Here is a 461,373-nt window from a genome sequence, read left to right on the forward strand (position 1 = left end):
TAAGGTTGGGAGCCACTGCACCCATATTCGACATGATATACTGCTCCAGATGCTTGCGAGTGTCATATATTCCGCACAGACTGGCTGCAAAGTTGCGTAAAAGGTCCTCTTCCACCAGCGATAGTTCCGCACCCATGGAACTGCTGGCCTTTGCAAACATATCATGTCCCTCTGGCACATTTTCCCTGGAGCCAAACCTTAATACGAACCTAGCCATGGACTCTGCCGTAAGCTCCAGTTCCGGAAAATATGTGCCATACCACTCCGTAAGCCTTTCAGAGAGCTCATTGGCTGCTTTATCAATGTCATCCATGGCCTCAACTGCCTGGATGATACGCTTGTCATCGGTATCTGTCATGGAGATCTGACGCTTTGCCGCTTTTATGGACACTTCCCGAAGCAACACATCATAATCTTCTTCAAGTTCAACAAAACCACATTTCAGTGCCAATTCCCTCAGGTCCAGGCCATGTGAGGGCAAATCCTCGTTTCCCATGGAAAGCAGCATGTGTTCAGCCAGCTGTTCAACATCTTTCTCCAGCAGGCAGCATTCCTCAACTCCTCCATCTTCAGAAATTGCCAGCGTACCGAACCATGTAACTATCTTCAAATCATTCCTCCCAAATAGAAGCACCAGTATTGTTGGCTCTGGTAATTATGACATTACCCCCGATGGTGCTGTCCAGGAAAGCCTGTGCATCTTCCTTTAGGTAAGCTGCATCCTCTGGATTGTCAGTGAAAGCGTATACAACAGGTCCGAAAGAGCTCATGCCTGCACCATAAGCACCACTATCCTGCAAAAGCTCTATCAGGTCTCTGACAGCCTGATGTTGTAAACGTATTTCCCTTTGCTTGAACCCCAGGGTCTGCAAACGGTTTGTCGCCTGCCCGAAACTCTCAATATCCTTTTCTATGATGGCAGGCATCATTTTCATGAGCACTATGTGGGCTACGGCCTGCACCTCATGCAACGGAATAGGACACTCCTTTCTGAATATATCCACTTCCTGAGCATCATGAGCCCCTATGTGCATGTCCTCACCCGGCAAAGCCACCACTATTTCCCAATCCGGAAAATCTTCCCTGAAAAGCACTGGCCCCGGAGGTGTTTTACTTGCCGATGACGGAGAGAAGGAACCCTTCTCCGCGAACTTATGCCCACCATCAACTATGAACCCACCTTTTTCAAAGGAGGCGACCCCAATACCAGAAGTGCCGCCGCGCTCCACAGCAATGGCCATCTCCCGCACACTCAGACCAAGGTCATACAGCCTGTTCACCGCAGCTGCAACAGAAAGTGCTGCCTGGGTCCCGGAACCGCAGCCCACATGAGGAGACATGTCTTCTTCTATGGTCACCCTGACACCCTGACCCTCTGGAAGCAATACCCTGGCAGCTGCCTCCATGCGCGGGGAGAGTAAAGATTTACCTATTATCTCAATTTCATCAGCAATCTCCGCTGAGATTGCTACGTGAGGATGATCAATAGATATCCCTACCCCACCGTCCACTCTTCCAAGTTCTGCATTCATATCTATAAGACCCATGTGGATTCTTGAAGGGGACTTTACTCTTATCATTCAGGTCTTAATCATCACTGCATGTTATTAAACTTTAACACTTGGACCTCTGTACAGCCCATATAAAGTGTTCATCTATAGGTGCGCACCAATAACCAGCCTGTTCTGAGCACACCCCTATCAAGTGCAAACCTCAGGAATGTGGGAATGAATTTGTAAATACGCATCCTCACATCAGCCATCAATTCCAGGTCCAGCACTTTATCATCGAACCTGGGTTCCAGAAAATAATAAAAATTCTGCCAATACTGATGCAGTGACCCAAATACTCCAAAAAGGATACTGCACAACATTCCGGTATCTGCAGGGTCTGGAAGTCCAAAAGCAACATCACATCTGCCACATCTCAATACCAGATTACGCATTGTGCCTTTGAAAAGCCTTAAGAGAGGGTTTTTGATATCATAATAGATCTTAATGAAATCCTTAGCCTTCAATTCTCTTTTGTTTTTTGTGCTTTTTGCTTCATTTGTGATATTTTCTTCAGGCTCCTTCCTCCCATGTCCTGCATTAACATGGCTGTAATTACCCATTTCTTCCTTCTCACCGTTTACTTTCTCTTTTTTTGAAACAGAACTTCCGGGCTCAGCAGGATAGAAAACTTTGGAATAGGACAGAAAGAGCCATTTGATCAATATCTTTCCGGAAATATCCTGATCCTTTTTCTTCAGATCCACTATCAGGTCTATAGCACAGAAAAGAACAAGCAACACCAACAATAGGATTGCTAGAGCCACTACCTGTACAATCTGTATTAAAGTAAACATGATATGCCCGGATCAAATACGGAATGGAAAAGTATAGAGAAACTATAGACATATTAAGTATATCAATTGTCAAGTTCCTGCTTACTGTCCTTCAACCTCTATTTCAACAGATCCTACACTTTTATCAGCTGTATCAGTGTTATCGTTCACTTTGTCCTTTTTTCCCTTCATGGTCTTGATCTTATCTATAAGACCCGGAACTGATTCAAGAAGGACACCAATATCAGATTTTCCTGAAATAGACATCAAACGGGTTTCTTCCTTGGATATGACTATAAAAGCCACGGGCTCTATCTTTGCGCCTGCTGCACCACCACCGCCAAAACCTTCTTCGTTGTTCTTGCTTTTACCCTCTCCACCACCTGTTCCGAAACCAAAGGATACCTTGGTCACAGGAATGATGGTCGTATCACCGATTGTTACGGCATCTCCGACAACTGTCTTGGTACTCACAAGTCTTTCAAGTTCACTGGATACTTCTTTCATCAGGTCTTCAAGTCCCATGATATCTACTCCCGTAATTTTCGATAACTACGCTTTATAGGTTTATGATTGACCCATATATAATTTGTCCTGATACCCATTATGAATTATCCTGAAAGAAATTGATCAATGAGAACTTTACTTTTTCAGGCTGCACATCTACGAGCTCCTCTCTCTCATCCGGAGGAAATATCTCAAAAACAGCAAATTTCCCATATCTTTGACGGGATTCGCTAAGAAAACGTCCATCAAGTAATATCCTCACCCCATGATCCATAGGAGAACGCACGACCCTGCCCATGGCCTGTCGTATCTTACGGATCGTAGGTATCTGCACAGCATAATCCCATCCAGCTCCGAACCCGTAAGAATGATCATAAGCTGACTCCACAGCATTCATCCTGTCATTGAGAGCCGGATAACCGACACCTACGATTATAACCGTTCTGCCCCTGCCATCCCTGAAATCCACACCTTCGCTCAATGTACCCCAGAGATATGAGAAAAGCACACCTTTTCCTCCCTTTTCTCCAAGTTCAAAGAAAGCTTCTCTCACTACATGGGAAGATACGCCTGCCTCATCCAGGAAAGTGGGCACATTCAGATTGTCGCCAAGTTTTGAATAGTATTTTCTTGCTTCGGCTGCACTCTGGAAAAAGATAATTACATTACCTCTGGAATTCTCGATGGAATCTAGCAGTACCTGTTCCACGGCCTCCAAAGCATGCGGGTCGTCCCTGCTTCTTGCGAACAAAGGAGGAACATCTACAGCTATGGTGAGGCGTCTTTCAGGGGGGAATGATGTCACATAGGAAAGCTCGCATGTTTCCCGCTTTATACCCAGGGTAGCCTTCACCATATCAAAGGGCCGAAGTGTGGCGGACATAAGAATGATAGAGAACACAGAAGCAAAAAGGGGCTCTGTTACATTGCTGGGAATACAGGTGAAAAGCTCCAGACGCCCGTAGATCTGATCGTTAGGGTCCCTGCGCACATTCATAATGGGATAGTAGCGATAATCGTTGGACAGGACAAGATAAGAAGATAGAAAATCTGCAGCATATCGAATATGCGACCTTTTCAATATTTTGCTCAGGCCTTTCTTATATTGTTCCTTGTATTCCTCATCAAGCGTTTTTCCGAACTCACTTGCCTCAGAAAGCACAAGCTGCATGGCAGCCTCGTCCTTAAATCCCAATTCCAGGGCCTGCCTCATAAATCTGCCCCTTACCATATCATTGCGCTCATAAGGATCACTGATGCGCATATCATACCAGATCCTGCCTACTCTTTCCCTTTCACCGAACTTGAACCTGTTGTTGTATGTTTCCCTTATGATTTCATTTAACATTTTGAACAAGTCAAATGCACGGCTTTCAGGCATTTGGTCCTGATTGGCTTCTATCTCTGCGATGGCTTTTTCAATGGTATGTTCAGTGATGGTCATGGATGAATGAGAGCGTGCTGCAGATTCCAGATTGTGTGCCTCATCAAAAATAACTATAACATCCTGCGGCTCCTTGTCCAGCCAGGTAAGCAATGTTGCAAATATTTCAGCACTCAGTACATGGTGAAAATTACAGATTATGAGGTCAGCATGTTTTAATTCCCTTTTAAGCAATTCGTAGCCACACATGCCTTTTTTTGTGGCATACTCGTTTATCTCCTCAGGGGTGCGTACATCAGCAAAAAGCCACTGCCTGAATACTTCACTTTCAAAACGCAACACCTCGTAGAGATCGTTACATGCCCTTTCCCTTACACCACGAGTCTTTTGTTCGGCTGCCTCTATTTCATTAAATAGAGCATCTCTTAAGGCTATAAGAGCTGGGTCCTTGGAACGTTTGTAGTTTTCTGAAGCTGACTTTAGCTCTTTTTTTTTAAGATCGAGTTCCTTTTCCAGCTCTATCAGTTCAAAAGTATTTTCCCTTTTGAGCCGGCACTCCTCGTAATCTACTTCATGGGGACACATGGCAGCCTTACCCTTTACTACTGCCACCTTGACATCATTTCCCCGCTTTATCTCCTTAGCCTCGCTAATGAATTGCACCATCTGTTGATGCACATTAGTTGCAATTATCACAGTTTTTTCCAGCTGTTTGCCCACAAAGAGGGCAGGAGCAAGAGAACTGAGGGTCTTGCCAGTACCACATGCCCCCTCAAAAAGTATGATCTCCTTTCTTAGAAGCGCAGAATATATCTTTTCCATAGCATCCTGTTGGTTAGGATAACAGTGTTCTTTGGGGAAATAGCGTAAGTATCCTCTCTGTCCGCTCATCGCACTACCTTATACCTTTCTATACTAATAATTTGGGTTAGCTCTTCTTTGCAGCCATAACATTTGTATTAAAGCTTGAGATCAGCCTGTTAGATGGACTTTCTATGATTTTCAAGATAATTTCTGTTCCCTTCTTCAAGCCGAAGTTGTTTGACGTATTTGTGATACTTCCCACTTGCACACTTACTGTTGAATTATGACCCAGACCATCGTCACCATTAAGGACAATAACTTCTCCTGCGGACCAATAACCATCTTCTATACAGGAGTTCCTTTTGGCGTAATGTGTTTCTTTTCCTGCAGGACATAGATCAATGTATGTTACCTGCACATCTCCATTGATAATTCTTCCTCCATGTGCCACCACTCCGGTATAACTGCTGCCCTGCCCAACAATAACTATCTTTATGTTTTCAAGGGGTAGGGGATCCCCTCCCTTATGTGCCAGAGTTATGACATTTTCCTTGTATCTGATCTCATTGGGCACTCCGCCTTCTATTAATTCTAGTTCTACATCTGCTGTTAATCCCTTTTTCAAAGGGTTAGGTAGATCGGCAAGTGAAACAGCAGTGATTCCTATAAGCAACATTGTAATAGCCAGCATCAACAAAGTCCCTACAACAGGACTTATTCCCTGGTCTGTGCACCGGACTTGCATAAAGTAGGGAAAAGGTCGTTTTTGGCCCATACCTCGAATTACAGATGACTAAATATATAAATTATTCTAAAATAATTAAACACTTGTAATAATTAAGCTTTTGACAGCAATCACATTAAAAATGATCAGAAAAGAAGTAGTGAGAGAACAGAGACTTCGTTTTATACACGCACATATATATCTATATCTATAGATATGTATATATATATATATATATATGTATAAAAAATAAATTTTGAGTTTCTGGTCGAAAAACGTATAATCATCCAAAAATGATATTTTTAAGGCTGAATGAGTCCTATTCTATCAAAAAAACAAGAAGTCGCTTTACTTGACCCTAATCATCCCCTTTGGTCTGACAACAATCATTTCTTCGACTCTTTTGTGTCACTCATATTAGTAGAGTTGATTTTATGTGCATAAGCCTTAGTGTAGGCATTACCTGCAGTGGCGCGTCAATTACCCCTCCCTGCCACGCTACAGCGTGTCGAGGAAGAGGCTTGCATGTCACTGATAATAATATCAGATCATCTCATGCGTATGGGTGATTGACTGACACCCCTGAGATTCTAAGGTATACCTAAAATCTCGTGTTCTATGCTCTAAGTTATTTGCAGCATTAAGATCAGCATTCACCTCATAACCACAAATTTCACAATGGAATTTGAGGCTGTGTCGATTGTTCCTGCTAATATGATTACAGCGGAAACATGTCTGGGAAGTAAATGCAGGATCTACATATTCGGTAATAATTCCAGCTAATTTCGCTTTATACGCTACAAATGATTGCAGTTGTCTGAAAGCCCAACTGCTGTGATGGTACCGATGTTTCTTTGATATATTGTGTTCAGTTCGTGTTCTTATACCAGTCAGATCTTCAAACCCGATTACTGAAACATTGTTCTCTGCTGCAAATTTAACAATAGCTTTAGATATGCAATGGTTTACATCTTTCATTAGACGTTTCTCTTTACCAGCTAATTGTTTCATCACACTTTTAGCCGATGAAGTTCCCTTAGACTGTAACCTTGCTCTCATGTTCTTGTAGATATTTCTCTGGTTCTTAATCTCTCCACCAGCAAAAAACTTACATTTTTTATCGGTGGTAGATGCAACAGCCAGATAGTTCATACCAACATCAATTCCCATGAATGTAGAAGCATCTTCAATTCGTTTATCGGGTATTTCTTGAGATACGGTCAGATGGAAGTAATATGATCCATCATCATGTTTGACTACTTTCGATGCTCCAAACTTCCAGGGAGACTTAAATAACTGCATTGCATAAGGGTAATTAACAAGTTGGTAGGTCTTCCTTCCACTGCTAAAAGTAGTTATACTAACTGAGTTTTCAGTTATAGTATAATCTCTCTTATACGACAATATCATCGATGTAGGAGAATATACTATCTTTTGCCAATAACTCAAACCTTGTTTAGCAAGTTCTACAATTGTTTTATAGGTACCAGCTACTTGTCTGGGTATATTACAACTAACCTGAGATTTCAAACCAAGTTCTTCTCTTAAGTGGTTATAAACTAAAGGTTGCAACTTCCTGGCAGGTATTACTTTCTCATTATCAAAAACAATTTCAGAAACGTAGTTCATACCTTGTGCATATTTCTTTATGGTTTCTACTAGATCAAAATCAGGATCAACTATTTTCAGTTGGATAGTTCTAGTAGATTCCATGCATAGTAATTCACACGCAAGTATTTATAGATAACATGTGAATAGTTAGTTGTAATCGGTTAATATGCACGGCATTCATCCCCCAGCTTTCGCAAGGGGACTCCTGCCTGTAGATGTTGAAGAGCCAGATAACATAACTGCAGGGATCATTAACAGATCATCACCAACTGCAAAATTGGGTTTCGAGATCATCACTACCTTTTCTCTTTCATGTTTTGCCCAGGAGCCAGTATTCTCATAACCAATAGACCTTTCATTGTAACGATTTTCTATTACCCTTAACTGTCTGTCAAAAGACTCTGTATCCATTTCGCTGGTGGAAGAATTCCATACCTGCATATCAACATTGATGGAACTGGTGCCTGTAACAGCTGCAGTGCTTTCATGAAGCTTTATTTCCACTGACTGAGAAGGTGAACTGCCGAATGCAACCTTATTGATGTTCGAAGTCAGCACGGTAAAACTTTGCTTTATGTTCTCTGTATGTTGGGCTTCCTGCATATATCTCACCAGAGAAAAACCGGCAGTGACTATGATAGATATTGCAAGAAGCATTATTCCCATGATGATACTGAAGTCAACGATCTCTGAAAATGCTTCCTCAGCAATCTTTAAACCATCCAGAGTATTTTTGGAGCTCATATCACCTTATCTCCAAAGTCCTGTTAATTGGACCATAGGCCATATAGTGTGTGCCAGCTTCGCTGAAAACAGTGCTCTCAATAACTCTCATGTTTTGCGCACTGTAGGGTATCATTACCTTTGTTTCTTCCTTGTCCCTGGATTGCAGCACGATCTCATGACTGCTATCAACTATGCTTACAGAATAATGCTCTCCTGCTATTTTATCAGGAAGATTGAGATCATATTCCATCAAGTCTATGTATGCTCCGGAATTATTCATAACAGCTACCAGAGTATCTATGCTGGAGATATGCATCGAAATATCATTTCCATGGATTTCGAACTCGCTTCTCATAACAGTCTGTTCTGCTTTGTCCATGAGCGTGTAGAAAGCAGTAAGCACAGTAACAAGCGCCACAACACTTATAACAAAAGTAAGGATGAAACCAATAGAAATAGAAACCGCAGTCTCATCTTTAAGAAGTTTCATGTTCTACCTCCAGGAACAGGTATGGGATATGAAATGAACATTTCTTTATCAAAGGACACTACAGTAATATTTGCAAGCACTACTGCATGCCTTGCGATATTAAATGAATGACCATCGGCAAGGTTTCCTGCTATACTGAACATACCTTCGCCTGCTGTACCATTGATCACATTTATCTGGTAATTGTGAGAATAAGTCAGGTCATTAAAATGGAAATTAAAGTAGCTTGTCCCGTTGATATAGTTTCCTGTGACATTCAGATAAGTGTAACCTGATGCAGAGGTGGCGGTACTCAGTGTGGAATTACTGTCCATGACCTTCACGTTCACATTGCCTCTGGAATCATAGATGTCCATAGCCCAGAGCATATTGCCACTGGTTTCGACAGCTTCAATGCGTAAACAACTGGAATTATTAAAAAGGGTTCCAGCATCTGGTATTTCCAGCATGAAGGTATCTGTCAAGTTCACATTGCTTATCAATGTCCAGTTAGCCACACCATTTACCATGCCATTTTTTGAGAAATGGGACTCAATAAGCGAACTATTTTCTATTGTCAGACTTGTTCCAGAAAAAGCAAACATCTTAACTAATTGGTTCTCGTATGATGAAATATAATTTATGAACTCATTACTATCAAAAGTACCGGAATTCATTGCACTCTTATAGGAATCCTCATAAGCCTGCGAAGTTAATGCAAGTAGATTCCCTATCTCAAAAGAACTAGTTTCGATACTGGAATCAGATGCCATGTTGCTTGCATATATGACATTATTGAGCATGACGGTGAATACGACGATACCCACGCCTATAGCAAAACCAGCAATAAGTAACATCTGTGCTGAATCATCATCTGCTCTCATTGCTTTTTCTCCTGTTATCACATTCTCCAGAAGGTCAGCCTTACATCAACGATGTTATAAAAATCAGAAGATAGGGATGTGTCAGGTATACCGGTGTTTGCCAGGAAAGCAACAGGTTCAGAGATGTAGTGGTCAGAGAGAAGCACTTTTCTGGAAACTGAAACTGCGTTGTCGGAGGGATCACCATTGTATATATATGCTTTTCCTCGGGGAAGGCCGGAGCTATCTATACACATAAATAGAACATTGTGTGCGATCCCGCGGGGAACTGCAATGTCTCTAAGCATCTTTGCAGTGGAGCTATTCAAACGATCATATTCCATGGCATTGACTGAACAATATGCAGCACCGTTCCAGGAAAAATCCTGGCCGTTCCAGGAAACAATATCCTGCTTAAGAGGTGAAATATATCCGTAAGAACCACGGTCCAGTACATTGAGCATGTCCTGCCCCATGGTTTGCATCTGGACTTCAATGTGGGCATTGGCCGTTGATGATGTAAGAGGTGTAAGGGATGTGGCCTGAACAGTAAACACAATTACTGAAACCATTATCATAGTCGCAGTAACTGCTTCCAGAGTGTGTATTTGGCCAAACGGGTCTTTATCAAGATCATAGTTGCCATTGGACCGAACCATTTCACCACACTCTGAACGACAGGATAGCAGTCTGCGTGTTACCGCTGCTATCCTCTAATAAGACTATTCTTTTGGTCTGCCCTATGCTTCCCACTTGTGGAAGAGTTCTTCCCGCACATGAGATGATCGTTGTGCTATTTTCCAAGAAAACGTTAAGATCGTAGCAGAAAAAAGTGCCATTGAGCCCCAGCGAGTTTTGAGTACTTATATAGTTTGTATCGAGTTGTCTGAAGAGATCCGCCATAAGACTACCAGACACCATGTTGGATGTATGGGATCACCTGTGCTAATCCTATCTTCTACAACAGTTGTAGCTACTCTATCAGCTATCATAGTTACTTCATCTGAACTTGATTCAAATGGTGTGAATAGTCCATTGGTATATTGGAAAACAAACACGAGAGATAACAAGAATATTGTAATGCCTACAAGATAATCTACTGTTATCTGCCCATTATTATCCATAAGAAAAATCTATATTTATAACTTATATAAACTTCACATAAACATTTTTTAGATTAAGTGGGCTGAATCCATAATTCGGAATATTAAAATGCAGTTGGGTCATAGTGTATTCAAGATGGAACGAGAGATCAAGATAATCCATACTGCAGACACTCATATAGGCTACAGGCAATACCACAGTGATGTACGCAGGAAGGATTTCCTGCAGGCGTTTTCAAATGTCATCGATGGTGCCATTGAAATGAAGGCAGATGCTGTTGTACATGCCGGGGACCTTTTCGATTCAAGGACCCCTTCACTGGAAGATATCCTGGACACCATGAAACTTTTTTCCCGGCTCAAAGAAGCAGATATCCCGCTTCTGGCTATTGTAGGGAATCATGAAAGCAAACAAAGTACACAGTGGCTTGATCTTTTTGAAAGCATGGGACTTGCAACAAGGTTAGGGGCTACTCCATATATGCTTGAAAACATAGCTTTCTATGGAATTGACAGTGTTCCCAAATCCAAGATACCACTTTTCGATTTTTCGGTCTTTGAAGAACCTCTGGAGTCTTCATGTAATGTGCTTGTGATGCACCAGCTTATGAGTCCCATTACCATTGGTGAGTGGGACTGTGCTTCAGTGTTAGGATCTGTGCCTTTCCATGTGGATGTGCTGCTGCTGGGAGATTATCACAAGTATGAGAAGATCACTGTAGGTGATACCTGGGTGACATATTGCGGCAGCACTGAGCGTAACAGTCTTGCAGAAGAAGAGAATCGGTCTTATAACATCATAACTGTTTCAGAAAATGATATTGATATCAGCAGGAGGACTATACTTACGCGGGAATTCCTTAAGATACCAGTGACAATCAGGGACCCTGCAAGGATATATGAAGACGTGCTCTCTGCTGTGAAGGAACAGGATGTAGCAGGTAAAGTAGTCTTCGTGGAGATTAATGGAGATACAGATGTATCTATTTCCCATGCTGAAATAGAAGAGATGCTGCTTTCCCGAAATGTATTGATTCCTGGTGTGAGGGACTTAAGGAAAGTCGCTGCAGATGGACTTGAACTTTCTGTTTCTATATCCTTCTATGATCCGGACGAGGCGATAAAAAACGAGATAAGGAATATGCATCTTTCGGAAGGTGGCCTGCTGGTGGATGAGATCGTAAGGGATCTGTCTCTTCCTAAAACCAAGGTTAGCGATGAGGCAGAGAACCGTCTTGGTAATCTTTTGGATAGTATGGACTTTTCAAACCCAAGACCTATAGTACCTGTTCATGAAAAAGTGTCGTCTCATTCACCTGGAACAGAGAATGGTCCCAATCTTTCCTCGCCTCCTGAAGCAGAGATCCCGGAGCCTGAAAAAGAGAGTTATAGAATAGTATCAGAAAAACAAAAAGAAAAGCATGATGATAACAAACAAAAAGCACCTGCTCATGCAAAGCCGAAACAGTACAATCTGGGTGATTACTTTTGATGCTTAAGCACCTGAAAGTAGAGAATATCCGCAGTTACCAAGATCTTGAGATCCATTTCAAAGAAGGTGTAACTGTGATCTCAGGAGTTAATGGCAGTGGCAAATCCAGTTTATTGGAAGCCTGCTTTACAGGTCTTTTTGGAAGCAAAACTCTCCAAAAAGATTTTACTATTGCGGATATTGTGCGCAAGGGGGCTACAAAAGCTTCTACTGTGTTGGAGTTTGAACAGAAAGGTAACATCTATTCTATGGAACAGTTCTTCCGCAATGACCCGGAATCTGGAAGAGCCTCTAATACACGTTCAGTGCTTAAGGTCAACGGACAGATCTTTACAGATCAGGCAAAGAGGACTTATGATAGCATCCTTTCTCTGTTGAGAATGGATGAAGAGGCTTTCAGGAACTGTGTTTACATAAGACAGGGGGAAATAGATGTACTTATTAACGCAAAATCGACAGACAGGCAGAAGATGATCGATGATCTCCTACAGATCGGAAAACTTGAGGACTATAGAGAGCGTGCTGGAAATGCCAGGATAGGAGTGGGGAGGCATCAGCGTGATGCAGAAAGACGCATAAAGGAAGTAAAGAGCGAGGCTGTGGAGATCGAAGGTAGAGATCCTGTTGGGAATTTGAACCGCTTGCTGACCGAAGCTGCACAAATTAAAGAAAAACACGTGTCAGTTAGTGAAATAAGGGATAAGACAAGATCAGGAATCGAAGAGAGGCGTTCAAAGCTTGGAGAATATGAACAACTTGCAATCCAAAAACAGTCAATTGGTGCCCAGATACTGGGCTTCAATAGCAAGAATACAGAGCTATTTGAAATTATTAAAAATAGTACTTCTTCTATCCGGTCACTGCTCCTACATGTAAATGAACTTAAGCAAAGTGTTTCCAGTATCAAGGGACAAATGGGGTGGAATGGGGATGTGGAGCAAATGCTTGCACATGCTGAAGAGCAGGAGCGGGGACAAAGAGATAAACTTAATGAGTCCAGGCAAAAAAAAGCCTTGCATGAGCAGAACATCGAAAATGCATCCAGGACCTTACAGCAGCTTTCTGATCAGATCAAAGACATAAACCAATCGATTGAAAGTAATGTGAAAAAAAAGGATGAAACAACGATACAAATTGAAAAATTAGAATCTTCTCTCAAAGATAGACAGACAGAAAAACTATCCCTCGCTGGTGAAATAGAAGCTCTGGGGTTTACCGCTAAGAAACTATCAGGGCTTGAGGACATAGCGGAACTCGTACAAACACAACAAAAGAGTTTGCATGGGGATAAAATGAAATTGTTCACCCGCAGAGAAGAGATATTGAAGCAAATAGAGAAAAGCAAAGACCTTATGAGCAAGGGCAAGTGCCCTACCTGCGGTCAGGAACTGCATGGTTCTACAATGCATGAAACAATTCAGTCTGATGAGGAACATTTGTCTTCATTGGCAAAAGACCTGGCTGCTATCAGTAAGAAAGAAGAAGATTTCGTCCTGAAGATGGAACAAATAAAGCAGGTAAAAGCAGTTTCTAAAAAGATTGAAGATTGTGATAACCATATCAACTCATTTAATGAGAGAATATATCTTTTACAAAAAATACGTGAAGACCATGTTTCCAGAATGGAAGAAGATGCTAAAAGATTGAATGAGGCGATTTCCCGCAGGCAAGAAATGGAAGATACAATTGTCCAACTGAAAGATAAGGAACAATTGCTGCAAGAAGTTCTTGTTTTTGAAACAAAAAAGCATGCTGAAGCTATTGAAAAATTAAATATTGCTAAAAAAGCACAACAAAATCTTATTGAAAGTGAAGCTAAGGGAAAGGATATAGAGAATCTGGAAGAGCGGATACGCAGTGACCAGGAAAAAATAGGACTTCTGCAACAGCAGATAAAGGATAGTAAGCAACGTTTATCCGAGATTGATGAAAAGATGGGGGGAATAGATGCCCAATCACTGCAAGACAATCTCCAAAAATATGAGATCGCTCTTAAGAATATTGAAGTTGAGATAAAGAAATTAGAAGAGCAAAGAGCTGAACTGATGAAGCAAATAGGAATGACTGAAAAGGAAATCGAAAGGCTTTCTCATCTTCAGAATCAGTTACGCTCTCTACAGCACCGGTCAGATTTCCTTGGAGCCGTGTACAGAGATGCAGAAGAGCTTGAAAGTATGTATATACGCATCAGAGCTGAGTTGCGATCCCGCAATGTGGGGGCTCTTGATGCCCTTATAAATGAGATATTTGCATTTATGTATTCGAATAATGCATATTCACATGTGCAGCTCGATCCGGAATATAATTTGACAATTTATGGGAAAGATGGTACTCCTCTGGAACCAAAGTTGCTTAGCGGTGGAGAAAGAGCTATCTTCAACCTTGTATTACGATGCGCTATCTATAGACTATTGTCCATGGCAATAGGCGGACCTGCAAAAGGTTCAAGTCTGCCCCCTTTAATAATGGACGAGCCGACAGTATTTCTGGACAGAGGGCACGTACAGCAGCTCATAAAGCTCATCGACCTTATGAGAGATTTCGGTGTGGGGCAGATAATCATTGTCTCACATGATGAGTCGCTTATTGATTCTGCGGATCATTTATTCTATGTGGAGAAAGATCCTATCACAAACACTTCCTCAATAACAGCGCGCTGAGCGAGAGAATATATATACATATTTATATAAAGGGACCATAAGTTATATTATACTTTATCATATAATTCGCCACAGAAGGGATAGAATGGTCTTGCGAGGTATCACATGAATGGTGAGAACAGGGATTTCATCATTGACAGGCTTGAAAGGAAACTTCGGGAAAAAGAAACGGAAATAGATGAGATCAAAAAGTCTCTCCGGGATTCCATCCTGATGGAGCTGCGCAGTGAATTTAAAAATGATCTTGATATCAATAACCGTCTTTCAAAAGCTGAGAACAGGATACAGGAACTGGCAAATAATCTCAATGGGATAATGGATGAGCTGTTAGATCAAAAGTCATTGATCCGTTCATTCAAAAAGTCGGCATTTGAGAGGAGAGAACAAGATGTTCCCACACCTGTACACCCTTCTGTACCTGTCCCTCCAAGGGAGACACCAGCGATAAAAGAACCAGAAGCAAGAATATTCCGGGATGAGAATAAAAGAGTAGCACCACAAACTGAAATTCCAAGACCTCCTCAGTCACCTGTCAAAACTCCATCCTTTTCCATCAGGCCGACTGATCTACCGCGGGGACCAATAGGGCAGACAGCCTCAGTGAGCCAGCGCTTTAACATAAGGGATGCACAGCCAGAACCTGCTCCAGTGAAAAAACAGGAGATCGAGCAAAGAAAAACGGAGTACATTATTGCAGAAAACGATGATGCACGCGGTTCCAGAAGGAAAGAGAGAAACGCTCCTCAGGCTTCCAGCTGTGAGTTTATCGTTGCCAAGGACAATGTTTCCAGAAAGAGATCAGATACGGACTACGAAAGCGTAGAGACACGTGATGATGAAGATGCGGTCGTAACTGTCACCCGCAGGAAATGACCACCTTTCATAGAAAGTATTTGAGCACAGAGGGGTCCACTTGTACATAAAGGAAATAGAGTTCATTAATTTCAAGTCCTTCGGAAAAAAGGTAAAGATACCGTTCTATGATGATTTCACCACTATCTCGGGACCAAATGGCAGTGGTAAATCCAATATAATTGACGGTATACTTTTTGTGCTGGGTCTTTCCAGTTCGCGCACCATGAGGGCCGAGAAACTTACGGACCTCATATACAATGGCGATAAGGCCAAAAAACCTGATTTTGCGCAGGTGACCATCAAGTTCGATAACACAGATAGAGAAATGCCTGTGGATACCGAAGAAGTTGTTATCACCAGAAAAATAAGGGAAACTGATACGGGCTATTACAGTTATTTCTACTTCAATGGCAAAGCTGTGAGCCTTACAGATGTGCATAATTATCTTGCAAAAGCAAGGGTGACACCTGAGGGTTATAATGTGGTAATGCAGGGTGATGTAACCCGCATAATCACCATGACCCCAGTTGAAAGACGCAAGATCATCGATGAGATAGCGGGAGTTGCCGAGTTTGACAACAAAAAGGACAGAGCTCTCAGTGAGCTCGAGATCGTTCGGGAAAGGGTTGAAAGAGTCGACATTATTCTGGAAGAAGTTGCTGCTCAGCTAGAAAAACTGAAAGGTGAAAGAGATCAGGCACTCAAATATCAGGCATTGAAAGGGGAAAAGGTACAATTTGAGGGCTTCATGATTCTTGCAAGACTCAAGGATGCAAGAAAAGAGCTTGTATCAATTGATAATGACATGGGGTCACGAAAATCTTCCATGAAAGAACTAGAAGCAACCCTTGAAGAAAGACGCCAGCTTATGGAAGAGTTGGAAAGATCGCTGGAAGACCTCACGCTCCAGATACAGCGTATGGGAGAGGATGAACAGATCCAGATAAAGAAAGATATCGAGTCTACCAGGGGCGAGATATCACGATGCAAGGACAGCATTCAACTTGCTGACAGAGAACTTGCAGATGTCGATTCCAGACGCAGGAAAGCTTTTGTGGATATCGATGAGATCAAAGGCAAAGTAACTGAGCTGGATACCAAAATATCTGAAGAAAAAGTGCGTCTTGAAAGTACCAAATCCGAGCATTCAGAAAAGCGGACCCAGAGAATGATCCTGCAAAGCCGGATAGCTGATGTGGATGCTAAATTTGCCAAGACCCGGGATGACCTGACCCAGCTTAAAAACGGCCTGGAAAGCACAAGGAATGAGAAGAATGAACTCATGCGCCAGGAAGACCGCCTGCTGGATGCCCTGAGGCGCAAATCGGCGGAGGTGCGGGACATTGAGAGCGAGATGGAGGATGCCCGTTCTAAAGCCGCTTCTTCTGACAGTGATATAAGTTCTGTGAAATATGATCTTGATAAGCTCAACGAGAAAATAAATTCACTCACAAAGGACATAGACGACCTGGAAAGCAACCGCGCTCAACTTAAAGGTGTGATAAAGGATCTAGAGGAATCACTGCGCAAATACCAGGATGATTATGCCCGCATCGAAGCACGGGTTAGGGCTGCAGAGGACCACAGTAAATATTCCAAAGCTGTGGATATGATAATCAATGAAAAGAAACACCACGGACTTCCCGGAATATACGGTACTATCGCAGAGCTTGGAAGTGTGGACCAGAAGTATGCAACTGCTCTTGGCATAGCTGCTGGTGGAAAAATGCAGGCAGTAGTAGTGGATACTGATGAAGATGCTGCTAGGGCAATCGATTTTCTCAAACGCAGACAGGCTGGCCGAGCTACATTCCTTCCCCTTAACAAGATGGAAGAGCGCAGACCATACAAAAGTCTCAGTGACAGAAATGGGGTAATTGGCTATGCGATAGACCTTGTGGACTTTGAACCGAGGTTCGAGCCTGCTTTCTGGTATGTTTTCAGAGACACTCTTGTGGTAGATACATTGCAGAACGCCCGCAGACTCATGGGTGGCTTAAGAATGGTAACGCTTGAAGGCGAACTTATCGAAAAGAGCGGTGCTATGGTAGGAGGTTCGGCGCAGAATTCTGGTCTTTCCTTTGCTGCCTCAGAGAAAGACAAGTTGATAAAGGTCGCAGAGAAGATCACTGAGTTTGATTCAAGGCGCAGTGCATCCATTAAGAAACTGGATGCTGTTGAAGGGCATATTGCTGATGTGAACCGGGAAATAAATGAGCATGACAAAGAAATATCCCGTAAACAAATGCAGGTTGAGGAGATTGCTGGTAGAGGAGAGCGTTTAGCACAGTTGCTGGAAGTAAAGAATGGAGAACTTAATGAGATCGAAGAATCCCGAAAGCAACTGAGAAATGAGATGGAGGCTGTAACTGCTCAGAAGAAAGAAAAGGATGAATATGCTGGTTCACTTGAAGAAAAGATAGATGAACTGGAGGGTGAGCTTGCCGGATCTGAAGTGCCTGAGCTGAACAGACAAGCTGAGGGCATTGACGAGGAGATGAGACGTCTGGAAGGACGTATTCGTGATGTTGAAGCGCAGATAAATGCCCTTAACCTTGACAGGGAATATGCTATCGGCAAGATTGAAGAGAACCGGGAGCTAATAAAGTCCTTGGATGAAAAGAAAGCCAGCCACAGGCAGCGGGTAGACGAACTCACAGCCAAGATAAAGGAGCTTGAGATTGTGCTTACCGAGAAGCAAGCTCGTGAGTCAGAGCTTGTTAAAGAGTTAAAGGATATGCAACAGCAGCGTCTTGGCATGCAGAACGAGTATGCTCTCTCCAAAAAACAGTTCGAGTCAGCAAGAACAAGATTTGAGGAGAGCAGTAGGCAATTAATGGCAATAGAAGCTACTCAGGCAGTTCTGGTGGAACAGGTAACCGAACTGTCTTCAGAACTTTTACGGAGAGGCATCGAAGAGACAGATGATGTTCCTGGTTCTGAGGCTGTACGTATTAGGATAGCCTCCATTGAAAAAGCAATGGAACGTCTCGAGCCTGTCAACATGAGGGCTATAGATGAATTCAATGAAGTGGGGGCAAGATTGGAGGACCTCAGGTCAAGAAGGGACACTCTGTTCAATGAAAGGGAACAGATCCTGGAGAGGATCAAGCAGTATGAAGTGCTCAAAAAAGATGCTTTTATGGAAACGTATAATGGGATCAATACGGCCTTCCAGGAAATCTTCAATGAACTTTCGGATGGTATTGGAGAGCTTGTACTGGATGACCCGGCGGAACCGTTCAACGGAGGCCTGACCCTGAGGGCTCAGCCCAAGGAAAAAACTTTGCAACGCCTTGAAGCTATGTCAGGCGGGGAAAAAAGTCTTACTGCATTATCATTTGTGTTCTCCATTCAGAAATACAGGCCGGCACCATTCTATGCTTTTGATGAGATAGACATGTTCCTGGATGGTGCAAATGCAGCCAGGGTAGCCGAGAGGGTCAAAAAGTCTGTGGAAAATGCCCAGTTCATTGTTGTATCATTGAGAAAACCAATGATCGAAGCAGCTTCAAGGACTATAGGGGTAGCAATGCAGGAAAACAATATTACGAGTATAACAGGTGTGAAGTTCAGATGACTGGTATTATAGAGGAATTTGATACACCTCCTATTGTTGAACCTCTTGCAGAGAACTGTACTTTGCTACCCGGAGCCATAGACCCCGAATTCCTGGAAACACTGCGTGCTCTGGGAGTAGATGAGAACCTGCTTGAATTTTCTGATGATGTGATGAACGAACCTGTGGAAATATTGGTAAACCTTGCCAAAAGTGGAGAAATAGATCCATGGGATATTGATATTGTCAGTGTCACCGACAAATTCCTTGCACGGATAGAAGACATTGAGATGATGGACCTGCGCATTTCGGGAAGGACACTGCTTTATGCTTCCATACTCTTACGTATGAAATCTAACTGGGTGGATATGGATGAGCAGGAAGAAGATGACATATTCGACGACGGAATAGACTTCTTTGAAGTTGATGATTATCCTGTGCCCAAGTTGCCTGTGAGAAGGATTGCCACAAGGCCTGTGACACTGCAGGAACTTATAGCTGAACTGAAGAAAGCCGAAAGAGTCGAACACAGGAAAAAGGAAAAAAAACTGCTTCGCAAACTTGAAGAAAGAGTTGCAATAACCACTGATGAGGTTCTGGGTATAGCCCATGAAGAGGACATTCTGGGACGTGTTGCCAGACTTAACCATGTGCTAGATTCTGTTTTTGAAGAGCATGAGTCTGTTGTGTTCTCAGAATTGATGGGTGAAGATAGGTCAGAGAATATCATGACCTATGTTTCCCTGCTTTTCCTTGCTACTGAGAAGAAGATATGGCTTCAGCAGGAAGAATTGTTTGGGGAGCTGTTCATATATCCCTCTAATATTTCTGATGATGGACCCAGAGAGGTTATGACTGGTAATGAACGAGAAGGAAACTATTGAAGCAGCACTTTTTGCTGCCGGTGGGGCACTGGATGCCCATACACTGGGCAAGATCATAGGCAAGCCTGTAAACAAAGCTGTTGCAGTAGTTGAAGCACTCATGAAAGAATACTCAGCGAGGGAATCTGGCATAGAAATAATAGATCTGGGACAGCGTTACGTGATGCAGGTGAAACCCATGTTCACAGACCTTGTTAGGCCGGTAGCTCCCAAGGAACTGAGCGCACCTATGTTGCGTACTCTTGCAATGATAGCGTATCATCAGCCTGTTGTGCAGTCTGATCTGGTGGATATGAGGGGTAACACTGTATATGATCACATAAAAGAACTTATAGGCCGTGGTCTTATCATGTCTTTGCCTTACGGCAGAACGAAAAAACTGCAGACTACTTCACTTTTTGCCGACTATTTCGGGCTGAGTTCCAATGATCCTGAAGCCATTAGACTGAAAATTGTTGAACTTTCCCGCCAGCAGAGCGGTGATCAGGGGCTCAATAAGTGGCTTGGGTGCAAGGTTGTGGCATTCACTCCTATGTATCAATCCCTGGCAATATTGTGTGGCGTAGAGGATTATAAAGTGATCAATGCCTATGATCCCACAGAGGAAGAAATAGAGGAACTTGCAGATGTTTCCAAACTGGTAATATCCAAAGGATATCTGGAAAAAGTGAGTAGGTACTATGACGGTGAGATCATCGAGGTCAGTTCCACTACTTTTGATGATCTTATTGAAGCAGTGAAAGCTTTGGAAAATGTAGGTAATCAGCAGAAAATAGGACTTACTCTCTTAAATCTGCAGGAACTTAAGGAAAGGTATGTTTCAAAGGCGCTTCTGATTGACAGAAAAGTCAAACCTGCAACTGATATGGTGGCCAGGATCGTGAACGACCTGAGACTTGGAGTATCAGCAGAAGGTGTGGTTATAGCTCCTGATTATGGCCTCTCGAGCAGCAATATACACGTGAGTGAAGGAGCTAACATACTTATACCAACCCATGGTAGTTCAGAAGCTGACCTCATCGAAAGGGTTTGCAGAAAATATGATGCTATAATAGATGGATTGAAAACTCAGGAAAAAGATGCTTCTGATTAGCTTCATTTAATTAGATCTCATCTCACAAAACACAACTTTTATTTTTACACCCGGTGAGTTTAAATACCTATATAAATATCAAGCTATAGCTCTATATAAAGGATTACAGATACAAAACATGCTTTTAATACTGAGGATTTTCAATGACCGATTATAATATTAAGATCGAGAATGTGGTTGCTTCTACAAAACTTGCTGATGAATTTGATTTAACCAAGATAGAGGCGGAATTCGAAGGTGCTGAGTATAATAAACAGAAATTCCCTGGTCTGGTATACCGGGTCTCTGAACCAAAGGCTGCATTCCTGGTCTTCACCTCTGGAAAGGTTGTATGTACCGGTGCCAAGAATGTGGCTGATGTTCATACAGTAATAAGCAACATGGCCAAGAAGCTCAATGAAATTGGTATAAAGACCATAAAGGAACCTGAGATCACCGTACAGAATATTGTAGCATCTGCAGATCTTCACGCTGTCCTTAACCTTAATGCAATAGCTATAGGTCTTGGTCTTGAGAATATAGAATACGAGCCTGAGCAGTTCCCCGGACTTGTATACCGTATAGATAAACCAAAAGTGGTTGTTCTTATTTTCAGTTCCGGAAAGCTTGTGGTAACTGGCGGGAAAACACCTGAGAACTGTGCGGAAGGTGTTGAAGTAGTGAAGCAGCAGCTTGATAGTATGGGACTTCTCTAAAGGGTAGCATCTTGCAGGAAAAAGACGTCTGTATACTGATTCCTACACTTAACGAAGGAGCCACTATAGCTCAGCTAATAAGGGATTTCAGATATGAAGGTTTCAATAACATAGTTGTCATAGACGGACATAGTACCGACAATACACAGGAACTTGCAGAAACTGAAGCTGCCCGGGTGATCGTACAGAAGGGAAAAGGGAAAGGCCAGGCTGTCCAACAAGCCTTTGAAACGCTAGATGCTGAGTATCTCGTAATGCTGGATGGGGACGGTACTTATCTTGCCTCGGATATTCATGCAATGCTGGCTCCTCTGTTAGAGGGCCGGGCAGATCATGTGATAGGGAACAGGCTCGCTGACTTCGAAAAAGGGGCTTTTCCAGGCCTGAACTTGATAGGGAACAAACTCATTAATACTCTATTCAGTATAGCATACAGGAAAAATCTTACAGATATATTGACCGGATACAGAGCTTTTACAAGAGATGCTTACAAATCTTTTGATCTCAAAGAAATGGGATTTGAAGTTGAGTCCGAAATGACTATACAGAGCATTAAACTTGACCACCTGATAGAAGTAGTACCCATTTCTTATTTTTCCCGCAAGTCTGATGCGGCAACCAAGCTGAATCCTATTAAAGATGGTTTTAGAATAGGTAAAACGATCTATCTTTTAGCCAGGTTCCATAACCCTATGTTCTATTTTGGCATAATTGGCACTATTTTGATCCTTTCAGGTTTTGTAACAGGCACTTACGTAGTTGACCAGTGGTTCAAAGGTATCACACGTATACCTATGACAGTTCTTACTGCTTTGCTTATCATGTCTGGCTTTCAAATATTCGTTCTGGGGATGCTAAGCGATCTTATGGTTTCTATGCATATGGAGATCATGCGCGTGCTGAGACAGAAGGATAAGTCCGGCAAACAATAACCTGCATTAAACCGTTTTTTTCTTTCAAGACTATCATATTTACTTTACAATAAATAAGATCAACTTGATTTACTTTCATGTAGCTTCATTTTGTTTATATACTCAAGGTCACACTTGAGCTCTAGATATTAAAAAAGGCAGCAAGAATGTGAAAAATAGCTGGCAATCTTTATTGGCATAATAATTCATGGAATTAAGTAAAGTCAACTTGATTTAAACAAAAGTTAATTTTTTAAAAAGTCTTATATAAGAGCTGTACTGTGTAGGATATAGTAACCATTGAGGTATCGATCATGACAATAGTAACAGATGCAAAGAATGGAAAGATCACAGAAGAGATGAAGATTGTAGCCAAGGACGAAGGCAAAGATCCTGAGTTCATAAGAAGGGGAATTGCTGCAGGCAGAATAGTTATCCCTATGACTCCCTACAGGAACATTAAGCTTTGTGGTATTGGTGAAGGTCTCAGGACCAAGGTAAATGCATCTATAGGCGCATCATCAGACATTATAGATGAGGAAATGGAAGTAAAGAAAGCAAAAGCAGCAGAAGCAGCTGGTGCTGACACACTGATGGAGCTAGGTACTGGCGGCGACTTCCTTAAAATGAGAAAGCTTGTATGTGATGCAATTTCACTCTCCGTAGGCTCTGTGCCACTCTACCAGGCATTCATTACAGCAGCAAAGAGGGATGGTTCCATTGTCCACATGACAGAGGACGACCTCTGGTATGCAACTGAGGAACAGGCAAAGCTCGGTACAAACTTCATGGCAATTCACACTGGTATCAATAACATTGTTCTTGACAGGTTGAAGGCACACGGCAGATATGGTGGTCTCTGCTCCCGTGGCGGTGCATTCATGAGCACATGGATGCTCCACAACCAGAAGGAAAACCCACTTTACAAAGACTTCGATTACCTTTGTGAGATTCTCAAGGAACACGAAGTCACACTGTCCACAGGTAACGGAATGCGTGCAGGTGCAGTTCACGATGCAACCGACAGGGCACAGGTCCAGGAACTCATTATCAACTCCGAATGCGCAGATAAAGCACACGACAAATACGATCTGCAGGTCATAGTCGAAGGTCCAGGCCACGTACCACTTGACCAGGTAGAAATGAATGTCAAGCTCATGAAGGCAATGAGCAATGGAAAGCCATTCTACATGCTCGGTCCGCTCGTATCTGACATCGGTGCAGGCCGGGATCATATAGTAACAGCAATCGGTGCAGCAACATCCGCAGCAGCTGGCTGTGACTTCCTCTGTTACGTAACACCTGCAGAGCACCTTGCACTTCCAAACCTCCAGGATGTCATTGAAGGTGTCAAGACCTCAAAGATCGCAGCTCACGTCGGTGACATGGTTAAGTATCCGGAAACCGCTCGTGAAGTTGACCTTGCAATGGGCAGAGCACGTGCAAAACTCGACTGGAAGGGGATGTACAATCTGGCACTCGATCCGGAGCTTGCAAAGAGCGTCAGGGACAGTAGAGCACCCGGCGATGAAGATGCATGTACCATGTGCGGTGACTTCTGCGCACTCAAGATTGTCAACCAGAACTACGACCTTTGCAAGTAATGCCCTTTGCATTACTTCTTACCCTCTTTTTTCTATCTTATACTTATTTTAATTTTTTCTTCAAAAATTAAATACATCTTTACGGCTGGTTTTATGTACTGTGCTGCAAATGTTCTGGTTGTGGATAGTTGAACATCATGGAAGAAGACTACTACTTATACACAAGGAAATTATTTCACAGATTGTCTTATGTGTATGATTTGACAGAAATAGTTCTCTCTGGCACCAGGACTAAAGTCGCAGATTTCATCGATGCAAAAGAAGGTTCTAAGATACTGGATGTAGCTACAGGCACTGGAAAGCAAGTCTTTGAATTTGCAAAAAGGGGCTACGAAGTTGTTGGTATCGATCTTTCAGAATCTATGTTAAGGCTGGCTGTCAGGAACAACAGATATAATAATGCAAATTTTATTCTCGTTGATGCGACAAAACTTCCATTCAAGGAAGAGTATTTCGATATCAGTTATATTTCACTTGCTTTACATGAAATGCCTTTGAGTATAAGGCAAGAAGTTTTGCAGGAAATGGGTAGAGTTACAAGAACTGATGGCACTATATTCATCATAGACTATGCTACTTCCCCCAAAAGCAGGCTTGCAAGGTATTTTGTCCATTACATTGCCAGAGTATTCGAAAGCAAGTACTATCCTGAATTTATACATTCTGATCTTGGATCCTTGCTTAAAAGACAAGAAATGGAAGTGGTTGAAGAACTATCTGTTATATACGGTATATTCAAGATAATCAAATGTGTCAGGAGATAGAATCTTGTGCAAATGGGATCTGCATGATTATATGAATAAAATGGAATATGAGTTGCAGAGATGTTGTATAAATTCTGTATTGCAACCAGTATAATACTCAGTTTTGGTGATTTGGTGGCTTAAAAGCACAATATTTATATAATTATGTTAGTATATGGTATTCAGAGGGTATCACAATTGTATCTTCCAGATAAGTATAGTCATCATCAAATTCTGGGGAGGACAGCAGTCTTCCCCGGAAAGATACCCTTCATCTTCCAATTTTACTGAGGTTTTCACTAATATCACTTCCGATACGTCACTACAGATCATCATGTTAATTTTCGACCGACAGGTACAATCCACATCCTCGTAAATGCACCCCTTTCGTTAACTTCCTGAACCACAATCATACACCTGAATGCATAAAATTAAATCTTTTCCCGTAGAATCATTACTGATGATCATGAACAAAGAGATACAAGAAGCAAAAGATGTAAAGGGTTTTAAGCCAAGGTCTGTGGTCTATGCCACTCAGATAGATGAAGAGTTCGGCGAAGCCCTTGCAGGATATTATAAAGCTGTATGGAAGGAGCGGGAAAACGGGTTGAACATGAAGCAAAAGCATCTTTTGGTTTTTACTATAGCATGCTCAAAACTCAATGTAGAAAGTGCACTCAAGATCCTGGAAAGACTTAAAAAATTTGAGGCAACCTCTCAGGAGATAAAAGATGCTATGATGATTGCAGCCTGGACCGGCGGAATACAGAACTTCACTGATTTCAGTCCAAAGATACTTAAAGAAATGGAAAGATTGGGTTTCTGAAACCCTTTATGTTATGATTTCAGGTTAAAGGCAAGACCCTGAACCTTAAGAACCCTATCATAACTAAATGGAAAAACAGGATCAGAGGAAAACCGAATTTGAACTGAGGATGCTTGGTTTTGTGTTTGAAAACATGCATTCCCATAAAGCCGCCTAAGCTGCCTCCTAGAATGACCCATGTGAACAGTTGTTTTTCAGATATCCTGTATTTTTGATCTCTTGATCTTTTTTTATCCAGGCCCATAAGGCTGAAAGATACGATATTAACCACTGTAAGATATGCCAACAAAAAATTAATTAAAAAATACTCAGGTTGCATATTGTCATATAATGTACAACAATGTATTTATTTTATTTTGATAATGGCAGTGGTGATACAAAAAAAGAATAAAAAAGATTTAAATCGATTTATTTGCCAAAATCCCACACATTCAGCTTTCCATCACCTGTGGCGGCAACAAGATTCTTCCCATCTGATGTAAAGGCTATACTGGTCACGGTTCTGACTATGAGAGGTATATTTGACACAATTTCCCCTGAACAGAAATCATACAGGACAATATCATAATCCATTCCCACTGCAAAAGTCTTGCCATTTGAAGATATTGCAAGAGGAAAATGACCTGTTCCCTCAAGTCCTATGGAACGTTCTTGTTCTAAGTCTTTCAGAGACCATATACGCAGCTTCCGATCGTATCCGGAACTAATGAAATACTTCCCATCCGGGGTCAGCACCATCGACATTAAGGCAACCTCATGGCCTGGTAGTATTTGTTCAAGTTTACGTTCAGATAAAGACCAGACATATATATCGCCACCTATGCCTCCACTTAGAAGCTTTTCGCCGTCTGGAGTGAAAAGAACACAGGAAATGTTGTCGGGACTGCCTTTAAGGACCAATAGTTCTTCACCTTCAGGTAAGCCCCATAACCGTACAGTTCCATCGTAAGAACCCGAAGCTAGCAATTTCCCATCTGGTGAAATACATACAGATGATACAATATTGCGATGTCCGGTAAGAACTTTCAAAGGAAGATTTTCAGTACAGGACCAAAGTCTGATAGTATGATCCGATGAACCTGTAGCAATTATACTGTGCTGATTGGAAATCGAGATACTTTTCACACTTTTAGTATGACCTTTAAACTCTCTTATCAGCTTCCAGGAAGGGAACGACCAGAGTTTTACCACTGCATCTGTACCAGCAGATAATGTTTTTTTTCCGGCATCTGTAATACATATATTATTAACATGACCTTTATGAGCATTGAATCTGATATAGTCTCTCTTCATATTCTCGCCCTGAAGTAAAAAGCATTCTGAGGTCATGATTCTTCCCTGAACTCCAATGAAATGGAATTCATACAAAACCTTTCACCTGTGGGAGCCGGGCCATCATCAAAAATATGCCCAAGATGACTACCACATCTGCTGCAAAGCACTTCTGTTCTTTGCATGGAATAACTGTTATCTGGTTTTCTGATAACTTTATCCTCAGATACAGGTGCCCAGAAACTTGGCCATCCTGTACCGGAATCGAACTTCGTCTTCGAATCGAACAATTCCTGACCACATGCAGCACACAGGTAGATACCTTTCTTTTCATTTTGGTAATATTTGCCGGTAAAAGCAGGTTCGGTTCCCTTTTCTCGCAACACATAATACTGTTGAGGTGTTAAGATTTTTTTCCAGTCCTCTTCTGATTTTTTTTCACATAATGACATACAATTCCCCCCTCCCATTCAAAAAAAAGTGAGGCAAAATTTCTTGACGTAATTTTCCTTATTAAGGCTTGATATATTCTATCTTAAATAGTTTACGCAAACAGTATAAAATCAAAAAGTAACAATGGTTTTAGGGCATTATCAACTAAATATATCACAATATAAATCTAAATAGTATAATAAATATGAATGGTATACAATATATAAATAGTATCATGCCAGATTATATGGTAGGGAATTATCCATTGGATCAGGGGTGATATTGTGGCATGCTCTGCTGAAATGTGTATGGATCAGAAAGAACACGCTTTTTGTGTAATAAATCATATGGCATTCTCAGAAAAATATACTGATGCCCTCCGAAGTTGGACAGAGAAGTATCTTGATGTAAGAAATCTGGAAAGAATCGTGTGGGAGGGAATTGCTTCATCTGAAGATCCTTATCGCAATGTGCAGATGGAAGCAGAAAAGGACCTGGAATTCACTGTGCTATTTGCATCAAAATTGGATCGCAGCAACAGTGCTGTGTTTTTCCTTGAGGGGAAGTTGCTGCTGCTTTTCAATATTGTACTGCAAAGCCTGAAAGAAAGCAGTGTATCGTATACATTATAAAAAAATTCAAGACTGAGTTGCAAAGCCGGTCTTTTAATATAAGAAGAGCGGGCAGTTGATTTGATCTCTACTGAATAGTTTCCACAATCATGGCATTTGTATCGTTGACGTCCATTGACTATAAAATTCTTTTTGTGGCTGGAACTCTCACATCTTGGGCAATTCATTCTTTTGCCTAGTCACTTTGTAACTTCCGAATCCCATCGATACGTTTATTAGTTGCATACGCAATTATTGCGCACGCAACAAATAGGAAGCTACAATGATGGACAAACTAAGGGGACAGGAATCTATTGGTAGGGATGTATCCCACCTTTTCAGGTCCATTAGGAACTTCATGGGAAGACGGCTCGAGCCATATGGGATAGGTGATGCCCAGTTCCCTTTCTTGATGCTTTTACTTCACGAGGATGGTATCAGCCAGGAAAGGCTTGCAGCTTATTTAAAATGCGACCGAGCAACGAGTGCAAGGTCAATAGCCCGGCTGGAAAGTGCCGGATATGTGCGCAGGCTTGTAGATCCTGAAGACAGAAGGGCATACAAAGTATTCCTTACGGAACAGGGTCAGGAGCTAGGTGATATATTGTGTTCTGTTCTAAAAGAACTTAACAGCATTTTGCTGGAAGATTTTAGCTATGAGGAAAAAATATCTTTCAGAAACATGATTCAGAGGGCTGGCACGAATATATCTAAATGGGAACAGATCAGGAAGACCACAGATGAATGAAAGTTCACATACAGGTGAAAAACACAAGCCCGGTCATATGACCACAGGGATGAAGACCTTAATGGGTGATCCCAGAAAGGCTATCTTAAAATTAGGCATGCCTATGATGCTTGCCATGTCAGTGCAGATGGTCTACAATCTGGTGGATACTTTTTGGGTTTCAGGTCTTGGTGCCGATGCACTCGCAGCGATTGGTTTTGTTTTCCCTTTTTTCATGGCCATGATTGCACTTTCCACAGGACTTGGCCTGGGTGGGGGGTCTGCCATATCCAGAAAACTTGGTTCCAGAGACAAGAAAGCTGCTGACAATGTTGCAGTGCATACCATGTTCCTCATGCTGTTACTTACATTTCTGGTCAGTGTGCCGCTATTCATTTTTGCAAAACCTATCTTTATTGCTGCAGGAGCAGGTAAGACAGTAGATCTCTCCATGGATTATGGGCGTATAGTATTTGCGGGAGGTATTCTCATTTTCTTCACTAATGTGGCCAGTGCCATACTGCGGAGTGAGGGCGATGCTAAACGCTCTATGTATGCAATGATATTCGGAGCTGTGCTCAACATCATCTTAGATCCTTTGTTCATTTACACCTTTGGTATGGGGATCAAAGGAGCAGCATGGGCGACTGTACTCTCATTAGGCATAACCGCTGCTATGATCTTCAAATGGTTGTTCCTGAAAAACGACACATACGTTTCTTTCAAATTCCGTGATTTCATTCCGGACATTGGTATAATCAAGGAGATATCCAAGGTAGGCTTGCCATCAGCTATGCAGCAATTATCTATGGCATTCACTATGGTCATTATGAACCTAGTTATCATCGCAGTAAATAATACTGATGGTGTTGCTGTCTATGCCGTGGGGTGGCGTGTAGTAATGATAGCCATAGCACCTCTGGTAGGTATCGGAACTGCAGTAATGACAGTATCCGGTTTTGTATATGGTGGGCGTTCCTACAAAAAACTCATGCCGTTACTTCTATATTCAATAAAATTGGGTATTATCATCGAAACTGGCATTGCCATATTTACTTTCTATCTTGCACCTTATATTGCTACGGTTTTCACGCAGGCTGAATCATCTGCTCATATAACTGAGGACATAACCTCTTTCCTTAAGATCGCGTTTCTTTTCTATCCCACGACTGCGATGGGATTGCTTTCTTCATCGTTGTTCCAGGGCACTGGTAAAGGCACAAGTTCACTTATTGCAACTATCATCCGGTCACTTATAATGACACCCCTTTTTGCCTTCTTGTTCTCTTATTACCTGGGGATGGGGCTTACAGGCGTCTGGTGGGGATTGGTCTTTGGAAATGTATTAGGATCCATCATGACGTTTGGATGGGTATACCTGTATGTTCGTAAACTGCAGGCGCATGTTCCTGAAAAGCTATCTGTGGTACATGGAGAGTTTTGAAGTAACTATCAGGCCCTTTTCTCTTCATTTCCTTTCTTTCTTCTCACTTTTTTTATTTTTATTGAACTTTCTTATATACAAGATATACTCTTGAGAATCTCAAATTAGGATTTTGATTTAAAAACCTATTCCTTTTTTCGTTGATACTGCTATTCTCTTTTTTTTGGTCAGTGGTAGCTATAAATATAAAAAATTTTGCTTCTTTATGGATAAAAAATCTATCGAGTATAGAGGAGTCCTCTTCGAGGACTCCATAGAAAACTATCTTTACAGAGAAACTGCCTCTATTTGCCAATTTCTTCATTTTCTCTGTATAGAAGACATTTCACAATACGTTGAACGTACTGTGTATACCAACAAACGTTGGCATTTTAAATATAACGTTTCCTCAATGATAAAGCTCTTTATTGTAAAGTGCTTCAGGAATCTCTCTTATGAAAAAACAGTATCCAGTTTAACAGAAGAAGAAGCTATTATGCTATCGTTCTGTGATAAAAATGGGCAAATAAGACTTCCTTCAGCTGGAACCCTCCATCATTTTGTAAAATATAGACTTGGAGAAGATGGGGATCAATGAACTAATAATAATGGTAGGCGAAAAGATTCTTAAAAGCTCAAAGTTAAAAGACGCCAAGATAGATTCAACACCTCTTGAAGCTTCACGATATGACAAATATGCGGATTATAATCCGCATTATAAATGTAAAATGGACAAAGCTCACATTACAATGATTGGAACTTATCCGGTATTTATGACATATACTAATGGCCTTAGTTCTGATTCTACGGAACTTATCAAACACATACACGCATTAAAGAAAATGGAAGCTAATATTGAATTTTATGCTGCGGATGGAGCTTATGACTCATTCCAAAACAATGCAGATATATGGTATCATCTGAATGCAAAACCAATTATTTCCTACTCTTGTGATGCAGTATTGCACAAAGAAGGTGAAGTAGAGAGGATTGATCATTGGGTGAACAAAATGTGGAAACTTGGTGGAGAGGTTCATACCAAAATAGAAAATAAGCTGAAGTTTCTGTATGAAAATGGAAGACAAGAACAAGTTGGGATGTACCTAAGAAATCAAAACATCCTCGATGAATTATTTTGGGAGTTATACAAGAAAAGAGTAGAATGCGAAAAAGTACATGGCCACATGAAAGATACGATGAACTTCGATGTCAGAAGAATAAGAGTAGAGAGCAGAGCTCTCTACTCTCTGCTAAATTTCGTTTCCTATCAACTATTAGTGCTTACTGAATTGCAAAATAAAGTTAAACTCAGGAATTCGTTTGGGAGGCTATTCTAAAAAAGTACATCAAATTAGAATAGAAATATAAGGAGCTAATTTGATGGCCTCCTCTTATTTTAGGCTCTCATGCACTATCTATTTATAGTTAATAGTCACAACTTTTGTACAGGTTCTTTTTTCTGTTCGGATATGCAAGTGTATTTTCAGGAACAGTAAAAGACGTATTTTATTTTGTAAGGTGGGTAACCATGGACATTACATGCTCTCCTGAAAAAAACAGCCCAGAAAATCTTAATAGCGAGGAAGAGCCTGCTCTGCAGATGTTATTGGAGCTTCCTGGCGGAGAAAAGGTATACAGGCAGGATTGCTCCATAGTCATAAAACTTCCCTCTGGCAGGAGTGCTCTTACTACTTCATGGCTTAACGGAGGTTATCGCGAAGACCTGGAATGTATTATCAATAACCAGATTCCACGTGGAGTAAAAAAAGGTGAGGAACTGGAAGGTGGAGACGTATCTGCTTACCTTTCCCTGCTGGCTTCAAAATTAGGATTCGATCCATTAAAGAGCTCTGGCATGCTAACTGCTGCGAACATGAATAATGTCGCTGTAGTCAGCAAGGGTTTCAGAGGTCTTGAGGTTACTGCAATAGTAACCGGAGGTGTTGAAATAAATGGGGGTAGAGCAGGGGATCCAGCTTCATACTATCAGGAGAACGGAAACCATTTCCCCATAAACGGGACCATAAATACCATTATTGTAATAAATGCGCACCTTCCGGAATATACGATGTCTCGTGTCACTATGACTGCTACTGAAGCAAAGGCAGTGGCTCTGCAGGAGTTGATGGTCCCAAGCAGATATTCCCAGGGAATAGCCACAGGCTCAGGCACGGATATGATCGCTGTTATTTGCAATATGACAAGTTCTCTGAAGCTTACGGATGGAGGAACGCATTCCAAGCTAGGGGAACTTATAGGGAAGTGTGTGATAGAAGCCACTAAGAAAGCACTTGAGAAGCAGTCGGAACTTACGCCTATTTCCCAGCTTAATATGTTATTGAGGCTGGAAAGGTTCGGGGTGGATGAAGCATATTACTGGAAAGTGGCTTCCCATATGGCAGGTGAGAATCGTAAAATGCGTTTCCTGAAAGACCTGAGGGAAATAGCAGCTAATCCTTTATTGGTAACAACCACTTCTGCCATTATACACATAGTTGATGAAGTTTCCTGGGGTCTACTACCTGAAACTTCAGCACGGACAATGGCACTTGCTCTTCTTCAGCAGCTTCCGATCCTGTTAGGAAGCAACAAAAAGCCACCAGAGGACTTACTGAACGGTTATGATAGTATTGTTGATAATCTGGTATACATGACAGCCTGGCTGGTGAAAAACAGTATCATGGTAGAAAAATGATTCTTGATCATTTTATACACTATAGATGTATACAAAATTGTGAGGTTTTAACATTAAAAGTTTAATGAACTTCTCTCTTCATGAGAGTGACCTGTCACGTTTTGAAAATGACTGGAACAAAGTGAAGTCTTTCGTGAGGTCTCATGGACTTGATGGTGTAGAGCTTTTCATTGATCATAATCTTCTTCCAGATATTCCTTCCGGGATAGTTAAAGGTGTACATTTACCTTACTGGATGGGAAGGCATCGTGCATGGGTGGATGAAAAATCTTTCAATGGAAATATGGATGAAAATGAGAAGTTTTTCCTGTTCGGAGGTCATGATCGCCAGGATATGATTTCGAACTTTAGGAGTGCTCTTGAGAATGCTGCATCTATAGATGCAGAATATGGAGTTTTTCATGTTGCTTATGTGGAGCTGGACCATGTGTTCACCCGGAATTTTGGGGTTTCTGATACAGAGGTCATGGATTCAACTGCAGATTTTCTCAATGGGTCTTTATCGTTTTTTCCAAATGGAGAGCCACCAGTAAGGCTCTTTTTAGAGAACCTGTGGTGGCCTGGCCTAAACTTGCTGGACACTGCTGCAACAATTCATTTTATAGAATCCCTTGAATTTGATAACTGGGCTTTTACACTTGATACAGGCCATTTAATGAATGCAATAATGAATTGCACTGATCAAAGGACTGCAATTGATTCGGTACTGGATCTGCTGGCAAGGTATCCGGAAGATATTATTGACAGGATAGAAGGAATGCACTTGCATTGCAGTCTATCGGGTGACTATCAGATGCAAGTGGCAAGAAATGGTGCACCTGAGGGTTACTATGACCTCTCTTTCCATGAGCGTCTCATTGCTGTCATGGAGCATGTTTCAAAAATAGATCAGCACATGCCTTTTACTGAAGAAGGTTGCAGGAAGATCGTGGACTTCGTGAGGCCGCGGTTCCTTACTCATGAATTTGAAACCAACAGCCTGCCTGAACTTGACTGGAAGCTTCGAACACAGATACAAGCATTGTATGGGAACGAAATATAAAAAGAATATATCTCTAGTATATTTGATTCATTGCACAAATATATGTTTTATATACATTACTAATTTAGATGAGGTATATGTCTTATAGAATATTAACGGGGAATGTTTTATATATGTATAAATAATACTTTGCTATATATGAGCCCATTTGATAACAATCCCCCTCAAGACCTTAACAACACTGAACGTCTTAAAGTATTCAGTGCTTTGGGCAGTGATACACGCTTGAAAATGCTGCAAAAGCTGTGCGAGGGTGAGGTTCACATCTCCGAACTGGCAAGGGAGCTTGATATATCTGTTCCGGTTGCAGCGAAGCATGCGACCATTCTCGAGGGCGCTCAACTGATAGAGCGCAAGGTGTACGGGAAAACCCATGTTTTGAAACTAAATAATAAGAACATTGTTTCAGCTTTGGATATACTTGCACCCACTAAAACTATAGAAGTACCAAAAGGTACAACTCTTCTGGAAGCCCTGAAAAAGGTTGCTGTAGTGGAAGTACGGCAGGACTATGACTTTGAGAATATTGTGTCCACCAATGGTGAAGAAGGTTTCTTTGTGTATGAAGTGGACGGCAAACTCCTTGATAAGACAGTTAAGAACTGTACGTTTGAAAAGGATGCAACAGTCGAATGGAAGAAACTGGAAGCCGTTACTAAATTGAAGATCAATATCAAAGTAAAGGATGAAGAGTGATAATTCACACTTTAGTGGATCGTTAAGTTCTCTCATACCTTTTTAATACTTTCACATCGCTTACATTTCTGTTTTATATTCAATCATCAGTCATTGCATTGTGAGAACTCTCCATGAAGCCCATAAGTCCCTCACGGAGCGTATGCGCTATCTAGCATCAGGTACTAAATATGATAGCTGCAACCAAAGTGCCTTATGCCATGCTTTTGCTCCCGATGGCAGATGTATCCAGCTTTATAAGACGCTGCTTACAAATTATTGTTCAGGGGAGTGTACCTACTGTCCCAACAGATGTGAAAGGGATACTCCCCGCGTATCACTATCCCCGGATGAGATCGTAAAGATCACATGGTCCTTTTACAGAAGAAATGCTGTAGAGGGCTTGTTCCTGTCTTCCGGTGTAATAGGGGATGCTGAGAATACTTCCGAAAAACAGCTTGAAGTGGCCAGAAAATTGCGTGCTCAGGGTTTTGAAGGATACATACACATGAGGCTTATGCCAGGTACTCCAAAGTATCTTCTGGAAGAGATCGCGGATGTGGCAAATAAGTTCGGAGTCAATGCTGAAACAACAAGTAGTATCAACTATTCTGAGGTCTGTCCAAACTTCAATTACAATACTGATGTGCTACAGCGTCTAAAATGGACAAAGGAACTCATAATCCAGAAAAGGAAAGAAGTTGGCTATGGGGGTCGTATCATCGGTGCCAACGACACTCAGTTCGTTGTAGGTGCTGCTAATGAGTCTGACCAGGATATTGTGCACACTGTGACAAAGTTCATGGACAAATACGATCTCAGAAGGCCTTATTTTATGAGTTTTGATCCTGTACCGAACACACCTCTTGAACACAACGAACCCTCGCCCCAATGGCGTGAGGCAAGGCTTTATCAGACATCTTACCTACTTAAGGACTACGGACTGAAGGCAAGGGATCTTGATGGAATATATACAGATACAGGTTTTCTGAAAGATCAGGATCCAAAGATCCTGCTTGCCCAATCTAACCCTGAAATATTTCCTATAGATGTCAACAATGCTAGCCTGCAGGAATTGTTGCTGGTTCCGGGGATCGGCCCTGTAAGTGCCAGTCGTATAATGCAATCCAGACCTATTAACTGTGAGCAGGAACTTGCACGCATGGGTGTGGTCATTACGCGGGCAAGACCTTACATTAAACTCAAAGGCCATTTTCAGACAAACCTCTCTGCTTTTATGGAGGTATGTTCATGATAATCGGCTTCAGAACAACTGTAGAAGGTGTGTTGCTTGCCTGCCTGAAACTACGGCAGTCGCCTGATGCACACCTTATGTTTGCTGAGGATCTGGAAGAACTTCGAAGAAAGATCGATTTTACAGGAACAGACAATGATCTTGAGCTTGCTGGCTTCGGATCGAAGCTCTCAGCAATGGAACTTGCAGCACTTGCTTTTGGCAAGCACTGGGATCGTCATTTGAAATTATCTTACAGGAAAGAACCCGATCTCATCCATTTTATAGATATGGTGCTCAGACATTCAAATTGTAACCCCTCAGAGCTTGTAAGAGCTTTGAGCTTATCAGAGGATATAATCTCCCTTTTTTCAGGTAAGAACCAATTGCAAAAGCGATGCTACAGATGCATGCGTGAAGTGAATCTTTTCCATCACAGGTTATGTATGTTTGCAAGGCCTGTTTTTGTAAGAGGGATACTTATAGCGAATGTCAAAACGGAACACAGGATCGAAGATATGTTCTGCAGATGGCTGGCTAGAAAAAATCCGGACCTTCCGGTAGCTGTGGTCAATGGGCATAAAGCGTGGATAGGTAACGGTCATTTTGTAGGTCTTGACAGCTTCATAGTCGTTAATTCTTCTCTCCTGGGTAGTCTTAAAACCATGAATGCATCGGATGAGGTTGAGGAACTATGGGATGTTTATTATGATTCTCAGATGATAGATAGCAGGAGGAACAAGAATCAGGCTAAGAAGTTTCAGCCTAAGGTTGCTTCTTCTGTAAGTAGCATGTCTATGAAAGACAGGTACAAGGTGGAAAGGGGGATATCTCCCTGTAAATTGGGGGATTTTTTTGAAGTGTGAGAAGTGAAAGTATGAAACGCAAAGAAAGCATATGTTCTTTAAATGACATCCCAGGCATCGGGGAAAAAATGGCCAGACGTTTCATAGAACACTTTGGAACCGAACAGAATGCTCTTGAAGCTATCCTAAATGGTGATGTGGCAAGCATATCATGCATAGAAGGTGTAGGTCAGAGATATGCGATATCCTTGGTGCAGGAGGTAAACTCCAGGATAGAAGGTGTTAGAGTACAGGATTTCCTGAAAACACGCGAGTCCATGGATATCTATGAGAGGTTGCTGGATATTATCAAGACCTTTGCACACACAGGTTATGCAAGAGAGAAGATGCATACTTTTTTTCCTTATCCGGCATCCAGTCGGGACAGGATAGAATCGATACGGATTTCGATGGCACAACATATTGAACATGCTGATATGCTCAGAGGGAATGAAGTTTTTCTATCTTTACTAAGTGGTGTGAAACCACTCAATCTGAATCAAAAATCGATGAAAGTGCGGGACCGGGTGGTCCTTACCACTGATCCAAAAAAGCTTGAAAAGATAAAGAAACGGTTTGGAGAATATGTGGATGTGCACCTTGTAAGTTCCCTTACCGATGTAGTGGATTCAGCACGGGGTTATTCTCATGTCATAACCGCAGATGACGATCTATTTTCCTGTGAGTTGCCCGAGGATGTAGAGGTAGAGATAGTTCCTGACCTGGAAGCCTGTGAAGAATGGAAGATAGTTCCTGATAATGAGATCAATCAGGTTTCACGTAATCTGCAGGTGATAGATTGTTCCCTTCAGGTTACCCGAATTATCAGAGAGGCTGGAATGGCCTTCCTTCAGGAAGTGGACAATGTAACTCTGGATAAACTGGAAAAAACCATCTGCATGATAGACGAGAATGGGGATGTGAGGGCAGGTACAGACCCCGAGATAGATCGTCTTGCATTAATACTTGGAGGAATTGATACTGCTGTGGGAAGTGCAAACACCTTTGCCAATGAGGAACTCAACAATGCTCTCAAAGAAAGCCAGCTTGTTCTCAGTGGTCAGGATATGTTAAGGATGATGCATGATAATACTGAACTACAGTCAGTTCTGGAAAACCAATTGCGTCATAATTATGTTTCAGTGGTTGAGAAAGCCAGGAAACATATTTGTACAACTCTCTGTCTGCAAAAGAAAGAGATCTTTTTCCTGGATAACTTATTCCCTCAAACCATTAACCATCCTGTGGAGGCGGACAGGACACAGGTAACTGTCCTGAAACAGTATATTAAAGAGAGGATCGCGAAAAGAAAGATAGAACATAAGAGGCAAGTGGCGCGCTCTCTTGTGGATATGCGCGATACTATCCGAGAAATCGTGAAAGAAGTATTGAATTTCGATGTTGGTTTTACTATTGGTTGTTTTTCTTCAGAGTATGGTCTTTCTCTTCCCAGGATTATAGAAGGAACCGGAGTGGGTTTGAAAAATGCAGAGAACCTCTTCCTCAGATCTAGGCATGGTACAGTTGTACCAATTGATTATGCAGTTGGTGAGACATCTTTCAGCCATAAGCAAGATGTGAGCAGAATAGTCCTCCTCAGCGGAGTAAACTCGGGGGGTAAGACCTCACTTCTTGAATTGCTGGCACAATGTATTATCCTTGCCCACATGGGCTTTCCCGTACCTGCGGCAGCCATGGAGGTAGGACTGACTGATGGGTTGTACTATTTTGCCAAATCCAAGGGCACTCTCGATGCAGGAGCCTTCGAGACAACACTGATCGATTTTTCAGTGGTTGCTGATAGTTCAGGAAAGATCGTGCTTGTGGATGAGCTGGAGTCGATCACAGAACCAGGTGCTTCTGCCAAAATCATTTCCGGTATTCTGGAAATGCTTTCAGAGAACGAGAAAAGCCTGGCAGTGTTCGTGTCGCATCTTTCAGGGCTCATTATGGAAAATACACAAAGTAATGTAAGGGTGGACGGTATCGAAGCAAGCGGTCTGGACAGTGACCTTAATCTAATTGTGAATCGGACTCCCCGTTACAATTATGTAGCAAGAAGTACACCGGAACTAATAGTAGAAAGGCTGCTGCGCAAAACAAGTGGCAATGATCATCTCTTTTATGAGAGGCTGAAAAGTAAGTTTTGAGGGAAATGCAATCAAAGCACACCTTTTGTGCTCTTGATCCCCTCGCCTTCCACAACTATTGCTCTGCGCAGAGCATAAGCAAAGCCCTTAAAAAGTGCCTCTATTTTGTGATGGTCATTGTCCCCGTATACACTCGCATGCATATTGATCTTAGCATTGTTCACTATGGATTCAAAGAAGTGTTTAACCATCTGGGTGCTGAACTCTCCCACTTTAGGAGCGGCGAAAGCAGCATCCAGTATTAGATAGCTACGCCCTCCAATGTCAAGGGCTACTGAAGCAAGGGCTTCGTCCATTGGGATCCTTGCCTCCCCAAACCGGGCTATACCTGCACAGTTTCCTAAGGCTTGAGCTATTGCCTGTCCCAATACAATACCTATGTCTTCTATGAGGTGGTGATCATCTACGATGAGGTCTCCTTCGGCTTTGATCGTAAGATCAAAATTACCATGTTTTGAGAATGCATGCAGCATGTGATCAAAAAAACCTATACCTGTGGAAATGTCGGAAATACCATTTCCTTCCAGGTTAAGCTCTATTTGTATGTCGGTTTCTTTGGTCTTGCGGGAAATATTTGCTTTTCTCATAAGTTTCACTTGCCTATTTTTACCTGTTCTAACTATTTATGTTAGACTATATCAGACAACCGATGTCAGACCATGTTCAGCTATCTTTATTCTGTTTCAGAATGTTAAGAGCTTCTAGGTAAGTGAACTTGCCTGTGTACAATGCGCTGCCTACTACCACTCCGCATGCACCGGTTGCTCTGATGGTGAGTATATCCTGGAGGGTGGTGATGCCTCCTGAAGCTATTACTGGTATGTTTACAGCTTTAACCAGCTCGGCAGTTGGTGTTGCATCTACTCCACGCATGAGTCCTTCGTTATCAATGTTGGTAAAAAGCAGAGTGCCTGCTCCCAGGTTCTCAAACTTTTGTCCCATCTCCACTGCAGTGAATTCAGAAAGTTTCTTCCAGCCTTCTATGGCCACTTTTCCATTCTTTGAATCCAGAGCTACATTTATGTGTTCGCTTCCGAACTCACGGGCCAGCTTTTTAACAAGTTCTGGTTCACGCAGGGCCGCTGTGCTCAATATAACCCTGTCAGCACCAAGCTTAAGAAGATGTGCTGCATCTTCAAAGGAGCGTATGCCTCCTCCTATCTGGATCATTACTCCTCTGTTTTTACCTTCATATACTATCTTTTCGATAATAGGTGCGTTGATCCTTGTTCCATCCAGTGCACCGTCCAGATCTATAAGGTGCAGGGTCTTTGCTCCTTGGGCTATCCAATCCAAGGCAACAGCTATCGGATCATCCAGGGAGATCATTTCACTTCCGGGAACTCCCTGAACCAGTTGCACACATTTGCCGCCTCTCATATCTACTGCGGGGATAACTTCAAATTGCATCGGATGATCACCTCAGGGCATGAGTCTTTCGATGGGTATCACCAGTACGTCCTTTGCACCTACAGATTTTAGCTTGTTGACCGTAGAGAAAATTAGGTCAGCATCTATTACAGCATGTACTGCAAGAATGGACTGTGAAGCTTCTACTTTCATGACGGTGGGCCCTGCAAGGCCAGGCAATACCTGCTTAACTGCTTCCAGGGATGATTCTGGTACGTTCATCATGAGGTAACGCTTGCCTTTTGCTCTGATTACGCTTTCTATGGAAGTGCTAATCTGTTCTATCTTGGAGTTATTTGCGCTGGTTTTTTTGTTAGCGATGAGGTAGACGGAGGAGGAAAAGACATTCTCTATCATCTTCAAGTGGTTAGTTGCAAGTGTGGTTCCAGAACTTGAAATATCCACAATGGCATCTGCAATCCCAACATGTGGTGTAAGTTCGCAGGCACCGCTGACCTTGACGATCTCTACGTTAACTCCCAGGTTCTTGAAATACCTTGATGTGATGTTGGGGAATTCTGTGGCTATCCTTTTACCTTCAAGGCTCTGGGGTGTGTTAAGGTGCGATTCCTCGGGAACTGCGAGTACAAGGCTGGCACGTCCAAAACCCATGTCAAGTAACATTTCCACTTGTGCACCTGTTTCACTTATCAGGTCAAGGCCGGTAACACCGACATCTGCTGCTCCGTCCTGTACATATTCAGGAATGTCCGAAGCTCTTGCGAAAAGGATGGTGATCTCAGGATCGTTAGTTTTTGCGAAAAGTTTCCTTGTTCCCCCTTCAAGCACTGGCAGACCTGCTTCCTTTAGCAGTTCCACGGTAGGGTCGTGCAGTCTTCCTTTATTGGGTATTGCAATACGTATCATAATTCTTACTTCCGGATGCATTCTCTTGGTTCTAAATGACCTGAGGAATACTTTTCTGGCATATAAGCCTTCATATATTCACTATAGTATAAGTTGTCTTGTATAAGCCGTTGAAGTTGCTATTATGGTCTCTCTCTGATCTATAATGCATTTCAATAGTTCATTTTTACTATTTTTCTCCGTAGTTTTTTTATTACCAGTGGTAATACAGGATATGGTTAGTATTAAATATGACTATGCATTAGTTATTATACAAATTCCCCAAGAAATATAAAAACATGTTAAAAATGGAATTTGTTTACTTTAAAGAGGATTAGAATGATCAGGAACATCAAGGTCGAACCTTTGACGGAAACTCCTGTCAACAGACAGCAGATCGAACTTGTTGAGAGAAAGGGTATTGGACACCCTGACAGCATTTCCGATGGTCTCTCTGAGGCAGTGAGCCGTGCTTTATGTGCTGAGTACATTAAAAAGTGTGGAGCTGTGCTACATCATAATACTGATGAAACTCAGATAGTTGCAGGTCGCTCCTGCCCCGCATTCGGTGGCGGCGAGGTCATACAGCCCATATATACATTACTTGTGGGCAGGGCTACCAAAGAGTTTGAAGGTGTGGAGATCCCCACAGATGCTGTAGCACTTTCAGCCGCCAGGCAGTATCTGAGGAAGCACATTGTGGATATGGATCTGGAAAGGGATATCATCATAGACTGTAAACTTGGTACAGGTTCTTCAGATCTGAGGGATGTGTTCAGGAAAGACAGTGTTCCTTTTGCAAATGACACTTCCTTTGGTGTTGGGCATGCTCCTTTCTCAGAGCTTGAGAACATTGTCTACAATACTGAAAGGCAACTCATTAATGACTTGAAGAAAAAGGTTCCGGGCATAGGCACTGATATCAAGGTAATGGGTATGAGGGATGGAGATGAGATCACTGTTACTGTGGGCTGTGCTATGGTGGGCAGACACATTGACGATATGGACAGTTATATCAGTATCAAACAGCAGATGAACAACTATGTCCATGACCTCGCGCTGAAGTATACTGACAGGAAGGTCAATACCTATGTCAACACTGCAGATAATTATGACCATGGATCTGTGTTCCTGACCGTCACAGGTACTTCTGCAGAAATGGGTGACGATGGTTCTGTTGGAAGGGGTAACCGTTGCAATGGTCTGATCACTCCCAACAGGCCTATGAGCATGGAAGCAACAAGTGGTAAGAATCCCATCAATCACATTGGCAAACTTTACAACCTGCTTTCTACAAAGATGGCAATGCAGATCGTTCAGGAAATCCCTGATGTTGAGGACGTGTACATAAGGATACTTTCCCAGATAGGACAGCCCATAGACCAGCCATTGGTGGCAAGTGCTCAGATCATCCCGAAAAAGGGAACACACTTCGAATCCATCAGGTCTGAAGCCAATGCCATCATTGATGAGGGCCTGGCCAACGTGGTAGACATCACTAAAATGATAATAAAGGGTGAATTGGACACATTCTGATGTCCTTTTTGTGAAGAAGGACACTCATTCCTTCTTTCCCTTCATTTTAAAGAGCCCTTAAATCAATTTTTCCGAAAAGGCTAAGTAGTATGATGCTTATCAGTGTGATACTCGTGAGGTATGTCCTCAGTGATTTATCGCGTTGTCCCGCCTTAACTCAGTGGTAGAGTGCGCGGCTGTAGTATGGTCATGTGACGTCAGTCACACATTACCGCGCAGGCACCGCGATGCCCCCGGTTCGAGTCTGGGAGGCGGGACCAAATCCCTAACGAAAGGTTTAAATGTAAAAACCCCCTTTTAGGGGTACTCGCGATCACAGCGTCCGAATAGTGTAGTGGCCTATCATGAAGCCCTGTCGAGGCTTCGACCCGGGTTCGAATCCCGGTTCGGGCGTTATATTCTAAGTTTGATGCCTAAATTTCTTTCACTTCGCTTGGATAAGATCTTTTTAAGTATAAGCGGAGTGAAAGGGCATGACACTTTACAACATTGAGAGTAAGCTTGTTTCTCAAGGAAGAGAGAACCCGTACTGCAAAGTACAAGTAAATCTATAAGAAAGAATTGTTTTTTAAGCTTGGGTTTTTCATCCTTACTATTTTTTAATCCTCTCGGAGATGTGATCATTGTATTGCTGATCATAATTCTGTCAATAATCAAGGTGAAAGAATACCAATTTAGGCAACAAAAGAAAACAAAAAAGTGTGCTTGCTTTCAAGCAAGACCTCATTTTCTGGTATTTATTCTACTTTTTTGTCATGGGGACAAGCGAGATTACATATCGTACATTCCATAAAGCCACGTTCTGTCATTCTGCGGATGTGCTTTTCTCATTTATTATATATATATTTTTCAAGTTGATGTGCTACCACACATTTATCGTATATCACTTTTTCACCTGGTGGAAATCCCTGAGATGGACCTGGAATAATTGCACCATAAGGACATGCTTTTACACAGAACGATTCTTCCTGGCACGGGGGCTGCTCTGCACATAGGTTATGAGGGGAGGGCTTGTCTGGCATTAGTTCAGTTGTAGTTAGCAAAGCTATCCAACAATTCTTGGACCATATTCAGGAGTTATCACCCGGGTATTGTGGCCTATCAAACCAAGATCTATAAGATACGCTGCCACTTTCACATGCACTGAATAGGGCGGGCGCTGCCTTGATATCTTTATCATCCCATAACCATTGAGCCAGTCTCCATGCACCTGTTTTCTCAGTTTCATAATATAGTATTATATTCGGCTTCTTCCTGCTAAAATCACTGGTTCCAGGTGCACTGGATGAAAGCAGCCACTGTCACAGCAAGGCGGCGTTTTTACAGGTTAGTTGGAAAATTTATTGGAAAAGGGTTATTAAGGGTAAAACGAGAAGAAGAGCAATTGAGACTTGGCATTGGGTTGTGAAAACGATTTTATATATAGTACAACACATTTCTTGAAAGTAAATGTGTTTAGTCCTCGAAAGGAAATTACCTCTACAGAGCCAATAATTAAGTTTTCAGAAGATATTGTGTATCTTAAAATAAAAAAGCAGAGCGAAATTGTTTTTCGCCCTTAGTAGATCATATTTTTTCAGGTGGTCACAGTTAACTTCGGCCTTTGAGCTGCATTGGACCATTCTGAGCTATAGAATGCAATGTAATTGCCGCTCTCTGTTCTGGCCTTCAGGAAGAATCCGGTGTTCTTGAACTTACCGCTAACATATTCCTGCACCAGCTGAGTTACATCGAAGTCATAGTATCTGTTACCAGGTACTGTCTTGGCCGCGAATGTAAGAGATGCGTACGGTGTAGCACCCTGAGCCCTTCCGTTCTTGTCATACCAGTTTCCTCCTGCTGTGGTCCATTTTGTGCCAGATGCACGGTTGTTCCAGCTTACATACCTTGGATCCCAGTCAGCTGCTGGTCTGTAGATCTCTACCACTGTGTTAGAAGTGCGGGTGGCACGTGCTGGGTAATACCAGTAAAGGGAGAGAGTAGCCTTGGATATTTTATCTGTTTTTTTGTATTTACTCAGATCGAACATCATTAGATCCCTGCAACTAGCAGAATCCCTTCCAATGTCCATATAGTTGTTTTTGGAGAAAACACTAGTAGGAGATGAAGTCCGCAGGCCATTGTCATGGGTAGGGTATAAGACCGATCCTGCTGTGGATTTCGATGGTGTGCTGGTCTTAGATGTCGGAGTAGATGGTGTGGTCTTTGTTGCAGCTGGGGCAGTATTGGCCTTGTTGACAACCGTTGAACCACTCGAGGATGGGGCTACATTCGCGTTATTGCTCATTGTGAACCCTCCGCCAGATGTATCCCCATTCTTATTGTTGGAAAAATCATTTTTCTGAACTATGAACGTCGCGTAGGATGGCTGTGTGTTCCATATACCCACTCCTGAGCCGCTGACTCCACTCATTCCATCATTGTTCTTTATGACATTGTTCCTCACATGGGTGGTAAACTTAGCCTTTTGCTGTGGAACTGAAGACCATGCATACCATTTTATTGCAGCATTACCGCCATCATCGAATACATTATTCTCGATGATAGTGTTATCAAAGTTCTGCATTGTGATTGCTGCATTGGTATATCCGGTATTTGAAGCATGCTGTCCTACTTTTGTAAATGTATTGTGGTGTATATGGACGTTCTTTGCCCTTATGACATTATCACTATATGCTGCAAACATCCAGATACCTGAACCCCTTATGTTGTGTATCTTATTTTTATAGATCTCTATATTATTGAAGGACAAAGTACCTGATCTGCCGGTTTTATCTATCTCTATTGCCGGTCCTGTTGATGTGCCGCCCCCGTCAGAATAGAATGTATTGTCATGGACAGTAAAATCAGATACACCGCCGGATAATCTGCACGCACTATTTGTCCGTGTGAAGACCGTATTGTATGCAACTTCACCTTTACTAGAGTAAAGTATGTAAAAGGCATCATGCCCCATTTTGTATACATCATTATGGGTAAAATCGATGTTGCTGCCTCTCTTTATCTGTACACCATCATTGCAACCCCATTCAAGACGCATGTTGGATACTTCTATGTTATTTGAATTTTCAAAATCGATCAGATTATAATATCCTCTTCCAAAAGAAACACCCTGACTTTCGCTGTTCCCATCTATAGTAAAACCAGTGATCACGATATTCTTTGCTCCGGTATCACCCCGGATCATTGGAACACCGCTGGACCAACCTGCCTTTGGAACAAGTTTTATTTCAGCAGTGGAGTCACCTGTGAGTTTTGTGTTTGAGCCGATTTTAAGAGTGCTATCTATCCAGTATGTATTTGGACCCCTTAGATGTACAGTACCGCCACCAGTACTTTTTACGTATGCAAGTGCTTTATTTATTTCAACATGATCATTTGTTCCGTCACAAATGTAATCGCCACTTCCGCTCGCAGCAACATTTGCATTTGCTGCTGAAGATAGACCGGATCCGGCTATTGAAAAACACAGGAAACAAAATACTAATCCAAGGACGGAAATAGATATTTTTTTAAAGGTGGTGTTGTTTTTATTTTTAGAGAAATTGTATTTTGTAGAGAAAGTAGCTGCTGTTGAGTATACATAATTGCTCAACCATAAAGCAATTAACAACACATGGCGTGATTTGGCCCATCTATGGGCGCTAAATTTTTCGAAACCCTTAAAACATATATTATCCATATTTACACCTCTGTTTTTTTATTGGAATTATTTTGTATAATCAGTAACAACTTATTTTTGAGAGAACAGATCCAAGCGTGAACAAATATCTATGATCATGATAGATGCAGTAATGAAATCCATTCTATCATTTATTATCCTATGAGAGCTGCAATTTGGGAAACTACAACTTACAGATATCAAATATTGTTGTGCTGATCATTCAATTATCAACAAACGTTTTTGGAGTGAATTCGGATTAGGTTTGAGGTATATAAACATACTTATTCACAATAAATGCTAAAACACCTTATATTTTAAAATCATGCCTTAATAGGGGATTAAAGTAGATTCTAAATTGAAAAAAAGACTAAATGCCCTTAATTCTTTGATATACTTTCTTTCTGTTTGATTAAAATCATATGAATGAAGTATCTAACATTTACCATACCAAAAATAATGGAAAAAAGGAATCTTTGAAGCTGGGTAAGGAAACCCACATGAACTTATTAATACAAACAGTCTTACAAGGTATTTCAAATTGAATTTGATAGCTTTATATGAATCAATATGGGAAAATATTTGTTTTTAAAGTTTTATCAACTATAATAAAGCATTATAAAGTATTAAATCAATGTTTATTCAACAATATATGTAGCAATTTAAATCATTTATACAAATTTATTCCATTAATAGTCACTAACATATTATTATATTTAATGGATAATGTATACTAATTTTGGTGGAGCATCATCTTTCTTCAAAAGAATTGCTTAAATGGATTAAGTCATTAGAAAAAGACAAGATCATGCTTCAGCATCTCTATTTTTTTAATCATTTATATACAGGTCTCATATTGAAGATTCAAAACTTCGGTGACACTTTTTTCCAAACAACATAAGACATGCAATATCTAACAATCCTTTGAAAATCATATTAAGACGTTCATATCTGTTCAAATCCTCGCAATAGCATTCAGGGCGACAGTACTATAGTTTTGGTATAGGCTCACTGATTTCTTTGTAACAATAAATTCAATTAATAAGCCTTAAATACGACATAGTATTTTTACAATGGGTATGTGCTATTTGTTGGCGCAAACAGTTTCATTTTATCTATAAAAAGAATGCAAAAAGGTATGTACTGTTCCTCCTAAAACGAGATTGATACCTCAAACACATATTCTAGTGAGGTAGCAGGAGGTCATCTTAGTGTCTGCTTCAATGGTGGGAATGAGTTTTCTTGTACTTGGTGTGTTTTTGCTCCTCGGGAAATGGATACGAGTAATGTCTCTATCCCTTCAAAAACTCTTCATACCCAGTTCACTTATAGGGGGATTTCTTGCTTTGTTCCTTGGTCCTGAGGTTCTGGGCACCACTGTTTCATGGACTGGCTATTACGGTCCTTCTCTCTAACGGTATATTCCCACAGGAGATGCTTGATGTATGGAGAACCTTGCCAGGACTTTTTATCAATGTAATATTTGCTACGCTTTTTCTGGGAAAGAAGATACCCGGTATCCGCGAGATGTGGTTAATAGCAGGACCTCAGGTTGCCTACGGGCAAACCATAGCATGGGGACAATATGTATTTGGAATACTGGTAATCATCGTTGTCCTAAGCCCGGTGTTTGGAATAGATCCTATGGCAGGTGCACTTCTAGAAATATCTTTTGAAGGAGGGCACGGTACCGCAGCAGGCATGGCTGCGACTTTCGAGGAACTGGGATTTGCAGAAGCAGGTGATCTAGCACTCGGTCTTGCGACAGTGGGTATCCTTTTTGGTGTTGTGATGGGTATATTGATCCTTAACTATGGGGTAAGGACTGGTAAAACAGAAGTATTGCAAAGGACATCCTAGATAGCCTTTGATGAGAAAAAGCAGGCCGATATCATTGATTTTGCTGCAAGGGAATCTGCCGGGAAGATCACTACGAGACCTGAATCAATTGAACCTCTATCTCTCCATTTTCCTTACGTTGGAGTTGCCATAGGTATCGGTTATATTATTCTGCAGCTTTTGATTCAGTTAGAAGAGATCACATGGGGAAAAATCACAGGTATACATTTGCTTACCTACGTTCCTCTCTTTCCTCTGGCAATGATTGGAGGTATCATCCTGCAGGTGTTCCTTGAAAGGTTTGATGTGTACCAGACTCTGGACAGAAATCTCATGATGAGGATACAGGGTCTCTCTCTGGATATATTGATAACCAGTGCCATTGCGACCTTGTCCCTTACAGTGATCGGTAATAATCTGATGCCTTCATCATACTTGCATTTGTAGGGATAATTTGGAATCTGGTAGGATTTATGTTCCTTGGACCTAGGATGATGCCATCCTATTGGTTTGAAAGGAGCATAGGCAATTTCGGGCAGTCTATGGGAATGACAGCAAGCGGTCTTTTACTCATGAGGATTGCTGATCCTGATAACAGATCTCCTGCTCTCGAAGGATTCGGATATAAACAACTCCTCTTTGAGCCAATGTGGGTGGTGGTGTATTTACTGCAGCTTCTGTTCCTTTAATATTCTACTTTGGTCCGATGCCTATGCTTATTCTGACAGCTATCATCATGTTATTCTGGCTCTTATTGGGACTCTTCTACTTCGGGAAAAAATGACAATGATGATCTACAGCGCGGTATGACCTCGAATACACCAATAGATGTTCCATCAATAATTTCGCACTGTGTTCAGTGTAAAGCTCACCAATATCCCTCACTACCCAATCATTTCAAGGTTTTCATTGTGAAAACACTTTACCGTCTTGAAAAAGTGTTTCAGGGACAAATATTAGAAACATAGAATTCAACAGCAATGATTAGAATTACAATTCCAATCTTTTGAGTCCAAAATTATGGCACTAAACTTTTTTGTGAATGACTGAGATAAAATGATCAAGGTTTATGCCAAGTCTAACTCTTAAAAAAAGTAAGTAGAAGTTTATTTTTGATCATAAACTTCTACATCTTTACATGGAAATCAGTTCCATTTACCTGCAAACGGGGTCACGCCTTCCCAGCCAAGACCGATCACTTCATATCCGGAATCTGTCTGGATCAGGAAATTATGTCCCAGTCTGTTATATATGCCAAGTTCAATGGTGTTGTCTCCATTCCAATCACCTACGATTGGTTCGGTACCTGCCCAGCCAAATCCTGCAATGTCAGGAGAGTTGGTATTGGTGTTCCATAGAGCCCAGGTACCTTCATTGTTGTATACACCAACTTCTTCAGCACCGTCTCCGTTCCAGTCTCCAACTACATGGGAAACTCCCTGCCATCCCAGACCAATGACTTCGTATCCGGAGTCTGTCTGGATCAGGAAATTATTACCGTCGGTGTTGTAGATACCCACTTCAGTAGCGCCGTCTCCATTCCAGTCACCTACAACGGGTACTGTATTTGCCCAGCCGAAACCAATGATCTTAGCACCATCAGCACTGTTGCTGGTTGTGTTCCATAGGGCCCAGGTGCCTGCGTTGTCATATACACCGACCTCATCGGTACCGTCTCCATTCCAGTCACCTATGACAGGTGTCACTCCAGGCCAGCCAAGACCAAGAACTTCATATCCGGAGTCTGTCTGGATCAGGAAATTGTTTCCAGCTGTGTTGTACACACCTAGTTCTTTAACTCCATCTCCATCCCAGTCACCTACTATGGGTTCAGTACCTGCCCAGCCGAATCCCACAACATCTGCGGCATTAGTGTTAGTGTTCCATAGTGCCCATGTGCCCTCGTTGTTGTAAACTCCTACGGTATCGTTTGTTTCATTCGCCTCATCTGGATACAGTCTTAAAGTAACAAGACCATTGTTGAAATCGGCGACATATACATAATTACCTTCTACAGCGACACTATATGCAAAACCAGGTGTGTTGTATCTTCCAGCCTCAGTTGGTGTTGCAGGGTTTGTGATATCCAGGATTACAAGTCCGCTGCTATCATCTGCAATAAATGCATGATTTCCTGATATTACTACATCCTGTGCAAAACCGGTGTCATACCTGCCCACAAGTGTTGGAGAAGCAGGATTCACGACATTCAGGATTACAACTCCTTCACCGCCATCAGCAACATATACATAATTACCCTCTACAGCGACTCCGTATGCATGTCCAGTAGTGTTGTAACTGCCTATGGGTGTTGCTAAGATCGGATTAGTAACATCCATGATTACAAGACCAGCATCTCCGTCTGCTATGTATGCATAATTGCCTTCTACAGCAACATCTTCTGCATTTCCTGCAGTATCATAACTGTTTCTGGCCACTGGTGCAGCCGGATTTGAAATGTCTACAGTCACAAGTCCACTGCTATTAAGCGCAACGTATGCATAATTTCCTGATATTGCAATGCCAAATGCCTGACCAAATGTAGCAAGATTGCCTGCGAGCCTTGGTGTAGTCGGATCAGTTATGTCTACAACTACAAGACCACTTCTTCCATCAGCAACATATGCATGGTTTCCTGAAATAGCGACATCGTGTCCATATCCCGTGGTAATATAACTGCCTGCGCTGGTTGGTGCAGCTGGATTACTTATATCTACTACCATAAGGCCCATGAAACCATTGGCCACGTATGCATGATTGCCCGATATGGCCACTCCATTTGCAAATCCTGAAGTGGTACTGTAAAGACCTACTCTGTTTGGACTTGATGGGCTTGTAACGTCCAGAACTGCAAGACCACTTCTACCGTAGGCTACATAAGCATAGTTTCCTGATACATCAACACAATAAGCATTTGAAGCGTCAATGTTATGTGTTCCTGTAGGAACTGGTGATTCCGGGTTCGTGATATCTACTATTACAAGTCCGTTTATTCCGTCTGCTATGTATGTATGGTTACCTGATACGGTTACGTATGTTGCAAAACCATTGGTTTCATAAATTGTTGCAAGGCTTGGTGCTGCCTTATTTGCAACATTGATGATTGCAAGTCCATTTGTCCCGTCAGCTACGTATGCATAGTTTCCTGATACGGCAACGTCTGTTGCAACTCCGTCAGTATCCAAGGACCCTGCAAGTACTGGTATATTTGGATTTGTTATATCAATTATCACAAGGCCTGTGCTACCATCTGCAACATATGCATAGTTGTCTCTTATATCAACTTTATATGCATAACCAGAAGTATTATAGGTTCCTAAGCGGACCGGTTCTTCTGGATTTGTTATATCCACAACTACAAGGCCTCTGACGCCACTGGCTAAGTATGCATAATTGCCTGATATCGCAACACCGGATCCGAATATGGAACCAGAAGTTCCTGAAATAGTTGGTGCTGCCGGGTTAGTGATATTCACTATTGTCAGGCCATTTTGTCCATTTGCCACATATGCATAATTTCCTGATATGACAATGTTGTTGACCAGTGATGGAGTGGTAACCCTTCCTACTTCTACAGGATTGGCAGTATCAGTCATATCCACTATCATCATGTCCTGTCCTTGACCGACATATGAATAATTACCGTTTACAACAGCTGTGGCAACGCTCCCTCCTCGGTGGGCGACGAAATCCTCTCCTTCTGGTGTCAGAAGGGAATTGGTTATAATATTAGTATCATAGGTATTTTCATTATATTGACTTACAAAATCTATTTTGAGTTCCTCAGCTGCACTGATCCCCGGGATCATCAGCATTAAAATTACTGCGACTCCTAAATAGATCGATCCACTTAACTTGAGTTGCATTTTATCCCTCCAGGTTTATTGTTCTATCAGCAAATTGATTTTCAGATACCTTTTTGTTATAGGTATTTTAGTTTATTATGGCATGCTTTCTTTAATAGAAAGCATAATGCTATCTCTCCTATGTGTGAGCATGGATCGAAAAGCTTCTTTGAAGCATTTCGTCCTTCTGAAAATGATACTTACGACCGCTTGAAACAATTATCGCTACGATCAGAAGTACAACAGGAATACAAAACCTGTTTTTGCATGATCGATTCCACTTTTATTTTTAATACTCCGCCTCTGAATGGAGCTTTACTCATATATAAGTATATGCCTTTTTTATATGCCTGCCCTTAGTATTTAAAAAGAGTGGTGTGAATAAAGTATGTAAATATTACTAATTTTTGCTACCAGATCCACACTTTAATATAACTTTAATATATCTTGTATGTCTGTCATATGTCAAAAACAAGATATGGGTCTGTGATCCCAGTAATAAATTATTGTTGCTCAGATCTCACATAATTCTTTATAATTTCATGTATAATTTCATGTGATAAAATAAATACATAGGTGATCATCTTTGCTCAGATTGTACAATAGCATGACGCAGGTTCTTGAAGTATTTATACCACATGAGAATGGAAAAGTAAAGATGTTCACATGTGGTCCATCTATCTACCAGCCAGCACATCTGGGGAATTACCGTACATTTCTTTTTGAAGACATTCTTTTACGCTATCTGGAATTCTCCGGGTATAATGTGGAAAGGACTCTCAATTTCACAGATATCGAGGATAAGACTATAATTGAGGCAAAGAAGAACCTTACAGGTATTTTCACTCTTACTAACAGTTGTGCTGCCAAATTCTTTATGGATATTGCTGATCTTGAGATTAAAAAACCCACATACAATCCCAGATCTTCTACTTCAGTGGAGATGGCTGTAAAAATAATCGAAAGGTTACTGCAGAATGGACACGCTTATTGGCATAAAGGGAACGTTTATTTTGATATACGTTCCGTCAAAGATTTTGGAAAACTGAGCCATCTTAAAAGTTCTGACTGGCCTGCAAAGATAAGGCGTTTTCACAGAGACACCTATCCGGGTAATAACTGGAACATAGGTGATTTTATTCTCTGGCATGGGCATCGCACTGAAGAGGGTTTATCCTGGGAGTCACCTTTGGGAAGGGGCAGACCTTCGTGGAACATCCAGGACCCTGCAATGCTATGTGATACACTCGGTCCCACAGTTGATATCTGGTGTGGCGGTGAAGATAATATTGTAAGGCATCACGATTACAATATAGCGGTAATGGAATCCGTTACTGGAAAAAAACTTTCCAGTTACTGGTTGCACGGTGCCCATTTATTAGTTGAAGGAAAGAAAATGTCCAAGAGCAGGGGTAATGTCATTTATCCGGAAAACTTGCTTACAAATGGCTATTCCGGAAAAGAGATACGTTTTTTCCTTATATATGGTCATTATAGGGAGCGTTTGAACTTTACCTCAAAGTCTATGGAACAAAAGGCTCAGCGTTTAAGGGATCTTCTAGTGATCATAGACAAACTGAAGAAGACATCGCCACTTAAAAACCTGGAAAACAACACAGCCTCAGAAATAATAAAAGAAATGATTCCTATATTTAACAGCCACATGGATAATGATCTTGATGTGCTTTCGGCTTTTGACAGTCTGGAAGGTGCAATCGTAAAACTTGGTTATATGCAGGATCAAGGAAAGATAGGAAAAAGAAATATTGAAGATATCATGTTTTCTCTTGCACAGATCAATACAGTACTAAAAGTGTTGTGATATTGTATAGACCCGGGCTGTATCAAGTTCTTTCTTCGTGGGTGACTTCCCAAAAATGCATAAACATGAAAATGTACTTAACTCTTAACAAAATGTACTGAACATTAAACCCATTTTTTCAGATATACTGTATAATATGTGTATATGTTGAATGATCTCGATAAATACTCTAACCATCGGTTTATCGCTAGAAATGTACTGCATCGAATGCACAAAGCGATATTTATTTCAAAGATATATGGACCTGTAAGGAAGGAACCAGAATTCATTAAAATAATCGAATACAGGATTCTTTTAATCGGTGTGTTAAATTTCACTTCGCATCTTAATATATAAAGCGAAGTGAATATACAACACATCAGTATTTTTACGTCCCGACCGAGACTTGAACTCGAGTCTAAGGCTCCGCAGGCCTCAAGGATATCCACTACCCTATCGGGACAACTGGTTTGATGTCTAATGTACTATTCAAATAAAAGTTTGTTGGTGGATATTGTGAAAGTGAAGTAATAGTCTGTTGTATTTAAAAAAAGTTAAATCCTGGCAAGTGAATTCAATAGATTATGTCGATGACCATAGGACTTGCAGGAAAACCCAACTCAGGGAAATCCACTTTTTTCAAAGCTTCCACTCTTGCAGATGTGGAAATAGCAAATTACCCTTTTACCACCATTCATCCCAACAAGGGAGTCACTTATGTGAGGGTAAGATGTCCGTGCATGGAGCGAGATCACAGATGCGGTAACTGTGTTGAAGGAGTGCGCTATGTACCCATTGAACTCATAGATGTTGCTGGCCTTGTACCCGGCGCTCATATGGGCAAAGGTCTTGGAAATACTTTTCTGGATGATCTCAGGCAGGCTCAGGCAATCATACATGTAATAGATGCAGCAGGCTGCACAGATATAGAAGGAAACCCTATCGATATTGGATGTCATGATCCTGTTGAAGATGTGGAGTTCCTCAACCATGAGATCACAATGTGGATGGTAGGTATACTCAAACGTAATTGGCAAAAGGTATCCCGCAAGGTCCAGGGAGAGAACCTGAAGATCGAAAGAGTGTTAGCAGAACAACTAGCTGGTGCAGGGGTCGAGGAGCCACAGGTAATTGAATCTCTTCTTATGACAAAACTTGATCATAACATTAGCAAATGGACCGATGAAGAAATTATCGATCTGTGTGATAAGATAAGGATGATCAGCAAGCCAATGATCATTGCAGCCAATAAAGCTGATATTGCACCAGTTCAGAACTTAGAAAAATTAAAGGAGGCGGGAAGATTTGTTGTGTCTACAAGCGCGGCTGCCGAACTTGCCCTTAGGTCTGCTTCAAAGACCGGAGCTATCAAGTATGATCTTGGTGAAAGTGATTTCTCCATAATCACCCAGGACTTGAGCCCTGCCCAGCAGAAAGCTCTAGATAGCATTCGCAGCTTTCTGCATAAAATGCACAATACAGGTATTCAGGAATGCATTAACAAAGCGGTTTTCGAACTGCTTGATCTTATAGTTGTGTATCCAGTGGAAGATGAGGGGAAATGGACAGATAAACAAGGAAGGATGCTACCAGATGCATTTCTTATGAAAAGAGGGTCCAATGCCCATCAGCTTGCATTTAAGGTACATTCTGATATAGGCGAAGGTTTTCTGTATGCAGTGGATGCAAAAACAAAGATGAGGCTGGGGGAAAAACACGAACTTGAAAATGGCTCAGTGGTAAAGATCGTATCAACAGCAAAATAACAACAAAAGAAAATAATACAAAAGCTGAGCATATGAAATATAGGAGCATACTAAATTCAGTGTACGAAAAGTATATATTAAGAGATCTTTCCTTGAATCCCGATTCTGTTCCTGGAAACCTCACTCTGGTAATATCAGAAAGTGATCTACTTTATGAGAATGGAATGGACAAGTTAGGGATATATATTCTATGGTGTCTGGAGTTGCACATCAAAGTTATCAGCATATATGTGGATGTGCTGGACACCGAAGAAAACCTTCGGTCAGCAATGATGGTGAGTTTGTTGGAACCTCTTAGTTTGCTGATGGAGCAGCTTCCTAAAGAAATCGGCTTTGAGATATATAACGCTGCAGGCGAATCTGTTAAAACCAGAAGCGGTATGAATCTCATGGTGTACATGGCGATTGATTTTGGTGGCCGCAGTGAGATCACAAAGGCTGTACGAACCATACTTGAAGATGTGAAAATGAAGAAGATCTCTCCGGAACAAATTGATGAAAAGGCCATAGAATCTCATCTAATGTTGAAACATGAACCTGACCTTGTTATAAGGGCAGGAGGTAAGCATCTGTCAGATTTCATGATATGGCAGTCTGTCTACTCCGAACTTTTCTTCACGGATGTTAACTGGAGTGGTTTCAGGAAAATAGATCTGCTAAGGATTCTTCGGGATTTCAGGAAAAGACAGAGAAGGTATGGGAAGTGATCATATTTTGCGCTGCATTCTCACAGCGTTGTCATCAAGATAATAACCTTCAACACTCTCTTTTTCTTTGAAGCCATTTGCCTGGTAGAATCTCTGTCCATCTAAATTCTTTTCTCTTACCTCTAGGGTCATGCTCTTATATCCATAATATCGGGCAATGCTTATGCACTTCTGCAATAATAATGAACCGATTCCGTGTTTTCTTTGTGTGGGATGTACTGCAATACTGAGCAGATGAGCGTTGCTCTTGAATGTGCCTAATATGGCATACCCGATTATCTTCTTTTTGTCTTCGTATACAATAAAACCAGGATTTTCCAGATTAGACCTGAAAAGAAAATCTGGCCAGGGTACAGGAAATGACAGATCTTCTATAGCAACTATTTCTAATATATCCTTCTCCTGAGCTTCACGTATAATATACATCTTCAGTCTTTATGAACAGTACAGTATTTATAATTGGTATCAGAAGTGGTTACTATGTATGGGGTAATAGTATGTAATAAATGCAGGATGCACGCACAGATCATAACAGTGGGTACTTCCAGGACTGTGCAATGTCAGAGATGTGGTGCACGACTGGAGGTGAGGAAGCTGCAATTGATCAGCACTTCTGAGAATCGTAATGAAGTTGTCAAAAACCGGACTTTAATGCAGGCAAAGTTAGAGGCAAACGTTCCTGTTAATTCGATACATGCAGCAGTTCTTAACTGCCAGATATCTCAGAAAAATACTATTAATGGCAATGTATATTCATACATGCCGGATGATGGCAGAAATGTCCGTAGCAAAGATCCTGTTAAGATCATCCTTGACAATATTTCCGATCAGGCTGAAATAAGTCTAGATGAACTTGAAGAGAAATGTTCAGTACTTGGCATAGAAAAAGATCTGATTGTGAAGGTGATTACAAGGTTATTGGAAACCGGAGATCTGTATTCTCCTGAAAGCGGAAAGGTTAAAAAAGTATGATTTTACATCTCTTGCAGCACATTCTTAATTATACAAAAGCTTATTTAAAAAGAGTACCTATATATGCTGCTTTAATAATGCACTTCTGAAATATACAGAACACTTTTGATTGGTTAGAACATGGCAGATATAACCCTTGATATAATTGAGCTTTTGCTTACCACTCATATATTCAATAAATATTCTGAATTGGAAATAAATGATCTTCCAAAAAATATACGGAAGAATTACTGGAGCCGGGAAAAAAGGACAGTCCCGAGGCCGATATTAGTATCAAGTTCGGATGTCGAGAAGCTTTTTGAGGTAAAGGAGTTCAAGGGAGAGGTAAGATCACTGCCTTTCATAGATTTCAATGAACGCGATTTTCGCATTCGTCTCACGGCTTTTGAGGTAGCTGCAGAATGGTTCGAGAAAAGGGAAGGGGCACTTGAAAAAATAGCACATAACCCATGTCTGGCATACTACTACGAGAAGAAGAAATTAGAGGGTGCAAATTATGCTGACGCCCGCAGCAAGATAGGGCCAAAGGAAGTTGACAGAGAGTGGATAGAGTCTCTGATAAATGCCATTGCTGCTGAGGAAGGGGGCGATGATATGCTTAAACTTGTCCAGATCAAGGCTCCTGAGGATATTGTTCAGCCTTTGAGAGACCTTGTCCTCTCAAAAGAACAGGAGGCAGAGGTGGAGAAGATAGTAAAGGCCATTCAATATAGGGATTACCTCAATAAAATAGGTCTTTATGATATAGGAAAGATCCTCATGGTGGGCCCACCGGGTACTGGCAAGACCAGTGTTGCAAGGGCAATGTCAGAACGCCTTGCAATACCCTTTGTTGAGGTCAAGCTCTCTATGATCACTGATCAGTATCTCGGAGAAACAGCAAAGAACATAGACAGAGTGTTCGCCCTTGCAAAAAGGTTGAATCCTTGCATCCTTTTTATAGATGAATTTGATTTTGTAGCCAAGACAAGAACATCTGATGAGCATGCAGCTTTGAAGAGAGCTGTAAATACTTTACTCAAGGCCATAGATGATATAAGCCTCACAAGGGATGGAGTGTTGCTTATGGCAGCTACGAACCACCCAAGAATGCTAGATTCTGCAGCCTGGAGAAGATTTGATGAGATCATGAATTTCCCGCTGCCAGACGAGGAAATGAGAAAACACATCCTTGATATCATCACCAAACCTATACCAGGTGAATTTGACAACTTTGAAATAGCAGCTCTCACTGAAGGATACAGCGGATCTGATCTGAGGATGGTCATAAGAGAAAGCGTACTCACTGCCCTTGTCGAGGAAAGGACTGAACTAACCCAGCAAGATATGCTCAATGCTGTCGATGCTTTTAATGAAAGGGCCGTTATAAAAACAGACGAATATTCCGATCAGGTCTAATACACATGAAGATCACTCTTCTGGGAACAGGTGATGCTCCCGGCACTCCTGTAATAGGATGCACATGCCCGACCTGCATTGATGCTCAAAACGGTGGGCGCAGCAAGAGAACAAGGTTTTCTATACTCGTAGAGTCGCAAAACGGAAAGGTGCTTGTGGATACAGGTCCTGACCTACGTTCTCAGCTACTTGTTAATGGTGTACACCATGTCGATGGTGTGATCTGGACACATACACATTATGATCATTTTGCAGGTTTTGCTGAATTCCACAGGGTGCAGTACAACGTTGATGTCTATGGAATAAAAGAAACCCTGAATTACATTCTGGAATATCTGCATTATATGCACCCCAGGCACCATGAGGTAAAGATGTACAGTCCTTTTTTGCTTATAGGTCTGGAATTCACACTTTTTGAAGTGGTGCATCCTCCCGCTAAAAGACCCGTTGGAGTAATGATCAAAGAAGGTAACAAAAAAGTAGTTATTACTGGGGACACACAGCGCAATATATCTGGCAGAAGCCTTGAGCTTATAGAGAACCCGGACCTTCTCATAGCCGATGCAATAGTGCCACCTACTGTGGAAGTGAAAAAGCACATGAATTCGGAAGAGGCTTTGGACCTGGCCAGGTCAATTGGTGCAAAAAGAGTTGTTTTTACTCATCTGAGCCACTATTTTGCACCACATGAAATAGCCTCTAAAGAATTGCCTCTGGGGTTCGATGGAATGGAAATAAACGTATAGCCAGCTACAAGGATATAAATCACGTCCTTCGCTTTTTTCCATTTGCTCCAGCTTCGATCTGCTCCCGTAGTTCTCTTAATCTTCTTCTGTTTTTGAGATAATTTACAATGGTTATTATGGCCAGTGTACTCAAAATAGTTCCGGCAATAAGAAGGCCCTTAGGTGCCGATTTCGCATAAAATTTTACTCCTATGACCTTTAATGTATTGGATGGTGCTTGGATTTCCGTCTTGAATACGGTTTCGAACATATTTGCCAAGGAACTTTTCTCCGTACCCATATTATACCATACAATATTCATTCTTCCTCTGTCGTCAAAATATATCTGGTCTGCATCAGGTCTTGCTCTGCCTATAAAGGAATTACCTGTTGTATAGCCTTCAGGCAGTACAAAACGCACTACTGATGGTGTCTGAGCAACATGCAGAAAATTCCGGCCTGATGGAATGGTCATTGTATATGCTACATAACCTCTGATGGGCTCACTGAAATTCAGATAGATATGTTTTTGTCCTTTTATCACCTCTTCAGAAATTGTGTAATTAAGGGATGATACTTTTTGTTCCTTTGCATAATTCTTAAAAAGGCTGACAGAGGAGTTAGTATTATTTGCATAGTCTGCTATGACTACTATGTTTGACAGTATCTCTGCATCTCTTTTCGTGAGATCTTCCAGGGGTATAATGTCCAATACAGATTCGTTGTCAATTATGTTCACAACTTTTGCACTGGAATTTGCAGACAGGTAAAAAGTACTGGTCCTTGCAAAACTATCGTTGAGCTGGCTTCCATTGAGAAACACATCAAATTCATAGATCGAAGGATCAGGTGTATTCGGATCATTTTCCAAAGGCACTAATTCGTCTATGCATCCGGACAGAGAAACTACTGCCAGGAAACAGGCAATCAGCAGAATATATCTATTCATTGTTCTATCAAAGATCATATTATTAATTCAATATATCGCTTTCAGTTAGTTATCAAACTATGAGTTTTTTCTTCATGAGATTCATGGAAAGTATAAAAAAAAGTATAGATGCCAGCAATATCCATACCACGTCTGACAGCAGAGATAATTCTAAAGAACCATAGGCAAGTGTCCTTATGACCCTTACTATATGTGTGAGTGGTAAGAAGGCCAAAGCAAGGTATTGGATTGGCTCAGGCAGTACTTCCAGGGGGAAAAATGTTCCGCTAAACAGGAACATAGGTGTAATGAATAGCAGTGCAGGATAATTCAGAGCCATGATGTTCGGCGTCATTGCGGTAAAACACATGGCTATGCAGGCAAACAGCAATCCTCCTAGGAATGCAAAAGGAATAATTAAAAGTGCATATTTTAGATCGATCAGACCAAAGGCTGCGATCACAGGTACCATTACAAAGGCATTTATCGTACTGCGTGTGGCTCCCCACAACAACTCACCTGCGATGACATCCTCTATAATGAGGGGAGTAGCTATGATAGCATCGAATGTCTTTTGGTAATACATTCTCACATAAGAACCATAGGTGCACTCAAAGAAAGACGCATACATGACAGAAACTGCTATGAGGGCTGGGGCTATAAATTGTGCATAGGACATACCATTTATCTCATCCACAAATGTCCCAAGTCCGAGTCCCATTGCCAGCAGGTATAGTATGGGTTCTAAGAAAGGTGGCAGAAAATTAAGTTTAACGTTCTTCATGAAAACATCCTTGTTCCTTAACCAGACCTTTAATAGCCTTCTGTTCAGTTCGGGAATTTGGAAATATTGCATATAGGACATGTTCACTCCCTCAGTTTTCTGCCTGTGAGTTTAAGGAACACATCTTCAAGGGTTGCCTTTCGTGTGGTCATTTTATCCAAAGAGCATTCCTTACTGAGCTGGTCTGTGATATGTGTTGGGTCATTTGTATATATCACTATGATATCTCCCATAACTTCATAGCTGGAATCACTTTTTTGCAGGCACTCTACAATTTCCGAATGGTTGTTAACTTCCACCACACCACTGCCTATGTGATCATTTATTATCTGGCCAGGCTCGCCTTCTACGATTATTTTCCCATAGTCCATTACAACAAGCCTGTCACATAATTTTTCTGCTTCATCCAGATAATGGGTTGTAAGCACAATGGTGACCCCACTTTTTTTCAGAAAGCGTAGTTTATCCCATATTAGATGCCTCGCCTGAGGATCAAGCCCCACAGTAGGTTCATCAAGTATTATCAAGCTAGGTTTGTTCAAGAGTGCCCTGGCAAGCACAAGACGGCGTTTCATGCCCCCTGACAGGGATTCTGGCATCGAGTTCTTTTTGTCACGAAGCTGCACGAAATCCAGGAGCTCTTCAATACGTTTATCTGCTTCTATTGGAGGAATATCAAAGTATCGGGAGTAATTCCTGAGGTTTTCATACACAGTAAAATCAGGGTCCAGATTGTTCTCCTGGGGTACGATTCCCATGTATTTTTTTATCTCTCGTTGATGGGCAGATACGTCCATACCAAAAACTTCAAGCTTGCCAGATGTTTTGGGTGAAACACACTGGATCATTTTCATAGTGGTAGTCTTTCCTGCACCATTGGGACCTAAAAATCCGAACATTTCCCCCTCTTTCACCTGAAAACTTACTCCATCAACGGCTGTGAGTTTACTGTATCTTTTGAAGAGACCCTCTGCCTGGATTATAGTATTTATGGTCACCATCTTGTTATATGGCGGGGGATGTGTTCTTATGCTTTTCGATGGGTGATCAATTACGCAAAGTTTATGACAGAAGCTTTCCTCCTTATTATAGGAGCTTATATGGCACAACTACAGAACATAATACGGACAGCACAAGAAAAAAGGTCTTTTCAGACCCTCCTTAAAGCCGCAGAGATACTGGGTCTAATTGATAAATACAGCAATACAGGTCCTTTTACTGTGTTCGCACCAGTGGAGTCGGCCTTTGAGGTGATACCTGAAGAGGTCATAGAGGAGGCATTTGCTGATATTCCCTATTTGATGGGGATCATAAATTATCATATAGTTGAAGGCAAATATGTGTTGCAGGATCTTCAGAACATTGATTTCCTCAAAACTATAAGTGGTAAAGAACTGAGAATAAAACATAATGGTACTATTGTGGTCGATACCGCCAATATAATAGAGCCAGATATTGAATGCAGTAATGGTGTCATCCATGCTATAAGTGATATCCTGGTTCCATAAAGAGGATGAACTGAATATGCTTTTCAGATCCTATGTATACATTTTTACATCAAATTCCTTAATCAGAATAACTTCTTTGTATACACATAGTTCTCTTCAAAGAACACTTCATACTATCCAATAAGTGGGTATGGATTTAGTATCTCTACGTATCCATCGTGGCATAGCCTCTACTAATCAGCTACATCTCCTACATTACTCAAAGTGCGCTGTAGGATAAGTTTTTCATCACTCACTAGCAGTTGCAGCCAATCCGGTAAGCAGCACTAACTATGTTATGCGCCTATACGCTTGGTGGGGCATATTTTTATTAGAAGTTTACTTGAGAAATCAAGGCAGTATTACAAAGTATGTAAAAATCAGTGACAAAATAACATTTTCACAAAAAGTAAAAAGCATCGCGGAATTCTCAACTTAGTAATAATTAGCTTTTCCAGGTATCAATATTTATATGCCTCATATATGGGAGGCGCATGGATATTGTTCCACTCGGGACTCAATAAAATATCTACCCAGGGTACAACCTATTAACAGCTATGTATTTAGCAGAATAATTAAAATATGATTAATGGGGCCGTGGAGATTTGAACTCCAGTCACTAGACCCCCAGTCTAGTAGGATGGTCCAGGCTACCCTACGGCCCCATCAGGGACGAACATATCCTAATGTACATTGTAGTATATCTCTTTTTCCTATGATATCTGTATGTTTGTGGTCCAGATATTGTATGCCTCTATGACCTCAGAACCTTCGACAAAGACCATTCCATGTTCCTCTGCGTAGGCTATAGCATCCTCTTTAGACAAAGCTCTGCCTGTGTTATCGTCCAGCATCTCGCACACCACCATGGATGGTGTGACATTGGCTATCCTGGCAAGTGCAATGGAGAGTTCGGTCTGGCCAAGTCTTTCATCTATCAGTCCTTTTGCTGCGCGAAGGGTTGCCACATGACCAGGGGTACGGAACTCAGAACCAAAGTTCACTTTATTGCCTGCAAGTACTTGCTCTACCATATCTCCTAATTTTTTTATGGTGATCGCTCTATCATTATCCGGGATACCCGTGCGAGTATCTCTGTGGTTTACCCAGATAGAGAACGAAGAACGTGAATCATATCGAAGGTCTCCTCCCTTTTCCACGGTAGTTCCAAGAGTAGTGCTATACTCATTTGCAGAACGGATTACATCTGCCATAAAAGGCAAGCCCATTTCTTCACAAGCTACGGGATCTAAGGCCACACATATCAGGCCGCCTCCGTCTTTACGCATCAGCTTCACATCTTCAGGCTTAATAGCCTGTGCAAGAATAGTGAGGTCCGTTTCGGCTTCCCTGCCCTCTGCATCAAAAAGTAGGAACATCTTACCCTGCCTTATGGCATCTACAGCCTTTAGTATGTTCTTGCTGTATCCTTGCCTGCCTGTCATAACTGTCATTTTATCCCTCACGTTTGTCTTTTTTCTCTACTACTATTTTCACTTCGTCCCCATCTTTCAAATGAAGCTTCTCCCGAAGGTTTACGGGAGCTATTATCTCCAGCAGATTAGTTGGATAATGTGTTCTTTCCGGGACAATGATAGCGCTCTTCACCCCATCTATTTTGATAGGATAACATTTCCCTGCACCAAAGGTACGCTCTGCGTCATTGAAACCCTGTATGCAGACAGGTTGTATGCAATCCATTCGCTGGAGAATTGAAACACTATTCTCATTGAGTTTTATATTCAGAGTTCCGGGAAACGGTTGGAAACCCAGTTTTTCAGAAAATTGCAACATGTAGCTATTTTGTGAGATGTAGTACTGTCCCTCTCCCAGGCCTGCTACCACCTGTCCATATAGCTCGATATCTTCGCCATCACCACAGAAGATACGCTGATATTCGTCATATTCCTTCCGCAACAGTTCTATTCCATTGCACGTGAGTATGATCTTCTGTCCTCCAGGGACAAGTCGGCGTTCAATATATCTATCATCTTCGAGCTTTTTGAGCAACCTTGCTGCCGTTTTGGAACTGGTGGTAGTGTATTGTGCGAACTCAGCTGAAGATATCTTTATAAGATTTTTAGTAGCACCAAGAAGTGCCAATTTCTTTAAAGGTTCTGCAACATACATAATATAACCCCCATCTCATATTCGAGATGGAGCTCATATTTGAGAAGAAGACTACATAAAGGTTTTGATGTGCAAGATTCTTATCATCCTTTTAAAGGAAATATGAGTATATATCTAGCAAATAATGATCTTTAGAATAACATCTTCAGGCTACAAAAATAGAGGATAGGGATTAAACCCTATCTTATTCTTCAGAAATAGTGACCTTTTTCATCACATCTTTTGGTTTTATTTTATTGACTACGTCCATGCCCTCAATTACCTGACCAAATACTGTATGAACTCCATCAAGGTGAGGCTGGGGCGAGTGAGTGATAAAGAACTGGCTGCCACCTGTGTCCTTACCGGCATGTGCCATTGAAATAGCTCCTTTGCCATGTTTGCGGGGATTGCCTTTTGTCTCGCATTTGATAGTGTAACCGGGGCCACCTGTGCCATCTCCTTTTGGGCATCCTCCCTGGATGACGAAGTTAGGGATAACCCTGTGGAATGTCAATCCGTCATAGAACCCCTGTTTTATGAGCTTTTCAAAGTTTGCCACAGTTTTAGGGGCATCCTTTTCGAACAGTTCCAGTACGATATTACCTTTCTCGGTCTCAATGATAGCTTTCTTCATTATTCCCACCTTATTTCATCTGGTTAAAGGATGGGATCGATTTAAGGGTTTCTCTATACCCACCTTTCCAGCAAATTCTATCTCTAACCAACCGTTGTATTTAGTTCGTTGTGCGTAATGTGCAAATAAGTAAGTATACCGCTTCCGGCATCATAGTTCAGTGTAAGGGCGGATTTACTAAGATCTACATGCTTATACTGTCCTCCCAGATAGAACACAAAAGGTCCGTTCATTGCCATGAGTTTCATATAATGCTGCGTCACGTCGTTGACAGACTGGATCTCTCCTTTTGAAATTGTGAGATTTGGGGTCACAGTGGTAGAGCTGATCTCATCCCATGAAAACTCGGTGTCTTTTGTGTCATATTTCAATCTGTAGGCGCCACTTACAAGATCAACGGTAGTGTTTGCCTTCTTATTATTATTTGCACTTGTGTTAACTCTAATTTCATCTATACCTGTCCATATTTCTTCCTTGTCCACAGATGCATCTTTGTAAGTCACAGTTATGAAAAGCTTATCTTTCTTTTTTAGCTCGTACCAGAAGGTCTTTGTACCTGACGTCGCAGTAAAGGTCATACCTGCCGGATTGAAATCTGCAGCATCATTTCCAGTGTTTTCCAGGAAGAATTCTAAATCGTAGATAGGTTCAGGATTAGATTGGTTCAGTTTTCCTACTTTGAACGAAGAACGCACCAATTGAAATGTACCCATCTGCGGCTTTGTATCTAGTTCTATTACAGCTGTCTGGTTCCTATGATCCAACATCACGGTGGTAGATGTGAGCGTTTGAGCATACTCTGCCCATACTTCATAAAACTCACTGTTGATGTATATGATCAATTTATCGCAACTAAGCGGATTGACAAAATTGCTATTTATGCTGGTATTGGGGTAAAGGATAGCTGGAATGTTCGATGATCTTATGTTTATGTTAGCGTCCGTTCTCCCGGAAAGGGTGGTATTTCCATTGATCTTCATTATCGGAAGGTTAAGTGTCTCACCGTTATAATGGAACTCAGGAGGTGAAACCATTGTAGTTCCTCCCCCAGGATACTTGGACCAGACACCTCCTCCCTCGTAGGCGATTGATCTATCTCCGGAATTGTACTGCACTTTTCCCATTGGTGTCATAAAACCTGTAAAATCAGGTTCATGTTGGTAGCTTTCCCATGCATTCCACACTCCACGGCGTTGATAGAAACTATCATGCCAGGAGGAGTTCTCAGACAAGCTTATGATCATGATCCTGCTCTCTTTATAAGATCCAACATCTCCCAAAACCTTCAAATTGCCCCCCATCATGGAAAATTTCGTATTCTGCGTAGGTGATTCTCCCAGAGCTGTCTTACTGGTCCTCGAGTCGAATACGGTAAATGCCTGTTCCATCTTCTGGGACTTTGCCATATCCTGCATATCGGTAATTGCAGGAGTCATGTACAGGAGCATTATTCCTATGGACGCTAGAGTGATGGTAAGCAATATTGCAACATCAATAACCGATGAAACAGCTATTCCATCTTCTAACACATCATTTTTCATGTTCCCCTTCCTTTTCCTTAGTCAATTCTTACATCCATGGGTGAATCGATTATGAATAAATCTATATTTTCTTGATAATTCCTGTATGCATATACAGTGTTGTTGGAAGTATCAACTCTTGCTATCTGCATGTGCATGGTTTCGTGCAGGTACCTTTCCCATGCTTTGTAGAAGTCGCTGGTCAGTGTCAAGTTAACCTGGGAAACATTCTCATAATTATGGATCGTTTTTTTTCCACCATCTGCAGTAACGCGCTCAATTCCTTTTCCGGATGCTGAAGTTGTCCCAAACAGAGTTATAATGGGTATTATAAGCACATTGTTCTCAAAGATAAAACCTGGCTGGGACACCATTACAGCATTTTCTCCGTGGTATTTTGCCCAGACTCCAGCATTTTCATAAGATATCAATGTACCACCTGATGAGTACTCTATTGTCCTCATTTGCTTCTCAAAATACCGTGGCTCGAAAGAAGGAGGTGTTGCTGAATAATTCCATTCCTTAACAATTAATTCAATGCTGCTGTCTCCGGTTACAGATAGAGAACCCCCCTGCATCTTTAGTTCAACAGATTGAGAAGGAGCCATATCCAATACAACCTTATTAATATTCAATGCAAGTATCTCAAAACCTTGCCTGATATTCTTGGTATGCTGTGTTTCCTGCATGTGCTCAAGAAGGGGAACAGCACCTACAATGACGATTGCCATTGCAAGAATTATGAGACTTAAAACAATGCCAAAATCCACCATTTCAGATACTGCATCATCGGATCTTCTAAAGCTTCCTTTCATTTTCTAAGCCTTCCTTACTCAATCTATGCGTATCATATTCGAATCTTGATCATAGTACAGCCTGAAATTATCTGAATTGCTATACACTATTCCAGAGGCAACATTGGTATTCAATGCAACATAGGGTACCTTAACTCTTGTCTCATGCCTGCCTTCGGATTCAAATATGATCTCCGATGTTTGGTTTGATATTTTTACGGAATATTGTTTGTCTGCAATTTTATCAGGCATAATTAACTTATAATCGATGCTTCTAATTTTTCCTCCCGATGTTTGCATTATCTGGACCGCTGTATCCATGTTTGCTATCTGTAATGCTATCTCATTTCCATGTATCTCAAATTCATCTCTCATGGCAGTTTCTCTTGCTCTGTCAAGCATTGTGAAAATAGAACCTATCAGAACGCTCATGCAGATAACTGTTATAGTGAAGGTCAATATGAATCCGACAGACATCGATACTGCCCTTTCATCATGAATAAATCCCTGCATTATATCTGATCCCCTGGTAGTATTATTGGAATTGTCGCATTCGTTTTCACATTTCCTCTTTTATTCATTACCAAGGTGCAGTTCATGACCTTAAGTCTCTCGATTTCGAAGGCTTCTCCCGAGATCAGATCTCCTGAAATAAGAAAAGTGCCAGCTGCATTGCACCCATTTATAAATTTAATCATGTATCTTTTTCCAGATGTCTGGCTGTTAAAATGGAAATCGAAAGAAGTGTTACCGATTTTGTCAGATGTAATGTTCAGTTCATCAGTTGAAATGATCTTTGAATCAATGATCTGTGTACTGTTTTCGACAGTAACCTTTATCTGGCCATCAGAGTTGAATAATTTTGCTGACCATAATGTATTATCGGATTGATCAATAGCTTTAACCGCAAATCCATCGGGTTCATTTCCCAGTTTTGAGGCGTTAAGCGACATAAGGAACGTATCAGTGCTGTTAACCCATCTGACAATGGTCCATTCATTATTTCCATCCTTCAGACCGTTATGACTGAAATATGGTTCCTCAAAAGCACCATTATGAATAGAAAATATTGTGCCTGTAGGTGCATAGCTCTTTACCATCATTGAAGAGTAATTTAATATATAAGCATCAAATGTGTCTTTATCAAAGTTTTGTCCTCCCCCTGCACCAGCATATGCTTTTTGGTATGCTTCCACAGTTGTCTTCAATATATTGGAAAAATCGAACACATTTGTTTCAATACCGGATTCAGATGCACTATTGCTTGCGAAGATGATATTGCTAAGCATGATACTAAGGACAAGAAAACTAATACATATCACAAAAGAGGATATCAATATCATTTGGCCGGAATCATTGAACTTTTCCATACTGTTGCAAGCTATTTTCCTTACATGCGCCATAAAGTGAGCCTCACATTCACAAGGTTATAGAAATCAGTAGTAGGGTCAGCATCCCAGAGGCCGGTGCTATATGCAAATGCTGTTGATCCTATATCCTGGTCCGATAACAAAACTCTTTTTGAGATTATAACAGCATTGTCAGAAGGGTCTCCGTTGTAGATGTAAGGCAGTGTGGTTATTGTACCATCATTGTTTGTCCATTCCATCTCCACGTTATGAGCTATACCCCGAGGGATCACAATAAAATAAAGTATTTCAGCAATAGAACTATTTGTCAGTTCTTTATGTGCACTTGAAATGTATTTATCAGAGTTCCAATTGTAGTAAGCTCCATCCCAGTTCACGATGTCCTTTTTGAGCTCTGAGTTTTGCCCATATGGTGAGTAATCGAGAGATGTGAGTATATCCTGTCCTATTATCTGCAATTGTGATTCAATATGGGTATTTGCAGTTGATGATGTAAGTGGGATAATTGAGGTTGCCTGAAAAGAAAAAATGATTACGCCTATAATTAAGACAAGGGATATGAGTGCTTCCAGTGTATGCATCTGGCCAAATGCATCTTTATTAAGATCATAGTTACTGTTTTTTCTAACCATCTCACCACACCCGTACGGAGAAAATAGCATTTTGTACATTTCCACTATTCTCATCTCGTAAAAGAACAACTCTTTTTGTCTGGCCAATGTTCTCTCTCATTGGTAACTCCTTTCCAGCCGAATATATCGTACCATCACTTTTTTGCATAGTGACATTAAGATCATAACGAAGGTATGTTCCATTTAATCCGAAATGATCTATTATGTATTCATAATCCGCATTGAATCCCGAAAAAAAATCCCTGGTCTTCGTATCATTCAGAATGTTAGAAGTTCCAGGTTCATATGCACCGAGGGTCTGTTCCACTATATTTATCGATATCCGGTCAGCAAGCAGGGTAACCTCATCTGAATTAGATTTGAATGGGGTGAAAAGTCCTGCAGCATACGAAAAGACAAAAATGATACTAACAAGGAATATAGCAATACCTAATAGATAGTCCACATGCATTTGTCCATTATCATCCATAATCCTCGCTATATAAATTTATTTAATTATATAAATATATGTCTATATTTTATGCGTTTTAAAGCAAGGTTTCAAATTGGGGTTTCAAAAGTATGATTGGAATTCTATAAGCAATATATGAGCACCCAGCGAATTACATCCCAATATCGATAGGTTTTTATCTGAGTTGGCTTATCGTATATTCGATAATTGCTATATATAAAATAACGATTGTCATAAAAGCACGGAGAATATAAAATATGGTAGCAGTAATCACTGTAAATGAATGTGTAGGCTGTGGAACATGTGTTGATGAGTGCCCAGCAGAGGCCATCTCACTGAATGGAGAAAACATTGCAGTAGTCGATGCCGGTGAGTGCCTGGACTGCGGTGCATGTGTTGATGTGTGCCCAACCAGCGCTATATCAATGGAATAAAGTATTGATCAATTTTTTACTATTTTTCAGATCGTTTTCTTTTTCTTCGAGGTTACAATATGGCAGAGCCAATCAGAGCCGGAATATTAGGTGCTACAGGAGCTGTTGGACAGCGGTTCATACAAGCACTCGCCGATCACCCATGGTTTGAGATAACATCTCTTGCAGCTTCTGAAAGGAGTGCAGGGAAGAAATATAAAAATGCTGCCAACTGGAGATTGGATGAAAAACTTCCAGATGAAGTTGCAGATATGGAAATTGTATCTGTGGATCCCACCAAGGTGGATGCAGATGTTGTTTTCTCGGCATTGCCTTCAAGCCTTGCAAAAACCGTGGAAGCAGATTTTGCAAAAAAGGGTTTCGCTGTGGCAAGTAATGCCTCTGCATATCGTATGGAGAAAGATGTTCCCCTTGTGGTGCCGGAAGTCAATGCTGATCATCTTGGACTCATAGAAGTCCAGCAGGATAACAGAGGTTGGGATGGATATATCATTACTAATCCTAACTGTTCTACAATAATGCTGGTAGCTACGCTAAAACCGCTCATGAAATTCGGCATCCAGAATGTGAACGTGGCTACAATGCAGGCTATATCCGGTGCAGGTTATGAGGGTGTGGCATCAATGGCCATTCTCGACAATGTGATACCCTATATAGGAAGCGAAGAAGAGAAAATGGAAACTGAGCCTCTCAAGCTCCTGGGTGAGTTTAACGGCTCAGAGATTATAGATGCTGATTTTAAATTAAGTGCTGCTTGCAACAGAGTACCTGTTATGGACGGGCACACTGAAACAGTGTGGATTACCATGCGGGATGATCCCACCCCTGAGCAGGTAAGACAGGCATTCCTCAATTTCAATCCTCATCTAGGGGACTTGCCCACCGAACCTGACCAGGTGCTCATAGTAAGGGATGAGCCTGACAGGCCACAGCCCCGTCTTGATCGCAATATGGGTAATGGAATGAGTATAAGCGTCGGACGTATCAGGGAAGGTATACGCTACGTTCTTATGGGACACAACACTATTAGAGGAGCGGCTGGTGCCAGTGTGCTCAATGCTGAGCTCCTGCACAAACAGGGTAAACTTTAAAAATAATAACTCAAGAGTACAATGCTCCGCCTGATTATGTTCTTGCTGGCAGTTTCACTGTCAATTGGAATAATATCAGGCGGTATAACATCAGATGTGAGAAATACTATTTTTGAACTTGAGTTAGTATCACTATCGGAGATCGTAAAAAATCCAGCTTCTTATGATAGCACAATGGCCTATCGCAAGATAAGCGTTGTTGGAAATGTTTCGGTGATGGATAAGCACCTCATAGCCATCTCTCAGGATGGTTATGAACTAAAAGTGGATCGCACAAATGACAAGCTGTTTTCTGGTTTCAATATGGGAGATGGTATCAAGATTACAGGTCAGTTCTTGTATGATTCCATGGGAACCAGCATATTTTATCCCAAGTATGTTCTGCATTATCCCACTGTATACATGGCTGATGTAAATATAAGCGGTATTATTTCTGATCCAAGTTGTTTCAATGGAAAATATGTTACTGTAACTGGCAACATAACTGATATCAGATCAACGATGGGTGAGTATATTATAAATCTTGCAAGTCTGGATGATGGTCAGAACCTACGTGTATCTTACTTGGGATCCACTGAAGTTAAAGCCGGAGATATAGTAAGTGTAACTGGTCTTGTTAACGGTGCTACACTGTACAGTGAACAAATGGGAAAGCACTCTCCTCTGTCCATAAGCACGTTCATACCCGGTTTTACATTTCTTTGGACTCTATTAATCATAGGATTACTGGTCATATATATCAAGTATGAATGACTTAAATTCCCAGGATTATCATGTTAATTGCATTATCAGTTGGTGGATCCATTCTTGCAAAGGACTTGAGTCCTGAGAGCTTCCGTGCCTATGCCGAAGTGCTCAAAAGCTTGGCTAAAGAACATAAACTTGTAGTCGTTACTGGCGGCGGTGTTGCTGCTAGGGATTATATCAGGATTGCAAGGAGCTTGGGAGCTAATGAAACAGAATCTGATTACATTGGCATCTCAATAACCCGTTTGAATGCGCAGTTACTTATTACTGCATTGGGAGATGATGCATATCCGGAGCCTCCATGTGATTACAAGGAAGCCTGGAAAGCACTTTCCTCAGGCAAGATCGTTGTTATGGGAGGTGTAATCCCAGGACAGACCACCGATGCTGTGACGGCTATTGTAGCTGAATATCTTCAAGCTGACCTTATTGTTATTGCGACATCCGTTGACGGCGTATATTCCGCTGATCCAAAGAAGGATCCTAATGCGGTCAAATATAAGACAATTACAGCTAAAGAACTTGTGAATATAGTGATCTCCACTGAGATGAAAGCCGGTTCCCAGTCGCCTGTAGATCCCCTGGCAGCCAAGATCATAGAGCGCTCAAACATTAATACCATTGTTATGCATGGAGCAGACCCTGAGAAAGTAGCAGATGTAATTATGCAGGAAAGTATTGGCTCCACATCTAAAGAAGTTCATCTTGGCACAAGGATCGTAGGGTAAACTTCTGTGGTCAGCATGAGGCTCATACCATTTCTTACTGTTATCTTCTTTTTCGTCACTTTGATCGTTCCTGCTGCAGCCACTGAACAGGCTCGCATTACTGATATGTTTGCAAATGGTGATGTGTGCGAGGTCACTATTGGATTTTCAGATGATCTGCACAATGTGACCTTAAGATATGATCTGATGTTAAATGATCGATCAATCGATTCCAAAGTAGTTGAACTGGGTTATGTACCCACAGGAAATGTTACCAGAATTGTTTTTTGGGATAGTTATTTGGAGAAGAACCTCTACGTTTTTGAGGTAAGTGTGTTTGTAGATGGGAAGCTTGCTGACAGCAGGCAGACAGAATTCATTTATGGTAATCAGGCGTTGCTGGAATTCAAAGTAGCAGGTTTCAACTCTGACAATAAAAGGGCTGCAGTTGTTATCAGCCCTAATAACATCTACAGTCCTTCAATAGTTGATCTTACGTTTGAGATATTCGAAGAGAATGAATTGTTGTACTCTGCGACTTTCATGGATGTTCCTGTGATTCAAGCCATGGAAAAAAACATAAAATGGCCTGTTTTGCTTGACAATGGAAGAAAGTACGTTACTGTGCTGAAGGTCCGCTCCCATGGATCTGATATTACATCAGCCTACATTTCCATCTTTATGGCAGAGCAGGATGTAGAAATAATGGCAGATGACGTAGAACTGGATGAATATGGTGCAAGCATCACTCTTAAGGGTATGTCTCAGGTACCTTTCTACGGAAAAGTTGGTGTTACTCTTAGCAATAATGCCACAAATATCTATTTTGAGGAAGAAAGTGATGTGCTGACTTTAAATAAAGAGGACACAGTTGGTTTTCTCTGGGAAGATATTCCTCCAGGCAATTATACTGTTGAAATAAGGGTAATTAACAATGAAGGTAAGATTCTCGATAGCTACGAAACAGCTGTGAGGATACGGGAATTGCCCCCAGTCCCGCCGGAACAAACGAAGGGATTGCCAGGACCAGGTGTTATTGGGAATATTGCAGCTTTACTTGCTGTTTTCTTCCTATTGCGTATTAACAGGAGATAAGATGCTTGATCTGATTGTCAAGAACGCTTCCCAACGTAAGGTAAGAACTTTGCTGACGATCTGTGGCATAGCTCTGGGAATATTCGCTCTGGTGGTTATGGGGGCCATGTCCGAGAATTTCGGCCAGACCTTTGAAAAGTCTATGAGCCTCACAAGTGACAAAATAAGGGTTTTTGCAGAGAGCGGTATTTTTGGTGGTGGTCTAAGCGAACGCAAAGTTTCCGATGTCAGGCGTGTGGCAGGAGTCGAGGATGCTTATGGGGTGCTGGTCACATTGTTCGATGAAGACCAGTTTGGGATGAGCGGCAAACAGGTATTGGGAGTCCCACCACGGAAGTCCGGAAATGTGCTGGAACCAGTGGAGCTAAAAGCAGGAAGATTCCTCAATGCCGGAGATACTTATCATGCAGTGGTAGGCAAGAACATTGCCGGAGAATACGATCTGGACATAGGCAGTACTCTGGAACTGAACGATAAAAGATTTATAGTGGTAGGCATAATTGAATACACTGGATCCATTTTTGACAGTTATGCTATCATTCCCCTTGATACAGCTCAAGACATATATAATGCTGAAATTTCCATAACATACATCTTTGCCCAGCCGGCACCAGGTGTAGATGCTGAACTTTTGTCCAAACGTATAGAGCTGAGCGTAAAAGGAGTTAACACAATATCTCCCAATGAATTGAAGGAACAGGCAGGGCAGTCATTGCTGATCTTCAGCGTGGTAACCATCAGCTCTGCTATCCTTGCAGCTATCATAGGGGGATTGAGTGTGATGAACACTATGCTAATGTCAGTTACCGAAAGAACTCGAGAGTTTGGCATCCTGAAGGCAATGGGTGCAGAAACAAAAGATATACTGCTTCTTACTCTGGGAGAGGCTGCACTGCTGGGCTTAATAGGAGGGGTGCTTGGCATCATTACCGGAGGTGCAGCAGCATATGCTTTGAATTCATGGCTTGCTGGTAAGGGTATAATCTTATTCACAATAACTTTCAGGTTACTTGTTGTTGCCATGCTGTTCGCTATACTCATAGGTATGGCATCAGGGGCATATCCTGCTTACCGGGCAGCCAGCATGAGTCCCATGGAGGCTCTAAGGCATGGTTGAACAAGTACTCGAGGTAGAAAACCTTTGCAAGACATACATACAGGGGAAGATCCCGGTAACTGCGCTCCATGACGTCACTTTCACCGTCAGCCAGGGAGAACTTGTTGCTATAATGGGGCCAAGTGGCTCAGGGAAGTCTACTTTGATGGCTCTTGTGGGCTGTCTTGAAAAACCTACTAGTGGTAAAGTGGTGATAAGGGGTATTGATGTCACTTCTGTGCTTGATAGCGAATTGCCAAGGATAAGGCGGGAAATGATAGGTTTTGTATTCCAGCATTATAATCTGCTACCTGCATTATCAGCTCTTGGGAACGTTGAACTTGCTATGCGGTTCTCTGGAATTACTAAAAAAGAGAGGCTAAAACGGGCAGAAGACCTGCTTCAGAGATTAGGGTTAGAAAAACGTCTGCATCATAGGCCGAATGAACTTTCCGGAGGGGAACAGCAAAGAGTGTCCATCGCAAGGGCTATTGCAAACGATCCCTCGATAATTCTCGCAGATGAACCTACGGGAGAGGTCGATAGCACCACAAGGGATAAAATTGTAAAGATATTCGAAGAATTAAGGGTACAGGGGCAAACGATAATAATTGTCACCCATGACCCAGAAGTTGCAAAGCACTGTGACAGAGTTATCCATATAATGGACGGCACTCTGTCACACTAGGAGAGACTAACTAATCAGCAATATGCTACAAGATAAGCTGTGTTCTCAGTTTTCTTCTCAGTTTCTCTGTTAGTAGATGAACCCGACGTAGCTCTTGATTCTTTCAGAACTCCCAGATCCATTTCCAATTGCTGGATATGCATCTTTGCTCTTTGTACCTTCTTGTTCTCAGCTTTAAGCTTTTCCAGCAGTTCTGCCTTCTTTTCTTCACTAATGTTTGAATCTGATATTTGCTTCTGGTACTGCTGGGATACTTGAGCATATTTCTTGAACATTTCGTGGAGAGTATCAAGGTTCTTTTCCAGATCCATTATAGTCTTGTCCATGCCCATCGATTCCTTCGTTTCCTGAACTTCTTTTGGTAATTTGCGGCTTATATTTGAGTTCTAAGCTCTAATTTAAAAATGGATATGGCCTTATATTAGAATTGCTATACAATTGTATATACTAATTATCATAATAATGAGATAACTTTTCTAATCATTCCGAACAGACATCAAATGTGAGAAATAGAAAGAAAAAACAACAAAAAATAATGAAAAGTAGTATGTAGCAAAAATCTTACTAAATTCCTTCAGAAACCTCGCAGACTTGCAATATTGCAGCTTCTGGGTGGGCATGTATCACTTCATCAAGCTGCTCTTTGCAGTCAGAGAGTATGTCAGAAAAAGTACTGTCCTTCTCAATGAAGTCTACTATAGATTCATTATCTGTGAGTTCTACAACATCAAAATCATTTACCATCAACATTATTTCCAGTATAGACCTCTTTATTGAACTCTCACCCTCCTTTTGTGCGCCTATGACAGCTTTATCATGGTGTTTAAGCTCACCATGCATTTTTTCAATTTCCGGAGAAAGGATGTCCATTCCAGCTTTCATGGCTGCGGATGCAGCAAGCACCTGGACAATTAATATTTCATCAGCCTCGAACATATCTCCAATTTCTCTCATGGCTGCTATACATCCTTCATCAGCAAGTATCACAGGATCTATACCTGCTTGTATACCTTCCTTTACAGATGATTTAACTGCTTTTTCATCGCATTCCCGGATAGCCTTTTTTATCCCGAAAAGGATATTGTCTTTTGTTTTTTTCACATCATTTTTTAGCACAATAATACCTCTCGCATTCCTGTCAATGGTAAGGCAGGATCATTGGAACATATTCGACAAAAACAGAGTTGTATTTAAATCTGGCGAGAGAATATGACAAATCATTATTAATTCATTCTATATTTATAAAAAAAGAAAAATTATAGCTGTGTATGCATCAAAATAGAACAAAATCATAACTAAAATAAAATAATAATCTTTTCTACTGATTTTAGTGAATAAATTGTTCTATGTAAGAAAAGAAATGTTAATACCTGCACGATTGCAGGTACTGGATCTTAAATTGAAGAAACTATTCTTGCAATATCGTCACCTACGTCAGATGTGGTTGATGTACCACCCATATCGTAGGTCTTTACCTTACTGTCAAGGATGTTCTTTTCAATAGCAGCAACTATTGCATCAGCAGCCTCTCCTTCTCCCAGCTGCTCCAGCATGAGGGAACCTGCCCAGATCGTAGCTATCGGGTTTACCTTGTTTTGTCCCTTGTACTTTGGCGCAGAACCATGTATAGGTTCAAACATACTTGTGCCTTCTGGGTTGATGTTTCCTCCAGGAGCAAGTCCAAGACCGCCTTGTATCATTGCACCAAGGTCCGTTATAATATCACCAAACATGTTAGGAGTGACAACTACATCGAACCATTCCGGATTTTTAACAAACCACATGGTAATAGCATCCACATAGTTGAAATCAGTTGTAATTTCTGGATATCCAGAGGCTATGTCCTGGAACTCCTGCCTCCAAAAACCATATATATCGGAAAGTACATTCGCCTTGTCCACAGATGATACGTGTTTCTTTTTCTTCAAAGCCAGATCAAAAGCATATTTGATCACTCTGCGTGTTCCTTCTTTTGAGATCATACCTATCTGATAAGCGATCTCCTCACTGTCAGTTTCAATGTCAAGGTCGAACTTGGCAGAATAAAGATTCCTTTCAACCTCGAGTAGGTTCTTACTTACTCCCTTTTTAGCTTTTCCACCAATGCCTATGTAGAAATCTTCAGTGTTCTCTCTTACAACAGTAAAATCTATGTCTTTAGGAGTCTTGTCTTTTACAGGCGTCCACACACCCTCTAGTAATTTTATGGGTCTTAGGTTCACGTACTGATCAAAATAGAACCTTGCTGCCAGAAGAATTCCTTTTTCCAGCACTCCTGGGGCTATCCGCGGATCTCCGATAGAACCAAGGTATATTACGGGGTAGCTGGATAGTTCCTTGAGCGTATCAAGGGAGATCAATTCCCCGGTTTCAAGGTAGTGATCAGCGCCTTGAGGGAATTCTACCCATTCAACATCGAACCCGAATTTTTCGCCGGCCGCATCTATGACCTTCTTCCCTTCAGCAACTATCTCTGGTCCGATACCATCACCGGGTATAACTGGAATCTTGTATTGTGTCATATTCCTTCCTTCTTAAATTGATATTTGTTTTTGTATTTACCTGACCATCTTTTTGGCATACTCTATTAGCCCGCCGGAATCCACAATTCCCCTTACGAAATCCGGAAGTGGGGTTGCCTGATATTGTTCGTTCTTTGTCATATTCTTTATGACCCCTGTGGCAAGGTCCACTTCCAGGATATCACCGTCATCTATCCTGTCCGCTTCAGAACATTCAAGAAGTGGGACCCCTATATTTATGGCATTTCTGAAAAATATGCGTGCGAAAGATTTTGCTATAACGCAACCTATCTTTGTTCCTTTGAGTGCCAAAGGCGCATGTTCTCTCGAAGAACCACAACCAAAATTGTTACCTGCAACGATTATATCATTTTCTTGCACTTTCTTTGGGAACTCAGCTCTCACTCCCTCAAAAGCATGTGCTGCAAGTTCTTCAGGTGTGTTCATTATGAGATACCTGCCCGGGATCACAGCATCGGTATCGATATCATCCCCAAATTTCCAAACTTTTCCTTTCATGTTATCACAGCCAGAATACTATTATGATAGTCATTCTGTCAGCTTTCCAGTAACTGACATCCAGTAACTAAACACAATAATCCTAAATAATACTAATGTAAAGTGGTTAGTAGTTTGTACATCCACTGAGGTATGTTTATTCAATTTATTGATTTTTATGGCCCAATGCACTGGGTTCATTTCCTCCATGCCAGCTAAGTCGTGGACGCATCTTTATCACATGAGCAGCTTCTGTGGTGTCGTCAAGTATAAATGCTATTCCCTGCTCCATTCCTATTTTCCGGATGGAATCTCCAATATTCTCTTTCATATAGCTCGGTCTGAAAGATTCAAGGGCATTGATATCTTCAGCTGCTGTCAGACGGTGGCATATCAGTATATCAGACTGTGAAGCGACTTCAGGATCAAGGGCTGAAGGACGTTGTGTGGCAAGTATTAATGAAAGACCGGGCTGTCTACCCTGTCTGAGCCATTCATTGATAAGTATGTCTGAAGCAAGTGTCTTTCTCCCAGTGGGTACAAAAAGATGAGCCTCGTCTATGAACATCCATATCATAGGCATGCCTGTATTGTCTTGTGCACATCCCATTGCCATGCGTTCCTCTGATCTGCGTGCCTCAAGACGCTTATAATAAATTTCCTTGCTGATCTGCCCAACAACAGCTGCTCTTACATCATGATCTCTAAGAGTGCTAACATCGAGCACTGTTGTGCACCCCCTACCCACGAGGTCTTTCACATGCACTCCTTCTTCAGTGAAAACGCCCCATGAAGATGCATTTCTGATGTAGTTTTCAGCAGCACTCTTAGTTACATTGTCAGCTCTTTCGTCTTCCATCACCATGTCCATTATCGTATCGAAGGAAAATCTTTCATGCATTGATCTGAGTTCTGCAATTACTCTGATAAAAAGCACTCCCAGAGGAGAAACTTCATCGATGCTGAACAGCTGACACCATGAATACCCATCCATTGAGGAAATGGGTATAGAATATGGAAGTGCCTCTATCTGTTGTTCATCATACTTTTTTATACTTCCAGAAGGCACGAATAATTTTATGTTTATTTTGTTTGGGTTCAGAGACCATTGGTTTAATAAGATTTTCTGTGGCTCATTAGCTTTTTCCATTGTCCAGAAGATACCCATAGTATCTATCACAAGAGAAGCAATATTATTTCTTATATGTTGAGGGAGTAATGATATCTCTTCTACAAGGGTACCCATTGTATAGGACTTTCCATATCCTCTTTTACCACAGATCAAAATGCAATGAGGTCCAAGTGCATCCAATCCTACATGCGATGCAGCTGAGCCGTCAAGTGCAAGATATCTCCCAAGGTTAAGAAGACCCTGTTCCCCACCACTTCTTCTGCCAAGAACATAACGGTTTTTGGCAACTCCCGCTTCAACAGTATTGGATATAGCATTCATATACAATAAAATATATAGAAAATATATATTTATTTCTATATGCTTGCCTGGTTGTCAGTCATTTAATATTAAAAACTATCTTTCACAGCAACAATGTACAAATCGTGTATTCCTTTGTAATATTAGGGTATACAATGATTAAAACGAAAAGTATAAATTCTACTGCACTGAATCCACCTAGAGGAATCTCCCGTGCATAAAAAATCACTCCCATAGATGCCATTATATTTAATGGATCTTTTGGTTTAATGAGATATTATTCCCCGTAATTCACCCAAAATCTGAGAGGTTCCTCATTTTCTCTCTCTATTTCGCATAAGGATCTGTCTTTTTCCAAGAATAATGAATTTTAAGCCTACCTCTGGCTGCAAGTCTTCCTGTTGCGGCAGAGTTGACCAGGTCTCTTGAAAGGCCGGTGCGGTCTCCGGCAGTCATATCTTTCAGAGTATTACTTATTATATTCTTGTCAATTCTTGCTTTAGTGCAGCGTCGATCTGTGTGCAGTTCTCCATCCTCTGTAATACGGTTTTTCCACCACCAACGCCGCATATTGATAACGCGCAAGTTCCCTTGCAGCAAACATATTTGCAGGACCTGCCCCCAATATGATAACGTAATAATCAGATATATTTAATCAGATATATTAATTAACCAGATATATTCAATCAGATATATTAATAGAAGATGCTCTGCACATTATCCTCCATTATATGGACAATGCGCAATATGTGTTTCAAGATAAAATCTTATCCAGTTGTTTCATCTTCCGGGCAAGGGAAATTTCCTGCGCTATCCGTCTTCCTGTTGAAAGACCAGGTTCTATTAAGTCTGAATACGGGGAGCCTGAAGGATAAAGATTTGTACCTGCAACTATGCGGGCTGATATTTCAAAGACCTTGATCTCAAGTTTATCGGTGAACACTGTCTCAAGGCAGAAGGGACCTATCATACCATCGAACAGTTCCAGGGATTCTTCCACAACTCTCTCACCAAGTTCAAATATAAGCGGGAGCAACGATTCTCTTGCAACAAGCGGTACGTTTCCAGTGACAACGTATGTGGGGTGGATCCCTGCATCTTCCAGTTCTCTGGGGGAACCCAACCTGAAGATCTCGTCAGCATTAGATTCTACGCGTCTGTCCATACTTAGCATTTCCAGCACACCAGTGCTTATTGTATAGCCTTCTGTTTTCAGGGGTGAATAGAAGAAATGAAGATAATACCTTGTACCCACTATAAATTCCTGGATATTGTATTTAAGAGTCTTGTCGACATTCTCAAGGAACTCTTCGTAATTCTTGGCAATAAAAAACCCACGCCCTCCTTTAGCACCATGGTATTTTACCATAACAGGTCCATCGATATCTTCAGGTTTCACCAATTTTGGCATGTGGATTCCTGCACCTTCCAGCCATTCTCTTTCCTTGTTCCTGTCAGATTCCCATTCAAGTACTTTCCTGTTACCAAAAGTAGGTACTGGAAAATCAGTGAATTTGTCGGTACCCAGGTATTCAACAAAAGAGCCATGTGGCACAACAATAGCATTTTTCATTACAAGTTGTTCCGCTATGGACGGAATGTCTTGATAGCTATCTACTACTATGAACTCATCAGGCTTTGCTTTAGGAAAAGCATCATAAAACTTAGGAGGTTTTTTAACGCAGATGCCAATGGTCTTGAAACCTTCCTTCCTTGCACCGTCAAATATCTGAAGGCTCGAATGAGAGCATACAGTTGCAATTGCAAGTTTATCCAGATCATAGGTTTCGAGTATTCTCATGATTTGGTTTTTTTCGATCATAATTGTGCCCCAAAAAGTTACATTATATTGTTCTATCTATTTTTTAAGTTTGCGGAATCACTCCTATAACTGCGAATAGCTTCGAAGTTTACGGAAAAGTTATGAGGTTCGTTGTGGTTATTATAAAACATGCAAGAAACAAAGGAAGCAGACAATAATTCCGACAAAGTGCTGGTCTTACCCCTTAATGAGAATTCTAAAAAGATAACACAGGCTCTCTCTAATGAAAAAGCTCTCAAGATGCTGGAGATGCTGGCAGACAAACCCATGTCTGCCACAACGTTATCTGAAACGATGGGTCTGCCCCTTACAACTATTAAATATAATCTAGATAGCCTTATCGAAGCTGATCTCATTAAGGTAAAAGAAACAAAATGGAGCCAGAAAGGCCGTGAGATCAAAATATATGAGCCTGTACAAAAACTCATCGTAGTGGTTCCAGGTACAAAGAACGTCGATAGATCATCTATCATGGGTATGTTGAAAAAATACCTGGGTCTTTTCATGGGTGCAGTATTTGCAGCTACAGGCATAGAATTCCTAGCGCGCCGGATAGGTCTGTCTCCTTCGACAAATAATTATCCTGCATCCCTTGAAAAGGCTGCAATGAAATCAGGTGAATATGGTACATCTTTCAATGAAAGTCTTCATCCACGTATCGGAGTGGCAGATCAGGCAAATATAGCAGATGAGACCTCTCCTATGCTATCGACAATGATCTCTAATGATAGTTCAGAAGCTACTATCGCGGGCTCTGGTCAGGCTGTTAATGCTCCTCAGGTGATTCCTTCGGAAGGCCTGACAACATATATGAATACAACAGAATCGAACACAACAGATCTTAATTCAAATATAATACCTGTACAATCTCCGCCAGTCGAAGATGCAACAGTTCTCACAGGTACAAGTTCTGGTCTCATCCCGCCTGACCTTCTGGCTCATGTGAGTATTTGGTTCTTTTTTGGATGTCTATTTGTAATAATATTTATGCTGATGAGGGAAGTATATTATAGAAAAAAGGTTGTATGAGGATTAGTGAGACTAAATGAGGGTTGCACTTAAGATCGCATATGTGGGAACAGGTTATCACGGATCTCAGATCCAGTCAGATGTTGCCACCATTGAGGGTGAGCTCTTCAACGCCTTAAAAGAGCTGGACATAATAGATGATCCAAAGACAGCATCTTTCCAGAGCTCCGGAAGAACAGATGCGGGAGTACATGCAAGAGGGCAGGTTGTAGCTTTCAATACTGATAAGCCTAACCTTTCGATCCCAAGGGTCATTAATTCTAAACTACCTAACTCTATATGGGCATGGGCACACGCAGAAGTTCCTTATGACTTTGATCCAAGAAGAGATGCAAACAGCAGGGTGTACAGGTATATCATGAGTGGAGAGCAATATGATATATCCAGGATAAGGTCTGCTTCAAAGATATTGGCTGGAGAGCATGATTTTTCAAATTTTTGCAGCAAAGACGAGGATAAAAGTACAGTCAGAGATGTAAAAAGAATAGATGTCAGGGTAAGTGGAGCCCTTACAAAGATTGACATAGAGGCAAATAGTTTTCTTTGGAACATGGTGCGTAAAATTGTCACCGCTCTTACAATGGTGGGAAGCCTTATCAGAGATGAGGCGTGGCTAAAGCAGATGCTTGAACCTGAATCATATGAAGAGGGATTGGAACCAGCTCAATCTTATGGTCTTACTCTTATGGAAGTAAAATATCCGATGCCTATACAGTGGGTATATGATTCTTATTCACTACGCAGAGCTTCTGAAAAGGTACAGGAATATCTTGTGAGGCATCGTGTGATGGCAGAGGTCATGCAAGAACTAGTGCCAAAAGATTGAGGTCCTTTTCTAATTGCAGTAGTATTAGGTGAATATGTATTGAATGTCCAGATGGCTACAAATATTGCTTCTTCCATCAAAATCAATGACTTCGATGTACCTTATGAGTTAGTACGGCGAAAAGTCAAAAATCCGAGGCTGGAATTTAGGAATGGTAGCCTCAAGCTAGTGGTACCTAATGGGTTTAAAGAACATGAAAAACTGCTAAATAAACACAAATCATGGATATTCCAGCGATTCATTGCTTACAAACAGAGGCATCTGTTTTCTTCGGAGATAGAACTTAATTCTGCAAGGACCAAAGTTCAATTCCAGGAATATGTTGATTTTTTGATCTCCTATATAGGTACTGAACTTGGTGTCTTCCCGAAGAAGGTGACATTCAGGAAGATGCGCACTAAATGGGGAAGCTGTAGTTCAAAAGGGAACATCAGTCTGAACACTTATTTGATCTTCTTGCCTGAAAGGCTGGTGGACTATGTTGTGTTCCATGAGATGGTCCATCTAATAGAAATGAATCACGGACCCAGGTTTAAGGAAATTGTACGTAATAGGTTCCACGAGCATAGGATTCTTGAAAAACAGCTGCGTGAATACTGGCCCGTTATCATGGATAAGTATTCTATTCAATGATCTATAAGAAATAAGTTCTCGGCCATCTATGACCGTACATCAATTTCCTTCATATCCTAATTCCTTGGCCCTGCTATAGGATGCAGCAGCCTCAGTACCTTTTCCAGCTTGGTCAAGTGCGATGGCTCTATTATACCATGCTACGGCATAATCAGGATTCAATTCGATGGCCTTATCGTATGCTTGTATCGACTCGTCAATTTTTCCCATCCTTCGAAGTGTATTCCCCTTGCTGTACCACGCATCAGAATTCTCAGGATTCAGTTCTATTACCTTGTCGAATACTTGCTCTGCTTCCTCTAGTTTTCCCATCCCATATAGTGTATAACCTTTGTGCATCCAGGTCCAGCTATTCTGTGGATTCAGTTCTATAGCTTTATCGTATGCCTGTATTGCTTCATCATATTCGGCCATCCTGCGCAGTGAATTACCTTTACTATCCCAGGCTGCATCGTTCTGCGGCTCGAGCTCTATGACTTTATCAAATGCCTGAATTGCATTTTCATACTCATTTATATTATAATGTGCCCTGCCTTTATCATTCCAGGCTTCTGCATACTGTGGATTGATCTCCGTGGCTTTATTAAGGTTCTCCAGTGCTTTTTCGTATTCCTTCATCTCATAAAGGGCAGTACCTTTGTAATACCATATTTCTGCATCCAGTGGATCTAGCTGGATAGCTTTATCAAATGCCTGTATTGCTTCTTCGTTTTTTCCCATCTCATTAAGAGCATAACCTTTGTAATTCCAGGCTTTCGCATCCTGTGGCTCGATTTCTATGGCTTGGTCGCATACCCGGATAGCTTCCTCGTATCTTCTCATTTGATTTAAGAGATAACCTTTGTTACTCAGGGCTGTACTGTACTGGGGGTCAAGCCCTATAGCATTGTTCAATGCCTCCATTGCTTCGTAATTCATACCAAGCTCAATGTAAGAAACACCTTTATAATTCCAAGCCTTTGCATCCTTTTTGTTTATTCCGGTGGCTTTGTCAAATGCTTGTATAGCTTCTTCATATCTTTTTGTATAATAGAGGACATACCCCTTGTTATACCAGGCCATGGCGAACCGTGGTTCCAGTTCTGTGGCTTCATCATATGCTTGTATTGCTTCTTCATATTTTTTTATATGGAACAATGCAATGCCTTTATTGTACCAGGCAAAGCCATCCAGTGGGTCCAGTTCTATTGCCTTGTCATAAGCTTGTATAGCTTCCTCATATCTCCCCATCTTCCGAAGAGCAATTCCCTTCTCGCTCCAGAATTTTACATTATTGGGCTTAAGTTGTATGGCTTTATCATATGCCTGTATCGCTTCTTCATTCTTTCCAGTCTCAGAAAGTGCCATGCCTTTACCGGCCCAGGCATCTGCGTTTTGAGGGTTTAATTCTATAGCTTTATCAAATGCCTCAATTGATTCGGAATATTTCTCCTCTTCAAAAAGTTCATTACCTTTCTTGGTAAACTCTTTCGAATCATCGGTTCCAATACACCCCACACAGAAAACTGCAGTAAATACTAAAACCGGGATCACATATTTCATATTCACTAACATTTCCCCTTAGATTTCCCCAATTTTCATTAAAATATAGAATTTCTCGAGAATTAAGTTTTTCTATTTAGAGAGAATGTTAATAAATCAAGTTTATAACACAATTTTATATTCTTATGTCTACTCTATGTTAAGATATTTCACTATATTTTTTACTTTAATATCTTTTTTTATGTAAGCTGAATTAAATATCAACTGTACAATATTCTCTCTACTGCTCGTTTACATATATATTTATATATTGTCAATTTGAACAGATTCATCTTTTTTGTAGTAATGTAATTCTTCTGGTGAGGCTTCTATGTACTCTCTGGCTATATTCACAAACTATTTTGAATCCTGCATCTATTGCAAACACACTTACATCAATTTCAGAGACCACTACAGCAAGTTTCTCACTTTTAAGTAATCTGTACATTTCTCTGAAAGCACCATCATAAAGATGGTGCAGAGATTCGGCTTTAATGGCTGCAGAACGGCCATAGGGAGGGTCTGTGACTATAGCATCCACACACTCGTCATTAAGGGGAACCATGCATGCATCTCCTATTATGACATCATGGTGTCCGCCAAAAGCCTGTAGGTTCATCTGTGCACCTGAAGTTATCATGGGGCGCACTTCAATACCAATCACTTTTGCTCCTATTATGGCACCTTCCACCAGGATACCAGCAGTACCACAGAAGGGGTCAAACAATATCTCACCTTCCTTAACTCCTGATATATTCACAAGAGCTCTTGCTACCCGGGGCATGAGCACACCAGGGTAGAAAAAGGGTTTCTTGTGGGGTAATCTCTTTTCGTAAGCACTCCTGTCCACAGATGCCACTACAGGTCCAAAGATACATTTTTCTCCAATGATCAACCTGAATTTCACATCTGGTGTTTTTAGGTTTGCCCGGAATCTTTTTCTGAATATAGTGCCACCAACATGTCCCTCTATGAACTCTCTTTCAAAATCGCAATAATGCTTGATCTTCCGGGCACGCACCACGAATGTCTCACCAGGGTCAATATGTTTTGAATAATCTATATTTTCTGCCATCTGTAATATGGTATTTGCAGAAGTATCACACATACCTGCAACCCTTATTATATGGTGCGACATGGCAAGTCTCTGTGCTACATGCAGCAAACGAGATTCGATCTCATCCCGTATGCCATTGATGTCCACGACAAGACATTGGTCAAGAACTTCGTATTCCTTGAACTCAAGCCCTGCAATTTTCATGCAGGCATAAGCTTCCATAACCGGGAGGACATCATGCTCTCCAGAAAGTTCTAAAGCGTATAGCATAACACTTGCATAGAGAATCCCTTTGGTATTAAAAAGCTGCTATCATCTTTATTCAAAAATTGAGGCAGGGGACTAACATGTCTTAAATTATCCAAAGCAAAGAACTATTTACTATAAAACTATTGAAATCTCCTAATGTCAAAGCCTCTTTATCTTGGTGAAATGCTGCTGCACTGGTGCAGTAAATGTAATGTACCTGTGCTTGGGAAGGAATGTGTATGTGGCAGTCATACAAAAAAGGTGACTGTAACACCTCCTGGTGACATACGTCCGGCATTTGAATATGATCTCGAACTTATAAATTCCGTTTCCATGCTACAGTTCAATGCTCCTCTTATAGCTGATGAGAGGGTGGTGGTGCTGAACAAAGCTCCTTATGATGATCGTATGGATGAGATCATCGTTGATGGGGAGGTATTAGGAAGCATCAGATTTGAGCTTGATACTCTTAAATGGGTACTTCTCTTGCGTGTAGAAGGGGCTCGGCGTCTTTTCCAGGGTAGGTCCTTGTCTGCTATGAAGGGCTGGGTTATTCTGGAACAAGGTGCAGTAAAGTTCATACTTGGAGGAGCCAATCTGTTGGCTCCCGGAGTGCTGGATGCTGATCCAGGTATTCTGGAAAAGGATGAAGTGGTCGTTCTTGATCCCACAGGCCAGGTTGTAGCTATCGGCAGAGCTCGTATGAGTGGTGAACGAATGCAAGAGCGTCCTAAGGGTGTCGCAGTAAAGGTAAGGGTTAAAGAAGAACCATGTGATGTGGTTGTACCGCCAGGTGGACAGACATGGGATGAAGTCATTGCTGCCAACAAGCAGTTCATGGAAGATTTCATAGCCCGTTCTCATAAGTTCATCACTAATGTTGCATCAAGCATGACCAAACCTGTGACGGTTTCATATTCCGGAGGTAAAGATAGTCTTGCTGTGCTACAGCTAGTAAGTGAGTGCATCGAAAATTTTGACATAATTTTCGCTGATACTGGCATCGAATTCCCGGAAACTGTACTTAATGCTCAGGAAGTCTCGCAGTTATACGGCAAACATCTCAAGTCCATTAGCTCAGAAAATGCTTTCTGGGAATCAGTGGATACTTTTGGCCCCCCCAGTGTGGAAATGCGTTGGTGTTGTAAAGTATGCAAATTGGGACCTATCACCCAGCTCATCGAAGGTAACTATGAAGAAGGCTGTCTTACATTCATCGGGCAGCGCAAGTATGAATCAGGCACAAGGGCAAAAAGTGAAAGGGTGTGGAAGAATCCCTGGGTAGGAAATCAGGTAGGTGCTGCTCCAATACAAGACTGGACAGCTATGCATGTGTGGCTCTATATTTTCATGCATCGCCTTCCTTATAATCCTCTCTACGCAAAAGGGTTTGATAGGATAGGATGTTGGCTTTGTCCCTCATGTTCTCTTGCTGATCTGCGTAGGCTCAGAGAAACCCATCCCGAATCTGCTTCCAAGCTGGAAAATTATTTGGCAGACTATGCTCAAAGGTCTGGACTTTCTCCAGAGTGGGTAGAACATGGGATGTGGAGGTGGAATAAATTACCACCAAGGCTTCAGGAGATTGCAAAGGCTAAGGGAATTCTCACTACACCCAAAGTCCTGGCAAATAGTAAACTTGAGCTTACTGTAACATCTGGTTACCGCCCATGTAAGCAGGGAGGGATGTCTGCAGAGGGTAGTTTTGGTACAGCTATAGATCTCGGGGTGATCGAGGTTTCTGGTATCCTTGAAGCTGTAGGCAAGGTCTCTTTCATGGAAGGTGTTGTTTCTATATCTCAGGGAGAGGACAGTGCTCAGATCTTTGCTTCCGGCACAGTAACAGCTCGCAGTGATACCGAGATACAGGTCCGCCAGTTGATAAGGTCAGTAGAATTGTCTATCAGGAGGGCTCTTCGTTGCAGTGGATGTGGTGTATGTATAGGCAAGTGTCCACAGCATGTGATTAGGGTAAAGGATAACATTGCTGTGATCGGTGAGGAATGTGTACATTGTGGGAAATGTATTGAAGTTTGTCCGGTAGTGAAATTTGGATAATTTTCAATAATTTCATTTTTCTACTTTTTCAACCAGAACATTTATACATGATATGCACTAATCTTTGACGGTGATTTTTTGGTAAAAAGGGCACTGCTAAGCGTTTCTGACAAGGCTGGAATTGTAGAGTTTGCGCGGGGGCTTGCAGCCCTTGGCGTGGAATTGCTATCTACTGGCGGAACTGCACGAATCCTGCGGGATTCGGGAATTGAAGTAAAGGATGTTTCAGAGGTAACAGGTTTTCCTGAGATGATGGATGGCAGGGTTAAGACATTACATCCCAATATACATGGTGCCATATTGTGCAACAGGCATGATCCGGACCATATGGACCAGGCATATAATGCAGGTATCGAGCTTATTGATCTAGTGGCTGTAAATCTCTATCCGTTTGAGATCACAGTGACAAAGGAAGGTGTTTTGTTAGAAGAGGCCATAGAGAATATTGATATCGGTGGTCCCACTATTCTGCGATCAGCAGCTAAAAATTTCCATTTTGTTACTGTTCTATGTGATCCGGCGGATTATGGACATGTGCTTAAAGAGATCAGATCGACCGGTGTAGTTTCAGAGAATACGCGCAAGCAACTTGCTGTAAAAGCTTTCAGACACACGGCATATTATGATGCGACTATTGACACATATCTTAGTAAGGAACTAGCTTCAGAAGAGGTTCTGCATCTGGACTTTACAGAAGGTGTCGAGCTGCGTTATGGTGAGAACTGGCATCAAAAAGCTAAGTTCTTCAAAGAACCTGGAGTGAAAGGTCCATCTCTTGCAAATGCACGACAATTACATGGGAAAGATCTATCGTATAATAATTACGTAGATGCTGATAACGCATTACTGACCATAAAAGACCTTCATGCCGAAAAACCGGCAGTGGTTATTGTGAAGCACAATAATCCATGCGGATTAGCCATTGGCGATACTCTTCTGGAGGCTCTGAGTGCGGCATGGGATGGAGATCCCATCTCTGCATATGGAAGTATCGTTTGCAGTAACAAAGTATTTGATCTGCAGTCAGCAGAGTTCTTGGAAGGCAAATTTATCGAAATTATTCTGGCCCCAGGTTTTGACCATGACGCACTGGAGTATCTTAAGAAAAAGAGCTCTAATCTTCGGTTGGTTGAACTACCTCAGCTAAACGATGTCTTTGACTTCGATCATACGTATAAATTTGTAGTTGGTGGCTTGTTAAAACAGTCCAGAGACGTGGGTCTCTATGAGAAATGGGACTGTGTAACGGAAAAAGAGTTTCCAGAGTCTATGCGCCCTCTATCTGAATTCTGCATCAGCGCCTGTAAGAGCACCAAATCCAATTCCATTACCATTGCATATGAGTACAAGAAAAGTTGTTATATGATACTTGCTATGGGTGCAGGTCAGCCAAACAGGGTAGATTCTATCAGAAAACTTGCTGGCACTAAGGCCAGGGAAAATCTGAAAGTAATGCATGAACGTGACAGTCCTAAAGAGGATTTTAATGAATATTGCACAAAAATTCTTTCAAAGTGTGTGATGGCATCTGATGCTTTCTTCCCCTTCGATGACAGTATCGTTCATGCTGCTGAGCATGGTATAATGTATGTAGTTTCTCCCGGTGGTTCCATCAGGGATAATGAAGTTATAAATACTGCAAACAATCTTGGAGTTTCTCTCGTATTCACCGGCATGCGCCACTTCCTGCATTGAGGCACTCCTTCTCTTTTTTTACAAAAATTCAATAGCATCCTCATTTATATTTGGATGATATATTTATAACTAATATTGATTATTCAATATATAGGTAGTATACAATCATTAAATTATGTGCCCATCTTAAATTTAACCAATTAATCAATTGCGAATGATCACTATGAAATCCAAAGGCCTGCTGAGTTTGCTCACTTTTTCGGAAAAAAGAAAAGATCTACTTCTATTTCTCCTGGAGCAACCTTCAACACTTACTAATATACGTAATAAGTTCAATGTATCTTCTCCAGAGATCGCTCCACGGATAAGAGAGATGGAATCTGCCAACCTTATGTACAAAGATCCTTCTACCAAGATGTATACCCTTACTACTACAGGAATGATCGTCGCAAAATCATTCAAACCTTTTCTTGATATGGTGGGTCTCCTCGAAAAGAATGAAGATTTTTGGAATGATCATGACCTATCCGGAATACCAGAACATTTGCTTGACAGATTAGTGGACCTTAAAGATTGTAATTTTTATGTGGACAAACTTGAGAACATATATGACTCTCATAAGGTATTCACAGAAAATATAGGGCACTCCAGTCTGATCAAAGGCGTTTCCCCTGTATATTTCTCTTCTTATCCCGATTATTTTATGCAACTTGCAATAAAAAATGTCCCTACATCACTAATTCTTACTAGATCTGTTTATGATAAAGTCGAAAATGAGCACGCAGATAAAATGAAGGCATATTGTGCTGCTAAATCCACTGAACTTTATCTTCTTGAGAATGCAAAGGTTGCTTTTGTCGTTACAGATATTTTCTTTTCCATGTCTCTGTTCTTTAAATCCGGTAATTACGATCCCCGCACAGACCTCGTCTGTTTTGATAGGTCTGGTATACAATGGGGAAATGATCTGTTTGAATACTACTTGTCACAAGCAAAAAAGTTATAAAATTCGTGTTCATCCCATACTTCCAATTACTGCTCTTAGAGATATTATGGACCCAGACTCGCCATCAACAAGGAAAAGTCTTTCTATTTTCCCTCTTGTAGTTTCATTTTCCCGGTCATGAGTAAGCCGAATTATATATACTAACCCTATAAAAAAGCTATACAACACTATTAAAGGCTCAAATGCAATCAATTTCATTATTATTGCGGTTGCTATAAGTGAATGAGATATCATGTGCAATGCTAATAGCAATTCACGTGTATTTTTTTTTCCCAAGCTTACAGGAAGTGTTTTAATACCTGCCATCAGATCTCCTTTGACATCCTTAAAGTCGTATATCGTCGAATTAATAAATAGTTTAGATGCATAGTAGAAAAATACTATCAACACAGGCAGGTAATTCTCAATACCATTTCCAGCTATACCTGTAATGAAAGTTCCCCATGTCAATCCAACAACGAGGTTCTTGATGCCCAGGCCACCTTTTAGTTTAAGGTTCAGTTTTCCCAAATTAATTCCTTTACTATATAGATATCCAGTTATAAGGGGAATCAAAGCTATAACTATTAAACCACTGTTACTCAGAATGTAAAAACCCAATAGGAATGCAACCAGGGAAAATAACAGTGCTATTTTTTTATTTGCTCCATTTAGTTCAGATCTGTTTATACTATCTTCGGTTGATTCAAGTGCACGGTCCAGAGTATATACTGCATATACAATAAGTCCCCCTGCTACGCAATTCGATATGCTGGTCTGTGCCAAAAGCAGTAATGATGCTATGTATACACGTAAAGCTCCTGAGATGGATACCAACAAAGAGCTTTTCAGCATGTTTATTGTTGGTAATATATTCCCGTAGTGTTCCTTCTCTATGCTCAGATTTTTCTTTCTGGTATAATTGCCATAGAAATTATTACTTGTGTTCATGTACAAGTAAATTCTAATGCTTTGGAATTATTAGTAACCCATTCTACTTTTATATCAATGAGTTAGTTTGTAAATTCAAGCAACATCCAGACGAATGTGTAAAGGTTATTGTACCTCAATAAAATTGTATTAAATATAAACGAATCTTCTCTATTGTAGCAGATGTTTGTACTTTTACCAGCATACTTTGTTTGCACATTTCGATATCAGCCAACCAAGTCTTACATTTCAATCTATTAATTACCAACTATATTTATAGAAGATTAAGTTCGCCTTTTTTCATTAAGTCCCTCTTTCCATATCTTAGAGGCAGAGTATTTAATATAGATTAGTGATGTTTATTTTCATATGTCACTATCCAAAAAAACTTTACTACTTATGATCCTTGATGGGTGGGGCTATAATCCCGATCCTCAAGGCAATGCTGTTCTGGCTGCCAGGACTCCAGTTCTTGATTCCCTTCTGGAAAAATATCCATTTACTTTTCTGGAGGCCTCAGGGGAAAGTGTTGGTCTTCCTTCAGGACAGATGGGCAATTCTGAGGTGGGGCACCTCAATATAGGTGCGGGAAGAATTGTGTACCAGGATCTGACTCGGATCAATCGGGCAATAGAATGTGGTGATATTTACAATAACCGGGCACTTCTCGCGGCGGTAAAGAATGTTAAGGAGAAAAACTCAAATCTGCACTTTATGGGTCTTTTCTCATATGGTGGAGTCCACAGCCACATAAATCACTTGAAAGGTTTAATAGGGTTTGCTGCAGATATGGGACTCTCAAAGGTCTATGTTCATACTTTTCTTGATGGCAGGGATGTCCCTCCCAGACAAGCCATTTACGATATGGAAGAGTTTCAGCAAATATATTCTCTAAAAGGCAATGCTGTAATTGCTACTGTCTCAGGGAGATATTATGCAATGGACAGGGACAAACGCTGGGATAGGACAAAGCTGGCTTACGATGCATTGGTCCTGGGTAAAGGTTTGAAGTCCAAAGACCCTGTTTCTGCTGTAAGGGAGGCATATGAAAGGGGTGAAAATGATGAATTTGTCAAACCTACGGTGATCACTGGTAAAGATGGGCAGCCACTTGCCACGATCAATGACAATGATTCTGTGATATTTTTCAATTTCAGGCCGGATAGGGCACGTCAACTTACATACTCATTTGTAAATGAATGTTTTAACGATTTTGAAAGAACTATTCATCCACATGTCCATTATGTATGCATGACTGAATATGATGAGAAACTGTCTGTCCCTCTCGTCTTCCCACCAGAATATATTGAGAACACACTTGGGCAGGTTCTGAGCTGTCATGGTCTAAAGCAGTTAAGGATAGCTGAAACCGAAAAATATGCACATGTTACTTTTTTCCTGAATGGAGGCATTGAGCAGCGAAACCCTGGGGAGGACAGGTTATTGGTTCCATCTCCACAAGTGGCTACTTACGACCTTAAACCAGAAATGAGTGCTTATGAGGTCACGGATGCTCTTGTGGAACAGATCCTGTCAGGCTCATACGATGTCATCATAGTTAATTATGCTAATATGGATATGGTAGGCCATACAGGTTTCTTCGATGCTGCGGTAGAGGCGGTCCAAATAGTTGATACATGCGTGGGAAAAGTTGTGAATGCTGTCATGGCATCGGGTGGATCTGTTATCATTACTGCTGACCATGGCAATGCTGAGAAGATGATGGATATGGTTTCAGATTCTCCTCATACGGCTCACACATCTAATTTGGTACCTTGTATCTATGTTTGCGATGAACCAGGCCTGCAGCTTAGAAAAGGAAAATTATCGGATATTGCGCCCACAATGCTTGAAATACTGGGCATCCCTAAGCCATTGGAAATGACTGGCAGATCACTTTTAAACAAGTGATTCTAGAACCATTGGTCCAGGGTTCTCTGCCCGGGTCCGCTAATCTTTTCCAGTCTTTCACAGGCTTTAATGACCCTTTCTTTTGAAAAGTCATGCCCCTGGCAAAGGAATTCAACAATTGCGTCAGTGTCGGGTTTTTTCCATTTGAGAGTATAGTTGTCTGTTACAGAAGGATTTAAAAAAAGATCTTTTATCTCCTGCAGGTCCTCTATATTCTGTCCAACTGCCTGCAACACTTTTTCAATGCTCCTATGCTCTTTTATAAGTTTCAATGCTTTTTTTGGTCCGATCTTTTCAAGTCCGCGGTTGTAATCTGTCCCTACACATAATGCAATCTCTATAAGTTGTGACTGGTCGATCTCCAGTTCTGCCAGATTTTCCCCGAGTTCCATTATTTCAGGTTTCACATCCACAAAAATATTTTTCTTTGGCAATTTACGTTTACCAGTTATTGTAAGGTTCCTCACAACAAAAGAAGCTCCGAAAAGCAATGAATCATAGTCCTGCGAGGCCACATAGTTTGCATCTCCTCTTTTCACCATGTGGGCAGCCTGGCTCTCTCCTTCAGAGGGGGCATCAACCCAGGGAATGCCCATGGCCACAAGAAGCTTTCTGGAATCTTCAACAATTTCATGGGTGACCCTGGAGGAAGCCTGTGCATACATATATGCTTCTTCTGCTAATCCTTTAGACTTTGCTTCTTCCCATTTTATTGTTGCTTTCTCTCTGTCAGCCGTCCGCTTCTCTATAGTCCGGGCTTTAAGATGCGATGGTTTCCCATCAAAAACAAATACTGGTTTAATTCCTTCTTCCATAAGGCTGGTCATCCGATAAAGAATGCCCGACAGATGAGAGGTAATATTCCCTCTGGAATCCTTAAGAGGGGTCCCATCTCTCTGTCTTATTATACTAAGAAACTGATAAAGAGTATTATATGCGTCTACAGCCACTACTTTATGGGACAATTCGGATATTTCAACTTGCTGTTTCTTTAGAAGCTCTCCAATATCTGTTCCCATAAAAACAGAATAGTTGTCACATATTCTTAGTTGTTTCGTTAGTATCCAGTTGTACATCTATGACCGAATCATCAGATGCATCGATCTTCCCTATTTTTAGTATATTTCCTACTCTTTCGACAAAGTCTGCTTTTGTGATCTGGACTTGATGTCCGTCTACATCAGAGCTTCTGTTCTTGTGTACGATAAGCAACTTCTGTCCGCTGATTTCATTGCCAATCTTTGATATGACATTTTTAATGACTTGCTCGAAATCAGAGTAGATCATTATTTCTGAGTATTTTCCAGCTTTTTTTATAATACCAATCGGTTCGAGATGAATGCGCATATACGCACCTCTTTTTAAAATGAGACTTTTAAACTAGTCATCATAAGTAAGCACCTGTTTATATTATTTTCGCATCACCTGGGAAATAAATAATCCTCGATAGTAACAATCTTCCATCATTTCTTATCTGTACCTTTTGCTATCTAGGGCTTCCAAAGTTTCATTTACTCTGCTGATCACTTCGTTCATTTTTCGGTCCATGTTGCTTTCTATGCTCTGAACATTGGTCTTGAGAGACCTTTCCTTTATATCTATCGTAGTCTCTAGTTTGCGCAGGCGTATGTCTACTGACAGGATCATAGCCGCCAGAGCCCCCACCATAACTATTGCTGCGAGTATTATAAGGGAATTTGCAGGATCATAACTGAATCTTCCGAGCCATTCATACGTAAGTACGAACGATGACACAACCATTACTATGGAAAAAACAATATCTCTTATTTCCATCATCTACCCTCATGAAATAGAATTTTGATTCCTTTATTTAATTCTTCTTTAAGGAATAGTAAATCAATAGATTGACTTTGTAGAAAAGCCTTTTCAATCTTATTCAGACGATACTTTCTTGTTTTTTCTTTGAGATGTTCATTTCTGCTTGCATATACTTCTTCATTTCGTTTTCAAGTTCAATGAAAAAGCACACACATAAGCATACACATGCGTACGCATATAGGCATGTGTATTCATATTCTTATTTATATATGCATATATATATAAATCCCTTATTTAACATAGTGGTAACTATAAGTTCCATGGAATGTTATTTAAGTAAACATTTTATATTCCTTAATTGTTAGGGGGTACTTACTTGAGTATAAAGGATCTCATAAATGTCTGGGTTGTAAAGACAGGGTATTCCGGAAAGCAGGCGCGTGAATGTCTTAAAAAAAATATTATTTCATTTGATCTAGAATTGCATATACTTGATGAATTCGAAGAGGACCTGAACTCTTCATCTAATCCGTTCATTATGCAAGATCGTTACAGGATGCTTGATCAAAAATATGAAGATTTTACCAATAATCTGGTCTTAGAACTGGAAGATAATCAGGACGACTTAAATTATTTTTCCGGCTCTCCTCTGAGGAAAGAAAAGATATCCAGGCTAAAGGAAATGCTTGAGTGCATGAACCGGGAGTTATTAGGTTTTCATGAAGTTATGGACAAGTTCGATGAATTTGAACAAGTAGAGTATCTAAAAAGAGCTATTCACGACAAGCTATGTTCTGTTGCACAGTCTAAACTTGAAACATGGGCTCTTGATATGGCACGGTTCTCAATAAGTATCCTTATAGGTGATATTGTGGTAATGCCTCTTTCTGAAAAAGGTCTTTTTGCAATTGGAAGGGTCATTGGAAGATATAGTCACAACAGTACAGAAATATATACCCGGCATTTTCATAATGTGGACTGGTTGAATATGGAAGTCCCATTCTCTGAGTTGAAGGAAGACCTTAACAATCCTTCAGCTGTTTTTCTTCTTACAGGGGAGTCCAGGGAAAAAATACTTGGCATGCTTGTTTCCAAGAGAGTTTCTTCAGATGGATCAATATGATGCGAACCCTAAAAACTGGAACAGACTGCATTTGGAGAATATTACGAGCAGGTTATTTACCATAAGAAGTAAACCCAGAAGACTGACCGTACTTCTGGAAGCTAGCCATATATGGTTCTTCCATGCAGATCCAGTGTCCATTATAGCTCTATAAAACCAATAAATAATTCCGATGAACAAGAACTTCATCATGAGTATTGACCAGATACCAAATTCACTCATCAGGATCACAAGGAACGGATTTTTCTCAAATCCATAATTAAGTGCATGATAAGTGGTTATAAAATCTCCCAATACATAGAATAGGACTACATACTTTATGTCTCGTAGGAACTGTACAGAAGGATCAAATCCTGCCACAAAAACGTTTTTCAGTAACACTATCTTATATCATCATGAACCAGTATATATCCAAAATGGATGCAGATATTTGCCGTATGGACATGCTCTGTAGGATGCTGGTTTTTGCTTTGAACATTATATGACAGGATCATTGAAAAGACAAGACAATTGTTTTGTACTATTAATAACAATGCTTATTAAATGGTGGAGAGGATGGAGAATATGGATATATCAGATTTGCTGAGTAAGCATAAAGCAGATGGTTTCATGATCATGGGTAATGCTGAAAATGCTGATTTCTACTACACTACAAATTTCTTTGTTTCAGATAAGTACACCTATATCCAGACATCAGGCTCCAAAGAGATACTGGTGGTCTCAGAAATGGAAAGGGGCCGTGCTGAAATTGAGTCAAGGATCACGGATATTCGTACATTGCAGGATTATAACTACAGAGAGAAAGTAAAGGAAAGGGGCGACTCATACCAGGCATATGTCGATTGCATAGCGGAGATCTTGCAAAAAGAAGGTATTCGAAAAATAGGAGTTCCCAGGGATTTCCCCTATCATACAGCTCAGGCGTTGAAAGAGGAGGGCTTTACTATTGTTGATATGGAAAGTCCTTTCAGAAAATTGAGGTCCATCAAAAGAGAAGATGAAATCAGACATATAAGGTATGCCCAGAAAGCTTGTGAAAAAGCCATGGCTGCAGCTATTGATATTGTTCATAAGTCTGAGATAGTCGATGGTAAACTTCTTTTCCGGGGTTTTGAACTCACCGCAGACGATGTTCGCAGGGAGATTGACCTTGCATTACTGGATTCTGGTTGTGAAGCAGTAGGAACAATTGTTGCTGGCGGTAAAAAAGCTGCCAATCCTCATTGGGAAGGAGAAGGCCCACTTAAGCCAAATGAGTCTATTGTTATTGATATATTTCCTCGCAGCAAAAAACACCGTTATTTTGCCGATATGAGCCGCACAGTCCTGAAAGGTGAAGCATCTGTAGAGCTTCAGAAAATGTATGATGCGGTTCTGGCAGCTCAGAAGGAAGCCATAGAAATGGTAAAGCCTGGCATACTCTGCAGTGATATACATGACCGTATATGTGATGTACTTGAATCCCAAGGGTTTAAAACAATACGTAGCGGTTCTAAAGTAGGTTTCATCCACTCTACCGGCCATGGGGTAGGTCTTGAGATACATGAGGCTCCATTTATAGGAACTCAGGAAATTCCTCTTGAGAAGGGTAATGTCATTACCATTGAACCTGGCCTTTATTATCCAGATCAGGGTGGTATTCGCATAGAGGATATGTTGTTAGTAACAGAGGATGGTTATGAAAACCTCACGTCACTTGAAAAAAGATTTGTAGTATAAATTTCTAGTATAAGTTTTTATTAAATCATCAGTCAGTAGGTGCTTTATGACAGGTAAAATGCAGGAGGATGTTCTGGAAAAATATCTCAAGGCAGGCGAGATACTATCCAGGGTAAGGAGTGAAGCAAAGGATAAGATCAAAGTTGGTGCAAGTCTGCTTGAAGTAGCGGAGTTTGTGGAAAATAGGACCCTCGAGCTCGGGGCCGATGGTTCAGCATTCCCATGTAATATCTCACGGAATGATGAAGCTGCTCATGCCACACCAATGGCAGATGATGAGGGTGTTTTTGGAGAGGATGTGGTAAAGCTGGATATCGGGGTGCACGTAGATGGCTACATTGCCGACTCTGCTATTACGGTTGACCTCACAGGTAAGCATGGTGATTTGGTCAAAGCCTCAGAAGCCGCCCTTTATGCTGCCATAGATACCGTAAGAAGTGGAGTGGATACTGCACATATTGGTGCAGTGATCGAAGATACTATTCTGGATCTTGGGTTTAAGCCAATAGTCAATCTTACAGGTCATGGGGTTGCAAGGTATATTGCTCACACGCATCCCAGCATACCCAATCGTCATATTGATCATGGTTCTATACTCCAGGCTGGAGACGTGATCGCTATTGAACCCTTTGCTACAGATGGTGCGGGAAAAATCGTAGATGGTTCATGGTCAGAGATATTTAGTGTCATAGGCAACAAACCTATGCGTCTGCCAGCTGCCCGCAAGCTTTTGAAAGAGATCGAGCCGTACCAGATGTTGCCATTTGCCAAGAGATGGCTCAAGACAGAAAAGCTTGACTTTGCTCTTATGCAGCTTGCCAAATCAGGTGTGATCACTTCTTATCCGGTGCTCAAGGAAGTTGCAGGCGGTCTTGTGTCCCAGGCAGAACATACGCTGATAATTACAGAGGATGGTTGTCAGGTGACCACTCTTTAATGGAGGATAGGTTGAGGTTTCAGCTTTTAGTATTTACACTGTTTATTTTATTCATGGTGTTCCCAGTAAATGCAGCTTTTACATGGGAGAACAATATTACCGTAGGGTATGAAGGCATTCAATGGGCATATACAGAAACATATACTGAAGCCAATTCTCTTATCTACAAAGATTACATTGACGTTTCGATGGGTAATGGGGATGGCTTCATCAGTGCATGGGAGGTACTTAAAAGCGATGTGAAGACCAGATCTACTTTGCAAAATTCTATCATTGAGCAGATGGATGTGAGCGTGAATGGTTCTTCTGAACACGTTGTGCTTACAGATGTGGATTCTTTGTTATCGCCTGAATTATTAGGTCCAGTCATACAGTTGGAGGTAATTAAGAACACGTACACTACAAATTACCTCCTTTATGATCCATTTTTATCATCAGGCGACAGCAGTATAAGTTTCATTGGTGAAGCAAGTACTCCTGTGGTCATCAATATGCCAGAAGGAGTATCTATCAATTTCACAGAAGGGGTCGAAAACGTATCTTTCAGTAACTATATAGGATATATAACAATAATTGGTAATTTTGGCCCAGATGGGAAGGCAACCGTTCATTTCCATCTGCAGTCCTTTGAAGATATATCCGCTTCATTCCCGGAAGCTACTGAAATGAATGTTTCAGGGGAAATGTTGGTATTCGAGGATGATGGAAAATCTCAAGATTCCTTTCTTGCAGGAAGGATATTTCCAGGTTTAGGGATATGTAATCTGAAGACTGCTTGAAGATAAAAGGATCGGTCAATTTGAGTGCTTTAATATTGTGAGGTCAATAGAAGATGGTGTTCATCGAACAGATTAAACTGAAAGGTGGTATTGCTCTTGGCCTGAAATTTGAAATGCAGCATGCATCCCTGATCGTAGTCAAAGCTGAGAGAGGGTTCGTAATGTGTGGTTATCTGGATATTTCCACAGCTGAAAAGCTTGGGGATGTGGCTGTAAGGGTTTCAGGTGTTAACACCTTTGAAGATGTTCTCACTGCTGAAGTAAAGTCGATAACTCCGCAAGCTAAAGAACTTGGCATTACCTTAGGAATGCGGGCTAAAGATGCTCTTGAGTTAATGTTCTGAATATATGGACTATCTTTTATATTCTTTGTTATACTATAAAGGTTTAAATCTGCGTAATATTAAATATTCTTAATTATTATTTGAATACAACAATTTCAATCCAATGAGAGGTTCTCACTTTGAGTTCGGAAAAAAGCTTCTTAAAGACTTATGCTCCAATCTTTGTCATGGCTGGCATCATATTAGCTGTCCAGTTTCTGTCCCTGTTGCTGGCACAACCTATGAATGCTGAAGGTATGCAGGCTTTTGAGGATCCGGACTCTACGGCCAATAGCCTGTACTACATAGTGGTCATCCTTGTGTTCACTTTCCTATTGCTCATAGCATTGAAGAGGAACATGCAGTGGATCATTCAGCTTGTGATACTATTGGCTGTTGCTTCTACTATATATTATGTGTTCCTAGCTCTATTATCGCTGTTGGCAGATTCAGGCACGGTAATAAATACTGTTTCTCTGTCCATGGCAATAGTTCTTACTGTTCTGCTCTACAAGTTTCCGGAGTGGTATGTAATAAACACCATTGGCTTGATCATAGGAGCAGGCGCAAGTGCCATATTCGGTATTTCCCTTTCTATAATTCCAGTACTTGTTTTGCTTTCACTCCTCGCTATCTATGATGCGATCTCCGTCTACAAGACAAAGCACATGATAGATCTTGCTGAAGGTGTCATGGATTTACGGTTGCCCATCCTTTTCGTTATTCCAAAGAAACTGGACTATTCTTTCATCAAAGATGATTTCAAGAAAGAGGAAGGTGAAGAGAATGAAGCGTTTTTTATGGGTCTGGGAGATGCTGTAATGCCTACTATTTTAGTAGTATCTGCGAATATCTTCCTTTCTGAGTATTCACCTTTGCAATATATGGGCATTTCATATCCCTCCATAGGTGCCATGATCGGCACACTAGTGGGATATGCTGCTCTGATGGTATTCGTAATGAAAGGAAAACCTCAGGCTGGGCTTCCTTTCCTTAACACAGGTGTTATCCTGGGGTATGCAGCAGGGGTGTTAATAGCAGGGGTACCATTCTATTGATCTTCTAAAAAAAACGTTATTTCTGTTCTTGCAGTTCAGAATTAAAAGTACAGAACATGCAAGAAGGATCCTTTCCTTCAACAGTAGATGCAAATTCAGTATCAATTGCACGGGTACCCTCTGCAAGTATGGAGGCATTGGCTACAGTACTGCTGATCAGGATCGTATCGAATATCTCTTCCTTACTAACTCCAAGTCTTTTGGCTGCCCTTATATGTGTTTTAAGGCAGTGGCCACATTTGAGGGCAGAAGCCACAGCGATACTGATAAGCTCCACGGTCTTTGGGTCCATGCGTTTGAATTCACGCATGATGCTGTTAGTATATATCATTCGGGAGATAAAAAGCTCAGGCATATCTTTAATGAAGTTTACTATATAGGGTACCTCGCCATATTGTTTCTTAATGTCTGCAAGCATCTTCTCAACAATTTCTTCAGGCTCTTCATCAAGAAGCTCTTTGATCTTTTCAATTTCCACGTTGCACCCCGCCACGTCTTAGATCTCTATACCTACTTCGGATTTCCTTTTAACCTTCACAAGTATGTAGTTTTTCATTTTTGAGGGAGTAATAGTTGCAACATCTCTAAGGCGAATATTGTCCTGCAGTTCCAGATCTTCAATCTTCTGATGAAAATCAGCATAAGGAAGTTTAATGCGCAGTCCATCCAATTGAAGTGTGAGAGGTGCAGGTGTGTATACATTCTCTATCTCTTGTATCTGTTCCTGTACTTCTTTCATTACCCTTGCTGGCAAAACAGCAAGCGGATCCCTGGCAATATCCTCTCTAATCTTTTCAACGATATTACCCACTTTCTCGCTCATTACATCCAGACCTCCCAGCTCCTCGCTGTGTCTTAGCCTGTGGGCGACTCTGCCTATGTTCCCAATGTACATATCAGCCCCAGGTACTTCGTCTGTCTTAAGGTCTGGTCCTCCTGTTGCAACAATGGGTATCTTTATACCTTCAAAGAGTTTTGGTTTCTTATTAATGATACAATCCTTGAATGTCCCAAATGAGAACAGGGCAATATCATGTTCGTTTATAAGTCTCCTTTCATAATCTGCAGAAAGTGCAACCCTTCTTCCCATTCCTCTGGCAAGTCCTATCATTGTGGTATTTGCTCCACCGCGCCGCAGAAACTCGGCTATATCGCAGGCAGAATGCGGCAGATGATGAGATGCCAGGGTAGGTGAGACCACAGCAATTTCAGTCCCTGTAAGGGGAGCTTTTGAAATCTTCCCCAGAAGATCTTTGGCTAGCTGCTCAATAAGATGTACGTCCTCTCTGGGTACGAGCATAATAAGAGTAACCTCTGTGGCAGCCGGTGTTTTCTGGATAAGGTATCCTCCCAGATCTTCCAAAAGTTCCAAAAGGAGCGTATGCCTGTGTATACCTCCTTCATATATGTAAGGTTCAAGCACTGCCGCCAAGATTTAACCCTCCCTTTATCTGTTCAAGCATTTGATGTCCCTGTTGCACCCACTCCGGTTTCATGGCATCCTCAGATGCTACAAAAATAAATTCATTATCTCTAAGGGAATGATAACGTACCCTGAACCCTTCGGGGGTTGTCCTTATGGCCATTTCCACAAGCCTGGAAAGCAGCGTGCGCTTTGGATCAAATATGATCATCTCTTTTATGGCCTCTATTTCAGTGTCCATATTTTCTACAGTTACATTAATGGTCTTCCTGTCTTGCTGAATAACCTTTCCCCGGCTATATTTTGCCCAGAGCTTTTCCAATAGTTCGGGTAAGTGCTTCTCATCCCGAAGAACCACCTGTATCTCATTCCTGGTGACTGCTCCCACGTTAACATCTGCAAAGTCCGATGTTTTTACCAGCGGGGGGCTGCCCCTCAGGATGACGGCCATCTGGAACAGTGACTCCTCTGGTGTTATAATCACGTATATCCTGCCGATGGAGTTGGCAAGAGCAAGCTCTGATATGACATCTGAGGTAATAGACCTGTAAGCTTCGGCCTCTTCAGGTATTTTAGTTTCCACCTTGAAGATCTCCAGAGGCTCCATAATTCTTATTCCTCCACAAATCCCGATGCAAGCAATGCACTTCCCACAGCGCCTATAAGGTGCGAGTTTGGTGGTACAAGCACTTCTATTTTAAGCAGAGTGCTCAATGCTTTTGGAACTCCCTCTATCAGTGAAGAGCCACCCACAAGGATCAGCGGCTCTTTTACATCCACTTCCTGCAATTGCTGCTCAAATATCTGTTCCACCACACTGTGACATGCCGCAGCAGCCACATCCTCAGGTCTTGCTCCCTTAGCAAGTGAATTCACAAGTGACTGGATACCAAAGACAATGCAGTAACTGTTCATATCGACTTTTTCCTGCATACCTTTTACAGCCAATGCACCCAGTTCAGTGATATCAACACCCAGCCTCTTTGCCGTCATATCCAGAAAACGCCCGGATGCACCTGCACATATCCCGCCCATTGTGAACATGCCTGGAATACCATCTTCCACGGATATGGCCTTGTTGTCCATTCCTCCTATGTCTATAACGGTTGCAGAGCCTTTTTGTTTGTTTGCCAGATACACTGCACCCTTGGAGTTGACAGTGATCTCTTCCTGTACCAATTGTGCTTTAAAATGTTCTCCTACCAGGAACCGGCCATATCCGGTAGTTCCAAGGGCCTGTATCTCTTCGGCTTTTACTCCAGCTTCCTCAAGCGCATGATTAAAAGCTTCTGTTGCACTATCAATGACCTTTATAGTGGGTACCCAACCCTGGCCAATGATCTTGTCATCTTTCATTACCACAGCTTTTGTAGTGGTTGAACCAGAGTCTATGCCTGCAGTAAGACCAGTCTGATGCTCACGGGCAAGCAGATGTTTCCTTCTTGCGATGGTGGTAAGAGCCTCCATTCTTGTCATAAGAGTAGCGGCTGTTGTCCTTTCCGTGAAAGAATAACTAATAACAGGAATACTTGAATGCTTATTTATGTATCTTCTCACTTCGTTCCTTACAATAGCAGCTTCAGCACACCTAAAACATGATGTGATGAATACTCCATCCACATCTGTAATGCCTTCTACCACTGCCTGGGCTCTTGCCATCATCAGACGCAGGTCAGGACTCGCAGCCTCTATTCCAAAATCCCTTCCGATCGTATCAAGAGAAGCTATATCTATTTCAGGAAAGATTAGCTTTGCGTTAACACTGCCAGTTACTTTTTCCAGTTCTCCCTGGACGCCAGCATATTCCGAACCGCATGACACCAGTGCCACTTTTACTTGCTTCTCCTTGTTCATGATCTCTCCTCCATTGGCAGTGATTTCAAAAATTCGGCTATCTCATAGACAAATTCCTTACCTTCCTCTTCACTTCTGGGATAATCTACTTCAAGGATAGGTATCTCTTTTTTGCGTATCAGGTATTTAGTAAGTTCATTCGTCCTGGCGCATCCCATACATCCAAAGGCCATGGACGCTTCATTCACTATGACAGCAGCTTCTGCCTCATCTATCATCGGGCCCACTATAGCCATTCTCCCCCTTACACCTGCTGGCACTTCCACGGCTGCATACTTCAGACCCTTTTTGGGCTCTTCAGCTGTTATATTAAGGGGTGGAGAGTCTACGCCTACAGTGTTTACTTTCTCTTTGATCTTTTCCATCATTGCAAGGGGTTTATGACCAAATCGCTCTACAAGATCAGAAAGTATCAGGCTGTTGGTAGGATAAATGATCACTTTTGCCATTATATTGCCTCATAAATTAGATTCAATGATACTCTTCAGCTTCTTTGTGTCAATTTTTTCTGCACGGTGTATCTCCGTGGGTGGAACATGTTGTTCATAAGCATCAAGTGCTTTTCCAATCATGGGCAGCATCTGCACTTCTTCTCTCAGATAATGGAAGCCTGGTCTGGGTCCACCTCCCCTCACGGCCCGGCATCTCCTCTCATCGCCCGGATGAAATCCACGTTCTTTAACAAAGATATGATTCCTGTCCATACCTCTCAGTTCAGCTATAACCCGATCTACAGCAATCCTGGGCCCAGTAACCATCGTCCCAAAGCAGGTTTCTTTAATCGTTATAGCGTTTTCTGATTCATACACTTTCATTGCTGCGTCTATGGGCAGAACGCTGTCAGAACTTATGACAACTATTTTGGTGATAATATCTTCCTCATTATTCATGAGTCCCCCTCCCTGTTACGTTCAATAACATAGATCTTATCCCCTTCCCTGAAGTGCTGAAGCTTTTCTATATCAAGGATACGCCCTATGATATTTGTACTTATGAATTTCTCTCCGGTGGGTCCGAACAGATCATCGTCCTTTGTTTTAACTCCTACCATTCCCATACGTTTAGCTGCCTGGTTAGTGACACCTATCTCACCTGCAACGACTTTTTTCTGGGGTGTGTTCTCAGGTAGGATCTCTTTATACCTCTCTGCAGGTTTTTCGGCCTTGAAGATATAGGTATTCTCATACATCATTATTAAAGGCAATATTCCTATGGGTCTGAACTGCAAGCCAATAGCATGTCTGAAAAAGTCAAGGGTTATGGGTGCAACATCGTCGTATAACTCTATACTAACTATTTTTGAGCTGTCAACACCTGTAGCCTTTACAGTTCCTTCCTTCAGTATCTCAATGGTGGTGTCTGGCTCCTGGGCTACGATCAATGCCTCATCTGTGGTGTCCCCTTCCCTTACAAGTTTCACACCAAATGAAGCCATTTCCTCCTCAGCATCAAGGAAGCTCTTACCATGTAACATTATCTGTGGTGGTGTAGTGTGTACCAGAAGGCGATGTCCAACTTCTGCCATCTTTACCAGTTCCATACCCTGGTCCACGTGTCCGATAACCGAATGCAGAATACTGGCAGTTCTGTCTTCAGTTGAGATAAATGCTTTTCCTGCTCCATACCCCACTGTGCGCAAAAATACGCTGCCTCTTGAGCGAGATTCATAGTTTTCATATGCTGGCAGCTCTCCAAGCAGCATGTGATCTGCAATGAAAGAACTAGAAGCCATATCCACCTTGAAACTACCAGTTCTTATCAGTGCAAAAAAATGTTCAGCCCCAAGGGGTGATTCTGGCGACATTACCACATCCAGATATGTGAACACTTTTTCTCCCTCTTCCAGGAGAGTCTCGAGGTCAGTAGTAAGCAGATGTTCACCTGTGTGTTTCCATGATAGTACCGGCTTCACTTCGATTATACTATCTTTCTTTTCCAAATTTTCCAGCACACTTTTTCCGCTGACTACTCTTCCAAAAGCTCCTTCCTGCGGAGCCCCATATTCAGCCGAATGCCTATCCTTGGTTATTATCATATGGGTATTGTGCGGATCTCCTCCTCCCGCTGCAAACAATACTTCATATTCTCTATATGTTCCAGTTTCTCTTTCAGGGATCATGTCACTTACAAAAGGGCCAAAAGCCACAGCATCCCTGCTGGACCATCGCAAAGGTATATCCTTATACTCATTAAATTGCTCTATCCACTGCTTCCGGGAAGGGGAATGGTTTTCAAAGAGTTCTATCATGAACTCTCCGGAAGTGGTGATTATCCGATATTCCGCAACATTTTCTTCTTGTTCGATATCAGACTTTTTAAGTATTCCTACAGAAGTCCCTTTTTTATAAGGGGCGTCAGATGCCTTGATGGCATCCCCTAGAGTAGCCTTTTCAGGCAACCTTATTTTAATTCCGTTGATCTCTACGGTTATTCCATCATCCACATCTAACACCTCTTAATTCTTGGCCATCAATCTGTGTCCGCTTCCACCCTTTCGGCCTCGGTGAGTTGTAAGATCACTTTCTTTGGTTCTCCTATATCCACAATCTCTCCATTTCTCATAAGGGCTACCCTGTCACATACCTCTTCCAAGAAGTCCATATCATGGGATACGATTACAAATGTGTTCCCAAGCTCCTCCCGGGCCTTGAGAATGGACCTTGTGACATCTTTTTTAGTAATAGGATCCATCGTACCTGTTGGTTCATCCATCACTATTATGTTCGGTTCCTTCATCAGTATCTGAGCCAATGCTACCCTGTGTCTTTCTCCCTCACTAAGTTCGTCAGGCATTTTGGATAAGATCGACTTTGCTTTTTCTTCTGTAAAACCGGTGGTTTTCAAAGTGATGATAGCCTTTCGCACTGCAAGTTCATAGGGCAGGTCAATACCAATGGATTCTGTGAGGTTATCTATAATATTGCGGTGTGTATAAAGACTGTATTCCTGGTGTAATATGCCCATGTATTGGAGTGCACGCCCTCTGCATTCAGGTCCAGGCTTCTTCATATCTATCCATTCATCACCTACTCGGGTAACTACCTCGCCGCTCGTGGGCTGTACAATTCCCATGAGGATTTCGGAAGTAGTGGTCTTTCCAGCACCACTGACCCCTGCAAGACCGAATATCTCACTTTCTCTCACTTCAAAGGAGATATCACTAACAGCGTTTACAACTCCTCTAGTAACCGATATATACTTCTTTCGAAGATTTTGTACTTTTATTATAGGGTCACCAATGGCAATGTCCGGCTTCTTCTCTATTGCACATGCCATTCCAGTGAATGCCTTTGCCATTTCGCAGGGGTCTCCTTCATTGATTATAGCTCCATCCTCAAGAATTATTGCCCTGTCAGCAATACTTTCAACAACTTCAGACCAATGAGAGGTTATGACCATAGTCATATTGTAATCCTTGACAGACCTTTCGATTACATCATGTACTATCTTTGCAGTCCTGGGATCAAGAGTGCCGGTAGGTTCATCTGCAAGTAGCAGCATTGGATTTCTCACAAGCTGGCGGGCCAGTACAACTCTCTGTTTCTCACCACCACTCAGGTCTCGTGCCACATGCATCATACGGTGGGATAATTGCACTTTTTCCAGCAGCTCCATCGCCTTTGAGATTGCCTCTTCATCCTGCTCTCCTATTTCGGTAAGAGAGTTTACTACATTTGTTATGACTCTTTCATCACCATACAGTGCAAAAGTGCGCTGCAGCATTATAGCTATTCTCTTGGTAATATCTCTTCTTTTATGGTCATGAATTGCCATCTCTATGAAATCAGCATCAAAAGATAGTAATTTCTCCCCCGGACATCCTGGACATTCATATCCTGTCTTACTTGGGGGTTCGATATGGCCGCACTTTTCACACCTTGCAAGATGATATATTACCTGTCCGCTGATACTTTCGTATTCTTCCACCCCGCGAAGTACGTGCATCAGAACAGTTTTGCCTGCTCCGCTTCGACCCAATATACCGATGACCTCTCCTTCATTTATAGTAAGGTTGATGTCCTTCAGAACTTTAAAGCCGTCAAAATCCACATTAAGGTTTTTTACCTCGATGAACGCTGCCATTTATGTTCCTCCGTTTATGTGCCGGCCGGATTTTCTCTCGCTATGACTACCAATTCAAATTACTTAATGGTATTGTATGGTATGTACTAAACTGCTAACAACTTCTGCCGGACATTTATGATTTGTTTTTATGTTCATTTTTTGTAGAGTATCATCTGCATTATGTTAAATTATACATAAACGTAACGCATATTGTTTTCACCGTTAACAATAAAAAGCTATTCCCTTTTCTCATCTTTGTTCTGGAGCACCAGTGAATCCACAATATCTATAACCTCTATAATATTGTTAATCACAAGATCAGCTGCTTCCAGCAACCTTTGAGGGCGCTTATCGCCTTGCTGGACTGTAACTACTCCCAGGTCAGCAACTTTTAAGGCACGAATATCGTTCATGCCATCGCCTATCATCAATACAGTTTCATATTTCTTTTTAAGGTCCAGTACAATATTGGCCTTGTCATCTGTAGTGGCCAAACAGAACACATTTTCAAGAGGGATACAGAGTTTTTCAGCTACTCCTCTTAGTGAACGCATGGTATCCCCTGATGCAATATATGTGTCGATTCCTCTGCTATGCAAAAGCTCTATTGTTTTTGGAGCATTTGAATACAATTTTCCTGCTGTGCTCAGCACATATGGAATGGAGTATGCCTCTCTATCTACTATCAGACCTGCTGCAATGTAGTACACCTCAGGGCAACTTCTATGTGCCCAAGTTAGGACTTCTATCACATCTCCAACAACGATCTTTTGTTCATTTATTATTGATGCAGCTTCCTTTATGCTTACTGGTCCACTGGAACAACTTATGTCAATTTTTAATCCATTGTCAGCTATGAAACTTTTAAGTTCTTTCGTGGGGTCTGTTTTCTCTATCAAAGATGGTTCAGCATGCATAACTACAAGAGCTCTTCCAGGCTGTTCTGCTACCAGCATGATACTTTCGATACCTTCCAGAATGTTTCCGGTTGCTATTTCTTTTGCAACACGATACATACGTAGCAGTGTTCCCGCACAATCGAATACCGCTGCCATCTTCTTTTGCATAGCGTTGCTTTGTTCCTCCTTGTATTTATCGTTATGTAGATCGTGTCTGCATTCAATTAACTATTTGTATTGTGTAATGTATGTTTATATGGTTCCCAATGTTCCAAAAATTTCCTGCTATCATCGGGTATTTATTTTTTGTTTGCTTTCTCAGTCCATTGACATTCCAGGGCGTCTATGCAATGGAAGATGATACCTATCCAGCACTAAATACAAATCCCTGGGGACACTCTCCTATCACAGTATACATCGACACAATCAATGTTCCGGAACATTACAGTCCCACATATAACGAGCAGGTTGAGGTTGCCATGGCATACTGGGAAAAAGGCGGGAATGGACGTCTTGCGTATAATCCGGAATTCAGTCCGGTTGATTCTGGAAGTGAAGCCGATATCTACATTATATGGGTAGAGAATCTGGAAAAGGATGCTGGTGTTGAGAATGGTGTTGCAGGCTTTGCAAGACCTCATGAAGTAAATGGGAAGTATGTGCGAGTGGACATTGTCATGGAGGTGGGCAATTACGAGGGTTATGCATGGAAGCAATATGGTAATACCAACATGCGCGAACTGGCAAAGCATGAACTTGGTCATGCTCTTGGTCTTGGACACAGTAAAGACAGGCGTGATATCATGTACCCCACCTATGATCAAAAGGATAATATCGATCCGCTACTTGTGGAGAGGACCAGACCTTTCATATATGTTGCTGTTGCAGCTAGCATAATTCTTGTATCCTTTTCTGGCATCAACTGGTTACGCTATCGTAGAAAAAGGCGTTCTCTTGAAGGTAATTTACTGGAGGGCAAAGATGGAAGACCTTGAACGTTTGTGCCAGGAGATCTTACGATATCTTAAAGGTGAACAGGTAAATTTTTTATGGTGTCAAGTGAACCTTTCCGATTTCTCTGATTTTGAGAGGGATGTGCTTGAGCATACAAGGAAGATACCATATGGTCATACAGTGACATATGGTGAACTGGCTGTGCAAATTGGGAGGAAAGGAGCTTCCAGGGCAGTGGGCAGTGCTCTTTCAAAGAATCCCTATCCTATAATTATCCCATGCCACAGGGTAGTTTCAAGTAAAGGCATGGGAGGTTTTTGTGGAAGTAAGGATACTCAAAGTTTGTCTTTGAAACGCAAACTCCTGGAACTTGAAGGAGTTAATATCTAAATAAAGGTGAAAAATATGTTCGGCTGGACTGGAAGGACTATAATTGTTGACCTAAGTTCCCATGCGATCACTGAGTCAAGAACAGGTGCAAAGCAAGCAAAGGAATATCTGGGAGGCCGGGGCTTTGGAATTAAGCTGATGCATGAATTTGTTGATCCAGGTGTGGACCCCTTGTCACCTGAGAATTGTTTGGTGTTTGCAACAGGTCCTTTGACGGGTACTGCAGCTCCTATGTCTGGACATTATTCACTTATCACAAAATCCCCTCTTACCCATACAATATTTGACTCCAATGCAGGGGGATATTTCGGGAAGGCGATGAAGTATGCAGGTATTGATGCTCTGATAATTACTGGCAGGTCTGAGATGCCTGTCTATCTCTCTATCTATGATGAAGATGTAGAGCTCATAGCCGCTGACCATCTATGGGGAAAGGACACCAGAGAAACCACTTTAATATTGAAGGAAAAAGGCAGTGTGGCATGTATAGGCAGAGCAGGTGAAAATAAAGTACGCTTTGCAAACTTTGTGAATGACAATGTTTTTTTAAGTGGAAGAGGTGGTCATGGGGCTGTAGCAGGCTCCAAGAACCTGAAAGCTGTAGTCGTAAAAGGTACAAACGATCCTCTTATAGCACAGCCTGAATCCTTTGAACAGGCTACATTAAGTGCCCAGAGGTTGCTGCAGGCAAATCCTGTAACTTCCAAAGGCCTATCTGTATATGGTACCTCTTTTATGGTCAATGTCCTGGACAATCTTGATATCCTTCCTTCCCTGAATTTCAGGGAACAGAAGTTTCAGCATGCTGACAAAATTTCGGCAGAAAAGATCTCCTCATCTTATACAAGTAATAAAACCCCATGTTCTAGTTGTCCACTTGGATGCAGAAGAGTTCTTGAAAACGGAGCTCCATTGCCTGATTATGGTGCTTTATGGGCATTTGGTCCGGCTGTGGGGAATAATGATCTCAGGTCCATCGTGCTGGCTAACGATCTTTGTTATGCTGATGGTCTGGACCCGATCTCCTGTGGAGCTACTATTGCCTCTTATCTTGAAATGTCAGGTCAGGAGGTCACTCCCGCATTGCTGTTGGAAAAAGTGTCTGAGACATCACAGGGTCGCAGTTCACTTAGTGCAGGCTCTTTGTCTTATATGAATGAGCAGGGGGCAAAAGACCTTAGTATGAGTTCCAAAGGTCTGGAACTACCCGGCTATGATCCCAGGAACATGTCAGGTCTTGCTCTTGCATATGCTACTTCTAACAGAGGAGCATGCCATATGAATGCATTTATGGTGGGTCCGGAGTTATTGGGTAAACCAGTGGAACTTGATAGGTTCGTATTGCAGGGCAAACCAGGGTTTGTTAAGTTTTTCCAGGACTTTGCAGCAGCTCTTGACTCTGTTGTCATGTGCCCGTTTGTAAGTTTCTCTCTAAGCGAAGGAGATATTGCCTCCCTTGTCAGTGCTGTAACAGGAGTATCATATTCTTCCGAGGGCTTGCTAAGGGTGGGTGAGAGGATATGGAATCTTGAAAGATTGTTCAATCTTAAGGCTGGTTTAACCTGTGATGACGATACCTTGCCCAAAAGGATGTTTTCAAATGGTGGTATTTCTGAAGGAGAATTTAAAAAAGCTATGGATGAGTATTACCGATTCAGGGGGTGGGATGGTCTTGGAGTTCCAACTCCAGGCAAGCTTGAACAACTTGGAATAACATTTTAGTATGGGTATTAGTTGATCAGTGGCAGTGAATCTTCTAACTATTGGTCTTTCTATTATATCGAATATATGCCTCTTATATAGATAACTTGATATATGGAATGGTAAATTACTACCTGTCATATTCAACAATTGATCGCTTATTTAACAGACCGTTCCGGAGAATTCATACATGAAACAGCAAGTAGAGGTTAAAGAACTTAAAGAGGGTAAATACGTTTTAATCGATGAAGAGCCCTGTGTCATTAAGAGCATTTCTAAATCAAAGCCAGGAAAGCATGGTTCAGCAAAAGCAAGAGTCGATGCCATTGGAATTTTTGATAATCAGAAAAGGTCTATTGTGGGGCCTGTATCGGACAAAATATATGTTCCTCTGGTCGAGAGAAAGAACGCTCAGGTAATTACCATAACAGGTGATGTTGCCCAGCTTATGGACATGGCTGACTACTCGACCTTTGAGCTTCCCATACCCGAAGAGTACAAGGAAAGGGTAAAGGAAGGGGAAGAGATCAGCTACCTTACGGCTATGGGTAAGATGAAGGTCGATATGAGGTAAATCTATAACCTCATATTTTACAAATACAAGTGTATACTTTATTCTGGTAAATGTTCCACGATCTTTGTATGATGGATTCACTGGCAGATTATGACTCTGCCAGATATGTTCTCTTTGGTGTCCCCTTTGATGGCACCTCATCTTTCCGAGCGGGCAGCAGGTGGGCTCCGGATGCTATGCGCAAGTCATCTCCTAATTTTGAGACCTATAATGCATACTTCGACATAGATTTTGAGGATCTGCTGATCCATGATGCAGGCAACTTCGAGCCATATTCGGATGTTGAGAGGACCCTCGAAGAACTTTTCTTCGCAGTGGAGCCAATTGTAAAGGATGGGAAACTCCCCATAATGATGGGTGGAGAACACTCTCTCACATATCCCTGTGTGAAGGCATGTGCAAAACATGCTGGCGAAGATATTGGTTTTGTGGTGATGGATGCTCATTTCGACCTGCGTGAAGAATACAGCGGTGTGAAATTCAATCATGCATGTGTTTCCAGGCATGTACTCAATGACATCACTGACAGGTATGTGACCATTGGTGTGCGCAGCGGTCCCAGAGAAGAATGGGATTTCGCAAAAGATCATGGCATCTGCTACTATACTTCTGATACTGTAAGAGAAAAAGGTGTTAAAGCAGTTCTTGCAGAAGCACTTGAGCACCTTGAATGTGATAAGATTTACCTATCTCTTGACATGGATGCATTGGACCCATCCTTTGCCCCGGGTTTAGGAACTCCCGAACCATTCGGGCTGACGGATATAGAGGTTAGGGATATCATACGTGTTCTTGCTCCTATGTCCATTGGGTTTGATGTAGTCGAGATTTCTCCGGAATACGATGGTGGGCAAACTGCCCTCTTGGGTACGAAGCTTTTACGTGAGTTCATTGCAGCACATGCTGCAGCACACAGATGAGAATTGATTCAATTTGGACCAACAATAGAACTTTTCTCCTTTTTTACGTATCCATCATCATCCAATAACTATTCATATTCGATGAATCCGGTATGTAACACTTGACTGCATTGTATGGGTATCTGGGGGTAAAATATTTACTCTCTCCTGTCATAAGTAGATAGATTATGAACGAAGAAGTCGAAGTTGTGTGTCCATCATGCTCTCCACGTCATACGGTGCTGCATGAGGTTCTTAAATCAGGTGTTAATCCTGTAGTAAAATGTTTAGAATGCGGCAGAGTTCACCCTACAGTAATAGAAACTCCCAAGAACATTGGCATTAAGGTTATTGTAAGCAGAGGTGAAGCTTCTTTTCCCCTGCATACTTACATGCAGGAGAACGAGATAATTAGCGTTGGTGATGAGATGTTCATCGATGACGAATCTTCAGATGAGGTCTATCCAGTTGTAATAACGGCGATCGAATCTGGTCAAAAAAGGCCAGACACCGCCAAAGTCGCAGACATTAATTATCTATGGGGCAGGGCCATAGATGAGGTGTGCGTAAAGATAGCTATTCATGAAGGTACCACTACAAGATCGGTGATAAAGCAGGTTCCTGGAGGTTACCAGTTCACAATTGGTTCGACTGAAAAGGCTGGCACCGATGAGTTCACGATCATAAAGATCAAGGAAAGAGATGGCAGTTTTAGATCCCGTGATGGTATCGTCATAGAAGCCAAGAATATAAAACGTATCTTTGCAAACCCTGTCCATAGAAGAACATGGGGGAGTGGTACTTCGTGGAGTTCTCGAAGAAGAGGGCAGAGCTGGTAGCTCGCCTGAAGGTCCGTGGTGTAAGTGAAAAAGTTCTCAGGGCAATGACAAATGTGCCCAGACATCTTTTTGTTCCCTCTGTGCACATGTCAAGTGCTTATGTGGATACACCTCTTAATATCGGGCATGGTCAAACCATATCTGCTCCTCATATGGTAGCTATTATGTGTGATCTGCTTGATCTTCAGGAGGGCCACAAAGTCCTGGAAGTGGGTGCAGGTTCGGGGTATAATGCTGCAGTTATGGCTGAACTCATAGGAAATACTGGTATAGTATATTCTACTGAAAGGATACCAGAGCTGGTCGGATCATCAAAAAATAATATAAAGGCAGCTGGCTATCGTAACATAGAGGTTTTTCTTTCCGATGGATCTATAGGGCTACCAGAACACGCTCCCTATGACAGGATATGCGTGACCGCATCAGCACCCTCCATTCCTCAACCTCTGGTGCAGCAGCTAAAAACAGGGGGGAGGATGGTTATTCCGGTTGGAGATATGTTCCAGTCTCTTTATCTTGTTACAAGGGATAGTGATGGCACAGTGGTCACTAAAGAATGGGGTGGCGTAGTTTTTGTTCCTCTAATAGGGAAACATGGTTTCCATTTCGAGCAGAAACCTTATAGACACCATTGAAGGTCCCATTTTTTGGAATAGGTCATCATTCATGATGATATATGTCATATAATAGTTGATAATATAGGGAAGTGTTCTATTCATGGCAAATGAGGAAGGTGTCAGAGAAGTATTTGTGAAGGGTATTTTCCTAGTAAATATGCTGGGTGGTACATCTCCTGCAGTATTGCTGGAGGATGAGGATGGTTTAGTAATACCCATTCATATAGGCCAGGCCGAAGCATTGTCGATTGATACGGTAATACGTAATGAGACCCTTCCACGTCCTATCACTCATGATCTTCTGGTAGCTATTCTTGAGCGCATGGAAGTTAAAATTGACAGTGTGTTCATTGATGATAAAATCGATAATATCTATTATGCCCGCCTGGTGCTAAACGATGGCGGAAAGCATATGGAATTTGATGCCCGTCCAAGCGATTGTATAGCCATAGCTTTGAGAACAGGTGCTCACATAATGATATCTGAAGATTTGATCATCAGTGATGCTGTGAGCAAGGACCTGCTCAAAGGGGCACGTTCTCTTTCTCTTTATTGATAAAAAAGTTTAGAAAAACTTATATGGTGTCCAGTTGATGCTTCTATATGAGGCACAGGATATTCTACAATCCTTTAACAATGGTTTTTACCTTTATACTGTTGCTTCTGTTATCTGTTGTTGTATCATTTCTCTTTTTCGGGCTTGTAAGCTCAGCTTTTGCAAAATTGGGTTTTTCGTGGGGAGATGCATTCCTGCTTCTTTTCCTCTGTCTGATCGGCAGCAACATCAATGTCCCTCTCACAACACTGGAAACTGAGGTACCTATCCCTAATGGTAATTTCGTCAAGGTCTTCGGTGTAAAATACCGCGTACCTTTCATGGATAGTTTTGTAAGGAAGACCACAGTGGCTGTTAACATTGGAGGAGCAGTAATACCTATCTTTGTATCAGTCTACCTTCTTTATACATACCCTGGGGTGATAACCTATTCGCTGTATGGGATAATGATCGTAGCCGCAATTACTAAACTGGTAGCACGTCCTGTAAAAGGTGTGGGTATAGTGACACCCGCACTGGTACCTCCACTGGCCGCAGCGCTAAGCTCCATATTAATAATCTCTCAGTTTCCGGAAAATCACGACTTCATTTTCATAATTGCATATACTGGCGGTACCCTGGGCACCCTGGTAGGTGCAGATCTGCTCAATCTTAGGGGTATTACAAAGATAGGTGCGCCCGTAGTCAGTATAGGTGGAGCAGGCACTTTTGATGGTGTTTTTCTTGCAGGTGTTATTGCTGTGCTCCTGGTGTAAGGGTTCATAAATTATTAATACCAGGTTTGCTTGATTATCCATCATGCTCACAAAAAGGATAATACCCTGTCTCGACGTAACACTTGATGAAGCTGGAGGAACCGTTGTCAAGGGCATTGAGTTCGTTGATCTTAGAAAAGCAGGCGACCCTGTGGAACTTGCCAAGCGGTACAATGAACAGGGTGCTGATGAACTGGTATTTCTTGATATTACGGCTTCTCATGAAGGTAGGGGCACTATGATCGATGTTATCGAAAGAACTGCTGACGAGGTTTTCATTCCCCTTACTGTGGGAGGTGGTATTAATTCAATAGAGGACATCAGGCAGATCCTCCGAGCGGGTGCTGATAAAGTTTCTATCAATACTGCGGCAGTTAAAGATCCGGACCTCATCCGGCAATCATCACAGATATTTGGTTCTCAGTGCATTGTTACTGCCATCGATTGCAAGCGTAATACTGATGTTGAGGGCAATCCTGATAAGGTTATATTGGAGCTTGAGGACGGTACTCCGGCATGGTACGAAGTTGTCATCTATGGAGGTCGTAAATCTACTGGTATCGATGCCGTACAGTGGGCAAAAAAAGTAGAGGAACTTGGTTCAGGTGAGATCCTGTTGACCAGTATGGACAGGGATGGCACATACGACGGATTCGACATTCCAATTACCCGCAAGCTTTCTGAGGAACTGGACATACCTGTGATAGCTTCTGGGGGTGTGGGCAATCCACAACATATATATGAAGGCTTCATTAAAGGCAAGGCGGATGCTGCACTTGCAGCAAGTATCTTCCACTTCGGGGAATACACTGTGCAGGATGTGAAAGAATACCTCAGGGAAAGGAATATCCCTGTCAGGCTGTAATTCTGGAGATGTTATTCTGGAGATCAAGGAATTCCAGCAGTTCATGTCCGATCTGTATGGACACAACGATAGAAGGCGTGGTGCCACTGCAACCATGTTATGGCTTGTGGAAGAAGTAGGAGAACTCGCGGAAGCTGTGCGCAGGCACGATACAGAGAACATAAGGGAAGAGCTTGCGGATTGTTTTGCCTGGGTGGGCGCTCTTGCAAACCTCTACAACGTGGATCTTGAAACTGCTTTCCTTGAAAAGTATCCGCGTGCATGTCCCACATGCGGCAAAAATCCATGTGTCTGCACGGATTGATCTGCCCAAAAAGCCTATATCATATGTATGGTTCACAATGTATGTAGAGAATACTATCATTTCCATATTTTTCACGTAAGCGATTCTCTACTTCAGTGCATATATCATGGGCTTCGATAAGGCTAAGCTTATTATTCACCTGGATATGCACGTCAGTTGCAATATTGTTGCCTATCTTTCTTGTTTTAAGCTTGTGGAAGTCTTTAACCCCGTCGGTTGATGCAATTATATGCTGGATATCTTCAATGATCTCTTTTTCCGGGGCTGCTTCGGTAAGCTCATTTGTATTCTTATATGTGATGTCGAATGCAACTTTAAATATGAACAAACTCAGTATTACCGCAGCAATTGGGTCAAGAACTGCCCACTTACCCCCAAGGGCTATCGCTCCTCCAATTCCCAGCATTGTCCCCACTGAGGAAAATGCGTCTGACCGGTGATGCCATGCGTTTGCTTCCATAGCATCGCTTTTTACCGATCTTGCATAATTTAATGTATATCTGTATAACCATTCCTTTGAAATGATGGAAACCACTGCAGCAATAAAGGCTATTATTCCTGGTTGTTCCAGTTTTCCTCCATTAATTGCCAACAGGATCTTACTCAAGCCACCCACAAAAATCTCTAATCCTATTATGAAAAGAACAATTCCCACAAAAGCCGCGCACAGAGTCTCGATTTTACCATGTCCATAATGATGATTAGTGTCTGCAGGTTTTCCTGCAGCTTTTAGTCCGACAATTACGACAATATCTGTTATAAAATCAGATAGTGAATGGACAGCATCTGCGACCATTGCTGCACTGTTGCCTAGGATTCCGGCAACGAATTTGAAAATAGTCAGGACAACATTTAATATCATCCCGTTCACAGTTACTTTTACTGCTGTTTCATTTCTTTCTTTTCCAGTCTGCATGCAATTAGATGCTCCGGTGGATAGAATAAGATATATATATATCTCTATTTAATTCTTTGTATATTTTTCGGGCACCATTTTCTTTTTTGTCTGCCTTCATTGCTTATTATTGCCATTACTTATTAACCATTTAACAATATGTTTTGAACACCTATCTTTTCAACTTTGATTCATGAACTTTAACCTGGCCTCTAATTTACTTTTTCACATTTCAGAACAATTTAAATAGATCTAACACAGAATTATCTATGTGTAGAGGGGGATGTATATGGTCAACAATATCAGGATATATTTTATAGCCATTTTCTTGCTGACATTAACGATCTATTCCAGTGGCTGTATCAAGAATTTTGAAAAAGAGTCAAACATTATAATAACGGATACTGAATTGTCCGCAGACAAAGTGACAAGTTCTTTTGTAGATATCAACGTGACGACTTATATTCTTCATACAAGCGGAGTTCAAAAAAATGATACTTCACTGCAACTGAAGGTATTTGATAGTAATACTGACTTTTTGAAGTCAAGGAAAGCTACAGAGATAGGGCCCATAAAAGAAGGTGAGACAGCTTCAGTTTCTCACTCTATCAGATTGCCCAGAGAAGGCACATACAGGGTGGAATTTGTGCTGTCTGATGGCAATAAAACAAAATCCACGGCAGAGATATATTTGAGTGGGCTTGAAAGATTGAAGACTGACGTACAGGAAATAGGTATAGGTATAGATAGTATAGATTTCCTGGTTCGGAAGGTCGTAGGCAACAACGTTGTGATCGAATCTGATGTTTATCTCACTAATTCAGGTTCTAATGTGAGTCAAGACTACAAGATGCTGGTGAAAGCCCGCGAAATGGATGCACGTCTTATAGCAGACAAGGTCTGGGCCACCACTGGCCTAATAGGTCCGGAAGAGACAGTTGTCAGAAGTGTAAACCTTACAGTGCCTGATAACTACAATTATGTTGTAGAGGTCCTTGTCTGGAAGGATAATGTCCTTGTGAAGCGTGGAGAAGATTACGTCCAGTTGAATCCACAAAAAGTTATTGATAAAAACAAGACCGTTGAGTCTAAAGATATCGTAACAAGTGATTTTGTTGTGGAAACGCCTCCATCTGCACCGGGTGAAACACCTGCATATGAAACACCTTATGAAGAACCAGAAGTGGGTACACCAGGATTTGGTTCAGTACTTGCTATAATCTCTCTGATTGCAGTATTTATCATCTTCAGGAGGAGATCTGTATGAGTGGGGAATTAAAAGAAACTGGAAATATGGGGCAGGTGCAATCTCCTGCACCAGTAAAGGCGAAAGAGAAAAAAGAAGCATCAATGGAGGACTATTTTAGAGCTGGTCTATTAATACTGGTAGGTCTTCTTCTTGCAATTTCAGTACTCCAGTTCATCGGTTCGGTAGATCAGGTTATATACACATGGTTTGAGTCGGAATATATTCCCATCATCAGGGCTGTGTTTAATCTCGCAGTTGTAGTTTTCTGTTTATATATTATAAAATTCTACCTTATGAAAAAGAAGGTATAGACTTCTTTGGATACATTCCCGAACATTGGCCGGAAACTTCAAAGTATTCCGGATATCTTTTATATATTGTGACATCATCAGAACATCTCATGTCCTCGGTCCCTGAACTGCTGGCCCCTGCCGGTGATATGCTATCTCTTAAGGCAGCTGTGGAAAATGGTGCAGACGCTGTGTACCTGGGCGTTAAGAAGCTAAGTGCCAGAGCTTATGCTTCTAATTTCTCTCTCGATGAGCTGGAACAAGTTATTGATTATGCTCATCTTAGGGGTGTGAAGGTATATATTACAGTGAATACTCTTATAAAAGATGCTGAATTTGCCGAGGCAGCCGAAACTTTGCAGAGTATTGCCGCATATGGAGCAGATGCCGTAATAGTGCAGGATATCGGTTTGCTTTCATTTTTACGTGAATTTCTTCCGGAGCTTCCTGTACATGCAAGTACGCAGATGACAGTACATAACACTGAAAGTGTGCGTTTACTTGAAGATGTGGGTGTGAAAAGGATCGTGCTTGCAAGAGAACTTCCACTTGAAGCCATCCGTTCAATACATGATAATACGCATGCAGAACTTGAGATCTTCATTCATGGTGCTCTATGTATTTGTTATTCGGGCCAATGTCTGCTTAGCAGCATAATAGGCGGAAGAAGCGGTAACAGAGGATACTGTGCACAGCCCTGTCGTAAACAGTATGCTCTTATGAAAAATGGAAAAGAAGTCGATGTTAAGGGAAATTTCCTGCTAAGCCCAAAGGACCTTAATACCGCTGAAATCCTGCCTCAAATAATCGAAGCAGGTGTTTCATCCCTTAAGATAGAAGGGAGGATGAAACGACCTGAATATGTGGCAGGTGTAGTGAGTATTTATAGACAGCTTCTGGACCGGTATGCAGCAGACCCGACAAGATATTTTGTATCTGAGGAAGAATTAAGAACACTTGAACAGCTTTTTAACAGGGGTTTTACCCATGCATATCTTTCAGGAAAACCACGCATTGAGCTAATGGACCACGACATGCCCCATAACCGAGGGGTTCTGGTGGGCACAGTAATTGGTCATTCAGGAGGAGGCTGTGTAAGCCTCAAATTGTCAGGCTCTCTCAATGTTGGCGATGGGATTGGTTTTTCATCGGAGGGAACGGGTGAGAATGTAACCAGGATGTTCTACGAGAGCAGACCGATCACTTCTGCTGGTAAAGGCATGATTGTAGATCTGCTTCTTTCCAACCCCGTATCTGCAGGTACGCAGGTATACAGGACTTCTGATAGCTCACTTATTAAGTCTATGGAACGATCTTTCACTTCTCAAATGCCTGTACGCAAAGTGCCCGTGAGGCTTAAGCTTACTGCTGTAAAAGGCAAAAATCTGGAAATGTCTTTGGAGGATCACAATAACAATGTAGTAAGGATGGTTTCAGAATACATTGTCCAGCCATCCCAAAAAAACCCAACAACCGAGAAGGATATGGAAAAACAGCTTTTAAAACTTGGAAATACTGTTTTCTATCCGGTCTCACTGGAGATTTTATCAGACCCCGATATTTTCGTTCCTATCAGGGAACTGAACAATATCCGTAACAGTGCCGTTCAGGAAATGGAGAAGATAAGGATCATAAAATGGAAACGTATATTTGAAGATTTTATTTTTTCACTGCCTTCTTATCTTGAGGACAATACAGGAACACCTTTCTTGTCTGTCAGTGTGAATACTCTGGATGGATTATTGTGTGCAGCAGATGAAGGTGCGGGTGTAATTTATTATGGAGATGAGAACTTCCGCAGTCACACGAAAGCCACATTAAAAGAAGCACATGATATTACATGCAGAACAGGCTGCAGGATTTATCTTACAACACCATCTATTGTCTGGGATAAGGAGATGGATGAACTGCATTTGCTTATCCGGGAGGCACTGGGAATTGGTTTCCACGGCGTGCTTGTTGGCAACCTTGGTGTTCTCAGAGTAGTTCAACAGTTGGGTTGCAATTTTATTATAGACTATCCTCTTAACGTATTCAACAACAGGTCGTGTTCATTTTTTCATAGGGCAGGCTCTGAAGCTGTTACCTTATCTCCGGAACTTGCAATGGGGCAGGTTTCATCATTGAGCAGGTATGGGAATGTGGAATGTGTGGTACATGGAAATCTCAAGCTCATGGATATAGAGAGTTGCATCGTTGGAAGTTTGCTGGGTGGAAAAAACGATGCATGCTGTATGCCCTGCAGGGATAATACGTTTGCAATAAAGGATGAGAAAGGTTTTGAATTCCCGCTGCTTATGGATGAACACTGCAGGACCCATATTTTCAATTCCAGGGAATTATGTCTGCTGGATGATGTTACCAGCTTTGTCAAAGCAGGTGTATTCAGATTCAGGATAGAGGCAAGGTATATGGATGCGCAGAAAGTGCGGTTAGTAGTAGCCGCATACAAAAAAAGTATCGGTCAATGTATCTCCAAGCAAGCGATCTCCTATATTTCCTGCAGGGATATATCTGGCAAATACACAAAAGGGCATTATTTCAGAGGTGTACTATGAAGGTATTCTTTTCAGGTTCTATTCGTGGTGGAAGGGAATTGTTATCAGTTTATCAGCATCTTTGCTCATTTATTGTTTCTAAAGGTCATGAGGTACTTACCGAGCATGTAGCTGATCCACAGGTTGAAAAAGTGGAGTCTGCCATGACAGAGCAGGAGATCTTTGCAAGGGATATGGCTCTCTTAGAGCACAGTTCATGCCTTATTGCAGAGGTAAGTATTCCTTCTACAGGCGTTGGCTATGAGATATGCAGTGCAGTTCAAAGGAATATTCCGGTACTCTGTCTGTACAGACCCGGAGCAAACGTGTCGGCTATGGTCCTAGGTAATCCCTATGTTGCCCTGTGGCAGTATTCCACACTGGAGGGACTTGATACCAAAGTGTTGGCCTTCCTTATCTCGCTACAGGCAGAAATATGGGGATAATAGTTAAATATTTATTCTGCCATATATTACACACATGGTTACAGAGATCATAATCGTTCTGGCTGCAATAGTAATTGCATACCTGCTTTATAAAGTCCTGAAGACCATAAAAAGCATGGTGATCAATGCTATTATGGGATTATTGGTGCTTGTTATCGCCAATACCGCTCTGGGACTGGAAATAGCATACTCATGGGTTGTGGTCTTCACCTGTGCCATTGCAGGTGTGTTTGGTGCCATCCTTGTGATCCTGCTGCACTATGCGGGCATCTTCTTCTGATTATAACACATAACGGCACTGATCATGTGCCTGATATATTTCTCTCTTCTATACTTTTTTTCCAGCAGTTTGTCTTTCAATTCAAGGAACTGGAATCCTTTAAAAAGTGTCCTTATTTCTTCGGGGGTGAAGTAGTGGTAAAGTATTCCAGTCTGGCGCATAAAACTGCGCTCTTCTACTTCCTCTCCTCCATATCTCATATCCTGAGAACCAAACACCTCTAGGAATACCAATCCATTGCATTTTAAAACTCTTCTTATCTCTCTTGTTGCAGCATATCTTCCTGCTTCAGTGAGATGCTGCAGTACTCCCAGACAGATCACGGCATCAAAAGTTTCTTCCTTAAAGGGCAAGTGGGTAAGACTTGCAGTGGTATAATCAGCTTTTCTATCCTGCTTTTTCAGGTACTCCCTTGCTTTGTGCAAAGCAATGGATGAAATATCCATACCTGTTGTGCTGTAGCAGGTGGACAATGGAAACAGATGTCTTCCACATCCGCATCCTACATCCAGTATTTTGCTTCCGGGAGGAAGCATTTCTGTTATATGGGATATGGAGCCGGCACAGCCCCACTGCAAATGCCTGTACTCCCTTTCCCACGCAAGAATATCTTCTTTCTCTATCAATTCTTCATGGCCTGTAACTTGCAGCTTCACTGAATCTCTTTGCAAGGAAGTCCTTTTCCATTGATGAAAGGAACCATCCGGCTTTTGGTCCGGACTGCTGTCCCAGCACGGCCAGATAGATGGCTTTGAACATTTCAGTGGGCTTCACTTCCAAATCATCAGAGGACATTTCCATTATGCGGCCCATCCTGGCGTTAAGTGAAGAACTCTTATCCTGGGAGGAATAGACAAGGTTATGGTAATCTTCCCCTGTTAGTTCGCTTGCAGCTTCTATTTCCTCGGCCAAAGCCTGCAGGAAAGCTCTCTGGATATCGGTCAAGGTTGCAGCCTGTACCGGCATTTCTTCCTTCACACTGAACTTCACCATGTCAGGAGCATACATCTCAAGCCACTTTCCTACGTTCTCTGCAAGCTCCAGGATACATTTCTCGTTCTTTGTGCTGTATCCCGATCTTTCAACTATTTTCATAACCTTGTCAAGATCACCGTGAGCTACCTGATAAATGGTGATCATGTGCTTGAATGGAATGTCTGTATGGCAGATTCCTGCTGCATGTGATAGCTCTTTCAGTCGCTTATTATAGCCGGATTCTTCTGCGTTAGCACTTAACTTTTCATATTCTTCTACCAGGTTGAGCAGAGGCAGGGAAGGATCAAAGCGAATATGCTTTTCAGGTTTTGTTCTTATGATCAGATATCTCAATATTTCGGGCGGAAGAACTTCCAGCATATCGGATATTGCTACTACCACTCCGCTTGAGGAGGACATTGCGCCTTTTGTACCCAGCATGATCCATTCATATACAATCGGGTATGGTGCTTTGTATCCATATATCTCCTCGCTTATGGCTTTGCCTGTATCGTAGGACCCACCTTTGGAAGCATGGTCCTTCCCGAAAGGCTCAGCTGTAACTCCCAGCACACCCCAGCGGGCAGGCCAGTCCACACGCCATGTAAGTTTTCCTCCTCCGGTCATTGATACTGTTCCACAGTCGCCGCAGGAGCAAGCATAATCTATTGTCTCTGCTTCAATATCAAAACCAGTGACTTTAGTGGTCGTAAGCCGGCCACATTTGCTACAGATCGGATTAAATGGGCTCCAGTCAGCTGTGACCTCTTTTCCGGAATGTTCCTGCAGTATACGCGCGATTTTGTCCCTGTTGAGAAGAGCGGTTTTGATGCTTTCTACATACATTCCCTGTTTATACATCTCATCAGCCCTGTATATTTTAGGATGAATGCCTAAACGGTCCAGTGCTTTGTAGAAAGGTTTGAGAAAATGTTCAGCATAACTGTAACATTCACCGCATGGGCAGGGGATTTCTGAAATGGGCTTTCCCACATGTTGTGCAAAACTTTCATCAAGAAATGGATATACTTTCCTCAGAGGATCGTATGTGTCTGCAACATAGATTATTTCTGCATCCGCTCCCTGATCCAGCAGGGCACGATATGTTGCGTCTGCTGTGACCACTTCTCTCATGTTCCCTATGTGTATGTGTCCGGAAGGGGTGATGCCAGTTGCTACAAGGTGTTTTTTTCCACTCCTTAGGATCTCCTCTGCCATGACATCTGCCCAATGCGTAATCTCTACCATATTAGTTCACCAAATTCATAATAATGATGCATTATGAAATTATATACTATTATTTTAGAGCTGTGGTGTAAAGGCATGTCTGGGCGGTTTAATATTCCCTTTCTGTACTAAACGTTCGCACAAGTACGAATCGAAAGAGTTAATTAGTAGTATATACTCCTTTCCTCAATGACTCGCATAACACCTAAAGGAGAAAGGAACAGTATTTCAGCTATGAGGGATATATTCATGCTGTATCGGATGAGGGATCCGGCATGTGATGAACTTGCTTCTCTTATTGAAATTCTGGGTACTCATGGTGCTATTGCATCCTCTCCGGTTCTTTATGATGAAGGTGACCATTCCGAAGACGATGAAACAGATGCCAGTGCTACCCAAGCTGTGCTTGTATTTACTGGTGAACTCCAAAGTTCAGAAGCTCAGTGACCTCTTTTTTAAACTCTTCAAAAAACAGATAGCATTTTATTATGTCCCCATTACTTTTAAGTGTATCCAGAAATCCATACCAATAGACCACTAATCCATGACCGGACATCTGTTCGTAATGGGAAAACTGTTTTTTAGTATAGCGTTTGTGTTCCTGCTCATCCCCAAAGATCGCTTTACTCTCTATCCAGAATACTTTTATGCCATCTATAGTTATGGGTTCAGCCAACAGGAAATCTGGCGTTTTGGTTGTATTCTGCTCTCTTAATTGGACCTCGGTCAGAAACTCTATCTTATGAGCTTTAAGCCATCGGGAGATTATCTCCTCGCCGAGTCTACCTTTTTCCAGTTGCAGATTGTGTGCATGTGGAGAAAAAAAATGATCTTCATCCAGCGCCTGAATGATCTCCTGGCTCAACCGTTTGTTTTGAAGTTTCTCCGGGTAGTTAAATGCCATCTTTTTAGGTATATTCAGTTCCTTCAGAATAACGGAAGCCATCAATGTGGCAGGTATTTTTTCGGCCCCGGCCATTTCAAGTATCGTTTTTCCTCGGTTCCATTGTTCCAGCTGTGCCGGTCCGTTCCTCTTCAAATGTCCAAAGTCTGATCTAACCTTAGATACTGTCTTTTGTGATAATATTGTATACGCAATTCCAGGGTGGACGCCGAACTCTTTGGCCACAGGTCCTATGTCTTCTATGTCCTCCAATAATCCATAGATCTCTTTATATTTGCTTTTGTCCATGTATTGTTCCTTTCCTGTGACCATTTATCAGAATGCATTCTTTGCAGAGTTTTTTTCCACAATAGGATTTTGCATATTCAACAATAAGTGCATGGTACTCCTTGAATGTGTTTACATCCTTTGAAAGTGTATTTTCAAATAACCTCTGCAGTTCTTCGTAATTACCTTCTACACCCATGCATCCCATAATACGTGTAGTATATGCATCGATAACAAATTTAGGTTTATCAGCAGCGTACAATATTATACTATCCGCAGTTTCATTGCCAACACCGTTCAGAGCCAATAATGTCGTACGTAACTGGTCAACTGGAAGCTTGAACAGTTCATCTATATCCCTCTCGATCAGAAACTGTGCTATGTTTTTTAATCTGCTGGCTTTCTGGCGATAGAATCTGCAGCATCTTATCATTTCTTCCAATGAAGACATATCTATTTTGACAAGACCATGCGGTTCAAGCACTTCTGCCCGTTTGAGATTACATATGGCCTTTTCCACATTGTTCCACTTTGTTTGCTGAGTTAGCAAAGCTCCAACAATTACCTCAAAGCGTGTTTCTGCAGGCCACCACTTTTGTGGACCAAATTCCTCCAGAAGTGTTCTATATATCTTTTTCAGGTCACTTTCTTTAAATTTTGAAGGTAACAGAGAACTCTCAACTCCAAATCTCTTTTTCTTTTTATGGGAAGTATGTGCTTCTAATTTTATTTATTCTTTGCATTTTTGATCATTTCGTATGTTCCGATAGCAGCCATATTCTTGTTACTTACAGTTATCTTTTCAAAATATTCATTTGTCTCAAAATTCTATGTACGTATGAAGCACGCCCATTTCAGAAAAAGTTGTTCAGTGGGAACTTCCTTTCCTGTTATGTAATTAGTCTCTTTTGTGCGTCAATCCACTTGATATAAACGTGGAATTGTTTTCCTTTGGAATTTGATCTTGCATCAAGGAGACACTTTGCCGGAATTCCCATTATTCTTATGAATGATTGTTTAATTCTGAAAATTCTTTATGGATCCAGCAATAAGGGATGCAACACTTACAGAACTCTGTGCTTTTTCCAGTGTATCTGTGGCTATAATGTCGCGCACACCTGCATTGAAGAGGCGCAACACCGCATTCTTTGCCAGTACGGGATGTACGCATGCAAGGTAAACTTCTCTTGCCCCCTGGCTCTTGAGGAGTTTTATAGATTCTGCCATTGTACCGCCTGTAGCGATCATATCATCCACCAGGACCACATCCCTGCCACAGACATCCATATTCTTCGTTTTGATGTTCACGGTGTCCCCGGAAAGCCTGGTCTTTTCAAGATGATCGTACTGGATACCTACTCCTTTTGCAGTATTTTCTGCAAGGGTCATAGCACCTGTATCCGGAGCCACTATCAGAGGATCTTTCAGTTGGAGGGAGCTAATGTATTTTCCTATAACTTCTGATGCATCCAGGTCAAAAGCATCAGAACTAAAATAATTCAGGATACTTGGCTTGTGGATATTCACAGTAAATATCCTGTCTGCAGATATGGCTCTAGCTACAGCTCTTGCACTGATGGGTTCCCCACATTTGAACTTCTTATCCTGACGTGCATACCCCATATAGGGAATAACCACGTTTACCACCTGCGCATCTTCGCAGGCATCTATCATAAGCAGTAGTGCCATGAGGTCAGAGTCTGTTGTTGTGCTCTGAATGATGGTCACTTCGTCCATAGGTTCTTCCATTATGCGGGTATAGATCTCTCCGTCGGGGAAACGGTTAAACTCACAAAGGGTTGGTTCAATGTTCATTTCCCTTGCTACACGGGTAGCAAGCGCCTGTGATGCCGGTCCTCCTATTATTTTCAATTTAAGTACCTCATAAAATTATTTGCTTATTCATTCGGATATGATTTTCCTACTCTACAATGTCTTATGTTAATTAGTTTTGCTTCCCTTTGTCTTCTCAAGTACTTTTATATTCTGTATGGCTGTGTGAGGATAATTGCCTGTATTGTCTTTTTCTGCAGATTTTACCATGTCCCACACTGTCAGCAGTGCGATAGAAACACCAGTGAGTGCTTCCATTTCCACTCCTGTTCTTCCAACAGATCGGACTTCTACAGTGGCAGCTATTGTTCCTTCATGGAAGGAAAAGTTTACATCTACACCTGTTATAGGTATCTGATGACACATTGGTATCATTTCCGGGGTTCTTTTTACTCCGAGTATAGCTGCAGTCCTGGCAGTTACCAATACGTTGCCCTTTTCTATAGTGCCATTTTTAATTCTCTCAATAGTTAGGTCGGAGAGTAAGATCTCGCCGACAGCTGTTGCATATCTTTCAATGATATCTTTACCACTGATATCCACCATTATGGCTCTGTCATCCTTCAGATGGCTTAGTTTTGTTTCCAAGAGAACCACCATCAATTCAATCTATACGCAGTTTTTGCCGCTGCTTATAGTCCTCAACTGTGTTCTCCAACTTTTGAATAAGATCTTTTGCCTCATCCAATGTCAACTTGAGTATTTCCTCATCTTCATCATGGATGATTATTATCCTTACTTTTTTTCTCTCGATATCAACTATGATCTTTCTGCCCTCATCTTTTGCCATATATATCACTCCCTCATCACATCAGTTATCTTGTCTATTATATCGGTAGCAAGTAATCCATATCCATTCTCTTTAAATGCAAGGTCCCCCGCAGCTCCGTTTATATATGCAGCACAAGCTGCAGCTTTCATAGGTGTATTGGTAGCTAAAAGTGCACCTGTGATCCCTGCAAGCACATCTCCTGTACCACCTACGCTCATTCCTGCATTACCTGTTCTGTTTAGTAGAACTTTCCTCCCATCTGAGATTATATCTACCACTCCTTTGAGCAGGGTAACTAATTTCTTTTCTTTGGAAAATATCATTACTTCTTCTATTCTTTTATTTAAGTCCACGGCGGTTTCCATTTTCCTTATACGTGCAAACTCTCTTACATGGGGTGTGATCACTATTTCAGAAGCACCGCTATCAGCATTTTCCAGGGCAGACAATGCATCTGCATCGATCACTAGCTTTTTACACATGGGAATTATACTGCGCACAGTTTCAATCACTTCCTCTCCATTCCCAAGCCCCATACCCATAACTATCACGTCATGCTGATGTGCAAGCCTTGATATCAGAGGTATATCTTCAATGCACAATCTTTGATCTGATAAGCAACGTACAATAAGGTCAGGAGAGAAAGATGCAATTATACCGGCTACATTGGATGGAGCTGCCACTGTTACTATATCAGCTCCGGTTCTAAGTGCTGCCAAGGCTGTCAGGGCAGGAGCTCCCGAATAAGCTCCCCCGCCTATTATGAGTATTCTGCCAGCTTGTCCTTTGTGTGAATCGTGACTTCTTGTATTCAGGCTTCTCAAGTTTCCTATACCTATAAAACTTTCAGCATGAGCACAAACACCTATATCTTCAATTCTTACTTCTCCTGTATAGCAGGACATCATAGGTGTATTCAATTCTTTTTTCATTTTATGGAACGTAATGGTAGTGTCTGCTTTGACGCATTTTACAAGTTCATTATTTGCGTCGATTGTTCCCGAAGGCACGTCAATGGATATCACATATTTCCCAGACAAATTTATTAGATCTATCGCTGAAGCTTCTAGCTCTCTTATCTTTCCTGTCATGCCGGTTCCAAGTATTCCGTCAACTATGATGTCAGAACTGTTTATCAGGTCTGATAGCTTTACGTCTCCAGAGTCTGTTATTTCGTTTATACTATTGGTCTGGCAATGTCTAAGCAGCGCAAAGTTTCTCTTTGCTTCTTCAGTACGGATTGAGGCTGCATTTCCTAATAGTATGACATTGACCTGGAATTGTGGGAATTGACAAAGGTGACGTGCGGCTACACAGGCATCCCCTCCGTTGTTCCCTCTGCCTGCAATCAGCAATATTTTTCCTCCGGAAAAATGGTCCCTTATAGCTCTTGATATTGAACAACCTGCGTTTTCCATGAGCTGAATGGGTAAAAGACCAAGCTGTGCACAATTTGCATCAATGGCTTTCATTTCTTCCCAGATAATAGAATCCATAGTTATCTATTAATCCATTGTTTACATTCTATTTATTCATTCATATTTCCCTTATCCAGTTATTATTGAAATATCGTGTTTAATGGGCTGAAGATCATGGAGGTCGTTCTATTAACGCCAACACCAAAGAGATGAATGTTATTGACAAGTCTAAAATAAAACCACTTTATTTGGTCCTGGGCAGCGGTAGTTTAGGTTTCGCTCTTGTGAAAGAACTCAAGGAACGCGACAAAGAATTATTTATTGTAGATAAAGACCCTCAAAAGGTGGAAACCCTTAGAGAAGAAGCTTATGATGCCATTGTAGGAGACATCAGTGATCCGGAAGTTCTGGAAAAGATCAATACTAAAAACTTGGCAGCTATTATGATCCTTAGCTCTGACCCTCTTGCTAATAAAGCTGCGTTAGCGAATATACGGAAGAAAGTTTCGCCGGATGTTTACTGTGTAGCCAGGGCCTCAGATGCAATCAATATGCAGGAAATGGAAACTCTTGGAGCTGACCTTGTGATCATTCCTCCCAAGGTAGTGGCAAAATCCCTCGCAAGATCTCTGGAAAGAGCAGAGTCCATGTTAAGGGGAAACAAACTTGTCCAGTGGTTCAATGGGTTGAGGGGAAAGACATTGGCAATAGTCGTGCACAATAATCCGGATCCTGATTCAATCTCAGGTGCTCTTGCTTTACAGGAGATAGCTAAGAGTTTTGATGTGGTTTCAGATATTCTATATGGTGGGGAGATAGGCCATCAGGAGAACAAAGCATTTGTCAACTTGCTGGGTATAGACCTCTTCAAGATGGAAGACCGTGATATCTCAAATTATGACAAAATTGCTCTTGTAGATTGTGCAGTTCCCGGTGCCAATAATAAATTGCAGCCAGGCACTCACATCGGTGCTGTCTTTGATCACCATCCTCTCGGTGATACACATATAGATGCAGAGTTCATTGATATACGTCCTAATGTGGGGGCTTCAGCAACCATTCTTACAAAATATCTTCAGGAACTAAATATTGATATCGACCAGAAGCTTGCAACTGCTTTACTCTATGGTATCCGTACCGATACTCTGGACTTTAAGAGAAATACGGATTCTTCAGACCTTTCTGCAGCATCTTTTTTGTATCCTCTTTCGGAACACGATATTCTGGACCAGCTGGAACGCCCTTCAATGTCTACAGAAACTTTGGATGTCTTGGGTGAGGCTATTCTCAACAGACGTGTGTATAGCGGTTATCTCATTTCGAACGTAGGCACTATACGGGACAGGGATACATTACCTCAGGCAGCAGACTACTTGCTGAACCTCGAAGGGATCTCTACTACCCTGGTCTTTGGTATATCTGAGGATACTATCTTTATTTCTGGAAGGAGTAACGACATACGTGTTAACCTTGGGGATGTAATGAAAAAGTCATTTGGTGAAGGTTCAGGTGGTGGCCATGCCAATGCTGCAGCTGCACAGGTCTCTCTTGGTTTGTTCAGTGTTGCAAAAGACAGGCAAATTTTGCTTAAGCTTGTGGACGAATCGGTTGTTAAAAGGTTCCTTAATGCGGTGGGTGTGGAAGAATCAAGCAAGAACTAGTCTGTTAAGGACTAATTTCTTTTTGTTTTTTATTTTCCTAAATTCGGTCGTCGTTCTCTATTGGTTTTTTTATGTCTTTTGCTGTTACTGAGAGTTACTATCTGTTACTATCTCAATCACACATACATAAATATACATATTCATTCTTTAATATACACACATTTATAAATACATATACGCACATCTATATATATACATATATACATATCTATTTATGTGTATGTCTATTTTGCAACTACTGGTTATCTTTTCAATACTTATGAGATTTATGTTTCTTACATTTTCATATCTATTTATATATACTTCTTTTTTTCAAGGTCATTAAACATATGTATGAATTTGCATGGACAGGCGAATGAATCTTTTCATAATTGTATGATTGATACTATGCTGTCCCCGATATCTTGATTACTTATATTATATCAATAGGATCTCAATGTCATTTTCAGAGCGATACAAAGATCTTCTGATCCAAGATGCAAGAAAGGAACTGCACCGGGCAACTGAAATAAAAGCTGGATGCATAGCTTCAATGATAAAAGCCATAGGCTTCTCATGTACTCAATGCGGGAACTGTTGCAGAGGTGATCATAGCGATAACCGTGTAATGCTCCTGCAGCAGGACGTTTTACGCATATCTAAATGCAGTGATTTATCTGCTTCAGAATTTTCATTGCCTTTTATTCCTGCTGAAGCTGAGAATGCTCTCAAAGGAATTTCAGATCCCTCAGATCTAGTCCCATTCATTGATAGTGAAGGGAATGTTCACAGCTTTGGTTGGATGCTCAGGCGTAAAAATAATAGTTGTTGCCTTTTTCTTGAAGTTGCGGGTCTATCTTCCAGGTGCAATGTTTATAATCATCGGCCTGCCCTATGTCAGACCTATCCTTTTTATATGGAAGATTGTAAGCTTCATACGTCAGAATGTGAGGGGTTGGGGTCAGATATATCTTATTTTGATAGTCTTACATTTGCAAGGCTGGTACTAGATAGGTATATACATGAACTTGAAGAGCGTATTCTGGTATATCAGCGCTACGAACATTTTGAGCCAATGGGAAAAAATGTTGACTTTTCTCTGGAAAGGTTCAAAAAGGGGCATGTATTCTATATAGTGCATGATAGTGAAGGGACCCATCGCAGATGTGAGCGTCTGTGATCCCTATATATAGCTTTATTTATAATGAAATATTAGAACGTTGATCACCATGTCTGAGAATATCAACTATCCAATGACTATTGCTGAGAAGATCTTCTCTAAAGCATCAGGAAAGGCCGTGAAGGCAGGGGAATTTGTACTTGCAAATATCGATCGTGCAATGACCCATGATATCACGGGTCCTCTTGCAATAGATGGTTTTTATGAGATCATGGCAAGTAAGCAAGAGAAGAAAGTGTGGGATCCCAGCAAGATAGTGATCATTTTTGATCATCAAGTGCCGGCAGATTCTCTAAATGCTGCAGCAAATCACATAAAACTTCGCAAATTCTCTCAGGAGCAAGGCATACTGAACTATGATGTATATGAAGGTATCTGCCATCAGATCATGCCTGAAAAAGGGCATGTAAGGCCTGGAGATCTTGTAGTGGGTTCGGATTCCCATACTTGTGCATATGGAGCTATTGGTGCTTTTTCTACTGGTATAGGCTCTACGGACATGGCAGCTGTCTTTGCCACAGGCAAGCTATGGTTCAAGGTACCTGACACCATCAGGTTCGAAGTGGAAGGTAAGTTGCCAAAAATGGTCTATTCTAAAGATCTCATATTGCACCTAATTGGCGATATAGGTGTAGAAGGTGCACGTTACCAGGCTGCAGAGTATGCAGGATCGACTATCCACAGTATGTCTATCTCAGAGAGGATGACCATCTCCAATATGGCCATAGAAATGGGTGGAAAGGCTGGTATTATCGAAGCCGATGAAATTACTGCCGCTTACCTTGAGGAACGCATTCCTGATTATAAATTTGATCCATACTGGAAACCAGACGATGGTGCAAAATATTCTGAGATCAGGAAATATGATATCTCCAAGCTCGAACCACAGGTTGCCTGTCCCCACAACGTTGACAACGTGAAGCCGGTTACAGAAGTGGAAGGCACAAAACTTGATCAGATATTTGTGGGTTCATGTACCAATGGCAGGTTTGAAGATATTGAGGTAGTAGCAAAGATCATGGGTGATGAGCCTGTTGCCAAGGGTGTCAGGTTGCTTGTCATTCCTGCTTCCAGGACAGAATACCTGAAAGTCCTCAAAGCCGGTTATGTAGAGCAGTTCATGGAAGCAGGTGCCATTGTGGAGGCTCCGTGCTGTGGTCCATGTATGGGCGGCTCTTTTGGATTGCTAGGCGATGGTGAGGTCGGGCTTGCAACATCTAACCGTAACTTCAAGGGCAGGGAAGGAAGCCCCGCTTCTTTTGTCTACCTGAGCTCTCCTGCAACTGCTGCCGCATCAGCCCTTACCGGTGAGATCACTGATCCAAGGAAGGTCTGACGCAATTAGACCAAAAGAGATAAATACATTTCTTCAGTGATATTTTGGATAAGACGTTGGTTATACCAATACCCGTCATATTGGATGGATATATTCCAACGTCTTCACATTAAATTCTATTTTTGATCAACAGGGAAAACTTTTTACATAAAGACCTCTTCATTGCTTTTGCTTCGTATTCTTTGAGCCGAGGTGAACTATGTCTAATACTGATCTATCTATCCTGAATGAAGTTTATGATATTATCTATGACCGCAAATCGAATCCTATAGAAGGCTCTTATGTCTGTTCCTTGCTCAATCATAGGAAAGGTATCAACAAGATACTTGAGAAGGTCGGAGAAGAGGCGATTGAAACAATTTTAGCAGTTAAAGAAAAAGAAAAAGACCAGATCGTATGCGAGTCGTCCGATCTGATATTCCACATGTTGGTTATGTTCGCGGCACTCGATATTTCTCTGGAGGATATTGCCCAGGAAATGAGAAAGAGGAGAAAATAAACACCTCTTTATTATCTTTTCTTCTCTGTCAGAGCTATTCTGTCAGTATACTGCAAGCTCGTGCAGTACATCTGTTTTTGAAAGTACACTTTTTGGAACGCCATCATAGGTTACTATGATGAATCCCACTCCATGGACATTAAACAGCTTAACGGCATCTATCAGGGAAGCTTCTGAGTCAATAGTTACCAGATCCATTGCCATTATGTCTTTAACTTTTGCATCCATACTTCCCTTTGCAAGGGCTTGCCCAATTTCCTTAAAGGTAATTACTCCTACAATCTTTCCCTCGTCTTCTACGGGAGCACCATGTATGTTACTCTGTGAAAGCATCGCAGCAGCATCTTTTATGCTGGTATTCAAGTTCAATGCAATGAAATTTTTGCTGGAATAATATCTTACAGGCTTTTTAGGCAGAGATATCATCTCATTTATTGAAAAAACAAGTATATTCTCGGTATCGTCCCTCCCCACTATCTCTCCTCTTACTATAAGCCTATTGACCGGAGTTGGTCCCATCTGTAAAAGGTCGCCCTGTTCAAATGTTCTTATGTTGCCAAGTACTTTTATCATTCCATGGCAAAGGTCAGGGTGACGTACAGTAGTAAAGCTGATCTCTGCTACAGTTGCCCCTTCTACGACTTCTCCATTCCTGTAGATGGGTACCATCGCTTCATTCTCCATCATCGTGACATTTAAAGCCTCGTAAGCCTCCCCGGTTGCCTTATACCCTCCTTTTGGACCAGGCACTCCTTCCACAAGTTCAAGCACTTTTAAGGATTGCATCTGGTTTCTGACCGTGCCCGGATTTCGGTTGATTATTTCTGCTATTTCTTCACCTTTTATCGCGCGGTCTTTCTCCCTCTGTAGATTGATCAAAGCAATAAGTATGTCTTTTTGGATAGGTGTGAGCTCCATATGATCACCATTCGTCTCTTAGAAACTTAAAATATAGTACTCCACCCATATATATATAATTGAGTATTTTTCATCAATGTTAATTATATTCTATCCGCAGAACAACAATTATATACGTCATTATGCCTTGAACTTCATACAGGTAAAGAAACAATGATATTCGAGAAGATTCCTACTATCCGTACTTCTGATGAACTAATAGATAAAGCTTTCAGAAGAGGTGTAAGGGCAGCAACTGGGAAAAAATCAAGTAGCAGGGCAAGCTTCCTTGACTCCCAGGAGTCTATGCTGCTAACTTCAGCAAATATATTGACCGATAATCTGGCCAATATCAGCAAAAAATTCCCTAACTTTGATGAGCTGTCTGGCTTTTATTACGAACTTGCAGATATACTTGTAGGGGTGGACAGATTACGTACTTCCCTTTCCAGAGTAGCATGGACAAGTGAAAAGATACATGATCTCACCAGGGAGTATGTAGGTCGGATGCGTGGTAGCCCAACACCGGAAAACTTACGCAAACAATGTTTCGGTCGTATGGGGTCGTTGATGGATTCCATAAGTAAAGAACTTTTACTCTTAAATGAAGCCCGCAATATCCTGCGCAAACTTCCGGATGTCCATGAAGAGCCAACGATCGTTGTGGCGGGTTATCCCAATACTGGTAAGTCCAGTTTTGTAACAGCAGCAACGAAAGCAACTCCTGAAGTTGCTTCTTATCCATTTACTACTAAAGGGATATTAATAGGTCACTTTTCAATAGGTGATCAAAGGTATCAGGTTATCGATACGCCTGGTCTTCTGGACAGGCCAATGTCCGAGAGGAACGATATTGAACTGCAAGCAATTACTGCTTTAAAACATCTGGATGCAGTGGTGCTCTTCCTTATTGATGCAAGCGAGAATTGTGGTTATACCATTGAGGAACAAAAAAACCTGTTACAGGAAGTAAGAACTCAGTTCGATCTGCCGATACTTGTAGTATCCAACAAATCTGACCTTCCCCATTTTCAGGACTTAGAGTTCACAGACATGTCCATGTCCACATCTACTGGAGAAGGCATCGAAGAAGTACTAACTACACTTATTGAAATGATCACAGAAAAAAAGAGTGACAGAATTGTCGTTTAAATTTAACTTCTACAGCAGAAGTCTCCTTCCTCGCTTTCATCAGAAAGCAGGGAGGGGTAGTTCACGTAAGCACTTTTTCCATTATTTCCAATGCTTTATGGATGCTTGGCATAGATGATGCATAGGATATCCTTATGTGTCCATCGCCTTTTTCTCCAAAAGCTGTGCCTGGCACCACTACCAATCCATTGGCTATGAGGTCACTGGCTACTTTAGTGCAATCATCCACTTCAGGGAATGCATAAAAAGCTCCTTTAGGAACCACGCATTTAAGTCCCAAGGATCTTAGCCCGTCTATCAATACGTTCCTACGCCGCAGGAACTCTTCTCTCATCTGGGTCACTGAGTCCTGGGGTCCGGATATGGCTGCAAAAGCTGCTTTCTGTGCAATTGAGTTGGCGCATGCCTGCACATACTGATGAACCTTCAGCATCTCTTCCACATATTCTTTCTTAGCGGCCACATATCCTATTCGCCACCCGGTCATAGCATATGTTTTGGAAACGGCATTTACAGTTATCACATTGTCCGTGAACCTGGCAGGGCTGACATGCTCTCCTTCATATATAAAATGCTCATAGACTTCGTCAGAGATTATGGTAACATTCTTGTCATCTGCTATCTCTGCAAAGGCTTTCATATCTTTCTTACTTTGTACTGCACCGGTAGGATTCGCCGGAGAATTGATTATCAATGCCTTTGTCTTAGAATTAACTCTCTCCATTATGGTTTCAGGACGAATGGTAAGTTCATCATCCAAGGGAATATTGGATACTTTTCCTCCCATCATGTTCACAAGAGCGTTGTAGGACACAAACCCAGGATTTGCTATCATCACTTCATCACCTGGGTTTACAAGAGAGGCGATGGCAAGTTCAAGAGCTTCTGAAGCTCCGGAAGTGATAATGATCTCTGAAGGATCAACGGCAAAAGAGTTCTCTTTTTTAAACTTCCTGCTCAATTCCTCTCGAAGTTCTGGAATTCCAGGGCCAGCTGTATATGCGGTGAATCCCGAGTTTATAGCATCGATAGCTGCTTGTTTGATGTGTTGTGGTGTATCGAAATCAGGCTGTCCAAGTCCGAGATTTATCGCATCTGAACCCGCAGCTTCGAACATCTTCCTTATCCCTGATATGTTCATATTGAGGACCCTGTCAGCAAACTTTGACCCAGACATATTCTTCCATCCTTTATTCCAGTTTATTATGTCTTGATTTGAGGTCCTCTTCAGAAGCACCTGTTATATGGATCAGTTCTGCTATGATCCCATCGAGGAAAACAGTTGCAGATGTCTCAAACGATGTGCCAAGGGGTGTAAGGTATGCGAACTCTCCTTTCAGATGTCTTTCAACATACTCGCCGGCATCTTCCTTTGTTCTTCCTGCTATCTTCACTACAGTATCGGATATTTTTCCTAACGCCGAATCCTCGTTAGAAGTAATAGTGATGAGTTTAGCACCTATCTCTTTTGTGGTCTTTCCCAGGTTAGCCATAGAAATTGTCTGCCCAGAGCCAGATATGGCAACGACCACATCTTCTTTTGTCACTGCAGGTGTTGTTGACTCTCCTACTACATAAGCTGTAAATCCAAGGTGCATAAGCCTCATAGCAAAGGCTCTTCCTACAAGCCCAGATCTGCCAGCTCCCATAACAAATATTGCTCGCGCATTTACTATATGCTCGAGCATTTCTTTGATTCTTTGTTGGTTAAGTTCAGTCACTACCTTCTGAAGATGTTTTGTCATCATCTCCATTGATGAAATCAAATACTTGCATCCAGTTACTTCTAATCTTTTTTGTATCATTTTCTTGCTTCCTTTGTGCTTAGAAATTTGATGTATTCCTGCTCTCATCCTTATAGGTTATATTTTTCAGTTTCCATTCCTCTATGTTGCACAGTTCCTGATACAATCTCATAATATTGGCATAATCGCCTGCCCAGTATATATCAATGAGTACATTTGTTTCTTTCAGCTCTTTAAATATAGAATCTGCCAGATATATCAGTGCCTGATTACTTAAGAAGGGGACATTAAAAGTTGCCCGATACCCCCCTTCAAATTTAGCATAGGATATCAATACATATCCATAACTTTCATAAACAGTGATGTCCTCAAAGCTGCAAATTATCTCTTTTTCGTGGACTGCTAGCTTGTCAACATTAGATATACACGTGAGAACTTTCCAGATTACTGTCCCAGGAGCAGTTCTCCCAAACCATACTGATATTTTTCCATAACTACACACCACATTAATGTCATCCCTACCCATTTCCATGGTACAGAGTGATTGAGTAGGAGATATTGTTATTCTACTATTATCTGCAGGTTCCATCTTGGTCACAGTTTGCATCTATCATCAGCTCTCATTTATGAGCTGATAGGAGTGCACTAATCATATTTCGATCTTTTTTAAGTGTTTTAAGCTGATCTGCGGGTCCAACTACTGTAAGCCTTGTGCGGACAGTGTGCTTCTTAAGTAGCTTTCCAAATATTGAGGTGTCATCTTTTGATGGATAACTCTCCATCTCTATTCCTGTGAATCCGTCCGGATCAATCAGGGTCATTGTCATTTCTATGAGGCTTGCCTCCTCTTCAGGTGTTAGACCTTTTTCCAGGACAAGGATCTTGCCGCTTCTGACCTCATCGATAATGAATCTAACTTTCTCAACCGGGGCCATCTCAGCCAGTTTTTCTTCAGATATAAGGTCCATCTGGATTCCCTGCATTTGCATCACCCAAACCTTTTTGCAATCTCTTCATAGAGGTTGTCTATATTCTTTCCTTCAAGTGCTGATATGGCTACCATGGGGTGCTGAGGGAATGCATCTCTTATAGTGGACGGGGACGATTCAGGGAGATCTATCTTATTGGCAGCTATTAAAAGGGGTAACTTCCTTGCTTCCATATTGCCTATCACTGTGACGTTTACCTGGGTGTACGGGTCTTCGGTGGCATCCATCACAAGTATGACGCCGTCAAGATTGTCAAGCCATTTCACCGCTTCAATAACTCCCTCAGTTGCTTCTTTTGCTCTCCTTTTTGCCTCGTTTTCTTCCATTCCATGTTCCATAAACTCATGAAAATCTATTTTAGTGGCAAGACCCGGTGTGTCTATTATATCGAGGGTTATAGAATGCCCATTTGCCTTGATCGTCACACCTTCGCGGCGCCTTGCACGGCGGGTTTCATGTGCTATATGGGACACAGAACCCATTGCATCTCCTGTCCAGTCGCGCAGAATGCGATTTGCAAGTGTAGTCTTTCCGGCGTTAGGCGGACCATAAATGCCTATACGTGCATTCTTTTTTCTAAATACCTTTTTAAAAAAGTCAGAGAAATTCTGCTTGAATGATGTAATTACGCCCATTTATTCCCTCCTGGAAATCCAGCTCATGAAACTTGAAATGTTATTTTTCTATAATAATCCTTTGATTTATAAAAATCATATATTCTGGTTCTGTTTTTGTACTTCTCATTCATGTGAGGCAGCCATAGCTGAATTTATGGCTATTTCTGCTATGTTAGCTCCGTAATCGCCAGTCCTCTCTATACTGTCCATAACAATGCCTAATGCAACAATTGCTTCATTGGATTCTATCTTCAAAATGTACTGATCAAGCTTATTTATCTTTAACTTCAGTGCATGTTCTCTTTCTATCACTTCATTTGCCAGTTCAGCATCGTGGTTATAGAGGGATTCAATGGCATCTTCAACTATCTGACGGGTTGCCTCAGTAGCTTTTTCTATCATTCCCATTATATTGTCTGGAATCATATAGTCCATATGCATTGCCATATTAGCTATCTTCTGTGCATGATCTGCAATGCGCTCAAGCGGGCCTGCAGCCATGCGAAGGTCGTGATATTCATCTATTGATGTTTCAGAAGTGTCGGGAAGCTTTGTGCCTTTAAGTACTGCACGGAATTGTTTTGATGTCAGAAGGAATAACCTGTCAACATCATCATCTCTTTGTATCACGTCAAGTGCCAGGTCCTTATCATTGGTCTTAAGTGCTCTGATAGCATCTTTTTGCATAGAGTTGGATAAAAGGAACATTCTTCTAACGCTCTTTTTAATTGATATCTCATTGGGATTAAGCAGATCCTTTATAACAACTTTTTTTCCAGTTTCTTCAATTATCTCGGGCCCGATTAATTTGTAACACATCTCTCTTATGATGTTCTTTTGTTCAGCCAGCATTCTCTCTGACTTTATTTCTAATATGTCCGCCCCTACCAGGTAGGCTGCTATGATATCTCTTATCAGGATATCTCCCATCCGGTCAGTTACATCAAGCTGTGTCTTTTTTATTGGTGGAGTATCCTGGATGGGGTCTATCACGAGCTTACCGTCCGGTTGTGGTGAAAGTGAGAGACGGCTTCCAGTCCTTATGCCCACTTTGTCTGCCCATTGCTTTGGCAACGAAATTATGTAGGTTGACCCACCGGTTTGTTGCACCTTTCTTATCTCTATAACAATCCCTCATTTAGTCAGGTTTATAGGATATATAGAAATTAGTTTTGTATATATACATTTGTCCAGTACAAGCAATCTATTATATATCTCCTTGTATTCTTTTAGTTTCTCAATAGCCTGCCCATAAACTCTTATGACTATGTTCTTCGTAGAAAGATCATGCCCTGGATATGCATCATTGTTTCATCGGAATTTTTTTACAGTTCAGGTTGGGGCATTGATCTGTGTGGGAGTTTTGATCAATGAGTTTTCCAGGGAGTATATCAATAAAAATTGATGTATCTGGCAGCTACTTCTATTGTGCCAGCCGACATATTAAATAGGTACTAAAGCACCTTTGTCCATTACTCATTGGTGAAGGTATGAATATGAACAGCAAGATCATAGAAGGTGTAGAGATTACTTGGCTTGAGAATGCTTGTTTCAGGCTTCGTGGGGAAAATGTAACTATATATTTGGACCCACATGGTTTATCAGGCAATTTTCCTCTTGAAGATATGGCAGATATCATCCTTCTTACCAGCGAGCATCCTCGAAGCTTTGATCCGGACTCCATACGTATTGTAAGGAACAGCAACACAACCACGCTGTTACCAGAGAATATAACCCTTCAATTCAGGGGTGATGCAAGACGTGTTGAAGCAGGGGATGAACTGGTAGATGATCTCTGTATCAAAGGCATTTCTATAGAAGTAGTGCCTTCCTATAGGCCGGATGCTACGGAAGGAGCAGGTGTCGGCTATATCATAACCATTGGTGGTAAAAGAATATATTATGCAGGCTTTACAGGTTTTATCCCTGAGATGCAGACAATTTCAGCAGATATTGCCATGCTTCAGATTGGTGAGTGCACCATGAATCAAGAACAAGCCACAAAAGCTGTATCTATGATCTCACCTCAAATTGTCATTCCTGTATACTATAAATGCGCAGATATTCCTGATGCTAATATAGCTGCTAATATACAGACTTTCAAAGAAAGTGTATCGACAAAAGTTCCCCATGTAGAAGTGCTGTCTTTTCAAGAGTTCTAATTTGGTATTGCAGCATGTCCCGTTTTAAACAAAAAGGTAAGAATCTTGCAAAGGAACTGGCCATGGAACGTATTCAAAGGCTCTTTGAATTGGCGGATGCGGAGCACAGTTCAAACCCAGCAAGGAGCGATGCATATGTTTCGCTTGCAAGGAAGGTTGGAATGCGTTATCTTGTGAGATTCCCTCGGGAGTTGAAGGTACGATATTGTAAAAAATGTGGAAGTTATCTTGTTCCTGGTAATAATTGCAGGATACGTCTCAAAGGAAGATATATCGCAATAACCTGCCTAAAATGCGGTGGTATCAAACGTTATATCTACCACTCTGCCATAGCTTCAGAGCCTTCAGCTGATAAATCGGTTTAACAAATGTACGATCAAATAGGTAGTAATGAATATTATAAGGCCCATAATAGTATATAATAAGATATTTCTATATACCACCTTTTTCTCGGATCCCGGATAAATGCCCATTCCTCCCCCTTTACAGCTCTTTGAACCGCATCCGCTACATCCTGTAGCAGGATTATCAGCTATTGTTTTCTTCTCTTTTCGGACCATATGAAGAATGACCTTTTTTTCTGTCATATTCTCATATCCAGTAAGGTATATATCATAAAATTAAGCGACGAGAGGGGGATTCGAACCCCCGAGGTGCGTAGCACCACAGGATTAGCAATCCTGCGCCATACCGGGCTTGGCTATCTCGTCATGAAAAATGAACTGTTTTCCCGACTTCCGTTCCTAATGTTATCCACGTATTTAACGTTTTTCCATAAAGTGGCAGGCATGCCTCAGGTTGCTATCATTCACATACACAAATGGTCTGCAGCCTCGCCTCCACCCCGCAACCCTACAAGCGACGGTTGTTCATGGTTGGTCTGCTCCCTTCCGGGCCTGGACTGGTCCCCACGATCAAGATAGAAAGACATGTTCTCCAACAAGCCCTTAAATCAACATCATCCAAGCAGGACGGAGTTTCTCAGTTGAAACCACAGGTTTGGGGATGATCCAGACATCTTCCATCGGCTTCGTCCCCCGCATATCGGCGATTTCGGGTTATAGATGACGCCGGACTATCCGGACTAGCCTGCCAAGGACTAATAATATGTAGGTACTAATAAACCTATTCCCTCCATAAAATGAATAATGATAGAAACACTTTAAATCAGAGTATCTACATAGAAGTGATTGTATCAAGTACAGAATATAACAATGTAAGGAAAGGGGTTGAACAATGGAAGAACTTGTCGGATTTGTTACTGGTAATAATAACAGGAAGAAGCTACTATCTCTTCTCGGATCAAAAAAAGAGATGGACTCAGAACGCATAGCAAAGACAATGCATATTTTCCGTCCATCTGTGGATAAGATCATTGAAGAACTGGTAGAAAAAGAACTTGTGGAAAAACAGGGAGCTAATTACAAGCTTACCGACCTGGGTGCAACAGTAGAAAGGACGATCCAGAATATCTAGATACTGGCTTTACAGGAGGGTACAATCTTTTATTTTGATACCCCTTTCTGTGATCGCATATTCAGTAGAGTTGAGTCTGTGTTGCGTACCTTTGCTCTTTGATACGCACATATATCTTCTTTCTGCTTCTGAATTCCTTAATATGATTATGTTGTCCATCAGGAATTCTGCATCCATTCTGGTATTTTCCGTAATGGTACTGGAAGATCTGGGGGTTGTGAATACTGATGTAATATTTTTCTTCTTCAGATACTTGAGCAGGGAATAAGGGTACCTTCTTAATTGTAACTGATCAGGCAGCATCATTTCAAGATTGAATATACCGTCAAAAAACAATCTTCTGGCATTTATTCTCTTTATATTCTCCTTGATCAAGGTGTCATGTTCCTAAGGCCACATGCTGTCTGGATCTAGAGATATGATATTCAGGTTTCTCTTCAACATCGTGTGGGTAATTGCAGCACCAGTACATCACCAACCTCCCATAAAATAACAATTCACTGTATACAAGTATCTACTGAAATTAGGAATCCACATCATGTGACATAGTTGTAAAGACTGCCAAGACCTGTTCAGTAAGTCAGAACACGCTTTTGCTCCAAATACCTTACGAATTTACCCACTCAATGTTGTGGAGATCCATATTTTTAAAGTTCTTAATAATAATCAGTTGAATAAAAGTCTCTTTTTATGGCTAAATGATATGATAAATATATGTAATTGTAAGTAATATGAGAATGCATGGCAGTTGTTTCCATTGTAATGCCTTCTATGAACGAAGAATCCACTATACGGACATGCATACTGAAAGCTATGTCCTTTTTCGAGTCAAAGGGTCTTGAAGGTGAAATCATCGTGGTGGACAATTCTACGGATCGAACGGCAGAAATAGCCAGATCTATGGGTGCAGTGGTCATACCTTCAGTAAGAGGCTATGGGAATGCGTATCTTAAGGGGCTTGCAAGGACAACTGGGGAATATATCGCTATTGCTGATGCGGACAACACTTATGATCTCAACGAATTACCCAAGTTCTTTGATATCCTCATGCAAGGAGAGGCAGATTTCGTAATTGGCAGCAGGTTAAAAGGTAAGATCAAAAAGGGTGCTATGCCATGGTTACATCAGTATATCGGTAATCCTCTCCTCACATGGATGTTGAATGCTCTTTTCGGTACAACTATTTCAGATGCTCATTGTGGCATGCGGGCTTTTACACGGGAAGCTCTTGAAAAGATGAGCCTCAAGAGTCATGGCATGGAATTAGCTTCAGAGATGGTCATAGAAGCTGCAGATAAAGGTCTGCGGATAAAGGAAGTTCCAATATCATATGATGTAAGGGATTCTCCTTCCAAGCTCAGGTCTTTGCACGATGGCTGGAGGCATATAAGGTTTATGATGCTCTATCGTCCGGTATCTTTCTTGCTTGTGCCTGGTACGTTTGTTTTTTTAGTGGGAGCAGCCTTACTGTTTACGCTGCCCCGTATGGGCAATGTGGCTGAGACCAGGCTTCATTCGTTCATATTGGCAAGTATGCTGACAGTAATTGGTAGTCAGCTTTTTGCAACCGGCCTTTATTTGGGTGCATATGGGCATATAAATGGCTTATATGTGAAGGAGAATTCTTTCATAAAAAAGATAATGGATTATCATTCGCTTGAAGTTGAACTGTTTGCAGGCATGGTTTTTTTACTTGCAGGTCTATTTATTGGTCTGAAAGTAGTTTATACATGGGTTATTTCAGGCTATGGTTCTCTTTTTCAGATCCAAACAGCAGTATTTGCCATGGTATTTGGTTCCATAGGTTTGCAAATGATCTTCACAGCTATATTCCTTAGCGTCCTGATGCTTGGGATGGACACCGATAGGTGACACTATGAAGATCGCCTTTGTGTATGATGCAGTTTATCCTTGGGTGAAGGGCGGTGCTGAAAAGAGGATTTATGAACTGGGCACACGTCTCCTGGAAAAAGGGCATGAAGTCCATCTTTTTGGTATCAAGTGGTGGGAAGGTCCAGATGTTATTGAATACGAGGGGATGTTCCTGCACGGTGTCTGCAAGGCAAGGAACTTATATGTGGACGGAAGAAGATCCATTTCTACAGCAATTCTATTCTCTCTGCAACTGTTCCCACATCTGAGTTATGAGAAATTTGATCTGATTGATGTAAGCGTATTCCCTTATTTTTCATGCTTTACAGTAAAATTTGTATCTATATTGAACAAAGCGCATGTAGTGTACACCTGGCATGAAGTATGGGATGATTACTGGTACGAATATATGGGCAAGGCCGGTTTTTTTGGAAAAGTCATCGAAAAGGCAGTTTCAAAGATATCCGGGGATAATATTGCCGTTTCGGGCTGGACCAAACAAAGGCTCCAAAAGCTGGGTGTTCCCGAGGGAATCATCTCTGTTGTTCCAAATGGTATTGATCTTAAAGAGATCTCTGAAATAGATTCAGAAGCTGACTGCAAGTCACATGGAATTGCTAACAAACATTATGATGTCATCTTTGCCGGGAGGCTTATAAAAGATAAAAATGTCGATGTTCTCCTAAGAGCCATATATCTTCTAAAAGTCGAGAATCCTTATATCAGCTGCTGTATTGTGGGCGATGGTCCTGAAAAAGCAGAACTTATGGACCTTTCAAATGAAATAGGGGTCTATAAGAACGTTCAATTTGTAGGTTTTCAGGATTACAGTTCTCTTATCGGAAAAATGAAAGCTTCAAGGGTTTTCGTACTTCCTTCTTCGAGGGAAGGCTTTGGGATGGTTGTAATAGAGGCATTTGCCTGTTCGATACCTGTAGTTACTGTAAAAGAAAAGTATAATGCAGCACAAGGATTGGTTGAGGATGGGGTTGATGGTTTTGTTGTATCTTTAGAAGACAGGGAGATTGCGCAGGCGGTGTGGAAAATCATTGAGGATGATACTACTTATAAAAACATGTCAAAGGCTGCATTTCAGAAATCTCGGGATTATGACTGGGACAAGGCTTTATCTATTCTTAAAAATATTTATGAGGCACGGGTATGAAAATTGCTATTTTTCATGATTACATCGGAGCTATTGGAGGAGGCGAAAAACTGGTCCTGACACTTGCAAAAGGACTAGGTGCAGATGTGATCACTACGGATGTGGATATGGATTCAGTGATCAAAATGGGTTTTGATGACGTCAAGATCATAAGTCTTGGAAAGACATTAAAAATACCACCTCTTAAACAGGTAAATGCTTCTTTTAAGTTTGCAGCATGTGATTTTTCCAAAAACTATGATCTTTTTATCTTTTCAGGAAACTGGGCATTCTTTGCAGCAAAAAAGCACAAGCCAAATATTTACTATTGCCATACCCCAACAAGAGCCTTTTATGATCTTTATAAGGTTTACCGTAAAAACCAATCTGTATTTACATATCTGCCATTCGTCATTTGGGTACATGTGCACAGGAAGATCTCGGAGTATTATCTTACTCATGTATCTAGTATAGTCACAAATTCCATGAATACTCAGAAACGGATACAAAAGTACTTCGACAGGGATTCTGTGATTGTATATCCACCTGTCGATACTTCAAGGTTCGGATATAAGGAATATGGGAATTTCTGGTTGTCTGTGAACAGGCTTTATCCTGAAAAGAGGGTAGAACTGCAGATAGAAGCCTTCAGGGCGATGCCGGATGAAAAATTGATCATTGTGGGGGGCTATGCGGCAGGGGATCATGCATCTGGATATGCAGCCAGTCTCATTACCGGAATTCCTAAAAATGTAACACTGATGGGTAGTGTTTCAGAGGAAAAACTACTTGAATTATATGCTACGTGTAAAGGGCATATTACGACAGCACTTGATGAAGATTTTGGTATGACACCTGTAGAAGCTATGGCATCAGGCAAACCAACGGTTGCAGTAAAAGAAGGGGGATATCTTGAAACTGTGTTAGATGGAGTCACAGGTTTGTTGGTGGATCCCGAAGTATCCTCTATTGTCAATGGTGTCAAAGAAATCTCTTCAGATCCCCACAGGTATCGCGAAGCATGTATCAATAGAGCTAAAGAATTTGATGTTTCTGTAATGCTTCAGAAAATGCGGGCAATGCTGATACAATGAAATTTAATGTTTAATAATTAATCAATGTGAATAAAAGGGATGAAAGGATGAGTATGATCGATTCTCTCTCTGTCAGGACTAAGATATTCTTAACAATACTTTTTGCATTGCTCATACGTTTGTTTCCAATATCTTCTCTATTCTCGGATGGTAGGGTTACCTTTGTAAGTTATGATTCTTACTATCACATGAGAGGTATCCTCTATACTACACAGCATTTTCCGGAACATATTCTGTCCGATCCTTACATCAACTATCCATTTGGTTTTGACATAAGCTGGCCTCCTCTCTATGATTTGACAGTTTCCTTGCTGGTGTTAATAGTTGGCTTTGGCACTCCAAGTACTAGTACGATAGAGCTTGTTGCGGCACTTTTTCCAGTAATACTTGGAACTCTTTCCTTGATACCTTTGTATTTTGCAGCTTCCAGTATTTTTAGCAGAAAAGTTGGTTTTTATAGTATAGTGGTAATAGCAGTGATGCCCATTCATCTTGCGGTCTCAATGTTTGGTGCAACAGATCATCATATTGCTGAGATCTTGCTCTCTACTACAGCTTTTACTTTGTTCATTTTCTCACTTAAGGAAGGTTTTTCTTATGATCTTTGCAGGGAATTAACAAAAAATGACCTTTTGGCATGTGTTCGGTCCCGTTCAGTGCTTTACGCTATAGCTGCTGGTATGATACTTGCAGTTTCTGTGCTCACCTGGACAGGTTCTCCTATATTCATAGGTCTTTTTGCATTATATGTGCCTGTACAACTGGCTCTTGACATTAGACAGAAAAGACCTTCAGGATACCTGCTGGTCAGCTCATGTGTGATGTACTTGGTTGCCCTTGCATTCATCTTGCCCTTTGTAGCATCTATGGTAAGAGAAGGTTATGAGCTGAGTGCAGCTTTTGTTTCGTGGTTCCATGTATTGTACATTTTGTCAATGCTCTTATTCGTATTCATATGTTGGGTTTTATCTTATCTAATTGGTAAGAAGGGTAAATGGTTGCATTATCCTTTTGCTATCCTTTTCTTTATTGCCGTTGCAGTGACTGGTATATGGTCATTGATGCCAACCTTTTTCTCAAACATCGTTTCAGGTATTGGTTATTTGCTAGGCTTTGCTGAAAACCTTAGCACTATCAATGAAGCGTTACCTCTCTTCTGGGACCAGTATGGAAATTTCACTCTGGGTTCGGTCTGGGGTGGCTTTGGTCTGTTCTTCTTTGTTACTCTGGTGTCTTTTCTGTTTATCTTACGTAAGTGTGATCCATCAAAAAATCCGGAGGTCGCCTTTTTTGTTGTATGGTCGATTATTGTCTTTGCACTTGCTTTCTCTCAAAGACGCTTCATGTATCTGTTATCAGTGAATGTAGCAGTTATGTCAGGTTACTTTATGGGGCAGTTGCACTCATGGATTATACCAAAAGTGGTCAAGGAGCATGGTGGAAAGCGCAAAAAAGTACAGGAAACTCATAACAATGTGCCATTGATTTTAGCGCTTGGAGTTTTATTACTGCCAGGTTTTTTAATATCAGTGGCTGCAGTGTCAAATCCTTCCATTATGCCCTCTGATTGGGAAGAAACACTGGACTGGGTCAAAGTGAATACTCCAGTTACCTCTTATTACAATGATCCTATGAAAACCCCTGAGTATGGAATATTAAGCTGGTGGGACTTCGGTAATTGGATTATTTACAGATCCCAAAGGCCAGTAGTTACCAACAACTTCCAGCCGAGTGTAAGGGAAACAGCTGTCTTTTTCCTCTCCCAGAATGATTCAGCTGCATCAAGTATTCTTGATGCAAGAAAAGTAAAATATTTGCTAACAGATATCTCAATGGTCAAAGGTAAATTCTTTGGTATTGCTAAACTTGCTGGTGAAGACTATGATAGTTTCTTTGATGAAGAAACAGCCCCTAAAGGTTCATCTACAGTTACCACAAAAGTAGAAAATGACAAATTTAAGAACTCAATGCTTGTTAAGTTACATGTTTATGATGGCAGTGGTTCCGGTAACTATCGTTTGTTATACGAGTCCAATACAACCGTTACCAATGACCCCGAAGTTAAATATGTAAAAGTATTCGAGTACGTGCCTGGGGTGATCATTACAGGAAAAGCTGAACCCGGAGAAACAGTTTATGGAGCAACTACTCTTGTCAGCAACCGGGAAAGGAAATTTGACTACTACAATTCTGCGGTCGCGGATCAAGATGGTACTTACTCCCTCGTTCTGGCTTACTCTACACAGGGCAGTAATTCTTCAACTTATGCGATTTTACCATACACCCTCATTGGAGACAAGAGCAGGTCTCCCAAGGAGATCAGTGTTACGGAGAATGCTGTGCAGGCAGGTGAAGTTTTGCAGTTGGATCTTGTGTAGATCCAGATTTTCACATTTCTACATCAGTTAAAAATATATAATAAATTTAATTATATTATTTGATGTCTATGTATGACATCAGGTGATATAACTGCTTTACAGATGTCCATTATGTGAAGGAAAAGTGAATCTGTGAAGGTATCCTGCCATTAAGAGGCAGGACAATTTTAGAAGACAACTGGTGATCTACAAGTGCTTTGAGTGTGGTAACGAAGAAACGTATCCTGACCTTTGAACTCAGACCGTTGAATAGACTTCTTCATGCGGGTGGATAACAAAACCATCAGGTGTGATCTCATATGGATGGATTTTTTTGCTATGGTCAGACCCACGCATCTTATATATTTCCATACTGCGCATGCGTACGTTTTCATGTCTCTTATAGTATAGCACAATGGTTCCATCAGTAACGAAATTTTCAACTCCGAACCTTGAGGGCATTGATTCATCTATTACCTCGCAGGTCATCATAGAAGTAAGTCCTATTACTTCAAGGGTGGTGCTGAGCTTTAGCAACTCCACACGGATTTTTGCCTGATCTTGCAGATAAAAACTTATAGAGGTCGTGGAATCTACAAGAGCCCTTCGGGCATTGATCTCTTCCTGAGTAGTAATGATCTGGTCCATAAGGGAACGAATATCAAAGGGCCGAATGTCCACATATTTCTCCTGCGAGGGTATACCGATCTTTGTGGAACAAGCATCAATGATAGCAAGCTTGTTCTCATCTTCTAATTCTTCAAGGTTCCATCCAAATTTCAGTACGTTCTCACGTATCTGCTCCGGCCTTTCCTCAGTTGCAACTATGATGCCGTTCTCACCATATTTTGTAATGCCATTATAGATGAACTGGATGGAAAAATTTGTCTTTCCTGCTCCGGATGTGCCCGAAACCAGATATGTCCTGTCCCTTATAAGTCCCCCCCCGCAGAGTTCATCAAATCCGGGTATGCCAGTCCTCACTCTGTTAGGGCCTTCTTCCATCTTTATCTCTTCAGATATAGCGCCATCAAACATCTTGTGTTTCGCCTCGTTTTGTACTTTATGTTTTGTATTTATAATATATCTGAGAAGATATAAATGTGTTGAGGTAATTATAATGATGATGGAAAAATATCTAGCAAATTATTCTAATCTATTCGACAATCTATTAAATGCACTTTTTTGTGTGTCGTTCTTCCAGGAGGTCAATATGTCATAGTTCGACATTTCCCGTTAAATACATCGATACTTATCTTTTCTACGTGGTAAATAATGAATTTAAGACCACAAAAGATTTAAAGGGAAATTAGTTAATAGGCTCTTGTAGTCCAATATGACGGGATTAAGAGGGTGATGATGAGAACTTCGTCAATGGGCGAACTTGACGTTCTCCTGATGACGATCTGAGAGCGCATAAGCGTTCTGATCCAATGATCCTCACTCTTAGATCTAATACAAACTAACGGAGGAAAATAATGAATAAATTCGCAGCAGTAACAATTGCCGCACTTATGCTGATGGCTGTATTCGTTTCAGCCGCAAGCGCAGCAACTTCTGTAAACACCGTGGAGGTCAGAAGCCCGGTGTTCAGCGGTGCTAGATTAAGTGAAATTACTGTGGATTTCGACTATACCGAATTCGCAGGATTCTATTATGATATTGACGACGACATTGGTTCCGAGACCATGAGGATCGCCTTGGTTGATGATCCAAGGACCATCAGGGACAACGGACTTATATACACATCCACTATCCAGGAAGTAGGCTACACATACGATAACTGGGCAGGAGAGTACCCCAAGATGGGCTTCCTTGCACAGGAATATGTGCCAGTGAACGGCCAGCCGGATGTTCTGTCCAAGCTCCTGCTTGACAGCGACGACAAGTACACTCTGAGAGTGGGTCAGACCCTTGACCTCGGAGAGGGCTATGCAGTCACACCCAAGCAGATCGATGTAGATGGTAACAAGGTCTGGCTCGAGCTGACCAAGGACGGCGCATACCTTGATGACCAGGTCCTTACAGTAACTAACACCGATGTTGAGAACAGCACCTGGGAATACGAAGAGGATGACGTAGGCGGCGAAGATGATGTAGTCATCATGAGAGTCCATGTCAATGAAGTGTTCCAGGGTCAGGTAGACAGCCTTGCAGTTGTTGAAGGTATGTGGCTCATATCCAATGAACCAATGGTAATCGAGAGCGATGACACTTTCGGCGAACTTGAGGTTACAACCATCGGCGACAACTATATTGAACTCAAGAACGATGGTTCAATAGCACTCACCAAGAACAAGGAAATTGCACTCGCAGGCGATGTAAAGATCCAGGTCGCTGACTCCGATGATGTCAGGTTCTACTTCTTCAAAGAGGTCACTGAACCAGGCACCTATCCAGTAAGGGGTTCAGTTGCAACCGGCAGTTTCGACTGGGATGCAAGTTCATTCGCAGGCTTCTATTATGATATCGACGCAAACGTAGCATCTGAAGAAATGAATGTTATAGTCAGCGAAGGCAGGAATATCGCAGATGGTGCTCTTGTATACACCTCAACTATGCAGAGTGTAGATTATGAGTTCTCTGACTGGGCAGGCCAGTACTCCAAGATGGGCTTCCTTGCAGAAGAATATGTACCAGTGAACGGCCAGCCGGATGTTCTGTCCAAGCTCCTGCTTGACAACGACGACAAGTACACTCTGAGAGTGGGTCAGACCCTTGACCTTGGTGAAGGCTATGCACTCACACCCAAGCAGATAGACGTTGATGGTAACAAGGTCTGGCTCGAGCTGACCAAGGACGGCGCATACCTTGATGACCAGGTCCTTACAGTAACTGACACAGATGTTGAGAACAGCACCTGGGACTACGAAGAGGATGATGTAGGCGGCGAAGATGATGTAGTCATCATGAGAGCCCATGTCCAGGAAGTATTCCAGGGTCAGGTAGACAGCCTTGCAGTTGTTGAAGGTATGTGGCTCATATCCAATGAACCAATGGTAATCGAGAGCGATGACACTTTCGGCGAACTTGAGGTTACAACCATCGGCGACAACTATATTGAACTCAAGAATGATGGTTCTATGACCCTTAGCAAGAACAAGGATATAGCACTCGCTGGAAACATGTTCTTCAAGGTTGCAGATGCTGATGCACTCCGCTACTATCCATATGCTGAGTACACCATCGGTGGCAATGGAACTACCGTTCCGGGCAACGAGACTCCAGGCAACGAGACTCCAGGCAACGAGACTCCAGCCGTTCCGGGCAACGAGACTCCAACCACACCAGGTACTCCAACTGTTGTAGAGACTCCAACAACTCCAGTTGCTCCAGGTAACGAGACTCCAGTCAACGAGACTCCAGTTGAAGAACCAGCAGGAACTCCAGGCTTTGAAGCGATCTTCGCAGTCGCTGGTCTCCTAGCAGTTGCATACCTTGTAAGAAGGAACTAAAATAAATTGAGAAGGGATTAAACCCTTCTTTTATCTCTTTTTTGATATCTCTATTAAATGTCCTTCATCTTCTTTGATAGGACCTCAATTTAATAAACAATGAATATTTATTAGCGGAGTATTTACATCCGAGGTAATACCATGAAGAAACAGTTAAGTTTGGTGTTGGTTTTCGTAGTATTGTTCATGGGTTTCTCTGGCTGCATATTCAAAGGGAGCGATAATAGCAATAATTCCTCTGATGGCCCGGCTATCCCTGTAGAAAGTGTTTCTGAACTTGTGGTAATTAAGAACATCCCTGCAGACTTTGAATACCTTGGTACTAAACCAGTAACTGCAGATGCTGTGAGTAAGGAATATGCTCAAGCAGAAAATGTCGTAGAAGCTGCTGAAGGTATCTACAAGAGTCCAAGTTTGGATTATTACCTCACAGTGATAGAGTTCGCAGATGCTATGTCAGCAGAGTCTTTCCTTACAAACTACAAGGGTACGTTCAACGTTCTCCAAAACAACGATACATTACAAAATATTGAATTAACTGGTCATGAAGCTACCAGGAGCATGAGCTATTCTATTATAGGTGGTAAACAGGTTCCCAGATACAAGTATTTCTGGAATAATGATAGCTTAGTCTTCATCATTGGAGGAAATTCTGAGGACCCTGCTGTAGGTCTTAATTTTGCAAAGGCTACTGGATATTGAATATGTCCTAAGCCTCTATGTTTTTTTCACATGTAACTTCAATCGATACGCTTTAATATGAAAATACCCATCTACATGCTACACATGCCCGGATAGCCTAGTCGGTTGGGGCGCCAGACTCATAGGGAAAATTAACGAGTGCGTCCAAATCTCCTGAGATATCTGGAGGTCGCGTGTTCGAGTCACGCTCCGGGCACTAATTTTTAATTCAGAGTTTTAATCTAATTTTTTCTTATTGTTTGCATATTTAGTCACATTTGACAAAAATATTTTAATCATTTTATTTAAGTCTTTCTCAATTATTTCTATCTCTTATCGCGTAAACCATATATGCTGTCAGAAGTTACATAGGCTCATGAACTTTCAGATCCTGGATGCTGACTATGTAACCGAAGATACTGCTCCTGTTGTGCGCCTCTTTGGCAGAGCTGAGGATGGTAAGAGTGTCTGCTGTTATGTGCCGGGGTTTGAACCATATTTTTATGTGAATGCTTCCGATGAGCTTGACCTGATCTGCAAGCTCATCAAGGAACGTTTTGACGTGGTCAAGAATGTCGAGATCGTCCAGCGGTTTGAGCCAGTAGGGTACCAGAAGTCCAAAAAGTCCATGATACAGGTCACGACCTATGAGCCAAGGCATGTTCCTGAGATCCGTGATGATATACTGCAGATCCCCGGAGTCATGGAGGTATACGAAACGGACATACTGTTCCGGAACCGCTTTTTGATAGACAGGGAACTGCATGGCATGGGCTGGGTATCTGTTTCCCCCTCTCAGGAAGCCCATCAGGGGGGTAAGATCTATTGTGACACCGTCTGCTTAGACAGGCAGCCTGCTGAAGTGGATAAGCTACCTAATGCTCCTCTTAAGTTCCTTTCCTTTGATATCGAATGTCTGCCAATAGGCGGCTCAATGCCTTCTCCGGATGAGTCTCCTGTGATCATGATCAGTCTCACATTTGCTCCAGCCTACAATGGTCACGATTCCATTGTACTTGTGGCAAAGCCTGTCTCAGGGGCTGGTCCTGATGTAGAGTCACTGCAAAACGAAGAGTCCATGTTAAAGCGGTTCTTTGAGATACTCAGGGACTATGACCCGGATATACTAATAGGTTACAACATCAACGATTTCGATATTCCTTACATTAGTGACCGGATCAAGTTCCTTGCAGACTCTGGAACTAATATAAACTCTGGCTCAGGGCGTGACGGGAGGCCAATGAGCTACCGGAAGATCGGAACAATGACCATGATCTCCATGGCAGGGAGGGTTGTGGTCGATGTCCTTCCTCTTGTCCGCAGCCAGTTCAGTTTAAAGAGATACACCTTGCGTAATGTAGCCAAAGAGCTGCTGGACCGGGAAAAACTTGATGTGGCGCCTTCAGAAATGGAGGATCACTGGAACGATGAAGGAGAAAAACTTCTCAAATTCATAGATTATGCAAGACGCGACTCAGAACTTGCCATGGAGTTGGTCATGAAACTCCAGTTACTTGACAGGTACATAGCCATCTCCAGGGTAAGTGGTTCCCTCTTACAGGAAGTCATTGATGGCGGCCAGACGTCTATGGTGGAGAACCTTTTGCTGCGTGAATGCCGCATTAGGGATCGAGTGATACCTCCCAAACCTGATGACAATCTAGTCTATTCCAGGAACAAGAACAGCGAAGGTTTGAAGGGAGGTGAAGTACTGGAGCCTAAAAAAGGACTTCTTGAAAACGTAGTGATATTAGACTACAAGTCCCTCTATCCCACTATAATGATGGCCCACAATCTCTGCTATTCAACCGTCGTTGAGAAAGATATCCCAGGAGAAGGGGAGACCATTACTCCGCCATCAGGTGGAAGATTTGTAACCGCAGACGTTTCAAAAGGGATCATGCCTGCTATCCTGGAAAATCTGCTCAACAGAAGGATAGAGACCAAGAAGCGCATGAAAGACATATCCAATGAGGATGAATACAAGGCTCTTGATGCAACCCAGCTTGCCATGAAAATATTGCTGAACAGCTTTTATGGGTATGCAGGTTATACCCGTGCACGTCTGTACAGTCTAACTCTGGCTAATGCTGTCACAAGCTTTGGCAGGGAGAATATCCTTACCACACGTTCACTTATAGAGGATACTATACACACTATTTACCTTAAGGATGGCAATTCCTATCTACAAAGTGAGATAGCATCCGACCCTCTGAACAAGGACATTTCTCTCTCAGTAGTATATGGGGATACTGATAGTGTCTTTGTGCAATGCACAGGAAAAACTGAGATCTCACTTGAAGATGCAGAGCTTGTAGGTAAGAAGATCTCAGGCATAGTTTCGGCTTCTTTGCCAGATCCAATGGAACTGGAGTTTGAGTCCATAGCAAAACGTGCTCTTTTCATAGCAAAAAAAAGGTATGCTATCTGGGTATTCGAGCGCTTTGGAGATGGCTGGAAAGATGGTATAAAGGTAAAAGGTATGGAAACCGTCCGCAGAGACTGGTGTGAACTCACATCCAAGACGTTGAACAGAGTACTTGAGCTAGTGCTTAAGGCAGGTGAAGTAGAGGCAGCAGTGCAGCATGTGAGAAAAGTAGTAGATTCTATACGTAACCTGGATGTCACAAAGGATAGGGATATTATAGATGATCTGACGATGACGCGCATGTACTCCAAGAGGCGTGAACACTATAAGAACAAACAACCTCATATTACGGTAGCTGAGAAGATGGAGCAGAGAACCGGTTCTCTGCCGCCTGTGGGTGAGCGCATACCTTTTGTCATTATTGCAGGTAAAGATCTATTCGTGAACCGTGCCGAGGATCCGGAATATGTCCGTGAGAACAATGTGCCCATTGATGTTGATTACTATGTTAAGAAACAGATCCTTCCTCCTGTGGAGAGGATCCTGGGAGTATTCGGTGTAGACCTTGTAAACCTTGATTATGATTCAAAGCAGACCGGCCTGTCAGATTTTACAGCCGGCCCCTCTGAAAAAAAGATACGGAGATCAGTGCCAAGGACGTCGGATATAGGGGGGCAACCACCCAACAGTGGTTCACAAAGTTCGCTCTTTGATTTCTGATCAGTTCAGCCTTACTCTTTCGGCTGTTGCCAGATATACTATGCTTTGGCATATATTGCATACATGGTCGCCTATACGTTCCAGGTATCTCAGGACAAATAACAGGTGTGAAGCATCACTGATAATGGTGTTATTCTTGTTCATTATCTCTATATATTGTCTCTCATTTTCAAAGAAGAGCTCATCTAATTTATCATCATATTCTGCTATTTTTTTAGCCAGTTTGGCATCTGAGTTCTTGAATGCCACAATTGTATCCTCAAGCATCTTTTCTGCTATATCGCTCATTGAGGATATCCTTGACAACAGTGGCTCAACATCAGTAATTCCTCCTTCTACTTCCAAGGTTACCCATGCAATGTTGCTGGCAAGATCGCTTAATCTCTCCAGATCTATGGCAATAGTAAGACACGAAGTTATAAGTCTCATGTCTCCAGCCATAGGTTGCTGAAGAGTTATAAGACTTGATACGCACTTATCGATTATCATCTCATGTTCGTCTACGATATCATCCATTGCAATAGTTTCTTCTGCAAGTTCCTTGTCCAGTGTTAGGAGAGATGTTGTAGAGTTTTTGATCATATTCAGTGAGGTCACAGCCATTTCTACTGTGTTAGATCTCAAAATCTCCAGGTTTCTCTGGTATTTTTCTCTTGACATGTATTCACCCGAACCTTCCAGTGATGTAATCTTCTGTCGGTTTCATCTTCGGATTCTCAAATATCTGCTCAGTTTTGCCATATTCTATGATATCCCCTGTGAGGAAGAAAGCAGTGTGATCTGATATCCTTGCAGCCTGTTGCATATTATGTGTGACTATCACTATGGTATATTTCTTTTTGAGCTCCATTATAAGCTCTTCTATCTTGGAGGTGGATATTGGATCAAGGGCACTGCAAGGTTCATCAAATAATATTACTTCTGGTCTAACAGCCAGGGTTCTTGCAATACATAGTCTTTGTTGTTGTCCTCCACTTAGATCAAGAGCAGATGTTGTCAATCTTTCGGCAACTTCTTCCCACAAAGCTCCTGATCTTAGGGCATCTTCTACCACTCCATCGATGTCTTTTTTAGCAACACCGTGTATTTTAGGTCCATACGCAATGTTGTCTTGGATAGACATCGGAAATGGGTTTGGTTTCTGGAACACCATGCCTACTCTTTTTCTTAGATCCACTACATCAATATCCTTGGAGTAAATGTCCTTATTGTCTATTTTTACGCTGCCTTGTATCCGACAATTCTTTACAAGATCATTCATTCTGTTAAGACACCTTAGAAATGTAGATTTTCCACATCCAGAAGGCCCTATTAAGGCTGTAACACTGTTCTTAGGTATATCAATAGAAACATCGTGAAGTGCATGGTTTTCACCATACCATAGATTAAGCCCTCTTACTTCTATCTCGGTATGGTTTCCTTTATTAGGTTCTGACATCTGCTTACCTCTTTATTAATTTCTGAGCTTTCTTCTATAATGTCTCCTTATCATGACCGCTATCATGTTGAAACTTAGGACTATGGCCAGCAGTACCAGTGCAGTACCATATTGTATAGGTCTTGTTTGAGCTATATTGGTGCCAGCAGTTGCAATTACATACAAATGATAAGGAAGTGCCATGAATTGGGAGTATATTGAATCAGGGAGCCTTGGAAGGAAATACGCAGCTCCTGTTAACAATATAGGTGCGGTCTCTCCTGCAACTCTACCTACTGCAAGGATAATGCCTGTTATCATTCCTGGAATAGCAGGAGGCAGTACGACCTGTCTGATAGTCTGCCATTTAGTGACTCCAAGTGCCAGTGAAGCATAGCGGTATTCTTCGGGTACAGTTATCAGTGCTTCCTGGCTTGCTCTGATTATGATCGGTAGAGCCATTAGTGCAAGGGTCAGCGCTGAAGCTATCAATGACGCTCCATATCCCAGATACTTCACAAACATCGCAAGTCCGAAAAGTCCAAACACAACGGATGGTGTTCCTGCAAGGTTGATTATAGCCATTTCTATGACCCATTTGGTTCTACCCGGTTGTGCATATTCATTGAGGTATATAGCAGATAGTATCCCTACAGGTAAAGCTACAATCATCGATCCAATTATCAGATATACTGTTCCCAATATAGCAGGATATATCCCGCCTTCTGTCATTCTGTTCCTGGGCATCTCTGTGAGGAAATCGATGCTAAGGACACTATATCCATTTATGATTATTTGCAGAAGTATTATTGCAACCAACGCTGCTACCAGGGCAGTTCCTAATTTTAGAAAGGAAAAAGCTATCCTCTGATCACGTTTCGCTTTACTTGTCATTGTCCTGCCCCCAGGTTGAATCTATATTTTCTTTTTATGTATTCTGCAATAATATTGGTCATTAAAGTGGTTATGAACAGTATGGAACCTATTGCAAAGAGTGCATAGAAATGTTCACTGCCTTGTGGTACTTCTCCCATTTCCAATGCAATGGTGGCAGTCATAGTCCTCACAGGGGCAAAAAGCCCATCCGGGAAACCAGGTATTATTGCAGTGTTTCCTGTGACCATCATCACTGTCATTGTTTCCCCTATGGCTCTTCCAATGCCCAGCATCACAGCAGCAGATATTCCAGACAGGGCAGCAGGGATTGTTACTTTGTAAATAGTTTGCCATTCTGTAGAACCCAGGGCAAGAGAGCCTTCTTTTATTGCGCGGGGTACTGAGCTGATTGCATCTTCAGAAATGGATATGATCGTAGGTAATGCCATTATTCCTAATATTATAGAACCAGCAAGTGCACTTTGTCCTGTAGGGAGGTCTAACGTGTTCTGAAGTAGTGGGACTAGGACTACAAGGCCGAAGAATCCATACACAACTGAAGGAATCCCGGCGAGGATCTCTATAACAGGTTTAAGCACATCTGCTTCTTTTGCCCCCGCAAGCTCTGAAATGTATATAGCCACTGCAATTCCGAGAGGTACTGCTAAAACAATAGCTCCAAATGTAACTATTATTGACCCGAATAGTAACGGCAGCAATCCGAACTGATGTGGTTGGGATGTAGGGTACCACCGCGTACCTGTAAGGAATTCTATTAATGGGTATTTCTGGAATAGAGCAAGCCCATCTTTAAATAAAAAAATACAGATGAGGAGAAGGATAACTACTGCTGTAACTGCTGAGAGATATAGCAGAGATTCGATCGCTTTTTCTCTGTAATGTCCAGTTGTCATTTCAGATCCTTTTTCTTGATCTTATTAGATTGCAGGGAAGTACCCTACCTCAGAAACTATTGACTGCCCCTCGGCACTCATCACATAATCCATAAATTCTTTTGTAAGTCCCTGGGGTTCGCCGTTAGTGTAGTAAAATAGCTTCCTTGCCAATGGGTATTCTCCCCTGAGGATCTTTTCTTGGGTTGCGGGCACGAATATCCCATCTCCTCCATCAAGTGCAAGAGCCTTCACACTGTTATCTACATATGCATACCCTATATATCCGATAGCTCCTTTGTTCTGGGCTGTTTCCTGGACGATGGCTCCGGTTGCAGGTTGAACAAGAGCATCCTGGCGGTATTCGCTTTCTCCAAGAACCTCTTCCTTGAAGTATTCATATGTGCCTGAGCTACTATCACGGCTGATCACAGTAATTTTTCTGTCCTCACCGCCAACGTCTTTCCAGTTACTTATATTTCCATCGTAGACGGCTTTTAGCTGTGCGAAAGTCAATTGGTTTACAGGGTTCTCTGGATGTACAACAACTGCAATTCCATCCCATCCAATTGTGGTTTCTAGTGGATTGATACCTTTTTGTTTTGCTTGCTCTATTTCTGAGTCTTTCATTGACCTGGAAGCCATGGCTATTTCTATTTCACCATCTATAAGAGCAGCTATTCCCACTCCTGAACCCCCGCCAATTACTGTTATACTTTTGTCAGCATTCTTGAGCATAAACTCTTCAGCTTCTGCCTGAGACAGTGGAAGCACAGTGTCAGATCCTTTTATCATGATGCCTTTTTCATCAGTCGTATCTTCAGAAGCACTTGATGTGTCTTCTGTGGTGCCAGCTTCTTTATTGTTATCTACACAGCCAATCCCTGCAAATGTGAACCCTATAACAAGGAACACAGTTATAAGGATAAGTGTTTTGTAAAGTCTTGTTCGTTTGAACATGATTTGTCTCCTCTTTATTTGTGTTTTTCAATCTGAACATACTATATCTGTAGATAAGTATTCTGTAAATACAATATATTGCTCTATACATTCTATGGGGTGCTATATTGTTCATATTTTCTATATAGTTAATTTATACTTAAACACTCATGGTTTGTAACTTATGAACGGTAAAATCAAATTCAATAGGTAGTTACGTCAATACTATAAGTTTCAAACAAGAGGTTAACAACTATAATTTTCATAATTTATTCTACTTTGATCAGCAACAAAGTAAATTTAGTTGTTTCAATGCAACCAATTCTCTATAAAGAACAAAAGTACCAAATAGGGTAATTGAAATAATAATAAACATGCCAGATCTACTTATTAAGAATGCCAAGATATTTTATGACAATTATCTTCAGCCTGCAGAAATAGTAATAGATGAAGGAAAGGTCATCAAGATAGCAAAAGAAGCCGATGTCATAGCTGGTGAGGTAATAGATGCAGCAGGTTCTCTAGTTCTTCCTGCAGGGATAGATGTCCACGTACATTTCAGAGAGCCAGGGCTGACTCACAAAGAAGACTGGTATACTGGCTCATGTGCTGCAGCGGCAGGCGGTATAGCAACGGTGGTGGACCACCCTAATACTATTCCTCCCACAATTGACAAAAAATCCTTTGAAGAAAAGCTCAAGCTTGCATCTCGTAAATCCATTGTAGATTTTGGTATCCACGGAGGAGTCACAAACAACATTGAAAAATTAACAGAGTTGTGGGGGGAAGGGGTCACAGCATTTGGTGAGATATTTATGGCTGAATCCACCGGGGGTCTAAACATCGATGAGATAACACTTGAAAAGGCCTTAGGAATATTGAATGAATTAGGGGCAATTGCGGTCATTCATGCAGAAGATGATACCATCCGCTTGGAATGTGAGGCTTTATTAAAAAATGATATGTCACCTTCTTCTCATTCAAGAGCAAGGCCTAATATATGCGAGGCTACAGCAGTGCAAAAAGTCGTGGATCTTCTTAGGAAGACCGGTGCAAGAGGTCACATCTGCCATGTTAGTGCTTTTGAGTCTGTGGGTGTGCTAGGCAGAGACAGGTATATTGCACGGGAAAAAAGTCTATCACCTATCACATGTGAGGTCACACCTCATCATCTTTTCCTTTCTACCCGGGATTGGGAAAGACTGGGTTGTTATGGTAAAATGAACCCACCTCTCAGGGACCGCAGAAGTGTGAAGTTTCTCCTGAACTCACTGAATGACGGAACCATAGATATTGTTGCATCAGATCATGCTCCTCATTGTGAAAGTGAAAAAGACATGGACATAAAGACAGCTCCATCAGGAGTTCCAGGAGTGGAAACTTTAATGCCTTTGATGCTCATGGCAGTGAAAAAGAATCTTCTTCCGCTGGGGCGTATGGTAGATGCCACAAGTGCTGCTCCAGCCAGGATATTTGGTCTGGACAGGCATTCTAAAGGCAGGTTAAAAGTAGGTTTTGATGCTGACCTCATTATTGTGGACACAAAAAAGGTTACTACTATAAAAGGCGAACTTTTGCATGGAAAGGTGGGCTGGACTCCCTTTGAAGGGGTTGAAGCTATCTTCCCCGATATTACGATATCAAGGGGTAATGTTATATGGGATGGCGAGATATCGGCCCCCCGTGGGCGAGGAAATTTCTTGCCCGGAACAGGAAAGTACATGGCAACTAGTGGCCATCATTGAGGATTCCATGAGCATAAAACCATAACCTTTTAAATATATAATACATATATTATGTTCATGGTGTTGTGATGAAATCCAAGTTCGCTATTCATACTACTCTAAGCAGCGATGCTATTAAGGTTCTTGAAAGATATGAGAAGGACCTAGGTGCTAAAAACGTAGTATTAGAGAAAGCTTTACTCAATCTGGATAACAGTCGATTCAAGGCTAAACTTGATACACAAAACATTGACAGGTTACTCAAAAGAGTTCCTACTGGAGTACCTGGATTGGACGAATTTCTTGAGGGAGGTTTCCCAAAGGGTTTTTCAATTATAGTAACAGGACCTCCAGGGACAGGTAAAACTACTTTTTGTATGCAATTCCTAATGGAAGGTGCAAAGAATAGTGAGCGATGCATTTTCTTCTCATTCGAAGAAAGGGCTCAGCAGCTAGTACAACATTTCATGAGATTTGGCTGGGACATAGGTAAGTATATTGATGATGGCTATCTGGAGGTTTTCGGTATATCTATGCTCACTTCTGAAGAGATGATCGAAATTATCGAATCCCATAAACCTGATAGGGTTGTATTTGATTCTCTTAATGTATTTACGGCTCCTGATGAGTTCAGGAGGTCAACCTCATGGCGTGCTCTGCACAGATTGCTTAAAAAGGAGAAGATAACTTCATTGTTGGTAACCGAAAAGACGCATGGCATAGAGGAAAAACATTTTGATGACTATGATTTTCTGGGAGATGGCATTGTTTTCCTTGATTTCATTCAGACAAACGATATCGATACTACTCCAATGCCTGTAATGGCAATACAGAAAATGAGGGCTACGTGCATAGAGCGCACTCCACAACCTTTTAGGTTCACTGCTACAGGCATTGCTAAATACCGAGCATTAAACATTCCTCAAAAGATCTTACAAGACAAAATAGATCAGCGTCGTACGGAACGGGATTTAGGTATAGTATGATATGAGGCTTGATATCAACGCTACAACATAAATAGCTTTAAAGCTTCCCGTACCTCCTATGCTAATATATGCACTTCCATTTTTTTCCCCATCTAGCGTTAGCAGAGAAGCTATATATCCTGCCAGTATTCCTAATATGCTTGAAGTGAAGATAACGCTGTCTGCATTATTTGGAGAAAGTATTAATGCAAGGGGGAATGCTATTATTCCGATATAGTCGGGTATCTCTATCCCAACTCCATCTATCATCTCTGATGCAAGAAATGTGATCACAGTGATTATCAGGGCAATTTCTAAGGATTCGGTGATTGGTCCTGTTATCAGCAAGTATACAACAGCTACTAAGGGGATAATCACCCCTGCAAAATTTATAGTCAATTTTGTATCAAATACTCTTTCTTTAGGAGTTATGAGTTCTTCTGATACGGGCACACTGTATATTTTTTCTAGAACAAGAGCATTCTGGGAAAGGAGCTCGGCTTTTCTAGTGCGCATGCTGGTTATTGGTATTTCTATGTTTCTTGTGACCAACATGAGGAGAAGCATGACAAAAAGTGGAAAAGAGGTTATGGAACCAATGCTTATCTTGTTCTCATAACAGAGGATAGCTATAGGTAGCAGTATCGATCCGAATATTGCGATCATTTTGAGTTCTGCACGGTTAACATATCCTCTCATTCCTTTCCTCCGGCTATGTCTGTGGAATCTCTAAAGTTGAGATCGAATCAACATTTGTTTTTTCTTTTCCAGGAGTCCATATACCTGGCCGTGGGTTGCACCACCTATCAACATCTCGATGGCGGTTCTAATTATTTGATTCTGTTCAGGGGTACCTAAGACACTTACAGTTTTTCCATAAACGGAAATTTTTACGCCAATCATGCTTTCCATTATCTCTCTAGTCTTTCCGGCCTTTCCTATGATACGACCCTTTAGACGTATCATCTCTTGGGGGGTACCTGCAGAATTTGACAGATCTATGGTTTCAAGCATCATCATCTCATCATCCATCAATACCATGGCTTTTTCTGGGTTGAACCCTCTAGCTATGGCTTGGATGACATCCGGTGCTCTCATAGATTGAATAGGGTCTTCCCCGGGTATTATCTCCACAGTACCGTTCTCACTATCAATGGCTATAGTAGCTGTTGATAATTGCTCTATGAGGGTTTTGACCTCTCCCTTTGGGCCGATTATTGCTCCTATTCTGTCCTGTGGTACTTTAATGTGAGTCATGGTTATGCTCCTTTTTATCTTTTGTCACGAATGTATAAAATTCATTTTCATCGGATTTTATTCCGTATTTTTTAAAATAACGTACAATGTTCTGGATATCCCTGCGCAGGAATTGGTCAGCCTTTGGGTGTTCAGGAGTTACTGACTGTCCCATGTCTATCAATATCGGCTCCATTTCTTCGGTCTCAATTAGCACGTTATATTCACTCAGGTCTGCGTGTATAAGTTCTGCATCCATATAGAGCCTTTTAATATAGTCCCTGAGTATATCATATACTTTTTTGGCAGTTGCCTCTTCCAGTTGCACGTCTTTTAAGAGCGGATATGGTTTTTCGTCCTTTCCAGCAAATTCCATTACAAGTATATTCCTCTCAGTTAAGACAGGCTTTGGGACCTTTATCCCTACTTCATGTGCTCGTAGTAGATTGCGGTATTCTTTTTTTGTCCAGGCAAAAACTATCTCTTTTTTTGTATGTCGTATGTCTCTGAAGCGTGGGTCTCCCAGTATATAATCTTCCATTGAGTTGAAAGTACTGGAATTGATACGATATATTTTGACTGCAAGGCTATCTTCCCGGCCATCTGCTAGGAATACATTCGCTTCTTTTCCTGTGCTTATAGACCCTCCTAAAGCTTCTATTATACCTTTGTTGGAAAGTGTGTATAATGCTTTTAATGTTGCTTCATCAAAAACATTTTCAGTGACTTTTGTCTTTTCGCTATCTTTCTTTTTGATCCTGCCGCTATCAACTAGCGTGTCCATGGTTTTGATTTGGTCTTCGATAGCTTTTTTCATATTTTATCGGCTCTTTAAAAATCCTTTGCGTTCAAGCCAGTTAACCTGTGGGCGTGTATACTTCCATATGACGTCTGCCTTAGTGTCTTGAAAATCCCAGGGTACAGCTATGACTATATCTCCCTCTCTTATCCATGTTTTTTTCTTCATCGAACCTGGGATCCTCCCCATTCTTACAACACCGTCCATACACCTAAGTTTCACCCGATTAGCACCAAGCATATTCTCTACTACAGCCAATACCTCTCCTTGGTCCTTACGAGGTGTACGCACTCTGGTTGTGCTGCTTTCAGGGTTTTCGAAATCGCTGCTATTAGGTGACAGTTTGATTCCTCTTTAAGCTTCTTATTTTATATGTATTATTATGGTTGCATAGAATAAGTGTGTTTGCTATACATTGCGTATTGTTAAAGTTTGTGAACATATGTCGTTAGATTTTGTGCTGTATTGAAGTACAATTTCTGTGACTAATTTCTACACACTCCTCATTTTATAGGTGTGATATATTTATATATTATCACGTTCTTTAGATACATCCTCGCGGGGACATAGGCGTTCTCGCGTAATCGGTCCATATTCGCTCATTATTTGCATGATGTGGGTTGATAAGAAAGTATATATACGTTGAAGGCGTATAATTACAATCTCGAGTATGGTGGTGAATTTCGCCGTAATGTTCGTTTTGTTACCTGCCTTGCGAAATCGGAAGGTATATATAGCAAGACGTGCATTATGGTGATTCCCGCACAACAACTGTTGTGCGTGACAATCACCGCTTTATCGTAAGTGGAGACAGGAGTTATTTCTTGTCTGACGTTGGATTTGGCAGTTCGATTAATTCTGGTCGGTAGTGTTTCATTATCGAAAGGAATTAACGAATTTATGCGTGCAAGAAATTCTCAGTGAATTTCCTGAACAATTCCGATATAGACTTCCAAATTTTGAACCAATGTGTGTGATCAACAATTCTGGTTGATCCTGCCAGAGGTCACTGCTATCGGTGTTCGACTAAGCCATGCGAGTCAAATGTTCTTCGTGAACATGGCGTACTGCTCAGTAACACGTGGATAACCTGCCCTTAGGTCTGGCATAACCCCGGGAAACTGGGGATAATTCCGGATAGATCATGGATGCTGGAATGCACCGTGGTCGAAAGCTTTTGTGCCTAAGGATGGGTCTGCGGTCTATCAGGTTGTAGTGGGTGTAACGTACCTACTAGCCTACGACGGATACGGGTTGTGGGAGCAAGAGCCCGGAGATGGATTCTGAGACATGAATCCAGGCCCTACGGGGCGCAGCAGGCGCGAAAACTTTACAATGCGGGAAACCGCGATAAGGGGACACCGAGTGCCAGCATCCTATGTTGGCTGTCCATATGTATAAATAACATGTGTTAGCAAGGGCCGGGCAAGACCGGTGCCAGCCGCCGCGGTAACACCGGCGGCCCGAGTGGTGGCCACTATTATTGGGTCTAAAGGGTCCGTAGCCGGTTTGGTCAGTCTTCCGGGAAATCTGACGGCTTAACCGTTAGGCTTTCGGGGGATACTGCCAGGCTTGGGACCGGGAGAGGTAAGAGGTACTACGGGGGTAGGAGTGAAATCTTGTAATCCCTGTGGGACCACCAGTGGCGAAGGCGTCTTACCAGAACGGGTCCGACGGTGAGGGACGAAAGCTGGGGGCACGAACCGGATTAGATACCCGGGTAGTCCCAGCCGTAAACTATGCTCGCTAGGTGTCAGGGACGGTGCGACCGTTTCTGGTGCCGTAGGGAAGCCGTGAAGCGAGCCACCTGGGAAGTACGGTCGCAAGGCTGAAACTTAAAGGAATTGGCGGGGGAGCACTACAACGGGTGGAGCCTGCGGTTTAATTGGACTCAACGCCGGAAAACTCACCGGGGGCGACAGCAATATGTAGGTCAAGCTAAAGACTTTACCAGAATCGCTGAGAGGAGGTGCATGGCCGTCGTCAGTTCGTACTGTGAAGCATCCTGTTAAGTCAGGCAACGAGCGAGACCCGTGCCCACTGTTGCCAGCATGTCCTTCGGGATGATGGGTACTCTGTGGGGACCGCCGATGCTAAATCGGAGGAAGGTGCGGGCTACGGTAGGTCAGTATGCCCCGAATCTCCCGGGCTACACGCGGGCTACAATGACTGGGACAATGGGCTCCTACCCCGAAAGGGGATGGTAATCTCATAAACCCAGCCTTAGTTCGGATCGAGGGCTGTAACCCGCCCTCGTGAAGCTGGAATCCGTAGTAATCGCGTTTCAACATAGCGCGGTGAATACGTCCCTGCTCCTTGCACACACCGCCCGTCAAACCACCCGAGTGAGGTATGGGTGAGGGCATAGACATTGTGCTGTGTTCGAACCTAAATTTTGCAAGGGGGGTTAAGTCGTAACAAGGTAGCCGTAGGGGAATCTGCGGCTGGATCACCTCCTAAGCGACCTGCAAACGCAGGTCAGCACAACCGACCAGAAATCGAAAAACTGCCAAATCCAAAAAAAGGATAAGCTGGTGAAGAGAAAAGGGCTTGTAGATCAGTTGGAAGATCGCTGCCTTTGCAAGGCAGAGGCCCTGGGTTCGAATCCCAGCAAGTCCATGTTAGTGCACCAAGCGAGTAATGTTGCTTGGGAAGGATGAAGTGTTCGATACATCGAATCGATCATGATGAGATCATGTACAAGTGTGCATATCAGACGTTTACTGGAATTAGTAAGGTGGACTCTGGTAATTATACCGTCAGGTGGATGGCTCGGCTCAAGCGCTGATGAGGGACGTGCCAAGCTGCGATAAGCCTCGGGTAGGAGCATGGATCCAATGAACCGAGGATGTCCTAATGAGGCCTCTTAATGCGTTTTACGCATTGATCAGTAATGATCGGGAACGCTCCGAATTGAAGCATCTTAGTAGGAGCAGGAAAAGAAATCGAAGAGATGCCGCTAGTAACGGCGAGTGAACACGGCAAAGTTCAAACTGAATCCCACCAGAAATGAGTGGGAGATGTGGTGTTATAGGCTTTTCCTAAAGGTCCTAGTTAACTGAAATCGAACTTCTCTGGAACGTGAGACCATAGAGTGTGATAGTCACGTAGGTAAAGGTTAACGGATCTGGGTTAAGTCCTGAGTAGCGTGGGTTGGAATTCTCGCGCGAATTTGGGAGGCACCAACTTCCAAAACTAAATACGACTTGAGACCGATAGCGAAGTAGTAGGGTGACCGAAAGCTGAAAAGTACCCCAAGAAGGGAGGTAAAAAGCGCCTGAAATCTGATGGTGATAGAGCGTTATGGCGTGAAAGGATCTTTGATACGAAGGAAGCAGTCGCGAGGCTGTTGTACGAGTATCATTGCCGACGTCATAACTTACGTTTTGAAGAACGGGCCAGGGAGTATATCCAAGTGGCGATGGCTAACCTTTTACGTGGGAAGCCGGAGCGAAAGCAACATGCGCGCAACCTTCGGGCCAGGCGCGACGTATACAAGTGCGTGGAGTCACTGGGGTATGACCCGAAGCCGGGTGATCTAGGCGTGGGCAGGTTGAAGCGTGGCGAAAGCTACGTGGAGGACCGCAAGCGGTATTGATCTGCAAATCATTCGCGTGACCTGCGTCTCGGAGTGAAAGGCTAATCTAACCCGGCAACAGCTGGTTCCTTCCTAAACATGTCGTAGCATGACCTGATCTGAGATAGTCGGTGGAGTAGAGCACTGATTGGCGATCCCGGGGGAGAAATCCTTCGCTCACCTGTCAAACTCCAAACCCACCGTCGTCGTAGAAGATCGGAGTCCGGGCTACTGGGGTAAGCTTGTAGTCCGTAAGGGAGACAACCCAGCCCGTGGTTAAGGTCCCCAAATGTCGACTAAGTGTTAATACTAAAGGGTGTCCCAAGCCCCAGACAGCTGGAAGGTTAGCTTAGAAGCAGCTATCCTTTAAAGAGTGCGTAACAGCCCACCAGTCGAGGTTTGGGGCCCCGAAAATGGACGGGGCTCAAGTCGACTACCGATACCACGGAGCACCGCAAGGTGATCTAGTAGGAAGGCGTTGCGCTCGGGTAGAAGCAGGGCTGTGAAGTCCTGTGGACCGTGCGGAAACGAAAATCCTGGCAATAGTAACAGCAAAGTCAGGTGAGAATCCTGACCACCGAAGGGGCCAGGTTTCCTCGGCAATGTTCGTCAGCCGAGGGTTAGTCGGTCCTAAGACGTACCGTAATTCGAGTACGTCAAAAGGGAAACAGGTTAATATTCCTGTACTATCCAACAATAAAACTGACGTTTTTGGGCAGGCTGAGCAGCGCCGTCGCGCTGTCTAAGCACCGAAATCCATGGAGAGCCGTAATGGCGAGAAGTGGATGAATGTGTAATGGCGTAAGTCAGTTGCACCCGGGAACCCGTGAAAAGGGAGTTGGATATCCGTACCGAGAACTGACACAGGTGCCCCTAGCTGAAAAGGCTAAGGTGTGTCGGAGTAAACTGGCTAAGGGAATTCGGCAAATTGGCTCCGTAACTTCGGGATAAGGAGTGCCTGCTGTGTAGACAGCAGGTCGCAGTGACCAGAGAGCTCTAACTGTCTAATATCAACATAGGAAATCGCAAACCTGTAAAGGCTAGTACGATTTCTGAATCCTGCCCAGTGCAGGTACCTGAACCCCCGGTTCAACGGGAAGAAGGGCCTGTAAACGCGGGGGTAACTATGACCCTCTTAAGGTAGCGTAGTACCTTGTCGCTTAATTGGCGACTTGCATGAATGGATTAATGAGAGTTCTACTGTCCCTAGCCAGAGTCCGGTGAACTTTACAGTCTAGTGCACAGTCTAGAGACCTCTAGGGGGAAGTGAAGACCCCGTAGAGCTTTACTGCAGCCTGTCGTTGGCTTGTGGTTTTGGATGTACAGTGTAGGTAGGAGACGTCGAAGCCGGTGCGCCAGCATTGGTGGAGTCGCCATTGGGACACTACCCTTCTGAAATTACGATCCTAACTCCAACGGAGGACATCGATAGGTGGGCAGTTTGCCTGGGGCGGGACGCCCTTGAAAAGATATCAAGGGCGCACAAAGGTTGACTCAAGTGGGTCGGAAACCTACTGAAGAGTGTAAGAGCATAAGTCAGCCTGACGTTATTCAGCACAGTAGTGGATGACGAGACGAAAGTCGGTTCTAGCGAACTTTTGTGATTCCCGCTTGGTGCGGGCCAAAAATGACAGAAAAGTTACCTCGGGGATAATTGAGTTGTTGCCGGCAAGAGCACATATCGACCCGGCAGCTTGCTACTTCGATGTCGGTTCTTTCCATCCTGGCCGTGCAGCAGCGGCCAAGGGTGAGGTTGTTCGCCTATTAAAGGAGATCGTGAGCTGGGTTTAGACCGTCGTGAGACAGGTCGGTTACTATCTACTAGAGGTGTATGCAGTCTGAGGGTAAGTTGCTTTTAGTACGAGAGGAACCGAGCAACGGCGCCACTGGTCGATCGGTTGTCTGACAAGGCATTACCGAGCAGCTACGCGCTAAGGAATAAGAGCTGAAAGCATCTAAGCTCGAAATCTAACCTAAAAAGAGACTGCTTTAAGAGTTCCGGTAAAAGACCGGTTTGATAGGGTCGGGATGTAAGCATCAAGGCAACGAGATGTTCAGTCCGCGGCTACTAACCACTCGTGCCTGTCTGCCCTGCTAATTCCAGACGATATCTGATATGTGTACTGATAGTACGTGATCTAAATGAAAGGTTTTATATGTAATCTCATCATTTGAACTCCGCTAGTTGCCAAGGTGGCGGAGCGGCTACGCAATCGCCTGCAGAGCGATACCATTCCGGTTCGAATCCGGACCTTGGCTCATTCCCTTCATCAGAGTAAGAGTATAGCGGCCATAGCGGCAGGGCAACTCCTGTACCCATTCCGAACACAGAAGATAAGCCTGTCCACGTTCCGCACTGTACTTAAGTGCGCGAGCCTTTGGGAACTACGGATCGCTGCTATGCTCACTCTATGATTTAAACACTATCTCTTCTAATTTCTAAACAAATGCAGTCTAAATTCTACTTCTTTTGATATAGCTATTAAACTATAATCTAAGCTGTTGTTTTATTTATGCTACAATTATTTGCTGTAGGCAAAAGTTTTATTGGAGGCAACTTACATATATCTTTACTCTTATCTACCCCCTCATGACATCCAGATTCGAAATATTACATAAGGATGCTGCAGGGCGTATAGGTAAACTCACTACTGCCCATGGTGTAGTGGAAACTCCTACTGTTATGCCTGTTATCAATCCCAATATACAGACCATTAAGCCTTCAGAAATGCGAGATTTCGGGGCTCAAATGCTCATCACTAATTCTTATATCATCTACCGTAAGGAAGAGTTGCGTGAGAAAGCTCTTAAGGATGGCCTGCATTCCCTGCTGGACTTTGATGGTCCTATTATGACCGATTCGGGCTCCTTCCAATTATCAGTATATGGTGAGGTAGAAGTGAGCAACGAGCAAATTGTGGAGTTCCAGCAGAAGATTGGTTCGGATATAGGTGTTCCTCTGGATATTCCCACACCTCCTAATGTCACAAGAGAGCAAGCAGAATCTGAACTTGAGACTACTATCCAACGGCTCAAAGCAGCGAGAGATCTGGTTAAGGATGGCATGTTACTTGCAGGCCCAGTTCAAGGTTCAAGTTATCCGGATCTGCGTGAACAATGTGCGAGTACCCTCTCAAAAGTGGGCTTTGATGTATATCCATTTGGGGCGGTCGTACCTCTCATGGAAACATACCGCTATGCAGATCTGGTCGATGTCATCATTGCTGCCAAAAAAGGATTGGACCCTTCTGCACCGGTCCATCTATTTGGAGCGGGTCATCCAATGATGTTTGCTCTTGCAGTATCTCTTGGGTGTGATTTGTTCGATTCTGCAGCTTATGCTCTTTATGCTAAGGATAGGAGATACATCACTACTACAGGTACATATCATGTGGATAAGCTCCAATATCTTCCATGCTCCTGTCCTATATGCGTGTCTCGTACAGCTGAACAACTCAAAAAAGCATCTAATTGTCAGGACCTTCTAGCCCGGCATAACCTCTATGTAACGTTTGAAGAAATACGTCATATAAAGCAATCTATTAAAGAAGGCAACTTGCTGGAACTTGTTGAACAAAGATGCCGTGCGCATCCGAGATTGCTTTCAGCCTTGAAGCAGATGTATAGGTATTCTGATTGGCTTGAACAGCACGATCCTGCATCCAAATCCACATTTTTCTACTGTGGACCTGAGTCCTCTAAGCGTCCTGAAATTCTGAGGTTCTCCCGCAGGTTAGACCGTTTCTCGCTTAAAGGCAAAGCTTTGATCAGAGCTTCACCTACTCGCATCGACTCTGAATTTGATCATGTGCTCATATTCAGGCCACCATTTGGTGCATTTCCTCAGGAACTCTCTGAGATATATCCATTCAATACAGAATCTGTTCATAATCCTGATTATGAATCTCTTGAAGAGGCATATATGAATGTCCTCGAGCTTATTGGATTAAATCCTCATGTAGAATTCACATTCATGATCGCAGACCGGTTTGAGCATCCTCTTATCGAGAAATTGAAGCATTTAGCAACTATTATTTAATATCATTATTAAAAAAATATAAATAGTTTCGAAAATAGTTCTCATTGCGGTGATTTAATTGGTTTCAATCTCAGATTCAAAGACTACTCATCCGTTCATTGAATTGCTAAGACCGGAAATTGCAGATATGGACCTCGCCTTACCAGCAGCAAGTGCATTGCTGGCTTCTTATCTTGCAACAGGTTCTCTACCCCCTATTTTCTCATTTGTTATTGCAGTAATAGGAGGGTATGCAGCCATTACAAGCTCATATGTGTATAATGATTGCTGTGATGTAGACATTGATTCTATAAACCTTCCAAATAGGCCTCTTCCATCCAGAGAACTCAGTAAGCAAAAGGCTCTGAAATACGCTTTATTTCTTGGATTGATAGCATCAGCAGCTGCATTGATCCTCAATCCTGAATCATTTGTTGTGCTTATTGTAGCAGTACTAATCATTAGTATATATTCAAGTGTGGCCAAAAGGACCACTTTCTTAAGTTTCATTCCTGTAGGAATTGCTTATGGACTTGTACCCATTGGTGTATGGCTGGCATTTGATCCAGCAGGGGTACTTAAACAGCCCGACTACGGTGCCATTTTACCTCTTCCTGCCATTTTCCTGGGTCTCATGATGTGTTTCACTGATTGGGGATTTACGCTATCTGGTGTGGCAAGGGATGTAGAAGGAGACCGTTCACGTGGTGCACCCACCCTTCCTGTAACATTTGGTGTGCCTGTAACATCCATATTCGTGTTTATCATGTGGATCGTAGGGGTTTTTGCTTCCATTGCAATAGGCATCACTGCTCATCTTGGGCCAGTGTTTTTTATTGGTGCTATTCTTGCGGGTTTATGGATGTTGTCACAGTCTTTTGATTTCATCCAAAATCCAACTCCTCAAAGAGGTGGCCGCCTCTTCCTTCAGGGCTCACGTTACAGGGGCATCATGTTCGGGTCACTTATAGTTGATGTACTGCTACTGGTATTATCAACCACTTACGCTTCAATATTATGGTGGTAATTATTATGGATGCAGATATTATAGTAATTGGTGCCTCTCCGGCAGGTCTCATGGCTGCTCGTAATGCTGCCTTAAAGGGCACAAATGTTATTCTGATCGACAGGAAAGAGGCAATCGGCAATCCCACTCATCCTGCAAACACTTTCTTCAAAGGGATGTTCGACAAGACAGGTGAAACCGTTGACCAGAGCTATGTGATAAAGAATCTCAAAGGTGCACATATAGTGGCTCCTTCAGGTAGCGAGGTTGTTGTAGAAAGCCCGGCGTATTTCCTGGATCGCAGGAAGTTCGATGAATACTATGCACAGCAGGTGCTCAAAGCAGGTGTTGATATTCGCACGGGAACAGAAGCTCTAAATGCCATCCGCAATGAAGGCATATTTTCCCTAAGTACAAATAAAGGAATGCTGAAGTCTAAGATCATCATAGTCTCAGATGGTATAAATTCCAGAATAGCAGGGCTCTTGGGTATGAAACCCATCAAATATCCTGGGGATATAGCATGGTCTATGGAAGCCGAGATAGAGGCTCCAGGTATTGGAGAACCTGACATGTTCGAATATTATGTAGGAAACCATGCCCCAGGGTGGAAATCAACATATTCACCTTGTGGCGGTGATCGCGCAACTTTGGGAGTGTATGTGCGCAGGCATGGTAAGGATGTCTCATCTTTCTTTGATACGTGGGTGGAGCGTTTCAAGAAAATAAATGGCTTGGAAGAGCTATCCATTACCCATAGGTCAGTGGGGGGAGATCCTATAGCTGCCATTCCCGGAGATATAGTAGGTGAAGGAGTTATGATCACGGGAGGCTCTGCTGCCCAGTCAGGCATAGGATATGGGATGCATGCTGGGCAGATGTGTGGTGATGTGGCAGCAGATGCCATTGCAAAGAATGATGTTTCTGCCAGGTTCCTGTCAGAGTACAGAAAACGCTGGAACAAGGAGTACAGAAATGAGTATTATCTGGGTCGTATGGCACTTGAGACTCTGCGCAAGATGACAGACAAAGAAATAGATTCCATGATGCAGGTATTTGAGGGTGAGGATCTTTCTTTCATTCAAGGTGCCCCCTTAAATAAGGCAATACATGCAGCAATGTTCATGCTCAGGAAAAAGCCATCTTCATTGCTTGCCTACAGGGCAGCATTGAGAAGGAAGTGAACGTGGTTATGAGTAAGTATTATTTTTACAGGAATCCCCTTTTCAAGGTCTATGCAACGGTCCAGAATGGTCTTGTTAAGATGGATACAGAAGGCCTAGTATCTCCTTTTTTCAGCCCGATGGTAAAAGGCCTCATGCAGATGTTCGATGGTACGAAACCTTCTTTAGTGGAGGCTGATAGGCTCATTTATTCCACGTGGATGCCTCCAATACCCAGCAAACCCTTTGATAGGCTGGTATCCAGCCAGATGGGTAACATGAGGGGTAAATATATACCAGAGCAATTGACCATTTCCATTACGGAGGATTGTCCCAATAAATGCCTTCACTGTGCATTGCCTGATACAAAGAATCGTGCAAAGCTGGAGCCAAATGTTGTGAGGTCGATCATCGATCAGGCACAGGAGATAGGTACTACTTTAATTATATTTGACGGAGGAGAACCCTTACTTTATGTGGGTCTGGAAGAGCTGATATCTCATGTGGACCAGGAGCGTGCTATTCCCGGTCTGTTCACTTCAGGTGTGGGTTTTACTGCGGAACGTGCACAAAGCCTCAAAGAGGCTGGCCTATACACGCTTAGTGTGAGCCTGGACAGTCCACATGAAGAGGGTCATGACCTTATGCGTGGCCGTTCCGGTGTTTTCAGAGATGCCATGTCGGCAATACGCAATGGAGTAGAGGCTGGCCTGTTTGTGAATATCTATGTGGTCATCTCTCCGAGGAACATACATGAACTGGACGATTTCTATCAATTGGCTCGAGAAGCAGGTGTACACGAGATATCCTTCTTTGAGATCGTTCCTACTGGTAGATGGATTGACCATACTGATGAAGTGCTATCTGCTGAAGACCGTAAAAAATTCGATGATTTTGTATCCTCTGCCTCTATGAGCGATGGTCCTAGGATATTTCCGATTCCTCAAGTAGTAAGGAAAATGGGTTGTTTTGCCGGGCGCAAATGGCTGCATATAACCCCTGAAGGGAACATATGGCCCTGTTCCTGTCTGCCTTTAAGCTATGGGAATATACATAATGACAGCCTTAAATCAGTATGGAAAAAGATCACTAAAGATCCCTCCTTCACGGGTGGTAAATGCCTGATGCGCAATTCCGAATTCAGACATATCCATCTAGGGCTAAATGACTAAAAAACAAAATTAAAATTTAAGGGTGAAAACACCCTTATTAGTTTTTTATAACAGTCCAGATCTCTGAAGTGCCATGAGATTTTCTGTGGTGAGCTTTTCTCCAGCCTTGAACTTATCAAAGATATCTTCGGCATCTTTGCGCATGTCGGCCTTGGATATTTCTCTCCTGCCATCAGTTTCTCCCTTCTTGAGTTTGCGGACCTCTTTATCAATATCCCTTATCTCTTTCTGGGCAGCGATGAACTTCTTGTGCTTCTCATCTGCGCTTTCCTGGTATTTTACAAATTCCTTGTGAGCACCATCGGATTCTGCACGTATTTTGTCAGCTTCCTTAAAGGTGGCTATCATAAGGTCATGGTATTCTTGAGCCTTTTGTGCATACTCAGAAAGTAATGTATGCTCTTTTGAAGCCTCATCCCTTATATCCTGCGCCTTTGTGAGCAGTTCCTTTAGTTCCTGGTTGCCTTCAAGCTGCTGCTTTTTTGCATTGTATATCTTTCGCAGCTCTGTGATCTTGTTTACCAGTTCTCTTTCTTTGCTTGTGCTCAGAACCTCTGTCTGCTGGGCAAATTCCAAACGATCGATGTCTTTACGTATGTCTTTGATGGAGGGGCCTGCAAGGTTATTATCTCCGCGTATGGTGTCTATCTGAGCATAGATCTCGTTGGCCCTATTGTTGATCTCATCTCTAAGGTCCTTGTGCTCTTTAACCATCACATTGTTTTCATCACGAAGGTTCTTGTAGTTCTGGGCCTCGTTAATAAGATCCTTTGTCTTCTTGTTGAGCTCATTGCGCTTTGCGGCAAGCTTACTCGCCTCTGCATTGAGTTCGTTGCGCTGTGTCTTGTATTCCTCAGACAGTCTTTTCAGTTCTGTCTTCTTCTCGTTCAGTTCTTTCAACATTTCTTGTTAATCCTCCCTCTCCGGCATTGAAGCCGGCATTTCATGCATTTCTAATGCACGATACACACCGCTGATCCAGATCGAATGATTCGATAACTGGAATCACAGCTTTGAGGTTCTTCTCTATTATCACAACATGTGCATGTTGTCGTAATACGGGCTTAGAATTGAATGCTATAGCATATCTTGCTCTTTTGAAGATACCTATATCATTTGCTCCGTCACCTACAACTACGCAATCTTCAGGTGCGATCCCGTGCTGAGCTGCAATTTCTTCAAGCACCAGTTCCTTTGAGTTCTGTGCAGTAAGTGATCCTTTCACTTCTCCGGTAAAGATACCATCTTTAATAATTAGTTCGTTGGATACTACATGGTCTATCCCAAGCAGTTCCCCCACTCTTTCCGAAGCTAGTGTGAATCCGCCAGATATCATCGCAGTACTATATCCAATGGATTTCACAAAACTGATCAGTTCTTTAGCGCCAGGCATCAGAGGCATCTTCTCCAGAGCTGTTCTCGCTTCTCCTAAGCTTAATCCTTTTAGAAGTCTTACTCTTTCGGTAAGTGCCTGAGAGAAATCTAGCTCCCCTTTCATTGCCCTTTCAGTAATTGCTGATACCTCTTGGCCAACTCCCGCCACTTTAGCAAGCTCATCGATAGTTTCAGCATCTATCAACGTACTGTCCATATCAAAAACTATCAGTTTCTTACTACTATTACTTTTCTCAGAAAGATCACTTATATAACTCACTTGATCGACCTAGGATTTAAGATTGTAAATGGGCTTATGGAACGGGTTGTTGTGAAATAAGTGACATTGCTTTTAACCTTTTCGGATAGATTTCTGTAAGCTGCGGTAAACTCCTAATCTCCCTTCTTAAAGGCATTTTGCTTTCCAAAAGTAATATATGCTACACAGCACTATTGCTGTACTGTGATTTTACATGGCCAAGATTGGAATCATTAAACTAGGTAACTTAGGTATGAGCCAGGTAGTAGACCTGGTCCAGGATGAGATCGCAGCGAGAGAAGGTATTACTGTTCGTGTATTCGGTACAGGTCCCAAGATGGGAAAAGATGAAGCAGCTGCTACAGCTGATCTCAAGAAAATGGAAGCAGATTTCTATGTAATGATAAGCCCCAACTCCAGTGCCCCAGGTCCAACTGCGGCGCGTGAACTTTACAAAGACGTTCCATGCATTATCATTTCAGATGGACCTACCAAGAAAGAGGACCGTGAGGCTCTTCAACAGGCAGGTTTCGGTTACATCATCATGACCGTTGATCCGCTCATTGGTGCAAAGACAGAGTTCCTTGACCCCGTGGAAATGGCATCTTTCAATTCCGATGCAATGAAAGTCCTTTCAACATGCGGTGTTGTAAGGCTCATTCAGGAAGAACTGGACAAGGTCGCAGCACTGGTCGATGCAGGTGAACCTATCCAGTTGCCTCATATTCTTGCAAAGCCAGAGGTATGTATCGAAAGAGCTCACTTCAACAACCCTTATGCAAAGGCAAAAGGTCTTGCAGCACTCCACATGGCTGACATGGTCGCAAAGATCAACTTCCCAGCATGCTTCATGATGAAGGAGCTTGAACAGGTAGCTCTTACAACTGCAGCTGGTCACGAAATGATGAGGGCAGCAGCACAGCTTGCCATAGAGGCACGTGAAATAGAGAAAGCTAACGACAGTGTCTTCAGACAGCCCCACTCCAAGAAGGGAGGCAAGCAGTTCCAGAAGACAAAGCTGTATGAAAAGCCCCAGTGAAGTACCATAGGTACTTCCTTTTCTTATTCAAACAGATCTTATGAAACTTATACTCGCTTTTTTAGCTTCGATCATCATTTTCGTAGTCTTTGTTGCTATCACAGCATTTTTTCTCAAGTCTGCACTAGACCTTCATAAAAAAACCATGGGTTCAGTGGCATCTCACAATGCAAGCAATCGGGATGATCTAAAGTCAGAAGATTATGAAATAGAAGAAGAAAGCCAGTAAAGATATTCTGGCTTATTGCCTCACTCTTGGCATGGCAATGATCTCTCTTATCTGAGCGTTGAAGAATCTTTGTGAATGTGTGGGCTTCATAACAACAGCTACATCTGCACCGTGGCCTGTGCCTGCAATAGCAATAATCTCTGTTTCAGGGGTCACAGGGATCTTACCGGAGTCAGCTGCCATCATTGTTATTTCCACAACCACTTTGAATCCCTGGCCGAACAATGACCTCAAAGTGTTCGATATCACGTCTATTCTGCTTGTTCCTCCAAATTTGTTAGATATAGCTCTCTCTATGCCTGAAAACAGGTGGGACTGCGTAACAACTTCTACTCCCATATCATGTAATTCCTTTAAAGTATCATTTTCCATTTCCCATTTTCCATCTTCTTTGACCCCATACTGATAGCTCACACAAACTATCTTCAGCATTTTTCCTTTTGCAGCTTTTGCCATTTCCAGTGCTGTATACCCAGTGGTGCTTGACACTACTATCTGCCTGATCCCCAGCTCTTCAGCCCTTTTGATAGCAGCATCAATAACCAGCTGTGTATTCTCCTTGCCTGTACTTTCAAGGTATAATATTGTTTTTTCCATGTTACCCTTCCTTAATTTTTATGAACGATGCTCTTATCTATCATGATCAGTATAAAATATCAGCGATTAAACAAGTCTTAGATAGAAACAGGTGATCTTTTGGCAGAAACAGATTACGATGACAAGAGCGTGAAAATAGTAACCAAACCCATCAGATCAGAGAACCCAGTGCTTATAGAGGGTTTTCCGGGAATAGGTCTAGTGGGGAATATCGCAAGCCAGCAGATCATAGATGAACTCAAGATGGCCTATGTGGGGTCAATCGATTCAAGACATTTCCCTCCGATAGCTGTGCTTTACGAAGGTCTCATTAATATGCCTGTCAGGATATACGAAAGCGAGGGGCGCAATCTTGTGATGGTCGTTTCAGATATACCCATTAATCCGGTAGTATCGTATGATATCAGCAGAGCATTACTGGACTGGGCCAAGGGGATCAACGTAAAGGAAATAGTTTCCATCGCAGGCATAGCTACAATGTCCGAAGAGCGCAAAGTGTTCGGTGCTGCTACAACACCTGAAATGCTTGAACGGATCAAGGATAAAGTGGAAGTATTCCAGATGGGCACTATTTCAGGTATATCAGGAAGCATTATGGCAGAGTGTCTGGTCAGGGAAATACCAGCCATAAGTCTTTTGGGAGCCACTCAGAGCCAGAACCCAGATCCCCGGGCAGCAGCAGTGGTGATAGATGTCTTAAATCTGCTCTACGATTTCTCAGTGAATACAGAAAGCCTGATCGAACAGGCGGAAAAGATAGAGATTGAGATGCAGAGGCTTGCGGAGGATGTAAAATCGACCGAGCAGCAGTCTACGCCGAGGAAAGAGTTCCCCATGTATGGGTGATAACATGGAGTACATTGCACTAACCGGTATGTCCGAGCGCGTGATTTCCGAACTACGGAATCACCATCCTCTTACGATTGAAGTACGTAGTCCGAACAATTTCTTCGCAGCTTACAAAGCCAAGATAGGTGACTTCATATTCGTCACTCATGTAAGTCCAGACGATCTTCGTGGGGGAGCTATGGGTATCGTAGCAAAAGTGCTTAAGCACCAAGTTATGACTCACAGAATGGTCCAAAGCAATGATCTCTATTATGAGGAACGCGAAATGACCATGTTGCGTATACAGCTTGAACCCAGATTTATAGCAAGGGTGCGTCGTGTTACTTGCAATCAGATGTGTAAAGCTGCTAAAGTAGATGCTGAGGAAATGCCCTTCTTTGATGCAAGGTAAAGTAAGTTGTATTTTGGGGCATTCTCTTAAGCCTTTTTTCTATTTTCGGATTCCTAGTTTTCTCTTGAATTAAAGAGTCAACAGGCAGGATCATTCGATCTCTGCCCTTACAGTTGTGAAAACCGGTCCACGAATATCTATCTTCTTGTTATTGCTGGTTATATATCGCTGAGCCAGGGGCTTGATCCTAATATTGATTTCAGAAGGCACTTTCACTATCCTCACTCTGGTTTCTACCTGTTTTTCGCCATTCTTTGCAGCTTCTTCGATTTCCCACGCTGATTGGGCGGCAAAAGCATCTATGAATCTTATGCCTGTCCTTGCGGAATCATTTTCAAACGCCTCTTCCCATTTCTTATTGTTGGGCAGTCCCAGAATATCGCTCTTAAATGTCAGCACTTCATTGAAAGCTGCCGGACCACAGAGTTTAGTGTTCTCTTCGGGTTCCACAACTGATACTTTCACTTTCCTGCCATACACAGTACCTTCCCATGCAGTGAACTCGCAGGGACTGGGTTCGGAACCATGTAATTCACATTGTTTTACTATAGCAGCAAGTATCTCTTCTCCTTCAGAAGTAACAGGTGTTTTTTCCACATAGATCATCTTTGCAAGTTCACTATCCTGCATGTTCCATGGAGAATACTGTGGTATCTGCGGATATGTCAGAGAACGCACATCCATGGCACCATACAGGATCATGGCAAGTCTTTCCACTCCCAGACCTAGGTTCATTACAGGACATGGTATCTCATACTCTGCAAGGGCTGTAGGCGAATATATTCCAAAAGTAGCAATCTCGACCCAGCCATCCGAATATTTTGTCTTTGAACCCACCAGCTTTGGGTGATATGCAAATACCTCTATCTGCGTATCAGGTACATAGTACTTACTTCTCTTTTCATCTGGTCTGAACCTGAACTTTTCAAAGCCGAATTGTGCCAGAAGACCTTGTGCAACCGCTTTTCCATGGTCTACCGTAACATTCTCATCCATGATGACACATGAAGCTGAATAATATGTCATGAGGCGTGCAGCATCTTCAGCCTGTTCTCTTCTGAAACAACGATCTATGGAGAAGAAGTTAAAAGGAGGTTCAGCACGTTCCAGCATTCCTGAAAGGCTTATGAACCATCCGGAGGTCATGTGGCTGCGCAATGTCTTTCGGCCACATACAGGTGCCAGTTCCTTGAACTCAGGGAATACCTGGTCTATCATCTCTACTATAAGTGAGTCAGAAACGCCCAGCTCCATTGACATTTCGGGTACAAGGTCATCCCCTTCTATATCCCCTTTCTTATAGGAATGAAGTATCCTCCTTATCTTTTCAATGCCTTCTTCGCCAATATCCCCGATCATTCCTTTGATCATGGCTATCCGTTCATCGGATATTCCTACATTAGGTCTGGGCAGTCCTCCTAAATAGAAACATCTGTCAAGGACTGCAAGTGCTTCATGTCCGAACTGTTTGTGCACTTCTTTTTCATCGACTATAAGAGGATTCATCATCTCATGGAAACCCATTCGCAAATATGCTTCTCTTAGGCGGGATATGGTCTCATATACGGGATGCACTTTACCATAGTTTAATTCCATGTGTGGATATCCCTGGTTGATGTTTGCTCTTTTCACATATTCTCTGCCGTTGTTCCATGCGGCATCAAAATCTTCTTTAGCGGCTGTTTTGATCTCTTCAGGGTTGAATCTCATAGTGATGTCCTCTAAGATGATGGTTAATTCAGTGCGATATTATTTATTTCTTTATTTGCGGGATAATAATTGAATCTCAAGCGCTTGCATAGCTATTTCAAGCTTTTCTTGCCTGGCCGCTGCTGTGAGTTCACCTCTTGAGATCTCCAGCAGCAGACGTAGTCTATCTGTCTTTGCCCGAAGTCCATGTGTCATGGCATCCGGGTAATCAAATAACATCAGGCCTATGTATAATTCTTCCATTATATTCAGGTACCTTTCTCCCTCGCCCAACATTCCCCGGCGTATCAGATCAAGTATATGTCTTTTTATTTCTCCTCCGCCATCTCCCAATCCGTTAAGATATGCTACAGGCTCCACTTTCAATTCTCCAGGTCCCGGGATCTTTTTTCCAGAAACAAGTGCATATATGATGCTACATTCTGTAAATTCCTGTTGGGCATGTTCAACAAAACCTGCATAGTATATGTCCTGCTGATCTTTAAGGACTGATATCATGTTTTCCATGTTATCTTTTGCAGTCTGGATATTGGAATATGCCAGTTCAAGTTCCATTTTGTGGACGTGTTGCATGGCCACTCTGCAATTACGTACAACTTCTCTTGACAGCTTTATGCCCTGCTCCCTTGCTTTGTCTTTTTCTTCCAGATCTATTCTAATCTGTTCTATGATACTTTTTATCATGGTCCCTTCTTTCGGTTCAAGATCCCATTATTCATTTGTTATAATTGCAACTAACAGGGCAATATTTGCATAACTATATTTTCTTAAAGGCTCCGATCTTCCGAAGCCTATACATAAATTTAGAAATGTATTTAAGAGGATGTACTCCTGAAAGGGTAACATCCATGTCCCTTTAGAAGGAAATATCAATCATCTACAGGAATTGTTTCGAGCTGACTTGCAACATTCCATATCAGGGTACGGGTGTGTAATGGGATGTTTGGGTCATTGCTAATATCTTCTAATATAGAAATGCTTGCTGTGGTCCTCATGAACAGAGGATCTTCCTCATTTTTCAGTGTGGTCAGCACATCACTTGCAGAACGTCTTATATTCCTTGGAACAGAACTATCATTTGCGATATGCTCTAATATCTGTATACACTGGTTTATAACATCTTTAAAATCATTTGCCATACAAATCACCTTCAGATGACTTATCACTAAAATAAGATAATCAAATTACAACTAAACTATTATATGGTATAAAAAGACTTTCATTGGTAATGTATCAATGACGTAACGGAGAAATAAATGAGTCAAAAAGATGATGAATCAATAAACAAGATCTCACGGATGCTTGAGATCGGTGGTACAATGCTGGCACAGCACTGTGCAGACTGCGGAGCTCCATTGTTCAGGTATAAAGGCAATGTGATCTGTCCGGTATGTGATACAGGACCAAAACCTTCTGGTCAGGTGCAGGAGAAAACCATAGAAAAAAAGACGGTTCTTTCTTCTGAGCTTTCTTCCAATGCAGAGGATAAACAGCAAGTTGCTTCCTCAGTAAGCTCGCTAAATGCAGTCCCTTCTCCAAGTGATCTGCCCGGAGCAATTAAGAAGGCTGCTTCTATGGCTTCGGAAATTCCAGTCCGATCCAAATCTGTTTCTGGGAGCTCTTTACAGGAACTGGAAGTGATCCTGGTGGAAAAAACTGTTATGCTTGCACATTCTATGCAGCAGGAACAGGACCCACGTAAGATCAAGGAGTTCTTGGAACTTATTGAACAAAGCCTGGATATAATAGACAGATTAAAGAACTAATATTAAAAAAGAGGATAAAGATAAGTCTTTATCTTATCATTTATACTCTGCTGATACTACTTCCCTTATCCTGGCAGCTGTCTTAGGTCCAATGTTTTGTACCTTTATCAACTCTTCATATTGTGCATTCATCACATTCTCCACGCTTCCGAAATGCTTAAGAAGGCTTTTTGCCGCTTTCGGCCCGATATCGTTTATAGCAGAGACTATGTATTCCTGCTGCTCTGATAACATTTTAGAGGCCTTTTTCCCATGGATCTTAATTTCCCTCTGTTTTTCAGATTGTTCCCTTTTTGCAAGGGTTTGGATTAGCATAGCACTATCTTCAGCATCCCTTGTGTAGAATATAGATACTCCAAAGTCTATTCCTATGGAGGCCAGAGTTCCATGTATCGACCTGGGGTTTATCTGGCGTGCTGAGAACAACCCTTCACCCTCTATTAACAGTACGGGCTTTTGATAGGAGCGTGAGATATTGGAGATCTGTTCGAACAAAGTGTTGTTCAGGAGGGAATTGACAAAATCCTCTGTGCTCTTTCTTTCAATAGCTATCCTTTCGCTGATCACATAATCTCCTACTTCCAGGGTCTTCACATCGACATCCACACCAAGCTTTTCAAGCTCTCTGGCAACCTGGCTGCGCACTTCCCGGTGATCTATAACGACCCTTATGCCCTCATTTTCAAATTCAGATAATTTTTTCTGGTCTTTTTCTACCTGTGGTTGAACATATTGTTCCAAAGTGGTGGCATTTGCAGACATGTTTTCCTGCAACTCTTTCATATTGCTCTGCATCCGGCGTTCCTTAGACAGGCTGCTCCAGTAATAACCTTCGTCCCTGGTACCTTTGGTAACAAGTACCACGACCCTGCCTGCATGTTTTCTTGCTGTTCTTCCCTTACGCTGTATGCTCCTTATTTCGGAAGGAATTGGTTCATAAAAGACAACAAGGTCGGTCGATGGTATGTCCAACCCTTCCTCTGCCACAGAAGTGGCCACCAGTACATTATATGTGCCTTTTTTGAAGTCCTCGATTATATGGACCTGTTGTTTTTGAGTAAGACCTTTATCTTTGTATTTCGAGCTTTGTCCTACAAACCTTACAGGATAAATGTCTTCCATTGATCCCAGGGAAGCTGTGACCATATCTGCAGTATCTCTATAGTTCGTGAAAACAATTACTCTTGACTCCGGTCTCCCGGCTATCTGTCTGGATACGATGTTCCTCACCTGATCAAGTTTTGGATGTTCTATATCAGTATCCTTTATCCGATGAATGGCCTGCCGCATATATAGGTCCTCAGCCAGTCTTTTTGCAGCCTTGCTCCCGCTTTTTGAATATGCTTCGTGTTCCAGTCTCTCCATGTACTTACGCAAGGATTCCATCCCCTGCGTCTCTATGATCTCTACGGCATGGCCCACCTTCATTATTTCGGCAACTATAGATATTGCGGCATAGACTGACGAATCAGGTGCCCCTCTTAACTCACCTTGAAGTTTTTTCTGCATACCCAACAGGTCTTTCTTAGTGACGAACTTAGGATTGTGTACAGGGAACCCAAGCTCTGTAAGTTTTTTGAACCTCTCCTCCATTACCTTTTCAAGCAATCCTTTGATCTCAGACATATCTTTCGGAAGATCGATCTTTATCCATTCTATCTCCTTCTTGTGGATATATGGCTTCACATCGCTATCAGATTCTGTTTTAACGGCAACTGATCCGATATGCAGGGCTTCGCATACCTCGCTTATTTTCTCGTCAGTGCTTCCGGGACTTGCCGTTATCCCAATGCAATGAGGATTACTTGCATTTTCAAAATATTTTTCTGCTATGTATGTGTAAGCATAGTTACCTACTGCTCTATGTGCTTCATCGAATGTTATGTGGCAGACATCGCCAAGACTGATGCGTTTTGTAATTATGTCGTTCTCGATGACCTGGGGCGTGGAAACGATCAGTTTGGCATCTTTCCAGAGATCTGCTCTTTTTTGAGGGGTCACACTTCCGGTAAAAGTAATGATGTGCTCTTCAGGCATGTTCATTACCTTCTTGAAAAAAGCTGCGTGTTGCTCCACAAGAGGTTTAGTAGGAGAAAGCACAAGGGCTTTACCCCCCAATTTTTCCATCCTGGCCGCAATGACAAGTAAAGATACTATGGTTTTCCCAAGGCCGGTTGGTAGCACTATCAATGTGGGTGAGTAAAGGGCCCTGCCTGCAAGGTCAAGCTGGTATAACCTTTGCTCAACCATATCTGGTTGTATAAGGGGGTGTTTGATGTAGTTTATCATGTCACATTCTTTTTGTTGAGTGTAACACTATACGCCCCCTATATTTTTAAACATGTGCAAGCACAGTGAAAGTATTACAAAGGCTTTCCTGCAGTTTCTAACTTTCTTTCTCTGTAGATCATCTCGTAAAGCACATCGTCGATCGTATCAACCGAAGCTCTGACCTGCTGCATGCTATCTCTGTCCCTTATTGTCACTGTATTATCTTCCAGTGTGTCATAGTCGATAGTGACACAATAGGGGGTTCCTATCTCATCATTACGCCTATAGCGGCGACCAATGGTCCCGGAATCGTCATATGCGACCAGAATACCTTTGTCTCTGAGTCTGGCAGCGATCTGCTTTGCAGGTTCTATGAGTTCCTCCTTTGTCATTAAAGGTAGCACTGCCACTTTTATAGGAGCTATTTCTTTCATGAACCTCATAACGATCCTTGCCTCATCTTCGGTATCATCTGTAGTATCTTTGGCAGGGACTATTTCTTCATCATAAGCATGTTCCATCACTGAATAAAGTATCCTGTCAATACCAAATGAAGGCTCTATCACATGTGGAACTATATTCTCTCCGCTGACCTTGATAGTTTCTTGAGCGAACTCAACCATGTCTCTGGGTATTGTGATTTCTTCTCCGTCCACTAAGACTTTTATCTCTTCTTTTTCGAGTGCTTCCTGTGCAAGGGCTTTAAGGGCTTCAGCAACAACCTTTGCCTTGCCTTTGAACATAGGTCCCATTTTTCCCATATTTGGTTTGACCACGAACTTTTCCATCATGCGCGGCTGTTCATACTCAATGTAGACAGAAAGCTCCGTTTTACTCATGTTCGCATGGGCTGAAAGATCGTAATCAGTCCTGTCAGCAATGCCTACTACTTCCACCCAGCCAAACCTTTCTGTAAGTATTTCTGCATCCCAGCAGTCGATGGCATAGTGAGCCATCTCATCTTTCCTGTGTTGTCTGAATCTCAATTTGTCCGGGGCGATGCCAACACGCTGCAGGAAATAGTTGACCAGTGCCACTTGATAGGCTAGGAACTCATGTGCAATGCTGCCCTTGTCTACAGCTTCCCTTACGGTCATGATCTCAGATTCGCCTTTGTCCTGAGAGGCATCAGAATATAGGTTAAGGACCGTATTTTCAAATCTTTGTATGTTGGGATGGGTCTTTGTCCTTGGGTCGATAAATATCTCAGCTTCAGCCTGCGTGAACTCCCGCAGTCTTATAACTCCCTGTCTTGGTGATATTTCGTTACGATATGATTTTCCTATCTGGGTTGCACCGAAGGGAAGTTTATCACGGTAATATCTTGCAAGTCTCATGAAATCTACAAACATCCCCTGAGCAGTTTCAGGTCTGAGATAACCCTTCCTGCCATTTCCAGGGCCTATCTGGGTCTTAAACATGAGGTTGAAGTCATAGGCATTCCCCAGATCTCCTCCGCATTCAGGACATTTAACATTGTTCTGTGCGATGGTTCTGTCCAGTTCTTCATCTGTGAGGCCATCTGCTTCTTCAACTATGTGCTTTATCAGATGGTCTGCTCTGAACGCTTCTCCACATTGCTTGCACTCGCAAAGGGGGTCTGAAAAACCTCCAACATGACCCGATGCTACAAAGATCTCTTCAATTCCTACGGTAGGACACTCGATCTCCATGAACCCTTCCTGGATGACGTATAGTTCACGCCAGATATGTTCTATCCTACGTTTTAAGGTGCTTCCCAGAGGTCCATAATCATAGAATCCGGCAGTTCCTCCGTATAGCTCGAAGGAGTTCCACAGGAATCCACGGCGTTTAGCCAGTTCTATAACCTGTTCGTATCTATCCATAATGATCCTCGAAAATGATTTATTAATATGAATGTTATTCTATGATAGAACATCGATATTCCCATTGGATTTAACATTATCGAGGTTTTCAGGATTGCTTCCCTTCTTCAAATGTGTTCATAAAATGTAAATAAAATGCCATAATGCTTATATGCGTGACCATATATACAAAGAACTAAGCAAGGCCGAAAGAAGCATTTTCATATCGTACCACCACCAATCATTTCAATGAGTCTTTTAAAAATCGATGGCCTTGCTTTACTCCTCTTATTATACTCCTTTTCAAATTGTCTACTCCATCAAATACATATTCAGAATCTTTATACTGTGCATCTATGCATAAGACCCCCTAGTTTCCACTGGAAAAGAGTATTAACTCAACGTTATCAATATATTGTAAAAAAGTAAAAGTGAAATTGTTTTTATTCTCCCAGTACTTCCTCTACTGTCATGCCTTCATGAACAATTTTGGATATATGGGATACAAGTTTTACAGGATCTTCTGACTGGAATACATTTCTTCCAATGGCAACTCCACTGCCTCCTGCCTGCAGGGAATCATATATCATTTGAAGCAACTGTCTCTCTGTGTCCATTTGAGGCCCTCCAGCTATGACAACAGGTACAGGACATCCTTCCACCACTTCTTTGAATGTTTCTATATCTCCAGTATAATTAGTCTTGACAATATCGGCACCCAGTTCAGCTCCTATACGTGCAGCATGCTTCACGAACTTTACATCATGTTCAGAAGTGACTTTTGGTCCTCTTGGATACATCATGGCAATGAGCGGTATTCCCCATTCATCGCATGCTTTCGCCACAAAACCAAGATCCTTCAGCATCTGGGCTTCATCGTCCGCACCTACGTTTATATGCACTGAAACAGCATCTGCACCAATCTTTATTGCTTCTTCTACAGTGGTTACCAATACTTTATGGTTCGGGTCAGGTCCAAGGGATGTAGAGGCAGAAAGGTGAATTATAAGTCCTACATCTCTTCCGTAACCTCTGTGTCCATATCTGGGTAGTCCCATATGCCCAAGTACTGCATTAGCTCCACCTTCCGCAACTTTGTTCACAGTGGTAGGGAGGTCTATAATGCCTTTGATCGGTCCTGCACCCACACCATGGTCCAAGGGTATGATTATAGTCTTCCCGGTGTTACGGTTGAAGATCCTTTCCATCCTTACGGATTTACCAATCTCGCTCATAAATTGCTATAACTGATTGAACATACATATTCTTTACGTCGCAATTATGTGCTCAGATGTTCTCATGCTGGTATTGGCCTTTATATCCTTCTTCCACTTCTGCATGCAGTTTATAGAACAGCAGTTGTATGATACGTGCATTCTTGCGCAGGTTGAAACCTTCTGGGTTTTGCACCACTAGCATGGATTCACTTCTTCCTCTGTAGCCGGAGTCCCATACCGCAGTACCTATATTCACTCCACATCTGAGCATTGTAGACCGTGGTCTTGCTATAGCAGCCAGGTCATTGGGTATGTTCAAGATCTCATTGAATACCACTTTGTAAGTTCCGGGCGGAAGAAAAATCCAGCCATCATCATCGAATTCCAGAGGTTTGCTCAAGGGGATTTTCCTGCCGGAATTATCGAAATCAATGGCTCCTGCCCCTTCCATTACTTCAACACGTTGTAATGTCATCTCCACACTATTGGGCTGGAGCTGCATCTCCATATCTATCATGTTCTCCATTAGTGGCAATAGCAGTGGTTTTGCAAGTATTCTCTCTCTTAGTTCTTTCCTGGATAGAAGGGTCATGAAGCACAATTAGTGTATTAGGTTATTAGAATACCGATTTAACTTGAATATGGAAGTGCTCTATTATAATGTACGGACATGAGGCAGGATGCCTGCAATAAGGTCAGTTCACCGCTGACCTTTGCAGGTGCTACATTTGTTTCACAGAATTTAAATAGTACTTAATTAAAGTCTTACTATTTATTTCACAATAATAAGCTCAAGCTTTTAAAACGCATCTAATACACTTTATGATGTTTTTAAGAGATAGTGTGTGAAAACAATGATAACGAGGTAACAAAATGTGGGGGCGATAGATTTGAAAATTAAAGTTGTTTTAATAACAACGCTGATGGTGTTATTATTTACAAATCTTGCATGTGCAAGTTTTATTGCAATATACGATAACTCACAAGTCGGAACTTGGGTAGTTGAAACAGTTGGTTCGTCAGCCGGAGCTGAAGTTATCGGTTTCGGCTGGTCAGGTGCTGAACCAATTGTTGGTGACTGGGATGGCGATGGATCTAAAGAAGTAGGGGTTTATAACCGTGCAGGTAATAATTTTTTAATTCGTTATCCAGATAGTTCATACGAGGTCATTGGTCTTGGCTGGTCAGGTGTAACGCCTGTTGTTGGAGATTTTGACGGTGACGGGAATGAAGACGTTGGAGTTTATGACAATAAAGGAACATGGGCATTCGATATAACCACATGTGTTCGTATTGTGGGTTTTGGTTGGTCAGGTGTTGAGCCTGTGGTAGGTGACTGGAATGGTGATGGCGCTGATGAAGTAGGTATCTATAACCGCCCGGGTAATAATTTCCTTGTACCTCAGGGTAACAATTTCCGGGTCATAGGTCTTGGCTGGCCAGGTGTCATACCGATCGTAGGTAACTGGGATTCTAACCCCAACGATGAGGTTGGTGTCTATGATCCACAAACCAGTGCATTTGCATTGGAAGGGCAAAATCCATTTGTATTTGGCAAACCCGGTTCTCAGCCGATCATAGGTGATGTAGATTCTGATGGCATTACAGAAATTGGTGTATGTAATCCAGATGGTACCATTGTCTATAATAGTGCTGAACAATATAGTATTGAAGTACAGAAGTGGAGAGGTTCGACATTAATAGGAGCTTAATTCCTATTAAGATTTTTATAAAAATATCTTCCTTCTGTTAAATCCTTTTTTAAAAATAAAGCGCTTGAATCAAGAGTTGAGTCCTTAGAAAAACAGCTCAAGCTCTTACAAAAATCAGCATCAGGAAACTCAGAATCTTTAAGTGGGCCCGGGGAGGTTCGAACTCCCGACCTCCGCCGTGTGAAGGCGACGTCATGACCAGCTAGACCACAGGCCCTTTGAGCAGGATAGAATAGTATTCCTTCTCTATAAGCCTATCGCTGCAACGTTAGATCACATTTTATGGGCACGTATCTGTAGGTGAAAAATCCTGTCAGTATGGCCCGGCTATTATCGTGAAAAGTACCAGGTTATTGGGTATCACTGCATACACACCTACAGCTATCAATGTGCAGGTAGCCACAGCTACAGGGATCATAAGTGAGTGTTTTCTGATCTGTTGCTCTCTTTGGTCTGTCATCAGTCTACATTCTTTTATTAATATATAAAAGCCGATTAACTATACGTACTTTATCAATATACTTATACGTAATGCCTACTCAAATGCAGTTTCAGGACAGTCCAAGAGCCATGTAGGCAACTGCAATATATCTTAGAAGCTTTCCAAAGAACACAAAAACAGAGAAGGTCTTAAAATCAAACTTCATAATGCCACCCATAGCTGTGATGGCATCGCCTATTAACGGCACCCAGGTGAAGAGCAGGGAATACACACCATACTTAGTGAACCATTTCTCGGCATTTTTCAGACGCTGCTGCGGGATCGACAGGTATTTTTCAATAAGGTCTTTGCGCCCAACCAGGCCGATGTAATATGTGGTGCATGCACCGCAATAGTTACCCACGGATGCGACCATGACCGCCAATACGGGATCAAATCCTTTATTTATAAGTAACAAAAGCAGCGCTTCGGAGCCGAATGGCAATACTGTGGAAGCCAGAAAACTTGCCACGAAAAGGCCTGCATATCCGTAAACAGCAAGATCTAGAACTCCGGTCATTGCATCCAATTGGACCATTTAGCATAAAAATCAGGCGCATCTCTGCAATTCTCACAGGGCACACAAATATTAATGGATGTAAGTGTAAAGAATACCAGTTCTCATATCCATCTCAAGTTAAGTTTACAGTTGATAATGTTCAAAAAGGCTTAAGTCAGCATAGGTGCAATCTGTTCCCATGCTTGCTTCTGAAATTATATCGCGTTTGAGGAACATATATACTCCGGGTTTTTTCGATCGGATCGATGATCCTTTCTATGTGCTGATCTCCACAGTGCTGTCACAGCGCACTAGGGATGATGTTACCATTCCCACCACAGAGAAACTGTTCAGGGTTTATGGTTCCCCGGCGGCTATGGCAGCAGCTGATCCTGAGGACCTCGAAAAACTGATAAAAGATGTGGGGTTCTATAGGGTCAAGTCCGGGCGTATCATAGAGATATCGAGGATACTGCTTCAGGAATATGAGGGTAAAGTGCCGGATAATATCAATGATCTTCTTAAACTGCCGGGAGTGGGTAGAAAAACCGCTAACTGCGTGCTCACGTACGCCTTTCGAAAGGATGCTATTGCAGTGGATACTCATGTGCACAGGATCTCCAATCGGCTTTGTTTGGTTACAACAAACGCTCCTGAGGAAACAGAGGTTGAACTTGAACGCGTGGTTCCCAGAGAACTGTGGCAGTACGTCAATGAACTGCTGGTGAGGTTCGGCCAGGATGTATGCCGGCCGATTTCTCCGAAATGTGATATTTGTGTGCTGGAAGACCTGTGTCCGTCCAGAATGATGCGGGTTATAAAATGAAACCAAATGCTACTGGTGAATTCTGCCAATATCTTTTAACTTTCCTGGACACCCTTGAAAGATGAGTATATGAAATATCTGATCAACGCAAGGACGCAGAGACGCTAAGGCACAAAGTAGAATTTATCTCTGCATCTTCGCGTCCTTTCTCCTTTACGTTTTATCTCTCTTTTCTGTAATTAATATATTAAAAGCAATACTTTTCCCGACTTACCCCATCGCAAACATAATATAAAATGCGTCAGTTTCCATCACTGATTTATATAAAGTCGCATATGAAGAGTATATATAGTCTTTATTGATGCAATTTTGTAGGTGAAGTATGTTACTAGTCGGAGAAGCGCTCATAGGCGAGGAACCAGAACTCGCACACGTAGATCTTATCATTGGTGATAAGAATGGTCCTGTAGGACTTGCCTTTGCAAACGGACTTACCCAGCTGTCCGTCGGACACACCCCTCTTTTGTCAGTTATCCGTCCCAATCTACCAGCCAAACCTTCTACGCTCATTGTCCCTAAAGTTACTGTAAAGAACATGGGACAGGCAGCCCAGATATTCGGTCCTGCCCAGGCAGCCGTGGCAAAGGCTGTTGCAGATTCCGTTGAAGAAGGCGTCATCGACAAAAAGGACGTGGAAGACCTTGTGGTTATAGCCAGCGTGTTCATACACCCTGAGGCAAAGGACTACAACAGGATCTACAGGTACAACTATGGTGCCACCAAGCTGGCTCTTAAGAGGGCAATGGAAGGCTTTCCAAGTGTGGAGACCGTTATGAAAGAGAAGGACAGGGCTGCTCATGGTATCATGGGATTCAAGGTCACAAGACTGTGGGATGCTCCATACCTGCAGGTTGCTCTTGACAACCCCAACATCGCAGCCATCCGCAGTATCGTCGCCCAGATACCCAAGAGCGATCACGTGATACTGGAAGCCGGCACACCGCTCATAAAACGGTACGGCGTGGATGTCATTTCCCAGCTGCGTGAGGTCAGACCTGACGCATTCATAGTAGCAGACCTCAAGACTCTGGATACAGGCAACCTCGAAGCCCGCATGGTCGCAGATGCAACAGCAGATGCCATTGTGATCTCAGCCCTTGCACCAGTGTCCACTCTCCAGAAAGCCATTGAAGAGGCGCACAAGACAGGTATATATGCTGTAATGGACACCCTCAACTGTTCTGATCCGGTAGCAGTGCTCAACGAGCTCAAGAAAATTGGATCACTACCCGATGTTGTGGAACTGCATCGTGGTATCGATATAGAGGAAACGGAACACGCATGGGGTAACATTGCAGATATTAAGGCTTTCTCTACCGAATCTCACAAGGTACTGGTGGCAGTGGCAGGCGGTATACGCATAGACACCATGCCAGTAGCTCTGGAAGCAGGAGCCGATATCCTTGTGGTAGGCCGTGCCATCACCAACGCCAAGGATGTAAGGCAGGTAGCAGAGAAATTCATAGAAGGCATTAACAAATCAGAGATCGACCAGTTCAGGGTCATGACAGATTTCTGAGCGTGTGCATTGCACACGCCTTTTTCAGGAGGGGTTAAAATCAGCTCAATTTTGATAGTGTTGAATCTGAAGACATATCTTGAAGGCACGGGTGAGAACTCAGTAAGGATCGCACAGGCATGTAAGGATGTTGCAGACGATTCGGGCATTGACATTGCAGTTGCTCCGCAGTTCTGCGACATCTATAGGGTGGCTTCCCAGGTGGACATACCTGTATATTCACAGCACCTTGACAGCGTAGGTGCAGGCAGCTTTACAGGCCATGCCTTCTCTAGATGTATTAAGGATGCCGGAGCAGTCGGCACTCTCATTAACCACTCCGAAAGACGGCTCACGCTTGCTGAGATCGATGCTTCCGTGCAGGCCGCAAAGAAATCAGGTCTTGCCACAATTGTCTGCACGAACAACGTGCCCACATCCGCTGCCGCAGCTGCCCTGTCTCCGGATTACGTTGCTGTGGAACCCCCGGAGCTCATCGGTTCAGGTATCCCGGTATCCAAGGCAGATCCAGCAGTTGTCACAGGTTCCGTGGAAGCTATCCTGAAGGTGAACCCTGCAGTAAAAGTGCTCTGCGGAGCTGGCATTTCCAAAGGTGAGGACCTTGCAGCAGCCCTTGAACTTGGTTCAGTGGGTGTGCTGCTGGCTTCAGGCATAGTGAAAGCCGCAAGCCCAAAGGCAGCTCTTGAAGATCTTGTAAGCAAGATCTGATGTTATTTTTATTTTATTTTTGCCTTATTTTTATTGTCAGGGCAGGAAAAACCAGCTAATGAACAGCATTATAATAGCTATGCCTATGCGCTTGTGCATGGGTATGTTGATCCCAAAACTGTTGCGCAACATCTCAGAGATGCCAACAGGCGGTGGAGCTATCATAATTGCCGCCAGGAACAAGGGAATACCTGCAAGCAGGTTCCTTGCTACAAGTATAAGATAGAGGCCCTGCAGTCCAAGATATATTCCAAAGGCAGATAAGAAGAACAAGCCACCTTTCTGGAATCGCAGGCGCTGGTCAGGGGCCATTTGCATTTTGTCAACAAAACCATTTGTTTTCATATTTTCACCGGATACTTCCTATGGTGATTGAACTCTCCTGCATATAACAGTAAGCCTTGTGAATATGACAATGCCATGATCAGGCAGCTTTGTGGTCATACTCTTAACTGGCATCCGATACCACACAGGATCCTTTCTACATCTGTCTGCACTTTTTTTGGCTCCTGATCTGCTAATATACTGATACGGTAGGTAACACTCTTTTTCTCATGAATGAGGTATGTGTCAATGATCTCAGACTCGACTATGTTCTCATTGCCTGATAGCACGTCCAGTATGATTTCAGGATCAGCATTCTCAGGAACTATAACAGATATGTCCCTTCTGTGATGTATGAGATTTTTTCTCTTCCACTCATTCAGCTCCTGAGGTGAAAGCAGTTGTATGTTCTCTATTTTCAGGGATGCTATTTTTGTTCCTTCTGCAAGCAGAATCTCTGTGGGCGTGACCTTCCGGAGTTTACCAACATGTATCTTTCCCGAGTACACATGCAACAGACCGCACTCTTTTCCAACAGATGTCAAAAGGTGTTCATATTCGGATATCTTGTAATTGATCAGCTTGTCAGAACGTCTGAGGGCAGGTGACACATCTCCGAAATGCATGGCTGCATCCTTCATCTTTGTGATGAAACCTTCCAGGTCATGCTCCCTCACCATTTCCGAAGTGCTGTGACATTCCTGAAGGAAGGCATCATGAACTCGAATCACTTCCGGGTTCTCCATCTGTATCATCGCATAGAGGTACGGGTTCTGGCCCAGTATCCTGCCAACGAAATCCAGCATTATGTCATACACAGGGCTCATAAATCTCCTTGATTCTTTCACATTGAAATCAAGCCTGTCCAGTGTTGTACCTATGGTTATGTATGCAAAATGAGTAAGGCCCTGAACTACAGAAACGAATCTGTCATGTTCCTCAGGACCGACGATCACTACGTGAGCCCCGCTTTCCTCTAGCATCTCTCTGATAACAGGGAACCATTTCTGGCACCTGTCAACTATGGGTGTCAGGATGAACCTCTGCCCGTGCAGGTTTGGTATGGTAGGTCCGAACATGGGATGAGTTCCCAGGATCTCCACATCAGCAGGAGCGTATTTCTGCATAGCACGGGTGGGTCCGGTTTTCAGGGAAGTGAGGTCCATGAGCAGGGTGCCTGCTCTCATCAGGGGTGCAACCTCTGCAATGACCTGCTCTGTGATGTCAATAGGCACCGAAATAATTACTACGTCACTCTCGGTCACTTCCGAATGCAGATCATGAGCGAACCTAACATCCAGCCTTTCGGCTATCTCTGTATTTCCGCTCTTGCCCCAGATACTGACATCAAAACCTCTGTTTTTGAAGAAGGTGGAGAACCATTGTCCCATTTCACCGGTACCACCTACTATGAGCATTTTCAAGTTCTCAGTGCTCCCATCACAGCTTCTTTCATCACTTCCACAGGAGGCTCCACGCCTGTCCATATTCTGAAAGCTTCTGCACCCTGGTACACCAGCATCATAACACCGGAAACTGTCTTTGATCCGGCCTTTTCCGCCTCCATAAGCAGTTTAGTCTTCAGTGGATTGTACACAATATCAAAGACCACGAGGCCTGCATGCATCTGCTCCGCTGTCGCGATGGTAGTTTCCACCTGCGGGTGCATTCCTAAGGTGGTGCAGTTGATCAGCACGTCAGCGCTGGCTATAAGATCGTCCAGCTGCTCAAGCCCGCATCCTTTTACGTTGCCTGCAACTGCAACATCCTCTGCTAGCCGCATAGCTCTTTCAGGCGTACGGTTGGCAATGGTCACATCTGCTCCGTCACTTGCAAGCTGGAAACTGATTCCCCTGGCAGCTCCTCCTGCACCGACTATCAGCACCTTTGCTCCCTCAATTTTCACGCCTGCATCTACAAGAGCCCTTTCTGCTCCTATCCCATCCGTATTGTATCCCCTTATGCCGTCTTTGAGGTCCACGGTATTGACAGCTCCCATGACTGCTGCAAGGAGATCTGGTTCCACTATCTTCAGAGCCTCTTCCTTCAGGGGCACAGTAAGATTCAATCCCCCGAATCCCATAGCATGTGCTCCTTTGATAGCATCTTTAAGTTTTTCCCTGCTGACCCTGAAGGCGTGGTAGGTACAGTCCATTCCCTTAGCTTTGAATGCTGCATTGTGCATCACAGGGGATAGTGAATGCTCAATGGGGTCGCCGAAGACAGCAAATATTTTCTTCATAACAACAATCTCATCGTTCTCTTCAGTTCTGCTATGTTCAGCTGCCCCGGTGCCACAGCCTCATCAATTGAGCCATAAGTAAGCACTGACCCATAGAATGGTGCTATTACTCGTGTATGTTTTCCAATATCGCCCATGGATATCAGGCATACGGGCCTTGTAGCTGCATGAGTTACCCGCAGCAGGTTCATGGTGTCAGCAGTCGAATTGGCCTTCGCAGCAAACTTGGCTATATCTCCTCCGCTTTGCCATGCCATTTCCAGCATATTCCTGATCTTTTCCATAGGAGGAGTTCCATTAAAATCATGGTGCGAGACAATAGCTGTCTTGCCAAGCTCGTGTGCAGTGGATATGAGCTTTTCCCGCAGATCGGCCACCGCAGCAAGTTCCACGTCCACCGCATCCACCACAGGCAAAATATCAAGAAGAAGTTGTATTCTTTTTTCTTCAGTTCCTTCCCATTTGCCACCATCATTCGGTAATCTATTGGTTGCAATACATGGAATGTTTACTGCAGCTTTTACTTCTGCAATCATTTTCAGTGCAGACTTAGTATCTTTTATACCAAGCAGGTCCAGCCGGATCTCCAGCATGTCTGCACCCTGCAAGAGCGCTGCTTTTGCCTGTTCCACGGGAAAGCGGCTTATCACAGCCACAACCCCCGGCCCTTCTGACAGGTCCAAGCCACCTATCTTTACCATATGTCCTCTGATCATTTCTCGATGATCGTTTCCTCTACCTTCATTCCGAAATGCCGGCCTATTTCCTCAAATTTAACCAGAACCTCGTCCCCGGCTTTCAGGTCGGTGACAGCTATGGGCTTTCCGCCTTTACTCACCAGTTTGATGGTCTCTGCGTTCTGCACGATGGTCTTGACAGTCTTTCCGTTAAGGTCGGCCTCTATGAGCATAAGGGGCCTTCTCTCTATTTTTACTCTGCCCACGATACCTTTTCTTTGCTCTCCGGCCGCATTAACTATAGCTACTTCATCACCTGCTTCCAGTTCACACAGGTATTTCGTCTTCTCTCCCACCAGTACATAAGCATGTACCGCTCCGGCATTTACTCTAAATGGCCGTGATGCAACATATGGGCTGTCATCAGCTTCCGAATTCACAAGAAAAAGTCCGCAGGATTGTGAGCCTACAAGCATACCTTCCCCGCTTGTCATAAGGTTGCAAGTGTCCACACATACGCGGTCACCCATGCCCACCTGTTCCACTTTTGTGATTGTAGCAGCTCCAAGTTCAAGGGACTCAACACCAGCCCTTTCTGCCATTCCCACAGTTTTCTTTATTTCACTTGGGTCGTCAGTATCCAATAACACTCCATCGGATCCATGTTCCATGGTCTCAAGGGAAAGCTTCGCTTCTTCGGAGGTCCTGACCCCGGAAATGATCTGTACATCTTTGTCATGCAGTCCTGCAATGAGGTTTTCCAGAGGAATAACCTTCCAGTCAGTGCCTACGGTGATGATATAGTCGCAGGCTCCAGCCATTTCTGCTGCGAACTCTTCATATTGTTTATTGCGGATGACTACGTACCCGGCTACCTTCAGGCCTTTGCCTTTCAGGCGGGTGGCCGTTATTATATCAAAAGAGCCACTGAAATCAGGTGGTAGTGGTTTTGCTCCGTCCCCTTCGCTTCCTTTTCCTACTACAATGATGTCTGCAGCAGATTTTTCATCATGGGCAAAAGCTGCAACCTTTATATCTCCCAGTTCTCTTACCTTCTCAACATCATTGGCATCTACCAGTACGTAATCTACACCCGATTCCAGTCCAGTGGTAATTCTTCCTTTCCTGTCATCCCACCTGCCTTCATCGGCTTTTATCCATACGCTTTTCCTGTTCATGTTCTCACGTTGTTTCACTTAAGTATCTCAAGAGCTTCTTCTACAGTACGGTGCTTATGCACTATCTCTGTTATTGCTCTTGTAATTTTTGTGGGTTCCTTGTGCTGGAAAACATTCCTGCCAATGGCAACTCCTCTGCTGCCTGCATCAATGGCACCTCTTATCATTTCCAGGAACTCTTCGTCAGTCTCTGTCTTCGGCCCTCCTGCAATTACAACTGGGACCGGGCATCCTTCTACAACATCCTTAAATGAATCTATATCTCCGGTATACACTGTCTTGACAACATCTGCTCCAAGTTCTGCCCCCACTCTTGCAGCATGGGCAACCATCACAGGATCATGTGGGTTTGTCACCTTTTTGCCCCGTGGATACATCATGGCAAGTAATGGTATGCCCCAGTTATTGCAGTCTTCGGCTACCTTCCCAAATTTCTGTAGCTGGTCAGCCTCAGTTTCAGAACCCACGTTCACATGTATGGATACAGCATCAGCTCCCATCTTCATTACCTCTTCCACACTGCAGACCTGTACTTTGTTGTTAGGGTCCGGTCCGAGGGATGTGGATGCGCTTATATGGACTATTAAGCCGACATCATGGCCATATCCGCGGTGTCCGTGCTTTATCATACCTTTTTGCATGAGTACCGCATTTGCTCCCCCATCTGCTACTTTATTGATGGAATCTGCAATATTTATAACGCCTTTAATGGGGCCATCGGATATGCCGTGATCCATTGGTATGATTACCATATTCCTGCTGTTCCTGTCCATTATCCTTTCGATACGTATACTTTTTCCTATTTCTGACATCTTTATGATCTCCATGTTAATACCGTGCTAGTATGTTACATAGTAACATGGTTAAGGTATATAAAGTTATTTAAGAGCGTCAGTAGATTTCAAGTCCTTGCATGTCAGAAAAGGGTTACTGTCAAATTTTGTCCTCTAAAGTAATGTCCTCTATCACAACACCATCTGAGGTTATTTCATATATCGCAGGACTTTTCACATGGTCGCTGCTTCTCATCTTGATTATGGATATGGACTTTCGCAAACCGGAAGATGTAAGGCGCTGTTGCAAGATCATGACGCTATCTGCAACTGTTACTATTGGTATATCGCACGTATTCGAGCATTCTTTACCTTCCGGGTTAAGGCAGGTAAGAAGTGATGTAATACCCAGGTTCCTAAACATTCTTGTGAGAGCAGCTATATGCTCTTTTCTTACTATCGGGTCCATAAGAGCATAATCAAAACCATTCACCGCATCCAGGAATATTCTCTGTGCCCCGGTTTGTATGATAGTTTTCTTTAATTGCATCATATGTTTGTTAGGGTCAAGCGAGGAAGGTAATGTGTGGATTATCTTTACTTTACCTTTTTCTTCCATTCCCTTCAGGTCCCATCCAAAATTAGAAGCATGTAGGTATAGTTCTTCTGGAGTTTCTTCAAAATTAATGATGAGCCCCGTTTCTCCTTTTTTTGCCCCTTCTATTACAAATTGGAGTCCAATTACGGTTTTACCGGTACCTGTAGATCCTGCAATAAGATTGGAGGAACCTTTGAATAAGCCGCCCCCCAGCATTCCATCAAGCTTGGATATGCCTGTAGAAATACGTTCTTTAGAAGCAGGTATAGAATGGTCGGCTTGCGCAATATCTTTAGGATAAACGGATATGCCATCAGTTCCGATCTCAAATGTATGCTCTCCTTGTATCGAAGACATACCACTTACTTTCATTAATTCGATATATCGCCTGGTAATATGTGTGTCAAAATTTTGCGAGAGGTATATTATATTATCCACTATGTCACTGATCACATTGCTCTTTACAGCTCCTGATTCCAGAGTTCCTGTAAAGTATACCACTGCATCCCATTCGTTGAGAGCAGCGTTAAGAGAATATATAAATCTTCGCCTTTCAGCTTCCGGGAATCCGAATCCAATAGGTGTGACAGGATCTATTAGTATCCTGTCAGGTTTAAGTGAACTTACGATATTCCCCAGTTCGACAAGCATGGTGAGCGGGTCTCTTTCCACACTGCTGACATTAAATGTGCGAATGATAATACTCTCTTCGAAGAAACTGAACCTTGAAAGTATCTGTCGTATCAAAGATTCGGGTTTAGGAGAAATTGCTACGTACAGCACCTTCTCTCCTTTTTTTGCTGCAGCGCATAGGCTCTGCATTCCAAGGGTCGTTCTTCCTGTACCAGGTGTTCCTGCAATGAATGTGGTCGAGGGACTAAGGACCCCTCCACCAAGGACCTCGTCCAATCCCTCTATTCCGGTAGACACGATTTCCAAAACAACATCCTCGTGAGATTTAAATTTATTTACAATATATTATTTATTTCCTATAAGTATTTATTTATACGCATTTAGGCATAGTAAGCTTCACTTTTTTGTGGTGTTCTAAAAGAGCATATTAAAAAGAGCATATGTATTTATATTGATTCGCCATACTTGCGATAAATACCCGGGTGGGTCTCTATCATGAAAACAATGAATATTCTTGTTATCAATAACTATGGTCAATTTTGTCATCTCATTCACCGTACTATCCGGGACCTGGATATGGATACGACCATAATCTCCAATACTTCTTCCGTAGAAGACATCCTTTCAAAAGGACCGGACGGACTGGTACTCAGTGGCGGTCCGACTTTGGAAAGGGCAGGCAATTGTGCGCAGTACATAAGGGAGATCGATCTTCCTATTCTTGGAATATGTCTTGGGCATCAGGTAATGGCCAAAACATTTAGAGGAGAGATCGGCCCGGGTAAATATGGGGGATATGCCGAGGTTGAAGTAGAGGTCCTTGAAGAAGATAATATCCTTCAAGGAATGGCTCCCACGACATCTGTATGGGCATCACACGCGGATGAAGTAAAATCTTTACCTGAAGGTTTTATTCAGCTGGCAAGGTCCGGAATTTGTGAAATAGAAGCTATGAAACATGAACAAAGGCCACTTTATGGGGTTCAGTGGCACCCTGAAGTTGCCCACACAGAAAAAGGCAAGGACCTTTTCTTAAATTTTTTTCAGGTATGTGAGGATTATTAACCCATAACTTTGGTTTTACATGCCGAATTTCTTCATCATTTTCTGCATGTTGAATTTCCCGCCACGCAAACCTTTCATGGTATTCTGCATCGTCTTGTAGTACTTCAACAATTCCCTTACATCATCAGGGCCGCATCCTGATCCCATGGAGATTCGCTTAATTCTGGCACTTCCTATAAGGCGTGGATTAAGCATTTCTTCCTCAGTCATGGAGTCCATGACCACACGGTACTTTGTAAGTTTCTCTCCTGTTACCTGGTATGCTTCCTCAGGTACCTTTACACCCATACCTCCCAGAGGCAGCATCTGCATGATCTGTTTCATTGGGCCCATTTTGTTGAGGGTTTCCAGTTGCTTGTACATGTCTTTGAGAGTGAAGCGCCCTCTCATCATGGCTTCCATGTCAAGTTCCTCTTCCTTTAGATTTTCCTGGGCTTTCTCTATGAGTCCCTGTATGTCTCCCATTCCAAGCAATTTGGATATGAACCTGTCAGATTCGAACTTTTCCAGGTCTTCGGGTGTTTCTCCAACACCGATGAACGCTATGGATGAGTTAGTTTCAGATACTGCAGATATGGCTCCGCCACCCTTTGCAGTACCATCCAGCTTAGAGATGACAACTCCTGAGATACCTATAGAATCGTTGAATGCTCTTGCCTGTTCGCTTGCCTGCTGGCCGATAGCGCCATCAAGTACAAGCAGTTTGTAGTCCGGATGTGCAATGGCATGGATCTGTTCCATTTCCTCGATGAGGTCTTTTTCAAGAGAGTGACGTCCGGCAGTGTCTATTATGATAACATCATATTTTTCTACTTCCTTAAGGCCTCTTTCTACGATCCCCACTGCATCAGGATTGCCTTCTTCTCCGTAAAACGTGACATTGAGCTTGCCACACAGCGTCTTCAACTGCTGGTATGCACCGGGCCTGAACGTATCTGCACATATCACTGCAGGTCTTAGACCCTTACGTTGGAAATACCTTGCAAGTTTTGATGTGGTGGTTGTCTTACCACTACCCTGAAGACCTATCATCATGATCTTCTGGGGTTTCAGAGGAATGTCGGTACCCTTGCCGATGATATTAATAAGTTCCTGATAGACGATCCTTATAACATGCTCCCGGGGGTTCATTCCCGAGGGCACATCTTCCTTCATAGCACGTTCCTTGATGTGGTTAGACATCGTCATGACAAGCTTAACATTAACGTCAGCCTGTAGCATTGCTCTCTGGATGTCCTTTACAACTTCATTGACCGTGTGTTCGTCTATCCTGCCGGACTTGACGAGTTTCTTAAGTGCATCCTGTAAGGAGCCTCCGAGTTTTTCCATTACCATTTAAGGATCGCCCTGTTTCAGTTCTTTTTCATTATTAAAGGGTTGCCTTTATTTAATTATATTGCAGGAAATCTGTACTTACGTCAGCACAGTTTTCTTTCTCAAGGCACATACCGGGAGTGGTAAGTATATTGCCTTCTACCTTCTGACTATTTGATAGACCACAAATACGGGGGTTAAAAATGTGGGCCGTTCTATAGCATCAGACATGCCATTGTTCCATGTTTCTTTTGCTAGAATTTTGATGCCAAAAAGCTAGTGCAAGAGTATGGGAAATCCATAAAAAAAAGAAAATACCGTTTTTCATCCATCTGGAGAATAATGCCTTTTCACTTAACTATCATTACCCGTGTCTTTGCATGCCTTGCAACATCCACAGCCACGCTTCCTACCAATACCCTGTCGATGCCAGATCTTCCCAGAGTACCCATTACTATCAGGTCAATATCGTTCTTCTCTGCAAAGTTGATTATCGCAGAACCCGGATGTCCTTTGACCATCACGGCCTCAACTTCCACTCCTGCCTTTTTTCCCATCTCCACTACTACATCAAGTGCTTTTTTCCCATCAGTTTCCAGATTTATTTCAAAATCTTTCTCTACAGGAGACACTCCTTTAGAAGGCTCTATAGGCACACCAAAATATGACAGGTGAGGTATATCCGGCAAGGCGTTTAGTGCATATATTTTCGCTCCTGCAATCCTCGCGATCTCTATGGCAGATAATGCTGCATTCTTAGCATTTTCTGAGCCATCAGTTGCAATAACTATCTTTTTGTACATTTCACTCTGCATAATATTAATTCCCCTTTTTATCTATTATAAAAAGAGTAAGCTCCTAATGTCATAAAGCTTTTGGATAAGTTTAATAAAGGTTCTATGGAACTCATTTTCCTTCTTACAAATATTTGCGGAGTAATTATCAATAAGGATAGTTAGTGCTCGAAATTAAATCAGAATAAAAAAACACAGTTTAACAAATACAGTTAATACAAAATTAGTAGCGGGGAATGGATTCGAACCATTGGTCTACGGGTTATGAGCCCGTCGGGATCTCCTGGCTACCCTACCCCGCTTCATGTTTTATTTGTTTTAATTACTGATGTACTCCCCTTCAACGGTATCATTCTAGATAAATGTTACGATAGACTGGAAAGTGACTATGCAAAAATGAATATTTGTAATTCATGTATGATAATGTGGGCATTGTTATAATTGTAGGAAGGGTTTTAATATATCCCTGCGCTAATTAAAAAACGGTGAAATATGTCACATAAGTGCACCAGATGTGGAGGTATATTCGTTGATGGGGCAGCAGTAATCCTTAGTGGCTGTCCTTCATGTGGATGGAATAAGTTCCTCTACGTCAAAGGTCCTGAAGAAGAGCATCAAGTCTCTGAAAAAGCCGCTCATGAGGTCCTTGACGAAACCCACGGTCAAGAGACTCCGGCAGAGAAGCTGATAAAAGAGATAGACGAGATCATCGGTATAGAAAAAGAGGAACGTAGTGTTACAGAGGAGGATGGTGACAGGGTGGAGTCTGTTCGTATACTTGGTCCCGGATCGTACGAACTTAATCTGGCTTCCCTGTTGCATCGTAAGGAAATAATCATGGCTATAAAAGAAGACGGCACATATGCCCTTCACCTGCCTTCTGTTTTCAAGGCAGAGAGAAAAGAAAAGAAGAGGTGACCATTTCCGGGGAGGCGTGCAATGCGCAGCGTTTACAACCGGTTCTGGGAAATAGATGCACTAAGGGGGGTCGCCATCCTCCTCATGGTGTTATTCCATTTCCTTTATGACCTTATGTTCTTTAATATATTACAAATAGACCTGTTGTCAGGGCCAGTGTTCTATATCGGCAGAAGTGCAGCTATTCTTTTTGTCTTTCTTGTAGGTGTTTCTCTTACCTTGAGCTATTCCAGGGGGAAAGTGTCAGGTTCGCAAATCAGTTTCAAAAAATACCTTAAGAGGGGTTTTCACATCTTTCTCTGGGGTATGGTGTTCACCCTGGGCAGCTGGCTCTTTTTCCCGGATAAAGTGATAGTTTTCGGTATTTTGCATTTCATTGGCTTAGCGATCATATTGTCATACCCTTTACTTGGATACCGGCTTCCTAACCTTATAGGAGGTTTCATGGTTCTTTTTCTGGGCAGGTCAGTGGAGGACTTTGCAGTTAATTTTCCATGGTTGTTATGGCTTGGTCTGACTCCTGTAGGTTTTCAGACCCTCGACTATTTTCCGCTGTTGCCCTGGTTCGGTGTCACTATGTTTGGGATATTCACAGGCAATACTCTGTATTCTGGTTATCGCCGTAAATATGAACTTTTTGATCTCTCTCTCAATCCACTGATATCTGCTCTTGAGTTCATGGGGAGAAAATCACTGTCAATATATCTCATACATCAGCCATTGCTTGTGTTTGTTCTGTACTTTTTTGGAGTTATTGATGTAAACTCCATAGGGATCCAGTAGCTTTATAACTGCGCTATGAAAAAGCTTCTCAGAAATCTGTGATCAAAGTTTGCCTTTCATCTATCTTCTCAAGATTTGAAACTCCAACTCCCAGCAATCTGAACCTGCCGGTCCCTATAAACTCTTTCATTAGGTACATGGCTTCTCTTCTCATAATGTAGAGGTCTGTGCTGGCACAGCTTAAAGTCCTGGAGCGCGTATATGTACTGAAGTTCTCATATCTCACTCTGATAGTGATGGTACGAAAACGGTATCTCTTTTTCAAAAGGGATGCATGTACTTTCCCGGACAGAGCGTAGAATACTTTTTTGATGGTGTCAGGGTCAGCTATATCCTCATCGAAGGTATCTTCTTTACTTATGGATTTTATTCCCTCTCTTTCCTCTATCTCTCTTTCATCGATGCCATTAGCCATCCCATGCATCGTGAGTCCTAATTTCCCAAAACGTGCTATGAGTATTTGCACATCGTATTTTGCGAGCTCTCCGACCGTTTCAAGCCCCATTTCATGCAACAGCGGTGCAGTTTTTTTTCCAATTCCGGGTATTTTAGATATGGGTAATGGGTCCAGGAATTGCCTCACTTCCTCTGGTCTTACAACAGTAAGGCCATCGGGCTTATTGAAATCAGATGCGATCTTGGCTATCACTTTATTTGGTGCTATTCCCACGGAACATGTAAGCCCTTCCATGTGCAGTATCTTTTCCTTGATGGTCTTTGCTACATCAATGGCTTTGTCGTATTCTGTGATGTCCTTGCCAAGTTCCATATATGCTTCATCCACACTGACTTGCTGAAATCTTAAAGAGAAATCTCTGACTATTTCCATTATCCGGGTAGATGTGCATTTATACAGTTCCATATTGACCGGAAGGTATACTCCACCGGGACATAGTTTATAAGCTTTGGATATGGGCATTCCCGAATGTATGCCATATTTGCGGGCTTCATAGGAGCAGGTACTTACTACGCCTCTTCCAATACCATTTTTAGGGTCGGAGCCCACTATGACTGCTCTGCCCCTCAGTTCCGGGGCTTCTCTTGTCTCCACTGAAGAATAAAAACTGTCCATGTCAATGTGCAGTGTTATACGTATTCGCTCTATACTCATTTAGAATCTCATATATAATTAAGGGATTATAGTTAGTGATCCATGCGGAGTGAAAGTAATTTATTGGAATGTGCTTCTTTCCGGTGTATTGAAATAACATCATCTGCTTACTATTACAGAAAGGGATCCCAATGTACGTATATATTGCTATTATGGCTTATTTTGTTGTATTGTTCCTCACATTGAGGGATATAAGGATCTTCAGGCGTACGGGGATCATCTCGTACAGAAAGGGTGCCTTGAAAGGTATCATCGCCTCTTTTGTAATGCTTGTAGGTGTGGTCCTAACAGTATTAAACCCTGAATTAGGTCTGTTGATAGTGTTCATCGGTCTTTATGTAAACCGCAAGGGCCAAAGGGAAGTAGTTTTCAGGCAGGCGAATACTCTTGACAGACTGCTTGGAAAGACCGATATATGATGTTGTGAATTTGCACTTTTGTCCGGTACACCACTTTTGTGGAATGTAGGATTTTGTTAGATGTATCTTTCATTCCAAAAGTTATAAATGCATGAGTAGTTATAAGCGGTACAAATTCCACTTTGGAGAAATCCTATTAAAATAACAATAATATATTCATCATAAATGGAGAGACATACATGGGAAATATAAGACAGAACAACATCAAGACAATTTCATTTCGCCTTATTGAGTCTTACGGTGACGTTTTTACAAAGGACTTTGACGCGAACAAGCAACTTGTTTCAAAGTATACCACCATTGAAAGCAAGGTCATAAGGAACCGTGTGGCCGGCTATGTCACACGCAAGATGACACACGTACGCATGGAATAAAGATCCGGTCGAAGTGGTACCATGTTCGAAGGAGTATTTCCTGCTCTTATTACACCTTTCAATGCCGATAACAGGATAGATGTCGCGTCTTTCAGGAACATTGTCGAGTATGTGGAAAAAGGAGGTGTTGCAGGAATGGTGGCTTGCGGGACTACTGGTGAGTCCGCGACCATGTCCACTCAGGAGCACATGGAGCTCATCGATCTTACCGTAGACTGTGCCAACACCACTGTTATCGCTGGTACTGGTTCTAACAACACCACTGAAGCAGTGGAGCTTACAAGGCATGCATACGATGCAGGTGCAAATGCAGTGCTGATCATATCTCCGTATTACAATAAGCCCAACAATGCCGGCCTCATTGCACACTTTTCCAGCATTGCCAGGTCTGCGGATATCCCTGTTATCCTGTACAATGTACCCTCGCGCACAGGGCAGGACATGCCTCTGGAAGTTATTACTGAGCTTTCCAGGATCGAGAACATTGTTGGTATAAAGGAAGCAAGCGGAAATCCTGTGAAGGTTTCCCGCATTATTGAAAATACAGTGGATGAGGACTTTATGGTCATTTCAGGTGAGGATGGCCTTACATTGCCCCTTATGTGTATGGGAGCAGTGGGTGTTATCTCAGTGGTTGCCAATGTCGTTCCTGAAAAAATGACGGAGCTTGTGAACGCAGTTAAAAACAATGATCTCAAAAAGGCTCAGGCACTTCATTATGAGCTTGCACCTCTCACACGTGCCCTTTTCTCAGAAACGAATCCTATTCCTGTAAAGAAAGCTATGGACATGCTGGGTCTGGCAAATGGCAGACTAAGACTTCCTCTTGCTCCTTTAAGCAGAGAGCATGAAACGATCCTTGAAGATGTAATGAGGGGTCTGGGGTGTATATCATGATAAGGGCAGCAGTCACAGGAGCATCAGGAAGGATGGGTAAGCTCATAATTTCCAACATTATTGCTTCTGATGGAGTGGAACTCTCAGCGGCATTCGATCTGGTGAACATTGGTAAGGATGCCGGAGAAACTGCACAGGTAGGTAATCTTGGAGTTCCCATATCCGATGTAAAGGATATGGAAAATGTCCTTAAGGAGTCATCTACTGATGTACTTATCGATTTTACTATAGCCGATGCAACTGTTGTCAACGCTCCAAGGGCAGCTTCTGCAGGTGTGAATTTGGTCATCGGAACAACCGGTTTTTCCAGCGATCAAAAACAGATCATAGAGTCAGCTGTTTCTAAACACGGTGTAGCAGGCATTATTTCGCCTAACTTCTCAGTAGGTGTAAATGTGTTTTTCAAGATACTCGCAGAATCCTCTAAATACTTGGCAGATTTTGACATTGAGATCATCGAAGCACATCACAACAAAAAGAAAGATGCTCCAAGTGGCACTGCTATGAAGGCTGCAGATGTTATCAGTGCTGTACTGGGTGGCAAGGAATATGTGTTTGGCCGCCAGGGTATTGCACCACGTAAAAAGGAAATCGGAATTCATGCGGTGCGTGGCGGGGACATTGTAGGTGACCATACGGTACTATTCGCAGGAGATGGTGAACGTATCGAGGTCAAACATCAGGCACATTCCAGACAGGCATTTGCTTCAGGTGCTGTAAAGGCTGCCGCGTGGATATGCAATGCCGGTCCTGGTATGTATACCATGGAAGATATTCTTGGCTTGTAAGTCTATTCTCTTAATAGGTGGTCAGCTATGTCTTCTGATATTATACGCTCACAGTAGGCGCAGCGCAGGTTAATTGTATTGTCTTCCTCATATACGTGGAATTTAGATGTGATAGGTTCAGAACTATTTGATATGCAGTTAGGGTTAATACATTGGACCACTCCCTCCACATATTCCGGGATTTCTACTCTGTTCTTTTTGAGGACTTTAAAATCCCTTATTATATTGATAGTCGCATTGGGAGCTATCAGTGATATCTTATCTAGTTCTTTAACTTTCAGTTCTCTGTTCTCGATCTTTACTACGTCTTTCTTCCCATACTTGCTGGGAGAATTAATGAGGACACTCACCACACTTTTAAATTGGCTAGGCAGTTTGAGTATATGCAGGACATTAAGGGCTTGCCCCGCATTTATATGATCGATTACTGTACCATTTTCGATTGGGCGGACCCTGAGTCCGGGTTCCAGTTCAAAGTCCATATGCTCTGAGTTCATTCCATCCCTCCCATTACAAGAGCCAGAAGTGCCATCCTTATGGGCACTCCGTAAAAAGCCTGCTTGAAATAACAGGCATGTGAAGTACTATCTACAAGCGGGTCTATCTCATTTACTCTGGGCAGAGGATGCATGATCTTCAGATGGCTTTTAGCATTCTCGAGAAGTTCAGGTGTGATCTGCAGGCTGCTCGCCACGCGAAGGTATTCCGCAGGATCGGGGAACCTTTCTTTCTGTATTCGTGTTACATATAACACATCCACCTCAGTTATAGCCTCATCGATGGAATCTGCTTGTCTCACATTCACACCCCTGGCTTCCAGATCTTTTATTATCTCATAGGGCATGCGTAGTTCATCCGGTGAAACAAGAGTTATATCAGCTCCGTAATGAGCAAGTGCATAGCACAGAGAATGCACGGTCCTTCCATATTTCATATCTCCTGCCAGTGCTATCTTCACACCTTCAAGTTTGCTCTCACGCTTGATGGTGTAAAGGTCAAGTAATGTCTGAGTAGGATGATGTCCTGCCCCATCTCCAGCGTTGATCACAGGAACCTGAGAAAACTCTGAGGCCATGCGTGCCGCACCTTCCTTTGGATGTCGCAATATGATGGCATCTGCATAGCTCTGCACTACACGAATGGTGTCAGCAAGTGTCTCTCCCTTGGATATGGAACTTGCATCCACGGATCCCATGCTGAGTACTTCTCCTCCCAGCCTTATCATTGCGGTCTCAAAAGACATGCGTGTTCTGGTACTAGGTTCAAAGAACAGTACTCCAAGCACCTTACCAGCAAGCATGCCAGAGCGTTCTTTCCTGACAGCTATCGGTTCAAGTTTCTCCGCTGTCTCAAGTATATGGTCGATCATCTCTTTTGAGAAATCTTTCATCGATAAGATGTGCAGGTCTTTGAAGTACATTTATCGTAAAAAGTGCAGCATGGAATATAATATTTCCCGGTCTCTTCATTGGTGAATCTGGTAGTTGTTCATTTACTTTCTTTCTTTATCTGTTATCCTGTCCTCATTTTCCAAAACACTCCTTCCCATGTTGCGTTTGCTCACATTCTATATCATATCCCTCGATTAAGTTTATAGGTATTAAGGTCTGTTTAATTATAACAAATTATATTCAGAAGGTGATTACATAAGACCTATCATTCAGGTAGCCCTTGACCTAGTCGAAACAGACCGGGCCGTACAGATTGCGAAAGAAGCTATTGAAGGGGGTGTTGACTGGATAGAGGTTGGTACTCCATTGATCAAGAGCGAGGGAATGGAAGCAGTACGAACACTAAAAAAAGCTTTTCCTGATAACATAATTCTTGCCGATATGAAAGTGGCTGATACAGGTGCAATTGAAGTGGAAATGGCTTCAAAGGCAGGTGCAGATATTGTCATGGTGCTGGCCGGAGCCGATGATTCTACTATCATTGAATCTGTGAAAGCTGCAAAAAAGTATGGTGTGAAGCTTATGGCAGACCTGATATCTGTGGATGATCCCATAACAAGGGCCAGGAAACTTGAACAAATGGGTGTGGATTATATCAATGTACATTCAGGTATTGACCAGCAGATGGTAGGTAGGGATCCTCTGGATATTGTATCTGAGGTCGTAAAGGAAGTATCAATTCCTGTTGCAGCCGCAGGTGGTCTTGATGCAGCGGGTTGTGCCAGAGCAGTGCTTGCCGGAGCAAGCATTGTCATTGTAGGTGGCAACATCATAAGGTCTGCAGATGTGCATACTTCTGCCAGGAAGGTAAGGGATGCTGTAGACTCTCCTTCTGTGATACAGGTTTCAAAGCCTTCTCAGGATTCTGAGATCCGTAAGTTATTACTGGAAGTTTCCACGGCCAACATCTCAGATGCCATGCACCGTAAGGGTGTCATGAAAGATATCCGTCCTATGCTGAAAGGTAAAAAAATGGTAGGCACTGCTATAACGGTACAGACCTTTGGGGGCGACTGGGCAAAGCCCGTTGAGGCCATAGATATGGCAAAAGACGGGGATGTCATTGTTATCTATAATGGCAGGAGAGATGTCGCTCCCTGGGGTGGTCTGGCAACTCTCAGTTGTCTGAACAAGGGTGTTGCCGGGGTAGTTATTGATGGAGCTGTAAGGGATATCGATGATATCAGCACCATGAGCCTGCCGGTGTTTGCAAGCAGCTATGTGCCCAATGCCGGTGAACCTAAAGGTTTCGGTGAGATCAATACCGAGATCACTTGCGGGTCACAGACTGTCAAGCCGGGAGATTACATTGTAGGCGATGATAATGGTGTTGTCGTTATACCAAAGGAGAATGCCTATGAGATCGCAAGAAGGGCTAAGGAAGTGGAAAAGACCGAAAAACGTCTTTTTGAGGAGATCAAAAGGGGTGCTACTCTTTCAGAAGTGATGCAGCTTAAAAAATGGGAGAAACAGTAATATGCTAGAACTCCTTAAAGTCCTTGTGTGCCTGCCTTTCCTTGCATACTCATGTTACTCCGACATCAAGACCCGCCGTGTTTCCAATAAGGTCTGGCCGATCATGCTGGGTGCAGCTTCACCCTTTATACTCCATGAGATGATCACTTCCGGCTTACCCTATATTTTCAGGACTGTGATTTCTTTTGTTGTGATATTTATTTTTGTTTACATACTCTTCATATTGCATGCTTTCGGAGGAGCAGATGCAAAAGTGCTCATGGTCATCTCTATCATTCTGCCCGTTTTTCCGCAATTATCACTGAATGTTGTACAACTTCCTTTGTGGGGAGTTCCTCTGCTGGATCTGTTCACATTCAGTGTTTTTGGTAATTCAGTGCTTATGACTATCATAGTGCCCCTCGGTCTTTTGATTTACAACCTGGTGACAGTTCCTCCAAAAGAACTTATAAAAAAGCCTTTATATGCCCTCATAGGTTACAGACAGCATATAGACAACCTGGAAGAGGGTCATTTCAGGCTGATCGAGAAGCATGAGGAAACGCCCAATGGCGTGGTCCAAAGGTTTACACGCACAGGCACTTCCGTAGATCGCGATATGATCCTTAAACTGCAAGCACTGCATAGGAAAGGCTCAATAGGGGAACATGTGTGGATCACTCCCGGTCTTCCTTTTATGATACCCATAACCGCAGGCTTTTTAGCTGCTATTCTCTTTGGGGATCTTATATTCCATATGTCCTTTAATTATCTGGTGCCTTTGGTCTGACCGGCAATGTTTAGTAACCGGCTCCACATATCTTTCTATGGAGGTATATTTATGGAAGAAAAGGATACCACACAGGAAAAGAAAGATACGGATACAGAAGAGGTCGCAAAGATCAGCCCGATCCACCCGGGTGACAGGCGGGGACACGCCAAACGTCATTTGCTGGATACATGTGAGTGAGATATTCTCATTCTCTGCAGCTTACTTTTTATAAACCAGGATGTCTGACCAGACCTCTTGTATATATTTATCAGGCATCTCTGTTCCCAGTTGCTCTTTTGTTAACCTGATTAATTCTTCCCGAAGGCCCATTATGCACTGGATCACTTTTTCTTTCTTATCTTCTTCAGTTTCAACTTCCTGTGTAGTTGCTTCAATGCTATCTTTTGAAGTACCTTTCAGATGATCTCTTATTTCTGTCAGGAACATATCTCCGTATTTCTGTAGCTTGTATTCTCCCACGCCGGTGATCTCCAGCAGTTCTTTTTCGTTCAGGGGCATCTGGGTTGCCATCTGTTTCAAGCTCGTATCTGCAAACACGATATAAGGTGGAACTCCCTCTTTGCTTGCGATCTTTTTACGCAGTTCCTTTAACCTTGAGAACAGTTCATTATCTATTCTATTGACAGTTCCAGTTTGTTTCTTTGTTATATATTCGGTTTCTATTTCTTTAACTCTCGCAAGATCGCTTTGATGGTCACTTGCTTTGGGTTTTTTCAGTTGGTCTGTCGCTATTTGCTTACCCAAAGCCAAGAGTGAATCGTTGCTTGATGCTAATTGTATCATCTCTACAGTTCTTTTCCCTGCAATGACCTGTTCACTATCTTTGTCGAGTTTGAGCAAAGGATATCTAGAACCTTCGAGCCTTAATATTCCCTGATGGGCCAGTTCTCTTGCAATGTCTGCCCACCTGTCCTTTGGAAGATAAGTGCCCGTCCCATAACTGCTCAGCCTATGATGCCCTTTTTCAGTTATCTTTTTGCTATTTGATCCGGTAAGTATCTCCGTTACATGTGTGATACCATACCTCTGGCTTACTTCCTTCACGCATCTGATGAGCAGCTTTGCTTCTTCCGTAGCATCAGTTATTTTCACAGGCTGCAGGCATACATCACATCCTCCGCAGTTCTCCTCTTGCAGCTCTTCACCAAAATAACGCAGCAGCATTTTCCTTCTGCATATTGTGCTCTGGCAGTAGTCCATTACCTCTTTGAGTTTTAACCTGGCTGCCTCACGCTCTTCACTTTTCGCTATCTGGTCGATGAAATAATCTATCTTATACTTGTCACCGCGGCTGAAAAATAGTATACATTCGCATTCAAGACCATCCCTGCCACCCCTTCCTGTTTCCTGGTAATAGCTTTCAAGATTGCGCGGAAGGTCGTAGTGTATAACAAAGCGGACGTTGGGTTTATCTATCCCCATACCAAAAGCAATGGTAGCAACGATGATCTCCGCATCGTCTTTTATGAAAATGTCCTGGTTCCTGCTCCTTGCAGCATCGGAGAGCCCTGCATGATAAGGCAGGGCATTGAACCCGCTTTTACGCAATTTTCCCGTTAGTTCATCTACGGTCTTGCGGCTCTGGCAATATATGATACCGCTTTTATCCTTTCTTTTCCGCAGGAATTCCACGATCTGTTCATAGGTCTCTTTCTTTGGTCTGACCTGATAAAGAAGATTTTTACGGTTGAAACTTGCGACGTATGTATTGCAATCTTCAATGTGCAACTGGGATATTGTGTCTTTCCGTACCTTGGGAGTAGCGGTTGCAGTAAGTGCTATGATGGGGATGTGCGGATATTTTCTTTTAAGAATGCTGAGTTTCCTGTACTCAGGTCTGAAATCATGTCCCCACTCAGATATGCAATGACTTTCATCTATAGCGAACAGGTTTACTTTTATTCTGTCAAGCAGCGTCAATGTACTGGACAAGGTAAGCCTTTCAGGAGCAACATACAGCAGTTTGATAATGTTGTTTTCAAGTTCCTGCTTTATCTGATTGCTTTCCTTGTAACTTAATGTACTGTTCAGGTATGCTGCTTCAACACCATTGGCCCGGAGTGTATCCACCTGGTCCTTCATAAGGGAAATGAGTGGTGATACTACCACAGTGACACCGTTCATCAGAAGTGCAGGTAACTGGTAACAGATAGATTTTCCTCCTCCGGTGGGCATCAACACAAAAACATCTTTTCCTGCAATTACATCCTTTATGATATCTTCCTGCAGGGGTCTGAATGTATCGTATCCGAAGTACTTTCTTAATGTCCGGTGCATCGCTCTACAGTTAACATTGGCTGTATATAACTATAGTTGATGTCATGATTATAATTGAAGATCGTTCCGCAAGAATTTAAATATCATATCGACAGCATTAAATCTATATATGTAATAATCCGCTCAAATCACTGATCCATTCTTTATAATTCATCAATATATTATATGTGGAGCAATCCTATGGTTAAAGTTGACAGATTCATTCCTCAGAGTATAGAGAAGATAAAGGAACAGATATCTGGTCCTGCTATTATAGCTCTTTCAGGCGGTGTTGACAGTTCAGTTTGTGCTGTACTTGCACATCGTGCAATAGGGGAGTTATTGTATCCTATATATATCGATACCGGGCTCATGCGTAAAGGGGAAACTCAGAGAATAAAGGAAATCTTCTCTGATATGAACTTACAGGTCGTAGATGGCAGAGAGCGTTTCCTGGAAGCTCTGAAAGGCATAGATGATCCGGAAATAAAGCGCAAAGCTGTCGGTGAAACGTTCATCAGGATATTTGAAGAAGAGGCACGGCTGCTTAAAGCAGAGTTCCTCATTCAGGGAACCATCTATCCCGACAGGATAGAATCCGAGGGCGGTATAAAATCCCATCACAATGTAGGTGGGTTGCCATCGGTTGTGGATTTCAGGTCCATTGTAGAACCTCTGGAGGACCTGTATAAGGACGAGGTAAGAGAAGTTGCCAGAGCATTGGGTCTGCCTCATGAGATATCTGAGCGCATGCCCTTTCCGGGGCCGGGACTCTCAGTACGTATAGTAGGCGAGGTTACTGAGGAAAAAGTCGAGGCAGTAAGGGAAGCCAATGCCATAGTAGAGGCAGAACTTCTGGAAAGGTTCCATCCCTGGCAGACGTTTGCTGCCATAGTGGGCAAAGGCACTGGTGTCAAAGGTGACCAGAGGGTCCATGGGTGGATAGTCGCAGTACGTGCTGTTGGTTCCCGTGACGGTATGACAGCAGAGGCCATGGAACTGCCCTGGGATGTTCTAAGGCGCATCGAGTCGCGCATTACAGGTGAGATCTCATCAGTAGCAAGAGTTGTGTATGACCTGTCTCCGAAACCCCCGGCAACCATCGAGTTTGAGTAAATGTCACTGAATACTAAAGTTCTTGAGATACGTCAGAGGCAGCGGATAAAGCCGACACCTCTGGATATGCCCTCTGCAGTGTGGACCGGCAAGGACCATGTGGATGGGAATGTGGAAAATACACTTACCATGATCTTCCGTACCTCCGGATGCTGGTGGGGGAAGGTCGGAGGCTGCACCATGTGTGGCTACGTGTATGACAGCGCGCATACTTCTCCCTCTGCGGAAGATATTGTTTCCCAGTTTCGGAAAGCCATGGGTAAAGCTTCAAAGTTTGACAGGTTCATGGTCAAGATATTTACCTCAGGTAGTTTCCTTGATGAAAAAGAGGTGCCGGTTGATGCTCTATCAAAGATACTTTCCCTTCTGGAAGAAGATGATCGGGTCTTTAAGGTAGTGGTGGAATCCAGACCGGAGTTCCTGACAGAGGAATCCATGGAGTTCTGCCTTGCTAGTCTTAAAAGTACGTTGTTAGAGGTTGCCATAGGCCTTGAGACCAGTTCGGACCTCATCAGAAAACGCTCTATTAACAAAGGTTTCACTTTCAGGGATTTTGTCAGGGCTGCCGAGGTTGCCAAATCCAATGGTGTTGCAGTAAAAACATATCTTATGCTGAAACCCCCATTCATATCTGAAAAACAGGCTTTGGAGGACATTATTGCCTCAGTAAGGGAAGTGTCAGTATATTCCGGCGTGATATCTATCAACCTGTGCAATGTGCAGAAAGGCACTCTTATAGAATATCTATGGGAACGGGGGGAATATCGTCCCCCCTGGTTATGGAGCATTGTAGATATCCTTAAAAGGACAAAACAGGAGTTCCCACATCTGATCATCACTTCCGATCCAGTAGGTGCAGGTGCCAAAAGGGGCCCCCGCAACTGCAAGGAATGCAGCGGGGAGGTTGCAGATGCCATAAGGGCTTTCTCTTTGAGCCAGGATCTGCATGATCTTGAAGGGCTGGAATGTGATTGCAGGTCTCTGTGGGAAAAGGTACTGGTTCTGGACGATCTCAGTTTTGGCTCTCCTATCCTGGAGTGAATCTCTCACTCCCCATCCTCGCCTCTGTACACCATTGTCCCTATCCCGGTGTCGGTGAAGAGTTCCAGCAGGACCGAGTGAGATACGCTCCCATCTATTATGTGCACTCTTTGTACACCACTTTCCACTGCGGTCACAGCACCCCTTAACTTAGGCACCATACCGCCTGAGATGACTCCCTCTCTCACCAGTTTTTCCACGTCTTCAAGTTTTACTCTGGATATGCGGGAAGACTTATCTTCTATGTTCCTCAGGATCCCTGGTACGTCTGTCATGAGAATGAGTTTCTGTGCTCTTAGAGCAGCGGCAATGTCGCCGGCTACAGTATCCGCATTTATGTTAAGTCCTCTTCCGCTGGAATCAATGGCAATTGGAGATATTACAGGAATATAACCATGTTTTGTAACAATTTCCACAATCTCTGTGTTGATTATTTCGGTTTCTCCCACCCACCCCAGGTCAACCTCATGCTCTATGTTCTCTATCATAACCTTCTGGGCAGCCATTTTCTTTGCAACGATGAGCTTACCATCTTTGCCGGACAGGCCAATTCCCTTTCCTCCATGCCTGCCTATAAGGGACACGATATCAGTATTTATATTACCCACCAATACCATGCGGGCAATTTCAAGGGTTTCATCATCTGTGATGCGTAATCCACCTACAAATTTGGGTTTCTTTCCCATGCGGTTCATCTTCTCGGTTATCTCCGGTCCACCGCCATGCACTATTATAGGATGTATGCCCACGAACTTCAGCAGGACAACATCTTCAATGATGTCACTCATTATCTGTTTATCTACCATGGCATGGCCACCTACTTTGATGACCATTATGGCATTATGGAACTTCCTTATGTAAGGAAGGGCCTCTATCAACACGTTCTCTCTTTTCAGCGTCACAGTCCACCCTCATCTGTTGGTTTTCTTATCTATAAAAAGCAGCATAGTGATGTAAATTCCAATATATTACCTTTATTGGACCACAAGTGAAATTATTAAAGATAGTGTTGTTACCAGAATGTCTGGTAACCAAAAAAGAATAAAGTAATTAAATTAGATTTAGATTTTGTCGAGCTTCTCGATGCCCACTTTCTTCACGAAAGGCTTGCTGATCTTATCGGGCATCCAGTCCGGCTTGTTCTTGGGGGCGTCTACATTTTCTCTCCAGCCCTTGAAGACGTGGATCTTCTTGGTTCCCCTCTCGCGGAGCTTTATGGTTTCTGGTTTTGTTTTTGTTCCTTTGCCGCGGTTAGCGACTTTCAATGCTGCCTGACGCGGCTGTTTCCCGGTGAATACACCGTGTTCGTTTCCGTTCTTATCTCTCAGTACAAAGTTCCTTGTTTCAACCATCATGTCACCTCATTGCTTGCACGTGATTTTACTCGATAAACCTATTCTGCACATATAGTATATATATTTTTCTTTCAATGTTGCCTTTCGATTCTGGTTTACACTAGTTGGATTATAGGGGGTACTGATAATCCTCTAAAATCTATAGCTATTTAAATATTTTAATCTATCTCTTCTGTAACACAACATTTACATGTGATGAGCTCATTTCACTTCTGGAAGTACGTATAAAACGGACTCATCTCGCTTTTACATGAATGTGATCTATTCTTAGAGGTAATGTTATGGAACTTTCTACTGTTATATTGCCGGATATACAGGCTAATAAGCCTAAGATACCTATGAACCTGACTCGCGTAGGTGTGACGAACGTTAAAAAACTAGTGGCTGTCAAACGAAAAGACAAACGTCCTGTCATGCTTATATCTACATTCGATATCTTTGTTGACCTGCCTTCTGATAGGAAAGGAGCCAACCTTTCCCGCAATTTCGAGGCTGTTGATGAAGTTCTTGAAAAGGCGGTCAATATGCCTGTTTATGAAATAGAGCAGTTATGTAGTGATGTTGCTCTTAACTTGCTTGTGAGGCATGAATATGCTACAAGGGCAGAAGTACATCTGAAGAGTGAATACGTGATCAAACGGGAATCTCCAGCGACTAAGATGGAATGTCAGGAAGTGGTGGAGATATTCGCTGAAGCGAAAGCCGGAAGGGAAGAGGGAGGTAACATCAATGTCACCAAGCTCATCGGAGCTGAAGTTGTGGGGATGACAGCTTGTCCATGTGCTCAGGAGATCATGACGGACAATGCCCGTAAACAGCTTGAAGAAATTGGTGTGGAAAATAGGAAAATAGCTGAATTCCTCCACCGTGTGCCCATGGCAACTCACAACCAGAGGGGAAGGGGAATTATCTCCATTGAAGTTGCAAGTGATGATTTTATTTTCCTTGAAAAGGTTATTTCTATCATTGAGCGATCAATGAGCTCAAGTGTCTTCGAATTGCTGAAGCGCTCTGATGAAGCTATGGTAGTTCAGACGGCTCACAAGAACCCAAAGTTTGTGGAAGACTGTGTGCGTACCATGGCTCATAATGTTGTAAAAGAGTTCAAGGATCTCCCGGATGATGCAATAGTGACAATTAAACAGATCAACGAGGAAAGTATTCACCGTCATAATGCCTTTGCTGAAAGGGTTGCAACTATGGGTGAACTTCGTAAAGAGATCAGTAACTGAATCTTTTTCAGTTTGTCTTGATCATCAGTCTGACTAGTTAAAAGAATGTGATAACATGGATGAAGTTTCAGATTCTGTCCAGGCCCAAGACCTAAACGGAACTCCTATAACTATTGGCTCATATGTACTATATCTTAATACAGGTACAGCAGGGCAGGTTACAGAACTCAAGCAGGAAGAGGGTACTATATGGGCTCTGATGGACACTACCGGACTCTATTATAATGTCCAGGCTCTTGTGATTACCGATGCAAGTGCCATCAAGGTGAAACAAGAACATGAAACTGGCAAAGCGGATATAGATGATCTTGCCAGGGAGCAAACTCCGGAAAGGATCGTTGATATAGGTCAGGTTACAGGTGGAGGATAATATCCTCCTTTTGTCTTTTTACATTTTTTGTCAAATCATGTTCTCTTTTTTCAGCAAAGTAAGTGAACGAATCCATTCTCCCTTTGGTTCACGTGAAGTACCGACTACAAGCCGTTTCTTATCTCCCACTCTTTCTACTACTCCTTGAGCTTCAATAAGTTCTCCAGGTAAAGCTTGCCCTGCGTAAGTATGGGTGTAGGACAACACGTGGTCTATTTCAGGGTGCTCCACTTTATACACTGCAGGGCTGTCAAAGGCAAGATCTGCATTTGTCACTGTTGCCTCTATTCTCATGGTCCCACTATCCTTTCCTCTTGCAGTAGGCTCTTTTATCTGTTCCCAGTCTCTCACGAAAAGCAGGTCGAAATATGTGCCTTCCACCATACCTCTGTTCCCTTTCCGTTTCTCATGGACTACGAACTCTTCAAAAGATATCTCCGGAATGCGCTTTTTGTATATCCTTTCCCACATCTCCATGCTTATATCTTCTATTGGTCCGGATCTTTTCTTTTCCCCGTCAATGGCATCTCTGGCTGTAAACCAATATTTTCCATATACAACAAAATCCACGTCCGATGTCTCATTCTGCAATCCCGGCAACAATGAGCCTGTAACTCCCATATGTGACCTTGGCACCCCTGCTTCTTCAAGGACTTTTACGATTGCAGCTATCCGGCTATCTGAGGCCATAAGATGTTGTATAGCCTCATTGGGGGAAAGTATCCTTTTCACCTGCTCTTCAGGCACCACATGTACGTCTTCCACCCATTCAGGCCGGTGCTTTCTCATAAAACTGAAAGAATCATCGAAATCATACTTGCGGTACCTTTTTCCGTTCATCTGCCGTTCCCCTCCATCATCTGGTACGTATCGCAGTGTCGAACGTATCCCTTGGGGATGGAAATAATCGGATACAGCGAATATCCAGTCATCCATTGTTATAAAAAAGTCCCTGAGCCGTGTTTTCAGCATTTTAATCTCCTTTGTATTGGATTAAACATAATAAATCTCCTTAGTAATAATCGTATTGCAATCTCTGCGAACAAAATGGTTATGTGCCATCATGGGCAATCTGGTCTTATAATTAGGATAAAACATTCATAGTAGGTGATGTTCCTGCCCTCTCTTGAACAATGGATCATACAAAAGCGACGCGAGTTTCACAGGTATCCTGAACTAAGCTTCAATGAATGTATGACTCAGAAGAGAATAATGGATTCTCTTAAGGAGTTTGGTCTTGAAAGCAGTTCTATAGCTGGTACCGGTGTTGTGGCAGAGATCACGGGCAATGGTCCAGGGCCCTGTATTGCAATACGTGCTGATACAGATGCTCTGCCAATACAGGAGGAGGAAAGTGATCACAATGGCGAATATATCTCTTGCCACAAAGGGGTCATGCACGCATGCGGCCACGATGGCCATACAGCAATTGTATTGGGTGTGGCCCGCATGCTCTTTGAAAAGAGGCATGAGTTCTCTGGTAAAGTTAGGTTAATATTCCAACCTGCGGAGGAACAATATCCAGGGGGTGCCTGTCAGGTCATTGAACATGGGGGGCTTGAAGGTGTCGATGCTATTATAGGTCTTCACATCTTCGGTGATGTGGATGTCGGTAATGTGCGCTTCTGCCCAGGTCCTTTTATGGCAAGTTCCAATGATTTCAGTGTCAGGATCATAGGAAAGGGTGGACACGTATCAACACCTGGGTACTGTGTGAACCCCATTGAAATGGCTGCTGATGTTATATCTAGGGCAAGGCTGGAAAGTGCCAGGAAGGTTGATCCATCCAGACATGTCTTTGGCTTTGGAGCGGTCACCGGTGGTACCCGCTCAAACATAATACCTGACGAAGTGCAGATATTCGGAAGTTTCAGGACATTTAATGAAATGGATACAGTAACGATTGAAAATGCGTTGGAGAATATACTAGGCTCTATCATGAATAAATATTCCGATAAAGATCTTGCTGGTGTTCCATCTTATGAGCTGGATGTGTTGCACGGTTACCCTGTACTTGTGAACAATCCAGATTTTACGGCAGCAGCCAGCAGGCTACTTAAGCAGTTATTCGTAAATGTGGATGATAATGCATCTCCTATCTTCGGCTCCGAGGATTTTGCTTATTATTTACGTCAGGTGCCTGGTATGTTCCTGTTTCTGGGTACCCGCAATCCGGAGAAAGATATTATAGAAAACAACCATTCCAGCAGTTTTGATCTGGATGAAGCTGTCCTTATGCAGGGTGTGCAAATACTCTGTTCTATTGCTCTTGATTTCTTGAAAAAGCCAGAGGAATATATCTATTGATCATAAAGGTTTTTTCCCCGTTACTTAATTCTTCCGTAAAAAAATTCGTGGTGAGCGTACTGGCATCCGAAGGTTTTGCTTACGATATAGAGAAGGATCTTGATCTGGATAATATTTCAGCAAATTACCTTGAGGATGGAGGTATCTTTTATGTGGCTTTCACAAAGGGTAGAATTATCGGCACCTGTGCTGTGAAAAAGAGAAGTGAGGGAAAATGTGAAGTCAAGAGGCTGTATGTTCACAAGGATTTCAGAAGATTGGGAATTGGTTCTGAACTCCTGGGGAAAGCTCTGCAATTTGCAAGCGAGCATTATAATACAGTAACCCTAAAAACCAATACTTCTCTTGGGCCAGCTATTACTTTATACTTAAAGACCGGCTTTTCAGTGCAAAAAGAAGAAAAAGAAGTCATATATCTTACCATGGATATGCGCTGAGCAGTTCACTCTATAGTTTTGATCAGAGCTATCTCATCACAGTCAGGAAACTTAGGGCAGTTTATGCAGCCACTCCATACTTTATGAGGGAGTGTAGATTTGTCCGCTCTTACAAATCCATGTTTTTCGAAAAATTGTGGCACATAAGTGAGGGTGAATATCCTTTTTATATGCAGTTCGTGCGCATCTCCCATGCAGGCATTAAGCAATTGGGATCCTATTCCCTGTCGGGCATATTCAGGTTTCACAGCGAAAGAAAGTACCTCTGCCAGGTCTTCCCATACTACTTGCAGGGCACAGCATCCTATTACCTCGCCATCCTTCTCGTATACATAGAAACTGCGGATGTACTGGTACAGCTCATTGTATGATCGGGGAAGCATCTTCTCCTGTTTCGCATATGCATTTATGATGTTCTTCATTGCTTCGACATCTTTGACAGTGGCCTTACGGATCATTAGATGATTCTCCTCGATCTGCTGATATTTGAAAAAAGTATAGCGAGCGTGAAGGGATTTGAACCCCTGGCTTGCAGCTTAGGAGGCTGCCGCCATATCCTGGCTAGGCCACACGCTCTCTTTGACTTTCACTCTCCTAATAACATCCAATATCTTAAATCTATTGGTACGAACTGGTTTGCTTAGTAGTTATTTATTCCTTTTTATACATGATTTCTGTCGGTCAGTTTTGATTAAATTATTTTTATACTGTGGGATTGTTTCTGTTCGAAAATTTCCGTACCTTAAGTAATTGCTATATATTCTTAATTATAACATATCCTCTGGATATTAAACTATTATGGAGATTTCCAATGAGATCGAATCATTTACTAATACTCATATCTGTCGCACTGATAATTCTAATCTCAGGCTGTTCCTGTCAGACCACTATTGTTTCCAATGAGTCTGAGAATACAAGCGAGAATCAGACACCTTCTCCTGGAGTGAACAATGAAGAATTCATAACCGGTGTGGCATCTATCAGTAATGTGCAGGTGTTAGTACTGGAATCTTTTCCTGTACAGGTGAATGTGGAAGCTACAGGTTATCTTCCCGATGGCTGCACAACCATTGGCAATGCCACTGTCAGGAAAGATGGCAACACATTCTATGTGGAGATCGGCACAATACGCCCCCGGGATGCCTTATGTACGCAGGCACTGGTGCCTTTCACAAAGTCCGTGTCTCTTGATGTGTACGGTCTGGAGAAAGGTGTCTACAATGTAGATGTGAATGGCAAGACCGCGTCTTTTGAACTTTCTGTTGATAATATCCTTTCGGATAATTCCTGAAAATGTGGCCTCTGCCAGATGGCCATTTTTATTTATCTTTCAAACCTGCCGCTGTGATCATTCAGGTACTGTAAAGTTAGTTGTCTTCCATCACTACTTTTATCTTTTCCGCGAATTCCTTGTTCTGTACGACATTCAGATGGATACCCAGCATTTCAGGGGGGAATCCCAGGGCAAGCCCGAGAAGCTGGGAATAATGCAGCACAGGTGTACTATAGTCTTTACCAAATGCTTTTTCTATCTCCTGCTGACCTGCGTCCAGTTGCATGTGGCAGAATGGACATGCATTGACTATGCAATCAACACCCGCCTCTTTTATCTTTGATAATTTGTGTTCTGCCATTGCAAGAGATCTTTCTTTATGTCCGGATCGCATACCCCCCCCGGCTCCACAGCATTCCATCTTATCAGAGTATTCAACGCTCATGCAACCTGTAGCTTCCACAAGTTCATCAAAGAAACGTGGTCTTTCAAAACTGCCAAGTCCCCTGTCCCTGGATGGTTTTATAAGATGGCATCCGTAGTGAACTGCTACTTTCAGTCCAAGAGTTTTCTCAACGGCTTCTTTTATCTTCCCTGTTCCAATATCTGAGTAAAGAAATTCGGCTATATGGCGCACATCTATTGTTCCTTTGAACTGGCGGTCTATCTCTCCCAGGAATCCATTTGTCTTTTCCCTCAGCTCGTCGTTTTCCTTCAATGTGTGGTTTGCATCTGCAAGAGATCCAAAACAACCGTTACATATGGTAAGAAGGTCGCGCTGCATATCCTCTCCAAGTGTAAGGTTGCGCCCCGCCACTGCCAGCCAGGTAGGGCTGTCAAATGAACGGAATACTCCGGGTGCAGGGCAGCAGGAAGCTCCGGGCAGGTCAGTGCAGTCAATGTCCAGCTTTGCAAGGCATAGCCTTGTGGCCATCTCTATGCCCGGATATCTGTTAGGGATAACGCATCCCAGAAAAAGTGCAAGTGGTGCCATTTTTATCTCCAGTTCATAACTATTGGTCTATGATCTTTGCCAACTTACAGGCATTAAGAAGCTTTTTGACCTCATTCAAGGCTTCAGGGTCCTTATACACTGTTTCGGGCAATCTTTCCAGTCCGAGTTCTTCTCTTTTATTCATGTTCATCTCATCTATAGGCACAGCGTGTCCATATTCCAGGAGCAGTTCTATTACTTGCTTATGCTCAGGCAATATAATACCCTCGTGGGCTGCAATGGACCGGATCCTGAGGATGACATCTACTATGTCAATGCGGCGTGGGCAGCGCTCCTGGCAGTTATAACATGTGGTACACATCCAGAGCTCCTTATCTTCAAGTACATCCTGGGATCTCATGGCATGCCTAATGAGTCTGCGTACATTCAGGCTGGTGTGGCGACCAGAGGGGCAGCTTCCAGTACACATTCCACATTGCATGCACTTCAATATGTCTATGCCTGCTTCTTTCAGTTGTTCCTGTACATTGTTCTCTTTCATGTTCTGACCATTAATTTATTTCCTATTGCTTATAAACTGTTCTCGCAAATCTGTTCCTTTTACTTCCTCTGTTTTTTTTATTTTTTTAAATTCTCTGCTTTCTATGTATTTGTTTTTTTCTTTCTGGCAGCATTTTGAAAAAGATTTATATATTATGAAGTAGGTAATAGGTTACTGAATACCCAAGAGGTTATAGGAATGACAGAAAATGGAATAACCAAAGAGGAAGTATTGCAGCAAGTTGCAGAAAATGATGTAAAGTTCATAAGGACACAGTTCACTGATACTCTCGGTATCATCAAAAGCTGGGCAATTCCTGCAGAGGATCTTGAGGGAGCTTTCAAGGACGGTGTTATGTTTGACGGATCCTCAATAGAGGGTTTCGCAAGGATCGAAGAATCCGACATGATGCTCATGCCCGACCCATCCACTTTCAGGATACTGCCCTGGAGGCCAAAGGAAGGCTCAGTGGCCCGTATCATTGGCGATGTAAAGAAGCCAGATGGTACTCCTTTCGAAGGTGATCCCAGGTATGTCCTGAAGCAAGCCATGGACGATGCTGCAAAAATGGGTTATACAATGAATGTAGGTCCGGAGCTTGAGTTTTTCCTGTTCAAGCTGGACGCAGAAGGTAACCCCACAACACATCTGACCGACCATGGGGGATACTTCGACTTCGCCCCTCTGGACAAGGCACAGGATGTAAGGAGAGACATCGATTTCGCCCTTGAGGTAATGGGCTTTAAGCTGGAAGCTTCTCACCATGAGGTAGCTCCTTCACAGCACGAGATAAACTTCAGGTTCGGTGACATGCTTTCTACGGCAGACAAGGTAATTACCTTCAAGTATGTGGCAAAGTCCATTGCTTACCACAAGGGATATTATATATCCTTCATGCCAAAGCCTCTGTTCGGTGTGAACGGTTCAGGTATGCATACTAACCAGTCCCTGATGATGAACGGCAAAAACGCGTTCTATGACTCCGATGCACCAAATGGACTCTCACAGACGTCCATGTATTATATAGGAGGCATGCTGAAATATATTAGAGAGTTTGCTGCAGTCACCAACTCAACCGTGAACTCCTACAAGAGACTTGTGCCTGGGTATGAAGCCCCTATATACGTAACATGGTCTGCTTCCAACAGGAGCTCTCTTATCAGGATCCCTGCAACAAGAGGCATTGGCACAAGGGTCGAGCTAAGGTGCCCCGACCCTGCGTGTAACCCATACCTTGCATTCGCCCTGATGCTGCGTGCTGGTCTTGATGGTATAAAGAACAAGATCGAGCCACCAGAAGCCACAAACGTGAACATCTTCAAGCTCAGTGAAGAAGAGCGTGCTAAGCGAGGTATCCAGTCTCTCCCCGGCAGCCTGAAGGAGGCTCTTGATCTCATGCGTGGCAGCAAGTTCACAAAGGAGGCTCTTGGTGAACATGTCTTCAATGGTTTCCTTAAGGCAAAGAATGCTGAATGGGATTCATACAAGTCACAGGTTCACCAGTGGGAACTGGACAACTACCTGAGCATATTGTAAGGGTAATATCCCTTACATATAACTTTATTTCATTGTCCTTATGGACGTTAGATGCCAATTGCTTTTAGTTTGGCTCTTATCTATTGAAGATCATCTCAAATGAACGACGAAAACAGGCCTTTTATGGATATTTGCATGGTTAGTCCGCAAAAGGCAAATTGATGTATCTCCAAAAACAGTTCTTAGTGGTAAATATGTGCGGAATTATAGGCGTTATAGACCGGGGCCAGTCTGGCATGGACGGCTCAGGTATAAAAGAGGCCCTCAGCCTGATGAACGAACGAGGAAGTGGAGAAGGTGCGGGTTATGTAGCTTATGGCATATACCCGGATTATCCGGATTATTATGCTCTTCATGTCTTCTATGACAACTTAGTAGAGCCGAAAAAGAAGGTAGATGACCTGCTCGAAAAGTGGGGACGCGTATTTCAACAGGAAGAGATCCCTACCTATGAGCAACCCGGCCTTAGGAAGAAACATATTCCTTGGCGGTATTTCTATAAGCCTCATAAGGATCTTGTGGTAGGCAGTTCCACACCTGAAGATGATCTTGTAAAGACACTTGTGATGGATATCAACTCCCGTATAGATGGTGCTCTGGTGTTCTCTTCAGGGATCAACATGGGAGTGTTCAAAGCGGCTGGCTGGCCGGAGGATGTTGCGAATTTTTACCGCATACAGGATTACAAGGGTTACATATGGCTTGCTCATAACCGTTATCCAACGAACACTCCAGGTTGGTGGGGAGGCGCCCATCCATTCAATCTGCTTGACTGGTCAGTGGTCCACAATGGCGAGATCACTTCTTACGGTACTAACAGGCAGTATGTGGAAAGCAATGGCTACAAGTGTACTATGTCCACGGATACCGAGGTTGTAGCTTACCTCTTTGATATTCTGGGCAGGCGCCATGGATTATCTGAAGATCTGGTTGTCAAGGCTTTGGCTCCTCCTTTCTGGGATGAGATCGATGCAATGCCCGAAAGACAGCGGAAGATAGATCACGCCATGCGTCTCACATACGGGGCTGCCCAGATGAATGGACCTTTTGCCATAGTTGTGGCTACCAGCCAGGGTATAGTAGGGTTCACTGACCGTATCAAGCTACGTCCTTTGGTCGTGGCTGAGAACGGAAACAAGCTCTATATCTCCAGCGAGGAGGCAGCTATCAGAGTGATGGACCCGGATGTGCAGAACATCCGTATGCCTAGGGCAGGCGAACCGGTCATAGGGAGGGTTATTGTATGACTCTGGGCAGTGTACCTCTGCGGTATAAGGTAAGCATCGACCGTGACCAGTGTATGCAGTGTATGCGCTGTGTGGATAATTGTTCCTATGGTGTTTACAGGGTGGAGGGCGACAAGATCCTTATCGACTCCCGCAAATGCACTGCCTGCCACCGTTGTATTTCCATGTGTCCCAGAGATGCTATCAATCTTCAGGAGAGGCCCGTGGATTACCGTAGCCATCCCTTGTGGACAGCCCAGACAAGAGAGGATATTATCAATCAGGCCCGCACTGGCAAGATAATCCTTGCAGGTATGGGTAATGCACTTGATTATCCTATAATCTTCGACAGGCTGGTATTGGATGCCTGCCAGGTGACAAATCCTAGTATTGATCCTCTGAGGGAGCCCATGGAACTGCGCACATACCTGGGTAAGAAGCCTTCAAGGCTTGAATTCAGAAAGAACGATGAAGGTGATGTGGAACTTGTCACGGAGCTTGCCCCTAATCTGAAGCTTGAAACACCTATCATGATAGGCCACATGAGTTACGGTGCTATCAGTCTCAATACCCAGATAAGCCTCGCAAAGGCAGTGACCGAAATGGGTACTTTCATGGGTACAGGTGAAGGTGGAATGCATAAGGCCCTGCATCCTTATCAGGATCACACCATCGTTCAGGTGGCTTCAGGGCGTTTTGGTGTTGACATCGATTATCTTGAACGTGGCGCAGCCATTGAGATCAAGATCGGACAGGGTGCCAAGCCAGGCATAGGCGGTCACCTGCCCGGTGAAAAAGTATGCGTTGATGTGTCCTGCACCCGTATGATCCCCCTGGGTTCAGACGCTATAAGTCCGGCACCTCATCATGATATATATAGTATAGAGGATCTGGCACAATTGGTCAGGAGCCTTAAGGAAGCTACAGAATGGAAGAAGCCAGTGTTCGTAAAGATCGCAGCTGTACACAACGTAGCAGCCATAGCTGCAGGTATTGCACGTTCGTCAGCAGATGCCGTTGTAATTGATGGTTTCCGTGGCGGGACAGGTGCAGCTCCTAAAGTGTTCAGGGACAATGTAGGCATACCCATAGAGGCAGCTATAGCCGCTGTAGATCACAAGCTGAGTGATCAGGGTGTGAGAAATGAGGTTTCCATTATTGCAAGCGGAGGTATACGCAACAGTGCAGACCTTGCAAAATCCATTGCTCTGGGAGCGGATGCAGTATATATCGGAACAGCTTCCCTGATTGCTCTTGGATGCCGGGTGTGTGGTAACTGCTACCGTGGTCTGTGTCCCTGGGGCATAGCCACCCAACGGCAGGATCTGGTAGATCGTATCGATCCCGAGATAGGGGGAAGGAACGTTGCAAACCTTATCCATGCCTGGACACTGGAACTCAGTGAACTGATGGGTGCTGCTGGTTTGAATAGCATTGAAAGCCTCAGGGGTAATCGCGAGCGTTTGCGTGGATATATGCTGGATGAAGGCATGCTGAAAGTGCTGAATGTAGAACCGGTGGGGGCATAAAGATGGAAAAGCTGGTCATTGATGCAAAAGGTATGCATTACACTCCGCTCAATAAGCAGATCCGACAGGCTGTAGCCGCCGGTGTTAAGGAGATCGAGATAAATAATGTGCTTGGGCAGCGTTTTATAGCCAACGGTCTCAGAGGTGATGTGAAAATTACCATCAATGGTATTCCCGGTGGTGATCTTTGTATGTTCATGAATGGGCCGGAGTGTACTGTTCACGGGGATTGTGAACATGCTCCTGGAAACACTATGGATGGAGGGATGATCATCGTCCATGGCAGTGCAGGAGACGCTGTAGCTCACAGTATGCGTGGTGGTAAGGTGTATGTCCGGAATAATATAGGATACCGAGGCGGTATACACATGAAAGGATACGAATCTAAAAAGCCAACTCTTGTAATAGGTGGCATTTCTCATGCATTCCTTGGTGAATACATGGCTGGAGGTCTTATATTGGTCCTTGGTATGGGTTCACAGCCAATAATGAGGGACAGAGGTATCGGCAGCGGTATACACGGGGGAGAGATCGTGATCCGTGGAACTGTGGCTGACAGGCTTCTGGGAGTAGGTGCCAGGAAAACAGAGTTCACTGAAAGCGATCTTAAAAGGTTATCCCCGGTAATAGAGGATTTTTGTTCCAGGTTCGATCTAGATCCATCTCCTCTCATGAATACCAACTACACACGTATAGTGCCTTCAAGCACCAGGCCCTTTGCTGACAAATATACGTGGGAGTGATTTAAATGGGCAAAAATTATCTCGATCTTAAGGCTGAGGTCTGGGACACAGGCATATGTGCATCTTGTGGTGCATGTGTTGCAGTGTGTCCGGCAGATGCTATATTTTTCAAGACTGGGGAAGAATCCATAAGCCCCTTAAACAATGAATACTGTAAGGAAGTTACTGACGGAGTACCATGTGGTGCATGTTATGCTACCTGCCCCAGGCTGGACCCGGCACCAACTGAAGTGTTGGGGCAATATCTGGATATCTTTTCTGCAAAGGCAGATATTCCTGTTCCGGGAAAACAGAGTGGAGGAGCTGTCACAGCTATTCTGGTGAATGCTCTTGAACAGGGCATGATCGATGCAGTGGTCACAGTGGAAGAGGACCCATGGACTCTTAAACCATCGTCAACTGTCATCACATCGGAAGATGTGCTTATCAATCAGGCCGGAAGCCGTTACAACTGGTGGGTGCCACTGGTCTCTTCTCTGAAAGAGGCTGTCATCACCCGTAAGTATAGAAAAGTTGCAGTTGTGGGTGTGCCCTGTGTGGTGCAGGCTGTCAGAAAAATGCTTGATAGCGACCACGACCTCTTAAGACCATTCAGGCGTTCCATTCGCCTGGTTGTAGGACTTTTCTGTACTGAAACCTTCGACTACGAGAAGCTGGTAGAGGAAAAACTGATCCGGGAGCGCAGCATTGAACCTCTGGACATGATCCGCTTTGATGTGAAAGGGAAGCTGGAGATCACCATGAAAGATGGTAGTCTCACAATGATACCGTTGAAAGATGTTGATGACTGTGTAAGACCAGGTTGCAGGGTGTGTACTGACTTCACTGCTATTTATTCAGATCTGTCTGCGGGTTCAGTGGGTAGTCCAACAGGCTATACTACACTGATCATACGCAGTACTGCCGGGCAGACTGTTGTACAAAGAGCCATCGAAAACGGTTTGCTTTCTACAGGGCCTGATGTGGACATACAGGCTGTAGAAAAGCTATCAGGTAAGAAAATTGCAAGAAAACAGGAGAAAATATAAGATATCACATTTATGGCTGCGGTGTCTATCCTCTTCCTCGTCGTTCCTAACCATGCTGATAGACACCGTATATCCATCCTTTTATGCAATCCTTTCAAGTTCCTGGCACAATGCTGTACTTATACCCTTTTTCCTTTGAGAGGGATGCACACACATAAGGTTGATGTATGTGTCATTCTCTCCTCTCCAGAACTTGTTGCAGCCAATAACACCGATAACATTCCCGGATGGGCCGGATGGGCCACTATGATCTTCTGCTATCAAATAATAGGAATGCTTACCAGTAAGACATTCCCATACCCTTTGATCTATACCATTTCCCCTCATGCTGAGGGGCGGGTAAAACTCATTGTCTACAATTTCGATGAACCGGCAGAGAGGGTTGTGATCTTCCTGCCGGGCCTGTCGTATCTTAATATCCGGCATTAAGTTCTGTTAAGATACCTTTCGATCTCCCATTCATGTACCTGTTTTTTATATTCATCCCATTCTGCTCTCGCAAGTCTGAGGATATTGTCATGTACATGTGTGCCCAATACTTTCTTGAGCAACTCGTCCTGCTCAAAGTAGTTTGCACTCTCATTGAGGGTACCTGGCAGACTTTCGATACCATTTTCTGCACGCTCTTTGAGACTAAGATCAAAAATATTGTAGTCCACAAAATGTTTTGGAGCAGCCTTGTTCTGTATGCCTTCAAGACCTGCTGCCAGTATAGCAGCGAAAGTAAGATACGGATTGCAGGATGGGTCGGGACTTCTCAGTTCCACACGGGTACTGCTGCCTCTTGCAACAGGTATGCGCAGAAGAGAACTGCGATTAGCACCAGACCATGCAATGTATACAGGTGCCTCATATCCGGGGATGATCCTCTTGTATGAGTTGACAATGGGATTGGCTATGCACGTGATAGCTTTTATATGGTTCAGAACACCGGCGATGAAATACCTTGCTGTATCGCTGATCTCCATCTCAGCATCCGGGTCGTAGAAAGCGTTCTTTCCATCCTTTGAAAGGGATAGGTTGACATGCATACCTGAACCATTGACGGTAGCTATTGGTTTTGGCATGAATGTGGCATGTAATCCATTTATCTTAGCTATCGTCCTGGCGACGTACTTGAATGTGACCACATTGTCGGCCATAGTTAATGCGTCCCCATACTTGAAGTCTATCTCATGCTGTCCAAAGGCCACTTCATGATGGGAAGCTTCAATATCAAAATCAAGGTCCATGAGTGTGAGGACGATCTCACGTCTGATATCTTCAGCAATGTCCGTGGGTGCAAACTCAAAGTAGCTTCCGTAGTCATGAGGTATGGTCGTAGCATTACCGTTTTCTTTTTCGAAAAGGAAAAACTCCATCTCAGGCCCTACATTCAAAGTAAAACCCATATCTGCAGCCTTTTCTGTGATTTTTCTAAGTACATAGCGGGGATCGCCTTTGAAAGGCTCGCCATTTGGCTGGTACACATCGCAGATAATGCGTGCCAGCTTTCCTTTACCATTATTCCAGGGAAGTATTGCAAATGTAGTTACATCAGGTTTAAGCAGCATGTCTGACTCGTATATTCTGACAAATCCCTCTATAGAAGAGCCATCAAAGCCGATTCCTGTGGTCAGAGCTTTTTTTATCTGGGTCACAGGTATTTCCACGTCCTTAACCACACCCTGTATATCTGTGAACTGTAACCTTATGAACTTTATATTATGTTCTTCAATGGCTTTTAAAACATCGTTTTCGTTCTTAACAATCATTAGATCTCCTGTCCAGCAGCATGCACTGCAATCACTTGAGCTATATTAATTAACATCTAAATGAAGATAAGATTATTCTTTGTATATTAATGAATTCATACGCATTAAAAAACTTAATCTTCCGCATTTTCTCAAATAAATAGTGATTTTTCAAGATCTTAAACCACCCAGTACTGATATGTTTCAGTACATAATTTTTATCAACTATCTTAAAATTTTAATAAATTCTTTATCATATCAAAGATCTCTGCATTATCTTATATCTCCTGCATTTCTTCCGTTTTCTTCAGTATAGAGTATATTTTCTTAAAAATAAAGTAATTCTATTATTTTTTCATCAACTCTGATGGGTTTACAGAGAATTAAAAGTTTCAATAAGCAATTACCATGCTTTATTCATCTATTGAAAATGATCTCTAAGATATATTTCCTTAAAAATCTTTTGTAAAGCTTCATTGTTTAAAAGAGTTGTAAATAATAGTATATCTGTTTTATATTCTAGTTTTCTAATAAAAATTTCTCAAGCATATTTATATGGTAGTTCAATACCATTATAGACCTGACATCCTGGTCCATCAGGATTTTCTCTGCTGGAAACGAAAATGACCCTTATATAAATATAGGTATCTGAATCACATGAATCTTAAGGCTATAATTATCATATTTGCAATAATCTTTGTTATTTTTGCAGGTGGATGTGCGGAGAAGCCTTCCACTCAGAACAGCGGTCCAGATCAGAATATAAATTATGGTCTTGTTCCTCCATATTTCACACTTCTTTCTTCACCTGGTAATATCAAACCAGAAGATCCTGCTCGTCCTGTTATCAGAGATGAAGGAGAGGAGATCAACAAGATCCTCTCAGAAGCCGTTATGATATCACAGGAGTTAAATTCCAGGATACTGAGTTATGAGAAAGAGGGTAAAGATGTTAAAATGCTTAAGTCTCTCCTGGAAGAATATAATACATTGATCTCCAGTGCAAAAACATATCGGGAACTTGCAGATCAGCATCATGAAGGCTGTACTGACCCGGAATGCCAGACAATTCAAAAGGAACTATATTTACACCAGTCCAGAGAAAGCCTGAAAAGATCCAATTCAGTCCTGTCGGAGATCTTCAATGAAATGAAAATAATGCTTCCGGGCCATGTTATATTAGGCGAGGGCTGCACTCTTTCCGGGAAAGGTACCGGCAGGGTGTTGCTTGCAGGTGATGACCTAAGTGCTAATCTTTCTATAAGGAATGGGATATTTTATATAATTGGTCTTCCTCATAGCTCGGGATCACCTGTAAGCATAGTAGGGAAGTATGAATTCGAAAATTCAGACAACCCTCAAGATCGTGTATCTTATTACAAGATACTTGATGCCACAGTGGATATTTCAGCACAAAGGTCAGCTTTTATAGTGGAAGCAAATGAAATATCGCTCATTGTAAAAGGAAATGGCACAATTGATTTCTTTGGTAACGGTACTTATAGCGTAACATGCCCAGATGGCAGTTTTGATGATATGAGATGGGAAGTACCTGCAGTAAGAAGAACTATTAATAACCCCTCTGTCTATACTGGTAGCAAATGAAAGCATTTTCCCGTAGAATCGCATTTGCCATTTTGTTAGTCATTCCACTTATAATGACTGCTGGTGCAAGCGCTACCATTCATGGTGTAGTGTATGAGTGGAATACATTTCAAGCCATGGAAAATGTAATTGTAAGTGTGAACTCTACTCCAGTGCAATCAATGGTGTGCAAATATGGTACTTATTCCTTTGAGCTGCCATTGGGAAGTTACAAGATAATTGCAAATTTTTATGAGGACAATAATCTTATATATTACGGGGAGGGCCTCGTGAATATCACAGACGAGGGCAGCTATGTGCTCGATATGCTACTTTTTCCTGTTTATTCTCAAAGTACATCTTTTACCAATCTTTCTTCTTCTATGAATGTTTCTTCTTCTGCCAATGTTTCTTATTTATCTTCTTTAAATGAGTCAATGGATGCTCGGAATGTGACAGCAGGTCAGAGTATTTCTACTTCAGTTAATACTTTTCTTCTAATAGTTTTAATACTTTTAGTTCTGTTCATCTGGTTAAGGCATCCAACGAATCGCAAAAATACTCCTCACTTTGAACGGCATCATGCAGCAAAGCAAGAAAAGGTCAAGGAAAAAGTAGCTCTTACACCTGGGACAGTAGTTTTCTCAGCACCAGCTGAGATGATTGAAGTGATGGCAGAAGATTCTGATGCACTGGAGCCTGGCGAACTATATGAACCATATGATCCCGATGAATTAATGGTTACCGAGCCGGATAACCTTGGGCCGGCCACTTCTGATGATATTCCCAGGGGGCCAATGCCCGCTGATCTGCAGGAAATACTGGATGTCATTAGTTCGCAGGGGGGACGTATGACCCAGAAAGACCTGCGTGGCAAGCTCAAATATTCAGAAGGTAAAGTGAGCCTCATGCTTTTTGATCTTGAAAAGCGGGGCATGATCCAGAAATTCAAAAGAGGTAGGGGGAATGTTATTATTCTTATTGAACAGGATCAACTGTCTTGATACATAATCTTGTTTTTTGTTCTTTTCTTTTTCTAAAAGAATCCTTTATTCCAACTCTAAAGAGTATTAAACTGCCATTTAGAGGTTTTTTCTTGTTAAATTCCTTAACAAAAGGTTCAATTTAAAAACTAACGTATATTTTCTCTTTAAGCTTTAAGTATATTTTTATTATAAAATACCACAAGGAGGTTTGCTGCCAGGAATATACTGGCGGCTTACCCCTGCACAGCCATACATGAAAAGAATGCTATTACTTATACTCTTTATATTATTTTCCACATCACATGCTTTTGCAGCAACTTATGTGGACTCTGCTGCGATCAACGTTGATATTATAAGCCAGGAACCTAATCCTGCAAGACCAGGCGAAAGCGCTGAACTGGCTCTCAGTGTGCAGAACATCGGGAATGAAAATCTAAAGAACATAGTTGTGACTGCACAACCTGATTATCCATTCTCACAGTTAGATGGTGAATCTTTGACCCGGACAATATCCTATCTCAATGCAAGACAGGATGATGCTGCAACAGTGAAATTGAAACTAAAGGTGGCCAGTGATGTGCCAGCGGGCACATATGAACTGGACATCGTTACAACGGATTCCACAGGTACTACCAAAACCACTACCCTGGATATTGAAGTAAGGGGAAAGGAATACTCTCAGATAGTGAAGATCAGCAAGTCTAGTATAGACTTTGCAACTGAGGAACAACTCGATTTCTTAGTTACAAATACCGGCAGTTCATCCTTGAAGAACATGCAGCTATCCTGGATGGATACCACTGGTACCATCTTACCCGTGTACTCGGACAATACCATGTACATAAGCTCTCTGGCAGCCAATGAATCTGTGACTGTAACTTATATAGTGATGGCAGATGTGAATGCTAATCCGGGTCTTTACCAGCTGGACATCACACTTAAACTAGAGGACTATAACTCCAATTTCAGTAAGATTTCGACAACTGTAGGCCTATTTGTTGGTGGTGGGACTAATTTTGATGTAGCTTTCTCAGATAATTCTGATGGAGATATATCGTTCTCAATAGCTAATGTAGGTAACAATGAAGCATATTCAGTAAAAGTATCGATACCAAAACAGGATCTATACAGCGTATCAGGTAGCTCCTCTTCCATCGTCGGCAACCTCGAAAAAGGTGATTATACAATTGCTTCATTCACTGTTTCACAAGAGGGGCCAGGAGTCATTCCAAATAGTACTGGTGGTGAGCAGGACAACAAAGGAGCTGTAGGTCTCATATCAGGTGTTATTCCTGCATACAAAGCATCAAAAATGAAGCCTGTAGCCGCTTTGAGGTATGAGTGATCATGCCTGCTTTTTAAAAGATAGACAATATGAACAGGCCACTTGTACAGAGGCTGTTACTTTGTGTCATTGCAATAGGTTATGTGAATATTGTTCGATCATGATTCATTTTCCGTCTATCCGCGACAATTATTTATAATTTTGTAACCCTCATTATAAGGGGTAAACAAAATGCTTGAGCCGTCATGGGTCTTTGCTCTTAATGCAGAGGAGCTTAAAGAGAATTCTTTAAAGCTTGTGGAGCTTAACGATAAGCCTGTGCTTTTGATCCGAAAAGAAGGCCAGATCTATGCTCTGTCCAACAAATGCAAACATATGGGTTGTCCTCTTTCAGCTGGCACTCTTGAAGATCACACCCTGAGGTGTTCATGTCATGGGTGGAGATACGATATTAAGACCGGAGATTATCTTGGTTCCAGGGATATTGTCCTGAAGGTATATGAGAACAAGACCGAGGAAGGTAAAATTTTTATATATATCTAATAAAAAGGAAAGGTGTCCTCTATAGATGATCAATGTATTCAGATGTGGTGTCCACCCGAGGATGGGGTACTCGATGGTTTTGTCCTTAAATATGGCTGTCATAACTGGGGTTTCAATATAAGGACCGAGAAGAACGCGGACACAGGTATATGAAGGTAATATTTCAATAATTATTTAAATAACGGAGGTTTGCATGTCTGAGGGAAACTGGGTTTATGTACTTGAAACGGCAGAGCTGGTAGATGGTGAAAAGAAAGCTCTGGTTGTAGATGGCCAGAGAATAGCACTGATCAAAAAAGGTAATGAGCTTTTTGCCATCTCAAATAAATGTGTACATATGGAATGCCCTTTATCCAAAGGTGAACTTGAAGGATATATTATCAAATGCCCATGCCACGACTGGAGATTTGATATCCGCAGCGGAGAGTTCCTTGATGCAAGGGAGCTTAAGGTTGATGTCTATGAACTGCAAGTATCTGATGGTAAGATATATTTAAAAATAAAAGGTGAGAACTAATGAAGAAGGTAATGATGTATACTCTGAGTACCTGTCCTTGGTGCAAGAAAAGCAAGAGTTTCTTTGCCGAGAAGAACATTCCTTTTGAATTCATAGATTATGATAAGGCCAGTGAGGAAGAAAAGCAAAAGATAAGGGAAGTATGTTCTACATATGGAGAAGGTATAGCTTTCCCGTTCGTCATAATCGGTGATGATGCTGTAGTGGGATACAATCCTCAGAAATATATGAAACTCCTGGAATCATGAAGAGGACTCGAGATGGATGTGGAGAAAAGAAAGCAAAGGCTCAGGGAAATGTTCCAGAGGGTGGTGGATCCTCTGGGGTACAAGTTCAGCCCTGATGAAGAAATAGTGGATTTCCTGCTGGAACAGGAAGTCATGCTGGAACAGGAGCATGGTCATCCCTTCTGCCCCTGCCAGGGCCTTACGGGAGAGCGAGAGCTCGATATGAAGATCGTATGCCCGTGTATCCCATTTCACAGAGCTCATTTCGATGCAATGAAACGCTGCTGGTGTGGTCTGTACGTGCATAAGGACGTTGAGGACCCGGATAGTCTGGTACAGATCTCACGTTGTGAGTTCGAACAGATGCAAAAGGAGGGTAAGGTATAATAAAGGAAGATCCGGTGATCTCAAATATCAAGATAAGACTGTTATGAAACAAATGTCCACTCATTGCAATCCCAGGCTGCTTCAGCAGCTTGAGGGAGTGAACATCGATGCGGCCGCAGATTTCAAGAAGATGCTCAAAACAGAAGAGTTCGATATCTTCTACGATGCTCCCTTATTGATCATAGTGCTGGGGAAAAAAAATGCTCCTACAGCGGATTTCGATTGTGGCATGTGTGCACAGAACATGATGCTTGCAGCCCATTCTATGGGCATTGGGAGCTGCTGGGTAGGCACTGCATGTCTTGTTCGGGACAATCCTTAAATGCTACTAAATCTCAAAATCCCCGAAGATTACAACGTAGTGGCTCCGATCATTTTTGGATATGGGGATACTGTACCGGCAGCACCACCAAGGAACGATTCGTTCATCACATGGGTATGAACTGAAGTTTTATATGTGCCACCATAGCCACTTTTCTTTTTCATAAAGACCATAGGCAATTTGTGTTAAGTCATCTCTTTTTCTCTTTTCGCTTCTATGTAGCGATGCCTCATAGCTCTGGATCAAGGGGTAAGAAGAAAAAAATGGTTTATGCCGAAAAAATCATTTTTTATATGTTAGCGCAGATTCATGTGATCTTATGAGTAAGATTTACTATATTTTGTAAGATTTATTATACCTTTTATAATGGACTTCGGAATGGAGACTTTACTATACAATCTTTTCATAATGATTATGCAGGGCTGTAACCTAAAATATTATATATGTTGAAATTATAGTTAGCCACTAATGGTTTGCAACTTATGGATGCTAAAATCGCATTCAATAAATGGTGATATCAATACCATAAGTTTCAAACAATTGGTTAACAACTATAAACACTACTGATACAGATTGGTGAAGGGATCTAGTGAAAAAGATCGCATTGCTACAGAGCTTTGTAGACGAAATACCAAACTTATTTTGTAGGCTTGAAATTCATGGTTATTATGTTCACACAAGTTTTCTTCTTGAAGAAAATATAATCGATGAGATCAAAAGAAACCAATATGATGCATTTTTACTGGATCTGTCCGGTACGCCGATCGAAGAATTAAGGAAAAATCATTACCTTTCTGAAATAAGTGGTCATATCCCTGTCATTTTGATCGCTCCTTATGTGGACTATCCCTTACTGGAGTCGTTAGGTAATGTACACATCTCAGGATGTTTGATACCTCCATTCTCAGATGAGCAATTGTGCTCGACCATTGAATTGGCATGCCATAATCACAACATTCTAAAAACAAATGCCTATGACATGAAAAATACCCTGTTTGAGAAGGAGAGAAGTTATGCTATGCTTCTCTCGAATCTGCCTGGTATGGCATATAGGTGTGATAATGATCAGGAATGGACCATGCGATTTGTTTCAGAGGGCTGTTACAAGTTAACAGGTTATGATTCCGAAGCTCTTTTGCACAATCGGGATATCTCTTATAATAGACTGATCACTCCTGAAAACCAGGCGCATATCTGGAAAAAATATCAGGAAATGCTCGCCAGAAAAGAAACATTCCAGGATGAGTATACCATAACTACCGCAATCGGAGAGGTTAAATGGGTATGGGAACAGGGAAAAGGAGTTTATGCCGATAATGGTGAGCTAATAGCTATTGAGGGTTTTATTGCCGATATCACAGAGAAGAAGAAAGTACAGGAAACACTTAGGGAAAGCGAGTCACGCTATCGCAGCCTGTTTGAAAACAATCACTCTGCCATGCTGGTCATAGATCCTGAAATAGGTTCAATCATAGATGCAAATCCGGCAGCAGTATCTCTCTATGGCTGGACACGTGAAGAACTCAGAAGTAAGACCATCAAAGAGATCAACGCATTGTCTCCTTTCGAGGTAAAAGAGGAAATGGACCGTGCAGTTAAAGGCCAGCGTATCCGTTTCTTTTTTAAACATAGTCTCGCAGATGGTTCTGTCAGAGATGTGGAAGTTTTCAGCAGTCCTATTCTTATGGACAGAAAAATGCTTCTCTACTCCATTATAAATGATATCACAGAGCTTAACAGGATGGAACAGGAACTTCTCCTGAACCGGTTCTGTATTGATCATTCAGTTGTGGGGATATTCCGTATTGAAGAGCCTGATGGCAGAATAGTAAGTGTGAATGATCATGCGTGCCAATCCCTGGGATATTCCCGTGAGGAACTCTGTTCAATGACGGTATTGGATATTGATCCTACATTTACTCCTGAGACATGGATTGAACACAGGAAAAATGTACGAAAGCTGAAATCGGGAACTATCGAGACAATTCTTTGCAAAAAGGATGGCACAGAATTTCCTGTAGAGATTACTATTAACGATATGGAGCATGAGGGGAAAGTATTCTATCTTTCTTTTGCAAAGGATATCACCAAACGCAAGGTTGCAGAACAGGCGCTCAAGGAGAGTGAAGAGTTCTTCAGGATCACTTTGTACAGTATTGCTGACGGGGTCATTACCACTGATATTAACGGGAATTTAAGGCAAATGAACCATGTTGCTGAAAAGCTGACCGGCTGGAATGAGGCCGAAGCCAGGGGAAAAAAGGTCGAGGAAATTTTCAATATCTTCAATGAAGATACACGACAGCAGGTTGAGATACCCGTGCGCAGAGTACTGAGGGAAGGCCGGGTAATGGGCCAGGCAAATCATAAACTGTTGATCTCTAAAGATAATAGGGAAATCCCCATTGCTGATAGTGGCTCGCCTATTGTGAATGAGAAGGGTGAGATAATCGGAGTTGTGCTGGTGTTCCGTGACCAGAGCGAAGAAAGGAAGGCCCAGAGGTCTCTCCGGGAAAGTGAAGCACGTTTCAGGCAGCTGGTCGAGAATGCACCTGAAGCTATTTTCGTTCAGGCTAATGGTTGTTTTGCCTATGTCAATCCAGCAGCATTGCGTCTTTTCGGGGTTGATTCGGCCAGCCAGTTAATAGGGAAGCCTGTTATGGAACGTTTCCATCCGGATTTCCGTGATATTGTCCGTGAACGCATCCATCTTATTAATGATATGCACGAAGAAGTACCTAATATCGAGAAGATCTACCTGAGGCTTGACGGCACACCTTTCAATGTAGAGATATCCAGAGTGCCAATAATCTATGATGGTCTTAACGGATCTCTGGTCTTTTTCAGGGATGTCACCGAACGCAAGCGGGTGGAAAGAGCTCTCATCAGGGCAAAGATGGTTTCGGATGAGGCTAATCGCAGTAAGACCGAATTCCTGGCCAATACCAGCCATGAACTGAAAACCCCTTTGAATTCTATTATCGGCTTTTCGGAGCTTATGCTTGCCGGCGAGCTGGGAAAGATCAGCAAGCAACAGAAAAAATACATTGGGACTATACTTGAAAGCGGTTGTATGCTCCTTAATATCGTAAACAAGATATTGGATATATCCAGTATCGACTATGGCCGAATGGATCTCAGTTATACTAAATTCAATCTTTGCGATGCTATTCAGGACACCTGTGCAATGATGCAGGCAGCTGCAAACAGGAAATCCATAAAACATGTAGTTGATATTGATCCACAGATCAATGGGATAAATGCTGATGCCATCAAGTTCAAGGAGATAGTTTACAATCTTGTGGATAATTCCATAAAGTTCACGCCTTATGGGGGAATTGTGATCATCACTGCCACTCAGAATGAAAGCCACGTGAAGATATCTGTCACAGATAATGGTATTGGTATAGCAAAAGAGAATATTGAGAGAATATTTGATCCCTTTTACCAGGTGGATAGTTCCACAACACGCAGGTATGGAGGGACAGGGCTTGGACTTGCCCTTATAAAACAGTTCATAAAAATGCACGGTGGGAACATTTGGGTGGAAAGTGAACCCGGTAAAGGCAGCACTTTCACTTTTACCATTCCCCTAGACTATGGGGAACAACCGATACGTATGTTGCAGGTTTCTGAAGATCAGGACCTCGATTTTTGTTCATGACCGGGATTAATTGCTTCTGATTATTGCTGCGGGAACGCAATGGTCATTTTCTATTCCCGTTGAGGGTTTCCACTATCTCCTTAAAGCTTTCCAGCCCTGCTTCGATATTCTCTATGATCTCGTTGGCGAGTATGTCAGGGTCTGGCAGGTTGTCCAGGTCTGCCAGGCTTTTGTCCTTGAGCCAGAAGATGTCCAGATTGGTTTTATCCCTTGATGCTATTTCCTCGTAGGTGAATCTGCGAAACCTGCCTTCGGGATCTTCCCGGCTCCATGTTTCCTTGCGCTGGAAACGGTTCTCGGGGTTATAGCAACGGATGAAGTCTTCAAGGTCCGTGAACCTGAGAGGGTTCTTTTTCAGGGTGTGGTGTACGTTGGTGCGGTAATCGTAGATCCATATTTCCCTGGTCCAGGGTTCTTTGGATGCGGGTTTTGCCTCGAAGAACAGTACATTGGCCTTTACCCCGTGGGCGTAGAATATGCCGGTGGGCAGGCGCAGGATGGTGTGCAGGTCGGTGGTCTCCAGGAGCTTTTTGCGGACAGTTTCGCCTGCTCCGCCTTCAAAGAGCACGTTGTCGGGCAGGACTACTGCTGCCTGCCCCCCGGTTTTGAGGATGGTATGAATGTGCTGCACGAAATTAAGCTGCTTATTGCTGGTAGTGACCCAGAAGTCCTGGCGGTTATAGGTGAGGTCTTCTTTCTCCTGCTCGCCTTCGTCGTTGGTGAAGGTCATGCTGCTCTTCTTTCCGAAGGGCGGGTTGGTGAGCACGTAGTCGTATCTGATGTTAGGATCGGCTATGAGGGCATCGGAATTGGAGATCATGGGCTCTCCGTCTATTTCTCCGATGTTGTGCAAAAAGAGGTTCATGAGTGCCAGCCTGCGGGTCCCGGCCACTATTTCATTGCCGCCGAAGGTCTTTGCTTTCAGGAAGCGGCTGTGGTCGCGGTCAGGCTCGTAATTGTTTGTGAGGAAGTCATAGGCCGCCAGGAAGAAACCGCCTGTACCGCAGCAGGGATCGCCAATGGTCTTCATAGGTTCCGGGCGCAGGCACTGCACCATGGCTTTGATGAGCGGGCGGGGTGTAAAATACTGGCCGGCTCCGCTTTTAGTGTCTTCTGCGTTCTTCTGCAGGAGACCTTCGTAGATCTCGCCCTTTGTATCCACTCCCATCATGACCCAGCTTTCCTTGTCGATCATATCAATGACCTTGTACAGCATGGCAGGGTCGCTGATCTTGTTCTGCGCCTTGAGGAAGATCTGCCCGAGCATGCCGGGCTTTTTGCCCAGCTCCTCCAGCAGCTCCTTGTAATGGGTATCAAGCTCTGCACCGCGCTTTTGTTTTAACACATCCCATGTGTACTTCTCCGGGATGCCTATATCCCGGCTGTATGGCGGTTTTCTGTATTCCTCTGCCATCTTGAGGAATATGAGAAAGGTCAGCTGTTCCAGATAATCGCCATAGCTCACGCCTCCGTCTCGCAGGACATTGCAGAAGCTCCAGACTTTGGAAACGATGGATGATGTGTTCTCAGACATGGTCTTTATCTCTGGGTTTGGAATAGTATTTTTAATCTTTTTAGTTGAATTTGATACTCAAAAGCAGTGTTCAACTTGCGGGGTAACTTGCAGGGTAGCTTGCGGGGTCAGTCCTTCACCATCCCGGATGATGCTCTTCAGTTGCTCGGATATCATGATCTGCCTTGTATCCTTTGTTCTTTCCTATAATTCAAGCTGTGATGAAATAAGTTACTTTATTTTTGTGCTTCTCTCATCTCTTTTTTCATTTTTCTTTTCTGGATATGTTCAAATGTCCACCCGATGGCATTGTAGAGCGGATTGACCGGTACGTTCACATAGTATTTCGTTTTCGGGTCAAGCCAGCCTTTTTCTTTCCAGTAGGTATGATCGGCTGGCGAGATATGTGCCAGCTCTCCAAAGGTTGCTTTCTGCCCGCGGAAAATGAATACATCCCTAAGCCCCGGAGATCTACGTGCTTTCTTCATAAGGGCATCGTGAAATATAACTGCTGCTTGCTTAAGCTTCCGTTCATTTTCAAGTTCTGTTTTCATAGGTAATGGCACGCGGGTTATAATGCCTACCTTGTGAGATATCTCGAAGCCCCATATACCTGCAACCAGCTCAAGATAATCAAGGACATCCCTGTGACCCATCAGCCCGGTACTACAGAGGAGCAGCGCCTTCTTATCAAAAAAGCGAGGTCTATGGAATATATATGAAAAGCGATCAATAAAAGTCTTCATCTGTGCAGAAACGTTCATGCCATAAACAGGTGTTGCAAATATAACTCCGTCAGCATCATGCATTTTCTGCTCGATGAGAGGTGCATCGTCCTTGAAAGGACAATGATCCTCTCCTTCCCCAAAACAGACAAGACATCCACGGCACTGTGACAGGTTTGCATCTTTGAGCATCAGGTACTCAAATTCAACATCACCCATTGAATGCATGACCTCTTCTATCTTTTTGGCAGCCCGATAGGTATTGCCCTTGCGCGGACTTCCCATGATCACCAGGATTTTCATATTCTCTACACCTCCCTTTAATATTTGTACAGTACAAGGTATTATATTTTTATCTTTACGATTTCTGCTCCATTTTTTGTTTCATTTCCTGTCTCAGGAAATAACCACCCGTTTTTGGCGGACCTTCAAATGTGACCAATTTAGCTATTTTTTGTAAATCTCTGCGTATGGTAGCTATTGATACATTCAACTCATTTGATAATTCATTTGAATTTCTGCCTGGATTTTGATAAAGTAACAATATGATTTTTGAGAGTCTCAGTTTTACTGTATCACTTACTGTATCACTTACTGTATCACTTACTGTATCACTTACTGTATCACTTACTGTATCACTTAAAGAACCACCAATTCTTTTTAGTTTTGTATTTTGTGTCATTCCTTCTTTAATAAGTCCTTCAGGTATCGGAATAATTGTCTTAAATGTACTACCTTCAATAAACTGAGGAGTGCCACTACCTGCGTATTCCTTAATAAAGCGATTTACGTTTAAAACACCAGAACCCAGTTCATCTACTCTTCCAAGTTGCATGAAGAATTTTACTATCGCGGGGTTTTTTGGGAACGGAGCAAACCTTTCCGGATCGATCTGTCCTTCTCCATGTGGATTGTTGGCGTTTTCAGCTTCGATCCGGTCTGCATAGATTATAAATGTGCAGGGGTAGGCGTTCATGTATTCCCTGTGGACTATCAAATTTGCAACTACTTCTCTGAATATTTTATTTCTAAGACTTACCCGCTGATCGCCTTCTATATAAAATTTGTCAGGCAAATGCTTGCCTACAAATGTCATTAGCTGTTCGTAGGCTTCTATCAGGTTCGTCTGGATGTATTCGCGGTCATCGTAGCGGTAAATGTCTTCAATACGGACAAGAGCATCGATTTTAAAGTAAGGAAGAATTTGCTGGATTACTTCGTCTTTTCCAAGCAGCAAAGCTGCTGCAAGTGTATAGCCTTCTTGTGCACTTTTGAGGTCTCGCTTCCACAGACCTGCTTTTTCCAGCATCTGCTGGTCGTTCAGTGCCAGCCAGGGATGGTTGTAATTGTAGCTTCTGATAAGATTCTTTATTTTTGGGAACAGGTCGGCTTTGAAGTCTTCAAAGCGCAGTGCGGGATAAATTATGCCTTCTGTATAATGCGCTGTTTTGTGATTATAAATTTCCGCTATCTGCTGTGGCTGTATGACTTTGAAATCCCCGTCATTACTGCGGTTGAACACTGTATTGGCGGTCTTATGTATCTGTGAGCTGGCAGGAACCTGGATGTGGATCACCTATTTTCCTTTGATTTCATAGGTTTGCGGAAACAGTATGAACGGTGGGTCAAGCTTTTGCGGGTTGTTTGAAAGATTGACCAGATTGGCAACCATGTTTTCGATCTCTGACTGCTCAACTCCTATTATATTGCCATTATCATCGGCTCCGAGAATGATGTCCCCTCCATCCCGGTTGAGCATGGCGCAGATGGTTTCAAACAAGTTCCTTGGCAAAGCTGTACGCGCTTCCTTAAACTCCAGACGTATGCCTTCCTGTTCTTTGAGTAATCTCTTAAGCCGTTCCAGTCCCAATCTGCTCACCTCTTTTCCTTTCCTTCTTTTTTCACTTTAATTCTTTCCAGCAACACATCCGCAGGCTCCCAGTCCTCCGCCATCCGCACCTCAGCAAGCTCCCTTTCGCTCAGCAGCTTCCCCTCAAACGCCTTTTTCAAAATACTCTGCCGAAGCGCCTCTGCCTTCTCCAGAGCCTCATCAATATCCTGCGCAATCTTATCACACACCGAAAGCCGCGTTTCAATTTCCTGAACGATGGCTTGTTGTTCGGGGAGAGGTGCAACTGGGATGCATAAAGATGCTATTTTTGAAAGGTTCAATGTGTATAGACCTGATGTAGAACTAGCAACTTTAGTAATCTGATTTCTGCCGTCAAATGAAAGCAACCAATAAAGTATAAACTTCCTAATTTTTACAATTTCAAATCTTACCTTAATTATATGATTTTGATGTATGCATGGAGATATTTTTCCATTCCATATGGCAACTCTACCAATTTGATTAACGCTTCCGTTGCCTTCTACAATTAAAAGGTCTCCTTCTTTCAGTAAAACTCGTGAAACCTCCTGTTCTTCAATGCCTATATATTTTAAATCATCTAATCTAAGTTCATTAGAATAAACATTAGCAACTCTGAGGTAAGGCAAAGTTGTAGATATTGCATTTCTTTTGGAGTTCTTTGTAAGGCCGCCTGTTACTTCCCCGAGTTCCTCTATCTTCACCCATCCCCACCCCTCTGGCAGCCCTGGAAATTCCACAATTTCATCTTCTGTGAGGGGTTTTACAGGCTTCATTTTCTTGCCGGAATATTTTGCAGCTTCTTCTCTTTCCTTTCGGATATGTTCCAGCAAATCCCGCGCATCCGGCAGATCGGTCTGCTGCTCCCGCCATTTTCTGGTAAGTTCACCCTCAAACGCTTTCTTCAGCACCGCCTGCCTGTAAACTTTAAGTTGTTCCTGTGCCAGCCTTAGGTTGGCGATACCGTTGTCAAGCTCGCTGAAAAGCTGCTCGATCTTGGAGACAATGGCGCGCTGTTCGGGGAGGGGTGGGAGAGGGAATGGATATTCTTGCAGATATTTTGTTGAAACTCTTGGCAAATTTACGCCACTTGAGTTATGTGTCATATCACTTACAAACTTACGTGACAAAAAGAAATATTTAGAATAGTTAAGATTGGAAATACTAGCAGATTTAAAAACAAGAATGTCTGTAGAACAAACTCCATCTTCATTAGCTAAATACACTTTATTCAAATAAGGTCTAAGTTTTCCGTAGAGCAGATCACCTTTTTTAAAACTATTTTTTATAGTAGTGATTGTATCGATTTTAACATCTTGTGTTAATGTTCCTCTATCTTTCTCAATATGTTCTAAACCAATGTAAAATAAGGATTCTCCTGAGCCATTGTGTTTATCGGACTTTAAAATGTGAGCTTCCCCAAGCCGCACCCATTGCCATCCTTCTGATAATCTTGGTAAATTCTCTATTCCAGCATTATTGAAAGATATCGAGTTATTCATTTTAAGCATCTAATGCCTCAATATTTACTGTCAGATTATAGTTAAACACTCATGGTTTGTAACTTATGAACGGTAAAATCAAATTCAATAGGTAGTTATGTCAATACTATAAGTTTCAAACAAAAGGTTAACAACTATAATCTATTACTTCCCAATGTCCACCTTTTGCAGGACCGATGCGTTTTATCTTTCCTTCAGCTTTCAATTTCCGAAGATTCCATTCAACACCTTGTATGGACAAGCCTGTGATCTGACACAGTTCTTCACGGGTAACAGTGGGATTATCCCTGATTGCCTCAAGTATTATTTCTGCATTTTTCCCCTTAGTTTTCTCCGAACTTTCACCCAAATCTGCCTCAGAAGTTCTGTCAAGTTTTCGGAAAATAACAGAAAAACCGCTATTGTATTCAAATTCCACAGACGATTTTTTGTTCTCGTCCACTGCCTGTATAATTCGGCTTATGCCCGTACCCACTTTTTCAATGTAGTTTATACGATGCAGCAAAGAAGCGATCAGAGGGTTACGTGTGACACTCTTACGTCCGAACTCGGAAGGTCTAAGACCGCTTGGCAGCCCTCCGGGATTGGATATCTGCACCCTGTCATCAAAGACCTCGATAAGCACATTGGAGCTTCTGTCAAAATAATCACGGTGGCAGACAGCGTTTATTATGGCTTCTCTCAGTGCCACATCAGGAATATCCGGAATCTCTTCCCGCTGCACACCCTCGATCTTATACTGCACGTTGGTGTGCCTTTTCACGAAAAGGATGGCATTATCGATGTTTTCGACAATGTTCTCCTTGAAATCCTTCTTGTCAAGGATATGCACCTTCTCCGTACCCTTGTATAGCACGCATACCACAATGGCATGATTCATCAGGAAATCAATATCCTTCGCAAAGAACAGCACGCCTGCATTCGTCAGTTTTCCCTCATCATTGATGCAATCGAGGTTTCTAAGCAGCGACATCCTGTCAATGGACCTGCTGACGCCTGCCATGTTCAGGAAATTTTCAAAAGCCCTCTCATCGAAATCATTATCGAAAACCGCCTTCTCATTTCTCAGTTCCTCAAAGCGAATGCGCCCTTCCTTCTGGAAGAAATCAATGATCTCATTGCGTGTAAGTTTCTGGGAGTTCGCCCCGTTGCGGATAAAGAAGCCTCTTGAGCAGGCATAGGGCTTGTCGCTGCCCTCCGGCACCTCCACGATGATAAGGTTATCCTGCACCCTTATCTCAATATCAAGATACAGCTGCAACTGCCTGAGGGAATCCTGCACCCTTGACCTGAAACTGTTATCAGTATGTGTACCTTTTATGGTTCCATTATCAGCAACACCAAGGATGACCCTTCCCCCGCCGGAATTGGCAAAAGCGCAAACCTCCTCCACAAAGGACTTATCAAGGAATTCCTTGAACTCTATGTGGTATCCTTCGCCAGCCTCTATGATGTCTTTGATCGAAAATTCCATTTTTAAGCCGCCAGTGCCTCGTTCAGTTCGCTGATAATGCTGTTCATCTCATCGCCAAAGAGCTGATACATCCTGCTACGGCTTCCTTCTCTATCAAAAGGTCTGTAATCGAGATCGTCTAGTTCCATGTGTACATTGTCAATAATATAATCCTTTATCATACGCAGCCATTGCATCTGCTCCTCATTGAATTTCACAGTTCCGGCTTGCTTTTTGAACACCCAGTCCCGGAAGTTGCGGTTCACCGTCAGGTCGTATGCAGTAAGTACCGGGTCGATCTCCGTCACCCTGCGGATCAGGGAGACCAGAGCTGTAAGCTCTTTTTTCGGAGAGTTCCCGTTCACCTTCTCCAGCTGCTCGTAAGCCTGCCATACCCTCAAAGGCGCAAACAGCGGTTTTTCCAGTTTCAGCCTCTCCAGCACTTCCTTTATCATGGCAAAAGTAACATCCCTGCGCTGGTAAGGCTGGTTGTAGAATATCCGAAGGGCTGTGATCTCATCCTTGTGGGCTTCCAGATACTCCCTGAAATCCCGCACAAGCTCATCCGCCCTCACCACAGCATCCTTATCCCATTCGGTCCGTGTCACTACGTCAATGTTCACCGTATCAATGATCTGCTCATGCACCCTGCGCACATTCTCAATATACTCGTTAAGCTCTCCCGTAAAAGTGAACCTTGCAACATCGATCAATTCCTGCTGCGCCTGCCTGCTCGCCTTCTCCTGCGGCATGTCCGGCTGAATCTCCCTTATCTCAAAAGCCCGACCCTCGATCACATCCGGGTTATACGCATTCAGCAGGTCTCTTATGGTCTGGTTGATGGTCTTCCCGCTGGCCTTTTCAGCATACACGATCTTCTCATCGGGAGTTATCATCTTATCCAGCCGCGCCAGCCGGTTCGCCAGCGAGACATATAGGTCCTCGTCCTGCGCACCAAAGGTCACGGCCGCCAGCAGGTCCTTGAGCGGTGCTCCTTTCTTCCTCTCAAGCGGTCTGCTGTCTGTTTTCATGGACTTCGTCACGCCCACAGCATCCACAATAACAAAATGCGTCTTGGCAGACACCACCGAAGGTGTCACTTTCCTCAGGTCATCATACCCCATGACCCGCGTACCGCGGCCTTTCATCTGCTCAAAGTAGTTGCGGCTCTTCACATCCCGCATGAACAGCAGGCATTCCAGCGGCTTTACATCCGTACCCGTGGCTATCATGTCCACGGTTACCGCTATCCTGGGGTTGTAGTCATTGCGCAGTGCAGACAGCACAGAATCCGCATCTTCCTCCGCCTTGTACGTCACCTTCTTGCAGAAAGCATTGCCCTCGCCAAACTCCTCCCGCACGATCTGGATAATATCATCCGCATGGCTGTCTGTCTTGGCAAAGATCAAAGTTTTCGGTATCTCCTGCCTTCCCGGGAATATCTCCGGCAGCTTATCCCTGAACGCCCTGATTACATTGCGTATCTGGCTCGGGTTCACCACATCCCTGTCCAGCTGCCTGCCGGTATAGGTAAAAGCCTCATCCAGCTGCTCCCATCTTTTCCTTCGGCTCAGCTTCTCCCTTTTATCCACGAATTCCCTGGCCTTTATCTCAGCGCCCTTTTTAGTGATCTCGGTCTCGATGGTGTACACATCATAACCCACGTTCACACCGTCCGCCACAGCATCTTCGTAGCTGTACTCGCTCACCACGTTCTCATTGAAAAAACCAAAAGTGCGCTTATCCGGCGTGGCAGTAAGCCCTATCAGGAAAGCATCAAAATAGTCCAGCACCTGCTTCCACAGGTTGTATATGGAGCGATGGCACTCATCGATGACGATGAAATCGAACTGCTCGATAGGCACTTTCTCATTGTATACCACAGGCAGCGGCTCCTTAGGCTGCCATCCGCTCTCGGCAGGATTCGTTTCCTCAGTTTCCTCGTCCAGCTCCTCACCTTTCAGGATAGAATACAACCGCTGGATGGTGGAAATACACACCTGGCTGTCCGAAGCCATATAGCTGGAACGCAGCCGCTGCACGTTGTACAGCTCGGTGAACTTGCGGTTATCGTCATTGGGTGTATATGCCATGAACTCCTGTTCTGCCTGCTTGCCCAGATTTCGTGTATCTACAAGGAACAATACTCTCTTAGCATCCGCATATTTAAGCAAGCGGTAAATGAACGTAACAGCAGTGTATGTTTTTCCAGAGCCAGTGGCCATCTGGATCAATGCCCTGGGGTGATTTTCCTTAAATGACCTCTCCAGGTTATTGATCGCCCGTATCTGGCAATCATGCAATCCCTCTGTCCGAAGCCCCGGGATATCCAGCAATCTGTTTCTCAGTGACCTTTCCTCTTTGAGCCATTCCCTGAAGGTCTCCGGACGATGGAATGAAAAAACAGGTCTTGATCTTGGTTTCGGGTCGCGGTGGTCAGTGAACCTCGTAAGTGTCCCCGTGCTCTCGTATACAAAAGGCAGAGGGTCATTGTTCAGGTATTTCAGCTTGCTTGTGGCATACTCCCCTGACTGTTCCTCCACAACAGTTAGTCTGTGGCCTTCTTCTTCCTTCTTGGCCTCTATTATCCCCACAGGGCTTTTATCCACGAAAAGCACGTAGTCCGCAGGTCCGACATCTGTAAAGTACTCCTTTACAGCAATACCATCGGCTGCACTCCAGTCTATCCTGTTCCTTTCCTGCACTATCCAGCCGGAAGCTTCCAGTTTCCCATCGATCCTGTTTCTGGCTTCCTGCTCAGGGCTCTGGTTATGGCTCATAGGTTTTATCCATGGATTTCTCCGCTTATCCTGTCCCCGGGAACTGCATGGAAAATTCATGCAGTTTCAGGAATGATTTTATAAAAGTCTATGTTCACATTCAATATAAGTATTCTTAGTTCCAGTTGTATACGGTTTGCATATCTCTTAACGAAAAATAGAGTCAGTTGCTTCAATTTTGCACAAAGCCAAAAAACAAGAAAGGCCCAATAGGACAAAACATGGAAGGTTTATAGAATACGAAGATTTTTCAATTATCCATTGACCCCGTATTAGCATGCTTCATGATTCTTTCAACTACAGCATCTGTATTTTAGACTGGTCATGTAAGAACCCTTCTGCACTGCGGCGGCTAAAAGTACTTATATACTGCTGCAACATAGTTCCACCCCGGATGAGGGATACATACTATAATCAGGACTGCATAACCGGTGCACGTGACCATATTCCTGACCGAAGTGTCGATCTTATCATCACAGATCCTCCATTTGCCATAAATGGTAACAATCTCCACAAACATTATCACAGGAAAGAAGAGCATGTGTTCGAAGGGTATGTTGAGGTGGATCAGGAAGAATACCGTGATTTTTCCATAAAGTGGATGCATGAGGCCCACAGGGTTCTCAAGGACACTGGTTCCATGTATGTGGTCTCAGGATGGAGCAATCTTCTGGATATACTGCTTGCTCTTGAAAAAAATGATTTTGAATTGATCAACCATATTATATGGAAATATAATTTCGGCGTGAGTACAAGGCACAAGTTCGTTACGTCTCATTACCACATTCTCTACTGTAAAAAATCAGCTGCAAAAAAAGTGAAATTTAATACCTTCTGCAGATTTGGAACATCTGAGAAGCATGACGATAACAGTTCTATGCTTTATAATGACCTGGAAGATGTATGGGTGATCAACAGGGATTTCAAGAAAGGCAGGTTAAGGAATAAGAACACCCTTCCTGCAGAACTGTTAAAGAAGATGATCCTTTACTCCTCAGATGAAAATGACCTTGTCTGTGATTTTTTCCTGGGCAGTTTCTCCACGGCAAAGATATCTAAGTCTCTCAACAGATATTCCACAGGCTTTGAGGTAAATAGCGATGTGTATGATTACCAGCTGGAACAAATGCACAATATAGAACGTGGTTACATACTTAAAGAACTGTGCTCCAATGGGGGAAATCCGCATCACAACCAGAGGAAGCGCTGGACGGAAGAAGAAGCAAATAAGGTCATTGCACGCTATGATGCTATTAAGAGTGCTGGGCTCACAGACAAAAAAGCCTACCAGTTACTTTCCATGGAATTTGGCCGGGGGTATTTCTCTATGATGAACATTACTAAGAAAAACAGGAAATAACAATTTCTCATTCCAGTTTTTTCATTATATTATAGTCCATGATCGTAGAAACAGGGTATGCTTTTACAGGAATACCGGCTTCTGCAATAGCTGAGATGGCATTGCTTCCCACTATCACAGGTATGCCTGCTTTTCCTCTTTCCATAGGTACGTTGAAAACATCTTCGCTGGTCTCCCCTATCTGAAGATATCCGTTGATATCGGAGTCTTTTGCAAGTTCCATTACCTCATGTGCCTTTTCCCTTGCAGAACCCGGTATGTGGCGCAGGTTAGCAAGCAGCTTTCCATTACCACTTTCAATATAATCGAGCACTGAAGTAGAATGCCTGTTAATGAATATTTTAATAGGATCTATCGATGTTCCGCTGTAGCCTATGATATCTACAAAACTTACGGGCTGGTGAGCTTCCATCTGCATAAGCCCTCCATATAATGGAGTTGAAGGAATCCCGTTCTTCAGAAGGATACCGTCATAGGTGATACTACATACATTGGCTATTGCAAATTTACCGTCAGGTACGAAGATATCATCTTCTTCAGAGTCCTCATCCACTATCCTTATCCTGGGGCTTATGGATATTCCGGCATTAATTGCATATTTCAGCACATCCATAGCTTTCTCATAATCACTTTTGTCAATGATGGATACATTCACTATGACATTACCTTTCTTTTCCCGAAGGTCGTATGTGGTCTTGTACACCAGTTCTTCTATCCGGGTGATGACCAGATCCAGCCTGTCACTTATAAGTGCGTCACTGAGTTCTTTCTGTCCGTGTTCCGTTATGGTACGCCCGATATATCCATGCTTCTTGGTGAATCCCCTTTCATCCAGTATGCGCAGGTGATAACGTACAGCCCTTTCTCCAATGGCATACCCCCTGTTCTGCAGTTCATCTGCTATCAGGCGAGCTCCTAATGGTTTGTCGCTCTTGCTGATTATCCGCATTATTTCAATAAGTTTCCTTTCGACATTGGGGTCTGTCATAGTTATTCCTGTCTGTATTTTGTTTCAAAGGTTAGTTTGGGATTAATGGAATATATCCGTCATATCTATAAAGATTATGTATCAGGTTCTATTGTGTTTTTTGAGCAAATTGCATGATCATGTTGCATATCCTTAGAATATGTGCTCTTATATGTTTCTTTCTTCATTTGTTTCGTGCATAAAACTAGGTTACTTTATTATGATTGTAGAAAGTTTCATATTCTATGCCATTCAATTCTTAGTTTGGAGTAGTGGGTAAAAAAGCCCATTCCCATTGAATATAAAAGGAGTGTTATAAGAAATGTTATTTATGGACATAAGTACTTGGGCACCGGAACACAGAGAAGATATCCTGAAACACTTCAAGGAAATTAGGCCACCGGCGGGTATTCATGTTGTCAATCAGTGGCTGGACCTTACAGGCGGCAGATTCTTTATTCTCTATGAGGCTGAGAGTTCAGAGGCATACGCAGCTTTCAATCTGCCGTGGTCTGATGTTTGTACCATCGACAGTGTGCCGGTCATGGAGGCAATTGATTTCATAAAACACATGGCAGAACATGGATTGAAATTCTAAGTTCTGAAAAATAATTGGTCGGCCTTAAAGGCTGACGCACTTTTCTATTTTTCAATGCATATAGTTCTACATTGCTGCTGAAAGAGTTATCTTTCTATCTGAATCTCCTACAAGCAAGTTGAAATCCCCGGCAGGCAAAGCCGCAGTATTGTAATCATATGTGAACTTTCCTTCATTGTCAGCATCTATGATCTCCGCAGCTTCAAGGTAGATGGTCACTTCTTTTTCTCCTTCCTTTGCCTGGCCATGGATGGAAATATCATATTTTCCTGAAGGTACGTTCTCTTCTGAATAAACAGCTTCATCACTATTAGCTTCAAATGTCCTTGTGTAGGTAATGAACATCTTCACGCTGAAACTAAGATCCTTGGCTTTACGGCCCTTTATGGTAAACTTGTTCGGACCATCGGGTATCTCTACTTTGTCCATATTGTATTCATATTTCCCATCTATGACCGGAACCTTCTTTTCAAAAGATACCTTAACCTTGACCTTGGCCTCAGGATCAGTGCTACCTGTAATAGTAAGAGTATCACCAACCAGGGGCAACTCTGGTATGTGTTCCCAATTAACATTCATATTGTTAGTACTGATATCAAGATCACGGTATTTTGGACGATTTATAGTTTTCAGCAAATTAAGAAAAGAGCTCTTTTTTTTTTTAGTATTGCTCACTATTTCCCCCCACAGACCTTAAAATATATGGATACAATGGAAGATTTACTCTTCCTGTTCCTTTTTCATTTCTTCTTCTGATTCAGCTTCCTTTTCTACTTCTTCAGTTTCTTCCTTTTTCTCGCCGATCATCTCATCAAGCTTATTCTGAAGCTGCTGCATCTGTTCTTTCAGAATTTTGAGGTCATCCTTTTTCACGACTTCTGCACGCTTGAATGTTTCCTGGACCTTTGCATTGATCTTTTTTTCCATCTCTTCAGTCTGTTTTTTCTGCTCTTCGAGGACTTCTTTAACGAATTTCTTACCTTCCTTCTTATTCATCTCTCCACTATCGATTAGCTCCTTTGAAATCTCGTTGATCTTATCCTCAGTAAGGGCCCACAGGCCAATTCCAAAAAGGCCAACTTTTTTTAGAGTATCTTTCATACTATTTTACCTCGTTATGAGTTGTATTCTGATGAAATAAATATCTTTGTACAAGATACGCATGAGCACAGCTATTTCTTGTGGAACAAAAAAGAAAAGTAATATTGATTTTCAGAATTGTATCAATTTCAGGAAATAAGAGATTCTATATTCCTTTCCAAGTACTTGGCATGGCTCATCTCTATAAGGCAATTTGACACTTCCACAGGGTCTCCATCCATTACTACCTTTGCTTCATCTATAAGGACCACCCTGTGAGATACCTCTTTCACGAAGTCCATATGATGGCTAACGATTATCATAGTAGTCCCGAACTCCCTATTAATCCTTTTGAGAGCATTCGTAACATCCCTAAGTGTCACAGGGTCCAGGTCACCGAACGGCTCGTCGAGCATAAGTATTTCCGGATGTGTGGTAAGGGCGAGAGCGATGTAGGCCCTTACATGTTCCCCGCCGCTTATCTGGTAAGGTGTTTTATAAAGGATGCCAAGGGGCAGGTCCAGAGCTTCAAATATCTTTGATGCATGTTCCTTAACATCTTCGAAGGTGACCTTAGGGAAAAGCTTGGCATAGATCTCAGGTGTTATCTGCATCTGATTCATTATCTTATCCTTCTCTTCCTCTGCCATATCAGGTAATGTGTATAGCATATCCAATATCTCTTCAGATACTTCCAGCTCTTTCGCTTTTTTACGGGCATATTCCAGGGATCCTGGACCTTTTATCTGCATTCTGAACCCGATTTGCTGGCCGATAGTGGAATGTGGAGAAAGAGTAAACTCCTGATGCATTATACTTATTTTTTTTCTCAATTCCATCCTTCTGGGATTGAAATTAGTGATGTCTATCCATTCTCCATCGTGCAGATATAGTATTTCTCCGGAAGCAGGTGACGTAAGTCCTTCGATCATCTTAAGCAAAGTAGTTTTGCCAGCCCCCGATTGCCCAATGAGGGATACTATTTCTCCTCTGTTTATATCAAGTGAGAGATTTTTGAAGTTCAGCACCTCTCCTACTCTTATAAGGGTAAGGCGTTTGTTGATGTCTTTTACTTTGATGATGGTTTCTTTTTTCCCTAAAGAACTGATCTCTACCTGTGGCTGCATATCCTTGAGAAAATGTTTCAGTACGGTCTCGGTTTTCCCTTCCTCTATTATATGTCCATCTTCCAGATATATGAGGCGATCAGAAATATACATGTGCAGCTCTGGGAGGTGGGAAACGACTATAATCGGTATGTTTAGCTCTTTTTTTACGTTTTTTATAACGTCAAGAACTTCCTGTTTTGTGCCCGGCCCTGTCATTGTCACAGGTTCATCAAGCAATAACAGCTTTGGTTTTGCAACGATCTGACGTGCAAGAATAAGGCGTTGTTTCTCTCCACCGCTAAGAGCGCTTGTCGCATGCAAGGCTTTATGTTCAAGACCTACAAGCTTAAGGTATTCCATCGATTCCTCGTACATCTCATCGTAATACGGTGAATCACTTTCAGGTAATCCTTCATGTCCCTCGTTTCTGGAGTTTATCTTGCGTATGATGTTCTCTATGGCAGGTCCGTTCCACAAGCCGAAATTACGCTGCAGATGAATTGCAGTGTTCTGTATAAGATCCATCATGTCATCTTTATCAGAATCCGGGAAAAACTGTTTCCCTTCAAGCTCGATAACGCCTTCATCAAAACTCTCCACACCTCGGAGTATTCTTAACAATGTACTTTTTCCGCTTCCGCTTTTTCCCGTTATGCCCAGGATCTCTCCATCATTTACAGTAAAACTGATACCTTCGAGTACTCTCTTTCGTTCATCCAGTACATTATAGTCCTTCGCAAGATTTTTTACTCTAAGCATGAGATACACTCTCCAGACATGGTTCCAGAAGCCATAAAAAAGGAAATTGTTATTATTATTATTATTATTATTATTATTATTATTAATATTGTTATGTATCTACTTTTTGATGGCAGATACAAGTTCCCGGATCTTGCCAGTCACATCGGAAGTTTCTTCCACTACCGTGCCTGTAACGATCATATCAGCACCAGATTGCACACATTTGCGTGCTGTTTCTGCATCCCTGATGCCTCCTCCTACAATAAGCATGTTGTTCCCCAGAGCATGCTTGACAGAAGCGATCATCTGAGGAGTTGCAGGACCGTCTGCACCGGATCCGGTTTCCAGATATGTATAGTGCATACCCAGATATTTGCCTGCAAGAGAATAAGCAACAGCTATTTCAGGCTTGTTCTTCGGAATGAGCCTTGCATCACCTACCCATCCTACTGTGCCTCCAGGCTCGATGATTATATATGCCATGGATATGGCTTCAATACCGCTTTTATACACAAGCGGGGCACCCATAACCTGGTTTCCAGTTATATAATTAATATCTCTTGAGTTGAGCAAGCTCATGAAGAATATGGCATCTGCATACGCACTCACGCCAGATGCACTTCCGGGAAATAATATTATCGGCAGATCAATAACTTCTTTGATCTTCGATATAGTTTGGTCAAGGAGCACACCTCCGGCTCCGGTTGACCCCCCTATCATAATCGCATCCGTGCCACCCTGTGCCGCAGCAAAGGCCATGGCCGCCGCCTCTTCGGGGGACTGGGATGCAGGGTCGATCAGTGTCAAGTGAACTGTACCTTCGCGCTCTGCGATCTCGTTCAGGTACTTTTCCACTTGCATAGACCGGATCAGCCACCCTTTGCTTCCTTGGATTTGGGACGTAGTGCCTTGCTTCCGCATTTTCTGCATCTGTCTGCACGTGAAGCGTTGCGGGCATTACATTTCATACATATCTTTTTGTTAAGTATTCTGTTTTCTGCTTCTGGGAATCTTGCCATGTTAATTCACCTTGATGATATGGAATAAATGATCTTAATAGTAGGCTGCTTACATGAAGTTTAAGACATATAATTGTTTTGGACAGACCGCTCACTTTGGAGGCAGCTCGCTTATTCTTTCCAATAACATTTCCCTTGTGGTCTTTGCATCGGATCTGCCAGCGGTTTTCTTCATAACCTGGCCTACAAGGAAATTCAGTGACTTTTCCTTGCCTCCAAGGTAGTCCTGCAAAGCCTCCGGATTTTCATCGAGTGCCTCTGTAACCGCCTTTGTGACAATGTCGTCCTCCACTTTTATAAGCCCTTTTTCCTTCACAATGGCTGCAGGAGTGCCTCCATTGTCCAGGATCGTCCTGATGATCTCAATGCCGCTTCTCTCAGTGATCTTATTTCCGGTTATGAGTTCTATGATCTCTACCATGTCTTCGACCTTGAAGGCATCCACGCTGATGTCCCGGTAGTTCAATTCTCCTTTAAGGATGTCAGCTACCCACACAGCAGATGCTCCTGGTTCCACCTGCAGGGCTACGTGCTCGTAGAAATTTGCTACCTTTATGTCAGATGTAAGTGCTTTCGCATGCATATCAGCGATTCCGTACTGCTTTATGAACCGTTCCTTCTTCGCATCAGGAAGCTCAGGCAGTGTCTTTAGCACTTCCGGAACCTTGTCAGCCACTCTCATGGGCACAAGGTCGGGTTCCGGGAAGTAGCGGTAGTCATGTTCTTCCTCCTTCGTACGCATAGAAATTGTGACGCCTCTGGCTTCATCGAAGTGCCGGGTTTCCAGTGTAATCTTGCCACCACGTCTGATGTGGTTCTTCTGCCTCATTATCTCGTAAAGCAGAGCTCTCTCTGCTCCCTTGAAGGAGGAGATGTTCTTGACCTCTACACGGTCTCCGTAAAAGACTGAGACGTTAGCATCCACTCTCATAGCTCCCTCAAGATCACCATTGAATACGTCAAGGTAGTCAAGAATGCTCCTTAGCTTGTCCAGATAGCGCCTCGCTTCCTTTGGGCTTCTCATATCCGGCTCGCTGACTATCTCAATAAGTGTCATTCCGGAGCGGTTGTAGTTAATAAGGGTACCCTTGGACTTATCGATGCTTCCCATATGCTGGAGCCTTCCAGGGTCCTCTTCTATATGAGCACGTGTAATCCCTATTTTGCGCTCTCCGTCCTCGCCTTCAATGCTCACTTCACCACCGCTTGCAATAGGGTAGTCGTACTGGGTGGTCTGGAAACCTTTTGGTAGATCAGGGTAGTAGTAGTTCTTCCTGTGGAACTGAGTTTGCTCCACAATGTTACAGTTCAGTGCAAGCCCTATCTTGATAGCAAACTCAACTGCTCTTTCGTTTATGACCGGCAGTGAGCCGGGGAGTCCCAGGCATACGGGACATACGTGCGTGTTGGGTTCGGAGTCATGGTAGTTCGTGGAACAACCGCAGAACAACTTAGTGTTGAGCTTGTTCAGCTGGACGTGGACCTCCAGTCCTATTCTTACTCCGTCAGGATTCTCGTATACCATCATGCCACCTCCGCAGGTCTTCTGGTGTGATGTTCTGTGTTCTGCTCAAAGCTGTAAGCAGCTTTCAGTATAGTAGCCTCATCGAAGTGTTTACCGATTATCTGCAGTCCAATGGGCAGACCATCTGTAAAACCGCAAGGCAGGGATATGGAAGGCACTCCTGCAAGGTTGATAGGTACAGTGTTCACATCTGCCAGGTATAATGCAAGCGGGTCTTCTACTTTTTCTCCCAGCTTAAAGGCAGGGGTGGGCATGGTAGGTGTTATCAGACAGTCGAACTCTTTGAAAGCAAGATCAAAGTCCTGCTTTACAAGTGTTCTGACCTTCAGGGCTTTCAGGTAGTATTTATCATGGTATCCTGCGGAGAGGGCATAAGTTCCCAGCAGTATCCTGCGCTTGACCTCAGCACCAAAGCCTTCTGCACGTGTGCGGGAAGCCATTACATGCCAGTTCTCTCCTTCGTTCCTGTATCCATATCGTGTTCCATCAAATCTGGCAAGGTTAGAGGATGCTTCGCTCATGGCAATGATATAGTAAGCAGCAAGTGCGTATGATGTGTGTGGCAGAGAGACCTGTTCCCATGATGCTCCCATCTCTTCAAAGAGCTGGATGGCATCCCATACGGAGTTCTCAACTGCCGGGTCAATGCCTGCTCCGAAGTATTCTGCAGGCACACCTATCTTCAGACCGGAGACATCGTCAGCAAGAGCATCTTTGTACACTGTTTCGGTCTTTATTGAAGTGCTGTCCCTTGCATCATGCCCTCCTATTACGTCCATAAGGGTTGCGATGTCGGAAACGCATGTTGCCAGAGGTCCGATCTGTTCCAGAGAGTTGGCGTAGGAGATAAGGCCATATCTGGATATTGTTCCGTATGTGGGTTTAAGGCCCACTACTCCACAGAAGGCGGCTGGGCATCTCACTGAGCCTCCGGTATCAGAACCTACTGATATGGGAGCTTCCCCGGCAGCCACTACAGCAGCGCTGCCACCCGATGAGCCACCTGGCACACGTTCCATGTCCCAGGGATTGAGGGTTGGCCCATAGCAGCTGGATTCGGTGGATGTGCCCATAGCGAACTCATCCATGTTCGTCTTGCCCAGAATGATAGCTCCTGCATCCTTGAGCCTTTCTATGATGTGTGCGTCATAAGGAGGTACATATCCCTGTAATATTTTAGAGGAGCATGTGGTGGATATGCCTTTAGTGGAAATGTTGTCTTTGATCGCTATAGGGATGCCTGCAAGTGGTCCGTTGTGGCCCTGCTCGTCTATTTCCCGTGCCTTATCAATTGCCCCTTCCCATACTGTTGTGTAAGCGTTGATCCTGCTTTTCTTTATCCTTTCGAGGTAGGATGCTGTGACCTCCTCTGCGGATCTCTCTGCTATTTTTTCCTTTATCTGTAAAATGTTTGCCCATCCTGTCATGTCCATTCCTCACATAATCTTCGGGGCTAAGAAGTTGCCTTCCTGTTTCTTTTCGGTATTGGCGAGCACTTCTTCCTGTGGCATGGACGGTCTTACCACATCTTCCCTGAACACGTTCACTATATCTGCCACGTGATAAGTTGGGGGTACATTCTCAGTGTCCACCTCATCCAGCTGGCTGAAGTAGTCCAGCACAGCATTCAGTTTCTCCGCATATGCCTGTGCATCGCTTTCATGGATCTCGATGCGGGCCAGCCATCCCACATGTTCGACCTCTTCTTTTGTGATCATTGTAAGTTCCTCTGAATATGAAATGCATTTTCATTTGGTATATGGTATATAAGGCTTACAAAAGCGTACATCCTATATTAAAAATGTGGGTTCTTTTCACCGGCGTTTTATCATCCGGCGACATCTCTTTTATTCATTGCCTTACAATTATTGTTTATGGCTATTCCTGATTACTGGAAGCACACAAAAGCCAAAGCTATCCCCACAACAGTGAAACTGCAGCAGGTATTCTATCAATACGCAATTCATGGTGACAAGGTAATTGACATCGGATGTGCATGCGGTGATGTATGTGATAAGCTTGGATCTGCCGGTTTTTATGTTATCGGAGTGGATATCAACCAGGACGCTCTGAGGCAGGCAGACTTATCCTCAAAAGAAAAAGAACATCTCAGGGATCCCTTTTTCCTGCAGGCAGATGCTTCACTGCTTCCTTTTGCCAATGGAACATTTGACATTGCCATAATGCAGGCTTTCCTCACTACAGTTGCTACAAAAGAGGTCCGTCACAGGATCATCCGGGAAGCCTGCAGGATACTGAAACCGGGGGGCTATCTCTATCTTGCGGATTTCGGACAGACGTGGCACTCAAAGATATATCGGGAACGCTACATCAATGATCTGCCATTGACAAAAGAGGAAGGTTCCATCATTGCCTATGACCAGAAAACAGGGGATAAAGCCTACATCTCTCATCATTTCACAGAAAAGGAACTTGTGTTCCTGCTGGTTGAGAACGGTTTTGAGATAGAGTTCTTCAGGAACGAGGAGTTTACGACAAGAACGGGTAACAGGATCAATGGATTTGTGATTGTGGGGAGAAAAGGTTAGACAGTATTCTTCTGATTCTCATTTATGTGGTTTTAGTGGACAATGAACAGAAAACGATTTCTATCTGTTTTTACAATATTTGCTCTTCTTATACATCAGAGTAAAGGGATTCGAATGGCAAAAAAAAGAGGTAATGATTATCTGAAAGACAAAGGCTTTCTTTCTCAGAAGCAGGATGGTTATTTTTCACTTCGTCTGCACGTTGCAGGAGGAAATCTTACATCTGAAAACCTCAGATACATCGCTGATGCAGCGGATAAATATGGCAAGGGGTATGTCCATGTGACCTCAAGACAGGGTATTGAGGTTCCTTTTGTACATAATAATAATACGGAAGCCATCAGTTCTTTAATGGATAATGCAGGTATTGCTCCCGGAGCATCCGGAAAAAAGATAAGGGCGATAGTTGCATGCCAGGGTAACAGAGTATGTAGTAATGGTATTATAGATTGTCAGGACATATGCGAAAAAATAGATAAAAAATACTTTGGACAACCGGTTCCTTACAAATTCAAGATCGCAGTAACAGGTTGTCCTGCCTCATGCCTGAGAGTCCAGGAGAACGATTTTGGCATCATGGGAACTGTGCAGCCGAAGTTTGTTGAAGAAAATTGCGTTACATGTGGCCTGTGCAAAAAAGTCTGCAAAGTAGATGCTATAGATATCACTGATGGTGTGCTGACCATTGATCCTGATAAATGTATAATGTGCGGGGAGTGCATCAGGGTCTGCAAAAAGGATGCCATGCAGATTGCAAATGAGGGTTTTACTATCTATGTGGGAGGAAAGGTTGGGAGAAAACCACGCATGGGGATAAGGATCCTTAAAACGGTAAGTGAGCCTGTAATGTATGAAGTATTTGAAAGGACCGTTGCTTATTATCGGGAGCATGCTCTTGAGGGCGAAAGGATCATTGATGTGATAGACAGATACGGTATCAATCACTTTGAGAGAGAGATAGGTTATTCTTTTGATCTGATGAGATAAAATATACTATTATTCAGAGTTAAAAACAGGATTGTTTCATGTGTCAAGTTGTGGATAGAGACTATCAGCTGTTGCCACAACGCCACATAGAGAATCTCAAATTAGGATTTTGATTTAAAAACCTATTCCTTTTTTCGTTGATACTGCTATTCTCTTTTTTTTTGGTCAGTGGTAGCTATAAATATAAAAAATTTTGCTTCTTTATGGATAAAAAATCTATCGAGTATAGAGGAGTCCTCTTCGAGGACTCCATAGAAAACTATCTTTACAGAGAAACTGCCTCTATTTGCCAATTTCTTCATTTTCTCTGTATAGAAGACATTTCACAATACGTTGAACGTACTGTGTATACCAACAAACGTTGGCATTTTAAATATAACGTTTCCTCAATGATAAAGCTCTTTATTGTAAAGTGCTTCAGGAATCTCTCTTATGAAAAAACAGTATCCAGTTTAACAGAAGAAGAAGCTATTATGCTATCGTTCTGTGATAAAAATGGGCAAATAAGACTTCCTTCAGCTGGAACCCTCCATCATTTTGTAAAATATAGACTTGGAGAAGATGGGGTCAATGAACTAATAATAATGGTAGGCGAAAAGATTCTTAAAAGCTCAAAGTTAAAAGACGCCAAGATAGATTCAACACCTCTTGAAGCTTCACGATATGACAAATATGCGGATTATAATCCGCATTATAAATGTAAAATGGACAAAGCTCACATTACAATGATTGGAACTTATCCGGTATTTATGACATATACTAATGGCCTTAGTTCTGATTCTACGGAACTTATCAAACACATACACGCATTAAAGAAAATGGAAGCTAATATTGAATTTTATGCTGCGGATGGAGCTTATGACTCATTCCAAAACAATGCAGATATATGGTATCATCTGAATGCAAAACCAATTATTTCCTACTCTTGTGATGCAGTATTGCACAAAGAAGGTGAAGTAGAGAGGATTGATCATTGGGTGAACAAAATGTGGAAACTTGGTGGAGAGGTTCATACCAAAATAGAAAATAAGCTGAAGTTTCTGTATGAAAATGGAAGACAAGAACAAGTTGGGATGTACCTAAGAAATCAAAACATCCTCGATGAATTATTTTGGGAGTTATACAAGAAAAGAGTAGAATGCGAAAAAGTACATGGCCACATGAAAGATACGATGAACTTCGATGTCAGAAGAATAAGAGTAGAGAGCAGAGCTCTCTACTCTCTGCTGAATTTCGTTTCCTATCAACTATTAGTGCTTACTGAATTGCAAAATAAAGTTAAACTCAGGAATTCGTTTGGGAGGCTATTCTAAAAAAGTACATCAAATTAGAATAGAAATATAAGGAGCTAATTTGATGGCCTCCACATAATCCTTTAAACCCAGCCCATTCCTTAATATAACAGCAAGTACCAATTAAATATTCAGGGAGCTCCATGTTAAGACAACGTTTTGTTCTGGATACTACTGCCCTTACTGACCTGCAGGCAAGGGAGGCAATGGGAGTAGATAGCCTGTGTGAAGGCATGAAGAATATGCTGGAAATGATAGCAAGCGCACGGCTTAAGCTTGGCATTAGTTGCTATGTACCTTTTCCTTCTGTATACAACGAACTTCAGGAATTTGCTAAGAACAATGGATGTGAAACGGATGTCATAGCAAAGATAGACACATGGCTTGTGAAAAAAGCTCCTGACAGATATAATGTCATGATTAATTCCCGCATCTTCCACGAATACGTCTCCTATATGAGAGAGCGCATCAACAAAGGCATGGTAGTCGCCGAAGAGGCCATCTGGGAAGGCTCTACAAAATGTCTTTTGCTGACCACAAAAGCAGAGGACACACAGCAGATTGATTTCGAAATAGAAAAAGGTGTTATAGGGCCGATAGTCGGGAAGTTCAGGAACAAATACCGATCAGCGTTGAGATATGGCATTCTAGACAGCGCTCCAGATATCGATGTGCTCATACTTGCCAAGGAACTGGATGCAGCGGTGGTGGCAAGTGATTTTGGCATACAGAAGTGGGCTGAAGAACTGGGAGTGCGCTTCGTACCGGCACACACATTTCCTATGATATTAAAGGAATATCTGGCTCATGCAAGAGATGCTAATAATCAGATAAAGGATGTTTTTCACGAAAACCTTTAGTTATGTCATCCGAACAAGATAATTCATGTCCCAACCAGGAAAGCTATTAAAGCTGCAAACATTGCCATTTTGAAAAGCCTTGAAGACTTAGCAGCATTCTTTTCTTTTAATATGCCAGCTACTGCTACAACAAAAAGTATGTCAGCTATAAAGACAACAGCCAGATATCTCACGGATAACAGGGATTGCAGATAAGGCAAGGGGCTTGCAAGCACAGCTATAAAACCGATAATAGAAGCAACATAAGCAGCCTTTTCAGGTCCAATGCTTATTGCCAGAGTACTGGCTCCATCCTGCCTGTCCCCTTCAATATCTTCAATGTCCTTGACTATTTCTCTGGCAACGGTGGCAAGGGTTGCAAGCAGGAACAGTACAGATACTGCTTCAATGCCGCCATTGGTATAAAAAACCGCACCTCCGAATAGAAAAGTAGACCCAGTAAGATATCCTACACTAAGATTACCGATGAGTGCAGTGCGTTTTAGTGTTGCAGCATAAAATATCAGCAACAATGAATTGAATAAGGCAATAGCTCCGCATATTGTATTGATGAAAAAAGCAATCATTGTTCCTACAGCAAAAAGTGATATCGAAAAATAGAAAGCTTTAGACTTACTTATCCTACCGGACGGTATTGGCCTTTCAGGTTTGTTAATCCGGTCTATCTCAATATCATAATAGTCGTTTATACCATTTCCGGCTCCTGTTATCAGAAAAACGACTGATCCCACATATATTATCTCATTTAATGGAAAAGGTATTGTTGCAGCATTGCCACTGATTATATTGTATGCTATAAGCACTCCCAAAGCCGCGGAAAAGGCAGCCATCAGGCAGTTCCCATATCTTATCAACTGCAAATATGCACGCATATGAAGCCTGTTATCTTTTCCTTTTAACAGCAAGCATTCTGTCAAGTGACTGTTTTGCCTTGAATCTTATATCTTCCGGCACGGAGATCACATATCTCATATGTTCCATTGAATCTGCAACCGCTCTGAGGTCTATCATCTTCATGTCAGGACACATAGAATAAGGTGATACCGGGTAGAATCTTTTGTTTGGATTCTCTTTCTTAAGCCTGTGCAGAAGACCACTTTCAGTAGCTATTATAAACTCAGTGTTGCTGGATGTTCTTACATAATTGACCATGCCTGTGGTACTGAATATCATGTCGGACATATCAAGCACCTCACGTCTGCATTCAGGATGGGCCAGCACTTCTGCCATGGGGTGCAGGCTCTTAGCTCTCTGCACATCTATTGGAAGTATCTGGTTATGGGTAGGGCAATATCCGACCCAAGGTATGATCTGTTTGTCAGTGTGTCTTGCTACGTAGTCTGCCAGATTCTTGTCCGGTACGAAGATGACTTTATTCTGTTCTACTGAATTCACAACTTCAATAGCATTAGCTGAAGTGCAGCAGATGTCACACTCTGCTTTGATTTCAGCTGTCGTATTCACATAGCATACTACAGCAGCATCAGGATGTTCTTTCTTAAGACTGCGCAGGTCATCCACCCTGGCCATATCGGCCATGGGACACCTTGCATCTATTTCCGGAAGCAGCACTGTCTTACCTGGGCTGAGCACTGCAGCGCTTTCTGCCATGAAATGCACTCCGCAGAAAACTATAACATCTGCTTCAAGCTCTACAGCCTTCTGGCTGAGTTCAAGGGAATCTCCTACAAAATCGGCAACATCCTGTATCTCCTCGCGCTCATAGTTGTGGGCAAGGATCACAGCATTACGCTCTTTTTTGATTTCAGCTATCTTTTCGATCAATTCTCTTGTATCCTGCATATGATCACTGCATTGAGATATTGTTTTGATTTATCTGTTTTCTAACTAATTGATACACTCAAAATACATTATCAAAATTAATAGCAACTATCTGCTGCCCTTTCAGGTACCTATTTGAAGCGGATCTATAATCTTTTTCAATGTAGCAATGGCAGAAAGAGGTGCAAGATAACTACTCTTTGGATTATTGGGTGAAGGTACATTCTCAACTTTAGACGTCAATTTCCCAAAGGCACCCTCCACTGTGATCTCATGGATGTTACGGCAGAGTGCCGGATTGGCTATGATCTTTACTTTTGTTTTTTCGAACCCTGTTCCAGCTAGGCTGAGCGTGGCAGCAACATTCACATTTGCCGGAAATCCTTTTACAGCTTCACTTGCCTTACCTTCAAAGATAACGGTTTTGCTTTTGATCTCATCCAGCTTTATTTTGTTTTGTACCACATAGGGAGCACCGGCTAGTCCCGCAGGAGGTTTCTGTGTTGTCAGTGTAACGGAGTATATCTGTTCTGATGCCGCTGATTTAAGTCCATCGAGCCCCGCAATGGCTCCGGATGGCAAATATATCTTACAGTTCATTTCTTTTGCAATCCCATAAACGGTCTTGAAAAGCCTTTCATCAGCAAAAGCCCCCACGCTCATTATCATTACATCGCATCTCGCATGCAAAGCAGCAGGTACTACTTCATAGACAGCCTCCTGAGAGGCACATTCCACTAACAGGTCTATATGTTTAATCATTTCTTCCGCTTCCATCACGGCAGGCTGAAGATTTACCAAAGAGGATTGCAGTCTTTCAACGTTCTCAGCATTCCTATCATAGATAGCATAAACTTCAGCTTCCATCAATCCATCATCGATCGCTTTACAGATGCAGGTGCCTATTGTGCCACATCCGATTATTCCTATCTTCAGCATTATTGATTCCTTCAGGACAGTTTTTTGACCCACAATGGTCTGTTATATTTATGTGCTAGGGACCTTTATCTCGGATAATAAGTTGTTTGAAAGTTGGGGTGAACGGTTCGTTCTGGATTTTATGGAAAGGCATCGTATATCCTCCAGAGTGTTCCTTGAGTCTAATGCGCCACATGCAACAGGCGAAGAGCTGTTGAATGAAGGCAGAAGCGATAGGAAGAGCGATGCCTCGTCCATAGGGTACATGTATGTCAGAAGATTGTCCAAGTATAAAAAATACTTGCTGAACAGAACTCGTAAGAAAACTGGCAAACAATTTTCCTCGAATCACCTTCAATGGAATGAATCAAAGGAAAGGCTTGTTAAAGTTGAGGATTACAATTTTGATTTGCAGGTACTTTTTGTTGTCTAGCTGTTACAAAATAGCAAAAATCATATGATACATCTGGTGACAGAAAACTTTATATAGTCCCTGTCTCTCTCAAAGAGAGTTGATCTACTTTCAAGCTTCTAATTTCGCCGTCAATGTAAATAACTCTTTATATATAATATTTAAATCTTCATGCTCATTTTGAATAAAAAGTTCATATAATACTTTATGATACTTTATTATAAGTAATAATACTTTAAAAACATCTTTTTTTATATCTTATTCACAATGTGGTCTTAAAATTTAATTTTAAACTCTATAATAGTTTTATTGTATAATTAAGTTCATATGGCCTCCTTGAAGTAACTTCATAGATACTTTTTTCCTATTATTTTTGGTGTGGTACATTTAATATAAGGTTCTAATATGGCTTTAATAAAAAAAAAAGAACGCATAAGGTAAAATATAGAGTATTAGATGTCTTTTTAATCTTTAAATCTATTTTATTGTTTTTTATATCTCCTATTTTTAAATCAAAGGTGTATTTATATTTATTGGTAATAAGTATATTTATATATATCAAATCCAACCTGAATTCATATTAAACGATTAATATTGGTAATTGGGTAGGAACAATCGTATAATGAAATTAGATATTTGTGGGCTGTAGTTTTCAAAATTACAGCTATAGAACATAAATGAAATAGGTTTGATTGCTGCAATATCCTGTTCATGGATATTTGTTCACAGTCGAATCCTTTCTCTCTAAAATAATGTGACATAAGCGGCTATTAATTGCACAAACTAATTTCAATAAATAAAAATAGAGGTACAAATATATGGATAACATCAGTTTCAACTTTTTCGAAAGATTTAGTGCCCACAGGTGGGCTAAATCCCGTCATGTGTTGCTGATTGCTTTATGGTTGAAAAGTTATTTCTTCTCGACAAAAGCTTTATCTACAAAATACAATTTCTCTAGAAATAAAAACAACACCACCTTTAAAAAAATCTCTTCCTCTGTTCTTGGCTTGATATTTTGTTTTCTGTGTTTTTCAGTAGTCGGATCCGGTCTATCTTCAGCAGCAACGGTATATGTCGCTGCGGATGGAAGTGGCGACTACAATTGTAACGGAACGAACGATCACGTTGAAATAAATGAAGCACTTGCATACATAAAAAGTACTGGTGGCGGTACTGTTTATCTTAAGGGTCCAAATACATACTGGATAGATAGCACTCTTAATATCGGTTCAAACATAAAACTCACAGGTGACTCAACCGCTGAAATAAAACTTGTTCCGAAGGCAGGCTGGTCCAGCGGTGTTCCAATGATCCGGGGTGAAACCAGAGCAAGTAATATCGTAATCACTGGCTTTACTATCGATGGAAATAGTGAAAACCAGGGTGTTTCTTTTGGAAGAGGGTATTATGATCTAATATATTTAGAACGTTCTAATAACGTAGAAGTATCTCACATGCTTCTTGAGTGGGGATGCAATGATGGATTAAAAATTAAATGGGGCAACAACGTTGTTTTTACTCACAACAATGTGTACAAAATGGGTCATGATGCTTTTTATGCACTTTACTATAATACAGGTGAAGTTGCATACAACACTGTCTTCACACGGACAAATAGTGCGTGCAGGTTATCCGGTGGTGTATCTGATTTTACTGTCCATGACAATACATTCTATTCTGACGGGGGCGGCACATCAACAGGACCGGCAATAGAGATAGACAAAACCGGTAGCTCAGGAACTTTATCCTTTAATAATATAGATATATATAATAATAAGATACACAGCATAAGGGGTTCAGGTATCTGGATGTTTGCAGCATATACTGACAATGTCATACGGGCAAAGAACGTCCATATACATCACAATACATTTACAAAAGTAGGCCAACACGCTTTAAATACCGGATATACCAATGCAGCGATCACAATGCAGAATTTTGATAATACTATCATCGAGAATAATGTATTTGATGATGGTGGTAATGCTGCAATAAAATGGTATGCATGGTCTCCGATTCCACAGCAAAAGGCACAGTTCACCACCTATGTTAGGAACAATATAATAAAGAACAATGATGGAATGAGTGGAGTTCCAGGCTCAGGAGTGGGTATATGGAATACACAGCCATCCTATGCAAAGTTCATACTTCAGAACAACGAGTTTTACAACAATAAGAATGGTGCTACTAATGCTCCAGTTGCAAATGGCGGAGCTGACAAAACCGTAACTGTTGAATCACCTGTCACTTTCGATGCCAGTGCATCTACTGATGATATCGGCATAGTTTCTTACTCCTGGGATTTCGATGCATCAAATGGCATAACCTCTGAAGCTACAGCTAGGACAACTACAAAGACATATGCAACAGCAGGAACGTATACTGTGACGCTTACTGTTACGGATACGACTGGGCAGAAAGCCACAGACAGAGTAACTGTAGTTGTGAATGCAGCAACAACTACCACTGCTCCATCTATACCACCATCTACGACCACTCCCTCTACAATTCCCAGCCAGGCAGATGCTGCTCCGGTTGCAAATGGCGGAGCTGATAAAACCGTAACTGTTGGCTCACCTGTCGCTTTCGATGCCAGTGCATCTACAGATGATGTTGGCATAGCTTCTTACTCCTGGGATTTCGATGCATCAAATGGCATTACATCTGAAGCTACAGCTAGGACAGCTACAAAGACATATGCAACAGCAGGAACGTATACTGTGACACTTACTGTTACGGATACGACTGGGCAGAAAGCCACAGACAGAGTAACTGTAGTTGTGAATGTAGCAACAACTACCACCGCTCCATCTACATCTACAACTACACCTGCAGTTCCCACCAAAGTAGATACCGTTCCAGTTGCAAATGGCGGAGCTGATAAAACCATAACTGTTGGCTCACCTGTCACTTTCGATGCCAGTGCATCTACAGATGATGTTGGCATAGTTTCTTACTCCTGGGATTTCGATGCATCAAATGGCATAACCTCTGAAGCTACAGCTAGGACAGCTACAAAGACATACACAACAGCAGGGACGTATACTGTGACACTTACTGTTACGGATACGACTGGGCAGAAAGCCACAGATAGAGTAACTGTAGTCGTGAGGGCAGCAACAACTACCACCGCTCCATCTACAACTACACCTGCAGTTCCCACCAAAGTAGATACCGTTCCAGTTGCAAATGGCGGAGCTGATAAAACCGTAACTGTTGGCTCACCTGTCACTTTCGATGCCAGTGCGTCTACAGATGATGTTGGCGTAGCTTCTTACTCCTGGGATTTCGATGCATCAAATGGCATTACATCTGAAGCTACAGCTAGGACAGCTACAAAGACATATGCAACAGTAGGAACGTATACTGCGACACTTACTGTTACGGATACGACTGGACAGAAAGCCACAGACAGAGTAACTGTAGTTGTGAATGCAGCAACAACTACCACCGCTCCATCTACAACTACACCAACTACACCAACATCTCCAGCAGGATCGGTCTCATATTCTCCGACGTATGACAATGGTCTGCGGACTTCATCCCCTACCAGTGTTTTCTCCACTATGAACTATATTGATATTGGAGCGAGTTCAGCTAGTTGCAGGGATCTGATGATGTTCGATCTGAGTAACTACAAAACAACAGATGTAATCTCAAAGGCTACCCTCTCACTATACTGGTATTATCCTGCTACCACACGTACTTCAGATACAGTGGTACAGATCTACAGACCAGCAGCTGACTGGGATCCAAGATATGTAAGCTGGACAAACCGCGCATCCGGCACTTCATGGACCACAGCAGGAGGAAACTGGTATGACAAGAATGGAGCAGCCCAGGGCAGTACACCGTATGCATCCGTTACATTCGCAGCTAGCACAGTGCCCGGTAACAGGTACTATGATTTCGATGTAACTCAGCTGGTACAGGAATATGTGAGTGGCAAGTTCAAGAACACCGGATTTTTCCTGAAGGCCAGGACAGAGAGCGGCAATTACATTGCTTTCTACAGCTCAGAATGGTCTAATGCTGCACAGAGACCTAAGTTAACAGTTTCAACAGGTCAATCCAGCAGTTCAACAGTTCTCAGCCATGCAGATGCTGCTCCAGTTGCAAATGGCGGAGCTGACAAAACCATAACTGTTGGCTCACCTGTCACTTTCGATGCCAGTGCATCTACAGATGATGTTGGCATAGCTTCTTACTCCTGGGATTTCGATGCATCAAATGGCATTACATCTGAAGCTACAGCTAGGACAGCTACAAAGACATACACAACAGCAGGAACGTATACTGCGACACTTACTGTTACGGATACGACTGGGCAGAAAGCCACAGACAGAGTAACTGTAGTTGTGAATGCAGCAACAACTACCACCGCTCCATCTACAACTACACCTACACCTGCAGTTCCCACCAAAGTAGATACCGTTCCAGTTGCAAATGGCGGAGCTGACAAAACCGTAACTGTTGGCTCACCTGTCACTTTCGATGCCAGTGCATCTACAGATGATGTTGGCATAGCTTCTTACTCCTGGGATTTCGATGCATCAAATGGCATTACATCTGAAGCTACAGCTAGGACAGCTACAAAGACATATGCAACAGCAGGAACGTATACTGCGACACTTACTGTTACGGATACGACTGGGCAGAAAGCCACAGACAGAGTAACTGTAGTCGTGAGGGCAGCAACAACTACCACCGCTCCATCTACATCTACAACTACACCTGCAGTTCCCACCAAAGTAGATACCGTTCCAGTTGCAAATGGCGGAGCTGATAAAACCGTAACTGTTGGCTCACCTGTCGCTTTCGATGCCAGTGCATCTACTGATGATGTTGGCATAGCTTCTTACTCCTGGGATTTCGATGCATCAAATGGCATAACCTCTGAAGCTACCGGTAGGACAACTACAAAGACATACACAACAGCAGGAACGTATACTGTGACACTTACTGTTACGGATACGACTGGGCAGAAAGCCACAGACAGAGTAACTGTAGTTGTGAATGCAGCAACAACTACCACCGCTCCATCTACAACTACACCAACTACACCAACATCTCCAGCAGGATCGGTCTCATATTCTCCGACCTATGACAATGGTCTGCGGACTTCATCCCCTACTAGTGTTTTCTCCACTACTAACTATATTGATATTGGAGCGAGTTCAGCTAGTTGCAGGGATCTAATGATGTTCGATTTGAGTAAGTATAAAACCACAGATAAAATCTCCAAGGCTACTCTCTCACTATACTGGTATCACCCATCAGATACCACACGTGCTTCAGACACAGTGGTAGAGATATACAGGCCAGCTGCTGACTGGGATCCCGGGTATGTAAGCTGGAACAACCGTGCATCTGGTACTCTATGGACCACAGCAGGAGGAAACTGGTATGATCGAAACGGAGCTGCTCAGGGCATTACGCCGTATGCATCCGTTACATTCCCGGCCCGGGCAGTGCCCGGTAACAGGTACTATGATTTCGATGTCACTCAGCTGGTGCAGGAATATGTGAGTGCTAAGTACAAGAACACCGGTTTCTTCCTCAAGGCCAGGACAGAGGGCGGTAATTATATTGCATTCTACAGTTCTGAATGGTCCAATGCTGCACAGAGGCCAAAGTTAACTGTGACCATCTGATGAAATACAATCTGTTGAGAGCGAAAAATAACTTCGCTCTGCCCTTTTATCTTTTTATGCAGTGTATTTGTTTAAATCTTAATATATATGTGGGCCTGGCACGCCCTTTTATTTTAAAAAATCTTAAAGGTCATAGTTTACCTGGAATTTGAAAATGATATATCTGCATATACCAATAATGAAGTATCAGGTTGTGAGCCTCTTATACAGCATTGGAAGGATCTCTGGAAGTGAACTGGCATCATCTATTATTGTGTATCCGGCATCAGAGAAAATATTATCTAGATATTTGCCGGGACTCTGATCCACAGTTATGCAGAACAAATGTATTCCCTTGGAGTTTGCTTCCTTTATTGCTACTCTGGCATCCTCTTCAGCAATTCTTTCTTTGTATGCACTTTCTCCCAAGGAACTATCGAAGGGTTCACCATCGGATAACAGTATTATTATCTTTGTTTTCGCATCTATCTTATTAAGTTTTCGTACCGAATGGCGGATAGCAGACCCGAGCCTTGTGTTGGATACCGGCTCCATCAGACTTATCCTGCGTGCAACGTTGTCCGATAGTTTCTCATTGAACTCCTTTATGATAAAGTATTCAACATCATCCCTTGTCTGACCGGAAAATGCATAGATGGCATACTTGTCTCCTATACTTTCAAGAGCCTGTATCATGATGATAAGAGAGTCTTTTTCAACATCAACTATACTCTTTTCCTCATAGCCCACAATTTTATGGGTGGAATAACTGACATCTATAAGAAAAAGAGTTGCCACATCCCTTTCATGCTTATCCCATCTGAGATACAGCCTGCCATCAGGATTTACCCCGCATTTTTTCTGTATCAGGGAATCGATGAAGGCATCGATATCGATCTCACTTCCATCGATCTGTTCCTTAACCCTGCGGAATGCTTCCGGCTTCATCTCCTTGAATACATGCTTTATCAGGGAGATCTCATGTCTGTAATGTTCTGATGAATTTTTATAATAATCACTGGACATGCCAAAAGGCTCGATCTCGCTGACCGTACACCAGTCCTTTTTGTAGTCATTGATCACTGCATCCCATTCATCATACCTGTAACTACCCAGTATCTTCCAGTTCCTGGAAGTGGCATAGGTTGGCTTAAGTTTTAACTTTCTTTCCTTTAACATTTCCTTATCTGCTTCCGGCCCCACTTCACTTTCGGGAATGAAACTCCTTATAACATTCTCATGCGAATTGGGCGAAAAGGGGTCCTGCCTGCTATACGTTTCGATATCTACTCCGCGATAATCTATGTTCTTCAGTACCTCGTACTCCTTCTGGCTTAACGGCCCCATCTTGTCATCAAGCATGGTATATATTTTGAAGGTCGTATCAAGGGAGTCAAGGATAGACGATCCTTCGTAGAAGATCCTGTCCTTCAGCAGAATCCCTGCCTGATCAAGAAGATCTTTTGTAGCTTTGTTTATCTTGTAAACAGGTTCATGTCCTATGGAGATCCACAGAAGTGATTCCATGAATGTTTCAAGGTCGCCTTTTGGGGCAGACCTTGTCAGAAGCATCTGGTATCTTATTCTCTCAAGGTCTAAGCGAACACCCTTGTAACATTGCATTATCCTGTACTCGACCCTGGTGTCTTCCAGAATGCCGAGTATTGTTCCTGCCAGTACTTTGTTGGGAAACAGAGCTATGATCTCAGCGATATCAATGATACCTTCAGGCTGCAGCCCTGAAAAATGAGTTCTTTTAATAATGGTAGTGTACCTGCTTCTGATATCCCCCATCAGCCTTGCTGCCACATCATGTTCTATCTTATGGGAACTGAACTGTAAATGGCCGACTTCATGCATTATGCTCAGCTTGTATATCCTGAAGTTATCTTCAATATCACCATATTTTTTGATCATGGGTGAAAGGTAGATGGTCTTGCCTGCAATCACAGGATTTATGTCATTGGTTTCTTGCTCTATCTGTAACATCCTTCGGGGTAGAATGTTAAAATTAACACCTGACAATCCAAGGGCATAATATCTTAGGATGCTTATGGTCTCATTGAGTGCCGCTGACCCCTTAAGCTCTTCAATTAACTCCTTTGATCTATCAGAATTCAGGGAAAAATAAGTTTTTCCAATGAATGGATCCTCTTCAAAGAGAACTATACCTTTCAGGGCCCACTCTTCCAGTTCACTGACCTGAAGGTCCTTTAAGAGCTCAGCTGAATGTAAAAAATAATCAATTGCCAGGTCCTTGCCCTGATCAAATATTTTTATGCCGATACCTACCCATTTCCTGATGCTATCAGGTCCTGTGTTCTGCATTGCCTCAGGAAGCTTCTCAAAAAAAGCTCCTGCAAGATCGAGGTCCTTATCAAGCAGCATACGGGCAGTTCTGAGCAGTTCGTCATGATATGTTGAACTGCTTTTTTGCAGAGCACTTATAAAACTCCTGTAATAAGCGAGCTCCAAAATACAGCTTTCTTTTGAGCTGTCTTCTTTGGGGAACAGGGCTTCTATTACTTCTTCAAGCTCTTCTTCACCGGGATCTGTTTGTTTGGCGATATCTTCTGACAAGATGTCTCTTCACTCCAGGATATCATTGCTTCTATCATCGATACTCTTCTGCAGGTCAAGATTCTTCTCGATAACCTTTCCTTTATGTGAGATATCCTTGGATCAACTCCAAGGCATCCTGTTTGATAAGATCTTTAAAAAACTTGTTGTTACTTCTTTATATTAACTGTGCCGGAATAACTACAGGTCTATGTTGCTGGTATCTTATTTGTCTAATAAAGTAAAAATCAATGCATTTCTGCATACTCTAATTAAAAATGAATACTATCTTGGTTGATAAGATTAATAAGTTTCTATAGTTCTTTAAGGAGGCGCAGACCAACACGGCTGCTATTGCGGCGGGCATCTGGAGGGTAGTAATAACGACTTGCACATCTGCAGCCCACAGCAGATGTTTGCCAGCTTCCACCACGCAAAACCCGCATCATTTTGGAAGAACTCTCAATATCCTCCCGAGGACTACCATCTACAGGCGCACCTTCGTAACTATCCTTGTAAACGTCCAGTACCCATTCCCAGAGATTTCCGTGCATGTCATATAATCCCCATAGGTTAGGTTTCTTTTGTCCCACAGGATGGGTTCCGACATCTAAGTTCTCACAATAACAATATTCCTCTAATTTTGACTCACTGTCGCCAAATGCATATCTGGTAGAAGTACCAGCTCTACAGGCATACTCCCATTCAGCCTCAGAGGGTAGACGGTATTTATCAGTACCCTCTTTTTCATTGATCTTTTTTACAAATTCCTGTGCATTATTCCACGAAACCCTGTCAACTGGCCTGTCATCCCCTCTAAATTTAGAAGGATTACTATCCATTATCTCAACCCACTGTTTTTGTGTTACCAAATACTTACCTAGATAGAAAGATTTTTTTATTTTTACCGTATGAACAGGTTGCTCATTGTTGTACCAGTTATTTTCATGCGATAATGAACCCATTTCAAATTCACCCGCAGGAATTTGTATAAATTTCATATCAATAGAATTGGTATAAATTATAGGAAATCCATCTCTCATTTCTTCCTTTGTCAGCCATTTAGTTACTTCTTCTTCTTTTCTGGTATCTCTTTTCTCCATTGCCTTCATCCCAATCTAATTATAATAGAAGTAATATAAACAGTCTAAATTTGTTACTCCTCATTGGTAGTTGCAGTAAGCAACATATGCTACTGTGAAAAGCAGTTCATAGAAAATCGATACTGATGCTTCCCATCTTTTTGGTGAGGGTACCAGACATGAAACCTGCCTCTATGAAACAAACGTGCATAACTGCACATGGAACAAGACATGTGGAAGTACATCTCGCTTCCCTGGCCTTTTGCATAACAATGTTCTCTTTTATATCAAATAACTCCATCATTGGAACTTCCAGATGGGATATTTCTTTAATCTTCTCACAAGGTGTATCGATATCTACAATTATGTTTTGTCCATTCATTTTTCCCCTTATTATATGAGTGAACCCACATATCTTGGAATTAACCTTCACTTCAGTCATGAAACTCCTCCTGGTTTTATTGTCATTAAGGTTTTTTAAAACAAGATTTCATCGATTCCCATAGGATTTCCATCTCTTCCGGAGGCGTATTCAGTGGTATCTCACATCCGGTGGATAATATGAATCCCTTCTCAGGAGCTGCAGCCATACAACTCTTTACTTCGGCGGCAACATTGCTGACACATCCGGAATGGAATGAATAGGGATTGATATTTCCCATAAGGCATATTGAATCGTTCAAGTCTTTGAAATCCCTGAAACAATATCTTGCATTACAACCAATGTGCTTCTGATTGTGGAGTTTAAGGCAATCGATCCCATATTTCTTACCGAGTGATTCCACATTTCCAAAGGAGAAATTCAAAGCATCAGGTTCAAGAGCCATTTCCAGTTCATGGAATGCATGGTTTGCACAGTTATGAGATATTACATAACCGCCCCTATCCTGTATGTGTGAGTATAATTTCTTAGAGTAATCAAAACCAAATTCCTTTGCCATTTCCAAACTGAAAAGGTCCGAAGTGCTGCCGCCGTTCTCAATGAATGCACCGTCTGCTCCTGCATCAAGCAATACATCTGCAAAGGTGATACAACTATCAGTGAGAACATCAAGCAGTGCATGAAAATTATCTCTATCCGTCATCATTTCGATGAACACCCTGCTTACATCCATTAACTGGGAAGCAAGCATGAAAGGAGTCAGGATTGCACAGCTGATAAAAACCTCATCTCCAAGCTGTTTTTTGAGTAACACTATGGATTCTTTAATGGTTTTTACTCTTTCTGAGCGTTCTATGTGAATCGGATCTATATTCTCATATTCTTTTACAGATTTTAACGGAAATTTTGCAATTGAAGGATAACCATCTTTCTTGATGTTTATTTTAGCCCCTAAGGCCTCTGCTTCCACAAGCAAACATCCCCATGGGGACATTACATTATCATGGTGATACATTTCCCTTGCTAATATTTGTGCTCTGGTGATCCCTTTAGCGGAGTAGTAAACATCCCCCATGGTTGCATTCATGCGGTTAAGTACCGCATTACCGGCCCCAAACCACAAATAGCCCAATGGTACCCTGTCCACTTCTTTTAATTCAAGAGCGTTGATAAAACGTTCCTTTGAAGTCATCTCATCAAGCATAAAAATTCTCCTCATGACTTTTGAAAAGTATCTGTTACTGTGATGGACGCAAGGCCTATAGTGTCTTTGCATACAAAAAGTTCGGTGCTTTTTGTTTTAAGGTAATCTTCCAATTAATTAAAATACTCTTTTTTGAACCTTTCAAAACTTCCACTTTGGAAGTTTTAAGTGGACTGTAGTTCCTTTGTTAATTTCACTTTCTATCCAGATCTCCCCTTCATGTGCAAGTATAATATTCTTAGAAATATACAGGCCGGATTCAAGTCCCTGGTACTTACCACTCATCGAGTTATCCAGCTGATAGAACTTATGAAAAAGATGGGGAATGATATCTTTTTGTATGCCAGGTCCATTATCGGTTATCCTTACGTGGAGGTCGTCGTTTTCTTCCCGGACATTTATGTTTATGTTCCCGCCATTTGGAGTGAATCTAATGGCATTGTCTATAAGATTGACCAATGTTTCAGCCATTTTGTCTCTGTCTGCTCTAATGGGAGGCAATCCATGAGGTACATCAACTTCCAGGGTGATCTCTTTCTCCTCTATCAGCAGTATCAGGTCTATCAACGCTTCCGAAATAAGATTTGCTACATAAGCACTCGAAAAAGAATACTTCATCTTCCCGGATTGCTCCATGCTCATATACAGAAGTGAATCTATCAGACGTTTCAATCTTTCAGATTTTACTAATATAGAGTTGATAGCTTTTGTCTGCTGGTTATCGATGGCCTTGATCATCTCCTCATCCAAAATACTACATTCAGAGCTTCCTGTTCCAAGGGACATATTTAGTCTTTCAGCAAGGAATTCGGTTTTAATTCTGTTGATAGACCGTAGTTTCTGGTTTGCTGATGTTAGGTTTTCGGAGTATTTCTGCAGCGCGTTTTCCATGTGTTTTCTCTGCATGAGCGTCCACATACCCTGCATCAATAAAGTAAGCTGGCGCAGATCAGACTCATTATAATCCTCTTCTTTATTACCTACACCTGTAACAGCTATTATATGATCTCCATCGAATAATGGAACATTCATGTGTCTTAAAAGTTTCACGTGATTTTCTGGATAGCCTTTCTTTAATGGACTGGGTGCTGGATAGTCATTTGTGATTATAGGTTTACGCTGTCTTACAGCTTCGCCCCAGAGGCCGGTAGTTTTTATTGGATAGATGAAACGTTTATCTTTGATCCCGCATTCTTTCATGGCACTTTCGGACCAAGAGTGCATTATGAGCTCTGTTTCATCAGTATTCATAAACGCAAGGTACCCAAGCCTGCTTTCAGTCAGTCTTACAGTTTCTTCTCTTACAAAGTCAGTTATTTCGTCCAAAGATGAACCTGTCATTTCATTGAGCTTCACAAGAGCTGCAAGCCTTTCTTCTTCAAGGAGGCGCATTCTTTCTGCTTTTTTGCGTTCGCTTATATCACGGGAAACAGAAAGAACCATTTTTCTTCCTTCATATACTATGAACCGTGCATTGACTTCTAAGGGTATAATTGTTCCATCTTTGCATATAGCTTCGGTTTCGTATATTGCACGGCCATCAGTTTCAATTATTTTCATAAGCTCATACATACGCTGTATGTACTTAGAAGAAATTATATCTGCAAGATATGTATTTAGTATCTCTTCTTTGCTGTAACCCAGTGTATCAACTACAACCTGGTTCACGTCGATCAGTTTTCCGTTGAGTTCGCGAATATATATCTGATCATTTATGTTATTGAAAATACCTTTGAACTTTTGCTCAGATTCAGACACAGCATTTATTGCCATCTTATGACTTATTGCAATCGCAGCAAGATTGGAATTTGCCTGGAGGATCTCTATCTCTTCTTTGGTAGGTTGGCGTGCTTCATGGAAATATATGCCAATAGTTCCCAGTACCTCATTACTTGAACTTATAATAGGTTCACAACAGCTGGCCTTTAGACCTGTCTGAGAAGCAAGTTCTTTAAGGTCTTTCCAGTAAGGATGTTCCATTATATTCTCTACGATCACTCTTTTTCCGGTGTATGCGGCTGTTCCGCAGGAGCCTATACCTTCTCCTATTAACAAACCTTCTATTGCTTTTTTATAGAAATCCGGAAGAAGCGGAGAAATTGTATTTGCAATATGTTTTTTCTCCTTGTCCAACAGCATGACAAAGCTTATTGCTCCAGGCATCATGTTCTCTGTCGTTTTTACCAGAAGCGTAAGCAACTCTTCAAGGGATGAGCCAGAAGCCAGTGCTTCAAGAACCCTGTTGCGACTCTCGATACGCATCTCCGAGAACTTCCTCTGGGTTATATCCAGGATAATGCCTTCATAATATTGAGCCTTGCCATTTTCATCCCGTCTTATGATCGTTCTCTCTTCTACCCATCTTATTTCACCCGATTTGGTGAGAATCCTGTACTCCTGTAAGAAATCATCATTTACTTCTTTAGAACACCTAGCCATCTCTGTACGCACGTTTTTAATATCCAACGAATGAATAATATCACCAAATATCATCTTGCCGGATAGAAAATCCTCTGGTGAATAGCCAAAACGCATGATGTTCTTTGATACAAACTTTATAGGCCAATCTTCTTCTGCACTCCAAATAAAGACAATAACCGGACTATCATCAATTATTTTTGCTATTTCAGAATTGACATCCAATGGTTTCATTCGTTTCCCTCGGTAATTTATAAATCAATGGCTATATAGACATCCTGCTCCCATTAGTAATATAGTTATGTTAATAGTTATATTAAAAATCCTCTTGTGCAAAACTGTTATAATCTATATTGAAATAATTGTTGCTTTTTACATGATCTTTCTGAAAACTTAAATAGAAAAAAAGAAACGTAGTTATAGAGATACAGGAAGCAATTCTCTGTAACTTATAGCTTTAACTGGGCATATGCCAACACATCTCTTGCAGCTCATACCCAAACATAGATGGGCAGTGTAGTCCGCGTACATGTTCCCATTTTTATAAACGGTCCTTATAGCTCTCTCCGGACATTCCTGTTCACATTTATGACATCCAATACACCCGATTGCCTTCTCTTCAATGACTGTATCCAGGGCTCTAAATATTTCCATTCCTTTATACCCTGTATCTACAATGTCTTTTTTCTCCCTTCTCTCTACAATATGCTCAAAGTCAACTTTAGGAATCCTTGGTAAATTATAAGATTCAAGGACACTGTTATACATTTCTTCTGGCATGCCTTCGGTCCAATATGCCAGTTCACAAGTATAGAATTGTATGAACGTTTCATTGGAAGCTAGCATAATATGATCTGCTTTTATCTTATCTGCAAGCATTGCTATTTCTTCCAATTTGAAATTCTCAAGGACAACATCTCTTGCAAGTGCCAGGGAGGTATTACCAAACTGTACTATTTTATGTGAGAGCATGGGGATAAGGCCGATCTTCCTTGCCTTGTTGGCATCTACATAAGCCCCTGATGCACCTGACATATACATATTCTCCAGATCCTCATATTTGACGCCAGCTTCCACTAGCAGTGTAAGATGTGCTGCCCTTATTGCCCCAATAGCCTTCCCAGCCTCTTCAACATCTGTTTCACTGAGGATGACTCCTTCGCCCAAGAACAATTTACCATTAGGAAGTTTTGGTGGAGTCCTGATCAGACCCATATCCACAGCCAGAGATATTGCAGAGATAACTCCTGTTCCTGTTATTCCCCTAGGCTTCATCTTGCTCTCTTCATGGATCTCTCCTGTCACCGGGTCAATGAGATGCCCTTTGCTCTCGGCCATATTCTCATCAAGCACTGTGAGTCTCCACAGACCATTTTCTTCATTCACATCGGAAATAGCCCCAGGGCTTGCAAGCATGCCGCATTTTATACCCTGTCCTTCGATAGCTGGTCCAGCTGCAGCACTGCAAGTTATAATCCGGTCACCAACTTTCAAAGCCATTTCAGCATTCGTACCATAATCAGTAACTAAAGATGCTCCTGATTGTTTGAGGAAGTCGGTTTTGATCATCATGGCAAGAGCATCTGCACCAATTTCATGTTCTATTGATGGAAGAACAATTATATCGCAATCTTTCAAACCGAAAGAATCTCCGAAAATGGCATTTCCATCATAAACCTTCAGATCTCTTTTAACAGTTTCTATTCCAAGCCTTTTTTGCATATTTTTGCCAGCGTACGCGAGGTCCCTTATTTCTATATTCTGGAATAGTGACAGTTGAATGGGATTTCCACATACTGCCATCCTTTTGATCAACTGGGGGGGAACATTGAACATATCGATCATGTCTTTAAGGGTGCGGACCATAATGTGATTTGCGACCTCCTGGCCTGCACGAACAGCAAATTCGAGATGATCGATAACATTGCCCCCTGGCAATGGATGTCTCATTGTCATTACTGTTTTTATAACTTCTTTAGTTTGAAGATCCAGCAGTTGCAATCTAAAACCACTTGTTCCCAAATCTATTGCAATACCATACACAATATCTCCTCCATGAAATATTTAATGATGTCCAGGTGCTCGATCAATCGGTCCCACGATGTAATGTTGCATACTAAGTCTCTGCAGTTCCACGTATAAATAACGATTTCAGAAAAAAAAACGAAATCGATGCCAGTATCAATCATGACTGGAAAAACATCAGTAATATTATTATCAATGGTGTTATCAAAATAGGCAATATCGTCAAAATCAACACAATTGTTCATTGTTATTAATGCAAAAACCATAACCAACTTTACTAATTAGTAAGATCAATATCAAAAAATGTACAAGAGCATATGTGCAATATATATAAATGCATATATACACATATTCGAAAATCCTGTAATTAAAGCAAATTGTAAAGTTCTTAAGGGACCTGGTAACATGAATTGGAGAAAGCGGTCCCTTAAGAAGGAGTAGGTAATCACGTATTCATATCACGTGATCATGCAGGCGATATTTGGGAAGTGTGGTTTTACCCTTTATTATGGAGGTAAGCTGGATTGACCCATTTATGGTATAACCATAAGCTGCACTACTCCGCTTTTTACCCTTTGTGGGGTTTGAGCAATAAAATGTATCAGTACAATGGCATATATAACGACTTGTAGCTAATAATCAAACACATTTCGATTATTTATTATATTGATGTTGTTCAAATTGCTTGTAATGTATGATCCATGATCTTTATTCACTTTGGCTGAGAATATTTAACCATTGAAAAAAGTAAAGTCTTTGATAAAAACAAAGTGACTTACTTAATATTAAATTATTGTATTGGGTTTGGGTATTTCTCTACTTTATATAACATTTCTTTAAAGTACAAAAAGAGATCCATGCCCCATATACGTGCACTTTCATTAAAAGAGATCACCTTTTTGTGATCAAACATCCCCTGTTTATTGAAAAAAGCTATATTCACAAGGTCATCAGTAATTGAAAGAGCACCTAATTTTATTATATCATCATCGCATATGAACAGATTTGAATTCTTAGATGTCATCATTGCATTATATTGTTCAGTATATTCTTCTTTCAATCTGTCATAAACAGACTTGGTCAGAATCATCTCAAAATTTACTTCTTTTTTAGCTAGCTTCGAGTAATTATTTGGGCATGAAGGACAAAAATATGAATATAATGTAGATACATTTTTTGTTTTTTCAAGGCTCAATAACAATTCCTTGGGTGGCTCAAAGAGATGGCTAAGATCCGGGTCATGTATAATTACCTTACCTACTTCTCCAATTCTGTCCAGCAATGAATCTGGCACTGAGCTTAAATCTCTGTTCACCCAATAATTCTTATTCTCTTCCAGTACATCCAGTGTACTGATCAATGGATGTATTTTTTTCATCAGGATCTGGCCAACATAAGTTAATTTGTATTTACCATCATTCTGTTCAATGAGGCCATGTTCAAAAAGTATTTTTATCTGGGCCATTATTGCACTGGTCGTACCTGTCAGAGATTCTTTTATTTCTTCGATAGTAGCTGGCCCATTAATTAATATCAGAAGAGTGTTTTTCCTCTTTTCAGATAGAAATACAGTGCTTACCAATTCGTCTTTCATTTTATTGCCCCACCACTTTCTTTTGTTTCAAAGGATCGTGCACACAGTTATCGCACAATTCTATGTCTCATGTTTTTTGAATTCAATATCTTGCGACTTGTTTTATCTGGAATATAGTCTCATAAAGGCAATTCACAAAAAAATAATTTCAAGACAGTCTAAACACAGTTTTGTACCTACAATATACACATTCTACCAGGAATGTATATATGAAAGCTAATTTACATACTTATATCTTGGATTTTTGCTTCTACCTGCCAGGTCCCTCTCCAAATGTGTTATTATACCTCTTTACTACTGATCCTATATAGCTGGACACATTTCGTGAAGATGTTTTAGACATATAATTCTTAAGAGGGAATTCGGTGTGGCAGTATGTACATCTGGCAAGTTCACAGCCCCGTGCAAGACTTGGGCAGTCTGTGCAATATTTTGCTCTTGAATAAAAAAGATTGAAGGAATTCCCACACTCTGGACAAAGAAGCATTCTGTTAGAGTCATAGAACTGCTTGCTAACACCTCTTCTTTGTAGTTCATCAGAATACCTGTTATCGCGGGATAAATCATCAACATATCTATTTTCTTTTTGGCGCACTTTTCTACACCTCATTACAACTACATTTTTACTATCATTCAAACAGTATATATAACAAAGTATTCGTAATAATCAATGACAGCTAAAATATCAATAATATGCACGATGTTAAAGCTGTGGATTTTACCTGTCAGAAGTATATATATTTGATTTGGTTCAAAATAAACATAAAATGGAAATTGCAATGCAAAAAGCTACATTTGCTGCGGGCTGTTTTTGGGGAGTAGAAGACGCTTTCAGGAAGATTGGCGGTGTACTCAGCACTCGTGTTGGGTACATAGGGGGCTTACTGGAAAATCCCGGCTATATTAAAGTATTAAGCGGGAAGACAGGTCATGCCGAGGCAGTAGAGGTTACCTTTGATCCTTCTATAGTAACCTTTGATGAGTTACTTGCAACTTTCTGGAGCATTCATGACCCCACCCTTACACACAGAGAATTGGTCATGAGTCTATGGAACATCCATGATCCTTCTACATTGGACAACTTGCCGAATGCTGTTAGTCATTACAGGTCATCTATATTTTACCATAACGATGATCAAAAATCAAAATCAATAAAGTCCATGGAAAAGATGGAAAGAAGCCTGGGACGGGGGAAAAGGATACTTACGGAAATTGTCCCTGTGACCACGTTCTATCAGGCGGAAGAGGAACACCAGCAATACGCTGAGAAAAACACAGCAAAAGATAAAGTTAATATGTGCAGCTTAAAGAACTGTCCGATAAAGTGATTAATCTTTTACCAATGGGAACATTGAATATCAAATGATTACAGGGGGTTAGTGGTAAATATGCCCTTTGAAAAACTATTCGAACCTGACAATATAGGGAAATGCAAGTTGATGAACAGGATTGTCATGGCTCCTATAGGTAATATCAATATGGCCGATCCCATAGGCCGTCCTCTGGATAAAATGATAGAATATTTTATCGAGCGGGCAAAAGGCGGAGCAGGCCTTTTAATAACGGGTCTTGTGCCCGTTTCTTTTGGGATTGATCCCACAGTATCTGAAGATAATCATACTACTTATTTACCACGCATCGATGGTACTTCACGTACCCGTCTTTCAGGTTGGAGGGATCTTACCGCCGGAGTACATCCTTACGGGTCAAAGATCTTCATCCAGCTTAGTGCAGGCCTTGGGAGGGTCGGTTCTCCTGAGCCGGCGCTAAAGGGAAAGATTCTCAGATCATCTTCATGGAACCGGAACTTCTATGTACCTCAGATCCCTCATGCTCCATTTTCTGACAGAAGCATCAAAAAGATTGTAAGAAGCTTTGGTCAATGTGCAGCTAACGCAAAATCTGCAGGCTTTGATGGCGTGCAGATACACGGCCACGAAGGGTACCTAATGGATCAGCTGACCTCTTACCCATGGAACCGGAGAATATTTGGTCGGTATAAAGATAAGAATCAGTTTGGGATAGATGTTGTAAAGGAGATCAAAAAGCGCTGTGGAGATGATTTTCCAGTCCTTTATAGGATAGATCTGACCCAGGCTTTGCAGGAAACATATGGGGATGCGATATTCAGGAAACTTTTCCATGGTAAGGAAAGGACAATTGAGCAGGGTCTTGAATTTTGCAGGGTTCTTTATGAAGCCGGAGTTGACGCATTCGATGTGGATAAGGGCTGTTATGATAACTGGTTCTGGCCACATCCTCCTGCTTACTTTGATGATGCGATCTATGTTAAAGAGATGGCAGGCTTCTTAAAGGATTTCTTCCGCAGGGAAGACATTAATGCAAAAGTGATAGCTGTCGGAAAGATGGGTAAACCGGAGTGTGCCGAAGAAGTATTGGAAAAAGGCTGGGCAGATTTTGTAATGCTGGGCAGGCCACTACTGGCTGACCCCCACTGGCCTGCAAAGGTCAGGCAGGGCAGAACAAAGGAGATCATTCATTGTATTGGTGATCAGGAAGGATGCCTCGAATCAATTAAAAAAGGAGGGCATCCCTGCTGTGCAGTGAATCCTTACACAGGCTTCGAGGAAAAGAAAAAACTGGTGAGAGCGGAAAAGATCAAGAAAGTCGCTGTCATAGGTGCCGGACCCGCAGGCTGTGAAGCTGCAATGACAGCTTTCAAAAGAGGACATGAAGTGACGCTTTTTGAAAAGAGTGGCAAAATAGGCGGACAGTTATACACAGCCAGCCAGCTTGCAATTAAGCACGATATTAAAAGGTATCTTGAAAACCTTGAATATCAAATGAGCTTATTGCAAAAAGAGGGTCTGAAAGTTGTGTTTAACACATATGTCAGGCCTGAAAACATAGGAAGCATGTTCGATGTGATAATATGCTGCACTGGACTCAGAAAAGTTATCCCTTCCATCGAAGGGCTGGATATGATCAGGAATCTGGAAGCCAGGGAGTTTCTTGATAAGGGCATGGAATTGCCTTCTGATGTGCATAACGTCCTTATTATCGGAGGGGGGATAATCGGCTGTGAGGTGGCCTATTCCCTTGCCTATGAAAAAGGTGTCAATGTCACTATAGTGGGAAAAAATGATGCATTGATGCCTGATACCGTAATGGCTAACAGAGGTCAGATGTTGTGGATGATGTTTGGAGGAGGTTCTCCTTCAGGAAAGAAGGAAGACGCTCTTAAAGAGCCGATTACAGTATATAACGCTTCAAATGTCATCAGGTTCACAGAAAGCAAGGTTCATATTCTGGCAAATAGGGGCAGAGGCGATCCTTACACACCATGGAAGGCACTGATTCCTTCAAATGTTAAAAATCCATTCAACAGAAAACTTGATCCAGATAATGTAGAGGAATTAACTCTGGATACAGACATGGTAATAATAGCAACCGGAGCACAAGCCGATGATTCGCTTTACTATAGGCTTCTACAAGAGAAGGCAGCAGATGAAATATACTCCGCAGGAGATGCAAAAGAGCCTGGCAGGGTATGGGAGGCCATCACGGGAGCTAACGAGATTGCAAGGAATATATGAAATAGCTATCAGAAAGCGTGAGATACTTTATTTGGACCCCAATTTTCTCCTTTTTATTGCTTTTGCCCAAAATACCATCTGTTTTTTGTGCCCGTTATATTCATGTTTTTGATTTTATCAACTGCATTGTTTTGCATTCAGCCTAGATTTTTTGACGCCCAATGGTTTCAGAATATACACCCATAAAAATTCACAATTTCAATGAGGAATTCAGTATTGATAATAATGATATCATTGGCTGATAACCATGAGTTATTATATATACGTATACCAGAATATGTGTTTTGTTGATAAGTGGCTTGCCATTTTATTGACCTGAAATATGCTTGTCAGATATATGGCCAAAAGCGGAGAAAGTGAAGAAGCCAACATGCTTCGCATTAATGGCCATTATTAAATGGAATATGGAGGCATTCTATGGAAGAAAGTGAAATACTCAACGGATTAACGGATGCGGTAGTCAATGGGAAGAAGGATCTGGCTGTCGAGCTGGCAAACCAGGCACTTGCAGCAGGCATTCCTCCTTACAAGGCAATCATCGAAGGCCTTGCAGCAGGCATGGAGATCATGGGAAAGAAGTACGACTGTAAACAGGCATTTATACCACACCTCCTGATGGCATCCAATGCAATGTATGGTGGAATGGATGTACTTACTCCTCATATGAAAGCTGAAGATGACTCAAAGAGAGCAGTCCTTGTAATCGGTTCTGCAGAAGGGGATGTACATGACATCGGCAAGAACCTTGTTAAGACCATGATGAGTGCAATGGGCTTTGAAGCGATCGACCTGGGCAAGGATGTTCCAATTGGTAAATTTGCTGAAGCTGCAATCGAGCACAAGGCAGATGTCGTATCTATAAGCACACTAATGACCTCCACAATGGATAATATGGAGAAAACAGTAAAGAGCTTCTCAGAGAAGGGCATCAGGGACAAGGTCAAGATCATTGTTGGCGGAGCACCTATAACAGCTGACTATGCAGCAGAGATTGGAGCAGATGCATCCAAGAAGGATGCAATGGAAGCTGCAAAGTGGGCCAAGGAAGCCTTACAAGGCCTTCCTGACAACAGGTGGAACTAAAGCAGATCAAAGGAATTTGCGGATCAATTGAAATCATCCGCATATTCCTGATTTTTTTATATCATCAAAACAAAAAGATATTCCTCAGGAACCGAGGCACGTTTCAGGAATGAACGCTACCTTCCTGTGGAATACTTACCTAAAAAGCCTGTAATTAGTAACCCTACGTAAGGCCAGGCTTCACTACCCCATCAATATAAATTATTACAGGAGTTTGCTTAAATGGTAACATACACGCCAAAAGAGAGATTGGCACGCGCACTTACAGGAAAACCTGTTGACAGGATGCCAGCAATCTCTGTCACACAGACCGGAACTGTAGAACAGATGGAAGCAGTTGGGGCATTCTGGCCAGAAGCCAACGATAATGCAGAAGTCATGGCAAAGTTAGCAGAAGCAGGTCACACAATAATCGGTTTCGAAGCTGTACGTGTCCCCTTCGACATCAGCGCAGAAGCTGAGTTCTTCGGCTGCGGCATCAAACCAGGTACAAAAGAACAACAGCCATCCGTGACTAGCCATTGCGTAAAGGACATGTCAGATATCGAGAGGCTTAAGGACTTCGACATCAATCGGGGCAGAGTAGCTACTATCTGTAAAGCGATCAAGATCCTCGCAGATAAATATGGCACAAAAATACCTGTCATGGCAAGTATGCTCGGCCCATTCTCCCTTGCACAGCACATGAACGGTGATGACTGGTTCATGGCAATCATGACAGATGAGGATTTTGCAACGGCACTAATGAACCTTGCAACAGAGTTTAACATCACATATGCAAAGAAGATGGTAGAGAACGGTGCAGACACAATGGTCATCATCGACCCCACAGCAAGTGCAATGCTCATTGGTGATGCATATTATGAAAAATATGTAGTTCCTGCGCACAAGAGGATAGTCGATGCAATGCACGAATTGAACGTACCGGTAGTACTCCATATATGTGGTGACACTACGATGAGTATCGAGCTCATGGAGTCATCAGGTGTCGATGGCATCAGTATAGACCAAAGCGTAGATGTTGCGACCGCAAAGAGCAAGGTCAAAAAGGCAGTTATAGTTGGTAACCTGGACCCTGTGAATGTGCTCTGGAACAAGACACCTGAGTTCATCAAAGAGAAGTCAAAGGAAGTCCTTGATGCAGGAGTCTCATTGCTCGCGCCAGGTTGTGGTATTGTCAGCAAGACGCCAAATGCCAACCTGCAGACAATGGTGGAGATGGCAAGGAATCATAAATAATTACTAAAGCTCCGGGCTGGTTCATTCAGGTTTTTGGCTGCCAACTGCCCCGGAGTTTGTTTTTGGGATCCGGAGGAGATAAGATTTGATAAGATCTGTTCATTTTTGTTTTTATCAGAATATCTGCCTCTATCCATCCCTGGTCGGCGAAACTCATTGACTTTTTATGAACAGCACATCTCAAACATCTGAAAATATCAAAATGCAAATTGCACCCTGAAGTAGTGATTTGAATGTTATCGAAAGTGATAAGACAAATACCACAAAAAAAAGAAATAATTAATTCAAATATGCCACTTTTTCATTCCTTAAGCATATTTCTAGAAAAGAAAAGCCATTTACTTCTTAACAATGTGTGGTACTTTGCTGTATTCATGCTCACAGTTATAGTTGGTATTCTGTTATTCTACAGACACACAGAGAATGAGATCATACCTGCTTTCATACTTGGGGCCCTATGGTTACTTTTCTGGAACAACAGCATGCTTAAAGGACGTATGCTCCTGGTGATAGCCTCGGTTTTCGGGTACGTTCATGAGCTATTGGGTGTTCAGCATGGCTATTTTACGTATCTTGGCGGAGCTATAGGTGGTGCTCCTATATGGCTCATCCCGGGTTACGGCGCAATATTCTGGTCATCCTACAATCTTTGGAAGATATTCCAGGAAAGATACTCTCAAAAGACATGGTTCCACAGGGTCAACTACTTCATATTTGGAACTGTTGCTTTACTGATACTTACAGACTACATTATGTTCGATCTGTCTGCACAAACAGTTGGAATATTGCTTAAACTATTCCTTGCACTAATGCTGTTTATTAACCTTGAAGGCATCAGGCTTGCGTATTTCACAGGTTTCTTCACTGTTCTTACAGAATTTACAGGGGAGATGCTTGGAACATGGAGTCACCCGGATTTCTCATTGATCTCCCTGATGGCAGGATATGTGTTCCTTCTATGGATTTGTATTACGCTAAGTGATATTATTAAAAGAAGAAAGGAATGGGGAAAAATTGAAGGCATGTCGGCTTTTGCTCTTACATCCTTCTACATATTGTTATTACTTGGAATAGTAGCTGTCTGAACAAGAAGTATCTAAATAAGTGTACACAAAGATGAAATGTCATGCATCATGAGATCAAACGAGTGTTCTGCCTTCAGCAGGAAAAGTGGCCACAACTGGCACGTCTGGGAGTCTCCGAGAGAATCGAGAGATTGATGCGTATTGACAAATATCTCCGGGATGAAAGGCATCTTCTTGAATTGTACCAGGCAATGTTCATGGATCTGCATAAACCCGAAGTAGAAGTAATTGCTACAGAAGTGGGTATAGTTCAGGCTCAGATATCTTACATAAAAAAACATCTGAGCAATTGGATGCGACCACGTAAGGTGCCCACACCCCTGCCTCTTATCGGTACACGCTCTTTTACCCGGTATGAACCCAAGGGAGTGATACTCATCATGTCTCCCTGGAACTTCCCCCTTAATCTTTCCCTGGTGCCCCTTGTCTATGCGATAGCTGCCGGTAACGCGGTCATACTCAAGCCCAGCGAAATCTCATCCCATACCTCTGCATTTATAAAGCATATGATGGACGAGCTCTTCCCTGAGAGCGAAGTTATGGTTTTCGAAGGCGATGCTTCTGTTGCCAGTTCACTTCTTGAGCAGCCATTCAACCACATATTTTTCACGGGCAGTCCCAGGGTCGGAAAACTCGTCATGACAGCAGCTGCCAAGCACTTGTCCGGAGTTACTCTGGAGCTGGGGGGAAAATCACCTGCTATTATAGATGAGACCGCTGATATCAGCCTTATAGCTAGACGTGTTGCCTGGGCCAAGTGTGTCAACAACGGACAGACCTGTATAACTCCCGATTATTTACTTCTCCATGAATCAGTGTGTGATTCTTTCATCCATGAATTCGGTGCTGCTGTTAAGCAGTTATACGATCCTGAAGGTGAGGGAATAAAAAATTCTCCAGATTATTGTCGCATTATCAACGGTATGCACTTTAGACGGCTGAGATCCATTTATGATGATGCTATCTCTAAAGGTGCATGTTTATCCCTGGGAGGGGATTTCGATGAATCTGACCGTTTTATCTCTCCCACCCTGCTGGAAGGGGTAACTTGTGACATGAACATTATGAATGAAGAAATTTTTGGCCCCCTATTGCCGATAATTACCTACAGGAACAGGAAGGAAGCCAAAGATATGATACGTCGCCTTCCAAACCCACTGACATTGTATATCGCCAGCCGGGACCAGGCTAATATAGACTATTTTATGGACGGTATATCTGCCGGAGGTACTGTGATCAATGACTACATGCTTGGTTACAGTAATCCGTCCTTGCCATTTGGGGGAATTAATAACAGTGGTATAGGCAGGTCATTAGGATTGCACTGCTTTGCAGGCTTTTCCAATGAGCGTAGCATCATACACCGCAGATGGGGCTCACTGAACATTATCTATCCACCATACAATGAGCGGGTCCTGAGATTGATCAACACACTTTACCGATGGATGTGAGGAAAGCAGGAGTTACCTTATAATGAAAGATAACAGAAAGACGATGCTGATAACTGGCGGCTCCGGCGGAATTGGAATTGAGCTTGGAAAAATTTTTGCATCCGCTGGCTATCACCTGGTGTTGGTAGCTCTGCCTGGCGATGACATGCAACAAGCAAAGAACATACTTCAGGATCTCAATCCATTTATTAATATACTTTTGCTGAAAAAGGATCTTTCCATTCACGGAGCAGCTACGGAGGTTTATGAGTTCACCCAAAGCCATAAACTAACAGTGAATGTATTGGTCAACTGTGCCGGATTTGGCACTTACGGTCATGTCAATGAAATATGCATTGACAGAGAACTCGCGATGATACAGCTCAATACCAGTACTCTCTACCACCTTACAAGACTTTATCTGCGGGATATGATCGAAAGGGATGAGGGTCAGATCATTAATATGTCCTCTATCTCAGCTTTTCAGCCCAATCCATCTTTTGCAACCTACGGCGCCTGTAAGAGCTTTGTGCTGAACTTCAGTAGGGCCTTAAATTATGAATTACATGAGCGTGGGTCTAGGGTAAGAGTTTTGGCCGTTTGCCCTACTGCTGTCAAAGACACAGGTTTCCAGGTAACAGCCGGAATGGAGCATGCCAGAGCATTCAGTTCTTTTATGGCTACGACATCTGCAACTGTAGCCCGTGATACATACGAAGCTATGAAGCAAGGCAGGGATGTGGTAATCCCCGGAAGAGGACTTGGTTTTGGACATGCCCTGGTAAACCTCCTTCCTGCAAGCTGGAAGATGCGCATTTCTAAATATCAGTTGCAAGAGACCTTGTAGGTACAAAAGATTTTGCTACATATAAGTATAAGCAGGTGAAATAAGATGATCATCATTGATGCTTCGTGCAATGAGAAAAGCAATTGTATGCTATGCGGAAACGGGATAGTTCATTCATGTCGGGCAATTACTGCAAAATGCCACTACTGTGGCGTTGAAGAGGAAGCTTATATCCAATGTAAGGACGGACATTATGTTTGCAATAACTGTCATTCACAGGATGCATTAAAAGTAATTGAGAACATCTGTTTGAACACCGACCTGCAGAATCCTGTTATTCTGGCTGAAAGGATCATGGAACATCCAAGTGTACATATGCATGGTCCTGAGCATCATGCACTGGTGCCTGCAGTACTTATAGCTGCTTACCAGAACTATACCGGAAAAAGGAAAGAAGAAGATATTTCAGAGGCTATTAAAAGAGGTAGCAAGGTCCCGGGAGGTTACTGCGGTATCTATGGTGCCTGCGGCGCAGGAATCGGGGTAGGTGTTGCTGTAAGTATCCTTTTAGGAGCTACACCCTTCACATCTTCCGAACGCTCCCAAGCAAACCGGGCAACATCTGGTGCTCTTCGATGCATTGCAGATGCAGGGGGAGTAAGATGCTGTAAAAAAGCAACTCGCATTTCTCTGAGGAAAGGAGTGGCATATCTGTCAGATGTTTTCGGCCTGATCTGGTATCAAAAACTCGACATGGGAATGAATTGTACTTATACAGATTTGAATAGGGAATGTGATGAGAATTGTGAATACAGGAACAAATCCTAAATGTGTAAAAGCTAGACCGAGCAGTGATCACTGGTCAAAGCATCAATCTGCCGAGTATGCGGGCTTTTTTCCCGGGACAGAAGCACGTATATCCCTCCCAGTTTGGGTCAGCAGGTAAATCCCATAAAATTATGTTGTCCGCAAAGATTAGACTTCTTTTTCTATACTTTTCAGTTTTTTATGTAGGATGTAATATTACTTCAGTCATTTTTCCGGAGAGCTACCCGGTAGAGCCTTTTTGGAAGAAGGCCTTCTTCGAATTCAGTAATATCTTCAGTTATGTACCCTTCGGAAATAAAGGCAATTTTTTCCCGGCTCAGGAAGTGTACTATAAATCCGCCCTGTATCTCCCACATATCCTCACTTATGTGGATGCCTGTTCGGTATTGAGGGTCCTGTGTATGTCTTGTGGTAAATACGTTCAGTCCCCCTGGCCTAAGGACTCTCTTGATTTCCGATGATAGTGCTCGGAGTTCTGAAATCTTCAAAGGCATGCAGTAAAGCATGTGGGAAAAGCATGCATCAAATGTTGCATCCTCAAAAGGAAGCCTTTTCCTTACATCGTGTACTAAAGTTTTTATGGAGCCACGTAAGTGCTCGTTAACAGCTCTGGCTTTTATATATTCGACTCCTTTTTCGCAGTAGTCCAGAGCAAATACCTCAAAACCATTTCTCGCAAAATAGAAAGTGTCCCTTCCCTGGCCAGCCCCGAGCTCAAGAATCTTTATTTTGCCTTCATCCTTAAAAAGCTGGGCAGCCCACTGAGCCGGGCTGCTTGGTTCTTCGCCGAACATGGATTCATTGCATGAGAAAACACTCTCCCAGTGTTGCTGCTGCCTGTTAAGGTCCTTTTTGTCTACACCAGGTTCATTATGGTTCATTTTGTCATCCATGCCCTTTAATGCACACACTATTTCAATTTTTCAGGAAGTCATTCTCTTTATGTCACTTATGCGCTGATCAAGACAGGCACCACAAGTACATGGCTCTTCAATGAGAGTTGTTATATCCCTTGTCCTGTAACGGATGAGGGGCATACATCTTCTCCTGAGGGTCGTGACAACAAGCTCTCCTTCCTCTCCTGGGAGCAACTGCTTTCCGGTTTTCGGGTCTATTATCTCCACCAGAAAATCAGGATTATTCAGATGGAAGCCATTCTGCTCTACACATTCGATGGCATTGGCCAGTCCCAGTTCGGTCATACCCCATTGTCTGAGGGTCTTGCATCCCCATACTTCCTCAATTTCTTTTCTCATGGAAGGTGTAAGGGGTTCGGATGAGCAGATGATACGCTTGATCCCAAGCTCACCTGGCTGTATAAGTTCACGGGCAGCCTTAGATAATTCGTACAAAAAGGAAGAAGTTCCTATAATAATAGTCGTGCCAGATTCTCTCATGGTCTTTATCTGTTCATCTGCATCAAGAGAATCATTGATAACAGAATTGTAGCCTGAGAGAGCGCAAGCCTTGCTCAGTACCAAACCAGGATCCCAGGTAGCTGTTATAGTTGGATACATTATCTGTAATGTATCATCCTTTGCATCCATTCCTGCCATCTTAAGACCAGATATCACCGAATCCACGATTTCCAGCAGCTCATGCTGGGTGTAAGCCATCCTCTTAAGCATGTTTGTGGTGCCGGAGCTTGTAAACTCCCTCACGATCTCCCTCCTTGATACACAAAGGAAATGATATGGATGATCAGCCAGTTGCTTCTGTTCGGTAAGTGGTAGATTCTTCAGATCTTCATACTTTGTGATCTGAGATGGGTTTATGCCAGTCTTTTCATACAGCTCCTTATAATAGGGGCTATTTTCCATGACATACCCCATAAGTTCTCTGAACCTGAATAGTTTGTACTCATTGATGAGTTCCCTGTCAAGCTCCTGATTACCGAATAACTCTTTCAGTTCCTTGCTGTTCTTTATATCATTCCTGATCTTGGCCAGTCCCCATTGCTCCAAGGGATTCCCGGCACCACTTTCTATTTTACGGGACTCCAGTCTTCTCTTTGCTATATTCATTCTAACAGCAGTATTAATTTTTGCAGAAAGACTCATATCACTATTCCTGTTCTAATCATGAATGAAATGAATTTAAGCGGTGTTCCTGTAAAGGAAGTTTCCATTGCAGTCAGTCATGTTATAATTACAGAAGGGGACAAATCTTCCGTCGCGTGTGACCACATGTATGCAGCAGTTCTCTACCCTTTCTCTCTCGTATGACCAGACGTCCTGGAAAGCCATTGTTGAGATTGTAAGATAGCTGTTCATGCTTTTCTCTATGAAATCTGCCCATCCGCCACCCAGGCGGGTATTCTTCGGAAGGACTTCAGTTATTGGTTTTTCACAGCATGAACCCTTTACAGTAAGCTGGCTTATCGGCTTCTCGCAGCAAGAACTCTTGATAAGGAGATCGCCACACGATGACTTCTGGTCTTCTTTCCCGGAACCTTTCCACCTGCCCATAATGGACTTCTTCGTTTTGCTCGCTACATCGGAAGCAGACTTGATGGCTCCAAGCGAGACATTGGTCAGTGGAAGGAAACCTCCGTTATCTATAAGCGTCAGGCAGGTAGCCCCGCAATGGGCATGGGGCATGAGTGAAGGTGTGAAATTCTCAACCTTGAGCTGTCCGCTGGTCTGCTTCTCTATTTCCCTAAGTAGCTCCAGTATGGTTATCCTCCCTTCGCGGGCCGAAGGAGCACGGCCGGAATAGAATACAGGCTGGAAGTGCACTCCCCTAACAGTGGGTACCCTGCTGCCTGCAAACTCTATGATCTTGCCGACTTGGTGCAGGTTATAGTTTCTGGCTACCAATGGTACAAGGACAACACCGATTCCTGCCTTTTCACATCTGTTTATGACCTCGGCCTTGAAATCAAAGAGCTTCTTTCCAGTCCTTTGCTTGTAAATATCATCGGATACACCGTCGAATCCAAGGTAGATAGCATCTACACCCGCTGAGGCGATCCTGTTAAAATAATCCTGATCAGTAGCTATTCTGCGACCATTGGTGTTCAATTCTATGTGATCGATTCCTACTTCCTTTCCCATCTTTATTATCTCAGGCAGATCATCCCTCATGGTGGGCTCTCCTCCTGAGATTTGTATACAGGTGGGTTTGTTCTGACATTTTTTCACAGTCTCGAACATGAATCTTATTGTTTCTATATCGGGGTCGAGGCTTTTGTCAATAGAAGAGCTGGCGAAACAATAAGTACATCCCATATCACACCTGTCGGTCACTTCGACAATTGCCAGACAGGTATCTTGTTTGTGAGAGGGACAGAGGCCGCAGTCGAAGGGACAGCCTTTTTCTGTATCCCTAAGGGATGCTTTGGCACGCGATCTATTGACATCGAAACATTCCTCCATTTGGAGGTAGTGCCCTACATCCTCAGATATCATGGTTGTAAAGCTGCCATGGTCAGGGCATGTTTTTTTGAGGTAAACTTTTCCCTCCTCCACGTATTTGATGCCATCTATTTTGCCAAGGCACTCAGGACAAAGGCTTTCAACTGTACTTATCGGTTCCATCTGTTCCCTCTCTGGTTGGTGTGGTGGTAATCTACCTGAGAACCCCTTGAATTCTCAGGTATTCTTAAGCTCTCTTTTCTTCAAGGATCGCTTCCGCAGTTTTTAGCGTTGACTTTGCCATGCCGGCTGATACATACATATCGCCGCATTTTGCACAGACAAGTCCGGGACCTGGCCTTGTGACCCCCATATAGCTCATGTCAACGTTCCTCTCCAGTGCGACCTCATTGCACTTTGCACATATCCACTCACTTTCATCATCGTATTCCACTGGCTTGATCTCTCCGCCGGTTATACCGAGGATGTTCATCTTGTGGGTGTAGACATCAAGCAGTTCAGTTGCAGAATAGACGGCATAGATGGTCAGATTCTCTGATACGCCTTTTGCAATACAGGTGCTGCCATCCTTTGCTATGAGTTTGTGCCCACTGGACTCTGCATTCTTGATAATTTCCAGTATCTCCTCTTTTTTCACGCCGTTGTCTTTGAGTAAATTGTCCGCTTGTTCAGTTATCTTTATATCCATAATAACCCTCACTGATTTATACTATTATTTTTCATCCCTTTTCTCAGAACTTTTCATACTTACCAAAATCCTTTGCAGCTCTTACAAGTGCATGGACATTAACAGGTGGGGCATTGGTCGGACATTCACATGCTGTTCCTAATATGAATCCTCTCGGACTGTCCTTGCCGGCAAGTACCTGTTCCTTGGCCTGTGCGTAGACCTGAGCAGGTGTACCGCGGTCAATGAGTTTTGTATCAACAGTTCCGAAGCATGTGCACCTGTCTCCGAAATTCTCTACAAGTTTTGAAGTGGGGAATATGTCCTGTCCGTCGTATCCTATCTGAACAATAGTGAACGGGCTCATTGGTGCATCTCTCCACAGGTCGAAGTCGTCGGTGTGGTTTCCACATAGATGGTAATAGACACCAGGGCCTGCACCTGTGTTCAGGACTTTCCTGACAGCTCTTGATACTGGCTGGTAGCTGAACCTCTTGATCTGTTCCCTGTCCATGAGGTCACCACTTGCTATTACTGAACCAGTGATCATCACGTTTGCACCATACCTCTCGGCTGTTGCTTTACATGCGTTTACCATGTGGTCTCCGGCTTTTATGCAAAGCTTGTCCACAAGTTCTGGCTCTGTGATCATCCACATGAATACATCCTCAATGGCAGCCCAGTTAGTAGCCACTTCCATGGTACCACCCAGCTGGGTGATTGGGGCAAACATCTGTGGGTATTCGTTCTTTACTGTGTCCAATGCTCTGTAGTGTGTAGTGAGGGTCGGCCCCTTCACCAGTTCTTCAGTGCTTAGTACTTCAAAATTATCTACATCTTCCGCAGTCTTTATTGGGCGTTTTGTAATACCTGGAGGAGCATTTGTCTGGATCTTTAGCTCAGCTCCGTAGTCGGCTCCCCAGTAATCTGCATAAAGGAAGTGCCCAACCGGAGTAACATCATAAAGCTCACAGGCAGCACACACCATCCTTACTGCTTCTTCCGGATTCGAATAGAAGTATCCTGCATTCTTTCTGAACAGAGTAGCTGCGTGAGACAGAATAATAGGGTCTACTATAACTCTATCCGATGGTTTGTCTACCCATGGTGTGGTCCATAAGTTTCCTGCATTTTCTAGCCAATTTTGATCTATTGGGATATAGTCTTGTGCTGGCATCATTTATCACCAATCGTTTGTTGTTCTGGTTACGAATGGTGAAAATAGTAAACCTTTTCCATTCATAACCATCAATTTGAAATCAAATCTTTTTGCAGTCTATCATGCAAATTCAGTTTTTGTCACTATTGACAACAAACGTTATTTTGGTGTAGACATATATGTAATAACTCCTAGTAATTAATCAAAACAATTATTATTATCAATAGTATGTTCGCGGTTTAAATTATGGATTTTCCCGGAAGTATATTTTTTATCTAAGTAGTTCAGGAAAACGGTAGCTAGAAAAAAATAGACACCTTCGATAATATCAAGACTGTGAATATTAACAAAAGTAAATTTAAAAGTAAGTTCTAGAACAGGCATCTATAGCTGTTGATCAAAAATATTGCATGGAATTGTGGCAGAAAGATCTATTGATGAAGAAGTAGAATTTTTAAAATCAATGATGATCCAGTTTTACTTAACCTTCTCTGACATTTCTTTATATTGTTCAAACAGGTCTTTTCCCCATTTACGGGCACTATCTTCGAAACTAATTACTTTTTTGTGATCAAATATTCCTTTTTTATTAAAAAAAGCTATCAGCATAAGATTGTCCGTAATTGAAAGAGCACCCAGTTTAATTATATTATCATCACATACGAACAAATTCGAATTTGCAGACCTCATCATTGCATTATATTGTTCTGCATACTCATCTCTCAATCGTTCATATACCGATTGAGTTAAAATGAGATCAAATTTAACTTCTTTATTTGCAAGTTCTGAATAATTATTAGGGCAAGATGGGCAAAAATATGAATAAAAAGTACACGCATTTTTTGTTTCTTTTAAACTGGTCAGTAGTTCTTTTGGTGGTTCGAAAAGATGATTTAGATCCGGTTCATACACCATTACCTTTCCTAAATCTCCAATTCTATCCAGTAATAAGTCAGGGATACCACTCAGATCTCTGGTTCCCCAGAATTCTTTGTTTTCTTCCAGTATATTAAGTGCCTCAATCAAAGGTTTTACTTTTTTAAGTATGATCCTTCCAACAAAAGTTAACCCGTATTTATCTTCTTTTTGTTCTATAAGACCCTCTTCGATAAGGATTTTTATCTGAGCCATTATAGCACTAGTTGTTCCGGTTAAAGAATCTTTTATCTCATCAACAGTAGCCGGTCCTTCCAATAACATAAGAAGGGCCATCTTTCTTTTTTCAGATAAAAACACCGTACTCATCAATTCAGTTTTCATGGTCTTCACTTTTGTTATGAAATATTGTTAACTCTGTGTTCATTTCTATAATAACAGATTATCAACATACTCCTCAATTCTCACCCACATATTTGCTTCAATGTGTTCCATGAGTGTATTTACATATGTGAAATCTAGGTTTTAACTCTTTTTATGCTCTGATAGTACTTGGTTGATCTCATTAAATCCTGTAAGTGGGTTTGATTTCCCTCACTTTCATTTTAGATCCTTAAAATATTAACATACAATCATTTAACTGCTATCTGTATATAATAGTTCTTATTTGAAAATCGAATTTAAATAAAGATCACTAAAAAAATCAATATCAATAGCCCAAAGTTGGCACTTATCTTCATATACATGAAATTAACATTATTGTTGTCCCAATAATTCAAAGCAGGTAAATAAGAGGTCTATGTGATTAAGACCGAATTTTACAATGTACTAGAAAACTCTTGGACAAAACTGGTGGTAAAAGATGCTTAACAGTGAATTGGAACGTTTCATTCAGGAAGACCTTGGTCCATATGACCTCTCATGTACCCTTGTTCCAGAGAGGGAAGTGGAAGCTTTTATCTTGGCTAAGGAATACTGTACTCTGGCAGGCATTGATGTTGCAATGTCTATATTTAAATACTTTGGTTTGCAGGCTGTGCCATCACATAGTGATGGTGACCAGGTACAGGCCGGAAACACAATAATCTCTCTCAGAGGAAGTTCTGTATCGATTTTAAGAGCAGAGAGACTCTCCTTGAACTTTTTAGGTCATCTCAGTGGCATTGCCACTATGACAAGTAAATGTGTGCAGATCGTCAGGTCGTTTTCGGACACAAGGGTTGCCTGTACCCGTAAGACAATACCTGGGATGCGTAGCCTGGAAAAGATGGCTGTTGTTGCTGGTGGGGGCGATACACATAGGTTCAGCCTGTCTGACTGTATCATGCTCAAGGATAACCACATCACGCTAATGGGTTTTGAAGCAGCCATAAGCGAAGCAAAGAAGAGGGCGAGTTTCACCCAGAAGATCGAGGTAGAGGTAGAGTCCATGGAAGAAGCTTTATTGGTGGCCAGGATGGGTGTGGATATTATCATGCTTGATAACATGAGTCCCACAGAGGTACTGAGGACTGTCCAGAAAATCAAAAAAGAAGGGTTAAAAGAACATGTGATCATTGAGGTATCAGGTAATATTACTATTGAGAACCTTGAAGAATACGCAAAGACGGGTGTTGATGTGATCTCCATGGGTTCGCTTATCCATGCTGCACGATGGATAGACCTTAGTATGGAGTTCTCTGCATAATAATATTGATATTTGTGGAGGATATCGTTTCTTCAATAAATTTAGGAATTTACAATACCCGGGATCATGAAATAGTATACATAATTACAGCATTAATTCTTCATTTCATATCTGGGACAGGTCTGATAGCAGAGTATTTGAGTGCAGAGATAGTTGAGTTCTTGCATGGAGTATACTACAGGTACTATTGGCAGGGTCTTTTTCCTGCGTGTTGATCATGGTGAAGATCTGATCGAGGCATTGCAAACAGTTTCACGAAAAGAGAAAATAAGATCTGCTTTTTTCTTTCTGCTGGGTGCAATTGAAAAGGGAGAGCTTGTTTCAGGTCCAAGGGATGCTTGCGTACCTCCTGTTCCCATGTGGGTCAAAATAGACACTCCTCATGAAATCATAGGCATAGGTAATGTTTTTTACGAAGGGGAGGATCCCAAGGTACATCTGCACTGCAGTATAGGCAGGGATGAAATCGTCAGGACCGGTTGCCTGAGGAATAATAGTAAAGCATTTATGGTAAATGAAGTCTTCCTTCTCGAAATATCAGGGATGGTCGCAACAAGGGTTAATGATAGTATAAAAGGTTACTCACCGGTGACATTTGGGGAAAACATTTAACAGACTAACAGAATATTTTCTATCAGAGCTTTTTCATGTCTTTCAAATGCCTGAATTTTTCTTTCATTTCTTTATTTTTCTGCCGGATATCTGCTGCAAAGGCAAGCGATAGAATTAGCTTCTGTTTTGCCGACTTCCAGATTTTGCAACAATTAGATTATTTCTTCACCTATTTTAGTTCAAAAGGAAACGCTTACAATAAACAATATATACACTAATAGCTTTTTATGGGATAGAACATGGAGGTGGAACTGGATGGTTTACATTGCTGATGAACGTAAGTACAAGATAGAAAGGGTGCATGCTAGAGAGATCCTTGATTCACGAGGAAACCCCACGGTAGAAGTGGATGTTTATACTGGCTGCGGTTTTGGACGTGCCAGTGTTCCCTCGGGTGCTTCCACCGGTACCCATGAGGCTATTGAGCTGAGGGATAAGGAGGCAGACCGCTATAGAGGAAAAGGTGTTCTTGACGCGGTAGACAACGTGAACACCACTCTTGAAAGTGACCTGGTGGGAATGGACGTTCGCCACCAGCGCGGCATTGATGCTCTCATGATAGCCCTGGATGGTACTGATAATAAGATGACTTTAGGCGCGAATGCTATTCTGGGCGTTTCGATGGCAGTTGCAAAGGCAGCTGCGGATTCCCTGAACATTCCTCTGTACAGGTATCTTGGAGGTAATAACGCATATAATCTTCCTGTTCCTACAATGAATGTCATAAATGGCGGTAAACATGCAGGTAATGACCTTGCGATCCAGGAATTCATGATTCAGCCAAAAGGTTCTGATGCTTATGGCGAAGCCCTGAGGATGGGAGCTGAGACTTATCATGCTTTACGGAAGATACTTGAAGATAAATATGGTGCTTCAGGAACGAACGTTGGGTATGAAGGCGGGTATGCTCCACCACTATCCATGACCACAGATGCCCTTGATGCCCTGATGAGCGCAATAGATGAGGCAGGCTATACAGAATCAGATATAACTATTGGTATCGATGCTGCTGCATCTGAGTTCTTTGAAGGTGAAGCATATTCTATCGATGGTAAGTTACTTGACGGCGGAGAACTTACTGATTTCTACCTCGAATTGATAGACAGCTACCCTATCATCTATATAGAGGACCCTTTCCATGAGGAAGCTTTCGAGGATTTTGCAAACCTGACATCTGAGGCGTGGGAGACCCTTATTGTGGGTGATGATCTGTTCGTGACCAATACTAATCGTCTTGCAAAAGGTATTGAAATGGGTGCTGCAAATGCCCTGCTTTTGAAAGTGAACCAGATCGGTACAATCTCTGAAGCTTTTGATGCTGCGACTCTTGCAAACCGCAATGGATATGCTGTGGTGGTCAGTCATCGTTCTGCAGAGACCGAGGACACTACCATTTCAGATATTTCGGTGGCTATCGGAGCAGATCTCATTAAGACGGGAGCTCCTGCACGCAGTGAACGTACTGCAAAGTATAACCAGTTGCTAAGGATAGAGGAAGACCTTGGAGACATTGCCAGATACGTGCAACTCTAATTTTTCTCTTTCACCTTTTTCTTTGTTTCATTTTTATTTTTAAGGGGCAGGTGAGTTATTGATAGAATCAGCGCAACTTCTCTATTTTATTGCTGCCTCTGTTGCCCTAACTTTACTTCCTGGCCCAGATATTCTTTTTGTTCTTTCCATCAGTATTTCACAGGGAAAAAAAGCTGGAATGGCAACAGCATCGGGTCTGTGTACCGGATTGCTGTTCCATACCACTGCAGCAGCACTTGGTATATCTGCCATTGTGTATGGATCTGCACTTGCATTTACAATTGTAAAATATGCTGGTGCTCTTTATCTGATCTACCTGGCTTTTAAGGCAATAAAAGAAAGTGGAAGTTTCTTGTCATCTTTTGAAATTACAGAAACTGATGTGTATCTTCTTTATAAAAGAGGCATTGTAATGAACATTTTGAATCCAAAAGTTTCACTTTTTTTCCTTGCGTTCCTTCCACAATTCGTAAATACAGGTTCCGCAAACATACCTCTGCAAATGATATTTCTGGGAATCGTTTTCCTTATCCAGGCGTTGTTCATATTCTTCCTGGTATCAATATTTGCAGGGCTTATTGGTTCCAGGATCATGGCAATGCCAAAAGCTGGAAAATATGTAAATTGGGCAAAAGCAGGCATATTTTCAATAATAGGACTTGAATTGGCTCTTTCCAGTTGATGATCCTCGATAAAACATATTTTTTTCTTCATGCACAAGGATGTAATCCTGCAAACCAGGTACGATATTTTATGAACAATAATCATTTTTAACGATTATGTTCAATACCTTGCATGAAGGTTGTGATCGAGACTCCAAAATACAGTTTTTTTAAATATAACAGGTCAGGAGAACACTACATAAAGGTATTTTTCTCCCCGGTCCCTACCATATTTAACTATGGATATATAGAGGGTATAAAAGGCGCCGATGGTATGGAGGTGGATGCGGTTGTTCTGGGTCCGCGGGTGACACAGGGTACAGTGATGGATTTCCCTCATTGCCACGGAGTTGTAAGGTTCATAGATGACTCTGTGAAGGATGATAAATATCTTTTCTATATTGATGGTTTTAACTCTTCACAGGTAATTTCCTTCTATTTTAAGGTATATGCTCTCTTCAAAACCTTTGTATACATCATATCTAAAAAAAGGATATCAAAATGTAAGTTCCTGGGCATAGAACAGTTCGAAGATGGCGTTTGATTTCTTTCTGTAGAAATGCTCATGAGTGCACCAGCATTTTGATAAGTATCAACAAAGTACAGTGTTGCAATTAACTGGTTAGGGGTAAATGAAGGGCATGATCAACTATCGGAAGAATGCAGAAATTGAGTGCATATGTAAAATATCGGATATAATAGCAAATAGTAATGATTTTAAATATGTAATGCAACAGACAGCGGAAGCATTACCTTCCGGTTTTCAGTTCCCTTCCATTACTTGTATAAGAATAACGATAAACAACAGAACATTCAAAAACTCTCATTTCAAGATCACTCACAGGAAACTTTCCTGTTCATGTACTGGTCAGGATTCAGCAGTTATATCTATTGAGGCTTTTTACCGGGAGGAACGGCCAGAGGCAGACGAAGGGCCATTTCTTTCAGGAGAGAAAACCATGCTCTTTTCAGTTTGCAACTGCTTAAAATGTTTCTATGAAAGGGTAGATATGCTGCAACTTTTAGCTGAAAGTGAGGAAAAATGTAAAGCTTTCATGAACAATGCTCTTGATGGAATGATGGTGCTGGATTTCAAAGGTAATATCTTGCTATACAACATGGCTTTAGCCAGGATGTTTGAAGTCGATGATCCAAAGTCATCCATAGGCTACAGTATTCTTGAATATATTTGCGAAGAATATAAACTTAAGGCTATAAAAGACCAGCTGAATGTCATGAGGGGTAAAGGGGGCTATCTCAGCACATATAAAGTACGTTCAAGAAAAGGACGCGAATTCTGGGTGGAAGGTCTGGGAACGAAAATCCTCTATAATGATAATCTGGCTAACATAGTTGTTATACGTGATATCACTGAGAGAATGGTTGCAGAAGAGAAACTAATATCTTATCGTCAAAACATAAACAAACTTGTGCTGGAGCGTAGCATCAATGTATCTTATGCAAACGAAAAATTAAAAGAAGACGTCAAAATATGGCAGCATATCAACCATATTTTAGTTCATGAAACAAATAAACTTTCTGAATATCTTGGTAGCATTGGGGTAATGGTAGTAGTCCTTGGCCAAGATTGTCATGTATCTTTCATAAACAAAAAAGGTTGTGAAATTCTTGGTTACAATGAGGATGGGATCGTTGGACAGGATTGGATAGAATCTTTCGTTCCTGACAATTATCGTGATCATACAAAAGATCTACTTCTAAAGTGCCTCAGCGGCAATTGTGTGACAAAATGTGAATATCCCGTGCTTAGATTTTATGGTGAAGATAGGATGATATTATGGGCAAATGTCCCTTTGGTAGATGAAAATGAGAATATCATAGGGATAGTCAGCACCGGTGAGGATGTTACGGATCTCAGGGATTCCCAGGAAGCACTTCAGCAATATGTTGACGATCTAAAAAAGAGCAATGAATTTAAGATGCTTTTTATTGATATTTTACGTCATGATCTGCTAAACCCTGCCACCATTATCAAAGGTTATTCCGAGCTTCTGCTGGAAAGAATAACAACAGATGAAGAAAAATCCATTATTAAAACAATTTATGCTCAAAACGAGAATCTTATACAGATCATTAATACTGCTTCGATGTTAGGTAAACTTGAAAGCACTGATATGGTGAGTTTTGAGAATCTTGACCTGCTTGATCTGCTTAAGAAAGTTTCCAGCGGGTTTACACCACTGCTGGACAAAAAAGGTATAACAGTAGAGTATCCAGCAAGGGACAGTTGTCCGGCTGATGTAAACCCTATGATCGAGGAAGCCTTTTCTAATCTAATATCCAATGCTATCAAGTTCAGTCCCTATGGAGGCAAGCTTATTTTAGACATAGAGGATGCAGGACCTTCATGGAAAATAACGTTCACTGATTTCGGTATGGGGATCAGTGATGAGAACAAGGATGCTATATTCAGAAGATTTAAGCAGGTTTCCACTGAAGGGACTAAAGGAAGCGGGTTGGGTCTTGCTATCGTAAAGAAAATAATAGAACTTCACCATGGAGAAGTTGGTGTGTATGATAATCCTTCGGGTTCTGGTGCTGTTTTCTGGATAAAATTGAATAAAAGACAGTCTTTTTAATGTGAGGCACTTCGTCCTCGTTAACTATCATACATTCCATGCCAAAGGGCACTGCTTCCTTTAGCTTGATCATTATACTGAAAGCCTGCGAGTTTACACTGAGGTCATTTACATTTATTCTGGGTATGGTCCTGCTGCCGTAAATGCAATCATATTTTGTGACCGCTATTTCTTCATCATTTTTCAATGTTCAGGCTGAAACGCTATACTGCTCATCCCTTGTTTCAGCGGTGCTTCACAGCACCATTTTCATGATCTCTTTATTAGGATCGATCTAGACTATTGATATTTTCTTTGTTTTAAGTGTGTTTCTTTTTTAAAGCAATGCCAGTGCCAGGTGGGTGGCAGCAGGTGCCATAAGGGAGCTTACTGGAGAAAAAGTGCAGCAGAAGCTACAATCCCGGAAAGAAAAGTGAGTTTTATATTTATTCATATCGCAGTGCATCCAGTGGTCTCATCTGGGCAGCTTTCCAGGCAGGATATACACCGCCTGCAACACCTGTAAGTATGCCAAACCCTATTCCCACTATAATATAAGCTAAACTTGATGGTGCGAAGAGATAGGATGCCTGTTTCATGATAAGCACGGTTATCAAAAATCCACCTCCAAAACTCAATATTCCTCCAATTAGGCTTGCAGCCGTTCCCAAAAACAGTGCTTCCAGCAGGAACATCTTGAGCACATCTTTTCTTGAAGCTCCCACCGCTTTCATTATGCCAATTTCGCGGGTGCGCTCCATGGTGGACATGAGCATGACGTTAAGAATGCTCACCCCAGCCACAAGCAGGGAAATGGAGCTTATCCCCATCAGGAACAGGGAAATGTATCTGGAGATCTCATCAATACTTGAAAGGATCGTATTTGTCGCCAAAACGAACACTTCTTCATCTTTCTTGTTGAGCCTGTCCTCGAGGTCAGCTTTGACAATGTCTATCTCATCGATATCCTTTACCTGGATTATCACATTATTATAACCTTCATCTGTATCCTTATAGACCTTGATGAATGTCTGAGAATCCATAAAAACCGCACTATCGGCACTGATGTCAAAGCCCATGCCCCGCTCTTTAAGGATGCCTATTACTCTGAACTTAGTATCTTCTACGGTTATTTTTCCACCAATTTTGACATCAAGATCTTCTGCAAGTCGTGAACCTATCACACAATCCGAAGAGCCACGCTTGTACATGCGGCCTTTTTCCATCTGTACAAGAGTTAAAAGGTCATCACCTCCCATGCCATATACATTCGCATAAGCATCCTTATTCTTGTATTCAGCTATTGAACCGCCGGAATGTATGGGTACCAGGTTCTCTATGCCAGCAACCTTATATATTTTTTCAACTTGTTTTTCAGTGATCGTTGTTCCCCCAAATCCGGGATATACTATAAGTTGATTTCCTACATCTCCCAGAGAATCGGATACTGACATTTTCAGGCTGTTCCCTAGTATTCCCATGGATGAAATGGCAATTACTCCTATTATGATACCAACAGCTGCAAGGACTGTACGTGCCATATGCCTTCTGAGGTTCCTTTTTGCAAGTTCGGCATACATGTTACGTTTGAAATACCTACTCTGAAGTCCCAAAGATTTCACCATCCCTCAGAACTATGTTTGTATTAGCATATTCTGCTATCTTGATGTCATGTGTCACAACTATAATGGTAGTCCCATGAGAATTGAGGTTACTGAGAAGTTCCATTACACTTTTTCCGGTCTTTGTATCGAGATTTCCTGTAGGCTCATCTGCTAAAAGGATAGGTGGGGAATTGGCCAGTGCCCTGGCGATGGCAACTCTTTGTTGCTGCCCTCCTGAAAGTTCACTGGGTTTGTGCTCTGCAAATTCCGGACCAAGGTTCGCCCTTCTTAAAAACTCCATACCCCTTTTACGGCGCTCTTGTTCCGGGATACCTGTGAAGATCATAGGCATTTCAACATTCTCCAATGCAGTGAGAGTAGGGATGAGGTTGAATTGCTGAAAAATGAAACCGATATTATTTCTTCTGATCTCTGTAAGCTGTTCATCGTTAAGAAGAGACAGGTCCGTACCATTGATCTTCACTGTACCTTCAGTGGGCTGGTCAAGGCAACCTATGAGGTTAAGCATTGTGGATTTCCCAGACCCTGAAGATCCCATAATGGTCACAAAGTCACCTCGTTCAATTGAAAGACTGACACCGTTCAGAGCATATATTCTGCTTGTTCCAAGCTGGTATATTTTCTTCACATCAGTAAGCTGGACGATAGGACCTTGCATGTATGCCCCGTTCATTCTGAGTTTTTGCGCTTCTTCCAGGAATATGCTATAATGCCCATCACCGCGATACATATGACAGCAACAAGGCCTATCATTGCGATGGAGTTTCCTCGGCTGGCGTTAGATGCAGGCACCATTTCTTTTTGCAGGGCGATGTTCTCATTTATATATGCATAGGAATTGTTAGCATTTCTGAACTCAATAAGTAAGGGTATTTCTTCCGCATTGCTTTCCTGTGTGGAAGCAGATAACTCGAAACTGCTGAAGTCATCACTTTCAAGGGTGCCGACAAAGTATTTTTCATATGGCTGTACAGGTGTGATGTTTTCAGTTGCCATTACTGAGATCATGACATTCTTTGCATCGGTTGTCCCGAAATTGTTAATGTCTCCAGAAATAGTATACACATTTCCTATTCTATCTATCTCTATGGCCGACAGTATGAGTGAGGATTGGTCTACTACTTGTACAGTATAGTTCGCATCGGAAGAGATATGCAGGTTGTCTCCATTGAAATACGTAGTAGAGAATTGTATTTCTTTATTGCCTTTTTCGGATGTCATGGTGTTCAGGGTGAAAGTTGCTGTGGATTTATTTCCTCCATTGATAGTACCTACAAAGGCATTGGCAGGAAAGAACTTGATGTCTTCTCCTTTCGGAGTGACTATAACACCTGTGATCTCATTGGGTCTTAAGTTCACGACCTCCACATTCACTATAGAATATTCTTTCATGAGTGTTGGCGGCATATCGGATACAATTATCTTCAGGTCCCGATCATCAACTTTTACAGGTATCCTGTAGTTGAGGTTGTACATGTTACTTCCACCTATTACTTCAAGTTCCAGGAAATGCATGCCGTTGGAAGCATTTTCGTTTGCCTGTATATTGAAAGTAAGTCGGATGTAATCTCCTGGTCCAAGTAATCCCACATTTGTCTGTCTTCCGTCCAGGATATTAATGTCTTTGTTACCTTTAAGATTGGCATTTGCTATGTAGGCGTTCATATCAAAAGTTTCGTCATTCTCCTGGACGTATACCTCACCTGAAGCCATGTTCCTCAGTTCCACAGTCACTGTACCTGTATCCCCTGGCATGAGTACTCCAGGTTCGACCGAATAGTTCACGGTGATGGTGGGTCGGATCTCGGTATCTGCGTTTGCGTGCGGTAAGCACATGGCCAATAGGACAAAGAAAAATATGATCTTTCTCATGCTATCATTTTCTTTGTTCATCTTTAATTGAATGCCTTGCTTAGTGTATAGATCATATAGATCGTATACAATCCAATTGGCACTCCTACAGCGATGAGGGCATTTTTTACTGTAAGGTTTCTTGAGTACATAATAGCGAACACCCATATGTTCGCACTCCATAGAGTAAGGAGAATTCCTATTACAGTGGAAGCCATTATGTAAGGGTCTGAAAGCATGGCTTTTTCCAAAATTGCTGGATCCTGTATGGAAAAATCGAGTGAAGAATAAGCTTTGTTAGTCAAAAAAAGGCTAATAACAGAACTCATTATTGAAGGCAGGAATCCGTAGGCAACAAACTCAAGCACCCTTTTGAAATTTCCCTGCCCACCCAAAAACGATGAGATTAGATAAAATATACCGCCGTATATCACCCACATAATGAATACAACTATAATAGCAAATATAGCACCAATGGCCATCCCTATCTGGGTCACGGCTGCCACATCACTCGGCAGGCTCCCTATCACCTTGCTTGCAACTATATAGGCACTGATGGCAGATATAAGGGCCATTGCTCCCAGTATCGCGAGAGGTTGTTTTAGATCAACCTCTTCTTTTGTCTTCTTTTCAAAGAATCCGCTAGGATTGGTAAGAACTTCCAGCATCATATACACCTTTTATCTTGCTAAACTAGTTTTATATAATAAACGTCTCCTTATTAATACTTTTTATTAATGCAGTTTATTAAACTGATTTATGTAAAAAATATATTTTTAACTCAATCATATAGTGTGTTAATTAATATCTGGAATCTAAAAAGAAGTTTCACTCTTTTGTTTCTTATCTGCACGCTAATATATAGTGTAAAATAATAGAAAAGATATTCAATGATCTTTGCAACCATTATTCCTTTTTGCTATCATCCAAGTGCCAGATACACTGTATAAAGCATATATGCCAGGTAAAATCCCAGTGGTATTCCTACAGTGATCAGAGCATTCCTGGTAGTAAGGTCTCGGGAGTGGATCATAGCAAAAACCCATATGTTTGCACTCCACAAGGTCATGATAATGCTAACGAAATTAGAGGCTATCATGTATGTACTTTTGAGCATGGTCTGTTCTATAGCCAGTGGGTCATTTGTTGCAAAGTTTGTGAAATGGCACATTCCTGTCATCAGTACCAGGCTAATAGCAAAACTTAAGATCAAAGGCAGGAATCCATAGGCTACAAACTCAAGGACCCTTGTGAAATACCCTTTTCCCAAAAAGAGCGACGATAAAGCATAGAATAAACCACTGGTTATCAGCCATCCGGCTATTCCTGAGCCCATGATGGATATTAATCCAAAAGTTATCACAATTAGCTGTGCAATGTTAGGTATATCTTCCAGCAGATTTCCCATCAATTTTTCCGTCAATACAAAAGCATTGGCCAGGATGAGAAGCGACAATATACCAATTATAGCATAAGGTGGCTTTAGATCAATTCTATCTCTGATCTTTTTTTCAAAGAACCTATTCGGATCGGTAAGGACTTGCAGCATTGTTTTTTCACTCTATTAAAAGAACCATTTACAACAATCATCTTGTTGTACACGTTTCTTGTTAACTCTTTTTGTTACATCTTTTTTCCAAGGATATATATAGATTTGGCCTTATATACTTGTGTGTTTACTTTCCAGATCCTTCAAATGGAGTTGAGAGCTTGAATAGTGCAATATCACAGAATGGTAATCCTATCATTGAACTGAGGGATCTGTGTAAGAGTTACTGGGCAGGTAATATGGAGATCCCGATACTCAAGAGTATTAATATGAAAGTTTTTCCAGGTGAGTTTCTGGCCATAATGGGTCCATCGGGTTCAGGGAAAAGTACCCTTATGAACATGATAGGATGCCTTGACAGGCCTACCTGCGGGCAGGTGGTACTCATGGGCCAGGACATCAATACAATATCTGACACGGAGCTTGCACAATTAAGGGGTCTTGAGATCGGTTTTGTATTCCAGAACTTCAATCTTGTTCCCAGGTTATCCGCGGCCCAGAATATTCTACTCCCTACCTATGCCAATACAAAAAATGGTACAGAACCTGCTAAACGGGCAAATGAGCTGATTAAGCTTGTGGGGCTTGAAGATCGCCGTAACAACCGGCCTTCTGAACTTTCGGGAGGACAGCAACAGCGTGTGGCTATAGCCCGGGCTTTGATCAACGATCCATCTATAATTCTGGCGGACGAACCTACAGGGAACCTTGATAGCAAGACCGGATTAGAGGTCATGGAAATGTTCAAGGACCTTAATGCAAAAGGAAGGACCATTATAATGATCACTCATGATGACAATATCGCAAGCTATGCTGACAGAGTGGTATACTTGAAAGATGGTGTTCTTAATAACTAGGCGGTGTTAATATCAGAACAATTTTGAAATATCTTTGCTTAATCCTTGTTTCATGCTTACTTTCAACGGGAGTTGCATGTGCAGCTTCAGGTTCAGCTCTTAGTGTCAGTGTCCTTAAATATGAACCAGTGCCTGCAGAGATCGGTAAGTATGTTGACATCTGGATCAAGGTAGAGAACATAGGTTCAGGTAAATCCGAGGACCTTTCCATAAAAATGGTCCCTGAGTATCCCTTGTCTCTGGATTCAGAAGCTAATGCCCTTGAAAATATTGGTATACTTAGTCCAAAAAGTGCGGCAGTACACAAATACAGATTATTTGTGGACGAAGACTCAAAACAAGGCGTTGCCTCCTTTGACATCCAATACCAGAAAGAAAAGGATGGTGCCTGGGTCGAGGAGACCTTTGAGATCACTGTAGGTTCTACAGCCTTTAACAGCAAAGGTAATGTCCAGATAGAAGGCGATCCCGTAAAAGAACCGGAAGTTTTTATGCCTGGTGACACCGGCACTATTACGTTCACTCTTAAAAACAGTGCAAATGCATATTCTGTGACCATCAATGGTGAGGACTTCGATACCAATGCCCGGGTACAATCTGCTTCTTTGAAAGGGACAGATGGTATAACCGTAGCTACTGATACCTATTATGGAAATGGCATCCTGGGTCCGGGTGAATTGATGGTCCTTACATACAATATAAAAGTTGATGAAAATTTGTCAGATGGTACTTATTATCTTGATTTTTCAACAATAGGCAGTTCTCATTCGTACAATAACAACTGGCGTATTCCTTTAAAGGTTGATTCCTCGTCTGTGCGCATTGTTCCTTCTAAACCTCTTAAACTGGAGGACGGACAAGGAACTCTGGAGTTCGATGTAGCTAATATACATCCGAATAAACTGTCATCGGTAAGTGTCAGGCTGGAAGCAGAGGATGTGGATTTTTCTCCTGCTGAATACTTCATTGGTTCCATGAATTCGGATGAACTTTTTACCATGCAGATCTACGGGGAAACATCTTCTGATAACTCCTCCCAGGAAGTAAAGATCATCGCAAATTACAGGAATGGCCTTAACGAACATGAAGAGCTTATCGGTGTGAGGGAATTACAACTGGAAACTGCAAAGAAATCAAGTAATATCGGTTCTCTGGCCTTGGTGTTTCTTGTTGCCGTTCTTGCAGGTGCCGGCTACTTTATATATAATCGCAGGAAACAAAAGTGAGGCATTAAATGATAAGCCTCCGGCGATCCATTGATCTCTCTATAGGCAGTATCAGCAGCTCAAAGATGCGATCTGTCCTTACTACTCTGGGAATCATTATCGGAGTAGCTGCTGTCATAGCTAATGTGTCTCTAGGTGCCAGTTTTAATGAGTTTTTCAATGATGAGATCGGTGCTGTCGGTTCAAATTTTATAGTGATCTACAGTCAGGGGGTCAATGTCTTTTTTGATAAGGAAATTGATCTGATCAGGAACACTCCGGGGGTAGAAGGTGTTTCTCCGGTCAATCAACAAATGGCCAGGGTCACTTATCTCTCAACTTCCAGGCAGATAGATATACAGGGTGTTATAGAGGATTATGGGGAAGTTGCTAATTTAAAAATGGATGCAGGGAGTTTTCTTAGTGATAAGGACCAATTTGTTGCAGTATTAGGGTCTGAGGTTGCTTATGAGAAGTTCGATAAGAAGGTCTCTGTAAAGAATCCCATTGAAATTACATTCAGAAGAGAGGATGGGGGAGTAGTCACACAAAAGTTCATAGTAAAAGGCATAATACAGGATCCTAACACTGCTTTTGTGCAGACTGGCGTGGAGCCAGAGATCAGGATATTTATTCCCATAAACACCATGAACCAGATGCTTGGAAAAGATGATTATGGTGGTTTTTTCATAAAGGCGTCAAGTCTGGATACAGTACGCGAAACTGCTGATGAGATCGATAATCGTCTGGCCAGGAATCTGGGAGTATCTACCAGGGAACTGGAAAACGATGATACAAAACCCTATGTCATGTTCGATCAAATAGATGCCATAGAGCAGACCGACCAGGTTTCTACGGCCCTTACTTCTCTATTGACCTCTGTAGCCTTAATATCTCTCATAGTGGGTTCCATAGGCATCATGAATATCATGCTGGTAACAGTAACCGAAAGGACAAGGGAGATTGGTCTTATGAAGTCGCTTGGATATACCAGGAAGGATGTACTTACCCTGTTCTTGATAGAATCCACAATATTAAGTCTTCTAGGTGGCATATGTGGTACTGCCCTGGGTATCGGTGTTGCGTTCATTGCAAACTATTTCCTTGATCTGCCTAATGTATTTCCGGTGAACCAGATTCTCATCGGCTTTATTGTATCGATTTTAGTCGGTTTGGTGGCAGGTATATACCCTGCTAATAAAGCAGCGCAGATGGATCCAGTGGAGGCTTTCAGGCATGAGTGAGGTGTCATATATTGGTTAACATGAGACAGGCTCTGGATCTGGGCATGGGAAGTATCAACTATGCAAAGCTTCGCTCTGCTCTTACAACATTGGGTATCATTATCGGGGTAGCAGCAGTTGTAGCAAATGTTTCCCTTGGAGCTAGCTTTAATCAGTTCTTTACCGATGAACTTGGAACACAGGGGTCCAATTTCATTGTCATATACAGTCAGGATGTGAACATTCTCCATGAAAATGAACTTAATATTGTCAGGAACACTCCTGGTGTGGAGGGGGTTTCGCCCAGTAAAGGGCAAATGGCTGCTGTAACATTTATTTCTTCTAAAAGGCAGATAGACGTCCAGGGTGTATCCCAGGATGCTGAGAATATATTGAATCTCCAGCTCGAAGAAGGTAATTTTCTTACTGACAAGGATAAATATATAGCTGTATTGGGCTGGAAAGTTGCCAATGAGAAGTTCAACCGTAACATTTCAATTAACAATTATATAGATATTACTTTTACAAGAGTGGATGGTTCCAGTATAACTCAGAAATTCAAGGTAAAAGGCATTCTAGGATCTCCGGAGAATACTTTTGTTCAGGGCGGTCCTGACCGGGATATCACGATATACATACCTATCGCTACTATGAATGAGCTGCTCAACGTTTCTGATTACGGGGGCATAACAGCCAAGACCAGCAGCGCCGAATCTGTAAGCGCTGTTTCAGATGAGGTTGACCGAAGGCTGGCACGAACTCTTGGTGTTTCTGCAAGGGACATTGATAACGATGATGTGAAGCCTTACAGGATCTTCAATCAGGCGGAGATCATCGAGCAATTGAATCAACTTTCAAACACGCTTACGATCCTCATAACCTTAGTTGCACTCGTGGCTCTGATAGTGGGTTCCATAGGTATCATGAACATAATGCTTGTCACAGTTACTGAAAGGACAAGGGAGATAGGTCTTATGAAGTCTTTAGGTTTTAAGAAGGCCGATATTCTTTTACTTTTTATTGTAGAATCCACTCTTTTAGGCACAATAGGGGGCGTTTTTGGAGTACTTCTTGGGGTTGTGGGCTCTTACACGGTGGAAAGTTATCTGTCTATTCCTCGTGTTTTCCCACCATATTTGATCCTGATGGGTTTTAGTATTGCTTTTGTTGTAGGTCTGGTCGCCGGTGTATATCCTGCTAACAAAGCAGCATCCATGGATCCTGTAGAAGCACTAAGGCACGAGTGAACAAATGTTTTGGTTTTAAATAGAACTGTTCATATCTTTCCTATAAGAGGTGAAAATATGCTAGTTACTACTACAAACGTTGTGAATGGTAAGGAACTGGAGATACTGGGAGTAGTTTTTGGTAATACTGTGCGTGCAAAGAATATCGGGAGCGATATTGCTGCGGGTCTGCAGAATTTAGTAGGTGGGGAATTGAAAGGTTATTCTGATCTGCTTTCACAATCCAGAAAAGAATCATTACAGAGAATGGTGGAGGAAGCAGAGAAACTGGATGCAGATGCGGTTGTAAATATACGCTTCACCACCTCTCAGATCATGGCAGGAGCAGCAGAACTACTGGCTTACGGGACCGCTGTAAAGTTTAAAAGGATATGAATTTCCGGCTCATATCCTATTTCGGGACCTTGCTCAGTCAATGAAATATACCTTCACTGGAGGTATTCCATTGAACTCTACTGAGCAATAGGTGTAGGTGTATGCTCCTGTAGTGAGTATATATAATCTGTCTCCTTCCTGTATATCCTTAGGCAACTCGTATTTGAAATTCTCATATAGTATATCCATACTGTCGCACGTCGGTCCAGCAAGGATCACTTCTCTTCCACCATTGCCGTTATATCCTTTCTCAGGGTAGATCGGATACTTTATAGCCTCATCTAAAGTTTCTATAAGCCCTCCAAACTTTCCTATATCCAGGTAAACCCATTCATACTGGCTTGAATCAGATTTCTTGGAGATGAGCACGATCTCCGTAACTACTACACCAGCTTCTCCTGATATGTATCTACCTGGTTCTATGAGGATCTCTGGCAGTTCGTCTCCGAAGTATTCGTGCAGATATGTTGTAATGATCTCGGCGTATTGCTGAGTGCTGCGAGTGGGCTTAAGATATTTTGCAGGAAATCCTCCTCCCAGATTTACCATTTTCAGCTCTATTCCTTCGTAACGTTTAACATCATCAAACAGATACTTGCACTGTGATATAGCGTGATCCCATTCTCCAATATCTCTTTGCTGTGACCCTACGTGGAAAGAAAGCCCATATGGGATCAAACCCAGATCTTTAGCTTCAACGATCAGAGAATATATCTGGCCTGTGTGCGCACCGAACTTTCTGGATAGAGGCCAATCTGCCCCGTTACTTTCAGTGAGTAATCTGAAAAAAACCTTTGATCCAGGCGCATTGGCAGCTAATTTTCTAAGGTCATTATGAGAATCTGTAACAAAAAGCCTGATTCCATATTCATAGGCTTTTTTTATGTCCTTTGCTTTTTTTATGGTATTGCCGTAACTCATCCTTTCAGGGCTGATCCCCATCTGGAGAAGCTGTTCCATCTCATATATGGTTGCTACGTCAAAATTAGACCCTTTTTCATGTAATAGCCTCACTACTTTTTCAGCAGGGTTTGCTTTCATTGCATAGTAGATCTTGGCAAAAGGAAGGTTCTTTTTCAATTCATCGTATTTCTCTTCGATCTTCTTCAGGCTGAGTAAAATAAAAGGAGTCTCTTTGTCCTTTGCAAACTCTTTTATTTTCTTGAACTCTTCTGAAGACAGGTATTCTGAAATGCTTATAGGGTGTTCCAAGGCTGCTATCACCTCTTTCTATTATTTAATGGATCTTTACACAGTATTCATTAGAATGTATGTAAAAGCGATCGATCATGGCCCGAAGGGCAATACTCATGATTAAAGTATCTGTATATGGTATTCTCTCTTAAATTTGTATTTGAACATGTATTGCTTTTTGTACCTGCCTGTACCACACCTGTAAGTATACAGGCATCCCCTTCAAGGGTATATGATAATATCTGCTGGTGCAGTATCATATATGCAAAAAATATACCCACGACAGGTTTAATAAGAGATATGATACAAAAATCTTGAGCTTTTAAGTGCCTGGAAATTCTGTAATAGATCAGTGAACCAGAAAAGGGGAGGATAAAATTCTTTTTGGTGGTTATCTTCAGCTCATCCAGTTTTTCTGTGCAGGCCAACATCAACAGCATCAAAAGCCCGAAAACGAGCTTGTAGCAGATCACAGACCCCATTGCCATTCCATAAACTGGTTTAAGGAATATACCTGACAGTGAAAACATGGTGAAGGTCACTGCAAGGCCGAAAAAGGTACTATAGTTTGTTGTTGCTAATGATGTCATAAAAGCACATCTCAAATAAGCTTTCATGATAAAAAACTAACTGTGATTATTAATACTTAACAACTCAGTTAAATCTAAAATACAGAAGCTACTTTTGATTCCAAATTCTTTCTCATTAATACTTTGAAGCACATTGATCTTTTGTATTTGTTTAGATCTATAATACTATTCTTTTCTCGGCTGGTGATCTGCGTAAGTTGCTGTCCATTACCTGAGATTTTGCCTTTCCAATGGACAATACTGCTCTATAAATCAAGTTCAGAATGCTTCAAATCAATTTAAAGTTTAAGCAATGGATATATAGCAAAATAACGTACTCTTTTTGGTAACAACAAAAGGAGTAAATAAATGAAACCAGTAATAAACACTCTATCCTTTATACTTATCCTTATTCTAATCGCCTGCACATCGTCAACATCTGGCTGCATAAGTCTCCAGGATCAAATGGGTGAGAACAATGGACAAACAGATGGTGGAACAATAGCTTTGGAAAAAATAATTAATATAACTTGGCAATGGGCCGGAATGATAGAAACTTCTTCTGGTAACCAGTCTGTTGTTCCAAATAAGGATAGCTATACTTTGAAATTCCAGCCGGATGGTACCTATTCCATAACAACTGACTGTAACAGCGGCAGTGGAACTTATGCAACAGATGGTCATAATTTGACTATAGAGCCGGGAGTGATCACACTCGTATACTGTGGTGACGAATCATTGGAACCTCAATATCTGTTATCTCTGTGGAGGATAACATCAATGACGCTTGAAGATGGCCAACTTTTGTTATCTGTGGAAAACAAAACTGAAAAGATGTTGTTCATCAATGCATAAAGTGTTAAGCAATAATTCGGTTTTGTATTTTATATTTCGCAGGTACCTTGCAATAGAGGTCCACATATTTCTATAGGTACCTGTGAAAAAAGGTTGAATACGAGCCTACTTCAAATGTATAAATACTACCTTTTGGAATAATGTTATGGGGACTTGAATGGAATTCAGAGAACTCTCTGATGAACAATGGAAGTTTATTAAAACATGCCTGTCTCCACAACCAATAAACAGGAGAAAGAGAGCTGATGATCGTAGGGTCATCAATGGCGTTCTCATTGAATACAGTGTGTATTGATAGAAGTTTCATCGAAAACAAAAAAGCGGAGAATATTTCTCGTACAATGGCCACAAGAAAAGAAAAGGCAAAAAGATCCATGCATGTGTAAGTTTTGAGGGCTTTCCTCTTACAATTCAGATAGCAGCACATTGAAATTTATGTAGGCAAACCATAAAATATGACTGGATTTTCTTATCAAAAAATGAAATAAATTTGCATAAATGATTGAAATTGTTACATACATTCTTGAATAAAAATTCATTTAATGCTTTATAATGCTTTATTGTAGCTGATAAAACATTAAGAACAAGTATTTTCCCATATTATTCATTATAGACTCATTAAATTTAATTTTAAACGCCTTATAATATCTATTGTATTATTAAGCTCATCTGAGTTCCCTGACCCAGCTTCAAAGATTCTTTTTTTCCATTATTTTTGGCATGGTAAATGTTAGATACTTCATTCATATGATTTTAATCAAGCAGAAAGAAATTACATCAAAGAATTAAGAGTATTTAGTCTTTTTTACAATTTAGAATTCACTTTAATCCCTTATCATGGCATGATTTTAAAATATAAGGTGTTTTAGCATTTATTGAGGGTAAGTATGTTTATATACCTCAAACCTAATCCAAATTCATTCCAAAAACGTTTGTTGATAATTGAATGATCAGTACAACAATATTCGATATATGTAAGTTGTAGTTTTCCAAATTGCAGCCTTATAGGATAATAAACGATAGAATGGATTTCATTGCAGCATCTACCGTGATCATTGATTGATCATAGACATTTGTTCACTCTTGTATCCTTTCTCTCAAAAGTAAGCGGTTACTGATCGTACAAAATAATCCCAATAAAAAAACAGAGGTGTAAACATATGGATAATATATCTTTTAAGGTTTTCGAAAGATTTAGCACCCATAGATGGGCCAAATCACGTCATGTGTTCTTAATTGCTTTATGGTTGAGCAATTATGTATACTCAACAGCATCTACTTTCTCTGCAAAATACAATTTCTTCAAAAATAAAAACAACACCACCTTTAAAAAAATATCTATTTCCGTCCTTGGATTAGTATTTTGTTTCCTGTGTTTTTCAATAGCCGGATCAGACCTCTCTTCAGCAGCAAATGCAAATGTTGCTGCGAGCGGGAGTGGCGACTACATTTGTGACGGAACAAATGATCATGTTGAAATAAATAAAGCACTTGCATACGTAAAAAGTACTGGTGGCGGTACTGTATATCTAAGGGGCCCAAATACATACTGGATTGATAGCACTCTTAACATCGGCTCAAACACAAAACTCACAGGTGACTCCACTGCTGAAATAAAACTTGTTCCAAAGGCAGGTTGGTCCAGCGGTGTTCCAATGATCCGGGGTGAAACCGGAGCAAAGAATATCGTGATCACTGGCTTTACTATAGATGGGAACAGCGAAAATCAAGGCGTTTCTTTTGGAAGAGGATATTATAATCTGATGAATTTTGAAAATTCTAATAACATAGAAGTATCCAAAATGCGTCTTGAATGGGGTTGCAATGATGGTGTGCAGATAAAAAGAGGTAGTAACATCGTTTTTACTCATAATGATGTATACAAGATGGGACATGATGCCTTTTACATACTTTACTCTAATACAGGTGAAGTTGCATACAACACTGTCTTCACACGGACAAACAGCGCGTGCAGGTTATCCGGCGGTATATCTGATTTTACTGTCCATGACAATACATTCTATTCTGACGGGGGCGGCACATCAACAGGACCGGCAATAGAGATAGACAAAACCGGTAGCTCAGGAACTTTATCCTTTAATAATATAGATATATATAATAATAAGATACACAGCATAAGGGGTTCAGGTATCTGGATGTTTGCAGCATATACTGACAATGTCATACGGGCAAAGAACGTCCATATACATCACAATACATTTACAAAAGTAGGCCAACACGCTTTAAATACCGGATATACCAATGCAGCGATCACAATGCAGAACTTTGATAATACTATCATCGAGAATAATGTCTTCGATGATGGCGGTAATGCTGCAATAAAATGGTATGCATGGTCTTCAGTTCCACAGCAAAAGGCACAGTTCACCACCTATGTGAGGAACAATGTCATAAAGAACAATGATGGAATGAGTGGAGTCACAGGCTCAGGAGTGGGTATATGGAACACACAGCCATCCTATGCAAAGTTCACAGTTCAGAGCAATAATTTTTACAATAATAAAAACGGGGACACATATGGTGGAGGTTTCACAATGAGCAGCAACGTGAATACAGCTCCATCCACTAGTGGTTCAACAGTTGTCAACAAGGTAGATGCTGCTCCGGTTGCAAATGGCGGAGCAGATAAAACTGCAACTGTTGGATCACCTGTCACTTTTGATGCCAGTGCATCTACTGATGACCTTGGCATAGCTTCTTACTCCTGGGACTTCGATGCATCAAATGGCATAACCTCTGAAGCTACCGGTAGGACAGCTACAAAGACATATGCCACGGCAGGAACGTATACTGTGACACTTACTGTTACAGATACAACTGGACAGAAAGCCACAGATAAAGTAACTGTAGTAGCCAAGGCAGCAACAACTACCACCGCTCCATCTACAACTACACCTACTACACCAACATCTCCAGCAGGATCGGTCTCATATTCTCCGACCTATGACAATGGTCTGCGGACTTCATCCCCTACTAGTGTTTTCTCCACTACGAACTATATTGATATTGGAGCGAGTTCAGCTAGTTGCAGGGATCTAATGATGTTCGATCTGAGTAACTACAAAACAACAGATGTAATCTCAAAGGCTACCCTCTCACTGTACTGGTATTATCCTGCCACCACGCGTACTTCAGATACAGTGGTACAGATCTACAGACCAGCAGCTGACTGGGATCCAAGGTATGTAAGCTGGACAAACCGCGCATCCGGCACTAAATGGACCACAGCAGGAGGAAACTGGTATGACAAGAATGGAGCAGCCCAGGGCAGTACACCTTATGCATCCGTTACATTCGCAGCCAGCACAGTGCCCGGTAACAGGTACTATGATTTCGATGTAACTCAGCTGGTGCAGGAATATGTGAGTGGCAAGTTCAAGAACACCGGATTCTTCCTGAAGGCCAGGACAGAGAGCGGCAATTACATTGCTTTCTACAGCTCAGAATGGTCTAATGCTGCACAGAGACCTAAGTTAACTATAACACGCTGATATCAGGAGATTTAGTGAGCGAAAGATAATTTCGACTCACTTACTTTTTCAATATATTTTCTAAATGGGTTTGTAGATGTTTGTACAAAAGAATCATTTTAGGCAAATATGGGCAGGAATATATTTTAACTTATTATGTATCTATTAATAAGAACTAATAAGCACACATGGGAACTGAGTTCTTAAATGTCTTTTAAGGAGATTTGACTTGAACTCTGAATTGAAGACCATATCTCTTTCTGAAATTATGATTATTTTAATCTTCATGGCAGCTTTGCATATTATGAGCGGCTATAGCTTCTTGTTATTCCACAGTATAGCAGAGATTTTCAGCATAGTCATAGCAACAAGTCTCTTTTTTGTTACTTGGTTCTCCAAGAAGACAATTAAAAACAATTATTTTCTTCTTTTGGGAATAGCTTATTTGTTTATCGCAGGGATTGATCTCCTTCATACACTATTATACAAAGGTATGGGGGTCTTTCCCACTCAGAGTCACAATCTATCTACACAATTGTGGATCGTTGCAAGATATATGGAAGCTGCCACCTTACTCATAGCTCCTTTCATAATTAGGAGAAAGTTGAAGGCATCTTCAATGCTAATTGTATACGGTATCATAACAACAATTCTATTAATACTAGTCTTTAAGGGCATTTTTCCTGTTTGCTACGTAGACGGTGTTGGGCTTACAGCTTTTAAGAAAATCAGTGAATACGTTATCTCAGTAATGCTGCTAGCTTCACTGAGCATGCTATGGAAACACAGCAATCAATTCGAACCCCTTATACTTAATATGCTGAGTGTTTCCATAGTACTTACTATATTTGCAGAACTTACCTTTACCTTATATGTAGGTATTTATGGCTTTTCTAACCTGATAGGGCACTTATTCAAACTTTTATCATTCTATTTCATATTTAAGGCAATAATTGTAACTGCTTTGGTAAGGCCCAATGACTTGTTTTCCAAAGATCTCGTTCTAAAGGAAAGTATGCTGAAAGAAGAGAAAGAAAGGTATCAGGAACTTTTTAAGAACATGAGTAATGGTGTTGTTGTAATCGAAACCAGAGACAATGGTCAAAGTTTTATTTTCAAGGATATAAATTTAGCTGCAGAACAGATATGCCATAAAGAGGCCATCAAATTAGCTCCTTATATTTCTATTCTAATTTGATGTACTTTTTTAGAATAGCCTCCCAAACGAATTCCTGAGTTTAACTTTATTTTGCAATTCAGTAAGCACTAATAGTTGATAGGAAACGAAATTCAGCAGAGAGTAGAGAGCTCTGCTCTCTACTCTTATTCTTCTGACATCGAAGTTCATCGTATCTTTCATGTGGCCATGTACTTTTTCGCATTCTACTCTTTTCTTGTATAACTCCCAAAATAATTCATCGAGGATGTTTTGATTTCTTAGGTACATCCCAACTTGTTCTTGTCTTCCATTTTCATACAGAAACTTCAGCTTATTTTCTATTTTGGTATGAACTTCTCCACCAAGTTTCCACATTTTGTTCACCCAATGATCAATCCTCTCTACTTCACCTTCTTTGTGCAATACTGCATCACACGAGTAGGAAATAATTGGTTTTGCATTCAGATGATACCATATATCTGCATTGTTTTGGAATGAGTCATAAGCTCCATCCGCAGCATAAAATTCAATATTAGCTTCCATTTTCTTTAATGCGTGTATGTGTTTGATAAGTTCCGTAGAATCAGAACTAAGGCCATTAGTATATGTCATAAATACCGGATAAGTTCCAATCATTGTAATGTGAGCTTTGTCCATTTTACATTTATAATGCGGATTATAATCCGCATATTTGTCATATCGTGAAGCTTCAAGAGGTGTTGAATCTATCTTGGCGTCTTTTAACTTTGAGCTTTTAAGAATCTTTTCGCCTACCATTATTATTAGTTCATTGATCCCATCTTCTCCAAGTCTATATTTTACAAAATGATGGAGGGTTCCAGCTGAAGGAAGTCTTATTTGCCCATTTTTATCACAGAACGATAGCATAATAGCTTCTTCTTCTGTTAAACTGGATACTGTTTTTCATAAGAGAGATTCCTGAAGCACTTTACAATAAAGAGCTTTATCATTGAGGAAACGTTATATTTAAAATGCCAACGTTTGTTGGTATACACAGTACGTTCAACGTATTGTGAAATGTCTTCTATACAGAGAAAATGAAGAAATTGGCAAATAGAGGCAGTTTCTCTGTAAAGATAGTTTTCTATGGAGTCCTCGAAGAGGACTCCTCTATACTCGATAGATTTTTTATCCATAAAGAAGCAAAATTTTTTATATTTATAGCTACCACTGACCAAAAAAAAAGAGAATAGCAGTATCAACGAAAAAAGGAATAGGTTTTTAAATCAAAATCCTAATTTGAGATTCTCATAAAGATAAAAATAAAATTATTGATAAGCATTTAGCTGAGATATATGCCACTCTACCTGAGTGTAACCTTATGGACATTATTCATCAGGTCTGGACAACTGGTAAATCAAAACTAATTCCTGAATTCCAATATCATGACAAACACATTGAAGCGTGGTGGGAATTATATGTTTATAAACTCACCAACGGTGAGGTTGTGATGGTCATCAAGGACATAACAAAGAACAAAAAATTAGAGGAATCTCAGGAAGAACTCCATGAAATGCTTAAGGTTATTAATAAAATCATGAGGCATGATATCTCCAATGATTTGAGTATTATTTCAATGTCTTTAGAGGTTTTTGAAGAAAATAGTGATAAGAAGTATCTGGAACTTTCCCAGAAGTCAGTTAAGCGTTGTCTCAAGAAGATAAATGAAATGCGGAACCTTGAACAGACGATTTCGAATCAATATGAGCTTAAGCCATACAACCTTCATGATGTAGTAACTGAGGTTTCTAGAAATCACCTTGTGAAAATAAGTATGAATGGTAGCTGCGTTGTCATGGCTGACGAGGGACTTTTTTCTGTAGTTGACAATATTATTACTAATGCTGTCAATCATGGTGCTGCTACTCATATAGAGACCACTGTGAAATTAAATGATACCAATGTATGCAGCATGCGGATAGCTGACAATGGTAGTGGTATTCCTCCAAGTATCAAGGAGCATATTTTCAAAGAGGGTTTCAAATATGGAGAAAAAGGTAACACTGGTTTGGGACTCTACATAGCAAAGACGATAATGAGCCGGTATGGTTCAATTAGCGCAGAGGACAATTCCCCTTCAGGTGCTGTTTTCATACTTACTTTCAGCAAACACCATTAATCTCTTCCATCAATGTGAAAAATTATGAAATTCTTTTATTCTACAGTGAATAGCTTGATGGCTTACCGCAACGCATCTTGGATTTGATGTTGTGGCAATAAGGGTATCAGTAAGACTATGAACTACTATTTTGCAGAATATCAAAAAGGTGCTTCATGTAGCCGGACTTTAATATTTTAGGGAAGTGTATGAGGAAGCATTACCTAGATACAAATGTGGCCATGCTTTGTTGTGTTAACATCTAAAAATAAAAAGAAGCCTTAAAATAAGGCTTTGCTTTTTGGACCAGTATTAATCAACCCTTGGGAAATATCGTTCAATGGCCCAGAGCATAGGGCGGGTCATAAATGTGGTTACAAGAGCCATCAGAACCATCATGGTAAAGACGGTAGGAGTTAGAATTCCCAGTTCATATCCGATGCTCAGGACAACCAGTTCCACCAATCCCCGTGTGTTCATCAGCGCTCCCAAAGCCAGAGAGTTAGCCCAGGATTGGCCGGTATAGCGGGCTGCTGCAGCGCTTCCCCCAAATTTTCCTGCAACTGCCACCAATATTATCAAAAAGCAAATAAACCACAAATAACTCTCGTTCAACAGTCCGATCTCTGTTTTGAGACCATTTATAGCAAAGAACAGAGGTAACAAGATCACTAAGCTGACATCTTCTATACGGGAAATCAATGATTTTCTGAAATCAAATTGTATAGGCATCATCATTCCTGCAAGAAAAGCTCCGAAAAGGGCATGAATGCCAATGGTCTCGGTGGCAAAGGCTGATAGAAAAAGCACGACAAACATCGTGGCAATGAACCCTTTGCTCATGTTTTCTTGGATGGCGAATCTTTCCCCGAGGAATCTGAGCACGGGACGCACAAGGTAGAACATAAACAAAATGTACAATATTGACATAATAACAGTAACAAGGAAGGTCATTATTGATTCAGCCCTGATTATGCTAACAACAGCACCCAGCATACACCAGGCTGTGACATCATCAACTGCAGCACAGGTAAGTGCCAGCGTACCAAGGGTAGATTGTGTCAGCTTATGCTCCTGTATTATCCTTGCCAATACCGGAAATGCAGTCAGGCTCATGGCAATACCCATGAAGAGGCTGAATGAGAGAAAAGTAACTCCTTTAGGTGCAAACTCTGTATATAAAAAATATGCTAGAGTAACTCCTAAAAAGAAAGGTACTACAATGCTGGCGTGACTGACGATCAAAGCGGTATGTGCTTTGTTTTTCAGCAAACTTGGGTCCAGCTCCAGACCAACAATAAATACATACAGTACAAGTCCCAGATTGCTCAAAGTTTCCATCCAGCCCAATGAAGCCGGTGCAAACAGGAAATTGCTCAATTGTGGCCACCATATACCAACCACGGATGGTCCAAGCACAATTCCGGCTGTCATTTCACCGATGACGCTGGGCTGACCTATAAAAGAAAAAATGAATCCAAAAAGTCTGGCCATTAGGATTATGACAGCGATCTGCAAAAACATAAGTCCAAGTGGATGGTCTAAATTCTGTGTTAAGTATTGGGTTATAAGCGTTCCCAGATCACTATATCCTTCAAAATGGTTTTGACTGTTTATTTTGATGTCAGGAAAATCAGTCAGTGGTGACTCTAACCTTTGACCCATACTAATAATCGACCAAACCAGCAGGATAAATATACCGATAAACAGCAAATAAAAAAAAGCATGTTTCTGTAGCTGGCTTCTCATCAGGTGTATTAATTCTTCTTTTGTAAATATCTCTTTCGTTCCACCTGATTGTAGCATTCTACTTTTATTATATTCTTATATTGTTTTATTAGTCTTATGTGGAATCTAAAATTTATAATTCTTTCGTGATGAAAAACAATATCTAGGGAGGTATTGTGCAAAGATAATGTCATGGTAAACATTAAATGCAGGAGCCATTACTTACTGCATTGGTAGTGAATAAAGAAAGTGGTATCCCTAGAAGTGGATTATTTATAGTTAAACACTATGGTTTGTAACTTATGAATGGTAAAATCAAATTGAATAGGTAGTTACGTCAATACTATAAGTTTCAAACAAAAAGTTAACAACTATAAATGGATAAAGAAGGAAGATTACATCAGTGAACTTGATTCAGTTTTCAATTATAAATGGAGAAAGTTGAAAATATAATATAATCCAAATCAATATTGAACATTAGCAGGAAAATCATTCCTCTTCTTATACTCCATTTCCGTGATCCGCAAAACCGGGCTGAGGATGTTCAAATGGCTCAGGTACTTGATGATCCCTGCCTCCGACAAGCCTTCTGCATACAATACGTCCACAAAAGCAAAAATAGTGCTTTGTTCTTCTGTGAATAAGCTGGGTGAAATTGTTGGGCTTATGACTGTGAAGTTCACGCCGAGGTTGGGATTCGAACCCAAGCACCCCGTCAGGGGAAACCGGTCTCGAGCCGATCGCATATAGACTCCTGGGCAATTATTCCGTTGGATTGGTCCGCTCTGCCACCTCGGCACCGCTGTTGCGAACTGGATGAAGGTTTTACTCTTTTATATAGATATCGTGGCGATTCAGAAATCAAACAGAGATTTCTGTTTTTCTTTTTTGTCTGTGTGTCCAGCTTCAGGTTCTGAAAGAGGGGGACGATTGTTTCTATTTGCAGGCAATTCCAGCCAGCCGTACTGTCCTCCTCCACCCGGATGGATAATGATCTCCTCATTTCTGAAGGCCATGATCGCATTTACTATTTTACGATCCACAAAATCTATATTTTCAGCCGGGATATCCAGGAGCACTTTAACCTCACTGCCAAATCTTTCCACCAGGGAGTTCCAGGCCGTTTGTACGCCCTTGGTGTTTATGCTGGCATGCCCCAATGCCATCATTATCACTTCAGAAAGAGGTGCCAGGTGCACATAGGGGGGCCTGTGATCAGGATGCTGAGGCTCATCCAGGTCTGCAAGCTCGTTAACTCTATCTCTTACGCCTTTTTTTATCTGGCCTCTGCACTTGCTGCATCTCCAGTTCAGGCTTACAGCTTGTTGCATAGTGTAATGCGTAAAACATTTGATACATGCAGATTCGCTGTACTTGCCTTCCTGGGGATAGAACCCTACGTTAAGTGTCGGACCATAGCCTTCTTTTCTCATGATCGCTTTTTCAAGCCCTTCAAAAGTTACTTCCGGAACTTCCAATTGTGTGAACTCCCGAGCAAGCTTGTTGGCCATTGGGGAGTGAGCATCGGAATTCGTAAGGAATGTAAGCCTATGCAGTTCACTTATGCGGTCTGCGTAGTCACTGTCCGCACTGAGTCCAAGTTCAACAAAAGAAATGTATTCTGTCATATCTCTATAACAATCTTGTAGAGAATCATGTGCTGCATACATGGCGGTCCAGGGAGTGAATGCATGGCAGGGCCCTATTAATGCACCTATATCCTTTGCAGCCTCGGCAATTTCACAACCATCCATAAGAACCGTAGGCCTGCCGTCAGTCTTAATATCTCCATGTTTTTCCATCTCGACAGCGAGTTCTTCTGCTTTGGATATGGACGGCAGGATTAGAAGGTGGTGTACTCTGGATCTATCTTCGATCTCAGTTGTGAGTATAAAATCAGTGTTATCGATCCTTATAGTTTCATTATCAATGGCTGCTCTTTTTATTTCCTCAAGCCATTTAGGATGGATACAATCCCCGGTGGCTACAAGATCAATTCCTTTCTTTGAAGCCTCTGTAGCCATTGTAGGCAATTCCATCCGATCGGAGCATGCCATTGAATATTTAGAGTGCAGATGCAGATCTGCATTGATCTTCATGGGTTTACCCTATGTATCTTAGATCCTCTTCTCCGGTTCCGATCTCTGGCATTATCTGGGATTGTTGCTGTTGCTGCTGCTCATATTCTTTAAGCCTGGCAACTATCTTTTCCATTTCCTTTGCGCGCTCTTCAAGAGGACCTGCATCTATGTCCAGATCAAATAGCTTGCAGATTACTTTCAACAATGATTGAGCGCTCTTCGGGTCAACGATGTAACCTGAGGTCATGCCCATTAAACATGCAGCATCAATACCTCTAAGTTTACACAATCCAAGCATTAGACCTGAAGCGCCCACAATGCCTCCTCCAGGCTCGTTTGGTTTGAATTGCACTCCTATCTCTTCCAGCCTGCTTTTCATTTCAGCTCGGCTCACTGCACCCAGGACTTCATCAATGTGAGTTAATTGCCCGGTTGGGAATCCTCCCAGAGTGTATATCGTTTTCACTCCCATCTCTTCAGCGAGATCAAGATACAACCCACAGAGTTCGTAATGTCCATTGGTAGTATTACTTTGATGGTCGCCAATAAGTATAAGAAGATCATGTTTTTCTGCTTTACATACATATATCTCGTTGTTGACCATTCTTATCTCGCTGTTCTCATCAACGAGAATCTGGGGAGGAAAATGAGGGGAATATATTTCTATGAGTTTTATGGACGTAAGTTCTTCCACAAGGTGTTCAGCAACAAGTTTTCCCACATGGCCCACGCCAGGAAGTCCCACGATCATTATGGGATCTTTTATATCAACATTCTTTTCTAGATGAATTACCCTGTTCTCGCGCATTGGTATCCCTACTCCTTGCAATCCTGCGATATTTTCCATAGGGGTCAAGCGGTGAAAAACGCGGGGGCAAAGGGTTACCCGCTTTTCCTCCGCAATGAGTACATGTTTCTTTCAAAGTATACTGCCCGCATTGGACGCACTTCTTTATCCTGGAACCCACCAGTATATCACGCCTTTACACTTTCGTTATGACGATGGTACACTCCCTGGCCACCCAGTTTGTGTATTGTAGTGATAACAGCATTAGAAGCATTTTTTAATACAGATTCAGCAGTCTTATAGTCAGGTGCAATTACTTTGATCCTGTATCTTGGAGCACCTGTGTATGTGATCTCTACCTTTATTCCCTCTTTTTGGATCTCATTGGCAGCAGCCATTAGTGATTTTTTTATCACTTCGATCCCTTCGGGCAGATAACAGTTCAGATCTACAAAACCAGCGATATGAACGAACGGGAGTTTTATATTCTCCTGGGCGATTCTAAGGATACTTTTAACTACATTCTCTTCGAGTTTCATTTCCTCAAAAGGAGCTTCTCCGTTGATGGCAGCTTCTTCAAAAGCAGAATGCAGACTTCCAAAGCTTTCGTGAAGTTTGATCTTAAGCTTATCTAGCTCTTCATCTTTTATTTTTGTTTCCTCTTCAACGAACTGGAGCCATTTTATAGCTTTTTGCTCATTTTTCCAATCCTGGATCTTAGCACGTTTCTGGTGTTCATTGACATCTTTGAGGGACAGATCAATGTGTCTGCGACCAGTATCCACTTTCAGGACCTTACATACAATTTTCTGACCTTCACGAACGTAATCACGTACGTATTTTACCCATCCGGCCTTGATCTCGGAAATATGGATGAATCCTTCTTTACCGCCATATTCCTCAAGTGTGGTATATGCACCAAAGTCCACTACGTCCTTTACCGTACATACTACAAAATCGCCAATATCTGGCCACTCATTGATATCCATCTGATCACTTTTTGTACACTTATTCCAGGACTTCCAGGATGTGTGTTGTTATAGTTGATTTGCCACCGGTAGACTCTGCGAGGGTCCTGCCGCATACCAGGCATGTTACCTTGGTGCTTGCACTTCCAAATATAACTTGTTCGTTCTCACAGTCATTGCATTTGACACGTAAGAATCTGCTTTTTGGTTTTGACATTGATCATCACTCCGCAAATTCGAATTTCTTTGCTCTGAAACATGGCCTCTGATGTGATTTATTGCACACTGAGCAGCGGTACTTGAGGAATATCCTTTTAGTGGGTTTATCTCCACCTGGAACCTTTGAGAATTTTCCGCTGTTGCCTATTCCTATCTGGCGTTTCTTCTGTCTTTCTATATGTGTCAGTGAGGAAGCTTTTCCTTTCTTCACCCTCTCCACCACATGTTCGGTGTGTTTTTTACAGAAAGGGCAGTGTGTTCTGAATCTTTTTGGGATCTTCATTATCTACACCTTTATTGATCTGAATTATAGTTCCTTGATGATGTGTGCAACGTTGCGTTTCACAAGACCTTGCGCATTAAGGGTCGGCAAAACAACAATATCCTCTGCACGCAGTGCATAATTACGATTATCTAAAGCCTTAAAGGTAGGTATCTCCTTCAGTATTCGCACAACAACGAACTCTTCATTTATATTACTTTTGCCTATTACGTCTGGAATACTTTCTTCAGGTATTCCCTGTGCTCTTTCTGTTCTTTCAGTCACTTCCAAAGTACTAGGGTTGGAATTTCCTCCGTGAACATGTTTTTGCAGAGCAACATTTATTGAAGCACTTTCTCTGGAAGGTATACATATTGAAGACGATAATACCTCTGGATTAAGGATCGGTTCCAGTAGTTCTCCTCTTGCAGAGTTAATGGCAGATAATACAGAATCATAGATCTTCTTTTCAGCAGGCAATAGTTTATCCATATCCTGATTCGGTGATTTTTTTGAAAATGCGTTTGAAGTTGCCCTTGTGGTGATCTTTTTTATCCTGCGGAGGAATATTACTTCGATGTCTGTGATGGCGCTCTGCAGTTCATCTTCCAGCATTCTGGATTCAACAGATCTGGGGTTATTGATCAGTCTGATCTCGTCTTCCAGTTCCCGGATGTACTTAGCTACATTCTCATAGAAATCGGAACTTAAGGACCTGAGGGAAGAACTGCTCTCACTGCGCAGGATATCTTTTAATTCTGTCCTATCCATATTATGTCGCACCTCTGCACATCAGGTGCACTGCCGCATAATTGAGATCCAGTCTCGACAACTCATTCACCATAGTAGTTTTCCTTTTAACTTTAAAACACAATAGTTACATCCTTCATTTTGGGCCTGCTGGGATGTATATGACACTCCGTCAACCTTTAAACCTTTATTGTTCATCAGTGTGGTGATACCTCCTTTGTTATCAAGACCCTAAAACCTACTGCTCATACTATATATCTCAGATTAAGGTACATAACTTTCTCTTTTTGTGTTTTTACTTCATTTAATTATGTTATACTTTTTTTAGGATGCCAGATGCTATATTCAAAATCTAAAAATTAAAAAAAAAGAAAAACAGAGAATTGGAGACATTAGACGCTATTTCTTACCTGAAACCCAGAAAAGACTTTAAAACAAGGATTAATTATGATCCTCTCTGACATCTCCTCTTTTTCGTATTTGAGTGTCTTATTTTAATAGTCTCTCCATGTCTGCTTCTACAGTACTGTTTGGTGTTATATTGAACTTCTCCACCAGGACCTTGAGAATATTTGGTGAGATAAATGCCGGTAGCTTTGGGCCAAGGGTAATATTGCGTATTTCAAGCCTCAGAAGGGTAAGCAATACAAGAACTGCTTTTTGTTCGTACCATGCTATATTGTATGAGATCGGAGCTTCGTTAACATCGATAAATCCAAGTCTGGACATGAGTCCTTGTGCAATGACGATCAGTGAAAATGAATCATTGCACTGTCCTGCATCCAGTACTCTTGGTATCCCATCAATTTCTCCAAGATTAAGTTTGTTGTAACGATATTTTGCACACCCTGCTGTAAGTATAACAGCATCTTGTGGAAGTGCTTCTGCAAAATCAGTATAATACTGTCTCTCCTTGTGACGTCCGTCACATCCTGCCATAACAATGAACTTCTTTATCTTGCCTGCTTTGACGGCATTAACGATCTTATCTGCGTTAGATAGTACTGAATTGTAAGCAAAGCCTGTCATAATGGTACCCTCTTCCAGTTGTACCGGGGGCTCGCAGGTCTTTGCCTGCTCGATTATTGTTGAGAAGTCTTTCTTACCATCTTCAGCCACAATATGTGTGGCACCATCATAACCTACGGGACCCGTAGTGTATAATCTGTCAATATAGCTGTTCCTTGGTGGAACTATGCAATTGGTCGTCAGTAATATCGGTCCGTTGAAACTCTCGAATTCCTGCTGCTGGCGCCACCATGATCCGCCGTAGTTTCCTATCAGGTGTCCGTACTTCTTAAATTCAGGATATGAATTTGCAGGTAGCATCTCTCCATGAGTGTATACATCTATCCCTGTTCCTTCGGTTTGGTCCAATAATTGTTTCAGGTCATGCAGGTCATGTCCGCTGATGAGGATACCAGGTTTGTCGCTTGTTCCAATATTGACCAAAGTAGGTTCTGGATTTCCGAATGTAGCGGTATTTGCCATGTCAAGTTCCGCCATTACATCAAAACCCTTTTCCCCACATTTTAGGACCAGTGAGATAAGCTTCTTATCAGTTAGACTGTCATCCGTGGTTGCCACAAGAGCTTCTTCTATAAATTTATTGATTTTTTTATTATAACGTCCAAGCATCATAGCATGATGTGCATATGCTGCAATTCCTTTGATACCATAGATCAATAGTTCTCTCAATGATCGGATATCTTCGTCCTCTGTTGTAAGAATGCAGGTATTTATGTCCTTGAGGTTTTCAGGGGTCAAAGTTGCGATTTCAGGCAGATCTTTCTCATTAAGCAGATTATTATCCTGGAGTTTTTGCCTGATCTCACTCTGGAGTTTGAGCCCTCTGTCGATGCGGTCCTGAATTCCGCTCGTTCTGAAATCTGTATTCGTTATTGTTGAGAACAATGCATCGAGCATAAACTCATCAGTGTTCTTCTCAGAAATACCTGCCTCTCTTGCTTTCTGGTTGTAGAATGCAATGCTCTTAAGCACATAGATGAGATCGTCCTGAAGGTCTGCGATTTCCCCTTTCTTACCGCACATACCGTTCTTTGTGCAGCCTTCCCCATTCATTGTTTCTTCACACTGGTAGCAGAACATTTTGTCACCTTTTATTTTTGTAGACTAATGTGTAGATATGTCTATTTACTTTTTATGCTACTATATTTTTTCCCGGAAACATCACTGTTTTCAGGCATTACATAATTAATGTCTAAATACAAATAATATCTAAATACAAATCAATTATCCTCTTTTGAGTAAGAAGGTCTTTACATAAATTCAGTTCATTCTGTTGTCAGAAGAAATCAAAATACAAAATCGGTTCATTAAGTTTTTATTTTCTGAGGCTTGTCGTGCTCTTAAAGAAATCCCAAAATAAGGTTCTGAGGGAATAAGCACTTCACTGTGTAGCATATCCTTTGCATATCTCTTAATTGTGTCATATTTCAGCTACTCCTCTGCACAGAAGGTGTACAGCTACATACTCAGGAAGTTCCTGCTCTCCTGGTTCCACCTCGATATCTTTTCCTTTCATCTGCACTGCAAAGGGCTTGATGATTTTTAACCTTGTCAATTTATCATTGAAGACCACCGCATCTCTTAAAGGTTCGAACTTTTCAAGTTCATCAATCGTTAAGGACATGACCTTTAGCCCAGAACCGCCATGTAAAGACCCTGGGAGACGTATCAAACGCTTAATGTCAGCTGTAACAGGCTCATCAACAACTGCTGACATTTTCCTTATACCTTCTTCTATCAGTGCATTGATAACTTTTTTATTCACTACGGATAGAACATCAATATTTCCTTTTTTCAATACTTCTATCTGTGAATCATCCCTGAATACTTCTATGATCTGTCGGGCAGTTTTCTCGCCTACTCCTTTGAATCCTCTAAGGATCTCTTCGGCATCATCTCTGGCAGTTATTTCTTTTAAAAAAGAAATGAAATATCTATTGATCCTTCCTTTCCACCCACCTTCAGCTTCCGAAGGAAATACCATCATCTGCGCACTCTCTCTTCCGGCGTCCCCGCTTACTTCTTTTGTATCAAGTATCCTCTCAAGGTCCATTCCTTTTGCACTTACATAATCAACAATTTCGCGTCTTTCAGGGCTTTCCAGATGCAGTACCGAAGGATCTGTTATATGGCAGTGGTATCCTCTTCCTCCAGAGAATACGATATGTACATCCTTTTCCTCGAATCCAAAGTCATCAAGCAGAAATTCCATAAGTTTAAAAGTCTCTTTCTTTCCTTTTTCGAGCATTTCAGCATACGAATTGATCTTCCCTGGAAGATGGTCGGAGTCTATATCAAAGATCAGATCTGCCTTTTGCCAGTTCTTCTCCTTCATTTTAGGTGCGCTGGGATACTCATAGTATGCAACAGAATAATAGGCATGCGCAGGGGATATTCCTTTAAGATAGTCCTTTATTTCCCCTTCTGAGCCGAAAGCGATGTGTCTTTTCATAAAAGTTTCAGAACTGTCGCTGAAAGGAATAAATCCCCACTCACGAGCCATGTGTTCAGGGGGGAGGTGTATCTCAGCTTGTGAGTAGTATGTCTGGAACCTGCTAACAAGATAATTCCGTGTTCTTTCGTTCATTTTCGCACTTTTGTTGTTTTACTTTCTTATTCCTGGCTCAATGGCCAGATTATCATTAATGTTACTTTCTTGTCATAAACCTTATAGTCAACACCTGCATTATAGTCGCTTTATGAAAGAGGAAATGGCAAGTGCAGATGTTGCAGCTCTTGTGGCAGAACTTAGCTCAGGTGAGCTCTCGCTTATTGATGCCAAGGTCGGGAAAATATATCAGCCACTGGAAGATGAGATACGTTTTAACCTCTTCGTTTTCGGTAAGGGTCGGGTAGATTTCATAATACAGGCCGGAAAGAGGGCTCATCTGAGCCAGTATGTTTCTCCGAGTCCCAAACTACCACAGTCATTTCCCATGCTGCTGCGTAAACACGTAATGAGCAGCAGGATAACATCCATCAAGCAGTATGATTTTGACAGGATAATCGAAATAGGTTTTGTCAGGGGCGGTGTGGAGACAGTCTTAATAGCTGAGCTTTTTGCCAGAGGCAACATTGTCCTCATTGACAATGAAAGGCGCATCATTCTTCCTATGAACCCTACAACGTTTAAAGGTCGCAGGGTAAGAAGTGGTGAGATATACAGTTATCCTGAAGCACAGATAAGTCCTCTTGATGCAAGTGAAGAACAAATGCTTGCAGTTTTCAGATCGTCGGATTCTGATGTGGTGCGCACAATTGCAACCCGGTTCAATCTGGGCGGTCTTCTTTCAGAGGAAGTATGTTCCAGGGCCGGGATCAAAAAGAACCTTCCTGTTTCGGAAGTAGGCTCAGAGGAAATAACTTTACTCCTTCGGGCAATGAAGGATATGTTCTCTCCATTGCAGACAGGGGAATTAGACCCCTGTATCATAATGAAAGGTGAAGGGGATACCGCTCAGTCAATAGATGTCGTACCTTTTGAACTGGAAGTATACCGTGAACTGACAAAAGAGCGCTATCCCTCATTTAACAAGGCCTTGGATGAGTATTTTGGCAAAAGGGAAGCTGCGTCTATCACCGAACAGGCATTTTCGGTAAAAAAAGAAAAAGTTGATCTTCTGGAGCGCAGGTTAAGGCAGCAGGAAGAAGCTGTGGAGAAGTATGGTAAAGAATCAGAGAAACACACGTCCATTGCAGAAACAATTTATGCTAATTATCAGGCTGTAGAAGATGTTTTAAAAGTACTTGCCATTGCAAGGGATAAAGGTTACTCGTGGGATCAGATAAAGTCCACCATAAAGGCTGCCAAGGATTCTGTTCCGGCTGCCAAGTCCATATTGAGCATAGACTCAGCTACAGGAATAGTGGTGCTTGACCTAATGGGTATGAAAACGAATATAGATGTAACTAAGACCGTTCCTCAGAATGCTCAGGTATATTACGAAAGGTCCAAAAAACTGGCAAAAAAACAGGAAGGTGCTATAAGGTCTATTGAGCAGACAAAACTGGCTATGCAGAAAAAAGAAAAAACTGCTACCAGGAAAAGAGGTACTGTTCGTATTAAGAAGCAGTGGTATGATAGATTCAGATGGTTTGTTTCATCTGATGGTTTCCTGGTAATAGGTGGGAGAGATGCTGATACCAATGAGGAGATCTTTGTAAAGTACATGGAAAAGCGGGACATTGTACTGCACACCCAGATGCCAGGTGCACCACTGACAGTGATAAAAACAGGTGGTAAAGAAGTACCGTCACAGACCATTGAGGAGGCAGCTCGTTTTGTAGTGTCATATTCAAGTGTCTGGAAATCAGGTCAGTTCAGTGCAGACTGTTACTGGGTAAATCCAACACAGGTTTCAAAAACTCCGGAGTCAGGCGAATACGTGAAGAAAGGGTCTTTCATTATCCGGGGTGAAAGGAACTATCTAAAAGATGTGCCAGTAGGAGTTGCGGTTGGTATTGAAATGGGTGAACAGACAAGGGTAATAGGCGGCCCCCTTTCTGCAATAAGCACAAGGGCGAAGCATGTTATAGAGCTGGTGCCAGGCAAATTCAACCAAAACGATATAGCAAAAAAGGTATACAGGAAGTACGTGGATACAATAGGTGATGCGTCATATGTAAAACAGATCGCTTCTCCTGACAAGATAGCTATGATGTTACCGCCGGGAGAATCCGACTTTAAGTCTTGATCAAATTTATCAGAGTTGCTTCTATAGCAATTATTTTTACGATGCTGCTTGTATGATCATTTTATTGAGGTGCTAATATGAGAGTGATGAAAAAAAACCTGCGGGGTAATGAAGGGGAAATATCTGTCTTAGCTGAAACTCTTGATGACCTGTGGCATCTCAAATATATAATTGAGGCTGGTGACCTTGTTTTTGCTGTAACTAAAAGAAAAGCCGATGCTGCAACCGATAAATTGCGCCCGGAAAAAATAGAGAAGAAAACAGTGAGACTTGGAGTACGGGTGGAGGGTCTGGAATTCCATAAATTCTCCAACAGGCTCAGGGTACATGGTGTTATAGAGCACGGTATGGATATTGGTTCTCATCATACTTTCAATATTGAGGGTGGTACGGATCTGTCCATCATCAAGGTCTGGAAGAAGGATCAGCTTGAGAGAATAGATGAAGCTGAAATAGCCTCCAAGAGGCCATCTGTTATTATTGTGGGCGTAGAGGAAGGAGATGCGGATATTGGTCTTGTCAGGCATTATGGTATCGAGGTTTATTCTCATATCACGCAGTCTTCAGGCAAAGGCGAGGGTAATATGAGGACTGTCTTTTTCCAGGAGATCCTCGACCAGTTGGTACATGCCATTTCCGGCTCAGAGTCTATTGTACTTGCAGGACCGGGTTTTACAAAAGAGGATTTTTTCAAGCTAGTTCAAGAAAAAGAGCCGGATATGGCTTCAAAGATCGTTTTTGAAGACACTTCATCAATTGGCATGTCCGGCTTTCAGGAAGTGCTGCGAAGGGGTGCAGTTGACAGGATCATGGAGCAATCAAGGATAGCTCGTGAATCCAGGCTCATGGATGATCTCTTAAGAGAAATAGCAATTAACGGCAAAGTAGCCTACGGGCTCTCTGAAGTTCAGATGGCTCTTGGCTATGGGGCGATAGATACACTTCTTATATGTGATGAATTACTGAGAGCAGAAAGAGAAAAAGGAGAGATAGATACTTTTTTACAGGCAGTTGAACACTCCCAGGGAAGTATAGTTGTTTTCAGCACAGATTTTGAGCCTGGGCAGAAATTGCTGGCGCTGGGTGGAATTGCAGCTCTGCTGCGGTTCAGGATATGATAGAAGTTATTGGGGTGCACTTTCTTATCTCTCTTTAAAAGCATAATCATTCTCTCTTTTTATATTTAAATATGTCGTTCCACATATCCGCTGCATCATATATATACTTATACTGGTTTGTAAATTCAAATGACAAAGTCATTTTTCACCTTTATTAATGATAATAACCTCTTTTTGGCGCTTTATTTCTTAATAACCGTATTTTCAGACTCTAAATTGTTTATGGAGTCTACTACTAGGTTTATGCTATAAATCACTCCTGTTTGATTTCTCCTCTTTCCTAAAAAGAAACAAAACACATAAATACTGCTATTAGAAAGTGTCTTGTGTAGGAGGTGTTTGGCTAAGTCTGGATAGCATGCAGTGTAAATAACTTTAAATTTATCATCATGTAGCCCATTCTTTTTCAAGGGTAGTACAACTATACATTAATAAATCTCTACGATCGTAATATTCATTATATATTTGGGAAGTGACAAACTATGGAAGGAGAAGTTACAATTAAAGATACTACAGCTGGAAGTCCGGCTGCAGTAGGTTTCTACGGTCTTGGGTTTGCAGCTACATTCGCAGGACTTTTAAACATGGGGATACTCCCAGACGCACTTATGGTAATTGCAATGGCAATTATGCTTGGTGGCATTGCAGAAGTGATCGCTGGTCTGCAGTTATGGAAGAAAGGTGACACATTCGGTGCAACCGCATTCACCATATTCGGTCTTTGGTGGCTCGGCTTTTCATACATAAACCTCGCTCCACTAGGAATTTTCAATGCAACATGGGACGCAGCAAGTGCTACATCTATGGGATTTTTCACACTTGTATGGGGTATCATAGCAACTTTGCTCACACTTGGTACATTAAAGATTGGTTTAAAGATGCTAACTGTGGTCTTTATAGTGCTAGACCTAACTTTCTTCAGTCTTGCAGCGGTATTCTTTGGAATGCTGCCACTGGGAGTCGCAGGAGCAATAACCCTTATCACAGGTCTTGCAGCACTTTACCTTGCCACTGCACTGGTCTTGAATGCAGTTGGGATGAAAATGCCAATGTAAAGCAGAAATTCGAAAATATATGGCCGGCTCTAACCGGTCTTTCTTTTTTTAAAGACTATTATGCTGGGATACACCTTTGCGGTTTATCGATGCAGAGCAATTCTTTTCCATCTTTGTAGATCCTCACTACACCACCAGATTCTGATACAATGAAAGCCACGGCGACAGTATCTCTTGTGATAGCTGCAGCGGATACATGTCTTCCTCCAAGGCCCTTATCAATATTGATGTTTCTGGCATCCACATCGAGATACCTGCCTGCCGCATGTATCTTTCCCTCTTCTGAGATCACAAATACTCCGTCCAGCTGTGCAAGTTCCTTAACTGATTCCCAGTTGTGCTCTTCAAGGATATTGCTGTCCTCAGGTGTTTGTCCCTGGTATGGGTTAATGATCAGAGGATGTGACCTATGCATGACTTCATCCACATCACCTACAATTAATGTTGTACCCATTTTTTTGCCTTCACGTCCTTTTGTGGCAATATCAAAACAAATGTTCAAAACAGCACGTACAACTTCAGGAGATACGCGTTCTCCACACTCTCTTATTCTTTTTACCATGTCGCTCTCATTAAGATCGTGGACAACTATGGCACAAGAATCTATGCTGCCCACGATCCCGACAACCGTTCCTCCCGAAATATTCCCCAGAACATGTTCTATAGAAGATATGTTTTCCAGCTCTTCCAATTTATGATAAGATTTGTCGATCATCTTGTTGGTGAATGTGCTTACTCCCTTTTCCCCGGTAGAGAATATGAGATGATCTATGAGCTCCTTCTGATCACTGAAAGCATGATATATGGGAATATCCGTAATGACATCTACAAAACAAAAGTCACCAGCCAGGATTATAGCGGAAGAGCCAAGTCCTTCGGCAAGCTTCACAGCCGTTTCGATGAAAACATTATTTTTTTGCATGCAATTCTCACTTTCACCTGTGCCCTCCAGTTTACTGCTATAATAATCAGCGATGATTCCTTTTTGTTCCATTTTGTCCCCTCTTCACATTGATTATTATATAATCATCTTATCTCTATTAAAGATACCTATGTGAGCTTGCAGCGCCAGTATTTTATGTTTTCAGTTCCACTTCTATAAAGGTGTTTTTGTGTTCAGGATATTCGTAGCTGTGGACCTTCCAAAAGAATTCCATGGAAAGATCTCTGCGATACAGTCAAGGCTCATAGGGCCTGGATTAAGACCAGTAGATCCCAGTATTGTACATATCACCCTGAAGTTTCTGGGAGATGTTGATGAGGCACAACTACCAGAGATCATCACAGCTCTTAACAGACTGGATTGTCCGTCATTTAATTCAAAAATTTCCGGGGTGGGCGCTTTTCCAGGTATGAAGAATCCCAGGATAGTATGGTTGGGTGCAGCTGGTGATTATTCATGTCTTCACGGGCAATTGGAAGCATTGCTTTCAGAAATTGGTTTTAAAAAAGAGCCACGTAAGTTCATTCCGCACGCGACTCTTGCCAGAGTCACATATCTACCTGTTCCCCGAAAGAAAGAACTCATCTCTGTAATAGATCCTCTCAGGGATTTTGATGTGGGCCTGATGAGAGTGCATACTGTGAAGCTCAAGAAAAGTACTCTGACTCCACAGGGCCCCATCTATGAGACCCTGCATGAGATTGATCTGTCCTGATCATAAAGTGAATGTGACTCTCAGGCTGAAGCGACCTCATATTTTTCAAAGCCGCTAGACTTTACTATTCTTTTGTCGTTCGTTATCAGAAGACATTCTATGCCATCAAGTTCCTCTATCATCTTAAGGCCATCCTGCTCTCCTAATACGAATACGGAAGTTGACAGTGCATCCGAGTCTATGCCAGTAGGAGCAATAACCGTAGCACTGATCAGGTTCTGGGAAGGATATCCTGTTCGAGGGTCGGCAATATGCGAGACCTTTGCTTCTTCGCTGAAATACCTTTCATAATTGCCACTGGTGGCTATAGCCATATCTGTGACTCCGACCACAGTTATCACCTGTTCGCTCATATTCGGATTCTGCAATCCCACTCTCCAGGATGTCCCATCGGGTCTATGGCCAATATAATATCCATTCCCTCCTGCATCAACAAAACCGGAGCTAATTCCATCCTTGCGAAGTGAATCTATGGCAAGGTCAAGAGCATATCCTTTTGCGATCCCGCCGAGTGTGATCTTCATCCCTTCCTCAAGGAATATATCATTTCCTTTGATTGTTATGTTGCTGGCATTCACAAGCCTTAGTGTTTCACTGATCTCATTTTCAGCAGGTGGCTGATGTGTGCCTCCGGGTACGAACTTGCTCTTCCATAGATCCAGCAGAGGTAATATTGTAATGTCGAAAGCCCCGTGGGTAATATGCTGATAATATATAGATTTATTGACTACGTATGTAAGATTGTTACTAGCATCGAAAAGTTGTGCATCAGTGTTAAGTCTGCTAAGTTCACTGGTGTTGTCGAAATAGTCCATGCTGGAGTCAACATAGTGTACTTTCTCAAAAGCATTATCTATAGCCATTCTGGCATGAGTGCTGTCAGTGTCAACCACTTTGATCGTTACTATAGTATCCATTATGCTTCTGGTATCATTGTATATTTGTGGTATAGGCTCTTGGCTAGCCACATCCTTGTCAATGCAATTTATAACGAATGATACTGATAATATCGTTATCAAGACAATGGTAACAGTTTTATACATCATGGATTATGGAATGACATAATCAATCTTAAACTTAATCAGAACTGTAATAGTCATTTAGTTGGTTCTTTCACGGAAATCTTTGATCAAAGGAAGTGTAATTATGAGCGATCACAGTGGATCTTCACCTACCGGCTCACGTTCCAGCAAGGACAAATACCTTGTTGTGGCAATCCATCAAATAATGGAAGAGTATGGATGGAGGGGAATCGAAAAGCAATTTGGTATCGTAAAACATCATATCATCTATGTGAAACCCGGTTCTCCTCTTGAGAAAATAGAACTTAAATCCAATATAGTCGGCAATCACATGGATGTTGACTTCCTTGGCATGACCCCTGAAAAAGGAATTCTGGACAAGGTTTTTGATTTTAATGTAAGGGTAGTGCGCAAGACATTCGAGATAGACAAATATGTCACGAATGATCAGAAGATCGCAAATGAACAGAGTTTGAGGAATACTATAATAGTTGCTATAAAGCAGCTTGAAGATATTGCCTCCAACACTCCCGGGGAAGTGTCAGAAAAGTGAGTGTGGTCATATTATGAAAGCTAATTTTCTCTTTGTCATTGCTATTTTAATGCTTTTCATATCCGGTGTTTATGCTTACATAGGATATAGCGGAAATGAAGTCATGGCAGCTCATTATATGACGGATCAGAAATGGTCTGATAGTGTGTGCATGGGGTGTCATTTAAAGGTAAAAGATGAAGTTGCCGGATCTTTCCATGTACAACAGGACCTTGCTGAATGGTCTTCTCTAAGAGGCCAGGGTGTTATGTTGAGTGACATGGATAAAGATACGTGGTTAAGCGTTTACGGTCCATTGCACCCGGGCGGTGGAGATCTTGAGGAATATGGTGCAGATGTGGACTGCATGGTCTGTCACGAACAGCACGGCTTATATGATTATCAGGCGCGCGTTGAAAGCATCGCTTCCAGGGATATTGCCGGTGCAAAAGGAGCTGCAATTGAAGCGGCCAGCAAAAAAGCACAGCAAGATCCTCTATATGTGTCAAGTTATGTTTTGAACATTCTTACTCCTCTTCCTATAGTTACTGAGATACACGATAATGTTAATGCGGGTCCCCGAAAGGAACAATGTAGCAGTACCTGCCATCAGGGTGAAGCTGTTACCGGTGCAGTTACATGGATGGCTGCTAACTCTTCTGAATATGATGTCCATGCAAGTGTAAATTGTGTGGAATGCCATGCAACAGAGGAGCACCAGGTCGGCCGCAGAATTCCTCTTGATTCCACACATGATGATCATGTGGCAGTAAAGAGCTGTGATGCACAAGGCTGTCATGCAGGTATCTCTCACGGAGGTATGGTTGATGCTCACCTTGAAACAATTGAATGTGAAACATGTCACATACCTCTGTTGCCAGGAGGCAATGTTACAGGTGTAACTCCAATAAACGGGTTCAACTGGGAGAATGGAGTTCTTGAAGAAACATACCATGAATCTGATTTCACACCAACGCTTGCCTGGTCAAAGGGGATATATAATGAAAAACTGCCTGTGGTGGCTAGTAAAGATGAAGAAGGTGTGAAACTTAACACTTTCAATTCGATTAAGGGTGTATGGTGGGATGAAGGTTTGGACCGGGATGTTCTGAACTATCCGGATAACAGTTCTTCACTGGGCAACCCGATACCTCCGGCTGCAGTTAAGGCAGCAGATTCTAACGGTGATGGTATTGTCACATCCTCTGAGATAAGCTCTTATGATGGTGATCTTAACAAACAGCCTGATTATCCAAATGCAGTTCTCAGGAGTGTTGACCTCCTTTACCAGATAAGTCATAACATTGCAGGCAATGATGTTGGTATGGCTAGTCCACTGCAATGTAATGACTGCCACGGTGCCTCATCCTCCGAAGAGCTTCAAAGGATACACTTTGCAGAGGAGCAGCCAAATTGTACTCAATGTCATGATATCACACCTGCCATTAACTGGAAGCTGTTGGGGTATGATAAGGATCCCGCAGGAAACGCTACTCCTACTACAGAGATCCTTGTGACCATACCCGGGCAAAAACCGCTTGAAATAGAGAGGGAACCAGCATTTAAGGAGTGAATTATAATGGAAAGTAAACGTTTAAGTAAATTACCTGAGAAGGTAATAATTCCCCTTAAACAGCATAAAGGAATGCCTTGTATTCCTATGGTCAAAAAGGGTGATTCGGTGGTCATCGGTCAAAAGATCGGTGACTGCAAAGATAATAACGATTCATCTGTCCATTCAAGTGTCTGTGGTGAGGTTCTCTCTATTGAGATGGCTCCAAATCCGGATGGAAATAAGGCACTGAGCGTTATCATCAAGACCATTGAAAGCGATGAAACAGTGGAATTCTCTCCGACTAAGAATCCTTCTCAAAATGATCTGATCGAACTGATAAAGAACTCAGGTATAGTGGAGCATTATGGTCTACCTACACAAAGCGTGCTCAATCCCGATGGTAAGAAGATAAACACAGTACTTATCAATTCCACATCTTCTGAATGGATCGGGGGTAAGTTCAGCACTCCAGAAGAATATGGTACTCAGATGCTGGAAGCTCTCAAACTTCTCATGAAAGCCGCAGGAGCTGCAAAAGGAGCTATTGTGCTACGTAGTGATGATGCAGAGTCCATAGCAGCTTTTAGCGGTATAAGATTTGAAGGGAAACAACTGGAAGTTGCCCCTCTTATAGGCAGTCGCAAGATCGGCTATTATTTCAAGGACCAGGGATCTGATATTGTAGTGGTTTCTCAGAAGCGTATATACGGTAAGCGTATTCTCAATTTCTTCACTTACAATGTAACAGGCAAAAAGGTGCCAGTTGGCTGCACTCCTGCAGATGTGGGTGTGGCTATATGCGGTGTCAAATCGGCTAAAGCTCTATATGATGCTGTATATCAGGGCAAACCTTACTATGAAACGGTTATATCCCTAGGAGGTCTTGCACATTGTCCTCCTCAAGTGCTGGTCAGAATAGGCACACCTTTCAAGGATGTGATAGAGGCATGTGGAGGTTATCCCAGTGAATCAGGTAAACTTATCGCTAACGGCATGAGGACCGGGGTTGCCCAGTACACTGATGAAGTCCCGGTAACGAAAACAACCACTCGCATCTCTTTCCTGAAACCGGAAGACATATTAAGGGATGAAGCCATCGCGTGTACTCATTGTGCAGCATGTGTGGACGTATGCCCTGTGGAATTGATTCCCAGCAAACTCGCAGTTCTGGCAGACCAGGGAAGGTTCGATGAATGTCGGAAGATCCATATAGAAAATTGTATAGAATGTGGAAAATGTGCAGTGGTCTGTCCTTCCAAGATACACATTCTCCAGTTGATACGGTTTGCTAAAGATGCTATTGAGATGGCTTATGAAGACATACCTGCGAAAGAGTCTTCGAATCTTCAGCTTAACTGCACCTGCGGAGGTGAATAAATGACGTTTACTATATCTGCTCCCCCTCATAAAAAGTCAACCGTTTCGTTCAGATCAATTATGTGGAGCAAGGTACTGGCCCTTGTGCCCGTGAGCCTTATATCCATATATTTCTTCGGTATACCTGCCTTGAGTATAATTCTTATTAGTGTGCTCGCGGCAGTGGCAACAGAATTTGGTATTCAGACAGTGTTCAAACAGAATGTAACTATAAAGAATGGCAATGCGGTCCTTATAGGGCTCATGCTGGCTCTTTTGATGCCTCCGGAAGTTCCTTTATGGCTTCCTGTAGTAAGTTCTTTCTTTGCCATAGCGATTGGTAAGCTTGCTTTTGGCGGTATTGGCTCCTATGTCTTTAATCCGGTATTGGCTGCCTGGATCTTCTGTAAGACTGCGTGGAGCGGTTTTATGACTCCTGCATCCACACCTCACATCGGGCAGTTATCTGATCTGTTGCTTGAACAAGGAGCAGGCTTTTTGGTTGAGGTATCCCCGATTGCTTTGATAGGTGGTGTGTACCTCATTTACAAAAGATATGTCGAATGGAGGATTCCCCTGGCCTTTTTCCTTACAATGGTCATCTTCCCTCAGGCTCTGAAAGTTTTGTCATCAATTATCCAGCTGGCAAATGAAGGCGTACTTAATCCTTTGATGTACCTCTCACAATTATTTGGATTTTTGGACCTTAGCGGGGAGCTGAGGTATTCAATGATAGGTATTGTTTTCTTCGGTATACTCTTCATTGCTACAGATACTCCCTCATCACCGGTTTCCAAGAAAGGCCGTTTGATCTATGGAATAGTATGCGGTTTGCTGGTCTCTATCTATGGTTATTTTGCAAATTATGTGGAGGCGACATTCTACGGTCTGTTCCTTGCAAATTGTGTGGCATCTTTCATAGAAGTCAATACCGCTCCGGCCTCCTTCGGAACAGAAGGATTGCTTGGAAAATTGTATGGTCGTATAATTAACAAATTGCCTTCAGGCTTAAAGATGGAGGTGTTGTCAGATGAGTGATGGTAACAAAGAATTTGCTGTTGTGGTAGGTAAACTTGTAATTATATCCATAGTGGCTGCTGTGCTTCTAGGTATCACATATGTGCCCACTCAGGCACAACTTCAGAAGAATCAACAGGAAGCGATGAATCTGAAGCTTCTGGAAGTAATGCCGGATGCAACCTTTGAGCCTGTATATGGGGATCAGGTGAACGCTGAGACAGGTGAGAAGGAAATTATATATTACCGTGCCAAAGATGCATCTGGAAACTCCATAGGATATACATTCTTATCTTCAGAAACGGGTGCCAAGGGCGATATCGTCGTTGTAGGAGGTGTTGATTCCACATTCAGCACGATAACTGGAATGAGTATCCTGTCCCAGGAAGAAACCCCCGGTTTGGGATCAAAGATAAAAGAGGACGCTTTTGTGAACCAGTTCAATGCTCTCCCACTTAGTAAACTAAGTCTGTCAAGTTCTGGTGGATCCATTGATTCCATCACAGGTGCTACGATCTCTTCCCAGGCTGTAGTAGATGCCCTTAACTCAAAAGTCGAATCAATAAAAAGCAGTGAGGCATAAGGTGAGATAATGGATCCATTAAGTGAATTTATTCGAGGTATAACTAGGGACAATCCGACATTCGGGCTGGTACTGGGTCTTTGTCCCACTCTTGCAGTATCAACATCAGTAGAAAATGGTATAGGGATGGCAGCAGGCACTGCTTTTGTGCTGATATTCTCAAATCTCTTTGTATCGCTTGTAAGAAAAGTAACTCCATCGGAAGTCAGGCTCCCAGTGTTTATTATAATCATAGCAACATTTGTGTCGATTGTGGATATGGTTATGAAGGCTTTCTTTCCGCCAATGTATGCGGCACTGGGCGTTTTTATCCCGCTCATAGTTGTCAATTGTATCATCATAGGTCGTGCTGAAGCTTATGCAAGCAAAAATAATGCATTCTACTCTGTGATAGATGCACTTGGAGTATCAACAGGTTTCCTCCTTGTTCTTATGCTCATAGGCGGTATCCGCGAGATTCTTGGTACCGGGCAGATAGTAACATTTGGACATACTCTCATAAGTCTTCCAGTAAATCCATCTGTTACCACAATGATCCTTCCGGGCGGTGCTTTCCTGACAATCGGCATATTGATGGCTATAATCAATTACCAGAAAGAGAAAAAGCGTGTGAGGGGTGAATAATAATGGTGGAGAAAGCACTGTTCACAATTTTCATGGAAGGCCTATTCCTTAATAACTTCCTGCTAGTACAATTCCTCGGTCTCTGTTCCTTTGTGGGTGTGACAAAGGATGTTAAGAGTGCTGGGGGTATGTCAGGTGCTGTTATCTTCGTGATGACAATTTCCGCTCTCGTATGTTATCCATTGTATGCTTATCTATTAGTCCCGCTGAAGTTGGAATTCCTTGGGCTCATTGCCTTTATCGTTGTAATTGCAGCTCTTGTCCAGCTTGTTGAGTTCATTGTGAGGAAAAAGATTCCTGCACTGTATCGCTCCTTAGGCATTTATTTACCTTTAATCAGTACCAACTGTGCAGTGCTTGGTGCTGTACTGTTAAATGTAAGTTCAGATTACAATTTTATTCAGAGTGTGCTGTTTGCTTTCTCTGCAGCCCTTGGCTATACAATTGTGATGTTAATGATGTCAGCTATAAGGGAGCGTTCTACACTTGTCAGCATCCCAACGGCAATAAGGGGTCTTCCACAGGCATTCCTATTGGCTTTAATGCTATCAATGGCGTTTGTTAATTACTTCTGGGTGATACCTGTATGAACCTTACAACTTTACTAATACAATCTGTAGCCATCCTTGGTGGCCTCGGCATTGCAGTGGGTGTTATGCTCATGGTTGCTTCCCGTAAGTTCAAAGTGGAAACTAATCCTCTTGTGGACGAAATTCTTAGTGTGCTGCCGAATGCCAACTGTGGAGCATGTGGTTATGCAGGCTGCTCTGACTTTGCACAGCGCGTAGTGAATGAGAATGCACCTATCAATGGTTGTCCAGTTGGCGGATTTGAGGTTGCCAAGCAGATAGGCGGGATCATGGGGCAGGAAGTGGCAGAGGGAGAAAAAGAATATCCCTTTGTGCTCTGCAACGGTGGAGTGAATTGCATCAACAGGTTCGAATATGTGGGTATCGAGGACTGTAAGGCTGTGATGATGCTATCGGATGGAGAAAAAGGTTGTAATTTCGGCTGTATGGGTCGTGGTACTTGTGTACGTGCATGTCCATTTGGTGCTATGTCTATAGGGGAGGATAAACTTCCGCATGTTAATACGAATCTTTGCACAAGCTGTGGACTCTGTATATCGTCTTGTCCGAACGATATTCTTGTTTTTGCAAAGGAATCTGAGAAGGTGCATGTTAAGTGCCGTTCTCATGATAAGGGAAAGGATGTTAAGGCTGCATGCACAGTTGGATGTATTGCATGTAAGATATGTGAAAAGAGCTGTCCAGTGCAGGCAATAATAGTTACTGATTTCCTGGCCGAGATCGACCAGGCTAAGTGCACTGCCTGTGGCATATGTGTGGAAAAATGTCCACAGCACACAATAGAGTTAAGAGGTGTACCATGACATACAAGACATCTATCGGATTGAACGAGAACGTTGTTGCAGCTTTATGCTATATAGGTTTCTGGTTCACAGGCATACTTTTCCTACTAATAGAAAGGCAGAACAAGTTCGTCCGTTTTCATGCCATGCAATCAGTTCTGGTATTTATACCTCTGGCTCTGATTGTATTTTTGATTGGCTGGATCCCCTATTTTGGATGGGTGCTTGCTGATTTTGCAGGTTTCCTCTCTCTATTTTTGTTGCTGGCTTTCGTCATAATGGCATACAGGGGAGCGAAGTTCAAAGTACCTATCGTGGGCAAATATGCCTATGATTCAGTTTACAAGAACAAGTAAAGATGTTGTGTTGCACAACATCTATTTTCTTATTTGATTTTCACGTTCTTCTATAGCTGGATTCGAAAGTTTAAAAAATACCTATTGCTATCTATGCAATACTCATTTTCTGGAAGGGAGGTCAAATCATTAAAGAAGAGATATGGATCGAAAAATACAGGCCTATGAGACTTGATGATATTGTCGGTCAAACAGAGGCAATAGCAAGGCTCAAATCCTATGTAAAGAGTCGAAACCTTCCACACTTGCTTTTCTCTGGTCCCCCCGGAGTAGGTAAAACAGCAACAGCTGTTTCCATTGCAAAGGAGCTATTTGCCGATTCATGGAGAGAGAACTTCACTGAATTAAATGCATCCGACGAAAGAGGGATCGATGTCGTACGCACGAAGATAAAGAGCTTTGCTAAAACATCGCCAATAGGTGGGGCAGATTTTAAGATAATCTTCCTTGATGAGGCTGATGCTCTTACTTCAGATGCTCAGGCGGCGCTAAGAAGGACCATGGAGCGCTATACTAACAATTGTCGTTTTATTCTTTCTTGCAACTATTCTTCAAAGATCATAGAACCTATCCAGTCAAGGTGTGCAGTTTACAGATTTCGTCCTCTCTCGGATGATGCAGTGACCGAACGTGTGCGTTTTGTTGCCAGTAATGAAGGTATCGAAGTTGCAACTGACGGTATGGAAGCTATCAAATATGTAGCTCAGGGGGATATGCGCAAGGCCATTAATGCATTGCAGGCTGCTTCTCTTGTTGATAATGTAGTACACAAGGATACCATTTATAAGATCACTGCCACAGCTCGTCCTGAACAGATCACAGATCTGATCAACACTGCCCTAAGTGGCAATTTCATGGCTGCACGCAAATATCTGGACGAGCTCCTTCTTGATCAGGGCCTTTCAGGTGAAGACGTGGTTGGGCAGATCTACCGGGCTATGTTCAATATATCCATTCCTCAGGAAAAAATGGTAGAACTCATTGATGTCATAGGAGAGGTGGATTTCAGAATAGCCGAAGGAGCAAATGAAAGGATCCAGCTTGAAGCATTGATCGCACATTTTACATTAAGGGGAAGAAACTAGAATGGCAGTTGTTCAATTACTCACAAATCTTTTTGACAGTTTTCCTCACTGGCTCGCAACCATTCTGATAAGTTGTTTACCTGTGGCTGAACTCAGAGGTGCCATACCAATTGCACTGCTTCAATATCAAATGCATCCGGTAGAAGCCTATCTTCTTGCGGTTATAGGTAATATGATACCGGTTATACCTCTTCTGTTATATCTGGAGCCGGTGTCCAACTATTTACGCAGGTTCAGGTTCTGGAACAAATTCTTCGATTGGCTTTTTACCCGTACTCGCCATAACCATTCGGACACCTTTGAAAAATACGGCACTCTGGGGTTAGCTATCTTTGTAGCCATTCCACTGCCGGCAACAGGTGCATGGTCCGGATGCGCAGCAGCCTTTGTTTTCGGTATAGGCTTCAGGCATGCGCTTATGGCTATAACCGCAGGTGTCCTTATTGCAGGTGTGGTGGTAACAGCAGTTACCTTAGGTGGCATCAGTCTATCTACTCTGTTTAGGTAAAAAAATTAAACTGTATTATTTGAACATTTTCTTGGAAAGCATATCCTTTGCCAAGGCAATGTCCTCGGATTTTACAGTTTTTCTTCCTGCATGTTCAGCCAGCTTGATCGCTTCTCTTGAAATGTCCAATCCGTAATCTTCGAGTATTTCAGAAAGAGCTATTGCTGCGGATTCACTAACCCTGTGAGATCCAGCACTTCTGATAAGCCTTTCTATCGGTGCAAGTGGTATTATTGTCAATTTTTGTCCTCCTTAATATGCTAATTTAAGATTAGATCCTTATTAGATATTTGATTAGAAAAATAAATTATAAATAGTTATCTTAGATGATTTATGTCGGATTAATGTCTTTAAGTATTGAACCAGGATTAATTAAGGCAAATATGCTATAAATAATACACCATTAACATCATAATCTATGATTTGTGGTATGTTGGTTCAAAAAATGAGTTGATAGTGTGTGCTATCACTCTGTTACTAGTTTCTTAAGTTTAATGGCAATATCCTTGCCAAGGCGCTGGCATTCCTTTATATCCTTCTCTTCAGGAATATACTGTATCCTGAGGACCGGATCGATTACTTTCATGCCAGCTTCCCTCATTTTTTCTGCTATGATTACAGGTGCTTCACCACTCCATCCATATGAACCAAATGCAGATCCTACTTTTCCTTCTACTCCTTCAGCTATTAATGCATCAAGGAACTTTGAAATGGGTTCCAGCATTTTGTAATAAAAGGTCGATGAACCCACAGCTATGCCATCATAGCTGGCGGCATCTTTAGGTTCCCATTCATAGAAGCTGTCAACCCTTACTTCTATATGTTTCTGCCTAGCTCCTTCAGCTATAGCTTCTGCCATCATCCGGGTGCTTCCCTGGGTGCTTAGATAAACTATTGCGAGTTTTACCATTAGATGATCCCCTGTTTTCTTATAAAGGACTTTTATGGAAATACTAGTTAAATCCCCTTTCAAATGGACCGTATTCTCTGATAAACTTTTCCAGAAAAGCATATGATATGTTTATTGCCTATCAGGTATAACATGCACTACATTTCCGGTGCAGGGAGTTCATGGATGAATGACAAATATGCGCTTCATATTGAAGAGCTGGCAAAGGCGCTTGATGGCATAGATCAAGATGATATAAAGAATGAGCTGGATAAACTTCTCAGGTTCCGTGTACCTCTTGAAGAAGCAAAACAAACTGTTTTAAATAAATTCAGCTCAAAAGAGGCTTCTGAAATAAAAATAAAGGATATTTCTAATGCACCAAAGAGTTTCACTTTGAAAGGCAGGATCACATCCGTCGAGAAAAAAAAATTTGTTCAGAAGGGTGAAACGGTGAACCTGTATTCAGGTAAGATTGTAGATGAAACAGGGGTTTGCCTGTTCACTGCCTGGGATGATTTTCATTTGAATGAAGGGGACATTATCAGGGTGCAAAATGCCTATATGAAGTTTTGGAACAATCGGCCAGAGCTTAATTTAGGACAACGTTCTATTGTGGAAAAACTCCATGAAGATCCATCCATACCCAGAACTGAACAGTTTTTTACCCAAAACAAAAAGATCATCGAAATAAACTCATCTGATATGCTGGTAAGTTCACAGGGCGTAGTCACTGAAATGTACCACAGGGATGTCAACGTCAAAGGCAAAGATACTATTATAATAGAGGGTGTCATTGCAGATGAGACTGGTAAACTTCCTTTTACATCGTGGGTGCCCATGGATGGAATAGATATTGGTAGCACTGTAAGTTTTAAGGCTGCGCACGTGAGACTTTTCAGAGGCATCCCATCTTTAAATATTGCTCATGAGACTTCATGGGAACTACTCCCTGATGACAAGTGTGTTTTTTCCAAAAATGATATTATAAAAGATGACCCCATCTCTATACCTATTGCTTCTGTTCTTGAAAAGGATGGTCTTTTTGATGTAGTGGTCACAGGAAATATCATTTCCGTGCGTCCGGGCTCAGGACTAATTGAAAGATGTCCTTTTTGTAATCGTGTTATACAGAGCAATGTTTGCAGGGCACATGGTAATGTGGAGGGTGTCAAGGATATGAGGATAAAGATGATACTTGACGATGGTACGGGAGCTGTCTATATCATGTTGAACAAAGAACTCTCGGAGACTGTTTATGGGAAATCTATGAACGAAGCTGAGAACATCATGAAATTATCCCTCTCAAAAGATGCTGTGTATGAGAGCATGAAAAGATCTTTGATAGGTGCTTATCTCACCGTAAGAGGCAATTCATCAAAGAGCGAGTTCGGTACGACTATTGTTGCGAGATCTGCCTGGTTTACGGCAGATGATCTTCTTTCCCGTCTTGAGAGTATATTGTCAAAATTACCAGAGGATGTTTGATATAATGGCCGAGAGGGAAATAGCTCAGAGACTGTTCGCAAAAGAGTTCAATGGTTCTACTCTTAGTCTTACAAGTGTTCTTAGTGATGACTTTTCTGATATGAATTCTCCTAATCTGCTGATCTCTCCTACAGGTATGCGTATTAACCGGGTTTTTGTGGTCGGAGTGATCACAGAAGTAGAGAATCTGGGTTCCGAAACGGGAAAAGAGCGTGATCTCTGGCGAGCTCGTGTGTCAGACCCAACTGGAGTTTTTATGCTATATGCAGGTCAATATCAACCGGAAGCTGCTATCTTTCTTTCAACCGTGGAAGTCCCATCCTATATTGCCGTAGTAGGTAAAGCGAGGATATATGAACCTGAAAAAGATTCGGTGTTCATTTCCATAAGGCCGGAAGAGCTCAACACTGTAGAAAGTAGCATCAGGGACAGATGGGTTGTAGACACGGCAGAATTGACATTAAAACGGCTTGACCTGCTTAGTGAGGTACTTTTAGACCCGAAGCATGGAGAAGATATGGCAGAGCCCTTGAAATCCGGGATCATAGGTTCTGGCTCAAGTGAAGCAATTTTGGATGCTATTGCATTCTATGGTACAGATCAGGACTATATCGCTGAGTTTAAACAAAGTTTGCGTACAATCCTTCTTTCCATTAAGGAAAATGCAGGTACAGAAATGCAACGAAAGGATAATACTGAAAATGTGATCTTTGAGCTCCTCAAAGAACTTGACAGTGGTAAAGGCGTAAAATATAGTCACCTGCTGAAAGAAGTGGAGTCAAGAGGGATCCCGGAAGAGGTAGCAGATGCAGGGATACGGTCTCTCCTTGATAAAGGAGAGTGTTATGAACCCAGGCTTGGACTTCTAAAACTCATCTGATAAGTTCCTTATTCAAATTCGATGCTGATGTTACCTGAATTTTTTGCAAGCGTTTTGGATATAGTACCCAAATCCATCCTGCATACATGCATTATGCCGCATGGTACAAGACATGTGGAGCACCATTTTGCTTCCTTTACCTTTTGGAAGACCTGGTTGTCATTGTAAAAAGGTTCATATAATTCTTTTACCGGGATCTCCATATGTGAAAGCATTGCAACTTTCTTGCAAGGGGTCTCGATCTCAATAATCATGTTCTTGCCATCTACTTTGCCACTGATCTTATGGGTAAAACCACATATCCTGGAGTTTACTTTAACATCTGTCATAATTGCACCTGATAATAATCTCCAATTACTGCTTATATATCTTTTTGTTCTCTTTTTAAGATAATTATCGGGAAGTAATAGTCCGGTATACTTAAATAATGAAACATTGACATAACAATCATCTTAAGTACAATAATTTTAAAAGGAGGCACTATTATGCAGCGTGAAGAGATAATTGAAATGGTTCGACAGCGCCTCAAGGAAATAAAAGGTGTAGGAGAAACCTATGTCCTTCTTGACGAGGACAGGGAAGTCATTAAGGAACTTGAGAAAAAAGCAGATGAAATGACTCTTATGGGTCTTGGCAGGGGTGATAATCGGGGTATTAAAGAAGTGCTCAAGAAAGATGTAGTCATTCCCTTCACTACAAGTATGGAATATGTATGGCCTTGTTGCCCTAATGTTATCCTCATGCACCATGATCGTTTGGTTGGAGAAGATCTGGATGATCAATGCAAACTCAATGAATTGACAAACTGCAAGGATAACCTGATCATTGGTAACATTGTGATCTATGATAAGGATCTGCTCAGGTCGATAGATTCTAAGAACGATCCACTACTTGTGGTGTTGCCACCTAAACCATGTCCTGAGGTAGAGGAATTGTCTCATATCTGTAATGTTGCTCTTGCTTCTCCATCTCCTCCGACTGATGAATACCTTAAACAAAAAATGGGTATTCAGCAGGTCCATGGTACGGGAACCTTCATTCTGGGTTTTGATTTTGAATGCTCCGGCGGGAACTGAAACCCGCTATTTTATTTTCAGTTACTTCTTAAAAAAGAAAGGCTGGCATTGCAGCCTTTTTATTTTCCCATGTATATCATGAGAGCTTCTTCCACAGTGGCATCTTCTATTGTAATTGCATATATGGCATTACACATGCGTACGGCTTCATCAAGTGGTTTCTGGTGGATATTACGGCCAGTTGCGTTGCCCATTGCGCCGCTTACATGTATCTGATCATGGAGCTTTTTCAGGAAAGCTTCTGGATCATCGCTGGATCCTCCCGCACATACAACTTTTGTACGGCCGGCTGCAAATACAGCCTCTTTAAATATTTCTGCTGAAGAATGTCCTTCTTTTTTCGGGTAGTTCACTTTTACGAAGTCAGCGTTCAGGCAGGCACCAACTCCAGTTGCGCCGGCAATAAGGTGAGGGTCCTTCTCGTCAGCTACTGCAGCACCTCTTGGGTATATCCAGAGTACCGTAAGCATTCCATATTGGTGAGCATCGTACACGATCTGTGCCGCCTGTGCAAGCATATCCGCTTCATACTCGCTACCCAAGTATATAGTGTAACCCACACCAAGTATCTTTAGTTTGCTGTTGTCCCTGAACTCTGCTATCTGGGGTATATCATACCACTGGTTACTAAAGGGATCCATTTGTTCAGTAGGAACAAGATGACTCTTTGAGTTGATCTTCACGAGGTATGGCACATCCGTATAGTCCATTCCATATCTTGCAATAAGGCCTAACTGGGTGGCGAAAACACCCATTTTTCCCTGATGTGCTATCCTGAACAGATGTTCCGGATCATTGTCATCTGCAGCAGCCTCTTCTCCATAAAAGTCATCATTAAGATGCTCTACTTTCTGGTCTCCTGCAAAGAGCATAAGTCTACCAGTACTGTTTGTAATCTCCATATAGTTCTCTACATACGTTTCACGGGCCTCTTCAGGTACATCCAGCGGCACTTTGATATCAGAGCGTTTGATTGAAATCATTTTCATCACCTAATTTATAATTGTCATAAACACATTTATTTCATAGTTCATATTTATTCATAACTATTGTGTATCTTTTTTAGAACAACAAGCAATCTTCCCCTGCAATTATTCTCGTATCTCATAAAAGGTGGAAACTATTTAGGATTTCATAGGTTAAAAACTCTCATTGTTATTTATCTTTATTCTACATTTTACTGTTGGCTCTTTTAATAGGCTCTGCTTATCCAATTGTTAAAGATGCACGCTTCGAAACATTAAAATTAGATTATCGCTTAGTGCTAATAAATAACGACAACGCCTCTGTTCTATTTTATAATAGACTGGCTAAATTTCTATGTTAACCTGAAACGTATTATAAAAATGGTAAATTTGTAATATAAATTTTGTGGGGTATATTACCAATGGCTGCAATTGAAACAAAAGAGAGGTTGGGGCGTAGTCTGGGTTTTTTTTCGACATTTGCCATTGGTACTGGCACGATGATCGGGGCTGGGATATTCATCCTTCCAGGAATCGCCTTCACAAATGCTGGTGCTGGAGCAATATTGTCTTTTTTGATCGGAGGTATTATCTCTATAGCTACAGCGATCAGCATGGCTGAGCTGGCAACGGGTATGCCCAAAGCCGGTGGAAGTTACTACTATATCAGCAGAACAATGGGTGCCGCATTTGGAGCTATAATCGGTCTTGGATCATGGTTTGGTTTGATATTCAAAGGCTCTTTTGCACTTATCGGCTTGGCAGAGTATTTTCAGGTGTTTTATCCATCGTCTCTTTATTTCGTAGCCGCATTTTCGGGCTTTGTTCTTTTGATAATTAATTATCGAGGTGCAAAGAGCAGTGGTTCACTGCAGAACATTAGTATAATTCTCTTACTGATCATTTTGGCTATATTCTTAGCCGAAGTATTTTTGTTCGTCGAGCCGCGCAATTTCATTTCAACAACACCGAATTCAGCAACATCTTATGGGCCAGCATCAATACTCACTACAACAGGAGTTATTTTTATTTCGTATCTGGGACTTGCAGAGCTTGCAGCAATTTCGGAGGAAGTAAAAAATCCATCAAAGAATCTACCAAGGGCATTCATTGCTTCTGCAGTAGTAGTAACCATTTTCTATGTTCTCATAATGATGGCAGTTGTAGGTGTCTCAGGCATTTATGCAGGAGCAGTTACGATTACCCCTCTTGCTGATATAGCTAATCTGATATACGGGGAAATTGGAAGCACCCTTATTGTCTTTGCGGCATTGCTTGCAACACTTTCAACAGCTAATGGAGCCATATTGTCTTCTTCCAGATTTCCATTTGCCATGAGCAGAGATGCATTAATGCCACAATGGTTTGTCCGGATACACAAAAAATATGACACGCCATACAATTCTATACTGGTCACCGGGATCATAATGATCTTGCTGTTATTCCTGTTCGACATACAGCAACTGGCCAGGTTAGGTGGTGCATTTAACATCTTGATCTTTGTTTTGCTCAATCTGGCGGTCATTATCCTGAGGAAAAGAACTTTACCAGAGTATGAACCAACATTTCGAGACCCTTTCTTCCCGTTCACTCAAATAATAGGAATAGCTGGTAGCCTGATCCTGTTACCATTACTTGGTGTCCTTCCTTTGCTTTTTGCTGTATCGTTGATCGCTCTGGGTGTGTGGTGGCACTGGTTCTATGGAAAGGGCAAAGCTACTCCAGGATATACTCTATTTGACCTGCTGGAAAACAATTTAGGGTCACCTGTCATAAAACCAGAGTCTGGGGTAAAGGTACTGGTCCCCATTTCTAATGTCAAACATCAGCGTGACCTCCTGAGGCTGGCAGATTGTTTAGGTGATGAGATCGTAGGTCTTCATGTGATCAAGGTTCCGGACCAGACAGCTTTAAAATTTGCTCAAGAAGCCTTTCATGAGAAGAAGATCGAAATGGACTCACATTTTAAAGAGGAATTTGAAAAATATCCAGCAATTCTTGGGCATAAGAGGAAATACATCACTGCTTTTGACCATAGTGTATCTAATTCAATAATTGAACAGGCTGAAATGGAAAACGTAGATCTGGTAATCATGGGCTGGCACGAGTCAAACAGATTCCAGTATTCTCTTGGAGATGTAACTAATGATGTCCTTTCATCGTTAAAGCGTCACATAGTCTTATTAAAAGGCTATCTCTCCTCTAAGACTAATAAAATCGTGGTAGCATATAATGGAAAAGATAATTCGGTATATGGTCTTCACCTGGCAAAAAAACTTGCTCTCAATACAGGAGCAAAAATAGAAATTATCACAATAGTGAGCCCTGATGAGGATACTGAAAGAAAAAAGGAGATTGCTGAGAAACTTCAGGCCATATCCAGCAATGAAGAGTTGATCTCCATCACTTTTAAGGTCTTGGAAAGGTACTCTGTAGACGACACGATATTGGAAGCTTCAAACGATAGTGATCTGACAATAGTCGGAGATTCAAGCCAAAGGTTTAAAATATCGTTCCTTGGGACCTTGCCACAGAGGATTGCCAGGCACTCAAAGAATCCCGTATTGGTAGTAAAGATGTCCAAACCAATATCTAAGCAAAACATTACTTATACAGTAAGAAAATTTTTTTACAATGCCTATGTAAAAATCAGTCGTGCGTCTAAAAAAGTATTCAAATCATAAGGCAACTATATGTTATATTAAAACAACTTCTATTTCAGTAACTACGTTGACAATGGTTTTTGAATATCAAAAACACTTTCACCGTGCATAGTATTTCTATTTATACTTTAACAGAATACTTCTATTTGCCTCTCTACAAGAGACAAACCAGAGGCTTGAGGTAAAATATGAACACAATGGTAACTGAAATCAAGAACAAGTTCCAGGAACTTGGTGTAGATATTCCGGTTGAAAAGATAGAAGAGAGACTTGACAAGCTCATAGTGAAGTTCAAGGTTCCCCAGGAAGAGGCAAAAAGAAGTGTTGTGAATTTTTTCCTGAAGGAATACAGTATTTCCAAAGATCAGTTCTATGGTGGTAAGGGAGAAACTTCCTTTGTAAAGGTGGCAGATATCTCTGAAGATGGGAAGTGGGTGAACGTAAAGTGCAAGGTGGTTCAGCTGTGGGAAAACACTCATGGGTCTATTTCTCAGGTCGGGCTGCTGGCAGATGAAACTGCTACTATAAAGTTCATATCCTGGGCGGCTGCAGAGGTGCCGGTAGTTGAGGAAGGAAAAACTTACATATTCAAAAATATTGTATGCAGTGAGTGGAACGGTAAAATGGAAGTAAACCTCAATAAGACCAGCTCCATTGAAGAGACTTCAGATGATATACATGTAGAAAGCAGAACTCCGGGAGTAGCTCCTCTTGTAAAGGTCGCTGAAATTTCAGATGAAGGAAAGTGGGTCGATCTGAAAGGGAAAATTGTGCAGTTGTGGGACAATAACAATGAATCTATTTCTCAGGTAGGTCTTATTGGTGATGAAACTGCAACTATCAAGTTTATCAAATGGGCAAGAGCGGAGATTCCCGTTGAGCTGACAGAAGGAAATAACTATCTTTTCCGGAATGCTGTGACCAGTGAATGGAATGGAAAACTTGAGATCACTCTGAACAAAAGCAGTTCCATTGAAGAGATATCCGATGAGATTGAAGTTAAAACCAGAGAAGATGCTGTGCTTACAGCTGCAATGGTGGACGTTCAATTAGGTTCCGGGCTTATAAAACGTTGCCCTCAATGCAATCGCTCTCTGACCAAAGGCGCATGTGCAGAGCATGGTAAAGTAGATGGGGTATACGACCTACGCCTGAAGGCTGTACTGGACACCGGAACTATTGCTCAGGACATACTTCTTAAAAGAGAAGTTACTGAAGAGATATCGGGTATAACGCTCGAAGAAGCCATAGCTATGGCGGCAGATGCACTTGATCAGGGTGTGGTCCTGGAAGCTATGAAACAAAAGCTTGTGGGCAAGTATTATACGGTTTCAGGACCGCGAGTTGACAGATACATACTTGTGGAGTCAATAAAAAGGGAATCCATCCTGGATCACGAATTGCTTGCCGAACTCATAAATGAAGCGGAGGTGTTCTAAATGGCAGGCTATACCCGTGAAGTTGCCAGAAGGCTATTCGCTCAGGAATTCAGGGAGTCCAATCTAACTTTCAAGGATGGTAATGATCAATATTCTCCCCAGTATCTGTTAAGTCCCACTGGCGCAAAAGTAAACAGGATGTTCATAGTGGGAACTCTTACGGAGAAAGAAGATATTGGAAGCGATTCAGAATACTGGCGTGGGCGAGTGTCTGACCCAACAGGCTCATTCTTCATATATGCAGGCCAATATCAGCCTGAAGCCGCTCAGGTGCTTTCAGAATGTGATACTCCTGAATTTGTAGCTATCGTGGGCAAGCCCAGTACATATACTACTCCCGAAGGCGAGATCCGTACATCCATAAGGCCGGAGTCAATGTACATAGTCGACGGTGAAACCAGGGATCTCTGGGTGCTTGACACAGCCAGGGCCACTCTGGAACGTCTAAAAGCCCTTACGGACTCCAATCCAGATGCACTAAAGGCAAAAGAACACTACAGGACAGAAACAAAGCACTATGCATCCATGGTGCTGAAGGCTCTCAGGTCTCTGCAGGAAGAATATTGATCTTACAGGTTTAATCGCCTGTAATTTTTTAATTTCTTGTGCTTATCTTTTTTGGAGCAAAAGAACCATAAACAACAATGGTCAATAATTGATTGGTGTATTATGAAAACATATCTTCTTATCTGGTTCAACAGTAATGGGGCAAGGCCTTCTGAGGTTACCCGAAGTCTGATGTCCCTTGGTTTTACTCCTATGCAAGGCTCCTACGATTATGTCTATGATTGGGGAAACCATGTAGATATGGATGAGATCGTAAATTTCGGGGATAAGGTGCAGATGACCTTAAAAGATACAGGGGTAATGTTCAAAATAGAAACGGTAAATTCTACTCCGTAAACAGTACTCCATATAAGGTGCTTTATTCCTTCTCTGCGAGTTTACGTGAATATTCTATATAGTCGCAGGATTGGCCAACGATCTCAATTATTCTGGTAGAAACATTTCCATTATTGATATCTATCTCCACTGCGCATGGATCGGACATTCTGGGTTTTGTAGGCGATCCAGGACAGATCAGCAATACATCACTTTTTTCGATCAGGGGTCTGTGGAGATGCCCGAAAACAAGTATGTCCACTTCCATCTCAAGGGCAAGGTATCTGAGAGCAGTGGTATCGTTCAGAGAGAGGGCTCCTTCATGGACTATACCTATCTTTATGCCGCCTGCTTCAAATGTGATTTTTTCAGGAAGTTCCTGCTTTACCAAAGCCTCATCTGCATTACCATGCACAGCTTTTAGTTTACCGGTTGCTTCAAATGCCTTGTAGCACTCGTAAGATGTGAAATCCCCTGCATGAGCGATAATATCATAATCTGCGAGTACATCCGCAAGATATTCCGGTATTTTTCCGGTTTCAATGTGTGTATCCGAGATAGTTATAATTTTCATTTATGCACATCCACTAAGCTCAATGTAGAGAAAGATCGACAAGTTCATATTCCAGGTTTTCGCTTTCGAGGCGGCTCAGTATGCCGGGAACCTCTTCATCAATAGCAAGCACCAATGAGGACAGGCCATGGAAAGCTGCCTCTATAACGGATTCCTTTGCTCCGAACATTACGTGTGGTTCCCTGCCCACCCTTCTCAAAGCTATAAGAGATTCAACCCCTATGGTAGCAATATATGATTTTGATCTGACAAGGTTTTCCAATCTTTCCAGATCAACATTCTTGGACCCGCCTCTTTCTACACGTGGTATCTTACAGACAGTAATGCTTGCATTTTCCAGGTCAATGAGTCCCATCAGATCAGTGACACCTACATCCTCTCCCTTCAATGCAGCGGAGATGGTTGTACCAGTGGCATTAGTGATATTCTGTGTGCTGACATAGAGTAAACCGTTTCTCATCGTAAGATATACTTCCTGGTCTGCATTCATATCTTCTTCAGTTATTGCAGTCCAGGTGGATACATGACTTATGATGTCACTCATCACAAACCTTGCATACCTTTTCATCTCGGCGGCATTTTCCAGAACCCATTCAACCCCTTGTTTAGTAATTCGGTACCTTACTCTTCCTTCAGAGCTCACAAGTCCTTCAGCCACAAGTTCTTTTATGTATTCTGAGACCGCCTGAGGCGTTACACCGATCTTTTCAGCTATCTCCTTTTGCCGAACATTAGGCTGGTGTGCAGCCACTTCTATGAGTATCTGGAACTTGGTTATACCACTCTTACTGCTAAGAAGCTCGATCATTCCTTGTCCTCTACTTCTTTGATACGTTGTCCCATCACTGCAAGTTTATCAGATCGTCGTGCAACGGCACGGATATACATTGGGCTTTTGTTTAATGCCCTTGTCAGGCTGCTCATGGACTCGTTTCCCTCTATCACAAGTTTTTCTAGTTCTTCTATTATATCCTCCACTTCTTCATAAGGTTTGAAAGTCAGCATTATAATATCGCTCATATCCTCAACAGAACATTGAAAATTTGTCTGTACTTTGGAATAAGAACTATGATATTCTTTTTGTGGAGTTTTTCCAGGTTCAGGCATATGCCACTGGCTTTCGATCAAACCACTTTTCTTAAGGATCATTATACTCTGCGCAACATCCGTTCCCAGCGTTTCCTCTAGTTCATCTTTTGTCATCCATAAATTTAAAAGGGCATCAAATACCTTTTTATGCCGCTTAGACCCAAAAATCTGGAGGAGTGGTACAAGTTCGGAAGGATCATTAATAATTCTTGTCCGTTTATTCATTGTATTAACCTCTGAATGTACCTCATATGGACCGTGACCAGTTAAATTTCGAAACTCACAAGTACAAGCGATCCAAAAATTTAGTTAACCCATCAAAACACTTTTCGCCAATAGTATATGTTCCTTAATCTTAATAAAGGTGTTGTGATTTCAGAATGTTTTAAAATCGATATTCAGTTCTCCATTTTGTTGCCAAAGGAACAATGGGAATTTTCTCTTTTCCTGTATGTTCTTCTCATACAGTGCATGGACTACAATGGGTAGTGCAATGGTTGCATCCACGAATACCTGAACTTTCTTTGCATCAGCAGCTATCTTACCCCAGGAAACAGCTTCATCGAACGTGCATCCTGAAAGGCCACCCTAGTGAGGTACATCTGTGGTATACTGTATGGCATAATCATGTCCGGCAATATTCGCACCCATTATGGAAGCCACAACTTCCGTCTGTTGTATGAAGTTCTTGGGAACTCCTCCGCCTACATAAACGACCCCGGTCTTTCCAGACATCTCCACTATGCGGGTTATTTCATCCACATCTTTTATCTGGTCCACATCAACATCAAACCCTGCCCTTCTTGCAATGGTCAATCCTATCCCTATGGAACTATCGCCAAGAGCTGGCACAAAAATGGGAACACCATATTTATACGCGCTGCCTACGATGGATTCATCGCCATTTCCATCTTCGTATATTTTCTTTCCAAGGAGGCCTATGAATTCTCTTGAGGACATTCTCTTCCCATGAAGTCCTCTGGCAAAATCTGCTATCAAATGATCTGTATTTCTGAACTCTTCCTCAAAAGCGAAAACATCGTATATTCTGTCCACTCCATGCCTGAACAGTTCTTCATCGTTGGCCAGGTGAGAGCCAACATAATGTTTCTTTCCAATAGCTTCATGGCAATCATGGAACAGGTTCGCTCCCGTGCTCACAAGACAGTCTATCATCCTGTTCTTTATTAGATGTACTATCACTTTCCTCATGCCTGCAGGTACCATAGCACCTGTAAGCCCCATCATTATAGTAAGTTCTTCTTCTTTGAGCATATTGTTCCAGGCTTGCACTGACTCGGCAAGTTTCCTGCCCTGGAATCCAGTATATAGCATGCTGTCTACTAGCTGGCCTATAGATCTGTTCGTGACATCTAAAGGTCTTGTTGGGTTCTGAGTGAAAACATTGATCTTATGTGACTCCATCCTGGCACCTCTCAATGGTAGAATCATGAAACTCTGAAATGTTACATACTGCTACATTTAATTATCAGTTGGTGTTCAGAGAGACATATCTTTTGGAAAATATATCATGTGCACCATTGTAATTAAGCATGACCTTTGAGGTAATTCTACAGTTCTTTATCCTATTCTTTTGCAGACCGATACATATATCCAATTCTGTTACCAATCAGTCAGTTATCATGTCCCAGAATCTTAGTGAGAAGATAAATGATGTGCTTGTAGATAGGCAATTGTCCATAAGCGCCATCACCAGGGAGCTTAAAGACAAGGGGTTCGTTGAACACAGGCTGGTACTGACTGGATATCTGCGGGCTCTGCGCGATCTGAAAAAATTACAGGAAATCGAAATTCCTCCCTCTAAGGTCTACAAACGCCTGGAGTATCCTGAAAAATGCACAGATATTTACTCTATAGTAGGCGATCAGATCAAGAGCCTGGACATGGAAATGCGTCTACACCTTGCTATCTTTATTATATCCCGGCTCTTCAAGAGACCAGTGTTCAGGGAAGAGCTCCTCCATCTTGGCATCAATAACAAGAGTGTTGCTAATTGTCTGGAATCTTCCACATGCATGATATCTGTTTCAAGGGACGAGAATCTGAAACTCTACCGCACTGAGATCACACGGATCCCCATTCCCGCAAACGATCCAGCCTATGAAATAAAGGCTGAAGATGCTCATCTGATCTCCATGGCAAATGTGGTCCTAGTGGACACTATCAAAGATCTTGTGGACATAAGCGGGCTTACTCCAAAAACGAAGCAAACGAAACTTGTTGAAATGTGATTTCATCTTTGAACATATCAGTTGCGGCATCAATGGTAACTTAAGGCAGTGATAATCTGAAAATAGAGCATGAAGGACTTATTCAAATACATCCCGTCGGATACGTACACAATGCTTTTAAAGAAGCTGTTTTTGATAAGGGGGTATATTCTTCGATATCACAAATATTTTTGAAAGAACCACTAAAGGATGGCCTTAAAGAGACAACAGATTTCGCTAAGATCTATGTGCTGTCCCATTTTGACCGCTTGGAAGGCTACGATCTGATTCAAAAACGCCGTCATGATGGGAAAATATCAGGTGTCTTTGCTTCCAGGTCACCTAAAAGACCTAAAAGTATAGGGCTTAAGTTGCTGGAATTGCTGGCCATCAAATTAAATATGCTTACTGTCAGAGGCCTGGATGTTATTGATGGTATTCCAGTGCTTGATATAAAACCGTTCATAGAAATTGATGTGGCAGGTGATTGTTTACGGTCTCCATAAATGCGGCATGTATACAAATGGAAGTGGAACACTGTTCTAAAACAGATAATATAACGAAAGCTTTGTCCATGGCAGAAAAGGCAGTGTCGTCAGGAGCAGATCTCATTGTACTCCCGGAAGTCTTCTCTACCGGTTTTTGCTATGAAGGAATAAGTGACCTGGCAGAAGAAGCTCCATTCCCCACCATCAGTAAATTCATTGGATTCTCAAAAATAAAGGAATGTGCTGTGATCGGCTCTATAATCGAAGCACAGTTCCAGGAAGGAATTCCTGTATTCTATAACATGTGCTTCTGTGTGGAGCACGGCAAGCTTGCAGGTATCTATCGTAAATGCCATCTTTTCAGGCAGGAAAAAAACTATTTTGCAGCTGGAAGTAGCATGCATCCCCTATTCCTTAAAAGCTACGGTCTAAATATTGGACTGGAAATATGTTATGAATTACGTTTTCCTGAAGTAGCCAGGAAACTGGTCCTTGAAGGTGCAGACCTGCTGGTTACTGTAGCGCAGTTCCCAAACCCCAGAAAACATATATGGAGGACTCTTGCCTTGGCGAGGTCCATTGAGAACCAGATACCACATATAGCCTGTAATATGGTAGGCTCTTCTCCTGCTTCCTCTTTTTTTGGCGGTTCCATTATCATTGATGCAGCGGGCGATGTGCTTGTGGAGGCAGATGGGGACGAGTGTATAATCATGCATGCTATTGATACTGAAAATACTAATAAAGTGAGACGCGATATCCCTGTTTATTCAGACCGGCGTGCAGAACTTTACTGATAATTATTATTTCCTTTGATCTGACCGAAGCAGACTATTTAACTCGAAAAGTCATTCATTCACTGAAAGTTATTCATTACTCATATGACTAAATCTTTGTTCTCTGCGGTTGATTCTGATGCTGGTATTGGTGATTTTGACAGGATATTAAGAAGCTTTTCTTCATCATGATTAAAATTATGCACGTTGTAACTTCCCAGTGGACATCTGCCAATTCTGCCAGTCCCGTGGTAATCCGAGCCTCCTGTTATGATCAATCCATATGTACGGCACAGTTCCAGCATGGATTTGACCTGTTGCCAGTTGCTTTTTCCGTAGAACACTTCAAAGCCATCAATTCCGCATTTTACAAAATGGTCCACTACATCGGCAAGTAAGGGTAGACTGCTGTACTGGTCCAGGGTGCGTATCATATGTGCTCCGACTGCTTTGCCCCCTGCTTTGTGAATAATCTCAATGGCTTCCTCTATCTGGAACTTCTCCACATCTATAAAGTACTTCGATTTCTCCGTGAGCCACAGGTCATGGAACTCATAAGTGGACATATCTCTGTTAACAACAGCCAGTGCAATATCATGTTTGGTGATAATCCCTTTTGCCGATTCAAGGCGCGAATAATCCACAAGCCATCCATGCGAAGAAAGCAAATCCACCATTTCGTCAGCATATTTCCATGCACGTTTTTTTGTGATCTCAAGTTTCTTTTGTAGGTATGGGTCATCCTTATCAAAGCCGTAGCCAAGCACATGTACTTCAATACCCTGGGGGTCAAAATTAGTTGTGAATTCTATACCAGGGATGAACTGTAACCCCATTTTCTTGCATTCGCGTTCAATAGATTCAAGCCCATCCACAGTGTCATGATCAGTGACGCTGATGGCCTTTAATCCTATATCCCTTGCTTTTGTAACCAATTCAGAAGGATACAAGTCCCCATCTGAATAGATCGTGTGCATGTGCATATCTGAAATGATTTGAATGATAACACCTCACCAGTCTTTCTTTTTGAAGTTTACTCGTTATGAACTTAATGTAAATAGGCTATAGGAACCTCTATAGACTATATTTGGTATGTATCCTGGACCATTGCATGTTTGATGTGCAGATTAATATCAAAATACTGCAGCCAAAAGTTCAAAGCAGGAAATGTATTGTAATTCTTATGGGGTCCCAATACAGGATCAGTTTTAACAGGACTCTTTTCATTCACGTTTTTACTCTTCCACATATATTAAATAATATAATAAAATTATTATATAAACATCTCTATGGGTTACATGCACTTAAAGGCAACACGCTCATAGAAATATTAATCTCACATATAACATTAAACAGACTACTTATAGTATGAACTTGATTTTATAAAGATAAACGGTAAAAGAATAGATATGTCTAGCAGAGAAAGGGATATGGCGGTAAGATACCTTAACAAAGGGCTATCTTTGAAGGAGAAAGGCCTTCATGCAGAAGCACTTGAGAATCTCAAAAAGGCAGAAGAACATTCATGGGTGGCTTCTTCTCCTGCTCTTCTGGCTACGGTCATGCAGAATCTTGGAGAACTTTTGGAGATCATGGGTGATGATGAAAACACTTTTGAACAGTATTTTCTTGCAGTAGAGAAGTTAGAAAGACTTGTTGAAGTAGTCCCATCATTCAATGAACAATTAGCTACCACCCTCAGCAAATTTGCTTCCATGCTTGTGGACAGGGATGAAAAGGAAGAAGGAAAAGCAAATTATGAGAAGGCCATTGCTATTTACCGAAAACTTCGTAGGGAGAATCCAAGGAATGTACAAATACGCTCCAATATGATCTCTACTTTAAACAATCTGGGTGCGCTTCTGGCAGACATGGGTCAGAAGGCTGAAGCACAATGGAAGTTCGAAAAAGCTCTGGACATGCTTGATGACAAGCAGTGTCCTGCAGAGAATTATACTCTTTGTTTTGAGAAAAAAGCCATGGTGCTAGAAAACCTGGCCAATTTGCTTATCGAAAGTGGAGAACTTGAGCAGGCAAGAGAAAAGCTTTCAAATGTCCTTGAGCTCTACTCTTCGCTACTTGATCAGGATCATATGACAGAGTTTTATCAGGCAAGAGTAGCTTTGGTTCTTAGCAGGATGGCTCATTTGTTTGTATCCTTGGATAGAAAAGAAGAGGCATTACAAAGCTACACCTCTCTCCTTAAAATGTATGGTGAGCTTTCAAAGCTTACACCGGAAAATGAAGAGATCATGGTGGAAAAAGCTTTAGTTTTAAGCTCCATGGCGGATCTGCTTGAAGGCATGCATGCGGAAAATGAAGCAATAAGCAAACACGAAGAAGCACTGGACATTCTAATAAAGATACAGTCATCAGATGAACTTTCTAACTATTCTTCGATCATTGTATCTATACAGCTGAAACTAGGAAAATTACTTGTTGCACAGGATAGAGTAGCAGAAGGTCTTACAAAGCTGGAAGAAGGCATAGGCATCATATTGTCCTTTGGGGAAAAAGATGTTGAGACCATTGATGAGGTTTACTCTTATCTGCTGCAAACATGCGAGCATTTGCTTGAACGATCAGGCAATGGCGATACGGAAGCATTTGAAAGGTTGCTTGAAATGCATGACAAGCTCAGTGAGTTGATGACCACGCCTCAAGGTATCTCCTGCAAGGCAAGGATAATGAAAATCCTTGGCAGGGTGCAAGTGGATTTAGGGAACAAGGAGGATAATACCTCCACACTTATAAACGCTGCAGATCTACGTACCCAACTAAAGGATGCAGCTGACCATTCATCTGAAACATCCGAAAAGTTCGATATCATAGAACCAAACATGTTTTGTACTGCAGATGTTGAGGAGCTTGAAAGCAACTATAGTAAGATCACAGAAGGCTGCAAAGAGGAAGGCATTGGACCTGAAAATATCACACATAACGGGAGCATTATGGATACACAGGAAAGACTAGCTGATCTGGCGCTCGATAAGGGAAGGTATGAGCAGGCATTTGATCTGTATATGGATATTTACTCTGCCGACAATTCAAGGGGAGGGGCTCTTAGTAAAGCCAGAGATGTACTGGAAAAACTCGAATCTGAGATTCATCTTAACAAGCGTTCAGGCAGTATTCTGAAAGACATGGAATTCCTTGTCAAAGGATATGCTATGCTTGCGGACATCGAGCCTTTGAACTCTGAACATAGACGCAACCTTGCAGCTACAGAAAAAGAAATGGGTAAGATGTTGCTTGACACTGGTCATGTGGATGAGGCAAGGCAGAGGTTTGGGCAGGCTCTTGATGATTATCTTTTGTTAATGGGTATGCCGGGCAACAAACATCATCTCAAAGGCATGTATGCTGTCCTGAAGGAGCTTGCAGCTCTGTTGCCGACTATCGGTGACAAGGAAAAGAAGCTGAGATGTCAGGAAAAGATCTCTAAGGGCTATTCTTTCATGTGTGAACTTGATCCTCAGGACGCTGGTCTTGTAGAAGATCTTGCAACCTCTCTGGACCATCAGGCGTCATTGTTGGCAAGCCTGGACAGAAAAAAGGATGCTTACGAGGTTCTTGATGAAGCCCTGGGTAAGTATGAACTGCTTTATCAGCTCGAGTCTTCTGAAAAGGCTGCTGGAAAAGCTGCTGTGGCAATGAACAACATGGGTGCTATGCTTGCCAGGATGGGACGGAAAGAGGAGGCAAAACAGATGCTTGAGGATGCTTTGAGGATCTACAACTATCTGCTCGATCAGGAACCAGATAACACAGAGCATATGGTGCATGCTGCCTTCACTCTTGATAATATGGGCACTCTCTTTGGGAACATGGACAGGCTGGATGATGCAAAACATATGTACGAATCGGCTTTGCAGATGTATATGGATGTAGGCAGTGTAGACCCCGATGACACTTCATATAACGAGTATGCAGCTCTTACCATGGAAAATCTGGGTGCTGTGCTGGAACGCATGGGCAGGAGCGATGATGCCAAGTGGATGTACGAGAACGCGAAAAAACTGAGGATTGTTGAAGCATAAAGCTAATTGCAGGGTATATTGAGGTTGGAAATACCCAAAATAGTTTTTCTTCAATTCCCTTCATTTTCTCTTTGTATACTGCCTCCTGATCTATCAGAAGAAGAAAAAAGGAGTAGAGAATTCTTATCTCTGCTAAATTCATAGCATTAACCTAATGCTACTCACAAAATTGAGAACTGTGATTCAGAAAAAAATTTTTGGGGACCAGGATCTGGTCAAAGAGATATTGAAGTATTCTGGCTTAGGGTAACTAGGTTCTATATATCATAAAAAATAGCACTAATTCTGATCGTATAACATTTGTAAATAAGAATTGGAACTAAAATATCTTCATGTTTCAAGCATATGCATTCCTAAAATCTGAGATCGGAGAATAAGCTGCCAGATGTTCATGAGGTGTTACTCAAAAAATCCAGAAGCCTCGGGCGTGATTTGAACACGCGACCTAGTGATTACAAGTCACTCGCTCTGCCGGGCTGAGCCACCGAGGCATATATTTATGGATTGTATGCTCTACATAGCATAATAACAGATAAATTTTATGGTATTTTCAGGTGTGACCATGTGGCAGGAGATATCCAGGATAGGTAGAAAACTGGTACAGAGCGGGCTTGTGGAGTCCCATTTTGGCAACATAAGTGTTCGTATGGGTGACAGGATGCTCATTACAAGAAGCGGAAGCGCCCTGGATGAGCTGACATCGGATAAGATAGTGGAGGTGGAGGTGCAAGGCACCTGCGCCCTCGATGTCATCGCCTCTTCAGAGACCATAGTCCATCGCGCCATCTATAATAGCACTTCTGCATTTGCCATCGTACATGCCCACTGTCCCTATGCTGTTACTATGTCTTTGCTGCAGGGCGAGGGCTGTATCACTCCGCTAGACAGTGAAGGCCGGTATTTTCTGGGCGATATTCCTATAGTCCCGGGAGGTATAGGCTCTGCAGAGCTTGCTGAAAATCTCGCTAAGGCTCTGTACTGCCATAAAGCTGCAATTGTGTATGGACACGGCACATTCTCCATAGGCCGTGTGCTTGACGAGGCATATGTGCTTACAACACAGGTGGAACATTCCTGCAGGATCAGGTATCTGCACGATCTGATGCGCAAGTGACCGGGAAACAAAAAACGGTTCAAATGAATGTAACGAAAGAAAGACATTAATCCGAAAACGCCTTTATAGCATCACACATGACCTCTGATTCCCTACGACCATATGCTACGCGGTTCATTTCACCTCTTGCACATAAGGCTGCAGATGCGGGTGTTTCTCCGGACCAGGTATCTGCGCTGTCACTTTTTTTCGCCATACTTGCAGGGGTATTCTATTATTACTCTCTGACAAACCCTTTGTTAGTGCTTGCCGGTGCTTTTATGGTATCTCTTAACTCTATGCTTGATGCTATCGATGGTCTCATGGCTCGATACCTCAAGACCGCTGGCCCAAAGGGAGATTTCATCGATCACGTAATTGACCGCTACGCTGACGTCATAATCATTTGCAGTATCTTTTTCGCAGGCCATGTACAGTGGCAGATAGGTGTCATTGCCATAGTGGGCGTGCTTATCACCAGTTATCTCGGCACCCAGGCTCAGGCCTTGCAGCTTGGCAGGTACTACGGAGGCATAATGGGTAGGGCAGACAGGCTTTTGCTTATAATGGCAGCATCTGTGATGTACTTTGTATACCCGCACCAGATACTCATATTCAATCTCCTGGGTTGGGTCATGGTGATAATTGCTATAGCAAGCCATATCACTGCTTTTCAGCGTATCTGGCATATATGGCAGCAACTTTGAACCTGAGATGTCTTTAAAACTTTAAATAGACTTATTCCTATTACTCAGCATGCCTGTCGACCCAAAGAAATATGAATACCTGGACCACACTGCAGATGCCAAGTTCTTGGCGTACGGTAAAACCCTCGAGGAAGCCTTCGAGAATGCTGCTCTTGCAATGTTCAATGTCATGATAGACACAAATACTATATCTCACACCCAATCCCTGGACATCGAGCTTGCAGCTGAAGATATTGATGGTCTGCTCTTTGACTGGCTATCTGAATTTTTGTTCCTGATGGATGCGGAATATCTTGTATTCGGTGATTTCAGGGTGCACCGCATTGAACGGGAAGGTGATCACTTCCATCTCAGTGCTACTGTGTACGGAGAACAAATCGATTTATCTAGGCATAGGTTCGATACAGAGGTTAAGGCAGCTACATATAACGATATGCAGGTGCAGCTATCAGCAGATGGCTGGGTGCTGAGGGCTACAGTGGATACTTGAAATCAAGTGTACATCTTGATTCTTTCATTGAACCAATACTGTTTTACATGTCGGGTATATACTTTATAATACGGGATGGGAGAATTCAATATAATTTCAAAGTAAGTGATGACTATGTCTGAAGATAATGATATTTCAATTAATCTCAATAAGATCAATGATAATACCTGGGAGGTACCTCGCGGATATAAACCAGGGATGCGTGTTCCAGGACGCTTGTTCTTATCTCCTCCGCTTCTAAATATACTGGAACAGGGCACACTGGATCAAGTGGCCAATGTGGCTGCATTACCAGGTATACAAAAGTATTCCATGGCCATGCCAGATGCACATCTTGGGTATGGTTTCCCTATAGGCGGAGTTGCGGCATTTGACAGGGAGGAAGGTGTTATCAGTCCAGGTGGTGTTGGTTTTGACATCAATTGTGGTGTAAGGCTCATCCGTTCTAACCTGAAAGAAAGTGATGTTAGGCCTGGGATAACGGACCTTCTTGAAAGATTGTTCCATGCTGTGCCTTCTGGTGTGGGCTCCAAGAGCCGTCTGCGGGTAAACGATGATCAACTGGATGATGTTTTCATCCACGGCTCCCGCTGGGCTGTGGAGAATGGCTATGGTGTACCTAACGATGTGGAAAGGTGTGAGAGCCAGGGTATGATGGAAGGTGCTCTGGTGAAGCAGGTCAGCACCAGGGCGCGCCAAAGAGGAAGACCCCAGTTGGGAACTCTTGGAAGCGGAAATCATTTTTTGGAGATCCAGTACGTGGATGAGATCTATGACACAAAAGCCGCTGATGCCTTTGGCTTGCATGAGGGACAGATCACATTCATGATCCATTGCGGTTCAAGGGGTGCAGGGCATCAGATATGTACCGATCATCTGCGCACTCTTACGCAGGCAGCAGAAAAATACAAGATAGATCTCCCTGACAAGCAGCTTGCATGTGCACCTACGGATTCTTCCGAGGCTCAGAACTATTTTGGAGCCATGGTATGTGCAGCCAACTATGCATGGACCAACAGGCAGGTAATAATGCACTGGGCAAGGGAAGTGTTCCAGGATTTCTTCCGGCAGGATATGGATGAACTGGGCATGGACCTTGTGTACGACGTTGCACACAATGTTGCAAAACTCGAGACGCATAAAATCGATGGTAAAAAGCGGGAAGTCTATGTGCACAGGAAAGGTGCTACACGTGCTTTCCCTCCAGAGCATTCTGATGTCCCTGCTGCATATAAGAAAGTGGGCCAGCCTGTGCTTATCCCTGGCAGTATGGGCACTGCTTCATACGTACTGCACGGCACTCATGATGCAATGGATATAAGTTTTGGTAGTGCATGTCACGGGGCTGGCAGGGTCATGAGCAGAGCTCATGCCAAGCATGAGTTCAGAGGGGAACAGATCCAGAAAGATCTCAGTAAAATGGGAATCTCTGTTCGTGCCACTCAACCTGCACTGATAGCTGAAGAGGCTCCGGGGGTCTACAAGTCCAGTAGTGATGTGGTGGATGTTGTGCATAATCTGGGCATAGCAAGGAAAGTTGCACGTCTGATGCCTATAGGAGTTGTAAAAGGGTGAGTTCCACCTCTTTCTTCTTTTTGAAAACCCAGAAGATTTATGGTTGTTAGCCATCAGAAAGATGAGGAAACGGACACATTGTTTGAGGGGATGAATGGTTTGCTTGGTTACAATTACGTTTTTCGGGTTATACAGCTTACAAGCAGTTTTCCCGTTTCCTCAAATACGAATAAGTCTTTATTATATTTAAATCTGTTTGATACTAATTATATATTACAATTGATACAAATAATATTGTTTTCTTTTTTAACATGACCGTTATCCATTTAAAAGGAACCTGTAATTTAGCTGCTATGCAAGATGCAGATAAGAATCTGAAAAAGGTTAGGAGTATAGCCGATTATCAGTTTGGAAAGGGCTGTGGAGATGCTCTTTTTCCAAATGATGTGACTTTTTTGCTGTCCCGTACCAATCGTGTCAGACAAATATTGCACCATGGGCAGCGCATAGCTACTGTCAGGGCAAAGGATGGTATGCTCACCCTAAGTATTTCAGGAGCTATGCTACTACACGATGTTCTTCCTATTCCTTCATATAGAGTGATCGTGTGTGATGATGCTGTTCCTTTTGTATCTAAAGGCAAGACCGTTTTCGCAAAACACATTATCAGTCTGGACAAGGCGCTGCGTGCAGGTGAAGAAGTTCTTGTTGTAGATACTTCTGACAAGCTCCTCGCCACAGGTCAGCTTTTACTTTCTCCGGATGAAGCTTTATTCATAGGTAGAGGACCAGCTATTGATGTGCGTAATGGGATCGATCAGGAGAAAGACAGGCAGGATGATTAATAATATATACATACCATTTATACTATGTGTGCTATAACTGCAGCTACAATTCACCATTCCAGGAAGTGAGATCATAGCCGAAGAAACCCTCCTTAAAACTTTCGTGGTCCCTGACAATACGAAGATGGAAGAGCATACTATTGTTTTGGAAGGTGATGTGATCATCGGTAATCATTCGGACATCAAATACGGTGTTCACGCCAATTCTGCCATTTTGGGTGAACGCGTGGTCTTTGCTGGTGATCTGGTATGCAAGTCTGATGTACGTATAGATATCTGGTCCCGGATAGGTGGCAATGTAAAGACAGATACTGACGCTTACCTGGGAGAATATGTGAACATAGATGGTAAACTCATTGTCAAAGGTGATCTTGATATAGGTAATGATGTTAAGATCAATGGCGGCTTTGAGGCAAAGGGCTGGATAGTCATACGTAATCCTGTGCCCGTCATTGTGTATCTTTTCCTTTACATAAGTGAGCTTCTGCGCCTTGGTAAGGACGAAGAGGTTGAAAATGCCCTGAATGACCTTTTTGGGAATGATGTTGAGGTCATAGGCCCCGCTGCAATGATTATTCCAAATGGTTCGAGCATATCCATTGATTCTATACGCGTGCCTTCCCATGCAGTAATAGGCAACAGCTGCAGGCTTGTAGGGAATATCCGGTCCACTTCATTGGAAATGGGTCACGATAATACTTTATATGGGAGTATAAGGACCATAGATGATATCTATCTTGGAAAGAACAATTCCATTCATGGGAATATTGTTTCCAGAGGCATGGTTCGGATATCTGAAGGTTCTCATGTCTTAGGTGAGATCAATGCACGCACTGTCAGGATACATGAATCAGCAAGAGTTGATGGTGTAATGAGGGCTTCAGAAGGTATTGTATTTGAAAGAGAAGAAAAGGCAGCACTAAGCGACAGTGAACTGATGCATCTTGATGTTTGAACCGTCTTAAAGCATCAGGTATTTTTAAAGTAAGTCTAATTGGCAAAATGTGGGTGCAGTTAAATGGTTTCAAATTTTTTTAATGTAGCAGATATTATTTTGCGAAGTCTTCTGTTAGTCCTTGCACTGCTGATCTGTTACGAGCTGAACAATTACAGTGCCGATGTTGTACGCTCCCGTCTCTTTGTATCCTACAATAAGCTTAAGTTCAGTTTCTATTTTTTATCTCTGAGTTTGTTGTTCCTTTTCTTTGAACCTCTGATATCTCTATTTCACGTATCCGGGGTAGCCATCTACAGTTATAGTTTTGCAATGTTTTTCTTGCAGCTCTCTCTTGTGTTCCTGCTGCACAATATCTATATAGCATTGAAACCACCGCATAAGATCCTTTGACCATCGTTAGGTCTTTATATATTCTGATTCTACTTTACTGCCTTGTGATAAAAGAGGTGTGTTCCATGTCTTCCATAAATTACGAAAGCATCACACAGAAGGATGCAGCACATGTCATGCAGACATATGGGCGCCAGCCGATAGTACTTGCCAGTGGACAAGGCGCAGTTGTCCGTGATGTAAATGGTGTGGAGTACATAGACTGCGTTGCAGGCATTGCAGTCAATAATGTAGGGCACTGTCATCCAAGGGTAGTGGACGCCATAAGGTCCCAGGCAGAGAAGCTCATCCATGTTTCAAATCTTTATTATACGGAAGTTCAGGCCAATCTTGCCGAGGAACTGGTGAAATTAACAGGTATGGAACGTGCCTTCTTCTGTAATTCCGGTGCTGAAGCTGTGGAAGCTGCAATGAAACTGGCTCGTGTTACTACAGGAAAAACGGACTTCATAGCTGCCGAAAGGTCTTTCCACGGGCGTACCATGGGTTCTCTTTCAGTAACTTATAAGGAAATGTACAGGGCTCCATTCAAACCCCTGGTGCAGGAGGAGATCTTTGTACCATACGATAATGCTTCTGCCATGGCAGAAGCTATCACAGAAAATACTGCCGCTATCATCATTGAGCCAATTCAGGGAGAAGGGGGCATCAACGTGCCTTCCGAAGGTTATCTTCAGGAAGTACGTCGTATATGTGATGATCATGGAATATTACTCATCTTTGATGAAGTGCAGACAGGCTTTGGCAGGACGGGTAAATGGTTCTGCAAGGACCATTTCGGTATCCAGCCAGATATAATGTGCATGGCAAAAGCCATGGGTGGCGGTTTCCCTATGGGGGGCATTGTTGCAAAAAAAGGCATAACTTTCAGTAAGGGTCAGCATGCCTCCACCTTCGGTGGGAATCCTCTTGCATGTGCTGCTGCTCTTGGCTCTATTGCAGCCATTAAGGAAGATGGTTTGCTTAAGCGTACCACTGAGCTTGGCAAGTATTTTATGGATAAGCTCAGGCAAGCAGATATTCCTGGTTTCAAAGAGGTTCGTGGCCGAGGTCTTATGATCGGTCTGGAACTGGAGCGCAACTGCACTGAGATTGTAGATCATGCAAGGAAGCATGGCGTGCTGCTTAACAGTACTTCTGAAACAGTCCTGCGTCTTGCTCCACCTCTTGTTATTGACAAAGGCCAGATCGACAGGGTGGTAGAGGTAATTGAGCAGGCTTGAACTCATCGACGAGAACATTCGTACAATTCCTGAATACGTGCCAGGCAGATCCATAGAGGACACAGCAAAAAAATATGGTCTTGATCCAACTTCCATCATAAAATTGGGTTCGAACGAGAATCCCCTAGGTCCTTCTCAAAAAGCAGTTGATGCTATTTTGGAAAATGCTTCTAAGGTGCATCTATATCCTTCAGCGGATGCAGGTGAACTAGTAGACGCCCTTAGCACTTATTTGGATATTCCGGCTTCCAATATTTGTGCTGCAGGCCCGGGGATGGATGGCCTTCTGGATAACCTGATGAGGCTTATGATCCGCGAAGGTGACGAGGTTATTATTCCAATACCAACTTTCTCCTACTACGAGATAGCTGCCCGTGCAAACGGAGCTTCCGTCGTCTATGTGCAGAGAAATCAAGATATGACTGTTGACATTGACGCTATCAAAAAAGCAGTATCTTTCAGGACCAAAGTTATTTTTCTCTGTTCTCCCAATAATCCGTCCGGTGATGTGATCTCAGAATCAGATATACGGATGTTGCTGGAATCTTTCCATGGTCTTGTGTTTGTAGATGAAGCTTACGTGGAATTTGCCGAACATAGTGTCGCAAACCTTGCAATGGAATATGATAACCTGGTTGTGGGCAGGACATTCTCTAAAATATTTGGACTCGCTGGCTTACGTTTAGGTTATGGTATAATGCCTTCCTGGCTTAAGACAGAATATCTTAAAGTAGCGACACCTTTTAATGTAAGCCTTCTGGCATTGAAAGCCGGTATAGCTGCCATTTCTGATAAACAACATATTGAAAAGAGCATTGCAATGGTCAGAGAGGGGCGCAAATACTTGCAGGAGCAAATACCATTTAAGGTATATGGTTCCATGGCTAATTTCGTACTTGTAGATGTTTCTCCCCTCAGTGCAAGTGAGGTATGTGAAGCTCTCCTTAAAAAAGGTATAATCGTAAGGGATTGCCGTTCTTTCAGGGGCGCTGGCAGCTCCCTTATAAGGGTCACTGTAGGTACACAGGAACAAAACATGCGCGTAGTAGAAGCATTCAGATCCGCATAGAATATCCACACCCGGTCATGCGATATCTGATATTTCTTCTATTCTCATAAGTGGATAGTCAAGTTCCCTGTTGAATCGGAGAGAAGCTTTTACCATTGCATTTCCATACTTCATGTTCAGGAGAACATCCAACATACGTCCTTCAAGTTCGCAGTATCCGAACTCGCTGTTCAGTCTGGTACGTATCATTTCCCTGTCGATCATAACGGTTATGTTCTCTACAAAGGGTTGAACAGATATACTTTGAGCTATTGCTTTTTCCAGACTCTCCACTGTTTTAAGGTTCACGGGGGAACCTGTGAATTGATGGTATAATGCTCCGAGCTTTATTCCCGCTTCAAATAGTGCATTATCCCTTTCAGTTATGCTTTTTATTGTGCTCATGAATGTCTTTTCCCATGTTCTTTATAATAACTGGAGAGATTATGTAAAGTATCATAGCCAGCATTAAAGGAATTGTGGCTATACTTGTAAGTGCTGGGTCAAGGAAATATGATACTATAGATATGGCAAATATAAGGGTTAGTGGCAGAGTTCTCTTTTTGCTTCTGATCTTTATGTAGGGTATACTGCTTACCATCAAAGTCCCCAGTATTATGCATCCCGCTGCCATAGCAATTGACTGGAGATATCCCTGACCTACCAATATGATTGAGGCAACTGTTATTCCGCCTGCTGTGATAGGCAAGCCTTTGAAAAAAGCACTGTCAGGTTTAGATATGTTAAACCTTGCAAGCCGCAGAATGCCACAGATCAGATAAAAGCAAACTGCTATGAGCATAAAGTATCCGCTCATATATGAGAAGATTATACTCGCAGGGGCCACACCAAAGGATATTACGTCTGCAAGTGAATCAAGTGTTCCTCCTATCTCACTTCCTCCCATATGTCTTGCCAGGCTTCCGTCAAGTCCATCTGCGATCGCAGCCATAAGGATCAGTATACATGACAGATGCAACATTCCATTTTGTGTTGCAATGATCGCTCCAAAACCACACAGTGCATTGAGCAGTGTGACCACATCAGGAAATCTAAGAGTATTAAAGATACGCCTCACTCCTTCTGTTTTAATCTGGCTATGGATGTCCTGCCGGCATATACCTTGTCACCTTTATTGCATTCGATCACAAAGTTATCCGGAACTGTTACGTCTACCCTGGAACCGAAACGGATCATTCCTATACGTTGTCCTTTTTCCATAAAGTCACCTTCCTTTATGTAAGGCACTATTCTTCTGGTAATGGTGCCTGCTATCTGGACAACTTCTATTTCTCCGTGTTCTGTGTCTATGAATATATGTTGTCTTTCATTCCGGTGAGAATCTTTGCAGAAAGCAGGTATATACCCACCTTTTTTATATTCCATGAAAGTGACCTTTCCTTGTAAAGGCGCTCTGTTAACATGAACATTCTGGAAGTTCATAAATATACAAAGCTTCCTACCTCTTATATCCACTATTCTGCCATCTGCTGGTGAAATCATACATTCTTCCCCCTCTACAGAATAGCGTTCAGGGTCGCGAAAAAATATAAACAGAAATATCAGTACCAAAAGTCCTGTTGTGAATCCTGCTTTTGCATATGGATATTCTGTGAAATAGGCTGCTAATGCAAAGCAAGAAGTGATCCCTAAAATAGTTAGTATCCATGGAAATGAACCTTTGGCAAGCATTTAATTATTTCCCAAAACTTTCTTCCTTATGGTGTTAATGTGTTCAGTGATCATGTTCCAAAGACCGTCAATGAGTTCAAGTATCTCGGGTAGTATGCGCATGACCATATAGGCTATCACGAACAGGGCTACTCCTGAACCAGCCTTAGCTATCATATGGTGCGCAATCTCAAAGCTATTAGGGCCAAACCACATCTCACCATACGCAACCACTACAAATACATCTCTTAATATATTAAGTATATAGATGACAGGAACAGATACCATAAATGCTGCTAACAGTTTCTTCATTGGTGCATTCACAGAAGCTATCAAGCCCATAAAAAGAGCAATGCTTTCAATGGCTGTACATCCCAGGATGATCTCTACGGTATGTCCATTATATGTTATCAGGTTACCCGTTCTATAGGCCGACATTCCTAACATGTTCATGGTCCAAATTATATTATTTGTTACTGTACCTATAAGCCATTCTTTGAGGGCCGGTATCTCCGCAAAAGGAAAATAGAACACAGATCCAATAGCAATCGCATTGGTGGCCATATATGTGATATCGACATTACTTTCCCTAGCTGTGTATCTATTTGTATGTTGGACATACATTGTGTGTGCTATGAGCATGCAAAAAACACTCATTGCTATAGTAAGCGCTACATTCACGTAGTCGTTTATAGCAATATAATGCAAGGGTTGCTGTAACCAGTGAACAGAGAATACACCCCATCCGACAGCTCCTATTATTCTTTTAGAACCGTTTTTTCCAGGGAGGATGGCACTGAGCAGCATTAATAAGATGGATATCCATAGTACGATAAGCATTAATAGCACCTATAATTGTATGAACTTATATACCAGTCAGCCATAATAAACTTGTTGTCCTATGAAACCAATAACTCCTCTTTTAACAGTTGATGCAATTATTGTTCATGATTCAATGATCGTATTTGTCAGGCGTAAAAACAACCCTTTTAAGGGTATGTTCGCGCTACCTGGAGGATTTGTAGAATTGGGAGAAACTACTGAAGAGGCAGTAATGCGCGAATCGCTGGAAGAGACGGGTTTGTCTATAGAAATAGTTAAGTTGATTGGAGTATATTCAGAACCTTCGCGTGATCCTAGGGGGCATACAGTGTCTATATGTTATCTCGCAAAGGGAAGAGGTAACCCAAAAGCAGGTTCTGATGCGGCAGAAGTCGCGCTTTTTACAATAGATGGCATACCAAAGCTGGCTTTCGATCACAATCATATAATAGATCAGGTAAGAGTTGATATAAATGGAGTTTTGTCCCAAATGTAAGTCTATGATGTTCCCGGTTCAGGGTTCTTTTGTATGCAAGAAATGCGGCCATGTTAAAGGGGCTGAAGGGGTCTCTGATGACCTCGTATCAAAATCAGAGCGTAAGGACCGTGTAGTCACTGTTCTTGAAGGGAATTTCGATCAGGGTCTTCCCACTACATCCACCAGATGTCCGGAATGCGGACATAATGTTGCATATTGGTGGCTCAGACAGCTCAGATCAGCGGATGAGTCCGAAACACGCTTCTTCAAATGTACTAAATGCAGTGCCACATGGAGAGAGTACGACTAAGAATTTTCTTTCAGTCGCGTATTTACATTTTTTTATATAGGAAACTTTTATTACTTAAAGGATATAATGAAGTGGTTATTCAGACACCGGATGGAGAATTAATATGTTCAAGGCAACGATTGACGCGGATATTTTAAAAAGTTCCATAGAAACGCTTTCCGTACTAGTGGATGAGGCGCGATTCAGGATATCCACAGAGGGGCTCTCTGTAAGAGCTGTGGATCCGGCAAACGTGGCCATGGTGAGCTTTGAGCTCACAGCAAGTGCTTTTGATGATTTTGCCGCTGATGATTGTGAGATCGGCATGGATCTCACCAAGATCAATGATATATTAGGTGTAGCAGAAAAGAATGAAAAGGCTACTCTGGAACTTGATGAGCTTTCCCAGAGAATGTCTATACATATCGGTGGTTTTTCCTACACTCTTTCTTTACTGGATCCTTCCACCATCCGTGCAGAGCCTCGCATTCCACAGCTTGAGTTGCCCGCTGAAGTGGTTCTTAATGGCAAGGAACTGCAGAAAGCTGTTAAAGCAGCTGAGAAGATAAGTGATCACATGTCCCTTGGTGTGGATGAAGATATCTTCTATATGGAAGCAGAAGGTGATACTGACAAAGTACGCCTTGAAATGCCCAGGGAACAGTTGATAGATCTGAAATCAGGGGAGGCACGCTCTCTTTTCTCTCTGGATTATCTATCTGATATTGTTAAGCCGGCTTCTAAATCAAATGAGGTCACCCTTGAGCTTGGAAGGGATTATCCTATCAGGATAAGTTTCACTGTTGCCGAAGGTGCTGGGAAGATCAGTTATCTGCTTGCTCCAAGGATAGAGTCAGATTGATCTATGGAAGAAAAGGATCTAGCTCTTTACCCATTCATTACCGAAGCTTCAGCATACGTCTCAGAGCTGGGTTTCAGCCTTGAGAGGCTGCTCGTTTCCAGGGCTATGGATTCTGCCCGCTCCAGAGGTGTCGAAAGGGTAATTCAGGCGTTGCAGGGTGAGATCCGTAAACCACAACTTTTAGGTTCTGATGAAAGTAAAATTCTTATAGAACTGCTTTCATACCCCTTTGCAAGGATACTGGTTTCATGTATCGATGATAATTTCCTTATACGCAGGTATGCGCTTGCTGAAGCCGTTTCATGTTACGATCTGCTACGTTTGGAATCATCTGAATTTATATGTTCCATTGCATCTGATTTTCAAGTGGATATCGTGATATCTAATCACGAGTTCGATATCCATTTCACTGATTATATCAGGCTTGCCAGTTCCATGAAAGCACTGGAATGGAAACTTGTGAACCGCAAGTTACGCAAAGGTCATGTTTATATTTCAAAAGAGGAGCTTGCAAGGTTGCTGCAGGAGGCTATAAGGGGTAGGATACAGGGTTCTTTGCCACTGGACATACCTGAAGATATCTGTCGGATGTCTACTCCTTATATTGATCCAATTCAGACTGAACTGCAGCAGATGAAGGAAACCTTTGGTTCAGGGGATTTCGGCGCTGTGGAAAGCAATATGTTCCCTCCCTGCATGGTACACGCTATATCCAATGTCAGAGCTGGTGTCAACCTGGCACATTCCATGCGTTTCGCCCTTACTTCTTTCCTCCGTAATGTGGGTATGTCTGTTGATGATATCATTGCCATGTTCAATGTGTCTCCTGATTTTGATATGGATAAGACGAGGTATCAGATCGAACACATCTCAGGTTCATCGGGTACAGAATATAAACCCCCATCCTGCTCTACAATGCGTACTTATGGTAATTGCTACGGTGCAGATGAGCTATGCAGCAGAATAAAACATCCCCTTAACTATTACAGGCGCAAGACATGGTTCAAAAATAAGAACGAAAGTTCACAGCAAATTCCATTCTCAGAAAAATATCAGGAATAGGAAATTACAGTGAGATCATTTACTAACCTTTATATGATTAAAATCTTATCATAAAGTAAGGTTAATGTATACACATTAAACCGCAGGAGGGAGAATATGGGCTTATTCAATCGTATGAGCACAGTTATCAAAGCCAAAATGAACAAAATAGCAGATAAGATGGAGGATCCCCGGGAAACTCTTGACTACTCTTATGAAAAACAGTTAGAATTGCTCCAGAACGTAAAAAGAGGAGTGGCTGAAGTTACCACTTCTAAGAAACGTCTGGAATTACAGAAAGCCAAACTTCAGCAAAGTATAGATAAGCTGGACCAGCAGGCAAAGGATGCTATAAAGGCCGACAGGGAAGATCTGGCAAGGCTTGCCCTTGAGCGCAAGACAGCACTCGTAGCACAGGTTGAGGGGCTTGATCAGCAGATCACAGATCTGGATCAGGAGCAGCAAAAGCTCGTAGCTGCAGAAAAGCGCTTGTCTACCAAAGTGGAGATATTCAGAACAAAAAAGGAGACTATCAAAGCACAGTATTCTTCTGCAGAAGCTCAGGTCAAGATTAATGAATCATTTTCCGGTATCAGTGAGGAAATGGCTGATGTGGGACTTGCTATGGAGAGGGCCGAGGACAAGACCGAACAGATGAAAGCACGCTCTGCAGCTCTTGATGAACTTATTGAACAAGGCACACTCGAAGATCTGACTGGCAGCAGGGATGAGGTTGAGAGGGAGCTGTCAAAGTTAAGTTCCCAGAGCTCTGTAGATGCAGAACTTGCAAAACTCAAAAAGGAGGCAGGTAAATGATAATAAGGATTATGGGGGAAGGACAATACAAGGTGTCAAGCAGTCTTTTTGATGAGTTGAATGCAATAGATAACCGCATAGTTGGTCATGTGGCAACAGGTGATGAAAAAGCTTACAAGAATGATCTTGCAGTCCTTATATCAAAGATAAAAGAGAATGGGCATGTCTTGGCGGCTGAAGAGCTGGTGGAATCAGATGTCATAGTTCCTCCCGGGGATCTTACCCTGGAGGAAGCGAAGGACGTGTTCACAGATGATGGCATCTTTGAGGACTGAATTTTAAAAGCAAATATCAGAAAGGTATTCCCCACAAGGGATACCATTTCTCTACATTCTTTTCTATGGGCAGTTCCCTTTCCATCAGGGATTTGAGCCTGAACTCCGTGGAACTGTCTCTTTCTTTATTTCCTTTCGGTACGAACGGATAAAAACTATCCTGCTTGAAATTGTATATCCAGTATACTGTATTGTTTCCCTGGAACTTGTATATCGCACACAGCAACTGTTCACTGAAACCGTGCTCTATCATCGTCTGGCTTACAAGATGTATGTTAGTAACAATGTCCTCAAAATCCGGGTCTTCCAGGATGGCCCATAAAAAATTGTATTCATCCTTTTTGAGTCTGTATAGAGTTCCGGTTTCCTTGCAACTGTATCGTAGAAGTTCTTCTATCTCTGTGCGCGCAGTCTCATAGCGGGAAGATTCTATTGGCTTGAAACATATCCCTGCCACCTCGGATGGTTTTACTCCCAGATTTGTTTCCAGAGTGATGCTTGCTGTCGAAATGGCAAACAATCTCTCGGTCTTTGCTTTTGGGAGTTTGCTCCTGCCAAGTATCGTGTCAAGCAATCCCATCAGAACTCAAGCTCCCTTTCTAATTTCTCAAGTGCTGCTAAACGCTTTTCCGTAGAAGGATGTGTGGATAGAAGCTGCATGATGGAAGAGCCGGATATTGCAGGGATAATGAAAAAGGCGTTCATGCCTTCAACTTTTCTTAAGTCCTCAGATGGCACTCTCTGCATCGTACCGCTTATCTTCATAAGAGCGGATGCGAGTTTTGATGGCTTCCCGGTTATAATTGCAGCACCTCTGTCAGCAGAGAATTCTCTGTATCTCGAAAGAGCACGTATTAGGAGGAAGCTTATGGCCCATACGATCAATGACGCTATCCACACTAATACAAGTCCTCCATTTCCTTCCCGCCTATTGCCGCCTCCACCAAAGTACAGGGCGTGTCTTACAATGAAGAAAGCAACGGTGGAAAGGAAGCTGGCTATGGTCAGCACTGTCATATCCCGGTTCTTTATGTGGGTCAGTTCATGTCCCAGTACAGCTTCAAGCTCTTCGCGGTCAAGGCTTCGCATAAGTCCTGTAGTCACAGCAACAATTGCTTTCTTTTTGTTCCTGCCGGTAGCAAAAGCGTTAGGCATCATAGTATTCATGATAGCTATTCTCGGCACCGGGATATCTGCGATAGCACACAGCCGTGTAATGATCTCGTGCAGTTCAGGTTCCTCCTGAGCAGATACAATTTTTGCCCCAGATGTCCACAACACCATCTTATCAGAATAGTAGTATTGTACGAACATCATTAATCCTGCAAACACGAGTATGAACATGGAGTCTGCACCACTCGCAGCCAGGAATACTAGGAATGCCAGATATACAGCTCCCAGCAAGAACATGGTAAGCAGCATCCTGCTCTCCAATCCTATATCATGCTTCCACCTTTTCATGGAGTATACCTCTTTAAAATCATGTGTAATTCATCTCTTGGATCTTGTTGTCATCTGCATATATCAACTGTGCTTATATTCCCTGCACATGTTCACAAATGCCTTTACGGGAAAGCTAACCGGATGAGCATGCTGGTAACATGCCAGAGAATTGTGCTCCACAATGCCATCCCATCCGTCTTTAATCCCTTTGCCGCGTTTCATCTCAAATGTAAGCCGGGCATCATTGTCGCAAAACGTGGTGGAATAATGGAACTCATGTCCGCGCACTGGTCCTTTTATGAACGGTCCGTGTGCATAACCTTCTGTATATCCCAATGCCTGAAGCTTCTTGGTTAGCACTGTACGTGCCGGGAAAAGATCTGCCATTCTGTATGTGACATCATCTATCTCATATGAGGTGGAAAGATACTGCAATCCTCCGCATTCCCCGTATATGGGCATACCATCTGCTGAAAGGTCCTTTAAGGCTTTTGTAGTTGCAGAAGCTTCAAGTTCGCACGGATACAGTTCAGGATAACCTCCTCCAAAATACATGCCGTCCACATCCGGTAATTCTCCTGCCATGGGGCTGAAGAATACAACTTCTGCACCTTTTCGCCTGAATTCATCGAACATGTCAGCATAATAGAAGCAGAATGCCTTATCCATTGCCACTCCTATTTTCAGATCTGCCTCAGGCATTTCTTTTTCCTCGTAGACATCCGCATTAGGTTCCCTGGCCAGCCCTATAATGGTATCCAGATCAACATTCTCTTCTATGAACCCTGCAAGTTCACTGGTATCAAACTCACATTCAAAGGCCATGTGCAATCCCAGGTGCCTTGAAGGTACGCTTATATCCTTGTTACGTGGCAGTGCTCCCACAATGGGTATGTCAGGAATACAATCCCGGATCATTTTTGCATGTCTTGGACTTCCTACCTTGTTGAGGATCACGCCTGCGACTTCCACGCCCGGATCAAACTCAGAATAACCTTTGACAATAGCTGCGGCACTACGTGACATTCCATGGACATTGACTACGAGGATCACGGGCACATCAAGGGATTTAGCTACATGTGCAGAACTGGCAACCTCGGTGGAATCCATGCCGTCAAAAAGCCCCATCACACCTTCGATCACCGATATATCTGAACCGCCGGAAGTACGGGCAACTTCTTTTTTCACACCTTCCACTTCCATCATGAACGTATCCAGGTTACGGGATGCTCTTTTACAGATAGCTGTATGGTACGAAGGGTCGATGTAGTCCGGACCGACCTTATAGGGCTGGACCTGCATGCCTCTTTTGACCAGTGCAGCCATCAGGCCCATAGAGGCTGTAGTTTTTCCGACACCGCTGTTAGTTCCCGCTATCAGTACCGCTTTTGTCATGAGTTTTACTGTGTGTGTAACGTATATATATCATTATGTCCGTTTAAACCGCTCAAAGGCTTTTAAAAAGGATCTCTGCATTTATGAACGCTCCACACAAAATGGATTTCCTCACGGATGCTTATGGCCGTACCATAAAGAGCCTGAGGATGTCTGTTACTGACCGATGCAATCTGAATTGTATCTATTGCCATAACGAAGGTAGTAAAGGTAATACAGGAGAGATGTCAGTGGAGACTATTTCCAGTATAGTACACGTTGCTGCGGATTTTGGGATCAGCCGGCTCAAGATATCGGGTGGAGAGCCACTGTTGCGTAAAGATCTGGAAGATATACTCCTTGCATTGCCTCCTCTTAAGGATGTGTCCCTGACGACCAATGGTGTGCTGCTTCGGGAACGTGCACGCTCTCTAAAGGATGCGGGCCTTAACAGAGTGAATATAAGCCTTGATTCGCTGGATGAAGGGAAATATAAGCATATAACCAAATGTAAGGATGGTACCTTCGGGAAGGTTATAGAAGGCATTCATGCTGCAGTTGATGCCGGCCTCACCCCGGTAAAACTGAACATGGTCCTGCTTAAAGATGTCAATGAATCTGAAGTCGAGGGCATGCTTTCCTTTGCAAGGCAGTTCCACGGGGGTGTGATACTGCAGCTTATCCAGCTTATGGATTTCGGAGATGTCGCTTCTTATCATGCAGATGTTGATGAAGTAGAAAAGGAACTTGAGCTTAAGGCGGGTTGTGTCCAGGTCAGAGAGTTACATCACAGGAAAAAATATATCATCGATGGTGCTGAAGTTGAATTCGTCAAACCTGTAGATAATACCGAGTTCTGTGCCAATTGCAACAGGCTGCGTGTAACGGCAGATGGCAAGCTTCGTGCTTGCCTGCTTGTAAATGATGGTCTTGTAGATGTTTCTCATGCTTCTGTGGAAGAAATGTCCGATCTTTTCAGGCTTGCTGTAAGCAGAAGGGTTCCATTTTACAGGAAATAAAGGAGATCTGAGCATGGAAGTGAAATTAACAGTTGATGGAAAGGATATAGAGATTAATAGCTTTGTACAGAAGATCCTTGCAGGTGCCGTGACCGGTGCAGTAGGCACATTGAAAGGTGTGGACGAAGATTATGAGGAGATATTACTGAAAATAAAAAGATAACTCTGCTTACAGCAGATGTTCTATTTCTGAAAAGTCAATGGGTGAAGTGGAATCCAGGGATATGGGAGTTACAGAAACATGTCCTTTCTGTGAAACGGCATGTACATCGGTACCTTTTTCCTCTTCCATTATCAGATCTCCTGCTATCCAATAATAGGGCTTGCCTCTTGGATCATGCCTTTCTTCCACAGCTGTTCTGAATACCTTTCTGGCAAGTCGTGTAATCTCTATTTCAGTATCTTCTTCTACCCGATGGGGTATATTTACATTTAACAGATCCACATGCTCGGGTAGTCCAAATTTGATCACATTTTTTGCTATTCGGTTCACGATCTTTATCGCGACTTCAAAATCGTGGTCATATTCCCAGTTATCATCGAACTTATCCTTTTCTTCCTTTGCCTGTATCGAAGCAGCAATGGCGGGAATCCCGTAACTAGCCCCTTCCAGGGCAGCTCCTATGGTTCCAGATGTTGTGATAGTATCAGTGCTGATGTTCTCTCCGATATTGAACCCTGATAAGATAAGATCAGGCATCTCTTTCATCACAGCGAATATTCCAAGTATTACTGAATCTGTCGGGGTACCGCCGACAGCATACACGTTCATATCATTGATTTTTGCCTGGTTTATCCTTAAAGGTTCAAATATAGATATTGACCTTCCCACGCCACTCTGCTGCATGGACGGAGCACAGACTATTACTTCTCCTATATCCTGCACACTCTGGTAAGCTGCCCGGATACCTGCTGAGTAGACGCCATCATCATTTGTAAGTAATATCTTTGGCATAGGTTCATCTTTGTCATACCTTGCCTTAAAACTAATCCATGGAACCTCTTCAAAAAAGTTGGATGTGTGGGGAAGTGGTCAGGTGTGTTTTCACACATTTGCATACATTTTTCTATGGCCCCTTTCATGTTCCTGGTTCTCTTCCTTATCCTGTATCTGGGCCATCATCTTTACTTCTTCAAGGACTTCTATCTCATCGCGCATTTCTTCCAGCCTGTCGATGATGGCTTCAATTTCCTGGTTTTGTTCAGCAGGGATCTTAGGATTATTACTTATTACCTCCAGCAGCAGCGAGGCATCATCAAGTACTTGGGCGATAATGGTCCTGTCCATGTATTCTTTTGCTTTCCTGTTCTCCCCGTATGTCAGGCTGCTATTAAAATCGCAAAGTTGTTCTTCAAAAAGTCCAATGTCATAATGTGCAGATTTGAACAGCTTTTTTACGTAGTCCTCTCGATAAACCTGTTTGGCGTTTTTCAGGACACGACTAAATTTTCTGTAATCCATTTTTTCACATCGGAGATCAAAAGTCACTTTCAGTGGCATGTAAGTACCATTAATCAATGCAACTTATTCATGCAACCAATTTTGAAATCATTTAAAAGTAAAATTTATTCAGGCCAGTCTTCTTCCATTAAGTTCTTGGTTCTCATAGGCTCTATGCTTTTTGGTGTGCATACTGTTTCAACGAACTGTCCTCCATTGACCTGATAGGAAAAGTCCACTTCAGAACCATAATTCTCTTCTTCATCCGGAATTATGCAGTCACACAGGTAGATATGTAAACTTCCGTCACCATCCATAAATACGGAGGGTCTTACGCCGGCATTGTCATATTCTTCAACTATTCCTCTAAAAACCAGTGACATGTATCTCTTCGCTTCCATCGGCCATCACTACACTGAGATAAACGTGTTCACGCATTTAAGTATAATGGCCTTATTTTACATTTTATGTCCATGATTCTCTCTTTTATGTTCAAAAACACTCTTATGGTCACTATTTTTGCAATGATCCAACTTGTTTCACATACAATTTTTCATTCCTGCATATGGATGTCCATAAGAAACGTTTTTAAGCCTTGAAAGATAGGTGATAAGGTAAAAACGTGTTTCAATTATCGATGGTATTATTATGCTTGAAGATGAATATCAGCTTGATTTTTTCAAGGATAACGGTTTTGTCAGGAAACAGTGTCCAAAGTGTGACAAGTTCTTCTGGACCCGGGACCTTGAAAGGGCTACATGTGGTGATGCACCCTGTGATCCCTATTCTTTCATAGGCAATCCTGTGTTCAAAAAGAGTTTCGATCTCGCAGAAATGAGGGAATATTACCTCAAATTCTTCGAGGAAAGGGGTCATGCCAGGATGGCCAGATATCCTGTAGTGGCTCGCTGGAGAGATGACATATATCTTACCATAGCATCCATTGCTGATTTCCAGCCATTTGTCACATCCGGTGAGGTTGCTCCCCCACATAATCCTCTTACTATATCTCAGCCATGCATCAGGTTGTCTGATCTGGATGCTGTAGGCAGGAGCGGCCGCCATCTTACAACCTTCGAGATGATGGCTCATCATGCATTCAACAAGCCGAATGCTGAGATCTATTGGAAAGACAGGACAGTGGGACTTTGTGATGAACTGTTAAATTCTCTGGGAGTGGATCCCATGGCGGTCACATACAAGGAAGAACCATGGGCAGGAGGAGGAAATGCTGGGCCATGTGTTGAAACTCTGGTTGGAGGCCTGGAAGTTGCCACCCTTGTGTTCATGAACTTGGAACAGGTAAAAGACGGTCCCATCGAAATAAAAGGTGAGATGTACCACAAGATGGATAATTATATTGTAGACACGGGTTATGGTCTCGAGCGCTTTGTATGGGCTTCTAAAGGTTCTCCCACTATTTACGATGCGATATTCCCCAATATAGTTAAAGAGCTTATGGATCTTGCTGGTATAGAACATGAGCTGGAGGACCCCGAATATGCGAATATTCTTTCTCAGAACGCCAGGCTTGCAGGGCTCATGGATGTGAGCGAAAAGGCAAACCTGATGGAACTGCGAAGGCAAGTGGCTTCCAGTATAGGGACTACAGCTGAAAAGCTTTCATCAATAATAGAACCCGTGGAATCGGTATATGCTATCACTGACCACAGCAGATGCCTTACTTTTATGCTTGGAGATGGCATAATCCCTTCCAATGTAAAGGCAGGATATCTGGCGAGGCTGGTGCTCAGAAGAACACTCCGTATGATGAAGGATCTCAATATTTCGATCCCTCTCAGTGAGATCGTACAAATGCATATCAAGAACCTGCCGGAGTACCCGGAATTCGCAGAAAGGTTCGAAGTGATTGAAGATATTCTCCATCATGAAGAGATAAAGTTCCAGGAAACACTGGAACGCGGCAGGAGGATGATCAGTAAATCTGCCAAGCATTACAAGCAGGCAGGGGAAAAGATGCCTCTTGAGAAGATCATCGAGATGTATGATACCCATGGCATCCCACCTGAAATCTCGAAAGATGCTGCTGCTGAGGAAGGGGTACAAGTCGATCTCCCGGATAATTTCTATTCCCTGGTAGCAGAAAGGCATAGCAAAGCAGAGGAAAAAGAAGAAAAGGTATTCCCTTATGCAGACCGTATATCCCGTCTGCCCCCTACCCGGAAATTATTCTATGATGAGCCTAACAGGATGGATTTCGAGGCTGTAGTGCTTGATCTATTCGATAATTACATTGTTTGTGACAGCACTCTTTTCTACCCGGAGGGCGGTGGGCAGCCTGCAGACCATGGCACCTTTGCCATTGAAGATGTGCTGCTTGATGTAGTGGATGTGCAGGTGGTAAAAGGTGTGGTAGTGCATCGGATAGATGCTATGGACAAAGAACTGCATTTACGCAAGGGCGATATTGTAACGGGCAGAGTGAATAAAGAACGTCGCATGGCACATGCATCCCATCACACGGCTACTCATATTGTCAATGATGCGGCCAGGAAGGTACTTGGTGAGCACATATGGCAGGCAGGTGCTCAGAAGACGGAAACCAGGGCTCGCCTTGATATCACTCATTACAAGCGTATCACAAAGGAGCAGCTTAATCAGATCGAGCTTTTGGCCAATCAGACAGTAATGGATAACCAGAGAGTTACTGCCGAATGGATGGAACGAAATCAGGCTGAACAGAAATATGGTTTTGGCCTTTATCAGGGAGGTGTTCCCAAAGGGAATATGATCCGTGTGCTGAAAGTAGCAGATGACATAGAAGCATGTGCCGGAACCCATTGTAGTAGCACCGGTCTTGTAGGGCCCATTAAGATCCTGAAGACAGAACGCATCCAGGATGGTGTGGAGCGTATCGAGTATGCTGCCGGCATGGCAGCTGTCAGGGCCATACAGGAAGCAGACTACTATCTGACCACTGCCTCTGAGGCATTACGAGTACTTCCGGAACAGCTTCCTGTAACCATCGACCGCTTTTTCAATGAATGGAAAGAGTTCAAGAAAGAGAATATAAGGCTAAAAGAGGATATGGCCCAGTTGCGTGTGGCAAGGATGCTTATTCAGGCCCTCGATCTGGGAGGTGTGAGGCTAATTGCACAGAATGTGGATCATGCCGATACCGATGAACTGGTCAAGATTGCCGGTGAGCTAACTCAGGAAGATGACGTTATAGCTCTCCTTATCAGTGATCTTGAGGGCGTGAAGATAGTTGCTGCTGCAGGTAAAAAAGCGATTGCAACGGGTGCAGATGCAGGAAAGGTCGTACGTGAAATGTCTCGGATAGTAGGAGGCGGTGGCGGAGGGAGGCCGGACATGGCTCGTGGTGGCGGTGTTGATTCCTCAAAAGCTGCAGAGGCCATGGAAAAAGGTATCTCCATGGTCAAAGCTTCTCTTAATGTTTAACATTGAGTGACAAGGTGGTAGAGTTCTCCTATCACCTATTTTTACAGTAACTCGTAGCTATAGTACTATTACAATGTTCTTCTGGAAACCCATTTAAAGTGAATAAAAAAGTACTTCCTTTGTTCTTCTCGCATTATATGGGGAAAAGAGAGTGTTCAAATTTCTTCCTATTATTTCCTCTTTCATTAAACCAGGGCGGGGTAGTTCACTTAGCTCCTCAAATCCTTATTTAAACACTTTTTTCTTTGGAAGGGAGAATATTATTCACTACTTATGGGGTCAGGATACGCACTGCATCGCTGATCATATATCTAATGTTGTTTTGCCCGACATCCCAGCATTCACTGGAAAGCATACTTTGTATTATATTTATAGTTTATCTTTTCAATGATAATTTTAATTTTATTTTTATATTATATGGCTGGGCAGAGTACCAAAGTTTAATATGATAACAAAACAAATAATTATTAATTTATTGTATAAGGTCAATATGATGAATGCAGGCGAAACATACGACATAGTTCATGATTTAAGGGCAGGTCTCAGATCAAAAACTGTTCTGTTTCTGGCTCCTGTAGATGTTCCTGTAGGACGTATTGTTTATTTTTACGTGTCTGATCTGTTACAAAGTGATCCTCAACAAAAAGTTGTCTGGCTTTGCCTGAAAACTCCCTCAAATAAAGTGCTAAGAATGTTCCAGGAATACAAATACGAAATAGATCCTGCACGTATCATGTTCATTGACCTGCTTCCTGCGGGGACAGAACCACATGATGATATCCTGTATTTCTCTTCACCCTCTGACCATACCAAGATAGCCTCGCATGTATCACAACTCTTTGATAAGTTCCCAGGCTCTCTTCTAGTGATCGATAGCATGACAGTGTTAGGCACTGATAACATGCAGGTCGTGGAAAGTTTTATCAATTTCATCAGCACAAAGGTTTCTGAAAAGAACGGTTCTATTACTGCGATATTAGGCAAGGATACTCTCAAAGTTGAATCAGAAGCTCTTATTAAGTCTTTCTTTGAGATAATCGTGGAGCTTACGAACATAGGCGAGATCCATACCGAGATTGGAATGAAAACTCTAGATGCACGGTTCCAGGTTGAAGATGGAAAATTATCTTTTGAATATATTCAGAAAAAGTTAAAGAGAGGTCGTCTGAAGATCCTTATTGTGGACGATGAACCAGACATATCTGATCTTCTGCGACTGTCACTTTCTAATCAGCCCTATGATTTTGTAGTGGCATATAATGGGCAGCAAGCCATCGAAGCTACATTGAGGGAGCGTCCTGATCTGATCCTCCTTGATATAATGATGCCGGATATGGACGGATATGAAGTTGTTGAACACTTAAAGCAGAGCGCAACGTCTGCTAATATCCCGGTGATAATGATCTCTGCAAAGACCGCCATAGAGGACAAGGTGCGCGGCATGGAATTAGGCATCGATGATTACATTGCCAAACCTTTTGATAAGCGTGAGGTCAATGCCAGAATTCGGATGGTTATGCGCCGTTTTGGATGGATCGAAGAAGAGTGACCAAGGGCTGGATGACAAGCACTGATCCAAAGGTATGGTTTCTGGCAAGAACACGTGTCCTTTACCTCAAGCCAATAAGTAAGATATGTCAGATCTTCTCGCAGATGTACGCTATGCTTTCTCTTGCAAAGAGATTTATTTTCTTTTCCCCATTAAGGTTCTTTTCCAGCCTGTTACGAATGTCCCAATACATAGCTGGATCTACTTCGGTCCTGAGTAATACTTTACCATATCCTCGCTTTTTAAGTTCCCTATTTATAGCTTCAGGGACGAACTCTGTATTGAACACTATTCTATAGGTATTCTTTATCAGGGGATGGTCCATGACAGTATTTGAGGTCAGCATCAACCGTTTGTTATCTATTCGGAATATTTCGGCTTTATCCTTCAACTCTTTTATAAGTTCAGGAAGTAATTTCGCTTTTATCACAGCTGGGTCTGGTTCATACAGGTAATTTCCAGGTTTGCTTACATTGATCATCTCTGTCTCTTCAGGAGGTTCTGTTTTCCTGCACATTTTTGTAGGTCCCGGCAAGCCAAGTGCAGATATGGTACAAGTTTTGAGATCTCCGAAATACAGATTCAATCGATTAAGTTCTCCGTCCAGGGACAGGTATTCGAGTTCACAGTCAAAGGATATTCTTTCTGGGGGTAACTGCGGAGGTGCCTCAAAAGCAAAGTTTCTTGTATTTCCTGAATATGCTGCCAGTACATCAGGTATGTGAGGAGTCAGATTATCTATGTCACGCTCCTTCTCTGCCGCGGCTCTTGCGGGGTCGGAGAATACAATATCCACTGCGGGTATCTGTTCTATTACATCATCTGAGAGCGCATCCCCACAAATGAATTCTACATTGTTCAGTCCAAAAAGCTTGCAGTTCTTTCTGGCAAGCTCAAGTTTAGCAGGATCAATTTCAATGGCGTAGACTCTTTCGCATTCTCTTGCAAAATATACTGTTTGCCCTCCTATGCCACAACTAATATCCGCAAGGCTGGAACACTTGAGCCTTTTTGCTCTATATGCGGCTACTGGCCATGGTGTTGCAAAACGCAAACCATCGTCATCAGAATATAACTGCTTTTCAAAATTCTTTCTTCTTGTCACCAGGATCAAATCACTAAATGCATCAATACATTTAAACCGATCCGTCTGAAAATCAATGAAAATGAAAAGCACTGAAATACAATTTACTTGGAATATAATTATATAATATTAAAAGTATACATCTTTCCACCAGAGTAGTGTGAATGTTGTACTATGGGATCCACGCAAATACTAAAGGTCTAAGATGTCAGGGCTTGGTGACAAGATCAAGAACATACGTTCTCTTCTGAAAAAAGGAGGAAAAAATAGATCGATCAATTCTCCTTTTAGTGGTAACTCTGATCCTTTTTCCAGTGCCCCCCCAGGTTTTGGACTGGCACCTGATATTTCAGCTGGAATGTCTTTTTCTCCGGGTGTCCCATCTCCTCCTGGTATGCCTGCAGGTCTCTCCTTTCCTCCTAAGTCTGGCCAGGTAAATCCATCAGGTATTTTCCCTCTGGGAATGCAGTCTCCGGCAGAGAAACCATCAGTTGATGCTGCAGCACTGGAGGCTAATAACAAGAAAATAAAAGAGATAGAAGGCAAAATAGCAAAATCAGAAGTTAGCCTTTCAATGCTGCAGAAGGAAAATGAAGAAGTAGGTAAAACAGTGGCAAAGATGGATAAAAACATCCTTGAATTGCTATCTTTATATGAGATCGTTTCAAATCAGGTGAACCCTTTTGTAGGTGATGATACTGGCAGCAGGGCAACATTAGAAAGATTCGACAAGACTGAAAAAAGGATCAATGAAGTAGGCAATATGCTTGTGATGCTAAAGAATGACCTCGATTCTTTCTCACAGCGCATAAGTTCTTCAGGGTCTACAGACTCAGTTGGTGAAAAGCTACAGGATATGGAAACAAAGTTCGATGCTTTTGCTGATGCAATGGCTATGATGCATGAGAGCATCAATAACCTTTCTGCACGAACCGAGGAACTAAGTGACAAAAATATTATCGTAGATACTAGCATCCTTGAACTCTCAGAAACTATCAGCAAGATCTCCCTCAGAGTTGAAGATATAGAAAAAAATGGGGCTAAAACGCTAAAAAATCAGGCATCTACCCCTACATGTTCAGAGCATACTCTTCCAGAAAATTCAGACATAACCGGTCAGGAGAAATTCAAAGAGATGAATTCTCTTGTAAGACTTGATGTCATACGCCAAGATCCTACAAGCGTTGTTGTGCTCCTCAACTGGATAGAATTCCTGATGGAAAGGGTGGGGCGAAATAACCTGATGGACGCCCTTGATTACTATGTTGATATTGGCTGGATCAGTGATAATGTACGGTCCGAGATCATGGCCTATGCAAGGGGGATCGACTATTACGTTGAGAAACCTACCTGGCGCCTTCTCCCAGAGGACCATACGAAATCCCTGCTGTTCATTGAGAGGCTATGTGGCCGCAAGATAGACAAGAACATGCTGAGTAGCATTGATAGGGAGATGTCAAAGGTCAAGCATGGACTGGAGGAACTTTATGGGCTTTGAGATATCGGCAGTAGTGGCCATCTTTTTTGTGTCTGTCATGGTCATAGCCGCCATGTCATATACAACTATCAGTTCTTCCAATGAGTTGCTTTCGGTTTCTACTGACGAGCACTACTCACTTGTCAATAAGAAACTACAGACAGATATACAAATTGTTGATTCAAGTGCTATAATCCACAATTCAACTTACCAGCTGTCTCTGGAGGTTCTCAATACAGGCAGTGAAACTTTGAGATCGGATGAGATAGATATACTGGTAGATGGTGTTTATATGTATCATTCAACTTCAAGTGCCACAGTCATATGGACCCCAGAAACTTCAGTGGTCTTGAACATCTACGATCTATCAGGTTTTGGCGGCCACAGATTAAAAGTGGTGACTGAGAATGGGATATGTGATTATTATTCTTATAACATTTGAGCACCTTGTTTTAGGAATTAATATATACTAATAATTATATATTATTTTTCAGTATGGTCGATCTTCCCAAAGTTGACAGAAAAGTACTCACTACAGGGCAATTTAGCAAGTTATTTGCAGACGTTACAGGTGAAACTGCTATTACTCATATGATATTCTTCATAGCAGCTGTTGTCATAGCCATGGGAGTTGTTGCTGTGCTTTCCGTCAACATCCAGTCGCTTACGGGAGCTACACATTCAGAAAGTAAGGTCCTATCCGATCAGATTCGCACAGATATTACGATAATAAATGACCCGGAAATAGTACCTTACGACAGTTTCGGAAAACGTTATACCTTTTATGCAAAGAACACAGGAAGTTCAGAGCTTAATACAGAGTTTATTACCGTCCTGGTGGATGGAATGCTCATAGAGCCTGCGGATATGCAGGTCAGCATAATAGACGGGGACGTCTTATGGCGTCCAGGGAATGTGCTGGTTGTCAATGTAACAATGTCATTGTCTCTTGGTCCCGGAGATCATCGTGTTATGATAGCTGCTGAAAATGGAAAGAGTGGCTACATGAGCTTTAAAACAAGAACGTGAGGTGTACATTTGGCAGATGTTTATTCATTCAGTATTACAAGAGACGAGTTCAATGACAAGCTGGGGGGAGGTTTTCCATCGGGTTCATTTGTCGTGATAGAAGGTGGTAGCGGAGGGGGAAAAAGTACCATTACCCAGCGTCTGACATATGGGTTTATAGAGAACAAGACCAGTGTAACTCTGGTCTCTACACAGCTTACTACCAAAGGATTCATAAACCAGATGTATTCTCTTGATTATCCTATTGCTCCTTATCTTCTGAACGGGACCCTGCTCTACATACCCGTCATTCCTCTTGTTCAGGCTGCGAAATCCAGGCTGGACTTTGTTGAAAGACTGATGAGCGCAGAAGAACTCTTCGATAAAGATGTGATCATAATAGACACAATATCATCTCTTATCAAATACAGCGCAAATATTGAAAAAAGCCTGGACCTTATTTCCTTTTTCAAGAAACTGAATGGCATAGGCAAAGTGATCATTCTGACAATAGAACCCAGCCAGCTCAGTGAAGAAATAACTTCCATGTTCAGGTCAAGTTGTGATATATATATCACGCTGAAGTCCAGACCCATGGCCAATGAGGTCAAGAGAACTGTAGTTGTCAATAAGTTCACTGGTGCTAAGGGGCCTGTAGGACAGATCATAGGTTTCAGGATCGAACCCAAAGTTGGTCTGGTAGTGGAGATAGCTTCTGTTTCATGATATAGGAGGTTATATGAATGGATGCTGATTTCCAGAAAGCTATACAAAGGAATCCTCATCTTGGTGAGTATATAGATAAATTCAAGAAAGAAAAAGGTCAGGATGCAGAGCCGCAGTTTCTTGTAAGTCTTTCAAAGGACATTGAAAGTGATAATATCAATATCATCCTTCCTGTGGGGGATCCTATATTCATCCACATTTATGGAACTCCTGAAATGGGTGAAATAAAATACTATGCCATAGAACCCGGTCTTTCGGAGAAAGAAAAGAAGAAATATGATATTATCATGAGCCTTATCCTGGAAAAATCTGCACAGGAGCCGATACCACAATCAGAAACGGAGCTTAAAGAACTGATCACTAAACTATTGAACAGCTCAATAGAAGTGGGTGTGGGAGGCGATCTCAAAGATGGGAAGCAAGGGCCAGGTGTTATTCAAAAACTTATTCCGGTGAAGAAAAAAGTAGCATTGAACCAACAGGAGTATAATAAAATCCTTTATTATATTGAAAGGAATATCATTGGTTCAGGTCCCATCGAACCTATTATCAGGGATCCGTATCTTGAGGATATCCACAGCATAGGTGTAAGTGGTGTTTTTATTGTTCACAAGATATTCGGTATGCTTCAGACAGATATCACTTTTGGGGATGAGGCAGGTCTTGATAGCTGGTTGCGCAGTATGAGTGAACGGATAGGCCGACCTGTAAGCGATGCTCGTCCTATTGCTGACGGTGCCCTTCCGGATGGTTCGCGTATTAACATCATCTACAGTCCGGATATCAGCCGCAGAGGCAGCAGTTTCACAATGCGTAAGTTCATGGAAGTCCCTGTGAGCGTTGTCCAGCTCATAAAATGGGGTGCTCTCAGTGCCGAGATGGCAGCTTATATGTGGATATGTCTGGAGAACGGGCAAAGTATTTTCTTCAGTGGTGAAACAGCAAGTGGTAAGACCACAATGCTGAATGCATGTCTATGTTTTGTAAATCCTAAAGCTAAGATCTACACGGCAGAAGATACGGCAGAAGTGCAGCCCCCACAGCCTGTATGGCAACAGCTGATCACACGTGAGGATGGTCCCGTGGATTCCAGGGTAGACACTTTTGTACTGCTGAAAGCTGCGCTGCGTTCAAGGCCTAACTATATCATAGTAGGTGAGATCCGTGGGGTGGAAGGAGCAGTAGCTTTCCAGGGTATGCAGACCGGACACCCTGTGATGGCAACTTTTCATGCATCAGCAGTGAGCAAGATGATACAGCGTCTTACAGGTGATCCCATAAATGTACCTGTAACCTTCATTGATAACCTTAATGTTGCTATGATCCTTTCTGCAGTGTACAGGAAAGGTAAATTCCTTAGGCGTTGCCTTGCTATTGAGGAGCTGGAAGGATATTATAAAGAAGCTGGTGGTGTGGTCACTAGGGCTGTTTTCCAATGGGACCCCGAGACTGACAGACACAATTTCAGAGGCCTTAACAACAGCTTTATTCTGGAAAACAGAATAGCCGTCAAATTGGGTTATGATGACAAGCGCAAGATATACCAGGATCTGTTCTTACGTGCAAGGATATTGAATGAAATGCGCTCCAGGGGCATAGAGGAATATTATGAGGTACTGGACTTGATAATCAATTTCTATAAACATGGCATTGAAGGATTGCCGTTCTCAGTATAAAGGTGTGTGTGATGTACAGTAAGGCGTTTAATTGCATGGACACGGAACCGGCAACTTATTTAAAAAGGTTTGCCATACCGATCATTGCATTTGGTTTTATATTTTCTTTTTTACTTTATACTGCCCTTCCCAGTTTATTTCAGGGGAGTACAAAGGCTATTCCTATTCTGATCCCCGTAATTTGCATACTCTTTGCAGTGTATTATCCTCTTTCTATCTATGGGGGCCAGGCATCACGCATTGATAACAATATGCATTACTATATCACTCAAATGGGTTCTATCGCAACCGCTGAAACTTCAAGACTTGATATAATAAGGATAGTTTCCGAAAACGAGGAGTACAAGGAGTTAGCCACGGAAACAAAAAAGATCTACAACCTTGTTACTGTGTGGAACATGAGCCTTGCGGAAGCATGCAGGTTCATCTCCAAAAGAACCCCTTCTGTAATATTCGAGGACTTTCTCGATAGATTAGCCCACGGATTACAGTCAGGAGAAAATATAAAAACATTTCTTTTTGCAGAGCAGAATGTTGTAATGAATGAATATGAGTCCATGTACAACAGTGCTATGTACAATGTTGAAATAATCAAGGAACTCTTCGTTTCCCTTGTAATGTCTCTCATATTCCTTGCTTCTTTTGCTGTCATCATGCCCGTGATAACAGGCATGGATGCTGTACTTCTCATGTCAATGGTGGTAGCAACGTTCATAGTAACGGATGTTGTCATCCTTTTGTTTACAAAAGGCAAGGTACCAAAGGACCCTCTGTGGAGCAGTTCTCGTATCATCCCGGATTATAAGATAAAGTTATACCGCTCGATACCGATCTCGATAGGTGCTTGTATTATAATTACCATTATAGTCATAATTTACGGAAAAATTATCACACCCATTGCCATTGCACTTTGCTTAACTCCTCTAATGTACACAGGAAAGGTATGTCGTAAGATCGAAAAGAGCATCCGACGCAGGGATGAAAATTTTCCTGCTTTTATAAGGTCTCTTGGAAGCTCGGCAGGTGCCAGAGGTGGAGTGATAGATGAGGCTTTGAAAGCATTACGTATCCATGACTTTGGTCCTCTTACCAAGGATGTGAACGAATTGTATAAGAGACTTAACACAAGGATAGATAAGTTCAAATCATGGGAATTCTTTTCAGCAAATACGGGCAGTCATCTTATCCAGAGATTCTGCGTTATGTTCGTTGAGGCAACTAACCTTGGAGGCAAACCTGAGATAATAGGTGACATCATAGCTGCGAATTTCCACAGGATAGTAACTCTTAGGAAAAAGAGGGTGCAGTCTGCCTCAAGCCTTGTAGGGGTCCTTTACGGTCTTACTGCTGGAATCGGTTTTACAATGTATATCTCTTTGGGTGTGATCGACCTGATGCAGAGCATGTTCTCCAGTGTGGAAATGCCTGCAGGGATGTCCATGGGCATGATTCTCTATACAAATGTAGGGGACATAGAAGTCCTTTCAATGATGGTGCTCTTGATTATGATAGCACATTCCCTGATGTCTGCCATCCTTATCCGAGTGGTGGACGGAGGTCATATACTCAGTTCTACCATCGATTTTGTGATAATGGTGTGGATATCAGGAATCACAGCTATGGTCACCAGGACTGCGATCTGGTCTCTCCTGGGTATGGGCTGATTAAGAGCAGTCTGAAATCTTGTCCTCAGCCAATAAGTTGTTTAACGCGCTCTGCTATTGTGTTTCCTACTTCTCTTGTTGTGGATATGCCTCCCAGATCAGGTGTGACTATGTTCTGGTTTATAGCAAATTCTATGGCATCCTGTACCAGTTTTGCCTGGTGGTTCAATTCATACCACTCCAGCATCATTTTCAGGCTTAGGATAGCAGCTATGGGGTTAGCTATGCCTTTTCCGGCAATATCGGGTGCACTTCCGTGTACAGGCTCAAAGAACGCATGTCCTTTGCCAATATTCGCACTTGGTACCAGTCCAAGTCCCCCGACCAGGGCAGCAGCCATATCGCTAAGTATATCCCCGAACAGGTTAGTGGTCACTACGACATCGTACCTGTTAGGGTGTACGATAAGGTTGTAAGCCATGGAATCTACTAGGGTGTCGTGGTGATCTATGTGATATGAAGAGGCTGTCTGACGACATACGTCCAGGAACAACCTATCAGATTTAAGCACATTGGACTTATGGGCTATTTCCAGGCGATGCTGCCTGCTTTTGGCAAGTTTGCAGGCATAATCGGCTATCCTTGCAGACCCTTTGCGGGTAATTACCCTTTTAGTGTATGCAACGTCTTCATGGAGCTCCTCTATGCCGGAATACATGCCCTCTGTGTTCTCCCTCACGATCACCAGGTTAAAATCACTTCGCCCTGTGACACCCACAATGCCATTTATGGGCTTTATAGGACGAATGTTAGCGTACATATCAAGCTCCTTTCGTATTGTAAGGAGTACACTCTTATAAGTAGGGTCAGAAGGTGTTGTTATAGCCCCAAATAAGATGCAATCGCACTCCTTCAGGACTGCAAGGTCATCATCGGTGATAGCAGAGCCTGTCTTTTCCCATTTTGCATATCCGAGTTCCACAGGTACTTTTTCCACAGGCAGGGCGAGTACATCCAGTACTTCTATCGCTGCAGGTATGACCTCTTTGCCGATCCCATCTCCTTCCACAACTGCAATTTTCATTGATCATCACCCTGTTCTTTCTTTATCTGCTGTACAAGTTCCCGTATCGCTACTGCTATCTGGAACTCCGAAGCTCCCCAGTGGACCACGGTTCCTTTTATTCCATTGATCGTAGCAAGGCCTGATCTTTCGGACAAGCAGCATCTTGTAATGAAAGGCCTCTGGGGTGTGTAAATATCAGAACGGAATGGGCAGATGTTAATGAAATCATATTGAAGTCCAGGGAATCTTGATTCGAAGAGTTTCCGGGAGATCTCACAACCTACAAGTAATGATCCATCCCCGGTAACAATGTCAGAGTCGAGGCATTTCCCTTTAAGTCCTGATGAAGAACATGGGAAAACGGTTTTTTCTCCTTCGAACTGTCTCAGGTCCTTCATGTTCTCGTTAAACCGTATGCTCAGGTCTCCAAAGATACCGCTTGCCTCAAGTTTTCTGATCATAAGGCTAAGCCAGGAGGGCTCAGGTGGAACCACATCTACAATCTCAAGGTCGATTATTTCAGAGAGGTCCGGTGCGTGCACAAATGTAACATGTCTGTCGAGCCCTGTAAAGATGACTGTATTTACATCTGCCTTACAAAGTTCTGAAGCTTTCTCTATAAGAAGCCGTCTATCTTTGATATTCAATAACGCATCATACTTGAGAACCTGTTTTCCGGAGGCTAAAAGTTCGATCTTTGTGACCTTTCTTAACAGTTCTTCTCCGGTGTGCTCAACCCGATACACTGAGTACTCTTTATCAATATCAGTGAGCTGTTCTACTATGATATACCGGCTTAGGAAATATACAGGTTCGTCATCTGCATCGTCAGGATGTATCCCGGTAACTCCCACGTACTTGTACTCTTCAGGGAATATCATTACAACCTCTATTTTTTCCCCATCATGGATCTGCGGTGGGCTACAAGTCCTCCATCATTGAGTATTTCAAGAAGGAAATCTGGCAGTTTATTACCTGAATATTGTTTTCCATTCACGGTGGCCTTTCCGTTTTCCAGGTCAACTTCTATCTCATCTCCTTCCTGGCACTGCACATCGGCTTCCATCAGAGGGAGTCCAACGTTTATGGCATTGCGGAAGAAAATCCTCCCGAAGGATCTGGCCACAACACAGGCAACTCCTGCAAATTTGAGGGCAAGGGCAGCCTGTTCCCTTGAAGAGCCGCATCCGAAGTTATTGCCGCCTACTACTATATCCCCGGGTTTTATCTTTTTGGAAAAATCAGGGTCTATACCTTCCATTGCATGATCAGCGAACACCTGCATATCCGTAGTGCGGAGATATTTTCCAGGTATTATTACGTCTGTATCGATATCGTCTCCAAATACCCATACTTTTCCTTTAATCATTTTTACACTCCTATAGTACTGCCCTTAAGGATGTCGTTTTCACTGACCCTTACTTCTTTTATCACACTGCCATAACTGATCTGGTATGGTCTTGTAGGAGCAACATCAAACTGGGTCTGGCCGGTGATCGGTCCTTCTGTCGAGTATGGAACTGTGAATGAATATGTTCCGTTTGATGTCATTGTCTGTGAATACATGAATGAACGACCCAGGCTTGTACTAATTATCGTACTTATGGTCACATTCTCACCAGCAGGGGCAGTTCCTGTGATCTTTGCTCCTTCTACATATTCGAATATCTTCACATAACCTGTGTTATCTTCTTTGATGCTTCCACTGAGGAGCACGTTGTACACGTTCTTATATCCAGCTTCCTGACTCTGGGCGGTGCTAGGTGATTCATGAACCATACGGTAGTGCTTCAGACCATTACCGTCAAAAATATGCAGTTTTGCTTCCATGGAATTGTAGTAACGTTCACTAGGTACGGTTACTACTCCCTGATCACTCTGTACGGGTATGTAATAATTGTTAGTGTCCATTGTCCATGCAGTCATGGCATAGAATTTCCCAGTGGCCATTTCAATATCAGACATGATATATCTGGCTCCCGTTTTTTCAGGGTCCGGATGTATGGCTTCAAGGACTGCAGTGGCTTCTTCTTCACTAGAAGCTGTGAAGAATGTGGATGCACCAGGCTGATTCTCTTCTCCAATGTTACTTCTGCGCCCACCGATGCCTTGCTGGAAGGGGTTGGCATTTGGCAGTCGGCGTGCAATGGCCTCTATCTCGTGACCATAGTCCCACCAGGACATCACACCATAAGCTGTATCAGGGTAATCGAATATTTCCCCTTTCTCCGGCGCATCGTATATCTTAAGGAAATCAATGCCCGGGTCAGGAGTATTGGCTTCCATCCAGAAAAGTGCTTCCAGCCAGTAGTCGTTCGCCCCGCTGGTATACTGTGACTGCTGCATGGCAAGGCTATAACTTGGATACGCTACAAGCAACAGCAGAAGGAAAATGGTTGTCAGGTGGGCAATTTTGACATTCTTGCTCAAACACCCTGGAAGTTTCCCGATGGAGTTCATCTTGTCGTGACAGGCATCTTCGATCTTCTTCCATCCCGTCATGTCAAGGACCTTTGCTGCGAAGTACCCGGCCAGCACTGCAACGTTGATCGAGTAATAATATGCAAAGCGGTTCTGTCCGTATATGGCAAGCAGCATGATGAAGGCCCACACAAGGATGAGTAGTTCTTCCGGTTTTTTGTCTTTCCAGATGCTGAAGGCCAGCATTACCATTGCGATCAATGATAAAAAGAATCCGGTGGCGAAGTTGTACCAGACCGAACTGAGGGTGAAGACACCACCGCGGTAGAAGATGGATGAGACTTCACCGATGGTGTTAAAGCCGCCGGTCTTTGCAGAGAAGATAGTTGCAGATATGCCTGTAATTGAACCAAATATTGAAGGCGATATCACTTTGATCGCCAGAAGCCCGATTATTAGTGTAGCGATCAATGCTATCGGGTAATATATGGGTTTAAGTCTTTTATCATTGAGAACTTTGTGGACAATGCTCATGTATAAAAAGGCAAAAATAGCTGCAAGTGCAGTTGCAACATGGAACCATGAATAGATATAGGCACTGAATCCCATATCGGGTTTTATAAATGGGATAACGGGTAGCAGTCCCGCAATAAAAGTAATGATCCCTATTATTCCCAAATATTCAGTCGATTTGTTGTTAAGGTGATCTACAGTATATTGCACTGCTGCAAATATGACAATGATCATACCGAACATCGGGGCACCCGGCCAGGTAAGTTGATAGGCTGCATACATAAGCCCCGCAAGTATTGCAAATATTATTGGCCGGGCCGCTTCTTTGCTCTTGCTCTGCAGCATCTTTAAAGAAAGTTCCCTCTTTTTTGCTTCGATTAATGCAATCAAGAAGAACAACATCAATAATGAACTGAACAAAGTTTCTGCCACATGATGATCCGTAAAGATGATAGTTGAACGGCTAAGGAATTGTCCAGGGGCGATGGCTATAAGAAAAGCTGCAATAACACCGGTTTTTCTGTCCTTCAAGTACTTACCGATGTAGTATACGGGAATAACTGTAAGGGCACCCAGCACAGTCGGGAAATAAGCACCAATGATGTTTACAAGGCCTGTATCCGGATTACCAAGCCCTAGAATCAGTGCTGTCAACGCGATCATATGATCTAAAAGTGGTCCGAAATGTATGTAAGCTCCATTTGGGAAATTTGTTAATGGGTTGTAGAACATGCCGTGAGGGTAGTTGTGTAAGAGCACTTCTACAATGCGCATATGGTATAAGGGGTCGTTACTGAACCTGACAAAGCCGTTTGGCAGGAACACGCTGTCACGGGGACGAATCCTTATATAAAATGCAATCAGTGCACTTATAATCACAAAAAGTGCTGCCAACCAACTGGTTTGACCTCTTTCCTTTACCGATATACTTGATATCTTTGATATCTTTGTCATATTATGGGACACCTTTTGATTATGAAACTCGTTTCATGATACTTACTTATCAGAAAATATCTATCAAGATTACTTAGTATAGCACAGCTCAGATTTATATATGGGCTTATAATATCCTACTTTATTTAATCTCTTTGTTACATGTATGTACTTTAATTATAAAGGTTCTAATTCTACGGATTTTAGAACTTTCTCATACATAGTTTCAATATTTCTCCAATCGAATGTTTCTGCAATATCTATATATTTTTGTCTATCTGTTTCAGTTTCTAATATATTTTGGATACTTTCAACGAATGATACTTCATCATCATAGTAATAAATATCATCACCAAGTGCGTTTTTTACGGCCTTCATCCTGCTTGAAAGAACAGGTACTCCACATGCAAGATAATTGAATATTTTTCCACCTACAGCTACCTCGTTCTTCATGACATGTTTTAAAGGATTAAGTCCGATGTCCATCGCGGATATATATTTGTATAATTCCGAATATTCTACTCTTCCTTTGAATATCATCCTGTCAAGTACACCAAGCTCATTTGCGAGGGATTTTATTGTTTCTCCGTAGTCAGTGAATAATCCAGGGCCTATTATCAATAATTTAGCATCCAGTTTTGGCAAAGCTTTTATGGCTGTCTCCAGGTCGACCCAATATTCAAGTGATCCGACATAACCTATGATGGTGCCTTCCAATCCTAGTTCTTTTTTTGCATATTCTCTTGGAATAATTTCAAAGACCGATGTGTCTACTCCATTTGGTATGACATGTATGCTCTTTTCACTGAGATGCTGCAAGAAATCTTTTAATTCAGTTGTTACTGTGATCAATGAGTCTGCATTTTTTAGATTATAGTGGATTATCCGTCTTACTCCGTACTTCACAATTTTTCCAAAAAAAGAATCAGGATAATATGTAGCTGCAGATTCTTCATAGTGATCAAGGTAATCAAATACAATGGGAGTTTTTCCTTTAACAAGGTTTACCAAAAAAGCAGGCAGAATATTAGCAGAAACAACTACATCAATTTTTTCCTTTTTAAGTATGTTCCTTATTTTGAACATGTGATATACACTGTTGACAATATAATATGCTGATGGGTCATTAACATTAATTGCAGTAACATCATGAAGCTTACATTTAGTTGTCCTGGGATTTTGATCTTTGAATTTTTTAAGTTTAAAATTAATGACATGAACATTATGTTTTTCTGCCATTATATCAAAGATAAAGTTCAGTCTATTTGGAACGGGATGTTTGGTCCAGTCTGTTGTAGGTATAACCAAAATATTCATTGCAAAATCTCTTATTTCATATAATCATATAATCTTTCTGGGTATTATTTAATTGCATCTCTCCTCTCGGAGATTCGCACAGATAGCTTCACAAAAAAGTGTTAAAGAGGCTGTCAATCATATACATGTTCTATTTCTTAGACATTTTTATTTCTTGAGAATCAAAAAACTTTAATATATCTTTTTTTATTGTGGTTGAAACATTTTTTAATCCTTTCTTTGCTTTTTGCCTCATCTTTTTATGCAGATTGCTAATAATGCAATTTAAAGGTTTTGACTGTTGATCCAACCGCATCGAGTGACATCACAAATTAAGATGGTATTCTGGCACATAACAACGTTTTTATTCCTTTGGGTTTCTCAGTAACCTAATTGGTGATTAGTTTGAAAATATGTATGCTAACTACCGTCCACCCTCCCTTTGATACAAGAGTATTCTATAGAGAGGCACAGTCTCTCGTAAATCATGGTCACGAAGTGACAATAATTGCCCCACATACTGAAGTAATTAATGAAATAATAGACGGAGTACATATTAAAACAATACAAAAACCCAATTCAAAAGCGCTTCATTTTCTGACAATGTTTAAAATTTTCAAAGAAGGTTTTAAGATAAAGTGTGATGTTTTCCACTGTCATGAGCCAGGTTCATTACTCATCTGTTTTATTCTTAAAGTGTTAACAGGAAATAAAATGGTTTACGATGCTCATGAGTATTACCCGGAGCTAATCGCAGAAAATGTTTTTTTCCCAAAAGTTGTCAAAAAACCAATACATGCAATTGTAAATAAAGGCGAACTTTTTCTATGCAAATTTTGTGACTATATAATTACCGTTAACGAGTCGCTTAGAAAAAGATTTGCACAATTTGGGAATACTGTTGTGCTATATAATGTTCCGTCTTTGGATCTTTTTCCTCTACAGAATGTGGAAATGGAACAAAATACAATTGTTTATGCCGGTTATGTAAGTAGAGAAAGAGGCTTAGATAAATTATTAAAATCCCTGTTAGATGTAAGAAAAGCATATCCTAATCTATTCCTTTTAGTAGCAGGTTATATTCAGGATACAGATGAATTTAAAATAGAAGTAAAAAATTTTATCGATGATAACAGTCTCAATGGGAATGTCAAAATTACAGGTTGGTTACCCTACGCAGATATTGTTACAAACATACAAAAATCCATGGCAGGAATGATTCTATTCCAGCCAATATATTACAACAATATAATCGGATTACCAAATAAATTATTTGAATATATGGCATGTGGAAAACCTGTAATTGCAAGTGATTTTCCGGAAATAAGGGCAATTGTCAAAGAAGCCAATTGCGGTCTCCTTATAGACTCTTCAAATATTGACGATATAACAAAAGCAATTATCTGGATCATGAACAATCCAAAAGAAGCACAAGAGATGGGATCAAGAGGAAGGAAATCGGTCGAAAAAAAATATAACTGGGCAGAAATGGAAAAATTACTGTTTAACATGTATGATGATATTTCAATAGTTCAGTAAATTTTTTATTTCAGTACGCACACCTGTATCAATCTTCAATAAAAACATTGTATACACAATTCCTCCAAGTAAAACAGACAAAAGTGTGATCCATATGTTCGAAAGTGGTATTAACAAACGATAAAATCCCAGGAAGACAACCATAATTGATGATGAGATTATTACATTCCTGACAGGTACATACTCTATATTAACATTTATGAACCTGGATAAAACAAAATAGGCGAGTAAAGCGTTTAATGTCATAGTTAACAATGTAGCTAAAGCTGCTCCCTCTATGCCTAACGCCGGAATTAGGGCAAAATTCAATATAATGTTAGCTGTTGCTGCAACGATGGTAACTTTTAATGCTTTTTTGGGATGGTTAAGGCCATTAATATATGTCGTCTGAAGAAATACAAATACATTTACCACTTGCATCACAAGAAGCAGATACAGGGTATAATTTCCATTCTCAAAATCAGAGCCATAAAAATAATATAGTAGCTTATCGCCAAGCAGAACCCCTCCCGCCAGAACAGGGACAGCAAGCATCAATGAATAAGTAAAAGCCTTTGAAAGAGAAACTGCGATTCTATCTGTATCGCCAGATACGCTCCATTTACTTATATTTGGAAACAGAACGGTACGCATTGCAGTTGTTGTAAAAGCTGCTATAGTTGTGAACTGAAATACAACACGATATATGCCCACATCCGCAGTCTCTAAAAAATATCCAACCATAATAGTGTCAGCATAAGTAAATACAAGACTGCCACTTGAAGACAAAAATATCCAGAATGAATAGGAAACAAGGCTATGTAAATGATAAGATCTGAACCGTACTAATTTCATATCAAGATAACGCATTCCTATGATACTTGCTGCAATCATGCCAAAGATAAAACCTCCTGCGAGTCCCGCAGCACCAAAACCCAGAAAAACAGCTACAACTTGAAAAAATATGCACAGTATGCTGTTTAGGAAGCCCATGGTCTGATAAATACCTGCTTTACCCATCCCATAGATGCCATAAAGAATGCTACTAAAAATAAACCCGGATACTAGTGCTACCAATAACCAGAAATACATATCATGGAGGTCTGTTAGCAATGGATATATCAGGATTAAAACAGCAATTGAAAATACAACCAAAATCATACGACTGACAACAAATGCTGAATAAAATTCGTTCTGATCTTTACCTTCGCTTATACGTTTTACAACAGCTCCACCAAAGCCACCATCATAAAATAGATTTAAAGTACCAACATATGCCAAAAACAGAAAATATGCACCAAGCACACTGGCACCGATTGTATGAGCAAAATACATTGTGCTCAAAAACCCAATAAATGTTATAGCAATCTGTAAGATCAGAATAACCATGCTTTGACGTCTAATAGGCTCAATACGCATTAATCTGTTGAAAATAGTAGACATTGTAGGCATGATTTCTCCGGTATATTAAAACTAAAATAAAATCTAATTGTCACTCATTTAAATTATTGGATAATGACATCATAGTATGAAGAAGTTCATCAGCTCTTTTTTCCCAGGTGTGGTCCAGTCTAATGTCATATAACCCTTCTGACATATATTCGCGAAGTTTGGGATTCTTAATCAGCAGTTCTATCTTTTTTGTAAAATCTTCGATGTTATAATCAACGTACAATATTGAATCATTTTGTCCTACATCAACTAAAGACTCACATTTTGTACATATAATAGGTTTACAGCACCCTATATACTCATAAAATTTCATAGGTGATGACTCATTGAGATATTTTACTTCTGGATTATATGGCATAACAAAGATATCTATGTCTTTTAATGACATTGGTATATCTTTTCTTGGAATTTCTTTTCTGATAATGAAATCACTGTTTTCTATAACATCTTTTAAATCATCTGAAATCCCTTCTCCATAGGTGCCGAATAAAAACAACTTTAAGTACGGGTATTTTTCATGCAGATTCACACAAGATTGAACTAATATGTCAATTCCTCTGTTCTTTGTTAAACCTCCCATATAACCAATGTTGACAAAATCATCTTTTTGGTTTTTATATTTTGTTGGATATAATGTAATAAAAGAATATTCAAATGCGTTTGGGATGAAAACGATTTTTATGTTTTCGTTCAAGTTGTATACTTTTTTCAAGGAATTCCACATAGGTTTGTTAAGGATAATCACTAAAGATGATTTTTCAATACACTCTTTTTCAATTTTTTTAGTCAATTTAGGTTTGCCTTTTCCAAGTACATTCACTTGTTCAATGGTATCATGAATATCTAAGATAATTTTTAAATCGAGTATTTCTGAAATTTTAAAAATCATTCTATTTTGGATAGTGTGCAATGAATAGGGGTAAGCAAAAAAAACGAGTGGCTTATCTTTTATAAGGATGGTTATTGACTTCAACGCAACAATTGATTTAATTATATTGTTAAAAAATATGTTTTTTAATGTGCTTTGTGGAAATTGTTTAAATTTGATCGATTTAAGATTGATGTTTTGAGATTCATTTAACGCATTTAAAAGATAATGTATTCTAGTATAAGTTCCAGAGGTATTATCTCCCAAATCACTTAAGATATTACCATCGATCACTGCAAAAACATCAATCATTTGATCACTTCACAATTCAACTAAACAATGTGTATATATCTATGCTCGTATTATTTTAACAACTTATAGAGACTTTTATCAAAACCATTATTTTAAGTCATAGGTACTTCAAATTGCAATTAATCCCCTATCATATAGATTTACTCTCTTTCTTTTCATGTTTTTCATTTTTAAGATAGTTCTCTTTATCCATCATTATTCTTTTTATTTTTAGCGTGTTAAGCTCATAAATTAAAACAAAAGACTATCATTAATGTTTTACCTCCATTAAAAAAGTGAAAATAAAATTATAGTTTAAATATTATTCTAAAAATTTAGAGTAATATGTTATACAATTCCATAATTTCTGCACAGATTTTTTCATTGTTGTGTACTTTTTCTACATATTTTTTTCCTTGCTCACCTAACTGTTTTCTTAGATCAGCGACCATCATCAAATTTTCGAGTTCTTGTTTTAGATTATCTTTTGTGACGTTTATTATTCCATTCGGCTTTTCTAAATATGGTTCTACACTTGGCTTAATCCATGTGCAAGAAGGGATTCCCATCTGTTGAACTTCATTTGTGAGAATACCATACCATCCAGTCTGTCTTTTATCATAAAAGCCAACTGAATCAACTACAATGTCACATTTAGAAACTAATTCAATTGTTTCTTTATGTGGGGTGTTTTCAATTAACACACACTCAACATTCTGATATTGTCTTTTTAATGCATTTATTGCTTCAATAAAGTATATGGTTCCTTTATAAAATCTGTTTGTAGGCGCATGGCCGATCAGTATTTTACCATCGTTTCTATCTATTTTAGTTAACCCATGCCATCCTATAGGATTAGGGACCCATGTTGCTTCAGGTGCGTATTCTAATAGATCCGGAGTAGAAACTATATGCACATCTGCAAATCTCGAACCAAAACTTTTACCGTTGTTTCTCAACTTACTGCCATGCCAATGGATAACTACTTTTCCATAAAATTTGAACAGCAACGGGATGTCCAAATCCATAGGGAATATACCACCATCATGCAGATGAATGATATCAAAATTCTCTTCACGCAGTAATTTGATTAAAATTTTATAAATTATATAAAAACGTTTTAAAAGATCCTTTTTAGGGTAATTCAAAGGAAGGTTCAAAGAAATATCTTCATAGTCATTAGTATAATTCTCTGTAATATCTAAGATACGTACCTGATGGCCAAGACTTTTCTGTTGTAATGATAGATTGTATGCGACATTAGCAATGTTTCTTATGTGGAGAATTTTCATATGGATTTATTCCAAAAAGCTCATTAGGTAATATCTTTATCAGTTGTCGGCTGCTTTACCATCGTCTTCTATATAATTGCCAATGTTTCAATCCCTCATACAGTTTCCAATCATTCCAATATGAGTTTTGAGGCCAGTTAAATTCCATTAATTGAAATTCCTTAAATGGTCCAGTATCTCATCCCTCATTTCCTCGTTCTTTAAAGCAAAGTCCACTATGGCTTTGATATATCCCAGTTTGTCACCGGTGTCATAACGTTTGCCTGTGAACTTATATGCATAGATCTTCTGGGATTCGCTGAGGAGTTTGATGCCATCGGTAAGCTGTATCTCTCCACCCACACCGCAAGCTGTCGCTTTTATACAATCGAATATCTCAGGAGTGAATACGTATCTTCCAATAGCACCGGTATTAGATGGAGCCTTCTCGGGGGCAGGTTTTTCCACGATGTCCTCAAGCAGGTACAGGTGTTCGTCCAGTTCGCGTCCTTTTATTATACCGTAATTGCTAACTTTTTCCCAGGGTACTTCTTCCACTGCGATGGTTGAGCGCCCGTAGGTATTGAAAACCTCGATAAGTTGTTTAGTGCATGGGGTACTGTTCATTATTATATCATCACCTAAAAGCACAGCAAAAGGTTCCCCGCTAATATGCTTTTCTGCTGTAAGTATAGCGTCTCCCAATCCCCGTGGTTCTTTCTGTCGGATGTAGTGGATATCCACAAGGGAAGAGATGTCTCTTATCATTTTCAGCATCTCTGTTTTTCCCCTGCTCTTAAGGTGCATTTCCAGTTCAGGTGAATCGTCAAAATAATCCTCTATAGATCTTTTGCTTCTACCTGTCACGAATATGATGTCATCTATTCCGGAGTTGACAGCTTCCTCCACTACATAATGGATCACAGGTTTATCAATGATCGGAAGCATTTCCTTTGGCATGGATTTTGTTACCGGGAGAAACCTTGTGCCAAGCCCTGCAGCCGGTATAACTGCTTTCTTGATCGTCATGATTCACCCATTATCGTGTGGAACCCGTCCATACTCATCATCAAATCGTACGATATCATCTTCGTCCACGCATTCTCCAAGTTGCACTTCTATGATCTCCAGGGGCAATTTACCCTCATTTGCAAGCCTATGCCTCATGCCGGCACTTATGAATGTGCTTTCGCCCTGCCTCAGGAAAAAGGTTTCGTCATTGATCTGCACGGTTGCCATTCCCTTGACAACTATCCAATGCTCACTGCGGTGGTAATGAAGCTGGAGGCTGAGCTTCTTTTTTGGATCCACTGTTATATTCTTTATCTTGTGCCTACCGGATTTCTCCATCACAGTATAGAAACCCCATGGCCTGTATACTGTCTGCTGCAGATATGCCCTTTCATCATTTTTGCTGTGTAAAGCATCAGCTACTTGCTTTACTTTCTGGCTGCTCTCTCTGGGGCAGACGAGCAGGGCATCCGGTGTATCGACAACCGCCATGTTTTGCACATCTATAAGAGCCACAAGCTTATCACATTTGGAATAGACAAGGTTGTTCTGTGAATTGATAAGAATGTTCTCGCATTCATAGATCACATTTCCATTGTCATCCTTTTCGGACTCCTCATATATTGCATTAAAATTCCCGAGATCGCTCCATTTATGTTCCAGGCGCACCACCACGACATTCCTGGATTTTTCCATAATACCGTAATCTATGGAGATTGCCCTTACTTTTTCATATATCTCTTCAATAGCTGCATCAGGATCTATCTCAGGGCCAAAGGCTTTATAAAATGAACTTTCGTGCTCCTTCAACTCTCCGAAAAACACCTCAGTATCAAAAAGGAACATTCCGCTGTTCCACAGGCAACCTTCTTTCAGGTACTTCAGAGCATCTTCATGATTTGGTTTTTCCCTGAACTCGGCTACCTTATAGCCGGCATCGATCTTTTCAGCTGGCTTTATATATCCGTATCCTGTGTGCGGTGAAGTGGGCACTATCCCAAAAGTGACAAGATGTTCCTTTGCTAGCAATTGCGCATTTTTTATTGTTTCCATTGCACGTATGTCAAGTACATGGTCCGAGGAAAAAACCCCTACAATGGATTTTCCGAATCTTTTTACTATTTCCCGCATACCGAAGCTGATAGCTGGAAGAGTGTTCTTCGCTTCAGGTTCTATCAGTACGTTTTCCGGAGGCAGGTCATATCCCAGTTCTTTAGCCTGACCTGTAACAAAGAATCGCTGTGAATCATTTGTCACAACGAAGATCTCTGATATATCAGAGACTTCCAGGCAGCGTATCAAGGTATTCTGGAAAAAAGATGTGTCTTCAAGTTTGAGGAATTGTTTTGGATTATGTTTTCTGCTAAGTGGCCATAATCTTGTTCCAGATCCACCTGCAAGGATGAGTGATCTAATGTTTTCATCTCCTCTTTTTAAGGTATATGGATGTATATATCTAGTATTATCAGCCGGTATTCCAGGCCAGATAGATTGCATTTAGATCGATCAGAGTTAATTTTTTAGTTATCTGATACAGAAATATATAGGTGAAATCCTTATTAATATATATTAGTTACCCGCATTCTCTGCATACAATAATATTATCTGTTAGGGGAACTTCTGTAGAAAGTACTGGCATTGTGAATGTCATTACCAGCATATACATATTAACTGTCAGGACATTATCTTTGCAGATAGCGACCAATTATCGACCTTTCATCAGATATGTATAATCTGATCCACGATGTATCAACTGAATTCTTAAGTACTATTAATATTATCCTATGCACCATAATCCTCAATCCAGTTGGAAATGTGATCAAATGTCATACAGTATAGTCGAGAAACGGGATATGGTACACCAGGTACACTTGATGAAGGTGCTTGCGCCTGATGTGGCAAGAGCTGCAAAGCCCGGGCAGTTCGTGATAATAAGGATCGATGAACAAAGTGAAAGGATCCCCCTCACAATTGCGGATTGTAATGTAACAGACGGTTCTGTGACTATTATTTTCCAGGAGATGGGCAAGACCACCAAACAGCTTGCCACGCTTAAAGGCGGGGAAGAACTACAGGATTTTGTAGGTCCTCTGGGCACTCCCTCTGAGATAGACAAACTGGGTACTGTTGTACTGGTGGGAGGAGGCGTGGGTGTAGCTCCTTCATATCCGCAGGCGAAAGCCTACAAAGAAGCAGGTAATAAAGTGATAACCATCATAGGTGCCCGGAGTGAGAACTTGCTTATACTTGAAGAGGAGATGCGGGCTGTAAGCGATGAATTGATTGTATGTACAGATGATGGTACTAAAGGACATCACGGTTTTGTAACAGATGTCCTCCAGAAACTGCTGCAAAGCGGTGAACATGTGGATCGCGTGGTGGCCATCGGCCCTCCCATAATGATGAGGGCAGTGGCAGGTGTGACAAAGCCTTTTGGTACCCAGACCATTGTAAGCTTAAATCCTATTATGATCGATGGCACGGGAATGTGTGGCGGATGCCGTGTCTCTGTTGACGGTAAAACCAAATTTGCCTGTGTCGACGGGCCTGAGTTCGATGCCCACAAGGTCGATTTTAATCTGCTCATGAACCGCCTTGCAGTTTACAGGGACGAAGAGGGCATTTCCATGAAAAGGCATGAATGTACTTGCGGAGGCGAGCAGTAATGGCAGCAAGACAGCCCATGCCGTTACAGGAATCTGAAGTAAGGCGCAGGAACTTCAATGAAGTAGCACTGGGTTATACAGAGGAGCAAGCTGTTGCTGAAGCTGACCGTTGCCTTCAATGCAAAGATCCAAAATGTGTGCAGGGATGTCCTGTGAATATCGATATTCCGGCTTTCATTGCCAGCATTGCCGAAAGGGATTTCGATGAGGCCATCAGGACGATTAAGCTCACCAATGCTCTTCCTGCAGTATGCGGGCGTGTCTGCCCTCAGGAAGTGCAGTGCGAAGAATATTGTGTGCTCGCAAAGAAAGGCCAACCCATAGCTATAGGACGTCTTGAACGTTTTGCTGCAGATCATGAGAGTGTTAAGGGTGTGGAAGCACCTCAGAAAGTAAAGCCAACTGGCAAACACGTGGCTGTGGTGGGTTCAGGTCCTGCAGGGCTTACAGCTGCCGCAGATCTTGCAAAAGCCGGGCATTCCGTGACGATCTTTGAATCACTTCATGAACCCGGAGGTGTGCTCACCTATGGTATTCCAGAGTTCCGCCTTCCAAAGGCGATAGTACGCCAGGAGGTAGAATATATAAAGCAGCTTGGAGTGGACATAAAAGTAGACTATGTCATAGGCAGGATCAAGACGCTGGATGAACTGAGGGGAGAGTTCGATGCTGTATTCCTGGGAACTGGAGCAGGACTTCCGAATTTCATGGGTATTGAAGGAGAGAACCTCAATGGTGTCTATTCTGCCAATGAGTTCCTGACCCGTGTGAACCTCATGAAAGCTTTCCGTTTCCCTGAATATGACACACCTATCAAAAGGGGAAAAAAGGTGATCGTGGTAGGTGGAGGGAATGTGGCAATGGATGCTGCACGATGTGCTCTGAGACTGGGTGCTGACGAGGTCAGCATTGTCTACCGGCGTGGAGAAGATGAACTACCGGCACGTAGAGAAGAAGTGGAGAATGCTAAAGAAGAAGGGATCATTTTCAGACTGCTCACAAACCCAGTTCGCATTCTGGGTGATGATAAAATGAGTGCCAAGAGTGTGGAATGCATCAGGATGGAGCTTGGTGAACCTGATGCTTCAGGCCGCAGAAGACCTGTGTCTGTGAAAGGTTCAGAACACCAGATCGAAGCCGATACGGTGATAATAGCCATCGGCACATCTCCGAACCCGATCATATTCTCAGGTTCTGGAGGTCTTGAATCCACTCCAAAAGGCACTATCGTGGTAGATGATTCAGCTATGAGCTCTCTTCCGGGTGTATGTGCAGGTGGCGATGTGGTCACAGGCGCTGCAACAGTGATAAGTGCTATGGGCGCCGGAAAGCTGGCCGCTCAAACCATCCATGATTATCTTAGCAAACAATGACCTTATGATGATCGGTCATTCACTTTTTTAATTGGACTGCAATGAAACCCGGAAATAAGAAATTTATATTATCAGGAAATTCTTCTGCCAGAAAGCCTGTTAGCTCTCACTTTAAAACCCGATCACCAAGATCCTGGAAGCAGCATGGTGCAGATCTGCAACATCATATTTTCTGGTGTCAGCATTGTAATGTTCCTCTGTTAAGGTCTACATGTGATATTTGTCGGTCACAGGGCAGTCATGTAGGTCTGGCACCCCCGGGAGACGTCAGGTTCTGTTCACCACCTGAGCGGGAAGTGCTCAGTGGTCTTTTGTTATCAGCTTTCGGGTGTGACCCCATAGGTCAAAGGATTGTGCTGCTTAACAAGACCACAGGTGAGGACAGGACAGATGAAATTATAGTTGACGGTTTGCATTTTGGGGTACTGCGTTTTGATATGAAGTTTCTGGATTATGTTTTAGATCTGTCCGTTGAAGGTGCAAAGGTACTGGGAGAGCATACTACTAATAAGACAATTGTTCTAAGGAAGGCTTCCAGCCATCTTAGCGGCAAGAAGGTAAAAGCTGAGCAAATTCTAAGTTATACGGAAGATATTACAAAGGGAGATACTGTTCTGATCAGGTGTGGCAATCTTATAGGTTTTGGCGTATCCCTTTCGGATCATGCACACCTTCAAAGTTCACAGGATGCTGTATTGAGGGTGAGGAAGCTCGACGGAAACAAAGTTTCACTGAATCGGCGTATTGCTTCCATGCAGGATGTCATAAAGGCCAATGCAAGTCACATGGAGAAAATATCCAGGGATGCTGCCAATGTTGTCAAGGGGGTTGTAAGCCGCAAGGAATACAAGGCTCTGCCTGTCCATGTATCCTTCAGTGGGGGAAAGGATAGTCTCGTGGTGCTTGATCTGACCGTCAATACTCTCAAAAGCAGAGAAATCAGAGCTTTCTTCCTTAATACTGGTATCGAGTTCCCTGAAACAGTAGAATTTGCGCGCAATTTCTGTTCCAGTCGGGGTATCGACTTAAAGGAGTCAGCTGCGGGGGATGCTTTCTGGGAGAACCTTGAAAGGTTCGGTCCCCCGGCAAAGGATATGCGCTGGTGTTGTAAAGTATGCAAGCTGGCACCAGCCAACAGGCTCATCGATGAATCATCAAGTGAAGGGCAGGTGTGCCTTACTGTGGATGGCAAGCGACGATACGAATCATTTACCAGGGCTTCCATTTCTGCAAGTGAGAAGAACCCATTTGTCCCCACGCAGCTCAATATTTTTCCCATCCGTGATTGGAGGGCGATAGAAGTATGGCTGTATATATACGGAAAGAAACTTGAATACAATCCTCTTTATGACATGGGATTCGAAAGGGTGGGATGTTATCTCTGTCCTGCTTCCCTGTCTGCTGAATATCAGCTTTTTTCCCGGCTGCATCCTGATCTTCATGCACGCTGGCATTCATATCTGCTGAAATGGGCCAGCAAAAAAGGTTTTCCGGAATCATTTGTGGAACATGGTTTCTGGCGCTGGAAGGAGCTTCCACCAAAAATGCTCAAGCTTGCAGAAGAGCTCGAGATCCGATATGATGTTCCTGAAGTTAATGGAAATTTCAGGGTAGATTCTGTCAGCGGTGTTTCTCCCTGCACGAGCGGAGGTTTTACTGTTGAGGCCAACATAGGGGGCGTTTCTCTGGACGATGCAGCGGACGTACTGCACATAATAGGCATCATAAAGGCTGCCGAAAACATGGGAATGTTGCTTATAAAGGCCGATGATGCAACTATAAAGTTCTTCTCTTCAGGTAACCTGCTGGTCACTGCTGGCAGCAGAGCAAAGGCCACTGAAGTGTTCAGACAGGTCGTATTGCAGCTTATGAGAGTGTGCATGTGCACAAGGTGCGGTATCTGTCAGGGGGTTTGCCCTGTTGGCGCTATTGAGGTTGATGATATGCGCGGTCTGTACATCAGTGATGCATGTATACGATGTGGTAACTGCATTGAACCATGTGTTGTCCTTAAATATGCTTCTCGTAATTTGCCGTGGCTCAGGCAGAATGCCTGATGTATGAGTGAGATTTTAATACTTTACTAGTAATTATATAACTGCTTTGAAATAAATACTGTAAGATGTGTGCACATGCAGATAGGTCAATTAGATGGTATTTCTGTCCTGATATTGTCCAGATTAAAGATAGCTGCTGTCCTGATCATTATACTGCTTTCACTGTTCCTTGCTTCTATTTTCCTTCCTCTTGCAGATGGTATAGTCCTGGGTCTTGTATTGGCATACATCGCTCGTCCCATCTATCTCAAATTACATCGGTATCAAAGGATTGGTGCGCTGGTAGCTACTTTTGCCCTCGTCATGCCAGTTGTCCTTATCATTGGCTCGGGCATATTTGAGATAGTAAGATTCATTGGCTGGATCTTCGATAATCAGGATGTGTTCATTAATTCGCTGTTCGATTTTGTCCGTTCCATAGATGTGCCCCCGGAATATAATGAGAGTATCCTACAATTCATATGGGATACTTCCACTTCTGTGCTTCCTCTTTTGAGTGGGTTTGGTTTTCTGGCATATGCAAAGACCCTTATGATGTTTGCTCTCAATTTGGTCATATCTGTATTAGTTTGTTACTTCCTTCTGGTAGATGGGCCAAAGGTCTACAATAGCGTGGTTGCTTTCATGCCAGTGGATAATAGGCCCTGGATTACGGAATATATACAGCATCTGGACCTTATACTTAAGGGCGTTTTCATTGGAAATGCCTATGCTGCCTTATTTGTCAGCATCACTTCTCTGGTGGTCTTTTATATATTTGGCTTCTCTCATATCCTGGCTCTTGCCACTCTGATTTTCATTGCTTCTATTGTCCCTTTGTTTGCCGGTTATGTCGTCCTTGTTGCTTTGGCAGTGATCCGCTATTTCCAGATGGGACTTGAGGCAGCTGTGATCTTCTTTGTAGTGGCTTCTGTGGTCATCTATGTGCCACCTGAATTTATCCTTCGTCCATATCTTGCGAGCATGCATTCACGTGTGCATCCAATGTTGATCATGCTCTCTTTCCTGGGAGGTGCTTTTGTAGGGGGTATCGCAGGTTTCTTTGTGGCACCTATAATCCTTGCTTCTTTGATAGCTGCCTATAGGGTGCATGTGGGAACACCGGTATATGGTAAAAAGGAAGAAGAAGAAGGACTTCCTGCATGAAGGTTTATCCACCAGGATCGTTCTGTAAACGTACAAGTTGTTTCCGTTAAAAAGGTTTATAAGTATTGTTAAATCTAAGTCTACAGGTAATTTCGCAGGTGAAATCATGCAATTATTGCTCATCCATTCTGATTATATCGAATATGAGGTCAAAAAAAGCACCCCAGTGGCAGAGAAGATCGAAGATCCAATGAAGTCTGGCAGGCTGGAGGATGCACTCACAGTTTTCATTGCCGTAGAGAAGGCAGATGAGGTCAATCCAGATGAGGTTGCCCAGAAAGCTGTTTCTGAGGTCGAGAAGGTTGCAGGGCAGGTAAAAACCGAAAGCATAATGCTTTATCCTTATGCTCATCTGAGTTCAGATCTCTCTTCCCCAAAAGTTGCTGTTTATGTACTAACAGCTATGGAAAAAGAACTATCAGGCAAGTACATTGTAAAAAGAGCTCCCTTTGGCTGGTACAAAGCATTCAAGATCAGCTGCAAAGGTCATCCCCTGTCCGAGCTATCCAGGTCAATATCTCCTGAAAACAAAGATGGTGTCAATGTTGTCTGTGCCCTTGAAGGAAAACCGGAGGTTGTTTCTGAAGCTTTGAAAGCCGAAAGCACCGCCAAATCATACTGGCGTATCCTTACTCCGGACGGTCAGCTTCATGAAATGGACGGATTTGATTTCAAAGGTCATGAGAACCTTAGTAAGTTCGTTGATTATGAGATCTCCAAGAAAAGAGAGGTTGATAAGGCACCTCCACACGTGGAGCTTATGCGCAGGCTTGAGCTAGCCGATTATGAGCCGGGTTCGGATTCAGGTAACATGCGCTATTATCCTAAAGGCCGGCTTATTAAATCCCTGTTGGAGAACTATGTGGTCGAGGAATCCATCAAAGTGGGGGCTATGGAAGTTGAAACTCCTATTATGTATGATATGAACCATCCGACCCTCAAGAAGTATCTTGACAGGTTCCCTGCAAGGCAGTATTCCATAGAATCAGATAAAAGGCAGCTTTTCCTGAGGTTTGCTGCTTGTTTTGGCCAGTTCCTTATCAACCATGACATGACCATGTCTTACAAAAGTCTCCCTCTGAAGATGATAGAGCTTACACGCTACAGTTTCCGTAAGGAACAGAGGGGAGAGCTTGTGGGCCTGCGTCGCTTGAGGGCATTCACAATGCCTGATATGCATACACTCTGTTATGATATGGAACAGGCTGTTTCCCAGTTCGAAGAACAGTACAACATGTGTATCCGTATTCTGGACCAGGTAGGTATCAAAGTTGACGATTTTGAGGTCGCCATCAGGTTCACAAGAGATTTCTATGAAGAGAACAAGGATTTCATCACCAATCTTGCCCGCATTGTGAACAAACCAGTACTTATAGAGATGTGGGATACACGTTTCTTCTACTTCGTGCTCAAGTTCGAGTTTAATTTTGTAGATGCCCTGGCAAAGGCAAGTGCTCTTTCCACAGTGCAGATAGATGTGGAAAATGCTGAAAGATATGACATAAAATACATAGATGTCACGGGTGAGGAGAAACGTCCGACCATTCTGCATTGCTCTCCAAGTGGTGCTATAGAACGCTGTATCTATGGTTTACTGGAAAAAGAAGCCATGAGAACTGAAAGGGGTGAGGTCCCCATGCTTCCTGTATGGCTTTCTCCGACTCAGGTAAGGGTGCTTCCAATATCTGAAAAGCATCTTGAGTTTGCAAAGCAGGTTTCAGAAAAGCTTAATTGCCGTGTAGATATCGATGACAGAGAAGATACTGTGGGCAAGCGTATACGTGAAGCAGGACGCGAATGGATTCCTTATGTGGTAGTCATCGGGGACAAAGAGGTTGAAACTGGCAGAATAAATGTCACCATAAGGGCGGAATCTCAGGCTAATCGCCCGAAGACCATGGAAATGTCAACAGATGAACTGGATTCCCGCATACAGGCAGAGATCGCTGGCTTGCCCTACCGGGGTCTGCCTCTTGCAAAGATGCTCTCACAGAGGCCAAAGTTCATATAAGATGGTTCCTGAATACCCTTCCATGGATATGGGACACGTACTTGCCGAAGTCCATGTGTACGGAAGGGTACAGGGAGTCTTTTTCCGTCAGTTCACAAAGAACACTGCACAGGAACTTGGCATTGCAGGTTATGCCCGTAACCTTCCCGATGGTTGCGTACAGGTCCTTGCCGAAGGACCTAAACAGTCTGTTGAAATACTCTTGCAAAGGCTAAGAGTAGGTCCTCCTATGTCCTGTGTGGATTCGCTGGGTGTTGAATGGAAACAGGCTTCAGGTGAATTTACAGGCTTTGTCATAAGACGATAAACATGTCCATATTCGCATTTATGTAAATTTTCTTTAGGGCTAAGTTATATAAAACATATCAGAGGACAGTGGGACGATGAACAACATAGTAATTGTCAGATACGGGGAATTGGCACTGAAAAGTCCTGGTGTCAGGAACCATTATGAAAAGGTCCTTATGAGGAATATTTCAGCTATGCTTGATCAACGCGGTGTGGAGTATTCAGGTCTGAGCCGGGAATGGGGAAGGATCTTTATCAAGACTTCCGATGAAATGGCAGCAGGCGCTGCAGCTGATGTGTTTGGTGTTGTATCTGCATCATTTGCAACTGCTGTTGATGCAGATCTTGATTCCGTATCGCAAAAATGTGCTGATATTGCTGTGGGGTTCATCGGGGAGGGTGATTCTTTTGCCATAAGGGCCCGCAGGACCGGGAATCATGATTTTTCTTCCCAGGATGTAGGACTGAAATGCGGAGATGCGGTGTGGGAGCGTTTGCTTTCAGAAGGCAAAACTCCTTTAGTGGATCTCACAAGGCCGGATAAGGAGATCTTTGTAGAGGTGCGCCAGAAGGAAGCCTATGTCTTCACGGAAAATTCCAGGGGTGTAGGCGGTCTTCCTCTGGGAACTCAGGGGAAAATGGTCGCTCTTGTATCCGGAGGTATTGATTCTCCTGTAGCTGCCTGGCTCATGATGAAAAGAGGTGTTGAGATGATTCCGGTATACTGCAGCAATGAACCTTTTGCAGATGATTCCACAAGACAGCGTGCACTGGATAGCATAAGGGTGCTGCAGCAATGGGCTCCCGGTCACCCTCTAAAAATATATGAGGTCCCGCATGGATGTTCTCTGAAGGCGTTTGTGGAACAGTGCTCCAGGAACAAAACATGCGTGCTGTGCAAAAGGACCATGTATAGGGTTGCTTATGAGATCATGAAGCGTGAAGGCGCTACCGGTGTAATCACAGGCTCTTCTTTAGGGCAGGTAGCTTCACAGACATCTGCAAATATGTACGCAGAGCTTTATGGGCTTGCCATACCTCTATACCATCCGTTGATAGCTCTTGATAAAGCAGATATTATAGATATTGCAAGGAAAATAGGTTCTTATGATGTGTCTGTCAGGCCTGTAACATGTTGCTCGGCTGTACCGGAAAAACCCGAGACAAGAGCTGAGTATGATTCTTTGCTTGCTGAGGAGAGCAAAGTAGATATTGACGGTCTGGTGAGTTTCTCCGTTTCAGGCGCACAAGTATTCAGATTGTGATCTGTACAATACATTTATGACCTCCATCTTTGCAATATGTAAGTTTAATTGAGCAGATTCACTAATATTCTATTTTTTATAAGTCTTTAATTTGCACAATTGAAATGTCATCATTATGATGCTTATTTAATTCTAGTGTCCAGCATCTCGTATTCGCTTCCGGCACACTACAAAAACCTTATATATTTTGATAACATATGCACAGATTAGGCGCACAGAGTAACAACAACATGAATTTCTAGCACAAATTTCATCCTTTATCTCTCGTCCATTCCCTCAAATTTCATGTGCGCCTGCTTCTAACTTTTTCTCACTGCAACTGATGTTTTTATTTCTCATTCATACTTCCTGCTCGAATGGACATACTTATCTTAAATGTGGAGATAGTCTTCCAATAAGTTTTATATAAATCCATGTATAATTCATACTAGTTATATTCATCCCAATTAATTTAAACTCAATAACATCTGAAGTTGAAACTTTATGAGCACATTTCCATGGGAACAGACAGGCAAGAAGAAGGAAGAGGAACCGGACGGTGCTACAAATGCTGCACCGGGCACACCACCATTTGCTGCCGGTGCTCCGATCTCAGACCTTTTCCAGAAAGCTTTTTCGGAACCGGTCATACAGGAGACAAGTATTGCCTTTCCTGAAAAAAGCTTACCCTCCAAACTTTCTGTAGTATCTTATCCTTTGTTTTCCATGGAAATACCGGATCTATCTTCTCTTGGGTCTAAACAGGAAGTTCCAGGGGGTCCAACGCCTCCTTTCATATTTAACGGAAAAGAGGGATCTTTACCTATCTTTTTATCTAAGAAGCCTCCAATGGCATTTCCGGGTGCTCCCGCAACTGAGGTAAAGGATACTCCAAAGGTACAGACAACCAGTAAAAGACAACTACCCGTCTTTGAAATGGTATTGCCCGAAGATGGCACCAACGTTGGTGATCCGCTACCTGCTCCTGTGAAACCTGGGATCAATGCCACAGATATTTCAATATTTCCTGTTCCAGGTCCAAATTTAAGTGGTCCAGGTCCTTTTAGTTTTACGGCATCCCCACAGCCTGCTGAAAATGATACATTTTCTCCGTCCTCGCCATTTTGCCTATTTGTGCCACCACTTCAACCTGCTGCTATTGCAGGTTCAGATGATCCTTCTTCAGCAGATCCATTCTCTGCTTCCCATGATCCTTTCGCTCAGGGTATTCCCCCATCCGCTGCTGACCCTTTTGCAGGCCAGATCAATCTTTCTAGTGCCGTCCCCGGTCCATCGGGTCTAGCTCCTTTTCCGTTTTCCGGGCCGAACCCTTTGTTTTCAGGTGGCTCTACCCCCAGTTATATGAACACAGTACCAGGGAAAAAGCCAGGTATAGGCGGAAAGATGGTTGATGTACCCGGAAAACTGGCAACGAGTATAAGTGAGCTGGCAAATTCCATTGTTGTCAATGTTCGGAACCTTACTAAAGGTAAAAGTCTGCTGGATAAAATGGAGAAAATAAAGGAAGGCAATATTTTCGAAGAGGACCATTCTCTACAATCGCCTGATGCTTCTGTATATGAAAGAGGGAGGCAGGCAAGAGGCAATGCATTGTCCATTGTTTCAAATAACTCTCCTTTTGGTCCGGCACCTTCAGGCTTATCGTCTTTTGCACCTTCCGCAGGTGGTACTGGCTTGTCAATGCCTGCTCCACAAATCCTCCCAGATAGCTTGCCAGATGATCATGCTATCAGTATCTCTCCGGGTGATTTTGTAAAAGTAACTCCGGTGGAGAATCCATTGTTCGATTTTCCGGAAGCGCTTAAGATCGATAATAATTCCCAGTCACTACTTCCTGCTTACAATGATACCGCAGAGGGTACTGCAGGTATGAAGCAGCGATCGTCAGATACCCTTCATCAGCCTGAGAAAGTGGCTGAAGGGGTACCTTTCCCTGCAGCTGTGAAGAGTTCGAACGGATGCGCTCCTGCCGGGTCCAAGGAACTTGATGATATCAGAGAAAAGCTGGAATCTTCTGCAGGCAATGTCTCTCAGGTATGTGGCATGTACGAGGAGCTTTCAGGGAATATGGCTGTTCTTGGCGATTCTGTGAGGTCTCTGCAAGGTTCTTCTGATGACATGATGACAGCAACGTGTATGAAATTCGATAGTCTGGACGAGCGTATAGTCCGGCTGGAATCGCACCTGTTGGGTATGGAACAACAAGTGGCTCATGTTCTGTCTGAGAATCGGGATATCATGTCAAGCCTTTCCAGTATAGAGCAGCATATCTCCGAGCTTGTGGGATCTTACACGGCTCTTGTCTCTAAAATACAGGAAAATGCGCAGGAAAATGATGATCGCTTCTCTGCTTTGTCGGCTAAAGCAGGTGCAATGGAAAACCTTGTCCCGAGATTTGCGAGCATGGAGAGGTCAGGTACGGAAGTATCTGCAACCGTACAGGATCTTCAAGGTAATGTTGCAAAGCTCGGTACTGATATTTCAAACGTTTCAGCATCACAGCAGGAGATCAGGGATGAGATGATGGAGCTATCCAAATACGCGGAGGGAGAGCTCAAAAAAATAGGTGCCAAGGGGTATAAAGTAGCAGATCAGAGCATACAGCTTGCACACATCATGAAAAATTCCTCGAGTATCAAATTGTGTATGGAATGGCTTGAGTTTCTTATGGAACTAGTAGGGCGTAATAATCTGCCTGATATTCTCTCTTACTATGAGGAGTTGGGCTGGATCACAGAGGAAGCACGTATGGAACTCATGAGATATGCTGAAGGCATCGATTTCTATATGGAGAAACCGGACTGGAAGCTTAATCCCGACGACCATGTAAAATCCGTCTGGTTCATTGAGAACCTTGCAGGGATCAAAGTGGACAAGAATAAACTGTCCGTTATTGACCGGGATATTGAAAAAGTCCGCAAGGGCTCAGAGATATATAATATTTGAGAACTCAGTTCTCTTTATGTCCTATGTGGAGCCAGAGGCCTAGTCTTTCAAGCATGCATGCAGCAGATATGGATAGAGAAGAGATAAAAAAATAAAATAATGTAATAAAGAAGTGAACCTGTGAAAGCTTTCACAGGCTAGTTTCAGCCTCTTTTCCGCTCATGTCCTGTACTTTCATGCCTGATACCGCACCTGTCACCATGGGGAGTGCGAGGACAAGTATTAGCATTGTAAAGGGCATTGTAAGGATGGTCCCTATCCATATTGCGCTGCCAATTGCATTGAGAATCATGACCACTACTACAAGCACTATTGTGTCCTGGGGGTTGGCTTTTGCTATTTCCAGGCTTTCCTTCAGGGAATCCACTGCACCAATATCCTTGACCACCATCAATGGCAGTGCATAGAGGAAAATTATTGCAAAAGCTATGCTGATTATTATTCCCGGGATAACCAGGAGCAAGAACCCTATAAATATGGGTATCATAATTATCAGGAACAGTACCCAGCTCTGTATGAACTTATCAAGCTTGAATCCTGCAAAGACATCAGCTATTTCTACGATCTCTCCTCTAGCTCCCTTTGCAGCCATGTGGGCAAGGCCATAGGCTAATGGAGCGGATGTTATAAGGAAGATCGATCCGAAGATCGTTATAAGCGCACCAATGATATAAGCAACCAGATTCTTTTGGAAGATTTCCCAGCTATCTTTTAAGAGAGTTTCTATCTCTATAATGTTCGCCTCCTGTGGACAATAATTCAATTAATATATATCTACAGTTAGGTAGTATTTATATCTATTCTAAAAAATAAAAAGTAAAAGGGTTTGGATTTAATTATAACCTGTCTCATCCCTCTATATAGGCTGCTGGCTGGCTGTTGCCTGCCAGGTTCTTTGCCGCAAGGGTATATCCTATCTGGCTAAGCGGGTATGTGATAAGCGCACCGATCACTATAAGGCTGCCAATGAAATTGAGCGCAAAGAATACAAGGAATACAATCACGGTTTCTGCAGGATATTTTTGTATCAGTTCAAAATTCTCCTTAAGAGCATCTACTCCTTTGTATCCTCTCATGACCAAAAGTGGCAACGCATAGATCAGCAGTATTGCAATAATACCTCCGACTCTTCCCAGCAGCATGGAACCTGCGATCATCAATAGCAGGTAGATGATGACTACTATCCAGCTCTGTACAAAGGCTCCGGGTACTTTGAATCCTGCAAAGACATCGCCTATTTCCACGGTCTCACCCTTTATCCCCTTAAATGCCATATGTGTGACACCATATAAAAACGGTGCAATGGTTACAATAAGTATCGACCCGATTCCAGCTATAAGTGTACCTACAATAAATGCAACAATGTTCTTTTGGAAGATTTCCCACGTCTCTCTCAAAAGTTTTTCTATTTCCACAGTATAAACCTCCTATCAATTATTCTGTGTACTAAATAGAGTTCTCTTTGTATGGTATATATACTTGTTGAATTATCATTGAAATTAATGAACTACCCATCTTATTCAGATATTCATCTAATTTATTCAGGACTTATTCAGACATTTGCAACCTTGAAAGTTCATCTGAAACCGCATAATTATCCGGTAAGAAAAACCTATGTAAAATCTCAGATAATAACTATTTATTCTCATTGAAAAATAGTAATTTGATAAGAAGTAAGCTTATAATAAAGCTACAATAATAACAAGTCTTTCATATTTCTGTACGCATCCCTGCAATGCAACAAAGCAGAATGGCCTCTGAAATCTTTTAACCAACATCCATGTGAAGAGTGGGATGTGTCAGCATGGAAAGAAGGATTATTTGCTGACACCTTGGGAAGTTTGTGGGATTTTTAATCCCCTATGGATTTAGCCCCAGTAATCTAGGACTGGGTAAAAACTAGTTATACTCACAATGATATTTAACCAGACCCTAATATAAATCATTGTAGACAGCATAATATGCTAAAGGTATGTGAATATACAGATGGTTTGAGATTTTACCATATTTGCATCAAGGATGTTTAGTTTCTCATGTTTCTATTGCATCCGGACTGATGTGAGCAGTACAATTACATACATTACTGAGGCAATTATTCCAAAAAGGCCAAACATAAATGCAGGCATTGCACTTTCAGTAAGAAATGGCTCCAGACTCGTGTATGAAAATGTTAATATCGTTAAGATAAAAAATAATAACAGAGCCACCTTCTGCAGATCGGATAATCCCTGATAAATTGGTATTGCAATTATAGTAAGAAGTATTACTGCTGCAATCAACAAATAACCTGCATTCATAGTTCACCTTTATAAACAAACCTGCGCGTTTTTTACCTTCTGCTACCCGATCATGGGTGAATTTAATTTTTATTCAGTGTGTGAAGTAAAAAGAAATGACGCCCCGGAAAAGTAAGAAGGATCTCACTGACTTATTCCCGGTATTTCTCATCTATGGCTTGTATACACAAATGAACAGCACACTATATATACAAATTCGAGTTTAATCTGCACGAGGGATGATACTTTACAATCACTATATAACAAACAGAGTGTAATGTGAAGAATACTGTAAAACACGACTACTTACTAAATTCCTTTGGTTTAAATGTATCATTGTATATGCCGAAGAGTAAACCTTCTTAAAGACGTGCATTTCATATAAAAGTCCAAAAACATAGTGTCTATCGATACTATGCCATGCGCAAAATAAGGCAGTAATAAGCTCGTTGGAGTAATAAAAAAGTCAGAAAGGATTTTAGGCGCATTGCTGCACCCTCGTCCTTAAGTTTCCATGTGTTCAGGCTTAGAACCTTACTGACAGGTCGGCAATCATCTGCTGGCTGGCAACATCAATTATCTTGACGTTGACGGTAGCACCTTGGTTTGCAACTTTACTAATTGTAGCAGCTGTTACATTGGTTTTAACACCAAGTGTAAGTCCACCTGTACTTTCATTGAATAGATATACAGTGTTGCCTGCTGAATATTCAAAGGCTTCTGGTAAATCGGATGCTTCGACCGCTACACCATCTACAATTACTCTGGTGTTAGCTGAAGTAAGGTAAAAGTTGTCTCCGCCTTGGTGTTCAAGCTTCAGTACGGTATTTACGCCGATATTTTCAGCACTCCCTCTAATACTGGCCTGTGGTGCCTGTTCTGGTGGTCCCATGCCGAACACGAACGCAGCAATGACTGCTGCAAGGATGACAGTAATTGCGACCATCAGGATTACACCGATGACCGGGGATACTGCCTCCTCTCCCTCGAGGAATTGGTTTGCTTTGCACATTGCGTGTTTTTCTCCTGTTTTTTGGGTTACATGTTTTGAGATTTTTTCTTCTGGACGACCCTCTCTAATTTCTTCGTCCACATTTTATCTCCGAGGTCCGTGTATTCACACTCCAGATAGTGCTGCACAGCGATGCTGAGAGCCTCCTTTGTAGAAGGCTCGTTACATTTCTTCTTGAGAGCTGCAAGTTCTTCTTCTGTCAGCACGGTCTGAGCATGTACGATTTTCACCATTGTATCTTCCTGATTGAGTTTTAGTTATAACATGCACTTGCATGCTTTCATCATCATCATTATTATAAATTCTGCAATATAAAAACTTTATGTTATGTGTCGAACTGTGGGACACTTCACATCCAATATATAATATAATTATATTTTTATTTGAATATTTTTTGTGGAACTGGAACTTTATGTTTTTCCGATGAACATATTTCCGCTATAGGGCGAATTATACCTGCATTTTTATGCTTTATATTTCACACTGTGTTATCTGAACACAATACTAAAATCCGGGAGCATTTTCATTCATACCTGCGCAAACTACTTAATCCAATCAGTAGTTGAACATCCGATTGTTTTTCCTGTGTCGCGCCGGTGTATTATCATGAGCTCAAGCCGTTTTGTTATTACCGTTATAGGTATCGATAGAGTAGGAATAGTAGCTGGCATTACTGCGGTAATGGCCCAGCATAAAGTGAACATAGTGGATATCAGCCAGACCATCATGCAGAATCTCTTTACAATGATCATGCTGGCAGAGATCCAGGAAGAGAACTTCGACTTGTTCGCCTTCCAGAACAGCATGGCAGAAGAAGGCCAAAGGCTGGGTGTGGAGGTCAAAGTACAGCATGAAGATGCCTTCACCTGCATGCACAGGATCTGATAGGTGAAAACATGCTCGTTCATCCCGAAGAGATACTTGAGACCATTCAGATGGTCACCACTGAAAACCTCGATATCCGCACGATCACCATGGGGATCAATCTGCTGGACTGCTGTCACCCGGACATCGATGAGTTCAATGCCAATATCTATGCAAAGATCACAACTTATGCAAAGGACCTTGTACAGGTCACAGATGAGGTTGCACGCCTCTATGGTGTGCCCATTGTCAATAAAAGGATCTCGGTTACTCCTATTGCTATCGTGGCAGCGGCGTGCAAATGCGATGATTACGTATCCATAGCAGAGACCCTGGACAAAGCAGCTTCCAAGGTCGGTGTGAACTTCATAGGCGGTTTCAGCGCCCTGGTACACAAAGGCATTACCCCAGGTGACATGCGGCTCATCAATTCCATTCCCCAGGCCCTTGCCACCACAGAGAAGGTATGTTCTTCTATCAACGTAGCAACCACCAATGCCGGAATTAACATGGATGCTGTGGCCTTTATGGGTAATGTGATAAAGCAGACCGCAGCCCTTACAGCAGACCGGGGTGGTATCGGATGCGCCAAACTCGTTGTATTTGCCAACGCCCCTGAGGACAACCCCTTCATGGCAGGAGCATTCCACGGTGTGGGCGAAGCCGACTGCGCAATAAATGTGGGCGTCAGCGGTCCAGGGGTAGTTAATGCCGCGGTCCGTGCTCTTAAGGACCCCACCTTCAATGAGATCGCTGAGACCATTAAGAAAACGGCTTTCAAGATCACGCGCATGGGCGAGAAGGTAGGACGCGAGGTTTCCTCCCGTCTCAATGCACAGTTCGGCGTACTGGACCTTTCCTTAGCCCCCACTCCTGCCGTTGGTGACAGTGTTGCTGCAATACTCGAGGCTATGGGTCTTGAGAGATGCGGTACCCACGGGACCACTGCAGCCCTTGCCATGCTTAACGATGCTGTGAAGAAAGGAGGCTCTATGGCCTCTTCATCTGTAGGCGGTTTAAGTGGTGCCTTCATTCCTGTCAGTGAGGATGCAGGCATGATCCGCGCTGTGCAGGATGGTTCCCTTACTCTGGAAAAGCTTGAGGCTATGACCAGTGTATGCTCAGTAGGTCTTGACATGATAGCTGTGCCGGGGGATACCCCGGTTTCTACGATATCTGCCATCATAGCAGATGAAATGGCGATAGGTATGATCAACTGTAAGACCACAGCAGTGCGGCTGATACCTGCACCTGGTAAACAGGTAGGTGACGAGGTAGAGTTCGGCGGTTTGCTGGGACGAGCACCTGTAATGCCAGTTAACCGCTTCAGTTCGGAGAAATTCATTTCCAGAGGCGGGAAGATACCAGCTCCTATACAGGCTCTTAACAACTGATCAGGTAGGTATATACCATGAACATTACAATGATAGGCATGCCAGGGTCAGGAAAAACTTCCATAGGCCGGGAAGTTGCCCGTATACTGGAGTGTGACTTTGTGGATATCGATCAGCTGGTCCGAAAAAAGGCAGGGCTTTCTCTTCAGGATATTATAGATACCGAAGGAGATGAAGCTCTGGTAAAGATGGAAGAGAAAATTGTTGTTGGCCTTAAAATCAACGATCGCATGGTCATCTCTCCCGGGGGCAGCATAGTTTATTCCGACAAGGCAATGAACTACCTGAAAGAAAAGACCATCATCATATTCCTGCACACCCCCCTTTCAAGGGTCAAACAGCAAATAAACAATCAAGACTCGCGGGGTATCGTAGGTTTAAAAGGCCGAAGCTTTGAGATCCTTTTTGCCGAGAGGTTCCCTCTCTATCAGAAATATGCTGACATGAGCATTGATATAGGCGACAGGGATACTATCAGTTCGGTAGCCGCTAAAATAGTGGAAGCAGTCCGTTATGTACCGGAAAAGTGACTTTTTGTTCTTTTTCTTAGATATTTCTGAAATTCCCTTATACAGGTTTGATAATCGGGCTTCATCTGCTTTGTGTTAGCAAATATTTTATGAATCTCTACATTAGTGCTGATCAAAATTCTGTTTTTTATCCGGACGTTTTTCATTGCTATTATTTTTAAAAAAGTTATTACCACCAGCTATATATATCAAAATACAGAATCAAAAGTGTTACGAAAATGCAAGATATTCATACTTTAATATTATTGGAGGAATAATATGCATATACCTGATTCATTTATACCCCTCTCCCAAGCCATTATTTACTGGATAATAGCTTTGCCTTTTATTTTTATGTCCATCAGATGGGCAGGAAAAGAAATGGATGACACGAAAGTTCCCATACTTGCTGCCCTTGCAGCCGGTATATTTGCCATTCAGGCCCTGAACATCCCTATAGGTATGGGTACCAGTGGCCATATGGTAGGAGCCACATTAGTTGCGATCATATTCGCAAGTCCCTGGGCTGGCGTACTTGTGCTGACTCTTGTCCTGCTGGTACAGGGTTTCGTGTTTGCTGACGGTGGTATCACTACTATGGGTGCCAACATCCTTAATATGGGTGTTATTTCAGGGTTCGTAGGCTACTATACGTTCTCTGTTCTCATGAATTCCAGGCTAAACCTGCAGATATCTTCTTTTGTAGGTGCATGGCTTGGTCTGCTGGTATCGGCTCTTGCATGTGCGGTACAGATGTACCTTGCTGGTACCTTTCCCTTGGTGCCAGGTCTGATCGCCATGGGTACTTATCACTTTATTATAGGCCTTATAGGCGAAGGTCTCATCACTGCGGTTGCAATTAGTGCAATTGCAAGCTCAAGACCTGACCTCCTGGAGAACAAGTCACTTGCAAGAGGTGTAAAAACATGAGCAGCAATTCAACTACCAGCAGCAGATCCAACATGAAGTTCCTCTATGCGGGCATAGTCATAGCCCTTTTACTTGCTGTGGTTGCTCCTTTCCTCGCATCTCCTTATCCGGATGGATTGGAAAGTGCAGCAACAGGTGTTATAAATGAGGAGAAGCTTGCAGAGATGGAAGAAGCAGGATCTGTTTTTTCCTCCCCAATGTCCGATTATGGTATAGAGGGAATGGGTAAATCCGGTGAAGTAGCTGCTATCGTTATTGGCACTCTGCTTGTCCTTGCCATAAGTTATGGCCTGGGCAAGATCATCAAGAAGTGAAGTTTCTTATTCTTCTTCTTTTTTCGGCTCTGTAGAAATCTACTTCAGTTTTTATTAACATCGGTTTTCTACAGAGCCATAGAGCCAAACATTTTATATAACGATAGTATACAAAATATATACATGCAGCTTTTCCAATCGTATACGTTCACCTGGTGGCAAATAGGGATATTCAAGCTTGCACTTCTCTCCATCGGCGTTGCTATTGGTGCTTACTGGAACGAATTTTTCATTGGTTACTTGATCGCTTTAATTGTGATTGCAGTGATCACAAGTGCATACATAGCATACATATCCCTGAAACAGACTGATCGGAACAGTTGACACAGTCTCTCAAAAGGATTACTTATACTTTTTATAGATAATGGAAAAAGTTTAAAATTTGGAATATTACAGATTGTGTTGCATAATGTTAGTATATAATTCGAATTCTAATCCATAATACTGATTTCGATAGGTCTTATACAGAACCCAAAGATCCCAGATAGAATGGATGTTAGTCTTTCCCATTCAATTCATCATTTTGTTTCATTTTTAGTGCCAGCCGTTGTAGATAGAAGGCCACTGGGAATCCCAGGATACTGGGTATCCAGAAAGATACAATGCGGTAGATCAATATCACCACTACAGTGATAGGAATTGGCACCCCCATGACATTATAAAGTGCAGCCATCGACCCTTCTACTATCCCTACTCCACCCGGAATCAAAAAAGCCATCTTTCCAAAAAGAATGGGCAGACCATAACCAGCAAGTAATATGCCAATGCTAACTTTGTACCCGGCTGCCAGGAATATCAAGTATAGTGTCATTATGTCAAAGCCTATGCTTAAAGCCGAGCCAAGAGCTGGTTGTTTCCAGCCATCCTCTTTTAACCTGTCCAACGAATCAAACAGACGCTGGAGTGTCTCGGATGAAGTGGAAGTATGTGTTTTTCTTTTCAAATTATCCCATGAGATGGAAACTTTGCTCACTACTGAGATGAGCTGCACACGGTGGGCATTTCCCCAGAGAACGATGATAATAAAAGCTCCAATAAATATCAGTATCAGGGTGAAGGCAATTATTTGTGCTTTTGAGAGTTCATGCATTATCAACAGATATGCGACTCCAAGAAAAGCTACAAACAAAAGTATTGCATTGTTAAATGCTGTAGGCAAAGTTCCTGCCTGAACTGCCCCGTGCCGATTCACACCCAGAGCACGAGTCCAGTGATATGTGGCTGCTGAGTTTCCCAGTGTGCCTCCGGCTATCAATCCAATACTGGAAGCGGCTAGTGCTATCAACGTTCCCCATAATATGGAAAGTTCCTGTCGTGCGATCGCTACACATGCTCTTAGAAGATAACCGTATTCTAGATAGCTGGCTATCTGGGCCACAACGGCCAGCATAAAGATCCATCTATTCATTGAACTGATGACTTTGAGAGAGTTTTCTAAAGCTGTAAGTTGTGGTAAGATAAGATGCACTGCAAGACCTAATAGCAGCAGTTCCAAAAGGTAGTGGCCAGCTTGTAAAGTAAGAGGGGGAAATAAATCTTGCATAGGGCTGCCGTTTTTTTCTTTGGAGGCCATATTGATTACCTTGACTCTGTTTATTCAGGAAATAAATCAAATTTTAATCTTTTTTTACTTCAATTTTCGTTTTAGGCAATTAACCTCATCTGCGTGAACATCTTTGCCACTTTGTCAGAGAGCTGTTTCAGGCTTAGACTTCCTGCTATTCTTGCGAAACAATTTCTACTTCGTTTCTATTATCATCTTCAGCAGCCATCTCACTCATCGTTAAAAAATTATACCCTTTAGTCTTGAAATGCATTATAACCGCAGACAGGCTTTTCAGTGCAAACTTTCCTGTGTTGAATTTACAGTCCCATCTGATAGGACTATGAGACATATCTACGAACTCCCAGGGATGTACGAACAATACTGGATCATGCATGTTATCAAGTATAGGGAGAATAATAGGAAGTGGGAGGCGCAGGAAGGAAGAGGTTATTGATGCAGGTATTCTTGTAATATCCCCTATCATGTAAGGCTTTCCAGGAAACGGAGGCTTGTATTTTGCAATGGAAGAATCTATTTTAAAGCCATTCCCCTGGAGTATATCCACATATTCCTGTGGGAATTTGAGATTTGGTGCCCTGAATGATACTATTGAAGGGCCGAGATCCTCAAGTATTTCTTTTGCCTTAACAATTGCAATACCTGCCTGTTCCTTATTCACTCTGTCAAACCTTTCGTGGGCATAACCATGACATCCAAGTTCATGTCCATCTTCAGGTATCCGCTCAATGGCTTCAGGATAAAGCTCGGCAACTTTTCCGGTAGTGAAAAACGTAGTTTTTATCTCTTTGTTCCAGAATAGTTCCATCAGTCTGGGAAGACCTTCTTCGATTCCACGCATAGTTTCAAGAAAAGGTGGACAATCCTGTTCCACATCAATTGTGATAGCAATTCTTTTCATGGATCACCTGGGTATACACATTAATTACCTTTCTGGCTATATCAGGCCATTCATATTTTTTAAGCTCTTCATGAGCATTGTCAGATAATTTTGTTCTAAGCTCAGGTTCATCAATCAGTTTTACTATATATTTTATCAGTTCCTCTTTGTTCTCTGCAAGAAAACCTGTTTTTTCATGAGTAATAATATCCGAAGTCCCACTGTTGTTTCTTGCTATCACCGGCACCATCTTTGCAAAAGCTTCCAAGATAGCAATGCCGAAAGCTTCATCTTTTGAAGGCATGAGAAAGATATCCGAATTGCCAAGAAGATAGAAAACCGTTTTTCTAGAAACCTCACCTGTAAATATAAAATTCAGTTCCATGTTCTGTTTTTTCACCTGCTTCTCAAGCTTATCTTTTAAAGGCCCGTCGCCAACCATCATAAAAAGGAGGTTTTGATGCGCTTCTATGAGTGAAGGCGCAATTTCAACTATAGAATCCACTCCTTTTTTCTTTGTCATTCTGGAAACATTGGTCACCACGATCCTTCCCTTCTTTTCCAGTTCAATTGGCATGTCGGCTCCATCCGAAGACAATATGTCAATCCCGTTGGGTATCAAGTATACTGGCTTATTTGACATAATTCTAGTATCTTTTACCACAGCAGAACTCACAGCTATAATAGCATCCGGGTATCTGAGGAAGATCTTACCTGCCAGGTGAAGAGGGATACGGATGAGCCCTTTTTCTGCGAGGGAGTGATTGGTTATTACAGCAGGTATATTGATGATGCGTGATATCATAAGTGAAGAGATCGCAAGTGGAGAATCCAATCCATGTGCATGGATAATGTCATATTCTCCATTTTTTATTATGTCGTAGAGTTCTTTATAGGCTCCGGGAGACAGAAAACGTTTTGTAAGTTCTCTTTCCCTCAATCTTATTACTGTAACTTCTTTTATAGGAGCAAAAGACTGAAGTTGGTCATATCTTCTGGTTATGATATGCACTTCATGTCCCTGGGCTACAAAGTTCCTGGCAAGTGAATCAATTGCATATTCTATACCTCCTATTTTTGGATAATACCAATCGCTTACGAGTGCGATCTTGAATTTCTCCAGAGTTTAAAACCTCCAAATTTGACCAGGAATATAGAACCAATTAGACTTGCTAAAATATAAGAAATAAACCTTTCTATTACAACGATTCCCGCGGCTGGAGCCACGGATATTCCAAAGAAGCTCAGTGCCGCTATTAGACCACCTTCCACGACCCCTAAACCTCCCGTTGTAAGGGGTATGGACCCCAATATCATGTAGAGAAGAGATATCAGTACAATGACTTTGAAAGGCAACTGTAAACCTAAAGATAATGTAATGAACTTAAACCTGAAGATATCTAGCACCCATACACTACTGGATAGAAACAATGTTGGGTAAAAGACTGTTTTAAGTTTGGAGCAATATTTTTTAGAACCTTCTATGTAATTGTATATCTTATGTCTTAGCAGATATGCCAGGAATACCAGAACAAAAGGTATAGCTGCTAGATAGGCCATGTTTGAGAGCAATGGATGAATGTTCTGGATGAAAGGCAGTACGGTATAGATTACATAAATCATCATCACTAATACAGGTATTGCTTCTACTGATCTTTCGAAAAGTATTGATATAAAAGCATCCGAATACTTGACTCCAAAATCCTTTTTGACCCAGAACATCCTCAAAGGTTCGCCTCCGGCTCTGTTCGCGGGTGTAAGGTTGTTAATAGGAATAGCACCGAATATCACAGGAAATAACTGTGTAGTTTTTAAATCATATCCCAATGCATTGAGAACGATTTTCCATCTTTCAGCAAAAATGTATACACTTAACAAATAAAGGGCTAGTGCAATGATTACATCTTTTATATTTGCATTTTCTAGATTATGGAATAATACTGCAGCCTCAGGTAGGAGTTCATTTCTGTAATTGAATATGAGTACAATTAATAGTAATAGAATTATGAATTTGAACATCCTCTTGTAGTTATTCATCCAGTCCTCTTTACAAAAATGCCAATAGTAAATCTAGTACGCTTGTTTATTATTGTAATTATATCTAATCACTCTGGATTGTGGGATTTCAGACGGTTTTTAAATAGCTCTTAACCTCCTACACTGATGTATGGCCCTCTATAGTTATCTTGGGATTGTATTATATTAGTTGGGGAACATAACCTTTTGTTAATCTTACAATATTCTTCAAGTATGAACAATCACACTCTCCCATTTTGGAGTTTTAAGACTTCAGAGATGCTTCAAAAACTTGAAGCAACATCTAAAGGCTTGACCAGTGAGCAAGCTCAGCGGCGCCTGTCGCTTTATGGTGCCAACCTATTGAAGCCTTCAAAAAGGTCTGACTCTTTAACGATCCTGCTTGGTCAATTCAGAAGCCCTATTATACTCATCCTTCTCTTTGCAGCCGGATTGTCGTTCTTCCTTCATGATCCAGCAGATGCTCTAATCATTTTTATTATTGTACTGATCAGCGGTCTTCTGGGTTTCTGGCAGGAAAAAGGTGCAGCAAACGTTTTTGAGAAATTGGTTGCTACCGTACAAATAAAATCTACAGTTTTCCGTGATGGGAAAGAAACAGAGGTGCCAGTGGGTGGGATAGTACCTGGCGATATTGTGGTCATAAATGCTGGAGATATAATACCTGCTGACTGTCTTATACTGGAATCGAGAGATCTGTTTGTCAATGAAGCTACCCTTACAGGTGAAACTTTTCCAGTAGAAAAAGATGTAAAGGTATTGGAAGCAGGAACTCCTCTTGGCCAACGTGTGAACTCTCTGTGGATGGGAACGAATGTAGTCAGTGGAAGTGCAAATGTGCTGGTTGTGCACACTGGCAAGGAAACGGAGTTCGGTGAAATTTCCGAAAGACTGAAACTAAGGCCGGATGAAACAGAATTTGAAAAAGGTGTCATGAGATTTGGCTATTTCCTTATGGAAGTTACCCTTCTAATGGTCATATCTATATTTGCAATAAATGTTTATCTGGCGCGTCCTATTCTGGATTCCTTTCTATTTTCACTAGCTCTTGCTGTGGGGCTGACTCCACAATTATTACCAGCTATCATCAGCGTTAATCTGTCCCATGGAGCTAAGCGCATGGCGCACAGGAAGGTCATAGTCAAAAAACTTTCCTCCATTGAGAATTTGGGTAGTATGAATTTGTTATGTTGCGATAAGACCGGAACATTGACCTCAGGGGTACTAAAAGTACACTCAGCTTGTGATATAGCTGGCCATGAAAGTGACAAGGTTCTCTTATATGCTTATCTCAATGCCTATTATCAAACTGGTTTCGATAATCCTATTGATCAGGCTATCATTGCTGCACGCCAGTTCGACCTTGCTGGCTATCAGAAGCTTGATGAAGTGCCATATGATTTTATCCGTAAGCGTTTGAGTGTGCTGTTCACAAAGGACGGTACACATCATATGGTCACCAAAGGTGCACTTGGGAACATACTTGAAGTCTGTTCCTCGGCTGAAGTTGTTGATGGCAGCATTGTGGAGATCTCGGAGGTACGTAGCGAACTTCAACAAAAGTTTGAACAATTTAGTAATAAGGGTCTGCGAACACTGGGTCTTGCTTATAGGAATTTGGGTTCAGAGTCAGTTATTAGTAAAGACAGTGAAGCTGAAATGACATTTTTGGGATTCATATTCCTTTTTGATCCACCAAAACCTAACATCACTGAAACCATTAAGAGCATGGAACAGCTTGGCGTTGAATTGAAGTTGATTACGGGGGATAATAAGCTGGTAGCAGGTAATGTCGGCCAGCAAATTGGATTGTCAAGCTCTAAGATTGTTACTGGCACTGAACTTCGGCAAATGAGCGATGAAGCTCTTCTCAAGCAGGTCAATAGTGTAAATATCTTTGTTGAGGTAGATCCTAATCAGAAAGAGCGTATCATTCTTGCTCTACGGAAAAATGGAAATGTTGTGGGGTATATTGGTGACGGTATTAATGACGCTTCTGCACTCCATGCCGCAGATGTTGGAATATCCGTGGATAGTGCTGTTGATGTTGCTAAAGAAGCAGCGGATATTGTTCTTCTTGAAAAGGACCTTGGTGTTCTCGTTGAAGGTGTGAAAGAAGGACGGGTGACTTTTGCCAACACTCTGAAATATGTATTCATGGCTACGAGTGCAAATTTCGGGAATATGTTTAGCATGGCGGGAATATCCGTTTTTCTTCCTTTTCTCCCTTTATTGCCAAAGCAGATCCTTCTCATCAATCTATTAACCGATCTTCCTGAAATGACCATTGCTACTGATAGCGTAGATATTGAAATGGTAAAATTTCCACGGCGCTGGGATGTTGCTTTCATTCGTAAGTTCATGTTAACATTTGGGTTTGTAAGTTCGGTATTCGATTATCTTACTTTTGGCGTACTTTTGTTGTTATTACCGGGGATGACAGATCAGTTCAGAACAGGCTGGTTTTTAGAGTCAGTCATTTCCGCCTCACTGATCGTGCTTGTCATTAGAAGTCGCAAGCCTTTCTTCAAGAGCAAACCAGGGAAATATCTGTCTATTGCCACACTTCTGACGATTGTAACTGCGTTGCTGTTCCCCATTACTCCCTTAGCGGGACTCTTTAATTTTGAACCACTATCCTTTTCCACGATATTTATACTCGGAATTGTTGTGTTCTTATATATCGTAACAGCAGAAGTGATGAAAAGTTTCTTTTACAGTAGGGTAAAATAAAAGGCAGAAACGTGAAAACAAAGTGTCAAATATTCTCTTTTACCAATGAAAGGAGTTGTTGTCGTAGAATAATTAGCTAGACATGGTAACAAGATGAGAAGAAATGGTCTGATATTGCAACGGCTCTGGTGGAGCTTGTTTAGAATTAGCCAGAGAATGCGAAGATATTGATTAAAAGTGTTTGAGATATTCCCTTTCTTTTTTTGATGGTACTGCCAAATGTGAATAATACAGGGCTTCAAATCAATTTACTTTCGGAAATACTTATTTGCTGGGATATAAGTTTCTTAGAACAATTTTTTTCTCAACATAACCACAGATAACACAACTGAGACCCACGTCGAGATCATGAAAATGATTAGAAAAGCATGAGGATTATTTCCAAAGGGTACATCTACATTCATACCAAAAAAACTTGCGACCATCGTTGGAATTGATATAATTATTGTAATAGATGTTAGAAATTTCATAACCATATTTAGATTATTAGATATTACTGACGCATAAGCATCCATTGTTCCAGTTAAGATGTTACTATAAATATTAGCCATTTCGATAGCCTGCTTATTTTCGATAATGACATCTTCAAGTAATTCGATATCATCCGGGTACATCTTGATGAGATTGGCTTTATGGATCTTCTCAAGTACTATTTCATTGCCTTTTAATGATGTGGAGAAATAAACAAGGCTTTTTTCAAGTTCTAACAGCTGGATCAATTCTTCATTTTTTAGAGATTTGTGCAGCTTGCTCTCGATAACATCACTTGTTTTGTCAATGTTTCTAAGATATTGGAGGTAATCCCTGGAGCTTCGGTATAGTATTTGTAGTAAGAAGCGTGTTTTTTTGGAGGTGTGGAATGATTTGACTTTGTTCTCTAAAAATCTTGTTATGACGGAGTTTTCTCTAAGGGAGACAGTGACAACGTTGTCATTATTGATTATAACTCCAAGTGGAATTGTATAATATATTCCTTTTTTTGATGTATCTTTGCTTGCAACAGGAATATCTATCAACACAACGGTACACTCTTCGTCCACTTCAATTCTGGCACGTTCCTCTTCATCCAAAGCAGCTTTAAGATGTTCAAGAGGAATTTTCAGATTTTCAGAAATAGTAGTAATTTCATCTTCAGTGGGATTTACAAGATTTATCCATGATCCTTTTTCAACTTTATCGAGACTAATTATCTCATTTTCCATTGACTTGTAAATATTAAGCATGAAAGTCTCCTTACATTATAAAGAAGAAAGTTACTTCCGTCTTACTCTGTATTATAGTATTAGTTATTATATAATTTAACACTTATATTAAGTCACATCAATACATATATTCTTTTCTTTAGAAACAATCTGTCAGTGGCTATAAGACTCCTGCTAAATGTAAGACTTGCAGTGAACTTGATATCTGCAAGTTGAGTAGCATGAGGTTTGTGGATATAGGTGAGTACAAGCAATAAGTTGTAATGTTAGTGTTCACTTTCATATGGAAATTTTATTCAGCCGATGACACAAATAGAGGCTGGTGGAAAAATCCCATTTTTTCATTTCCAATGATTTTCCCGACAAGGATACTTCTGTATATTGTAGTAGACCTTATTATGATTAATTTAGTAGTATTGTAATTGCATCAAAATTTGCCATTAAGTCTTGTCTTTCTTCTAACTCTCATTTAAATAGTATTATCAGTTCGAGCTATGGCATTTTGGGTTCCCGTATATAAACTAAAATGGTAAATTGGTCTACAAATTTAGTCCTTAGTTATTGATGGCCTTTTGAAGATCGGAGAGATGGGAGGCATTAGTTTAAAATCAAAAGTAAAAATATGTATAAATGGCTTATTAAGAATGTCCGGTTCCATTTAAACAATACCATTCATCTCAAATGTATCAGTCATGTATCCATGAGAAAGTTGTCATATAAGGAACAAGTGCATATATGCCCCTATAATAAAATTTACCACCCACAAAATTAAAAGAATCTGCATGTTTGATTTCCTTTTCCAATTTCTTTTGAGTTTCCAATCTCGTCTATTGATCACAAATATAAATCCCATGATCAAAATCATGATTCCTATCAAGGAATGTATTAGAACCAGAGGAGAAACTGATTGAGAGACTATGCGGGTTCTTGTGAAATAGATCATATAAGGAACAGACAATGCTACCAGCACATATGCTGATGTAGATATTATATCATGTTTTTTGAATTTCTCTTTTATTGACTTGCCTAGTAATAAGGAAAAAAACCCGATATTTATAAGACACACAGCTATTATTTGTAAATCAAAAGAAATAGACATTAATTTGCCAGTGTTTATACCAAACATATTACTAGACGTGTTGCTGGAATTACCAAATTCACTCCAATGAGCTGCAAAATACGCGATGGTCCAAACTAAAAGTATAAAATAAATCACATAAAGAAAAGTAGTGACTGGGCCATGAGATTCAGCTATCACCCCACCAAAATCTTCTGCATGGGAATTTGCATCTTCCAGTGAGTAATGGTCCTGGTTCTTTGCACTCAGCCAGATCAATATTAAACTTGATAGCACGACCAGGATGGTCAGCCATACAAAAGAATTCACGTAGGCTGCATATTCAATTGTGAAGCTCATATTTTCTCACCTTTCTGATTTAGATTATCTTCCGTTAACTGGCCAGGAAGCTCAATCATCCGGTATTTTGCTTCTTCGATATCTACGAATTGCCCTGTTTTGATTCCCCATATCAAAAAACCAAGAAAAATGAGGAATAATAAAAATGCTGTAATGAACAGCGCTAAATTATACTCGTTCATTCACTTCAACTCCTCATGTTTCTTGCAAAGTTATCCTTATAGAGTGGTCCCCACTTGGCATTATAGTCATCTGATGCGGAAAAGTTTTGGACATAGAAGATTGTCCTATATATCTCATCATCACTTAGAGAATACTTCCATGGAGGCATGTTCGTAGTTTCCACTCCTTCCCTTACTTTCCAGACATATTGCCCGTAGTATTCGAAATCACCTCCGGATTCTGTGAAATTAGCGGGCTCTGGATCAATGTATCCTCCTGGAGTCAGAATAGATGCAACACCATCTCCATGGCCCTTCTCACCATGGCACTGGGCGCAATACAGATTAAAGATATTTTGCCCCATCTCAAACTGATCATGTGTTCCATTGATAGGCGGTAAGATGTTAGTCCGGTTAGAGAAGTCAATAGCCTCAGCATCTGAAATGTCACCACTTATTGTTCTTATTGAGCCCGATGCAAAGCTCAATTCGTAAAGATTTATCTTCCATATTTCGGTTTCGTTGACACTCAGCTTCCAGCTTGGCATTGCCGTACCTGGTACACCTTCACTCACTCTCCAGAAATGATAGGATTCACCTAGTTCCGGCATGTAGCTTAATATCCTTTCATGGAGATTAGCAGGCTGGGTCACAACATGTCTTGCATAAGGTCCCTGGGCATTTCCCGAACAACCATGGCAGGCCAGACAGCGTTGTGTATAGGCTTTCTTACCATCTTCAAAGATAGACCCAAACTCCACTCCTGTAGCTTCGTCTCCTGTATATGTCTGATTATCAAAACTATAATTTTGCGTTACAGCCGAGATGTAAGTAGTGTATGGCTGCTGTTTGTCCCGATACTCATACGGTACTTCAGGATGGAATCCCATCACACTAAGATTATATGTTCCAAGGTTTTGAACATATGCAACCAGAGAATCGAGCTCTGTATCGGAAAGGAATCCGAAAGGAGGCATAATTGAACTCGGGCTGGTTGTCCTTGCATCCCGGTCATGAAGATAATGCCATTCTGTAGGCCTCATACCTCCTATCTGTGAAAGATCTGGACCGGTACGCTCTGTTCCTAGTAAATGGGGGGAATCATAATAATAGTCACCTTGTTCGGAAACCCTTCCGATAGCCCAGTCTTGAGGTCTTACGAATTGTGAATGGCAATAGACGCAACCCATTTCTTTGTACAACTCCCTACCGTGTGCCTCCTCTATTGTATAAGGATGTGCAAAGTCCGAAGGAGTCACAGTGTCCAGGTTAAGTGCTGGCATAGCAACGACCATCCAGGTCATCAGCATGAAAAGGCTCATTCCACCCACTACTATTATAGGCATGCTCATAGCATGCTGAGATCTTCTCTGGATATTTGAATGCGGCCTGGAACTTTTCTCATGAGATGTATGGAATCTCTCTTCTTCAACATGAGGCTCCTTTGATCTTGCAAAGGTCATCAGCGTATTGTATGCAAATACATATCCAGCCAACACAACCATTCCACCGCCCATAGCTCTGGCCACATACCAGAACTGCAGAAGTTTTAAAACAGGGGCAACTGTGATGTTCTGGTACCAGGCAGAATTGGCCACAAGCCCTGCTATTGTCATAGCACTGAAGAACAGAATGAAGCCGATAAAAGCGAGCCACCAACTGAGACTCATTAGCCTGTTACTGTATATTTTGGTCCTGGTTATTTTTGGTATCAGCCAGTACATCATTCCTATTGCCAGGAATCCAAAACCTCCAAGTATTGCCAGATGGGCATGTCCGACCGGCCACTGGGAGAAGTGAAGGAAGGAATTAGTTCCCCTCAGTCCTTGGAAACTTCCCTGTATAGAAGTAAGAACATAAAAGATGAATCCTGTTACGACGAACCTGAATGGGATATCCTTTGTGAAGTTATCCCAGGAACCCCGCAGCGTCATTCCGAGGTTGACCATGAATGTTATAACAGGCACTAACATCAAAATGCTCATAACTACTGCAATTGTCTTTACCCACTCGGGTATTGGTGTTTGCAGCAGATGATGGCCTCCTACACCGGTATAGAAGAATGCAATGGTGAAGAAGCTAATCACCGAAAGAAGATGGCTGTACAGGGGCCTGTTTATCATGCGTGGCACTGCATAGTACCAGGTTGCTATTCCCAACGTAGTGAACCAGAGTCCCAGGACATTATGACCGTAGTACCAGTTGAATATCGAATCTGTTATGCCTTCCAAGGATCCCGAAGGAGGTCTCCACATGACATTGCCTATGAAATAGACTATAGGGAACCAGATGAATGTGGCTGTGTAGTACCAGGTTGATACATAGAGTTTTTTCTCGACCCTTCGGCCAAGAGTGGATAGAATGTTGTACAGGATCAGTAGGAGTGTCAGCATTATTAGGACATCTACAGACCAGGGAAGTTCTGCATATTCCCTGCCTTGGGTATCGCCAAAGAACAAGATCAGTATTATTCCTGCCAGGAGGGCAAAGTTCCATAACACGGCAGAAAGCTTGGCCAACCTGGCATTATAGATGGGAGTATTGACAAGTCGTGGGATAGCCCAGAACATTCCGCCTATCAGACCTGAAGAAACGAATCCAAAAAGCACACCGTTCACATGGGCAGGTCTTATCCGTCCAAATGTCAGAAAAGCAGCATCACTTAAAAAATATGGCTGGAAGAACTTAACGGCCAGTATAAAACCGAGAGTGGCAAATATAGGAAACCATATCAGTGACCCCAAAAACCAGTATTTAACAGCATCGTCACCTTCAATAAACCTGTCGGCAATGTTTTCTTCTCTATTACTATTTACTTTAGTTTCATCTTGAGAAGACAATGCATCTTCTTTCTGTATACCGTCTTTATATACCACAATATACAACTCCATTAAAGAATTTGTCTAGGCAGGTTTTAGAAATTAAACCTCCACAGCCTCAATTCCCCATTAAAAGTGGGATGTCCTTCTATTAAAGAATATCTGGCTTTGTAGAAATGCTACTTTTATATAAAGTCGAAATATAGTTCAGTTTTTTGGTGAACTTATGGGTAATCTCACCCACAAACCCAAAGATTGGGCTGCGGGGTAATCTTAATATATGTATCTTTTGTATCCTTTTATAAGGGGTGATAAAGTGTTATTTATGATTAGCCTTGAGCATACACCTGAACAGTGCTTTGCAAGAGAAGAATATCAGGTTGAAGGTAAACAATGGGCAGAAGGGATGAGAAAATCGGCGGAGAAACTGGGTATAATTGTACATGGTGCGTATGTATGCACAACTGAACATGTCTACTACTTTATTCTCGAGTCTGATGATTTCAAATCAATTTCTGCCTTCTTAAGCCCTCCGATGCTAACACATCACATGGGAAAAATCTCTCCGATAATGACGATAGAAGATGCTTACCAACTGCCATTTATTGACAGATGAATTCAGTGTTGATATTCGTTTTGTATGAGTTTATATTGATTCATCATTTCCTTTTTTGACCTTATCCTTCCCACGGTGGCAGTGGTACCTTCATTTAGAACTTGTACTGAAAACAGCACGTGTCCGAATGAGACAGAACCACTACATCCGCTGAGGTGGTGCTCTTTCAGGCATTGTTAATTATAGTTATTAACCATTTGTTTGAAACTTATGGTATTAACATCACCATCTCATGAATGCGATTTTAGCATTCATAAGTTACAAACCATCGGTGTTTAACTATAAATAGAACAAAAACAAGAAATAAATTCATTTGGGAGGTTCTTTTAACAAAATATTGTCTAATTGGAATAGGGATTATTTGGAGCTAATTAGATGGTCTCAATTACAGTTCATTCATTTATGAAAACTTTTATCCGCTCACGTTCCAATTAGAAGTAGAAGTATTAAATATCGGGGGTTAATAATGAAAAGAGAAGTAATTGTTTTCATACTTCTGATCAGTGCATTTCTGGCAATAGGATGCACTGGACAGCAGCCTACGGCTCCGACTAACGAGACACCTGCAACTCCATTTAACTCAACGACTGGGGGCAAGGTTATTGAAGTATCCATTCAGAATTTTGCTTTTGAACCCAAGTCGGTTAAAATCTCTGTTGGGGATACGGTCAAGTGGACAAACCTTGATTCAGTATCTCATACCATAAAAAGTACAGATTTCACATCTGAAGTGCTCAAAAATGGTGGTTCGTTCAGTCATACCTTTACCCAGGTTGGAACTTATGACTACGAATGCTCAATTCATCCATCAATGAAAGGAGTTGTCATTGTAGAATAATTAGTCAGACATAGGAACAAGATGAGAAGAAATGGTCTGATATTGCAACGGCTCTGGTGGAGCTTGTTTAGAATTAGCCAGAGAATGCGAAGATATCCAGGGAGAGTGTTTGCAGTATTCGCTCACATTTGATTTAAGAAAATTACGATTAACACTTTACTTTTGGCTTTGGAGAATCCTCTACACAATAGACGAGTTGCTTAAAATACTCTTAAACCAATTGTAGAATATTTGCAATAAATATCTCTTTTTATCAGGTGATATCGGTTAGAATAGTATTTCTTCAGGGACTAAGACACAGATATTTATGTATGGAAGATAATGGAGGGTACGAGTGGATTTACAGCAAAATTGATATACTGCCTTTTAATGTTTACGGAGAATTATATGGTTCAGGAAAAGTACAATCCAGCTATAAATCTACTAAAGAAAATAAGTTACTTACTGCCAATTGTTATATTCTCGCTTTCTTTAATTACTCTACATAAGCAATTACATCATATTAGTTTAGAAGAAATTCACAGTGTTTTTTCACATATTTCTTCAGTTGATGTTTTTTTTGTGTTTGTTTTTACCTTTTTAAGTTATATTATGCTTATCTGTTATGACCTCTTAGCAATGCATTACATCGGTCACTGGATCCCTCTTGAAAAAACAGTTAAGTCTTCTTTCATAAGTACTTCCATTAGCTACAGTATCGGTTTCAACTTTTTGACAAGTGGATCTATTCGATACAGACTTTACTCTCTTTATGGCTTAACGCTTTTTGATGTTGGAAAAATAGTAACCTTCTGTAGTCTTACTTTTTGGATGGGTTTTTCTTTTATAGGAGGAATATTACTTATTTCTCATCCTCTTAACTTACCCGAATCAATATCTATACCTTCACTTTTTTTCAAGATAATCGGAGCTTTGTTGCTGTTGCTTTTGTTTGCTTACTTCTTCTTTTG

General features: G+C 42.1%; 449 protein-coding genes, 13 tRNA genes, 3 rRNA genes, 1 other RNA gene and 4 pseudogenes (2 of these 470 running past the window's edge). 243 read left to right on the forward strand and 227 right to left on the reverse strand.

Annotated features, from left to right (window positions below; all coding sequences use genetic code 11):
- From METHO_RS00275 to METHO_RS14445, 13 genes are all read right to left on the reverse strand, one after another.
- Positions 1 to 610: the 5' portion of an NOP5/NOP56 family protein gene (locus tag METHO_RS00275; protein WP_015323520.1), read on the reverse strand. Its footprint begins 491 nt before the window's first position; only the first 610 of its 1,101 coding nucleotides appear in the window; it begins with the start codon at positions 608 to 610; its stop codon lies off the left edge, out of view.
- A gap of 1 nt (position 611) precedes the next feature.
- Positions 612 to 1,580: a beta-ribofuranosylaminobenzene 5'-phosphate synthase gene (locus METHO_RS00280; protein WP_015323521.1), complete on the reverse strand. Its 969-nt coding sequence runs from the start codon at positions 1,578 to 1,580 to the stop codon at positions 612 to 614.
- 71 nt (positions 1,581 to 1,651) lie between these two features.
- Entirely contained in the window at positions 1,652 to 2,317 is a 666-nt protein-coding gene (locus METHO_RS00285) for a DUF2953 domain-containing protein (protein ID WP_172635176.1), read from the reverse strand.
- Between the two features lie 111 nt (positions 2,318 to 2,428).
- Positions 2,429 to 2,851 carry a GerW family sporulation protein gene (locus METHO_RS00290; protein WP_015323523.1) on the reverse strand — a complete coding sequence of 141 codons (423 nt, stop codon included), beginning with the start codon at positions 2,849 to 2,851 and terminating at the stop codon, positions 2,429 to 2,431.
- A 79-nt stretch (positions 2,852 to 2,930) separates the two neighbouring features.
- Positions 2,931 to 5,108: an ATP-dependent DNA helicase gene (locus tag METHO_RS00295; protein ID WP_015323524.1), complete on the reverse strand. Its 2,178-nt coding sequence runs from the start codon at positions 5,106 to 5,108 to the stop codon at positions 2,931 to 2,933.
- Positions 5,109 to 5,145: 37 nt separating this feature from the next.
- Entirely contained in the window at positions 5,146 to 5,796 is a 651-nt protein-coding gene (locus METHO_RS00300; protein ID WP_015323525.1) for a type IV pilin N-terminal domain-containing protein, read from the reverse strand.
- 492 nt (positions 5,797 to 6,288) lie between these two features.
- Positions 6,289 to 7,458 carry an RNA-guided endonuclease InsQ/TnpB family protein gene (locus METHO_RS00305; RefSeq protein WP_015323526.1) on the reverse strand — a complete coding sequence of 390 codons (1,170 nt, stop codon included), beginning with the start codon at positions 7,456 to 7,458 and terminating at the stop codon, positions 6,289 to 6,291.
- Positions 7,459 to 7,533: 75 nt separating this feature from the next.
- Entirely contained in the window at positions 7,534 to 8,100 is a 567-nt protein-coding gene (locus METHO_RS00310; protein ID WP_015323527.1) for a DUF7289 family protein, read from the reverse strand.
- 1 nt (position 8,101) lies between these two features.
- Positions 8,102 to 8,572, reverse strand: a complete 471-nt coding sequence (locus METHO_RS00315) for a DUF7266 family protein (RefSeq protein WP_015323528.1) — start codon at positions 8,570 to 8,572, stop codon at positions 8,102 to 8,104.
- Positions 8,569 to 9,435 carry a hypothetical protein gene (locus tag METHO_RS00320; protein ID WP_015323529.1) on the reverse strand — a complete coding sequence of 289 codons (867 nt, stop codon included), beginning with the start codon at positions 9,433 to 9,435 and terminating at the stop codon, positions 8,569 to 8,571. Before METHO_RS00320 ends, METHO_RS00315 begins: the two co-directional genes overlap by 4 nt.
- Positions 9,436 to 9,452: 17 nt before the next feature.
- Entirely contained in the window at positions 9,453 to 10,073 is a 621-nt protein-coding gene (locus tag METHO_RS00325; RefSeq protein ID WP_015323530.1) for a DUF7288 family protein, read from the reverse strand.
- A 1-nt stretch (position 10,074) separates the two neighbouring features.
- Positions 10,075 to 10,317, reverse strand: coding sequence for a hypothetical protein (locus tag METHO_RS14020; RefSeq protein ID WP_245546295.1), 243 nt, complete (start codon positions 10,315 to 10,317; stop codon positions 10,075 to 10,077).
- Positions 10,278 to 10,538, reverse strand: a complete 261-nt coding sequence (locus tag METHO_RS14445) for a DUF7287 family protein (protein ID WP_449288758.1) — start codon at positions 10,536 to 10,538, stop codon at positions 10,278 to 10,280. Before METHO_RS14445 ends, METHO_RS14020 begins: the two co-directional genes overlap by 40 nt.
- A 115-nt stretch (positions 10,539 to 10,653) precedes the next feature.
- Between METHO_RS14445 and METHO_RS00335 the strand changes: the two genes are divergently transcribed.
- The 11 genes from METHO_RS00335 (at position 10,654) to METHO_RS00385 (ending at position 25,839) form a co-directional block, all read left to right on the forward strand.
- The gene (locus tag METHO_RS00335; protein WP_048831177.1) at positions 10,654 to 12,009 is read left to right on the forward strand and encodes a metallophosphoesterase family protein; all 1,356 of its coding nucleotides are present in this window, start codon (positions 10,654 to 10,656) and stop codon (positions 12,007 to 12,009) included.
- Positions 12,009 to 14,669, forward strand: a complete 2,661-nt coding sequence (locus METHO_RS00340) for an AAA family ATPase (RefSeq protein WP_015323532.1) — start codon at positions 12,009 to 12,011, stop codon at positions 14,667 to 14,669. Before METHO_RS00335 ends, METHO_RS00340 begins: the two co-directional genes overlap by 1 nt.
- A gap of 105 nt (positions 14,670 to 14,774) precedes the next feature.
- A complete protein-coding gene (locus METHO_RS00345) occupies positions 14,775 to 15,542 on the forward strand; it encodes a hypothetical protein (RefSeq protein WP_015323533.1) in 768 nt (255 codons plus the stop codon).
- A 40-nt stretch (positions 15,543 to 15,582) separates the two neighbouring features.
- The gene (smc, locus tag METHO_RS00350) at positions 15,583 to 19,104 is read left to right on the forward strand and encodes a chromosome segregation protein SMC (protein WP_015323534.1); all 3,522 of its coding nucleotides are present in this window, start codon (positions 15,583 to 15,585) and stop codon (positions 19,102 to 19,104) included.
- Positions 19,101 to 19,967 carry a segregation/condensation protein A gene (locus METHO_RS00355; protein WP_015323535.1) on the forward strand — a complete coding sequence of 289 codons (867 nt, stop codon included), beginning with the start codon at positions 19,101 to 19,103 and terminating at the stop codon, positions 19,965 to 19,967. Before smc ends, METHO_RS00355 begins: the two co-directional genes overlap by 4 nt.
- Entirely contained in the window at positions 19,945 to 21,060 is a 1,116-nt protein-coding gene (gene scpB, locus METHO_RS00360) for an SMC-Scp complex subunit ScpB (protein ID WP_015323536.1), read from the forward strand. Before METHO_RS00355 ends, scpB begins: the two co-directional genes overlap by 23 nt.
- 143 nt (positions 21,061 to 21,203) lie before the next feature.
- A complete protein-coding gene (locus METHO_RS00365; RefSeq protein ID WP_015323537.1) occupies positions 21,204 to 21,755 on the forward strand; it encodes a TATA-box-binding protein in 552 nt (183 codons plus the stop codon).
- An 11-nt stretch (positions 21,756 to 21,766) separates the two neighbouring features.
- Positions 21,767 to 22,687 (forward strand): S-layer glycoprotein N-glycosyltransferase AglJ, encoded by a 921-nt coding sequence (aglJ, locus tag METHO_RS00370; protein ID WP_015323538.1) that lies wholly within the window; start codon positions 21,767 to 21,769, stop codon positions 22,685 to 22,687.
- 293 nt (positions 22,688 to 22,980) lie between these two features.
- Positions 22,981 to 24,270, forward strand: coding sequence for a phosphomethylpyrimidine synthase ThiC (thiC, locus tag METHO_RS00375; protein ID WP_015323539.1), 1,290 nt, complete (start codon positions 22,981 to 22,983; stop codon positions 24,268 to 24,270).
- Positions 24,271 to 24,407: 137 nt separating this feature from the next.
- Complete coding sequence (locus METHO_RS00380) at positions 24,408 to 25,034, forward strand: class I SAM-dependent methyltransferase (RefSeq protein ID WP_015323540.1); 627 nt, start codon at positions 24,408 to 24,410, stop codon at positions 25,032 to 25,034.
- Between the two features lie 445 nt (positions 25,035 to 25,479).
- Complete coding sequence (locus METHO_RS00385; protein ID WP_015323541.1) at positions 25,480 to 25,839, forward strand: carboxymuconolactone decarboxylase family protein; 360 nt, start codon at positions 25,480 to 25,482, stop codon at positions 25,837 to 25,839.
- Positions 25,840 to 25,858: 19 nt separating this feature from the next.
- On the opposite strand, the gene METHO_RS00390 is transcribed toward METHO_RS00385, so the two are convergent.
- From METHO_RS00390 to msrB, 3 genes are all read right to left on the reverse strand, one after another.
- Positions 25,859 to 26,158 carry a DUF1294 domain-containing protein gene (locus METHO_RS00390; RefSeq protein ID WP_015323542.1) on the reverse strand — a complete coding sequence of 100 codons (300 nt, stop codon included), beginning with the start codon at positions 26,156 to 26,158 and terminating at the stop codon, positions 25,859 to 25,861.
- 89 nt (positions 26,159 to 26,247) lie between these two features.
- Positions 26,248 to 27,168, reverse strand: coding sequence for a WD40 repeat domain-containing protein (locus METHO_RS00395; protein WP_015323543.1), 921 nt, complete (start codon positions 27,166 to 27,168; stop codon positions 26,248 to 26,250).
- Entirely contained in the window at positions 27,165 to 27,563 is a 399-nt protein-coding gene (msrB, locus tag METHO_RS00400; RefSeq protein WP_015323544.1) for a peptide-methionine (R)-S-oxide reductase MsrB, read from the reverse strand. The genes METHO_RS00395 and msrB overlap by 4 nt, the downstream gene beginning before the upstream one ends.
- A 264-nt stretch (positions 27,564 to 27,827) precedes the next feature.
- Here msrB and METHO_RS13850 point away from each other — a divergent pair, with 264 nt between their 5' ends.
- Entirely contained in the window at positions 27,828 to 28,175 is a 348-nt protein-coding gene (locus METHO_RS13850; protein WP_015323545.1) for a hypothetical protein, read from the forward strand.
- Positions 28,176 to 28,180: 5 nt separating this feature from the next.
- Here the strand turns inward: METHO_RS13850 and METHO_RS13495 are convergent.
- A pseudogene (locus tag METHO_RS13495) lies at positions 28,181 to 28,342 on the reverse strand (transposase-like zinc-binding domain-containing protein); the annotation flags it as partial.
- Positions 28,343 to 28,437: 95 nt separating this feature from the next.
- Here METHO_RS13495 and METHO_RS00410 point away from each other — a divergent pair.
- The 9 genes and pseudogenes from METHO_RS00410 (at position 28,438) to METHO_RS00450 (ending at position 38,945) form a co-directional block, all read left to right on the forward strand.
- Entirely contained in the window at positions 28,438 to 28,902 is a 465-nt protein-coding gene (locus tag METHO_RS00410) for a MarR family winged helix-turn-helix transcriptional regulator (RefSeq protein WP_015323546.1), read from the forward strand.
- Positions 28,895 to 30,325 carry an MATE family efflux transporter gene (locus METHO_RS00415; RefSeq protein WP_015323547.1) on the forward strand — a complete coding sequence of 477 codons (1,431 nt, stop codon included), beginning with the start codon at positions 28,895 to 28,897 and terminating at the stop codon, positions 30,323 to 30,325. Before METHO_RS00410 ends, METHO_RS00415 begins: the two co-directional genes overlap by 8 nt.
- Positions 30,326 to 30,530: 205 nt before the next feature.
- Positions 30,531 to 31,641 (forward strand): annotated as a pseudogene (locus tag METHO_RS00420) (transposase).
- Between the two features lie 191 nt (positions 31,642 to 31,832).
- Positions 31,833 to 32,999, forward strand: a complete 1,167-nt coding sequence (locus METHO_RS00425; RefSeq protein ID WP_015323548.1) for an adenosylcobinamide amidohydrolase — start codon at positions 31,833 to 31,835, stop codon at positions 32,997 to 32,999.
- A gap of 64 nt (positions 33,000 to 33,063) precedes the next feature.
- Positions 33,064 to 34,041 (forward strand): TIM barrel protein, encoded by a 978-nt coding sequence (locus METHO_RS00430; protein ID WP_015323549.1) that lies wholly within the window; start codon positions 33,064 to 33,066, stop codon positions 34,039 to 34,041.
- 138 nt (positions 34,042 to 34,179) lie between these two features.
- Entirely contained in the window at positions 34,180 to 34,737 is a 558-nt protein-coding gene (locus METHO_RS00435) for an ArsR family transcriptional regulator (RefSeq protein WP_015323550.1), read from the forward strand.
- Positions 34,738 to 34,879: 142 nt separating this feature from the next.
- On the forward strand, positions 34,880 to 35,971 hold the full coding sequence (locus METHO_RS00440; RefSeq protein ID WP_048830942.1) for a radical SAM protein: 1,092 nt from the start codon (positions 34,880 to 34,882) through the stop codon (positions 35,969 to 35,971).
- Complete coding sequence (locus tag METHO_RS00445; protein ID WP_015323552.1) at positions 35,968 to 36,816, forward strand: DUF4130 domain-containing protein; 849 nt, start codon at positions 35,968 to 35,970, stop codon at positions 36,814 to 36,816. Before METHO_RS00440 ends, METHO_RS00445 begins: the two co-directional genes overlap by 4 nt.
- An 11-nt stretch (positions 36,817 to 36,827) precedes the next feature.
- Complete coding sequence (locus tag METHO_RS00450; protein ID WP_015323553.1) at positions 36,828 to 38,945, forward strand: MutS-related protein; 2,118 nt, start codon at positions 36,828 to 36,830, stop codon at positions 38,943 to 38,945.
- Between the two features lie 11 nt (positions 38,946 to 38,956).
- On the opposite strand, the gene hisB is transcribed toward METHO_RS00450, so the two are convergent.
- From hisB to hisG, 3 genes are all read right to left on the reverse strand, one after another.
- The gene (hisB, locus tag METHO_RS00455) at positions 38,957 to 39,532 is read right to left on the reverse strand and encodes an imidazoleglycerol-phosphate dehydratase HisB (RefSeq protein WP_015323554.1); all 576 of its coding nucleotides are present in this window, start codon (positions 39,530 to 39,532) and stop codon (positions 38,957 to 38,959) included.
- 76 nt (positions 39,533 to 39,608) lie between these two features.
- The gene (gene hisA, locus METHO_RS00460) at positions 39,609 to 40,355 is read right to left on the reverse strand and encodes a 1-(5-phosphoribosyl)-5-[(5-phosphoribosylamino)methylideneamino]imidazole-4-carboxamide isomerase (protein ID WP_015323555.1); all 747 of its coding nucleotides are present in this window, start codon (positions 40,353 to 40,355) and stop codon (positions 39,609 to 39,611) included.
- 12 nt (positions 40,356 to 40,367) lie between these two features.
- Positions 40,368 to 41,222 carry an ATP phosphoribosyltransferase gene (gene hisG / locus METHO_RS00465; RefSeq protein ID WP_015323556.1) on the reverse strand — a complete coding sequence of 285 codons (855 nt, stop codon included), beginning with the start codon at positions 41,220 to 41,222 and terminating at the stop codon, positions 40,368 to 40,370.
- Between the two features lie 318 nt (positions 41,223 to 41,540).
- Here hisG and METHO_RS00470 point away from each other — a divergent pair, with 318 nt between their 5' ends.
- From METHO_RS00470 to METHO_RS00480, 3 genes are all read left to right on the forward strand, one after another.
- Positions 41,541 to 42,737: a methionine adenosyltransferase gene (locus tag METHO_RS00470; RefSeq protein WP_015323557.1), complete on the forward strand. Its 1,197-nt coding sequence runs from the start codon at positions 41,541 to 41,543 to the stop codon at positions 42,735 to 42,737.
- A 146-nt stretch (positions 42,738 to 42,883) separates the two neighbouring features.
- Positions 42,884 to 42,997: transfer RNA gene (locus METHO_RS00475), tRNA-Tyr, on the forward strand.
- Positions 42,998 to 43,057: 60 nt separating this feature from the next.
- Positions 43,058 to 43,130, forward strand: a tRNA-Asp gene (locus tag METHO_RS00480).
- A 434-nt stretch (positions 43,131 to 43,564) separates the two neighbouring features.
- Here METHO_RS00480 and METHO_RS14025 read toward each other — a convergent pair.
- Together METHO_RS14025 and METHO_RS14030 are read right to left on the reverse strand one after the other, a co-directional pair.
- Positions 43,565 to 43,759, reverse strand: coding sequence for a hypothetical protein (locus METHO_RS14025; RefSeq protein WP_245546296.1), 195 nt, complete (start codon positions 43,757 to 43,759; stop codon positions 43,565 to 43,567).
- 23 nt (positions 43,760 to 43,782) lie between these two features.
- Positions 43,783 to 43,965, reverse strand: a complete 183-nt coding sequence (locus METHO_RS14030) for a hypothetical protein (RefSeq protein WP_245546297.1) — start codon at positions 43,963 to 43,965, stop codon at positions 43,783 to 43,785.
- 57 nt (positions 43,966 to 44,022) lie between these two features.
- Between METHO_RS14030 and METHO_RS14200 the strand changes: the two genes are divergently transcribed.
- A complete protein-coding gene (locus METHO_RS14200; RefSeq protein WP_281162786.1) occupies positions 44,023 to 44,145 on the forward strand; it encodes a hypothetical protein in 123 nt (40 codons plus the stop codon).
- A 168-nt stretch (positions 44,146 to 44,313) separates the two neighbouring features.
- Here the strand turns inward: METHO_RS14200 and METHO_RS00490 are convergent, their stop codons facing one another.
- Positions 44,314 to 46,419 (reverse strand): disaggregatase related repeat-containing protein, encoded by a 2,106-nt coding sequence (locus METHO_RS00490; protein ID WP_015323558.1) that lies wholly within the window; start codon positions 46,417 to 46,419, stop codon positions 44,314 to 44,316.
- Between the two features lie 1,190 nt (positions 46,420 to 47,609).
- Between METHO_RS00490 and METHO_RS14035 the strand changes: the two genes are divergently transcribed.
- The 4 genes from METHO_RS14035 to METHO_RS14050 all read left to right on the forward strand — a co-directional run bounded on the left by METHO_RS14035 (position 47,610) and on the right by METHO_RS14050 (position 48,926).
- Complete coding sequence (locus METHO_RS14035; protein ID WP_245546298.1) at positions 47,610 to 47,813, forward strand: hypothetical protein; 204 nt, start codon at positions 47,610 to 47,612, stop codon at positions 47,811 to 47,813.
- Between the two features lie 19 nt (positions 47,814 to 47,832).
- The gene (locus METHO_RS14040; RefSeq protein ID WP_245546299.1) at positions 47,833 to 48,258 is read left to right on the forward strand and encodes a sodium/glutamate symporter; all 426 of its coding nucleotides are present in this window, start codon (positions 47,833 to 47,835) and stop codon (positions 48,256 to 48,258) included.
- Between the two features lie 159 nt (positions 48,259 to 48,417).
- Positions 48,418 to 48,684 (forward strand): hypothetical protein, encoded by a 267-nt coding sequence (locus METHO_RS14045; protein WP_245546300.1) that lies wholly within the window; start codon positions 48,418 to 48,420, stop codon positions 48,682 to 48,684.
- 26 nt (positions 48,685 to 48,710) lie between these two features.
- On the forward strand, positions 48,711 to 48,926 hold the full coding sequence (locus METHO_RS14050; RefSeq protein ID WP_245546301.1) for a hypothetical protein: 216 nt from the start codon (positions 48,711 to 48,713) through the stop codon (positions 48,924 to 48,926).
- Positions 48,927 to 49,382: 456 nt separating this feature from the next.
- Here the strand turns inward: METHO_RS14050 and METHO_RS00500 are convergent, their stop codons facing one another.
- Positions 49,383 to 52,103, reverse strand: a complete 2,721-nt coding sequence (locus METHO_RS00500; protein ID WP_015323559.1) for a hypothetical protein — start codon at positions 52,101 to 52,103, stop codon at positions 49,383 to 49,385.
- 565 nt (positions 52,104 to 52,668) lie between these two features.
- Between METHO_RS00500 and METHO_RS00505 the strand changes: the two genes are divergently transcribed.
- On the forward strand, positions 52,669 to 53,904 hold the full coding sequence (locus tag METHO_RS00505; RefSeq protein WP_015323560.1) for a class I tRNA ligase family protein: 1,236 nt from the start codon (positions 52,669 to 52,671) through the stop codon (positions 53,902 to 53,904).
- A 370-nt stretch (positions 53,905 to 54,274) separates the two neighbouring features.
- On the opposite strand, the gene METHO_RS00510 is transcribed toward METHO_RS00505, so the two are convergent.
- A tRNA-Arg gene (locus tag METHO_RS00510) sits at positions 54,275 to 54,346 on the reverse strand.
- Positions 54,347 to 54,467: 121 nt separating this feature from the next.
- Here METHO_RS00510 and METHO_RS00515 point away from each other — a divergent pair.
- Together METHO_RS00515 and METHO_RS00520 are read left to right on the forward strand one after the other, a co-directional pair.
- Complete coding sequence (locus METHO_RS00515) at positions 54,468 to 55,649, forward strand: redox-regulated ATPase YchF (protein WP_015323561.1); 1,182 nt, start codon at positions 54,468 to 54,470, stop codon at positions 55,647 to 55,649.
- A gap of 59 nt (positions 55,650 to 55,708) precedes the next feature.
- A complete protein-coding gene (locus METHO_RS00520; RefSeq protein WP_245546302.1) occupies positions 55,709 to 56,356 on the forward strand; it encodes an undecaprenyl diphosphate synthase family protein in 648 nt (215 codons plus the stop codon).
- On the opposite strand, the gene rimI is transcribed toward METHO_RS00520, so the two are convergent.
- Complete coding sequence (rimI, locus tag METHO_RS00525; RefSeq protein ID WP_015323563.1) at positions 56,357 to 56,782, reverse strand: ribosomal protein S18-alanine N-acetyltransferase; 426 nt, start codon at positions 56,780 to 56,782, stop codon at positions 56,357 to 56,359.
- Positions 56,783 to 56,836: 54 nt separating this feature from the next.
- Between rimI and METHO_RS00530 the strand changes: the two genes are divergently transcribed.
- The 3 genes from METHO_RS00530 (at position 56,837) to METHO_RS00540 (ending at position 59,472) form a co-directional block, all read left to right on the forward strand.
- On the forward strand, positions 56,837 to 57,328 hold the full coding sequence (locus tag METHO_RS00530; RefSeq protein WP_015323564.1) for a DUF5817 domain-containing protein: 492 nt from the start codon (positions 56,837 to 56,839) through the stop codon (positions 57,326 to 57,328).
- Positions 57,329 to 57,448: 120 nt separating this feature from the next.
- Positions 57,449 to 58,726, forward strand: a complete 1,278-nt coding sequence (locus METHO_RS00535) for an ATP-binding protein (RefSeq protein WP_015323565.1) — start codon at positions 57,449 to 57,451, stop codon at positions 58,724 to 58,726.
- A gap of 5 nt (positions 58,727 to 58,731) precedes the next feature.
- Entirely contained in the window at positions 58,732 to 59,472 is a 741-nt protein-coding gene (locus METHO_RS00540) for an MBL fold metallo-hydrolase (protein WP_015323566.1), read from the forward strand.
- A gap of 19 nt (positions 59,473 to 59,491) precedes the next feature.
- Here METHO_RS00540 and METHO_RS00545 read toward each other — a convergent pair whose 3' ends face one another.
- The 3 genes from METHO_RS00545 to METHO_RS00555 are packed head-to-tail and all read right to left on the reverse strand — an operon-like array spanning position 59,492 to position 62,164.
- Positions 59,492 to 60,400 (reverse strand): hypothetical protein, encoded by a 909-nt coding sequence (locus METHO_RS00545; protein ID WP_156810982.1) that lies wholly within the window; start codon positions 60,398 to 60,400, stop codon positions 59,492 to 59,494.
- Positions 60,401 to 60,452: 52 nt separating this feature from the next.
- Entirely contained in the window at positions 60,453 to 61,244 is a 792-nt protein-coding gene (locus METHO_RS00550) for an ABC transporter permease (protein ID WP_015323568.1), read from the reverse strand.
- Positions 61,245 to 61,246: 2 nt separating this feature from the next.
- The gene (locus tag METHO_RS00555; protein ID WP_015323569.1) at positions 61,247 to 62,164 is read right to left on the reverse strand and encodes an ABC transporter ATP-binding protein; all 918 of its coding nucleotides are present in this window, start codon (positions 62,162 to 62,164) and stop codon (positions 61,247 to 61,249) included.
- Positions 62,165 to 62,263: 99 nt separating this feature from the next.
- On the opposite strand from METHO_RS00555, the gene METHO_RS00560 reads away from it, so the two are divergent.
- Positions 62,264 to 62,671: a fasciclin domain-containing protein gene (locus METHO_RS00560; protein ID WP_015323570.1), complete on the forward strand. Its 408-nt coding sequence runs from the start codon at positions 62,264 to 62,266 to the stop codon at positions 62,669 to 62,671.
- Between the two features lie 569 nt (positions 62,672 to 63,240).
- Here METHO_RS00560 and METHO_RS00565 read toward each other — a convergent pair.
- The 10 genes from METHO_RS00565 to METHO_RS00610 all read right to left on the reverse strand — a co-directional run bounded on the left by METHO_RS00565 (position 63,241) and on the right by METHO_RS00610 (position 70,181).
- Positions 63,241 to 63,315: transfer RNA gene (locus tag METHO_RS00565), tRNA-Pro, on the reverse strand.
- A 48-nt stretch (positions 63,316 to 63,363) separates the two neighbouring features.
- On the reverse strand, positions 63,364 to 64,104 hold the full coding sequence (gene ribB, locus METHO_RS00570; RefSeq protein ID WP_015323571.1) for a 3,4-dihydroxy-2-butanone-4-phosphate synthase: 741 nt from the start codon (positions 64,102 to 64,104) through the stop codon (positions 63,364 to 63,366).
- 1 nt (position 64,105) lies between these two features.
- A complete protein-coding gene (locus METHO_RS00575; protein ID WP_015323572.1) occupies positions 64,106 to 64,780 on the reverse strand; it encodes a winged helix-turn-helix domain-containing protein/riboflavin kinase in 675 nt (224 codons plus the stop codon).
- 184 nt (positions 64,781 to 64,964) lie between these two features.
- On the reverse strand, positions 64,965 to 65,396 hold the full coding sequence (locus METHO_RS00580; RefSeq protein WP_015323573.1) for a peptidylprolyl isomerase: 432 nt from the start codon (positions 65,394 to 65,396) through the stop codon (positions 64,965 to 64,967).
- A gap of 83 nt (positions 65,397 to 65,479) precedes the next feature.
- Entirely contained in the window at positions 65,480 to 66,937 is a 1,458-nt protein-coding gene (locus tag METHO_RS00585; protein ID WP_015323574.1) for a DUF7289 family protein, read from the reverse strand.
- 17 nt (positions 66,938 to 66,954) lie between these two features.
- Complete coding sequence (locus METHO_RS00590) at positions 66,955 to 67,731, reverse strand: DUF7289 family protein (RefSeq protein ID WP_015323575.1); 777 nt, start codon at positions 67,729 to 67,731, stop codon at positions 66,955 to 66,957.
- Between the two features lie 18 nt (positions 67,732 to 67,749).
- Positions 67,750 to 68,223 carry a DUF7266 family protein gene (locus tag METHO_RS00595; protein WP_015323576.1) on the reverse strand — a complete coding sequence of 158 codons (474 nt, stop codon included), beginning with the start codon at positions 68,221 to 68,223 and terminating at the stop codon, positions 67,750 to 67,752.
- Positions 68,223 to 69,113 carry a hypothetical protein gene (locus METHO_RS00600; RefSeq protein ID WP_015323577.1) on the reverse strand — a complete coding sequence of 297 codons (891 nt, stop codon included), beginning with the start codon at positions 69,111 to 69,113 and terminating at the stop codon, positions 68,223 to 68,225. The genes METHO_RS00595 and METHO_RS00600 overlap by 1 nt, the downstream gene beginning before the upstream one ends.
- A complete protein-coding gene (locus METHO_RS00605) occupies positions 69,101 to 69,712 on the reverse strand; it encodes a DUF7288 family protein (RefSeq protein WP_156810983.1) in 612 nt (203 codons plus the stop codon). Before METHO_RS00605 ends, METHO_RS00600 begins: the two co-directional genes overlap by 13 nt.
- 1 nt (position 69,713) lies before the next feature.
- Positions 69,714 to 70,181 carry a DUF7287 family protein gene (locus tag METHO_RS00610; protein WP_015323579.1) on the reverse strand — a complete coding sequence of 156 codons (468 nt, stop codon included), beginning with the start codon at positions 70,179 to 70,181 and terminating at the stop codon, positions 69,714 to 69,716.
- A 239-nt stretch (positions 70,182 to 70,420) separates the two neighbouring features.
- Here METHO_RS00610 and METHO_RS00615 point away from each other — a divergent pair, with 239 nt between their 5' ends.
- Genes METHO_RS00615 through METHO_RS00645 form a run of 7 tightly spaced genes read left to right on the forward strand, consistent with a single transcriptional unit; the run spans position 70,421 to position 76,021 of the window.
- On the forward strand, positions 70,421 to 70,597 hold the full coding sequence (locus tag METHO_RS00615; protein WP_015323580.1) for a 4Fe-4S binding protein: 177 nt from the start codon (positions 70,421 to 70,423) through the stop codon (positions 70,595 to 70,597).
- Between the two features lie 59 nt (positions 70,598 to 70,656).
- Entirely contained in the window at positions 70,657 to 71,688 is a 1,032-nt protein-coding gene (gene asd, locus METHO_RS00620) for an aspartate-semialdehyde dehydrogenase (protein WP_015323581.1), read from the forward strand.
- Positions 71,689 to 71,709: 21 nt separating this feature from the next.
- Positions 71,710 to 72,441, forward strand: a complete 732-nt coding sequence (locus METHO_RS00625; protein ID WP_048830946.1) for a hypothetical protein — start codon at positions 71,710 to 71,712, stop codon at positions 72,439 to 72,441.
- 20 nt (positions 72,442 to 72,461) lie between these two features.
- On the forward strand, positions 72,462 to 73,163 hold the full coding sequence (pyrH, locus tag METHO_RS00630; RefSeq protein WP_015323583.1) for a UMP kinase: 702 nt from the start codon (positions 72,462 to 72,464) through the stop codon (positions 73,161 to 73,163).
- Positions 73,164 to 73,169: 6 nt separating this feature from the next.
- On the forward strand, positions 73,170 to 74,237 hold the full coding sequence (locus tag METHO_RS00635; protein WP_156810984.1) for a hypothetical protein: 1,068 nt from the start codon (positions 73,170 to 73,172) through the stop codon (positions 74,235 to 74,237).
- Position 74,238: 1 nt separating this feature from the next.
- Positions 74,239 to 75,354: an ABC transporter permease gene (locus tag METHO_RS00640; protein WP_015323585.1), complete on the forward strand. Its 1,116-nt coding sequence runs from the start codon at positions 74,239 to 74,241 to the stop codon at positions 75,352 to 75,354.
- On the forward strand, positions 75,347 to 76,021 hold the full coding sequence (locus tag METHO_RS00645; RefSeq protein WP_015323586.1) for an ABC transporter ATP-binding protein: 675 nt from the start codon (positions 75,347 to 75,349) through the stop codon (positions 76,019 to 76,021). Before METHO_RS00640 ends, METHO_RS00645 begins: the two co-directional genes overlap by 8 nt.
- A 14-nt stretch (positions 76,022 to 76,035) precedes the next feature.
- On the opposite strand, the gene METHO_RS00650 is transcribed toward METHO_RS00645, so the two are convergent.
- From METHO_RS00650 to METHO_RS00680, 7 genes are all read right to left on the reverse strand, one after another.
- A complete protein-coding gene (locus METHO_RS00650) occupies positions 76,036 to 76,347 on the reverse strand; it encodes a hypothetical protein (protein WP_015323587.1) in 312 nt (103 codons plus the stop codon).
- Positions 76,348 to 76,585: 238 nt separating this feature from the next.
- Positions 76,586 to 77,137 carry a B12-binding domain-containing protein gene (locus tag METHO_RS00655; RefSeq protein WP_015323588.1) on the reverse strand — a complete coding sequence of 184 codons (552 nt, stop codon included), beginning with the start codon at positions 77,135 to 77,137 and terminating at the stop codon, positions 76,586 to 76,588.
- Positions 77,138 to 77,415: 278 nt separating this feature from the next.
- Positions 77,416 to 78,543, reverse strand: coding sequence for an isocitrate/isopropylmalate dehydrogenase family protein (locus METHO_RS00660; RefSeq protein WP_015323589.1), 1,128 nt, complete (start codon positions 78,541 to 78,543; stop codon positions 77,416 to 77,418).
- Positions 78,544 to 78,579: 36 nt separating this feature from the next.
- Complete coding sequence (locus METHO_RS00665) at positions 78,580 to 79,062, reverse strand: 3-isopropylmalate dehydratase small subunit (RefSeq protein WP_015323590.1); 483 nt, start codon at positions 79,060 to 79,062, stop codon at positions 78,580 to 78,582.
- 145 nt (positions 79,063 to 79,207) lie between these two features.
- Positions 79,208 to 80,494 (reverse strand): ATP-binding protein, encoded by a 1,287-nt coding sequence (locus METHO_RS00670; protein ID WP_015323591.1) that lies wholly within the window; start codon positions 80,492 to 80,494, stop codon positions 79,208 to 79,210.
- 306 nt (positions 80,495 to 80,800) lie between these two features.
- Entirely contained in the window at positions 80,801 to 81,043 is a 243-nt protein-coding gene (locus METHO_RS00675) for a hypothetical protein (protein WP_156810985.1), read from the reverse strand.
- 184 nt (positions 81,044 to 81,227) lie between these two features.
- Entirely contained in the window at positions 81,228 to 82,295 is a 1,068-nt protein-coding gene (locus tag METHO_RS00680; protein ID WP_015323592.1) for a formate--phosphoribosylaminoimidazolecarboxamide ligase, read from the reverse strand.
- Positions 82,296 to 82,424: 129 nt separating this feature from the next.
- Between METHO_RS00680 and METHO_RS13185 the strand changes: the two genes are divergently transcribed.
- From METHO_RS13185 to METHO_RS00695, 3 genes are read left to right on the forward strand one after another with little or no spacing between them, the layout of a single operon-like run.
- Positions 82,425 to 83,324, forward strand: coding sequence for an ArsR/SmtB family transcription factor (locus METHO_RS13185; RefSeq protein WP_015323593.1), 900 nt, complete (start codon positions 82,425 to 82,427; stop codon positions 83,322 to 83,324).
- A gap of 16 nt (positions 83,325 to 83,340) precedes the next feature.
- The gene (gene truA, locus METHO_RS00690) at positions 83,341 to 84,150 is read left to right on the forward strand and encodes a tRNA pseudouridine(38-40) synthase TruA (RefSeq protein WP_015323594.1); all 810 of its coding nucleotides are present in this window, start codon (positions 83,341 to 83,343) and stop codon (positions 84,148 to 84,150) included.
- A 39-nt stretch (positions 84,151 to 84,189) separates the two neighbouring features.
- A complete protein-coding gene (locus METHO_RS00695) occupies positions 84,190 to 84,783 on the forward strand; it encodes a M48 family metallopeptidase (RefSeq protein ID WP_048830952.1) in 594 nt (197 codons plus the stop codon).
- Positions 84,784 to 84,822: 39 nt separating this feature from the next.
- Here the strand turns inward: METHO_RS00695 and METHO_RS00700 are convergent, their stop codons facing one another.
- Positions 84,823 to 86,337: a tetratricopeptide repeat protein gene (locus METHO_RS00700; protein WP_015323596.1), complete on the reverse strand. Its 1,515-nt coding sequence runs from the start codon at positions 86,335 to 86,337 to the stop codon at positions 84,823 to 84,825.
- 256 nt (positions 86,338 to 86,593) lie between these two features.
- The gene (locus METHO_RS00705) at positions 86,594 to 87,631 is read right to left on the reverse strand and encodes a TRM11 family SAM-dependent methyltransferase (protein ID WP_015323597.1); all 1,038 of its coding nucleotides are present in this window, start codon (positions 87,629 to 87,631) and stop codon (positions 86,594 to 86,596) included.
- Positions 87,632 to 87,766: 135 nt separating this feature from the next.
- Between METHO_RS00705 and METHO_RS00710 the strand changes: the two genes are divergently transcribed.
- From METHO_RS00710 to METHO_RS00720, 3 genes are all read left to right on the forward strand, one after another.
- Positions 87,767 to 89,668: a phosphoadenosine phosphosulfate reductase domain-containing protein gene (locus METHO_RS00710; protein WP_015323598.1), complete on the forward strand. Its 1,902-nt coding sequence runs from the start codon at positions 87,767 to 87,769 to the stop codon at positions 89,666 to 89,668.
- Between the two features lie 78 nt (positions 89,669 to 89,746).
- Positions 89,747 to 91,363, forward strand: a complete 1,617-nt coding sequence (purH, locus tag METHO_RS00715; protein ID WP_015323599.1) for a bifunctional phosphoribosylaminoimidazolecarboxamide formyltransferase/IMP cyclohydrolase — start codon at positions 89,747 to 89,749, stop codon at positions 91,361 to 91,363.
- 154 nt (positions 91,364 to 91,517) lie between these two features.
- Complete coding sequence (locus METHO_RS00720; protein WP_245546303.1) at positions 91,518 to 92,309, forward strand: helix-turn-helix transcriptional regulator; 792 nt, start codon at positions 91,518 to 91,520, stop codon at positions 92,307 to 92,309.
- Between the two features lie 9 nt (positions 92,310 to 92,318).
- Here the strand turns inward: METHO_RS00720 and METHO_RS00725 are convergent, their stop codons facing one another.
- A complete protein-coding gene (locus METHO_RS00725; protein WP_015323601.1) occupies positions 92,319 to 93,239 on the reverse strand; it encodes a UbiA family prenyltransferase in 921 nt (306 codons plus the stop codon).
- A 348-nt stretch (positions 93,240 to 93,587) separates the two neighbouring features.
- Here METHO_RS00725 and gpmI point away from each other — a divergent pair, with 348 nt between their 5' ends.
- The gene (gene gpmI, locus METHO_RS00730; protein ID WP_015323602.1) at positions 93,588 to 95,129 is read left to right on the forward strand and encodes a 2,3-bisphosphoglycerate-independent phosphoglycerate mutase; all 1,542 of its coding nucleotides are present in this window, start codon (positions 93,588 to 93,590) and stop codon (positions 95,127 to 95,129) included.
- Between the two features lie 2 nt (positions 95,130 to 95,131).
- Here gpmI and fen read toward each other — a convergent pair whose 3' ends face one another.
- The 3 genes from fen to METHO_RS00745 all read right to left on the reverse strand — a co-directional run bounded on the left by fen (position 95,132) and on the right by METHO_RS00745 (position 96,926).
- Positions 95,132 to 96,148: a flap endonuclease-1 gene (gene fen / locus METHO_RS00735; RefSeq protein ID WP_015323603.1), complete on the reverse strand. Its 1,017-nt coding sequence runs from the start codon at positions 96,146 to 96,148 to the stop codon at positions 95,132 to 95,134.
- A gap of 16 nt (positions 96,149 to 96,164) precedes the next feature.
- Positions 96,165 to 96,476 carry a hypothetical protein gene (locus METHO_RS00740; protein ID WP_015323604.1) on the reverse strand — a complete coding sequence of 104 codons (312 nt, stop codon included), beginning with the start codon at positions 96,474 to 96,476 and terminating at the stop codon, positions 96,165 to 96,167.
- A 123-nt stretch (positions 96,477 to 96,599) separates the two neighbouring features.
- Positions 96,600 to 96,926 carry a hypothetical protein gene (locus METHO_RS00745; protein WP_245546304.1) on the reverse strand — a complete coding sequence of 109 codons (327 nt, stop codon included), beginning with the start codon at positions 96,924 to 96,926 and terminating at the stop codon, positions 96,600 to 96,602.
- Between the two features lie 358 nt (positions 96,927 to 97,284).
- Here METHO_RS00745 and METHO_RS00750 point away from each other — a divergent pair, with 358 nt between their 5' ends.
- Positions 97,285 to 98,031, forward strand: a complete 747-nt coding sequence (locus METHO_RS00750; RefSeq protein ID WP_015323606.1) for a hypothetical protein — start codon at positions 97,285 to 97,287, stop codon at positions 98,029 to 98,031.
- Here METHO_RS00750 and METHO_RS00755 read toward each other — a convergent pair.
- Positions 98,023 to 98,391 carry a DUF5658 family protein gene (locus tag METHO_RS00755; RefSeq protein WP_156810986.1) on the reverse strand — a complete coding sequence of 123 codons (369 nt, stop codon included), beginning with the start codon at positions 98,389 to 98,391 and terminating at the stop codon, positions 98,023 to 98,025. The genes METHO_RS00750 and METHO_RS00755 overlap by 9 nt on opposite strands.
- Before the next feature lie 204 nt (positions 98,392 to 98,595).
- On the opposite strand from METHO_RS00755, the gene METHO_RS00760 reads away from it, so the two are divergent.
- The 5 genes from METHO_RS00760 to METHO_RS00780 all read left to right on the forward strand — a co-directional run bounded on the left by METHO_RS00760 (position 98,596) and on the right by METHO_RS00780 (position 102,847).
- Positions 98,596 to 99,750, forward strand: a complete 1,155-nt coding sequence (locus METHO_RS00760; RefSeq protein ID WP_015323608.1) for a M24 family metallopeptidase — start codon at positions 98,596 to 98,598, stop codon at positions 99,748 to 99,750.
- A gap of 46 nt (positions 99,751 to 99,796) precedes the next feature.
- Positions 99,797 to 100,687 carry a type II methionyl aminopeptidase gene (gene map / locus METHO_RS00765; RefSeq protein WP_015323609.1) on the forward strand — a complete coding sequence of 297 codons (891 nt, stop codon included), beginning with the start codon at positions 99,797 to 99,799 and terminating at the stop codon, positions 100,685 to 100,687.
- Positions 100,688 to 100,740: 53 nt separating this feature from the next.
- Entirely contained in the window at positions 100,741 to 101,466 is a 726-nt protein-coding gene (locus tag METHO_RS00770) for a hypothetical protein (RefSeq protein ID WP_156810987.1), read from the forward strand.
- A 53-nt stretch (positions 101,467 to 101,519) separates the two neighbouring features.
- Complete coding sequence (locus tag METHO_RS00775; RefSeq protein WP_015323611.1) at positions 101,520 to 101,810, forward strand: YunC family protein; 291 nt, start codon at positions 101,520 to 101,522, stop codon at positions 101,808 to 101,810.
- A gap of 119 nt (positions 101,811 to 101,929) precedes the next feature.
- Complete coding sequence (locus tag METHO_RS00780; protein ID WP_015323612.1) at positions 101,930 to 102,847, forward strand: presenilin family intramembrane aspartyl protease PSH; 918 nt, start codon at positions 101,930 to 101,932, stop codon at positions 102,845 to 102,847.
- A gap of 16 nt (positions 102,848 to 102,863) precedes the next feature.
- On the opposite strand, the gene METHO_RS00785 is transcribed toward METHO_RS00780, so the two are convergent.
- The 9 genes from METHO_RS00785 to METHO_RS00825 form a co-directional block, all read right to left on the reverse strand.
- Positions 102,864 to 103,325, reverse strand: a complete 462-nt coding sequence (locus tag METHO_RS00785) for a carboxymuconolactone decarboxylase family protein (protein WP_015323613.1) — start codon at positions 103,323 to 103,325, stop codon at positions 102,864 to 102,866.
- An 18-nt stretch (positions 103,326 to 103,343) separates the two neighbouring features.
- Positions 103,344 to 104,279 (reverse strand): methanogenesis marker 7 protein, encoded by a 936-nt coding sequence (locus METHO_RS00790; protein WP_015323614.1) that lies wholly within the window; start codon positions 104,277 to 104,279, stop codon positions 103,344 to 103,346.
- Positions 104,263 to 104,877 carry a methanogenesis marker 17 protein gene (locus tag METHO_RS00795; RefSeq protein WP_015323615.1) on the reverse strand — a complete coding sequence of 205 codons (615 nt, stop codon included), beginning with the start codon at positions 104,875 to 104,877 and terminating at the stop codon, positions 104,263 to 104,265. The genes METHO_RS00790 and METHO_RS00795 overlap by 17 nt, the downstream gene beginning before the upstream one ends.
- 5 nt (positions 104,878 to 104,882) lie before the next feature.
- Positions 104,883 to 106,124 (reverse strand): methanogenesis marker 15 protein, encoded by a 1,242-nt coding sequence (locus METHO_RS00800; protein ID WP_015323616.1) that lies wholly within the window; start codon positions 106,122 to 106,124, stop codon positions 104,883 to 104,885.
- Positions 106,121 to 106,573: a methanogenesis marker 5 protein gene (locus METHO_RS00805; protein ID WP_015323617.1), complete on the reverse strand. Its 453-nt coding sequence runs from the start codon at positions 106,571 to 106,573 to the stop codon at positions 106,121 to 106,123. The genes METHO_RS00800 and METHO_RS00805 overlap by 4 nt, the downstream gene beginning before the upstream one ends.
- A gap of 9 nt (positions 106,574 to 106,582) precedes the next feature.
- Positions 106,583 to 107,014, reverse strand: a complete 432-nt coding sequence (locus METHO_RS00810) for a methanogenesis marker 6 protein (protein WP_015323618.1) — start codon at positions 107,012 to 107,014, stop codon at positions 106,583 to 106,585.
- A complete protein-coding gene (mmp3, locus tag METHO_RS00815; protein ID WP_015323619.1) occupies positions 107,011 to 108,567 on the reverse strand; it encodes a methyl-coenzyme M reductase-associated protein Mmp3 in 1,557 nt (518 codons plus the stop codon). Before mmp3 ends, METHO_RS00810 begins: the two co-directional genes overlap by 4 nt.
- Before the next feature lie 26 nt (positions 108,568 to 108,593).
- A complete protein-coding gene (gene atwA, locus METHO_RS00820) occupies positions 108,594 to 110,207 on the reverse strand; it encodes a methyl coenzyme M reductase system, component A2 (RefSeq protein WP_015323620.1) in 1,614 nt (537 codons plus the stop codon).
- Positions 110,208 to 110,425: 218 nt separating this feature from the next.
- Complete coding sequence (locus METHO_RS00825; protein WP_015323621.1) at positions 110,426 to 111,256, reverse strand: HAD-IC family P-type ATPase; 831 nt, start codon at positions 111,254 to 111,256, stop codon at positions 110,426 to 110,428.
- A gap of 182 nt (positions 111,257 to 111,438) precedes the next feature.
- Between METHO_RS00825 and METHO_RS00830 the strand changes: the two genes are divergently transcribed.
- The 11 genes from METHO_RS00830 to METHO_RS00880 all read left to right on the forward strand — a co-directional run bounded on the left by METHO_RS00830 (position 111,439) and on the right by METHO_RS00880 (position 119,542).
- Positions 111,439 to 112,083, forward strand: a complete 645-nt coding sequence (locus METHO_RS00830; RefSeq protein WP_245546305.1) for a matrixin family metalloprotease — start codon at positions 111,439 to 111,441, stop codon at positions 112,081 to 112,083.
- Complete coding sequence (locus tag METHO_RS00835; RefSeq protein ID WP_015323623.1) at positions 112,070 to 112,432, forward strand: methylated-DNA--[protein]-cysteine S-methyltransferase; 363 nt, start codon at positions 112,070 to 112,072, stop codon at positions 112,430 to 112,432. The genes METHO_RS00830 and METHO_RS00835 overlap by 14 nt, the downstream gene beginning before the upstream one ends.
- Before the next feature lie 15 nt (positions 112,433 to 112,447).
- Positions 112,448 to 114,154, forward strand: coding sequence for an aldehyde ferredoxin oxidoreductase family protein (locus tag METHO_RS00840; protein WP_015323624.1), 1,707 nt, complete (start codon positions 112,448 to 112,450; stop codon positions 114,152 to 114,154).
- 169 nt (positions 114,155 to 114,323) lie between these two features.
- The gene (locus METHO_RS00845; protein WP_015323625.1) at positions 114,324 to 114,707 is read left to right on the forward strand and encodes a translation initiation factor IF-5A; all 384 of its coding nucleotides are present in this window, start codon (positions 114,324 to 114,326) and stop codon (positions 114,705 to 114,707) included.
- Positions 114,708 to 114,757: 50 nt separating this feature from the next.
- The gene (gene speB / locus METHO_RS00850) at positions 114,758 to 115,627 is read left to right on the forward strand and encodes an agmatinase (protein WP_015323626.1); all 870 of its coding nucleotides are present in this window, start codon (positions 114,758 to 114,760) and stop codon (positions 115,625 to 115,627) included.
- A 167-nt stretch (positions 115,628 to 115,794) separates the two neighbouring features.
- On the forward strand, positions 115,795 to 116,445 hold the full coding sequence (locus METHO_RS00855; RefSeq protein WP_015323627.1) for an HVO_0476 family zinc finger protein: 651 nt from the start codon (positions 115,795 to 115,797) through the stop codon (positions 116,443 to 116,445).
- Positions 116,412 to 117,080: a protein-L-isoaspartate O-methyltransferase gene (locus METHO_RS00860; protein ID WP_245546306.1), complete on the forward strand. Its 669-nt coding sequence runs from the start codon at positions 116,412 to 116,414 to the stop codon at positions 117,078 to 117,080. Before METHO_RS00855 ends, METHO_RS00860 begins: the two co-directional genes overlap by 34 nt.
- 82 nt (positions 117,081 to 117,162) lie before the next feature.
- On the forward strand, positions 117,163 to 117,618 hold the full coding sequence (locus METHO_RS00865; protein ID WP_015323629.1) for a bifunctional nuclease family protein: 456 nt from the start codon (positions 117,163 to 117,165) through the stop codon (positions 117,616 to 117,618).
- A 47-nt stretch (positions 117,619 to 117,665) separates the two neighbouring features.
- Entirely contained in the window at positions 117,666 to 118,373 is a 708-nt protein-coding gene (locus tag METHO_RS00870) for a DUF1614 domain-containing protein (protein ID WP_015323630.1), read from the forward strand.
- Positions 118,374 to 118,416: 43 nt separating this feature from the next.
- Positions 118,417 to 119,238, forward strand: a complete 822-nt coding sequence (gene hisF, locus METHO_RS00875) for an imidazole glycerol phosphate synthase subunit HisF (protein WP_015323631.1) — start codon at positions 118,417 to 118,419, stop codon at positions 119,236 to 119,238.
- Positions 119,239 to 119,281: 43 nt separating this feature from the next.
- On the forward strand, positions 119,282 to 119,542 hold the full coding sequence (locus METHO_RS00880) for a MazG nucleotide pyrophosphohydrolase domain-containing protein (RefSeq protein WP_245546307.1): 261 nt from the start codon (positions 119,282 to 119,284) through the stop codon (positions 119,540 to 119,542).
- Positions 119,543 to 119,561: 19 nt separating this feature from the next.
- Here the strand turns inward: METHO_RS00880 and METHO_RS00885 are convergent, their stop codons facing one another.
- Complete coding sequence (locus METHO_RS00885) at positions 119,562 to 120,458, reverse strand: cation diffusion facilitator family transporter (RefSeq protein WP_015323633.1); 897 nt, start codon at positions 120,456 to 120,458, stop codon at positions 119,562 to 119,564.
- 268 nt (positions 120,459 to 120,726) lie between these two features.
- Between METHO_RS00885 and METHO_RS00890 the strand changes: the two genes are divergently transcribed.
- The 5 genes from METHO_RS00890 to METHO_RS00910 all read left to right on the forward strand — a co-directional run bounded on the left by METHO_RS00890 (position 120,727) and on the right by METHO_RS00910 (position 125,239).
- On the forward strand, positions 120,727 to 121,704 hold the full coding sequence (locus METHO_RS00890) for a DUF7490 domain-containing protein (RefSeq protein ID WP_015323634.1): 978 nt from the start codon (positions 120,727 to 120,729) through the stop codon (positions 121,702 to 121,704).
- On the forward strand, positions 121,701 to 121,997 hold the full coding sequence (locus tag METHO_RS00895; protein WP_015323635.1) for a hypothetical protein: 297 nt from the start codon (positions 121,701 to 121,703) through the stop codon (positions 121,995 to 121,997). Before METHO_RS00890 ends, METHO_RS00895 begins: the two co-directional genes overlap by 4 nt.
- A gap of 68 nt (positions 121,998 to 122,065) precedes the next feature.
- Positions 122,066 to 124,534, forward strand: coding sequence for a DUF3656 domain-containing U32 family peptidase (locus METHO_RS00900; RefSeq protein ID WP_156810989.1), 2,469 nt, complete (start codon positions 122,066 to 122,068; stop codon positions 124,532 to 124,534).
- A complete protein-coding gene (locus tag METHO_RS00905; protein WP_015323637.1) occupies positions 124,531 to 124,959 on the forward strand; it encodes a nucleoside 2-deoxyribosyltransferase in 429 nt (142 codons plus the stop codon). Before METHO_RS00900 ends, METHO_RS00905 begins: the two co-directional genes overlap by 4 nt.
- 34 nt (positions 124,960 to 124,993) lie before the next feature.
- Positions 124,994 to 125,239 carry a pro-sigmaK processing inhibitor BofA family protein gene (locus METHO_RS00910; RefSeq protein WP_015323638.1) on the forward strand — a complete coding sequence of 82 codons (246 nt, stop codon included), beginning with the start codon at positions 124,994 to 124,996 and terminating at the stop codon, positions 125,237 to 125,239.
- Here the strand turns inward: METHO_RS00910 and METHO_RS00915 are convergent.
- Entirely contained in the window at positions 125,218 to 125,895 is a 678-nt protein-coding gene (locus METHO_RS00915; protein ID WP_245546308.1) for a class I SAM-dependent methyltransferase, read from the reverse strand. The two genes, METHO_RS00910 and METHO_RS00915, sit on opposite strands and share 22 nt — an antisense overlap.
- Positions 125,870 to 127,462, reverse strand: coding sequence for a lysine--tRNA ligase (lysS, locus tag METHO_RS00920; protein ID WP_015323640.1), 1,593 nt, complete (start codon positions 127,460 to 127,462; stop codon positions 125,870 to 125,872). Before lysS ends, METHO_RS00915 begins: the two co-directional genes overlap by 26 nt.
- A gap of 168 nt (positions 127,463 to 127,630) precedes the next feature.
- Here lysS and METHO_RS00925 point away from each other — a divergent pair, with 168 nt between their 5' ends.
- Positions 127,631 to 127,888, forward strand: a complete 258-nt coding sequence (locus tag METHO_RS00925) for a hypothetical protein (protein WP_015323641.1) — start codon at positions 127,631 to 127,633, stop codon at positions 127,886 to 127,888.
- On the opposite strand, the gene METHO_RS00930 is transcribed toward METHO_RS00925, so the two are convergent.
- The 6 genes from METHO_RS00930 to METHO_RS00955 form a co-directional block, all read right to left on the reverse strand.
- Positions 127,854 to 128,633, reverse strand: a complete 780-nt coding sequence (locus METHO_RS00930) for a C15orf41 family protein (RefSeq protein ID WP_015323642.1) — start codon at positions 128,631 to 128,633, stop codon at positions 127,854 to 127,856. The two genes, METHO_RS00925 and METHO_RS00930, sit on opposite strands and share 35 nt — an antisense overlap.
- Positions 128,614 to 129,162, reverse strand: coding sequence for an endonuclease III domain-containing protein (locus METHO_RS00935; RefSeq protein ID WP_216594307.1), 549 nt, complete (start codon positions 129,160 to 129,162; stop codon positions 128,614 to 128,616). The genes METHO_RS00930 and METHO_RS00935 overlap by 20 nt, the downstream gene beginning before the upstream one ends.
- Positions 129,163 to 129,629: 467 nt before the next feature.
- Positions 129,630 to 130,484: a ribose-phosphate diphosphokinase gene (locus tag METHO_RS00940; protein ID WP_015323644.1), complete on the reverse strand. Its 855-nt coding sequence runs from the start codon at positions 130,482 to 130,484 to the stop codon at positions 129,630 to 129,632.
- 69 nt (positions 130,485 to 130,553) lie between these two features.
- Positions 130,554 to 131,045 (reverse strand): cyclic pyranopterin monophosphate synthase MoaC, encoded by a 492-nt coding sequence (moaC, locus tag METHO_RS00945; protein WP_394296204.1) that lies wholly within the window; start codon positions 131,043 to 131,045, stop codon positions 130,554 to 130,556.
- A 4-nt stretch (positions 131,046 to 131,049) separates the two neighbouring features.
- On the reverse strand, positions 131,050 to 131,235 hold the full coding sequence (locus tag METHO_RS00950; protein WP_015323646.1) for a hypothetical protein: 186 nt from the start codon (positions 131,233 to 131,235) through the stop codon (positions 131,050 to 131,052).
- 5 nt (positions 131,236 to 131,240) lie between these two features.
- The gene (locus METHO_RS00955) at positions 131,241 to 132,713 is read right to left on the reverse strand and encodes a bifunctional ADP-dependent NAD(P)H-hydrate dehydratase/NAD(P)H-hydrate epimerase (protein WP_015323647.1); all 1,473 of its coding nucleotides are present in this window, start codon (positions 132,711 to 132,713) and stop codon (positions 131,241 to 131,243) included.
- A gap of 131 nt (positions 132,714 to 132,844) precedes the next feature.
- On the opposite strand from METHO_RS00955, the gene METHO_RS00960 reads away from it, so the two are divergent.
- From METHO_RS00960 to hisE, 4 genes are all read left to right on the forward strand, one after another.
- Positions 132,845 to 134,296, forward strand: coding sequence for a DHH family phosphoesterase (locus tag METHO_RS00960; protein WP_015323648.1), 1,452 nt, complete (start codon positions 132,845 to 132,847; stop codon positions 134,294 to 134,296).
- A 436-nt stretch (positions 134,297 to 134,732) separates the two neighbouring features.
- Positions 134,733 to 135,455, forward strand: a complete 723-nt coding sequence (locus METHO_RS00965) for a YkgJ family cysteine cluster protein (protein WP_015323649.1) — start codon at positions 134,733 to 134,735, stop codon at positions 135,453 to 135,455.
- Between the two features lie 49 nt (positions 135,456 to 135,504).
- On the forward strand, positions 135,505 to 136,791 hold the full coding sequence (locus METHO_RS00970; protein WP_015323650.1) for a 3-isopropylmalate dehydratase large subunit: 1,287 nt from the start codon (positions 135,505 to 135,507) through the stop codon (positions 136,789 to 136,791).
- Positions 136,792 to 136,990: 199 nt separating this feature from the next.
- Positions 136,991 to 137,290, forward strand: a complete 300-nt coding sequence (gene hisE / locus METHO_RS00975) for a phosphoribosyl-ATP diphosphatase (protein ID WP_015323651.1) — start codon at positions 136,991 to 136,993, stop codon at positions 137,288 to 137,290.
- Between the two features lie 42 nt (positions 137,291 to 137,332).
- Here hisE and METHO_RS00980 read toward each other — a convergent pair whose 3' ends face one another.
- Positions 137,333 to 138,208 (reverse strand): CBS domain-containing protein, encoded by an 876-nt coding sequence (locus METHO_RS00980; RefSeq protein WP_015323652.1) that lies wholly within the window; start codon positions 138,206 to 138,208, stop codon positions 137,333 to 137,335.
- A gap of 153 nt (positions 138,209 to 138,361) precedes the next feature.
- On the opposite strand from METHO_RS00980, the gene METHO_RS00985 reads away from it, so the two are divergent.
- Positions 138,362 to 139,339, forward strand: coding sequence for an NOG1 family protein (locus METHO_RS00985; protein WP_015323653.1), 978 nt, complete (start codon positions 138,362 to 138,364; stop codon positions 139,337 to 139,339).
- A gap of 61 nt (positions 139,340 to 139,400) precedes the next feature.
- Here METHO_RS00985 and METHO_RS00990 read toward each other — a convergent pair whose 3' ends face one another.
- From METHO_RS00990 to METHO_RS01015, 6 genes are all read right to left on the reverse strand, one after another.
- Entirely contained in the window at positions 139,401 to 140,516 is a 1,116-nt protein-coding gene (locus METHO_RS00990) for a pyridoxal phosphate-dependent aminotransferase (protein ID WP_015323654.1), read from the reverse strand.
- 13 nt (positions 140,517 to 140,529) lie between these two features.
- Positions 140,530 to 141,144 (reverse strand): 6-phospho-3-hexuloisomerase, encoded by a 615-nt coding sequence (hxlB, locus tag METHO_RS00995; RefSeq protein WP_015323655.1) that lies wholly within the window; start codon positions 141,142 to 141,144, stop codon positions 140,530 to 140,532.
- Between the two features lie 19 nt (positions 141,145 to 141,163).
- Positions 141,164 to 141,673, reverse strand: a complete 510-nt coding sequence (locus METHO_RS01000; protein WP_048831183.1) for a hypothetical protein — start codon at positions 141,671 to 141,673, stop codon at positions 141,164 to 141,166.
- A gap of 31 nt (positions 141,674 to 141,704) precedes the next feature.
- Entirely contained in the window at positions 141,705 to 142,067 is a 363-nt protein-coding gene (locus METHO_RS01005; protein ID WP_048831184.1) for a DUF2073 domain-containing protein, read from the reverse strand.
- Between the two features lie 5 nt (positions 142,068 to 142,072).
- Positions 142,073 to 142,708, reverse strand: coding sequence for an Era-like GTP-binding protein (locus METHO_RS01010; RefSeq protein ID WP_015323658.1), 636 nt, complete (start codon positions 142,706 to 142,708; stop codon positions 142,073 to 142,075).
- A gap of 105 nt (positions 142,709 to 142,813) precedes the next feature.
- Positions 142,814 to 143,800 (reverse strand): phosphate uptake regulator PhoU, encoded by a 987-nt coding sequence (locus tag METHO_RS01015; protein WP_015323659.1) that lies wholly within the window; start codon positions 143,798 to 143,800, stop codon positions 142,814 to 142,816.
- A 386-nt stretch (positions 143,801 to 144,186) separates the two neighbouring features.
- Here METHO_RS01015 and METHO_RS01020 point away from each other — a divergent pair, with 386 nt between their 5' ends.
- Positions 144,187 to 144,852, forward strand: coding sequence for an MBL fold metallo-hydrolase (locus METHO_RS01020; RefSeq protein ID WP_015323660.1), 666 nt, complete (start codon positions 144,187 to 144,189; stop codon positions 144,850 to 144,852).
- Between the two features lie 14 nt (positions 144,853 to 144,866).
- On the forward strand, positions 144,867 to 145,217 hold the full coding sequence (locus tag METHO_RS01025) for a ribonuclease P protein component 4 (RefSeq protein ID WP_015323661.1): 351 nt from the start codon (positions 144,867 to 144,869) through the stop codon (positions 145,215 to 145,217).
- Between the two features lie 260 nt (positions 145,218 to 145,477).
- On the opposite strand, the gene METHO_RS01035 is transcribed toward METHO_RS01025, so the two are convergent.
- Positions 145,478 to 145,562, reverse strand: a tRNA-Ser gene (locus METHO_RS01035).
- A gap of 70 nt (positions 145,563 to 145,632) precedes the next feature.
- Positions 145,633 to 145,947: signal recognition particle sRNA (gene ffs, locus METHO_RS13190), an RNA gene on the reverse strand.
- A gap of 141 nt (positions 145,948 to 146,088) precedes the next feature.
- Between ffs and METHO_RS01040 the strand changes: the two genes are divergently transcribed.
- On the forward strand, positions 146,089 to 146,328 hold the full coding sequence (locus METHO_RS01040) for a helix-turn-helix domain-containing protein (RefSeq protein ID WP_015323663.1): 240 nt from the start codon (positions 146,089 to 146,091) through the stop codon (positions 146,326 to 146,328).
- Between the two features lie 9 nt (positions 146,329 to 146,337).
- Here METHO_RS01040 and METHO_RS01045 read toward each other — a convergent pair whose 3' ends face one another.
- Positions 146,338 to 146,703, reverse strand: coding sequence for an RAD55 family ATPase (locus METHO_RS01045; protein ID WP_048830962.1), 366 nt, complete (start codon positions 146,701 to 146,703; stop codon positions 146,338 to 146,340).
- 366 nt (positions 146,704 to 147,069) lie between these two features.
- Here METHO_RS01045 and METHO_RS01050 point away from each other — a divergent pair, with 366 nt between their 5' ends.
- From METHO_RS01050 to METHO_RS01065, 4 genes are read left to right on the forward strand one after another with little or no spacing between them, the layout of a single operon-like run.
- Positions 147,070 to 148,200, forward strand: coding sequence for a glycosyltransferase family 2 protein (locus METHO_RS01050; RefSeq protein ID WP_015323664.1), 1,131 nt, complete (start codon positions 147,070 to 147,072; stop codon positions 148,198 to 148,200).
- A 4-nt stretch (positions 148,201 to 148,204) separates the two neighbouring features.
- Positions 148,205 to 149,365 carry a glycosyltransferase family 4 protein gene (locus tag METHO_RS01055; RefSeq protein ID WP_015323665.1) on the forward strand — a complete coding sequence of 387 codons (1,161 nt, stop codon included), beginning with the start codon at positions 148,205 to 148,207 and terminating at the stop codon, positions 149,363 to 149,365.
- Positions 149,362 to 150,438, forward strand: a complete 1,077-nt coding sequence (locus METHO_RS01060) for a glycosyltransferase (RefSeq protein ID WP_015323666.1) — start codon at positions 149,362 to 149,364, stop codon at positions 150,436 to 150,438. Before METHO_RS01055 ends, METHO_RS01060 begins: the two co-directional genes overlap by 4 nt.
- 47 nt (positions 150,439 to 150,485) lie before the next feature.
- Positions 150,486 to 152,816 (forward strand): oligosaccharyl transferase, archaeosortase A system-associated, encoded by a 2,331-nt coding sequence (locus METHO_RS01065; RefSeq protein ID WP_083885677.1) that lies wholly within the window; start codon positions 150,486 to 150,488, stop codon positions 152,814 to 152,816.
- Between the two features lie 237 nt (positions 152,817 to 153,053).
- Here the strand turns inward: METHO_RS01065 and METHO_RS01070 are convergent, their stop codons facing one another.
- Positions 153,054 to 153,833, reverse strand: a complete 780-nt coding sequence (locus METHO_RS01070; protein WP_015323668.1) for an ATPase domain-containing protein — start codon at positions 153,831 to 153,833, stop codon at positions 153,054 to 153,056.
- Between the two features lie 440 nt (positions 153,834 to 154,273).
- On the opposite strand from METHO_RS01070, the gene METHO_RS01075 reads away from it, so the two are divergent.
- The 4 genes from METHO_RS01075 to METHO_RS01090 all read left to right on the forward strand — a co-directional run bounded on the left by METHO_RS01075 (position 154,274) and on the right by METHO_RS01090 (position 160,019).
- Positions 154,274 to 156,250, forward strand: a complete 1,977-nt coding sequence (locus tag METHO_RS01075) for an S-layer protein domain-containing protein (protein ID WP_015323670.1) — start codon at positions 154,274 to 154,276, stop codon at positions 156,248 to 156,250.
- A 141-nt stretch (positions 156,251 to 156,391) separates the two neighbouring features.
- Positions 156,392 to 156,952 (forward strand): hypothetical protein, encoded by a 561-nt coding sequence (locus tag METHO_RS01080; RefSeq protein WP_015323671.1) that lies wholly within the window; start codon positions 156,392 to 156,394, stop codon positions 156,950 to 156,952.
- Positions 156,953 to 157,038: 86 nt separating this feature from the next.
- A tRNA-Met gene (locus METHO_RS01085) sits at positions 157,039 to 157,148 on the forward strand.
- A gap of 159 nt (positions 157,149 to 157,307) precedes the next feature.
- A complete protein-coding gene (locus METHO_RS01090; RefSeq protein WP_015323672.1) occupies positions 157,308 to 160,019 on the forward strand; it encodes a DNA-directed DNA polymerase in 2,712 nt (903 codons plus the stop codon).
- On the opposite strand, the gene phoU is transcribed toward METHO_RS01090, so the two are convergent.
- From phoU to METHO_RS01115, 5 genes are read right to left on the reverse strand one after another with little or no spacing between them, the layout of a single operon-like run.
- Positions 160,020 to 160,679 (reverse strand): phosphate signaling complex protein PhoU, encoded by a 660-nt coding sequence (gene phoU, locus METHO_RS01095; RefSeq protein WP_015323673.1) that lies wholly within the window; start codon positions 160,677 to 160,679, stop codon positions 160,020 to 160,022.
- Between the two features lie 4 nt (positions 160,680 to 160,683).
- Entirely contained in the window at positions 160,684 to 161,457 is a 774-nt protein-coding gene (pstB, locus tag METHO_RS01100) for a phosphate ABC transporter ATP-binding protein PstB (protein WP_015323674.1), read from the reverse strand.
- 15 nt (positions 161,458 to 161,472) lie between these two features.
- Complete coding sequence (gene pstA, locus METHO_RS01105) at positions 161,473 to 162,330, reverse strand: phosphate ABC transporter permease PstA (protein WP_015323675.1); 858 nt, start codon at positions 162,328 to 162,330, stop codon at positions 161,473 to 161,475.
- The gene (gene pstC / locus METHO_RS01110) at positions 162,327 to 163,226 is read right to left on the reverse strand and encodes a phosphate ABC transporter permease subunit PstC (RefSeq protein WP_015323676.1); all 900 of its coding nucleotides are present in this window, start codon (positions 163,224 to 163,226) and stop codon (positions 162,327 to 162,329) included. Before pstC ends, pstA begins: the two co-directional genes overlap by 4 nt.
- A gap of 24 nt (positions 163,227 to 163,250) precedes the next feature.
- A complete protein-coding gene (locus tag METHO_RS01115) occupies positions 163,251 to 164,165 on the reverse strand; it encodes a PstS family phosphate ABC transporter substrate-binding protein (protein WP_015323677.1) in 915 nt (304 codons plus the stop codon).
- 353 nt (positions 164,166 to 164,518) lie between these two features.
- Here METHO_RS01115 and METHO_RS01120 point away from each other — a divergent pair, with 353 nt between their 5' ends.
- Complete coding sequence (locus METHO_RS01120; protein ID WP_015323678.1) at positions 164,519 to 165,889, forward strand: dihydroorotase; 1,371 nt, start codon at positions 164,519 to 164,521, stop codon at positions 165,887 to 165,889.
- Positions 165,890 to 165,957: 68 nt separating this feature from the next.
- Positions 165,958 to 166,854: an RAD55 family ATPase gene (locus tag METHO_RS01125; protein ID WP_015323679.1), complete on the forward strand. Its 897-nt coding sequence runs from the start codon at positions 165,958 to 165,960 to the stop codon at positions 166,852 to 166,854.
- Here the strand turns inward: METHO_RS01125 and METHO_RS01130 are convergent.
- From METHO_RS01130 to eif1A, 4 genes are all read right to left on the reverse strand, one after another.
- A complete protein-coding gene (locus METHO_RS01130) occupies positions 166,840 to 167,499 on the reverse strand; it encodes a DUF1614 domain-containing protein (protein WP_245546309.1) in 660 nt (219 codons plus the stop codon). The two genes, METHO_RS01125 and METHO_RS01130, sit on opposite strands and share 15 nt — an antisense overlap.
- A 63-nt stretch (positions 167,500 to 167,562) precedes the next feature.
- Positions 167,563 to 168,090, reverse strand: a complete 528-nt coding sequence (locus tag METHO_RS01135) for a KH domain-containing protein (protein WP_015323681.1) — start codon at positions 168,088 to 168,090, stop codon at positions 167,563 to 167,565.
- On the reverse strand, positions 168,077 to 168,886 hold the full coding sequence (locus METHO_RS01140) for a serine protein kinase RIO (RefSeq protein WP_015323682.1): 810 nt from the start codon (positions 168,884 to 168,886) through the stop codon (positions 168,077 to 168,079). Before METHO_RS01140 ends, METHO_RS01135 begins: the two co-directional genes overlap by 14 nt.
- A 3-nt stretch (positions 168,887 to 168,889) precedes the next feature.
- Entirely contained in the window at positions 168,890 to 169,216 is a 327-nt protein-coding gene (gene eif1A / locus METHO_RS01145; RefSeq protein WP_015323683.1) for a translation initiation factor eIF-1A, read from the reverse strand.
- Between the two features lie 635 nt (positions 169,217 to 169,851).
- On the opposite strand from eif1A, the gene METHO_RS01150 reads away from it, so the two are divergent.
- The 9 genes from METHO_RS01150 to METHO_RS01190 all read left to right on the forward strand — a co-directional run bounded on the left by METHO_RS01150 (position 169,852) and on the right by METHO_RS01190 (position 179,804).
- Positions 169,852 to 171,326: ribosomal RNA gene (locus METHO_RS01150) — 16S ribosomal RNA — on the forward strand.
- Positions 171,327 to 171,414: 88 nt separating this feature from the next.
- Positions 171,415 to 171,487 (forward strand) — tRNA-Ala (locus METHO_RS01155).
- 120 nt (positions 171,488 to 171,607) lie between these two features.
- A 23S ribosomal RNA gene (locus METHO_RS01160) occupies positions 171,608 to 174,535 on the forward strand.
- Positions 174,536 to 174,632: 97 nt separating this feature from the next.
- Positions 174,633 to 174,704 (forward strand) — tRNA-Cys (locus tag METHO_RS01165).
- A 23-nt stretch (positions 174,705 to 174,727) separates the two neighbouring features.
- Positions 174,728 to 174,849, forward strand: a 5S ribosomal RNA gene (gene rrf, locus METHO_RS01170).
- The 16S, 23S and 5S rRNA genes sit together here with 2 tRNA genes alongside, the layout of an rRNA operon.
- Positions 174,850 to 175,035: 186 nt before the next feature.
- Complete coding sequence (gene tgtA / locus METHO_RS01175) at positions 175,036 to 176,484, forward strand: tRNA guanosine(15) transglycosylase TgtA (RefSeq protein ID WP_015323684.1); 1,449 nt, start codon at positions 175,036 to 175,038, stop codon at positions 176,482 to 176,484.
- Between the two features lie 58 nt (positions 176,485 to 176,542).
- Complete coding sequence (locus METHO_RS01180; RefSeq protein ID WP_015323685.1) at positions 176,543 to 177,490, forward strand: UbiA prenyltransferase family protein; 948 nt, start codon at positions 176,543 to 176,545, stop codon at positions 177,488 to 177,490.
- Between the two features lie 5 nt (positions 177,491 to 177,495).
- Positions 177,496 to 178,653, forward strand: a complete 1,158-nt coding sequence (locus tag METHO_RS01185) for an NAD(P)/FAD-dependent oxidoreductase (RefSeq protein ID WP_015323686.1) — start codon at positions 177,496 to 177,498, stop codon at positions 178,651 to 178,653.
- A gap of 8 nt (positions 178,654 to 178,661) precedes the next feature.
- The gene (locus tag METHO_RS01190; RefSeq protein ID WP_015323687.1) at positions 178,662 to 179,804 is read left to right on the forward strand and encodes a radical SAM/SPASM domain-containing protein; all 1,143 of its coding nucleotides are present in this window, start codon (positions 178,662 to 178,664) and stop codon (positions 179,802 to 179,804) included.
- A gap of 45 nt (positions 179,805 to 179,849) precedes the next feature.
- On the opposite strand, the gene METHO_RS01195 is transcribed toward METHO_RS01190, so the two are convergent.
- Together METHO_RS01195 and serB are read right to left on the reverse strand one after the other, a co-directional pair.
- Positions 179,850 to 180,707, reverse strand: coding sequence for a coiled-coil protein (locus tag METHO_RS01195; RefSeq protein WP_015323688.1), 858 nt, complete (start codon positions 180,705 to 180,707; stop codon positions 179,850 to 179,852).
- 40 nt (positions 180,708 to 180,747) lie between these two features.
- Positions 180,748 to 181,458 carry a phosphoserine phosphatase SerB gene (gene serB / locus METHO_RS01200; RefSeq protein WP_015323689.1) on the reverse strand — a complete coding sequence of 237 codons (711 nt, stop codon included), beginning with the start codon at positions 181,456 to 181,458 and terminating at the stop codon, positions 180,748 to 180,750.
- Between the two features lie 193 nt (positions 181,459 to 181,651).
- Between serB and METHO_RS01205 the strand changes: the two genes are divergently transcribed.
- The gene (locus METHO_RS01205; RefSeq protein WP_015323690.1) at positions 181,652 to 182,476 is read left to right on the forward strand and encodes a F420-dependent methylenetetrahydromethanopterin dehydrogenase; all 825 of its coding nucleotides are present in this window, start codon (positions 181,652 to 181,654) and stop codon (positions 182,474 to 182,476) included.
- 40 nt (positions 182,477 to 182,516) lie between these two features.
- Positions 182,517 to 182,705, forward strand: a complete 189-nt coding sequence (locus tag METHO_RS01210; protein WP_015323691.1) for a hypothetical protein — start codon at positions 182,517 to 182,519, stop codon at positions 182,703 to 182,705.
- Between the two features lie 12 nt (positions 182,706 to 182,717).
- Here the strand turns inward: METHO_RS01210 and METHO_RS01215 are convergent, their stop codons facing one another.
- Positions 182,718 to 183,302 carry a pyruvate kinase alpha/beta domain-containing protein gene (locus METHO_RS01215; RefSeq protein WP_015323692.1) on the reverse strand — a complete coding sequence of 195 codons (585 nt, stop codon included), beginning with the start codon at positions 183,300 to 183,302 and terminating at the stop codon, positions 182,718 to 182,720.
- Between the two features lie 99 nt (positions 183,303 to 183,401).
- Here METHO_RS01215 and METHO_RS01220 point away from each other — a divergent pair, with 99 nt between their 5' ends.
- Positions 183,402 to 184,148, forward strand: a complete 747-nt coding sequence (locus tag METHO_RS01220) for a proteasome assembly chaperone family protein (protein ID WP_015323693.1) — start codon at positions 183,402 to 183,404, stop codon at positions 184,146 to 184,148.
- 4 nt (positions 184,149 to 184,152) lie between these two features.
- Positions 184,153 to 184,542, forward strand: coding sequence for a DUF473 domain-containing protein (locus tag METHO_RS01225; RefSeq protein ID WP_245546310.1), 390 nt, complete (start codon positions 184,153 to 184,155; stop codon positions 184,540 to 184,542).
- Positions 184,543 to 184,632: 90 nt separating this feature from the next.
- Here METHO_RS01225 and sepS read toward each other — a convergent pair whose 3' ends face one another.
- From sepS to METHO_RS01240, 3 genes are all read right to left on the reverse strand, one after another.
- Positions 184,633 to 186,252: an O-phosphoserine--tRNA ligase gene (sepS, locus tag METHO_RS01230; RefSeq protein WP_015323695.1), complete on the reverse strand. Its 1,620-nt coding sequence runs from the start codon at positions 186,250 to 186,252 to the stop codon at positions 184,633 to 184,635.
- 51 nt (positions 186,253 to 186,303) lie between these two features.
- Positions 186,304 to 186,936 (reverse strand): RNA-binding protein, encoded by a 633-nt coding sequence (locus tag METHO_RS01235; RefSeq protein WP_015323696.1) that lies wholly within the window; start codon positions 186,934 to 186,936, stop codon positions 186,304 to 186,306.
- Positions 186,937 to 187,121: 185 nt separating this feature from the next.
- Positions 187,122 to 187,391 carry a UPF0147 family protein gene (locus METHO_RS01240; protein WP_015323697.1) on the reverse strand — a complete coding sequence of 90 codons (270 nt, stop codon included), beginning with the start codon at positions 187,389 to 187,391 and terminating at the stop codon, positions 187,122 to 187,124.
- Between the two features lie 117 nt (positions 187,392 to 187,508).
- Between METHO_RS01240 and METHO_RS01245 the strand changes: the two genes are divergently transcribed.
- On the forward strand, positions 187,509 to 188,018 hold the full coding sequence (locus METHO_RS01245; protein ID WP_015323698.1) for an Sjogren's syndrome/scleroderma autoantigen 1 family protein: 510 nt from the start codon (positions 187,509 to 187,511) through the stop codon (positions 188,016 to 188,018).
- Between the two features lie 36 nt (positions 188,019 to 188,054).
- Here METHO_RS01245 and METHO_RS01250 read toward each other — a convergent pair whose 3' ends face one another.
- From METHO_RS01250 to METHO_RS01265, 4 genes are all read right to left on the reverse strand, one after another.
- A complete protein-coding gene (locus METHO_RS01250; RefSeq protein WP_015323699.1) occupies positions 188,055 to 190,307 on the reverse strand; it encodes a DEAD/DEAH box helicase in 2,253 nt (750 codons plus the stop codon).
- Positions 190,308 to 190,381: 74 nt separating this feature from the next.
- Positions 190,382 to 192,136, reverse strand: coding sequence for a glycine--tRNA ligase (glyS, locus tag METHO_RS01255; RefSeq protein WP_015323700.1), 1,755 nt, complete (start codon positions 192,134 to 192,136; stop codon positions 190,382 to 190,384).
- A gap of 422 nt (positions 192,137 to 192,558) precedes the next feature.
- Entirely contained in the window at positions 192,559 to 193,350 is a 792-nt protein-coding gene (locus tag METHO_RS01260; RefSeq protein WP_015323701.1) for a 2-amino-3,7-dideoxy-D-threo-hept-6-ulosonate synthase, read from the reverse strand.
- A gap of 52 nt (positions 193,351 to 193,402) precedes the next feature.
- Positions 193,403 to 193,924 carry a deoxyuridine 5'-triphosphate nucleotidohydrolase gene (locus tag METHO_RS01265; RefSeq protein WP_015323702.1) on the reverse strand — a complete coding sequence of 174 codons (522 nt, stop codon included), beginning with the start codon at positions 193,922 to 193,924 and terminating at the stop codon, positions 193,403 to 193,405.
- Positions 193,925 to 194,222: 298 nt separating this feature from the next.
- Between METHO_RS01265 and METHO_RS01270 the strand changes: the two genes are divergently transcribed.
- Positions 194,223 to 195,044: an FG-GAP repeat domain-containing protein gene (locus METHO_RS01270; protein ID WP_156810992.1), complete on the forward strand. Its 822-nt coding sequence runs from the start codon at positions 194,223 to 194,225 to the stop codon at positions 195,042 to 195,044.
- Between the two features lie 143 nt (positions 195,045 to 195,187).
- On the opposite strand, the gene METHO_RS01275 is transcribed toward METHO_RS01270, so the two are convergent.
- The 3 genes from METHO_RS01275 to METHO_RS01280 form a co-directional block, all read right to left on the reverse strand.
- Positions 195,188 to 195,261: transfer RNA gene (locus METHO_RS01275), tRNA-Val, on the reverse strand.
- Between the two features lie 96 nt (positions 195,262 to 195,357).
- Positions 195,358 to 195,504, reverse strand: a complete 147-nt coding sequence (locus METHO_RS13500; protein ID WP_015323704.1) for a hypothetical protein — start codon at positions 195,502 to 195,504, stop codon at positions 195,358 to 195,360.
- A gap of 91 nt (positions 195,505 to 195,595) precedes the next feature.
- Complete coding sequence (locus METHO_RS01280; RefSeq protein WP_245546312.1) at positions 195,596 to 196,045, reverse strand: YqaA family protein; 450 nt, start codon at positions 196,043 to 196,045, stop codon at positions 195,596 to 195,598.
- 178 nt (positions 196,046 to 196,223) lie between these two features.
- On the opposite strand from METHO_RS01280, the gene METHO_RS01285 reads away from it, so the two are divergent.
- The 3 genes from METHO_RS01285 (at position 196,224) to tpiA (ending at position 199,077) form a co-directional block, all read left to right on the forward strand.
- A complete protein-coding gene (locus METHO_RS01285; protein ID WP_015323706.1) occupies positions 196,224 to 196,850 on the forward strand; it encodes an endonuclease III domain-containing protein in 627 nt (208 codons plus the stop codon).
- Between the two features lie 322 nt (positions 196,851 to 197,172).
- Positions 197,173 to 198,369: a bifunctional 5,6,7,8-tetrahydromethanopterin hydro-lyase/3-hexulose-6-phosphate synthase gene (locus METHO_RS01290; RefSeq protein WP_015323707.1), complete on the forward strand. Its 1,197-nt coding sequence runs from the start codon at positions 197,173 to 197,175 to the stop codon at positions 198,367 to 198,369.
- A 39-nt stretch (positions 198,370 to 198,408) separates the two neighbouring features.
- The gene (tpiA, locus tag METHO_RS01295) at positions 198,409 to 199,077 is read left to right on the forward strand and encodes a triose-phosphate isomerase (RefSeq protein ID WP_048831187.1); all 669 of its coding nucleotides are present in this window, start codon (positions 198,409 to 198,411) and stop codon (positions 199,075 to 199,077) included.
- A 36-nt stretch (positions 199,078 to 199,113) separates the two neighbouring features.
- Here tpiA and METHO_RS01300 read toward each other — a convergent pair whose 3' ends face one another.
- From METHO_RS01300 to METHO_RS01330, 7 genes are all read right to left on the reverse strand, one after another.
- Positions 199,114 to 199,422: a hypothetical protein gene (locus METHO_RS01300; protein WP_015323709.1), complete on the reverse strand. Its 309-nt coding sequence runs from the start codon at positions 199,420 to 199,422 to the stop codon at positions 199,114 to 199,116.
- 95 nt (positions 199,423 to 199,517) lie between these two features.
- Entirely contained in the window at positions 199,518 to 200,819 is a 1,302-nt protein-coding gene (locus tag METHO_RS01305) for a prephenate dehydrogenase (RefSeq protein ID WP_015323710.1), read from the reverse strand.
- 2 nt (positions 200,820 to 200,821) lie between these two features.
- The gene (gene aroE / locus METHO_RS01310) at positions 200,822 to 201,643 is read right to left on the reverse strand and encodes a shikimate dehydrogenase (protein WP_015323711.1); all 822 of its coding nucleotides are present in this window, start codon (positions 201,641 to 201,643) and stop codon (positions 200,822 to 200,824) included.
- A complete protein-coding gene (gene aroD / locus METHO_RS01315) occupies positions 201,640 to 202,359 on the reverse strand; it encodes a type I 3-dehydroquinate dehydratase (RefSeq protein WP_245546313.1) in 720 nt (239 codons plus the stop codon). The genes aroE and aroD overlap by 4 nt, the downstream gene beginning before the upstream one ends.
- Complete coding sequence (locus tag METHO_RS01320; protein WP_015323713.1) at positions 202,356 to 203,498, reverse strand: 3-dehydroquinate synthase II; 1,143 nt, start codon at positions 203,496 to 203,498, stop codon at positions 202,356 to 202,358. The genes aroD and METHO_RS01320 overlap by 4 nt, the downstream gene beginning before the upstream one ends.
- Positions 203,499 to 203,512: 14 nt before the next feature.
- Positions 203,513 to 204,310, reverse strand: coding sequence for a 2-amino-3,7-dideoxy-D-threo-hept-6-ulosonate synthase (locus tag METHO_RS01325; protein WP_015323714.1), 798 nt, complete (start codon positions 204,308 to 204,310; stop codon positions 203,513 to 203,515).
- Positions 204,311 to 204,431: 121 nt separating this feature from the next.
- Complete coding sequence (locus METHO_RS01330) at positions 204,432 to 205,799, reverse strand: ATPase domain-containing protein (protein WP_245546340.1); 1,368 nt, start codon at positions 205,797 to 205,799, stop codon at positions 204,432 to 204,434.
- Positions 205,800 to 205,997: 198 nt separating this feature from the next.
- Here METHO_RS01330 and METHO_RS01335 point away from each other — a divergent pair, with 198 nt between their 5' ends.
- Positions 205,998 to 206,567: a GMP synthase subunit A gene (locus tag METHO_RS01335; protein WP_015323716.1), complete on the forward strand. Its 570-nt coding sequence runs from the start codon at positions 205,998 to 206,000 to the stop codon at positions 206,565 to 206,567.
- Between the two features lie 15 nt (positions 206,568 to 206,582).
- Here the strand turns inward: METHO_RS01335 and METHO_RS01340 are convergent, their stop codons facing one another.
- From METHO_RS01340 to METHO_RS01350, 3 genes are all read right to left on the reverse strand, one after another.
- Positions 206,583 to 207,902, reverse strand: a complete 1,320-nt coding sequence (locus METHO_RS01340; protein WP_015323717.1) for a signal recognition particle protein Srp54 — start codon at positions 207,900 to 207,902, stop codon at positions 206,583 to 206,585.
- 329 nt (positions 207,903 to 208,231) lie between these two features.
- Positions 208,232 to 208,696 (reverse strand): universal stress protein, encoded by a 465-nt coding sequence (locus tag METHO_RS01345; RefSeq protein WP_015323718.1) that lies wholly within the window; start codon positions 208,694 to 208,696, stop codon positions 208,232 to 208,234.
- Between the two features lie 206 nt (positions 208,697 to 208,902).
- Positions 208,903 to 208,977 (reverse strand) — tRNA-Met (locus tag METHO_RS01350).
- A 190-nt stretch (positions 208,978 to 209,167) separates the two neighbouring features.
- Here METHO_RS01350 and METHO_RS01355 point away from each other — a divergent pair.
- Complete coding sequence (locus METHO_RS01355; RefSeq protein ID WP_015323719.1) at positions 209,168 to 209,593, forward strand: Zn-ribbon domain-containing protein; 426 nt, start codon at positions 209,168 to 209,170, stop codon at positions 209,591 to 209,593.
- 21 nt (positions 209,594 to 209,614) lie between these two features.
- Positions 209,615 to 210,376 (forward strand): heparan-alpha-glucosaminide N-acetyltransferase, encoded by a 762-nt coding sequence (locus METHO_RS01360; protein WP_015323720.1) that lies wholly within the window; start codon positions 209,615 to 209,617, stop codon positions 210,374 to 210,376.
- Positions 210,377 to 210,404: 28 nt separating this feature from the next.
- Here the strand turns inward: METHO_RS01360 and dinB are convergent, their stop codons facing one another.
- The gene (gene dinB / locus METHO_RS01365) at positions 210,405 to 211,487 is read right to left on the reverse strand and encodes a DNA polymerase IV (protein ID WP_015323721.1); all 1,083 of its coding nucleotides are present in this window, start codon (positions 211,485 to 211,487) and stop codon (positions 210,405 to 210,407) included.
- 131 nt (positions 211,488 to 211,618) lie between these two features.
- Between dinB and METHO_RS01370 the strand changes: the two genes are divergently transcribed.
- From METHO_RS01370 to dapB, 4 genes are all read left to right on the forward strand, one after another.
- Positions 211,619 to 211,906, forward strand: a complete 288-nt coding sequence (locus tag METHO_RS01370) for a hypothetical protein (RefSeq protein WP_015323722.1) — start codon at positions 211,619 to 211,621, stop codon at positions 211,904 to 211,906.
- Positions 211,907 to 212,085: 179 nt separating this feature from the next.
- Positions 212,086 to 212,280: a 30S ribosomal protein S17e gene (locus METHO_RS01375; protein WP_015323723.1), complete on the forward strand. Its 195-nt coding sequence runs from the start codon at positions 212,086 to 212,088 to the stop codon at positions 212,278 to 212,280.
- 21 nt (positions 212,281 to 212,301) lie between these two features.
- Complete coding sequence (gene dapA / locus METHO_RS01380; RefSeq protein ID WP_015323724.1) at positions 212,302 to 213,177, forward strand: 4-hydroxy-tetrahydrodipicolinate synthase; 876 nt, start codon at positions 212,302 to 212,304, stop codon at positions 213,175 to 213,177.
- Complete coding sequence (gene dapB / locus METHO_RS01385) at positions 213,174 to 213,965, forward strand: 4-hydroxy-tetrahydrodipicolinate reductase (RefSeq protein WP_015323725.1); 792 nt, start codon at positions 213,174 to 213,176, stop codon at positions 213,963 to 213,965. Before dapA ends, dapB begins: the two co-directional genes overlap by 4 nt.
- Positions 213,966 to 213,967: 2 nt before the next feature.
- Here the strand turns inward: dapB and pyrI are convergent, their stop codons facing one another.
- Positions 213,968 to 214,462 carry an aspartate carbamoyltransferase regulatory subunit gene (gene pyrI, locus METHO_RS01390; RefSeq protein WP_015323726.1) on the reverse strand — a complete coding sequence of 165 codons (495 nt, stop codon included), beginning with the start codon at positions 214,460 to 214,462 and terminating at the stop codon, positions 213,968 to 213,970.
- Complete coding sequence (pyrB, locus tag METHO_RS01395) at positions 214,459 to 215,385, reverse strand: aspartate carbamoyltransferase (protein ID WP_015323727.1); 927 nt, start codon at positions 215,383 to 215,385, stop codon at positions 214,459 to 214,461. Before pyrB ends, pyrI begins: the two co-directional genes overlap by 4 nt.
- A 226-nt stretch (positions 215,386 to 215,611) precedes the next feature.
- Between pyrB and hxlA the strand changes: the two genes are divergently transcribed.
- Genes hxlA through METHO_RS14205 form a run of 3 tightly spaced genes read left to right on the forward strand, consistent with a single transcriptional unit; the run spans position 215,612 to position 217,841 of the window.
- Positions 215,612 to 216,892 (forward strand): 3-hexulose-6-phosphate synthase, encoded by a 1,281-nt coding sequence (hxlA, locus tag METHO_RS01400; protein ID WP_048830967.1) that lies wholly within the window; start codon positions 215,612 to 215,614, stop codon positions 216,890 to 216,892.
- A 1-nt stretch (position 216,893) separates the two neighbouring features.
- The gene (locus tag METHO_RS01405; protein ID WP_015323729.1) at positions 216,894 to 217,661 is read left to right on the forward strand and encodes an A24 family peptidase C-terminal domain-containing protein; all 768 of its coding nucleotides are present in this window, start codon (positions 216,894 to 216,896) and stop codon (positions 217,659 to 217,661) included.
- A 51-nt stretch (positions 217,662 to 217,712) separates the two neighbouring features.
- Complete coding sequence (locus METHO_RS14205; RefSeq protein WP_015323730.1) at positions 217,713 to 217,841, forward strand: hypothetical protein; 129 nt, start codon at positions 217,713 to 217,715, stop codon at positions 217,839 to 217,841.
- Between the two features lie 21 nt (positions 217,842 to 217,862).
- Here METHO_RS14205 and recQ read toward each other — a convergent pair whose 3' ends face one another.
- Entirely contained in the window at positions 217,863 to 219,941 is a 2,079-nt protein-coding gene (gene recQ, locus METHO_RS01410) for a DNA helicase RecQ (protein WP_015323731.1), read from the reverse strand.
- A gap of 180 nt (positions 219,942 to 220,121) precedes the next feature.
- Here recQ and guaA point away from each other — a divergent pair, with 180 nt between their 5' ends.
- A complete protein-coding gene (guaA, locus tag METHO_RS01415) occupies positions 220,122 to 221,036 on the forward strand; it encodes a glutamine-hydrolyzing GMP synthase (RefSeq protein ID WP_015323732.1) in 915 nt (304 codons plus the stop codon).
- Entirely contained in the window at positions 221,037 to 222,077 is a 1,041-nt protein-coding gene (locus METHO_RS01420; protein WP_015323733.1) for an archaeosine biosynthesis radical SAM protein RaSEA, read from the forward strand. It abuts the gene before it with no gap.
- 5 nt (positions 222,078 to 222,082) lie between these two features.
- On the opposite strand, the gene argB is transcribed toward METHO_RS01420, so the two are convergent.
- Both argB and METHO_RS01430 read right to left on the reverse strand, forming a co-directional pair.
- Positions 222,083 to 222,979, reverse strand: coding sequence for an acetylglutamate kinase (gene argB, locus METHO_RS01425; RefSeq protein ID WP_015323734.1), 897 nt, complete (start codon positions 222,977 to 222,979; stop codon positions 222,083 to 222,085).
- A 159-nt stretch (positions 222,980 to 223,138) separates the two neighbouring features.
- Positions 223,139 to 223,429 carry a non-histone chromosomal MC1 family protein gene (locus METHO_RS01430; RefSeq protein WP_015323735.1) on the reverse strand — a complete coding sequence of 97 codons (291 nt, stop codon included), beginning with the start codon at positions 223,427 to 223,429 and terminating at the stop codon, positions 223,139 to 223,141.
- Between the two features lie 284 nt (positions 223,430 to 223,713).
- On the opposite strand from METHO_RS01430, the gene mptA reads away from it, so the two are divergent.
- Both mptA and METHO_RS01440 read left to right on the forward strand, forming a co-directional pair.
- Complete coding sequence (gene mptA, locus METHO_RS01435) at positions 223,714 to 224,664, forward strand: GTP cyclohydrolase MptA (RefSeq protein WP_015323736.1); 951 nt, start codon at positions 223,714 to 223,716, stop codon at positions 224,662 to 224,664.
- A gap of 55 nt (positions 224,665 to 224,719) precedes the next feature.
- Complete coding sequence (locus tag METHO_RS01440) at positions 224,720 to 225,034, forward strand: DUF2098 domain-containing protein (protein WP_015323737.1); 315 nt, start codon at positions 224,720 to 224,722, stop codon at positions 225,032 to 225,034.
- A gap of 30 nt (positions 225,035 to 225,064) precedes the next feature.
- Here METHO_RS01440 and METHO_RS01445 read toward each other — a convergent pair whose 3' ends face one another.
- The gene (locus tag METHO_RS01445; protein ID WP_015323738.1) at positions 225,065 to 226,006 is read right to left on the reverse strand and encodes a nucleotidyltransferase domain-containing protein; all 942 of its coding nucleotides are present in this window, start codon (positions 226,004 to 226,006) and stop codon (positions 225,065 to 225,067) included.
- Positions 226,007 to 226,144: 138 nt separating this feature from the next.
- Here METHO_RS01445 and METHO_RS01450 point away from each other — a divergent pair, with 138 nt between their 5' ends.
- Complete coding sequence (locus METHO_RS01450) at positions 226,145 to 227,341, forward strand: M20 metallopeptidase family protein (protein ID WP_015323739.1); 1,197 nt, start codon at positions 226,145 to 226,147, stop codon at positions 227,339 to 227,341.
- On the forward strand, positions 227,338 to 227,778 hold the full coding sequence (locus METHO_RS01455) for a GNAT family N-acetyltransferase (RefSeq protein WP_015323740.1): 441 nt from the start codon (positions 227,338 to 227,340) through the stop codon (positions 227,776 to 227,778). The genes METHO_RS01450 and METHO_RS01455 overlap by 4 nt, the downstream gene beginning before the upstream one ends.
- Before the next feature lie 5 nt (positions 227,779 to 227,783).
- Here METHO_RS01455 and METHO_RS01460 read toward each other — a convergent pair whose 3' ends face one another.
- Entirely contained in the window at positions 227,784 to 228,236 is a 453-nt protein-coding gene (locus tag METHO_RS01460) for an N-acetyltransferase (protein WP_015323741.1), read from the reverse strand.
- A 43-nt stretch (positions 228,237 to 228,279) separates the two neighbouring features.
- A tRNA-Arg gene (locus tag METHO_RS01465) sits at positions 228,280 to 228,354 on the reverse strand.
- 235 nt (positions 228,355 to 228,589) lie between these two features.
- On the opposite strand from METHO_RS01465, the gene METHO_RS01470 reads away from it, so the two are divergent.
- Positions 228,590 to 229,069, forward strand: a complete 480-nt coding sequence (locus tag METHO_RS01470) for a hypothetical protein (protein ID WP_015323742.1) — start codon at positions 228,590 to 228,592, stop codon at positions 229,067 to 229,069.
- 76 nt (positions 229,070 to 229,145) lie between these two features.
- Here METHO_RS01470 and hdrB read toward each other — a convergent pair whose 3' ends face one another.
- On the reverse strand, positions 229,146 to 230,045 hold the full coding sequence (gene hdrB, locus METHO_RS01475; RefSeq protein ID WP_015323743.1) for a CoB--CoM heterodisulfide reductase subunit B: 900 nt from the start codon (positions 230,043 to 230,045) through the stop codon (positions 229,146 to 229,148).
- A 19-nt stretch (positions 230,046 to 230,064) separates the two neighbouring features.
- Positions 230,065 to 230,547, reverse strand: coding sequence for a CoB--CoM heterodisulfide reductase subunit C (hdrC, locus tag METHO_RS01480; protein WP_015323744.1), 483 nt, complete (start codon positions 230,545 to 230,547; stop codon positions 230,065 to 230,067).
- A 198-nt stretch (positions 230,548 to 230,745) separates the two neighbouring features.
- Between hdrC and glnA (METHO_RS01485) the strand changes: the two genes are divergently transcribed.
- From glnA (METHO_RS01485) to METHO_RS01505, 5 genes are all read left to right on the forward strand, one after another.
- Positions 230,746 to 232,083: a type I glutamate--ammonia ligase gene (gene glnA / locus METHO_RS01485; protein ID WP_015323745.1), complete on the forward strand. Its 1,338-nt coding sequence runs from the start codon at positions 230,746 to 230,748 to the stop codon at positions 232,081 to 232,083.
- Positions 232,084 to 232,277: 194 nt separating this feature from the next.
- On the forward strand, positions 232,278 to 233,330 hold the full coding sequence (locus METHO_RS01490; RefSeq protein WP_048830969.1) for a class II glutamine amidotransferase: 1,053 nt from the start codon (positions 232,278 to 232,280) through the stop codon (positions 233,328 to 233,330).
- Positions 233,327 to 234,838 (forward strand): glutamate synthase-related protein, encoded by a 1,512-nt coding sequence (locus METHO_RS01495; RefSeq protein WP_015323747.1) that lies wholly within the window; start codon positions 233,327 to 233,329, stop codon positions 234,836 to 234,838. Before METHO_RS01490 ends, METHO_RS01495 begins: the two co-directional genes overlap by 4 nt.
- A 2-nt stretch (positions 234,839 to 234,840) precedes the next feature.
- Positions 234,841 to 235,581, forward strand: coding sequence for a GltB/FmdC/FwdC-like GXGXG domain-containing protein (locus tag METHO_RS01500; RefSeq protein ID WP_015323748.1), 741 nt, complete (start codon positions 234,841 to 234,843; stop codon positions 235,579 to 235,581).
- A gap of 5 nt (positions 235,582 to 235,586) precedes the next feature.
- Positions 235,587 to 236,609, forward strand: a complete 1,023-nt coding sequence (locus tag METHO_RS01505; RefSeq protein ID WP_015323749.1) for a Coenzyme F420 hydrogenase/dehydrogenase, beta subunit C-terminal domain — start codon at positions 235,587 to 235,589, stop codon at positions 236,607 to 236,609.
- Between the two features lie 81 nt (positions 236,610 to 236,690).
- On the opposite strand, the gene METHO_RS14360 is transcribed toward METHO_RS01505, so the two are convergent.
- The gene (locus tag METHO_RS14360; protein ID WP_048830970.1) at positions 236,691 to 237,035 is read right to left on the reverse strand and encodes a GNAT family N-acetyltransferase; all 345 of its coding nucleotides are present in this window, start codon (positions 237,033 to 237,035) and stop codon (positions 236,691 to 236,693) included.
- A complete protein-coding gene (gene glnA, locus METHO_RS01515) occupies positions 237,035 to 238,363 on the reverse strand; it encodes a type I glutamate--ammonia ligase (protein ID WP_015323751.1) in 1,329 nt (442 codons plus the stop codon). Before glnA (METHO_RS01515) ends, METHO_RS14360 begins: the two co-directional genes overlap by 1 nt.
- A 636-nt stretch (positions 238,364 to 238,999) precedes the next feature.
- On the opposite strand from glnA (METHO_RS01515), the gene METHO_RS01520 reads away from it, so the two are divergent.
- The 9 genes from METHO_RS01520 to METHO_RS01555 all read left to right on the forward strand — a co-directional run bounded on the left by METHO_RS01520 (position 239,000) and on the right by METHO_RS01555 (position 244,193).
- Entirely contained in the window at positions 239,000 to 239,947 is a 948-nt protein-coding gene (locus METHO_RS01520) for a hypothetical protein (protein ID WP_015323752.1), read from the forward strand.
- Positions 239,948 to 240,000: 53 nt separating this feature from the next.
- Entirely contained in the window at positions 240,001 to 240,930 is a 930-nt protein-coding gene (locus METHO_RS14060; RefSeq protein WP_245546314.1) for a helix-turn-helix transcriptional regulator, read from the forward strand.
- Positions 240,931 to 241,120: 190 nt separating this feature from the next.
- Positions 241,121 to 242,257 (forward strand): COG1361 S-layer family protein, encoded by a 1,137-nt coding sequence (locus METHO_RS01530; protein ID WP_052309353.1) that lies wholly within the window; start codon positions 241,121 to 241,123, stop codon positions 242,255 to 242,257.
- A gap of 171 nt (positions 242,258 to 242,428) precedes the next feature.
- Complete coding sequence (locus METHO_RS01535) at positions 242,429 to 242,740, forward strand: Rieske (2Fe-2S) protein (protein ID WP_015323755.1); 312 nt, start codon at positions 242,429 to 242,431, stop codon at positions 242,738 to 242,740.
- A gap of 12 nt (positions 242,741 to 242,752) precedes the next feature.
- The gene (locus tag METHO_RS13510; protein WP_156810994.1) at positions 242,753 to 242,893 is read left to right on the forward strand and encodes a hypothetical protein; all 141 of its coding nucleotides are present in this window, start codon (positions 242,753 to 242,755) and stop codon (positions 242,891 to 242,893) included.
- Positions 242,894 to 242,933: 40 nt separating this feature from the next.
- Positions 242,934 to 243,257 carry a Rieske (2Fe-2S) protein gene (locus METHO_RS01540; RefSeq protein WP_015323756.1) on the forward strand — a complete coding sequence of 108 codons (324 nt, stop codon included), beginning with the start codon at positions 242,934 to 242,936 and terminating at the stop codon, positions 243,255 to 243,257.
- Positions 243,257 to 243,505: a glutaredoxin family protein gene (locus METHO_RS01545; RefSeq protein ID WP_048830972.1), complete on the forward strand. Its 249-nt coding sequence runs from the start codon at positions 243,257 to 243,259 to the stop codon at positions 243,503 to 243,505. Before METHO_RS01540 ends, METHO_RS01545 begins: the two co-directional genes overlap by 1 nt.
- 12 nt (positions 243,506 to 243,517) lie before the next feature.
- The gene (locus tag METHO_RS01550; RefSeq protein WP_015323758.1) at positions 243,518 to 243,871 is read left to right on the forward strand and encodes a ferredoxin-thioredoxin reductase catalytic domain-containing protein; all 354 of its coding nucleotides are present in this window, start codon (positions 243,518 to 243,520) and stop codon (positions 243,869 to 243,871) included.
- A complete protein-coding gene (locus METHO_RS01555; protein WP_281162787.1) occupies positions 243,834 to 244,193 on the forward strand; it encodes a nitroreductase family protein in 360 nt (119 codons plus the stop codon). Before METHO_RS01550 ends, METHO_RS01555 begins: the two co-directional genes overlap by 38 nt.
- Before the next feature lie 29 nt (positions 244,194 to 244,222).
- On the opposite strand, the gene METHO_RS14210 is transcribed toward METHO_RS01555, so the two are convergent.
- Positions 244,223 to 244,357, reverse strand: coding sequence for a hypothetical protein (locus METHO_RS14210; protein ID WP_281162788.1), 135 nt, complete (start codon positions 244,355 to 244,357; stop codon positions 244,223 to 244,225).
- Between the two features lie 425 nt (positions 244,358 to 244,782).
- Here METHO_RS14210 and METHO_RS01560 point away from each other — a divergent pair, with 425 nt between their 5' ends.
- Positions 244,783 to 247,857 (forward strand): PAS domain S-box protein, encoded by a 3,075-nt coding sequence (locus tag METHO_RS01560; protein WP_015323759.1) that lies wholly within the window; start codon positions 244,783 to 244,785, stop codon positions 247,855 to 247,857.
- 43 nt (positions 247,858 to 247,900) lie between these two features.
- On the opposite strand, the gene METHO_RS01565 is transcribed toward METHO_RS01560, so the two are convergent.
- The 7 genes from METHO_RS01565 to METHO_RS01590 form a co-directional block, all read right to left on the reverse strand.
- The gene (locus METHO_RS01565) at positions 247,901 to 249,391 is read right to left on the reverse strand and encodes a class I SAM-dependent DNA methyltransferase (protein ID WP_015323760.1); all 1,491 of its coding nucleotides are present in this window, start codon (positions 249,389 to 249,391) and stop codon (positions 247,901 to 247,903) included.
- A gap of 215 nt (positions 249,392 to 249,606) precedes the next feature.
- On the reverse strand, positions 249,607 to 250,398 hold the full coding sequence (locus tag METHO_RS01570; protein ID WP_015323761.1) for a flavodoxin family protein: 792 nt from the start codon (positions 250,396 to 250,398) through the stop codon (positions 249,607 to 249,609).
- A gap of 55 nt (positions 250,399 to 250,453) precedes the next feature.
- Positions 250,454 to 251,671 (reverse strand): HTH domain-containing protein, encoded by a 1,218-nt coding sequence (locus tag METHO_RS01575; RefSeq protein ID WP_216594308.1) that lies wholly within the window; start codon positions 251,669 to 251,671, stop codon positions 250,454 to 250,456.
- Positions 251,672 to 251,974, reverse strand: a complete 303-nt coding sequence (locus METHO_RS13925) for an AlbA family DNA-binding domain-containing protein (RefSeq protein WP_216594309.1) — start codon at positions 251,972 to 251,974, stop codon at positions 251,672 to 251,674.
- Positions 251,971 to 253,476, reverse strand: coding sequence for a restriction endonuclease subunit S (locus METHO_RS01580; protein WP_015323762.1), 1,506 nt, complete (start codon positions 253,474 to 253,476; stop codon positions 251,971 to 251,973). The genes METHO_RS13925 and METHO_RS01580 overlap by 4 nt, the downstream gene beginning before the upstream one ends.
- Before the next feature lie 118 nt (positions 253,477 to 253,594).
- Positions 253,595 to 254,941: an AlbA family DNA-binding domain-containing protein gene (locus METHO_RS01585; RefSeq protein WP_015323763.1), complete on the reverse strand. Its 1,347-nt coding sequence runs from the start codon at positions 254,939 to 254,941 to the stop codon at positions 253,595 to 253,597.
- A 2-nt stretch (positions 254,942 to 254,943) separates the two neighbouring features.
- Positions 254,944 to 257,700 (reverse strand): type I restriction endonuclease subunit R, encoded by a 2,757-nt coding sequence (locus tag METHO_RS01590; protein WP_015323764.1) that lies wholly within the window; start codon positions 257,698 to 257,700, stop codon positions 254,944 to 254,946.
- 277 nt (positions 257,701 to 257,977) lie between these two features.
- On the opposite strand from METHO_RS01590, the gene METHO_RS01595 reads away from it, so the two are divergent.
- The gene (locus METHO_RS01595) at positions 257,978 to 259,060 is read left to right on the forward strand and encodes a DNA-methyltransferase (RefSeq protein WP_015323765.1); all 1,083 of its coding nucleotides are present in this window, start codon (positions 257,978 to 257,980) and stop codon (positions 259,058 to 259,060) included.
- A 7-nt stretch (positions 259,061 to 259,067) separates the two neighbouring features.
- On the opposite strand, the gene METHO_RS01600 is transcribed toward METHO_RS01595, so the two are convergent.
- Positions 259,068 to 260,048, reverse strand: coding sequence for a DUF128 domain-containing protein (locus METHO_RS01600; RefSeq protein WP_015323766.1), 981 nt, complete (start codon positions 260,046 to 260,048; stop codon positions 259,068 to 259,070).
- 301 nt (positions 260,049 to 260,349) lie between these two features.
- Here METHO_RS01600 and METHO_RS01605 point away from each other — a divergent pair, with 301 nt between their 5' ends.
- The gene (locus METHO_RS01605) at positions 260,350 to 260,625 is read left to right on the forward strand and encodes a DUF3303 domain-containing protein (RefSeq protein WP_015323767.1); all 276 of its coding nucleotides are present in this window, start codon (positions 260,350 to 260,352) and stop codon (positions 260,623 to 260,625) included.
- Between the two features lie 66 nt (positions 260,626 to 260,691).
- Here the strand turns inward: METHO_RS01605 and METHO_RS01610 are convergent, their stop codons facing one another.
- The 8 genes from METHO_RS01610 to gatC form a co-directional block, all read right to left on the reverse strand.
- The gene (locus METHO_RS01610; protein ID WP_015323768.1) at positions 260,692 to 261,300 is read right to left on the reverse strand and encodes a hypothetical protein; all 609 of its coding nucleotides are present in this window, start codon (positions 261,298 to 261,300) and stop codon (positions 260,692 to 260,694) included.
- 45 nt (positions 261,301 to 261,345) lie between these two features.
- Entirely contained in the window at positions 261,346 to 261,726 is a 381-nt protein-coding gene (locus METHO_RS01615; protein ID WP_015323769.1) for a phasin family protein, read from the reverse strand.
- A gap of 128 nt (positions 261,727 to 261,854) precedes the next feature.
- Positions 261,855 to 263,573: an ABC transporter ATP-binding protein gene (locus METHO_RS01620; protein WP_015323770.1), complete on the reverse strand. Its 1,719-nt coding sequence runs from the start codon at positions 263,571 to 263,573 to the stop codon at positions 261,855 to 261,857.
- A 99-nt stretch (positions 263,574 to 263,672) separates the two neighbouring features.
- Positions 263,673 to 264,416 carry a geranylgeranylglyceryl/heptaprenylglyceryl phosphate synthase gene (locus tag METHO_RS01625; protein WP_015323771.1) on the reverse strand — a complete coding sequence of 248 codons (744 nt, stop codon included), beginning with the start codon at positions 264,414 to 264,416 and terminating at the stop codon, positions 263,673 to 263,675.
- Positions 264,417 to 264,424: 8 nt separating this feature from the next.
- Positions 264,425 to 264,574, reverse strand: a complete 150-nt coding sequence (locus METHO_RS01630; protein WP_015323772.1) for a 50S ribosomal protein L40e — start codon at positions 264,572 to 264,574, stop codon at positions 264,425 to 264,427.
- A gap of 91 nt (positions 264,575 to 264,665) precedes the next feature.
- The gene (gene gatB / locus METHO_RS01635; protein WP_015323773.1) at positions 264,666 to 266,099 is read right to left on the reverse strand and encodes an Asp-tRNA(Asn)/Glu-tRNA(Gln) amidotransferase subunit GatB; all 1,434 of its coding nucleotides are present in this window, start codon (positions 266,097 to 266,099) and stop codon (positions 264,666 to 264,668) included.
- Entirely contained in the window at positions 266,099 to 267,526 is a 1,428-nt protein-coding gene (gene gatA / locus METHO_RS01640; protein ID WP_015323774.1) for an Asp-tRNA(Asn)/Glu-tRNA(Gln) amidotransferase subunit GatA, read from the reverse strand. The genes gatB and gatA overlap by 1 nt, the downstream gene beginning before the upstream one ends.
- 9 nt (positions 267,527 to 267,535) lie before the next feature.
- The gene (gene gatC, locus METHO_RS01645) at positions 267,536 to 267,817 is read right to left on the reverse strand and encodes an Asp-tRNA(Asn)/Glu-tRNA(Gln) amidotransferase subunit GatC (RefSeq protein ID WP_015323775.1); all 282 of its coding nucleotides are present in this window, start codon (positions 267,815 to 267,817) and stop codon (positions 267,536 to 267,538) included.
- A 156-nt stretch (positions 267,818 to 267,973) separates the two neighbouring features.
- Between gatC and METHO_RS01650 the strand changes: the two genes are divergently transcribed.
- The 4 genes from METHO_RS01650 to METHO_RS01665 all read left to right on the forward strand — a co-directional run bounded on the left by METHO_RS01650 (position 267,974) and on the right by METHO_RS01665 (position 271,787).
- Entirely contained in the window at positions 267,974 to 268,648 is a 675-nt protein-coding gene (locus METHO_RS01650; RefSeq protein ID WP_015323776.1) for a class I SAM-dependent methyltransferase, read from the forward strand.
- Positions 268,649 to 268,762: 114 nt separating this feature from the next.
- Positions 268,763 to 269,635: a 4Fe-4S binding protein gene (locus METHO_RS01655; protein ID WP_015323777.1), complete on the forward strand. Its 873-nt coding sequence runs from the start codon at positions 268,763 to 268,765 to the stop codon at positions 269,633 to 269,635.
- Between the two features lie 203 nt (positions 269,636 to 269,838).
- Positions 269,839 to 270,948: a transposase gene (locus tag METHO_RS01660; protein ID WP_015323778.1), complete on the forward strand. Its 1,110-nt coding sequence runs from the start codon at positions 269,839 to 269,841 to the stop codon at positions 270,946 to 270,948.
- Between the two features lie 122 nt (positions 270,949 to 271,070).
- Positions 271,071 to 271,787, forward strand: coding sequence for an RNA ligase partner protein (locus METHO_RS01665; protein ID WP_015323779.1), 717 nt, complete (start codon positions 271,071 to 271,073; stop codon positions 271,785 to 271,787).
- A gap of 23 nt (positions 271,788 to 271,810) precedes the next feature.
- On the opposite strand, the gene METHO_RS01670 is transcribed toward METHO_RS01665, so the two are convergent.
- The 3 genes from METHO_RS01670 to METHO_RS01680 all read right to left on the reverse strand — a co-directional run bounded on the left by METHO_RS01670 (position 271,811) and on the right by METHO_RS01680 (position 274,508).
- Positions 271,811 to 272,659 (reverse strand): geranylgeranylglycerol-phosphate geranylgeranyltransferase, encoded by an 849-nt coding sequence (locus METHO_RS01670; protein ID WP_015323780.1) that lies wholly within the window; start codon positions 272,657 to 272,659, stop codon positions 271,811 to 271,813.
- Between the two features lie 10 nt (positions 272,660 to 272,669).
- The gene (nadA, locus tag METHO_RS01675; protein WP_015323781.1) at positions 272,670 to 273,590 is read right to left on the reverse strand and encodes a quinolinate synthase NadA; all 921 of its coding nucleotides are present in this window, start codon (positions 273,588 to 273,590) and stop codon (positions 272,670 to 272,672) included.
- 102 nt (positions 273,591 to 273,692) lie between these two features.
- A complete protein-coding gene (locus METHO_RS01680; RefSeq protein WP_015323782.1) occupies positions 273,693 to 274,508 on the reverse strand; it encodes an aspartate dehydrogenase in 816 nt (271 codons plus the stop codon).
- An 82-nt stretch (positions 274,509 to 274,590) separates the two neighbouring features.
- On the opposite strand from METHO_RS01680, the gene METHO_RS01685 reads away from it, so the two are divergent.
- A complete protein-coding gene (locus tag METHO_RS01685) occupies positions 274,591 to 274,920 on the forward strand; it encodes a hypothetical protein (protein ID WP_156810995.1) in 330 nt (109 codons plus the stop codon).
- 797 nt (positions 274,921 to 275,717) lie between these two features.
- Positions 275,718 to 280,556 (forward strand): disaggregatase related repeat-containing protein, encoded by a 4,839-nt coding sequence (locus METHO_RS01690; RefSeq protein ID WP_015323784.1) that lies wholly within the window; start codon positions 275,718 to 275,720, stop codon positions 280,554 to 280,556.
- A gap of 186 nt (positions 280,557 to 280,742) precedes the next feature.
- On the opposite strand, the gene METHO_RS01695 is transcribed toward METHO_RS01690, so the two are convergent.
- The 8 genes from METHO_RS01695 to METHO_RS01735 form a co-directional block, all read right to left on the reverse strand.
- A complete protein-coding gene (locus tag METHO_RS01695) occupies positions 280,743 to 283,115 on the reverse strand; it encodes a nitric oxide reductase activation protein NorD (protein WP_015323786.1) in 2,373 nt (790 codons plus the stop codon).
- Positions 283,116 to 283,408: 293 nt separating this feature from the next.
- Entirely contained in the window at positions 283,409 to 284,197 is a 789-nt protein-coding gene (locus tag METHO_RS01700) for a formylglycine-generating enzyme family protein (RefSeq protein ID WP_015323787.1), read from the reverse strand.
- A 106-nt stretch (positions 284,198 to 284,303) separates the two neighbouring features.
- Positions 284,304 to 284,618 (reverse strand): DUF6951 family protein, encoded by a 315-nt coding sequence (locus METHO_RS01705; protein ID WP_015323788.1) that lies wholly within the window; start codon positions 284,616 to 284,618, stop codon positions 284,304 to 284,306.
- A gap of 25 nt (positions 284,619 to 284,643) precedes the next feature.
- A complete protein-coding gene (locus tag METHO_RS01710; protein WP_015323789.1) occupies positions 284,644 to 285,762 on the reverse strand; it encodes a uroporphyrinogen decarboxylase family protein in 1,119 nt (372 codons plus the stop codon).
- A gap of 141 nt (positions 285,763 to 285,903) precedes the next feature.
- Entirely contained in the window at positions 285,904 to 288,414 is a 2,511-nt protein-coding gene (locus METHO_RS01715) for a sensor histidine kinase (RefSeq protein ID WP_015323790.1), read from the reverse strand.
- Positions 288,415 to 288,597: 183 nt separating this feature from the next.
- Positions 288,598 to 290,223 carry a methylamine methyltransferase corrinoid protein reductive activase gene (locus METHO_RS01720; RefSeq protein WP_015323791.1) on the reverse strand — a complete coding sequence of 542 codons (1,626 nt, stop codon included), beginning with the start codon at positions 290,221 to 290,223 and terminating at the stop codon, positions 288,598 to 288,600.
- Between the two features lie 772 nt (positions 290,224 to 290,995).
- Positions 290,996 to 291,799 carry a helix-turn-helix transcriptional regulator gene (locus METHO_RS01730; protein WP_015323793.1) on the reverse strand — a complete coding sequence of 268 codons (804 nt, stop codon included), beginning with the start codon at positions 291,797 to 291,799 and terminating at the stop codon, positions 290,996 to 290,998.
- 250 nt (positions 291,800 to 292,049) lie between these two features.
- Entirely contained in the window at positions 292,050 to 292,394 is a 345-nt protein-coding gene (locus METHO_RS01735) for a hypothetical protein (RefSeq protein ID WP_156810997.1), read from the reverse strand.
- Positions 292,395 to 292,566: 172 nt separating this feature from the next.
- Here METHO_RS01735 and METHO_RS01740 point away from each other — a divergent pair, with 172 nt between their 5' ends.
- From METHO_RS01740 to METHO_RS01775, 8 genes are all read left to right on the forward strand, one after another.
- Positions 292,567 to 293,127, forward strand: coding sequence for a peptide-methionine (S)-S-oxide reductase MsrA (locus METHO_RS01740; RefSeq protein ID WP_245546315.1), 561 nt, complete (start codon positions 292,567 to 292,569; stop codon positions 293,125 to 293,127).
- Between the two features lie 60 nt (positions 293,128 to 293,187).
- Positions 293,188 to 295,356 carry an oxidoreductase gene (locus METHO_RS01745; RefSeq protein ID WP_015323795.1) on the forward strand — a complete coding sequence of 723 codons (2,169 nt, stop codon included), beginning with the start codon at positions 293,188 to 293,190 and terminating at the stop codon, positions 295,354 to 295,356.
- A 417-nt stretch (positions 295,357 to 295,773) separates the two neighbouring features.
- On the forward strand, positions 295,774 to 296,439 hold the full coding sequence (locus tag METHO_RS01750; protein ID WP_015323796.1) for a corrinoid protein: 666 nt from the start codon (positions 295,774 to 295,776) through the stop codon (positions 296,437 to 296,439).
- Positions 296,440 to 296,661: 222 nt separating this feature from the next.
- On the forward strand, positions 296,662 to 297,678 hold the full coding sequence (gene mtbA, locus METHO_RS01755; protein ID WP_015323797.1) for a methylcobamide:CoM methyltransferase MtbA: 1,017 nt from the start codon (positions 296,662 to 296,664) through the stop codon (positions 297,676 to 297,678).
- A gap of 374 nt (positions 297,679 to 298,052) precedes the next feature.
- Positions 298,053 to 298,763, forward strand: a complete 711-nt coding sequence (locus METHO_RS01760; protein WP_245546316.1) for a hypothetical protein — start codon at positions 298,053 to 298,055, stop codon at positions 298,761 to 298,763.
- 41 nt (positions 298,764 to 298,804) lie between these two features.
- The gene (locus METHO_RS01765; protein WP_015323799.1) at positions 298,805 to 300,214 is read left to right on the forward strand and encodes an aldehyde dehydrogenase family protein; all 1,410 of its coding nucleotides are present in this window, start codon (positions 298,805 to 298,807) and stop codon (positions 300,212 to 300,214) included.
- Positions 300,215 to 300,236: 22 nt separating this feature from the next.
- Entirely contained in the window at positions 300,237 to 301,040 is an 804-nt protein-coding gene (locus METHO_RS01770; protein ID WP_015323800.1) for an SDR family NAD(P)-dependent oxidoreductase, read from the forward strand.
- A 45-nt stretch (positions 301,041 to 301,085) separates the two neighbouring features.
- Positions 301,086 to 301,808 carry a DUF5714 domain-containing protein gene (locus METHO_RS01775; RefSeq protein ID WP_015323801.1) on the forward strand — a complete coding sequence of 241 codons (723 nt, stop codon included), beginning with the start codon at positions 301,086 to 301,088 and terminating at the stop codon, positions 301,806 to 301,808.
- A gap of 200 nt (positions 301,809 to 302,008) precedes the next feature.
- On the opposite strand, the gene METHO_RS01780 is transcribed toward METHO_RS01775, so the two are convergent.
- From METHO_RS01780 to METHO_RS01805, 6 genes are all read right to left on the reverse strand, one after another.
- Entirely contained in the window at positions 302,009 to 302,701 is a 693-nt protein-coding gene (locus METHO_RS01780) for a class I SAM-dependent methyltransferase (protein WP_245546317.1), read from the reverse strand.
- A 30-nt stretch (positions 302,702 to 302,731) separates the two neighbouring features.
- Positions 302,732 to 303,868, reverse strand: a complete 1,137-nt coding sequence (locus METHO_RS01785) for a phenylacetate--CoA ligase family protein (RefSeq protein WP_015323803.1) — start codon at positions 303,866 to 303,868, stop codon at positions 302,732 to 302,734.
- A 36-nt stretch (positions 303,869 to 303,904) separates the two neighbouring features.
- A complete protein-coding gene (locus tag METHO_RS01790) occupies positions 303,905 to 305,347 on the reverse strand; it encodes a radical SAM protein (protein ID WP_015323804.1) in 1,443 nt (480 codons plus the stop codon).
- Between the two features lie 64 nt (positions 305,348 to 305,411).
- Positions 305,412 to 305,873: a DUF7479 domain-containing protein gene (locus METHO_RS01795; RefSeq protein ID WP_015323805.1), complete on the reverse strand. Its 462-nt coding sequence runs from the start codon at positions 305,871 to 305,873 to the stop codon at positions 305,412 to 305,414.
- Between the two features lie 43 nt (positions 305,874 to 305,916).
- Positions 305,917 to 307,032, reverse strand: coding sequence for a uroporphyrinogen decarboxylase family protein (locus METHO_RS01800; protein WP_015323806.1), 1,116 nt, complete (start codon positions 307,030 to 307,032; stop codon positions 305,917 to 305,919).
- Positions 307,033 to 307,488: 456 nt separating this feature from the next.
- Positions 307,489 to 308,271 (reverse strand): helix-turn-helix transcriptional regulator, encoded by a 783-nt coding sequence (locus tag METHO_RS01805; RefSeq protein WP_015323808.1) that lies wholly within the window; start codon positions 308,269 to 308,271, stop codon positions 307,489 to 307,491.
- A 478-nt stretch (positions 308,272 to 308,749) separates the two neighbouring features.
- On the opposite strand from METHO_RS01805, the gene nadC reads away from it, so the two are divergent.
- The 6 genes from nadC to METHO_RS01835 all read left to right on the forward strand — a co-directional run bounded on the left by nadC (position 308,750) and on the right by METHO_RS01835 (position 314,981).
- Entirely contained in the window at positions 308,750 to 309,574 is an 825-nt protein-coding gene (gene nadC, locus METHO_RS01810; protein WP_015323809.1) for a carboxylating nicotinate-nucleotide diphosphorylase, read from the forward strand.
- A 165-nt stretch (positions 309,575 to 309,739) separates the two neighbouring features.
- Positions 309,740 to 310,186 carry a PPC domain-containing DNA-binding protein gene (locus tag METHO_RS01815; protein ID WP_015323810.1) on the forward strand — a complete coding sequence of 149 codons (447 nt, stop codon included), beginning with the start codon at positions 309,740 to 309,742 and terminating at the stop codon, positions 310,184 to 310,186.
- Between the two features lie 255 nt (positions 310,187 to 310,441).
- Positions 310,442 to 311,719, forward strand: coding sequence for a phosphopyruvate hydratase (eno, locus tag METHO_RS01820; RefSeq protein WP_015323811.1), 1,278 nt, complete (start codon positions 310,442 to 310,444; stop codon positions 311,717 to 311,719).
- 58 nt (positions 311,720 to 311,777) lie between these two features.
- Positions 311,778 to 312,401: a LysE family translocator gene (locus METHO_RS01825; RefSeq protein WP_015323812.1), complete on the forward strand. Its 624-nt coding sequence runs from the start codon at positions 311,778 to 311,780 to the stop codon at positions 312,399 to 312,401.
- Between the two features lie 113 nt (positions 312,402 to 312,514).
- Complete coding sequence (locus METHO_RS01830) at positions 312,515 to 312,925, forward strand: inorganic diphosphatase (protein ID WP_015323813.1); 411 nt, start codon at positions 312,515 to 312,517, stop codon at positions 312,923 to 312,925.
- 88 nt (positions 312,926 to 313,013) lie between these two features.
- Positions 313,014 to 314,981 carry a sensor histidine kinase gene (locus METHO_RS01835; protein WP_015323814.1) on the forward strand — a complete coding sequence of 656 codons (1,968 nt, stop codon included), beginning with the start codon at positions 313,014 to 313,016 and terminating at the stop codon, positions 314,979 to 314,981.
- Positions 314,982 to 315,406: 425 nt separating this feature from the next.
- Here the strand turns inward: METHO_RS01835 and METHO_RS01840 are convergent, their stop codons facing one another.
- The 5 genes from METHO_RS01840 to METHO_RS01860 form a co-directional block, all read right to left on the reverse strand.
- Positions 315,407 to 316,582: an ABC transporter permease gene (locus METHO_RS01840; RefSeq protein WP_394296205.1), complete on the reverse strand. Its 1,176-nt coding sequence runs from the start codon at positions 316,580 to 316,582 to the stop codon at positions 315,407 to 315,409.
- Positions 316,557 to 317,243 (reverse strand): ABC transporter ATP-binding protein, encoded by a 687-nt coding sequence (locus METHO_RS01845; protein WP_048831194.1) that lies wholly within the window; start codon positions 317,241 to 317,243, stop codon positions 316,557 to 316,559. The genes METHO_RS01840 and METHO_RS01845 overlap by 26 nt, the downstream gene beginning before the upstream one ends.
- A gap of 11 nt (positions 317,244 to 317,254) precedes the next feature.
- A complete protein-coding gene (locus tag METHO_RS01850; RefSeq protein ID WP_156810999.1) occupies positions 317,255 to 318,457 on the reverse strand; it encodes a COG1361 S-layer family protein in 1,203 nt (400 codons plus the stop codon).
- A 23-nt stretch (positions 318,458 to 318,480) separates the two neighbouring features.
- Positions 318,481 to 319,107, reverse strand: a complete 627-nt coding sequence (locus METHO_RS01855; RefSeq protein WP_015323818.1) for a YIP1 family protein — start codon at positions 319,105 to 319,107, stop codon at positions 318,481 to 318,483.
- Between the two features lie 251 nt (positions 319,108 to 319,358).
- The gene (locus METHO_RS01860) at positions 319,359 to 319,985 is read right to left on the reverse strand and encodes a Yip1 family protein (RefSeq protein ID WP_015323819.1); all 627 of its coding nucleotides are present in this window, start codon (positions 319,983 to 319,985) and stop codon (positions 319,359 to 319,361) included.
- 161 nt (positions 319,986 to 320,146) lie between these two features.
- On the opposite strand from METHO_RS01860, the gene METHO_RS01865 reads away from it, so the two are divergent.
- The 5 genes from METHO_RS01865 to METHO_RS01885 are packed head-to-tail and all read left to right on the forward strand — an operon-like array spanning position 320,147 to position 324,892.
- Complete coding sequence (locus METHO_RS01865; protein WP_015323820.1) at positions 320,147 to 320,842, forward strand: ABC transporter ATP-binding protein; 696 nt, start codon at positions 320,147 to 320,149, stop codon at positions 320,840 to 320,842.
- 23 nt (positions 320,843 to 320,865) lie between these two features.
- Positions 320,866 to 322,068: a COG1361 S-layer family protein gene (locus tag METHO_RS01870; RefSeq protein WP_015323821.1), complete on the forward strand. Its 1,203-nt coding sequence runs from the start codon at positions 320,866 to 320,868 to the stop codon at positions 322,066 to 322,068.
- An 8-nt stretch (positions 322,069 to 322,076) separates the two neighbouring features.
- Positions 322,077 to 323,291: an ABC transporter permease gene (locus METHO_RS01875; protein ID WP_015323822.1), complete on the forward strand. Its 1,215-nt coding sequence runs from the start codon at positions 322,077 to 322,079 to the stop codon at positions 323,289 to 323,291.
- 11 nt (positions 323,292 to 323,302) lie between these two features.
- Positions 323,303 to 324,517, forward strand: coding sequence for an ABC transporter permease (locus METHO_RS01880; protein WP_015323823.1), 1,215 nt, complete (start codon positions 323,303 to 323,305; stop codon positions 324,515 to 324,517).
- Positions 324,518 to 324,574: 57 nt separating this feature from the next.
- Positions 324,575 to 324,892 carry a YbjQ family protein gene (locus METHO_RS01885; protein ID WP_015323824.1) on the forward strand — a complete coding sequence of 106 codons (318 nt, stop codon included), beginning with the start codon at positions 324,575 to 324,577 and terminating at the stop codon, positions 324,890 to 324,892.
- A 33-nt stretch (positions 324,893 to 324,925) separates the two neighbouring features.
- Here METHO_RS01885 and METHO_RS01890 read toward each other — a convergent pair whose 3' ends face one another.
- Both METHO_RS01890 and METHO_RS01895 read right to left on the reverse strand, forming a co-directional pair.
- The gene (locus METHO_RS01890; RefSeq protein WP_015323825.1) at positions 324,926 to 326,104 is read right to left on the reverse strand and encodes a type III PLP-dependent enzyme; all 1,179 of its coding nucleotides are present in this window, start codon (positions 326,102 to 326,104) and stop codon (positions 324,926 to 324,928) included.
- Positions 326,105 to 326,154: 50 nt separating this feature from the next.
- Positions 326,155 to 326,676: a transporter gene (locus METHO_RS01895; protein WP_015323826.1), complete on the reverse strand. Its 522-nt coding sequence runs from the start codon at positions 326,674 to 326,676 to the stop codon at positions 326,155 to 326,157.
- Positions 326,677 to 327,024: 348 nt separating this feature from the next.
- Between METHO_RS01895 and METHO_RS01900 the strand changes: the two genes are divergently transcribed.
- The 4 genes from METHO_RS01900 to METHO_RS01910 all read left to right on the forward strand — a co-directional run bounded on the left by METHO_RS01900 (position 327,025) and on the right by METHO_RS01910 (position 332,199).
- On the forward strand, positions 327,025 to 327,510 hold the full coding sequence (locus tag METHO_RS01900; protein ID WP_015323827.1) for an META domain-containing protein: 486 nt from the start codon (positions 327,025 to 327,027) through the stop codon (positions 327,508 to 327,510).
- 157 nt (positions 327,511 to 327,667) lie between these two features.
- Positions 327,668 to 327,805 carry a transposase gene (locus METHO_RS13195; RefSeq protein ID WP_083885706.1) on the forward strand — a complete coding sequence of 46 codons (138 nt, stop codon included), beginning with the start codon at positions 327,668 to 327,670 and terminating at the stop codon, positions 327,803 to 327,805.
- A gap of 865 nt (positions 327,806 to 328,670) precedes the next feature.
- A complete protein-coding gene (locus METHO_RS01905; protein WP_015323828.1) occupies positions 328,671 to 331,022 on the forward strand; it encodes a disaggregatase related repeat-containing protein in 2,352 nt (783 codons plus the stop codon).
- Between the two features lie 208 nt (positions 331,023 to 331,230).
- On the forward strand, positions 331,231 to 332,199 hold the full coding sequence (locus METHO_RS01910) for an MASE3 domain-containing protein (protein ID WP_015323829.1): 969 nt from the start codon (positions 331,231 to 331,233) through the stop codon (positions 332,197 to 332,199).
- 9 nt (positions 332,200 to 332,208) lie between these two features.
- On the opposite strand, the pseudogene METHO_RS01915 reads toward METHO_RS01910, so the two are convergent.
- A pseudogene (locus tag METHO_RS01915) lies at positions 332,209 to 333,317 on the reverse strand (transposase).
- A 185-nt stretch (positions 333,318 to 333,502) separates the two neighbouring features.
- Here METHO_RS01915 and METHO_RS01920 point away from each other — a divergent pair.
- On the forward strand, positions 333,503 to 334,300 hold the full coding sequence (locus METHO_RS01920; RefSeq protein ID WP_015323830.1) for a sensor histidine kinase: 798 nt from the start codon (positions 333,503 to 333,505) through the stop codon (positions 334,298 to 334,300).
- A gap of 291 nt (positions 334,301 to 334,591) precedes the next feature.
- Here METHO_RS01920 and METHO_RS01925 read toward each other — a convergent pair whose 3' ends face one another.
- The 12 genes from METHO_RS01925 to priS form a co-directional block, all read right to left on the reverse strand.
- Complete coding sequence (locus METHO_RS01925) at positions 334,592 to 335,944, reverse strand: cation:proton antiporter domain-containing protein (RefSeq protein WP_216594310.1); 1,353 nt, start codon at positions 335,942 to 335,944, stop codon at positions 334,592 to 334,594.
- A 527-nt stretch (positions 335,945 to 336,471) separates the two neighbouring features.
- Positions 336,472 to 336,714 carry a hypothetical protein gene (locus METHO_RS13515; protein ID WP_156811002.1) on the reverse strand — a complete coding sequence of 81 codons (243 nt, stop codon included), beginning with the start codon at positions 336,712 to 336,714 and terminating at the stop codon, positions 336,472 to 336,474.
- Positions 336,690 to 336,805 (reverse strand) — tRNA-Ser (locus METHO_RS13520). Before METHO_RS13520 ends, METHO_RS13515 begins: the two co-directional genes overlap by 25 nt.
- Positions 336,806 to 336,861: 56 nt before the next feature.
- A complete protein-coding gene (locus tag METHO_RS01935; protein ID WP_015323833.1) occupies positions 336,862 to 338,106 on the reverse strand; it encodes a TIGR00375 family protein in 1,245 nt (414 codons plus the stop codon).
- A gap of 4 nt (positions 338,107 to 338,110) precedes the next feature.
- Positions 338,111 to 338,896 carry a proteasome assembly chaperone family protein gene (locus tag METHO_RS01940; protein WP_015323834.1) on the reverse strand — a complete coding sequence of 262 codons (786 nt, stop codon included), beginning with the start codon at positions 338,894 to 338,896 and terminating at the stop codon, positions 338,111 to 338,113.
- Positions 338,856 to 339,056, reverse strand: coding sequence for an RNA-protein complex protein Nop10 (locus tag METHO_RS13200; RefSeq protein ID WP_015323835.1), 201 nt, complete (start codon positions 339,054 to 339,056; stop codon positions 338,856 to 338,858). Before METHO_RS13200 ends, METHO_RS01940 begins: the two co-directional genes overlap by 41 nt.
- A gap of 7 nt (positions 339,057 to 339,063) precedes the next feature.
- Complete coding sequence (locus METHO_RS01945; protein ID WP_015323836.1) at positions 339,064 to 339,864, reverse strand: translation initiation factor IF-2 subunit alpha; 801 nt, start codon at positions 339,862 to 339,864, stop codon at positions 339,064 to 339,066.
- A gap of 19 nt (positions 339,865 to 339,883) precedes the next feature.
- Entirely contained in the window at positions 339,884 to 340,060 is a 177-nt protein-coding gene (locus tag METHO_RS01950; protein ID WP_015323837.1) for a 30S ribosomal protein S27e, read from the reverse strand.
- Positions 340,061 to 340,066: 6 nt separating this feature from the next.
- On the reverse strand, positions 340,067 to 340,345 hold the full coding sequence (locus tag METHO_RS01955) for a 50S ribosomal protein L44e (RefSeq protein WP_015323838.1): 279 nt from the start codon (positions 340,343 to 340,345) through the stop codon (positions 340,067 to 340,069).
- 24 nt (positions 340,346 to 340,369) lie between these two features.
- A complete protein-coding gene (locus tag METHO_RS01960; protein ID WP_015323839.1) occupies positions 340,370 to 341,095 on the reverse strand; it encodes a hypothetical protein in 726 nt (241 codons plus the stop codon).
- A gap of 468 nt (positions 341,096 to 341,563) precedes the next feature.
- The gene (hcp, locus tag METHO_RS01965; RefSeq protein ID WP_015323840.1) at positions 341,564 to 343,183 is read right to left on the reverse strand and encodes a hydroxylamine reductase; all 1,620 of its coding nucleotides are present in this window, start codon (positions 343,181 to 343,183) and stop codon (positions 341,564 to 341,566) included.
- 340 nt (positions 343,184 to 343,523) lie between these two features.
- Positions 343,524 to 344,690, reverse strand: coding sequence for a DNA primase catalytic subunit PriS (priS, locus tag METHO_RS01970; protein WP_015323841.1), 1,167 nt, complete (start codon positions 344,688 to 344,690; stop codon positions 343,524 to 343,526).
- Positions 344,691 to 344,802: 112 nt separating this feature from the next.
- Between priS and rqcH the strand changes: the two genes are divergently transcribed.
- From rqcH to METHO_RS01985, 3 genes are all read left to right on the forward strand, one after another.
- Entirely contained in the window at positions 344,803 to 346,797 is a 1,995-nt protein-coding gene (rqcH, locus tag METHO_RS01975; RefSeq protein WP_015323842.1) for a ribosome rescue protein RqcH, read from the forward strand.
- 77 nt (positions 346,798 to 346,874) lie between these two features.
- Positions 346,875 to 347,915 carry an mRNA surveillance protein pelota gene (locus tag METHO_RS01980; RefSeq protein ID WP_015323843.1) on the forward strand — a complete coding sequence of 347 codons (1,041 nt, stop codon included), beginning with the start codon at positions 346,875 to 346,877 and terminating at the stop codon, positions 347,913 to 347,915.
- Between the two features lie 482 nt (positions 347,916 to 348,397).
- Positions 348,398 to 348,970 carry an acetate uptake transporter gene (locus METHO_RS01985; RefSeq protein WP_015323844.1) on the forward strand — a complete coding sequence of 191 codons (573 nt, stop codon included), beginning with the start codon at positions 348,398 to 348,400 and terminating at the stop codon, positions 348,968 to 348,970.
- A 58-nt stretch (positions 348,971 to 349,028) separates the two neighbouring features.
- On the opposite strand, the gene METHO_RS01990 is transcribed toward METHO_RS01985, so the two are convergent.
- Positions 349,029 to 349,964 (reverse strand): DNA integrity scanning protein DisA nucleotide-binding domain protein, encoded by a 936-nt coding sequence (locus tag METHO_RS01990; RefSeq protein ID WP_015323845.1) that lies wholly within the window; start codon positions 349,962 to 349,964, stop codon positions 349,029 to 349,031.
- 118 nt (positions 349,965 to 350,082) lie between these two features.
- On the opposite strand from METHO_RS01990, the gene thpR reads away from it, so the two are divergent.
- Positions 350,083 to 350,628 carry an RNA 2',3'-cyclic phosphodiesterase gene (gene thpR, locus METHO_RS01995; RefSeq protein WP_015323846.1) on the forward strand — a complete coding sequence of 182 codons (546 nt, stop codon included), beginning with the start codon at positions 350,083 to 350,085 and terminating at the stop codon, positions 350,626 to 350,628.
- A 20-nt stretch (positions 350,629 to 350,648) separates the two neighbouring features.
- Here thpR and METHO_RS02000 read toward each other — a convergent pair whose 3' ends face one another.
- On the reverse strand, positions 350,649 to 351,545 hold the full coding sequence (locus tag METHO_RS02000) for an FAD:protein FMN transferase (RefSeq protein WP_245546319.1): 897 nt from the start codon (positions 351,543 to 351,545) through the stop codon (positions 350,649 to 350,651).
- Positions 351,546 to 351,774: 229 nt separating this feature from the next.
- On the opposite strand from METHO_RS02000, the gene METHO_RS02005 reads away from it, so the two are divergent.
- The 11 genes from METHO_RS02005 to METHO_RS02055 all read left to right on the forward strand — a co-directional run bounded on the left by METHO_RS02005 (position 351,775) and on the right by METHO_RS02055 (position 360,638).
- On the forward strand, positions 351,775 to 352,203 hold the full coding sequence (locus METHO_RS02005; RefSeq protein WP_015323848.1) for a hypothetical protein: 429 nt from the start codon (positions 351,775 to 351,777) through the stop codon (positions 352,201 to 352,203).
- 13 nt (positions 352,204 to 352,216) lie between these two features.
- Positions 352,217 to 353,755: a methanogenesis multiheme c-type cytochrome gene (mmcA, locus tag METHO_RS02010; RefSeq protein ID WP_015323849.1), complete on the forward strand. Its 1,539-nt coding sequence runs from the start codon at positions 352,217 to 352,219 to the stop codon at positions 353,753 to 353,755.
- Between the two features lie 6 nt (positions 353,756 to 353,761).
- On the forward strand, positions 353,762 to 355,114 hold the full coding sequence (gene rnfC, locus METHO_RS02015; RefSeq protein ID WP_015323850.1) for an Rnf electron transport complex subunit RnfC: 1,353 nt from the start codon (positions 353,762 to 353,764) through the stop codon (positions 355,112 to 355,114).
- Positions 355,115 to 356,131 carry an Rnf electron transport complex subunit RnfD gene (rnfD, locus tag METHO_RS02020; protein WP_015323851.1) on the forward strand — a complete coding sequence of 339 codons (1,017 nt, stop codon included), beginning with the start codon at positions 355,115 to 355,117 and terminating at the stop codon, positions 356,129 to 356,131.
- Positions 356,124 to 356,693, forward strand: coding sequence for an Rnf electron transport complex subunit RnfG (gene rnfG, locus METHO_RS02025; RefSeq protein WP_015323852.1), 570 nt, complete (start codon positions 356,124 to 356,126; stop codon positions 356,691 to 356,693). Before rnfD ends, rnfG begins: the two co-directional genes overlap by 8 nt.
- A gap of 9 nt (positions 356,694 to 356,702) precedes the next feature.
- Entirely contained in the window at positions 356,703 to 357,317 is a 615-nt protein-coding gene (gene rnfE, locus METHO_RS02030; RefSeq protein WP_015323853.1) for an Rnf electron transport complex subunit RnfE, read from the forward strand.
- Positions 357,318 to 357,319: 2 nt separating this feature from the next.
- Entirely contained in the window at positions 357,320 to 357,907 is a 588-nt protein-coding gene (gene rnfA / locus METHO_RS02035; RefSeq protein ID WP_015323854.1) for an Rnf electron transport complex subunit RnfA, read from the forward strand.
- Positions 357,904 to 358,710, forward strand: coding sequence for an Rnf electron transport complex subunit RnfB (gene rnfB / locus METHO_RS02040; protein ID WP_015323855.1), 807 nt, complete (start codon positions 357,904 to 357,906; stop codon positions 358,708 to 358,710). The genes rnfA and rnfB overlap by 4 nt, the downstream gene beginning before the upstream one ends.
- A complete protein-coding gene (locus tag METHO_RS02045) occupies positions 358,707 to 359,045 on the forward strand; it encodes a DUF4870 domain-containing protein (RefSeq protein ID WP_015323856.1) in 339 nt (112 codons plus the stop codon). The genes rnfB and METHO_RS02045 overlap by 4 nt, the downstream gene beginning before the upstream one ends.
- 128 nt (positions 359,046 to 359,173) lie before the next feature.
- Entirely contained in the window at positions 359,174 to 360,130 is a 957-nt protein-coding gene (locus METHO_RS02050) for a replication factor C small subunit (RefSeq protein ID WP_048830984.1), read from the forward strand.
- Between the two features lies 1 nt (position 360,131).
- On the forward strand, positions 360,132 to 360,638 hold the full coding sequence (locus METHO_RS02055) for a COG2426 family protein (protein WP_015323858.1): 507 nt from the start codon (positions 360,132 to 360,134) through the stop codon (positions 360,636 to 360,638).
- A 15-nt stretch (positions 360,639 to 360,653) separates the two neighbouring features.
- On the opposite strand, the gene METHO_RS02060 is transcribed toward METHO_RS02055, so the two are convergent.
- Entirely contained in the window at positions 360,654 to 360,878 is a 225-nt protein-coding gene (locus tag METHO_RS02060) for a histone family protein (protein WP_015323859.1), read from the reverse strand.
- Positions 360,879 to 361,104: 226 nt separating this feature from the next.
- Positions 361,105 to 361,548: a flavodoxin domain-containing protein gene (locus tag METHO_RS02065; RefSeq protein WP_015323860.1), complete on the reverse strand. Its 444-nt coding sequence runs from the start codon at positions 361,546 to 361,548 to the stop codon at positions 361,105 to 361,107.
- A gap of 165 nt (positions 361,549 to 361,713) precedes the next feature.
- On the opposite strand from METHO_RS02065, the gene METHO_RS02070 reads away from it, so the two are divergent.
- Entirely contained in the window at positions 361,714 to 363,015 is a 1,302-nt protein-coding gene (locus tag METHO_RS02070; RefSeq protein ID WP_015323861.1) for a Single-stranded DNA binding protein, read from the forward strand.
- 4 nt (positions 363,016 to 363,019) lie between these two features.
- Positions 363,020 to 363,895 carry an RPA family protein gene (locus tag METHO_RS02075; protein WP_015323862.1) on the forward strand — a complete coding sequence of 292 codons (876 nt, stop codon included), beginning with the start codon at positions 363,020 to 363,022 and terminating at the stop codon, positions 363,893 to 363,895.
- 8 nt (positions 363,896 to 363,903) lie between these two features.
- On the opposite strand, the gene METHO_RS02080 is transcribed toward METHO_RS02075, so the two are convergent.
- Positions 363,904 to 364,224: a DUF6951 family protein gene (locus METHO_RS02080; RefSeq protein ID WP_015323863.1), complete on the reverse strand. Its 321-nt coding sequence runs from the start codon at positions 364,222 to 364,224 to the stop codon at positions 363,904 to 363,906.
- A gap of 156 nt (positions 364,225 to 364,380) precedes the next feature.
- On the opposite strand from METHO_RS02080, the gene METHO_RS02085 reads away from it, so the two are divergent.
- Complete coding sequence (locus tag METHO_RS02085; RefSeq protein WP_015323864.1) at positions 364,381 to 364,971, forward strand: hypothetical protein; 591 nt, start codon at positions 364,381 to 364,383, stop codon at positions 364,969 to 364,971.
- A 59-nt stretch (positions 364,972 to 365,030) separates the two neighbouring features.
- On the opposite strand, the gene METHO_RS02090 is transcribed toward METHO_RS02085, so the two are convergent.
- Positions 365,031 to 365,954: a fructose-bisphosphate aldolase gene (locus METHO_RS02090; protein WP_015323865.1), complete on the reverse strand. Its 924-nt coding sequence runs from the start codon at positions 365,952 to 365,954 to the stop codon at positions 365,031 to 365,033.
- Between the two features lie 404 nt (positions 365,955 to 366,358).
- On the opposite strand from METHO_RS02090, the gene METHO_RS02095 reads away from it, so the two are divergent.
- The 4 genes from METHO_RS02095 (at position 366,359) to METHO_RS02110 (ending at position 370,941) form a co-directional block, all read left to right on the forward strand.
- A complete protein-coding gene (locus METHO_RS02095) occupies positions 366,359 to 368,620 on the forward strand; it encodes an amino acid permease (protein WP_015323866.1) in 2,262 nt (753 codons plus the stop codon).
- Positions 368,621 to 368,787: 167 nt separating this feature from the next.
- On the forward strand, positions 368,788 to 370,038 hold the full coding sequence (locus METHO_RS02100) for a single-stranded DNA-binding protein (protein ID WP_015323867.1): 1,251 nt from the start codon (positions 368,788 to 368,790) through the stop codon (positions 370,036 to 370,038).
- Positions 370,039 to 370,605: an RPA family protein gene (locus tag METHO_RS02105; protein ID WP_015323868.1), complete on the forward strand. Its 567-nt coding sequence runs from the start codon at positions 370,039 to 370,041 to the stop codon at positions 370,603 to 370,605.
- A gap of 102 nt (positions 370,606 to 370,707) precedes the next feature.
- Positions 370,708 to 370,941 carry a hypothetical protein gene (locus METHO_RS02110; protein ID WP_015323869.1) on the forward strand — a complete coding sequence of 78 codons (234 nt, stop codon included), beginning with the start codon at positions 370,708 to 370,710 and terminating at the stop codon, positions 370,939 to 370,941.
- Between the two features lie 22 nt (positions 370,942 to 370,963).
- On the opposite strand, the gene METHO_RS02115 is transcribed toward METHO_RS02110, so the two are convergent.
- The 4 genes and pseudogenes from METHO_RS02115 to METHO_RS02130 all read right to left on the reverse strand — a co-directional run bounded on the left by METHO_RS02115 (position 370,964) and on the right by METHO_RS02130 (position 374,035).
- Positions 370,964 to 371,494 (reverse strand): metallophosphoesterase, encoded by a 531-nt coding sequence (locus METHO_RS02115; RefSeq protein WP_015323870.1) that lies wholly within the window; start codon positions 371,492 to 371,494, stop codon positions 370,964 to 370,966.
- Positions 371,495 to 371,513: 19 nt separating this feature from the next.
- Positions 371,514 to 372,302 (reverse strand): DUF7839 domain-containing protein, encoded by a 789-nt coding sequence (locus tag METHO_RS02120; protein WP_015323871.1) that lies wholly within the window; start codon positions 372,300 to 372,302, stop codon positions 371,514 to 371,516.
- Complete coding sequence (locus METHO_RS02125) at positions 372,299 to 372,808, reverse strand: ArsR family transcriptional regulator (protein WP_015323872.1); 510 nt, start codon at positions 372,806 to 372,808, stop codon at positions 372,299 to 372,301. The genes METHO_RS02120 and METHO_RS02125 overlap by 4 nt, the downstream gene beginning before the upstream one ends.
- A 150-nt stretch (positions 372,809 to 372,958) precedes the next feature.
- Positions 372,959 to 374,035, reverse strand: a pseudogene (locus METHO_RS02130) (deoxyhypusine synthase).
- 191 nt (positions 374,036 to 374,226) lie between these two features.
- Here METHO_RS02130 and METHO_RS02135 point away from each other — a divergent pair.
- The 3 genes from METHO_RS02135 (at position 374,227) to METHO_RS02145 (ending at position 376,099) form a co-directional block, all read left to right on the forward strand.
- Positions 374,227 to 374,835: a hypothetical protein gene (locus tag METHO_RS02135; RefSeq protein WP_048830986.1), complete on the forward strand. Its 609-nt coding sequence runs from the start codon at positions 374,227 to 374,229 to the stop codon at positions 374,833 to 374,835.
- A gap of 164 nt (positions 374,836 to 374,999) precedes the next feature.
- Positions 375,000 to 375,320 carry a TrmO family methyltransferase domain-containing protein gene (locus METHO_RS02140; RefSeq protein WP_281162796.1) on the forward strand — a complete coding sequence of 107 codons (321 nt, stop codon included), beginning with the start codon at positions 375,000 to 375,002 and terminating at the stop codon, positions 375,318 to 375,320.
- A complete protein-coding gene (locus METHO_RS02145; protein WP_015323875.1) occupies positions 375,302 to 376,099 on the forward strand; it encodes a nitrilase-related carbon-nitrogen hydrolase in 798 nt (265 codons plus the stop codon). The genes METHO_RS02140 and METHO_RS02145 overlap by 19 nt, the downstream gene beginning before the upstream one ends.
- An 80-nt stretch (positions 376,100 to 376,179) precedes the next feature.
- Here METHO_RS02145 and METHO_RS02150 read toward each other — a convergent pair whose 3' ends face one another.
- Entirely contained in the window at positions 376,180 to 377,055 is an 876-nt protein-coding gene (locus METHO_RS02150) for a PHP domain-containing protein (RefSeq protein WP_015323876.1), read from the reverse strand.
- A 432-nt stretch (positions 377,056 to 377,487) separates the two neighbouring features.
- On the opposite strand from METHO_RS02150, the gene METHO_RS02155 reads away from it, so the two are divergent.
- Complete coding sequence (locus METHO_RS02155) at positions 377,488 to 380,118, forward strand: tetratricopeptide repeat protein (RefSeq protein ID WP_015323878.1); 2,631 nt, start codon at positions 377,488 to 377,490, stop codon at positions 380,116 to 380,118.
- 417 nt (positions 380,119 to 380,535) lie between these two features.
- On the opposite strand, the gene METHO_RS02160 is transcribed toward METHO_RS02155, so the two are convergent.
- Positions 380,536 to 380,609: transfer RNA gene (locus METHO_RS02160), tRNA-Thr, on the reverse strand.
- A gap of 71 nt (positions 380,610 to 380,680) precedes the next feature.
- On the opposite strand from METHO_RS02160, the gene METHO_RS02165 reads away from it, so the two are divergent.
- The 9 genes from METHO_RS02165 (at position 380,681) to hisC (ending at position 388,408) form a co-directional block, all read left to right on the forward strand.
- Positions 380,681 to 381,232: an aldolase gene (locus METHO_RS02165; protein WP_015323879.1), complete on the forward strand. Its 552-nt coding sequence runs from the start codon at positions 380,681 to 380,683 to the stop codon at positions 381,230 to 381,232.
- Positions 381,233 to 381,309: 77 nt separating this feature from the next.
- The gene (locus METHO_RS02170; protein ID WP_015323880.1) at positions 381,310 to 381,918 is read left to right on the forward strand and encodes a CDP-alcohol phosphatidyltransferase family protein; all 609 of its coding nucleotides are present in this window, start codon (positions 381,310 to 381,312) and stop codon (positions 381,916 to 381,918) included.
- A 49-nt stretch (positions 381,919 to 381,967) separates the two neighbouring features.
- Entirely contained in the window at positions 381,968 to 382,408 is a 441-nt protein-coding gene (locus tag METHO_RS02175) for an archease (RefSeq protein WP_015323881.1), read from the forward strand.
- A 114-nt stretch (positions 382,409 to 382,522) separates the two neighbouring features.
- A complete protein-coding gene (locus tag METHO_RS02180) occupies positions 382,523 to 383,983 on the forward strand; it encodes an RtcB family protein (RefSeq protein WP_015323882.1) in 1,461 nt (486 codons plus the stop codon).
- A 293-nt stretch (positions 383,984 to 384,276) separates the two neighbouring features.
- On the forward strand, positions 384,277 to 384,768 hold the full coding sequence (locus METHO_RS02185; protein ID WP_048830992.1) for a PUA domain-containing protein: 492 nt from the start codon (positions 384,277 to 384,279) through the stop codon (positions 384,766 to 384,768).
- Positions 384,769 to 384,892: 124 nt separating this feature from the next.
- On the forward strand, positions 384,893 to 385,723 hold the full coding sequence (locus METHO_RS02190; RefSeq protein ID WP_015323884.1) for a polymer-forming cytoskeletal protein: 831 nt from the start codon (positions 384,893 to 384,895) through the stop codon (positions 385,721 to 385,723).
- 63 nt (positions 385,724 to 385,786) lie between these two features.
- Positions 385,787 to 386,116, forward strand: a complete 330-nt coding sequence (locus METHO_RS02195) for a hypothetical protein (protein ID WP_015323885.1) — start codon at positions 385,787 to 385,789, stop codon at positions 386,114 to 386,116.
- 65 nt (positions 386,117 to 386,181) lie between these two features.
- Positions 386,182 to 387,339: an acetylornithine transaminase gene (locus tag METHO_RS02200; protein ID WP_015323886.1), complete on the forward strand. Its 1,158-nt coding sequence runs from the start codon at positions 386,182 to 386,184 to the stop codon at positions 387,337 to 387,339.
- Positions 387,326 to 388,408: a histidinol-phosphate transaminase gene (gene hisC / locus METHO_RS02205; RefSeq protein ID WP_015323887.1), complete on the forward strand. Its 1,083-nt coding sequence runs from the start codon at positions 387,326 to 387,328 to the stop codon at positions 388,406 to 388,408. Before METHO_RS02200 ends, hisC begins: the two co-directional genes overlap by 14 nt.
- Positions 388,409 to 388,423: 15 nt before the next feature.
- Here the strand turns inward: hisC and METHO_RS02210 are convergent, their stop codons facing one another.
- From METHO_RS02210 to artA, 4 genes are read right to left on the reverse strand one after another with little or no spacing between them, the layout of a single operon-like run.
- Positions 388,424 to 388,792, reverse strand: a complete 369-nt coding sequence (locus METHO_RS02210) for a dihydroneopterin aldolase family protein (protein ID WP_015323888.1) — start codon at positions 388,790 to 388,792, stop codon at positions 388,424 to 388,426.
- Complete coding sequence (locus METHO_RS02215) at positions 388,767 to 389,465, reverse strand: archaetidylserine synthase (RefSeq protein WP_015323889.1); 699 nt, start codon at positions 389,463 to 389,465, stop codon at positions 388,767 to 388,769. The genes METHO_RS02210 and METHO_RS02215 overlap by 26 nt, the downstream gene beginning before the upstream one ends.
- Positions 389,462 to 390,079, reverse strand: coding sequence for a phosphatidylserine decarboxylase (locus METHO_RS02220; protein ID WP_015323890.1), 618 nt, complete (start codon positions 390,077 to 390,079; stop codon positions 389,462 to 389,464). Before METHO_RS02220 ends, METHO_RS02215 begins: the two co-directional genes overlap by 4 nt.
- Complete coding sequence (gene artA, locus METHO_RS02225) at positions 390,080 to 390,898, reverse strand: archaeosortase A (RefSeq protein ID WP_015323891.1); 819 nt, start codon at positions 390,896 to 390,898, stop codon at positions 390,080 to 390,082.
- A 61-nt stretch (positions 390,899 to 390,959) separates the two neighbouring features.
- Between artA and METHO_RS02230 the strand changes: the two genes are divergently transcribed.
- From METHO_RS02230 to pspAA, 6 genes are all read left to right on the forward strand, one after another.
- Positions 390,960 to 391,376, forward strand: a complete 417-nt coding sequence (locus METHO_RS02230; RefSeq protein ID WP_015323892.1) for an NUDIX domain-containing protein — start codon at positions 390,960 to 390,962, stop codon at positions 391,374 to 391,376.
- Positions 391,354 to 391,668 carry a transcription factor S gene (locus METHO_RS02235; RefSeq protein ID WP_015323893.1) on the forward strand — a complete coding sequence of 105 codons (315 nt, stop codon included), beginning with the start codon at positions 391,354 to 391,356 and terminating at the stop codon, positions 391,666 to 391,668. Before METHO_RS02230 ends, METHO_RS02235 begins: the two co-directional genes overlap by 23 nt.
- A 103-nt stretch (positions 391,669 to 391,771) precedes the next feature.
- On the forward strand, positions 391,772 to 392,509 hold the full coding sequence (gene pcn / locus METHO_RS02240) for a proliferating cell nuclear antigen (pcna) (RefSeq protein ID WP_015323894.1): 738 nt from the start codon (positions 391,772 to 391,774) through the stop codon (positions 392,507 to 392,509).
- 3 nt (positions 392,510 to 392,512) lie between these two features.
- A complete protein-coding gene (gene priL / locus METHO_RS02245; RefSeq protein ID WP_015323895.1) occupies positions 392,513 to 393,571 on the forward strand; it encodes a DNA primase regulatory subunit PriL in 1,059 nt (352 codons plus the stop codon).
- 96 nt (positions 393,572 to 393,667) lie between these two features.
- Positions 393,668 to 394,366: a PspA/IM30 family protein gene (locus METHO_RS02250; RefSeq protein WP_015323896.1), complete on the forward strand. Its 699-nt coding sequence runs from the start codon at positions 393,668 to 393,670 to the stop codon at positions 394,364 to 394,366.
- Positions 394,363 to 394,641, forward strand: a complete 279-nt coding sequence (gene pspAA, locus METHO_RS02255; RefSeq protein WP_015323897.1) for a PspA-associated protein PspAA — start codon at positions 394,363 to 394,365, stop codon at positions 394,639 to 394,641. Before METHO_RS02250 ends, pspAA begins: the two co-directional genes overlap by 4 nt.
- 16 nt (positions 394,642 to 394,657) lie before the next feature.
- Here pspAA and pspAB read toward each other — a convergent pair whose 3' ends face one another.
- The 3 genes from pspAB to METHO_RS02270 all read right to left on the reverse strand — a co-directional run bounded on the left by pspAB (position 394,658) and on the right by METHO_RS02270 (position 397,479).
- Positions 394,658 to 395,221: a PspA-associated protein PspAB gene (gene pspAB / locus METHO_RS02260; protein WP_015323898.1), complete on the reverse strand. Its 564-nt coding sequence runs from the start codon at positions 395,219 to 395,221 to the stop codon at positions 394,658 to 394,660.
- Positions 395,221 to 396,102 carry a zinc metalloprotease HtpX gene (gene htpX, locus METHO_RS02265; RefSeq protein ID WP_015323899.1) on the reverse strand — a complete coding sequence of 294 codons (882 nt, stop codon included), beginning with the start codon at positions 396,100 to 396,102 and terminating at the stop codon, positions 395,221 to 395,223. The genes pspAB and htpX overlap by 1 nt, the downstream gene beginning before the upstream one ends.
- A gap of 63 nt (positions 396,103 to 396,165) precedes the next feature.
- Complete coding sequence (locus METHO_RS02270; RefSeq protein ID WP_015323900.1) at positions 396,166 to 397,479, reverse strand: cobyrinate a,c-diamide synthase; 1,314 nt, start codon at positions 397,477 to 397,479, stop codon at positions 396,166 to 396,168.
- Between the two features lie 83 nt (positions 397,480 to 397,562).
- On the opposite strand from METHO_RS02270, the gene moaA reads away from it, so the two are divergent.
- Together moaA and METHO_RS13855 are read left to right on the forward strand one after the other, a co-directional pair.
- On the forward strand, positions 397,563 to 398,477 hold the full coding sequence (gene moaA / locus METHO_RS02275; RefSeq protein WP_015323901.1) for a GTP 3',8-cyclase MoaA: 915 nt from the start codon (positions 397,563 to 397,565) through the stop codon (positions 398,475 to 398,477).
- A 13-nt stretch (positions 398,478 to 398,490) separates the two neighbouring features.
- Positions 398,491 to 398,640, forward strand: a complete 150-nt coding sequence (locus METHO_RS13855; protein WP_015323902.1) for a hypothetical protein — start codon at positions 398,491 to 398,493, stop codon at positions 398,638 to 398,640.
- A 6-nt stretch (positions 398,641 to 398,646) separates the two neighbouring features.
- On the opposite strand, the gene surE is transcribed toward METHO_RS13855, so the two are convergent.
- The 3 genes from surE to METHO_RS02290 form a co-directional block, all read right to left on the reverse strand.
- Complete coding sequence (surE, locus tag METHO_RS02280) at positions 398,647 to 399,432, reverse strand: 5'/3'-nucleotidase SurE (protein ID WP_015323903.1); 786 nt, start codon at positions 399,430 to 399,432, stop codon at positions 398,647 to 398,649.
- Positions 399,433 to 399,522: 90 nt separating this feature from the next.
- Positions 399,523 to 399,939 (reverse strand): hypothetical protein, encoded by a 417-nt coding sequence (locus METHO_RS02285; protein WP_156811003.1) that lies wholly within the window; start codon positions 399,937 to 399,939, stop codon positions 399,523 to 399,525.
- Positions 399,940 to 400,043: 104 nt separating this feature from the next.
- Positions 400,044 to 400,301, reverse strand: coding sequence for a hypothetical protein (locus METHO_RS02290; RefSeq protein ID WP_048831197.1), 258 nt, complete (start codon positions 400,299 to 400,301; stop codon positions 400,044 to 400,046).
- Positions 400,302 to 400,566: 265 nt separating this feature from the next.
- Here METHO_RS02290 and alaS point away from each other — a divergent pair, with 265 nt between their 5' ends.
- Together alaS and METHO_RS02300 are read left to right on the forward strand one after the other, a co-directional pair.
- Positions 400,567 to 403,341: an alanine--tRNA ligase gene (gene alaS, locus METHO_RS02295; RefSeq protein WP_015323906.1), complete on the forward strand. Its 2,775-nt coding sequence runs from the start codon at positions 400,567 to 400,569 to the stop codon at positions 403,339 to 403,341.
- A 490-nt stretch (positions 403,342 to 403,831) separates the two neighbouring features.
- The gene (locus tag METHO_RS02300) at positions 403,832 to 404,890 is read left to right on the forward strand and encodes a response regulator transcription factor (protein WP_015323907.1); all 1,059 of its coding nucleotides are present in this window, start codon (positions 403,832 to 403,834) and stop codon (positions 404,888 to 404,890) included.
- Between the two features lie 88 nt (positions 404,891 to 404,978).
- On the opposite strand, the gene METHO_RS02305 is transcribed toward METHO_RS02300, so the two are convergent.
- A complete protein-coding gene (locus METHO_RS02305; protein WP_052309362.1) occupies positions 404,979 to 405,995 on the reverse strand; it encodes a methyltransferase domain-containing protein in 1,017 nt (338 codons plus the stop codon).
- 184 nt (positions 405,996 to 406,179) lie between these two features.
- Here METHO_RS02305 and METHO_RS02310 point away from each other — a divergent pair, with 184 nt between their 5' ends.
- From METHO_RS02310 to flaJ, 6 genes are read left to right on the forward strand one after another with little or no spacing between them, the layout of a single operon-like run.
- A complete protein-coding gene (locus tag METHO_RS02310; protein ID WP_015323909.1) occupies positions 406,180 to 407,472 on the forward strand; it encodes a FlaD/FlaE family flagellar protein in 1,293 nt (430 codons plus the stop codon).
- Positions 407,444 to 407,893, forward strand: a complete 450-nt coding sequence (locus METHO_RS02315; protein ID WP_172635179.1) for a hypothetical protein — start codon at positions 407,444 to 407,446, stop codon at positions 407,891 to 407,893. Before METHO_RS02310 ends, METHO_RS02315 begins: the two co-directional genes overlap by 29 nt.
- A 53-nt stretch (positions 407,894 to 407,946) precedes the next feature.
- The gene (locus METHO_RS02320; protein ID WP_015323911.1) at positions 407,947 to 408,480 is read left to right on the forward strand and encodes a flagellar protein G; all 534 of its coding nucleotides are present in this window, start codon (positions 407,947 to 407,949) and stop codon (positions 408,478 to 408,480) included.
- A gap of 9 nt (positions 408,481 to 408,489) precedes the next feature.
- Complete coding sequence (locus METHO_RS02325) at positions 408,490 to 409,185, forward strand: ATPase domain-containing protein (RefSeq protein ID WP_015323912.1); 696 nt, start codon at positions 408,490 to 408,492, stop codon at positions 409,183 to 409,185.
- Between the two features lie 17 nt (positions 409,186 to 409,202).
- Positions 409,203 to 410,861: a type II/IV secretion system ATPase subunit gene (locus METHO_RS02330; protein ID WP_015323913.1), complete on the forward strand. Its 1,659-nt coding sequence runs from the start codon at positions 409,203 to 409,205 to the stop codon at positions 410,859 to 410,861.
- Positions 410,862 to 410,896: 35 nt separating this feature from the next.
- Positions 410,897 to 412,525, forward strand: a complete 1,629-nt coding sequence (gene flaJ / locus METHO_RS02335) for an archaellar assembly protein FlaJ (protein WP_015323914.1) — start codon at positions 410,897 to 410,899, stop codon at positions 412,523 to 412,525.
- A 25-nt stretch (positions 412,526 to 412,550) separates the two neighbouring features.
- Here the strand turns inward: flaJ and METHO_RS02340 are convergent, their stop codons facing one another.
- The 5 genes from METHO_RS02340 to METHO_RS02360 form a co-directional block, all read right to left on the reverse strand.
- On the reverse strand, positions 412,551 to 413,549 hold the full coding sequence (locus METHO_RS02340) for an isocitrate/isopropylmalate family dehydrogenase (protein WP_015323915.1): 999 nt from the start codon (positions 413,547 to 413,549) through the stop codon (positions 412,551 to 412,553).
- Positions 413,546 to 414,412: a DUF7714 family protein gene (locus tag METHO_RS02345; RefSeq protein WP_015323916.1), complete on the reverse strand. Its 867-nt coding sequence runs from the start codon at positions 414,410 to 414,412 to the stop codon at positions 413,546 to 413,548. The genes METHO_RS02340 and METHO_RS02345 overlap by 4 nt, the downstream gene beginning before the upstream one ends.
- Positions 414,413 to 414,420: 8 nt before the next feature.
- Positions 414,421 to 414,900, reverse strand: a complete 480-nt coding sequence (locus tag METHO_RS02350) for a 3-isopropylmalate dehydratase small subunit (protein ID WP_015323917.1) — start codon at positions 414,898 to 414,900, stop codon at positions 414,421 to 414,423.
- A 2-nt stretch (positions 414,901 to 414,902) separates the two neighbouring features.
- Positions 414,903 to 417,419, reverse strand: a complete 2,517-nt coding sequence (locus tag METHO_RS02355; RefSeq protein WP_015323918.1) for an oligosaccharyl transferase, archaeosortase A system-associated — start codon at positions 417,417 to 417,419, stop codon at positions 414,903 to 414,905.
- 156 nt (positions 417,420 to 417,575) lie between these two features.
- Positions 417,576 to 418,715, reverse strand: coding sequence for a glycosyltransferase (locus tag METHO_RS02360; RefSeq protein ID WP_015323919.1), 1,140 nt, complete (start codon positions 418,713 to 418,715; stop codon positions 417,576 to 417,578).
- A 384-nt stretch (positions 418,716 to 419,099) separates the two neighbouring features.
- Between METHO_RS02360 and METHO_RS02365 the strand changes: the two genes are divergently transcribed.
- Positions 419,100 to 420,233, forward strand: a complete 1,134-nt coding sequence (locus tag METHO_RS02365) for a glycosyltransferase family 4 protein (protein WP_156811005.1) — start codon at positions 419,100 to 419,102, stop codon at positions 420,231 to 420,233.
- On the opposite strand, the gene METHO_RS02370 is transcribed toward METHO_RS02365, so the two are convergent.
- From METHO_RS02370 to METHO_RS13530, 5 genes are all read right to left on the reverse strand, one after another.
- Positions 420,219 to 421,664, reverse strand: a complete 1,446-nt coding sequence (locus tag METHO_RS02370) for a flippase (protein ID WP_015323921.1) — start codon at positions 421,662 to 421,664, stop codon at positions 420,219 to 420,221. The two genes, METHO_RS02365 and METHO_RS02370, sit on opposite strands and share 15 nt — an antisense overlap.
- A gap of 40 nt (positions 421,665 to 421,704) precedes the next feature.
- Positions 421,705 to 422,844 carry a glycosyltransferase family 4 protein gene (locus tag METHO_RS02375; RefSeq protein ID WP_015323922.1) on the reverse strand — a complete coding sequence of 380 codons (1,140 nt, stop codon included), beginning with the start codon at positions 422,842 to 422,844 and terminating at the stop codon, positions 421,705 to 421,707.
- A gap of 314 nt (positions 422,845 to 423,158) precedes the next feature.
- Positions 423,159 to 424,115, reverse strand: a complete 957-nt coding sequence (locus METHO_RS02380) for a glycosyltransferase (RefSeq protein ID WP_015323923.1) — start codon at positions 424,113 to 424,115, stop codon at positions 423,159 to 423,161.
- A gap of 147 nt (positions 424,116 to 424,262) precedes the next feature.
- A complete protein-coding gene (gene galU, locus METHO_RS13525) occupies positions 424,263 to 425,123 on the reverse strand; it encodes a UTP--glucose-1-phosphate uridylyltransferase GalU (protein ID WP_015323924.1) in 861 nt (286 codons plus the stop codon).
- A 3-nt stretch (positions 425,124 to 425,126) separates the two neighbouring features.
- Complete coding sequence (locus METHO_RS13530) at positions 425,127 to 426,602, reverse strand: mannose-1-phosphate guanylyltransferase/mannose-6-phosphate isomerase (RefSeq protein ID WP_015323925.1); 1,476 nt, start codon at positions 426,600 to 426,602, stop codon at positions 425,127 to 425,129.
- A 326-nt stretch (positions 426,603 to 426,928) separates the two neighbouring features.
- Here METHO_RS13530 and METHO_RS02395 point away from each other — a divergent pair, with 326 nt between their 5' ends.
- The 8 genes from METHO_RS02395 to METHO_RS02430 all read left to right on the forward strand — a co-directional run bounded on the left by METHO_RS02395 (position 426,929) and on the right by METHO_RS02430 (position 438,857).
- Positions 426,929 to 427,771, forward strand: a complete 843-nt coding sequence (locus tag METHO_RS02395; protein WP_015323926.1) for a sulfide/dihydroorotate dehydrogenase-like FAD/NAD-binding protein — start codon at positions 426,929 to 426,931, stop codon at positions 427,769 to 427,771.
- A complete protein-coding gene (gene gltA / locus METHO_RS02400) occupies positions 427,771 to 429,144 on the forward strand; it encodes an NADPH-dependent glutamate synthase (protein ID WP_015323927.1) in 1,374 nt (457 codons plus the stop codon). The genes METHO_RS02395 and gltA overlap by 1 nt, the downstream gene beginning before the upstream one ends.
- 41 nt (positions 429,145 to 429,185) lie before the next feature.
- Positions 429,186 to 431,201 carry a phosphoadenosine phosphosulfate reductase domain-containing protein gene (locus tag METHO_RS02405; RefSeq protein WP_015323928.1) on the forward strand — a complete coding sequence of 672 codons (2,016 nt, stop codon included), beginning with the start codon at positions 429,186 to 429,188 and terminating at the stop codon, positions 431,199 to 431,201.
- A 75-nt stretch (positions 431,202 to 431,276) separates the two neighbouring features.
- Positions 431,277 to 432,347 carry an AI-2E family transporter gene (locus METHO_RS02410; RefSeq protein ID WP_015323929.1) on the forward strand — a complete coding sequence of 357 codons (1,071 nt, stop codon included), beginning with the start codon at positions 431,277 to 431,279 and terminating at the stop codon, positions 432,345 to 432,347.
- A gap of 106 nt (positions 432,348 to 432,453) precedes the next feature.
- On the forward strand, positions 432,454 to 434,358 hold the full coding sequence (locus METHO_RS02415; RefSeq protein ID WP_015323930.1) for a threonine--tRNA ligase: 1,905 nt from the start codon (positions 432,454 to 432,456) through the stop codon (positions 434,356 to 434,358).
- A 22-nt stretch (positions 434,359 to 434,380) separates the two neighbouring features.
- Positions 434,381 to 434,665, forward strand: a complete 285-nt coding sequence (locus METHO_RS02420) for an acylphosphatase (RefSeq protein WP_015323931.1) — start codon at positions 434,381 to 434,383, stop codon at positions 434,663 to 434,665.
- Positions 434,666 to 434,741: 76 nt separating this feature from the next.
- Entirely contained in the window at positions 434,742 to 435,911 is a 1,170-nt protein-coding gene (gene thiI, locus METHO_RS02425) for a tRNA uracil 4-sulfurtransferase ThiI (protein ID WP_015323932.1), read from the forward strand.
- Positions 435,912 to 436,394: 483 nt separating this feature from the next.
- Complete coding sequence (locus tag METHO_RS02430; RefSeq protein WP_015323933.1) at positions 436,395 to 438,857, forward strand: FlaD/FlaE family flagellar protein; 2,463 nt, start codon at positions 436,395 to 436,397, stop codon at positions 438,855 to 438,857.
- Positions 438,858 to 438,987: 130 nt separating this feature from the next.
- On the opposite strand, the gene METHO_RS02435 is transcribed toward METHO_RS02430, so the two are convergent.
- From METHO_RS02435 to METHO_RS02455, 5 genes are all read right to left on the reverse strand, one after another.
- Positions 438,988 to 439,620 carry a hypothetical protein gene (locus METHO_RS02435; RefSeq protein ID WP_015323934.1) on the reverse strand — a complete coding sequence of 211 codons (633 nt, stop codon included), beginning with the start codon at positions 439,618 to 439,620 and terminating at the stop codon, positions 438,988 to 438,990.
- Positions 439,621 to 439,705: 85 nt separating this feature from the next.
- Positions 439,706 to 440,272: a hypothetical protein gene (locus METHO_RS02440; RefSeq protein ID WP_015323935.1), complete on the reverse strand. Its 567-nt coding sequence runs from the start codon at positions 440,270 to 440,272 to the stop codon at positions 439,706 to 439,708.
- 624 nt (positions 440,273 to 440,896) lie between these two features.
- A complete protein-coding gene (locus tag METHO_RS02445; RefSeq protein WP_015323937.1) occupies positions 440,897 to 441,154 on the reverse strand; it encodes a hypothetical protein in 258 nt (85 codons plus the stop codon).
- A 505-nt stretch (positions 441,155 to 441,659) separates the two neighbouring features.
- Positions 441,660 to 442,145: a type IV pilin gene (locus tag METHO_RS02450; RefSeq protein ID WP_048830998.1), complete on the reverse strand. Its 486-nt coding sequence runs from the start codon at positions 442,143 to 442,145 to the stop codon at positions 441,660 to 441,662.
- Between the two features lie 26 nt (positions 442,146 to 442,171).
- Positions 442,172 to 442,378, reverse strand: coding sequence for a DUF5371 domain-containing protein (locus METHO_RS02455; RefSeq protein WP_015323939.1), 207 nt, complete (start codon positions 442,376 to 442,378; stop codon positions 442,172 to 442,174).
- Between the two features lie 373 nt (positions 442,379 to 442,751).
- Between METHO_RS02455 and METHO_RS02460 the strand changes: the two genes are divergently transcribed.
- The 6 genes from METHO_RS02460 (at position 442,752) to METHO_RS02485 (ending at position 446,480) form a co-directional block, all read left to right on the forward strand.
- Complete coding sequence (locus METHO_RS02460; RefSeq protein ID WP_015323940.1) at positions 442,752 to 443,030, forward strand: ACT domain-containing protein; 279 nt, start codon at positions 442,752 to 442,754, stop codon at positions 443,028 to 443,030.
- Positions 443,031 to 443,041: 11 nt separating this feature from the next.
- Positions 443,042 to 444,403 carry a PFL family protein gene (locus METHO_RS02465; protein ID WP_015323941.1) on the forward strand — a complete coding sequence of 454 codons (1,362 nt, stop codon included), beginning with the start codon at positions 443,042 to 443,044 and terminating at the stop codon, positions 444,401 to 444,403.
- Between the two features lie 17 nt (positions 444,404 to 444,420).
- Positions 444,421 to 444,933, forward strand: a complete 513-nt coding sequence (locus METHO_RS02470; RefSeq protein WP_015323942.1) for a shikimate kinase — start codon at positions 444,421 to 444,423, stop codon at positions 444,931 to 444,933.
- 258 nt (positions 444,934 to 445,191) lie between these two features.
- The gene (gene cbiM / locus METHO_RS02475; RefSeq protein WP_015323943.1) at positions 445,192 to 445,842 is read left to right on the forward strand and encodes a cobalt transporter CbiM; all 651 of its coding nucleotides are present in this window, start codon (positions 445,192 to 445,194) and stop codon (positions 445,840 to 445,842) included.
- Positions 445,839 to 446,156: a PDGLE domain-containing protein gene (locus METHO_RS02480; RefSeq protein WP_015323944.1), complete on the forward strand. Its 318-nt coding sequence runs from the start codon at positions 445,839 to 445,841 to the stop codon at positions 446,154 to 446,156. Before cbiM ends, METHO_RS02480 begins: the two co-directional genes overlap by 4 nt.
- A 123-nt stretch (positions 446,157 to 446,279) precedes the next feature.
- A complete protein-coding gene (locus METHO_RS02485; RefSeq protein WP_015323945.1) occupies positions 446,280 to 446,480 on the forward strand; it encodes a hypothetical protein in 201 nt (66 codons plus the stop codon).
- Positions 446,481 to 446,652: 172 nt separating this feature from the next.
- On the opposite strand, the gene METHO_RS02490 is transcribed toward METHO_RS02485, so the two are convergent.
- From METHO_RS02490 to METHO_RS02505, 4 genes are all read right to left on the reverse strand, one after another.
- Positions 446,653 to 447,729 carry a lysylphosphatidylglycerol synthase transmembrane domain-containing protein gene (locus METHO_RS02490; RefSeq protein ID WP_015323946.1) on the reverse strand — a complete coding sequence of 359 codons (1,077 nt, stop codon included), beginning with the start codon at positions 447,727 to 447,729 and terminating at the stop codon, positions 446,653 to 446,655.
- A gap of 145 nt (positions 447,730 to 447,874) precedes the next feature.
- Positions 447,875 to 448,621, reverse strand: a complete 747-nt coding sequence (locus METHO_RS02495; protein ID WP_015323947.1) for a polysaccharide deacetylase family protein — start codon at positions 448,619 to 448,621, stop codon at positions 447,875 to 447,877.
- The gene (locus METHO_RS02500; RefSeq protein ID WP_083885716.1) at positions 448,596 to 449,723 is read right to left on the reverse strand and encodes a glycosyltransferase family 4 protein; all 1,128 of its coding nucleotides are present in this window, start codon (positions 449,721 to 449,723) and stop codon (positions 448,596 to 448,598) included. The genes METHO_RS02495 and METHO_RS02500 overlap by 26 nt, the downstream gene beginning before the upstream one ends.
- Positions 449,696 to 450,637 (reverse strand): lysylphosphatidylglycerol synthase transmembrane domain-containing protein, encoded by a 942-nt coding sequence (locus METHO_RS02505; protein WP_015323949.1) that lies wholly within the window; start codon positions 450,635 to 450,637, stop codon positions 449,696 to 449,698. Before METHO_RS02505 ends, METHO_RS02500 begins: the two co-directional genes overlap by 28 nt.
- 213 nt (positions 450,638 to 450,850) lie before the next feature.
- On the opposite strand from METHO_RS02505, the gene mgtA reads away from it, so the two are divergent.
- Positions 450,851 to 453,370 (forward strand): magnesium-translocating P-type ATPase, encoded by a 2,520-nt coding sequence (mgtA, locus tag METHO_RS02510; RefSeq protein WP_015323950.1) that lies wholly within the window; start codon positions 450,851 to 450,853, stop codon positions 453,368 to 453,370.
- A gap of 287 nt (positions 453,371 to 453,657) precedes the next feature.
- Here mgtA and METHO_RS02515 read toward each other — a convergent pair whose 3' ends face one another.
- The 4 genes from METHO_RS02515 to METHO_RS02530 form a co-directional block, all read right to left on the reverse strand.
- A complete protein-coding gene (locus METHO_RS02515) occupies positions 453,658 to 454,572 on the reverse strand; it encodes a magnesium transporter CorA family protein (RefSeq protein WP_245546322.1) in 915 nt (304 codons plus the stop codon).
- A 712-nt stretch (positions 454,573 to 455,284) separates the two neighbouring features.
- A complete protein-coding gene (locus tag METHO_RS02520; protein ID WP_015323952.1) occupies positions 455,285 to 455,989 on the reverse strand; it encodes a hypothetical protein in 705 nt (234 codons plus the stop codon).
- The gene (gene ccoS / locus METHO_RS02525) at positions 455,986 to 456,171 is read right to left on the reverse strand and encodes a cbb3-type cytochrome oxidase assembly protein CcoS (protein WP_015323953.1); all 186 of its coding nucleotides are present in this window, start codon (positions 456,169 to 456,171) and stop codon (positions 455,986 to 455,988) included. The genes METHO_RS02520 and ccoS overlap by 4 nt, the downstream gene beginning before the upstream one ends.
- A gap of 5 nt (positions 456,172 to 456,176) precedes the next feature.
- Entirely contained in the window at positions 456,177 to 459,026 is a 2,850-nt protein-coding gene (locus METHO_RS02530) for a cbb3-type cytochrome c oxidase subunit I (protein WP_015323954.1), read from the reverse strand.
- A gap of 268 nt (positions 459,027 to 459,294) precedes the next feature.
- Between METHO_RS02530 and METHO_RS02535 the strand changes: the two genes are divergently transcribed.
- The 3 genes from METHO_RS02535 to mprF form a co-directional block, all read left to right on the forward strand.
- A complete protein-coding gene (locus tag METHO_RS02535) occupies positions 459,295 to 459,585 on the forward strand; it encodes a hypothetical protein (protein ID WP_394296206.1) in 291 nt (96 codons plus the stop codon).
- Positions 459,586 to 460,051: 466 nt separating this feature from the next.
- Positions 460,052 to 460,423, forward strand: a complete 372-nt coding sequence (locus METHO_RS02540; protein WP_015323956.1) for a cupredoxin domain-containing protein — start codon at positions 460,052 to 460,054, stop codon at positions 460,421 to 460,423.
- Positions 460,424 to 460,810: 387 nt separating this feature from the next.
- Positions 460,811 to 461,373, forward strand: the start of a protein-coding gene (mprF, locus tag METHO_RS02545; RefSeq protein WP_015323957.1) for a bifunctional lysylphosphatidylglycerol flippase/synthetase MprF. It continues 2,011 nt past the right edge of the window; only the first 563 of its 2,574 coding nucleotides appear in the window; its start codon is at positions 460,811 to 460,813; its stop codon lies off the right edge, out of view.

The organism is Methanomethylovorans hollandica DSM 15978 (assembly GCF_000328665.1).
In the GTDB taxonomy this organism is placed as follows: Archaea; Halobacteriota; Methanosarcinia; order Methanosarcinales; family Methanosarcinaceae; genus Methanomethylovorans; species Methanomethylovorans hollandica.

Excerpts from the sequence above, each read along its gene's own strand:
- METHO_RS00280 (WP_015323521.1), bottom strand. The coding sequence starts at position 1,580 with ATGATAAGAGTAAAGTCCCCTTCAAGAATCCACATGGGTCTTATAGAT.
- METHO_RS00290 (WP_015323523.1), bottom strand. The coding sequence starts at position 2,851 with ATGGGACTTGAAGACCTGATGAAAGAAGTATCCAGTGAACTTGAAAGA.
- METHO_RS00295 (WP_015323524.1), bottom strand. The coding sequence starts at position 5,108 with ATGAGCGGACAGAGAGGATACTTACGCTATTTCCCCAAAGAACACTGT.
- METHO_RS00300 (WP_015323525.1), bottom strand. The coding sequence starts at position 5,796 with ATGGGCCAAAAACGACCTTTTCCCTACTTTATGCAAGTCCGGTGCACA.
- METHO_RS00305 (WP_015323526.1), bottom strand. The coding sequence starts at position 7,458 with ATGGAATCTACTAGAACTATCCAACTGAAAATAGTTGATCCTGATTTT.
- METHO_RS00310 (WP_015323527.1), bottom strand. The coding sequence starts at position 8,100 with ATGAGCTCCAAAAATACTCTGGATGGTTTAAAGATTGCTGAGGAAGCA.
- METHO_RS00315 (WP_015323528.1), bottom strand. The coding sequence starts at position 8,572 with ATGAAACTTCTTAAAGATGAGACTGCGGTTTCTATTTCTATTGGTTTC.
- METHO_RS00320 (WP_015323529.1), bottom strand. The coding sequence starts at position 9,435 with ATGAGAGCAGATGATGATTCAGCACAGATGTTACTTATTGCTGGTTTT.
- METHO_RS00325 (WP_015323530.1), bottom strand. The coding sequence starts at position 10,073 with ATGGTTCGGTCCAATGGCAACTATGATCTTGATAAAGACCCGTTTGGC.
- METHO_RS14020 (WP_245546295.1), bottom strand. The coding sequence starts at position 10,317 with ATGGCGGATCTCTTCAGACAACTCGATACAAACTATATAAGTACTCAA.
- METHO_RS14445 (WP_449288758.1), bottom strand. The coding sequence starts at position 10,538 with ATGGATAATAATGGGCAGATAACAGTAGATTATCTTGTAGGCATTACA.
- METHO_RS00335 (WP_048831177.1), top strand. The coding sequence starts at position 10,654 with ATGGAACGAGAGATCAAGATAATCCATACTGCAGACACTCATATAGGC.
- METHO_RS00340 (WP_015323532.1), top strand. The coding sequence starts at position 12,009 with ATGCTTAAGCACCTGAAAGTAGAGAATATCCGCAGTTACCAAGATCTT.
- METHO_RS00345 (WP_015323533.1), top strand. The coding sequence starts at position 14,775 with ATGAATGGTGAGAACAGGGATTTCATCATTGACAGGCTTGAAAGGAAA.
- METHO_RS00355 (WP_015323535.1), top strand. The coding sequence starts at position 19,101 with ATGACTGGTATTATAGAGGAATTTGATACACCTCCTATTGTTGAACCT.
- scpB (WP_015323536.1), top strand. The coding sequence starts at position 19,945 with ATGAACGAGAAGGAAACTATTGAAGCAGCACTTTTTGCTGCCGGTGGG.
- METHO_RS00365 (WP_015323537.1), top strand. The coding sequence starts at position 21,204 with ATGACCGATTATAATATTAAGATCGAGAATGTGGTTGCTTCTACAAAA.
- thiC (WP_015323539.1), top strand. The coding sequence starts at position 22,981 with ATGACAATAGTAACAGATGCAAAGAATGGAAAGATCACAGAAGAGATG.
- METHO_RS00380 (WP_015323540.1), top strand. The coding sequence starts at position 24,408 with ATGGAAGAAGACTACTACTTATACACAAGGAAATTATTTCACAGATTG.
- METHO_RS00385 (WP_015323541.1), top strand. The coding sequence starts at position 25,480 with ATGAACAAAGAGATACAAGAAGCAAAAGATGTAAAGGGTTTTAAGCCA.
- METHO_RS00390 (WP_015323542.1), bottom strand. The coding sequence starts at position 26,158 with ATGCAACCTGAGTATTTTTTAATTAATTTTTTGTTGGCATATCTTACA.
- METHO_RS00395 (WP_015323543.1), bottom strand. The coding sequence starts at position 27,168 with ATGACCTCAGAATGCTTTTTACTTCAGGGCGAGAATATGAAGAGAGAC.
- msrB (WP_015323544.1), bottom strand. The coding sequence starts at position 27,563 with ATGTCATTATGTGAAAAAAAATCAGAAGAGGACTGGAAAAAAATCTTA.
- METHO_RS00410 (WP_015323546.1), top strand. The coding sequence starts at position 28,438 with ATGATGGACAAACTAAGGGGACAGGAATCTATTGGTAGGGATGTATCC.
- METHO_RS00415 (WP_015323547.1), top strand. The coding sequence starts at position 28,895 with ATGAATGAAAGTTCACATACAGGTGAAAAACACAAGCCCGGTCATATG.
- METHO_RS00425 (WP_015323548.1), top strand. The coding sequence starts at position 31,833 with ATGGACATTACATGCTCTCCTGAAAAAAACAGCCCAGAAAATCTTAAT.
- METHO_RS00430 (WP_015323549.1), top strand. The coding sequence starts at position 33,064 with ATGAACTTCTCTCTTCATGAGAGTGACCTGTCACGTTTTGAAAATGAC.
- METHO_RS00435 (WP_015323550.1), top strand. The coding sequence starts at position 34,180 with ATGAGCCCATTTGATAACAATCCCCCTCAAGACCTTAACAACACTGAA.
- METHO_RS00440 (WP_048830942.1), top strand. The coding sequence starts at position 34,880 with ATGCGCTATCTAGCATCAGGTACTAAATATGATAGCTGCAACCAAAGT.
- METHO_RS00445 (WP_015323552.1), top strand. The coding sequence starts at position 35,968 with ATGATAATCGGCTTCAGAACAACTGTAGAAGGTGTGTTGCTTGCCTGC.
- METHO_RS00450 (WP_015323553.1), top strand. The coding sequence starts at position 36,828 with ATGAAACGCAAAGAAAGCATATGTTCTTTAAATGACATCCCAGGCATC.
- hisB (WP_015323554.1), bottom strand. The coding sequence starts at position 39,532 with ATGAGAAAAGCAAATATTTCCCGCAAGACCAAAGAAACCGACATACAA.
- hisA (WP_015323555.1), bottom strand. The coding sequence starts at position 40,355 with ATGCAATTTGAAGTTATCCCCGCAGTAGATATGAGAGGCGGCAAATGT.
- hisG (WP_015323556.1), bottom strand. The coding sequence starts at position 41,222 with ATGATACGTATTGCAATACCCAATAAAGGAAGACTGCACGACCCTACC.
- METHO_RS00470 (WP_015323557.1), top strand. The coding sequence starts at position 41,541 with ATGATCAGGAACATCAAGGTCGAACCTTTGACGGAAACTCCTGTCAAC.
- METHO_RS14025 (WP_245546296.1), bottom strand. The coding sequence starts at position 43,759 with ATGCCAGACAAGCCCTCCCCTCATAACCTATGTGCAGAGCAGCCCCCG.
- METHO_RS14030 (WP_245546297.1), bottom strand. The coding sequence starts at position 43,965 with ATGAAACTGAGAAAACAGGTGCATGGAGACTGGCTCAATGGTTATGGG.
- METHO_RS14200 (WP_281162786.1), top strand. The coding sequence starts at position 44,023 with ATGAAAGCAGCCACTGTCACAGCAAGGCGGCGTTTTTACAGGTTAGTT.
- METHO_RS00490 (WP_015323558.1), bottom strand. The coding sequence starts at position 46,419 with ATGGATAATATATGTTTTAAGGGTTTCGAAAAATTTAGCGCCCATAGA.
- METHO_RS14040 (WP_245546299.1), top strand. The coding sequence starts at position 47,833 with ATGCTTGATGTATGGAGAACCTTGCCAGGACTTTTTATCAATGTAATA.
- METHO_RS14050 (WP_245546301.1), top strand. The coding sequence starts at position 48,711 with ATGTTCCTTGGACCTAGGATGATGCCATCCTATTGGTTTGAAAGGAGC.
- METHO_RS00500 (WP_015323559.1), bottom strand. The coding sequence starts at position 52,103 with ATGCAACTCAAGTTAAGTGGATCGATCTATTTAGGAGTCGCAGTAATT.
- METHO_RS00515 (WP_015323561.1), top strand. The coding sequence starts at position 54,468 with ATGTCGATGACCATAGGACTTGCAGGAAAACCCAACTCAGGGAAATCC.
- rimI (WP_015323563.1), bottom strand. The coding sequence starts at position 56,782 with ATGTATATTATACGTGAAGCTCAGGAGAAGGATATATTAGAAATAGTT.
- METHO_RS00530 (WP_015323564.1), top strand. The coding sequence starts at position 56,837 with ATGTATGGGGTAATAGTATGTAATAAATGCAGGATGCACGCACAGATC.
- METHO_RS00535 (WP_015323565.1), top strand. The coding sequence starts at position 57,449 with ATGGCAGATATAACCCTTGATATAATTGAGCTTTTGCTTACCACTCAT.
- METHO_RS00540 (WP_015323566.1), top strand. The coding sequence starts at position 58,732 with ATGAAGATCACTCTTCTGGGAACAGGTGATGCTCCCGGCACTCCTGTA.
- METHO_RS00545 (WP_156810982.1), bottom strand. The coding sequence starts at position 60,400 with ATGAATAGATATATTCTGCTGATTGCCTGTTTCCTGGCAGTAGTTTCT.
- METHO_RS00550 (WP_015323568.1), bottom strand. The coding sequence starts at position 61,244 with ATGTCCTATATGCAATATTTCCAAATTCCCGAACTGAACAGAAGGCTA.
- METHO_RS00555 (WP_015323569.1), bottom strand. The coding sequence starts at position 62,164 with ATGGTGACCATAAATACTATAATCCAGGCAGAGGGTCTCTTCAAAAGA.
- METHO_RS00560 (WP_015323570.1), top strand. The coding sequence starts at position 62,264 with ATGGCACAACTACAGAACATAATACGGACAGCACAAGAAAAAAGGTCT.
- ribB (WP_015323571.1), bottom strand. The coding sequence starts at position 64,104 with ATGACAGTTATGACAGGCAGGCAAGGATACAGCAAGAACATACTAAAG.
- METHO_RS00575 (WP_015323572.1), bottom strand. The coding sequence starts at position 64,780 with ATGTATGTTGCAGAACCTTTAAAGAAATTGGCACTTCTTGGTGCTACT.
- METHO_RS00580 (WP_015323573.1), bottom strand. The coding sequence starts at position 65,396 with ATGAAGAAAGCTATCATTGAGACCGAGAAAGGTAATATCGTACTGGAA.
- METHO_RS00585 (WP_015323574.1), bottom strand. The coding sequence starts at position 66,937 with ATGAAAAATGATGTGTTAGAAGATGGAATAGCTGTTTCATCGGTTATT.
- METHO_RS00590 (WP_015323575.1), bottom strand. The coding sequence starts at position 67,731 with ATGAAAGGAAGCTTTAGAAGATCCGATGATGCAGTATCTGAAATGGTG.
- METHO_RS00595 (WP_015323576.1), bottom strand. The coding sequence starts at position 68,223 with ATGCAGGGATTTATTCATGATGAAAGGGCAGTATCGATGTCTGTCGGA.
- METHO_RS00600 (WP_015323577.1), bottom strand. The coding sequence starts at position 69,113 with ATGGCGCATGTAAGGAAAATAGCTTGCAACAGTATGGAAAAGTTCAAT.
- METHO_RS00605 (WP_156810983.1), bottom strand. The coding sequence starts at position 69,712 with ATGGTTAGAAAAAACAGTAACTATGATCTTAATAAAGATGCATTTGGC.
- METHO_RS00610 (WP_015323579.1), bottom strand. The coding sequence starts at position 70,181 with ATGGATGATAATGGACAAATGCATGTGGACTATCTATTAGGTATTGCT.
- METHO_RS00615 (WP_015323580.1), top strand. The coding sequence starts at position 70,421 with ATGGTAGCAGTAATCACTGTAAATGAATGTGTAGGCTGTGGAACATGT.
- asd (WP_015323581.1), top strand. The coding sequence starts at position 70,657 with ATGGCAGAGCCAATCAGAGCCGGAATATTAGGTGCTACAGGAGCTGTT.
- METHO_RS00625 (WP_048830946.1), top strand. The coding sequence starts at position 71,710 with ATGCTCCGCCTGATTATGTTCTTGCTGGCAGTTTCACTGTCAATTGGA.
- pyrH (WP_015323583.1), top strand. The coding sequence starts at position 72,462 with ATGTTAATTGCATTATCAGTTGGTGGATCCATTCTTGCAAAGGACTTG.
- METHO_RS00640 (WP_015323585.1), top strand. The coding sequence starts at position 74,239 with ATGCTTGATCTGATTGTCAAGAACGCTTCCCAACGTAAGGTAAGAACT.
- METHO_RS00645 (WP_015323586.1), top strand. The coding sequence starts at position 75,347 with ATGGTTGAACAAGTACTCGAGGTAGAAAACCTTTGCAAGACATACATA.
- METHO_RS00650 (WP_015323587.1), bottom strand. The coding sequence starts at position 76,347 with ATGGACAAGACTATAATGGATCTGGAAAAGAACCTTGATACTCTCCAC.
- METHO_RS00660 (WP_015323589.1), bottom strand. The coding sequence starts at position 78,543 with ATGACACAATACAAGATTCCAGTTATACCCGGTGATGGTATCGGACCA.
- METHO_RS00665 (WP_015323590.1), bottom strand. The coding sequence starts at position 79,062 with ATGAAAGGAAAAGTTTGGAAATTTGGGGATGATATCGATACCGATGCT.
- METHO_RS00670 (WP_015323591.1), bottom strand. The coding sequence starts at position 80,494 with ATGAATGCTATATCCAATACTGTTGAAGCGGGAGTTGCCAAAAACCGT.
- METHO_RS00675 (WP_156810985.1), bottom strand. The coding sequence starts at position 81,043 with ATGCGGCGTTGGTGGTGGAAAAACCGTATTACAGAGGATGGAGAACTG.
- METHO_RS00680 (WP_015323592.1), bottom strand. The coding sequence starts at position 82,295 with ATGATCGAAAAAAACCAAATCATGAGAATACTCGAAACCTATGATCTG.
- METHO_RS13185 (WP_015323593.1), top strand. The coding sequence starts at position 82,425 with ATGCAAGAAACAAAGGAAGCAGACAATAATTCCGACAAAGTGCTGGTC.
- truA (WP_015323594.1), top strand. The coding sequence starts at position 83,341 with ATGAGGGTTGCACTTAAGATCGCATATGTGGGAACAGGTTATCACGGA.
- METHO_RS00700 (WP_015323596.1), bottom strand. The coding sequence starts at position 86,337 with ATGTTAGTGAATATGAAATATGTGATCCCGGTTTTAGTATTTACTGCA.
- METHO_RS00705 (WP_015323597.1), bottom strand. The coding sequence starts at position 87,631 with ATGCTATACGCTTTAGAACTTTCTGGAGAGCATGATGTCCTCCCGGTT.
- METHO_RS00710 (WP_015323598.1), top strand. The coding sequence starts at position 87,767 with ATGTCAAAGCCTCTTTATCTTGGTGAAATGCTGCTGCACTGGTGCAGT.
- METHO_RS00720 (WP_245546303.1), top strand. The coding sequence starts at position 91,518 with ATGATCACTATGAAATCCAAAGGCCTGCTGAGTTTGCTCACTTTTTCG.
- METHO_RS00725 (WP_015323601.1), bottom strand. The coding sequence starts at position 93,239 with ATGAACACAAGTAATAATTTCTATGGCAATTATACCAGAAAGAAAAAT.
- gpmI (WP_015323602.1), top strand. The coding sequence starts at position 93,588 with ATGTCACTATCCAAAAAAACTTTACTACTTATGATCCTTGATGGGTGG.
- fen (WP_015323603.1), bottom strand. The coding sequence starts at position 96,148 with ATGGGAACAGATATTGGAGAGCTTCTAAAGAAACAGCAAGTTGAAATA.
- METHO_RS00740 (WP_015323604.1), bottom strand. The coding sequence starts at position 96,476 with ATGCGCATTCATCTCGAACCGATTGGTATTATAAAAAAAGCTGGAAAA.
- METHO_RS00745 (WP_245546304.1), bottom strand. The coding sequence starts at position 96,926 with ATGATGGAAATAAGAGATATTGTTTTTTCCATAGTAATGGTTGTGTCA.
- METHO_RS00760 (WP_015323608.1), top strand. The coding sequence starts at position 98,596 with ATGGATATATCAGATTTGCTGAGTAAGCATAAAGCAGATGGTTTCATG.
- map (WP_015323609.1), top strand. The coding sequence starts at position 99,797 with ATGACAGGTAAAATGCAGGAGGATGTTCTGGAAAAATATCTCAAGGCA.
- METHO_RS00770 (WP_156810987.1), top strand. The coding sequence starts at position 100,741 with ATGGTGTTCCCAGTAAATGCAGCTTTTACATGGGAGAACAATATTACC.
- METHO_RS00775 (WP_015323611.1), top strand. The coding sequence starts at position 101,520 with ATGGTGTTCATCGAACAGATTAAACTGAAAGGTGGTATTGCTCTTGGC.
- METHO_RS00795 (WP_015323615.1), bottom strand. The coding sequence starts at position 104,877 with ATGGAGCCTCTGGAGATCTTCAAGGTGGAAACTAAAATACCTGAAGAG.
- METHO_RS00800 (WP_015323616.1), bottom strand. The coding sequence starts at position 106,124 with ATGAACAAGGAGAAGCAAGTAAAAGTGGCACTGGTGTCATGCGGTTCG.
- METHO_RS00805 (WP_015323617.1), bottom strand. The coding sequence starts at position 106,573 with ATGGCAAAAGTGATCATTTATCCTACCAACAGCCTGATACTTTCTGAT.
- METHO_RS00810 (WP_015323618.1), bottom strand. The coding sequence starts at position 107,014 with ATGAATAATGAGGAAGATATTATCACCAAAATAGTTGTCATAAGTTCT.
- atwA (WP_015323620.1), bottom strand. The coding sequence starts at position 110,207 with ATGGCAGCGTTCATCGAGGTAAAAAACCTTAATGTGGATTTTGACGGC.
- METHO_RS00825 (WP_015323621.1), bottom strand. The coding sequence starts at position 111,256 with ATGCAAAAGAAGATGGCAGCGGTATTCGATTGTGCGGGAACACTGCTA.
- METHO_RS00830 (WP_245546305.1), top strand. The coding sequence starts at position 111,439 with ATGGAAGATGATACCTATCCAGCACTAAATACAAATCCCTGGGGACAC.
- METHO_RS00835 (WP_015323623.1), top strand. The coding sequence starts at position 112,070 with ATGGAAGACCTTGAACGTTTGTGCCAGGAGATCTTACGATATCTTAAA.
- METHO_RS00840 (WP_015323624.1), top strand. The coding sequence starts at position 112,448 with ATGTTCGGCTGGACTGGAAGGACTATAATTGTTGACCTAAGTTCCCAT.
- METHO_RS00845 (WP_015323625.1), top strand. The coding sequence starts at position 114,324 with ATGAAACAGCAAGTAGAGGTTAAAGAACTTAAAGAGGGTAAATACGTT.
- speB (WP_015323626.1), top strand. The coding sequence starts at position 114,758 with ATGTTCCACGATCTTTGTATGATGGATTCACTGGCAGATTATGACTCT.
- METHO_RS00855 (WP_015323627.1), top strand. The coding sequence starts at position 115,795 with ATGAACGAAGAAGTCGAAGTTGTGTGTCCATCATGCTCTCCACGTCAT.
- METHO_RS00865 (WP_015323629.1), top strand. The coding sequence starts at position 117,163 with ATGGCAAATGAGGAAGGTGTCAGAGAAGTATTTGTGAAGGGTATTTTC.
- METHO_RS00870 (WP_015323630.1), top strand. The coding sequence starts at position 117,666 with ATGAGGCACAGGATATTCTACAATCCTTTAACAATGGTTTTTACCTTT.
- hisF (WP_015323631.1), top strand. The coding sequence starts at position 118,417 with ATGCTCACAAAAAGGATAATACCCTGTCTCGACGTAACACTTGATGAA.
- METHO_RS00880 (WP_245546307.1), top strand. The coding sequence starts at position 119,282 with ATGTCCGATCTGTATGGACACAACGATAGAAGGCGTGGTGCCACTGCA.
- METHO_RS00885 (WP_015323633.1), bottom strand. The coding sequence starts at position 120,458 with ATGCAGACTGGAAAAGAAAGAAATGAAACAGCAGTAAAAGTAACTGTG.
- METHO_RS00890 (WP_015323634.1), top strand. The coding sequence starts at position 120,727 with ATGGTCAACAATATCAGGATATATTTTATAGCCATTTTCTTGCTGACA.
- METHO_RS00895 (WP_015323635.1), top strand. The coding sequence starts at position 121,701 with ATGAGTGGGGAATTAAAAGAAACTGGAAATATGGGGCAGGTGCAATCT.
- METHO_RS00905 (WP_015323637.1), top strand. The coding sequence starts at position 124,531 with ATGAAGGTATTCTTTTCAGGTTCTATTCGTGGTGGAAGGGAATTGTTA.
- METHO_RS00910 (WP_015323638.1), top strand. The coding sequence starts at position 124,994 with ATGGTTACAGAGATCATAATCGTTCTGGCTGCAATAGTAATTGCATAC.
- lysS (WP_015323640.1), bottom strand. The coding sequence starts at position 127,462 with ATGGTAGAGATTACGCATTGGGCAGATGTCATGGCAGAGGAGATCCTA.
- METHO_RS00925 (WP_015323641.1), top strand. The coding sequence starts at position 127,631 with ATGACTCGCATAACACCTAAAGGAGAAAGGAACAGTATTTCAGCTATG.
- METHO_RS00930 (WP_015323642.1), bottom strand. The coding sequence starts at position 128,633 with ATGGACAAAAGCAAATATAAAGAGATCTATGGATTATTGGAGGACATA.
- moaC (WP_394296204.1), bottom strand. The coding sequence starts at position 131,045 with ATGGTGGTTCTCTTGGAAACAAAACTAAGCCATCTGAAGGATGACAGA.
- METHO_RS00950 (WP_015323646.1), bottom strand. The coding sequence starts at position 131,235 with ATGGCAAAAGATGAGGGCAGAAAGATCATAGTTGATATCGAGAGAAAA.
- METHO_RS00955 (WP_015323647.1), bottom strand. The coding sequence starts at position 132,713 with ATGGATTCTATTATCTGGGAAGAAATGAAAGCCATTGATGCAAATTGT.
- METHO_RS00960 (WP_015323648.1), top strand. The coding sequence starts at position 132,845 with ATGAATGTTATTGACAAGTCTAAAATAAAACCACTTTATTTGGTCCTG.
- METHO_RS00965 (WP_015323649.1), top strand. The coding sequence starts at position 134,733 with ATGTCATTTTCAGAGCGATACAAAGATCTTCTGATCCAAGATGCAAGA.
- METHO_RS00970 (WP_015323650.1), top strand. The coding sequence starts at position 135,505 with ATGTCTGAGAATATCAACTATCCAATGACTATTGCTGAGAAGATCTTC.
- hisE (WP_015323651.1), top strand. The coding sequence starts at position 136,991 with ATGTCTAATACTGATCTATCTATCCTGAATGAAGTTTATGATATTATC.
- METHO_RS00980 (WP_015323652.1), bottom strand. The coding sequence starts at position 138,208 with ATGGAGCTCACACCTATCCAAAAAGACATACTTATTGCTTTGATCAAT.
- METHO_RS00985 (WP_015323653.1), top strand. The coding sequence starts at position 138,362 with ATGATATTCGAGAAGATTCCTACTATCCGTACTTCTGATGAACTAATA.
- METHO_RS00990 (WP_015323654.1), bottom strand. The coding sequence starts at position 140,516 with ATGTCTGGGTCAAAGTTTGCTGACAGGGTCCTCAATATGAACATATCA.
- hxlB (WP_015323655.1), bottom strand. The coding sequence starts at position 141,144 with ATGATACAAAAAAGATTAGAAGTAACTGGATGCAAGTATTTGATTTCA.
- METHO_RS01000 (WP_048831183.1), bottom strand. The coding sequence starts at position 141,673 with ATGGAACCTGCAGATAATAGTAGAATAACAATATCTCCTACTCAATCA.
- METHO_RS01005 (WP_048831184.1), bottom strand. The coding sequence starts at position 142,067 with ATGCAGGGAATCCAGATGGACCTTATATCTGAAGAAAAACTGGCTGAG.
- METHO_RS01010 (WP_015323658.1), bottom strand. The coding sequence starts at position 142,708 with ATGGGCGTAATTACATCATTCAAGCAGAATTTCTCTGACTTTTTTAAA.
- METHO_RS01020 (WP_015323660.1), top strand. The coding sequence starts at position 144,187 with ATGAACAGCAAGATCATAGAAGGTGTAGAGATTACTTGGCTTGAGAAT.
- METHO_RS01025 (WP_015323661.1), top strand. The coding sequence starts at position 144,867 with ATGTCCCGTTTTAAACAAAAAGGTAAGAATCTTGCAAAGGAACTGGCC.
- METHO_RS01040 (WP_015323663.1), top strand. The coding sequence starts at position 146,089 with ATGGAAGAACTTGTCGGATTTGTTACTGGTAATAATAACAGGAAGAAG.
- METHO_RS01050 (WP_015323664.1), top strand. The coding sequence starts at position 147,070 with ATGGCAGTTGTTTCCATTGTAATGCCTTCTATGAACGAAGAATCCACT.
- METHO_RS01055 (WP_015323665.1), top strand. The coding sequence starts at position 148,205 with ATGAAGATCGCCTTTGTGTATGATGCAGTTTATCCTTGGGTGAAGGGC.
- METHO_RS01060 (WP_015323666.1), top strand. The coding sequence starts at position 149,362 with ATGAAAATTGCTATTTTTCATGATTACATCGGAGCTATTGGAGGAGGC.
- METHO_RS01065 (WP_083885677.1), top strand. The coding sequence starts at position 150,486 with ATGAGTATGATCGATTCTCTCTCTGTCAGGACTAAGATATTCTTAACA.
- METHO_RS01070 (WP_015323668.1), bottom strand. The coding sequence starts at position 153,833 with ATGTTTGATGGCGCTATATCTGAAGAGATAAAGATGGAAGAAGGCCCT.
- METHO_RS01075 (WP_015323670.1), top strand. The coding sequence starts at position 154,274 with ATGAATAAATTCGCAGCAGTAACAATTGCCGCACTTATGCTGATGGCT.
- METHO_RS01080 (WP_015323671.1), top strand. The coding sequence starts at position 156,392 with ATGAAGAAACAGTTAAGTTTGGTGTTGGTTTTCGTAGTATTGTTCATG.
- METHO_RS01090 (WP_015323672.1), top strand. The coding sequence starts at position 157,308 with ATGAACTTTCAGATCCTGGATGCTGACTATGTAACCGAAGATACTGCT.
- phoU (WP_015323673.1), bottom strand. The coding sequence starts at position 160,679 with ATGTCAAGAGAAAAATACCAGAGAAACCTGGAGATTTTGAGATCTAAC.
- pstB (WP_015323674.1), bottom strand. The coding sequence starts at position 161,457 with ATGTCAGAACCTAATAAAGGAAACCATACCGAGATAGAAGTAAGAGGG.
- pstA (WP_015323675.1), bottom strand. The coding sequence starts at position 162,330 with ATGACAAGTAAAGCGAAACGTGATCAGAGGATAGCTTTTTCCTTTCTA.
- pstC (WP_015323676.1), bottom strand. The coding sequence starts at position 163,226 with ATGACAACTGGACATTACAGAGAAAAAGCGATCGAATCTCTGCTATAT.
- METHO_RS01115 (WP_015323677.1), bottom strand. The coding sequence starts at position 164,165 with ATGTTCAAACGAACAAGACTTTACAAAACACTTATCCTTATAACTGTG.
- METHO_RS01120 (WP_015323678.1), top strand. The coding sequence starts at position 164,519 with ATGCCAGATCTACTTATTAAGAATGCCAAGATATTTTATGACAATTAT.
- METHO_RS01125 (WP_015323679.1), top strand. The coding sequence starts at position 165,958 with ATGAAATCCAAGTTCGCTATTCATACTACTCTAAGCAGCGATGCTATT.
- METHO_RS01130 (WP_245546309.1), bottom strand. The coding sequence starts at position 167,499 with ATGATCGCAATATTCGGATCGATACTGCTACCTATAGCTATCCTCTGT.
- METHO_RS01135 (WP_015323681.1), bottom strand. The coding sequence starts at position 168,090 with ATGACTCACATTAAAGTACCACAGGACAGAATAGGAGCAATAATCGGC.
- METHO_RS01140 (WP_015323682.1), bottom strand. The coding sequence starts at position 168,886 with ATGAAAAAAGCTATCGAAGACCAAATCAAAACCATGGACACGCTAGTT.
- tgtA (WP_015323684.1), top strand. The coding sequence starts at position 175,036 with ATGACATCCAGATTCGAAATATTACATAAGGATGCTGCAGGGCGTATA.
- METHO_RS01185 (WP_015323686.1), top strand. The coding sequence starts at position 177,496 with ATGGATGCAGATATTATAGTAATTGGTGCCTCTCCGGCAGGTCTCATG.
- METHO_RS01190 (WP_015323687.1), top strand. The coding sequence starts at position 178,662 with ATGAGTAAGTATTATTTTTACAGGAATCCCCTTTTCAAGGTCTATGCA.
- METHO_RS01195 (WP_015323688.1), bottom strand. The coding sequence starts at position 180,707 with ATGTTGAAAGAACTGAACGAGAAGAAGACAGAACTGAAAAGACTGTCT.
- METHO_RS01205 (WP_015323690.1), top strand. The coding sequence starts at position 181,652 with ATGGCCAAGATTGGAATCATTAAACTAGGTAACTTAGGTATGAGCCAG.
- METHO_RS01210 (WP_015323691.1), top strand. The coding sequence starts at position 182,517 with ATGAAACTTATACTCGCTTTTTTAGCTTCGATCATCATTTTCGTAGTC.
- METHO_RS01215 (WP_015323692.1), bottom strand. The coding sequence starts at position 183,302 with ATGGAAAAAACAATATTATACCTTGAAAGTACAGGCAAGGAGAATACA.
- METHO_RS01225 (WP_245546310.1), top strand. The coding sequence starts at position 184,153 with ATGGAGTACATTGCACTAACCGGTATGTCCGAGCGCGTGATTTCCGAA.
- sepS (WP_015323695.1), bottom strand. The coding sequence starts at position 186,252 with ATGAGATTCAACCCTGAAGAGATCAAAACAGCCGCTAAAGAAGATTTT.
- METHO_RS01235 (WP_015323696.1), bottom strand. The coding sequence starts at position 186,936 with ATGATAAAAAGTATCATAGAACAGATTAGAATAGATCTGGAAGAAAAA.
- METHO_RS01240 (WP_015323697.1), bottom strand. The coding sequence starts at position 187,391 with ATGGCAAATGATTTTAAAGATGTTATAAACCAGTGTATACAGATATTA.
- METHO_RS01245 (WP_015323698.1), top strand. The coding sequence starts at position 187,509 with ATGAGTCAAAAAGATGATGAATCAATAAACAAGATCTCACGGATGCTT.
- METHO_RS01250 (WP_015323699.1), bottom strand. The coding sequence starts at position 190,307 with ATGATAAACTACATCAAACACCCCCTTATACAACCAGATATGGTTGAG.
- glyS (WP_015323700.1), bottom strand. The coding sequence starts at position 192,136 with ATGGATAGATACGAACAGGTTATAGAACTGGCTAAACGCCGTGGATTC.
- METHO_RS01260 (WP_015323701.1), bottom strand. The coding sequence starts at position 193,350 with ATGAGCGAGATTGGTAAATCCGTAAGGATGGAAAGGATCTTCAACCGT.
- METHO_RS01265 (WP_015323702.1), bottom strand. The coding sequence starts at position 193,924 with ATGACCCTTCTATCCAGGAAAGAACTAAGAGAGAGAATACTTGCAAAA.
- METHO_RS13500 (WP_015323704.1), bottom strand. The coding sequence starts at position 195,504 with ATGACAGACCAAAGAGAGCAACAGATCAGAAAACACTCACTTATGATC.
- METHO_RS01280 (WP_245546312.1), bottom strand. The coding sequence starts at position 196,045 with ATGACCGGAGTTCTAGATCTTGCTGTTTACGGATATGCAGGCCTTTTC.
- METHO_RS01285 (WP_015323706.1), top strand. The coding sequence starts at position 196,224 with ATGCTTGCTTCTGAAATTATATCGCGTTTGAGGAACATATATACTCCG.
- METHO_RS01290 (WP_015323707.1), top strand. The coding sequence starts at position 197,173 with ATGTTACTAGTCGGAGAAGCGCTCATAGGCGAGGAACCAGAACTCGCA.
- METHO_RS01300 (WP_015323709.1), bottom strand. The coding sequence starts at position 199,422 with ATGAAAACAAATGGTTTTGTTGACAAAATGCAAATGGCCCCTGACCAG.
- METHO_RS01305 (WP_015323710.1), bottom strand. The coding sequence starts at position 200,819 with ATGCTCATAGTAGGTGGTACCGGTGAAATGGGACAATGGTTCTCCACC.
- aroE (WP_015323711.1), bottom strand. The coding sequence starts at position 201,643 with ATGAAGAAAATATTTGCTGTCTTCGGCGACCCCATTGAGCATTCACTA.
- aroD (WP_245546313.1), bottom strand. The coding sequence starts at position 202,359 with ATGATCAGAGGACATATGGTAAAGATAGGTGGCTTGGACCTGTCAGAA.
- METHO_RS01320 (WP_015323713.1), bottom strand. The coding sequence starts at position 203,498 with ATGAACAGGAAAAGCGTATGGATAAAAGCCGATGAAGGCAGGTGGGAT.
- METHO_RS01325 (WP_015323714.1), bottom strand. The coding sequence starts at position 204,310 with ATGTCAGAAATAGGAAAAAGTATACGTATCGAAAGGATAATGGACAGG.
- METHO_RS01335 (WP_015323716.1), top strand. The coding sequence starts at position 205,998 with ATGAAAACAATGAATATTCTTGTTATCAATAACTATGGTCAATTTTGT.
- METHO_RS01340 (WP_015323717.1), bottom strand. The coding sequence starts at position 207,902 with ATGGTAATGGAAAAACTCGGAGGCTCCTTACAGGATGCACTTAAGAAA.
- METHO_RS01345 (WP_015323718.1), bottom strand. The coding sequence starts at position 208,696 with ATGCAGAGTGAAATGTACAAAAAGATAGTTATTGCAACTGATGGCTCA.
- METHO_RS01355 (WP_015323719.1), top strand. The coding sequence starts at position 209,168 with ATGTCACATAAGTGCACCAGATGTGGAGGTATATTCGTTGATGGGGCA.
- METHO_RS01360 (WP_015323720.1), top strand. The coding sequence starts at position 209,615 with ATGCGCAGCGTTTACAACCGGTTCTGGGAAATAGATGCACTAAGGGGG.
- dinB (WP_015323721.1), bottom strand. The coding sequence starts at position 211,487 with ATGAGTATAGAGCGAATACGTATAACACTGCACATTGACATGGACAGT.
- METHO_RS01370 (WP_015323722.1), top strand. The coding sequence starts at position 211,619 with ATGTACGTATATATTGCTATTATGGCTTATTTTGTTGTATTGTTCCTC.
- METHO_RS01375 (WP_015323723.1), top strand. The coding sequence starts at position 212,086 with ATGGGAAATATAAGACAGAACAACATCAAGACAATTTCATTTCGCCTT.
- dapA (WP_015323724.1), top strand. The coding sequence starts at position 212,302 with ATGTTCGAAGGAGTATTTCCTGCTCTTATTACACCTTTCAATGCCGAT.
- dapB (WP_015323725.1), top strand. The coding sequence starts at position 213,174 with ATGATAAGGGCAGCAGTCACAGGAGCATCAGGAAGGATGGGTAAGCTC.
- pyrI (WP_015323726.1), bottom strand. The coding sequence starts at position 214,462 with ATGAACTCAGAGCATATGGACTTTGAACTGGAACCCGGACTCAGGGTC.
- pyrB (WP_015323727.1), bottom strand. The coding sequence starts at position 215,385 with ATGTACTTCAAAGACCTGCACATCTTATCGATGAAAGATTTCTCAAAA.
- METHO_RS01405 (WP_015323729.1), top strand. The coding sequence starts at position 216,894 with ATGCTAGAACTCCTTAAAGTCCTTGTGTGCCTGCCTTTCCTTGCATAC.
- METHO_RS14205 (WP_015323730.1), top strand. The coding sequence starts at position 217,713 with ATGGAAGAAAAGGATACCACACAGGAAAAGAAAGATACGGATACAGAA.
- recQ (WP_015323731.1), bottom strand. The coding sequence starts at position 219,941 with ATGCACCGGACATTAAGAAAGTACTTCGGATACGATACATTCAGACCC.
- guaA (WP_015323732.1), top strand. The coding sequence starts at position 220,122 with ATGGTTAAAGTTGACAGATTCATTCCTCAGAGTATAGAGAAGATAAAG.
- METHO_RS01420 (WP_015323733.1), top strand. The coding sequence starts at position 221,037 with ATGTCACTGAATACTAAAGTTCTTGAGATACGTCAGAGGCAGCGGATA.
- METHO_RS01430 (WP_015323735.1), bottom strand. The coding sequence starts at position 223,429 with ATGGTTGAAACAAGGAACTTTGTACTGAGAGATAAGAACGGAAACGAA.
- mptA (WP_015323736.1), top strand. The coding sequence starts at position 223,714 with ATGGAACTTTCTACTGTTATATTGCCGGATATACAGGCTAATAAGCCT.
- METHO_RS01440 (WP_015323737.1), top strand. The coding sequence starts at position 224,720 with ATGGATGAAGTTTCAGATTCTGTCCAGGCCCAAGACCTAAACGGAACT.
- METHO_RS01445 (WP_015323738.1), bottom strand. The coding sequence starts at position 226,006 with ATGCTGAAAACACGGCTCAGGGACTTTTTTATAACAATGGATGACTGG.
- METHO_RS01450 (WP_015323739.1), top strand. The coding sequence starts at position 226,145 with ATGTTCCTGCCCTCTCTTGAACAATGGATCATACAAAAGCGACGCGAG.
- METHO_RS01460 (WP_015323741.1), bottom strand. The coding sequence starts at position 228,236 with ATGATCCGTAAGGCCACTGTCAAAGATGTCGAAGCAATGAAGAACATC.
- METHO_RS01470 (WP_015323742.1), top strand. The coding sequence starts at position 228,590 with ATGAGATCGAATCATTTACTAATACTCATATCTGTCGCACTGATAATT.
- hdrB (WP_015323743.1), bottom strand. The coding sequence starts at position 230,045 with ATGGCACCACTTGCACTTTTTCTGGGATGCGTTATCCCTAACAGATAT.
- hdrC (WP_015323744.1), bottom strand. The coding sequence starts at position 230,547 with ATGAAAGAGAACAATGTACAGGAACAACTGAAAGAAGCAGGCATAGAC.
- glnA (WP_015323745.1), top strand. The coding sequence starts at position 230,746 with ATGACAGAAAATGGAATAACCAAAGAGGAAGTATTGCAGCAAGTTGCA.
- METHO_RS01490 (WP_048830969.1), top strand. The coding sequence starts at position 232,278 with ATGTGCGGAATTATAGGCGTTATAGACCGGGGCCAGTCTGGCATGGAC.
- METHO_RS01495 (WP_015323747.1), top strand. The coding sequence starts at position 233,327 with ATGACTCTGGGCAGTGTACCTCTGCGGTATAAGGTAAGCATCGACCGT.
- METHO_RS01500 (WP_015323748.1), top strand. The coding sequence starts at position 234,841 with ATGGAAAAGCTGGTCATTGATGCAAAAGGTATGCATTACACTCCGCTC.
- METHO_RS01505 (WP_015323749.1), top strand. The coding sequence starts at position 235,587 with ATGGGCAAAAATTATCTCGATCTTAAGGCTGAGGTCTGGGACACAGGC.
- METHO_RS14360 (WP_048830970.1), bottom strand. The coding sequence starts at position 237,035 with ATGCCGGATATTAAGATACGACAGGCCCGGCAGGAAGATCACAACCCT.
- glnA (WP_015323751.1), bottom strand. The coding sequence starts at position 238,363 with ATGATTGTTAAGAACGAAAACGATGTTTTAAAAGCCATTGAAGAACAT.
- METHO_RS01520 (WP_015323752.1), top strand. The coding sequence starts at position 239,000 with ATGAATCTTAAGGCTATAATTATCATATTTGCAATAATCTTTGTTATT.
- METHO_RS14060 (WP_245546314.1), top strand. The coding sequence starts at position 240,001 with ATGACTGCTGGTGCAAGCGCTACCATTCATGGTGTAGTGTATGAGTGG.
- METHO_RS01535 (WP_015323755.1), top strand. The coding sequence starts at position 242,429 with ATGCTTGAGCCGTCATGGGTCTTTGCTCTTAATGCAGAGGAGCTTAAA.
- METHO_RS01540 (WP_015323756.1), top strand. The coding sequence starts at position 242,934 with ATGTCTGAGGGAAACTGGGTTTATGTACTTGAAACGGCAGAGCTGGTA.
- METHO_RS01545 (WP_048830972.1), top strand. The coding sequence starts at position 243,257 with ATGAAGAAGGTAATGATGTATACTCTGAGTACCTGTCCTTGGTGCAAG.
- METHO_RS01550 (WP_015323758.1), top strand. The coding sequence starts at position 243,518 with ATGGATGTGGAGAAAAGAAAGCAAAGGCTCAGGGAAATGTTCCAGAGG.
- METHO_RS14210 (WP_281162788.1), bottom strand. The coding sequence starts at position 244,357 with ATGAAAAAGAAAAGTGGCTATGGTGGCACATATAAAACTTCAGTTCAT.
- METHO_RS01565 (WP_015323760.1), bottom strand. The coding sequence starts at position 249,391 with ATGTCTGAGAACACATCATCCATCGTTTCCAAAGTCTGGAGCTTCTGC.
- METHO_RS01570 (WP_015323761.1), bottom strand. The coding sequence starts at position 250,398 with ATGAAAATCCTGGTGATCATGGGAAGTCCGCGCAAGGGCAATACCTAT.
- METHO_RS01580 (WP_015323762.1), bottom strand. The coding sequence starts at position 253,476 with ATGCTTAAAATGAATAACTCGATATCTTTCAATAATGCTGGAATAGAG.
- METHO_RS01585 (WP_015323763.1), bottom strand. The coding sequence starts at position 254,941 with ATGGAATTTTCGATCAAAGACATCATAGAGGCTGGCGAAGGATACCAC.
- METHO_RS01590 (WP_015323764.1), bottom strand. The coding sequence starts at position 257,700 with ATGAGCCATAACCAGAGCCCTGAGCAGGAAGCCAGAAACAGGATCGAT.
- METHO_RS01595 (WP_015323765.1), top strand. The coding sequence starts at position 257,978 with ATGCTTCATGATTCTTTCAACTACAGCATCTGTATTTTAGACTGGTCA.
- METHO_RS01600 (WP_015323766.1), bottom strand. The coding sequence starts at position 260,048 with ATGACAGACCCCAATGTCGAAAGGAAACTTATTGAAATAATGCGGATA.
- METHO_RS01605 (WP_015323767.1), top strand. The coding sequence starts at position 260,350 with ATGTTATTTATGGACATAAGTACTTGGGCACCGGAACACAGAGAAGAT.
- METHO_RS01615 (WP_015323769.1), bottom strand. The coding sequence starts at position 261,726 with ATGAAAGATACTCTAAAAAAAGTTGGCCTTTTTGGAATTGGCCTGTGG.
- METHO_RS01620 (WP_015323770.1), bottom strand. The coding sequence starts at position 263,573 with ATGCTTAGAGTAAAAAATCTTGCGAAGGACTATAATGTACTGGATGAA.
- METHO_RS01625 (WP_015323771.1), bottom strand. The coding sequence starts at position 264,416 with ATGCAAGTGGAAAAGTACCTGAACGAGATCGCAGAGCGCGAAGGTACA.
- METHO_RS01630 (WP_015323772.1), bottom strand. The coding sequence starts at position 264,574 with ATGGCAAGATTCCCAGAAGCAGAAAACAGAATACTTAACAAAAAGATA.
- gatB (WP_015323773.1), bottom strand. The coding sequence starts at position 266,099 with ATGGTATACGAGAATCCTGACGGAGTAAGAATAGGACTGGAGGTCCAC.
- gatA (WP_015323774.1), bottom strand. The coding sequence starts at position 267,526 with ATGACAGGATGGGCAAACATTTTACAGATAAAGGAAAAAATAGCAGAG.
- gatC (WP_015323775.1), bottom strand. The coding sequence starts at position 267,817 with ATGATCACAAAAGAAGAGGTCGAACATGTGGGATGGCTGGCCCGCATC.
- METHO_RS01650 (WP_015323776.1), top strand. The coding sequence starts at position 267,974 with ATGGCTATTCCTGATTACTGGAAGCACACAAAAGCCAAAGCTATCCCC.
- METHO_RS01655 (WP_015323777.1), top strand. The coding sequence starts at position 268,763 with ATGGCAAAAAAAAGAGGTAATGATTATCTGAAAGACAAAGGCTTTCTT.
- METHO_RS01660 (WP_015323778.1), top strand. The coding sequence starts at position 269,839 with ATGGATAAAAAATCTATCGAGTATAGAGGAGTCCTCTTCGAGGACTCC.
- METHO_RS01665 (WP_015323779.1), top strand. The coding sequence starts at position 271,071 with ATGTTAAGACAACGTTTTGTTCTGGATACTACTGCCCTTACTGACCTG.
- METHO_RS01670 (WP_015323780.1), bottom strand. The coding sequence starts at position 272,659 with ATGCGTGCATATTTGCAGTTGATAAGATATGGGAACTGCCTGATGGCT.
- nadA (WP_015323781.1), bottom strand. The coding sequence starts at position 273,590 with ATGCAGGATACAAGAGAATTGATCGAAAAGATAGCTGAAATCAAAAAA.
- METHO_RS01680 (WP_015323782.1), bottom strand. The coding sequence starts at position 274,508 with ATGCTGAAGATAGGAATAATCGGATGTGGCACAATAGGCACCTGCATC.
- METHO_RS01690 (WP_015323784.1), top strand. The coding sequence starts at position 275,718 with ATGGATAACATCAGTTTCAACTTTTTCGAAAGATTTAGTGCCCACAGG.
- METHO_RS01700 (WP_015323787.1), bottom strand. The coding sequence starts at position 284,197 with ATGGAGAAAAGAGATACCAGAAAAGAAGAAGAAGTAACTAAATGGCTG.
- METHO_RS01705 (WP_015323788.1), bottom strand. The coding sequence starts at position 284,618 with ATGACTGAAGTGAAGGTTAATTCCAAGATATGTGGGTTCACTCATATA.
- METHO_RS01710 (WP_015323789.1), bottom strand. The coding sequence starts at position 285,762 with ATGCTTGATGAGATGACTTCAAAGGAACGTTTTATCAACGCTCTTGAA.
- METHO_RS01715 (WP_015323790.1), bottom strand. The coding sequence starts at position 288,414 with ATGAAACCATTGGATGTCAATTCTGAAATAGCAAAAATAATTGATGAT.
- METHO_RS01730 (WP_015323793.1), bottom strand. The coding sequence starts at position 291,799 with ATGAAAGACGAATTGGTAAGCACTGTATTTCTATCTGAAAAGAGGAAA.
- METHO_RS01740 (WP_245546315.1), top strand. The coding sequence starts at position 292,567 with ATGGAAATTGCAATGCAAAAAGCTACATTTGCTGCGGGCTGTTTTTGG.
- METHO_RS01745 (WP_015323795.1), top strand. The coding sequence starts at position 293,188 with ATGCCCTTTGAAAAACTATTCGAACCTGACAATATAGGGAAATGCAAG.
- METHO_RS01750 (WP_015323796.1), top strand. The coding sequence starts at position 295,774 with ATGGAAGAAAGTGAAATACTCAACGGATTAACGGATGCGGTAGTCAAT.
- mtbA (WP_015323797.1), top strand. The coding sequence starts at position 296,662 with ATGGTAACATACACGCCAAAAGAGAGATTGGCACGCGCACTTACAGGA.
- METHO_RS01760 (WP_245546316.1), top strand. The coding sequence starts at position 298,053 with ATGCTCACAGTTATAGTTGGTATTCTGTTATTCTACAGACACACAGAG.
- METHO_RS01765 (WP_015323799.1), top strand. The coding sequence starts at position 298,805 with ATGCATCATGAGATCAAACGAGTGTTCTGCCTTCAGCAGGAAAAGTGG.
- METHO_RS01770 (WP_015323800.1), top strand. The coding sequence starts at position 300,237 with ATGAAAGATAACAGAAAGACGATGCTGATAACTGGCGGCTCCGGCGGA.
- METHO_RS01775 (WP_015323801.1), top strand. The coding sequence starts at position 301,086 with ATGATCATCATTGATGCTTCGTGCAATGAGAAAAGCAATTGTATGCTA.
- METHO_RS01780 (WP_245546317.1), bottom strand. The coding sequence starts at position 302,701 with ATGGATGACAAAATGAACCATAATGAACCTGGTGTAGACAAAAAGGAC.
- METHO_RS01785 (WP_015323803.1), bottom strand. The coding sequence starts at position 303,868 with ATGAGTCTTTCTGCAAAAATTAATACTGCTGTTAGAATGAATATAGCA.
- METHO_RS01790 (WP_015323804.1), bottom strand. The coding sequence starts at position 305,347 with ATGGAACCGATAAGTACAGTTGAAAGCCTTTGTCCTGAGTGCCTTGGC.
- METHO_RS01795 (WP_015323805.1), bottom strand. The coding sequence starts at position 305,873 with ATGGATATAAAGATAACTGAACAAGCGGACAATTTACTCAAAGACAAC.
- METHO_RS01800 (WP_015323806.1), bottom strand. The coding sequence starts at position 307,032 with ATGATGCCAGCACAAGACTATATCCCAATAGATCAAAATTGGCTAGAA.
- METHO_RS01805 (WP_015323808.1), bottom strand. The coding sequence starts at position 308,271 with ATGAAAACTGAATTGATGAGTACGGTGTTTTTATCTGAAAAAAGAAAG.
- nadC (WP_015323809.1), top strand. The coding sequence starts at position 308,750 with ATGCTTAACAGTGAATTGGAACGTTTCATTCAGGAAGACCTTGGTCCA.
- METHO_RS01815 (WP_015323810.1), top strand. The coding sequence starts at position 309,740 with ATGGAGTATACTACAGGTACTATTGGCAGGGTCTTTTTCCTGCGTGTT.
- eno (WP_015323811.1), top strand. The coding sequence starts at position 310,442 with ATGGTTTACATTGCTGATGAACGTAAGTACAAGATAGAAAGGGTGCAT.
- METHO_RS01830 (WP_015323813.1), top strand. The coding sequence starts at position 312,515 with ATGAAGGTTGTGATCGAGACTCCAAAATACAGTTTTTTTAAATATAAC.
- METHO_RS01835 (WP_015323814.1), top strand. The coding sequence starts at position 313,014 with ATGAAGGGCATGATCAACTATCGGAAGAATGCAGAAATTGAGTGCATA.
- METHO_RS01845 (WP_048831194.1), bottom strand. The coding sequence starts at position 317,243 with ATGCAAGGTCCTATCGTCCAGCTTACTGATGTGAAGAAAATATACCAG.
- METHO_RS01850 (WP_156810999.1), bottom strand. The coding sequence starts at position 318,457 with ATGAGAAAGATCATATTTTTCTTTGTCCTATTGGCCATGTGCTTACCG.
- METHO_RS01855 (WP_015323818.1), bottom strand. The coding sequence starts at position 319,107 with ATGATGCTGGAAGTTCTTACCAATCCTAGCGGATTCTTTGAAAAGAAG.
- METHO_RS01860 (WP_015323819.1), bottom strand. The coding sequence starts at position 319,985 with ATGCTGCAAGTCCTTACCGATCCGAATAGGTTCTTTGAAAAAAAGATC.
- METHO_RS01875 (WP_015323822.1), top strand. The coding sequence starts at position 322,077 with ATGATAAGCCTCCGGCGATCCATTGATCTCTCTATAGGCAGTATCAGC.
- METHO_RS01885 (WP_015323824.1), top strand. The coding sequence starts at position 324,575 with ATGCTAGTTACTACTACAAACGTTGTGAATGGTAAGGAACTGGAGATA.
- METHO_RS01895 (WP_015323826.1), bottom strand. The coding sequence starts at position 326,676 with ATGACATCATTAGCAACAACAAACTATAGTACCTTTTTCGGCCTTGCA.
- METHO_RS01900 (WP_015323827.1), top strand. The coding sequence starts at position 327,025 with ATGAAACCAGTAATAAACACTCTATCCTTTATACTTATCCTTATTCTA.
- METHO_RS13195 (WP_083885706.1), top strand. The coding sequence starts at position 327,668 with ATGGAATTCAGAGAACTCTCTGATGAACAATGGAAGTTTATTAAAACA.
- METHO_RS01905 (WP_015323828.1), top strand. The coding sequence starts at position 328,671 with ATGGATAATATATCTTTTAAGGTTTTCGAAAGATTTAGCACCCATAGA.
- METHO_RS01920 (WP_015323830.1), top strand. The coding sequence starts at position 333,503 with ATGGACATTATTCATCAGGTCTGGACAACTGGTAAATCAAAACTAATT.
- METHO_RS01925 (WP_216594310.1), bottom strand. The coding sequence starts at position 335,944 with ATGGGTCAAAGGTTAGAGTCACCACTGACTGATTTTCCTGACATCAAA.
- METHO_RS01935 (WP_015323833.1), bottom strand. The coding sequence starts at position 338,106 with ATGAAGATCAATGCAGATCTGCATCTGCACTCTAAATATTCAATGGCA.
- METHO_RS01940 (WP_015323834.1), bottom strand. The coding sequence starts at position 338,896 with ATGCGCGAGAACAGGGTAATTCATCTAGAAAAGAATGTTGATATAAAA.
- METHO_RS01945 (WP_015323836.1), bottom strand. The coding sequence starts at position 339,864 with ATGGATATCAATGAGTGGCCAGATATTGGCGATTTTGTAGTATGTACG.
- METHO_RS01950 (WP_015323837.1), bottom strand. The coding sequence starts at position 340,060 with ATGTCAAAACCAAAAAGCAGATTCTTACGTGTCAAATGCAATGACTGT.
- METHO_RS01955 (WP_015323838.1), bottom strand. The coding sequence starts at position 340,345 with ATGAAGATCCCAAAAAGATTCAGAACACACTGCCCTTTCTGTAAAAAA.
- METHO_RS01960 (WP_015323839.1), bottom strand. The coding sequence starts at position 341,095 with ATGGATAGGACAGAATTAAAAGATATCCTGCGCAGTGAGAGCAGTTCT.
- hcp (WP_015323840.1), bottom strand. The coding sequence starts at position 343,183 with ATGTTCTGCTACCAGTGTGAAGAAACAATGAATGGGGAAGGCTGCACA.
- priS (WP_015323841.1), bottom strand. The coding sequence starts at position 344,690 with ATGAACGAAAGAACACGGAATTATCTTGTTAGCAGGTTCCAGACATAC.
- rqcH (WP_015323842.1), top strand. The coding sequence starts at position 344,803 with ATGAAAGAGGAAATGGCAAGTGCAGATGTTGCAGCTCTTGTGGCAGAA.
- METHO_RS01980 (WP_015323843.1), top strand. The coding sequence starts at position 346,875 with ATGAGAGTGATGAAAAAAAACCTGCGGGGTAATGAAGGGGAAATATCT.
- METHO_RS01985 (WP_015323844.1), top strand. The coding sequence starts at position 348,398 with ATGGAAGGAGAAGTTACAATTAAAGATACTACAGCTGGAAGTCCGGCT.
- METHO_RS01990 (WP_015323845.1), bottom strand. The coding sequence starts at position 349,964 with ATGGAACAAAAAGGAATCATCGCTGATTATTATAGCAGTAAACTGGAG.
- METHO_RS02000 (WP_245546319.1), bottom strand. The coding sequence starts at position 351,545 with ATGGATACTATAGTAACGATCAAAGTGGTTGACACTGACAGCACTCAT.
- METHO_RS02005 (WP_015323848.1), top strand. The coding sequence starts at position 351,775 with ATGAGCGATCACAGTGGATCTTCACCTACCGGCTCACGTTCCAGCAAG.
- mmcA (WP_015323849.1), top strand. The coding sequence starts at position 352,217 with ATGAAAGCTAATTTTCTCTTTGTCATTGCTATTTTAATGCTTTTCATA.
- rnfC (WP_015323850.1), top strand. The coding sequence starts at position 353,762 with ATGGAAAGTAAACGTTTAAGTAAATTACCTGAGAAGGTAATAATTCCC.
- rnfD (WP_015323851.1), top strand. The coding sequence starts at position 355,115 with ATGACGTTTACTATATCTGCTCCCCCTCATAAAAAGTCAACCGTTTCG.
- rnfG (WP_015323852.1), top strand. The coding sequence starts at position 356,124 with ATGAGTGATGGTAACAAAGAATTTGCTGTTGTGGTAGGTAAACTTGTA.
- rnfE (WP_015323853.1), top strand. The coding sequence starts at position 356,703 with ATGGATCCATTAAGTGAATTTATTCGAGGTATAACTAGGGACAATCCG.
- rnfA (WP_015323854.1), top strand. The coding sequence starts at position 357,320 with ATGGTGGAGAAAGCACTGTTCACAATTTTCATGGAAGGCCTATTCCTT.
- rnfB (WP_015323855.1), top strand. The coding sequence starts at position 357,904 with ATGAACCTTACAACTTTACTAATACAATCTGTAGCCATCCTTGGTGGC.
- METHO_RS02045 (WP_015323856.1), top strand. The coding sequence starts at position 358,707 with ATGACATACAAGACATCTATCGGATTGAACGAGAACGTTGTTGCAGCT.
- METHO_RS02055 (WP_015323858.1), top strand. The coding sequence starts at position 360,132 with ATGGCAGTTGTTCAATTACTCACAAATCTTTTTGACAGTTTTCCTCAC.
- METHO_RS02065 (WP_015323860.1), bottom strand. The coding sequence starts at position 361,548 with ATGGTAAAACTCGCAATAGTTTATCTAAGCACCCAGGGAAGCACCCGG.
- METHO_RS02070 (WP_015323861.1), top strand. The coding sequence starts at position 361,714 with ATGAATGACAAATATGCGCTTCATATTGAAGAGCTGGCAAAGGCGCTT.
- METHO_RS02075 (WP_015323862.1), top strand. The coding sequence starts at position 363,020 with ATGGCCGAGAGGGAAATAGCTCAGAGACTGTTCGCAAAAGAGTTCAAT.
- METHO_RS02080 (WP_015323863.1), bottom strand. The coding sequence starts at position 364,224 with ATGACAGATGTTAAAGTAAACTCCAGGATATGTGGTTTTACCCATAAG.
- METHO_RS02085 (WP_015323864.1), top strand. The coding sequence starts at position 364,381 with ATGCAGCGTGAAGAGATAATTGAAATGGTTCGACAGCGCCTCAAGGAA.
- METHO_RS02090 (WP_015323865.1), bottom strand. The coding sequence starts at position 365,954 with ATGATTTCAATCAAACGCTCTGATATCAAAGTGCCGCTGGATGTACCT.
- METHO_RS02095 (WP_015323866.1), top strand. The coding sequence starts at position 366,359 with ATGGCTGCAATTGAAACAAAAGAGAGGTTGGGGCGTAGTCTGGGTTTT.
- METHO_RS02100 (WP_015323867.1), top strand. The coding sequence starts at position 368,788 with ATGAACACAATGGTAACTGAAATCAAGAACAAGTTCCAGGAACTTGGT.
- METHO_RS02105 (WP_015323868.1), top strand. The coding sequence starts at position 370,039 with ATGGCAGGCTATACCCGTGAAGTTGCCAGAAGGCTATTCGCTCAGGAA.
- METHO_RS02110 (WP_015323869.1), top strand. The coding sequence starts at position 370,708 with ATGAAAACATATCTTCTTATCTGGTTCAACAGTAATGGGGCAAGGCCT.
- METHO_RS02115 (WP_015323870.1), bottom strand. The coding sequence starts at position 371,494 with ATGAAAATTATAACTATCTCGGATACACACATTGAAACCGGAAAAATA.
- METHO_RS02120 (WP_015323871.1), bottom strand. The coding sequence starts at position 372,302 with ATGATCGAGCTTCTTAGCAGTAAGAGTGGTATAACCAAGTTCCAGATA.
- METHO_RS02125 (WP_015323872.1), bottom strand. The coding sequence starts at position 372,808 with ATGAATAAACGGACAAGAATTATTAATGATCCTTCCGAACTTGTACCA.
- METHO_RS02135 (WP_048830986.1), top strand. The coding sequence starts at position 374,227 with ATGTCCCAGAATCTTAGTGAGAAGATAAATGATGTGCTTGTAGATAGG.
- METHO_RS02150 (WP_015323876.1), bottom strand. The coding sequence starts at position 377,055 with ATGCACACGATCTATTCAGATGGGGACTTGTATCCTTCTGAATTGGTT.
- METHO_RS02155 (WP_015323878.1), top strand. The coding sequence starts at position 377,488 with ATGTCTAGCAGAGAAAGGGATATGGCGGTAAGATACCTTAACAAAGGG.
- METHO_RS02165 (WP_015323879.1), top strand. The coding sequence starts at position 380,681 with ATGTGGCAGGAGATATCCAGGATAGGTAGAAAACTGGTACAGAGCGGG.
- METHO_RS02170 (WP_015323880.1), top strand. The coding sequence starts at position 381,310 with ATGACCTCTGATTCCCTACGACCATATGCTACGCGGTTCATTTCACCT.
- METHO_RS02175 (WP_015323881.1), top strand. The coding sequence starts at position 381,968 with ATGCCTGTCGACCCAAAGAAATATGAATACCTGGACCACACTGCAGAT.
- METHO_RS02180 (WP_015323882.1), top strand. The coding sequence starts at position 382,523 with ATGTCTGAAGATAATGATATTTCAATTAATCTCAATAAGATCAATGAT.
- METHO_RS02185 (WP_048830992.1), top strand. The coding sequence starts at position 384,277 with ATGCAAGATGCAGATAAGAATCTGAAAAAGGTTAGGAGTATAGCCGAT.
- METHO_RS02190 (WP_015323884.1), top strand. The coding sequence starts at position 384,893 with ATGGAAGAGCATACTATTGTTTTGGAAGGTGATGTGATCATCGGTAAT.
- METHO_RS02195 (WP_015323885.1), top strand. The coding sequence starts at position 385,787 with ATGGTTTCAAATTTTTTTAATGTAGCAGATATTATTTTGCGAAGTCTT.
- METHO_RS02200 (WP_015323886.1), top strand. The coding sequence starts at position 386,182 with ATGTCTTCCATAAATTACGAAAGCATCACACAGAAGGATGCAGCACAT.
- METHO_RS02210 (WP_015323888.1), bottom strand. The coding sequence starts at position 388,792 with ATGAGCACAATAAAAAGCATAACTGAAAGGGATAATGCACTATTTGAA.
- METHO_RS02220 (WP_015323890.1), bottom strand. The coding sequence starts at position 390,079 with ATGCTTGCCAAAGGTTCATTTCCATGGATACTAACTATTTTAGGGATC.
- artA (WP_015323891.1), bottom strand. The coding sequence starts at position 390,898 with ATGCTTATCGTACTATGGATATCCATCTTATTAATGCTGCTCAGTGCC.
- METHO_RS02230 (WP_015323892.1), top strand. The coding sequence starts at position 390,960 with ATGAAACCAATAACTCCTCTTTTAACAGTTGATGCAATTATTGTTCAT.
- METHO_RS02235 (WP_015323893.1), top strand. The coding sequence starts at position 391,354 with ATGGAGTTTTGTCCCAAATGTAAGTCTATGATGTTCCCGGTTCAGGGT.
- pcn (WP_015323894.1), top strand. The coding sequence starts at position 391,772 with ATGTTCAAGGCAACGATTGACGCGGATATTTTAAAAAGTTCCATAGAA.
- priL (WP_015323895.1), top strand. The coding sequence starts at position 392,513 with ATGGAAGAAAAGGATCTAGCTCTTTACCCATTCATTACCGAAGCTTCA.
- METHO_RS02250 (WP_015323896.1), top strand. The coding sequence starts at position 393,668 with ATGGGCTTATTCAATCGTATGAGCACAGTTATCAAAGCCAAAATGAAC.
- pspAA (WP_015323897.1), top strand. The coding sequence starts at position 394,363 with ATGATAATAAGGATTATGGGGGAAGGACAATACAAGGTGTCAAGCAGT.
- pspAB (WP_015323898.1), bottom strand. The coding sequence starts at position 395,221 with ATGGGATTGCTTGACACGATACTTGGCAGGAGCAAACTCCCAAAAGCA.
- htpX (WP_015323899.1), bottom strand. The coding sequence starts at position 396,102 with ATGAAAAGGTGGAAGCATGATATAGGATTGGAGAGCAGGATGCTGCTT.
- METHO_RS02270 (WP_015323900.1), bottom strand. The coding sequence starts at position 397,479 with ATGACAAAAGCGGTACTGATAGCGGGAACTAACAGCGGTGTCGGAAAA.
- moaA (WP_015323901.1), top strand. The coding sequence starts at position 397,563 with ATGAACGCTCCACACAAAATGGATTTCCTCACGGATGCTTATGGCCGT.
- METHO_RS13855 (WP_015323902.1), top strand. The coding sequence starts at position 398,491 with ATGGAAGTGAAATTAACAGTTGATGGAAAGGATATAGAGATTAATAGC.
- surE (WP_015323903.1), bottom strand. The coding sequence starts at position 399,432 with ATGCCAAAGATATTACTTACAAATGATGATGGCGTCTACTCAGCAGGT.
- METHO_RS02285 (WP_156811003.1), bottom strand. The coding sequence starts at position 399,939 with ATGGATTACAGAAAATTTAGTCGTGTCCTGAAAAACGCCAAACAGGTT.
- METHO_RS02290 (WP_048831197.1), bottom strand. The coding sequence starts at position 400,301 with ATGTCACTGGTTTTTAGAGGAATAGTTGAAGAATATGACAATGCCGGC.
- alaS (WP_015323906.1), top strand. The coding sequence starts at position 400,567 with ATGCTTGAAGATGAATATCAGCTTGATTTTTTCAAGGATAACGGTTTT.
- METHO_RS02300 (WP_015323907.1), top strand. The coding sequence starts at position 403,832 with ATGATGAATGCAGGCGAAACATACGACATAGTTCATGATTTAAGGGCA.
- METHO_RS02310 (WP_015323909.1), top strand. The coding sequence starts at position 406,180 with ATGTCAGGGCTTGGTGACAAGATCAAGAACATACGTTCTCTTCTGAAA.
- METHO_RS02315 (WP_172635179.1), top strand. The coding sequence starts at position 407,444 with ATGGACTGGAGGAACTTTATGGGCTTTGAGATATCGGCAGTAGTGGCC.
- METHO_RS02320 (WP_015323911.1), top strand. The coding sequence starts at position 407,947 with ATGGTCGATCTTCCCAAAGTTGACAGAAAAGTACTCACTACAGGGCAA.
- METHO_RS02330 (WP_015323913.1), top strand. The coding sequence starts at position 409,203 with ATGGATGCTGATTTCCAGAAAGCTATACAAAGGAATCCTCATCTTGGT.
- flaJ (WP_015323914.1), top strand. The coding sequence starts at position 410,897 with ATGGACACGGAACCGGCAACTTATTTAAAAAGGTTTGCCATACCGATC.
- METHO_RS02340 (WP_015323915.1), bottom strand. The coding sequence starts at position 413,549 with ATGAAAATTGCAGTTGTGGAAGGAGATGGGATCGGCAAAGAGGTCATA.
- METHO_RS02345 (WP_015323916.1), bottom strand. The coding sequence starts at position 414,412 with ATGATATTCCCTGAAGAGTACAAGTACGTGGGAGTTACCGGGATACAT.
- METHO_RS02350 (WP_015323917.1), bottom strand. The coding sequence starts at position 414,900 with ATGATTAAAGGAAAAGTATGGGTATTTGGAGACGATATCGATACAGAC.
- METHO_RS02355 (WP_015323918.1), bottom strand. The coding sequence starts at position 417,419 with ATGACAAAGATATCAAAGATATCAAGTATATCGGTAAAGGAAAGAGGT.
- METHO_RS02360 (WP_015323919.1), bottom strand. The coding sequence starts at position 418,715 with ATGAATATTTTGGTTATACCTACAACAGACTGGACCAAACATCCCGTT.
- METHO_RS02370 (WP_015323921.1), bottom strand. The coding sequence starts at position 421,664 with ATGCCTACAATGTCTACTATTTTCAACAGATTAATGCGTATTGAGCCT.
- METHO_RS02375 (WP_015323922.1), bottom strand. The coding sequence starts at position 422,844 with ATGATTGATGTTTTTGCAGTGATCGATGGTAATATCTTAAGTGATTTG.
- METHO_RS02380 (WP_015323923.1), bottom strand. The coding sequence starts at position 424,115 with ATGAAAATTCTCCACATAAGAAACATTGCTAATGTCGCATACAATCTA.
- galU (WP_015323924.1), bottom strand. The coding sequence starts at position 425,123 with ATGACGATCAAGAAAGCAGTTATACCGGCTGCAGGGCTTGGCACAAGG.
- METHO_RS13530 (WP_015323925.1), bottom strand. The coding sequence starts at position 426,602 with ATGCAATCTATCTGGCCTGGAATACCGGCTGATAATACTAGATATATA.
- METHO_RS02395 (WP_015323926.1), top strand. The coding sequence starts at position 426,929 with ATGTCATACAGTATAGTCGAGAAACGGGATATGGTACACCAGGTACAC.
- gltA (WP_015323927.1), top strand. The coding sequence starts at position 427,771 with ATGGCAGCAAGACAGCCCATGCCGTTACAGGAATCTGAAGTAAGGCGC.
- METHO_RS02405 (WP_015323928.1), top strand. The coding sequence starts at position 429,186 with ATGAAACCCGGAAATAAGAAATTTATATTATCAGGAAATTCTTCTGCC.
- METHO_RS02410 (WP_015323929.1), top strand. The coding sequence starts at position 431,277 with ATGCAGATAGGTCAATTAGATGGTATTTCTGTCCTGATATTGTCCAGA.
- METHO_RS02415 (WP_015323930.1), top strand. The coding sequence starts at position 432,454 with ATGCAATTATTGCTCATCCATTCTGATTATATCGAATATGAGGTCAAA.
- METHO_RS02420 (WP_015323931.1), top strand. The coding sequence starts at position 434,381 with ATGGATATGGGACACGTACTTGCCGAAGTCCATGTGTACGGAAGGGTA.
- thiI (WP_015323932.1), top strand. The coding sequence starts at position 434,742 with ATGAACAACATAGTAATTGTCAGATACGGGGAATTGGCACTGAAAAGT.
- METHO_RS02430 (WP_015323933.1), top strand. The coding sequence starts at position 436,395 with ATGAGCACATTTCCATGGGAACAGACAGGCAAGAAGAAGGAAGAGGAA.
- METHO_RS02445 (WP_015323937.1), bottom strand. The coding sequence starts at position 441,154 with ATGAATGCAGGTTATTTGTTGATTGCAGCAGTAATACTTCTTACTATA.
- METHO_RS02450 (WP_048830998.1), bottom strand. The coding sequence starts at position 442,145 with ATGTGCAAAGCAAACCAATTCCTCGAGGGAGAGGAGGCAGTATCCCCG.
- METHO_RS02455 (WP_015323939.1), bottom strand. The coding sequence starts at position 442,378 with ATGGTGAAAATCGTACATGCTCAGACCGTGCTGACAGAAGAAGAACTT.
- METHO_RS02460 (WP_015323940.1), top strand. The coding sequence starts at position 442,752 with ATGAGCTCAAGCCGTTTTGTTATTACCGTTATAGGTATCGATAGAGTA.
- METHO_RS02465 (WP_015323941.1), top strand. The coding sequence starts at position 443,042 with ATGCTCGTTCATCCCGAAGAGATACTTGAGACCATTCAGATGGTCACC.
- METHO_RS02470 (WP_015323942.1), top strand. The coding sequence starts at position 444,421 with ATGAACATTACAATGATAGGCATGCCAGGGTCAGGAAAAACTTCCATA.
- cbiM (WP_015323943.1), top strand. The coding sequence starts at position 445,192 with ATGCATATACCTGATTCATTTATACCCCTCTCCCAAGCCATTATTTAC.
- METHO_RS02480 (WP_015323944.1), top strand. The coding sequence starts at position 445,839 with ATGAGCAGCAATTCAACTACCAGCAGCAGATCCAACATGAAGTTCCTC.
- METHO_RS02485 (WP_015323945.1), top strand. The coding sequence starts at position 446,280 with ATGCAGCTTTTCCAATCGTATACGTTCACCTGGTGGCAAATAGGGATA.
- METHO_RS02490 (WP_015323946.1), bottom strand. The coding sequence starts at position 447,729 with ATGGCCTCCAAAGAAAAAAACGGCAGCCCTATGCAAGATTTATTTCCC.
- METHO_RS02495 (WP_015323947.1), bottom strand. The coding sequence starts at position 448,621 with ATGAAAAGAATTGCTATCACAATTGATGTGGAACAGGATTGTCCACCT.
- METHO_RS02505 (WP_015323949.1), bottom strand. The coding sequence starts at position 450,637 with ATGAATAACTACAAGAGGATGTTCAAATTCATAATTCTATTACTATTA.
- mgtA (WP_015323950.1), top strand. The coding sequence starts at position 450,851 with ATGAACAATCACACTCTCCCATTTTGGAGTTTTAAGACTTCAGAGATG.
- METHO_RS02515 (WP_245546322.1), bottom strand. The coding sequence starts at position 454,572 with ATGGAAAATGAGATAATTAGTCTCGATAAAGTTGAAAAAGGATCATGG.
- METHO_RS02520 (WP_015323952.1), bottom strand. The coding sequence starts at position 455,989 with ATGAGCTTCACAATTGAATATGCAGCCTACGTGAATTCTTTTGTATGG.
- ccoS (WP_015323953.1), bottom strand. The coding sequence starts at position 456,171 with ATGAACGAGTATAATTTAGCGCTGTTCATTACAGCATTTTTATTATTC.
- METHO_RS02535 (WP_394296206.1), top strand. The coding sequence starts at position 459,295 with ATGATTAGCCTTGAGCATACACCTGAACAGTGCTTTGCAAGAGAAGAA.
- METHO_RS02540 (WP_015323956.1), top strand. The coding sequence starts at position 460,052 with ATGAAAAGAGAAGTAATTGTTTTCATACTTCTGATCAGTGCATTTCTG.